Source organism: Cupriavidus plantarum (genome assembly GCF_905397285.1).
GTDB lineage: Bacteria > Pseudomonadota > Gammaproteobacteria > Burkholderiales > Burkholderiaceae > Cupriavidus > Cupriavidus plantarum.
In genome coordinates this window covers 856,428-1,313,927 of the sequence record NZ_CAJPUX010000001.1, presented here as the reverse complement: position 1 = coordinate 1,313,927, position 457,500 = coordinate 856,428, and the positions used below count along the sequence as shown (strand labels likewise).

The window sequence follows — 457,500 nt, the reverse complement described above, 5'->3', positions numbered from 1 at the left end:
CCGCGGGTGGGCACCCTGTCGAGGCCGGCTTCCCGATAGCGGGCGATGGTCGCGGCGCCGGCCGCCGCACCGCACGCCTCGAGTCCGCGCGGCGCTTCGCCGGGGCGCGCGATCAGCCAGAAGCCGTCGCCGCCGATGCTGTTCATATGCGGATAGACCACCGCGATGGTGGCGGCCGCGGCGACCATGGCCTCGACGGCATTGCCGCCCTCGCGCAGGATGGCCGCGGCGCTCTGCGCGGCCAGCGCATGGGGCGCGACAGCCATGCCTCGGCTGCCACGGGTGGGTTGAAGATGAAAGCTCACAGTACGATCCGCGATTTATGTATACATAAATTTCCTGCAAGATCGTTCGCAACATGCGTGCCAAAGACGCCGGATAAACGTCAGCTCAGGGGTGCGGGATGGCCGGGATGGCGCTGGAGACGGCCACCATGGCGGCAGCGGTGGGGATACGCCCGGTGAGAAACCGAGGACTGAGGGATGGCGCGCAGGCGCCGGGGCCGGTCGTCAGCCGAACCGTCTGCGCCGTGCGGGTGCGTTCGGGACTTTGGGCCGCACAAGGCTGGTGCGGGCCTGTTCGAGGCGCTCGGTCGTCAGGCGGCTGACTTCCGCGCGGCCGTCTTCGATGTGCGCGGACAACAGCGCCACGGCGCGCTGACCATCGGCGGCCTCGAGCGCCGCGAGGATCGCGCCGTGTTCGTCGTATGTCAGTGAGATACGCGTGCCAAATGCGAAGTCCAGCCGGCGGATGATGCGGATGCGGTCCGTTACCTGCTGATGCACGGCCGCGGCCTCCGGGTTGCCCGCGGCATGGACGATGGCCAGATGGAACGCCTCGTCGAGCTCGGCCACGCGCTGGCCGTCGGCAAGCCGCTCGGCCACCGGCACACGCCAGATGGCGTCCAGTTCGGCGACGAGCCGAGCCAGCCCATCCGCGCGCCCCGCCCCGCACAACCGCATCACCGCATGGGTCTCGAGCATCGTCCGCAATTCATACAACGCCTCGAACCGCGCCAGATCCAGCGGCACCACTTCCCACCCATTGCGGTAATACCCGCGGACCAGTCCATCGCCCTGCAACCGCAGCAAGGCCTCCCGTACTGGCGTGCGCGAGATGCCGAGCCGCTCCGCGACGTCGTTCTCCGTAAACCGGTCGCCGGGCAGCAGCCGAAACGCGAAAATGTCGTCGCGCAGGCTCTGATACGCCCCGTGAGACCGCGATGGCCGGTCGGCGCGCACCGTCATGACTCCAGATGCCGCACGCGATCGATGGCCTGCTCGATGCGCTCCACCGCAATCACCTCGAGGCCCTCGATGGGCTGCTTCGGCGCATTGGCCTTGGGAATCACGGCGACCGTAAAGCCAAGCTTGGCCGCTTCCTTCAAGCGCTCCTGCCCACGCGGACTCGGACGAATCTCACCCGCGAGACCCACCTCGCCGAACACGACGAGCCCACGCGGCAGCGGCTTGTTCCGCATCGACGAATGAATCGACAGCAGCACGGCCAGATCCGCCGCCGGCTCGGTGATCTTCACCCCGCCCACCGCATTGAGAAACACGTCCTGGTCGAAGCACGCGATGCCCGCATGCCGATGCAGCACGGCCAGCAACATCGCCAGCCGGTTCTGCTCGAGCCCCACCGCCAGCCGCCGGGGATTGGGCGACCCGGCCGCATCCACCAGCGCCTGCACCTCGACGAGCAGGGGCCGCGTGCCCTCCTGCGTCACGAGCACGCACGAGCCCGGCACCGATTCCTCGTGCTGCGACAGAAACAGCGCCGACGGATTGCTGACGCCGCGCAGGCCCTTCTCCGTCATCGCGAACACGCCAAGCTCGTTGACCGCGCCAAAGCGGTTCTTGAACGCGCGAATGAGCCGATGCGAGGAATGCGTGTCCCCTTCGAAATACAGCACCGTATCGACGATATGCTCGAGCACGCGCGGCCCCGCCAGGCTGCCTTCCTTCGTGACGTGGCCGACGAGGATGATCGTGATGCCGCTGCTCTTGGCAATGCGCGTCAGTTGCGCCGCGCATTCACGCACCTGTGCAACCGAGCCCGGCGCGGAGGTCAATGCCTCCGAGTACAGCGTCTGGATCGAGTCGATCACCGCGACCTCGGGCTTCTCCGACTCCAGTGCGCTCTGGATCTTCTCCAGCTGGATCTCGGGCAGCAGCCCGAGCGAGGGGCTTTCCACGCCAAGCCGCTGCGCGCGCAACGCGATCTGCGCGCCGGACTCCTCGCCGCTCACATAAAGCACGCGCCGTTCGCCGGCCAGATTGGCAAGCGCCTGCAGCAACAGCGTCGACTTGCCGATGCCCGGGTCACCCCCGATCAGCACCACGCCGCCGGCCACGAGCCCGCCGCCGAGCACGCGATCGAACTCGTCGATCCCGCTCGAGAACCGGGGCACATCGGCGGCGTCGATTTCCGAGAGCTTGCGCACCATGGCGGACGCCGCCAATGGCTGAAAGCGCCGCGCCGCCGCCGACCCGGAATCGGCGACGGTTTCCACGAGGGTGTTCCACTGCTGGCAATGCGGACACTGACCCTGCCAGCGCGGCGCGGTCCCGCCGCATTCGGTGCACGTATAGACAGTCTTGATCTTGGCCAAGGTTGCTTCGATGCCTTTGGTTCACATGGATTCGGGCGCGCCGGTCATGGTCGCCACGGTGGTCGGCACGCGGGGCGCCAGCGCGCACATCAACTCGTACCCGACCGTGCCACTGGCCGCCGCCACATCGTCGATGGGCAGCCCATGCCCCCACAGCGTCACCGGCGACCCGACGCGGGCCTTCGGGCACGGCGTCAGGTCCACGCACAGCATGTCCATCGACACGCGTCCGACCAGCTCCGTGCGGACGCCATCGACGAGCACCGGCGCGCGGAGTTCGCCCCACCCGCTGGCATGGCGCGGGTAGCCATCCGCGTACCCGCAAGCCACCACGCCGATCCGCATCGGCCGCTCGGCCGTATACAAGGAGCCATAGCCGACGGTATCGCCCACCTGCAGATCCTGCACCGCGATGAGTTCGCTATGCAACGACATCGCGGGCTGCAGTCCGGTGTCGGCGATATCGGCGGCGCGGCCGCTTGGCGACGCGCCGTAAAGGATCACGCCCGGCCGCACCCAAGCGCGATGCGCCTCCGGATGCCACAGGACCGCCGCCGAATTCGAGAGGCTGGCTTCGCCGGGCAGGTTTGCCGTCGCCGCATCGAACGCTTCGATCTGGTGCGCGATGCCGCGCGGACCGTCCGCATCCGAGAAATGCGTCATGTGGACGATGCTCCCCACGCACGACATCGTGCGTGCGCGCTCCCACGCTGCGCGGTACTGCGCGGGGCGGAAGCCGAGGCGGTTCATGCCAGTATTGAGCTTGAGCTGGAGCGCCAGCGGTCCCTTCGGCCGCGCCAGTTCGAGCATGCGCAACTGCTCTTCGTTGTGAACGGCGGTGGTCAGCCGGTACTGCTCGATCAGCGCCACGTCCTGCGGCTGGAAGAAGCCCTCGAGCAGCAGGATCGGGCCCTGCCAGCCCAGTTCGCGGAGGAGAACGGCCTCATTGAGGTCCAGCAGTCCGAAACCGTCGGTGCCGCGCAGGCCGGCGAACGCGCGGCGAATACCGTGGCCGTACGCATTGGCCTTGACCACGGCCCAGACACGCGCGCCCGGGGCGCGGCCGCGCACGACCTCGAGGTTATTGGCGAGGGCGGGCTGGTGGATAACAGCTTGGATGGGTCTTGGCATCGTAAAAAATTCTTGGAACATCCACGGTGATGGCTGGTCCGTTGGGAGACTGGCTCTTGCACGTCGCTTGCACGTCATCGGTGTATCGGACGACGGTCATCAGGGTAGACCCCGTCACCGCCTCGCAAGTGCCCAACGTTTTCAGACCGTGGTGGCTGGCATCGCCGGCCCGGGGGCTATCGGCCACATCCGGGCGCGCGCCGCGCAGCCGATATTTGAACACAGTTGGATGCGGATTCCGGGAATCCAATCCGTCACCCGCTGTCAAAAAGGCCGTCCGCCAGTGTGCTGAAATGTCGCGTTTTCGTGATATAAAGCCGGACGCTCAGGCCATGTTTTATAAGTGAAGCAATATGTCTATGACGGTACGGCAAGCCTCGCGGCGAGCAAATGTCACGCATCCGCCCCACTTTGACACGGCCGCCGTGCCAGGTTCCCTGCCCGTCCGCGATGGAGACAAAGTCGATAGCATGAAGAAGGGTTTCTATACCATCATGGCCGCGCAGTTTTTTTCGTCGCTGGCCGACAATGCGCTGCTCATCGCAGCCATCGCCCTTCTTACCGAGTTGCATTCCCCGCAGTGGATGACCCCGCTGCTCAAGCTGTTCTTCGTGCTCTCCTATGTCGTGCTCGCCGCGTTCGTCGGCGCGTTCGCGGATTCGATGCCGAAGGGCCGCGTGATGCTTATTACGAACGCGATCAAGATCGTCGGTTGCGCGATCATGATGTTCGGGTTGCACCCGCTGCTGGCCTACGGGATCGTCGGTTTCGGCGCCGCGGCCTATTCGCCCGCCAAGTACGGCATCCTCACCGAGCTGCTGCCGCCCGAGAAACTCGTGATGGCCAATGGCTGGATCGAGGGGCTGACGGTCGGGTCGATCATCCTCGGCACCGTGGTCGGTGGAGCGCTGATCTCGGTGCACGTGTCCGATATCCTGCTGCGGCTCGACGTGCCGTACATCGATACCGGCATCAATACCCCGGCCGAAGCGGCCATGGTCGTGATCATGCTGTGCTACCTGATCGCGTCCATCTTCAACATCTTCATTCCCGATACGGGCGCGCGCTATCCCGCGCAGGAGAAGAACCCGATCAAGCTCATCGCCGAGTTCGGCGACTGCTTCGTGGCGCTGTGGCGCGACAAGCTCGGCCAGATCTCGCTGGCCGTGACGACGCTGTTCTGGGGCGTCGGGGCCACGCTGCAGTTCATCGTACTCAAGTGGGCGGAGCATTCGCTGGGGCTCAACCTGTCGCAGGGGGCGCTGCTCCAGGCTGTCGTGGCAGTGGGCGTGGCGGTGGGCGCGATTCTCGCGGCGGCGCGTATTCCGCTCAAGCGTTCGCTGTCGGTCCTGCCGTTTGGCGTGGCGATGGGCGCGACGGTCATGCTGATGGCGTTCTACACGAAGGACGCGATGCCGGCCGTGACCATCGACCTGATGGGCTGGCACATGCCGCTGTACATGGCCATTGCCTATGTGTTCCTGGCCATCGTCGGCGCCATGTCCGGTTACTTCGTCGTGCCGATGAACGCGCTGCTCCAGCATCGCGGGCACGTGCTGCTGTCGGCGGGCCACTCGATTGCCGTGCAGAACTTCAACGAGAACGTGTCGGTGCTGCTGATGTTGTGTCTCTATGCGCTGCTGATCAAGCTCAACTGCCCGATCGGCTTTGTGATCATCGCGCTGGGCCTGTTCATCTGCATCACGATGTACCTCGTGATGCGGCTCCACCGCTACAACGTGCGTACGTTCAACTCCCTCGCGATGATCGGCGAGGACAAGCACCACTGAGTACCGGATCGCGCCGGGGCCGACCAGGCGCTGCCCCTCACTAGCCCTCGCTAGCGCCGGGCGATGCGTTCCCTCGCCCGCGCCTCCCAGCCGTCCGGCACCACGAATCCCCGCGATATCTCGATCCATCCCTCCTCGCCCGCCGTGCCGATGGGGGCGAGTTCGCACAACATGACGGGCGATTCGCGCCGCCAGCTGTGTTCGGGTTCGGGGTCCGCGAAACGCGCGGCCAGCGCGGCGTGAAGCGCTGCCGCGTCCTCGAACCGGGGGTCTCCCGGCGCCGGGACGGCGCCCACCCGCATGCCCGACAGCCAGTCCCCGCGCGATAGCCGGCACCAGCGCGAGGTGGGCCTCGCCGCGGCGCGCGCGGCCCAGGCATCGAGCGTCGACCACCAGCCGCGCAGGTGATCGGGAGCGATGCCCAGGGCGTCGAGCCCGGACGGCAGGATGTCGTCGCGATAGAACAGCCAGCCCAGCAGATACACCTCGCCACGATCGATCGCGCACCCGAGCGCCGCGCGGGCGTCGGGCGTGTCGCCGAGGGGCAGTTGCCGCTGCACGATATGCTCCAGCTTGTCGCCCAGCCGGTCCACGAGGTTCGGGCCGACGAACGCGCGCAGGCCCGTGACAGGGACGACAGGGGCGCCCGATTCGTTCTCGCCGACGTGCAGGTAGAACTTGGTGGCCATTTCCCAATGCACGACCTCGCCGCGCGAGGGGTCGCGCCAGACGAAGTCGAGCTCGCCCAGCGTGCGAATGCCGCGATCATGCCGATGGCGGACGGGCACATTCGACGCGAGCAGTTCCAGCCCCGGTGCGTGGGTCAGCGCGAAATGCAGCAGGCGCTCGGCATGGCGGCCCAGGCGCAGGCTCCGATTACCGGCCGGCGCGCCGCCCTCCGCCCCTCGCTGATCGGCAAGCTCGGCGATGGTTTCCGGCAACAACGCCGGATCTGCCGTGGCCAGCCACCGCATCCACGCGGCGCGCGACGCCTCCGGCCAGCGCGCCAGTCCGAATGCCCGGCCCAGGCCCGCAATATCGAATTCAGGAAGCCGCGACAGCAGCGGCGGTGCGAGCGAGCACCATGCGAGGTCGCGGACGCGTTGGGAGGTGGCGTGGCGCCAGAGCGGCCACGGGTCGCCGGACCCGTCGGGGCCGGCCAGGGCCGGTCCGCCGGGGCTGAGGGCGTGCGCGAGGTCAGGCTTGAGCTCCCGCACGATCGTGGACCTCGCGTGCCAGGCACAGATCCTCCCACGCCCGCGCCTTATCGGTCAGCGTGCGCAGCAGGTAGGCCGGGTGATACGTCACCACGACCGGAATGCCCTCGTACTCGTGCACCGTGCCGCGCAGCTTGCCGATCGGCGTGGTTGTGCGCAGCAGCGACTGCGCGGCGAACCGGCCCAGCACGACGATGACTTTCGGCCTGACGAGCGCGATCTGCCTGCGCAGATAGGGCTCGCACTGCTCGACCTCGTTCGGCGCGGGATCGCGATTCTCGGGCGGCCGGCATTTGAGCACGTTGGCAATGAAGACGTTCCGCCCGCGCGCAAGGTTCAGCGCGCCAAGCATGTTGTCGAGCAGCTTGCCGGCCTGCCCGACGAACGGCTCGCCTTGCAGGTCTTCGTTCTGCCCGGGGGCCTCTCCCACGAGCATCCACTCGGCGGCGCGATCGCCGACACCGAACACGGTTTGCGTGCGCGTCTCGCACAAGCCGCACGCGGTGCAACCGGCGACGTTCGCCTCGAGCGCGTCCCAGTCCATCGCGGCGATGTCCGCCGCCCGCTGCGGCAGCAGCGCATGGACGACCTCCGGCACGGGCTCGCGCGCGGGCGCCACCACCGCCGGGGGCCGGACCTCCGCTGGCCCGGCCTCGAAGGCCGGCTCACGGTCGAGCGCGACGGCCTGAACCTCCGAGAGCGCCGAACGCTCGGGAAGCTCGGGAAGCTGGTCACGCTCGGCAACCTCGGCGGCCTCTCCAGACCCGCCCGCCAGCACAGTCCCTACCCCCGCCTTCGGCACCCACTCGGTCCGAATCCCGAGCACCTCGAGGAACCGCGCGCGGCGATCCACGACGCTGTCTTTCATGTTGTCGCCTCCCCGGTGCCCCAGCTCCGCCGCAACACGAGCGCATCCTCGCGCGACTGTCCCGCGGCCGGGTAATAGCCCCGCCGCCGGCCGATCTCCGCAAACCCCGCCTCCCGATAGAGCGCAATCGCCCCGAGGTTAGAAGGCCTGACCTCGAGCAGCATCGTATAAAGCCGATGATCGTGCGACGTCGCGAGTGCGACGGCCAACAGCCTGCGGCCGAGCCCCTGCCGCTGACGCCGGGGATCGATCGTGATGTTGAGCAGATGCATCTCGTCGACGACCGGCATCAGCACCGCATAGCCAACCAGCGCATGCGTCGGATCCCGCAACGTCAAACCCAGATGCCCGGCCTTGAGCGAATTCTCGAAATTGCCGCGCGTCCACGGATGGCTGTAAGCCCGCTGCTCGATCTCGGCCACCGCCGACAGATCGAGCGCGCTCATGCGGCCGACCCGCCAGCCGTCCGGCAGCACGGGCATGACCGGCACATCCGGCCAGGCGCCATCGGAATACGGCTGCAACGCGGCGCTCATGACGCGCTCCCTGATCCACGCACGGCACGGACGGCACGGGCGGCAGGAACGGCGCCCTTCGCGGCATCCACGGCATCCGGAGCTTCCGCCGCCTCCGCGGCTAGCTTCGCGGCCTTTGCCGCCGCCACCGCCTCCCGCTCCACGATCGTCTGCGCCACCTTGTCGCGCAGATAGATCGGCATCGCATCGGCCGCATCGATGGTCTCGCCGCGCGCCAGCGCCCGCTGGGCAATCGCGACCACGGCGCGCGCCTCGGGCATCGCGTCGGGCACCCGGCGCGCCGCGCCCGCCGCCACCGCAAGCCGCTCGCCGAACGCCCCGATCGCATTGCCCGCGATCCAGTATTCGCCGGCGGGACGCGACACGGCGTCCGCGGGCCCCACGCCGATCGGTCCGGCCACCCGCCAGTCTTCCGCCGCATCGTCCCATACGAACGTGCCCGAGTAGACCTCGTCCATCCGCGCATCGAGCGTCACCAGCACCGGCACCCCGGCCGGCAGCCCAAGCGCACGCACGCCTTCCGCGCAGGCCATCAGCGTATTCACGGGAATGACGGGCAGTTCGGCCCCAAAGGCCAGCCCCTGCGCCACGCCGCAGGCGGTACGCAGGCCGGTAAACGAACCGGGGCCAGCGCCAAACGCAATGGCCGCGCAATCGGCCAGCCGCACGCCGGCCTCGGCCAGCACTTCGGCGACCGCCGGCAGCACGCGCGAGGACGAGCGCGGGCCCGTGTGGTCATGACGGAAGACACACGAGGCGTCGCCATCGGCCGTGGCGCGCCCCAGTGCGACGGAGCACCACTCTGTGGAGGTCTCGACAGCAAGAATCCAGGACATGCCGCGATTGTATCCGTTGTCCCCGTCACAAGGCATCTGCGATGACAACCGTCACCCCGGCCGGACTGAAGGCTTCCTCGGATTTTTTACGTCAAACGGCGCGCACGCCCGGCTATCATCGGACATCGCATTCCATCCATCGTAACGACTCTAAAGGAGCCCCCATGAGCGATCTCCAGGCACGTTTCGAACAAGCCCAGACCGACGTGAAATCCCTGAACGAGCGCCCCAGCAACATGACGCTGCTGCGTCTGTACGCGCTGTACAAGCAAGGCAGCGAAGGCGACGCGCAAGGCGAGAAGCCCGGCATGACGGATTTCGTCGGCCGCTACAAGTTCGAGGCGTGGGAATCGCTGAAGGGCACCAGCAAGGACGAGGCGATGCAGAAGTACATCGACCTCGTGGAAGAACTACGGAGCGGCGCGGTCAGCTGACCGGCCCCTCCCATCGCGGCCGCCTCAGCCGAGGCGGCCCGTGTGCGCGATCTCGCGGATCTTGCGCACCGTGTCGAGATCGGCCTCGTGGTAGGCCGACTTGACGATCTCCGCGTAGCGGTCGTCGCCGCTCGCATCCACCGCCGGCATCGTCGTTTCATAGACAAAGCGCAGCAGCAGCGCATTCGGGCCCGGCGTCTCGATGACCATCGTCAGCGTGCCCCCCGCATGTTCGGCCGTGGCCGCGGTCTCGTACCGCACGAGCCGATGCGGCTCGAACACCACGCGATCGCGAATTTTCGCCTCGCCGAAATGCAGCACCCGTTCGATCCAGCCGTCGCCGCGCGCCGTCACTTCGGACCGGTCCAGCCCGAGCACGAACTCCGCCGGCTCCTCGGCGCGCAGCACCAGTCCCTGCCACAACTGCTGCGCGGTCATCGGGTCCAGCGCGGGGTTGCCCAGATCGTTGATCTCCACCAGGTGTTCGAAACGCAACTCACTTCTCCTGTTCGTCAATGCCGTCATTATGAATGGCTTTGCACGCAGACGAACATGGGAGCGCAAGCGGATAAAAAAAGCCCCCGGGCGAACCCGGGGGCGTCTTTGCAGCCGTGGCAGCCCGCGATCAGACTTCCTCGTACAGCGGCAGCGTCAGGAATTCGGCGAAGTCTTCCGACGTCGACATCTGCTCGAAGATCTGCGCGGCGCGGTCATAGGTAGGCGTCTCACCGCCAACGACCGCCTTCACCTTCGCCAGCTCTTCCGGAATCAGCGCGCGCACCAGTTCCGCGGTGACCTTGCGGCCGTCCTCGAGCTTGCCCTTCGGCGAGCGAATCCACTGCCACACCTGCGAGCGCGAGATCTCGGCGGTGGCGGCGTCTTCCATCAGGTTGTGGATCGGCACACAGCCATTGCCGGCCAGCCAGGCGCCGAGGTAATGGATGCCCACGTTGATGTTCATGCGCAGGCCGTGCTCGGTGATCGGCGTCTCCGGCTTGAAGTCGAGCAGATCGGCGCCCTTCACGTTCACGTCCGGACGCTGCTTCTCGAACTGGTTCGGCTTGTCGCCGAGCACCGCGACGAACTCCTTCATCGCCGGTTCCACGAGGCCCGGGTGCGCGACCCAGCCGCCGTCGTAACCATCGGTCGCATCGCGGCGCTTGTCGCTGATGATGCCTTCCATGGCGATGGCGTTCTTTTCCGGATCGTTCTTGATCGGGATCAGCGCGCTCATGCCGCCGATCGCCGGCGCGCCGCGCTTGTGGCAAGTCTTCAGCAGCAGCAGCGCGTAGGCGCGCATGAACGGCGCGGTCATCGTGACCTTCGCGCGGTCGGCCAGGCAGAACTCCTTGTCCACCTTGAACTTCTTGATGCACGAGAAGATGTAATCCCAGCGGCCGGCGTTCAGGCCCGCGCTGTGGTCCCGCAGTTCGTACAGGATTTCTTCCATCTCGAACGCGGCGAGGATGGTTTCGATCAGCACGGTGGCCTTGATCGTGCCCTGCGGCAGGCCCACTTCGTTCTGCGCCATCACGAACACGTCGTTCCACAGGCGCGCCTCGAGGTGGCTTTCCATCTTCGGCAGATAGAAGAACGGACCCGCGCCGCGCGCGATCTGCTCCTTGCCGTTGTGGAACAGGAACAGCGCGAAGTCGAAGATACCGCCCGAAATGCGCTTGCCGTCGATCGTGACGTGCTTCTCGTCCAGATGCCAGCCGCGCGGACGCACCTGCAGCGTGGCGATCTTGTCGTTGAGCTTGTAGTGCTTGCCGTTGGAATCCAGCGTCAACGTGCGGCGCACGGCGGCCTTCAGGTTGACCTGGCCCTGCATCTGGTTGTGCCAGTTCGGCGTGTTCGAGTCCTCGAAGTCCGTCATGTAGCTGTCGGCACCCGAGTTGAACGCGTTGATCACCATCTTGGCCTCGACGGGACCGGTGATTTCCACGCGGCGGCATTCGAGCGCCTTCGGTACCGGAGCCACCTTCCAGTCGCCCTCGCGCACGGACTTCGTTTCCGGCAGGAAGTCGGGGATTTCGCCGGCGTCGAGGCGCTTCGCGCGCTCCACGCGCGCGGCCAGCAGTTCCTGGCGGCGCGGCTCGAAGGCGCGGTGCAGCTTGTCTACGAGGGCCAGGGCTTCCGGCGTCAGGATGTCTTCATAGGCCGGCAGGATCTCGCCGGTAATCTTCATGCCCGCGGGCAGCGTGATAGCCATCAGTGTTCTCCTGTATATGCGATGGAATGGTGATTGGGAATCCTGCGCGTCAGGTCGTCAGACCCGCATCGGGACAATGCGTGGCGATAAACGCGAGCAGGTCGTTCATGTCGTGCCCGGTGCCGGCAGGCGCCACGTCGAGGCGCTCCGCCGGATGGCCGGCACGGTTGATCCAGAACGTCGTATAGCCGTACCAGGAGGCCCCGCACGCGTCCCAGCCATTGGAGGATACGAACAGGATCTCCCGCACGGGCACGTCGAATGCCGCGGGGCCGAGCGCATACGCGGCCGGCGCGGTCTTGTACTGGCGCACGGCCTCGACTGACAGCACATGGTCGAACAGCCCTTGCATGCCGGCGCTCTTGACCGAGATGTCGAGCATCTCCGGATTGCCGTTCGACAGGATGCCGAGCGGCAGTCCCGCGCGCTTCAACCGCTTGAGCGCGCCGAGGTTCTCGGGAAACGCGGACAGGCAGGCGTATTCCTTCAGCAGTTGCGCCTCCGTGGCCGCGTGCATGTCCAGCCCCAGCCGTTCGGCCGCAAAGCGCAGCGCGTCGATCGTGATGTTCCAGAACGGCTTGTAGCGCGATCCGTCCGGCGCGGCCATCGTGCGCACGCGCGTGTAGTCGATCTGCCGCTCGCGCCACAGCAGCGCGAGCGCCTCGCCCTTGCCCGGAAACAATTGCTCCGCGCGCGCCGTGACGGAATACACGTCGAACAGCGTGCCATAGGCATCGAACACGACCGCGCGAATCTTGTGCATGGAAGGACTGAATGGGGCTGTACACGTCTGAATGCAGGGCATTGTAGGCAGGCATTGCAGTGCGACAAAGCCGCTGGGGGTCACTTGATCTTTTACTTTTACACATCTAATCTAGGCCGATTCTGTCGCGACTCATGCGCCTGCCCGTGTGTTGACACCGTGGATCACTTCAAACAGCTCGAAACGTTCGTCTCCGTCGCGTCGCGCGGCAGCCTGTCCGCCGCCGCCGCGGCCGAGGGCGTGGCACCCGCCATCATCGGCCGCCGCATCGACGCCCTCGAGGAACGCCTCGGCGTCAAACTGCTGGTCCGCACCACGCGGCGCCTCACGCTGACCTTCGAAGGCTCCGCGTTCCTCGAAGACTGCCAGCGCATCCTCAACGACCTGCACAACGCCGAGGCCAGCGTCTCTGCCGGCGGCGTCAAGGCCAGCGGCCACCTCCGCGTGACCGCGCCCGCGGGCTTCGGCCGCAAGCATGTGGCGCCCGTGGTGCCGCTGTTCATCGAATCGCACCCCGACGTCACAATCACGCTTGACCTCGCGGACCGCGTGGTCGACCTCGTCAACGAAGGCTTCGACTGCGCGATCCGGCTCGGCGACCTGCCCGACTCGAATCTCGTGTCCATCCGGCTCGCCGAGAACCGCCGCGTGGTCGTCGCGTCGCCGGACTACCTCGCGCGCGCGGGCACGCCTCGCGAGCCGGAAGACCTCGCCCGCCATAACTGTCTGGCCTTCGGCGCGAGCGCCAACGTCCAGCGCGGCTGGGCTTTCCAGCAGGACGGCCACGCGGTGACCGTCAAGGTCGGCGGCACGATGGAATGCACGGACGGCGCCGTCCTGCACGAATGGTGTCTGCAGGGCCACGGCCTCGCGTGGCGCTCCTGGTGGGAAGTCGGCCACGAGATCGCGAGCGGCCGGCTCGTGACCGTGCTCGACGAATTCCAGGCGCCGCCAATCGGCATCCATGCCGTGTTTCCGCAGCGCAAGCACCTGCCGCTGCGCGTGCGGCTGTTCATCGATCATCTCAAGAACACCTATGGCAACCCCGCTTACTGGCGCCGCGCCGAACAGGCCGCTGCATTGACCGTCGCGTGACGGCCCTGCTGCGTGCGGCACGGCACGATGCCAGTTGATCTGAAACAAGGTCGGGCGTAGTAAGCGGACTAGAATGAACTTGTCGGTTTCACTTCGTGAAGGAGGTCCAGCATGTTCAAGCACATCCTGCTACCCACCGACGGTTCCGCGCTGTCGAAGAAAGCCATCGACGGCGGCCTGGAACTGGCCAAGGCGATCGGCGCGCGCGTCACCGCCTACGTCTGCCTCGAGGAGTATCCCTACACCCCCTTCAGCGAGATCGTCGTGGAGGCGCCCCAGGCCTTCAAGGACCGCATCGAGAATCAGGCGCGGCTCTACCTGCGCGAGATCGAAACCGCGGCCCTGGCCGAGAACCTGCCGTTCGACGCCGACATGACCACCTTCGCGGTGCCCTACCTCGGCATCATCGACGCGGCGGAACGGCACGGGTGCGACGTCATCTTCATGGCCTCCCACGGACGGCGCGGCCTGACTGGCCTCATCCTTGGCAGCGAAACCCAAAAGGTGCTGACACACACGGATATCCCGGTGATCGTGTACCGATGAGGCGGCGCTCCCCGGGGGGAAGCCCCGCGGGGAGCGCACCTCATCAGGCCGCCTTCCGCTCCGTCTTCTTCTCGTCGAAGAACTGCTCGTCCTCGGTCGAGCCCTTCAGCGCCGTCGTCGAAGACTGACCGCCCTCGATGGTCTGCGTCACCGCATCGAAGTAACCGGTGCCGACTTCGCGCTGATGCTTGACCGCGGTAAAGCCCTTCTCCGCCGCGGCGAACTCGTTTTCCTGGAGTTCGACGAACGCGCTCATCTGGTTGCGCGCATAGCCATAGGCGAGGTTGAACATCGAGTAGTTCAGCGAGTGGAAACCCGCCAGCGTGATGAACTGGAACTTGTAGCCCATCGCACCGAGCTCCTTCTGGAACTTGGCGATGGTGGCGTCGTCGAGGTTCTTCTTCCAGTTGAACGACGGCGAGCAGTTATAGGCCAGCAGCTTGCCCGGGAACCTGGCGTGCACCGCGTCCGCGAACTTCTTCGCGAATTCGAGATCGGGCTTGCCGGTTTCGCACCAGACCAGATCGGCGACTTCCGCGTAAGCAATGGCGCGCGCAATCGCCTGATCGATGCCGGGCTTGGTGCGATAGAACCCTTCCACCGTGCGCTCGCCCGTGCAGAACGGCTTGTCGCGATCGTCCACGTCCGAGGTCAGCAGATCGGCCGCTTCGGCATCGGTCCGCGCGATCACCAGCGTCGGCACGCCCGAAACGTCGGCAGCAAGACGCGCGGCATGCAGTTTGGCCACCGCTTCACGCGTCGGCACGAGGACCTTGCCGCCCATGTGGCCGCACTTCTTGACCGAAGCGAGCTGGTCTTCGAAGTGCACGCCGGCGGCGCCCGCCTCGATCATCGACTTCATCAGCTCGAACGCATTCAGCACGCCACCGAAACCGGCTTCGGCATCGGCCACGATCGGCGCGAAATAATCGATATCCCCAGAGCCTTCGCTCCACTGAATCTGATCCGCGCGCTGGAACGTGTTGTTGATGCGCTTGACCACCTGCGGCACCGAGTTGGCCGGATACAGCGACTGGTCCGGATACATCTCGCCGGCCAGGTTGGCATCGCCCGCCACCTGCCAGCCCGACAGATAGATGGCCTTCAGACCGGCCTTCACCTGCTGCATGGCCTGGTTGCCGGTCAGCGCGCCGAGCGTGTTCACGAACGGCTCGTTGTTGAGCAGATGCCAGAGCTTTTCCGCGCCACGGCGGGCGAGCGTGTGCTCGATCTGGATCGAGCCCCGCAGGCGGATCACGTCCTCGGCCGTGTAATTGCGCGACACGCCCTTCCAGCGCGGGTTGGTTTCCCAGTCTTGCTGGAGCTTCTGGATGTCTTGTTGGCGGGTCATGGTGTTCTCCTGTTGACGATGGATCGATGGGTTAGCTTCCAAAATCTGTGACACAGGTCATGTGTCTTATATAAGAGTGTAGGGAAGCCTCCCGCGTCGCAACAAGCGAACAAACGCCCTCCGGCGTAGATTTTTTATCCTTTTAACTCAACGGCTTACATCTTTCATTTCATGATGTGGCAAGCGGTCTTCCATGATGAGAAATGCACGTTGTGCTCCGCACCCACGTATTTTTGCGCACCAAAACCGCTTTCCGCATCGTGAAATTTAGCCGGCGGGCTGTCCCGCAATCGCCACGTCCCGCGCGCGACGGTATTCGACCCAGTCCCCGCTGTCGATCCGCGCGAGCCCGGCCACGGCACTGTCGGCCACCGGATAGAGCAGGCACGGCACCGGCGCGCCGCCGTGGTCGATGTCGCGGACTTCCCGCACGAATAGCGTGGCCTGGCCCGGGTAGACCTCCTCGATCTCGTCGAGGACCGGTAGCAGCGCCTCAGGAATGTCGTAGATATCGCCGCGCACAGGCCCCGCGGCGGCATCGAGCACGAGGCCCGGATAGGTGCCGAAGTCATACAGGCGACCGGCGATGACGCCAGCGCCGACCAGCGTCGGGGCGGCGATGCCATGCCGCTGGGCGGCGACGTTCAGATCGTTGACTTCACCGGCACGGAGCGTGCCATAGACAAATACGCGATGCATGGTAGGCAGAGGAGCAGAGAGGGATGGGATAAGAAGACCTCCGCCATGTTACTGCCTGCCCGCGCGGCCTACATCTGCTTGAACAGATGCGCGTACTGGCGGGCGACCGGCAACGATTCCGGCCGATCGCGCAGCCGCAGCGACACGCGCCCCAGCGACTGGTTGACCGCGCTGGCCACGCAATCGATATTGACCACCGTCCCCCGATGGATCTGCCAGAAACGGTCGGGGTCCAGCTGCTGCGCCAGTTCCCGCAGGCTCGTGCGGATCAGCGCCTCGCCATTGGCCGAGACCACGTTGACGTACTTGTCGGTCGCCTCGAGGTAGATCACCTCGTCGACGGGAATGATCCGCACCTCCTGCCCCACGAGCGCCTTGATGAAGCGAAGGTACTGCCCCGTCGCCGCGGCACCCCGCTGCGGCGGTGGATTCTCGAGCGCCTCGAGCCGGTGCAGCAGCTGGGCAAGCCGGTCGGCATCGACCGCCGCCGGTCCCGGTTCGCTCGTCGCCTGCCGCGCCGCGAGCCTGTCCCGCAGCCGCGCGACGGTGGCCTCCAGCCGCTCGTGCTGAACGGGTTTGAGCACGTAATCCACGGCCGCGCGCTCGAAGGCTTCCAGCGCGAACTGGTCGTACGCGGTGACGAACACCACCAGCGGCGGCAGGTCGGTCTCCACGAGTTCCCGCGCAACATCCATGCCGCTCATGCCGGGCATGCGGATGTCGAGGAAGGCGACATCGGGCCGATGCGCGCGCGCGGCGTCCAGCGCGGACATGCCGTCATGCACCACGGATACGATGCGCGCCTCCGGCCAGAGCGCGGTGAGCTCGGCCGCGAGCACGCGCGCGAGCAGCGCTTCGTCATCGGCGATCAGGAGCGTGGGGGACATTGCGGGTCAGGATTTCAGGTTCGGCGTTTCAGAAGCATCAGGGATACAGGAGACCAGTGATCCGAGTCCGTGGGGGCGGCTGGAAGGCCGAGCCTCACGGTCGCGGTCAGGAATGCGCCGGCCGGTCAGGAATGCGCCGGGCGGATGCTCCCCGCGTCCGCCGCGCCGGCCGCACCGCCAGGCCGCGTCCGCGCGGCGGCGACAGCCACCTGCCCGGCCGCGGCAGGCCCATGCGCCTGAAGGTCGGCCACCGACGGCACATCGGTCCGCCGCACCAGCGGCAACGTCAACCGCACGATCACGCCCCGCGGCTGGTTCTCTTCCATCTGCATGGTGGCGGCCGCCCCGAAAATCCGCGCGAGCCGCTCGCGGACGTGCGTCAGTCCCATGCCAGAGCCCTTGCCGCCGCCCTGGCAGAACCCCACGCCGCTATCGGTGATCGTCACCTGCACATTGCCACCGCCCGGATCGCGCGCGGCCAGCACGATGTTGCCGCCCCGCATGCACGGCTCGATCCCATGCGTCACCGCGTTTTCGACCAAGGGCTGGATCAGCATCGGTGGAATCTCGACGTCGGCCAGTGCCGGCGGCAGGTCGATCTCGAACGTCAGCCGCGAGCCGAACCGCATCGACTGGATCTCGAGGTAGCTGCGCAGCAATTCGAACTCCTGCCGCAGCGTGCATTGCTCCGCCCGCGTGTGCTTGAGCGACGTGCGCAGGAAACCGATCAGCCGCTGCAACAACTGCCGCGCGGCGCGCGGGTCTGTCGCGATCAGGCCATCGAGGTTGGCCAGCGAATTGAACAGGAAGTGCGGCTCGATCTGGGCCTGCAACGCCATGAGTTGCGCGCGCACGAGCTGCTTCTCGGATTCCTCGCGCTGCAGCGCGTCGAGGGCGGCCTGCCGCTCGAAATAGGCCAGCTTCTCGCGCGACCAGTAGAAATAGATCATGCTCGTTGACGCGAGCATCCCGACGACCAGGCACATGCGCAACATGTCGCCCGCCTCCGCATGCGAGCGGATGGGAAGATTGAGCACCTCGCGCGTGGCCCAGCTGCCGAACAGCACGCCGACGGGCACCGCCACGGCGGCAAGACACAGGAACGGCCAGCGGCGCGGACGATCGTTCCACCAGATCAGGACGCGCGGGATGTCGATCAGCGCCCAGATGGACAGGCCGATCAGCTGGCTATAGACGAGGTTGTGGAACAGCGATCCGCCGGTGCGGAAGCCGTAGTTGAGGCTCAGCGCGATCACCGTGTTCATGCAGATGACGAACAGCAGATCGCGCCCGAGAATGGTCAGCCGCGACGGTAGCGCGGCATAAAGACAACGGTTCACGGCCTCTCGTCCCTCCAACGATGGTGCTAGAGAACACTAAGGGACACTTTACGCCGGTTACCGGACGAGGGGAAGCGGCGTGCGACGAAACGCACACCCATGGCGCCGAGGGTGAAAAACGCGGCGGGAACCCCGCCGCCCCGCATGATCCCGGTCAGGCCGCCTGCAGCGCCTGCCCGCGCACGGTCTCCGCCAGCGCGGTGGAAATCGTGTCCCGCGACAGATGCGGCGCGAACATGCTGATGAACGCCTGCGCATAGCCACGCAGGTAGGCCCCGCGCCGGACCGCCACGCTGGTCACATTCGGCTCGAACAGGTGGTCCGCCGTGATGCGCACGAGCCCCGCGTCCTTGCGCGCGTCGTACGCCATCGACGCGATGATGCCCACGCCGAGGTCCAGCTCCGCATACGTCTTGATCACGTCCGCGTCCATCGCGGTCAGCACGATCTCGGGCTGAAGGCCCGCTTCGGCGAACGCGCCGTCGATCTTGCGGCGGCCCGTGAAGCCCGCGTCGTACGTGATGATCGGGAAATTGACGATATCCTCGAGCGACGGCTCGGGAATACGCGTCAGCGGGTGCTCGGGCGAGACCACGAGCACGTGCTGCCAGCTGTAGGCCTCGAACGACGTCAGCCCCGCCTCGCTCGCCACCGCCTCGGTCGCGATACCGATATCGGCCTGACCGGTCAGCAACAGCTCGACGATATGCTGCGGCGACGCTTCCTGCAGGGCCAGCGTCACGTGCGGATATTCGCGGCGGAAGCTCTGCACCACCTTCGGCAGCGCGTAGCGCGCCTGCGTGTGCGTGGTCGCCACGGTCAGGCGGCCCGTATGGCGGCCCGCGAACTCGTCGCCGGCCTGCCGCAGGTTCTCGGCCTCGAGCAGCAGGCGCTCGACGATGCGCACGATCTCGCGTCCGGGCTCGGTCAGGCCGGTCAGGCGCTTGCCATAGCGCTCGAAAATCTCTACGCCGAGCTCTTCCTCGAGTTCGCGGATCTGCCGCGACACGCCCGGCTGCGACGTGTACAGCGCGTTGGCCACTTCGGTCAGATTGAACTGGCGGCGGACCGCCTCGCGAATCGATCGCAGTTGTTGGAAGTTCATGGCGTGGCTCCGTTGTTCTTCTCTTGTACAGGGGTATCGCGCGTGAATACGCGCAGCTGGCGCGGCCGCACGGCGAGCAGTTCGCCCTCGCGGAAGCCCAGATGGCGGAACCGTTCGAGCGGCAGCGCCACCTCGATCACGTCCTGGTTGTCCTCGCGTTCGAGCTCGAGCTGGGCCACGGGACCCAGCGTTAGCGCGCGGCGCAGCGTGACCGCAATGCCGTCCGTCCCCGGGGCATAGCGCTCCAGGTCGAGGTCGTGCGGGCGCACATAGGCCACGGCGTCGCCCGCGGTTTCGTGGCCCTGTCCGATCACGGGCAGCACCGAGTCGCCCGTGTGCAGCAGGCCGCCGGTATCGCCGACTTCGAGCCGGCCGTGGAACAGATTGACGTTGCCGAGGAAGCCGAACACGAACGGCGTGGCCGGATGGTTGTAGACCGCCTCCGGCGTGCCGAACTGCTCCACGCGGCCGCGGTTCATCAGCACGACCTGATCGGCCACTTCGAGCGCCTCTTCCTGGTCGTGCGTCACGAACACGCTCGTCACATGCAGTTCGTCATGCAGGCGGCGAAGCCAGCGGCGCAGTTCCTTGCGCACCTTCGCGTCGAGCGCGCCGAACGGTTCGTCCAGCAGCAGCACGCGGGGCTCCACTGCCAGTGCCCGGGCCAGCGCGATGCGCTGACGCTGACCGCCCGACAGTTGCGACGGATAGCGGTCGGCCAGCCAGTCCAGCTGCACGAGTTCGAGCAGCGACTTGACCTTCTCGCGGATCTTCGCTTCCGACGGACGCTCCGCGCGCGGCTTCACGCGCAGGCCAAAGGCCACGTTCTCGAACACCGTCATGTGCTTGAACAGCGCGTAGTGCTGGAACACGAAGCCCACGTTGCGATCGCGCACGTGGTGCTGCGAGGCATCCGTGCCGGCCAGCACGACCTGGCCGGCGTCCGCGCGTTCCAGGCCGGCGATGATGCGCAGCAGCGTGGTCTTGCCACAGCCGGACGGGCCCAGCAGCGCGGTCAGCTCGCCTTCATCGAAGTCGAGCGACACGTTGTCCAGCGCCACGAAGTCGCCGAAGCGCTTCTCTACGTTCCTGACCTGAATGCTCATGATGCCTGTCCCTGCAGCGGTTGCTGCTGCGATTGATGCTTGCCTTGTAGGCCCGTTTGCTGTTGGCCCGTTTGCTGTTGGCTCGTTTGCTCGTTGTGTTGCGCTGCCTGCGATGCCTTCGCCGAAGCCGGAATCACCACCGGATCCGCCGGCCGCTCGAGCGCGTCTTCGCTGACTTCACGCGCGGCGCGCATCTCGACCAGCGTCTTGATGCCCAGCGTCACGAGCGCCAGCAGCGTCAGCAGGGACGCCACCGCGAACGCGGCCGCGAAGTTGTATTCGTTGTAGAGAATCTCCACGTGCAGCGGCATCGTGTTGGTCAGGCCGCGGATGTGACCCGATACCACCGACACGGCGCCGAACTCGCCCATCGCGCGCGCGTTGCACAGGATCACGCCATACAGCAGGCCCCAGCGGATGTTCGGCAGCGTGATATGCCGAAACGTTTGCCACCCCGAGGCGCCCAGCACGATGGCGGCCTCTTCTTCCTCGCTGCCCTGCGCCTGCATCAGCGGAATCAGCTCGCGCGCGACGAACGGGAACGTAACGAAGATCGTCGCCAGCACGATGCCCGGCACCGCGAACATGATCTTGATGTCGTGCGCCTCCAGCCACGGACCGAACCATCCCTGCGCGCCGAACATCAGCACGTAGATCAGGCCGGAGATCACCGGCGATACCGAGAACGGCAGGTCGATCAGCGTGATCAGCAGGTTCTTGCCGCGGAAGTCGAACTTCGCGATGGCCCAGGCGGCGGCCACGCCGAACACCACGTTCAGCGGCACGGCGATCGCGGCGACCGTCAGCGTGAGCTGAATGGCGGAGACGGCGTCGGGCTCGGTCAGCGCGCTCAGGTACGTATCCACGCCCTTCCTGAACGCCTCGAAGAACACCGATGCCAGCGGCACGAAGAGGAACAGCGCGAGGAACAGCACCGCCACCGTGATCAGCGTATAGCGGACCCACGGCGACTCGCCGGTCGCGTCATAAGGATGATGGGCCGTGCCCTTCGATCCGAGTCGGGAAACTGCGCCGGCCATCTCTCAATCCTTCGCGACGATTTCAGCAGCCGCGCGCGAACCGGTCTGATGGCGACGCGTCCAGGCCTGCAACAGGTTGATCAGCAGCAGCAGCACGAACGAGATCACGAGCATCACCACGGCTACCGCCGTCGCTCCCGCGTAGTCGTACTGCTCCAGCTTCGAATAAATCATCAGCGGGGCGATCTCCGACACCATCGGCATGTTGCCCGAGATAAAGACCACCGAGCCGTACTCGCCCGTGGCGCGCGCGAACGACAGCGCGAAGCCCGTCAGCAGCGCCGGCAGGATGGCCGGCAGGATGACGCGCTGGAACGTCTGCAGGCGCGACGCGCCCAGACTCGCCGCCGCTTCCTCGAGCTCGCGCTCCACGTCTTCCAGCACCGGCTGCACGGTCCGCACGACGAACGGCAACCCGATGAACGTCAGCGCCACGACGATGCCCAGCGGCGTGAACGCGACCTTGATGCCATACGGCTCCAGGTACTTGCCGATCCAGCCATTGCCCGCGAACAGCGCGGTTAGCGCGATACCGGCGACGGCGGTCGGCAGGGCGAACGGCAGATCGACGAGCGCGTCGATAAAGCGTTTGCCGAAGAAGCGGTACCGCACCAGCACCCAGGCGACGATCAGGCCGAACACGGTGTTGATGATGGCCGCCACGAACGACGCGCCGAAACTCAGTCCCAGCGAATGCACCACGCGCGGTTCCGTCACGGTGCGCCAGAACGCGTCCCACGTCATCGTGAACGTCTTCAGGAACGTGGCGGACAGCGGAATCAGGACGATCAGCGTCAGGTAGAAGATCGTGAAGCCCAGCGACAGCCCGAATCCGGGCAGCACGGTGAAGCGCTGGTTCGCGCGCGGGCGCAACGGTCGGCTGGAGATCTTTGGCCCGGACGGCGGCAGGTCCGTGGCGGAAATGGAAGGCGGCATATCGTCTCGCTTATGAAACCGGCGCATAACGCGCAGGCTACCGAGACAAATTTTGCAGATAGGCCCTTATAAAAAGAACGAATATTTGCGCATGTCTTTAGACGCTTTAGATATAAAGCGTCGTGCAACCGAGCTCGACGCTCGACTCCCAGGTGCCTGAAACATCGCTCTGCAGATCTTGTAACGCGATCCGCTGCAACAAAGTGGCGAGATAGCCCATTCCGTCGGGCCATTCGCCCAGGCCCGAGTCCGCATTGATATGCCCGGCCGTGCCCGCGTCCACGAGTTCGCTGCCCCACAGGGCGCCCCAGCTGAACGCCGTGCGTTGCACCATCCAGGGGTCGTCGCGGCTGGCGATCAGGATGGTCGGAAACGGCAGCTTCCAGGTCGGCAGCAAGGCCCCGACGCCGAACTTGTCCGGATCGGCCGGCGCGACGAGCAGCGCGCCCGCAATCCCGACCGGATCGAGCGCGGCCTGGCGTAGCGTGGCCAGACACCCAAAACTGTGCGCGACGAGCACCGCCCCGCCCCGCGCGACGCGCCGTGCGCGCATCACGCCCTCCGACACGCGTTCCGACCAGAGCGGCAGGCTAGGCCTGGACCAGTCGTGTTGCTCGATGCGCTGCCAGTCCGGATGCCGCGCCTCCCAGCGCGACTGCCAGTGCGCGGGGCCGCTGCCGTGCAGTCCTGGCACCGTAAGGATCTGCAGCCCGCGCGGCACCGCGAGCGGCGCCACGGCGGCTGGCGGCGTGGCGACAGGGGCGTTCCCGGAGGGAGTCGATGCACTCATGCGGGCTCCTTTGACGTTGCGGAGGGGGCGGGCGCGGCGGCCGATCTTGCGTGCAAGTCTCGTGCCGACACGGCCTCGCCCGCGGCAATGCCCTGCCCCAGCGCGATGCCCGCGGCCTGCAACCGTTCCACGGCAAGTTCATCCTGCAGGCGGCGGCCGATCAGCGTCACGCCCGCGTTGGCGGCGCTCGCGCGCAGGCCCGACAGTTGCCGGTCCGTCCACGTGCGTCGCATGTCCAGCTTGAGCCAGTCCGGCAGCGCGTGCGCCATCAGCGCGCCCGCCTCGGCCGGATCCGATGCCTGCAGGCTCACGGCAAACCCGTTGCGGCGGTAGTTGCCGACGACGTGGAGCAGCAGCGGCAGATCGTCGTTGGCGCTTGCCGGCACCTGAATGACGAACCGTTCGAGCGGCAGGCCCAGCGATTGCAGCGCGCGCCGGAACGCGGCGCCATGGTCATCCGCCACGGCCGCGAGCAGCCGGTTATGCACGTTCAGCACCAGCTTGTGCCCGCCATCCTTGTCCGCCGGGCCGGCGAAATAATTGATGGCGTGCACGAGCCGCGACAGGCGGTCCAGCGATACCAGGGAGGCATCGTCCGCCGCCATCGCGAAGAGTTTCCATGCAGCGAGTCCCACGCCGTCCTCGGCGTAGGTATGGATCGCGCCCTCGTGCGCGACCACGCTGCGGTCCGCCAGCGTGACGAGGGGCTCGAACACGCTGGTCAGCGAACAGTTGAAATACTGGCCCTGGACCTGGCCACTCGCATCGCGCCACAGCTCACGCCCCGCGACGGGACCCCGGGGCAACGTTTCCAGATAGCGGTCGAGTGCGTCGGGCATGCTCGAACCCCTTAGAGCTTGGCCAGCGACACCTCGGTCGCCTTGACCAGCGCCACGACCTCGCTGCCCTTCACGAGGCCGAGATCGCGGATGGATCGCGTGGTGATGACCGAGGTCACGATGCCCGCCGGCGTCTCCACATCGACCTCCGATACGACCGGACCTTCGATGATGTTGGCGACCTTGCCACGAAACTGATTACGTACGTTGATGGCCTGAATGCTCATGATAGAAGCTCCTTGGGAAAGACCTGTTCACGTTTGCCGGGTGTCATATCAGACCGCCCAGCCCACCGAATCGAAATGCCGCACCCGCGGCACCTCGACGACGACTTCTTCACTGCCTTCGTGCTGCATCACCCGGCGCAGCACGCGCTCTTCCAGCTGCGCGAACGCCACCGACCCGCGTTGCCGCGGCCGTGGCAGATCCACGCGTTCGTCCAGCGCGATGCGGCCGTCCTCGATCAGCACAACGCGGTCGGCCAGCGCAATCGCCTCCGACACGTCATGCGTCACGAGCAGCGCGGTGAAACCGAGGCGGCGCCACAGCGATTCGATCAGCCCCTGCATCTCGATGCGCGTCAGCGCGTCGAGCGCGCCCAGCGGTTCGTCGAGCAACAGCAGCCGAGGGTGATGCACGAGCGCGCGCGCGAGCGCCACGCGCTGCCGCTGGCCGCCCGAAAGACGCGCGGGCCACTCCTGCGCGCGTTCCGCAAGACCCACCTGCGCCAGCACCTGCGCGGCATCGGCCACGCGCTCCTTCGACAGGCCGAGCGCGACGTTGTCCAGCACGCGCTTCCACGGCAGCAGCCGCGCGTCCTGGAACATCACGCGGATGTCCTCGCGCTGCGCGCGGCCGTTTTTTCCGTCGAACGTGATGGCACCATCGTCGCTGCCTTCCAGACCCGCCACGAGGCGCAGCAGCGTGCTCTTGCCGCAACCGCTGCGGCCGACGATCGCGACGAACTCGCCCGGCTTCGTCTGCAGCTCGATGCCATGCAGCACCTCGCGGCCGTTGTAGCGCTTGACGACCTGCTGCACATGCAGCGCCACGCCGCCCTGCGCATTCGCACGGGCATGGGCATTCGGATGCGTGGGATGCGTCAGATCGTCCGCGGTCTGCCGACGCAGGGTGGCGTCCACATAGGCGACGGCAGCCGCTTCGAGGGGATGACTTTGCATGCGATAACTCCTGCTCAGGATGCCTGGTAACCCGGATGCCAGCGCAGCCAGTAACGTTCGAGCGCGCGGGACAGCACGTCGGCCAGCTTGCCGAGCAGCGCGTACAGCAGAATGCCGACCAGCACGACATCGGTCTGCAGGAACTCACGCGCGTTCATGGTCATGTAGCCGATGCCCGATTGCGCGGAAATCGTCTCCGCCACGATCAGGATCACCCACATCAGGCCGAGCGAAAACCGCACGCCGACGAGGATGTTCGGCAGCGCTCCCGGCAGGATCACCTCGCGATACAGGCGCCAGCCGGACAAGCCATAGCTGCGCGCCATCTCGACGAGCGCCGGATCGACGGCGCGAATGCCGTGGTACGTATTGAGATAAACCGGAAAGAACACGCCGAGCGCGACCAGGAACAGCTTCGCGGTCTCGTCGATGCCGAACCAGAGAATGACAAGCGGAATCAGCGCGAGCGTCGGGATGTTCCGGATCATCTGCAGCGTGCTGTCCAGCAGCGTGGCCGCCGTGCGGAACGTCCCCGTCAGCAGCCCGAGCACGAGGCCAAGACCGCCGCCAACGGCAAGTCCGATCAGCGCGCGCCACGTGCTCACCCACACATGGCGCCAGAGTTCGCCCGAGACGGCCAATCCCCATGCGGCCTCGACCACGGCCAGGGGGGCAGGCAGCACGCGGTTGGACAACCACCCCAGCTGCGACGCGGCCTGCCAGGCCACGATCAGCAGCACGGGAACGATCCACGGCGCGATCGCGCGGAGCGCGCCCGCATTGGGAACCTTGCGGGCGTCGGGAAGTAGCGGTGCGGACATGGCGTGCCCTCCTTCAGCTCTGCGCGGCGCGCGGCACGATGCCGGTCGCCATGACTTCGCCAAACGGTCCCGACAGGACCTGTCCCGGCAGCTTCTCGCGCACGTTGCGCGGCAGCAGCGGGAACACCAGTTCGGCGAAACGATAGGCTTCCTCGAGGTGCGGATAGCCGGACAGGATGAACGTGTCGATGCCGAGGGACGCATACTCTTCCATGCGCGCCGCCACGGTCTTCGGGTCGCCCACGAGCGCCGTGCCCGCGCCGCCGCGCACAAGGCCAACGCCCGCCCACAGGTTCGGACTGATCTCCAGCGCCTCGCGCGTGCGGGCGTTCTTGCCGCCCGCGTGCAGCGCGGCCATGCGGCGCTGGCCCTCGGAGTCCATCTTCGCGAACACGGCCTGGGCGCGCGCCACGGTCTCGTCGTCAAGGCGGCTGATCAGGTCGTCCGCCGCGGCCCATGCGGCGGCGTCGGTTTCGCGCACAATAACGTGGAGCCGGATACCGAAGCGCACGGTGCGCCCGAGCTTTGCGGCGCGTTCGCGCACGTCGGCGATCTTCTTCGCCACCTCGGCGGGCGGCTCGCCCCACGTCAGGTACGCTTCCACCTGCTCGGCCGCCAGGTCGTGCGCGGCCGCCGACGATCCGCCGAAGTACACGGGCGGATGCGGACGCTGCAGCGGCGGATACAGGACCCGCGCGCCCTTCACGTTGATGTGCTTCCCTTCAAAACTGATCTCGCCGCTGTCATGGCTCGCGGCCAGCACGTCGCGCCAGACGCGGATGAATTCGGATGACGCCTCGTAGCGTTCCGCATGATCGAGGAACAGCCCATCGCCTTCGAGCTCGGCGACATCGCCACCGGTCACGAGATTGACCAGCAGGCGGCCGCCCGAGATGCGATCGAACGTGGCGGCCATGCGCGCGGCCAGCGTCGGCGTCATCAGGCCAGGGCGCACGGCCACGAGGAACTTCAGGTTGCGCGTGACGGCGGCCAGCGCCGAGGCGGCTACCCACGGGTCCTCGCAAGAGCGGCCCGTCGGAATCAGCACGCCTTCATAGCCAAGCGTATCGGCCGCGGTTGCGATCTGCTTCAGGTAATCGAAATTGACTTCGCGCGCGCCCTCCGAGGTGCCGAGGTAGCGGCTGTCGCCATGGGTGGGGATGAACCAGAAGACTTGCATGAACGGTACCTCTTGATCGGACGGACTATTCGGACGATGCGGACTGCGCGCGAAAGAAGGCGCGAACGCTCCCCTGTCGCCCGAAAACGGCGACATGCATGGAGCGGGAAAAATGGGAAACCGGCACCGGACGAGGGGTCGCTCCCCCTCGCCCGGGTCAACGCATCAACGCTTGCCCGGCTGATAGATCTGGTCGAACGAGCCGCCGTCCGCGAAGTGCGCCTTCTGGGCCTTCTGCCAGCCGCCGAACGCTTCGTCGATCGTGAACAGCTTGACCTTCGGGAAGTTGGACGCGTACTTCGCGGCGATCTTCTCCGAAATCGGGCGGTAGTAATTCTTCGCGGCGATCTCCTGGCCCTCATCCGTGTACAGGAACTGGAGGTACGCTTCCGCTGCCTTGCGCGTGCCCTTCTTGTCCACCACCTTGTCGACCACGGCGACCGGCGGTTCGGCCAGGATCGAGACCGACGGGACCACGATGTCGAACTTGTCCGGACCCAGCTCCTTCACGGCCAGGATCGCTTCGTTCTCCCAGGCGATCAGCACATCGCCCAGGCCGCGCTCGACGAACGTCGTCGTCGCGCCGCGCGCGCCCGAGTCCAGAACCGGCACGTTCTTGAGCAGCGCGCTCACGAATTCCTTGGCCTTCGCGTCATTGCCGCCCGGCTGGCGCTGCGCGTAACCCCACGCGGCGAGGTAGTTCCAGCGCGCGCCGCCCGACGTCTTCGGGTTCGGCGTAATCACCTGCACGCCCGGCTTGACCAGGTCATTCCAGTCCTTGATCTGCTTCGGATTGCCCTTGCGCACCAGGAACACGATGGTCGAGGTGTAAGGCGAGGCGTTGTGCGGCAGACGCTTCTGCCAGTCGGCCTTGAGCAAGCCCTTCTCGGCAATCGCGTCGATGTCGTAGCCGAGCGCCAGCGTGACCACGTCGGCGTCCAGGCCATCGATCACGGAGCGCGCCTGCTTGCCCGAGCCGCCGTGCGACTGACGAATCGTGACGGCATCGCCGCCCTGCGCTTTCCAGGCCTTGGCGAAGGCCGCATTGACGTCCACGTAAAGCTCGCGCGTCGGGTCGTACGACACGTTGAGCAGCGTGGTGTTGGCCGAGGCGGTCTGGGCGGCGCCGATCGCGGCGAAGGCGGCGAGGCCGATGGCCAGCTTGCGAATCATCTGTAGTGCTCCCGTCTGAAAATGTCGTGAAACGGCGCGTGGCGCCTGGTTGTTCAATGTGTCAGGAATAGAGACTACCGATGGGGCCATCTGAACGGAACGAATGGTTTCATCGAACCTTGCACGTTTTCCGCATAAGAACAGGCGGCAATATGCACATACCGGCAAAAAAATAGCCCGCGGCATTTACATGCCGCGGGCCAAGTTTCCATGTGGAAACGGGTAGACAAGCCATGGAGAGCGCCCCCGCATCTCCATGACCGGGTCGATGCTACAGGCGGCAATGTGGGCGCGCCTTGATCTGCGTCAGGTCCCGGAAGATTCACTTGGCGCCAACGGTGACGAAACGCAACCGGCCGCTCATACCCGAAGACACGCCCCCCACACCACGCTGTCGAGATCCTTGCGCATTTCGCTCAGGTAAACCATATGTCGGCCGCTGATGGGCATCAGCACCTGTTCCCGGATCCGTTCGCCATCGGGCCGCATCGGTGGATCGAACCACTGCACGTGGGCCAGCCCGTTGACGGACGCGGGCCTGGTCTCGCTGAAAACCCCGAATGCCGCATTCAGCGAAAGATTGCTGCCCGCGCCAGGCACCCGTCCCCCGGCGATCGTGTCGCCATCGATCCAGAGCGTATGGCTGTCCATCCCACCGGCAAGGGCCGTGGTGGTCAACAGCGGAAAATTCACGGCGGGCTGGCGGCAGGACCAGTTGCCCGACAGAACATCTTCCTTCAGAGGCTTCGTGCTGTGCAGCACCCACGCGGCCAGCTCGCGCTTGTCGCCGAGCGACTGCTGCTGGTCGATGGCAAGCGTCCACGCATCGCCGGCGCGCGACGCGAACATCCGACCCGCCAGCTCGCCTTCGGCGCGGACCTCGAACACGCCCGGATAGCGGGTCTGGTCCGCCACCTCCAGCCTGGCAACGGGTGCGGATGCATCGGACGCCGCGCCCGTGCAACCGGCTTCGCCATCCTGGTTGAGGCAGACGTGGAGCGTGCCATCCGGCGTGATCCTCGCGTACCCGGCCGTTGCCGAGTTACTGCCATGCACCGGGAACGGACTGCCTTCCACATGGAGGGCTCCCGTCACCATGAACGCATACTCGCCCGCAATGGACGCAAGGGCCGGCAGGGTCCGCCGGCTGGTGGCATGGATCAGCCCCGCAAGCGGCGGTGCACCCGGCAGCGGAGACGACGGGAGATGCGCAATGTCACCATCGAGCCGCTCGTCCTCGAGGTAAAAGCTCATCTGCAGTTCGCCGAGCCGCGACAGCAGATGGGCGGGCGGCGGATCGGCGGCGTTCGCGGCGAGACTCGTGACGACATAGCGGTCCTCGTCCGGCACGTAATTGCCGACGAGGCTGCCATGGAGGCCGAACGGCGAATCCTGGAACGCAAGCGTGATGCGGCCGGGGTCGGGCGCGTCCAGTGTTACCCCGATGGTGCCACCGATCGACATCATGCCGAGATACGGCTTTGCCGACGACGCTGACGTTGACGTTGACGCCGGCCGCGAGGAAGACGATGCGTCGGCGGACTTCGCCGCGTCCTCTTGCGGACAACCCGCGAGCAGACCGCAGACGACGACAAGAAGGGGACCACCGGCCCGTGCAATATCCATGACTCCGCACTCCGTGACGACCGGCCTCACCGGCCGGGCCGCTTGTTTAACCACCGGCCACACCGCCCCCACACTGCGGAATCTTCAGCGGCGTCGGGTTCGCGCAGATAGACAAAGGTCTGCTCGTCGATGGGCAATATCACCTGCTGGCGCGGGTCGGCGACACCGACCGGCGTCGGCGCCTGCATCCAGGACACATGCACGACCCCCGGCAACGATGCCGGCCTGGACGCACCGTCGGCGATGAATCCCGCATCAAAAGTCAGGTCCGCGATCTCCGCCGGCACCATTTCGTCGTTCGCGAGCACTGTGCCCTTCGCCACCATCTTCATGGGGAGGATCGCGCCGTCCAGCGGGGGGGGATTGAGCGTCCGCGCCTCGGCATCAAGCCCCGGCTCCCGGCATTCCCACGCGCCGTCCATATAGCCGGGCCGCAACGCGTTCGCGCCGGATTGCATGACCCATGTCGCGCGCTTGACGGTATCGGCCGCCACGGGTTGGTGCTGCCACATGCGCAGATGCCATTTGCCATCGATCTCCTGCGCGAAAATGCGGCCGATGGCCATGCCCTCGTCCCACAACTCGAACTGTCCGGGATAGCGGGTCTGATCCGCAAGCCGCAACGCCGCGGCCGTGACGGTATCGTTGCCACCGGCCGACTCGCAGGCGTCGGCATAGACCTGGTTCGGACAAGCCCGGAACATGCCATCGCTATCGATGCGCAACTGACCGACCTGCGCGACCTGAGAGCCGATCAGCGGTGCATGAAACTTGTCCGGATACTTCGCCCCTTCCATCATGTAGGTGTAGGTGCCCGCGAGACTTGCGAGCGGCGGCGCGGTGTCGCTACGTACCGCATGGATCAGTCCGGCCAGTTGCGGCGATCCCGGATGTCGCGTCTTCATGATGCCGCGTGGCTCGCCCCCGCGCATCAGCGCGACATTGGGCAACCCCTCGATATCGCCCCGGAGGATCCCATCGCGAATCCCGATGCGCACCTTGATGCGCGGCAGCGCCGCGATGACCTCGTCCGGCGGCGGATCGCCACCCGCCGCGGCGATCGCCGTGACAAGCTGCTCGCCGCGTCCCGGCGCCACGCGTACGCTGCCGACGATGGCACCCTGCAGGCCAAAGTCCGAATCGTCGAAGCGGATCGTGGCCATGCCCGCCTCGGGCTGGTTCAGCGCCACCACGACGGTACCGCCGAACGACAGCGTTCCACGATAGACGACGGCCGCCTTGTCGTCGCCATCGGGCTTGGGCACCGGATTCTCCGTGGCCAGATCCCCCGCTGGCTGCTCGACAGACGTGCCGGCCGACGTGCCCGCCGACGTGCCCCCCGACGTCGTCGCATTGCCCGGTGTGGTGGCGCCTTTCGTTCCCACCGTATGGCTGGTCTGCGTGCCCGCCTTGTCGCTGGGTGCGTTCGGACCGATCTGTTCGGGACATCCCCAGAGCATCACACACGCGGGGAGCACCGCCCAGCGACAGACATGTCGCGCCGCCCCCCCTGCCACATCCCCTGCCACATCCCTTGCCACATCCGCTGCTGCTCTCGCCATCATGACCTCGCATGCTCGGTGGAAACAGAAGCGAGGCTAGACGTCCAAGGTCAGCAGCGAATTGACATCCGTCAAGTCTGGCGACACCAAGGCCCGGACGCGCGACATTTCGGAAGAGCGCGATGAAACAGACGAAAAAGGCGGGCCAGGAAAAGCCGGCCGCCAAAGAAAAACGCGCGCTCCCGCCGGCGGGCGGAAACGCGCGGTGTTCAGCAAAATCCGATCAAGGACGGAACGTATCTCCCAGCACCACGCCCTCCCGACGCGGATCGGTGCCGCCGATCCAGATCGGCGTGCCACCGCTCTGCGAACGGATGATCGTGTTGACGCCGCTCGATTGCGACGACGTCGAGATCGTATGGCCAAGCGAGCGCAGACCCGTGATCAGCGTATCGTTGTTGCCGCTGTTCGTGACGTCGATGTTCGGATGTTCGCCACCCACGGTCGTCGTCGCCGAGTTGCTCGCGCCGAAGTCGACCAGACCCGAGGACTGCTGCGCATCGAGACCCCAGTCGAGCACACCCACGAGCGTCTTCACGACGTATTGCGGAATCGTGCCGCCGCCCGGCGAACCGGTGGCCATGAAGAAGTCGCCGATGGAACCGTCCGCGGCCTTGCGGAACACCATCGTCGGCGACATCGAGCTGCGCGGACGCTTGCCCGGCTGCACCCGGTTGGCGATGGGCACGCCGAGCGAGTCCGTCGGCGTCGCGTTGAAGTCCGTCAGCTGGTTGTTCAGCAGGAAGCCGTTCGTCATGTGGAACGACCCCATGCTCGATTCGACCGACGTGGTCGCGCTGACCACGCTGCCGTCCGCATCGACGATCGAGAAATGGTTGGTGCCATGCTCGATCAGCGACGCCACGCCGAGCGGCACGCTGCCGAGCGCGCCGGCGGTGGCCGTGCCCATGCTCGCCGTCGGTGAGATGAGCGCCGCGCGCGATGCCATGTACGGCTTGTTCAGCATCGTGTTGGCGGAACCGCCCGGCAGCGGCACGAAGTCCGTATCGGCCACGTACTTGTCGCGGTCGGAATACGCCAGGCGTTCGGCCTCGCTCACGTAGTGCACGCCGAGCACCGTGGGCTTGCCGCCCTCGCCGTCGATGGCGGTCGGCTTCATCGAGGCCATGTCGAAATTCTCGAGAATGCCCATCGCCGACAGCACCGTGATGCCGCCCGACGTCGGAGGCGGCGCACCGCAGATCCAGTACGCGCGGTACGTCGTGCAGATCGGCTCACGCATCTTGGCCTGATACGCTGCGAGGTCCGCAAGCGTCGTCTTGCCCGGGGTAATCGCACTGCCGTCCACCGCCGTGGTCGTGGCGATCTTGTTGACGATGTCTTGCGCGATCTGGCCCGTGTAGATCGCGTTGGCGCCATTGGCGGCCATCTGCGTCAGCGTGTTCGCGTAGGCGGGGTTCTTGAGCACCGTGCCCAGCGCCTTCGGCGTGCCGTCCGCATTGAAGAAATATGCGAGCGCTTCCGGGTCGCGCTTCAGCGACGTGGCGTTGCTCGAGATCGCCGCCGCCAGCCGCCCGCCGATCGGAAAGCCATTGGACGCGAGCGAGATCGCATCGCCGAACAGATCCTTCCACGCAAGCTTGCCGTGCTCCTTCTGCACGCGTTCGATCAGACGCGGAATGCCGATCGTGCCGATCGACCGGCCGCTCGCGCGCGCGCTCGGCACCGGCGTCGTCATCGCGGTCACGTCGTCGATGTAGCGCAGGTAGTTCTCGGTCGCCGCGGCGGGCGCTGACTCGCGGCCGTCGTAGGCCTGTACGGACTTGGTCCGCGCGTCGTAGTACAGCATGAAGCCACCCGAGCCCATGCCCGTGGCTTCGGGCACCGTCAGCCCGAGAATCGACTGCACGGCCACCGCCGCATCCGCCGCGCTGCCGCCCTTCTTGAGAATCGCGCATCCGGCCGCGCTCGCATACGCGTTCGACGAGGACACCATGTAGGTCTTGGCGCTGACCTGCTTCAACCCCTTGCGATATCCCGATGCCGGCTCGGGCAGCGATGGATCGCCGGGCTGGTTCGAACCCACGACCACCGTGCTGCCATTGTCGGCCAGCACCTGGCAACTCGTGTCGGCGGGCGTCACCGGTGTGGCAGGCGTCGAGGGGTTGGATGCCGTGGGCGGATCGTCACTGCCGCCGCACGAGATGATGAGCAGGGTACTGGCAACGGCCGCGGCCATTCCCAGTTGCGTTCTTTTGAGGTGCAACACGATTTGTCCTCCAGGACGACAACGAGAAGAGAAAAAGCAAAAGCGTCCCCCTGCCGCGGTGGTGGCTCGACCACGCGGCATCGCTCGAAACGGAAAGAAAGGAATGGGGAAACTGCGGGGACTCGCGCTATGGCGAGAAGAGGCTCAACAAACGTGTATCGGCCATGATGCAGTAGGGCTCGTTTTTTATTGGAATCGTGTCAAGCGTACTACACGTATATCGATATACAAGATGATCGCGCAGCGGATTATTACAGCGTATTTAACCGCATCGCCCCGCATCGCACCACGGCGTGGCGACATGCCCAGCGTCAGGGCCATGTGCACTGCAGCGGAAATGAAAAAGCCCGTGCATGAGGCATGCAACGGTGCATGCGCCATACACGGGCTGGCCGGGCACCCTCTTGGGGTGGCCCGGATACCACGGTTTCTTTCGTCAGGCTTTCAACACAGCGAAGCGCGATCAGCCCTTGACGGCGGCCAGCGCGGCGTTCAGCGTCTTGCTCGGACGCATCACGGCTTCCAGCTTCGCGAAGTCCGGCTGGTAGTAGCCACCGATATCCACGGGCTTGCCCTGCACGTCGGCGAGCTCGCCCACGATGGTCTTCTCGTTTTCCGTCAGCGTCTTGGCCAGACCCTTGAACGTCTCGGCAAGCTCGGCGTCCTGCGTCTGCGCGGCAAGTTCCTGGGCCCAGTACATGGCCAGGTAGAACTGGCTGCCACGGTTGTCGAGCTGACCGGTCTTCGGCGACGGGCTCTTGTTGTTGTCCAGCAGCTTGCCGGTGGCCGCGTCCAGCGTCTTGGCCAGGATCTTGGCGCGCTCGTTGCCCGTCTTGATGCCCAGTTCCTCGAGCGAGACCGCCAGCGCCAGGAATTCGCCCAGCGAGTCCCAGCGCAGATGGTTCTCTTCGACCAGCTGCTGCACGTGCTTCGGTGCCGAGCCGCCGGCGCCCGTCTCGTACATGCCGCCACCGGCCATCAGCGGTACGATCGATAGCATCTTGGCGCTGGTGCCCAGTTCCATGATCGGGAACAGGTCGGTCAGGTAGTCGCGCAGGATGTTACCCGTGGCCGAGATGGTGTCCAGGCCGCGGATCACGCGCTCGAGCGTGTAGCGCATCGCGCGGACCTGCGACATGATCTGGATATCGAGGCCCTTGGTGTCGTGATCCTTCAGGTAGGTTTCCACCTTCTTGATCAGTTCGGCTTCGTGCGGACGGTACGGGTCGAGCCAGAACACCACGGGGGTGTTCGAATTGCGCGCGCGCGTTACGGCCAGCTTCACCCAGTCGCGGATCGGCGCGTCCTTGACCTGGCACATGCGCCAGATGTCGCCCGCTTCCACGTTTTGCGTCAGCAGCACCTCACCGGTCGCCAGGTCGACGATGCGCGCTTCGCCGGCTTCCGCCACTTCGAAGGTCTTGTCGTGCGAGCCGTATTCCTCGGCCTGCTGGGCCATCAGGCCAACGTTCGGCACCGTGCCCATGGTCGTCGGGTCGAACGCGCCGTTGGTCTTGCAGAAGTTGATGACTTCCTGATAGATCCGCGCGAACGTGCTTTCCGGGATCACGGCCTTGGTGTCCTTCGGACGGCCGTCGGCGCCCCACATCTTGCCGCCGATACGGATCATGGCCGGCATCGACGCATCGACGATCACGTCGTTCGGCGCATGCAGGTTCGAGATACCCTTGGCCGAGTCCACCATCGCCAGTTCCGGACGATGCTCGTGGCAGGCGTGCAGGTCGCGCACGATTTCTTCTTTCTTCGACTCCGGCAGCGACTCGATCTTCGAGTACAGGTCCACCAGGCCGTTGTTCACGTTGATGCCCAGTTCGTCGAACAGCTTGCCGTGTTTCTCGAAGGCTTCCTTGTAGAAGATGCGCACGGCGTGACCGAACACGATCGGGTGCGAGACCTTCATCATGGTCGCCTTCACGTGCAGCGAGAACATGACGCCGGTTTCGCGCGCGTCTTCCATCTGCTCTTCATAGAATTCGCAAAGGGCCTTCTTGCTCATGAACATGCTGTCGATGATCTCGCCGTCCAGCAGCGAAACCTTCGGCTTCAGCACGATGGTCTTGCCACTCTTCGTGACAAGTTCCATCTTCACGTCGCGGGCGCGGTCCAGCGTCATCGACTTTTCGCCGTGGTAGAAATCGCCGTGCTTCATGTGAGCCACGTGCGTGCGCGAGGCCATGCTCCACTTGCCCATCGAATGCGGGTGCTTGCGCGCGTAGTTCTTCACGGCGGCCGGTGCGCGGCGGTCGGAGTTACCTTCGCGCAGCACGGGGTTCACCGCGCTGCCGAGCGCCTTCGAGTAGCGCGCGCGGATGGCCTTCTCTTCGTCGGTCTTCGGATCTTCCGGGTAGTCGGGGATCTTGTAGCCCTTGGCCTGGAGTTCCTTGATCGCGCTGGTCAGCTGGAACACCGACGCGCTGATGTTCGGCAGCTTGATGATGTTGGTGTCCGGCAGCAGCGTCAGGCGGCCCAGCTCGGCCAGGTTGTCCGGCACGCGCTGCTCTTCGGTCAGGTATTCGGGAAACAAGCCCAGGATGCGGCCCGCCACCGAGATGTCGCTCGTCTCGACGTTCACGCCAGCCGGCTTTGCGAACGTGCGGATGATCGGCAGGAAGGCGCTGGTCGCCAGCAGCGGGGCCTCGTCGGTCAGGGTATAGATGATGGTGGGCTGCTGGGTACTCATTGCATGTCTCGCGATAAATAATCAGGTTGAGAAATCGCCGCCGCGCACATTTGCATGCAGGGCGGCAAACCGCAATTTTGCCTGATTTTGCTTTCGGGCGGATTGCATTGGGCCGGCTTTCTGCGAAATGCGCCGAAAAATACGGATTTTGGCCCGTTCTTGCGTCATTGCAACGCAAATCTTCTCACCAACCCGACCTAAAAAAAAGCGGGGTGGGAACGCGCCGACCGCCGGCCCGCTTCCCACCCCGCTCCCGCCTCTCCCGTCAGGGAGAGGGGCCCATCAATGCAGCGACCGTCCGAACGTGAACTCGCCGTCGGTGTAGTCCACCGGCACCACGTCCTTGGCCGCGAACTTGCCCTCGAGAATCGCCCGGGCGACCGGGTTCTCGATCTGCTGCTGGATCGCGCGCTTGAGCGGCCGCGCGCCGAACACCGGGTCGTACCCCGCGCTCGCGATGCGCGCCAGCGCCGCCTCGCTGATATCCAGCGTCATGTCCATGCGAGCCAGACGCGACTGCAGGCGCTGCAGCTGGATCCGCGCGATGGACTCGATGTTCTTCTGGTCCAGCGCATGGAACACCACCACCTCGTCGATCCGGTTCAGGAACTCCGGGCGGAAATGCGTGCGCACTTCCTGCCAGACCGCGCCCTTCACCACGTCCTGCGGCTCGCCCGACATCGACTGGATCAGATGCGATCCGAGGTTCGACGTCATGACGATCACCGTGTTCTTGAAGTCCACGGTACGGCCCTGCCCGTCGGTCAAACGGCCATCGTCGAGCACCTGCAGCAGCACGTTGAAGACGTCCGGGTGCGCCTTCTCGACTTCGTCGAGCAGCACCACCGAATACGGCTTGCGGCGCACGGCCTCGGTCAGGTAACCGCCTTCTTCATAGCCCACATATCCCGGCGGCGCGCCGATCAGCCGGCTCACGCTGTGCTTCTCCATGAATTCGCTCATGTCGATGCGGATCAGATGCTCTTCCGAGTCGAACAGGAACTCGGCCAGCGCCTTGCACAGCTCGGTCTTGCCCACGCCCGTCGGCCCAAGGAACAGGAACGAACCATACGGCTTGTTCTCGTCCGCGAGGCCCGCGCGCGAACGGCGGATCGCATCGGATACCAGGCGGACGGCTTCGTCCTGACCCACCACGCGCGCATGCAGGCGGTCTTCCATCTTCAACAGCTTCTCGCGCTCGCCCTGCATCATCTTCGACACGGGGATGCCCGTCGCGCGGCTCACCACCTCGGCGATCTCCTCGGCGCCAACCTGCGTGCGGAGCAGCTTGTTCGGCTGCTTCTGCTCGTCGGCCTCGGCCTTGGTTGCCGCCTGCAGCTTGCCCTCGAGTTCAGGCAGCTTGCCGTACTGAAGCTCCGCCACCTTGTCCAGCTTGCCTTCGCGTTGCAGACGCGTGATCTCCAGGCGGATCTTGTCGATCTCTTCCTTGAGCGCGGCCGCCCCCTGCGCGGCGCCCTTCTCGGCGCGCCAGATCTCGTCGAGATCCGCGTATTCCTTCTCGAGGCGCGCAATCTCCTGCTCGATCAGCTCGAGCCGCTTCAGCGACGCCTCGTCGGTTTCCTTCTTCACGGCCTCGCGCTCGATCTTCAGCTGGATCGTGCGGCGCTCGAGCTTGTCCATCGCCTCCGGCTTGGAGTCGATTTCCATCTTGATGCGCGCGGCCGCCTCGTCGATCAGGTCGATTGCCTTGTCCGGCAGGAAGCGGTCCGTGATGTACCGGTGCGAGAGTTCCGCCGCGGCGACGATCGCCGGGTCGGTGATCTCCACGCCGTGGTGCAGTTCGTACTTTTCCTGCAAGCCACGCAGGATTGCGATGGTCGCCTCGACGCTCGGCTCGTCGACCAGCACCTTCTGGAAGCGGCGCTCGAGCGCGGCGTCCTTCTCGATGTACTTGCGGTACTCATCCAGCGTGGTCGCGCCGATGCAATGCAGCTCGCCGCGCGCGAGCGCCGGCTTGAGCATGTTGCCCGCATCGATCGCGCCCTCGGCCTTGCCCGCGCCGACCATCGTGTGGATCTCGTCGATGAACACGATCGTCTGGCCTTCGTCCTTGGCCACGTCGCTCAGCACCGCCTTCAGCCGTTCCTCGAACTCGCCGCGATACTTGGCGCCGGCCAGCAGGCCGGCCATGTCGAGCACGAGCACGCGCTTGTTCTTGAGCGACTCCGGCACTTCCCCATTGACGATGCGCTGCGCGAGGCCTTCCACGATCGCGGTCTTGCCCACGCCGGGTTCGCCGATCAGCACGGGGTTGTTCTTGGTGCGGCGCTGCAGGATCTGGATCGCGCGGCGAATCTCGTCGTCCCGGCCGATCACGGGGTCGAGCTTGCCGGAACGCGCGCGCTCGGTCAGGTCGACGGTGTACTTCTTGAGCGCCTCGCGCTGCGATTCGGCATCGGCGCTGTTGACGCCGTCGCCGCCGCGCACGGCCACGATCGCGGCCTCGAGCGACTTGCGCGCGAGCCCGTTTTCACGCGCGATGCGACCCGTCTCGCCCTTGTCGTCGGAGACGGCGAGCAGGAACAGCTCGCTGGCGATGAACTGGTCGTTGCGCTTGATCGCCTCCTTCTCGGTGGCATTGAGCAGATTGACGAGATCCCGTCCGATCTGGACCTCGTTCGTGCCCGACACCTGCGGCAGCCGCTTGATGGCGGCGTCCAGCGCGGTCTGGAGGCCATTGACGTTAACGCCGGCACGCGACAGCAGCGCGCGCGCCGCCCCGTCGTTCTGGGCGAGCAGCGCGCGCAGCAGGTGCTGCGGTTCGATGTACTGGTTGTCGTTGCCCAGCGCCAGGCTTTGCGCGTCGGACAGCGCTTCCTGGAACCGGGTGGTGAATTTATCTAGACGCATGTAGAACCCTCTCTCTCGATGAGTGTGTCCTGCTGCGGGACGGGCCGCATACGTCTTGCCGCGTACGCTCCGTATGTCCTGCCGGACACTGACTTTCGAAAGATAGGGCTTGGTGTAGTCTTTTCAAGACGCGCCGATGCCAAACAGGCCAACGGCGCGCCATCCTTGCAAAATGGCTAATTAGGCACATCCACCACGCTTGCCGATACCGCGATGGCATTACCCGAGGCGGGTGACGCCGCGATCGCCGGGACGTTGTTCGCCGTGATCGCGGGCGCGACCGTGCCGTTCAGCCCGCCACGCGGCGTGGTCCGCACCACCTGCGACGGCGGCAGCGGCTGGTTACTGCGCAGGTTCGCGTACACGGCATCGAGCGCCCGGTTCACGTACAGGTGCAGCGGGATGAACCGGTTGCTGTAGCCGGGAATCGCGCCGATAAACGCATCGAAGTGCTGCGCGTTCTCGACCTCGATATACGACAGCTTGCTCGCGGACCCTTCCTGCGCGCGATTGAAGCCCAGATACGGCCGCGACGTGTGGTTCACCGGCAGCAGGCCGTCGCTGCGGCCATGCACGATCACGGCCGGCTTGCCGCGCAGGTTGCCCGTGCGATACGTCTGCCCGATGCCCGTCTGCGTCGCGAGCGCCTGTGCCGTGGTGCCGGTCAGCAGGTCACGCAGGCACTTCGCGCCGGGGAAGTTCGCGTCGGCCACGCCGCTGCCCGTCGAAACGGACACGAGATCGCGCGTCGGGCCGCCGGACGCGGCGTCGTTGATCAGCGTCACGCCGCCACCCGGGGGCACGCCATTCCCCGTGGAGAAGAACACATTGAGCACGGCGGGCGCGATCTGCACCGGCGTGGACGTAGCGCCGCCAACCGCCGCGAAGCTGTAGTTGCAGAGGCGGTCCGTCACGCTGGCGCGCGCATAGGCATTGGCGTAGGTCACCGAGATCGAGCTCCCGACCTCCAGCGCCGACAGTGACGCGTAGAGTTCATCCGACTCGGCCTCCCACCCGGCCGCGCGCAAGGCCGCGCGCGCGCCCGCGGCGCGCGAACTCAGGTCCGTACCGGTAATCAGCCCTGCCGTCGACAGCGCCGCGCAGCGATTGCCGGCCGTCGTGCCGGGTACCGACGACAGGAACGGCGCATTGACGAGGTTCACGTCCTGGCTCGCGCACAGCTGCATCAGGTTGGCCGTGGTCGTGTAGTCGTAGAGATGCTTGCCCGACGCGGGCACCGTCACGCCGCCCCGGCGGACGGATACCCCCGCGGTGGGCGGCAGGTTCAGGTTCGGCTCGCCGACGGCGACACCGTCGATCAGACCCGTGGTGTCCTGCTCGGCCGCCGCCACCGCCGCCCCGCCGCCGTTCGATACCGCCGACGCGATGACGATGATCTTGTCCTTGCCGATGCTGGCCTGCCGCGAGCCGTCGGTGTTCAACGCGCCGAAGCGGTCGTTGATCGCCCAGATCGCGAACTCGATGGCTTGCAGCGTGTTGTTGCCCCAGTCCTTCTCGGGGTTCTGCTTCGAGTGGGCATGCTTGAAGGCGAGCCGGTGCGGGAATGCCGCGGTGAAATCGGACAGCGACTGCGCGCCCGGCTGCGCCACGAACTGCGCGGTCTTCCCCGCGCCGACGCGCGCGGCGCGCGTGCCATTGATCAGCGGCACGGTGTCCGTATCCAGGTCGTGCGGCGCGGCGCCCGTGCCCTTGTCCGTGAAAGCCACCGCGCAGCCGCGCTTCAGGCCCCATTCGGCAACCGCGATGCCGCCATAGATGCCACGCGAGCCCGACGAGGTCGCCGAGATCAGGCAAGGGTTGTTCGGATCGAACGTGGATGGAATCTGGGCCATCAGCGTCACGTTCTGCTGGCCCGTGCCATCGTCGGCGAAGGCGAGGTACTCGACGCCCGCGATCTTGCCCTGCCCGCTCGTCACGTTGCCCTGCGGATCGACGTTCGGCCCGTAGAGCGAACCGTAACCGCCCGCCGCCGAGGTATCGACGATCGCGCGGTAGTTGTTCCAGATCGCATAGCGGCGCAGTTCGGCCGCCGTGGGCGCGGTGGGATCGGCGGGCACCGGCGCCGTCGCGCTGCCGATGCCGTCCTTGCCGAGACCGCCTGTCAGCAGGTCATCGGTATTGCCGTCGTACGCGAGTGTGTTGATGGTGCCGACCACGAACGTGGGCCGGTTGTTGGGATTCTGGCTGGTATTGCCGCCTCCGCCGTTGTTATTGTTATTGTTGTCGGAGCCGCCACAGGCGGCGATGGCGATGGTGCCGGCCGCGAGAGCGGCAAGCTTCTGGCTCGCATGCATGAACTGTCTCCGTTGTCTTGAACTGCTTTATGGGGCAAATCAGACGACACAAAAACACGCACAACACCAGATAGTAGGCGCTCGGGGCGCCCGGGCAGGATAGTGACTTACCCGAGCGCCCGGTAAGTCCAGAGACCCAGCGCGGTCAGCGCGAGCGAACCGCCGAGGTGCAGCAGCAGATGGGCGAGCGCCCAGCCATATTCGCCGGTGTTCAGGTTGGAGACGACTTCGGCGGAAAACGTGGAGAACGTGGTGAGGCCGCCGAGGAAGCCCGTGATCGCGAACAGCCGCCATTCGGCCGGCACGGCCTGATTGGCCTGAAAGTACGCCACGGCCAGGCCGATCAGGTAACCGCCCACGAGGTTGGAAGCGAGCGTACCGTAGGGCAGCATCGGATTCAGCGCGTTCCAGAGGACCGAAAATCCCCAGCGCAGCCAGGCGCCCAATGCGGCGCCGATGCCGACGACCAGAAAACCGAGCGGTGTCATCAAGTGTTCAATCCGGGTCTGCCGAGGACTCGGCGTTGAAAGATTCAATGCCCCAGCGCCGCAGCGCCGCGTCGTCGCTCACGCGCGCATCGACCCAGCGCGCGCCTTCCGGCGTCGCTTCCTTCTTCCAGAACGGGGCTTCGGACTTCAGATAATCCATGATGAATTCGCACGCCGCGAACGATTCGCCGCGATGCGCCGATGCCACCGCCACGAGCACGATCTGGTCGAGCGGCTGGAGCAGGCCCACGCGATGCACGATGGTCACGCCGAGCAACTGCCAACGTTCGCGCGCCGCGGCCTCGATGCGTTCGAGCGCTTTCTCGGTCATGCCCGGATAGTGCTCGAGTTCCATCGTGCTGACGCTGCTGCCTTCGCTCACGTCGCGCACGGTGCCGATGAAGCTCGCCACGGCGCCCACGCCCGGATTGCCCGCGCGCAGCGCCGCGACTTCCGCGCCGAGGTCGAAGTCCTCGTGCTGGACGCGCACGCTCATGGTCAGCCTCCCGTCACGGGCGGAAAGAACGCGACCTCGCAGCCGGGCGCCAGCGGCGTGTCGGCGCGGGCCACCGCATGATCGACGGCCATGCGCAACGCGCGGCCTTCGGCGAGTGCCTCTTCCCATTGGCCGCCGCGCGCGCGGAGCCACGCGCGTAACGCGCCGACGGTATTGACCTCCGCGGGCACGCTCGCACGCTCCGCGCCGGTGCCCACCTGCTCTCTCACGCTCGCGAAGAAACGAAGCTCGATGTCCATGGTGTTCAGTCCAGCAAGCCCTGGAACGGGATGAAGGGCACGACGTCGCCGCGGCGGATCGGATGGTCGGGCGGATTGTCGATAAGCCCATCGCCCCACACCGTGGACGTCAGCACGCCCGAGCTCTGGTTGGGGAACAGTTCGAGCCCGCCTTCGGCATTGAGTCGCGCGCGCAGGAACTCGTTGCGCCGGTCGCCCTTGGGCAGGTCGAAGTCCGCGCGTAGCGGCAGGCGGCGCATGGCTACGTCCCGCACGCCCTGCAGGCGCAGCAGGAACGGTCTCACGAACAGCAGGAACGTGACGAAGCTCGACACAGGGTTGCCTGGCAGACCGAGGAAGAAGGTCTCGCCGACCGCGCCGAACGCGAGCGGCTTGCCGGGTTTGATCGCGATCTGCCAGAGGTCGAGCCGGCCTTCCGCCTGCACGGCCGGACGCACGTGGTCCTCTTCGCCGACGGAGACGCCGCCCGACGTGATGATGACGTCGTTGCCCGCCGCGGCACGGCGCAGCGCATCGCGCGTGGCGTCGAGCGTATCGGGCACGATGCCGAGATCGGTCACCTCGCAGCCGAGGTTCTCGAGCAGGCCACGCAACGTGTAGCGATTGGAGTTGTAGATCGCGCCGGGCTTGAGCGGCTCGCCCGGCATCGCGAGTTCGTCGCCCGTGAAGAACACGGCCACGCGCGCGCGACGGGTCACGTCGAGCGTGGCCTGTCCCACCGAAGCGGCCAGTCCCACGGCCTGCGGCGTCAGCCGCGTGCCAGCGGGCAGGATCACGCTGCCGGCTTCGATATCCTCGCCGGCGCGCCGGACCCATTCTCCCGCGCGCGGCACATGACGAATCACGACGGCATCGCCGTCCGCTTCGCACTGTTCCTGCATGATGACGGCATCGGCGCCGGGCGGTATCAGGCCGCCGGTGAAGATCCGCGCCGCGGTACCGGCCGCGAGCGCCGTGCCCACGTGGCCCGCGGGAATCCGCTGCGACACGGGGAGGCGCACGCCGGGCGCCGTCACATCGGCGGCGCGCACCGCGTAGCCGTCCATCGCCGTGTTATCGGCGGGCGGCACCCGCAGCGCGCTGGTGACGGGCGCCGCCAACACCCGCCCATTGGCCACGAGCGTGTCGATGGTCTCGACATCGGAAACCTGCCGCGCGCCGGCCATCAGCGCATCGAGCGCCTGCACCAGCGTGAGCATCGGGGGACGGGGGGATTGAGTCATCGTTAGGGATGCGAAACGGCAGCAGACCCGATTGTAGCGAGTTGGCGGGACATTGGTGTCCCGCCGGTTCGCATCGCGCTTACAGTCCCGTATGCTTCGCGATATACGCCTTCACCTGCGCCGCATCGTTCGGCATCACCTCGAACCGCTGAGGCAGCTTCTCGATCCCCTCGAACGCCGCCGGGCGCTCCGGCTCGTGTCCCAGCGCCTCGCGGATCGTGTCGGCGAATTTGGCCGGCAGCGCGGTTTCCAGCACTACCATCGGCACCCCGGCGGTCAGATGCTCGCGCGCCACCTTCACGCCATCCGCCGTATGCGTGTCGATCGTGATGCCGTACCGCTCGCTGACGCCGCGAATCGTCGCCACGCGGTCGTCGTGCGTGCTGCGGCCCGACACGAACCCGAACTCGCGAATCCGCGCGAACTCGGGCGTGCCCGACAGATCGAATCCACCCTTGGTATCCACATCGCGGAACAACGCCGCGAGCTTGCCCGCATCCTGCCCAAGCAGATCGAACACGAAGCGCTCGAAGTTCGAGGCCTTCGAGATATCCATGCTCGGGCTGGACGTGTGATACGTCTCCGCCGACTTGCGCACGCGATACGTCCCCGTGCGGAAGAACTCGTCGAGCACGTCGTTCTCGTTGGTCGCGACCACGAGCTTGTCGATCGGCAGCCCCATCATGCGCGCGATATGCCCGGCGCAAACGTTGCCGAAGTTGCCCGACGGCACGCAGAACGAGACCTTCTGACCGGGACCGTCAGTCGCCAGCAGCCAGCCCTTGAAGTAGTAGACGACCTGCGCCACCACCCGTGCCCAGTTGATGGAATTGACCGTACCGATGCGCTGGCGCGCCTTGTAGTCGAGGTCGTTCGACACCGCCTTGACGATGTCCTGGCAATCGTCGAAGACGCCTTCCACCGCGAGGTTGAAGATGTTCGGGTCCTGCAGGCTGAACATCTGCGCCGTCTGGAACGCGCTCATCTTGCGATGCGGGCTCAGCATGAACACGCGAATCCCGCGCTTGCCGCGCATCGCATATTCCGCGGCGCTACCGGTGTCGCCCGACGTCGCTCCAAGGATGTTCAGCTCCTTGCCCGCCCGCGCCAGCGCATACTCGAACAGGTTGCCAAGCAGTTGCATGGCCATGTCCTTGAACGCGAGCGTCGGCCCGTTGGACAGCCCGAGCAGCTGCAGCTTCGTACCGCCCTCCTCGCCCAGCGTGCGCAGCGGCGTGATGTCGGCGGTGTTGTCGCCGGCCCGCGCATTGCCATACACCTCGGCGCGATAGGTCTTGCGCGTCAGCGCGCGCAGATCGTCTTCCGGAATGTCGTCGCAGAACTTGCGCAGCACCTCGTAAGCCAGATCGGCATACGGCAGCTTGCGCCAGGCTTCGAGTTCGTCGGCGGTGACCTGCGGGTATTGCTTCGGCAGATAGAGCCCGCCGTCCGGCGCGAGGCCGCCCAGCAGGATCTCGGAAAACGTTTGCGGCACGTCATGGCCGCGCGTCGACTGATAGTTCATGTTCGATACAGCGTCAGTTCAGTTCTTCCATGCGCAGGCGCGTCACCGGCGACAACACGGTGGCGAGCGACTCGATGCGCCCGATGGCCGCGTTGATCTGCTTCTCGCGCGTCAGGTGCGTGAGGATGATGATGTCGGTCTGCGGCTCGCCCACGCGCGATTCCTTCTGCAGCATCGCATCGATCGAGATCCCTGTTTCGGCCAGGATGCGCGTGATCTCGGCCAGCACGCCGGTTTCGTCGGACACACGCATGCGCAGATAGTACGAGCTCGTGACTTCCTCGATCGGCAGCACCGGCACGGTCGACAATTCGTCCGGCTGGAAAGCCAGATGCGGCACGCGATGGTTCGGATCGGCCGTATGCAGGCGGGTCACGTCCACGAGGTCCGCGATCACGGCCGACGCGGTCGGCTCGGCACCGGCACCCTTGCCGTAGTACAGCGTCGTGCCTACGGCATCCGCCTGCACGAGTACCGCGTTCATCGCGCCTTCCACGTTCGCGATCAGACGCGAGGCCGGCACGAGCGTCGGATGCACGCGCAGCTCCACGCCCTCTTCCCGACGGCGCGTGATACCGAGCAGCTTGATGCGATAGCCGAGTTCCTCGGCGTACCTGATGTCGACCGCCGACAGCTTCGTGATGCCTTCCACGTGCGCCTTGTCGAACTGCACGGGCATGCCGAACGCGATCGCGCTCATCAGCGTGACCTTGTGCGCGGCATCCACGCCCTCGATGTCGAAGGTCGGATCGGCTTCGGCATAGCCGAGCTGCTGCGCTTCCTTGAGCACGACGTCGAAGTCGAGGCCCTTCTCGCGCATTTCCGACAGGATGAAGTTCGTGGTGCCGTTGATGATGCCGGCGATCCACTGGATGCGGTTGGCCGTCAGGCCTTCGCGCAGCGCCTTGATGATCGGGATGCCGCCGGCCACCGCGGCCTCGAACGCGACGATCACGCCCTTGCGGCGCGCGGCTTCGAAGATCTCGTTGCCATGCACGGCCAGCAGCGCCTTGTTGGCGGTCACCACGTGCTTGCCGTTCTCGATCGCCTTGAGCACGAGCTCGCGCGCGATGCCGTAGCCGCCGATCAGCTCGACGACGATGTCGATGTCCGGACGCGTCACTACGTCATTGGCATCGGCCACGACCTCCACTTCCCCACCGGTCAGCTCGCGCGCGCGCTCGGTGTTGAGGTCCGCCACCATCGCAATCTCGATGCCGCGGCCCGCGCGGCGACGAATTTCTTCCTGATTGCGCTTGAGCACGTTGAACGTGCCGCTACCGACGGTACCGATGCCGAGCAGGCCTACTTTGATGGGATTCATGGACGTCTGACTCTCGTTGCTTGATGCGGGAAATCGATGGCGCGGCTGAGGGCTGGAAAAGCCGGCTCAGGCCGTGCCGTGGCGTTTGCGATAATTTTCGAGGAAGCGTCCCACGCGGCCGATCGCCTCGCGCAGGTCTTCCTCATGCGGCAGGAACACGATCCGGAAATGGTCCGGACGCTCCCAGTTGAAGCCCGTGCCCTGCACGAGCAGCACCTTGGATTCCTGGAGCAGTTCGTAGATGAATTCCTGATCGTCCTGAATCGGGTACATCTCCGGATCCAGTTTCGGGAACAGGTACAGGGCGGCCTTCGGCTTGACGCAGGTCACGCCGGGAATCGCGGTGATCAGCGAATGCGCCAGGTCACGCTGCCGGCGCAGCCGGCCGCCCTCGGCCACCAGGTCGTTGATGCTCTGGTAGCCGCCAAGCGCGGTCTGGATCGCCCATTGGCCCGGCACGTTCGCGCACAGGCGCATCGACGACAGCATGTTCAGGCCCTCGATATAGTCGAGCGCGGGACGCTTGTCGCCGGACACCACCATCCAGCCGGCCCGATAACCGCACGAGCGGTAGTTCTTCGACAGGCCGTTGAACGTGACGGTCAGCACGTCCGTGGACAGCGAGCCGATCGACGTGTGCGTCTGGCCGTCGTACAGCACCTTGTCGTAGATCTCGTCGGCGAAAATGATCAGCCCGTGTTCGCGCGCGATGCCGACCACCGCCTTCAGTAACTCGTCCGAGTACAGCGCGCCCGTCGGGTTGTTCGGGTTGATGATCACGATCGCCTTGGTGTTCGGCGTGATCTTGCGGCGGATGTCGTCGAGGTCCGGCATCCACTCGTTGGCCTCGTCGCACACGTAGTGCACCGGCGTGCCGCCCGACAGGCTGACCGCGGCGGTCCACAGCGGATAGTCGGGCGCGGGCACGAGCACCTCGTCGCCGCTGTTGAGCAGCGCGTTCATCGACATCACGATGAGCTCGGACGCGCCATTGCCCACGTAGATGTCATCGAGCCCCACGCCCTGGATCTTCTTTTCCTGCGTGTAGTGCATGATCGCCTTGCGCGCGGCGAAAATTCCCTTCGAATCCGAGTAGCCCGCCGAGTTCGGCAGGTTGCGCATCATGTCCTGCTGGATTTCTTCCGGCGCATCGAATCCGAACACGGCCAGGTTGCCGATATTCAGCTTGATGATCTTGTGACCCTCTTCTTCCATCTGCTTGGCCTTCTCGAGCACCGGACCACGGATGTCGTAGCAGACGTTCTGGAGCTTGTTCGATTTCTGGATGGGTTTCACGGCGGCGATGGGAATGTCGGCTGAGGCACCGCTGAGCGGACGGTGCGACGCGAACGTGGCAGACAGGGAGGCAAAAGCTATAATTTATCGGATTATGACAGACTTCTGTATGGATTCCTGCACTGCGACCGCCGTATGACGCCCATATGACGCGGTAGCGCGCACAATCCTGCCACGTACCCTTGAAACTCCACGCCGACTCCCCCCAAAGCCTCAATACCGTGACCGCCTACGGCCCCGGCTATATCGAGATCAATGCCGTCCGCCACGAGCGCTCCCTGCTGGTCATGCCCGAGGGCGAGATCGAGACCTGGCCCGTCGACCGGTTCGAGGACCTCGCGCCCGAGCACTTCGAAGCGCTGGCCGACAAGGGCGCCGAAGTGGTGCTGCTTGGCACCGGCAACCGCCTGCGCTTTCCGCATCCCCGCCTGACCGCCGCGCTCGCCCGGCGCCGCATCGGGGTGGAGGCCATGGACATGCAGGCCGCATGCCGCACCTACAATATCCTCATGGCGGAAGGCCGCAAGGTCGCCGCCGTGCTGTTGCTGGACCCTGCCTAGTTCCGCCGAGGTTGTTGACGGCAGAATTTTTGCCAAGTTGAGCACGCCGCACGCTTGAAGTCAGGCGAGCCGCCCCAATCTGCACACGCCATGGCAAGAGCCGAACAAAGAGCCAACCAGGAGCCCTCAGCATGACAGTGAGCCTCAACAAGGCCGTACCCGATTTCCAGGCGCCCGCCACCGGCGGCGAGTTCCGCCTGGCCGACCAGCGCGGCAAGACCGTGGTGCTCTATTTCTACCCCAAGGACAACACCCCGGGCTGCACGACGGAAGCGATGAACTTCCGCGACCAGTACGAGGCATTCGAGGCCGCCGGCGTGGCGGTCTTCGGCATCTCCCGCGACAGCCTGAAGTCGCACGAGAACTTCAAGACCAAGCTGGACCTGCCCTTCGAGCTGATCTCCGACGGCGACGAGGCGATCTGCAATACGTTCGACGTCATCAAGATGAAAAAGATGTATGGCAAGGACGTGCGCGGGATCGAGCGCAGCACTTTCATCCTCGATGGCAAGGGCGTCCTGCGCCACGAGATGCGGGGCATCAAGGTACCCAACCACGTCGACGAGGTGTTGGAAATCGTCAAGGGTATGTAGTTCGCAACGGGGACGATTGCCAAACCGAAATCGTTCGGATACATTGGCCCGTAATGCGTTCCGATCACAGTTGCCACGCCGTTTCAGCTGACTGGCCAAGGCGCCTAGCGCCAAGGGCCGGAGGCAGACCTGCCGTGTCACGGACCATCACGCGTCGCCCCCCGGGACACCACGAAAGCCGCCCTTCCTGTCATGCAGGTATGGCGGCTTTTTTGTTGTCCTCATCATCCCCCCGCCGTCGTCCCTGAAAGGAAAGCCAAGCATGCCGCTGCCTACCATGCCCGCCAAGCCTGCCCAACTGCTGGACCCGAGCGAGTTCGCTCCGGTCACATTGCCCAAGGCCAAAGCCGCGACGCAGGGTAAAAAACCGGTGCCGGTGCTCGAGCGCGTAGCGCTGCTCGAGACCGGCAACACGGGTACCAGGTCGGCGGAGACCGCGCCGACCGCGGACAACAAGGCGCCCGCGACCCGCGCGCGCGCCGGCACGACGTCGCGTGCACGCACCACGGATGCACCGGTGGCGCCGCCCTCCACCACGCCGGCCGCGCCCGTCAGCCTCGTCAAGCCGGCTACCGGCCCGACGCGGCGCGCGCGCAAGCTGGAGGGCCCGAGCAAGCTGTTCGTGCTCGACACCAACGTGCTGATGCACGACCCCAGCTCGCTATTCCGCTTCGAAGAGCACGACATCTATCTACCGATGATGACGCTCGAGGAACTGGACAACCACAAGAAGGGGATGAGCGAAGTCGCGCGCAACGCGCGGACCGTCAGCCGCACGCTCGACGCGCTGGTCGGCGGCACGGACGGCGTGCTCGACGAAGGCCTGCCGCTCGCCAAGCTCGGCAACCGGGACGCCGCGGGCAAGCTGTTCTTCCAGACCACGCTCAACGACATCAAGCTGCCGGAAGGCCTGCCGCAGGGCAAGGCGGACAACCAGATTCTCGGCGTGGTCAGCGCGCTGCAGCAACAACATCCCGAACGTCAGGTCGTGCTGGTGTCCAAGGACATCAACATGCGCATCAAGGCGCGCGCGCTCGGCCTGCCGGCGGAGGACTACTTCAACGACCAGGTTCTGGAAGACAAGGACCTGCTCTACGCGGGCGTGATGCAACTGCCCAATGACTTCTGGGCACGGCATGGCAAGGGCGTGGAGAGCTGGCAGGATCCGAAGTCCGGCGCGATGTTCTATCGCCTGACCGGCCCGCTCGTGCCGTCGTTCCTCGTGAACCAGTTCGTCTACCTGGAGCCGATGGACGGCAGCCTGCCGCTGTATGCGCAGGTCAAGGAGATCAACGGCAAGACGGCGCTGCTGCAGACCCTCAAGGACTACACGCACAACAAGAACAACGTGTGGAGCGTGACCGCGCGAAACCGCGAGCAGAACTTCGCGCTGAACCTGCTGATGAGCCCGGACATCGACTTCGTCACGCTGCTGGGGCAGGCCGGTACGGGCAAGACGCTACTCGCGCTCGCCTCGGGCCTGGAGCAGGTGCTCGACCAGAAGCTATACAACGAGATCATCGTCACGCGCGCGACGGTGCCCGTCGGCGAGGATATCGGCTTCCTGCCCGGTACCGAGGAAGAGAAGATGCAGCCGTGGATGGGTGCCTTCGACGACAACCTCGAAGTCCTGCAGAAGAGCGACGACAGCGCCGGTGAATGGGGCCGCGCGGCCACGCAGGAGCTGATTCGCTCGCGCATCAAGGTCAAGAGCATGAACTTCATGCGCGGCCGCACGTTCGTGAACAAGTTCGTGATCATCGACGAGGCGCAGAACCTGACGCCGAAGCAGATGAAGACGCTCGTCACGCGCGCGGGTCCGGGTACGAAGATCGTCTGCCTCGGCAATATCGCGCAGATCGACACGCCATACCTGACGGAAGGCTCGTCGGGCCTGACCTACGTGGTGGATCGCTTCAAGGGATGGAGCCACAGCGGGCATGTCACGCTGGCTCGCGGCGAACGCTCGCGGCTGGCCGACCACGCCGCCGACGTGCTGTAAACCCGGGGCGCTGTCCGGCAAACGGCGTAGGCCGTTTGCCGACAGCCAAGTCGGTTTGTTCCGGATAGGATGCCCAAGTGTAATCAAAAAGATTCCCGGGAGGCGTCGATGCACAAGCAGGAGCCATTCAACCAGTATCTGCCGGGCAGCCGCACGCTGTTTTCGCATAGCGCGCGCGCCGCGCGGCGCCGCCGTATCGCAATCGCGGCCGTGCTCGGCACCGTCGTGGCCTGCGCCCTCACCTGGCGTGACGCCCGCGCGGCCGACGAGATGGTCGTCCGCACGATGGGTCCGGTCAGCTACGTCTGCGGCGGTGTCGCGGAGGACGAACGCACGCGGCTGGCGGCTCAGGAGAAAAGCTTCAACATGGGCATCCTGTTCACGCAGGGCCCGAGCGGCGAATATCTTTCCGACGTGGATGTCAGGCTGACGATGGACGACGGTCAGGAGGTCGCGACGTTCAAGGCGGGCGGCCCGCGCTGCCTGATACGTGCGCCGGAAGGCAGTTACAATATCGAGGCCAGTTACAAGGGTCAGCCCAAGACCATGAAGATCAGTACCGGCACTCGCAACGCCCAGCTGCGCTGGTAACGCGCGCGGCGTCATTGGCCCCGGCGCCAATGGGTCGATGCGCTGCCGGCACAATTGACGACGATGCCGCAGCGCGATAACAAGACCCCGTCCGAGATCCGCGAGTTCCGCGAGATCCGCGAGATCGGCGAGATCCGGGAAATCCCCGAGATCCACTCCCCGGTCCGTTCCCGCTCTCTTCTACCCGCCGTCCTGGCGGCCGCCCTGCTGCTGGCGGCCTGCGCCGGTCCCGCGCCGACGCGCCACGGGTCCGTACCGCGCGCGCCTGGCAAGCCCATGAACGACCCTACCGCCGGACTCGAGGAAATCTCGATCCAGGCGATGTCGCTGGTCGGCACCCCCTACCGTTACGGCGGCAATACGCCCGACTCCGGATTCGATTGCAGCGGCCTCGTGCGCTATGTCGTGCAGCGCGCCGCCCGCGTGACGCTCCCCCGCACGACCGAGCAGATGGGCACGCGCGGCACGTCGCTGGATCGCAGCGAAGTCGCGTCCGGCGACCTCGTGTTCTTCAACACGACGGGCCGCGCCAATTCTCATGTGGGGATCTATGTGGGACAGAACCGGTTCGTGCACGCGCCCGCCACGGGGGGCACGGTCCGGCTGGAGGACATGGGCAAGTCCTACTGGGCATCGCGCTACAACGGCGCGCGTCGCGTGGTGGCGGCCAACAGCCTCGGGGCGCCGGAGCCGGGGCCTTCGATCCAGCCTGCCCCAACCATACCCGTGCCGGCCACCCCGGGACCGGCTACGCCGCCGCCCGTCAACGACGAGGCCGACGATCCGATCGCGGCCTTCGCCAACAAGCAGTAATCCTCAGAGGATGTGTTTGCCGATCCACCATGCGATGGCGGCCATGAACGCCGACGCGGGGATCGTCAGCACCCATGCCCAGACGATGTTGCCCGCCACGCCCCAGCGCACCGCGGACATCTTCTGCGCCGACCCTACGCCGACGATGGCGCCGGTGATGGTATGAGTCGTCGACACCGGCACGCCCAGCGCCGAAGCGATGAACAGCGTCATCGCGCCACCGGTCTCCGCGCAGAAACCGCCGACGGGCTTCAGCTTCGTGATCTTCTGACCCATCGTCCGCACGATCCGCCAGCCGCCGAACAGCGTGCCCATGCCGATCGCCACATAGCAGCTCACGATCACCCAGGCAGGCGGCTCGCCGCCGCCGGCGGCCACGTGGCCGCTAGCGATGAGCAGCATCCAGATGATGCCGATGGTCTTCTGCGCGTCGTTACCGCCGTGGCCGAGGCTGTACAGCGATGCCGACACCAGCTGCAGACGGCGGAACCAGCGGTCCACGCGCGACGGCGGCGTACGGAAGAACGTCCAGCCGACGATGACCATCATCAGCGAACCGAGCAGGAAACCCAGCAGCGGCGAGATCAGGATGAATGCCACGGTCTTCAACAGACCGCCGCCGACCAGCGCGCCGGTACCGGCCTTCGCCACCGCGGCGCCAACCAGCCCGCCGATCAGCGCGTGCGAGGATGACGACGGAATGCCGTAGTACCACGTGATCAGGTTCCACACGATGGCCCCGACCAGCGCGCCGAACACCACGTAGTGGTCAACGATATGGACGTCGATCGTGCCCGTGCCGACCGTGGCCGCTACCTTCAGGTGGAAGATGAAGATGGCCACAACATTGCACATGGCTGCCATGGCCACCGCGTGGTGCGGCTTGAGCACGCCGGTGGAGACGACCGTCGCGATCGAGTTGGCCGCATCGTGGAAGCCGTTCATGAAGTCGAACAGCAACGCGAGCGCGACCAGCAAGCCGATCACCCACAAGCTCATTTGAATGGTTTGCATGCGGTGCGGCGCCTTATGCGTTTTCCAGGACGATGCCTTCGATGATGTTGGCCACGTCCTCGCACTTGTCGGTGATCGACTCGAGCTGCTCGTAGATCGCCTTCAGCTTGATCAGGCGCTTGACGTCGGTTTCCTCGCGGAAGAGCTTCGACATGGCCGAGCGCATCACGCGGTCCGCCTCGGACTCGAGCTGATCGATCTGCTGGGCGGTCTTGAGGATCGTGCTGGCGTTACCCATGTCCTCGAGCAGCGCCACCGCGATCTTGACCTGATCGCAGCACTGCACGCAGATCGCCGCAAGGCGGCGGGCCTCGTCGGTGATGGTGGTCACGTCGTACAGCGAGATCGTCTCGGCCACGTCTTCCATCAGGTCGAGGATGTCGTCCATGGTCGTGATGAGCTTGTGGATCTCGTCCCGGTCGAGCGGCGTGATGAACGTCTTGTGCAGCAGGTCCACGGTATCGTGGGTGATGCGGTCCGCCTTCTTCTCGGTGGCCTGCACGCGCCGCGCATGGGCCTCGGCGTTGGGCAGGTCGTTGACGAGCGCCTCGAGCTCGTGGGCCGCCGTGACCGCGCAATCCGCGTGCTGGTTGAAGTATTCGAAGAACTTGCCCTCGGTGGGCATGAATCGGCCGAACATGAAATGTCCTTGTTGCGTGCGATGGCATGACAGCCGCGTCGGAGCGGCTGTCATAAAAACGCAATATTTTACAGGTTTGGAAGGGCTCAGGTGTCGTTATCGAAAAACGCCGGGCCGCCAGAGAAGTTGTCGAACTTGGTGAACTGACCCAGGAAGGTCAGGCGCACGGTGCCGATGGGACCGTTACGCTGCTTGCCGATGATGATCTCGGCCGTTCCCTTGTCCTGCGAATCCGGGTTATACACCTCGTCCCGGTAGATGAACAGGATCACGTCGGCATCCTGTTCGATAGCGCCCGATTCCCGCAGATCGGACATCACGGGGCGCTTGTTCGGCCGCTGTTCCAGGCTTCGGTTCAGCTGGGACAGCGCGATGACCGGACAGTTGAGTTCCTTGGCCAGCCCCTTCAGCGAACGCGAGATCTCCGAGATTTCGGTCGCGCGGTTCTCGCCGCCGCCCGAGCCGGACATCAGCTGGAGGTAGTCGATGATGATCAGGCCCAGCTGGCCGCATTGCCGCGCCAGACGGCGCGAGCGCGCGCGCAGTTCCATGGGATTCAGCGCGGGCGTCTCGTCGATGAACAGCTGCGCATCGTTCATGCGCTGGATCGCATGGGTCAGGCGCGGCCAGTCCTCGTCGAGCAGACGACCCGTCCGCAACCGGTGCTGGTCCAGCCGGCCCACCGAGCCGAGCATACGCATGGCCAGCTGCGTGCCCGCCATTTCCATCGAGAACACCGCCACGGGCAGGCCCTGCTCCACGGCGACGTGCTCGCCGATATTCAGCGAGAACGCGGTCTTGCCCATCGAGGGGCGGCCGGCCACGATGATCAGGTCGCCCGCCTGCATGCCGCTGGTCATGCGGTCGAGATCGATGAAGCCCGTCGGCACACCCGTGACGTCGGACGTCGAGTCGCGGTGATAGAGCTCGTCGATCCGCTCGACCACCTGCGTCAGCAGCGGCTGGATTTCCTGGAAACCCTGCTGGCCGCGCGAGCCTTCTTCGGCGATCGCGAAGACCTTCGATTCCGCCTCGTCGAGCAGCTCGCGGACTTCGCGGCCCTTGGGCGCGAACGCCGCCGACGCGATATCGTCGGCCACGGTCACGAGCTTGCGCAGCACCGAGCGTTCGCGGACGATTTCCGCGTAGCGCCGGATATTGGCCGCGCTCGGCGTGTTCTGCGCCAGCGAATTCAGATACGCCAGGCCGCCGACTTCCTCGGCCTTGCCGGCCACCTGCAGCATCTCGTAGACGGTAATCACGTCCGCGGGCTTGGTCGCGGCGATCAGGCGCGCGATGCTCTGGAAGATGACGCGATGGTCGAATCGGTAGAAGTCGGATTCCGACAGGAAGTCCGCGATGCGGTCCCATGCGGCGTTGTCCAGCAGCAGGCCACCGAGAACCGATTGTTCGGCTTCGATCGAATGCGGAGGAACCTTGAGACTGTCGAGTTGGGGATCGGCGGCGGGCGCGTTCATGGGGTGGGATTATAACGGGCGCAAAAACAAAAAAGGCAGGAGCCTGGCCCCTGCCTTTTTTATCGATCGGCCGCGCCGTGACGCGGCCGCTCCGGACAATGCTTAGACGTGCTCGCCCAGCACCGACACGGTCACGTCCACCACCACATCGGTGTGCAGCGAGACGGTCACCGGGTGGTCGCCCACGACCTTCAGCGGGCCGTTCGGCAGACGCACTTGCGCCTTCTCGACCTTGAAGCCCTGGGTACCCAGTGCTTCGGCGATGTCGGCGTTGGTCACGGAACCGAACAGACGGCCGTCCACACCCGACTTCTGGGTCAGTTGAACGGTCAGGCCGTTCAGCTTCTCGCCTTCGGCTTGCGCGGCGGCCAGCTTCTCGGCAGCGGCCTTTTCCAGCTCGGCGCGCTTCGCTTCGAATTCGGCGATTGCGGTGTCGGTGGCGCGGCGGGCCTTCTTCGACGGGATCAGGAAGTTACGTGCGTAACCGTCCTTGACGCGAACGATGTCACCGAGGTTGCCCAGGTTGATGACTTTTTCCAGCAGAATGACTTGCATCGTGTATTTCTCCTTGCGGTCCTGGGGACGATCAGTTCTTGTGCAGGTCGGTGTACGGCAGCAGCGCGAGGAAACGCGCGCGCTTGATGGCCGTGTCGAGCTGACGCTGATAGTGCGCCTTGGTACCGGTCAGGCGAGCCGGCGTGATCTTGCCGTTGTCGCCGATGAAGTCCTTCAGCGTGTCCAGATCCTTGTAGTCGATCTGTTCCACACCTGCCACGGTGAAGCGGCAGAAGCGCTTGCGCTTGAACAGCGGGTTCTGTTGCTGGAAGCGCTTCTTGTTCTTGTTGTCACGTTTGACGAATGCCATGATTCAATCCTTTTCGAATGCACTCTCTTCGAATGCCGTACATCCAATGATGTGAAAGACCAGCGTCTTGCTGTTGCGGTGCTTGCGCGCCAGGAAGCCTTCGCAGTCGAGCAGCGTACCGAGCGGCATGCGCTCCAGTTGCCTGCCCACCGGGCCGATTCCCATCGCGGCGATCGCGAACTCCACCTGCCGCGGCGTTGCCGCTTCCACGACCTCGCCGGCATGCTGCAGGATGCAGTTGACGACGGGGACGCCGGCTGGCGTGTAGCGAAGGACGTCGCGTTCGACGAGCGTCGCGGATAACCGGATCTGGTTCACCGCGCCCGCCCTTCCGCTGGCACCGCAGTCCGCACTCAGGCGGCCTGGCCTTCCGTGGTCGTTTGCGCGGCCTTGCGGGCTTCTTCGCGCTGCACTTCCTTCATCATCGGCGAAGGAGCGGTTTCAGCCTTCTTGGTCTGCACGATCAGGTGACGCAGCACGGCGTCATTGAACTTGAAGGCGTGCTCGAGCTCGGCCAGGGTGTCCTTGCCGCATTCGATGTTCAGGCAAACGTAGTGAGCCTTGGCCAGCTTCTGGATCATGTAGGCCATCTGACGGCGGCCCCAGTCTTCCACGCGATGAACTTGACCGTTTTGCGAGGTCACGAGCTGCTTGTAGCGCTCGATCATCGCCGGGACCTGTTCGCTCTGGTCCGGGTGGACGATAAAGACGATTTCGTAATGACGCATTGACGCTCCTTTTGGATGTAGCCACCCGGGCGTCACGTCCGGTGCGGCAAGGGTGGGTAGCCCGCGAGTATAGCCCGAGCCTTCACTTCCCTGCAAGGCCCGCGTTTTAGCTCGCGTACTCAACCGCCCCCGGGCCCGCGGTCAAAATGCCGCCAGGCGGGCCTGCAGGCGCACCGGGTCGGCGCCGAGCGACGGATCGGCGGCCAGGAGCAGCAACAGCAGGACGCGCGCCTTGTACGGATTGAGATCCAGCGCCGAGAGGAACCCCCCGACGGCGGCGCGCGCCGACGCGGGCAACGCCACGTGCCCGGCACCCGTGCGCGACGCGCGCACCACGGCCACGCCCTGCCGCGCGGCGTCGGCCAGCGCGCCGCCGAGGACCTCGTGCACCGAGCCGTTGCCGGCCGCGGCCACCACGATACCGCGCACGCCCGCCGCCGCCAGCGCGTCCACCACCACGCGGCTGGGTTCCGCATAGCTTCCCACGATTTCCACCATCGGCCACGCCGACGGCACGGGCAGGGGCGCGATGGCCGGGAGCGGCGCGCGCTGGAAGCGCACGTAATCGTCCTGCACGAAGCCGAGCGGGCCGCCGGACGGGGAAACGAAGGCATTGACCGCCGACGTATGCGCCTTGGTCGCGTCGCGGCCGGCATGGATCTGCTGGTTGATGACCACGAGCACGCCCTTCCCCCGCGCGTCCGCATGCGCGGCCACGCGCACCGCGTCCAGCAGGTTCAGCGGACCGTCGGCGGACAGCGACGTCGAGGGGCGCATCGCCGCGGTCAACACCACGGGAATCGGACACGGCTGCGTCAGATGCAGGAACATCGCCGTCTCTTCCAGCGTGTCAGTACCGTGCGTAATGACGATACCCGCGACGTCGGGCTGGGCGGTCCAGTAGGCGATGCGCGCGGCCAGCGCGGACCACAGCGCGAAGCTCATGTCCTTGCTGTCGATCTGCGCCACCTGCTCGGCTTCCACACGCGCGACGCCCTGCAGCGGCGGCACGGCCTGCAGCAGCGCGCCGACCGGAACGGTGGCGGCCTGGTAATGGGCGCTGCTGGCGGCGCTGCCGGCGGAGCCGGCGATGGTGCCGCCGGTGGCGAGGACGACGACGCGGGGAAGCTGAGCGGGAATCTGGGCGGGATGGGACGCGGCGGGCATTGGCGTGGCGGTGAGGACCGGGTCGGTGGGAGGCCGATTGTAGCGGGTACAAGATTGTGCTTGCACTTCACACGATACTGTATAAAATCACAGCATACTGTTTAAACGTACAGTGCCCTGCGCACCCGGAACACGAAGTACCCAAAAGAAAAGCAACAAGCAGAACACAAAGAATATCGCTGAAAGGACTAGGCACTCGACATGGCAACCCTGACCCCGCGGCAGCAGCAGATCTTCGATTTGATCCGCAACGCGATCCGCAGCACCGGCTTTCCGCCCACGCGCGCCGAGATCGCGGCCGAGTTTGGTTTTTCATCGCCCAACTCCGCGGAGGAACATCTGCGCGCCCTGGCACGTAAGGGCGTCATCGAGCTGACCCCCGGCGCGTCGCGCGGCATTCGCCTCAAGGTGGCGCGCAGCGATTCGGAAATGTCCGATCAGTTCTCGCTGCCGATGGCGGGCGTGCTGCAACTGACTTTACCGCTGGTGGGCCGCGTGGCCGCGGGCAGCCCGATTCTCGCGGCCGAGCATATCGATCGCCAGTATCAGGTGGATGCGTCGGTGTTCGACGAACGGCCCGACTATCTGCTGCGCGTGCGCGGCCTCAGCATGCGCGACGCCGGCATTCTCGATGGAGATCTGCTCGCGGTGAAGCGCGCGAGCGAAGCGCCCAACGGCAAGATTGTCGTGGCGCGATTAGGGGAAGACGTCACCGTGAAGCGTCTGCAGCGCCGCGGCGGCAGTATCGAACTGATCGCGGAGAACCCGGATTATCCGAATATCGTGGTCGAGTCCGGCCGTGAAGAGTTTTCTCTGGAGGGCATCGCCGTGGGATTGATCCGATCGTCCGGCTTTTGACCTCCGCCCCGCGCGCGCCGCTCCGGCCGCCAGGCTTTCCTGGCTCATGCCGGCGCGCGCAACCTGCGGAACCCTAGCGTCCTAGGTTCATTTGCATCGTTGTTTTTGCCCTGTCGCCCCGTTCTCCCGAACGATGGGTGCGGACCCTTGCTGTCTCAAAATCACGAGGTGTAGCCATGCCGCAAATCAATACCATCGCCGCCCGTCGCCCGGTCAAGCCGGTGCCATTCCGGCAAACCAAGGGCGTTCGCGTCTATCAGGGCGCGCAGCGTCGCACGATGGTGGGCAGCATGGCGGCCATCTGCCGAATGCTCGAGTTGGACGACCTGCCGGGCAAGCTCGCCGCTTGAGCCGTGCATTGCACCGCACAATTTTCCTTGTAGAAAATGCAGTTGCAGGCTCACAACGTGTAATTAAGAAACCGTTTAACACTGTGCTGGGTGTGATTTAATTCTCTATCGTGCGTCGCTACGGCCGCGCACATTCTCGCGCGGCTGCGCAGAACCGGGACTTGACGACCCCGCCGAGTGCCGGTTTTTTTTCGGCCGGTTCATGGCCTCAAGTCATGCCGGTCATGTTCCCCTGCAGGCGGTCGCGCAGTTTGCGGGAGAAGCGCAGCGCCTTGCTCAGCCCCATGGAGAAGCCAGGATCGTAATAGTGGATCAGCAGCGAGCGCCGCTGGCCAGCCTCCACGTGGAGGTTCGCGTGCTTGAGCGCAAAGCCGTTGAACACGTAGACACTTCCTGGCTCCACGCTAATGCGCTCGCAGTTGCCGCGCCGCAGGTCATGCACGGTCAGCTGCTTGCGGACCTCGAACGGCAGGTTACGCTGCAGCCCGTGCCGGATCTTGCAGAACACGTTGTCGAGGGTCGATACATTGCGGCGAATCTTGCCGTACGTGACGAGGTCGCCGTTGAAGAACGAGTCGGGCGCGGCTAATTGCAGCGGCACGAGCAGCGTCAGCAGATGCGAATCGAAGTGTCGGCAGTGGCCATCCCGACTGTTGTCGATGCTCACACACCGCAGCACATGATGCGGCCGCTCCTCGAGCGGCTTCTGGCTCATCTTGCGCGCGAACCGAAGGGTCGCCGCGCACACCATCTCCTCCATCTGTCGAAACGCATCGACCTTGCGCAGGATCTCCCCCACCAGCCGCGGCTCGACACGCGTCGGCTCCGGGCCGAACGATGCATCGATCGCCGCATTGATCTCGCCAAGCACGCTCGCGGGAATTACCTCCCGAAACGTTTTCAGCGCTGCGTACTCCTCGTACCCCATTGGTGTTATCACGATATGTCTCGCTTGTTCGAAGGGGGAAAAAGAATCATTACAGATCTGAAATCTCAGAAATGCTAGGCAATGCTGACGGCCCGAGTCGTAACGTTTGGTGCGTTGCCGCACGTTCGAGCGAAACTCGTGACCGACGCCGATGTAGGACCGACGCCGATACCATCAGCGCGGCACTCCGCGCGAGACTGTTCCCGTCTAATTCGAAAAGGGAGACGCGCCATGGCAGCGAACGTCCATGTGGTACCCACGGAGCGGAACGGCTGGGCAGTGGAAGTCGAGGGCACCGACGGTGCCACCTCGCATTACCCCTCTCAGGAAGAAGCGATTGCCGCCGGCACGGAGAAGGCGAAGCGCGACAAGGTGGAGTTGTTTATCCACGACCGACACGGCAAGATCCGTGAGCGCAATTCGTTCGGCCATGACCCGCGGGATGTGAAAGGGTGAAGGACTTAAAAATCGAGCGCAATAAAAAAGCCGCCCTGGGGCGGCTTTTTTACGGAATCTTTTGGGGTGGCTGATGGGACTCGAACCCACGACGACAGGAATCACAATCCTGGACTCTACCAACTGAGCTACAGCCACCGTCGATACAACTTGCTTCGCTGCTCAGGTATTGCTCGATCAGCGAAGAACGAGATTCTACAAGGATCTTGGGGCGATGGCTAGTACTCCGCACAAAAAAATTCGAAGTTCCTGCTGAGCCCGCGCGGACGGGCTCAGCCGCCCTGCCACTTCGCTTCGAGGAGCACGGCTTCCTTGATGGCGGCGATGGTGTCCTCCTCGGTCTCGAACAGGCCGAGCAGTCGTTTGGACTTGCCGTTGAGCACGTCCTGCTGCAGCGCTTTGGCGGCAGCCTCCGACGTTCCGCGATGCCAGCAGTAGCGCGCGGTCCATTTGCCGTCCTGAAGCTGTTCCGCCACCCAGATCAGGCGGTAGCCTTCGAACTCGATGCCGAACGAAACGTCGTCGTCCATTTCCCAACGCCCTTCTTGATTTCGATGTCATTCGTCATGCCGTCTGTCGCGGCACTGGCGCAGATCGTATCACGCCTTGTGCACCGCACAGTGGAATAGCACGCTCCAAGCGGCGGACCGAAAATGGCCCGCTCGAAATAAGAAAAAAACCTAACGCCGTCGCCCCTACCAACGCAGGGTTCAAGGGAGACTGCGACGTGAGAGATACTTCGCGCTGAGGGACATTGACCCCCCTCGACATTCCCGTCAGGCGACCTTCTCAGAAGCGTCGCCTGCTTTTTTTTTGGGGACATGGGTCACGACAAAAAAAAGAGCCCGCCGCAGCGGACTCTGAATTTAAGCGATCTCAATTGCCCTGAAGGCCCATTCAATGTAGCCGCAAGGCGCGTCGCCCACCATTCGGGTAAACGGATAGTCGGGAAATCGTGAAAAAAAGAAGCCCGCGCTCGGCGGGCTAATAATCAGTTGAAGAAAGCCCTGTATTCGAGGGCACAGTCAGTTTAAGAACTTGTGACGGCCGGGGCGAATTAGGGGAATCCCTTTGCTGGCGCGGCTTTGCGGCTGTTGCGGCCCTTGGGGCGACGCCCCGCCTGCGTTTCCAGCACGATCGTTCGCTTTTAGAAGCTTTCCTCGATTTCCGCACCGGGTAGTAGGCCGCGCAAAGAGGATCAGGCAGCTTCGAGCCAGTCCGGCCGCAGGTGCGACCGCGCCTCTTCGAATAGCGCGACGACGGCCCCACGCGTACGCGCCGCGTGCATCCGGCGCGCGTCGGACAGCACGCGTCGCCAACCCCGCCCGCCATGGATGCCACGATGCAGGCCCAGCATGTGCCGCGTGACGGCACCCATGTAACCGCCCTGCTCGACAAACTTGGCCACATACTCCTGCATCGCGAGTTCGGCGTCGTGTCGTGTCTTGACCGGTGTATCGGCGCCGTAGAACCGCTGATCCATCTCGGCGAGGAAGTATGGCTGGTGATACGCCTCACGCCCGATCATCACGCCATCCACATGTTGCAGATGCGCGGCGACTTCGTCGTACGTGACGATGCCACCGTTGATGAGGATCTCGAGTTGCGGAAACTCGCGCTTGAGTTCGTAGGCGACTTCATAGCGCAGCGGCGGAATCTCGCGATTCTCCTTCGGACTCAGCCCCTTGAGGACCGCGTTGCGCGCGTGGACGATAAAGGTCTCGCATCCGGCCTCGGCAATGGTGCCGACAAAGTCGCGCACGAAGCCATAATGCTCGATCGTGTCGATGCCGATGCGATGCTTCACGGTGACGGGCACCGACACCACATCGCGCATCGCCTTCACGCAATCCGCCACCAGTTGCGGCTCGGCCATCAGGCACGCGCCGAATGCCCCGCGCTGCACGCGCTCGGACGGGCAACCGCAATTGAGGTTGATCTCCGCATAACCCCACTGCTCGCCAAGCTTCGCCGCCTGCGCGAGATCGGCCGGCTCGCTACCGCCGAGCTGCAACGCCACGGGCTGCTCGGCCGCAGCGAAGTCGAGGTGCCGCGCCACGTCGCCATGCAGCAGCGCGCCCGTCGTCACCATTTCGGTATAGAGCCATGTGTGCTGGCTCAACGCGCGGTGGAACGTGCGGCAATGGCGGTCGGTCCAGTCCATCATCGGCGCGACCGAGATGCGGCGGGGGTTGGCTGTCATGTGAAGCGAAATCGGCGAAACCCCGCAGTATAGAGGAACGCCAAGGGAGCCGCCGACGGACTCGCGGGTGTGATCGGACCGCTACAAGAAGAAAAGCGCCCCGTGAGGGGCGCCTTTCTCGTGTTCTTCTGTCTTCTCCACCTGCCATGCATGTCAGTGCATGAACAGCCAGATGAGTACGAGAACGAAGGCCGGAACGCCAAGCAGCCAGGCGAGGATATAAGGCATGATCTTCTCCTTTCTGTCGTGGAAGGGATGTGATCCCAGTGACTCCACTATAGAAAGACGCATGCCCCACGGATGTCGGGTCCCGCCCGCGAGCGGATGTAGGACAGGACTGACCCGGTGTTCCAGACGACTCGTGCCCTTGTGACGCGCGCCCTCGTGACTTAACGCGCGGCGTTGCGTTCGATCCAGGTGGCGAAGGTCGTCAGGTACTTCTCAAGGAAGCCGCGCGTGCCGTCGTTGGCGATGCCGCCCTTGTCGTCGAACAGCTTGTCGCCGCCGCCGATATAAGCCTCGGGCTGCTGCAGCACGGGGATGTTCAGGAACACGAGCGACTGGCGCAGATGGTGGTTGGCGCCGAAACCGCCGATCGCGCCCGGCGACAGGCTGATGACGCCGCCCGGCTTGCCGTCCCACGCGCTCTTGCCATACGGACGCGAGCCGATGTCGATCGCGTTCTTGAGCACGCCCGGCACCGAGCGGTTGTACTCGGGCGTAATGAACAGCACCGCATCGCTGCGTTTGATGCGATCGCGGAAGGCCTGCCAGGCGGCCGGCGGCGTATCGGTGTCGTCGTCCTGGTTGTAGTGCGAGAGCTGGCCGATCTCGACGATCTCGAGCTTCAGCTGCGGCGGCGCCAGCGCGGCAAGCGCGTGCGCCAGCTTACGGTTCAGGGATTCCTTGCGCAGACTACCCACGACCACGGCGACATCACGAGGATTGCTCATTGCGTTTCCTTTCGACGATAAAGACAGCTGGTACGGTTGTCAGGTTGTTACGGAACGGGGGTCGGTTAAGCGGACATCCGTGCGTGGACATCAACGGCCGAGCGCGGCGAGCGGATGATCTTCGCTACGCCACGGACTGTCGAAGAATGCGCGCACGCGCGCGGCGGACACGTCGTCGAGACGCGACGGGTTCCACCTGGGCTTGTGGTCCTTGTCGATCGCGAGGGCACGGATGCCTTCCACACCATCGCCCCGCGCAAAGACCTCGTGCATCATGCCGAGCTCCATGCGCAGTTCGTCCTCCAGCGACATGTCGCGCGCGCGGCGAATCTGTTCGAGCGTCACGCACAGCATCAGCGGCGAGCGGCTGCGCAGCATCGCGGCGGTTTGCGCGGCCCAGTCGGCTGGCGCGTTTCCCGCCGCGTCCGCCGACGCATCGCTCACCGCATGGAGGATCGCCTCCACGGTGGCGCCCGCGAACAACCGATCGATCGGATCGTACAGTTTCGCCAGCTCGCTGTCGCGCGGCTGGCATGCGTCGGCGTGCGAACGTGCAAAGGTGTCGACATGCGCCAGCACCGCATCGCCGGAGTCGAACGTCGCGGCATGCAGGGAGGCCACGAGTTCAGCCAGCGCGTTCGCGGGCAGATAGAGGTCGGCGAGGCCCGCATACAGCGCATCGGCCGCGTGGATGACCACACCCGTCAGCCCGAGATATTCGCCGAGGCGGCCCGGCGTGCGCGCCAGGAACCAGCCACCGCCCACGTCGGGGAACAGGCCGATATTCGTCTCGGGCATCGCCATCTTCGTGCGGTCCGTCACGATGCGCCGGCGCGCGCCCTGGGAGATGCCCATGCCGCCGCCCATCACCACGCCGTCCATCAGCGCGATGTAGGGCTTGGGATAGCGATGGATCCGGAAATTGAGCGCGTACTCCTCGACGAAGAACTGGTGCAGCAGCGGGTCGCCTTCGTGATGAGCGCGATGGAACCAGCGGATATCGCCGCCCGCGCTGAACGCCTTGCCGCCGGCGCCGGCAACGATCACGGCATGCACGGCGGGATCGGCGGCCCATCGGTCCAGCGCTCCGGTCATCGCGCGAATCATCTCCAGCGACAGCGCATTGAGGGCCTGAGGCCGCTGCAATGTCAGGTATCCGACACCGCCCCGCACTGTCGTGGTCACAAACTCCGTCATTTGTCTCGGCTCCCCTCGTTTGAAGTATTCGGCAGATTCTACGCCAGCCTCGTATGGAGGACTTCCTCCACGCCAGGGCGCGCCAAACGGTGCACACTCGCTGGCTGCCGCTTCACCGAACAAGACAGCGCCCCGCCATGCAGCGTGCCTCCGCCAGCTTCGACCCCGGCCTGATCCTCATGGCCTTCGCCCCCGTATTCCTGCTGACGATCGGCTGGGAAGCGTGGTACTGGGCGCGCCGCGACCGCACGGTCTACAGCTGGCGCGATACGCTGTCCAACGCCTCGCTCGCGCTGATGCATCAGGCCTCCGATGCGTTCTTCCTCTGGCTCATGATCCGGACCGTCTACGGCTGGTGTTACGCGCATGGCCTGCGCGCGATGCCGGAGACCTGGTGGTCGTTCGTGCTACTGCTGTTGCTGCAGGACTTCCTCTATTACTGGTTCCACCGCGCGAGCCACCGCGTGCGATGGCTGTGGGCGTCTCATGTCACGCATCACTCGTCGGAGGGCATGAACTTCTCCACCGCGTTTCGTCAGAGTCTGACGTATCCACTCTCCGGCATGTGGCTGTTCTGGATACCGCTCGCGTGGATCGGCTTCACGCCCGATTGGGTCATCCTCGCCGTCGGTCTGAATCTCGCGTTCCAGTTCTTCGTGCATACAAGACTTGGCGCGCGGTGGCCGCGCGTCGAGGCGGTCTTCAACACGCCGTCCGTGCACCGCGTCCATCATGCGAAGAACCCCGCCTATATCGACCGCAACTATGCGGGCGTGCTGACGATCTGGGATCGGATGTTCGGGACCTTCGTGCCCGAGCAGGAGGAAGACGCGCCCGTGTATGGCATCACGCGGCAGGTGCGCAGCCACAATCCGCTGACGCTCACGTTCCACGAATGGCGCGACATGTTCGCCGACGCCTGGCGCGAGCGCGATCCGCGCTATCTGTGGAAGCCGCCGGAATGGCGCAGTCCCGCGCATTGGAGGTCGTCCTCGAAAACGCTGATTCCGTGACATCTGTTACGGATTTTCACTATTCGCATGGGGGGCATGCGGGTAAAGTGGTCTTCGGGCTTGTTCCTTCTGGCGATGCCCGCCCGCATCGCCGTCTCTGAAAGGATGAAGATGTTCAAGAAGACCGTTCCGACCCTGATCGCCATCGCCGCGGCGGCCGCCGCGCTGGGCACGGCGTCGCTCGCGCAGGCGCAGACCAAGAACTACACCGAAGGTGGCGACCTCTACAGCGGCTCGCATACCAAGGGCAATCCGAACGCCAACGCGGCGAAGTCGGGCAAGTTCGATCCGTACACGGACGGCGCGAAGAAATCCACGCGCTCGAACCTCGCGCCGAACAAGAAGGCGGATCCGTACACGGATGGCGCCAAGACCGGCAAGGCCGATCCGTATACCGATGGCGCGAAGACGGGCAAGGCTGACCCGTACACCGACGGCGCCAAGAAGCCGTAGTTATTGCCGTTGTTGACCCCGTCGTTTGCCCCTCTTCCACGCGCCTTGGAGGCCCGGGAGAGGGGCGCGCAAGCGCTGCCCGAAGCGCCTACGCCATAAGAATGACTAGGACTTACCCGTGCATTCACGCAAATGTCAGGACATTACTGATACTGTGGCGGCCATCGGAACTGTTGAAGCCGATTCGGGAGACTCAAGCCAATGCAGCCCAAAGCACTCGAAACGAATGAGCCGGTGGTTCTTGCCCTTGTCGATGCGGTCACAGCATGGCAGGCGGCCCTCGAGCAAACCCTGTCCGTGTCCGGACTGACCTATACGAAATGGCTGCTGTTACGTGCGATCGGGCAGGAACGCCTGACGCGCGCACAACCCTTCCATGGCCCCGTGTTCATGGACATCGCGGAAATGGAAACGCAGCTGGCTAGTCTGCATGCGGACGGCTGGATCGAATTCACCGAGACGGGCAACGCCTGTATCTCGCCCGCGGCCCGCGCGCGCTTCGACCGTGCGGCGCAGGCGGTCAAGGCCCTGCATTCGGTCTCGGTTGGACATCTCAATAGCGAAGAACGCGCGGCGCTCGGCGGCTTGCTGCAGCGCATGACCGGCACGCTGCACGATCACGCCGAACGGCGGAGCAGGCTCGCGGCCTGAGCTGTCCCCGCGCGCACGCGAGCCGGCAATATTTGTCAGCCGGCGCGGCCAATCTTTCCTAAAGTGTGAGCATGCGTCGGCACATGCCGAGGGGAAGCCATGCCACCGGAAAACGAAGAAAAAACCGCCCTGCTGCTGGACGAACTGCTCGCCTTTGCGCAAGACCGACTACCGGACAAGACCTTTGCCATCGTGGCGCCGCTGCTGCGGCATTACTACGATCTGGCCGACGCCGAAGACCTGCTGGCCCGCGAGGTAGCGGACCTGTATGGCGCCGTGATGGCGCACTGGCAAACCGCCCAGAAGTTCCAGCCGGGGACGGCCGCGCGGCTGCGCGTGTACAACCCGAACCTCGAAGAACACGGCTGGCACTCCGATCATACGATCGTCGAGATCGTGAACGACGACATGCCGTTCCTCGTCGACTCCGTGACGATGGAAGTCAATCGGCATGGGCGGGCGCTGCATTCGGCGATCCACCCCGTGTTCCGCATCTGCCGCGATGCGCGCGGCAACATCGAGCGTATCGGCCTCGGCGGCCCCGACGCGTCGGACAGCGAGGGCGGCAACGCGTGCCGGCTCGAATCGTTTATCCACTTCGAGGTCGATCGCACGGGAGATCCCGCGCAACTCGAAGCGCTGCGCGACGGCATCGCGCGGATTCTCGGCGACGTGCGCGCCGCCGTCGAGGACTGGCCCGCGATGCAGAGCACGGCGCGCGAGACCGTGCAACGCATGGCCAGCGCGCCCAACGCGCAATCGCCCGCCGCCGTGGAGGCGCGCGCGTTCCTGCAGTGGATGATCGACGACCATTTCACGTTCCTGGGCCATCGCGATTACGAACTGGTGACTCGGGACGGTGCGTCGCAGGACGGCCAGTTCTGGCTACGCGGCGTGCAGGGATCGGGCGCGGGTATCCTCCGCGAATCGCTCCGCCCGCCCGGCGACGAAGCGCTGACGCCGCTGCCCGCCGCCGCGCGCGGCATCATCGAGGGCGAGTCGCCGATCTTCCTGACCAAGGCCAATTCGCGCGCGACCGTGCATCGGCCCGGCTATCTCGACTATGTGGGCATCAAGCTTGTCGATGCCAACGGCAAGCTGTTCGGCGAGCGGCGCTTCGTCGGCCTCTACACGTCCACCGCGTATATGGTCCCGAGCAGCGAGATTCCGCTCGTTCGCCGCAAATGCGCGAACATCCTCGCGCGCGCGGGCTTCCTGACCAAGGGGCACCTGTACAAGTCGCTGGTGACCATTCTCGAGCAGTATCCGCGCGATGACCTCTTCCAGGTCGATGAGGACGAGCTCTACGACACGGCCCTGGGCATCCTGCGACTGCAGGAACATCAGCGCACGCGCCTGTTCGTGCGGCGCGACCGGTTCGATCGCTACGTGTCATGCCTCGTGTTCGTGCCGCGCGACAAGTACAACACGGACCTGCGCCAACGCATCCAGAAGCTGCTCGTGCAGGCATTCAACGGTACGAGCTGCGAGTTCACGCCGCTGCTGTCCGAGTCCCCGCTCGCGCGCATCCAGCTGACCGTGCGCGGCCAGCCCGGCACGATGCCCGAGGTGGATACGCGCGAACTGGAAGAACGCATCGTGCAGGCCACGCGCCGCTGGCAGGACGACCTCGCGGCCGCGCTGCACGAGAGCCGTGGCGAGGAACTCGGCAACCGCCTGCTGCGGCGCTACGGCGATTCGTTCCCGGCGGGCTATCGCGAAGACTACGCCGCGCGCACCGCCGTGCGGGACATCGAGCTGATGGAGCATGCCAGGCAGCAGGCGAACGGCCTCGCCATGAACCTGTACCGTCCGATCGAAGCCGCGGCCGGCGCGTTCCGTTTCAAGGTGTTCCGCGCGGGCGAACCCATTGCCCTCTCGCACAGCCTGCCGATGCTCGAGCATCTGGGCGTGCGCGTCGACGAGGAACGTCCCTACCTGATCGAGCCCGACGCGGGCGCGCCCGTGTGGATCCACGACTTTGGCCTGGAGATCGCGAACGATCATGACGGCCCGCCGATCGACGTGGAGATCGAGCGCATCAAGCCGCTGTTCGAGGATGCCTTCGGCCGCGCGTGGAATGGCGAGATCGAGAACGACGACCTCAACCGGCTGGTCCTGCGCGCCGGGCTCGGGGCACGCGATGTCACGATCCTGCGCGCCTACGCCAAGTATCTGCGGCAGGTGGGCTCAACGTTCAGCAATGCCTATATCGAACGCGCGCTCACGAGCAACCCGCGCATCGCCGCGATGCTGGTGGCGCTGTTCGTGGCGCGCTTCGACCCGGCCGTGGCGTGCGGACTACCCGGGGCCGCCCCCGATCCGAACCCGGACCCTCGCTGCCAGAAGCTCCTCGACGACATCGGCGCGGCACTGGACCAGGTGCCCAATCTCGACGAGGACCGCATCCTGCGATCCTTCCTCAACGTGATGATGGCCACCGTGCGCACCAACTACTTCCTGCGCGATCCGCACGGCGCGCCCCGCCCTTACCTGTCGTTCAAGCTCAATCCGGCGCTCGTGCAGGGCCTGCCCGAGCCGCGTCCGATGTTCGAGATCTGGGTGTACTCGCCGCGCGTCGAAGGCGTGCACCTGCGCGGCGGCCGCGTGGCCCGCGGCGGCCTGCGCTGGTCGGACCGCCGGGAAGACTTCCGGACCGAGGTGCTGGGGCTGATGAAGGCGCAGATGGTGAAGAACACCGTGATCGTGCCCGTCGGGTCCAAAGGCGGCTTCGTGGTCAAGCGCCCGCCGCCGATGACGGACCGGGATGCGTTCCTCGCCGAAGGCGTGGCGTGCTACCAGACCTTCCTGCGCGGCCTGCTCGACCTGACCGACAACCTCGTCGCGGGCGAACTGATTCCGCCGCCGAGCGTGGTGCGCCACGACGAATCGGACCCGTACCTCGTGGTCGCCGCCGACAAGGGCACGGCCACGTTCTCCGATTACGCCAACGCGATCTCGGCCGAGTACAAGTTCTGGCTCGACGATGCGTTCGCGTCGGGCGGATCGGTCGGCTACGATCACAAGAAGATGGCGATCACCGCGCGTGGCGCGTGGGAGTCAGTCAAGCGGCATTTCCGCGAGATGGGCGTCGATATCCAGCGCACGCCGTTCACGGTGGTCGGCATCGGCGACATGTCGGGCGACGTGTTCGGCAACGGCATGCTGCTGTCGCCGTGCATCAGGCTGCTGGCGGCGTTCGACCATCGGCATATCTTCCTCGACCCCGACCCGGACCCCGCGCGCACGCTGGCCGAGCGGCAGCGGATCTTCGCGCTCCCGCGTTCGAGCTGGGCCGACTACGACACGACACTGATTTCCGAAGGCGGCGGCATCTATCCGCGCACGGCCAAGTCCATCGCGCTCACGCCTCAGGTGCGCGCGGCGCTCGGCATCGAAGCCACGTCACTGTCGCCGGCGGACCTGATCCACGCAATACTGATGGCGCCCGTCGATCTGCTCTACAACGGCGGCATCGGCACCTACGTCAAGTCCGCCGAGGAGACGCACCTGCAGGTCGGCGACCGGGCCAACGACGCGGTGCGCGTCAATGGCGGCGAGTTGCGCTGCAAGGTGGTCGGCGAAGGTGGCAATCTGGGCTTCACGCAACTCGGCCGCATCGAGTTCGCGCGCAACGGCGGACGCATCAATACCGATGCGATCGACAATTCCGCGGGCGTCGACTGTTCGGATCACGAGGTCAATATCAAGATCCTGCTCGGCATCGTCGTGCGCGAAGGCGAGATGACGGAGAAGCAGCGGAACACGCTGCTGGCCGAGATGACCGACGAAGTGGGCCTGCTCGTGCTGCAGGACAACTACTACCAGACGCAGGCGCTGTCCGTGGCGGGACGCGAGTCGGCGTCGCTGTTGGATGCCGAGGCACGGCTGATCCGCTGGCTCGAGCGCGCGGGCCGGCTCAACCGGCCGCTGGAATTCCTGCCGTCCGAGGAAGCGATCGCCGAGCGCAAGGCCGACGGCGCGGGGCTGACGTCGCCGGAACGCGCGGTGCTGCTCGCCTATAGCAAGATGTGGCTCTATGACGAGCTGCTCGTGTCGGACCTGCCCGACGATCCGCTCGTCGCCTACCTGCTGCCCGATTACTTCCCCGTGCCGCTGCGGGAGCGCTATGCCGGCGCGATGGAACGGCATCCGCTGCGCCGCGAGATCCTGGCCACGCACCTGACCAACATGCTCGTCAACCGCATCGGCGCGACGTTCGTCCATCGCCTGATGGAAGAGACGGACGCGCGTCCGGCCGAGATCCTGCGCGCGTGCATGCTGGCGCGCGACGTGTTCGGGCTGACCGCGCTGTGGCGGCAGATCGATGCGCTCGACAATCGCGTGGACGATGCGGTGCAGGCGCGGATGTTCCGGGCGCTGGGTCGCCTGCTCGAGCGCGCGACGCTCTGGTTCGTGCGCTATCTGCGTGGCGGCGGCACCGTCGACGCGGGCGCCGCGCGCTTCGTAGAAGCCGCGCGCTGGCTCACGCCACAGTTGCCACAGCTATTGCCGGAGGACACTGCCTCGGCGCTCGATGCGCGCGTACGCGAGCTGACCGAGGCCGGCGTCGACGCGCCACTCGCGATGGCGGTCGCGGCCAGCGATACCGCCGCGGCGGCGCTCGATATCGCGGAGGTCGCGGCCAACTGCGACCGCAGCCTCGACGCGGTGGCCGGGGTGTACTTCGCACTGGATACGCATCTGAACTTCGGCTGGCTGCGCGACCGCGCACTGTCGCTGCCCGCCGATACGCACTGGGATTTGCTGGCGCGCACCACGACGCTGGAGGATCTGGGGCGGCTCAAGCGGGCGCTGGCCACGAGCGTGCTGTCGAGCGCGCCTGGCGTGGACGATGCCAACACGATGATCGATGCATGGCGCGCGGGGCGGCAGCCCGCGCTGGATCGCTACGCGCAGATGCTGGCGGACCAGCGCGCATCGGGCGCGTCTTCGACGGCGGGACTGTCGATGCTGTCGGTGGCGGTGCGGGAGATCGGGCTGCTCGATCGCGGCTAGGCCGCCATCGGTCATCCATCGGTCATCCATCGGCTCCATCACTCGTCGATGGCGTCCTCGTCGTCGATGTCGCGCAGCGGCTCGAGGTCGCCGAGCGCGTCGTCCTCTTCGCCCTCCGCGCCCCGCGCGCGGAACTCGATGCCGAGCCGGATGAACAGGTCGAACGCGTCCGCGAGCATATGCTTCTGCCGCGGCAGCAGGCTCGCGTACGGCATATCGTAGATCGACTGGTGCGTGCCACGCGCCCCCTTGAGGCCGCGGTCGCGCGCGATATCCGACAGCAGCGCCGCGAATCCCGACAGGTCCTGCGCGGCGAGCGCGGCGTTCAACACCCTCGCGATAACCTGAGGCGTTGCACCGGACCAGCCCATGACCTCGGCATTCGAAGCGGAATCGTGGGAAAGATCACTAATGTCCATAATGTTCTTAACGGTCCCATCGCCGCCGTCTTGAGGGAATCCGGCCTCGTCACGCCAGATTTCCTCAAGTTTTTACGTCAGGGCCGTCGTCCGCGTGGGCGTTCGGTCTCGACCGGTGCCGAGGCCCGCCGAGATTGCCTGTATTCGATGGTGCCATCGCGCTTCTGCCTGGCTTGCACGGCATTGCGTGCGCCACACATGGGGCAGCGGAACAGGAATCCCTGGCCCTCGTTCTTGATCGTCACCTCTGACGGTTGCCACGTGGCACCGCAGGGTTGGTTCTGGCAGACAAACATATGGACTCCAAATACGCCGGGCATCGTAACATGGGTGTTGCGCCGGTCACATGAATCGTACCCCTACCTTGGCGGGGGGCCGCCCATGCGCCACATATTGGGCGGCTCGCCCAGCGCGGTGCTCTGGTACATCCATGCGCCGCAGCCCGCGCAACGCCAGCGGCTGTCCACCTTGCATCGGTTGGGCATGGCGCCGATGCCGGACGCCTGCAGATTCTCGTGTGGCGGCACACTTGCCGGCTCGCCCACCAGCAAATGGCAAAGGTCACAGGCCTGCATCTCGGCTCCTCGTATGATCTGTCTCCAGCTTAGTCACAAAGCGGAGCCGACCCTAGTTGCCGGCTGCGGTCGCCTGACCGCCGGCCGCGCGGCGCGCGGCGTGGCGCACGAACTCGCGCACGGTGGCCGACGCTTCGTTCGCGCGATAGGCGAGCGCGACTTCGGACACGATTGGCTTGCCGGCGATCGGCCGGTACACGACGCCCGGTAGCGAGACGCACGCCGCCAGCGTGCCCGGCACGACCGATACGCTGTTGCCGAGCGCGACCCTGGCCAGCACCGCGGCCAGCGTGCCGCCGCGCGGACCGATCGCCGCCGAAAAGCGGCCGCGCCGCGCGACTTCGAGCGTGCCCGACTCCTGCTCCGGTACCACGAAGGTGGCCTCGCGCAATTGCGCGGGATGGACTTCAGCGGCCTTCGCGAGCGGTGAATCGGACGGTAACGCCAGCAGGAAGGCATCGCGGTGCACGGTCTGCGTGCGCACGCCGTCGGGCATCGCCATCGGCGGACGGCAGTAGGCCACGTCGATCTCTCCGGCTTCCAGCATCGGACCGATGCGATCCATGACCACCTCCTCGATGCGGATATCGACGAGCGGGTGTGCATGGCGAAAGCTCCGGATGTGCTGCTGCAGCACGCCCGCATACGCGGCGGACCCCACATAGCCCACCTCGATACGCCCCACTTCGCCCCGTTCCGCGCGCGCCGCCACGTCGATGCCACGTGAAAGATGCTCGAGCACGGCGAGCGCTTCCGGCAGGAATGCGTGTCCGGCGGCGGTGAGTTCCACCGAGCGGCGCGTGCGATGGAACAGGCGGGCGCGCAGCAGCCGCTCGGCTTCCTGAATGCGCCGCGTCAGCATCGGCGGCGGGAGGTCCAGCACTTCCGCCGCGCGGCCGAAATGCAGGTGCCGGGCGACTTCGGCGATGGCGCGGAGGTGGGCGATCTCGAGGGCTTTCATGGCGCTTCTATTGATGAAATCAGCAATGAAATCGCCACTGTATAGCAATGACAGGCAATAGTGGGATGGCTACCATGCAATCCTCGCTCGTCATCGCGCCCCCCGCTCCGCCATGTCCACGTCAATCCAGCCGTTCTCCCGGCCTGCCGCGCCGCCCGATGCGCCCGGCCGCGGCACCAAGGCTTTCATCCTCGGCACCGCGTCGGCGACCTGCTCGCTGATCGTGCTCGACACGAATGTGGTCGCGGTGTCGCTGCCGGCCATCGCGCGGACGTTCCAGGCGAGCTTTGCCGATGTCGAGTGGGTGGTCAGCGCCTATATGGTCGCGTTCGCGTCGTGCCTGCTGCCGGCCGGGGGGCTTGCGGACCGGCTGGGGCGCAAGCGGATGATGCTGGCGGGGCTGGCGGTGTTCCTCCTTGCTTCGGTGGGATGCGGGCTGGCGCCCACCGCGACGTTCCTCAATGTCGCGCGCGCGGTCAAAGGCGTGGGCGCGGCGATGCTGCTGACGGCGGCGCTGGCGATCATCGCCAATACCTTCCACGAGGGAGCCGAGCGAACGCGGGCGTGGGCGGTGTGGGGAACCTGCATGGGCGTGACGACGACGATTGCGCCGCTGGTCGGGGGCGTGATCACGCAATGGGCCGGTTGGCGCTGGATCTTTCTGATCAACGTGCCGATTTGCCTGATGCTGGTGGCCTGTGTGCGGTACGCGATGACCGAGTCGCGCAACCCGGCGGCCTCCCGAATCGATGCGTTGGGCAGCGCGCTGTTCGGTGTCGCGCTGATGCTCGGGATCTGGGCGCTGATCGACATCCCCGCGCATGGCTGGGCGTCGTTGGCCACGGGGTCGCGCTTCGGCGCCGCCGCGGTGTTGCTCGCGCTGTTCGTCCTGCACGAGCGGGCAACCGCGCACGCGATGATCGATCTTTCGATGTTCCGGCAGCCGCGGTTCGTGGGCGCGGTGCTGGGGATGTTCGGCTATGCGGCCTGTGCGCAGGTGATGATGACTTTCCTGCCGCTGTATCTGCAAAACGCGTTCGAGATGTCGGCGGTGCAGGCGGGCGTTGGCATGCTGCCGTTTGCGCTGGCGATGATCGTGGGGCCGTATCTCGGCGCTCGCCTGTCGTCGCGCTTTCACGGAAGCAGCAGCGTGCTGGTGGCGGGGCTGATGCTGATCGGCGCGGGCAACCTGCTCGTGGCCGCCGTGGCCACGCACGCGCACTATGGGCTCGTGGCGGTCGGCATGATCGTGACGGGTCTCGGGGCGGGCGTGATGAACGGCGATACGCAGAAGGCGATCATGGCGTGCGTGCCTGTGCATCGGACGGGAATGGCGTCGGGCATCAGCACCACGACCCGTTTTTCGGCGATCGTCACGGCGGTGGGCGTACTCGGCGCGGTGCTGGCGTCGCGGACCGAGCGCGCGTTCGAGGCCGCGCTGCCGGCGGGATTCGCCTGGCGCGATGCGCTTGGCGCGGATTTCCTCGCGCGGGTACTGGCCGGGGACATCGGCCAAGCCATCGCCCAGGCCATCGTGCCGCTCGATGCGGCCGCGCGCGCGTCGACAGCGACGTGGGCGAGTCAGGCGTTCGCGAGCGGGTTCGGGGCGGCGCTCGGTGTGGCGGGCGTGGTGGCGCTGGTGCTTGGCGCCACCGTGTGGTCGCTATATCGTGCCGGCCGCGGACCGGCGGTGCCGATCGTCGATCAGCAACGATAATCCCCGCCATCCCGATCCAGCAGCCGCAGCAACGCCGTCCACTCGCGATCGAGGTGGACCGTATCGAGGTAGGCGTAGTCGTCGTGCTGCTTCGCCGCGTGCTCGCATACTTCCGGCGACGGGATCGTGACCTTCTGGCCCATCGACAGCGTCTTCAACTGGATCTCGCACGCGCGGTTCAGGTAGAACATGCGCGTGAACGCTTCCGCTACCGAGCGGCCCGTCGTCAGCAGCCCGTGGTTGCGCAGGATCAGGTAGTTCGCGTCCTTCATCGACGCCACGATGCGCGAGCGTTCGTCGAGGTCCAGCGAGATGCCCTCGTAGTCGTGGTAGTTCACGCGGTTGTAGAACTGCATGCTGATCTGGTTCAGCGGCAGCAGCCCGCATTCGAGCGCGGCCACCGCCATGCCCGCGTCGGTGTGCAGATGCACCACGCACTCGACATCGTGGCGCGCCTGATGCAGCGCGCTGTGGATGGTGAAGCCCGCGGCGTTCACCTCGAAGCGGTTATCGCCAATCGGACGCCCCTCGGTGTCGATCTTGACGAGGCAAGACGCCGTGATCTCGTCGAAGAACCAGCCGTGGGGGTTGATCAGGAACTGGTCGGTCGTGCCCGGCACGCGCACGGAGATATGCGTGTAGATCAGGTCGGTCAGCTGGAACTTTGCCGCCAGCCGGTACGCGGCGGCCAGCTGTACGCGTACCGCCCACTCTTCGTCGCTGATGTTGAGCGGCTTGCGGTTGCGATGCGGATCGGTCGTGGAGATCATGTCAGGAATCCTTTCGAAGGTCAGGCAGTCGGCGATCGTCAGGCGGCCGGCAACAGCGCGGACATGACGATTTCCACGCGGTAGGCAGGATCGGCCAGTTCGACCTTGCCGCAGCAGCGCGTCGGCGTCTCGCCAGGCGCCACCCACGCATCCCACACCGCGTTGAATGCATCGAAGTCTGCCATATCGGCGAGCCAGATCTGCGCGGTCAGCGCGCGGCGCTTGTCCGTGCCGGCCTCCGCGAGCAGGGCATCGACCTTGGCCAGCGCCTCGCGCGCCTGCGCGGTAATGTCGCCGGCCTTGTCGTCGGCCACCTGCCCGGCGAGGAAGACCATGCCGTTGGCGATGACCGCGCGGCTGCGTCGGTGGTTCTGGTCGAGGCGAAGGATAGAAGGCGTCGTGGTCATGGCGGGCACTCAGGCGTTACGGACGATGTTGCGGCAATGATCGAGCGCGGCCTCGATCAGGTTGTTGTTGGCCTCGGGCGTACGGAACGCCGAGTGCGCGGACAGCGTGACGTTCGGCAGCGTCGTCAGTACGTGCCCGGCGGGCATCGGCTCCACCGTGAAGACATCGAGGCCGGCATGCGAGATCTTGCCGCTCCGCAGCGCGGCGATCATCGCGTCCTCATCGACGAGCGCGCCGCGCGCGGTGTTGATCAGGATCGCGCCATCCCGCATGCGCGCGATCCGCTCGGCCGTGATCATGCCGCGCGTCTCGTCATTGAGCAGCAGATGCAGGGACACGACGTCGCTTTGTGCAAGCAGCGCGTCGAGCTCGACGAATTCCACGCCCTCATGCGTCTTCGGCGTGCGGTTCCAAGCCAGCACCCGCATGCCCATGCCGCGCGCCAGCCGCGCCAGTTCCGCCGCGATGCCGCCAAAACCCACCAGGCCGATGGTCTTGCCCGTGAGCTGCACCGCATCCGAACGCAGCCAGTTGCCCGCGCGCATCTCGCGGTCCATGCGCGCGAAGTTGCGCGCCGCCGCCCACATCAGCCCGAACGCGCATTCGGCCACGGCCGTATCGCCATAGCCCTTGATCGTATGGACCGTAATGCCGAGCTCGGCCAGCTCTTCCGGGTTCATGTAGCTGCGGGCGCCCGTCCCAAGAAACACGACGTGCTTCAGCCCCTTGCACTGCCTGGCGATTTCGGTCGGCAAATGCGTGTGGTCGATGATCGCGATCGGCGCGCCCGCGAGCGCCGCCGGCAGACCTTCCGACTTGATGTCGGGTTGCTGGTTGACCTCGAGCGGCAGGTCATCCGCGCGACGGAGACGCAAAGACACTTCGGTCAGTGTGGGATTTGCATCGACGAAGACGGCGCGCCATGCACCAGTATCGGACGTGGATTTTGCGGAGGAAGGGGTCGAGGTCATCGTTTTGCTTTGCAATAAAAGGATGGAAGCGGAGGTGGGCCGGCTTGCGCCATGACAGTGCCGAGCGAACCAAAACAGGGAATAACCCTCGGCACCGCGTTGATCGCAGCATAACGCTTTACAGAATACAGATCAATAATTAAAGTCTGTATACAGGACGGAGTGCAGCACGGCGGCAGCCGGCGGTGACCGTCGCCCTGTAACCTGCTCAAGGAGCGTTCCCCCATGACGATGCGCCCGGTTGTGCCTAGCAAAGCCCTGCTTTCCACCACCCTGCTGGCTTCCACGATGATCGCCTTCAGCGGCACCGCTGCCGCTCAGGACGCCAAGTCCTGGCCGAACAGCACGATTTCGATCGTCAGCGGCTTTCCCGGCGGTGCCGCGACCGACATCTACGCTCGCAAGCTGGGCGTCGAGTTGAACAAGGAATTCGGGGTCTCGTTTATCTCGGATAATCGCCCCGGCGCCGGCGGCAATATCGCATCGGCACTGGTGGCTCAAGCCAAACCGGATGGTTATACGTTCCTGCTCGGCACGGCCGGCACACACGCCATTAATCCCGCGCTATATTCGAAGCTGCAATTCGACGTGGTCAACGATTTCTCGCGCATCGCATTATTGGGAACGCTGCCGAATATCCTGCTGATCAACCCCGAGAAACACCCCGAGATCAAGACCTGCGCGGATCTGCTCAACGCCGCGCGCAAGGCGCCAGGCACGCTGAACTACGCGTCGACGGGGAACGGGGCCTCGGGCCATCTGGCCGGAACCCAGTTCGCCACGGCGTCGAAGACGAGCTACGTGCATATCCCGTACAAGGGCCAGGGCCCGGCGATGACCGCCCTGCTCTCGGGCGAGGTCGACTTCTTCTTTAACCAGAGCTCGCCGAGCCTCGGCCCGATCCAGTCCAGCAAGGTCCGCGCGCTGGCCGTGACGTCGCCCCAGCGCGTGAGCGTGCTGCCCGATGTGCCGACCGTCGCCGAGGCGTGCAATCTGCCGGGCTTCGAGAGCACGACGTGGTACGGCCTGTTCGGCCCCGCGAACCTGCCGTCCGATATCCAGAACCGCATGTCGAAGGCGGTGCTCAAGGCCATCAATACCGACAGCTTCAAGGAATGGCTGGTCAGCCAGGCCATTCAGCCGATCAAGGATGGCGGGCCCGAAGCCTTCAAGCGCGTGCAGCAGGCCGACATGAAAACCTGGGCGAAAATCGTCAAGGATTCCGGCGCGCACGTAGACTGACCCGGCTGCGATCCGCCGTGTATACACCGCCGTGCACAGCGGGGAATTCAGGTATATTCCTGCCTTCGCGTCAAACACCAGACTAGACAGGACCGGACACCGTGGCAACAGCAGCAACTGACAGCATCGTCGAGCAGGTCTACGACAAGCTCAAGGCCATGAGCGTCGGCTACGACTTCAAGCCCGGCGAACGCCTCAATGAAGGCGTGCTGGCGAGCGCGCTCGGCGTCAGCCGCACGCCGCTGCGAGAGGCGCTGACGCGCCTCACCACGGAAGGCCTGTTGCGCTTCTCGCCCGGCAAGGGCTTCTTCTGCCGCGACCTCGACGCGCAGGAAGTGTTCTCGCTGTACGAGATGCGCAAGATCGTGGAGACCGAGGCGTTGCGGTTATCGCTGGTGCGCGCGAAGGACGAAGAGATCGACGCACTGCTGGCGTTCCTCGAGAAGACCGGCCCCGAGCCCGGCGACCGGTCGGTCGAGGAACTCGTGCGGCTCGACGAGACGTTCCACGAGAGCCTGATGGCGATGTCCGGCAACCTCGAGATGCTGCGCGTGCTGCGCAACATCAATGCGCGCATTCGTTTCGTGCGGTGGATCGATATGGAGCGCTGCGACCGCCGCGTGAGCCAGAACGACCATCGCGAGATCCTGCTCGGACTCAAGGCGCGCGATGCGGAGCGTTGCATCCCGATTCTCGCGCGCCACATCGACCGCCGCCACGACCAGATCGCCACCGCGCTCAAGGAAGGCCTCGCGCAGATCTACATGGGGTGACCACCCCAGGCGACTACGCCTTCCACTCAGGAAACAACGAGAGCCGAATCCCCGTCAGCGCGGACACCGTTTCGCGCGACGCGCTCCCGGCGCCGTGCGAGATCGCGGCCAGCGCCGTGTCGATGCGCGCGGCAAGCCGCTGCGGCGGCGGCAGGGCTTCGCCCTCCCTCACACGCCGCAGATAGTGATACTCGAGCGAACGCAGCACGCGCGCGAGCCGCTCCTGCGCCACCGGTGTCAGCATGGCGAAGTCTCGCTGCAGCGTCAGCGTGCCGAAGCCCACCTGCAATTCCGAGAATCCCCGGTTCGACGCCTTGTCGCTGCTCGCGGCCAGCAGCGGCACGAGCCGCTGTAGCTGGTCGAGCATGCGTCCGCGCAGTTGCGGATGCGCCTCGAGTTCCTGGCGATCGGCGCCCAGCGCGATGTCCTTCCAGCTCGCATGGACGAGCCGGCGGAGTACCGCGTGCGCGCCGAACGGGCGCACCATCACGACCCATAGCGGGGCGAACAGCATGGCCGCGAATGTCGCGATCGTGCCGTTGAACAGGTTGCCGAAATTCGCGTCGTACAGCATCTGCACGTTCGCGAACGACGCGGCATTGACGGACAGCAGTACGGCGAAAAGATTGAAGCCCGGCCGCGCGATCAGCGCGCCGATGATCAGGTACGGCACCGCGAGCAAACCCGCGAGCCCCGCGAAATCGTGCGCGAACGGCAGCACGATGAAGATATAGAACCACGAGACGACCAGGCATACGAGGGCCCACCGGACGAAGCGCCACGCCGTGCGGCGCGGCTCGTCGACGGTGGCGTAGATGCAGGTGGTCAGCGCGGCCAGCGCAACGGGCGCGCCGCCCTCGATCCAGCCGGAGAGAATCCACGCGAGCCCGGCGGCGAATGTCGCGCATCCCGCCGTGAGCGCGTACACGAGCAGCATCGGATGATCGTGGTGATACGACCGCTCGCCGGGCATGTCCGCATAGCGGAGTTCCGGCATGACCTGTTCGGTCGCCCGGTCGCTGATGTGCTGCTGAAGCACGAGGCAGTCGTGCCAGAGATCGGATAGCTTGGCAAGGTGATGCTCGGCGGTGGCCACGAGATCGGCGTGCCAGCCAGCCTCTGGCACGCTGGCGGCGGCTGTCTCCGGGTCCCCGGGGTCGGCCATCAGGACCGTTCCGGTTTCACCGCGCATCCATGCGGCCACGCCAGCCATGCGCTGCGCGAGCGCGGCGGGCACGCCGGCGGGATGGCCATGCAAGGCGCGCAGCACGCTCGCGAGGCCCGACAGTTCGGGCAGCAGCATGGTCATGCGCGCATGCAGGCAGCGCGCGCAGCGGACCGCCATCGCGGTGTCCGCGTCGAACTGCAGATGCGTGATCAGCGTGTCCAGCTGACGGATATCGGCCGCGAGCTTGTACCGGCTGTCGTGCTGTTGCATGTCCCCCGGCGCGCCCGTGAGCATCGCGGATGCCCAGCGCGCGGCATCCGCGAGCCAGACCGTCGTCTGCGCATGCAGCGCGCTGGCCACGCGCGCGGGAAACACCAGCGAGCCGATCACGCTCGCGCAGACAATGCCGATGCAGATCTCTTCCACGCGCGCCACCGCCAGGTCGAAGATCTGCAACGGATCGTTGACCGCGGGCAGCGCGACGATCGGCAGCGTGTAGGCGGCGAGCAGAAACACGTAGCTGCGCGGCGTGCGCTCCATCAGCGACAGGTACAGCAACGTGCCGACCCAGAAGGCGATGGCGCCCATCAGCAGCGTCGGCGAGTCCACGAGCGGCGGCACGAGGGCCACGGCCGCCACGGCGCCGAGCAGCGTGCCGACCACGCGGTAGGCGCCCTTCGAGCGCGTCGCGCCCGTCAGCGGATGGGACACGAGGTACACCGTCGCCATCGCCCAGTAGGGCCGCGGCAGCGCGAACGCGAGCGCGATATACAGCGCGAGCATCGCGGCCGCGAACACCTTGGCCGAGAACACCCAGTCGCGCGCGCTGGGGAAGCCGATCATGCGGGCGAACATGACGCGGTCAGGAGACGAGTCCGCCGAGCCGCATCAGCAGCCGCATGATCGTCGCAAACACGAACACCGTGCCCACGCCGCCGAGCCACAGCAACGCCATCCATCCCAGCCGGAGGCCGAGGCTACCTTCGGCACCCGTTGCCGATGGGTTCTCCGGGTCTCGATGCAACCTGGGGTCGAAGTTTCGATCGTTCATTAGTGATACCCCTCCCCTGCCTTGACCTTGCCGCGGAACACGTAGTACGACCACGACGAATACGTGAGGATGATCGGCACGATGAACAGCGCGCCCACGAGCGTGAAGCCCTGGCTTTGCGGCGGCGACGAAGCCTGCCAGATCGATACGTCGGGCGGAATGATGTTCGGCCACACGCTGATCGCGAGGCCCGTATAGCCGACGAATACCATCAGCAGCGCGAAGAGGAACGGCCCGGCGTTCGGCCGGCTGCCGAGCACGCGGATGATGCCGAACGCGGACGCGAGCACGAGCAGCGGCACCGGCGCGAACCAGTACAGGTTCGGCAGGGAGAACCACCGTTGCGCGATCTCGGGGTGCGTGAGCGGCGTCCACACGCTGGTGACCGCGATGAAGATCAGCATCATCGCCGTCAGCGGCGTGGCGGCGGCGATCATGCGGCCCTGCAGTCGGCCTTCCGTCTTCATGATCAGCCACGTGCAGCCGAGGAACGCGTAGGCGACCACGACGCCGAGGCCGGTGAACAGCGGGAACGGCGCGAACCAGTCGAACGCGCCACCGGTGTAGTCATGCCCGTTGACCGGAATGCCGTTGATGTACGCCCCGAGCGCGACGCCCTGGAAGAAGCCGGCCAGCGCCGAGCCGCCGATGAACGCCTTGTCCCAGAGATGCCGCGTGCGGTCGCTCGCCTTGAAGCGGAACTCGAACGCGACGCCGCGGAAGATCAGCGCGAGCAGCATGCCGATGAGCGGTATGTACAGCGCGCTCAGCACCACGCCATAGGCGAGCGGGAACGCGCCGAACAGCGCCGCGCCGCCCAGCACGAGCCACGTTTCGTTGCCGTCCCAGACCGGCGCGACGGTGTTCATCATCACATCGCGGTCCGTACGGTCTTTCACGAAAGGAAACATGATGCCGATGCCCAGATCGAAGCCGTCCATGACCACGTACATCATCACGCCGAAGTAGATCAGCGTGACCCAGATGAGAGGGAGATCGATTCCCATGACAGTTTGCCTCGTTAGCCGATTAATGGTTGCTGAACTGCGCAGCGGCGGTACCCGCGACGGTCCCGGATGCGGCGCTACCCATGGGCACCGCCTGCGGGGGCACCGGAATGTGGCCGGGCGTCACGTCGTCGTGGGCGCTGCCGTCCGGCCCCTTGTTCACGAGCTTGAGCATGTAGCGGATGCCCGTGCCGAACAGCAGGAAGTAGACGACCACGAAGGCGGCAAGCGAACCCGCGATCGGGCCGACGTCATGGCGCGATACCGCGTCGCTCGTGCGCAGCAGGCCATAGACAACCCACGGCTGGCGGCCGATCTCGGTGGTCAGCCATCCGGCCAGCAGCGCCATCAGCCCGGTCGGACCCATGGCCACCGCAAGGCGCAGGAACAGGCGATTGCGAAACAGCGCGCCGTTGCGGCGCAGGACCACACCGAGCACGCCGAACAGGATCATCAGCACACCGAGCGCGACCATCGCGCGGAACGTGAAGAAGATCACGGTCGAGTTCGGGCGGTCGGCCTTGGGAAAGTCTTTCAGGCCCTCGATCTGGCCATCGAGGCTGTGGGTCAGGATCAGGCTGCCGAGACGCGGAATTTCGATCGCGTATTTCGTGACTTCCTTGTCCATATCGGGAATGCCGAACACGATCAGCGGAAAGCCGTCGGTATCGCCCTTGGGCGCTGTATCCCAGTGCCCTTCCATCGCGGCGATCTTGGCCGGCTGGTACTTGAGCGTATTGAGGCCATGCTGATCGCCTACGAAGGCCTGCACCGGCGCGATGATCAACAGCATCCACATCGCCATCGACAGCATCTTGCGGGCGGGCACCACCGACTTGTCCTTCAGCAGCAGCCAGGCACCGGCGGCCGCCACGAACAGCGCCGTGGACACATACGCGGCAATGCTCATATGCGCCAGGCGGTACGGGAACGACGGGTTGAAGATGACGGCGAGCCAGTCGGTCGGCACCACGCGGCCGTTCAGGATCTCGTAGCCCTGCGGCGTCTGCATCCAGCTGTTCGATGCGAGGATCCACGTCGTCGAGATCAGCGTGCCAACGGCGACCATGATGGTCGACAGGAAGTGCAGGCCGGGACCGACGCGATTCCAGCCGAACAGCATCACGCCGAGGAAGCCCGCTTCCAGGAAGAAGGCCGTGAGCACTTCGTACGTGAGGAGCGGTCCGGTCACGCCGCCGGCGAATTCCGAGAAGAAGCTCCAGTTGGTGCCGAACTGGTAGGCCATCACGAGGCCCGACACGACGCCCATCCCAAAGTTGATGGCGAAAATCTTCACCCAGAAGTGGAACAGGGTCTTGTAGACAGGGTCTTTGGTGCGCAGCCAGCAACCTTCGAGCACCGCGAGATAACTGGCGAGGCCAATCGTGATCGCGGGAAAGATGATGTGGAAGGAAACTGTGAATCCAAACTGGATACGCGCGAGATCTAGTGCGGTTATGTCGTGCATCGCTGGGCTCTCTTCGGTGGGCAGCGGCATCCGTTCGTGCCGTGTTGCGAAGAGTAAGAGAGCCCCGGCAGAACCGACGGATACAGTTGCGAAGGTTGCAGCGAAGCTCAGCGCCGACATCGTGCGGAACCGCAATCACCCAACAAAACCGCGTTGGAACGTCCGCGCCAACTGTGTTGCCCGGCCACTTCGCGCACTGTATCCGTCGCATTCGGCACTGTGCCGCTACGATGCATTCCATGGTTCGACGCCACGCACTCATCGTCCACGGAGAACGCATCATGCCAGCACGTACCGCACGCACCGTAACTACCGGAAGCCTCAATCGCCTGAACATGACCACGGCGTTCCAGGCCCTGATCCTCGCCGCCAGCGCGTTCGCCGCGCTGCATGTGCAGACCGCCCACGCCGAGACCGCGGCGCAGCGGCAGACGCTCGCCGCGCTCAAGCTCGGCAAGCCGCAACCGTGCAACGCGCCGGTCACGCATGCGAGCCTCGAGCGCGAACTGGCCAACCTCGAAGCCGCGGGTTTCAACCCCGCCGGTAACGACAACGATTACCCGCAGAACCTCGAGCGCGCGGAACGCATCGTCGCCGCGCACACGCCGCCCTGCACCATGGGCTGATTTTCCGAGGTCGCGGCAAGAAGGCCGTTATGCAGCAAGACCCCTCCTCCTCCTCGTCTTGCTCTCCCCTCTTGCGGGCACCCCTCACCAGCCCGCACGGCCTGCCGCGACTTTTTTTTCTTCCCGCCTTGATCTGATTTTCGCGATCTATACGACGATTTCGCGAATGCCGTCCGGTCTGCGGGCGAGCAGATCGGCGAGTCGACGCAATCCGCTCGCCAGCAGCAACCGGTCTTCCGCGCCCCCGAGCGAAATCCGAATCGCGTTGGCGCGCTTCGTCCCGACCTCAAACGCTTCCGATGGCGTGACGCGCAGCTCCTCGGCGCGCGCGGCGTTCGCCAGCGCCTGCGAGGTCCAGTAGCTCGGCAGCGTGTACCACAGGTGGATGCCGCTCGGCGGCGCCTGCCCCACGCTCGATAGCAACTGCCGCGCGATGCCCTGGCGCGCGGCCGCTTCGCGCCGAATGCCGGAGAGCAGCGTCTGTGCGGCGCCATCGTGGATCCATTGCGTCGTCACCGCCGTCGTCAGCGGCGCGGACATCAGCGCGAACGCGCGCAGGGCCGCCAGCACGCCATCCTCCGACACGCTCGCGGGCAACACCACGAACGCGGTCCGCAGCCCGGGGCTCAGGCACTTCGACATCGTCGAGATGTAGCAGACCCGGTCCGGCGCGAGGCGCGCCAGGGGTGTGGGCGCGTCGGGCGTCAGCAGCCAGTACGGATCGTCCTCCACGATCAGCAGGCCGTGCCGCGCGGCCGTGGCGAGGAGCTCATGGCGTCGCGATTCGGGCATCGTCCATGTGGTCGGGTTCTGCGTCGTCGGGTTCAGATAGACGAGGCGCACAGCGCCGCCCTCCGGTCGTCCATCCCCTCGTCCCTCCGCCTGCCCGCGACACGCCTCCGCAAGCGCGTCGGGCCGCATGCCATCGGCGTCCACATCCACCGCGACGACGCGGCGGCCCAGTTGCTCGGCCGCGAGCCGGATGCCCGGGTATGCCAGCGGCTCCGTGGCAATCGCGTCGCCGGGCTGTGTCTGCGACAGGATGAGCGCCGCGAGCGCCGCCTGCGCGCCGGGACTCACCATCAACCGGTCCGGCTCCACCGCGCCAAGCATCGGCGCGAGCCACATCACGCCGGCCGCGCGATCGCTGTGACTCCCACCGCCGAGCTGATACGTCATCAGCAGGCTTGCATCGGCGCGCAGCAACACCTGCGAGACTCCGCGCCGCATCAGATCGTCGAAATCGACGCCATCGGGCGGCGGCGGCACGTTCATGCTCAGGTCCACGCGCTGCGCAAGTTCGACGCGCGGCGCGGCAATGAACGTGCCGAGCGCGCCGCGCGCTTCGATCAGATGCCGTCGGCGCGCCTCCGTCAGCGCGCGTGTGACCGTGGTCAGGTCCACGCCTAGCAGCGCGGCAATCCGGCGCTGCGGCGGTAATCGGTCGCCCGGGACCAATGTGCCGTCCGCAATCGCCTGCTCGATGCGGCCCACGATCTGGAGATACCGTGCGCCGCCTCCGGCGCTGAAGCCCGTCAGCCACGCCGTGGCGCCGTCGTCTTGTATGGAAATCTTTTCACGCATGGGTCAGGGCGAATCCTGTTGTTTTGTTGATATCGGGTCGCTTGTATGGGCGTTGTCTTACCTTATCTTCCGCCTCGGCATCCCGTATTTCCATACATTAAAACCCTCGTATGCGTACTTGTCCATCCCCGTCTGGCTCCGGCTGGCGGCGCGCCGCGGGCCTCGCGCTCGCCGCAGGCACCATGTTGCTGCTCTCCGGCTGCACCATCGAGTTGCTCTCCCCCAAAGGCGATATCGGGCATCAGGCCAAACACCTGATCCTCGTCTCGCTGTTCCTGATGTTGCTCGTGGTCATTCCGGTCATCGTGCTCACGCTGGTGTTCGCGTGGCGCTATCGGGACGCCAACACAAAGGCAACGTACGCGCCGAAGTGGTCGCACTCGACGAAGATCGAGATCGTCGTATGGACCATCCCCTGCGTGATCGTGGCCTTCCTCGGCTTCCTGATCTGGACCTCCACGCACAAGCTCGACCCGTATCGTCCGCTGGACTCGAAGGTGGAGCCCGTGGAAGTCGAGGTCATCGCGCTCAACTGGAAGTGGCTGTTCATCTATCCGCAGTACGGCGTCGCCTCGCTGAACCAGTTGGCGATTCCCGTCGACACGCCGATCAATTTCAAGATTACATCCGAGTCGATGATGAATTCGTTCTTCATTCCGCAACTCGGCAGCATGGTGTACGCGATGGCGGGCATGCAGACCAGGCTCCATCTGATCGCCGATACGCCCGGCGTCTACCTTGGCCAGTCGGCCGCGTATAGCGGCGAGGGCTTCTCCGATATGCACTTCAAGACGTTCGCGACGTCGCGCGCGGACTTCGATGCATGGGTCGCCGAGGCGAAACGCTCGTCCACGCCGCTCACCGAGTCCGTGTACCGCGCGCTGGAAAAGCCCAGCACGAAGGACCCGGTCACGACGTACTCCACCGTCGCGCCCGCGCTGTTCGCCGGCACCGTCGACAAGTACATGAAGGCCACCGATCCCGTCTGCCGCACCGACAGCCCGGCCGCGCTGCAAGCCTTCAACGCCATTACCAATCCTGTCCCCCGCGCGGCCGCGACCGGCAGCGTGACGGAGTAACCAGCCATGTTCGGCAAACTCAATCTCGACGCCATCCCGTATCACGAGCCGATCATCATGGTCACGCTCGCGGTCGTGCTGCTTGGCGGCGCCACGCTGCTCGGCGCGATCACGTATTTCGGCAAGTGGAAGTACCTCTGGACGGAGTGGATCACCTCGGTCGATCACAAGAAGATCGGCGTGATGTACATCATCATGGCCCTGATCATGCTGCTGCGCGGCTTCGCCGACGCCATCATGATGCGCCTGCAGCAGGCCATGGCCTACGGCGACAATCTTGGCTACCTGCCGCCGCACCACTACGACCAGATCTTCACGGCGCACGGCGTCATCATGATCTTCTTCGTGGCGACGCCGCTGATCCTCGGCCTGATGAACGTCATCGTGCCGCTGCAGATCGGCGCGCGCGACGTGGCCTTTCCGTTCGTCAATTCACTGAGTTTCTGGCTGTCGGCGATGGGCGCCGTGCTCGTGATGATGTCGATGTTCGTCGGCGACTTCGCGGCCACAGGCTGGGTCGCATACCCGCCATTATCCGAGCTTGGCTACAGTCCAACCGTGGGGGTGGACTACTACATCTGGTCATTACAGATATCGGGGTTAGGGACCACGCTGACCGGCATCAACTTCATCGTGACCATCCTGCGCATGCGCGCGCCTGGCCTCAACCTGATGAAGATGCCCGTGTTCACGTGGACCGCGCTGATCACCAACATCCTGATCGTCGCCGTGTTCCCCGTGCTCACCGCCACGCTCGCGCTGCTGACGCTGGACCGCTACCTCGACATGCATTTCTTCACCAACGAGCTTGGTGGCAATGCCATGATGTACGTGAACCTGATCTGGGTCTGGGGCCACCCCGAGGTCTACATCCTGATCCTGCCCTGCTTCGGCGCGTTCTCGGAGATCATCTCGACGTTCTCGCGCAAACCGCTGTTCGGCTACACCTCGATGGTGTACGCCACGTCGTCGATCGGCGTGCTCTCGTTCTTCGTCTGGCTGCACCACTTCTTCACGATGGGGTCGGGCGCCAACGTGAACGCGTTCTTCGGCATCATGACGTCGATCATCTCGATTCCGACCGGGGTCAAGCTGTTCAACTGGCTGTTCACGATGTACCGCGGCCGTATCCGCTATCACTCGTCCACGCTCTGGACCATCGGCTTCATGGTCACGTTCGCGGTGGGCGGCATGACCGGCGTGCTGCTCGCCGTGCCTGGCGCGGACTTCGTGCTGCATAACAGCCTGTTCCTGATCGCCCACTTCCACAACGTGATCATTGGCGGCGTGCTGTTCGGCTGCCTGGCCGCGATCAGCTTCTGGTTCCCGAAGGTGTTCGGCTTCACGCTCAACGAGCGCTGGGGCAAGATCTCCTTCTGGTGCTGGATGGTCGGCTTCTACCTCGCCTTCATGCCGCTGTACGTGCTCGGCTTCAAGGGCATGACGCGCCGGATGAACCATTACGCGAACGTCGACTGGCATCCGTATCTCGTCGTCGCACTGATCGGCGCCTTCGTGATCGCGGCCGGTATCCTCGCCTTCCTGATCCAGCTCTACGTCAGCGTTCGCGACCGCAAGGACAACGTCGACCTCACGGGCGATCCGTGGGATGGCCGCAGCCTCGAATGGGCGACCGCTTCGCCCGCGCCGTTCTACAACTTCGCCGTGGTGCCGCGCATCACCTCGCTCGAGCAGCACTGGGACGACAAGGAAGCGGGCCGTGCGTACAAGCAACCGGCGCGTTATGAAGCCATTCATATGCCGAAGAACACCGGTGACGGCTTCATCGTTTCCATGTTCGGCCTGCTGCTGTGCTTCGCGCTGGTCTGGCATATGTGGGCCGTTGCCATCGGCGGCCTGATCGGCGTCATCGGCACGTTCATCGCGCGCAGCTACAACCGCGACGTCGACTACTACGTGCCCGCCGAGGAAGTCGCGCGCATCGAGAACGCACGCTTTGCCCAACTGAAGGAAGCCGCCTGACCATGAGCCAAGTCCTTTCCGTTACCGCCCATGGTCACGCCGATGGCCATGGAGATCACGATGCCCACGCCCACGACAGCCATGACAGTGGCACCACGCTGACGCTCGGTTTCTGGCTTTACCTGATGAGCGACTGCCTGATCTTCGCGACGCTGTTCGCGACGTTCGGCGTGCTCGTCAACAACACGGCGGGCGGTCCAAGCGGCCAGCAGTTGTTCGAACTGCCTTTCGTGCTCGGCGAGACGATGCTGCTGCTGCTGAGCAGCTTCACGTTCGGCGTGGCAATGCTGAACCTGTACGCGGGCCGCACGCAGCGCACGATCGTGTGGCTCGCCATCACGTTCCTGTTTGGCGCGGGCTTCATCGCGATGGAGATCCACGAGTTCGCCGAGCTGATTCACCGGGGCGCGGGCCCCAATGTGAGCGCGTCGCTGTCGGCCTATTACGCGCTGGTCGGCACGCACGGCCTGCACGTGAGCGCCGGCCTGCTTTGGCTGCTCGTGATGATGCATCAGCTGAAGACCTACGGCCTCGACGCCGTCACGCGACGCCGCATGGCCTGCCTCAGCCTGTTCTGGCACTTTCTCGATCTCATCTGGATCTGCGTGTTCACCTTCGTCTATCTGCGGGAGTTCGTATGAGCACTCACACGCTTCACACCAGCCCACGCGACAGCCACGCCCATGACGACAGCCATGGCAGCCTGACGGGCTATGTCATCGGCTTCCTGCTCTGCCTGCTGCTCACCTTCGCGTCCTTCGGCGCGGTGATGTACGACGTGGTGCCCAGGGGCATGGGTCTCGCGACCATCGTCGTGCTGTGCGTCGCGCAGCTGCTCGTGCAACTCGTGTTCTTTCTGCATCTGGGTGGGCGTCCGGGGCAGCGTTTCAATACGGGCATCTTCCTGTGCACGATGTTCGCCATCGTCATCGTCGTGGCGGGCTCGCTCTGGGTCATGCACAACGCGACGGTGAACATGATGCCGACGCATATGACGATCGAGCGGGCCAAGGCGAAGGATTGACGGGCGGCGGGGGCGGGGGCGCGTCCACCTGCTTCTGCTCCCCTCCCTGACTCAGTGCAAACCCTCTCTTCAGAACCGGGCTTCCGCATCCGTTGACCACCTTGGGGCTCCTCAAAACTGAGCGCGCTCCCAATAAAAAGGAGGAAGACAATGTGGAAGCACCTCACGATTCGCGGTCAGCTCAGCCTCATGATCGCGTTCTTCGGATTCGCGCTGATCGTCGGCGCGGCCGCTGGCCTGCTGTCCATGCGCGCCGGGAATGAATCCCTGAAACAGATGTACACCGTGGATACGCCCGCCGTGGCGGATCTCGAAGGCAGCGCCGGGCAACTGCTGCGGCTGCGCCTCGCGCTGGCGACCTATGCCGCGCTGATCGAACTCAACGATCAGGAAGCCGCCAACGCGACGCTCAAGCGGTTCGACCAATACCTCAAGAACGCCAACGAACGGCTCGAGCATTACGTCAGCCTCGCCAGCCCGGACGAAGAGGACCAGAAGCTCGTCCGAGACATGCAGGACAAGCGGGCGAAGTTCCTGTCCGAAGGCATTCAGCCGGCCCTGGCCGCGCTCAAGAGCGGTGACCGCCAGACCTTCCTGCAGTTGCAGGCCAAAAAACTCCCGCCGTTGTACAGCGCCTATGAAAAGGCCATGCTGACGCTGGAGCAGCATCATCTCGACCGTGGACAGCAGCGCTATGAAGCCGCGCAGGCAAACTTCCGGCTGCTCACGTGGGCCGTGGGTGTCGGCCTCGTGGGCGCGCTGCTGCTGGCCGGCATCGGCCGCGCGGTGATGATGCGCGCGATCGTGGTGCCGGTGAACGCGGCCGTTGCGCAGTTCCAGCGGATTGCCAGCGGCGACCTGACCGCGCGCGTCGAAGTGGTCAGCAAGAATGAAATGGGCCGCCTGAGCGCGGCGCTCCAGCAGATGCAGGCATCGCTGATCGAGACGGTCGGCACGGTTCGCAGCGGCGCGGAGTCGATCAACGTCGGCGTGCGCGAAATCTCGTCGGGCAATACGGACCTGTCGCAGCGCACGGAGGAACAGGCTGCCTCGCTCGAGGAGACCGCCGCCAGCATGGAAGAGCTGACCTCGACGGTCAAGCAGACCGCCGAGAACGCCCGTCAGGCGAGCCAGCTGGCCCAGGGCGCATCCGGCCTCGCGGCGCAGGGGGGCGAACTGACGAAGGAAGTGGTCGGCACGATGAACCATATCGTCAGCGACTCGCGCAAGATCGCCGAGATCGTTGGCGTGATCGAGAGCATCGCATTCCAGACCAACATCCTCGCGCTCAACGCGGCGGTGGAGGCGGCGCGTGCCGGCGAACAGGGACGCGGTTTCGCGGTGGTGGCGTCCGAGGTCCGCTCGCTCGCGCAACGCAGCGCGGGCGCGGCCAAGGAAATCAAGGGGCTGATCGATGCGTCCACGTCGCGCGTGGAATCGGGCGCCGACCTCGTGTCGCGCTCGGGCACGACGATGGACGAGATCGTCAGCGCCATTGCGCGTGTAAGCGACATCATGAACGAGATCGCCGCGGCGGCCGCGGAGCAAAGCAGCGGTATCGATCAGGTCAACGTGGCCGTGACGCAGATGGACGAGGTCACGCAGCAGAACGCGGCGCTCGTGGAACAGGCTGCGGCGGCAGCTGGCGCGTTGGAGGAGCAGGCGCAACGGCTCTCTGCCGCGGTGTCGGTCTTCCGGGTCGAGGGAATGGCGGGCGCGGACGGCGCGCCGCCGCGCAACGACCGCTCCCTCATGGGTCCGCGCGGACCGCGCCTGACGCTCAGCCCCCGCTCTGCGTGATACGCTTCGGATTGACCGCGTAGTACGCGAGGATGAACGACGCCGCGAGCGCAAGCCCCGCCACCGCGAACGCGATGCACGTCGTGCCGGCAATACCGATCCCGCTGTCCTTGTCAGACATGAAGTTCCTCCTGTGAATTGGATGCGAACTTCCATCCTAGCAACGGAACGACGCGGATTCAAACCGACCTCGCGGACGCGGTTCCCGTTACGGCTGCCTTTCACATTCAGGATTTGGCGATTGATCCTGCCCGCCTTGGCATTAGCATCGGTTTACATCAGATGACAACGCCACTGACAAGGCAGACCGCGCATGCGATACCGACCACCGCAACCGCATGACCTGCGCAGACTCAAGCAGGACCTCAGCCGCACGGGCAAGAGCATGGCCACCCTATTCGGCCTTGCCGACGACCATCAATGGCGCAAGTACACGGGCGGCTCGCACCCGCGCGAAATGGCGCCACAAATGCTGTTCTTCGGCGCTGCCCAACTGGCCCTCTCCCCCGATGAACTGGAACGGGTATTCGCACGGATGCGGGCGATTGGCGCGGAGGTGGATCTGCTCGGCGCCGCGAGGGGTTATGCGCGGAGGCGGGATGAGTCCCGAGGGGCTGAGGGGGAAGCTGAGGGGAAAGCTCAGGGGGAGGTTGAGCCCCCCCGCTCACGCGCGGCACGCTGTAACCATCGGTGAAGAACGCCCGTATGCCAGACGGTCAATCGAGCCGAAATCGAATCGCCTGCTCGAATGCGTAAGCCACCGGGTCGCCGGTGCGCTTGTCCAACGCCGGCGAACACCTGACCGCCCGCATCGCCTCGACGGCGGCATCGTCAAGCCTGATCATGCCAGACGAGCGAAGCACACGCGCTGCGATCACCCGCCCCTCTGTATCTAACTCAGTACGCACCTCGACCACCCCCATCTCGCCAAGCCTGCGCGACTGCGCGGGGTAAACCGGCGCAGGCAACGAACATTCAGGCATGACAATTTCCCGCTCGGGCGCGGTTGCACATCCGGCAAGCGAGGCGAGAACCGGCACCGCCCAGAGCATGCGTACCCGTTGCGTCGTCGCCAAGGGCGTACGGAATACCCACATGCGTAATTTTCTCATGCCGAGATCGCGGTCTCTTCGTGACCGCGCTTGTATGCTGCCTGTTGCCGATGGAAAGCACATTCGATGCAACCCTCATCGGTACACTCGGCGGGGTCCGGCGAGGCCAGCGACACGAAATCATCCTGACCATCGAACGGCAAAAAGCCGTCCGGCCAGGGGGACGTCAGCCTGCACAGCACCATCATGACCGTCGGAGCGTCCTGGTTCACCTGTCTGACCCGAACCTCCACGGCGGAACCGCATCGGTCCAGCAGCCGCGCGATATCGGTCGCAAACAGTCGCGGCAGATACCCAACATAAGGTCCTCTGCCGTCTGGATCGGCAAACAGCTTGTAGCTGCACCACGGGCTGAGGGGATCCTTGATAAGCCACAGACGATCGCCTGTCGCCAGCCGACGCGCCGCATCGACACTCGGCAGACCGGCCTGCCACAACCCCCGCGTGAAGAAGTCGGTGACGTATTGCCCCTCCGGTGTCCGCTCTGGCAGCGGCATCGTCTGGAACGAGTCGGTCGCCTTGATCCCGCCGGAGATGCCGAGCTCCGCCATCGCGTCGGGCGCATCGAGCCCCATCCACGCCAGAAACCGCGGATATTCCGACCGGGACTTCCGCATCCGTCGAACCGCGATGCGCGGCGGCAACTCGGGCCAATACTGCACGTGCTGCACCTTGGCCTTGCAATCGAAAGGCAACAGGTACATCGCGCGCAGCACGCCTCGGGTATAGGAGTAGTGATACCACGTACCGTCGAAATCCAGTCGCGCCACCACCACGCGCTCGTCCGTGTCATAACACAGCGAGGAAACAAATACAGTCTTCATTCAAACGTCTCCCATTTGCGTCTCGAGTAATCTCGTTCTGTTCACCTTCAACAGTTGGGCGGTGAACGCCCTGGCAATGGGCGTCATGACATCGGCAGGCATCCGCTCGATCGTTGCGTCGATTTGCGCCGATTCGATGGCGCAAAGCCGCCCCAACCACGCTCGCATGGCGTCAGGCGCGTATGCCGACGCTACGGCGCAGACTTCCGTCATCGGCTTCGTCCTGCTCCGCTCATCCGCGTCGCTGGGATAAAACCCCGAGCGAGCGCGCCCACAGAAGGCGGCAACATCGCGGCCACGATCCCGCGTGCGCATGCGCTCGTGCCGCTCGCGATCCAACAGACTTCTGCCCATCGCCGCGCCGTGATCGAACGCGGGTGCGAGGTAGGTCTGCCGCTGACTCGGCATCAGCACGACTCCCCAGTTCTCGCCATGGCGATCCTGATTCGCGATCCATGCGTCAAACACCAGATAGCCGATGAACACGTGCAGCGGCGTACTGACGCCTGCAAACGGTACGAAGCCGGGAGGCAAGCCGAGGCCGCCTGCCGACAGCCGGTGGAGTAGGTCCAACACGCGCCGCAAGCCATGCTGCCGCGCCCGTACATCGCGACTCACCTCGCGCGCGCTGATGCCGTGGGCGTACGCGAGCAAGTCGCCACCATGGAGCAAGTTGCCTTCCGCCGGCACGAAGTCGGGTGAGACCACGCCGTACACGGGGCCCATCGACGCCAACTCGTAAAACCGCGCATGGCAGACCAAGCTGCGCCGCCAAATCACAGGCGAGCCGCTCCGCCCAGTGCTCGCCGGTATTCGCCCGCCCCGACTTGAACAGCGTGCGCCCGTAGCGCGCGCCCATGTACCAGAACTTGTTCTCGGCGCCAGCGTGCTCGCGCGGCTGCGCCAGGTCCGACGCGAGATCGGACGCAATATCGAAGATTGGAAACATCAGAGGCCAATCGCGTTGACGAAACACGGGCCACGATAAACAAAGGGCCCAACGATGGAAATCGCCGGGCCCTTAAATTGTGATCGTTAGTCTACGGTGTAACAGCGACAGCTACTTGTGTGCGGCACCGCACGTAACAGCCCCGTGTAGGACCATGGCCGATACCGCCTCGATACCGAACGCGGCGATACTGCCCGTTCTTCCCAACCCGCAGGGTGTGCCATCGCGACGCCGTTCGCACGATCACACCCGCCAGTCGCCACCCTCGAGCGCGGCGACGCCGCCTACTTGTACGTGCCCACCGCGCTGCGATCGGGCATTTCGGCCAGGCCGTACGGCTGACCACAAGACCGGAGAGATGTCATGGGAGTTGTTGCAGTCGCAGGCGCGGCCTTTTATCTGTGGAGGGCAGCCAACGTCCGAGTCGCTTTTATCTTCCTTGCCGTCGTCGTGTTCGGCATCGCGCACTATCTCTACATGGACGAACAAAGACCATGCAGCGATCGCGCATGGTTTTGCGACTTCGTGCCGATGCGAGGGAATGGTTTCGTCGGCCCGCTCGATCCACGCGAGGCATGCCCCGAGGATGTGGAGCCATTGACCGCGCGGGTATTCCAGAGCGAAGCGGCCAACGCGGAAGTCCATCGGCAGATCGCGCGCGGCGCGTGTCAGAAGGATGCGATCAGGAATGTGGCAAAGGGATGGAAGGCGCCGTACGACCCGAGCTATGGGACATGGTGGGAACGCCTGTTTCAGTGAGCTTTCGCCCGCGGTCCATCACAACGGCCGCCGCGCCATCATGTTCAGCGAGAAATACTCCCCGAACGTCGCGTTGACCACGGAGGCATCCACCGTGCCCGGCACGAAATGCGGCTCATGGGGATATTCCTTGCATTGCTCGAAACCGCACTGCTCGAGCAGATGGCGTAGCCAGTTCGCATTGAAGCCGGTCTTGTGGAAGTCGTATGGCGTGGATTGCCCGCCATAGATCAGACCGATCCATGGCGTGTTGCCCGGCTTCTGAAAATGCTCCCAATTCTTGTGATAGATCCGCACGATGCGATCCAGATCGGGAACGGAGATGCGAATGACGCCGCCCGGTTGCAGCACGGCATACCAGCGCTTCAACAGTGGAATGACTTCGTCATGGCCGAAGTGCTCGAGCACATGACAAGCGTAGATCTCTCTGGCACTGCCATCCGGAAAGCGACCTAGCGTCCGGATATCATCGATCGCATCCGCTGCAATCGTTTCCAGCGCATCCACATTGCAGAAGCCCGCGAGCTTGATATTGCCGCAGCCAAGATGAAGCCGGTATGGCGCCGAGAATTCATGCAGCCGATCCGCGAAACGCGGCACATCGACCTTGGGCACGGGACGCAAACGTCGAAGTACCGTCCGCACTGCCTCACGTTGCTCGACGGTAGTGATGCGCTTGATAACGGCTCTCACGGCTCCCCCTCGCTTCAATCGATTGGTGGAGGGGAGTATATCAACCACAAAAATTAATTCGGGCAGTTTCTACACATCCATTTCATTCCCGATTGACGGGCAGCGCATGGCATGCAAAGACGTTCAGGCGGCGACTTCCGTCGGCCGCCGCCGAAGGTCCAGCAACCACTTGCCGAAGCGCAACAGCGGTCTTTCCACCCCGACGTGCAACAGCCACGCCACCGCACAGCACAATATCAGCGCGGTCAGCATTCCAGACGCGCCCGCCCTGTAATCCAGCACCGGATATGTCGTGGCGTAGCGGCTCATGGTCGTGAGCACGAGCACGTGGCACAGGTACAGGACGTATGAGATATCACCGAGGATCATCAGCGGCCGCCACTTGCATTGGATCCCGGCCGAATGAAGGAACAGCGCTGCCAGCACGACGAGCGGAGGCAGCAGGTTATATAGCGCCATCATCGGCGCGCTCGCCCCCATCGACGGATACCAGAGCTGAGCGCAATTCAGCATGACCAGCAGAATCCCAACTACTGCCGCCACGCCACCGATCAACCCTTTTGGAGCGAGTGACGCCGCGCGGCCGAACTTATCCCAAAGCGCGTACACGACAAAGCCTGAAACGATGTACAGCGATACCTGCTGGCCATAGAACCGAACGAAGGGCCCCTCCAACTGCGTGGACGCATGTAGCCATGCCAGCGCCGCGAATACGATCGTCACACCGATCATCGCAATGCGTCGCCCGGCGAGGCCGAAAATCGCAAACAGCACGTAGAAGAAGAACTCGATATTCAGCGTCCACCCCGTGTAGATGAACGACCCATAGTCTCCGCTCACCGAGTCGCGATAGGGAATGAAAAACATGCTCCGCAACGCGTTGATGACGGACTCATCGTTGTGCAGCGCGTTGAGCGCCTGACGGCCCGCCTGAGCGGGTTCATACAAGCTCTGCCGAACCCAGTCGAATTGGCCTAGAGATAGCCAGAAGAAGGCAAAAACCGTCACGACCCAATAGATCGGCACGATTCGAATCACGCGGCGCGCCATGAAGTCTTCCATGCCGCCCTTCGTGATGTAAGCAACGATGAAACCGCTGATGACGAAGAAGATGCTTACGCCTTGGAACTGTGTCGAGACCACTCCGAAAATCTTGTACTCAGAATGAAGCAGGACGACGGCGAGCGCAGCGAGACCGCGAAGAACCTGGATATTTGAGATCATGCCGCGATTGTAGCGCGGTTGATACATTGTCCATTTCGACGCGCAACGGAAGACGACCGAAAGCTAGATCATGCCGGCACGACAGACGTATCAGCATCTTCCTTCCGACGATTTCTTCGCTCCCTGATCCAGTTCAGCAAAGGCTTCTCGACATACAGATACACGAGAACACCTAGGATCGTGCTCAGCAGCATGGCGATGGTCACGCCGGTGGCGCTCTTGCTCGCATTCATCCATGCCCAACGCTGACCTACGGGGTAAAGCGTCCCGATGACGATCGTGTGGGAAAGATAGATCGCGTAAGACGCGTCGCCTAGCAAGATGGCGAGACGAGCCGACACGCGGGACCCGGCTGAGTCAAGTGCCAGGGCGAAGAAAACCACCATCACAGGCATGAACACGAATGCCCATCGCACGGGAACAAAGTCATTCACCAGCAGACGGGTTTCATGGGTAGCGAAGTTGACCCACACGAAGAAGACGGCGAAGGCGAGCGCCGCAAGTTGGACGACCCACTTCACCCTTCCGATGACCGATGGGAGCATGCGCCATGCGTAGTAAGCGGCAATACCGTACACGAAATTCCACGTGTACTCGTGGGCGTAAAAATGAACGATCGGATTCGTCTGGCCCATCTTATCGTCGACGACTTTTACGGCCAGGATCAAGAGCGCGGCGATGATGGGGGCGCCTTTTCGACTGAATATCAATGCAATTGAAAAGACGAAATAGAAAAACATCTCAAGATTCAGCGTCCACCCCACGCCTAACAGCGGCTGGAAGTCGCCCGCGTCATTCTTGTACGGAATGAAGAACAGACTCTTGAATAGCCGCACCCACAGCTCGACATCGTTCAAACCATGGGGCGACGACAGCCAAACCAGCAATTGACGCTGGTCGTGGATTAACCACTGCCACAGAAGCGGCCACTGATAAACCGGATTCCCCAGACCGTAGTTGAACCACAGAACGGAGAAAATAGTCATCGCCCAATAAAGCGGGACGATACGAACGATGCGTCTATCGAAGAAGTCCCGCGCGGACGATGAAGTCTGGGCAAGATAGGCCATCAGGAATCCACTGAGCGCGAAAAAAATGGCGACGCCTTGCAGCTCTGTGTGGGTGTGACCTCGGACGATGTACCCCGTGTGGTAGAACACCACCGCAAGTGCAGCGAGCGCTCTCACCAGTTGCAAGTTTGTGATCATTCCTGGATTGCCGAACACGAAAGCGGCAATTTTCGCATTCCTGCGCGCTACTTTGTAATTTTTGGGCTACAGAGCCGCGTAAAAATTACCCTAGATGTCAAAAAGTGGCACAGCGGCCTCCAAGTGTCGCCGAGAAGATACATATGACAAGGGCGTGAAGCCGACGGAGCGCTGGGACTGCGTACGATACTGCCGAGGTATGGCGAGAACTACTACGAACGGCTGTCCGCAATATGCGCGCACCTTTTGCAGGCGGGCAGTCACCATGGTTGGGATGGGAACCGCAGGGAGATTAACAAGCCGCGGAATGCGTCCGACTAGAAATCATCTAAAAAATGGTGTCACTCGGCGACGCCACAAAAAGAAAAAACCCGCTTGGTTTTGAAACCAAGCGGGTTCTGTTCTGGTCGGGGCGAGAGGATTTGAACCTCCGACCACCTGCACCCCATGCAGGTACGCTACCAGGCTGCGCTACGCCCCGAAAGACGACGATTATAACAGCAAGATTTAGCCGATGGCTAGTCACTTGTGCAGGTTTTATCCGTGCTTCGCGATCTCCTTGAGTTGTGCGAGCAGATGCTGCACCTCGACGAGTTCGCCGCGGAGTTGGTTGAGGTCGACCGTCAGCACCGCCGCGTCTTCGCGTGCGTGGCTGCTGGGTTCCTCGGTGTCTGGTTGTGCGCCGGCGCCGCTGTGGTGGCGGACTTCGTCCAAGCGGTTGCGGGCGCCGTTGATCGTGAACCCTTGCTCGTAGAGCAGTTCGCGGATGCGGCGGATCAGCAGGACTTCGTGGTGTTGGTAGTAGCGACGGTTGCCGCGGCGCTTCACTGGTTTGAGTTGCGTGAACTCCTGCTCCCAGTAGCGCAACACATGCGGCTTGACGGCGCATAGCTCGCTCACTTCACCGATCGTGAAGTAGCGTTTCGCGGGAATCGGCGGCAGCGCGATGCGCTCGCTGGATTTGTCCGTCATGCGATGGTCGTCTGGTGTCGGAGAGGAGATCAGCGGTGGCGCGCGCGACGTCGGGACGTGCGCGGCGCACGGCACTGAAGAATACAGACTACAAAATCAGCGGACAATCCGGCTTGAGGCGCAAACCAGCAGGAGCGAACCAGCGGGAGCCATCCAGCGGATCGAGCCAAAAGACGGAAGCAAGGACGAAACCAAGGACCACCGACGCACGGACGCTGCCGCGCGCCGCGGACTCAGTTCGATACCACCGCCACGCCGGCGCGTTCCTCCACGAGGCCCTTGAGTTTCTGGCTCGCATGGAACGTCACTACGCGTCGCGCGGTAATCGGAATGACTTCACCGGTCTTGGGGTTGCGGCCCGGACGCTGGGGCTTGTCGCGCAACTGGAAGTTGCCGAACCCGGACAGCTTCACGCTGTCGCCGTGCTCCAGCGCTTCGCGGATGACGTCGAAGAAGGCTTCGACCATGTCCTTGGACTCGCGCTTGTTCAGGCCGACCTGGTCGAACAGCATCTCTGCCAGTTCGGCCTTGGTCAGCGTAGGCACCTCGGTCGCGCGGGCTTCCGGCGATGCGTCATCGTGGGAGGAAGCGTGCCGGTCGCTCACCTCGCCCAGTCCTGCTGCATTCATGGAAATCGCGTCTCGCTCGTTCACGTCTCGGTCGTCTTCTTGCTGATTCTATGATCGCGGAGTTCAGCCGCGCAGGCGGGCGTCGAACGCGGCGGCCAGCGCATCGACCATGGCGCGCACGGCCTGATCGACAGTTTCGTCCTGAAGCGTCGCCCCAGTATCTTGCAAGGTCAGGCGGAACGCAAGGCTTTTCTCGTCCGCGCCAATCGCCGCGGAAGCCGCCTTCGGACGGAACTCGTCGAACAGCACCAGGCTCTGGCAATAGCGGCCCAGATCGGCCTTGTCCAGCGCCTCGCGCATGCTGTCGATCATGTCCTGCACGCGGATGGTCTGCCTGACCACCACGGCAAGGTCGCGCACCGCGGCCGGGAAGCGCGAGATCTCCGTGTACGTCGGCAATCCGACGTCACGCAGCGCCTGCATGTCGAGTTCGAACACCACCGGCGCCTGCGTCAGCTCGTATTCCTGCAGCCAGCGCGGATGCAGTTCACCGACCACCCCCACCGCCTTGCCGCCGACGATCACGCGCGCGGCGCGACCCGGATGCAGCGCGGGATGCGCCACGGCCTCGAATCGCGGCACGTGCGGATGGAACAGCGCCTCGACGTCGCCCTTGACGTCGAAGAAGTCCACGGCGCGCGTCGGCACGCCCCACTGCTCTTCGAAGGCCGGACCGTAGGCGATGCCCGCGGCCATCATCGGCTGGTCGTAACCGGCGACGGTCAGGCCACCGTCAGCGGCCTTCGGATCGCGATGGAACACGCGGCCCACCTCGAACAGACGCACACGCGCGGCCTTGCGGTTGAGGTTGTAGCGCACCTTGTCGACGAGACCGCCGATCAGCGTCGAACGCATCACGGCCAGCTGGCTCGCGATCGGGTTCAGCAGGCGAATCGGATTGTCGTTCGCCGCGAAGTCGCGTTCCCACTTCTCTTCGACGAACGCGAAGTTGATGACTTCCTGATAATCGCGGGCCGCGATGGCATGACGCACGACGTGCTGCGAGCGGCGGCCTTCGTTGGTCGGACGCATCTCGTTCTCGGCGATCGGTGGCCGCGCGGGAATGCGCTCGAAACCATAGATGCGCGCGACTTCCTCGATCAGGTCTTCCTCGATCTCGATGTCGAAGCGATAGCTCGGCGGCGTCACCTCGAACACTTCGCCATCGGCGCCCTGCGTCCGCGTGAACGGCAGATTCAGGCGCTGGAACACATCGGCGATTTCCGCGGCGGACAGCTCGATGCCAAGGATGCGCTCGGCGCGCGCCACGCGCAGGGACACGGGCTTGCGCACGGGCAGGTTCACGATCTGGTCATCGACCGGACCGGCCTGACCGCCGCAGATCTGCAGGATCAGCGCGGTGATGCGCTCGATATGCTCGACCGTGGTCGCGTAATCGACACCACGCTCGAAGCGATGGCCAGCGTCGGTCGAGAAGTTGTAGCGGCGCGCGCGCCCCTGGATCGCCGCCGGCCACCAGAACGCGGCCTCGAGGTAGATGTTCGTCGTGTCGAGCGTCACGGCCGTGCTGTCGCCGCCCATGATGCCGGCCAGGCTCTCGATCTCCTTGTCGTCGGCGATCACGCCCACGGTCTCGTCGACCTCCACGGTATTGCCGTTGAGCAGCTTGAGCTGTTCGCCCTTGCGGCCCCAGCGCACGTCCAGACCGCCATGAATCTTGTCGAGGTCGAACACGTGGCTCGGACGGCCGAGCTCCAGCATCACGTAGTTCGAAATATCGACGAGCGCGGAAATGCTGCGCTGGCCCGAACGCTCGAGCCGCTGCACCATCCACGCGGGCGTGGCCGCATGCGCGTTCACGCCGCGGATCACGCGGCCGGAGAAGCGGCCGCACAGATCGGGCGCCGACACCTTCACCGGCAGGCGATCGTCGATCGACACCGCCACGGGCGACATATCGGGCAGCGTCAGCGTCGCGCCGGTCAGCGCCGACACTTCACGCGCCACGCCGTGGATCGACAGGCAGTCCGCCTTGTTCGGCGTGAGCTTGATCGTGAAGATCTGGTCGTCGAGGTCCAGGTACTCGCGAATGTCCTGCCCCACCGGCGCATCGTCCGGCAGCACCAGCAGGCCGCCCGCATCGTCGGAGAGCTTCAGCTCGCGCGCCGAGCACAGCATGCCGTAGCTTTCCACGCCACGCAGCTTGCCGACCTTGATCTCGAACGGCGCACCGCCCGCCTCCGCCGGCGGCAGCACGGCGCCCACGAGCGCGCACGGCACCTTGATGCCGGGCTTCACGTTGGGCGCGCCGCAGACGATCTGCAGGGTCTCGCCGGTGCCGGCATCCACCTGGCACACGTTCAGACGATCGGCATTGGGATGGCGCTCCGTGGCCAGCACATGCCCGACGACGATCTTGCTGAACGGCGGCGCGACGGGACCCACCTCCTCCACTTCCAGCCCGGCCATGGTCAGGCTGTGCGAGAGCGCGTCGGTGGAGATTTTTTCAGGGTTGGCGAAGGTACGAAGCCAGGATTCCGAGAATTGCATGGCGCTTCTGTTCGGTAGATATCTGTGAGGTCTGGATCGACGAGGGCGACGATGATAGCGGTGCCGGTGTCAGGCGAACTGACGCAGGAAACGCACATCGCCTTCGAAGAACAGGCGCAGGTCGTTGATGCCGTAGCGCAGCATGGTCAGGCGTTCGATGCCGGAGCCGAATGCGAAGCCGACATAGCGCTCGGGATCGAGGCCCATGTTGCGCAGCACGTTCGGATGCACCTGGCCCGAGCCCGAGATCTCGAGCCACTTGCCATTGCCGAAGGCCATGTCGATTTCGGCCGACGGCTCGGTGAACGGAAAGTATGACGGACGGAAACGCACCTGGATGTCGTCGCGCTCGAAGAACTTGCGCAGGAAGTCCGTGTACACGCCCTTGAGGTCCGCGAAGCTGATGTCCTCGCCGATCCACAGGCCTTCCACCTGATTGAACATCGGCGAGTGCGTCGCATCGCTATCGACACGGTACGTGCGGCCGGGGCAGATCACCTTGATCGGCGGCATCGCCTTGCCGGCGTATTTCTGCACGTGCATGCGCGCGTAGCGGACCTGCATGGGGCTCGTGTGCGTGCGCAGCAGCAGAAGCTTGCCGTCGCTGTCGCGGCCGTCGACGTAGAACGTGTCCTGCATTGAACGCGCCGGATGGTTGTCCGGGTTGTTCAGCGCGGTGAAGTTCATCCAGTCGGTTTCGATCTCGGGGCCGTCGGCCACGTCGAAGCCGATGGAGCCGAAGATCTGCTCGATCCGCTCCCACGTGCGCATCACCGGATGCAGGCTGCCGCGCGACACCGCGCGGCCCGGCAGCGTGACGTCGATGGCCTCCGCGGCCAGACGCGCGTTCATGAGGGCATCGGCCAGCGCCTGGCGGCGCGCCTGCAGCGCGGCTTCCACCTGCTGCTTGGTCTGGTTGATGCGCGCGCCTTCGGTCTTGCGCGCCTCGGGGTCGAGCTTGCCAAGCCCCTTGAGCAGTTCGGTCAGTGCGCCGGTCTTGCCGAGAAAACGCGCTTTCTCGTTTTCCAGCGTGGCGTTGTCGTTAGCGGCGGCGAAAGCGGCCTGAGCGTCGGCGACGATTTGATCCAGATCCAGGGACATGACGACAATCGTGGAATATGTTGGCACTGCAAAATAAAAACGGGGCTCGGTGAGGAGCCCCGTTCTTACGTGACCTTGCGGTCGGTGCTTGCCCGGCGGCGTCTTCCGACGCTACCGGAGCCGGCATCAGGCAACGGAGGCTTTCACCTGGTTGACGATGGCGGCAAAGGCAGGCTTGTCGTGAATGGCCATGTCCGACAGCACCTTGCGGTCGAGTTCGATCGAAGCCTTCTTCAGGCCGTTCATGAACACGCTGTAGGTCATGCCATGCTCACGCGTGGCAGCGTTGATACGTGCAATCCAGAGCGCGCGGAACACACGCTTCTTGTTGCGACGATCGCGGTATGCGTACTGGCCAGCACGCATGACCGCCTGCTTGGCGATGCGATAGACATTATTGCGACGGCCGCGGTAACCCTTGGCAGCGTCGATGACTTTCTTGTGACGGGCCCGTGCGGTGACCCCACGTTTGACTCGAGGCATGAAGCTCTCCTTTCGTGATCGTTAGGGTTACGCGTACGGCATCATCGCGCGAACGGACTTCAGGTTCGTCTCATGGACGTCCTGGGTGCCGCGCAGGTGACGCTTGTTCTTGGTGGTCTTCTTCGTCAGGATGTGACGCTTGAAGGCCTGGCCGCGCTTGAACGAACCGTTCGGACGCGCCGTAAAGCGCTTGGAAGCGCTTTTCTTGGTCTTCATCTTAGGCATGAAAAACTCCAGCTCTATGACATGCATGCAGGTGGCCGGCTGGCGCCAGCGCTTGTAAGACCCGCATCCACTTGTTTTTGTACGGACTCCCCGGGGAAAGGCCCCGTGGTATCCGCACGCATCCGCCCAAAGCAACACCGGGATGCCGTGCATCCCGGTCGCCGCTTCGCGCAGGAATTACTTCTTCTTCTTGGGGGCCAGCACCATCACCATCTGGCGGCCTTCCATCTTCGGCATCTGCTCGACCTGGCCCAACTCCTCCAGATCGCTCTTCAGCCGTTCGAGCATGCGCGCGCCGATTTCCTGGTGGGCCATCTCACGGCCGCGGAAACGCAGCGTGATCTTGGTCTTGTCCCCATCTTCCAGGAACCGCCTCAGGTTGCGCAGCTTGACGTTGTAGTCGCCATCATCCGTGCCAGGGCGGAACTTCACTTCCTTGACCTGGATGATCTTCTGCTTCAGCTTCGCTTCGTGCGCGCGCTTGGCTTCTTCGTACTTGAACTTGCCGTAGTCCATGATGCGGGCCACGGGCGGAGTCGCATTCGGTGCGATCTCCACCAGATCCAAGTCCTTGTCCTCAGCCATGCGCAGCGCCTCGATGAACTTGACGATGCCGAGCTGCTCGTTATCAACCCCTACCAGGCGCAGCTCAGGCGCGCTGATCTCACGGTTGATGCGGTGACCTTTGTCTGTAGCGATGTTGCGTTACCTCAAGAAGACAAAAAAACAAGCCGTGCTCGTCGCCTCAGGCTTTGTTGGAGACGTCCTGCTGCAGACGCTCCACAAATGCGGATACGGACATCACGCCGAGATCCACATTGCCACGGGCACGCACGGCCACTTGATTGGCATCCCGCTCCTTTTCACCCACCACCAGCAGGTAGGGGATCTTCTGAAGGGAATGCTCGCGGATTTTATACGTAATTTTCTCGTTACGCAAATCCGCCTTGGCCCTAAACCCTTGTTTTTGCAAGAGTTGAACGACACTTTCAGCATATTCTGCGTGCGAATCCGCAATGTTCAGCACAATCACCTGCTCGGGCGCCAGCCAGGCGGGCAGCGCGCCGGCGTGGTTCTCCAGCAGGATGCCGAGGAAACGCTCGAACGACCCCAGGATGGCGCGGTGAAGCATGACCGGACGCTTGCGCGAATTGTCTTCGGAGACGTATTCGGCATCCAGGCGCTCCGGCAGCACGAGGTCGAGCTGCAGCGTGCCGCACTGCCACGAGCGGCCGATCGCATCCTTGATGTGGTATTCGACCTTCGGGCCATAGAAGGCGCCCTCGCCCGGCAGCTCCTCCCACTCCACGCCGCAGGCGCGCAGCGCGAGGCGCAGGCCTTCTTCCGCGTGATCCCACGTCTCGTCCGAACCGGCACGCTGGTCGGGGCGCAGGGACAGCTTGACCTGGACGTCCTTGAAACCGAAGTCGTCGTAGACCGAGAACGCGAGTTCGTTGAACGCCTTCGCCTCTTCCACGATCTGCGCTTCCGTGCAGAAGATGTGCGCATCGTCCTGCACGAAGCCGCGCACGCGCATCAGGCCATGCAGCGCGCCCGAAGGCTCGTTGCGGTGGCAGGCGCCGAACTCGGCCAGGCGCAGCGGAAGGTCGCGGTACGAACGCAGGCCGTGATTGAAGATCTGCACGTGACCCGGGCAGTTCATCGGCTTGATCGCGTAGTCGCGCTTCTCCGACTCCGTGACGAACATGTTCTCCTTGTAGTTCTGCCAGTGACCCGACTTCTCCCACAGCGAACGGTCCATCACCTGCGGCGTGCGCACTTCCTCGTAGCCAGCATTCGTCAGGCGGCCACGCATGTACTGCTCCACGGCCTGCCACACGGCCCAGCCCTTCGGATGCCAGAACACCATGCCGGGCGCCTCTTCCTGCAGATGGAAGAGGTCGAGCAGCTTGCCGAGCTTGCGGTGGTCGCGCTTCTCCGCCTCTTCCAGCATGTGCAGGTACGCGTCCTGGTCTTCCTTCTTCGCCCACGCCGTACCGTAGATGCGCTGAAGCATCTCGTTGTTGGCATCGCCGCGCCAGTAGGCGCCGGCGACCTTCATGAGCTTGAAGACCTTGAGCTTGCCCGTCGACGGCACGTGCGGGCCGCGGCACAGGTCGACGAAATTGCCTTCTCGATAGAGACCGATCTCTTCGCTGGCCGGAATCGACGCGATGATCTCCGCCTTGTACTTCTCGCCCATCGACTGGAACAGCGCCACCGCATCGTCGCGGCTCAGCACTTCGCGCGTGACCTTCTCGTCCTTGCGCGCGAGCTCCGTCATCTTCTTCTCGATGGCCGCGAGATCTTCCGGCGTGAAGGGACGCTTGTACGCGAAGTCGTAGTAGAAGCCGTTCTCGATCACGGGACCGATCGTCACCTGCGCATCGGGATAGAGTTCCTTCACGGCATAGGCGAGCAAGTGCGCCGTCGAGTGACGGATCACATCGACGCCATCGGCATCCTTGTCCGTGACGATGGCGAGCGCGGCATCCTGCTCGATGCGATAGCTCGTATCGACGAGCCGGCCATCCACCTTGCCGGCGAGCGCGGCCTTGGCCAGACCCGAGCCAATGCTCTGCGCCACTTCAGCCACCGTGACGGGGCCGGGGAATTCACGACGAGATCCGTCAGGCAGCGTGATTGCGATCATCTTGCACCTCTTGTGCTCTTGTGGAGACCGGCAGCTTATCAGGCGGCCAGCAAACGACAGACGAAAAAAAACGCGGCCAAGGCCGCGTTTTTCTTAACTTGCCGGATCGCTCCGGCTCGAAGGGCGTACCTCGACTACTGACGCTGTTCAGCGGTAGTAGTTCGCGGTGTCATAACCATGATGCCCCTCGATGTTGATGCTGCAGTTACTTCAGTACTACTTGTTCGTTGGTAGGCTCGATTGGACTCGAACCAACGACCCCCACCATGTCAAGGTGGTGCTCTAACCAGCTGAGCTACGAGCCTAGCGAAGACGCAAGTATAGCATCACTTTCTTTTCGCTTGCAACACCCCTTGCACATCTTCTATCAAAGAGAGCGCGCGCTGCAGTTGCGTGGCCTCCGACACCTCGGCCGTGAACTGCATGCGCGCGACGCCCTTGCTCGTCAGCGTCTTCACGCCGGTCACGTTGATCTTCTCGCGCGACAGCACTTCCGAGATATCGCGCAACAGGCCTTGCCGGTCGACGGCCTCCACCTGGATGTCCACCGGATACACCGCGTCGCTGCGCTTGCCCCACTCCGTCTGGATCACGCGCTCGGGCGCGCGCGACGACAGCTGGATAAAGGTATGGCAGTTGCGGCGATGGATCGACACGCCGCGGCCGCGCGTCACGAAGCCGACGATCTCGTCGGGCGGCGCCGGCTTGCAGCAACGCGACATCTGGGTCATCAGCGAATCCACGCCCACGACGAGCACGCCGCTCTTCGCGCCGCGCGCCACGCTCGTCGCGCGGCTCTTCTTGGTGACGGCCTCTTCCTCGTTGAACTGCGGCTCGGCATCGCCTTCGGGATGCCGCAGCGCATGCTCGACGTGGCGCAGGCTGAATTCTTCCTTCGCCACCGCGGCGAACAGATCGTCGGGCGTCTTGAACTGGAGGCGCGTGGCGAGGTCTTCCAGATTCACCGCGGTCTTGCCTTCGCGCTGCAGCGTCTTGTCGATCATCGCGCGGCCCTGCGCGATCGTCTCCTGCGAGTCGAGCGCGTTGAACCACGCGCGCACCTTCTGCCGCGCGCGCGTGCTGGCCAGATAGCCGAGTTCCGCATTGAGCCAGTCGCGCGACGGGCCTCCCTGCTTGAGCGCGACGATCTCAACGGTCTGCCCGTTCTTGAGCGGCGTGTTCAGCGGCACCATCGCGCCGTCGACACGCGCGCCGCGGCAGCGGTGGCCGAGGTCGCTATGCAGGTAGTACGCGAAGTCGAGCGGCGTGGCGCCCTGCGGCAATGCCACCACGCGCGCCTGCGGGGTCAGCACATAGATATGGTCGTCGATCGCCGCGTGCTTGAGCTGCTCCCACGGCGAGTCCTCGTGCGCGACGCTATGGTCGGCATCGTCCTTCCATGCGAGCAGTTGCCGCAGCCAGGCGATCTTCTCGTCGTAGCGCTCGTTGGCGGCGAAGTTGCCGCCGTAGCCCTTCGCGCCCGCTTCCTTGTAGCGCCAGTGCGCCGCCACGCCGTACTCGGCGAAATGGTGCATCTCCTGCGTGCGGATCTGGACCTCGAACGCGCGGCCGTCGTCGCCGATCACCACGGTGTGGAGCGAGCGATAACCGTTGGACTTGGGCCGCGAGATGTAGTCGTCGAACTCGCGTGGAATCGGCTGCCAGATATGGTGCACGATGCCGAGCACCGTGTAGCAATCCTTGATGTCGTCGACGATCACGCGGAACGCGCGCACGTCGTACAGGTCGGCGAAGTCGAGCTCCTTGCCGCGCATCTTCTTCCAGATGCTGTAGATATGCTTGGGCCGGCCACTGACCTCCGCGCGGATACCCGCGGCGGCGAGCTCCGATTGCAGGCGCTCGATGGCCCTGGAGATATAGCCCTCGCGCTCGATGCGCTTTTCGTCGAGCAGGCGCGCGATGCGCTTGTACGTTTCCGGCTGCTCGAAGCGGAATGCGAGATCCTCGAGCTCCCACTTCATCTGCCAGATCCCGAGCCGGTTGGCGAGCGGCGCGTAGATGTCGAGCGTTTCGCGCGCGACGCCGGGCAGCGGCGAGGTCTTGGTCTGCGCGAGCCAGCGCAGCGTCTGGAGCCGCGAGGCCAGTCGCACGAGCACCACGCGGATGTCCTGCGCGAAGGCGAGCAGCATCTTGCGCAGCGCTTCCACCTGCTCGTGGCGCGCGGCGACTTCGCTCTTGGACGACTCGGAGACGTCCGTTTGCGAGACCGCAATGGCCCCGATGCGCAGCAGCTGGCGCACGCCCTTGACGAGCCCCGCCACTTCGTCGCCGAAGCGCGGCGCGATATCGGCCTCCGCGCCCTCGACGAACGCGGCCAGCGGGAACAGGCACGCGGCCGCGCGCGCGGCATCGTCCACGCGCAGGCCATCGAGAATCCGCAGCATGCCTTCGGCATGCGAAAGCACGCTCTCCCCCGTGGGCAGGTGCGCGGGCGGGCTACCCTCGGGCTCTCCCCGCTCGCGCACGAACGCGAGCGCGCGCTCCACGAGGTGCGCATCGGGTACGCCCGCGGTCTGGCCCGTCAGGTCGGTCGACGTCACCATCTGCTGCCACTCCGCGTTACTTCAGCGCCGCGGTCACCACGACTTCGATCAGATAGTCGGGATTCGCGAGGCGCGCTTCCACCGTGGCGCGCGGCGGCGTGTTGCCCTGCGCGACCCATGCATCCCACACCTCGTTCATCTCGCCGATGCGCGTAATGTCCGTCAGAAAGATCTGGCACGACAGGATGCGTGTCTTGTCGCTGCCCGCTTCTTCGAGCAGACGGTCGATATGGCCGAGCACCTCGCGCGTCTGGCCGCGCAGATCGGCCTTGGGATCGACCTCGGGCACCTGGCCCGCCAGATAGACCACGTTGTTGAAAACCGCGTATTCGGAGAGGCGCGCGCCCACGTGGGCGCGTTTGAGGGCAAGGGCGTTGGTGCTCATGATTCGTATCTAGTCACGTAAAAGCTGGCTCGGGTACCGGGGACCTCAGGTACCGAGGAAGAAATTCCTGGCCACGGCGACCTGCGCGGGATCGACGAATGTCGGGGCGTGGCCCACGTCGGGGATCTCCACCGAGGTCACGTTCTGGCCGCGCGCGGTCATGTCGGCGACGGTCTCGCGCAGCAGCAGATCCGATTGCGCGCCGCGTACGATCAGCGTCGGACCCTGGATGCCCGCGAACAGCTGCCACAGCATCGCCTCTCCGGCGGCCGCCATGTCGGGTGTGGCCTCACGGAACGGCACGGCGAGCGCCGGATCGTAATGCAGGCCCCATTCCATGCCTTCGGCCGTCTGGACCGGCTTGAGGATCGCGCCGTTCAGCTCGCGCCATTGCTCCGGGGTGTGGCGGCCGAAGGAGGCGCTGATGGTCTGCAGGTAGGCAAGGCCTTCCTCGAACGTCTTGAAACGCACGGGCAAGCCGAGGTAGGAGCCGATGCGCTCGAGCGCCTGCGGGGCGATCTTCGGGCCCACGTCGTTGAGCAGCAGTTTGCGGATCGGCGATTTCGGCAGGCCCGCGAGACTCATGCCGATGAGGCCGCCCATCGAGGTCCCGAACCAGTCGACCTGCTCGACGTTGAGCCGCGCGATCAGCGTGACCATGTCGGACACGTATTGCGGCAGCACGTAGCGATGCGGGTCCGCTAACCAGTCGGAGCGGCCGCGGCCCACCACGTCCGGGCAGATCACGCGGTAGTCGCCGGACAGCGCGCGGGCGACGGTATCGAAGTCGCGGCCGGTGCGCGTCAATCCGTGCACGCACATCAGCACGCGCGGATTCGCGGGGTCGCCCCACTCGTGATAGGCCATGCGATGCAAGCCGGCGGTGCTGATGCACTGGACGAAGGCAAGACGCGGGCTGGACGACAGACTCGACGACATCGGGACTCCCTCTGAAAGCCGCTTCCGCTGGGGAAAATCGGCGTGATGGCAAGGCGGGGCAAAACGGGATTGTACGCCGCAGCGGGTACAATGCCACAGCATTCCCGCGGGCCGGGCGTGATCGGGCCCTGCCCCGCATTTCAATCGCGATCTCTCCGACGGAGGCATTCATGCTCAAAGGCAAGACCGCACTGGTTACCGGCTCGACCAGTGGCATTGGACTCGGCATCGCGCAGGCACTCGCCGCGCAGGGCGCCAACATCATCGTGAACGGATTCGGTGATGCGGACGGCGCAAAGGATGCGATCGCCAGGGCCGGCAACGGCATCAAGGTGGGCTATCACGGGGCGGACATGAGCAAGGCCGGCGACATCGAGGACATGATGCGCTACGCCGATGCCGATTTCGGTGGCGCCGACATCCTCGTCAACAACGCTGGCATTCAGTTCGTCTCGAATATCGAGGACTTTCCGGTCGAGCGCTGGGACGCGATCATTGCCATCAACCTGACTTCCGCTTTTCATACGACGCGGCTGGCGCTGCCGGGCATGAAGCAGAAGAACTGGGGGCGCATCATCAACGTCGCATCGACGCACGGGCTGGTGGCTTCCGCGCAGAAGTCGGCTTACGTTGCGGCCAAGCATGGGATCGTGGGCTTCACCAAGGTCACGGCGCTGGAGACGGCGCAGACCGGCGTGACCGCGAATGCGATTTGTCCGGGGTGGGTATTGACGCCGCTGGTGCAGAAGCAGGTGGAAGCGCGGGCGCAGAAGGAAGGGATCGATATCGAGCAGGCCAAGCGCGAGCTCGTGATCGAGAAGCAGCCGTCGGGGCAGTTCGTGACGCCTGACGAGCTGGGGGCGTTGGCGGTGTTTTTGGCGAGCGATGCCGCGCGGCAGGTGCGGGGCGCGATATGGAATATGGATGGAGGGTGGGTGGCGCAGTAAAAGCAGCCCTCTCCCCCGACCCCTCTCCCCCGGGCCCCTCTCCCCGAGGGAGAGGGGGGCGGACCGAGAGCACGCCTAGCGCGGGGCTCTCCCCGACACGTTACTTCACCGTGGCGCCGGTCTTTTCCTGAATCTCTTCCTTCGTCACGCCGGGCGCGAGCTCTACGAGTTTCAGGCCGTCTTCCGTCACGTCGATCACGCCAAGGTCCGTGATGATGCGGTTGACCACGCCCACGCCCGTCAGCGGCAGGTTGCACTCCTTGAGGATCTTGATGTCCTCGCTGCCGTCCTTCTTCTTGGCCGTATGCTCCATGAGCACGACCACTCGGCCCACGCCGGCGACGAGGTCCATCGCGCCGCCCATGCCCTTGACCATCTTGCCCGGGATCATCCAGTTCGCCAGGTCGCCGCGTTCGTTGACCTGCATCGCGCCGAGGATGGCCAGGTTGATATGGCCGCCGCGGATCATCGCGAACGAGTCGGCCGACGAGAAGATCGACGAACCCTTGAGCGTCGTGACCGTCTGCTTGCCGGCGTTGATCATGTCGGCATCCACCTCGTCCTCGGTCGGGAACGGGCCGATACCCAGCAGGCCGTTCTCCGACTGCAGCCACACCTCCATGCCTTCCGGCACGTGGTTCGCCACGAGCGTCGGCAGGCCGATGCCGAGGTTCACATAGAAACCGTCTTCGAGTTCGCGGGCTGCGCGCGCAGCCATTTCGTCACGTGTCCATGCCATGGTTGTCTCCTCACTTAGCACGCACGGTGCGCTGCTCGATGCGTTTTTCGGGGTTGGCGTTGAGCACCAGGCGCTGCACGAAAATGCCGGCCAGATGCACGTCGTCCGGGTCGATCTCGCCGGTCTCGACGATGTGTTCCACTTCGGCCACGGTGATCTTGCCCGCCATCGCGCAAACCGGGTTGAAGTTGCGGGCGGTGCGGCGGAACACGAGGTTGCCCGCCTTGTCGGCCTTGTACGCCTTGACCAGCGCCACGTCGGCGGTCAGCGATTGTTCCATGACGTATTGCTCGCCATTGAACTCGCGCACTTCCTTGCCTTCGGCCACGATGGTGCCGACGCCCGTCTTCGTGAAGAATGCGGGGATGCCCGAACCGCCGGCGCGTAACTTTTCGGCCAGCGTGCCCTGCGGCGTGAATTCGAGCTCGAGTTCGCCCGCCAGGTATTGGCGCTCGAACTCCTTGTTCTCGCCGACGTACGACGAGATCATCTTCTTGACCTGACGCGTGGCGAGCAACTGGCCCAGGCCGAAGCCGTCCACACCCGCGTTGTTGGAGATGCAGGTCAGCTGCTTGGCGCCGCTGTCGCGCAGCGCCGCGATCAGCGCCTCCGGGATGCCGCACAGTCCAAAACCGCCCACGGCGATCGTCTGGCCATCACGGACGACGTCCGCGAGCGCTTCGGTGGCGCTGGCGTAGACCTTGTTCATGCTTTGCTCCTTGTTCCTCGGTGATTCCCGCGCGGATGACGTGCCCGCCCCGGGATGATCGACAAGGCACGCCGCGAAATTGTAACGGTACAATCTTTCACGTGCGAGCGCTGTCCGGGCGACAGCATACGCCAAGCGGTGGCGCGCACGCCATTACGTAAAAGTACATAAGGGACAAGCCTAGGGATGATGCCGGCCATCGATTACCAGACCGCCTTCCAGCTGGCTCCGGTCGGCCTCGTGCTGTCGCGCGAGCGGATGATCGAGGATTGCAATGACGAGGTGTGCCGGATTTTTGGCACCACGCGGGCGGTGCTCATCGGGCAGTCGTTCCAGACGCTCTACCCTACGGCCGACGAGTTCGAGCGGACGGGGGCGCGGATCGTGCCAATCATGAATGCGCGGGGAATGTATTCCGACGAGCGGATCATGAAGCGGGCCACGGGTGAACTGTTCTGGTGCCATGTCACCGGACGGGCTTTGGATCGGCGGCAGGCGCTGGGGGCTGGGATCTGGACGTTCGAGGATTTGTCGCAGAAGCGGCCGGTGACGGCTGAGCTCACTGCGCGTGAACGCGATATTGCGGCGCAGCTTGTCGAGGGGAAGACCAGCAAGGAGATTGGCAAGCTGCTGGCGATCAGTCCCCGGACGGTCGACATTTATCGGGCGCGGTTGATGAAGAAGTATGGGGCCCACACGGCGGTGGATCTGGTGCAGCGGCTGGTGAGTCGGTGAGAGGGGGGCTTCGCCCCCCTTTGGGTCAAGGGGGCCCTCTCCCCCGCCCCTCTCCCCGCGGGAGAGGGGGGGAAAACAACCGGTCGTTCCTCACCCCCTCTCCCCCTGGGGGAGAGGGGTGAACACGGTTTATCGCTTGGCGATCGACTGTTCTGCCTTCGTCACCAGATCCGCGCCAATCTGCTTTTTCCACTTGTCGTAGACCTTGGCCGTCGCCTTCTTGAAGGCGTCGCGTTCGGTGGCGGACAGTTCGGTGACCTTTACGCCGTGCTGTTCCATCGCCTTCCATGCCGGCGCGCCGGCTTCGGAGAGGCCCTTGCGGGCCAGTTCGATTTCCTGCTTACCGGCGTCGATGGCGGCCTGCCTCACGATCTCGCGGTCCGCGGGGGTCCAGCTTTCCCAGATCTGCTTGTTGACCACGAAGATCAGCGGGTCCGCCACGTACCCCCACGTGGTCACGTACTTCTGCCCGACGGTGTACAGCTTGGCCGCCGCAAAGATGGATTGCGGATTCTCCTGGCCGTCCACGGCGCCCGAGGCCATCGCGGGCTGGGCGTCGGCCCAGCTCATCTGCGTCGGGTTGGCGCCCAGCGCATTGAAGGTCTCGATGTACAGCGGCGAACCCACGACCCGCAGCTTCAGGCCCTTCATGTCCTCGGGCTTGCGGATCTCGCGCTTGGAGTTCGACACCTCGCGGAAGCCGTTTTCGCCCCATGCCAGCGGCACCACGCCCGCCTTCTCCAGCGTCGTGAACATCTGCTTGCCCACTTCGCCCTGCGTCAGCGCGTCGATGGCCTTGTAGTCGGGCATCAGGAACGGCAGCGAGAACAGGTTCAGTTCCTTGACCTGCGGCGACCAGTTGATGGTCGAGCCGACGGCCATGTCGATCACGCCCTGGCGGATGGCCGAGAATTCGCGCGTCTGGTCGCCGCCCACGAGCGAGGTGCCCGGGTACAGCTTGATGTTGATGCGGCCATTGGTGCGCTGGCGCACGAGGTCCGCCCAGATTTCCCCGCCCTTGCCCCACGGGAAGGCGGTACCCACCACGAGCGACAGCTTGTATTCGGACTTGTAGGTCTGCGCCATCGCGCCAGCGGGCGCAAGCGCGGCCGCGGCGATCGTGGCGGCAACGGACAGCATCAGGGCACGGCGTTTCATGCAACTCTCCTCGTTGGGAATCTATACGTCTGGTTATGAATGGATTTCGATAGCGGATGCGTCAATAGCCGAGATAGTCCGGCAGCCAGGTCGCCAGCGGCGGGTAGGCCAGTACCATCAGCATCGCGACGAACATCGCGGCGAGCAGCCAGATGACCCATGGCACGGTTTCTTCCATGCGCACGCGGGCGATCCGGCAGGACACCATGAGGTTCACCGCAAGCGGCGGCGTGAACTGGCCGAGCGCGACCTTGAGCGTGAGCACCACACCGAACCACACGGGGTTCCAGTGGAACGCGTTGGCGATCGGCAGCAGCAGCGGCACGAAGATCAGGAAGATCGAGATGCCGTCGAGGAACATGCCCACCGTCATCAGCAGCAGCACGATCAGCGCGAGCACGCCATACTCGCCGAGGCCGGAATTGGCGATCGCGGCGGCCAGCGGGTCGATCACGCCGAGCGTGGACAGCGCATAAGCGAAGATGCCCGCCAGCGCGACCACGAGCAGGATCACGGCCGAGGTTTCGGCCGCTTCCTGGAAGATCGTGAACAGGTCGCGCAGGCCGATCGAACGGTAGATCACCATGCCGACGAACAGGCCATACACCACGGCGACGACGGCGGCTTCGGTCGGCGTGAACCAGCCCGCGCGCATGCCGCCGAGAATCAGGAACGGCGCGACGAGCCCCCACGCGGCTTCGCGCAGGCTCTTCCAGAACGGCGGACGCGGCAGCGCGGCCTCGATGGCGCCCATATTGTGCTTGCGCGCGAGCCACACCGCCGGAACGATCAGCGCGACGCCGGCGAGCACACCCGGAATCATGCCGGCCGCGAACAGCGCGGGCACGGACGCGCCCGGTACCAGCACGCTGTAGATGATGAAGGCGACCGACGGGGGGATGAGGATGTCCGTCGCGGCGGCGGCGCCGACCACCGACGCGCTGTACGCGGGCGGATAACCGGCGCGCGACATCGCGGCGATCATCACGCCGCCGACCGCCGCCGCGTTGGCGGGACCGGAACCCGAAATGCCGCCGAGGAACATGGCGACGAGAATCGCCACCAGCGGCAGCATGCCCGGACCCCGGCCTACGATGGCGATGGCAAACGTGACCAGCCGCGCCGCGACGCCGGAGCGATCGAAGATCGAGCCGACGAGCACGAACATCGGAATGGCGAGCAGCGGGTACTTGGCGAGCCCCGCATAGAAGTTCTGCGGCACGGCGAGCAGGCCGAACATCTGCGTATCGAGGTTCGACAACGCGATGGCGGCCACGCCGCCGAGGCCCAGCGATACCCCGATGGGCACGCCAAGCAGCATCAGCACGATGAAGATCGTGAACAGGACGATGGCGACGAGCGTCATTGGGCGCGCCCTCCCCGCTCGTTGCGATCGGCATGCAGCCGCTTCAGCGCGCGCACATTGCGCGCGGCGAGGCCGAGCGCCCGCAGCACGATGGCGAGCGAGAACACCGGCAGCCAGATCGAGTACCACCAGCTTGGCACCCCGATGCCCGGCGAGGTCTCGCCGAACGTGTACTCGTCCCACGTCACGCGCGCGCCGAGCACGGCCAGCGCCAGGAACATCGCGGCCACGGCCAGCGCGGACAGGATCGCGAGCCGCCGCTGGCGAGCCTCGCTACCACGCTCGAAAAAGAACTCGATGCGGATGTTCCGATCGCGCGCCACGGCGGCGCTGCCCGCCACGAGCGCGAGCACGATCATCAGGAAGACCGAGAACTCCTCGGTCCATGCGAACGATTCGTCGGTGAAATAGCGGACGATGACGTTGACGAACGTGATCCCCACCAGCAAGACCATCACGATGACGCCGACCCAGTCCTCGACGCGCGGCGATACACGGAAATCCTTGTCTTCTGCTTCGTCGACGGCTTCCGGCACGACCGCCGAATCCATCAGGTGCTGACCCGCGTGTTGCGGCCCGGCGTTGCGCCGTGCCTGCTCCTCTTGATCCATCTCCCCGGCCTCCGGTCCGGTCCGCGCGTGCGTGGGCGAATGCGTGTGCATACGCCGCGCGGCATTGCTCGTTATAAATGTTGTGACGGCAAAAGCCTGTCGATTATGCCAACGACTGCCCACCCCGAGGGACCGGATAAGCCCGGAGGTTCAATGACAGCACGCCCGCGCGCGCTTGTGGCGCGCGCTCCGGGCGGTGAGCGGCGGTGCGGTTATACCATCCCGTCGTCCGCGGTCATCACGGCGCCGTTGATGAAGCGCGACGCATCCGACGCGAGCAGCAGCATCAGGCCGTCCAGATCCTCTGGACGGCCCAGGCGCTTGCGCGGCAGCATCTGGATGAGCTTCTGGCCCGCATCGGTGTCCCAGTGATGCCGGTTGATCTCGGTCTCGATATAGCCCGGGCACAGCGCATTGGTGTTGATGCCGTGCCGCGCCCATTCGAGCGCCATGGCCTTGGTCATCTGCACCACGGCGGCCTTGCTCATGCAATACAGGCCGATCTGCGGCAGCACCTTGAGCCCCGCGACCGAGGCGATATTGATGATGCGGGCCTGCGGCAGCGGGTTGCCGAGCTTCTCGGCGCCCTTCGCCCGCGCGATCATGCGCTTGGCGACTTCCTGCGCCACGAAGAACGCGCCGCGCGTGTTCGTATCGAATACGAAGTCGAACGCGTCCGGCGTGACCTCGGACAGGCGTTGCGTGGTCGATACCCCGGAATTGTTGACCAGGATATCGATGGAGCCCGCTTCGGTCTCCGCGTGCGCGACGGCAGAGCGGATGCTGTCGAAGTCGGTGACGTCGAGCCCCACCACGTGCGCGCTGCCGCCGTCCGCCTCGATGGCGGCGCGCAGTTCCTTGAGACGGTCCACGCGGCGCGAGGCCAGCACGACCTTGGCGCCGGCGGCGGCCAGTACAGTGGCGAAGCGCTCGCCGAGCCCGCTCGATGCGCCGGTGACGAACGCGACCTTGCCTTCCAGATTGATCGACAAACCCATGATTACCTCGGTGTGGGGGCGCGCCCGGCGGGGCCGGACGCCCGCTGCCTTCCCCTTGCCTGAAGCGGAAGGCAGCATACCAAAAAAAAGAACGGTCGTTCCAAAAAATGTCTTGCCTGAGGGTGTCGAGTCCCGGACAATGCCGGAGATTCTAAGAACTTGGTCCCCAAAGGGAAAGAGGAAAAACGCCTACAGCGTTCGTCCGCTTCGCCCGCCACGCCCGGTTCCACGCAGCATCTCCCACAACCGCAGACCCGCATTCGCGCAATTGCTCCCGATTGCCCGTCGCGCGCTGCATCGCGGCAGTCATGCCGCCACGAAAAAGTAGAGGGTTAGAGACAATGGATCAGCAACAGCTCCTGGAGCAGTTCGGCCCCCGCGAAGCCATGGAGTACGACGTCGTCATCGTTGGCGCGGGCCCCGGCGGCCTGGCCACGGCGATTCGGCTCAAGCAGCTTGCCCAGGAGAAAGGTGGCGACGTCAATGTCTGCGTGCTCGAGAAGGGTTCCGAACCCGGCGCGCATATCCTGTCCGGCGCGATCATGGATCCGCGCGCGCTGGCCGAACTGTTCCCGAACTGGCAGGAACTCGGCGCCCCGCTGAACCAGCCCGTTTCCGAGGACAAGTTCCTGTTCCTCGACGAGACCGGTTCGAAGGCGACGCCCAACGCGCTGCTGCCGGAGTGTTTCCACAACCACGGCAACTACATCATCAGCCTGTCGAACTTCGTGCGCTGGCTCGGCCAGCAGGCCGAAGCGCTGGGCGTCGAGATCTTCCCGGGCTTTCCGGCCGCCGAGGTCCTCTACAACGAGGATGGCTCGGTCAAGGGCGTGGCCACGGGCAACATGGGCATCAACAAGGAAGGCGAGCCCACCGAGAACTTCCAGCTCGGCATGGAGCTGCACGCGAAGTACACGATCTTCGCGGAAGGCGCGCGCGGCCATCTGGGCAAACAGCTGATCGCGCGGTACAAGCTCGACGCGGGCAAGGATCCGCAGAGCTACGGCATCGGCATCAAGGAGCTGTGGGAGATCGATCCGGCCAAACACAAGGCCGGCCTGGTCGTCCACACCGCGGGCTGGCCGCTGGACCCCGCCACGTATGGCGGCTCGTTCCTCTATCACATGGAGGACAACAAGGTGGCCGTGGGCTTCGTGGTCGGACTCGACTACACCAACCCGTGGCTGTCTCCGTTCGAAGAATTCCAGCGCTTCAAGACCCATCCGGAAATCCGCCAGTATTTCGAGGGCGGCAAGCGCATCGGCTACGGCGCGCGCGCCATTACGGCCGGCGGCCTGCTGTCGCTGCCGAAGACCGTGTTCCCGGGCGGCGCGCTGGTCGGCTGCGAAGCCGGTTACCTGAATGCCTCTCGCATAAAGGGCAGCCACGCCGCGATCAAGACGGGCATGCTGGCCGCGGAGGCCGCGTACGACGCGCTGCAGGCGGGCCGTCAGCACGATGAACTGTCGGCCTACCCCGCCGCGTTCGAAAAGAGCTGGCTCTATAAGGAACTGCTGCAGGCGAAGAACTTCAAGCAGTGGTTCAAGAAGGGCCGCACGACGGCCACGCTGATGACCGGTATCGAGCAATGGCTGCTGCCGAAGCTCGGCATCCGCAATCCGCCGTGGACGATCCACCGCACCAAGCCGGATCATGTGTACCTGAAGCCCGCGGCCGAGTGCCAGAAGATCGAGTATCCGAAGCCCGACGGCAAGCTGACCTTCGACCGCCTGAGCTCGGTATTCATCAGCAATACGAACCACGAAGAGAATCAGCCCGCCCACCTGACGCTCAAGGATGCGAGCGTGCCGGTCAACGTGAACTGGGAAAAGTTCGCGGGACCGGAGTCGCGTTACTGCCCGGCCGGTGTGTACGAGTTCGTGCAGAACGACGAGGGCAAGGAACGCCTGCAGATCAACGCGCAGAACTGCGTGCACTGCAAGACCTGCGACATCAAGGACCCGACGCAGAACATCGTCTGGGTGACGCCGGAGGGTGGCGGCGGTCCGAACTACGTCAATATGTAAGGCGCTTTCGAGGTTCTGCGATATTGCTGGTCGATGGGTGTGCCTAGGATGAGATTTTTCCTTGGGGCACCGTCATGGCATCGCTCGCGGCCGGGACCGGTCCGGCAGGCCGCGCATCTGGCCTTCGCATCGACGATGCTTTTACCGGCTCGCTGCTGGAGCGCCCTTCCCCAACGCTGGCGACGAGCCCCTGACCCCTGATCTGGCCGCATGCCTCACACGGTCATGCGCGTGCTGCTCAGCAATTGCTCGTAGATGAAGCATTGCAGCAGCGTGAGCTCGCGCTCGCCGAGCGCGTCGAAGGCGACGCCGCATGCCGGGAATTCTTCGTCTTCGCTGCCGGCCGGCGCGCCGCGTACCTGCGCGTTGACCGTGACGTCGCTGTCGATCGATGCGGTCCGCAGACGGAAACGCAGGCGGATACGGCTGCCGACCGCGAGACCGGGGGCCGAGGTCTGGATCAGCGCGCCGCCCGTGCTGAGGTCGGACAGCAGGCCGAGTCTGGCGAGGCCGCTCGCCATCAGGCCTTCGAACGGCTCGTCGTCATTGTCATGCACGAGGTACGCAGCAAGGCGCGTCGGGACGCGCGCGGCGCTACGGACGGGGGTGTGTTCGGCTTCCGCCGGGGACGACAGCACGAGGTAACGGAATGGGCTGCGGCACGCGGCGGTGACCGTCGAGGTGAAACTGTGGATCGCCTGCCCCGAAAAGCCGCGCAACAGTAGCGACTCGCCGGCCTGGATTGTCAGGTCGCGGCCCCCGAGGCTCGGCCACGTCACGAACAGTCCCTGGTCGATGAAGCCGATGAGTCGGCTGGCGGCGGCGCGCGAGCTTTCGCCGGGCAGCTTCACGTGCAGCAGCGTGCCGACCTGGAGCCCCAGGGGGCCCGCGCTGAGCCGGCCGCGCGGGGCGACGGGGTCGTTCTCGGCTTCGGAGAGTTCATCCGGACGGCACACGTCGCCGTGGCGGAAGACAAGCGCGAGGTCGCGCTTGTCGGGGATCACGCAACCGCTGCCGAGCATCAGGTTGCCTTCGGCGTCGAGCAGCGACCACGGGAGCGGCTGCCCCACCGGCAGGTCTTGAGGGGATAGCTGGATCATGGCAAGCGTCTCCATGAGAGCGGCTGAGATCGATCTCCTCCGCTAAGTGTCACGAGTGCGACCGACGCGTGCTTGTCGGCCACATTTGATATTTATCTGCTATCGACCGTTTGAAGACAACCTTGACCCCGTGAAGACCCCAAAGGCGAGGGGTTGTGGGGGCAGGCTTGACGTTCCTCCTTCGACGGGACACAATGGCCGCTACAAAAGCTGTCAGACAGCCTGACATCCTGAACCCGATGGAACCCCTCACCCGCCCGGCTTCGTTGGCCAACCGCATTGCCCAGACCCTCCGCGACGACATCGCGGCCGGGCGGTTTGCCGCCGGGGCGCGGCTGCCCGCGGAATCGGGTCTCGCGGAGGCGTTCGGCGTGAGCCGGCCGATCGTTCGCGAAGCGATCGCGCTGCTCAAGGCGGACGGGGTGCTCGTGACGCGCAAGGGTTCCGGGGCCTATGTCTCCGAGACGCCGGGCGGGCAGGTCTGGCGCGTGCCGAGCGCGCCGGATGGCGGGCCGTCGCTCGAGCAGTTGTTCGAGTTGCGGCGCGTGGTCGAGGTGGCCTGCGCGGAGATGGCGGCGCGGCGGCGGACCGATGCGGACCTCGTGGCGATCCGCGCGGCGTTGGACGCGATGCAGGCCCATGCGATGGATTTTCCGAGCGCGGCGGCGGCCGATATCGCGTTTCATCATGCGATTGCCGCGGCCGCGCATAACCCGTGCTTTACGGGTCTGACCGATTTCGTGAGCCAGCAATTGCTGATGGCCCGGCAGCGGGCGTGGGAGAACAGCGCGCGGTTGTCGGCAACGACGGGGGCGCCGCGCGCGGCGGATGCCGAACATGCGGCGCTGGTGACGGCGATTGCGTCGGGCGATGCGGAGGCCGCGCGTGCCGCGGCGCAGGCCCACCTCGCCGCTGCGGCGGCGCGGATGGGGCTGGCGTTGGCTTGAGAGAGATACCTAGGAGAGCTTGCAGATGGAACAGGTCGATTGCGTCGTCATTGGCGCTGGCGTCGTGGGGCTGGCGGTGGCGCGGGCGCTCGCGCTGCAGGGGCGCGAGGTCATCGTGCTCGAGGCCGAGAATGCGTTTGGCACGATAACGAGCGCGCGCAACAGCGAGGTCATTCACGCGGGCATCTACTACCCCGCCGGGTCCCTCAAGGCCGAGTTGTGCGTGCGGGGCAAGGCGATGCTTTACGACTTCTGCGAGAGCCATCATGTCGAGCATCGGCGCTGCGGGAAGCTGATTGTGGCAACCAGCGCGGCGCAGGTGGCGACGCTGGAAGGGATTCGTGCGAAGGCGGCGGCCAACGGCGTGCACGATCTGCGCATGCTGACGCGCGATGAGGCGCGGGCGATGGAGCCGCAGCTCGAGTGCGAAGCGGCCTTGCTGTCGCCTTCGACCGGGATCATCGACAGTCATGGGTTGATGACGGCGTTGCTTGGCGATGCCGAAAACGCGGGGGCGATGCTCGCCGTGCAGTCGCCCGTGCTGAGCGGGGCGGTCACCGGCGAAGGAATCCGGCTCGAAGTGGGCGGCGAAGGCACGACGACGCTGCTCGCGCGCACGGTGGTCAATTCGGCCGGACTGACGGCGCCCGACCTCGCGCGCCGCATCGAGGGCATGCCCGCTGCGTGGATTCCCCCGCAGTACTACGCGAAGGGCTGCTATTTCACGCTTGCGGGGCGCGCGCCGTTTTCTCGCCTGATCTATCCGGTGCCGGAGGCGGCCGGGCTGGGCGTGCATCTGACGCTGGATCTCGGCGGACAGGCGCGGTTCGGGCCCAATGTGCGGTGGATCGACGAGATCGAGTACAGCGTGCCGCCGCATGACGCGGATGGATTTTATGCGGAGGTACGGCGGTATTGGCCGGGCCTGGCGGACGGCGCGTTGCAGCCCGGGTATGCGGGGATTCGCCCCAAGATCAGCGGGCCGGCCGAGGCCGCGGCGGATTTTCGGATCGATGGGCCCGCGGTGCATGGGGTGCCGGGGCTGGTGAACCTGTTTGGGATCGAGTCGCCAGGGTTGACGTCGTCGTTGGCGATCGGGGAGAAAGTGGTGGAGGCCCTCTCCCGCTAGAAGCGCGGAGCAAACAAGGCAGGGAGCAAACCTCGCCCTATCCCGCCCTACCCCGCCTTATGCCACCCTATCCCCACCCTATCCCCACCCCTTCTCCACCTCATCCCGCCGAAAGCTCATCAGCGCGCAGCCTGCGCCAAGCAGTGCGGCGACCGCCGCGAGGCCGAAGGTGTGGGAGGGGGAGAGGGTCTTCCATGTCCAGCCCATGGCCAGTCCGCCGAGCGTGCCGCCGATGCCGTAGGAAATCCCCGTATAAAGCGCCTGCCCCCTGCCCTGTAGCGGTCCCGCGAACCAGTGCTGCAATCGCTTGAGGCTCGCGCTGTGGTGGGCGGCGAATGTCGCGGCGTGGAGGATCTGCACGGCGGCCATGAGCCAGGCGAGTTGGGCGAGGTAGCCTGTCAGGCCGAAGCGGACCGCCGCCAGCACGAAGGTTCCCGCGAGGATGGCGCGCAGCGGGAAGCGCGAGAAGAGCCGCCCCTGGTAGAAAAAGAACACGATCTCCGCCACCACGCCGATGGTCCACATCGCGCCGATGGCGAGCTTGCTGTAGCCGAGCCGTTCGAGGTAGAGCGAATAGAACACGTACAGCGCCGCATGCGCGAACATCATCAGCAGTGCGGACGCAAAGAACCATGCCACATCGGGGCGGCGGAGCAGCGGCAGCGCCGGGGGCGGCTTCACGCGGGGGCCGTCGTCCGCGGCATCGCGCATGCCGAGCACCACCAGCGCGAACAGCCCCAGCATGCCGCTCGCCAGCCACGGAAACGCGAGAATGCCGAAGTACTCGAACAGCGCGCCCCCGAGCAGCACCGCGGCGATAAAGCCGACGGAGCCGAACATGCGCACCCGGCCATAGCGGTGGTCGAACGCTCCATGCCGGCGTAGCGTGGAGATGGTGAGCGCATCGCCCAGCGGCGACATCGCGCTGGTGATCAGGTTGAGGCCGATCATCATCGCCATCATGCCGCCGTAGGTGTCCACGCCCGGCACCATCAGGAACGCGAGCAGCGAAGAGACCGCCGTCAGACGCAGGATGCGCACGCGCGTGTGCATGACGTCGGAGAGCCAGCCCCACAGATAGGGGCCGACGATGCGGCTGAACTGAAAGCACGCCATCAGCACGCCGATCTGCACCGGCGAGAAACCGCGGCCAGAGAAATAGAGGCTGATGTAGGGCGAGATAACGCCTACATAGCCGTAATACCCCAGATAGAACAGCCCAAAGCGCAGATACGTGGCGGTGTCGATGCCGGTCCGCCCGCCGCTCCCGCCATGGCTGGAGATCAAGACTGGGCCGGAATACGCGGCGTTTCCACGCGCACGTCGCCGCACTGCGCGCGATGCCGTAGCGCGTGGTCCATCAGCACGAGGGCCAGCATGGCTTCCGCAATCGGCGTGGCGCGGATGCCCACGCACGGATCGTGGCGGCCGAACGTCTCGACCGTTGCCGGCGTACCCGACTTGTCGATCGAGGCCTTCGGCGAACGGATGCTCGACGTCGGCTTGATGGCGATCGATACCGTGATGTCCTGCCCGGTCGAGATACCGCCGAGCACGCCGCCGGCATGGTTGGTACGGAAGCCTTCGGGCGACAGCTCGTCGCCATGGAACGTGCCCCGCTGCGCCACGCTGTCGAAGCCCGCGCCGATCTCGACGCCCTTGACCGCGTTGATGCCCATCATCGCGTGCGCGATATCGGCATCGAGCTTGTCGAACAGCGGCTCGCCGAGGCCGACGGGCACACCGCTGGCCACCACGTTGATGCGCGCGCCGACGGAGTCGCCGTCATGACGCAGCGTATCCATATAGGTCTCGAGCTCGGGCACGATGTCTTCGTTGGCCGCGAAGAACGGGTTCTCCGGCACGTGCTTCCAGTCGATGAACGGCACTTCGATCTCGCCCAGCGCCGACATGTAGCCACGAATCTCGGTGCCGTACTGCTCGCGCAGCCACTTCTTGGCGATGGCGGCCGCGGCCACCACGGGCGCGGTCAGGCGAGCCGACGAACGGCCGCCGCCGCGATAGTCGCGGATGCCGTATTTCTGCCAGTAGGTGTAGTCGGCATGGCCGGGACGGAACGTCTCGACGATATTGCCATAGTCCTTGCTGCGCTGATCGGTGTTGCGGATGAGCAGGCAGATGGGCGTACCCGTGGTCTTGCCTTCGAAGACGCCCGACAGGATCTCGACCTGATCCGGCTCCTTGCGCTGCGTGACGTGGCGCGAGGTCCCCGGCTTGCGGCGATCGAGATCGCCCTGGATGTCGGCTTCGGTCAGCGACAGGCCCGGCGGGCAGCCGTCCACGACGGCGCCGATAGCGGGGCCGTGCGATTCGCCAAACGTGGTGACAGTGAACAGCAGGCCAAGGGTATTGCCGGACATGATCGAAACCGCCGAGAAGTCAAAAACGGCCTACATTGTACGGCTAATTTGGCTCCTGATTGGCGACCCGCTGGCGCCCCGGTGACGCCCCCCCCTGGCGTCACCCCTACTCCCGGATCGCGCCATTGGCCGCTTCGGGCATGGCGACGCCGCCCGCGATGGCGGGCCCAGCCAGGGCCGGGCTGGCCGCGACGGGGAACGCGAAGTCGGGATAGAACTCGCGCCGCATGCGCGCGATATAGGTGACGAGGTTGGGCCGCGCCTCGGCCGCGGTGCGTATCGGCGTCTCGAACACAGGAGACATCAGCGCTCCCGCGAACGCAAACAGCGTGGCGTCCGCGCCGCATGGCCGATCGCCCATCAGGTAGCGCTTGTCGCCGAGGATGTCCGCGATCGCGCCCACGCCATGGTTGGCCAGCGCCACGAGTTCGTCGTCGGTATAGCGCCCCGCCCCCTGGCTCCACAGCATCTGCCGCACCTTGCGCTGCACGAGCCGTTCCACGAGCCCGCGCACGGGCGCCGGCACGCGGCGGAAGAACATCGCCGGGCCGCGCGCGAAGTTCTCGCGGTCCAGCCAGCGCACGCGCGCGACGACCCAGTACAGGTTGTCTTCCATCAGCTTCTCGACCGCCCACGCGGTGCCGCGCTGCGCCGCATCGAGGCCTTCGTCGAAGTCGATGTGATAGGTCTTCTCGAGATGCAGCCGGATCAGCGTCGAGTCCGCGATGAGGCGGCCCGTGTCGTCGAGGTATGGCAGCTTGCCCTTGGGCGCGCGCCGCAGGCTGCCGCGCCGCGTCTCGTACGGCAGGCCCGACAGCTTGAGCAGCATCTCGGCCTTGGTGACGAACGGACTCGCATCGGGCAGCCCGAAGGCCGGACCGAACGTGTAGAGCGTGATCATGGTCTTCCCCTCCAGCCTAGCGCCACTCGCCGCGCAACGCGGCCACGGTCTGCTGCAATCCTTCGGGCGTGACCTCTTCGGGCGGCACGGGCGCGCCCACGACGAGTTCCAGCTTGCTCTGGATACCGCGACGGAACGGCCGCGACATGGCCGGACCGTCCTTGCGCGAGAAGAAGCTGCCCCACAATCCGCGCAGCGCCATCGGCACCACGGGCACGGGCGTGCGGCGGATGATCTGCTGCACGCCGCTCCTGAACGGATTCAGGTCGCCCGTGGCCGTGATCTTGCCTTCCGGGAAGATGCAGACGAGGTCGCCCTCCTCCAGCGCCTGCGCCACGGCATCGTAGGCGCGCTCGAGCATCTCCGGATTTTCGTGCGCGGGCGCGATGGGAATCGCGCGCGCCTGACGGAAGAACCACGACAGGAACGGGATCCTGAAGATGCGATGGTCCATCACGAACCGCACGGGGCGCGGGCTCGCGGCCATTAGCACCACCGCGTCCGCAAAGCTCACGTGGTTGCAGACGAGCACCGCTGGGCCGTCTTCCGGGATGTTTTCGGCGTTGATGCGGTGCAGGCGGTAAATCGTGTGCACGAGAATCCAGGCGATGAACCGCAGCAGGAATTCCGGCACCAGCGTGTAGATGTAGATCGCCACGACCGCGTTGAGCAGGCCGACGACGAGGAACAATTGCGGGATCGTGTAACCGGCGGACGTCAGCACGACGCCGAGCAGCGACGCCGCGATCATGAAGAAACTATTCAGGATGTTGTTGGCGGCGATAATGCGCGCGCGGTGCGTCGGCGCGCAGCGGCTCTGGATCAGCGCGTACAGCGGCACGCTGTAGAAGCCGCCGAACATCGCGACGCCGAACAGATCGACGAGCACGCGCCAGTGGCCCGGGCCGGCGAGGAAGCCGCCGATCCCCGTCAACTGCGCGCTCGGCGTGCCGGTCGATGCGTATCCATGCGTGGCCAGATACAGGTCTACCGCGAACACCGTCATGCCGATCGAGCCGAACGGCACGAGCCCGATTTCCACATGGCGGCTGGACAGCCGTTCGCACAGCAGCGAGCCGAAGCCGATGCCGATCGAGAACACGGCCAGCAGCAGCGTGACCACGTTCTGGTCGCCGCCGAGCACGTCCTTCGCGAAGCTGAAGAACGAGGTCAGGAATGTCGCGCCGAGGAACCACAGCCACGAGATGCCGAGCAGGCTCAGGAACACCACGCGGCGCTCGCGCGCGAGCATCAGGTTGCGCCACGTCTCGGTGAATGGGTTCCAGTTGATGCGGAGATCTGGCTGGGGTGCCGGTGAATGGGGCACACCCGCCGAGACAACCCGTCCGGCCACGGCGAGCGCCACGCAGACGATGCCGACGTAGAGCGGGCCGACCACCGCGCCATCGCGCGTCAGGCCGGCCAGTTCGCCGCCGATGATCGTGCCGAAGAGGATGGCCACGAACGTCCCCATCTCCACGAGGCCGTTGCCGCCGACGAGTTCGGTCTGATCCAGATGCTGGGGCAGATAGGCGAACTTGACGGGGCCGAACAGCGTCGAATGCAGGCCCATCAGGAACGTGCCGGTGTAGAGGATGCCCGCGCTGTGCGAGTAGAAGCCGGCCAGACCGAGCAGCATGATCGCAATCTCTAACGACTTGACCAGCCGGATCAGCCGCGACTTCTCGATCTTGTCCGCAATCTGTCCGCTCGTGGCCGAGAACAGTACGAATGGAGCAATGAAGATCGCCGAGATCAGGAATGCCGCGGAGTGGGCGTCGACGCCTTCGAACAGTGCCGTGTGGTAGGTCACCAGCGACGTGAAGGCGACCTTGAAGACGTTGTCGTTCATCGCCCCGAGGAACTGCGTCCAGAAAAACGGGGCGAACCGCCGCAGACCCAGCAGGCGGAACTGACTATGTTGGCTCATCGATGGCTTTCTAGACGGCTTCGATTGATGCACAGCGGGATGCGACGAACAGACCGGGCGGCGGGCGGCGGACGCCGCTCGCCCTTGCCTGACGCCATGCGCCGCTCAGGGCTGCGCGGTGCGCTCGTCCGAGCGCTCTTCGGTGCGCTCTTCCGGCCAGTCGCGGATATACGCCTTGAGCATCTTGTTCTCGAAGCTCTGCTCCTCGACCACGGCCTTGGCCACGTCGTAGAACGAGATCACGCCCATCAGCGTGCGGTTGTCGAGCACGGGCAGATAGCGCGTGTGCCGCTCGAGCATCATGCGGCGCACTTCGTTGACGTCGGTTTCGGGCGTGCAGGTCAGCGGCGCGTCGTCCATGATCTTGCGCAGGCTGTGCGTACCGACCGTGCCGTTATTCTTCGCCAGCGTCTCGATGATTTCGCGGAACGTCAGCATGCCGACCAGCTCGCCGTACTCCATGATCACGACCGAGCCAATGTCGTGCTCGGCCATCGTGTTGACGGCTTCCAGCAGCGACGTGTCCGGGTTGACGGTGTACAGGGTGTTGCCCTTGATCTGCAGGATGTCGCTGACTTTCATGATGACGGTCTCCGGAGGCTGCCGGCGGGCTGGCCCGTATCGGTATGTATGTTTCTGAATGGCAAGGGAAAAGCCGGAAACGGCCCGTCCGATGCGCCGATGCTAGCCCAAACCGGGCCGCCAAGTAAAGCGAGCATTCCTTCGACCGGCGGCCGCCTGCGCGTTTCCCTCGATGGCGCGGCACCGTGCCGGTGCTAGGATGCCCACCGGAGACCACAACAAGCGAGACATCCATGTCCGGAACCCGATTCGACACGCTGACGCTGCACGCTGGCGCCGCGCCGGACCCCGCCACCGGGGCCCGTGCCACACCGATCCACCTGACCACCTCGTTCGTGTTTCGCGATAGCGAACATGCCGCGTCGCTGTTCAATATGGAACGCGCGGGGCATGTTTATTCGCGGATATCCAATCCGACGGTCGCCGTGTTCGAGGAGCGCGTCGCGGCGCTCGAGGGCGGCGCCGGGGCGATCGGCACGGCCTCGGGCCAGGCCGCGTTGCATCTGGCCGTGGCGACGCTGATGGGCGCGGGCTCGCATATCGTCGCGTCGTCGGCGCTGTATGGCGGCTCTCATAACCTGCTGCATTACACGCTGCGGCGCTTCGGCATCGAGACCACGTTCGTCGATCCGCGCGATATCGATGCGTGGCGGGCGGCGATCCGGCCCGAGACGCGGCTGTTGTTCGGGGAGACGCTGGGCAACCCCGGGCTCGATGTGCTCGATATCGAGACGGTGGCGCAGATCGGACAGGACCATGGCATTCCTTTGCTCGTGGACTCGACGTTCACGACACCCTATCTGCTGCGGCCATTCGACCATGGCGCCGGCATGGTCTATCACTCCGCGACCAAGTTCCTCGGGGGGCATGGGACAACCATCGGCGGCGTGCTGGTCGAGGGCGGAACGTTCGACTTCGAGGCGTCGGGACGTTTTCCGGAGCTGACGGAGCCTTACGCGGGCTTCCACAACATGGTGTTCGCCGAGGAAAGCACGGTCGCGCCATTTCTCTTGCGCGCCCGGCGGGAGGGGTTGCGGGACTTTGGGGCGGCGATGAATCCGATGGCGGCGTGGCAGTTGCTGCAAGGGATCGAGACGCTGCCCCTGCGGATGGCGCGGCATGTCGACAATACGCGCAAGGTCGTTGGCTTTCTGGCTTCGCATCCGATGGTGGAGGCGGTGGCGTATCCCGAGCTCGAGTCGCATCCCGATCATGCGCTCGCGAAGCGGTTGCTGCCGCGGGGGTGTGGCGCGGTGTTCAGCTTCAACCTCCGGGCCGACCGGGTGGCGGGACAGCGGTTTATCGAGAGCCTTTCGCTGTTTTCGCATCTGGCGAATGTGGGGGATGCACGGTCGCTGGTGATTCATCCAGCGTCGACGACGCACTTCCGGATGGATGCGGCGGCGCTCAAGGCGGCGGGAGTTGGCGAGGGGACGATTCGCCTGTCGATAGGGCTCGAGGATCCGGACGATCTGATCGACGATCTCAAGCGCGGGCTCAAGGCCGCCGAGCGGGCGATGGGTGCGGGTGCGGGTACAAAAGGAGGCCGTTGATGGAACTGACCGTTCTTGGCCAGCGGGCCTATGCCTACACCGGCGGCAAGCCGTTCAATCCCGCCCTGCCCTGTGCCGTGTTCGTGCATGGGGCGCAGAACGACCACACGGTGTGGGCGTTGCAGACGCGGTGGTTCGCCAACCATGGGTTCTCCGTGCTGGCGGTGGATTTGCCGGGGCATCAGCGGAGCGCCGGGGCGCCGCTGACGTCCATCGAGGCGATGGCCGACTGGGTGATGGCGCTGGTTGCCGCGGCGGGAGCTGCGGGTCCGGTGCTGGTGTTTGGACACAGCATGGGGTCGCTGATCGCGCTGGAATGCGCGGCGCGGCATGCGGAGGCTGTGCGGGGGATTGGTTTGCTGGCGACGGCGTATCCGATGAAGGTTTCGGAGGCGTTGCTCGATGCGGCGTTGCATCGGGAGGAGGAGGCGATTGCGATGGTGACGCAGTGGTCGCTGTCCAGCCTTGCCAACAAGCCGTCTTCGCCGGGGCCTGGGGCGTGGATGCATGGGGGGAGTCAACGCCTGATGGAACGGGTCTCCCGCCGCAATCCCGAGGCGCATGTGTTCCATACGGATTTCTCGGCTTGCAATGCCTATGCGCATGGGGACGAGGCGGCGGCTTCGGTTCGATGTCCCGTGTTGTTCGTGACGGGGACCCGGGATCAGATGACCTCTCCGAAAGCCGCGCAGGCGCTTGCCGGGCGGATTGCCGACGCTTCAGTGGTCACGGTGCCCTGTGGGCATGCGTTGATGGGGGAGCGGCCGGATGAGGTGCTGGATGCGTTGGGGGCGTTTGCGAGAAGGGTGATTGCGGCTTGAGGGGGGCTTCGCCCCCCTTTGGGTCAATCTGGGCCCTCTCCCCCGGCCCCTCTCCCCCGGCCCCTCTCGTGACGGAAACGGGCGCAGACCGGCGGTGCGGCGAGGCAGGCCTAAACCTGCCCGTGCCACCCCGGTGGCACGACCTCCAGCACCGGCTTCCCCTCCTCCTGCTGCCGGAACACCACCTCGAGGGGTTGGTCCAGTTGAGGGTTGTCGAGGATGCCGCGCAGGCGGTCCACGCCCTGCATCTGGTGGGCCAGCGCCGTGCGCGGGAGGCGGGCGAGGTTCAGGACCAGGCGGTCGTGCAGCACGCGGAGCGTGACCTGCGATGGGTCGCATAGCAGCGCCCAGTGCGCCTGACCCCGCTCCTGCTGCAGCTTGCCGATCAGGTGCAAGCCCTTGAGCTTGCCTAGCAGGCTCGCCAGATAGTCCGCCTCCACCCGCAGCTTGCGCCCCATATCGAGCTCACCGACGCTGCGCGGCATCTCGTCCCGCGCGCGGTACAGCAGGTACAGCACGCCCAGTGCATCGAAGAATTCGCTGCCCGCGAACGTTCTGCGGCGCCAGTAGCCCTGGCGGATCACCGGCAGGTTGGCGGCAATCGTCGCGCCGAGCAGCGTGACGAGCCAGCTGACGTACATCCACAGCAGGAACAGCGGCAACACGGCGAACGTGCCATACACCGCCGTGTACGTCGGGATATGCGTGATGAAATACCCAAAACCGCGCTTGGCGATTTCGAAGGCAATTGCCGCGACGAGGCCCGCGACGATAGCGTCGCGCCATTCGACATAGGCGTACGGCACCGCCATGTACAGGAACGCAAACGCGATGGCCGACAGCGCGACCGGCGTCACCCCTACCAGAAGCCCGACGCCGAACGGAATCGTCGTCACGTACCCCGCGGAAATCGAAATGAGATACGAGCTGATCGACAGGCTCGCCCCGATCAGCACGGGGCCGAGCGTCAGCACGGCCCAGAAGACGAGCACGCGTTGGGCGAAGGGCCGCCGCCGTTTGACGCGCCAGATGGCATTGAGCGCGTCCTCCACGGTCAGCATCGTCAGCACCGACGTGAGCATCAGGCCGACGAGACCCAGCGCCGTGAGCCCTCGCGCGCTCTTGGCGAACTGGCCGATGTAGCGCGACACCGAGTCGCTGATATTGCCGCCCGGAATCAGATTCTGGAACAGGAACGTCTCGATCTCCCCGCGGAAGTCGCGGAACATCGGAAACGCGGCGAGCAGCGCGAACGCGACCGTGAGCACGGGCACCACGGCCAGCACGGTCGTAAAGGTGAGGCTCGCCGAGACCTGCGGCAGGCGGTCTTCGGCGGCGCGGCGCAATGCGTAACGGGAAAGCGCGCGCACCTTCTGCAGGTTCCATTCCCTGCGCAGGCGGGCGATGCGTGCGGCGGCCATGCGGGTTCTGTGTTCCTTGATGGTGACGACGTTGGTGACGAAAAAGATTGCGAACGGCGAGCGAGCCACCGATGTGGCCCGAAAGAAGCACGCAACTATAATACGCGCATTGTTCACGGCCCCCACCGCCAGACGCGCGGCAGGGTTCCCCCGACCGCCGAGCCTTCATGACTGACATCCTGGTCCTGTTTTACAGCCGTCATGGCAGTACCCGCAAGCTCGCCGAGCTGATCGCCAACGGCATCGACAGCGTCCCCGGCGCCCAGGCGCGCCTGCGCACGGTGCCGCCCGTCTCAACGGTCTGCGAGGCCACCGCGCCCGATATCCCCGCCGAAGGCGCCCCCTACGTCGAACTCCGCGACCTCGAGGAATGCGCGGGCCTCGCGCTCGGCAGCCCGACGCGCTTCGGCAACATGGCCGCGCCGATGAAGTACTTCCTCGACGGCACGGTGTCGCAATGGCTGTCCGGGGCGTTGTCGGGCAAGCCCGCCTGCGTGTTCACCTCGACCGGAAGCCTGCATGGCGGGCAGGAGACCACCCTGCTCTCCATGATGCTGCCGCTGTTCCATCACGGGATGCTCGTGATGGGGCTGCCTTATGCGGAGCCCGGGTTGATGACGACGACCGCCGGGGGCACGCCTTATGGGCCGAGCCATCATGCGCATGTCGATAACCGCGGGCCCGTGACCGAGCAGGAAGCGGCGCTGGCCGTGGCGATGGGTCGGCGGCTGGCACAGACCGCGTTGCGGCTCTCGGCTCCCGCGGCGGGAAGCACGGCATGACCGCGCCCGACGGCAACACGCCCGCCGCCACAGACAGCGGGCTCCATAACGTCGCGCTCTATCGCGCGAGCCTGTGGAGCCTGATCGCGCTGATGGCGCTGTGCATCGCGTGGGAATGGTTTCTCGCGCCGCTGCGGCCCGGCGGCTCGTGGCTGATTCTCAAGGTCGTGTTCCTGCTGCCCGTGCTGCGCGGCGCGATCGCGCGCAATCGCTATACGCTGCAGTGGTCGTCGATGCTGATCCTGCTGTATTTCACCGAAGGCGTGGTGCGCGCGACCAGCGACCGCGGGCCGTCGGCGATACTCGCCATCGTCGAGGTCGTCCTCACGCTCGTGTTCTTCTTCAGCACCATCTTCTACCTGCGCCCGTATAAACGACGCGCGCGCGCGGCCGCCAGACGCCAGCCGCACTGACGCGTCCGCCTATACGAGACAATACGAGACAATTCTTCCCATGCCCGCCGCCCACCCCGATTCGTTCCTCGACCTTTGCCGTGCCGCCATCGGTGCACAGCACGTGCTGACGGAGGCCGAGGACAAGGCCTCGTACCTCACCGACTGGCGCCGCCGCTACAGCGGCGACGCGCTCGCCGTGCTGCGGCCCGGTACCACGCAGGAGGTGGCGGCGGTCGTGCACGCCTGTCATGCGCATGACATCGCGATCGTACCGCAGGGCGGGAACACGGGACTGTGCGGCGGGGCCACGCCGGCGGCAGGCGAAGCCGCTGCCAAAGGGGTCGTCGTACTGTCGCTGCAACGGCTCAACCGGATTCGCGCGATCGATCCGCTCAACAACACCGTGACCGTGGAGGCTGGCGTGATCCTGCAGCAGCTGCAGGACGCCGTTCGCGCGGAGGATCGGCTGTTTCCATTGAGCCTCGCTGCCGAGGGCAGCTGCACGATCGGCGGCAATCTCGCGACCAATGCCGGCGGCACGGGCGTGCTGCGTTATGGCAATACGCGCGAGCTATGCCTTGGGCTCGAGGTGGTCACCGCTACGGGCGAGGTATGGGATGGGCTGCGGGGATTGCGCAAGGACAATACGGGGTATGACCTCCGGGATCTGTTCATTGGGGCCGAGGGGACGCTCGGGATCATTACCGCCGCGGTCATGAAGCTTTATCCGGCGCCGCGGGCGCGCGTGACGGCGCTGGCCGCCCTGCAGAGCCCGCGCGATGCGTTGTCGCTGCTGTCCATCGCGCAGTCACATGCGGGCTCGATGCTCACCGGCTTCGAACTGATGTCCGAGCTCTGCATGACGCTGGTGACGCGGCATTATCCGCAGCTCCGGTATCCCTTCTCGCAGGCGTATCCGCAGCTCGTGTTGCTCGAGCTGTCCGACAGCGAGAGCGAGGAACATGCGCGGGCGATTTTCGAGACGATGATGACGGCGGCATTCGATGCGGGCGTCGTGCTCGATGCGGTGGTCGCGGAGTCCGTGCAGCAGTCGCGCGATTTCTGGAATCTTCGCGAGCACATTCCGCTGGCGCAGGTCGAGGAAGGCAAGAACATCAAGCACGATATTGCCGTGCCCATCTCGCGAGTGGCGGAATTTATCGAGACGACGGATGCGCTATTGCAGACGGTGTTTCCCGGGGCGCGGATGGTCACGTTCGGGCATCTGGGGGATGGCAACCTGCACTACAACGTGTCGCCGCCCGAGGGCGAGGATCACGACGCGTTCCTCGCGCATCAGGACACGGTGAACCGGATCGTGCATGACAGCGTGCACCGGTTCAACGGGTCGATCTCCGCGGAGCATGGATTGGGGCAGCTGAAGCTTGGGGAGAATGCCCGATACAAGAGTGCGGTGGAGCTGGGATTGATGCGGTTGGTGAAGCAGGCGTTCGATCCGCGGGGGTTGATGAATCCGGGGAAGGTGGTTTGAGGGGGAGTACCCCCTCAACAGCGCTTCGCCAATGCCGCCGCTCGTGCCGCCGCTAATGCCGCGTCAGCTGCGACGCCTGCCCGTCGAACAGCTCGGCGCATAACGCCTCGCCCTCCTCCGTCAGGTGCGCGGTGCCGCGCCCTTCCTCGTCCATGGTGGTCTCGGCGAGTTCGAGTTGTTCGAGCTGGGTCAGGACCCGTCGCAATACGCTCATCTGTACGCCCGCGCGCTTGCTGATGCGGGCGAGCGACCAGCGTTTGCCGTCCGTTTCCTGGCTGGCCGTCCACAGGACCTGAAGGATGCCGGCCACCGCCGGGTCCATGTCCTCTGCGCCCGGTTCTTCTGCTGGGGTCTGGTCTTCCATGTTGTTGTCTCCGCTCTGGTTTATCCGGACATCTCCTGCACCGGTCCCGTGCGTGCCTGCAGCGACGCGACGAGCTTGCCCAGTGTCACCACGGCCGCCTCGATCTCGGGCGTCCATGCCGCACTGTAATTGAGCCGGATGCAGTTCGTATACGTCGGCGCCGCCGAGAACATGTGTCCCGGCGCTACCGTGATCTTGCGCTCCAGCGCGGCGTGATACAACGCCATGGCGTCCACGCCGTCCGGCAGCTGGACCCACATCACATAGCCGCCGGTCGGCCGGGACGTGCTGGTACCGGGCGGAAAGAACCGCCGCACGGCCGCCGCCATGATGTCGGCCTGCTGCGCATAGGCCTTGCGCACGCGCCGCAGATGGAAATCGTAGCCATCGTTCTTCAGGAACTCGGCGATCGCCAGTTGAGGAATCGCCGGCGTCGTCAGCGTGTTCAGGAACTTGAGGCGCTCCACCTTTTCGCGGTAACGCCCCGGCAGCGCCCAGCCGATGCGCCACGCATTGGTCAGCGTCTTGGAGAACGACGCGCAATGCAGCACGATACCCGTCGTATCGTACGCCTTCAGCGAGGTCGGATGGGCATCGCCGTAATAGAGCTCGCCATACACATCGTTCTCGATGACCGGAATGTTCTTCTCGGTGAGCAGCGCCACGAGCTGCCGCTTGCGCTCGTCGGACATCTGGAAGCCAAGCGGATTCTGGAAATTCGGCATCACCATGCACGCCTTGATGTTGCGCTCTTCGATCAGGCGCATCAGGGACGGCAGGTCCATGCCCTCGACCGGATCGGTCGGCACTTCCACTGCGCGCATGCCCAGGCGCTCGATCGCGTGCAGCATGGCGTAATAGGTGGGCGACTCCACGGCGATCGCATCGCCGGGCCTGGCCACCGCCTGCAGGCAGAGATTGATCGCCTCGGTCGCGCCGATCGTGATGATGACCTCGTTGGGATCGATCGTGTAGCCGTTCTCCAGATACCGCCGCGTGATCTGGCGAATCAGTTGCGGCTGCCCTGGCGGCAGGTCGTCCAGCACGTTCCACGTCGCATAGCGGCGCCCGATATTGTTGGCGTACTGGTTGATGCGCTGCCACGGAAACAGCGTGGGATCGGGATACGGCGAACCGAGCGCGACCGCCTCGTCCGAGCGGATCGACCGCAGCGTGGAGAGCACGAGCGCGCTGACATCCACCGCCGACGGGCGCGGATCGGGCCGCGTCGGGCGCAGTTCCACCGGCGGCTCCTCGCGGCGCGCGCGCACGAAGTAGCCCGACTGCGGGCGGCTTTCGATGATGCCGCGGCTTTCCAGCAGCACGTAGGCGCGGATGACGGTGGTGATGCTGAGCCGGTGATGCTGGCTGGCCTGCCGCACCGACGGAATCCGCTCTCCGGGCAACAACACGCCCTGCTGTACCAGCGCCTCGATGTCCGACGCGAGCTTCTCGTATAGGTTCACCGCCTGCCAGCCTTTCCACTGAGTCGATCGTGGCCGGCCGGCGCCCCCGCGGAACGCCTCAGCACAGCCAACGGCTGAGATCGTAATACGGAACGCGAACTTGTGTCCTCTCGGACATATGCGGAGCGATGCGGACGAGACCCGACGCGTCCCCGAGTGTCGCCACCGAGCCATCGGGCGCCGGCGTCGCGCGCACCCGGTCGGTGCCATCGGCGCCCGTGGCGCGCTCGACACGCCAGAAGGCATCGCCTTCGCCATGCCGAGGCACCGCAAACCCGCCGGCGGCTGCTTCCACCCGGCTGACGGGCGGATAGATCGATGCGCGGCCCTGCATGCGCCGCACCATCGGGGTGGCCAGCAGCACGAACGTCACGTAGGCGGCCGCCGCGTCGGCTGGCAGGCAGACCAGCGGACGGTCGCGCAGGCGGCCCAGCAGCACGGAGCGGCCCGGGTTCATCTGGACCTGCCGGCACAGCAGCTCGCCCCCGGCGGCGACGAGCGCGGCCGCAAACAATTGCGGGGCGCCGCCGACGCCATGGCCGCCATAGACAACGACCGCGTCGCACTCGCCCTCCTCGACCAGCTCGACGAGCGCATCGTGCAGCCTGGCGCCGTCTTCCGCGACACCTCCGCGCCGGCGCACGACGGCGCCGAGCGAATGGACGAGCGCCTCGAGCATCGGCCCGTTGGCATCCGGTGCGTCCTCGGTGGGCGCCTCGCCCACGCGCAGCAGCGCCACCTCCACGAGCCGGTAGACGGGCACCTCGTTGTAGCCCTGCGCCGCCAGTGCCGCGATATGGCCGGGCTGAAGCAGCGTGCCGGCCGGCGGCAGCGGGTCGCCGGTATGGGAGGCGAGATCGCTCGCCAACACGCGCCCGGCCGCGAGTTCGAGCCAGACGCGTTCCGACTCGCGCACGGGCGCCACGCTCGCGGCAAAGCGGGCCTGGGCTTCATCGAACTTCAGCATCACGACTCCTGGCGGAAACCGGACGCGAAGTTGCAGGGCCGCGTGCGGCTGTCCAGCTGCGACCGCAGCAGTCCGTTCCAAGCGGTCAGGCACGAGTCCTCGGAGCCCGGCACGCAGAAGATGACGCGCCCGTTGGCCGTGCCCCCCAGCGCGCGGGACTGGATCGCGGAGCCGCCCACGCTCTGGTACGACAGCGATCGGAACAGTTCACCGAACCCGTCGATCTCGCGATCGAACAGCGGCCGCACCGCCTCCGGCAGCGAGTTCTTCTCGTTGAATCCGGTGCCGCCGTTGGTCAGGATGATCTGGATGTCGTCGGCGACGATCCAGTCGCTGAGCACGCGGCGAATCTGGTAGCGGTTGTCCGGCACGATCGCGCGGCGCACGCAGCGGTGGCCGTCCTCGGCCAGCAGGCGGGCGAGCAGGTCGCCCGACGTGTCGTTGTCGGCCGTGCGCTTGTCGCTGACGGTCAGGACCGCGCAAGCCAGGGAAAGTCGATGGTCGAGGGCCATGGTGCGACTCCTGTATCAGCGTCCACCACCGTTGGCGGTGTATTCGACGTAACCGTCCTTGCGGCAGAAACTCAGCAGCCGCACGCCGGCGGCCTCCGCGATGCGGATTGCCAGCGAGGTCGGCGCGGAGATCGTGGCCAGCATCTGGATGTTCATGCGCGCGGCCTTGCGCACGAGCTCGTAGCTGGCCCGGCTCGAGAGGAACACGAAGCCGTCGTCGAGCGGCACGCGCTGGCTGGCCAGATGGCCGATGAGCTTGTCCAGCCCGTTGTGGCGACCCACGTCTTCAAACACTTCACGCACCGCGCCATCGGCGCCGCACCACGCCGCGGCATGCACGCCGCCGGTCGCGCGCATCAGCGTCTGCCAGGCCGGGAGCTCCGCCGCGGCGCGTTCGATCATGTCGCGCGTCGGGACGAGCACGGCACGCGGCGCGGCGATCGGCACCGGCTTGAGGTCCAGCAGCTCGATGCTCTCGATGCCGCAGACGCCGCAGCCGGTGCGGCCGGCCATGGCGCGGCGGTGCTCCTTCATGGCCATGAACGCGCGCTGGCTGATGCGCATCTGGACTTCGAAGCTGTCGTCGCAGCCTTCGACGACGTCGATCTCGTAGATCTCGGACGCGCTATCGACGATGCCCTCGGTCAGCGAGAAGCCGATCGCGAACGCCTCGAGGTCGCGCGGCGTCGCCATCATCACGGCATGGGAGATATCGTTGTAGACCAGCGCGACCGGCACTTCCTCGGCCACGTGGTCCTCGCCCTCGGTGGCGACCCCCGCCTTGTGGCGGACGATGTCGCGCGGGACGAAGCCGGGCCGCTCGCCGACGGCGGTGTCGGGCGGGCGGGCCGCGGGGTTGATCGAGGTCGAATCGGTGGGAGTCATCGGGTTCTCGCACGCTGGAAGCATGGAGCCATGGTATCCGACCTTGCCGCCGGAGAGGCGTACAGTTGCGCCGACGCTGCCCGATGACAGCATCGGCCGGACAAGTTCTGACGGCGGCGCCTCAGACGCGCGGGGTGGACCGGCGCAGCAGCACGGGAATCGACTTCGACGTCGGGGTGCCCGAGCGGTCGCCGATGCTCTCCAGCGGCACCAGCGGGTTGGTTTCCGGGTAGTACGCGCCCAGGCAACCGGCCGGGATGTCGTAGTCCACGAGCAGGAAGTCCTGCGCATGGCGCTCGACGCCGTCATCCCAGACGGACGTGATATCGACGCGCTCGCCCGCGGCAAAGCCCAGCCGCTCCCGGTCCGCCGCGTTGATGAACACCACGCGGCGCAGCCCGAACACGCCGCGATAGCGGTCGTCGAGGCCGTAGATCGTCGTGTTGTACTGGTCGTGCGAGCGCGTGGTCATCATGACCATCAGGTCGTCGCCGTACTTCTCCCGCGCGCGCTTGATCGGCGTGTCCTTGTCGATCGCATGCACGAGGAACGTGGCCTTGCCCGATTCCGTGCGCCAGATGCGGTTGCGGGACGCGGGCGTCAGATGGAAGCCGCCCGGCTTCGCCACGCGTTCGTTGTAGTTCTCGAAGCCCGGAATCACCTTCTCGATGGCATCGCGGATACGGCTGTAATCGCTCGCGTACCACTTCCAGTCGACCTTCTCCGAACCGAGCGTGGCCGCGGCCATGCCCGCGACGATTGCCGTTTCCGACATGAGGTCCGGCGACGCGGGCTTGTTCATGCCATACGACATATGCACCATGCAGACCGAATCTTCCACGGTCACGCCCTGCGGCACGCCGTCCTGCAGGTCGATCTCGGTGCGGCCCATGGTGGGCAGGATCAGCGCGTCGCCATTCATGATCAGATGGCTGCGGTTGAGCTTGGTGGCGATGTTCACCACGAGGTCGCAGTTGCGCAGCGCTTCCCACGTGCGCGGCGTGTCCGGCGTGGCCATGGCGAAGTTGCCGCCCAGGCCGACGAAGACCTTCGTGCGGCCGTCGAGCATGGCCTGGATCGCGCCCACGACGTCCTGGCCGTGGTGGCGCGGCGGATCGAAACGGAACACCTGGCCCAAGCGATCGAGGAATTCCTCGCTTGGCTGTTCCTCGATGCCGACGGTGCGGTCGCCCTGCACGTTCGAATGGCCGCGCACGGGCATCAGCCCCGCGCCCTCGCGGCCGATGTTGCCGCGCAGCATCATCACGTTGGACAGCAGCTGGATCGTGCGGACCGAGTTCTTGTGTTGCGTGATACCCATGCCCCAGCACGAGATCACGCGCTTGCTCTTGCAGTACAGGTCGGCCAGCGCGTCGATGTCCTCGCGCGGCACGCCCGACTCGGCCACGATGTCGGCCCAGCTCTCGGCGCGCAGATCGGCGATGAACGCGTCGAAGCCCGAGGTGTGTTGCGCGATGAAGTCGACGTCGAGCACGCGCTCGGCGCCGGCCGCGATGGCGGCATCGTCGAGCTCCACCACGCGCTTGCCCAGGCCCTTGATCAGCGCGAAGTCGCCGGCGAGCTTCGGCGTCACGAACATCGACGCGATCTGCGTGCTGGAACCGGTGAGCATCTCGCTTGCGTGCTGCGGGCTTGCAAAGCGTTGCAGGCCGCGTTCCTTGAGCGGATTGATCGAGACGATCTGCGTGCCGCGGCGCGCGGCCTCGCGCAGCTCGCCCAGCATGCGCGGATGGTTCGTGGCCGGATTCTGGCCGAAGATCAGGATCGCGTCCGCATGCTCGAAGTCGTCGAGCAGCACCGTGGCCTTGCCCACGCCCACCGTCACCGGCAGGCCGCGGCTGGTGGCCTCGTGGCACATGTTCGAACAGTCCGGGAAATTGTTCGTGCCGTACATGCGCACGAACAGCTGGAACAGGAAGGCGGCCTCGTTGCTCGCGCGGCCCGACGTGTAGAACGTCGCGGCATCCGGATTCGGCAGCTTGCGCAGGTGCGCGGCAATCAGTTCGAACGCGTCGTTCCACGCGATCGGCACGTACTTGTCGGCCTGCTTGTCGTAGACCATCGGGTGCGTAAGCCGGCCGTGCTGCTCGAGCTCATAGTCGGACTGCTTCAGCAGTTCGGTGACCTTGTTCTGCGCGAAGAACGCGGGCGTCACGCGCTTGCTGGTCGCTTCCGCGGCCACGGCCTTGACGCCGTTCTCGCAGAATTCGAAGGTAGAGGCGTGCTGGCGATCGGGCCAGGCGCAGCCCGGGCAATCGAAGCCGTCCGGCTGGTTCTGCTTGAACAGCAGCTTGTACTTGCCGCCGGCCACCTTTTCCTTGACCAGGTTGATGGCGACGTACTTGAGGGCACCCCAGCCGCCGGCCGGGTGCGTATAGGGGGCCACATGGCCCTTTTCTGGGGTGTTGCTCATAACGGGGGCGACTTCCTCGGACTCCGCGCGGAGCTCGATTCGGCCCCGCGTCACGAGAGGTAGCCTAGGGGACGGGAGCGGTCTGGGGAGCACACAGAGTGTACCGGTGCGGAGGAGTACAGTTGTGCGCCGCATCCTCATATATGCGCTTAAATTCACTTAAAAACGCAAACTGTACTCGTGCACCGATTCGGTTCCGGGCAGACCCGGCGTGGGGCTCAGCGGGCCACGGGTTCCCGCGTTGCGGGCAGCGTTTGCAAGCCGCGAATGTTCCCCTGCCGGCGCCACTGCGGATGGACGGTGTCCGTCAGCGTGAGGTTCGGCACGCGGCGCAGCAGCGTGGTCAGCGCGACTTCCATTTCCAGCTGCGCCAGCCGCGCGCCGAGGCAATAGTGGATGCCGCCGCCGAACGCGATCTGCTTGCCGGCATCCGGCCGCGTGATATCGAGCCGGTCCGGGTTGGCGAAACGCGACGGGTCCCGGTTGGCGGCGCCGATCATCATGAACACCATCGTGCCGCGCGGAATGTGAACGCCATCGACGGTCGCGTCTTCGAGCGCGGCGCGCGTCATGGTCTGCACGGAAGCGTCGTAGCGCAGGCACTCGGCGATGGCCTGCGGCATCAGCCACAGGTCCGCCTTGAGTTTCGCGAGCTGGTCGGGGTGGCGGAATAGCGCGAGCAGCGCATTGCCGATCATGTTGGACGTGGTCTCGTGACCGGCGGCGAACAGCAGCAGGATCTGCGAGATGACCTCGTCGTCGCTGAGCCGGTCGCCATCGACCTCCGCGGTGACGAACGCGGAGACGAGGTCCGTGCCCGGCTTAAGGCGGCGGGCTTCGACTACCGTACGGAAGTATGCCTCCAGCTCCTCCGCCGCGGCATTCGCGCGGGCGAGCGCGTCGGGCTGCAGAGGCGCCACGTCGAGCGCGGTGCTCACCGCGGCCGTCGCCGCGCCAAGGCGGAGGCCGTCGGCGACAGGAATATCGAGCAGCCGGCAGATGATCGACACGGGCAGCGGCGTGGCGAGGTCGCGCATGAGGTCGAATTCCCCTTCCACGGGCAAGGCATCGATCAACTGGTCCGACGCGGCCTGCGAGACGTCGCGCAGGGACTCGATATTGCGGCCGCTGAAGGCCTTGGTGGCTAGCGCGCGCAGGCGCGTGTGCACGGGCGGATTCATGAACAGGAACATGCGGCTCAGGCCCTGGAACACGGGCTGTTCCGGGCCCGTGTCGCCGTAACGCGCGCGCACGCCCGCCAGAAAGGCCTTGCCGAGCCGGCGGTCCGAAAACATCGCCTCGATCAGCGGAAAGCTCGCGGTGATGGCCAGGTTTGGCGCCAGGTAGTGCAGCGCGTCGCCGTCGCGCAACTGCGCATACAGCGGATAGGGGTTCTCGAAGAATTCGGGGGTCGACAGGTCGCTCAGCTTCACGGGACATCCTCCTTTCGGGGGGATTCTAGGGAGCGATGGCGATCCGCGTTTTCAAATACGACGCCTTTGCGGGGGAAAGGCCTTCGCGTGTTTTCATTCAATGAAAATATCGGTCATTTGTTTGACGCGGTTTCCGGGCGCTTCCTACCATGTGCCGCACAGAGTTTCGCAACGAAACCACCGGAGACAACCTGATGAGAGCCCTTCCCTTTGCGTGCGCCGCAATGAGCGTCGCAATGAGCGCCGCACTGAGCGCACCGAGCGCGAGCGCCGCCGAAACGTTCCCGTCCAAGCCCTTGCGGCTCGTCGTGCCGTTCACGCCCGGCGGCACCACGGACATCCTCGCGCGGCTCGTCGCGCAGAAGGCCGGCGAGGTACTCGGCCAGTCGATCGTCGTCGACAACCGTCCCGGCGCGGGCGGCAATATCGGCGCGGAGGCCGTGGCCCGCAGCGCGCCCGACGGCTACACGCTGCTCATGGGCACGCTTGGCACGCAGGTCACCAACCAGTTCATCTACGCGCGCATGCCGTACGACAGCGCGAAGGACTTCACGCCCGTCACGCTGGTCGCCAACTCGCCGAACGTTTTGCTGATCAACAGCACGCTCAAGGCGCAGACCATCGGCGAACTGATCGCGCTGGCGAAGCGCGAGCCGGGCAAGATCAACTACGCGTCGACGAGCACGGGCGGCTCGCCGCACCTCTCCGGCGAACTGCTGAACATGATGGCGGGCACGAGCATGCAGCACGTGCCGTATAAAGGCGCGGCGCCAGCGATGACGGACCTGCTCGCGGGACAGGTCAACCTGATGTTCGACAACCTGCCGTCCGCGCTCGCGCAGATTCAGGCGGGCAAGGTCAAGGCGCTCGCGGTCACGGGTGTGAGGCGCGCGTCCGTGCTGCCGTCGGTGCCAACGGTTCGCGAATCCGGCCTGCCCGGCTACGAGGTGAACTCGTGGTTCGGCCTGCTCGTGCCCGCCGGCACGCCGCCGGAGCGCGTCAGACAACTTCAGCAGGCCGTGGACAAGGTGCTCGCGATGCCCGAGGTGCGGCAGCGCATCGAACAACTCGGCGCGGAGCCAGGTGGCGAAGGCTCGGCTGCGTTCGCGAAGGAGATCGGCAGCGACACCGAGAAGTGGTCGCGCGTGATCCGCACGGCCGGCATCAAGGCGCAATAGGCCCGAGCCCCGCTCTTCCCTTGACAGGCAGACTCTCATGACCCAGACAAACACCCTGCGCATCGGCTCCGGCTCCGGCTGGTGGGGCGATCGCGTGGAACCCGCCGCGTTGTCCGCGCGGCTCGGCAAGCTCGATTACCTGTGCTTCGAAACGATGGCGGAGGCCACGGTATCCGCCGCGCAGGTGCGGAAGCGCCGCGATCCCTCGTTCGCGGGCTACGACACGTACCTCGACGAACGCATGCGTGCGGTGCTGCCGCATTGCATCGCCAACGGTACGCGCATCGTCAGCAATCAGGGCTGGATTCATCCGCTCGGTGCGGCGAGGCGTGTCGCACAACTGTGCGAGGAACTCGGCCTGCCCGGCGTCAAGATTGCCGCGGTGACGACCACCGATTTGACGAAGACGATTTGCGAGCTCGACCTCACGCTGCTCGAGAGCGGCAAGCCCGTGGCGACGCTGCGGGACACGCTCATCAGCGCGGAACCTTATGAAGGCGCGGCCCCCATCGTCGAGGCGTTGCGCGCGGGCGCGCAGATCGTGATCACGGGCCGCGTGGCCGACCCGTCGCTGTTTCTTGCACCGATGATGTTTCATTTCGGGTGGGCGGCCGACGATGTCGCGCGGCTGGCCCGCGGCAGTGCGATCGGCCATTTGCTCGAGTGCGGGGCGCAGGTGACGGGTGGATATTTCGGCGACCCCGGGTACAAGGACGTGCCCGAGCCGTGGAATCTCGCGTTTCCGATTGCCGAGGTGGAGGCCGATGGCACGGCTGTGATCGGCAAGGTCGCGGGTACGGGCGGGCGCATCGACCTCGAGACGGTCAAGGAGCAGATGTTCTACGAGGTGCACGACCCGCGCCGCTACATCACCCCCGATGTGATTGTCGATTTTTCGACCGCGCGGCTGGAACAGCTGGGGCCTGACCGCGTGCGAGTCAGTGGCGTGACCGGTTTGCCGCGTACGGACACGCTGAAGGTGTCGCTCGGCTGCACCGAGGGGCATATCGGCGAGGACATGTTCTTCTACGCGGGGCCGGGCTGCCTGGCCAAGGCGGAACTCGCCAGGACGATTCTTGCAGAGCGGTTCGCGCTCGCAAAGCTCGATGCCGAGGCGCTGCGCATCGACTTTCTCGGGGTCAATGCGGTGCATGGCGCGGCCTCCCCCGTACCGGCCTGCGAGCCGAACGAGATAGCCGTGCGCGTGGCCGCACGGACGCGTACGCGCGAGGAGGCCGCGAAGGTCGGACGCGAGATCGACAGTATGGCGGTTTGCGGGCTGGCCTCCACGGGCAAGCGCGTGCCGCATCAGGATCGCACGCGCGAGATCATCGGCGTGTGGTCGGCGCTGGTGCCGCGCGCGATGATTGCTTCCCAGGTGCAGTTCGTCTGAACGTTGAAAGGAGATACCGATGCGAGTCCCGCTGCGCCGCGTGGCGCATACCCGTTCCGGCGACAAGGGCGACACCTCCAACACGGCCGTCATCGCCTACGCGCCCGAATTCTATCCGCACATCCAGGCACAACTGACCGCTGCCGCCTTCAAGGCGCACTACGGCACGCTGATCACCGGCGACGTCACCCGCCATGACGTCGATGGGCTGCAGGTGCTGAACTTCGTCGCGGAGGGCGCGCTCGGGGGCGGCGTGTCGCGCAGCCTGGCGATCGACAACTACGGCAAGGCTCTTGCCAGTGCCGTATTGCGCTTTGAAGTCGAGATTCCCGACGCGCTGGCCCCGCTGCTGCGCGGGCCGGACGCGCCGGTGGCGGACCACTGAGCGCTGGGATCGATCGCTACGGCAAGGCGCTTGCCAGCGTCTTTCCGCGCGGCGCGCTCGCCCCGCCGCTGCGCGGCGACGCGCCTCGGCAGGCGGCCCTGTGCGTGTCCCCGGTGGGGACGACCATCCGCGTCCACGCGCTGGCGATGCGCCGGGCTTCCTGACCGAGGCGGCGCGCGAGTGCGGGTTCGTTGGCGCGTAGCCGCGCGCTCGACGCCACCACGCTGAGCGCGCCGATGGGACGGCCTTCGTAGTCGAGGATCGGCACCGCGATGCCGCCCATGCCCTCCACCACCCAGTCGAGAAACATCACGTGCCCGCGCGCATGCGCGGCGTCGATCTCGTCGCTGATGGCCGCCGCGGTCAGGCGCGGATAGTTCACCAGCTTGCGCGCGGTCTGTTGCAGCCGAAGCGCGCGTTCCACCGCCGGCAGCCAGGCCAGCACCGCGAGACTTCCGGCGCCAACGCCGAGCGGACGCCGCGTGCCCACGGTCACGTAGTTCGCATGCGCGGGATGCGTGCCGCGCTCGCGGTCCGAGCAGACGGCCTCGCCGTGGCTCGCTTCAGTGAGCACCGCGGTGTCCCCGAACGCCTCGACGAGCCGTTGCAGCGCGGGCCGCGCCAGTTGCCGCAGATCGACACGCCGCTGCCCGACATCGGCCAGCTGGAAGATTTCGGGGCCGATCCCGAAGTGCCGATGCGCGTCGCGCGTGGCGAAGCCCTCCCGCACGAGCATGTCGAGCAACCGCGACGCGGTGGCGGGATCCAGCCCCGTCGCGCGCGCCACGTCGCTCATGCGGCGGACTTCGGGATCGGACAACGCGCGCAACACCGCGAGCGCGCGCTGGACCGGCGAAGGACGCGATGCCATGAGGGCCTCCGTCGTTGGCAGGATCAGGAAATCAAGGGCGAGGAGATCGAGGGCGAGAAGATCAACGGCGCACCGGTCAGTTCCCGCAGCAGGCCCGGCGTGACCTCGGGTGCCAGTTCCACCACACGCAGGCCATCGGATGCCACATCGATGACGGCAAGGTCCGTGATGATCCGGCTGACGACGCGCACGCCAGTCAGCGGCAGCGTGCATTGCGGCAGGATCTTGAGATCGAAGCCACCGTCCTTCCGCCGCGCCACATGCTCCATCAACACGACCACGCGCGCGACGCCCGCGACGAGGTCCATCGCGCCGCCCATGCCCTTGACCATCTTGCCCGGAATCATCCAGTTGGCGAGGTCGCCCCGCTCGCTGACCTGCATCGCGCCAAGGATGCTGAGCTGTATCTTGCCGCCACGCACCATCGCAAACGCCTGGTCGCTGCTGACGATCGACGTGCCGCGCACGGTCGTCACGGTCTGCTTGCCCGCGTTGATCAGGTCCGCATCGACCTCGTCCTCGGTCGGGTACGGCCCGATGCCCAGCATGCCGTTCTCCGCCTGCAGCCAGACGTCAATATCGGGCGGGACGTGATTAGCGACGAGCGTCGGCAGGCCAATGCCGAGATTCACATAGAAGCCGTCCTGCAGTTCCGCGGCCGCGCGGGCGGCCATCTGTTCATGCGTCCATGGCATATCGGTGTCTCCTGCTCAGGCGGGGCGCGTGGTGCGCTTCTCGATGCGTTTCTCGGGATGGGCGTTCACGACGATGCGATGCACGTAGATGCCCGGCAGATGGATATCGTCTGGCGCGATGTCGCCCGTCTCGACGAGCCGCTCGACCTCGACGATGCAGAGCTTGCCCGCCATGGCCGCCGCCGGATTGAAGTTGCGCGCGGTATAGCGGAAACGCAGGTTGCCCGCATGGTCGGCGACATCGGCCTTGATGAGCGCGACGTCCGGTACCAGCGATCGCTCCATCACGTACTGGCTGCCGTCGAACTCGCGCACTTCCTTGCCCTCGGCGACGATCGTGCCGACGCCCGTCTTCGTGAAGAACGCCGGAATACCCGCCCCACCCGCGCGCAACTTCTCTGCCAGGGTGCCCTGCGGCGTGAACTCGAGCTCGAGTTCGCCGGCCAGGTACTGGCGCTCGAACTCCTTGTTCTCGCCGACGTAGCTCGCGATCATCTTGCGGATCTGGCGCGTCTCCAGCAGCTTGCCGAGGCCGAAGCCGTCGACGCCCGCGTTGTTCGAGATGGCGGTCAGGTCCCGCACGCCGCTGTCGCGCAGCGCGTCGATCAGCGCTTCCGGAATGCCGCAGAGGCCGAAGCCGCCGACGGCGATGGTCTGGCCATCGCGCACCGCGCCTTCGAGCGCGGCCGCGGCGGAGCCATAGAGCTTGTTCATGTGGTTGTCTCCTGTCGTTATTGTTTGCGGGGGACGGTGGCGAACGCGGCTATCGCATACTGGCGGTTTGCTCCCATGCGAGTTCGGCGACGCGCGCGAAGCGTTCGCCCATGGCCTGCGCATCCGCGCTGGCCGCCGTCCCGCGCGCCGAGCGGCCCTTGATGCCGTGCAGGATGGCCGCGAAGCGGAACATGTTGAACGCCACGTAGAAATCCAGATCGGCAATGCCGGAGCGTCCCGTACGCGCGCAATACGCGGCCACATAGGCCGCTTCATCGGGCAGTCCGATGGCGGCAAGGTCGAGCCCCGCGACGCCGCCAAGAATGTCGCGTGGCATGCGGAACATCATCGCGTGGTAGGCGAAGTCCGCCAGCGGATCGCCGAGCGTGGACAGCTCCCAGTCGAGCACCGCGATCACGCGCGGCTCCGTGGGATGGAAAATCATGTTGTCCACGCGGAAGTCACCGTGCGTGATGGCGGTGGCGTCGGACGCGGGCAGATGGGCCGGCAGCCAGTCGACGAGCCGGTCCATCGCCGGATGCCGCCCCGCGAGTTCGTCGGCGAGATACTGCTTCGACCAGCGCTCGATCTGCCGCGCGACATAGCCACCGGGGCGGCCATAGTCGGCAAGTCCGATCGACGCGTAGTCGATGCGATGCAGCGCGGCCAGCGTCGCGTTCATCGCGTCCATATAGGCGGCACGCTCCACAACCGGCACCTCGGGAAAGCTCGCATCCCAGAAAATGCGGCCATCGACCATGTCCATCACGAAGAACCAGCTGCCGATCACGGTGTCATCGGTGCACAGGCCATGCACGGCAGGCACCGGAAACCCAGCCCGCCCCAGCGCGGCCATGACGCGCGCCTCCCGTTCCACCGCATGCGCGCCCTTCACGAGCTCGCCTGGCGGCTTGCGGCGCAGCACATAGGTGCGCGCCGGCGTCCGCAGCCGGTACGTGGGATTCGATTGCCCGCCGCTGAACTGGTCGATCCGCATGGGGCCGGCAAACCCCGCCACGTTCGCTTCCATCCAGCGCAGCAATGCCGCCTCGTCGAGGCGGTGCTGCGCGCGCACGGGCACCGTCGCGCCCGCGTCAGCCATGATGGCCGCCCTGGAGCGTGTCACGCTTGATCTTCTTGGCCAGCGACCACTTGTGGACTTCCGTGGGACCGTCGTAGATGCGGAACGCCCGCAGTTCGCGGAAGGCCTGCTCGACGATCGTGTCGCGCGACACGCCATTGCCGCCGAGGATCTGCACGCAGCGGTCGGCCACGCGGAACAGCGCCTCGGAGACGGCGACCTTCGCCATCGAGCTTTCCGTGGTCGCCGACGAACCGTCGTCGAGCACGCCCGCGCACCAGTCGATCATCAGCGCGGCCTGCTGCAGGTCGATGAGATTTTCGGCCAGCATGAAACCCACGCCCTCGTGGTCGATCAGCAGCTTGCCGAAGGCCTTGCGCGTGGTGGCGTATGCGCGCGCGATTTCGTCCGCGCGCGCGACGGTGCCGAACCAGCGCATGCAGTGCGAGAGCCGCGCGGGCGACAGACGGACCTGCGCGTAGCGGAAGCCTTCGTGCGGTTCGCCGAGAACCTGATCCGCCGGCACGCGGAGATCGTCGATCAGCAACTGCGCATGGCCGCCCGGCATGGAACTGTCGATGGTATCGAGCACGCGTTCCAGGCGGATGGCCGGGTGAGGCAGATCGACGAGGAACATCGTCGCCTGCGCCCGCTCGCCGTCGCCGGTGCGCGCCATCACGATGCCGACCTTCGCCCCTTCGGCGCCCGTGATGAACTTCTTGCGGCCGCGGATCACCCACTCGTTGCCTTCCCGCACCGCGCGCGTCTGGAGCATCGACGGGTCGGAGCCCGCGCCGCCCTCCTCGGCCGGTTCGGTCATGAAGAACGCCGAGCGCGCTTCGCCGCGGACCAGCGGCTCGAGGAAGCGCGCCTTCTGCGCGGCGGTGCCGACCTTGCCGATCAGGAACATGTTGCCCTCGTCGGGCGCCATCGTATTGACGGCCACGGGGCCGAGCGGCGACAGGCCCGAACGCTTGAGCACGGCCGCCGTCTCGCGCTGCGTCAGGTGCGAACCGTCGGCCAGGATGTGCGGCGTCATCACGCCCGCGGCGCGTGCCTTGGCACGGAGTTCGTCGACAAGCTCGGCGGACGGGCCGTGCGACGCGGCGCGCGGGTCCTGCTCGTACGGCACAACCACGTCGCGCACGAAGCGCTCGACGCGATCCGCGATCTCGCGGCTTCTATCGGTGGGACACGGCGTAAACATGGCATTCCTTGAGAACGGTATTCGAACTGACTTAAAGCGTATTGACGAGGTGACCGCCATCGACAGCGATCACCGCGCCCGTCATGTAGCGCGACGCGTCGGACGCGAGCAGGAGCAGCGGACCATCGAGGTCCTCCAGCTGGCCGAGCCGGCGCTGCGGAATGCGCGTGATCAGCGCGCGTCCCGCATCGGTCCGCCAGAAATCGCGATTGAGTTCGGTATCGATATAGCCCGGCGCGATTGCATTGACGCGGATGCCATGCCGCGCCCATTCGAGCGCGAGCGTCTGCGTGAGCTGCACCACGCCGGCCTTGGACACCGCGTACGACACGACGCCTCCCGCCTGCCGGAGGCCAAGGATCGATGCGATGTTGACGATGCTGCCGCCCCCGCGCTCGCGCATTCCCGGCGCGAGCGCCTGCGCCACGAAGAACATGCCCTTGAGGTTGGTGTCGATGACGAGGTCCCAGTCGGCTTCGCTGTGCCTGAGCGCGGCACCTTCCCGAACAAGGCCGGCGTTGTTGATCAGGATGTCGATGGGACCGGCCGCCTCGACCATGGCCGCGCGCGAGGCGGCGTCGGTCACATCCAGCGCCACACAGCGGGCGCCGCCATGGGGCTCCAGTTGACGCGCCACCTGCTCCAGCGCGTCCACGCGCCGCGCCGCAAGGACCACTTCCGCGCCCTGCTCGGCCAGCCGCCGCGCGAAATGCGCGCCGAGGCCGCTCGAGGCACCCGTCACCAATGCGCGCTTGCCGTGCAGGCTCAGCAGCGTGTCCGTCATCGCATCGTCTCCTTCGTTTTTATGTCAGGACGAAATTGTAGGACGATTTCATCCTATGTCAACGATGGTTACTCCCGGGGTGCCGAAGGTGCCACAGGCTCGGCCAATCCATTAGAATCGCCGTCGTGACAAGATCGCCCGCCTCCCTTACCGCTCCGCTCGCCACCGGCACGCCCGTGGCGGGCGCGCCCGCGCCCGCCAACGACGCCGCCTCCGGCCGCAGCGCGTCCGACAACGTGTTCTTCGGCATCCTCAAGGGTCTCGAGCTGGGCCGATTCGTGCCCGGCCAGCGGCTCGTGGAAACGGACCTCGTGACCGAGTTCGGCGTCGGCCGCAATTCCGTCCGGGAGGCGTTGCAACGGCTGGCGGCCGAAGGCATCGTCGAGTTGCCACGCCACCGGGGCGCGATGATCCGCCGTCTGACGCTGCAGGAGACCCTCGACGTGCTCGACGTGGCCGAGCGCATGACTGGCCTGCTCGCGCGCGCCGCCACGCGCGGCAGCGGCGATCGCGCGCAGGCGCAGGCGCTGCGGGCCGCCGTGCAGGAACTGGTCGGCGCGGAGAAGGCGGAACGGGTGGGCGACCGTGGCGACCGTAGCGGACGCGGTGCGGCCGGTGCGGCCGGTGCGGGGGACGACGATGCGAAGGCCGGCGCGCGGCCGATCGTGTCGTTCTCGACGGCGCGCCGCCGTTTCTATCGCGCCCTGCTGGACATGGGCGGCAATCAGGAACTGCGCCGGCTGTTTCCGACGATCCATATGCCGATCGTCCACGCGCAGCACCGCCTGACGTCGCTGCAGCAGATGCGGCTGGCCGACTACCGGCGCATCGCGACCGCCGTGCTCGCCGGCAATCCGGACGAGGCGGAAGCCGCCGGCGCCGCGCACGTGCAGAACGTGCGCGCGGCCATCCTTGCGGACCGCGTGGCTTAATCCACCATCGGCGCCAGCGCCGCGGCGAACGCCTTCGCCATGAACTCGCGGTCCGAGCCCATCGTGAAATTGCGCGCGCCGCGCGCGACCCAGCGCTGCCGTTCGTCCCGCATCGCTTCCGCATCGGCGGGACGCAGCCGCATCACGTAGGGCACGCCGGCGCGCTCGGCGGCGGCGACGAAGGTCTCGAAGATGTCGGCGATGACGCGACCGTAGCGATCGCCATTGAGGCCCATCTCGTGCGCCAGGTCGAAGCGGCCCAGCGCCACCATGTCGACGCCAGGCACGGCCAGGATGGCGTCAAGGTTCGCCAGTCCCTGTTCGCTCTCCACGAGCAGCGTCACCATGACGTTCTCGTTGGACCACGCCACGAACCGCTCCCACTCCGCCGCCCCACGCGCGCGCGCGGCGCGCACCGTCGGACACGCGCCGCGCATGCCGCCATCGCCATGCACGCGGAAGCGCACCGCGTTGACGGCATCGCGCGCCTGCTCCGCGGTCCGGACATCGGGCACGTAGACGCCCATCGCGCCCGCCTCGACCGCCTTGCGCAGTTCGGAAGCGCGATGATCGGGCACGCGCACGATCGGGCAGATGCCGCTGGCTTCGGCCGCGCGGATCAGCGACACCGTCTCGCCGAACCCGAAGGGGCCATGCTCCTGATCGAGAATCGCATAGTCGTAGCCCGCCGCCGCCGCGATTTCCACGCAATCGGCGCTCGGCGTCTGGATATACAGGCCCGTGATGCATTCCCCGGCGGCCAGCTTGCGGCGCAGCGGATTCGGTGCGGGATACATGCAAGCCCCCTTATCGCGCGGCCATGCCGACTTCCGCGGCCACGCGGCGGAAGCGCGCGATTTCTTCCTGCTGCAGCTTCTGCATCTGCGCGGGCGTCAGCGGAATGCCCTCGCTGCCCTTCGGCGCGTACAGCGCGCGGATGGTCGCGTCGCTCGTCATCACGGTGCGGATCATCTCGCCGAGCTTCGCGCGGATCGGCGCGGGCGTGTCGGTCCGCACGTAGAACGCATTCCAGCTGTATTGCGAGAACTCGGCGATGCCGCTCTCCTTGACGGTCGGGATCGACGGGAAATCCGCATGCCGCGTGTCGCCGGTGACGGCGAGCGCGCGCAGCTTGCCCGAGCGGATCAGCGTCGAGGCGCCGCCGAGGTCCACCATGCCGAAGTCGAGCTGATTGCCGATGACCTCGGTCATCACCTGACCCTGCCCCTTGTACGGCACGTTGGTGAACTTCACGCCGGCCAGCTTGGCGAGCCATGCGCCGGTCAGCGCGAGCGTGGGCGAGAACGTGCCCATGTTGAGCCCGGACGGCGAGGCTTTCGCCTTCGCGATAAGGTCCGCGAAACTGTTCAGCGCGGATTCGTTGGACACGAGGATGACGTTCATATTGCGGCCATAACCGGTCAGCGGCACGAAGTCGCGCATGGGGTCGTACTGGAGGTCGGCATTGATGGCCGGGTTGACCGTCATCGGTCCGATGCTCCCCTGCAGGATCGTGTAGCCGTCGGCGGGCAGCGCCTTGACGGCCATGATGCCGATAGCGCCATCGGCGCCGGGCCGGTTCTCGACGATGAGCGGCTGGCCGAGCATCGGCGACATCTTCTCCGCGTAGAACCGCGCGGTGGCATCCGCGCCGCTGCCGCCCGTAAACGGCACGATGATGCGAATCGGCCGGCTCGGCCAGTTGTCGCTGGCCCATGCGGCATGACCGGCGCCGGCGATTGTCGCGCCCAGCAGCGATCCGACGCCGCGGCAGAATGCCCGTCTCGTGGTCATGATCTGTCTCCTCTCTACATGCCGGTCAGCGCGTGTCCGGCAGGAACTGGCGTTCCAGGGCTTCCACGTCGTCGAAGCCGATCCATTGCCTGAAGTCCATCTCCCGTATCGGAGCGATCGGCACCGCCTCGGGCTGCAGCGTCTGCCGCAGCGCGGCGAGGTTGCTCTGCAATGCCGCCGCGGCGGTGAGCAGCGGCAACAGCGGGAACGTGCAGATGCCGCCGAGCGCCTCGATTTGCTGCGTGGTGAGGTTGCGCTGGAGCTTGCCGAGCAGCGAGATCGCCAGCGGACGCTGCACGGCCTCGCGCAGCGTGACGAGCCCTTCGAACGTATCGAAGCATTTGCTGATCGGCTTGATCACGTCCGCGCCCGCCGCGGCGTAGGCCTTGCCACGCGCGAACGCTTCTTCGGGCGTGCGCGCATCGGTCCGGGCGATAATCGCCATCGACGGATCGCGGCGCGCCGCCACCGCCGCGCGGATCTTGCCCACGGCTTCCTCGATCGGCAGCAGCGACGTGGCGTCGCTTACGGCGGGACACTTCTTCGGCGAGACCTGATCCTCCAGCGTGAGCGAGGCAGCGCCCGCGGCCTCGAACTCGCGCACGGTGCGCATGACGTTGATCGCGTTGCCGTAGCCGGTATCGCAATCGGCCATCACGGGCACGGGCACCGCATGGCAGACCGCGCGGACCACCGACAGGTTTTCGGTCATCGTGTAGAGCTCGGTGTCGGGCAGGCCAAGCATCGCGGCGGACACGCCAAAGCCGCTGACGACCACGGCCTCGAATCCGGCATGGACGATCATGCGCGCGCTGAGCGCGTCGTATGCGCCGGGCACCCACAGGGTGCGGCCGGACTCGAGCCGCAGGCGCATTTGCACGCGGCGCGCGATGACTGTGGGCAGGTCTTGCAGCATCATTCGGGCTGGATATTGGCGCCGGCCGCCACGGACTTCCAGCGGCCGACCTCGTTGCGCATGAACGTCGCGAACTCCGCGCTGGGCATGCCCCCCACGTCCGCGCCGATCGACGCGAAATGCGCGCGCACGTCCTCGCCCTCCATGGCCCTGGCCACCTGCTTCTGCAGGAAGGCGACGATCTCCGGCGGCGTGCCCTTCGGCGCGGCAAGCCCGGTCCAGTACGTCATGCGGTAGTCGACGCCCGCTTCGCCGAAGGTCGGCACGTTGGGCAGCACGCCGAGCCGATGCGAACTGCTGACCGCGAGCGCGCGCAGCTTGCCGGCCTGCACGAGCGTGAGCGCCGACGACGGCCCGCCCATCACGATGTCGACGTTGCCCGAGGCCACGGCGGCCACCGCCTCCCCGGCCCCCTTGAACGGGATATGGCGCAGCTGGATGCCCGCCACCTGCGCGAACTGTTCGGCCGCGAAATGCAGCGAGCTGCCGACGCCGCCGGTGCCGTATGTCACCTCGCCCGGATGCGCCCTGGCATAGCGGACGAGCTCGGCCACCGTGTTGAAACGCGTGTTCGGCCCCGCGGCGAGGACGGCTGGCGACACCGACGTCGTGGTGATGGGCACGAAGTCGTTCGCGTGGTCCCAGGCGAGTGTCTTGAAGACGTACGGCAGCATCGTGTACGAGCCGTCGTTGGCTAGCAGCGTGGTGCCGTCCGGCGCGGCGCGAGCCACCTGAGCGATGCCGATCGTGCCGCTTGCGCCGGCCTTGTTCTCAACGAAGAACGTGTTGCCCGTCTGCTCGGTGAGTTTCTGCGCGACGCGGCGCGTCATCGCATCGAGGCCGCCGCCGGGCGCGAACGGCACGACGATGCGGACGGGCTTGGTCGGATACGCCTGGCCATGCGCGAATGCGGACGCGCAGGCCAGCAGCAGGGCTGCGAGCAGGCGCGGGCCACCGAATCGTACGACGAGGGGCTTCACGATGTTGTCTCCCGGATCAATGGGCGCTGACTGCTGTTTTTGCTTTCCTTTCGAACGATTATCGAAGCAGTGCACGGTCATCGGCACCTGTTTCGCCCAGCAAAACTCCACGATGCGGAGTTGCACGGCGTTCAATCGATGAGCCCGAGCCTCCGCGCCTCGCGGTCCAGCCGCTCGCGCAGCATGGCGGCCGTCTCGTCGAGCACCGGCCCGGACAACCGCGTGCTGAGTCCCGATACGCAGACAGACAGGTACGGCACCGGGCCCGGCACGGGCAAGCCGACCACCGACACGCCACGGATCGTCAGCGCCTGCAGCAATGCGTAGCCGCGCGCGCGGCCGCCGTCGACGAGCGCCTGGACGCCGGCGGCGTCCAGGCCGTAATACGGATAGCGCGACGCGTTGCGCGCCAGGCAGCGCGCCACCTCCTCCTGCGGCAGCGCCATCAGGATCGCGAGGCCGCCCGCGCCGGCGCCGAGCGGCCGCCGCACGCCGACATCGATGGGATGCGCCTGCACGGGCTGCGCGCCCATGGCGACATCCATGCAGACCGAGTCGAAGCCGTTGCGGCGGTTCAGGTAGATGGTTTCGCCGGTAATCGCGGCGAGGTCCAGCACGACGGGCCGCCAGTGCGCGACGTCCAGCGACGTCTCGTGGGCCGTCAGCATGCCGAACTCGTGCGCGAGCTGGCCGAACACGATCCGGCTCGACCGCTCGTTGCGCGCGAGCATGCCGCTGGCCACGAGGCCCTGCACGATACGCACGACCGTTGCTTCCGCGAGCCCCGCGGCCGCGACGATCTCCTTGAGCCGCATGCCCGTGCGCCCGCCCATCGCGACGACGCGAAGGATATCGAGCGCGCGCTCGATGCTCTGTGTGCCCGTGCGGCGCTCAGGCGTCATATTGGGCTGCCGGTTCTGCGCCCACCTCGGCCGCGCTTGCCATGAGCACGAGATCGGCAATCGCCTTGCCGCCCGCGGAAACGTGCGTGCGCATGGCGTCCGCCGCGGCATCGGCCTGCCCCGCGAGCATCGCCTCGACGACATAGCCGTGCTCGCGATGGGAACTCGGTACGCGCGCCTCGTTGATGAGCCCTTTCTGCTGCCAGTAGATAGCCAGGCGCCTGCGCAGCTGGATGATCTGCTCCGACAGGAACGGATTGGCTGCGGCTTGATACACCACCTCGTGGAAGCGCCGATTGGCTTCGATATAGGCCGCCGTGTCGCGGCGCGCGGCATGCGTGGCGGCGTCCTCGTGCGCGCGCGCGAGCGCCTGACGGCCCGCGGGCGTAATGCGTTGCGTGGCCAGCCGCGCGACCACGCCTTCCATCTCCGCCAGCGTTTCGAACATGGCCACGAGTTCTGCCGCGCTCGGCCGGTGCACGAACATGCCGGCGCGGGGCACGATCGTCACGAGCCCCTGAGCGGCGAGCATCAGCACTGCCTCGCGCACGGGCGTCCGCGAACTCTCGAATTGCTCGGCCAGCCCCTTTTCGTCGATCTGTGCGCCGGGACGCAGCGCGCCGGTCTGAATGGCGGCGATGATGCTTTCGCGAATGCGGTCCTGTAACGATTGCACGGGTTTACCCCTGTTCGTCCTTAAGAAAAATATCTATAGGCTGCGTGAATATATCAATTCGATCCACAGATATTACGGCATGGATGATAACAAACCCGTTCTGACCGTGGAGGGACGCATCGCCACGATTTCGCTGCAGCGCCCTGCCGTGGCCAACCGGCTGTCTCCGGAAGACGTCCGTACGTTGCGCGACCACGTGCTTGCCGTCAATGAGATGGATCACGTACTCGTGTTGCGCTTTGTCGCGGGCGGCAAGTACTTTTGCAGCGGCTACGACATCGGCGCGCTCGCGGGCAAGGCGGACGAGGGTGCCGTGAATTTCGGCGACGCGATGGACGTCATCGAGCAGGCCCGCCCGATCACGATCGCCGCGATCCACGGCGGCGTCTATGGCGGCGCGACCGACCTCTGCCTCGCCTGCGACTTCCGCATCGGCGTGCCCGAGTGCGACATGTTCATGCCCGCGGCACGGCTCGGCCTGCATTTCTATCGCGGCGGCATGGAGCGTTATGTCTCGCGGCTCGGGCTCAATGCCGCCAAGCATCTGTTCCTGACGACCGATCGCATCGATGCGGAGACGATGCTGCGCATCGGCTTCCTCACCGAGATCGTGCCTGCCGAGGCGTTGCAGGCGCGCTTGGGCGAACTGTCGACGCAGCTGGCGTCCATGGCGCCGATCGCGCTGCTCGGCATGAAGCGGCACCTCAATGCCATTGCGCGAGGCGCGCTCGATGCGGAAGCGCTGGCACGCGACCAGCATCGATCGGAGACATCGGCGGACCTGCGCGAAGGCGCGGCCGCGTGGAAGGCAAAGCGCGCGCCGGTGTTTGCCGGCAAGTGAACGGGGGCCCGTGAAGGCAGGCACGCGCAGGCAGGCACGCGCAGGCAGTCACGCGCAGGCAGTCACATGAAAGCAGGACCAGACGCGGCAGTATCGATCAGGCAGGAACGGGGTATTTCGGCAATTTTGGGCAACGACCAACAGTGGCGACACAGCCACGGAGGAGACACGCATGACCCAGCAGTTGCAGCACCGCAATCATCCGCGCATCGCGCATCGACAGACGTACGCGCCCACCGCACTCACCGCGCTCGCGGCACTCGTCATGGCATCCGCCCTGCTCCCGGCCGCCGCGTCCGCGCAGAACCCGGCGACGGGCTATCCGAACAAGCCGATCCGCCTCGTCATCGGCTTCCCGCCCGGCGGCGGTGCCGACAATTCCGCGCGCCTGTATGGCGACGCGCTGAGCCGCGAGCTCGGCCAGCCCGTGGTCGTCGATAACCGCCCCGGCGCCGGCACCACGATCGCCGCCGAGTTCGCCGCCAAGTCCGCGCCGGATGGCTACACGCTGCTGATCGCCACCGCGAGCCTGATGGGCGGCGACAAGGTGATGTATCCCAAGATCCGTTACGAGGCCTCCGACTTCGCGCCGATCACGAAGCTCTCGGCGGCGCCGCTGATCCTCGCCGTCAACAAGGACGCGGGCATCAAGAGCGTGACGGACCTGATCGCGCAGGCGAAAGCCAAGCCGGGCAAGCTCAACTACTCGTCGTCGGGCAATGGCGTGATCACGCATCTGGCCGGCGTCTATTTCACCAAGCTTGCCAACGTGCAGATGACGCACGTGCCTTACAAGGGCGGCGCCCCGTCGGCGCAGGCGGTCGCGGCCGGCGACGTGCAGCTGACGTTCGGCACCGCGCCGTCGGTCAAGCCGATGATCGACACGCACAAGGTCGTGCCGCTCGCGGTCACGTCGATGCAGCGCTCGAACTCGAGCCCGCAGTTGCCGACCATCGATGAGAGCGGCCTCAAGGGTTATGACCTCTCCGTCTGGTACGGCCTCTTCGCGCCCGCCAAAACACCGCCCGAGATCATCGACAAGCTGTACGCGGCCACCGCGAAGGTAATGTCCGATCCCGAACTCAAGAAACGCTTTCTCGCACAGGGCGACGAGATCTCCATCTCTTCGTCCGTTGCCGAGTTCCGCGAGTTTGCCGCGCGCGAAGGCAAGGTTGGCGTGGACCTCGCCGTTTCCAGCGGCGCAAAGATCGATTAAGCAGGAGCCACGCTTCATGACGCAGGACACCTCGCAGCAACTTCCGCTGGCCGGCATCACCGTCGTCGATCTGACGCGCGTGCTCTCCGGCCCCTATTGCACGATGATGCTCGCGGACCTCGGCGCGCGCGTGATCAAGGTGGAGAACCCCGACGGCGGCGACGACTCGCGGCAGGTCGGTCCGTTCGTCGACGGCGAGTCCGCGTACTTTGCCTCGATCAACCGCAACAAGCAGTCCATCGCGCTCGACCTCAAGCGCGCGGAGGACCGCGCGTTGCTCGACCGCATGCTCGAGGATGCGGACGTGCTCGTCGAGAACTTCCGCGCGGGCGTCATGGAGCGCCTCGGCTACACGTGGGAGGCGCTGCACGCGCGCCATCCGAAACTCGTGTTCGCGTCGATTTCGGGCTTCGGCCAGACGGGACCCTATCGCAATCGTCCCGCGTACGACATGGTCGTGCAGGCGATGGGCGGACTGATGAGCGTCACGGGCGAGGCCGGGGGCAATCCCGCGCGCGTGGGCGTATCCATCGGCGATATCGGCGCGGGGCTGTACGCGACCATCGGCATTCAGTCGGCACTGCTCAAGCGCGCGCGGACCGGGCTTGGCGAGCGCGTCGATATCTCGATGCTCGACTGCCAGGTGGCGCTGCTGGAGAATCCCATCGCCCGGTATTCCGCCACGGGCCATGTACCCAAGCCGCTCGGCACGCGGCATCCGTCGATCACCCCGTTCGACATGTTCGCCACGGGCGATGGGTTCATCGTGATCGCGGTGGGCAACGATGCGCTGTTCGCAAAGCTATGCGAGGCGCTCGATCGTCCCGAATGGATCGCCGATGCGCGCTTTGCCAGCGTGCCCGCGCGCAACGAGTATCACGTCGCGCTCAAAGCCGTGCTCGAGGAGCGACTGGCCCAGGACACCACCGCGCATTGGGAATCCGTGCTGGAGGCCGCGGGCGTGCCGCACGGCCCGCTCAACGGCGTGCCGCAGATCCTCGACAACGCGCATGTGGCCGCGCGCGACATGCTGATCGATATCGGCATCGGCGATGCCAGGACGCTGCGCGTCGCGGGGAATCCGGTGAAGGTGGGAGCGGCGGGCGGGTTGCGCGATGTGCGCAATCCTCCCGCGCTCGATCAGGACCGCGAGGCGTTGCTGCGCGAGTTCGGCGGCAACGCCTGACCGGTCCTTGCGACTACGCCATCAGTCCAGCGCCTTGTCGTTCGGGTTCTTGAACAGCGCCTTCATGTCTTCCGACAGCGGGAAGTCGAGGTTCAAACCCTTCGGCGGCACGGCGGCCTGGAACCACTTGTCGTACATGCCCTTGATCTCGCCATCCTTCATCAGGCCGGCGATCACGTTGTCCGACAGCTTCTTGAACGGCGCATCGTCCTTCCGCAGCATGCAGCCGTAGGCTTCACGCGACTGAGGTTTGCCGACGACGACCCAGTCGCTCGCGTTGCGGGCCTTCGCGCGCTCGCCGAACAGCAGCGCGTCGTCCATCATGAACGCCACGGCGCGGCCGGACTCCAGCGTGAGGAACGACTGGCCGTGGTCCTTCGTGCTGATGATGTTCATGCCCATCTGCTGCTCGTCGTTCATCTTGCGCAGCAGGCGCTCGGACGTCGTGCCGGCCGTCGTCACGACGTTCTTGCCCTTGAGGTCGGCCCAGTCCTTGATGCCGCTGTCCTTCTTCACCATCATGCGCGTGCCGATAATGAAGATGGTGTTCGTGAAGGACACCTGCTTCTGACGGTCCAGGTTGTTCGTGGTCGAGCCGCACTCGATGTCGATCGTCCCGTTCTGCAGCAGCGTGATGCGGTTCTGCGCGGTGATCGGAATCTCCTTCACCTGCAGGTTCGGCAGCTTGAGCTGCGCCTTGATGGCTTCGACGATCTTCGTGTTGATGTCGTACGAATAGCCGACCTGGCGGACACCGCCCAGGTTGTAGTTGAACGGGATCGACGAATCCCGCACGCCCAGCGTAATGACACCCGTATCTTTGATTTTTTGCAGCGTGCCCGTGAGCGGCTCGGCGGCTTGTGCTGCGCCGCTCAGGATACCTGCCGCAACCATCAGGCTAGCCAGCTTGGCAAAACTCATAACGACTCCTTGACCTTGAGGTGAGGTTCTTGCAACGCAAGAGCGATGCCAGCAAAGCGCACCGGGATGGGGCCGGCATGCCTGATCCGGGTGCATGAACCGGCGGTTTGCGCGCGGTGCGGCCATCGCGCGCGACGAGGCGTATCGACGGCTTCTCCGCGGCGTGCGGCATTCATGCGATACCATGTGGCTTGCGCAGCCGCGATCCGCCAAAGCGCGACGCCCTTCCCAAATCTGTGAAAGCCGGCGCCACGCCCGTTTTCAGCCCGCTAGGTAATTGCCCGCTGAATGGACCACAACATCTCCCTCATCACCACGCTCGCTGCCGGTTTCGGTATTGCACTGATCCTTGGCTTCATCGCCGAGCGCCTCAAAGTGCCGGCGCTCGTCGGCTATCTCCTTGCCGGCATCATCATCGGCCCGGCCACGCCGGGCTTCGTTGCCGACGTCAACCTCGCTTCCCAGCTTTCCGAAATCGGCGTGATGCTGCTGATGTTCGGCGTGGGACTGCATTTCTCTTTACGTGACCTGCTGGCCGTCAAACGCATCGCGGTGCCCGGCGCCGTCGCGCAGATGGCGCTCGCCACCGTGCTCGGCATGGGCATTGCCTGGTGGTGGGGCTGGGACTGGGGCGCGGGACTGATCTTCGGCCTGTCCCTGTCGTGCGCGAGCACGGTGGTACTGCTCAAGGCCCTCGAGACGCGTGGCGTGCTCGAAAGCATGAATGGCCGGATCGCGGTCGGCTGGCTCGTGGTGGAAGACCTCGCCACGGTGCTGGTGCTCGTCCTGCTGCCGCCGCTGGCCGGCGTGCTGGGCGGCGATATGGCGGGCGCCGCCGGCGCGGCCGGAACGCCCGGCGCGCATACTGCCGCCGCCGCGGCCGAGGCGAGCGGCGGCGACCTGTGGCTCACCATCGGCAAGACGCTGTTGCAGGTGGCCGCCTTTGTCGCCGTGATGCTCGTCGCGGGACGCCGGATCCTGCCGTGGGTGTTATGGCAGGTCTCGCGCACGGGGTCGCGTGAGCTGTTCACGCTGTCCGTGGTCGCGTCGGCCATCGGCATCGCCTATGGCGCGGCCGAGCTCTTCAGCGTGTCGTTCGCGCTGGGCGCGTTCTTCTCGGGCATGGTCATGCGCGAGTCCGAGTTCAGCCATCGCGCGGCGGAGGAATCGCTGCCGCTCCGCGACGCATTTTCGGTGCTGTTCTTCGTGTCGGTGGGCATGCTGTTCGACCCGCATATCCTGATCGAGGAACCGATCCACGTGCTGGGCGTGGTGCTGATCATCATGTTCGGCAAGTCGATCGCGGCGCTGGCGCTCGTTCTTGCGTTCCGCTATCCGCTCAATACCGCGCTGACAGTATCGGCGAGCCTGGCGCAGATCGGCGAGTTCTCGTTCATCCTCGCCGGGCTGGGATTGTCCCTGAAGCTGCTGCCGCAGGAGGGCATGAGCCTCGTGCTCGCGGGCGCGTTGATTTCCATTGCGCTGAATCCGGTGCTGTTCGCGTTTATCGAACCGTTGCGCAAGTGGATTCTGGAGAAATCCGAGTTCGCGCGACGGCTCGAGCAACGCGAGGATCCGTATGCCGAGCTGCCGATGACGACCGAGCGCAAGTACCTCGAGGGTCAGGTGGTGCTCGTCGGTTACGGACGCGTGGGACGCCGGATCGCCGCGGCGCTGGAGTCGAATGGCGTGCCTTACGTGGTCGCCGAACAGAACCGCGAGCTGGTGGAAAGCCTGCGCAAACGCGGCATCGCGGCGGTGTCGGGCGATGCGGTGGACCCGGCCGTCCTGATTCAGGCGCACATCGCCAATGCGGCGTTGCTGGTGGTGGCGACGGCCAATCCGCTGGACGTGCGCCAGATGGCCAACATCGCGCGGGCACTGAACCCGACGATCGAGATCGTGCTGCGGACGCACAGCGAGGAAGAGTCCGCGCTGCTCAACAAGGAAGGCATCGGGAAGGTGTTCTTTGGCGAGGAAGAGCTCGCCAAAGGCATGTCGGGCCACGTACTGGCCCGCTTCGCGCCGAGAACGCAGGCGGCATAAGAGAGCGGCCGGGGGAGAGGGCTCACCTTGGCCCCAAAAGAAGGGGGGGCCAAGCCCCCCCTTCCTCAAGCCAATGCCAACCGCGGCGCCGCGCTCCAGCGCGGCGCCTCCCCCCGACTCACCACACCCTCCACCCGAAACGCCCCCACTGCCCCATCCAGCATTCCCGCCTGCTCCTCCAGCGAGTGCGAGGCCGCCGCGGCCTGTTCGACCAGCGCGGCATTCTGCTGCGTCACACCTTCCATCTGATTGATCGCCTCGTTCACCTGCTCGATGCCCCGGCTCTGCTCGTCGGAAGCCGAAGCAATTTCCCCGATCAGATCATTTACCCGCCGGATCGCCCGCTTCACGTCGCTCATCGTCTGACCCGCCTGCGTGGCCTGCACGGAGCCCTCGCGGACCGACGCCACCGAATCGTCGATCAACCCCTTGATCTCCTTGGCCGCGGCCGACGAGCGCTGGGCCAGACTACGCACCTCCCCCGCCACCACCGCAAACCCTCGTCCCTGCTCCCCGGCCCGCGCAGCCTCCACCGCGGCGTTCAGCGCCAGGATATTGGTCTGGAACGCAATGCCCTCGATCAACGCCGTGATCTCGGCGATCTTGGCCGAGCCGCCATGCAGATCTTCCATCGTGTGAACGAGACGATCGACCACCGTCGCTCCCGCCTCGGCGACATCGTTGGCCTCGAGCGCCAGCGTGTTCGCCTCGCGCGCGTGATCGGCGTTCTGCCGCACCGTGACCGTCAGCTCCGTCATGCTGGAAGCCGTCTCCTCGAGCGACGCCGCCTGCTGCGCCGTGCGCGCCGACAGATCCGCATTGCCGCTGGCAATCTGCCGCGACGCCGTGCTCACCGCCGACGTCGACTGCTGCACCAGCGTCATCGCCTCCCGAATCCGGTCGAGCAATTGATTGAATGCCGTGGCCGCATACCCAATCTCGTCCATCCGCGCCACCGGCGCCCGCACGGAGAGATCGAGCGATGCATTCACCTGCTCGATCGACGCCCGCATGCCCTCGAGCCCACGCCGCACCACGCGGCACAGCAATCCGCCAAACAGGAAGGCGACGATCGCCGCGATGATCGACCCGCCGACGACATTGGCCACGGCCCAGTGATACGCCTCGGTGTTCTCGGCTACCTGCACGCCGGCGATCTTCGAGTTGTAGTCGACATGATCGTTGATGGCCTGCCGGAGCTGCGCCGCGCCCTTGTCGAGCGCCCCGCCGGGCGACAGCACCTGCCGCGCGGTCTCGATATCGTTGGCATTGGACGCCGCATAGAACGGCACCAGCGCCGTGCGATATGCCTGCATGCCCGCACGATCGGCCGCGAGCATCTTGCGATCGGTCTCGTCCTTGATGTCGTTCTGTTCGTAGTCACGCAGCGCGGCATCGAACCGCCCCACCGCGCCCTCGATCACCTTGTCGAGCTGCGCCTTTGCCTGCGGATCCGACAACACGAGATGCCGGTACCCGAAAACGCGCATGTCCGCGACCGCGCCCTTCGCGGCATCGAGGTCCTTGAAGCTCGGCAACACCTTGGACTGGAGATACAGCAACCGCTCCTGCGAGCGATGGATTTGCCATAGCGCGCAGGCATTGACAGCCGACAGCACGAGCGCGATCAGCACGAGCGTCAGGACGATACGTTTGACGATGGTCATTGCAATGAAATCCTGGTTCTGTGTTGGAAGAGACGGCATGACGCGCGGTATGTGTCCGCGTCGCCGTGATGACGCGTTGTTACGGTGTCCGTCGTTAGGGCGTCCGTTGTTACAGTGTCATTACGCCGTTTGAAGCCGCGCTGCCGCACCGATCTCGGCGCGTGTCAGCACATTGGGAACAGGTTGCACGGTAGGTGCCGCATCGGCGGGTCCGAACGGTTGCCGCAGCAGATCGCCATGCTCCGCGCAGAACGCCTCGCCCGCCGCATGGCCGATCTCGAACAGCCGCCGCAGGTTCGAGCGCGACCAGTCGGTGACCTCGGGCCAGTGCTCGGCCGGAATGCCGCCCATCAGATCGACCTTGAGCAGGCGCCGCTTGGGCCCGCCCGAGACCGCATCGACGTTGTGTTCGAGCTCGAACAACCGCACGTCCTGCCGCGCCAGCGCGACCAGCGGCGTGATGATTGATTGCACCCACGCGTCATAGAGCCCGCGCGGTTTGCGAATCAGTTTCTCGGATCCGAGGATGTCGAAGATAACCAGCGTGTCGAGGTCCCGATGGAGGCCCGGCGCGTCGGCGCTATCGGAGACCAGCGCGCCGAAGTTCACGGGCTGGATCGCCGCACCCTCGATGTAGTCGCTCTCGCCGATGCGATACGGCGGATAGATGAACGGAAACGCGAACGCGGCGCGGATATGGTCGGGCGTGATGACGTCCTTGCCCCAGACCTCCATGCGCGACTGCGTGACGTTGTACGCGTTGATATAGAAATGCGTGTTGCCTGCGCGCAGGGCATCGAAGTCGATGGCCTCTTCGGCAAACGGCAGGTGCGCGCACAGGCCCAGACTGTTCGGCGTGAGGTCGCTCGGCGAAAGGCTCGCGAGCATCAGCCGCATCCAGTCGGCCTGCGGGCCGCTGGGACTGTCGCCGCCGAACGCATCGAAGAACGGCCGCGTCCATGGCATCGCGGCGAGCCACTGCCGATAGATGTCGGCGGTGCCACCCGGCTTCATGAAGACCTTGTAGTTGACCGGGAAGTACCGGTAGATCTCGTCGGAGACGCCGGCTTCCATCCAGCGTTCCAGCGCGCCACGCCGGTCGCCGCCGCGCGGCACCGTGTAGAGCAGGCCCATGAGGGCCCCGGCGCCCGCAGTCGAGATGACATCGAATTCGATGCCGTGATCGAGGAATGCCGCCAGCGCGCCGGCAATCAGAGTGGAATTCGGCGCGCCGCCGCCAATTAACAACGCCTTTCTGGCCCCGCTGGATGCGGGACGCATTGCTGCATCGCTCATGTTTCGGCCTCTTGTTGTGCAGGCTGCCCCGTCGGCTGCCCACCGTGCCGTCTCCTCCTTTATTGGCGCCCCGCTATGGCGCCCCGTCTTTTCGTGATCGACTTTCCTTGAGTAACGGCAGCGAACCGCGTGACCGACATCCGCCGTTCGTGGGGTGTCGCGCCCGTCACCTTTGGTGCGTGAACCGCCCTTTTTCGTGACCACTGCCCCAGACTGGTTCGCCACACGCTTCGATCATCCAACGCTGGCGGCGATGTAGCGACGTCAATACAATGCACGACTTCTTTCCCGTTGCACGCCGTCTCGCGCTTTCCCGATGGACCTCACCCAGCTGATCTTCCCCATGTTCGCCATCGTTCTAGCGGGCTGGGCACTCGCGGCAATGGGCGTGATATCGCAACGGGTGGGCGAAGGCCTCTCGGAATACGTGTTCGCGGTGGCGGTGCCCGCGCTGATCGTGCAGACGATGGCGCAGCCGAACGAAGGGGCGGCCATCCACGTTGGCTACTGGATCGCGTACTTCGGCGGCTGCGCGCTGGTATGGGGATCGCTTACGGCGTTCATGCGATGGCGAGGCATGTCCGAGGGACAGGCCGCCGTCATCGCAGGCTTTTCCTCGAGCCAGTCGAACACCGTGTTCTTCGGCGTGCCGATCATCCTCGCGGTGTATGGCGATGCGGGCAAGGTGCCACTGTTCCTGCTGCTGGCCGTCCACCTCCCGATCATGATGACGGCGGCCACGGTGCTGATCGAACGCGGCGATGGAGGCAGCATGCGCGCAAGACTCGCGGGCGTCGCCAAACGCCTCGCCCGCAACCCCATCGTCCTCGCCCTCGCCCTGGGGGGCGTCCTGCGCGCGCTGCATATCCCACTGACGGGCACCCCCGCAACGATCGTCAACGCCTTCGGCACGACGGCATCGACCTGCGCATTGTTCTCCCTCGGCATCTCGATGCACCAGTACCGCCTGCGCGACGGCCTGACCGTCGCGGCCCTGATCACGTTCGGCAAGCTGGTGCTCCACCCGCTGTTCGTATGGGTCATCGCCTTCCACGTCTTCGACATGCCACCCGCCTACGCCGGCGTCGCCACAATGTTCGCGGCCATGCCGGTGGGCATCAACTCGTACCTGCTGGCACTACGCTATCGCGCTGGAGAGGCGGCGGTGTCGTCGGCGGTGGTGCTGTCCACGATCGTTTCTAGCGTGACGATTGCGGGGTGGATCAAGTGGTTGATGCGGGGGTGAGGGGGTTGGGTTTATGTTGGGGTGGGGACGGTGGGGGATGATGGGTGATGACTGCGAACGGCCAGTAAGAGTCGTTCGCGCCGTTCGACGCGCGGACGAGCAACCGTCTAAACCTCGCCGCGAAGCGGCCAACGACTAACGGGCCGAGAATGGCCCGTATATTAACTCCACCTCCTCGAAAGCCCGCGAACCCTGACTACATAAGGCTTTTCGCTGTCACACAGCCATTGCTGCCGCGTAACACCGGGGACGTATACATGCCCTCTGACAAGCCTACGGATCACTTCCGTCGCCGCATCGTTTTACGGAATAGCGGATGACAGCATGGTTTTCCATGGCGTCCGCCGCCTGCTCAGAAACCTCGCGCCCGAGGCGCGAGCTGAAGACGAGCGATGTCATAACGGACCACACACAAGCAGAGGTGTCCGCGGCGAGATGAAGAACTGGCTTCCGCCTGAGCCTCTTGAAAATGCCAAGCACCAATTGGCGTAGTAGGATGCAGCTACCTACAGCCCCGAACCAGTAACGACTCCGGAACAACAACAATGCAGAACAAGATCGTTGAGTTTTTGAGAAGGAAAGATTTCGTGCTTGAGAAAGAGCTAGGTTCAGGGGCCTGCGGAAAAACAGTACTCCTTTACGACAGCACAATTGATGAGCGTTTTGCCTGCAAGAAATACGCTCCGGCCCGCGCCGATCTCGGATCCGGCCTTTTTGACGCTTTCATGCGGGAGATAAAGCTACTACACCTTATCAATCATCGAAACGTAGTTCGAGTATTCAATTATTATTTATTTCCCGAGAAGCCCGCCGGCTACATTTTGATGGAGTACATTCAAGGGCTCGATATTTGGACAGCCTTGCTGACAGGCCCGCAGAATGTCAACGAGGTATTCCAACAGACGATTGAGGGATTTGCTCACCTCGAGGAGATGGGTATACTTCATCGAGATATTCGAGAAGGCAACATCTTAGTCAACACCAACGGCGTCGTAAAGATAATCGATTTCGGATTTGGAAAGAAAGCGGTCACCAGACCCGATTACGATAAAAGTGTCTCCCTCAACTGGTGGTGCGACCTACCCGCCGAATTTAGGAGCTCTATTTACGACTTCACGACTGAAGTCTATTTTGTTGGAAAACTCTTCGAGAAGATTATAACGGATTTGAATTTAGAGGAATTCAAGCACGCCTCATTATTGGAGCAAATGTGTCGTTATGAGCCGGCCAACCGCATAAAATCTTTCTCCGATGTCCGCACAGCACTATTTGCGACTGACTATGAAAGCGTCGATTTCACTTATTCCGAACGCGAAACCTATCAAGAGTTCTCATCAGCACTGGCTAACGCTCTCGTTAATATCGACCATAGCGCAAAATACAACAACGATGCCTCGGCTCTGCAAGGTAAGCTTGAAGAGATTTACAAGCGAGTAATGCTTGAGGAGTATCTACCGAGTCCTGCAGTCATTACCCGGTGCTTCATCAACGGCACGCACACCTATAGCACGAAACATAAGATACCCGTTTCTTTCGTCAAAACGTTCCTCCATCTAATTCGCGCCGCATCACCAGAGAAGCGAAATATCATTATGGCAAACCTACTGACAAAGCTGGATGCCGTGACCCGCGTGAGCCCAAATGACGACGATGACATACCGTTCTGAGAGTATTATTCGACAGCATCTATCCGCCGCAAAAGCGTTTCTATTAAATAATCATATGTGTGGATCTTTATATTATTATTATGGACCAACTGGCGGCGGAGGTTGGAGTTCCTTCTCAAATCCTCGGTTCTACGGCCAATGACGATTAGACCCGAAGCTGCTGCGGAAATATCGGTAAGCCCCAAGCCATTATCGGCACGACTACGCGCGGCGTAATTCTGGTTTTGAACAAGCCACGCGCGCCAATCCATAATCTGGCGTATTGCGTGATTTAAGTATTGCGAGGGGTCGCCACTCTTGTTAAACATTGGTCGCAACGGGCTCTCTAGCTCAACCGCTTGCCAATGAAACCCCATCGAATCGCGGTCGCCAATCACAAAGTCGGTTACGTGTTCCGCGCCTAGCTTTTGCTTGGGAATTACCCACCGTCCATGCCCGCCTCCAAGGTGCTGGATAAGCAAATTGGGATGCGCCTGTAAAAACTGCTGTACATCCTCTTCGCGTGTCGCCCCGTCAATCGCTGATCGAAGTGCCGTAAGGTCGGCTTGGCCCACGCTATCCCAGCGTACAAAGAATTCGGCTAGCGGATCATGTTCGCGTCGCACCGCCATGGCATCCCGGAATTTCATCGCAGCTCCTTGCGCTCCCGTAGCCTAGTATTCTACGATTCAGAGGCAGAGTGCGCTGTTTAACCTTCTACCAGATCTACTTCTGCGATTCGCAAAGCCCACGGTAACGAGGCTCAAACGAAAATACAAATGGTCTTGTTCGGCAGTAGCTCCCCAAAGGCCTAGATCTCTCAACGTACTCGCAAGCTCAACATAAGTCAGTGGCGAGACGATTGATGAGCGCCCGAGGAAGACACTAGACTACGAAATACCGGCACAACGATTCCGCCAGTGCGTTGCATCGACCGGTTGAATCCGCAGTCGGAAGTTGCCGCTGATGCCTACGAACCCTATCCAGGTTTTCCTTTTGATGCGATTAGCTTGCTCCTCAGCGCAGCAGCCAATCTGGATTTTCGATTGCCGCAGAGATCTTTGAGAGCATCCTCAAATATTTCAAACGCATCTAGGAGCGGCTCTCGGCTGACTGCGTCGCCGTGCGAGCCCAAATTTCTGATCATCCTCAACGCTGTAAGCGTTTCAGCGTGATCAGGCTTTATTCCAGAAAACAGTGCAATTCTGCCGTTGAGGTCGAGGGACACAGGCTTTCCATTTTTGCCTGTGGCAGATCGCGCAATCTTCGGCGTATCAAGCAGGACTTCGACGCCCACGCGCAGTCGGTTCGCGCAAGAATTGGACTCGGACCAAAACAATTCGTAACTCTTCCGAATCTGCTCCATAACATTTGCGGGCGTATCGGACGGCACATCAATTATCGGCGGCGAAGGAAAGTATTCGCGGGGCTTCAATACGCTTCCCAGCCCCCACTAAAATTCCTCGTCATAACCCTCCTGAATTACAATGTCTCCAATGACGAAACACCGTCCACCGCAACTTTCATTATCACATAACAATTTCAAGCTAAATCGCTCAACATCCCAATCTGGCTCCAGTCTTGGGCAAAGCGTGGCCGGAGGCGAACTTTAGCCCTTGTTTTCGGCTCGTAGTCTTCAATGCTGAGTAAAAGGGCTTCGCCGCCCTGATGCGGGTTTACGCGAACAAAGAGCTTAATGCTTTCCAGTAATTAGACGCTGCACCGGCGATGCCGCCAATGACAATGAATGCGACTACGACGGGGTGGTCCTTTACAAGGTCGGGGATGACCGACCAGTGGAATCCGTATTTGTCTGCCCACGTCGCCCTCGTCAACAGGCTCTTGGCGTGCATTCGGTCGAAAATGTTAGCCATCATGTCTACCTTGCGCAAAGTGGACTGATGAAGCTTCAGGTATTCGCCATTTTCAAAAGCTGCCGCTTCAGCTTCGCCTTGAAGAGCATCGGTGTCGGCGATCCTGTTCAGTTCAACGATACTCATCAGCCGGCCCTTCCGTCCTAACGGAGAGATATGGGGAGCATATTGACGCCCGTATAGAGTGACGAGCGCGCGTGCTATATCAAACTTGCAGCGATCCTGCATAACCCATGGGTCGCCGCCCAACACGCGAAAGCGATGTTCGAGCGCGCCGAAGCCATAATTCTCATCCCGCATGTTCCAGTGCAGGTATGTGCAGTCGGAGTTGGTCCTCAGAAAGTTGAAATAGCCGTCCAACATGGACTTTTCAAGAACATCTAGGTTCGCTTGAATGTCGTGCAGTTTACCTGCGAGTTCGGCCGACTTATAGATTGACCATGATTTCGTCTGACCAGAGTCAAGATTCCGAACTGCGATAGACGTTACTCGAGTGGAATTGCCAGATGGATTATCGTAGAAGGACTGGCACGAATAGTGGATGATATATACGCGGACGGACTCAATAAAAATCTCGTCGACTTGCTTACGGCATTTCTTGCGAGCCTTCAATCTCGACAGTTCGGAACTCATCTCCAACCCCGGATATTCTTATCTGAAATTACCTAAGAAAAGCGCCTTCGCGAAAAGGGCGGCTTTCATTAGATTCGGCAGCGCTTGGTTCTTGGTAGCCCAATAGTATGCACTTTCCGAATCGAATTGTCAGGACCGTTTATGCGAGATAAATGGATGAAGGCGTTATCACTTCTCCCTCCCTGGTGGTGGCGCGGGAATGGCCCTCCATATGGCGAAAGCAGCCGTTGATTGGCTGTCATGCGCTACGACTGGGAAGGGTCGAATGCCGATGCTCGCGCGGTGGTAGGTTGCTTCCGGCCAGATGGTGCTGGCATTTTTCATTGGACTCACTGTGGGCGGGGCAGGCCGGCGCACCGACCATGACGTCTCAATCCAATGCAACATCATCGACTTCATTTGTTCGAGCCCCACTTGTCAGCCAACAACACCTATTCTTTCTCTACTCCATGCCCCCAGCCGGGCACGCTGATGTAATAGCGCACCGCTTTGCCCTCGCCCTGGCTCCACAGCTGACCACCCTTGACCATCTCGCTCAGGTCGCGCGTAGCCGTCGCCTTCGAGACCCCAGTCATTTTCATGTACTTCTCGGCGTTCAGACCGCCCAGGAAGCCGCCGTCACCGTCGTCCAGGAGCCGTTGCAGTACTTTGCGCTGCCTGTCGTGAAGACCGCTCCCTTTCTGCTTCTCCCAAAACTGCCTCTTCTCGATGGCTTGATCGATAACGCCACTGGCTGCATCGCAAGCAGCCGCGATTTGACGAGCGAACCACTGCACCCATGCCGTGACATCGCTTTCGCCGCGCTGCGCCAGGTTCAATGCGTCGTAGTACGCCGAACGCAAAGTCAGGAGTTGCCGCGAAAGACTGTATAGACGTACTGGCTGTCGCAGGTGCTGCGCCATCGCCATGTCAACGATCGCTCGACCAATACGCCCGTTTCCGTCCTCGAACGGGTGGATGCTCTCGAACCACAGGTGCGCGATGGCGGCGCGGGCAAAACCGTCAATGGGTTTCCCACCGCCTGCCGGCAACAACGAGGCCCTCACCGGTGAGGTGTCTTCGAACCAGTTGAGGAAGCGATTCATCTGCTCGGGCACGTCCTTTGAAGGCGGCGCCTCGTAATGGACCACTTCGCGACCGGGTTGGCCACTAACGATTTGCATAGGATCAGCGTGGTCCCGATAGCGACCCACCGCGATCCGCTGGATGCCTGACGTGCCGCCTGGAAATAGCGCGGATTGCCAGCGGCAGAGGCGATCTTCGTCCAAAGGCGTATCGATGGCTGTGGTGGCGTCACTGATAACTTCCACGAGCCCGTCGACGCTGCGGTTGATTGGGCCAGACGTGGACAAGCCGAGCCGCCTCATGACGGAGGAGCGTACCGCGTCCAGCGAAAGGCGCTCTCCCTCGATGGCGGCAGTCGCCAGCACTTCATCGGACAGCGCCTCCAGGGCGACCTGACTTGTCGTGTCTATGCCGATAGCGGCTGCCTTGCCTTCCAAAACTCCGTGCAAACGGTAGGCTTCAGCCAGATCGAGCGCGACCGCACTGGGGTCATAGGCGAGAACACCTTCTGGCCAATCCGGGCGCCGCCAGATCCATGGGGAGTTGGAGCGTGATGTCGTCATGAGCCGCATTATACAAAATGCGGCTCAGCTTATGAGCCGTATTTGGAGTATTGCGGCTCAATGTGCAGCATGCTTCTCTCTTTTTGGCTAGCTGCGGCATCGTCTCAGCGATACGCGCGTCGGGAGACGCACCGCAGCCGCGCGAGGCGTCCTAATGTGCCTCACTCCTCGATAGGCGCGAACGGGTTGATCGTGTTCCACACCACACCAGACTCCGAAGTGCCCGCCGTGCCAAACTGGAAGCCCGGCGTCGGCAGGACGTTGTGATCGACGGACGGCCGCCGTGACGTAGCGGGCGAGCTCGTGGGCGTACCTGCCGGCGAATGCCAGCTGGCCTTGAGCGTGGTACCGATCTTCTCGTAGAACGCTTTCAGTTCCGCGACGGTCTTGATAATGGTCCACGTGCCGTGATCGCACATCGCCACTGGAAGCAGCGCGCGGGTCTTCTCGGGATCGGGCGCCTGCCGGTCGACATTGAGCAGATGCGCGTAGAAATTGTGCTGCGGCCCATGTTGCACGATGCCGCGATGGGCATCGGGATAAGGTCGGTGCGGGTCCACCTCCCCTACGGCCAGATTGAATGCATCGATATAGGGTTTCTCGAAGCCTTGCGGCACCGGCCCACGGCGGCCGGAGAGGTTCAGGAGGTCGCCCATGTCGCCATCGCCGGTCACCGGGATCTTGCCCTGCGCAAGCGCGGCATGGAATGTCCCAGCGCCGCTGACGAGATCTCTGTCATCCACGCCGATCACGTCGAACGGATTGCCGCCCCGCTGCGTTTGCGGATCGAAGATGTACAGGCCGTTCAGTTGGCCGCCCTCCTCTGCCCATTGACCGACATAGCCGTCGAGATCGAGCGCGCGCGCCTCGGCGAGCCGTGCCTCGACGCCCTCGTCGCCGTAGGCCCGCTGCAGCGACCGCGCCTTGATCGAGTTGTCCTTGATCGAGGCCGGCTTCGGGATGGCGCCGGTAGCCAGGCGCTTGAGCGTCTCCGGCCCCGCCTCCCGAAAACTCACGGCGACGTTCATGATGCGCGCGGCCTCGCCGATGGCCCGCACGTGGTCGGGTAACAGATAACGCTCTGCTATCTCGCTCTCCACCGCAGTCAGCGGCCTGTTGCGCGCGTTGTTGGCGGTGCTGCCCTGCACGCGGCAATCGACCCTGAGCGCGTTCTGGATGGCCTCGCGCCGGGCGGCACTCAGCTCCAGCGGTACCACCGAGTTGCGGCGCGAATCGCTCGGGGAATGCGTTAGCGCATTCCAGCCGCTCGACTGCACCGAACTCCTGCGTCGCACCGGCCCCGGCGCGCCATCCGCTGCCGACCCGCGCCGGGACAGCGTGAGCGGCTGCAGGAACGGATCGACCGACGAGCGCCGGCGCTCCGTGTGCGAGGCGTTGCGCGCGGACGTTTGAGCGCTTGCAGGTTGCGTGCCGTCCGCCGAGGAGAGGCTACCGGTCCGGACTGGGGCTGGTGTGGTGATGGGCATGACGCGCGTGCGGGGCCTTCGAGATAGAACGTCTATCATCGCCGGCCGCAGGCATTGCCGCACACCGCAAATGCGAAATGGGACATGCCCGAGCGAAACAAGCGCGGACGTTGACCCACGATCTCCGACCGCGCAATCGCCGCCCCCTTATGCGAACTGGACGGCGGTCTTGAAATACATCACGTCGTCCTTCATGCCGACCGCCTGTTCGCGCAACGCCTGTGCCGCGGCCGAGGACTGTTCCACCAGGGCCGCGTTTTGTTGCGTCACCTGATCGATCTGCGCGATGGCCTGGCTCACCTGTTCGAGGTTCTTGCTCTGTTCGTCGGATGCCGCGGAAATCTCGCCGACGATGTCGGAGACACTGGCGATCGCCGCGCTGATTCGTTCCATCGCGCCGCTGACGCCCTCGGCCTGCTGAGCACCCACCTGAACCTTCTCCGTGGACACCTCGATCAGTTCCTTGATCTCCTTGGCTGCGCCAGATGCCCGTTGGGCAAGCGATCGTACCTCACCGGCGACAACAGCGAAGCCGCGTCCCTGCTCGCCCGCACGGGCTGCCTCGACGGCGGCATTGAGCGCCAGGATATTGGTCTGAAACGCGATCCCTTCGATCATCCCCGTGATCTCCGCAATCTTCTTCGACCCGGCGCTCACCTCGCCGACGGTTCTCACCATCGCGGCGACGTCGCTACGCCCGGATTCCGTCATCTCTCTGGCGCTTTGCGCGAGAGACGTCGCCCGGCGCGCATGGTCCGCGTTCTGATTCACCGTTTCCGTCAGTTGCACCATGCTGGCCGCGGTTTCCTCGATGGAAGCCGCTTGCTCCTCGGTCCGAGACGACAGATCCATATTGCCGGATGCAATCTGTCCGGCGGCGCCAGCAACCGCCACGCTGGCCGCGCGGATGTTCCCGACTGTGCCGCCCAGCTTGTCATTCATGTCCTTCAGCGCCTGCAGCAGCTCGCCCGTCTCGTCGCGGGACCTGATCACGATCTCACTCGACAAGTCACCATCCGCCACGCGCCGCGAGACGCTGACCGCCTGCGCCAGCGGCGTGCTGATACTGCGCGTCATGTAAAACGCACAGAGACACCCAAGGACCAGGACCAGCGCTTCCAGCATCAGGATCAGCGTGCGGCTTCTGGAGGCAACGCCGTCGATCTGCCTGGCGGTATCGTCAATGGCGCGCCGCTGCACTTCAATCAGCTCCCGCATGGTGCCTTGATATGCATTCGCCGCCGGGGTGAATTCCTTGTCGAGAATCCGGTTCGCTTCATCGACATTACCCGCGGCCTTCGCCTTGTTGATGGCATCGCGAGAGCTCAGATAGGCCTTGCGCAACGTTCCGATCTTGCTCGACAGCGCCTTTTCTTCGTCGGTCGAAAGGAGGGCCTCGACCTTCTTCTGAAGTTCCCCCGAAACCCGGGAAGACTCGGCGGCCTCCTGGGCGAAAAATGGTCCCAGCGCGGGATCGCTGCTCTTGGCGATGGCTGTGGTGCGACGGATACCCGATGCCAGATTCGCATACCAGTCGCCAATCAGCCTCTCCTTGAGAAGCGGTACCGTCATCATCTCCCGCGTTGCCGATGCAACGTTATCGAGACGCCAGAGGGCGATGGCGGTAATCGCGATCGAAAATGCCAGTACCACTGCAAAGCCGACCGCAAGCCGCTTGCCAATCCTCATATGCCCGATGAATCCCATTCGTTTCCCCGTTGTCCCCTATGCCCCGGCCGAGTCGTTCGCGGGGTCGTTTCGCCGTACCTCCCCTGAACGGCCATTCCGGCCGAGGTTTCCACCCAACCTCGGAGGGGTGAAGAATTTCACGGTATTGCCGTGCGAGGCTTCCGAGGGGATCCCGGTCTCGCTCGATGCCGAGATGGATCATGCGGACAGGCAAGGTTGCCTCACGGCAACGCCACGCTCATCCCGCCATCGGCCATGACCACCGCGCCGACGACGAAGCTCGCTTTCTCCGACGCGAGAAACCCGATGACTTGTGCGATCTCCTTTGGCTCGGCCGCACGGCGGATCGGGGCCTTCTTGCCGTGCTCGGCGAGAAACGCGGGACCGTCCGCATGGATGTGGTTGGTGATGTTGGTGACGACGTCACCCGAGCCCACCGCATTGACGCGAATGCCGTGTTCGATGGCTTCCAGCGAAAGCGCTCGCGTCAGCTGCGCCAGCGCGCCCTTCGACGCCGCATACGCGGCGATCGTCGGAAAGGCCTGATAGCACGCGTAGGAGCCCACATTGACGATGGCACCGGTCTTTGCCGGCACCATGGCGCGCATGGCTTCCCGCGAGAACAGGAAAGCGCCCGTGGCATTGACGGCCTGGATGCCATTCCAGTCCTCCAGCGACATGTCCACCAGCGGCTTGTTGATGATGACCGCGGCGTTGTTGACGAGAATGTCCAGCTTGCCGAAGCGCTCGATGGCCGTGTTCACGGCTAGCACAGCGCTTTCCTCCCGCGATACGTCAGCGATGACGGGAACGACGCCGGGGCGGGCAAGCGTCTCCACGGTGTCGCTGCGATCGACAGCAATGACATTGGCGCCTTCGCTATGAAGGAGTTCCGTTGTGGCAAGACCGATGCCGCTGCCTGCGCCGGTGACGATGGCAACCTTGCCAGCGAAGGCGCCGTTTTCCATGTGTCGTGATGTCATGATGTTCTCCTGATTGGTTTGGTCCTGCAGGTTGGATGGATCAGAACGGGCTGGCGGTGGGCCGTACGACGATCTCGCTAACGTCCACGTCGGCGGGCTGCTGCACCGCATAGGCGATGGCACGTGCGATCGCGTCAGGAGTGATAGCGATACGGCGGAACTCCTGCATCGCCGTGCGCGCGGTGTCGTCGGAGATCGAGTCGGCCAGTTCGGATTCCACGACGCCGGGGCAAATCACCGTCACGCGGATCTTGTCGGTTTCCTGACGCAGCCCATCGGAGATGGCCCGCACGGCAAACTTGGTGGCGCAGTAGACCGCGGCCGTGGGCGACACGGAAAGTCCCCCAATCGAGGAGATGTTGATGATCTGCCCCACCCTTTGCGCTTCCATCGTCGGCAGCACGGCGGCAATGCCATGCAGCACGCCACGAATGTTCACGTCGATCATCCGGTCCCACTCGCCGAGCTTCAGCGCGTTGAGCGGGGAAAGCGGCATCACGCCCGCGTTGTTGACCAGCACGTCGATGCGACCGAAGGCATCGAGCGCGAACCGGGCGAATGCCGCCACGTCGTCGGCCGAGGTCACGTCGAGCTCGCGGTAACGGACCACGCCGCCGGAGGATTCGATCGATGCCGCCAGCTCAGCCAGCCTGTCGGTGCGGCGAGCACCGATGACGAGCCGGTGCCCCTGCGCCGCGAGCAGGCGGGTGGCGCCCTCACCAATGCCGCTGCTGGCGCCGGTGATCAGAATGACTTTCGATTTGTCGGTCGCGTTTGCCATGTTGCATACTCCTATCGTTGGTCTGATCCGGCCGCGGAGGCCGGCGCTCGATGCCGGGCGCTCCGTAGTCACGTTTCGGCTTTCAATGAAGCGGTACGGTTCGTCGGCCGGTGAGTGAATGATAGGAACGACCTCCCTGCTGGCGAATACACGGACCGATGCCATCGTTGCCTATTCCTATCGAATGGGCTGGCAGAGAGGGAGATGCGCGGCTAGAATGCCGCGTGTCGGCAAATGAGAGGAGATTGCGGTGTCGAAGGTCCGCTCCCCCGCTTCCGTCAGGATGGTTCGCCTGATCGAGAAACTGGCGCCCAACGAGGGCTATACGCAGTCGGCGCTCGACAGCGTCAGGCTGATGCGCTCAGACCGGCCGCTTGGGCGCACCCCGGTGCTCTATGAGCCGAGCATCGTCATCGTGTGCCAGGGCCGCAAGCTGGGGTTTCTCGGCAACGAGGTCTATGTCTACGATGCGCAGCACTATCTGGTGCTGTCCGTGCCGCTGCCCTTCTCGACGGAGACCCACGCGTCCGCGGAGGAGCCCATGCTCGCTGTCTCCATCCGTCTGGACCTCATCGAGCTAAGCGAGCTGATCGCGCAGATCGGCGCGAGCGGACAGCTTCCTGAAGCGCCGCCGAACGGCATGGTGTCCACCGCGCTGGACGGCCATATGGCCGATGCAACCGTCAGGCTGCTGGAAGCGTTGACGGTCCCCATGGATGCCCAGATTCTGGGACCGGCCCTGGTCCGGGAAATCTGCTACCGGGTCCTGACGGGCGCACAAGGAGGCGCGATGCGTGCCGCATTGGCGCACCACGGACGGTTCGGTCGCGTCGCAAAAGCGCTCAAGCGCATCCACGCCGACTATGCGGCGCCGCTGAACGTGACGCGCCTGGCGGAAGAAGCCGGCATGAGCGTGCCCGCCTTTCATGCGAACTTCCGGACGGTGACCCAGACTTCCCCCATCCAGTACATCAAGTCGACCCGCCTTCATCAAGCGCGCCTGATGATGATTCGCGATGGCGTCACTGCGGCGGCCGCGGCTGGGCGCGTCGGCTACGAAAGCACCTCGCAGTTCAGCAGGGAGTTCAAGCGGCTCTTCGGGAGAACGCCGGTGGAGGAGGCACGCGACATGCGGGAATCGTTCAGCCTGTCTCCAGCGGTTCGGTTCGACCGTCTGGATGCCATCGCACCCGCGCCTATGCGATGATATTGACACCCCCGTCGATATACAGCGTCTCCCCGGACAGCCGCGTCGCATACGGACTTGCCAGGAACGCGCAGGTGAAGCCCACGTCCATGATGTCGACGAGTTCGCCTAGCGGGGCGCGATTGCCCGCGTCGTTGAGCATCAGGTCGAAGTCCTTGAGACCCGATGCCGCTCGGGTCTTGATGGGACCCGGCGAGATCGCGTGGACGCGGATGCGTTGGGGGCCCAGTTCATAGGCAAGGTAGCGCACCGCCGCTTCCAGCGCGGCCTTGACCGGGCCCATGACGTTGTAATTGGGCACGACCTTGTTGGCGCCGTGATAGCTCATGGCGAACAGCGCGCCACCGTCGCGCATCAGCGGCACGGCGCGTCGTGCCAGGCGGATGAACGAATGGCAGGAGATGTCCATGGCCATGGCGAAGCCTTCGCCAGAACAATTGAGCAGGCCGCCTCGCAGGTCGTCCTTCGGCGCCCAGGCAATGGAATGGACGACGATGTCGAGCCGCCCCCATGTGTCGGAGATCCTGCTGAAGACGGCGTCGAGTTGCTCCGGCTTCGTGACGTCGAGCGGCAGGAAGAGCGAAGCGCCGAGTTCGTGGGCAACGGGTTCCACATACTGCCGGGCCTTCTCGTCGGCATAGGTGATGGCGACCTCGGCGCCGAGTTCGCGAAAGGCTTTCGCGCAGCCGTATGCGATGGAACTGTCGTTGGCGATGCCGCAGATCAGCGCAGTCTTGCCCGCCAGCACGGCGGGCGGCGCAGGGTGGGTCATGGTGCGTCTCCTCGCATGGCGTATGACACATCGTCGCCGCCGAACGCGACCGCGCGCGTCTGGCGGGCGATCATCAGTTCCTCGTCCGTGGGGATCACTCTTACGGCGACGCGGCTGGACGCGCCGCTGATGAGCGCTTCGCCGCGTGCGTTGGCCTCGTCGTTGAGCGCCACGCCGAGCCATGCGGCCTGCTGGCACACCTGCTGACGGATGTAGGCCGCGTTCTCCCCCACCCCCGCCGTGAACACCAGCGTATCCAGTCCCTGTAGCGCCGCCGCGAGGCTGCCGAGTTCGCGGCCGATCCGATAGATGTAGAGCGAGATCGCCAATCGCGCCCGCGGCGCATCGCTGGCCAGCAGCTCGCGCATGTCGCTGGAGATGCCCGAGACGCCGAGCAACCCCGATCGACGATAAAGCAGATCTTCCACCGCCCTGACATCCAGCTTCAGCTCGTCCATCAGAAACAGAATGACGCCGGGGTCGAGGCTGCCCGAGCGCGTCCCCATCGGGAGCCCGTCCACCGCGGTGAAGCCCATCGTGCTCGCCACGCTGCAACCGGCGCGCATCGCGCACATGCTGCTGCCATTGCCGAGATGGGCGACCACCGTCGCACCCTGTGCCGCGCGAGCATCGATCCGCGGCAGCACGCTCGCGATGTAGTCGTAGGACAGTCCATGGAACCCATACCGCCGCACGCCAAGATCGGTAATCGCCTGCGGCAACGCGAACGCCTGCGCGAGTTCGTGCTGCGTGACATGGAACGCCGTATCGAAACAGGCCACCTGCGGCAACCGTGGCCGCCGTTCGAGCAGGATCTCTATGGGCTTCAGATTGTGCAGCTGGTGTAGTGGCGCCAGCGGCCGCAAGGTGGCCAGTTCCGTCACGACCGCCGGTGTCGCGCGCACCGGCCCCGTGAACCGCCTCCCCCCATGCACCACGCGATGGCCGACTGCCGCCAGCGTATGTCCCCCCGCGTGATCGCGCAGAAACTCCGCCAGAAAATCGACGGCCTCGGCGTGCCCGAACCCCGCGCCGTCGTTCCATCGGCCGTTGCCAAGCTCGGTGCCCTGCCCGTCCAGGGCACGGAAGCGCGGCGCGGTGTAAAGGCCATCGATCGCACCGCGCATCACCAGCGGCAACTCGGGCCGCTGCGCATCGTAAGCGCGGAACTTGATGCTCGACGAACCGGCATTGAGAACAAGGATCAGATCGGACATGGGTTCATACCGTATTGCGCCGCGCCGCGGCGACCAGCGTGGCCACGGCACAGGAGGCCATCCGGGTGGTCAGCGAGTCGGCGCGGCTCGTCAGGATGATCGGCACGCGCGCACCGAGGACGATGCCCGCGGCATCGGCGCCCGCCAGGAAAGACAGGCTCTTGGCCAGCATGTTGCCCGCCTCGAGATCGGGCAGCAGCAGCACGTTGGCCCGCCCCGCCACCGGCGAGTCGATCTGCTTGATGCGCGCGGCCTCCATGTCGATGGCATTGTCGAGCGCCAGCGGCCCATCCACGAGCGCGCCGACGATCTGTCGCCGGTCGACCATCTTGCACAGCGCCGCTGCCTCGATCGTCGAGGGCACCTTGGGATTCACGGTTTCCATGGCGGAGAGAATGGCGACGCGCACCTCCTCGATGCGCAACGCATGCGCGAGGTCGATGGCGTTCTGGAGGATGTCCACCTTGTCCATCAGCGTGGGCGCGATGTTGATTGCCGCATCGGTGAGGATCAACGCGTTCGCATGCCCGGGCACGTCCATCACGAAGCAATGACTGACGCGCCGCCCCGTCCGCAGGCCGGCCTCCCGGCTGACCACCGCGCTCATCAGTTCGTCCGTATGCAGGCTGCCCTTCATCAGCGCCTGCGCGCGGCCTTCGCGCACCAGTAGTACGGCGCGCGCCGCGGCGCCCTCGCTATGCGGCGCATCGATCAGCGGGTACGGCGCGATGTCGATGCCGTGGGTGCGTGCCGTCTCGCGTATCCGCGCCTCGGGCCCCACGAGCAACGGTTCGATCAGACCCGCCCTCGCCGCTTCCACCGCGCCTTCCAGCGCGCTCCGGTCGCAGGGATGCGCCACGGCCGTCGGCGTCGGCGGCATCGAGGCACAGTATTCGATCAGGCGGCGGTACTTTTCGTGTGGGGCGTTCAAGAGTCGTCTCCTGTGATCCGCATTCACCGCATTCACCGCATTCACCGCATTCACCGCATTCACCGCATTCACCGCATTCACCGCATTCACGATACGTGGCGCGGACGATGCGGTTTGCCCGAAAGCACGGCGCGAATCCGCGCCAGCGTCGCGATCTGATCTTCCGAAGGGGGGGCCCCGATCACGCGCTCGTCGGCCCCGATCTTGTCGAGCAGCGCCAGAAGCCGCCGGCGTTCGGCGTTGTCGTGGAGCATGATGGGCAGGCCCTCGAGCGCCTGTTTTGGCGCGCATCGCACGATGATCTCCTGCCGCCCGCGCGTGGTTCGCCATTCATGGGTCTCGACGTCGGGCAGGAGCTCCGCATAGTCGTCCGCCAGTTCCTTGCGCAGTTCGAGCCGCGCCAGCGGCAATGGCTTGCCGTCACGCATCAGCATCACGGCGACGCGGGCCAGCGCATCGACATAGGTGCCCTTGGCCACGGAGGCCAGCGCCTGCTCGATCTCGGGCGGCGGCCGCGATGCCGTGGCGCGCGAGCGCTCGCCGCGATCCTCTTCCGGCGCGTACATGGCGCGCATCGTGCCGAAGATGCGGAAGAACGATGCCTCCGTCAACGCATCGCGCATCGCCCGGTAATGATCCAGCGCCGCGCTGACCAGCTCCGCGGCCACCGCCTCCCGCTGCCGCAGCGGATCGTCGCTGGCGACCTCCTGCCGATTGGCCCGGACCGCGTCGGCGGCGGGCTTCAGCCATGCCATCCATGGATTCAGGTCCGAGAGCATCCAGTTCTGCATGCGCAACGGATGCCATTCACGCAGCAGGCGCGCGGTCGTATCGTTGGACATCGCCTGCACGAACGGCTGCGCGAACAGTTCGTACGCGCGCTGGTTGAATTCGGAGATCGCCGCCACGGCCTCGAAAGGCTTCTCGTCCACGCGCTCGAACCGGTTCATGCGCGCCGCGATGTCCTCCAGGCGATGCTCCTCGAAGGTGACCTCGTACTCGGGCTCACCTGAGGCGGTCGCCGCGCCCTTCCGCTCGGTAATGACCATGCCATACAGTCCCGGCGGCAGCAATTCGATGCTGCGCAGGACCGAGACGATCTGCGCGTGTTCCTTGCGCGCGACCTTGCCCGACACGAAGATCCCGAGGTGCCCGATGTTCTCGTGCATCATGCCGACGATGACCTGCCCGCGCGCCTTGATCTCTTCCGTGCTGCCATACAGGTCGGCCACCCAGTTGAAGGCCTGCTGCGGCGGCGTGATGTTGTCGCCCATCGACGCAAACAGGATGATCGGCGACTTGATGTTACGCAGGTCGAAGCGCTCGTCCGCCGCGTTCTTCACATCTCCGGACCACAGCTTGTTGCCGACGAAGAGATTGCGCGTGATCCACTCGATCTCTTCGCGGTTCATCAGGTAGTACCCGCCCCACCAGCGCTCGAACTCGAGGAACCGAGGCGGCTCCGTGTCGATCTTCCGATAGAGGTTGTAGTACTTGTCCCAGAAGGTATTGGCGGGATTGAGGCCTTCGAAGTTCTGCACCAGATGGGCGCCATCGAACTTGCCATTGCCCAAATCGGCCGCGAACGAGGCGAGCCAGGTGCCGCCGAGAAGACCGCCCGAATAGCGCATCGGGTTGTCGCCTTCGCCCTCCTGCCACGCACCGCTCCAGTAGGACATGGGCGCGCCATTGATGACGATCGGTCCGGTATCGTCGGGATCCGATGCGGCCAGCATCATCGCGGCCCAGCCGCCCTGGCAATTGCCCACGATCGCCGGCTTGCTGCTGTCGGGATGCAGCGCCCGCACCTTGCGGATGAACTGCTGCTCGGCCTCGCAGACGTCAAGCATCGTCTGGCCCGGTTCGGGGTCACGAAAGAAGATCACGAAGTACACCGGATGGCCCGCCCGCAGCGCCACGCCGACCTGCGAATCGTCCTTGAAGCCGCCAATACCCGGACCGTGACCGGCGCGCGGATCGATGATCACGTACGGGCGTCGCGTATCGTCGACATGTATCCCCTCCGGCGGTTTGATCTTCAGCAGCGCGTAATTGACCGGCCGCGCGAAGGTACGCCCGTCCATGACCATGTCGTAGTCGAAATGCAGCACGGGCTTGAGCCCTTCCATGGCATGTTCGACGAACTGGTTGCCGCGTTGACGCAGCGTGTCCCAGAAGAGGATCGCGCGCTGCCCCGCATCGATCGCATACGCGAAGGCGCGGGCCGGGTCGACCATCGCCGCCAGCGGCGGTGTGTCTTCGGGCGCGCCATTCGTGCCATTCGCTCCATTCGCCCGTTTGATGCGGTCCGCATAGGCTTCCTGCGCGAGCGCCATGCGCTTGCGCAGCAATAGTCCGCTCTTGACACCGACCTCGCGTGCGCGAGTCATTCGCTTATCCGTTGCCATGGCCATCGTCTCCCGGTCCAGCCCGCCTGTTGCAGTCGGAGGTATTGCTGCCTGAAGTGTTACTGGAACCGCTCGCGCAGGATCAGCGCATTGATCTTGTGCCCGTTCCAGAACACACCGTGGATGCGAGGCTGGAGCTGATGCAGCATGCCCAGCCGCATGGAGGAAAAGGTCAACATCACGGCCGGCCGGGTGCCGTCGCCCTCGTGCCGCTCCATCTGGTCGCACGGCGGAAAGCCATAGCGTTCGAGAAACGCGCGCACATCGTCGTCCGTGGTATCGGGGTGGAGATTCGAGAGCATCATCAGCGGCATGGTCGCTCCTCGTCGCGTGAGCCCGCGCTGATAAAGTGTGCGCGCTGACGTCGGTAGCGCAATTGGACCAAGGGCCAAGGACCGACGCCCTTACGGACAAAAAAAGGGACAAAAAAAAAGCCCGCCACAAGAGTAGCGGGCCTGGAGCGACTTATCGCAATGCTGTGCGCGCCGTCGCCGCGCACGGGTGAAAATGTATGAAAATGCGCCTGTGCCGGCTGTAGGTGTCCGTCTGATTCGGCATCCGCTCCGGCGCGTGACTCAGTGACCGGCGCTCTGACCGCCGTCCACGTGCAGGATCTCGCCGGTGACGAACGGCGCCGATTCCAGGAACAGGACGGCGTCGACGATGTCGCTCATCTCGCCCATGTGACCGACGGGGTGCAGCTTGCCCAGCGCCTCATGCGTTTCAGGCGCATGCATCGGCGACTTGATGATGCCGGGAGACACGGCGTTCACGCGGATATTGCGCTTGGCGTATTCGATGGCCAGCGACTTGGTGGCCGCGTTGATGCCGCCCTTGGTCAGCGAGGCCAGCACCGACGGTACGCCGTCCACCGCATGATCGGTCAGGCTGGTGGTGATGCTGACCACGTGGCCCTTGCCCTGCTTTTCCATCTCGGCGACCGCCAGCTGCGTGATGTGGAAGAAGCCGGCCAGGTTGACGCCGACCTTCGTCGTGAAGTCTTCCTGCGTGTAGCGGGTGAACGGCTTGGCGATAAAGATGCCCGCGTTGTTGACCAGCGCATCGACGCGACCGAACTTCTCGACCGCGGCGGCCACGGCGCGACGCGCGGTCTCCGGATCGGCGATGTCGCCCGGCACGGCGATGACGTCGGCATCGTCGCCCTGCCTGATGCTGCGCGCCGTGGCCACCACGCGATAACCGCGTTGACGATATGCCTTCACCAGTTCCGCGCCGATGCCTTGCGATGCGCCCGTGACGATGGCGACCTTTTGCGTGGATTGCGTTGTGCTCATGATGAACCTCTTCAAGATTGGGATTGACCTTGGCTTCTTGCTTTTGCCAATCGAACCGTCGTGGTCGATGGCGTAAATCTAGGTCAGCCCTGAAGATTCATGAACGGCGTGCCGCCACAAACACTTGTGCGCGGCGGTAACAAATGCCCCCCGGTCAACGCATCATGGCACCCACCAGAAGCGCGTGACATGGAAGAACACGGGCGCCGCGAACACCACGGAATCCAGCCGGTCCAGCATGCCGCCGTGGCCCTTGATCATGTGGCCCCAGTCCTTGATGCCGCGGTCGCGCTTGATGGCCGACATCACGAGCCCGCCGAAGAAGCCCATCAGCGCGATGACCAGCGCGACGGCGCCGGCTTTCAGCGGCGAACCATACGGCGTGATCCACCACAGCGATGCACCGAGGGCGGTGGCGCTCAACACGCCGCCGACGAAGCCTTCCACGGTCTTGGAGGGCGACAGCGTCGGGGCGATCTTGCGTTTGCCGATCAGCTTGCCCCACACGTATTGCAGCACGTCGCTCCCCTGCACCACGATCACGAGGAACGCGATCAGCAAGAGGTTGCGCTCCTCGAAACCCGGGATGGGCAGCGTGAGCAGCGCCGGTACGTGCGAGATGCAGAACACGCAGATCATCACGGCCCACTGCACGCCCGCGCATCGCTCCAGGAAGCGTGTGGTCTCGGACGAAACCGCCGCGAGAATGGGCAGGAACAGAAACGCGTACACGGGTATGAAAATCGAGAACAGGCCATACCAGCCGATGTACACGAGCACGTACTGCGCGGGCAGGAAGAAAAAGAACGCGGCAACGATCGCGCGATGATCGCCGCGCCGCGTCGTCGTGATGGTGACGAACTCGCGCAGCGCGTAGAAGGACAGCAGGCCGAACAGGATCACGATGGCGCCGCGGCCCATCGCGAACACCACGCCGAGGATGCCGATCATCCACCACCAGGCGGACACGCGCGACGCGAGGTTGTCGATCACGCTGTTGGGCTGCCCTTTCGCGACGCGCCAGCGCAGCAGCGATGTCACCAGCGACGCGAAGATCAGTACGCCGAATGCGCCGGCGAACAGCAGTTGGGTGTCGTGCATCATGTGCGGGGTCGGCATCGATCAATCATCCAGCTCGGGCGCGATGGCGAGCAGTCCATTGCGGCAGCGGTCGAGGAATGCTTCCTTTGGCTCGTCTCTGGCGAGCGTCAACGGCGTGCCGAACGTCACCGTGCAGAGCAAAGGCACGGGCACGATCTCGCCCTTGGGCATCACGCGGTTGAGGTTGTCGATCCACACGGGGACGAACTCGACGGGCGCGTCGACGGTGTCCCCGGTACAGCTGCGCGCCAGATGGTAGATACCGCTCTTGAACGGCAGCAGCCGCGCGTCGGTCGTGTTGCGCGTGCCTTCAGGGAAGATGATCAGCGACGACCCCGAGGCGAGCGCGTCCTTCATTTGCGAGACGGGATCGGCGGCCGGAGTGTCGGTGGCACCGTCCCGCCCTCCCGTGCGGTCGATGAGCAGCGCGTTGAAGACGTCGCGGCCGATAAACCTGCGCAGTGGCGATTTGAGCCAGTAATCGGCGCCGGCAACAGGCCGCGTGGACGGCCGGAGGTCGGGCGGCAGGCTGCCCCAGATCAGCACGAAGTCCCCGTGGCTGCTGTGGTTGGCGAAGTACACGCGCTGCGCGGCCGAGGGGATGCAGCCGTTCCATCGGGCCTGCATGCCCGTCAGCAGCCGCGCGAAGCCGATAATCGCGCGGGCGACAAGTCTTGCGATCCAGTTCATGCTTGACGTCTGTATAAAGGGTGGTGAGCGGTCATGGCAGGCGCGCGAACAGGATCAGCATCGCGGCCAGCCATTGCCATGCGGCCAGCAATGCCGCATACCTGAGGAACCGGCTCGCGCCGCGCACGCGGTCGGCCAGCGGGCGCGGCGGAAGCCGGCTTGCGTCCTTCGCGGAGATCCAGCCGAGGGCGACCATGGCGGCATCGAGCGATTGCAGTTCCGATGCGCTTTGCATAGGGGTCAGCGCGGCGAACAGTCCGCGGTCGATTTCGATGCGGATCAGCAGCACCAGCTGGACGAGCGCGGCGAGCCCGCACAACGCCCCGATCCATAGCCATTGAGAGCCCGCGGACAGCATGATGCCCGCGAGCATCGCGTCCGCGAACGCGAGCAGGAGGCCCACGACGTTCACGCGCGCGGCCGCGCGCAGCGAGGCGCTGGCGGCATGCACGAGCCAGCGCGCATCGCGATTGCTATCGTCATCGTTTGCCATGCCACGCCTCCACGAACGCCTCCAACGCCGTCACACTGGCCGGACCCAACACGACGTGCGGCCGCGCCGCGCGCAGGGTATCGAGGGCCCGCGCTGCCGGGCACCGGCGGTGCGCCGCGATCCAGCACGCCACCACGAGCGCGCTGCGCGAATACCCGAGCGCGCACGTCACCAGCACCGTCCGCCCCTCCCGATGCCACGCCTCGATCTGCGCCACCGCCCGCCGGAGCTGCGCCTGCGACGGCACCGTCAGATCCAGCACCGGCACGCACGCGTACGCATCGCACTCGACCCAACGCGGGAACTCCGCCGTGAGATCGAGCCACGCATCGGCATCCGCCTGTTGCATCTCGGCCTTGCCCGGCAGCCGCCCGATCCATACCCCGTCCGCGACATGATTCACCGCGGCATGCCCGCGCGTCCACCAGCGCGTGTTCACGAAGGCGCCCGCCAGATACGGGGCGAGCATCCACCACGCCGCCATCGGCAACCCACCGTCATCGCGCTTGCCAAACCCCTCCGCGCGTCCCATGCGATAGATCCACGCCACGCAGAGCAGCGCCGCCGCGATCCATGTCAGCAGAAGCCACGCCGTGACCGACACGCGCAACGCTACGAGCGAGAGCACGAGGAAGAGAACCGCCCCGATGCCATAGCGCGATGCCAGCGCCCGCGCATGGGGATCGACGCGCGGCGGTTGCACACCCACCGCCATCCCCGCCGCCCCTGTCATCTCGGCCGGTGCCACCGCCCGCGCCAGCGGAAATGCGAACACGCACAGCCACCCCACGAGCCAGCCCGTGGGCACATCGATCCAATGATGCTGATATGTCGTCAGCACGGACACTCCGATCAGCGCGAACCACGCATGCAGAAGCCAGCGCCACTGCCGCGGCAGATGCAGCGCGTACGCGACCCAGAGCACCACCAGCAGGCTGATATGGAGCGACGGCGCCTGATTGAACGGCTTGTCGAAACCGCCGAGCAGCGTGAAGAGCTGGCCGGCCCAGCCATCGGCGGGCGGCCGCTCGAAGGCGAACCGCAGCGGAAAGGCGATAAAGCACGCGACCGAGACGACCTGGGCCATCAGCAGCCGCTTCACGTGCGTCAGTAGCCCATCGCGCGTGCGCCACAGGAAGAACGAGAGGCCATATAGCAGGTCGATCGACCAGTACGGCAGGATGGTCCATGGCACGAAGGGGATGTGCCGCTCCCAGTCGTAGTGGAAGTACGGCACCGCCGCGCGCTGGCTGGCGAGCCAATTGGCGACGTTGTAGGTACTGAAGAACAGCACGGCCATGCCGGCCAGCAGGACCACGGCAAGCCCCCATGGACGGCGCGCGGACGGTGCCGCGGGGACCGCTTCGCCGGACGGTTGAACGCTGGCCATCACGCGCCGTCGCCGGCCCGCCGCGCCAGGCTGACCGTAAAGATGCCCCACGGATCGATCCGCTGCGCCACCTTCTCGAAGCCCGCCTCACGGACGAGCTCATCCATCTCCGCCTGGGAACGGCGACGCATCACCCACGCCGACCCGGCGCGATGACTCGTGAGCGCGCGCGCGATGAACTCGAGCTGCGGATGCCATGGCTGCCCCGTATACACGAGATAGCCGCCGGGCCGCACCGCCCGGGACAACCCGCCGAGCGACCGCGCCACCAGATCGTTATCGCCGAACAGCTCATACAAGCCGGATACGATGGCAAGCGTCGGCGCGGGCGACAGCGCGGCCAGGTCGTCGCCATCGAACGCGTCGCCGCGCACGAACCGCGCCACATGATCGAGCCCTTTCGCCCGGATCAGCGCCCGCCCCTGCTCGACGTTGATCTCGCTATAGTCGCGCAGCAGGATGCTCTCCACCGCCGCGCCACCTGATGCGCCACCTGATGCGCCACCCGACGCGCCACCCGAAGCCGCGCCAACAACATCATTCAGCGCGCCCCACCGCTGCTGCTGCGACGCCAGCGCCTCCAGCACATAGCGTCCATGCCCCGCCGCGATATCCACGATGCGCGCGGGACTTCCCGCCGCATGCAACCGCGCGATCGCCTCGCCGATCAGTTCCTCGACGTGCACCTTGCGCTGCCGAATGCCGCGCCAGCCGATCGCATCGAGGTAGTTGCGATCCATGAACCTGCCGACGCCAAACCGTCCCGCGGCTTTGTTGCGATAGACATAGTCGAGCGTCGACCCCGAGTCGAATCCGGTCTCGTGACCCAGCCGCACCCCCTCCGACAACGTGCCGCCGAAGCGCAGCCCGGCGCGCGTGACCGCCCAATACAGACCCGCCGGGCTTAGCGGCGCCAGCGGTTGCGCCAGCCGATCGGACTCGTCGCGAAACGGTCCCTCACGGTCGGCATGGCGCAACGACACGCGCGGCGACGGCGACTCGAACTCCCGCACGATGAAGCGCCGCGCCGCCGCCACCGCTTTCGCGCGATCGCGCTCGCCGAGCGTGTCGTGATAGAAGCCATCGAGCACGATCTTCTCCTTGACGCGTGCGCCAAGCCGATCGAAAAACGCATCCTGCGGTCCGCGATGGACGACCCAGTCCGCGCCCGAGATGAGCAGCTGCGTCGGCACCGTGATCGCCGCGGCGTCGGCCACGATGCGATCGGCCGCCTCGTACAGATCGAGCAGGATGTTCACGGCGATCGGCCGTGTGATCAGCGGATCGGTGTCGTAGCTCGCGATGCGTTCGGGATCGTGCGTCAGGAACTTCGCCTTGACGTAGCTGTTGACGAAGAACTTACCCCGCAGCTTGTGCATGAGCCGGAGCCCCGGCCGCGCGAACGGCACGTAGAGCTTGACCTTGAAGGCGGGCGAGGCGAGCACGAGCGCGCGCAGCGGGGGCGCGTAGTCATGCACCCACGTGGACGCCAGCACCGCCCCCACACTCTGCGCGACGACGGCCATATCCTGCACGCGAATGCCGTACGTCGCGCCGATATGATCGACGAACGTCTGGATATCGCGCACCGACGTGGCCAGGCTGGGGCTATAGCCCCGCTCGCCCGGCGATCGACCATGCCCGCGCGCGTCCCACGCGAAGAACGCATGGCCGGGCAGATCAAACTCGTCGACGAGGTGCGCCACGCGGCCGGAATGCTCGTGCCCGCGGTGGAACAGCAGCACGGCGCGTTTGGGCAAGGTGTCATCGGCCGCCGGCCAGTACCGGAAGAACAGCGTCTGGCCGTCGTGCGTCTGGAACTGCGATTCGATGGGACGTCGCGGGGTAGCAACCACGGGCATCACTCCTCGGTGGGCGACTGGGTTGGCGCCTGGGTGCGCGCTTGGGTTGACGACTGGGTGGCCTCCTGCACGCCACGCTGCACGCGCCGCACGATCGTGACGATGGAAAGCAGGCACAGCACGCCCCAGATCCAGCCGCCATAGTGACCCGGGCCGAAGCCGAGACCCAGCCAAAGGCCCAGCGCTCCAAGCACGAGGGCACGGTCGCTCTTGCCGAGGGGCCCGTCGTAGCGCCGGCTCGCGCCAACCATCGGTCCGATCAGCCCCGCGCACTCCACCATCACGGCGAGCACGGCAAATGGCAGCACGCCGGTGCCAAAGGGCAGGACGAACGGAATCACGAGCGCGAGGTCGGAGACGATGTCCCCCAGCTCGTTGAGATAGGCCCCGAGCACGCTCTGCTGGTTGTGCTCCCGGGCGAGCATGCCGTCGATGGCATTGAGCGCCATCCGCACGAACAGCCAGATGGGCATCAGGAGGAAGATGCCGGGCAGCCAGATCAACGCGCCGACAAGCCCGCCGACGAGTATCGACCCGACCATGGCCGCGACGGTCACCTGATTGGCGGTGACGCCGCGCGCGGCCAGCCGTTGCACCAGCGGCCGGAGCCGCGCCTGAAACTTCGGTTTGATCTGGTAGAGCGTCATCTTTGCTGGCGTGTTCTTGTTTTCGATGCGTCCTGCTGACCCGCGGCAAACCACGATCCGAGCGCGATCATACTGCGCTACCCATCCGCGATGGCCCTGATTGTCTCCCATAAGCGACATCCAGGGAACCCGTTTGGCCCCGGCGCGACCGGACTGACCGCGCGAATCGGTGTTGAATCGTGGCTAACGTCATGAAACGACCCCCATCCGCCGCAATTCGAACCATTGACCCGGGATCCACAGTGCTAACATCCGCCACAATTCCTATAAGACAACGGGTCGTCACCAATGCGTTCTCGCTATCCTGCCTCGCTTCCGGCCTCGCACCGGACGTTCTTCCTGCTGCTGGCGCTGCTGTTCACCTGCCTGCTCTCGGCATGCAATGACGACGACGCGCCGCAGCCGCCCGCCGGCCTGACCTACGGCATGACCTCCGCGATTTACCAGGTGGGCACGGCCATCGTGGCCAATCGCCCGACGGCGAGTGGCGGCGCGATCGACCGCTACGCCGTTTCGCCCGCGCTGCCGGCCGGCCTTTCGCTAGACGCGGCGACCGGCGTGATAAGCGGCACACCGACGGCAGCGAGCGCATCGACGGTATATACGGTCACGGCGCAGAACGCCGCCGGCACCGCCACCGCTCGCGTGCAGATCGAGGTACGCGGCGCGGCTGCCGCGCCGGCCGCCCTGACCTATCGCGAGACGACCGTCACGTACACGGTCGGCGCGGCAATCGCCACCAACGCACCCACGAGCAGCGGCGGACCGATCACGGCCTATGCCATCGCGCCGGCCCTCCCGGCCGGCCTGACGCTCGACGCGCAAACCGGCGTCATCAGCGGCACGCCGACTGCCGCGGCGCCGGCGACTACCTACACCATCACGGGCACCAACGTGGCCGGTACGGTCACCGTGACGCTGCGGATCACCGTGCAACTGGCCGTCGCCGCGCCGGCCAGCCTGTCCTACGCGACCGCCAACGCGCTGTACGTGACGACCGAGCCGATTACGCCGAACACGCCCGTGTCCACCGGCGGCCCCATCGCGAGCTTCACCGTGTCGCCCGCGCTGCCTGCCGGCCTGAGCCTCAATGCAAACACAGGCGCCATCACCGGCACGCCGGCGGCCCGCCAGCCATCCGCGACGTACACCATCGTGGGCAGCAATGCGGCCGGGAGCGCGCAGGCCCAGCTGCAGATCGGCGTAACGGCGCGCGGTTCCTTCAGCACCGCCACGCCGCTGGCACCCATGCCGCTGCCAGTGCACTACTTTGCCGCCACGCGATTGCCCAACGGCATCGTGCTCGTGACGGGTGGCTTTAGCGCCGGCGGCATCACGAACAGCGCATGGCTTTATGACCCGAACGCCAACGCATGGAGCCCGGCGGCCTCGATGGCCACGCCGCGCAACGGCCATACCGCCACACTGCTTTCCGACGGGCGTGTCCTCGTTGCCGGCGGGCAAATCGCGACAAGCACCGAGACGGCAACCGCCGAAATCTTCGATCCGCTCGCGAACACCTGGACACCCGTCGCCAGCATGAGCGAGACGCGGGAGAACCACACCGCCACGCTGCTCGGCAATGGCAAGGTCCTCGTCGCGGGCGGGTTCGACCTGTCCGGTACCCACACCTTCAGGGCGGGTATGGAACTGTTCGATCCGGTGACCGCGACGTGGACACAGATGACGCACCCGCTCTCGACGCCGCGCGGGCAGCACGCCGCCGCCCTGCTGCCCGATGGCAACGTACTGATGGTAGGCGGCGTCAATAGCAGTGGATTTGTCAACAGCGCCGAGCGTGTGGCGATCGATGACAGCGGGACCACCGTCCAGCCAGCGCCGGTCAGTGGCAACGTGACGATGGCGACCGTATTGAATGACGGCACGATCCTCGCCACGAGCGATCGCTCGAACAATGCCTACCGCTATGACCCCGCCACGGCGACGTGGACGGCAAGCACCATGCTGGCAACACGCGCGATTCCGACAATCACGACGCTGGCCGATGGCCGCGTGCTGGTGGCCGGCGGCACGATCAGCGGGGGTTTCCGCACGAACACGACCGAGATCTACAACCCGGACACCAATACATGGACGGCCGGCGCATCGATGACCGACGGCCGCGGCGCCGCACAGGCCGTCGTGCTCGCGGATGGCAGCGTGCTGATCATGGGCGGTTTCAGCGGCTCGGGGGAGGTAAGCTCGGTCGAGCGATACACCCCATAAGCACCCCATCAGCACCCCATCAGCACCCTATAAGGTCAAGGCGCGTCCGCTCGTCTACAATGACGCACATATCGGCACACTGCGGACCACCTACTGACCATGACCAAGCAACTCGTACGCGTCGAATCTGGCGTACCCGGACTGGACACCATCCTGTGCGGCGGCCTGGTCCAGGGAGCGTCCTATATCGTGCAGGGCAGTCCGGGCGCCGGCAAGACGATCCTCGCCAGCCAGTTCGCATTTCGGCAGGTGCGCGGCGGTGGGCGCGTCCTGTATGCGACGCTGCTCGCCGAGTCGCATGACCGGCTCTTTCAGACGCTCTCGACGTTCGACTTCTACGACCCCTCGATCGTCGGCAAGGACATTTTCTACATCAGCCTGTTCAAGGTTCTGCGCGACGAAGGGCTACCGGCGCTGGTCAATGCGCTGCGCGCCGAGCTCGGGCGCCAGCGTTGCACGACCCTGATCCTCGACGGCCTGCTCATCGCAAAGGACCGCGCGGAGACCGCGCTCGACGTCAAGACGTTCGTCGCCGAACTGCAGAGCCACGCCGCGTTCACGGGCTGCACGGTGCTGTTCCTGACCAGTGCGCGCACCGACGACGTGAGCCCCGAGCACACGATGGTCGATGGCGTACTGCAGCTGAAGGAAGAACTCGTCGGCATTCGCACCGTGCGGCAGATCCGCGTCTCCAAGTCGCGCGGCAGCGCGGCGATCGGCGGCTTTCACCAGTACCGTATTTCGAACCATGGCATCGACGTCTACCCTCGGCTGGAGGCGCTGCACGCCACGCCCTCGCGGGACGTCGTCGTAAACGCGCGCGTCGCCAGCGGCGTCGATGGCTTCGAGGGCATCGCCGGCGGCGGCATCACGGCCGGCTCGATGTCGCTGCTGCTCGGCCCGGCCGGCAGCGGCAAGACGACGTTCGGGCTCAACTTCCTGAATCAGGCCACGCCCGAGGCGCCAGCGCTGTACTTCGGCTTCTACGAGTCGCCGGAGCGGCTGCGCGCCAAGGCGGACGCGCTCGGCATTCCGCTGGAGCCGCTCGAGCGGGCGGGCGCCCTCCACATCGACTGGCATCCGCTGACGGAGAACCTCCTCGACTCGCTGGGCCATCAGCTGCTCGACGCCGTGCGCGCCAATGGCATTCGCCGGCTCTTCGTCGATGGCGTCACGGGCTTCGAGCGCGCGGCGATCCAGCCCGGCCGGCTCATCGAGTTCTATGCGGCGCTGTCCAATGAGCTACGCGCGCAGGGCGTGACGGCCGTCGGCACGCTGGAAACCCGCGATATCCCAGGTGTGACGGGCTTCCACGCGCTGCCCGAGTATTCGAGCCTGATGGACAACCTCGTGTCGTTGCGGCACGCACTCATCAACGGTGAACTGCGGCGCTTTCTCAGCATCGTCAAGATGCGCGACAGCGCGTTCGACAACGGCCTGCACGAAGTGCAGATCGGCCAGGGCGGATTGCGGGTGCGCAATCGCCTGTCGATCACTCCCGACGCATTCGGCGGCCAGCAGGCGACGTTCGCATCCGGCCCGCAACTTCCCGCGCGGACCTGATCCATGGCAACCGTAGTCGTCATCGACGACGAAACCATGAATGCCGATGCCCTGGCGTTCATGCTCTCCGCCGAGGGTGTGCGCGTCGTCACGGCCGCGGACGGCGCGGAAGGCCTGCGCGTGATCGCCACGGAGTCGCCGGACGTCGTCGTCACGGACTTCATGATGCCCGTCATGACGGGATTCGAGCTCGCTCGCGCGTTACGCACGGAGCCGCAGTACGCCGCCTACGCGAACCTGCCGCTCATCCTCCTGACCGCCGCGCAGGCCCAGATCGGCCGCAGCCATCCGGACCTGTTCGATGCCGTGCTGGAGAAACCCTGCCCGCCCACCGAGGTCATCGCGACCGTGCTCGCGTGGGTCGGCAAGCGGAGCAGGCAAGGCGACGAGGACGCGCCGGCCGGCCAAGCGCCAAAAACGCCATGAACCTCGCGGGTGGCGGCGCCAATGCCATCCAGCCGATGGAACTCGGCTTCTTCTCGTCGCTGGTGGCGGCGGGCAGCCTCAGCGCCGCGGCGCGTGACCTCGGCGTGTCCACCGCGGCCGTCAGCAAGCGGCTCTCGCAAATGGAAGCGCGGCTCGGCATGCCGCTCGTGGTTCGCACGACCCGGCGCATGAGCCTGACGCCGGAGGGCGAAGTCCTGCTCGAACATGCGCGGCGCATCCTTGCCGATATCGACGACCTCCAGCAACTGCTGTCGAACGCAGCGGGACGGCCCAGCGGCCTGCTGCGCGTGAACGCGACGCTCGGCTTCGGCCGCATGCACCTCGCGCCGGTCATCGCCGAGTACAGCCGCATGTATCCGGACGTCGATGTCCAGCTGCAACTGTCGGCGGACCCGCCGCCGCTGTCGGAAGACGCGTTCGACGTTTGCGTGCGATTCGGGGAACCGCCCGATGCGCGCATCATCGCGCGCAAGCTCGCGCCGAATCGCCGCCTGCTGTGCGCATCGCCGAGGTACCTGCGCGAGCACGGCGAGCCCGCGACGCCGGGTGATCTGCTGCGTCACAACTGCATCGGCATTCGCCAGGGCAGCGATGCCTATGGCGTCTGGCGTCTGACGCCGCTCAAGGGCGGCAAGTCACGCACGGAGACCATTCACGTGCGCGGCAACCTGACCACGAACGATGGTGAAATCGCGGTAACGTGGGCCCTCGGCGGCCTCGGCATCGTGATGCGCGCGGAATGGGATATCGAGCGCTATCTGCGCAGCGGGCGGCTCGTACAGGTCCTCCCGCAGTACGCGACGCCGGAAGCGGACATCTATGCCGTGTATCCGCACCGGCACCGGCTCTCGTCACGCATCCGGCTGTTCGTCGACTTTCTGGCGGCGCGGTTTGCGAAGCTGGGCCACTAGCGCCCCCTCCGCTTCCAGCCAGGTGCGGAACGTCGAAATCAACGGGTCGCCCTCACGCGGCTCAGGCACATAGGTGCAGTAGCTGCGCGACGGCAGCCGCGGCCCCGCAAAGGGCAACACGAGCCGCCCCGCGTCCACATCGCCCGCGACGAGCGCGCTCGGCGCCACCGCCACGCCGACGCCATCGATCGCGGCCTGTATCGTCAGATAGAAGTGGTCGAGCGTCATCGACGACGCGGGCCGCAGCGCGGGCAGACCGGCCTTCGCCAGCCAGTCCGGCCACAATCGCGGCAGGCTCGTCGTATGCAGGAGCGTATGCCGCTCGAGATCCGGGGGCTCGCGCAACCGCCCGCGCTTCTTCAGCGCGGGACTGCACACCGGCACGCGCTCCTCGCTCAGGAACGGCCGCATCACGTACCCATAGAACGTATCGGGTCCGCCCCGCACGATCAGGTCGTAGTCGCCCGTGAGACTTTCGACGGGCTCGTTCGACGTATCCATCGTGATCTCGACATCGGGATGCGCGGCCCGGAACGCCGCGAGCCGCGGCACGAGCCATCGCAGGGCAAACGTGGCCGACGCGTTGATCGACAACGCGCGCTGCGCGGCCCTCGGCAACCCATATCGCGAGGTCGATTGCGCGAGATGCGCGAACAACGGCCCGATATCGTCGAGATACGCACGCGCGGCGGCCGTGAGCGCAACGCCCCGATGCTGACGCTCGAACAAGGGCGCGCCGAGCCATTCCTCGAGAATCCGCACCTGCTGGCTCACAGCCCCCTGCGTGACATGCAGCTCGGCCGCCGCCTCCTTGAAGCTGCCCAATCGTCCCGCCGCTTCGAACGCGCGCAGGGCGTTGAGCGGCGGCAGTTTCGGCATGACCGGCTTCATCGCTTTAGCTTTTCTATCGCAAAGGGCCAATTTATCTGGTTTGCGGCAGCGCTACAAGATAGTTATTCTGCTTCGGACGCTTCAGACCCCGTATCTCCACCCTCCTCACGCGAAGGACCCCATGTTTGGCATGACCGGAGGCCTCGTCCTGCTGGCCGCAGTCCTCCACGCAAGCTGGAACGCCCTGCTCCACGGCAACCCCGATCGCGCGCTGTCGATGACATGGATGAGCATGGCCATCGCGCTCGTCGCCACGATCGTCGTGACGCAGGTCCCGCTACCGTCCGCCGCGGCATGGCCCTACATTATCGCCTCGGGGCTCGTGCATAACGTGTACAACCTCGCGCTGATCCAGTCGTACAAGCGCGGCGATCTCGGGCAGGCCTATCCGATCGCGCGCGGCACCTCGCCATTGCTCGTCGCGCTTGGGGCGGCGCTCTTCGCGGGCGAGCACATCCACCCGCTGCATGCGTTCGGCGTGCTGCTGGTCTCAGCCGGCATCATTGCGCTCGCGCTGCAACGCAGCCACACCTCGCGCACGGGCATCGTCATCGCGCTGGTCACGGGCGCGACGATCGCGCTGTATACGGTAATCGACGGCATCGGGGTCCGGCACACGGACGGCCAGGCGGTCGCCTATACCGCATGGATGTTCGTGTTCTACTGGGCCATGCCGGTATGGTTCATCGCAACGCGGGGCGCGCGAGCGCTATGGTCCCCGGTCCGCACGAATCCGGCCTCCATCGGCGCGTCGATCGGCGGCGGCCTGCTGTCCATCGCCGCGTATGGCATCGTCATCTGGGCGCTGCAGTCGGACGCCATGGGCGGCGTCTCCGCCCTGCGCGAAACGAGTGTCGTCTTCGCCGTCCTGATTGGCCGCGTCGCCTTGAAAGAATCCGTCAGCGCAATGCGATGGGCCGCATGCACCGTGGTCACGGCAGGCGCAATATGCCTCGGGGTATGACAGACCGACCGTATGACAGACCGACACATTGCGCAGCGCCGCGCCATGACGCAATATTCCCTCATCACGTGGAGAACTCCAGAATGACCACCGCTTCCGCATCCCCCCTGATCCTGATTACCGGCGGCAGCCGCGGCGTGGGCGCCGCCACGGCAAGGCTCGCCGCGGCGAAGGGCTATGACGTGGCGATCAGCTACGTCTCGAACGAGTCCGCCGCGGAAGCGGTTGTTGCGGACATCAAGGCCACCGGCCGCCGCGCGCTGGCCGTTCGTGCCGACAGCGCGGACCCCAGGCAGGTCGCCGGGCTGTTCGAGGCCATCGACCAGAAGTTCGGCCGCCTCGACGTCCTCGTGAACAACGCCGCGATGCTGTCGCTGCAATCGCGGCTGGAAGACCTGAGCTACGACCGCATGCAACGCATCTTCGCGGTGAATACGATCGGCCCCATCCTCTGCGCGCAACAGGCGATCAAGCGCATGTCCCATCGCCACAACGGCAAGGGCGGCTCCATCGTCAATGTGTCGTCGGCGGCGGCCAGACTCGGCAGCCCCAACGAGTACATCGACTATGCGGCCTCGAAAGGCGCGCTGGAGACGTTCACCACGGGGCTTGCCAAGGAGCTCGCCCGCGAAGGCATCCGCGTCAACTGCGTGCGCCCCGGCCATATCTATACCGAGATGCACGCCAGCGGCGGCGAACCGGGCCGCGTGGACCGCGTCAAGGATTCGATCCCGATGGGCCGCGGCGGCCAGCCGGAAGAAGTCGCGCGCGCGATCCTGTGGCTGGCCAGCGAGGAGGCGTCGTTCGTGACGGGGACGTTCCTGGACGCGACCGGAGGAAAGTGAGCGCCGTGCGCTCGCCGCCGTTATCCGCCCGCCCCCTCAGCTGACCGGGTCGGTTGTTCGGTCCGTGGTCGGCGCAAGACGGTTGCCCTTGCCGCGCGTAGCGAGCCAGCAAAGGATCGACCCCGCCACGACCATCGCCGCGCCCTTCCAGAATGCGAACGACAGCGGCGCGCGCAGCAGCGCCGCCGCGAGCGCGGCGGACAGCACGGGAATGAAATAGGACGCGCCGGCGAGCACCGTCACGTTGCCGTGCAGGATGCCGACGTTCCACGCGGCATACCCAAACCCCATCGCGCAAGCGGCCAGCACGAGATAGACCAGACCCGCAACGCTGAAGGCCATGGTCTCGCCACCGGTGAACAGGTGCTTGCCCCACAGGACGAGCGCGGTCAGGATGAAGAACAGCGTCACCGCATTCTTGCCCTGCGCGATGCGAGCCGTCACCGCGCAGTACCCCGCCCAGATGATCGCGCCCGCAAACGCCAGTCCATAGCTCAGCGGATTGTCCCGAATGTTGTTCGCCATGCTCGCGACATCGAGGCCCACATCGCCACCCAGCACGGCGCACACACCCAGTATCGCCATGGCGACGCCGGGCACGATCCACGCATTCGCCCGCTGCCCGTTGAACAGGATAGCCGCCAGCATGGTGAACGTCGGCCAAAGGTAATTGACCATCCCCACCTCGATCGCCTGCCGCCCGGTATTGGCATACCCGATCGACAACGACAGGCATACCTCATACGAGACGAACAACAGACTGCCCCAGACGAGGTAAGCGCGCGGCAATACCTTCCACCGCACCGGCCCCACCGAGAACCACAGCAGCACGGACGCTACCGTATAGATCAGGGCCGCCCCGCCCGTGGCCCCGAAATGACCACTGACACCGCGGATCAGGCCGACGATCGAACTCCAGAGAACGACCGCGAGGAGTCCGATGAGGGTGGCTTGTTTCGAGGTGAGCATGGGCACTGCCGGGGTGATGACCGAAAGCCCGCCATTCTACTGGGTGGCAATCGCTCCTAGTTCCCGCAACGCGTCGGCGTCCAGCTTCAACTCGGCCGCCTGGAGATTCTCCCGAAGATGCGCGATCGAGGATGTGCCGGGAATGAGCAAGACATTCGGCGCGCGATGCAGCAGCCATGCCAACGCGACCTGCATGGGCGTGGCATCCAGACGCGCGGCGACTTGCGTCAGCTTGTCCGACTGGATCGGCGAGAATCCGCCCAGCGGGAAGAACGGCACGAAAGCGATATTTTCTTCCGCTAGCTCGTCGATCGAGGCATCGTCGGCGCGGCTCACCAGGTTGTAGTGGTTCTGCACACACACGATGGGAGCGATGGATCTCGCATCCCGCACCTGCTTCGACGTCGCGTTCGACAGTCCGATATGGCGCAGCTTGCCAGCGTCTTGCAGCCTGGCCAGGGCCTCCATCTGCGGCTCGATGGACCCTTCCGCCGGTTTGTGGATATCGCCAACGATGCGCAGGTTCACGACATCGATGGCATCCAGACCGAGGTTACGCAGATTGTCCTCGACCCCGCGCCGCAGGTCGTCCGGTTCGAATGCCGGCAACCACGCACCCTTGTCGTCTCGCACCGCGCCGACCTTCGTCACGATCGTCAGGTCGGAGGGATACGGGTGGAGCGCCTCGCGGATGATTTTGTTGGTGACGTGCGGTCCGTAGAAGTCACTGGTGTCGATGTGGTTCACCCCTGCCTCCAGCGCGGCTCGCAGGACGGCGATCGCCCCGGCATGGTCCCTGGGTGGACCGAAGACGCCGGGTCCCGCCAGCTGCATCGCGCCATAACCCATGCGGTTCACTTCGCGCCCGGCGAGCTTGTATGTCCTGTTCATCATGGCTCCTTGACTGTGTCGATGCCCCATTATGCTGAGCTTGTACTGTGCAGAAAATAGCTCTACATTGCACGGGTCGTTAAAGAAAATGAACAATCGAACGCGGGACTAAACGACAACGTGGATTAAAACGTGGATAAAACGTGGACTACAACGACCTTGCCGCATTCGTTGCCGTAGTGAAGGCCGGCGGCTTCCGCGACGCCGCGCGCGCACGGGGTGTATCGGCCTCCAGCCTTTCCATCGCCATCCGGCGGCTGGAGGCCCGGCTCGATCTGCGATTGCTGAACCGTACGACACGCAGCGTCGCGGCGACAGAAGCGGGGCAACGGCTGCTAGAAAGACTCACGCCGTTGTTCGGCGAAATGGAAGCGGCCCTCGACGTGCTGAACCGCTACCGCGACTCGCCGAGCGGAACGCTGCGGTTGAACGTTCCCGCGAGCGCCGCGCGGACGCTCTTGCCGCAACTGTTGCCCGAGTTCCTGCGCGCGTATCGCGATATTCGCGTCGAAGTCGTGGTGGAGGATGGGTTCGTCGATCTCCTGTCGATCGGGTGCGACGCGGGCATCCGGTACGACGAAGCCCTTGAGCAGGACATGATCGCCTTACCCATCGGTCCGCGCTTCCAGCAGTTCACGACGGCAGCATCTCCCGCATACCTCGCGGAGTACGGGACGCCGGCCCACCCGCGCGAGCTGCTATCCCATATGACGTTACGGGGGCAGTTTTCAGGGGGCGCCAAACCTGCCTGGCAATTCGAGCGCGATGGAGAAGTGGTGCGTATCGATGCCCCGTCCCGCCTGCTCGTGCGACCCGGAGCGGCGTTGGGGCTGATCATCGAATCGGCGGTGGCGGGCCTGGGCATCGTGCATCTGTTCGAGGAGATGCTGCAACCCGCTGTGGAATCGGGGGCGTTGGTCCCTATCCTCACGGACTGGAAACAGCGGTTCCCCGGCCCGTTCCTCTACTACGCGGGCCGCAGGCATATCCCCGCGCCCCTGGCCGCGTTCATCGACTGGATCAGAGCACGCAATCCGGGATCGCCAGACCTATCCCCTCTCCGAGGTTAGAGCCAGAGCCGGCGTGCCGACTGACGCTCTTCGGTGGCTCGCCATAGGCTCGCAGGAATGCGCGCCGCATACGGTCCCGATCGAAGAACCCCGTATCCCGGGCGATCAGGTCCATCGAATACCGTCCTGACTCGAGCATGGCCTTCGCCGCTTCGAGCCTGAGCATCTCGACGGCCTTCGCCGGGGACAAGCCCGTTTCTTCGCGAAATACCCGGCTGAATTGCCTTGGCGACAAGCGCGCCGCATCGGCCAGCTCTTCGACGGTGAGCGGGCTGCGCAGATGCTCCTTGGCGTAGGTCAACGCCAGCCTGACGCGATCGCTGCGCGGCTTGAGCTCAAGCAACGCGGACAACTGCGGCTGACAGCCGGTCCGGCGGTGGTAGACAACGAGGCGGCGCGCCACGTTCAATGCGATCGCCGCCCCATGGTCGTCCTCCACGAGCGCGAGCGCGAGGTCGATCGCCGCGGACATGCCTGCGGATGTCCAGATCTGTCCATCCCGAACAAAGATCCGGTCCTCGTCTACCCGCACGCCGGGAAACCGCTCCTGCAACAGCCGCGCGTATAGCCAGTGCGTCGTCGCCGTGCGCCCATCCAGCAAGCCCGCCTCCGCAAGCGCGAACGTCCCGGTGGAAAAAGCGGCGATGCGCTTCGACAGACCGGCCGCCCGCGACAGGGAAGCCTTCACGATATCGGGGGTTGTCGCCGGCGCGTTCGCACCCGCGACGATCAGCGTATCCGGTATCGTCTCCAGCGGCTCGGTTTCGATACCCAGCCGGATCGTGGAACGCACCAGACCGCCTTGCGGCGACAGAATGGAGATGCGATAGCCTTCTTCCCCGAGCTCGGCGTTCGCGAGATCGAACACCGATAGCGCAGACAGGGCAATCAACTGAAAATCGTGCTCCAGAATCAGGCCTATTCTGCGCATGACGCGTTCACCGTGCACCGGTCAGATGAAGGTGAAAACGGACTCCCGGGGAAGACGGGACTTCGGAAGACTGGCGTTGAAGTCCTTGTCGCTGCGCTGACCCAACGCCACCAGCACGACGCTCGTCAGCCCGCGCTCGCGCAACCCCAGTTCCGCATCCAACGCGGAGGCCGAAAAGCCCTCCATCGGCGTCGCGTCGATGCCGAGCACCGCGGCACCTAGCAACAACCCGCCCAGCGCCAGGTAGACCTGCTTCTCCATCCATTGCGGCACATCGCGCAGTTCATAGCGGTGGATGTCAACGTAGGTCCGGCGGCTCTTGTCCTGCCCCTCGCGCGCACCCGGAATCTGGAATCGACCGTCCTCGTCCTCCTGCTTCAGGATGGCCCGAATATGCGCATCGTCCATATCCACGCGCATGCATAGCGCGACGACATGCGAGGCGTCGACAATCTTGGGATGGTTGTAGGCAAACGTGCCGGTCGCCGCCTTGCCAATCTTGTCGCGCCCCTCGGGCGTCGAAGCCACGACGAAGTGCCAGGGCTGGGAGTTGACGGAGGACGGGCTGTGATGGAGCAGGGACAGCAACGTGTCGATCTGCTCCTGTGGCAGCGTGTGTCCGCTCTCGAATGCCTTGACGGTATGACGGGAGAGAATGGCGTCGGCGAGTTTCATTTTTTCCTCTATCGATTGAAAATAGCTGTCCCGCCGTCGTGCACGGCGGGGCCGGCTCAGAAGCCTTCCAGCACGATCTTTCCGCGTGCGCGCCCGCTTTCGAGCAAGGCATGTGCGCGCCGGAGGTTCTCTGCCGTGATCGCGCCGAAGTGTTCCCCCGTGGTCGTTCGCAGCACGCCCTGATCGATCAGCGTACTCACACGATTCAGAATTTCCTGCTGCCGCACCATGTCCGTCGTTTCAAAGAGCGAGCGCGTGAACATCAGTTCCCAGTGAAGCGAAATCGCCTTGCGCTTCAGCGGCATGGCGTCCAGCGTGTCGGGATCGTCGATCACCGCAAGCCGGCCCTGCGGCGCCAGCGCCTTCACGATTTCCGCGTAATGCCTGTCCGTATGGGTCAGGCTTGCCACATAGTCCACCTCCGGCACCCCGATATCGCGCAGTCCCTCATGCAGCGGCCGCGAATGATCGACGACATCGTGCGCGCCCAGGTCGCGCACCCACGACACGGTCTCCGGGCGGGAAGCGGTAGCAATCACGCGAAGCCCGGTCAGGCGGCGTGCCAGTTGCGTGAGAATCGAGCCCACGCCGCCTGCGCCACCCACGATGAGGAGCGATTTGCCCTCGCCGCCACCTTCCGGAATCTCCAGCCGATCGAATAGCAGTTCCCAGGCGGTCAGTGAAGTCAACGGGAGTGCCGCCGCGTCGGCGTCCGTGAGGCTCGCCGGCTTTTTGCCCGCGATGCGCTCGTCAACGAGGCCGTATTCCGCATAGGCGCCAGGACGTGCGATGGAACCCGCGTAGAACACGTCGTCGCCGGGCCGGAACGCCGTGACCATCGTGCCCACGGCTTCCACCGTACCGACGGCGTCCCATCCCACGATGCGGGGCGTCTCGGTAGGGGAGCCCATTCGCACCTTCATGTCCACGGGGTTGACCGCGATCGCGCGAATCTTCACCAGAAGATCCCGCGGCCCGGGCTCGGGCTTGTCGAGCTGGGTTTCGTACAACGACTTCGTATCGGAGATAGGGAGGCCGTGCTGGCTGTAAACGATAGCTTTCATGGTGATTCTCTTGATTCTATGGATTGATTCGCGTGGTCGTACTCAGAAGGCACCGACTTCCCGGGCCGCGTCCACGGGATCTCGACCCTGCCGGGAGATCAGGTAATCGATCGAACTGATCATCCCGTTACCCGGCCGCAGCGTACGGAGCGCCTCGACGGCGGCCGCGGGCAGCGTGCCGAGACGATCCTTCCGCGCGACGAGCGTTGCATCGTCGACACCGCCCAGGAGACCCAACGGATCCTCAAGCGTACGAATGTGGTGCGTCTCGTGCAGGAACTGCGGTTGCCACAACGGAACGATCGCCCATTGACGCGCCTCGACGGCCTGCTCGTACGCGCGGACGCAATCGTCGAGCGTGCCATTCTCGAACGCATACCCATGCCGCGAGAGGTCATATTGCTCGAGTACCTTCCGGGAGAAACGGCTGATACCGGCGCCGGGGCCGATGCCCTGAATGCGCTTGTTCATCCGCGAGACGACGCCCGGCTTTGCGAGATCCCAGATGGAGCCGACGGATTCGGCCGGCACATAATCCGGCACGCCCCAGAAGGCATAGGGTCGATACAGCACGGTCAGCTTTTCCACCTCGTGCGCGATCGGGTCCAGGTAGATGCCATGGCTCGATGGCAGCCAGGCACTGCACAACAGGTCGCCCTCGCCCGACCTGAAAAGCTCGAAGGCCTTCTCGTGCGGGGCAAGCCGCTCTCGCGTCGCGACACCAAAATTCTCGAGCGTTGCGCGCACGAGCCCTGTCGCTGCCCGGTGGAATGACAAATCGATCGTAATGATCGTGATATCGGCCGCCATTTGTTTTCTCTCGAACGTCGTATCTCGGATGCCATCGTTCCATAACGCCGAGTGCTTATCACCATGTGGCGGGCGGAAGGAGTTTCACTGTTTCGAGGAAAATCCAATCGTCGCATCGTGATACGGTGACGTCGTCGGCGGGAATCGACCGCTGCATGAAGCAACATTAGTCCGAAGCTTGAGCGCGAAAAACCGCGTGGACCCGAATAGAACGTTCGTCCGTGCTGGACAATCCATACGGGCGGCCGATGTGCGACAATCCCCCGCGGTCTTCCCTAGCGAATATCCCCGCTTCACCATCCGTAACGAAAGAGTAATGGCCAGCGATTTCAAGACAATGGACGCGAATTCAGTCGTCTACATCATCGACGACGATGAAGGCACCCGCACCTCGTTGACGAATCTCTTGCGCTCCGTGGGTTTTGTCGCACGCAGCTTCGAAGGCACTGCAGCCTTCAAGGCTTTCGATAAACCCGACGTGCCTAGCTGCCTGCTACTCGATGTCCGCCTGCGCGGCGAGAGCGGACTGTTCTTCCATCAGCAGGAAAAGAAGACGCAGCGCATCCCGATCATTTTCATGACCGGCTTTGCGGACGTCAGCATCTGCATCAGGGCGATGAAAGCGGGGGCTTCGGATTTCCTGATCAAGCCGCTCGCGGACCAGGACGTGATCGATTCGGTCACGGCGGCGCTGGCGGTCGACAAGGCTCGGCTCGATACGGAGCGCGTGCGAAACGGATTGCTCGAGGCCTATGGCTCCCTCACCTCCCGCGAGCGCGAGGTGCTGGCCTATGTCATCGGCGGTTCGATGAACAAGCAGATTGCCGCGGAGATCGGGATCAGCGAGATCACCGTGAAGGTGCATCGCGGCACCGCCATGCGCAAGATGAATGCGACTTCGCTGGCCGACATGGTGCGAAAGGCGGAGGCGATCGGCCTCGAACCCATCTTCTGCTAGGCCTCCACGGGCTTGACCCCACCGCCCGTCCCTCGCGCCTGCAACGCGGAGACGCGCCACACCGCGGCCACGGCCGCAAAGCCCGCCACAGCGATGTACCATGCCGCAGCCATTCTCGTAGATGCCAGCATGTTCCAAGAGGCCACGACCGCGGGCGCCGTACTGCCGAACAGGGCGACGCCAACGGAATAGATCAGCGCTAGCGTCGCGGCACGGCGCTTCGGATCGACGGCCATCAACAGCATCGCCACGGTAGGCGCTGCCGCCAGGCAACTCATGGTGGTGACGACCACGATGCCGATCGCGAACGACAACGCCTGGCCATCGCGCGCGGCCAGGTACGTGGGCACGACGGCGACCACGGTCAGCAGCCGCGCGGTCACGACGATACGGCCGAATCCCCAGCGATCCGAAAGCCAGCCACCCAGCACGGAAGCGAGCACGGTCACCGTGCCGAGAGCGATCGTCACCAGGAACGACTCCCCGATCGTGGGGCGTGATCCGGCCAGCTCGAACGGCGCCGTAAAGGTCGCGATATAGGTGGGCACCGTGCCGCCCGCGATGAGCAGCGTGCCCCAGACGAGAGCGTTCCAGCCTCCCAAATGCCCCCCCGAACCGGGCGGAGGCGAGCCACCCGAACCGAGCGGAGGCGTCCGCACGCCCTCGGAAACGGCTCGCTCGGGCACGTGCAGCGAGTGACGCAGCCAGAGTTGTACCGGCACCATCGATGCGCCGAGCACAAATGGAATGCGCCATCCCCACTCACCCATCTGCTGAACGGAGAGCTGGCTGTTCAGTACCGCGCCGCAGACCCCCGCAGCCGCGAGCGCGAGGCCCTGGCCCGCGAGCAGCCAGCCGCAGTACAGCCCTCTTCGACGCGGCGCGCAGTGTTCCGTCAACAGCGCCCCCGCCGCCCCCATTTCTCCACCGACGGCGAACCCCTGGATCATGCGGCACAACACCAACAGAATGGGGGCGACGATGCCTGCCGTTTCATAGCGGGGAATCGCCGCCATGCCCAGCGTGCCGGCGGTGATCAGCGTTGCCGTCAGCAGCAGCGCCGGCTTGCGTCCCGCGCGGTCCGCGTACGAACCGAGCACGATGGCACCGATTGGCCTGAGCAGGAAGCCGGTGGCGAAGGCGCCGAATGTCGCGATCGACGAAAGCGCCGGTTGATCGTGCGGGAAGAATGTCGCGGCGATATACGCCGCGAAAACCGCGAAGGCAAAGTAGTCGAAAAACTCCAGCGCATTCGCGAGGACAACGGTCACGACCGCCCGGGTGGGAATGCTCATCGGGAACGGACCGCGCCGGGAAGGGTGAAGTGGAACGACGTGCCGGTCCCTGAGGCAGTATCCACCCAGATCCGGCCACCATGCGCTTCCACGATCGACCTGGAGATGGACAGCCCCATGCCCATGCCTTCCTGCTTGGAGGTCGCAAAAGGCTGGAACAGCATGCCTGCTGCCTGTGCGTCAATACCGAGGCCGGTATCGGTCACGCTGAATACGACCATCTCGCCCTCGTCCGGCCGTGCCGTCAATGTCAGCCGCCGCTCCACGGCGTCTCCCGCACTGGCGATGGCTTGCACGCCGTTGACCAGCAGATTGCTGAGGACCTGCTGCAGTTGCACCCGATCGACGAAGACCGCCAGACCGGGGGTCACGTTCGTTTCCACGGCGATGCTCTTCTCTCTGGCCTCCGCGGCGATCAGCCGCACGGCGGCGTCGATGATCTCTTCCGCCGCATGCATCCTCGCCTGTACGGGTGTCCGCGCCATGAAGCCCCGCAGCTTGTGACAAATGTCCGTCGTGTCGCGCGCCCACCGGGCGGCGTCCCGTATCGACGTCATGGCCTCTTCGAGTTCCGGTTCATCGCGGTTGAGCCATCGCAACGCTGCTTCTACCGACGTGCGGGTGGCCGACAACGGCTGGCTGATCTCGTGGGTGATGGAGGCCGCCAGCTGGCCGACGAGCGAAATCCGCCCCGCCCGCGCAAGCTCGGCGCGCATCGTTTCGATCCGATCGATGTTCTCCTGATACTCGGTAATGTCGAAAGCATAGAAGTGCAACCGCCTGTATCGCTCGGGATCGCGGGGCAGCGAGCAGCGCCATACGATAGGGATGCTGCGGCCGCCAAACGAGGTCAGCATGCGCTCGCCCTGGCACGCCGTATCGCCATTGAACATCGCCCGGAGAACCTGTTCGTTGCTGCGCCGGCTAGCGGGAAGGAGTTTCTTCGCCCGGGCAAAGAACGCGTCCTTCGACTCCGCCTCGAACAGCGTGACGACGGCTTCGTTGGCATCCACGAACCTGTGGTGCGTTTCGCGCAGATGTTGAATCGCGTCGGGATGACGGTCCAGATACGCGTCAAGATCCGTCACGCCGCTGGCGCGCAGGTCATCCACCCAGAGACGAATGCCGTACCAGTCTTCGATAAGGATCGGAATCGGGGCGAGTTGAAACGTCTCATCGGGGATGACGGTCGACGAGGAATTTCCGGTCGATAATGGATCGCGGTCGTGGTCACGCATTGGAGTTGTTGGAGGTTCCGCGAGCAGGCGGCGATTATACGAAAGTATCCCTACGCTTGCCTTACATTGTGGCGGAAGTCCTTTTGCCACAAGGGATCCGGAGAGCCGTCGCGGGGCATGTCGGCAACCTAAGGCCATGCATCGCGATACGTGCGTATAAGTGCCATGGCGCCTTGATTGCGCTAATGTCCGCGGCAAGCCCCGACAATTCCGCTGTCCACCTGCCGCCTGCAGCGCTAACGCCAACTCTCCGTGCCCCTCAAAACCGTCTGCATCATCGACGACGAGTTATCCGTTCGCCGTGCCACTGGCGCCCTGGTCAGGTCTCTAGGCTGGAGCGCCGATTTTTTTTCTTCCGCGGACAGCTTTCTTGCGACCGTCGAGCGCAGTGCCTATGCGTGCCTCATTTGCGATATCGAATTGGGCGCGACATCGGGCCTCGACCTGCAGCGCCGGCTGCGCGGCATGGGCGATACGACGCCAATGATCTTCGTCACGGCACATGGCACGCCCAGGAACGTCGCCCTGGCCCTCGCGGAGGGCGCGGTATGCGTCCTCGACAAGCCGGTCGATCCCGAGGCGCTGATCGCCCAGTTGACGCGCATCATGTCACCGGCGGACCGATAAGCACGGACGGCGCCGTCACGTGCCAAAGCCTCGCCGACCTTATACCAACGTGTCGCGGTGCTTGCGCCAATCGAGACTTTTCCCTGGCAATAGCGGCGCTTAGACTTCAACCCGAACCTAACAATGGCATGAACGGGGGAAGGTCATGGAACGCATGCTGCAGGCGATGGAGGTATTCACCCGCATCGTGGAGTGCAGGAATTTCACCAGGGCATCGGACCTGCTGGGCATTCCCAAAGCCTCGACGAGCCTGCTGATCCAGCAACTCGAGGCGCATCTCGGTACACGCCTGCTGCACCGGACGACGCGCCACGTCAGTCCGACCGCCGTCGGCCTTGCGTACTACGACCATTGCCTTCGCGTGCTGGACGAGATCACCAACATGCGGGCGCGGATCGGCGCGGAGTCTCGTGAAGCTCGTGGCCGCCTGCGCGTGGAAATGCCCGGTGACATCGCGCGCCAGACGATGCCCTACATCGGCCGGTTCCAGCGAGACTTCCCCGCGATCGCGCTTCACATCTCGGCACCGGCACCGACACCGGCAACGGGCTCCGACATGCGCCGCGATGGCATCGACTGCGCCGTGAAGGTCGGCTCGCTCGACGACTCCTCTCAATACAGCCGAAGTGTCGGCACTTACCAGCGCATCACCGTGGCCAGTCCGGCATATCTGTCCAGTCGCGCGGCGCCGCATGCTTTCCATCCGGTCGAGTCCATCGTGTTCTCGGACCTGGACCTCATGCTGGAGTACGGCCTCCATGACGCCGGCATCGTGCAGATCTGGGACGTCGCGGCGGCGCCGCACCTCGCCAGTGGCCGGCTCAGAGAACTCTCCGCCGATCAGCGTCCGCCGGCATTGCCGGTGCAGGCCGTTTTCTCCTGCCGGACGAGGGAGTCCGCGTGCCTGCGTGTTTTCGTCGACTGGCTCACCGAAACGCTGGGCGCGCTGAATCAGGCGATCGTCACCCGGCGTGGCGGGTCAGGGGACGTCCTCCCGTTCCCCGCGACGGCACGGTTGACGGCGAAGGCGCCCGCGCCCATTGCCCACGCCCGGACAATTTAGAACCGATCGGTTTAAAATGTCATTTTCTCGATTCCGAGTGGGTGACATCATGGGCCGCACGCGCAAATTCAGCCGCGAGGGAGTGCTTGAAAAGGCTCTCCCGGTGTTCTGGAAGTATGGTTTTTCGGGGACGTCGCTGCCGCAGCTCGAGCAGGCGACGGGGGTTAACAAGTCGGGGTTGTACGCCGAGTTCAAGGACAAGGAGGACCTGTTTATCAGCGCCCTCGAGTACTACTACGAGCACCGCGGGGCGCCAGAGATCCTGGGTGCAGCGCCGAAGGGCTGGGACAATATCGAACGGTTCCTGCATCTCGGCGACCTCCAGCCGGACGGTTGCATCGGCTGCTTCTCCGTCAACGCCCTCCGGGAGATTCCCTCGCTGTCCGACCGCGCGCGGGACGTACTGGCCGCGTCGCATCGGCGCCTGCTGCCGCTGATCGTCGAGAACATCGAGGCCGAGCATCCCAGACTTGCGGCGGAGGTCATCGCGGACATCGTGATGGTCTTTTTCTCGGGCTACTGCATCGAGAACAATCTGCCGCCGGAGGCGCGGCAGGATGCCATCACGCATTTCATGCAGGCATTGCGGTCCTTGTGATCGCGTTACGCGCGGCGCCTGACCGCGCGCCTCCCCTCCTTACGCCTCCACGTCGTCCGCACCAAAAATATTTTTTGAACTGATCGGTTCTTTTTCCTTGCCAAGCCCCTCGGGTCGTCGTATATTGAACCGGTCGGTTCAATATACGACTCAGACATCAACAGACGAGGACAACGACCGTGGCATTGAAAATCTATCCCATCAATCTCGGCAACATGGCGCTGGACGCCAGCGCGCTCGTGCCGTTCCGCGACCCGGGCAAGCAAGTCACGATCCCGATTCTGGGGTTCCTGATTCTCGGCGGCGAGGAACCCATTCTCGTCGATACGGGCTCGCGCAGCGCCGAACAATACGAACCGTTCGGTCTGCCGTACGAGGTCACGGAGCAGATGACGCTGCCCTACCACCTTGCCCAACACGGCCTCAAGCTCGGGGACATCCGCCACATCATCCATACCCATGCGCACATCGACCATGTCGGCATGACCGACCTGTTCCCGATGCGCACCACCGTCGGCATCTCGCGGCGTGAACTGGAGTTCGCGGCATCCGGCTTAATGGGGCCGCTCATGTACACCGCCGCCGATACGAAGCATCTGATCGATCGCCTGCATACGCGCGGCGCGCTGCGACTGTTCGATGTCGATGGCACCTTCGAGGAAGAGGTCATCCCCGGCGTCGCCGTCCGGCTGTCGGGCGGCCATACGCCAGGCTCCCTTTCCGTGCTCGTGGAAACCGATGCGGGCATCGCCAACATCAGCGGCGATATTGCCTACAGCGTGCAGGACCAGCTGATCGACCCGCTCCTCGACCAGGCCGCGCATGAGCCCACGATCAGCGCGAACCGTGCCATGTCCACGCTCGACGAGAAGAAGGCCATCAAGCGCGCCCTCTCCGACAGTCGATTCCTGCTGCCGAGCCATGACAAGCCGGCGCTCATTCGCGGCGGCAAGGTCGTAGCCGTGATGCATGACGCGATCTCGAACCCGCTCGCCGACGTGACGCGCGTGGATGCCTACACCCCTGTCGCGGAGGCCTGACATGCATCGACTCCATCCGCGCGTTGCGCTCGGCCTGCTGATCGTCCTCGGCGGCGCGGCAAGCCTTGTCGCAGACGGCATCTCGATGGCCATGCGCCTGCTCCTCTCCGCCTGACCGTGCTCGCGCCAAAGGCACGGCATTCGAACCCGACCTCAATCTCTCATCGAACTGGAAACCATCATGGAACTCACCAATAACACCATCTTTATCACGGGCGGCACCTCGGGCATCGGCCGCGGACTCGCCGAAGCCTTCCACAAGCGCGGCAACAAGGTCATCATCGCCGGCCGCCGCAAGGCGCTGTTGCAGGCTGTGGCCGAGGCCAACCCCGGCATCGACACCATCGAACTGGACATTACGAGCGCAGACGATATCGCGAGGGTCGCCAGGACGCTGATCGAGACGTATCCGACCCTCAATGTGGTCATCAACAACGCGGGCGTGATGCCATTCGACAATGCCGCGGGCGCGCTCGACGACGAGCAGGCCGTCAATCTGATCGACACGAATCTGCTGGGACCCGTACGCCTGAGCGCGGCCTTCGCCGAGCATCTCAAGCGTCAGCCGCGCGCCTACCTCATCAACAACAGTTCGGTGCTGGCGTACGTACCGCTTGCCGCGACGGCGCTGTACTCGGCGACCAAGGCTGCCATTCACTCCTATACGCTTTCCCAGCGGTTCATGTTCCGCGACACCAGCGTGCGCGTGCTCGAGATTGCGCCGCCCTGGGTCGATACCGACCTGGTCCACAAGAGCGGCGATCCGCGCGCCATGCCGCTCGATGCCTTCATTGCCGAAACGATGGACAAGCTGGCCGACGCGACCGACGAGGTCCTGGTGGATGCGGCACGTCCGTTGCGGGACAACGCCGGCCCGAACGAGCACACGCTCGTGCACCAGTTCAACGTCGCGCTTGCCGAAAACCCGATCCCCGTGTTGTAAGCCCGCACAAGGCGACCTGGAGCCAAAAATGAAAGATGCCATTCCGGCGCAAACCAAGCGGGCGTTGTATGTCCTCAGCGTGGCGTATCTCGTGCAGGCCACGGGAGCGCTTTCGGTCGCGGGCAGCATGGCGCCAATCGCACGCGAGTGGCACCTGAGCAACGCACAGACCGCGTATCTGATCTCGATATTCGGCGTGACGTTCGCCCTCACCGCACCGCTGCTGCAGGTCTACTTCGGCCATCTGCGCCGGCGGCTCCAGGTCCTGCTGGGTCTCGCGGTTTTCAGCAGCGCCGCCTTGCTGTTCGCCGCATCACCGAACTACATCGTATTGCTCGCCTCCCGCATGCTGATGGGCCTAGGCGCCGGATTCATCGGTCCCGTACTGGGCGCGCTTGGTTCGAACCTCGTGAAGCGGGAAGAACAAGGCAGTGCCATCGCCGTGGTGCTGCTCGGCCTGAGCGTCGCCGGCATGGTGGGCATCCCGGTGTCGGCCTGGCTGTCGGATGCCTATGGCGCCCGCACGCTGTTCCTCGTGGTCGGTCTCGCGGGCATCGGCACTGCCGCGCTTGTGCTTGCCCTCGTGCCCGATCAAAGCGCCGGCGAACGCGTGCAACTAGCGACGCTGGTCTCGCTGGTCACGCGCGCAAGATCGCTAAGCGCTTTCCTCGTCGTGTTCTTCGTGGCGGCGGCAGTCTATGCGACTTACACCTTCATTTCCCCCATCGTCCGCGACGTCTATCACGGCGACACGCATAGCGTTTCCGCGTCGCTGACTATCCTCGGCGTCGCCGGCGTCATGGGCAACCTGTTCGTGACCCGCGCCGCGCGGCGATACGGCGCGGTGTCCATGCTGCTGGCCGGCATGGCCATCCTCGCCATCGATATCGTCATTCTCTGGTGGACGCGCCCGCACCTGTACTGGTTCTATGCGGCCCTCGTGGTCTGGGCTTTCGGGACGGACATCCTGTGGCCTTCCCAGCAGCGGCGGATCATCGAACTCGCCCCGGACCTTCGCGGCATTTCCCTCGCCGTGACAGCATCCTTCGTGTTCTGCGGGATCGGATTCGGCTCGGCAGTCGCCGGCTGGGTGTATCCCTCCTATGGATTTGGCGGTGTGCTGGCGAGTTCGTTGCTGCTCATGGTGCTGGCCGGTGCCAGCCTCTGGATATCGAACATCGCGCCCGCGATCGCGGACCGTCGCGTCCCGAGCTGAACCTGGCCGTCAATGCATTCCCCGATCAGGACGTCTCAAAACGACGGATAAATGACCGGCGAAGTCAGGCGGGGCCTTCCAGCATTGTCGGTCCCGCCTAAACCGCTCATCCTCGATGTTTCCGCGCCCTGTCCTCCATCGGTATATTCCCACCGTCTTCAGCCTGTTGTTCCTGTTGTTCCTCCTCCTCGCCGCATCGATGGCGCGCGGGAGCGAAGCGCCGCTCGAACAGAGCGTTGCCTTCTATGCGGGAACAGCGCCTCCCTCGGAACTGAAGGCGTTCGACACGGTGGTCGTGCCTCCGGACACGCCGCTTCCCGCACGCGCCCCTGGCGCGCGGCAACCGCTCTGGGCCGCATGGCTTCGCGACCCCGCCGTCGTGCCCGCCACAGACGATCCCCAGACGGCCACCGCCTACGTCGAGGACATCGTCGCGCCGCTCTGGCAGAAAGGCTTTCGTGGCTTCTATCTCGATCAGCCGGTGACGGAGCAGAAAGCGGGGCCGCCAATGCCCCTGGTTGCGCTCATTCACGCCATTCACCTTCGCTATCCCGAAGCGAAACTCCTTGTCCGCGATGATTCAGGGGTGGTGGAGCAAACCCGGAGCGAGTTGTTCGCCGTGGTGATGTCCCGCTCCCAGGGAACCGAGGCCCGCGCGCGGGCGGCGGAGCTCCGTCGGGATACGTCGCTCATGGTTGTCATGACGGATGCGTGTCCGGCGGCCGCGCGCGGATGCATGCGCGATAGCGCGCTCCGCATGTTGCGAGACGGCGTTGTCCCATATGTAGCGGACCCGGACTTCCTGTCCGTGGGTATCGGCCGCGTGGAGGTCATGCCCAGGCGCATCCTCATCGTGCAGAACCGCGCGTCCAACGTATCCATCGACAGCTCCAAGGGCGTGAGATATCTGTCCATGCCGCTGAATTATCTAGGCTATCGCGTGGAGTTCGCCGAAGCCAGCGGTCCGCTTCCCGATATCGGTGCCGACCGCTACGCAGGGGTCGTACTGTGGTTCGATGGCCCACTCGAGGCAAACGCCCCGAACCTCTACCGCTGGGTGCAACAGAACATCGGCCGAAACATTCCCATCGCGATCTTCAACGATTTCGGCGTGGATATGCGCGGCCAGCCGGGGCGCATACTCGGCCTCCGGAAGGGACGGACGACGTCCAATGACAAGCTCGAGACTGTTTCACAGGATCCCATGATGGGATTCGAAGTCCCGGTCACTCACGACAATCGGATCTTCGATCCAATCCAGGCAGGACCGGGCAGCGAACCGCTGCTTCGCGTGCGCGGCAGCGCGGGCACGTACGATCCCGTCGCGATCACGCCGTGGGGCGGATATGTATTGCGCCCCTACGCGGTGCTCCATGATTTCCGCGAACTCGACAACGACCGCTGGGTGGTCCAGCCCATTGCCTTCCTGCAGCGCGCGCTGAGACTTCCATATATGCCGGTCCCGGATACGACCAGCGAGAATGGGCGGCGCCTGCTGACCGTCCACGTAGATGGCGACGGCTTTGCATCGCGTGCCGAGATGCCCGGCGGCGGTTTCGCCGGCGAGGTCCTGCTACGCGAGATCTTCGACCGGTACCGGCTTCCGGTCACGATGTCGATCATCGAAGGAGAACTGAGCGCCGACGGCATGTATCCGCAGCTCAGCCCGGCCCTGGAACCGATTGCCCGGCAGATCTTTGCCAGACCCTACGTCGAAATCGCGTCGCACACGTACTCCCATCCGTTCTTCTGGCGCCGCACCGTCTCCCCGCCCCGGGCCGGGGAGGACACGACGCCCTATCATCTGCCCATTCCCGGCTACCGCCTCAGTCTGGAGCGCGAGATCAACGGAACCATCGATTACATCAACACGCGCCTGGCGCCCCCGAACAAGAAAGTACGACTGGTCTTATGGCCCGGCGACACGCAGATTCCGGTCGAGGTCCTGCGGATGACGAACCGGGCAAATGTGATGAATCTCAATGGCGGCGACACGATCATCACGCGCAGCAATGACAGCTGGACGGCGATCGGGCCGCTGGGGGTCTGGAAGACGGACGACACGTTCCAGGTGTTCGCGCCGAATCAGAACGAGAATATCTACACGAACCTGTGGAAAGGTCCGTACTACGGCTTTCGCCGCGTCAAAGAGACGTTCGAACTGACCGAGCATCCGCTACGCTTCAAGCCCATCAACATCTACTTCCATAGCTATTCGGGAACGAAAGTCGCTTCGCTGAAAGCGCTGAAGGAAGTTTTCGATTACGCGCTTTCCCAGCCAACGCTTCCCCTGCATTCGACCGACTACATCGCCCGCGTGATGGACGCGCAGGATCTGGTCATCGCTCACACCGTTGCGGATACGGACGGGACCCGGCATTGGATCGTTCGCGGCGGCGGAGCCGTCAGGAACCTCCGCTGGGACGGACCCGGACGCGTCAACCTTGGCGCCGCGCATGGGGCCTATGGCGTCTCCGCGGCGCCGGGAGGCGGCACCTATGTCTTCACGGATGGGCAGGACATCGGATTCTCGACGTCATCCCAACCGGACGGAAGCCTCGTGCCGTATGTCGCCGAAGCCAACGCGGTGGTGGGTAACTGGACGACCGACGGCACCGGCGTCAGCTTCGATTTCGCGGGCTACCGTCGGCCGTGGGTGAAGCTCCGCGGCGCCCGCGGCTGCGCCGTCACGCTGAACCATGTCGCGCAGAAGCGGAGCGCGACGCCCGACGACATGGTGCTGATCTCGGGGGACCCCACCTTCGACCTGCGCTCCGCGCCCCAACACGTCGAGGTGCGCTGCCAGAACCGGTAACCGGCACAGCCGCCGGGGCGACAAGCGCCGGCCTAGCGGCCCATCCTCTCGCTGGCGTGCTGCGCCATGGTGCGCCCGGAGGACAAGCCGTCGAGCCGATAAACGTGAACCGGCCACTGGACGCGCGACGTCCCATGCTGGAACAGGCGGACCCGATCGATTTGCGGGACCGGCAGGTAAAGGCGTCCCTGGCTATCGAAGACGGGAGCGTCGACCCAATGCAAGCGCGCGTCCTCCAGAATCGTTTCCGTACGCAGGTCGGGCGTGATGCGGCGCAGCGCATTGTGCGCCAGATCGGAGTAATAGAGATTCCCCGCCGCATCCATGGCCGTGCCGCCCACGGGGGGCAGGTCCGCCCACGGGGCGGTTTCCGCGGCGATGGTTGCGACGGCCTGCGCGCGCTCCCCGTCGGTAGCCGCGTCGACGGCGGCGTCGAGATACCGGGTCTCGATCCGCCACCATGGGCCGGACAATGCCGCGAAGTACAGCCATCTGCCATCCGGACTGACCTCGAGCGGGTCCGCATGCACGCGCAGCGCTTTCCCGTCCGGACCACGTACCACTTGCCCCTCCACAACGATGTCGCGGTCTTCGGCGGCGCGGGTCGATCGGTGATCCTGCAGGACGCGTACCGCCCGCCCCGAATCGATGTCGAGCACGATCACGGCCGGATCGCCGGCATCGGTAAGGTAGGCGTGGCTGCCGTTGACGCGAATGTCGTCGACGTAGCTATGCGCGCGCGCAACATCGGCGCCCAGTGCATACACGCGTGTCACACGGCCTGTTGCGAGGTCCACGCGAACGAGCTTGGCGGCGCCGGGCACTACCGTGCCACCGAAGCCGCTCACCCCCGTATCGACGATCCACAGGCCGCCATTCGCATCGCGATGCATGGCGTTGACGTTGACGAAACGTTCGCCCAGGGGGACCGTCGCATCCTCGGCATTCCAGCGCGCATCGGGGAAGGCTTCGGCCTTTCCGCGCGCGTCGAGCCGAGCCACCGAGGGACCGTGCGCGCCGGTCCAGCGTGGCGTGGAAACGTAGATCCGGCCGGCGTCATCGACGGCGACGCCATTCCATATCGCTTCGTTCGTGGACGCCACCACATGCAACGCCGTGGACGGCAGTCCCGGCTCGGCAGCGGCCGCTTCGGGCTGCGAAAGAACAGCGGCCAGCACGAATCCCATGGCAATGCCGATATGCCTGAGCATCGAGGCGGCTATGGCGGGGCGCGGGACCGTCTGGCGGGATGGTGACTGCATGGTGGACCTCCACAACTGGAATCGAGGTCCTCATGTTCGTTCCAATGGACGCGGACGACCACCACACGGGACGGCAAACACTTTCCTCGAAACCGGGAAAGTGACCACGATGTCCGTAATCATCGCGAAAACGTCATGCCGTGAGGCGTGTACTTTCTTATCCTTGCCAGCACGTTCATCTCCGCGCGGGCGCATGGCCGCGAGTTCCGACATGCCAGCCTTCAACGCTGCGACCGACCGTTCGGGCTCCCTGACACCGGCCGCCTTCCTTGCGCTCGGCACGTTTGCAATTGGCACGGAAGGTTTCATGATCGCACCGTTGCTATCGACGATGGCGGCGGACTTTGGCATGAGCGTGCCGCACGTCGCACTGCTCGTCGTCGTGTTCACACTGACGATGGCGGTCAGCTCGCCGATTGCCACGACCCTCACCGCCACGTGGAGCCGGCGCGGCACACTGTTATGCGCCATGGCGGTTTTCACCGCCGGCAACCTCCTCGCCGCGTGGTCGCCGAGCTTCGGGATCCTCATGGCGGCACGGGTCCTCATGGCCCTGGCGTCAGGCCTCTATGTACCGAATGCCAACGCGCTAGCCGGCGCAATCGTGAGCCCCGACAAGCGGGGCCGCGCGCTCGCGGTGGTCAGCGGCGGCATGACACTCGCCATCGCCCTGGGATTACCGCTGGGCGGTGTGGTTGGGCATGCGTTCGGATGGCGCGCGACATTCCTCGCCGTCGGCGCCATGAGCATCGTCGCGATCGCCGGGATATCCGCAGGCGTCGCGCGCGATGCCGGCGCCGGCATCCCCGTGGCGACGCTCTCCCAGCGCCTTGCCGTGCTGCGTCAACCCGCGCTCCTGCACTTGCTGTCCGTCAGCCTGTTCTGGTCGATCGGTGCTTACGCCGCCTATCCCTTCATCGCCTCGTATCTGGCGCAGGTGCTCGGCTTTCAGGCTGCCGGCATCAACGCGACGGTGTCGATGTGGGGTCTGTGCGCGGCGCTGGGCGTCACGGCGGGCGGGACGCTGAACGACAGATACGGATCGACGCGGGTCGCCAGGCGTTCGCTCGTCATCCTGGGTCTGGCCTTCTGGACACTCTCGCTCGCGGCCGCATCGCTATCGGCCGGCGCGGCACTGGTGCCCGTGCTCGCCGCCATCGCCGTCTGGGGCTTCACCGTCTGGTCGTTCTTTCCCGCCCAGATGGCCCGGCTGATGGCCGCGGGCAATGCGAGCCAGGCTTCGCTGGCGCTCGCGCTCAACACCTCGACGATGTATCTCGGTTTTTCCATCGGCAGCGCGTTCGGTGCCGCCATTCTCGGTCACGGCGCCATCTGGGGCATCGGACTGCTGGCGGGCGCCTGCCAGTTCATTGCCTTGTTCATCGATCACTACAGAAAGACCTCCCCATGACAACACTGAACATCAACGGCAAGACGGTGGACGTCGATGCCGATCCCTCGACGCCGCTACTGTGGGCCCTGCGAGACTCGCTGGGCATGACGGGCACCAAGTTCGGTTGCGGCATGGCCGCCTGCGGGGCCTGCACGGTGCATATCAACGGTACGGCCACGCGGAGTTGCGTCATGCCGATCTCCGCCGTGGCGGGCGTCAAGGTCGGCACCATCGAAAGCATGGGCGACGACAAGATCGGCCGTGCCGTGCTCGATGCATGGATCCGTCACGACGTGGCGCAGTGCGGCTACTGCCAGAACGGCCAGGTCATGAGCGCGGTGGGGCTGCTGCGTACCAAGCCCCGTCCGACGGATGCGGACATCGATCAAGCCATGGCCGGCAACATCTGCCGATGCGGCACCTATCAACGTATTCGCGCGGCCATCAAGGATGCCGCGCGCAACATCGCCTGAGGAGCGGACAACATGCGTCTACAAGGACTCGAGGCGATGGCCGGCCGTGGTCAACAAGCTCGCATCGACACTGGCAACGCCACACTCTCCCGGCGTAGCTTCCTCAAGATGGCGAGCCTCGCCGGCGGCGGTTTTGCGCTAGGCATCGGCGCGCTGCCCGACATGGCGCAGGCCGAGGGGGGCAAAGCGCCCTCCCCGCCTCAGGCATTCGTCGTCATCTCGCCGGACAATATCGTCACCGTTGCGGTCAATCGGCTCGAGTTCGGCCAGGGCGTGCACACCGCCCTGCCGATGGTGCTGGCCGAAGAACTGGACATTCCGTGGGCCAACGTGCGGTCCACGCTCGCACCGGCCGGCGACGCCTATCGCGACCCGGGTTTCGGCATCCAGATGACGGGCGGTTCTACCGCGCTCAAGAACTCGTTCGGACAGTACCGCGAGCTCGGCGCACGCGCCCGTGCCATGCTGGTGGCTGCCGCGGCAAAGCAATGGGGCGTCGACCCTTCCGCATGCACGGCCGAGCAAGGGGTCGTGACGGCCGGCGCGAAGCGGGCGACGTATGGCGAGCTTGCCAGTGCCGCCATGGCGCTGCCCGTCCCCGCTACGGTGGCACTGAAGGATCCGTCGCAGTTCCGGATCATCGGCAAATCGACGCCGCGCCTCGATGCGGCAGCGAAGCTGCATGGCGACCCCGTGTTCGGCATCGACACCCGCCTCGACAAGATGGTCGTCGCCGTCGTCGCCCATCCCCCGCGCTTCGGCGGCAAGGTCAAGACGTTCAACGCAGACAAGGCGCTGGCCATCAAGGGCGTGCGCGACGTCATGCTGGTCCCGGTCGATCGGGGCGGTACTGGCCTCGCCGTTGTCGCGGATGGTTTCTGGCCCGCAAAGCAAGGCCGCGATGCGCTGCAGATCGAGTGGGAAGACGCGGGCTCCCGAGCGAGCACGAAGGCGTTGTACGAGGAATACGGCAAGCTCGCCGCACAGCCCGGGCTCGTGGCCCTCGCGTCGGAGCATGGCGACATCGGCGCCGCCATCAAGGGCGCAAGCCGGGTCATCGATGCCGAATACCGGCTGCCCTATCTCGCTCATGCTCCGATGGAGCCGCTCAACTGCACCATGCAAGCCGAGATCGCGGGCAGCAAGGCCACGAGCGTAAAGGTCTGGGTCGGCTCCCAGTTCCAGACCGTCGATCAGGCGGCTATCGCGCGAACGCTGGAATTGCCGGTGGAGAAGGTCACGCTCAACACGATGATGGCCGGCGGCGGCTTCGGTCGCCGCGCCGTTCCCACGTCCGATTACCTCGTCGAGTCCGCCGGCGTGCTGCGCGCCTGGATCGCCAAAGGCCGTACCGAGCCGCTGAAGGTAATGTGGAGCCGCGAAGACGACATCAAGGGCGGCTACTACCGGCCCCTCCACGTGCATCACGCGCGCGTAGGCTTCGATGCCAAGGGACAACTGGTCGGCTGGCAGCACACCGTCGTGGGACAGTCCATCGTCGCGGGCACCCCTTTCGAGGCGTTCCTCGTCAAGAACGGTGTGGATTCGACCATGACCGAGGGTATCGTGGAGAACGAGTACGGGCTTCCGATGCAGGTTAGCGCGCATCATCCCAAGACGGATGTGGCGGTCCTGTGGTGGCGCTCGGTCGGCAACACCCATACGGCTTTCGTCAAGGAAACCCTCATCGACGAAATCGCCGCCGCCGCCCGGCAAGACCCCGTGGCATGGCGCATGGCGAGGCTCGATCCCACGCGTCATGCGCGGCATCGCGACGCGCTGAGCCTCGCCGTGGACCGCTCCGGCTATGGCAAGCGCAAGCTGCCGAAGGGACACGCCTGGGGCGTGGCGCTACACGAGTCGTTCGGCACGGTCGTCGCCTATGTGGTGGAGGTCTCCGTGTCGAAAGGCGAAGCGCGCGTGCATCGCGTGACGGCCGGCGTGCACTGCAATCGCGTGGTCAACCCGCTCAGCGCGGAAGCGCAGATCCAGGGGGCCTGCATCTTCGGACTGTCGATGATCCGGCCGGGCTTCGCCATCGAGATCGAGAACGGTGTCGTCAGGAACAGCAATTTCCCGGACTACCCGCCGCCTCGCATGCCGGACGCTCCGCAGATCGACGTGTTCTTCGTGCCCTCCGAGGACGCACCGGCCGGACTCGGCGAGCCAGGCGTGCCGCCGCTGGCCCCCGCGGTAGCCAACGCGGTCTTCCGTCTCACCGGCAAACGGCAGCGACAAACCCCGTTCGTACTCGCCTGACACCTCCCGCGTCGCCCGCTACCCGCGGGTTACATCTCATTAAGTCGCTGTTGGGCCTTCCAGCGCGATGCATCGGACCACGACGTCGTCGTCGGTCCGATGCCATACCGGCGCGGGTCCAGACCGGACAATAACGATCAGTACCCTGGTACGGATCGTCCTCAGCACGGCTTCGACCGCTTTCACTGCGTCATGACGGTCCTCGGCGTCTCTCACGACAACGTCCGCTGTCCGGCTATTGATCTGCGCGGAGGAAATACTGGAATAGTACGGACGAGACGATCCGATTGCCATTCCCAATTCCTCATCCAAAAAATTCTTGTCCGCAACGTGGTCCGTCGACGACAGCGGCAATCTGGCGTCGCCCTCCGATAAATACATCCACAACTCGACGTCCGGATCGAGCCGTGCGAGGACGCCATCGATCAAATGCGAAGACAGGTCGACGAAATCGCCGTCTTTCAGCGCGCTGGCAATGTTCTTCAGCGCGTCGGATTCAGACTCCACGAATTCGATTGGCATTGTGCTTTGGTATATAGCGGGAGATTAAAAAGTATATCCCCGATCTTCACGCTCGTTTGAGACGCGTTTCAGCATCGTCATGGGGATGATCTATACCTGGCACGATCCGGCCATATCTCCGTCACGCATAGACCATTGGCGGACTCGCACACCGATACCCCTCTTTCCATGGATACCGACAATGGAGCATTAGGGTAAATTCTGAGCGGACGTCTGAGCGGACGCTCAATTTGCCCAACTTACTTGCTTCTCGTCATGTTGAAAGACTTTGCTGCCCAGGACGCTTCGCCCATCGTTTACATCATCGACGACGACGTCCTGATCCGCGCGTCACTGGACACACTGCTTCGATCCGTCGGTCTGCGTGTGCGCGCGTTCGAAGGCACCGAAGATTTCAAGACGGCGCTCATCGAGGACGTCCCGTGCTGCCTGTTGCTGGACGTAAGACTGCGCGGGGAAAGCGGGTTGATGTTCCAGCATCGCGAGCACGCGTGCCTGTCGATGCCGATCATCTTCATGAGCGGGCACGCCGATATCCACGCGTGCGTCTCGGCCATGAAGGCCGGCGCGATCGACTTTCTGACCAAGCCCATCGCCGAGCAGCAGGTCATCGATGCGGTGATCGGCGCGCTGAACATGGATGCCCAGCGACGCGAGGGAGTGCGGGCGCGCGCGACGGCGGTCGATACGTTCGAAAGATTGACACCCCGCGAGCGCGAGATTCTTGTGCACGTGGTCGCAGGCGCACCGAACAAGCGCATCGCCGCGAGTCTCGGTATCAGCGAGATCACCGTCAAGGCGCACCGCGCTTCGGTCATGCGCAAGATGAATGCGCGCTCGTTGCCGGACCTCGTCCGCGCTTCGCAGCTTGCCGGCGTGACGCCGGTGTCCTGTTGCTGAATGGAACGATCCGGCGGATGTCCTGAAACGCAGCGTAAATGTCATTCCAGATTGGCGAATCTGCTGCAGTATCCGCCATTTGATGGTGGGACGACCTCGGAGCCCGCGAGCCGATCCCAGACCGACATGGACGCGCAAGTCACCTCGTTACGACAGTGGTCCACCGACGGCGTTCCGGTCAGGTCCAGGGTGGCCTACTGGACAGACGCCATCGCCTACGCGCTCGCCAGAAGCGAGATCGATTTCTCCAGAGCCGAACGCTTCCAGGCGGAATTGTCATCCGGCGATTTCGGCGCGCTGAGCGTCAGCAGGACCCGTGCGACGGCCGGAAGAACGGTCCGACGGACCCCCCGCTGCGTTACCGCGGACACCAAGGACTGCTATCACCTGGTGACCTCTGGCCGACGCCCCTGGTCCGTCGTTGCCCAGGCGGGATCGATCGGCCTGCAGGTCAACGACGCAGTGTTGCTGGATTCCGGCAGGGAATATGAACTCCATGTTCCGGACGACACCGAAATCTTCTCGATCGAACTGCCCCGGCGCTGGATGCAGGGGTGGATTCTCGACGCCGACCGGCACGTGGGCGAGCGGATCGATGCGTCGAGCGGCTGGTCTAGCGTCCTCTGCGCCTTCGTGAAGCAGGTATCCGTCCAATGCGGCCGCGCCATCCCCAACGATGCATCGATGCTCGCCGACGAACTAGGCGCCCTCGCCGCGCGCACGTTTAATCCGCCGGCGGACCTGCTGACGAGCCGGTCGCAGCGCGTCGCCCGGGACGCGCTGCGCTGCGTCCACGACAGGCACCGCGAGGCAGGTATCGGTGCGGCAGACATTGCCTCTGATCTGGGCATGTCGGTCCGAACGCTTCATCGCCACCTGGCAACCGCCGGCACGTCGATGTCGCAGACGCTGGCGGACACGAGGATCGAAGCAGCAAAGCAGATGCTGAAAGCGCCTTCCCCTCGCACCCTGACCGTCGAAGAGATCGGTCATCGCTGCGGCTACCGCGACGTCTCGCACTTCGTCAGGCAGTTCCGCCAGACCACCGCGATGACGCCTGGCCAATTCCGTAGAGCCACGCTCCTCTGAACCATTGCACGCCTCCCACGATGACCGTCTGACTGCGGACCGCCTTGCCCGACAGATCGCGATTCGCATCGCGGACGGTCACCATCTCGGGCGCGTCCACGCCGAGGCGCGGCTGGCCATCGAAGCTTCCCGTCGCGCCAACGACATCGCGACGGAGATGGTGGTCGGCTCGCAGCTTCGGCTAGTGCGTCGGTTGCGCCACGACGCCCCGGCGCGCGAGGCAGGCCCTCCCGTACTTTCGCCGCGCGCGGATTTCGGCTTCGATGCAAGCCTGCGGCCGGCCTTGCAGGAAGCCCTGTTCTTCCAGCATCTGTACGCGGCCCTCAGTGCCTTCTTCGAGGACGAGACATCGCTGGCCCTGGAACAGGTCCGTGCGGCGGAGAACCGCTCGGAAGTCGCCCCGCACCACAGCATGCCGTGCCTGCTGTTCTTGGGCGCCATGACCCGATTGCGCGCGGCGAGGGCCCTCACTGCCTCGGAGGACTTTGGCGAGCGCATGGAAGACGAGATCGAGAAGCGGCGGACGGATCTCGACAGCTGGGCAAAGGCGCATCCACGCGTTGCGTGCAAAGCGTTGCTGGTCTCCGGAGAACTGGCAAGGGTCCGCGGTAACGATGCCCTCGCGAGCGAACTCTATGCACGGTCGGCGTCAGCGGCGCATGCCGGCGGGCAACTCATGGTGCATGCCATGGCCTCGGAGTTTGCCGCGATACATCGGCACTCGCGAGAAGGCACCGAATCCGCCTTGGACCATTTCCGCCAGGCGAGGTATCTCTATGGCGTCTGGGGCGCGCACGCCAAGGCCCGCCGCCTGAATGTCGCCGACCGCCCGCAAGCCGATGCAGGCGAGAATTCGAACCACATGCGGCATTGGGGAAACGGAGTGGAAATGGACCTCCAGACAGGAATGAAGGCCATCCAGGCGATGTCGGGAGAGATCGTGCTGGAGAAGCTCGTCGATATCGTCCTCGAAACCATGATGACCCATGCGTACGCGCAGTATGGGGTGCTGCTCCTGATCAGAGGAGGAAAGCCGATCGTCGAGGCGGTTGGCAGAACCTCGTATGGAAGAGTGCTTGTCGAAGCGGTCGGTATCGCGCCGACCGAAGAGAGACTTCCGCTGGCCGCCCTCAACAGGGCCCTCGTCTGCCGCAGGCTGATGGCCTTCGATGGATCGGACGAAGCATTGTCGAACGGCGGCTCCGCGCTCAACGGCCGCGCCATCCACGCGGCGCTATGCGTCCCGCTGATGCGTCATGGCGCCATGGTAGGGCTGCTCTATCTCGAGGACAGGTGCGGGACGGGGCAACTCTCCAGGGAGAGACTTGCCATTCTAGACATGCTCGGCCAGCACGCCGCGAATTCCATCGTGACGGCGTTGCTCTACCGGGAACTCGTGGACGAGAACGAACGGCGGGCCGAGACCGAGGCGGCCCTCGTCAAGGCCAGGGCGCATCTCGCAAGAACGTCGCATCTCACGGTGATGGGCGGAATGGCCGCATCGATCGCGCACGAAATCAACCAGCCGCTTGCAGCGATCGTCAACTGTGGAGGCGCCGGCCGCCGCTGGCTGGCTCGCGACGTGCCGGATATCGCGGAAGCCATGGCGGCATTCGACCAGATCAGCAGCGCGGCCGTCCGTACGTCGGAAATCATTCACGCACTTCGGGCGCTTGCGAAGCAGGCACCCGCGTCCCTCATGCCCTTGGGCATCGACGGCGTCATCACCAGCGTGCTCGACCTCATGCGCGTCGAAATCGAGGATCGCGGCGTCAGGATGACGCTCTCGCTCGGGACGGCGGGGAAAACGGTCGTCGGCAACCGTGTTCAGTTGCAACAGGTCGTGCTCAACCTGATCACCAACGCGCTGGAGGCGATGGCGGACATCCCACACGACTCGCGCGAACTCGCCATTTCCTCCGGCATGGTCGAAGGCCAGATCACGGTAGCGGTCACGGATCGCGGCAGCGGCATCGACCCCGCGTCGCTGGCGGGTATCTTCGAGCCCTTCGTGACCACGAAGCACACGGGCATGGGAATGGGTCTGGCCATTTGCCATTCCATCCTCGAAGCCCATGGCGGCACGATCCATGCGACCTCCGTGCCCGGCAAAGGAAGCACCTTCTGCTTCCGGATTCCTCGCGCTACCTAGCGTGTCAGTCGGGCAGTGATCGAAGGCCTCAACCCGGACGCCCTGCCGCAATGCTTTCGACAGTAATAGCGTCCAGCGTCGGGCAACCCATCAGCGCCATGGCGGCCTCCAGCTCCGTCTGCAGCAACGTGAGCATGTGCGCGACGCCGGGCAGGCCGCCTACGGCCAATGCGTGGAGAATGGGCTGGCCCACCAGCACGGCGGAAGCGCCGAGGGCGATGGCCTTGACGATGTCGGTCCCGCGACGGACGCCGCCGTCCAGCAGAACCGGCACCCTGCCCGCCACCTGCGCAACGACCGCCGCCAGGCAATCGATGGTCGCGGGCACCGTGTCGAGCGTCCTGCCGCCGTGATTGGAGACGATGATGCCGGAGGCGCCCGCTCGAATCGCTGGCTCGACATCGCAGGGGTTCAGTATCCCCTTGAGAATCACGGGCAGCGCGGTCTGCCTGCAGATGGCCTCGATCTCGGTCCATGTGGGCGCGCCGCGCAGCAGGCCCCGGAAGACGGGGCTCCCGTCATTGGCGACGACAGGTTCGTTCGCCGGAAAACCCGCGAGGTTCACGGCGGACACGTCGTCGGGCAGCCGGAATCCCGCGCGCTGTTCCACATTCCGGATACCGCTCACGACCGCGTCGACGGTCACGACGATCGCCCGATAACCGGCCTGCTCCGCGCGACCGATCAGGCTGAACGTATCCTGCGCACGCGGTTGCACATACAGCTGAAACCACAGCGGCGCCGCGGACGCCACAGACGCCCGCGCGATTTCTTCCAGCGTCACGCTTGCCAGCGTGCTGACGACCATCCACGTGTGCGTGAGCGACGCGGCGCGCGCCACCGCGAGTTCGCCTTCCGGATGAACGAGCTTGTGATACGCCGTTGGCGCGATCAGTATCGGGTGCCGGAGCGTTTCGCCGAAAAGACTGCGGCTCGCGGTGGCCTGCGACAGGTCCGCCAACACGCGCGGCAGCAATCGTATCCGCTCGAAGGCCGCCTGATTCTCGCGCTGCGTGATGCCGTCCGCCGCGGCGCCCGCAATGTAGCCACGGATGCCCGCATCGACCCGCTCGTGAAAACGCCGCTCGTAGTCGCGCAGGGAAACGGTATCCGGCGGTATGTGCATGGGGCTCACGATGTCACAGCTCTGCCCAGCGGCGAAGCAGATTGTGATAGTGGTTGACGAGGCTCAGCACGGCGTCCTGGTCGTCCCCGAGTTGCCGCCGGATGTCGATGATGGCCAGATCCAGCTCGTACAGCATGCCGCGCTGGCCATCATCCTTGACCATGGATTGCGCCCAGAAGAAGGACGCCCATCGCGATCCCCGTGTCACCGGCGTGACCGCGTGCAACGACGATGCCGGGTAGACGACCAGATGCCCCGCGGGCAGCTTTACCGCGTGGGACCCATAGACGTCCTTGAGGACGAGTTCGCCGCCCTCGTACTCGTCGGGATCGCTGAGAAACAGCGTGCTGGACACATCTGCGCGAATGCGCATGCCGCCGGTGCCCGGCACCGTGCGGATGGCATTGTCCACATGGCTGCCGAACGTCATGCCGCCTTCATAGCGGTTGAACATCGGCGGCAACACGCGCAACGGCAGCGCCGCGGAATGGTAGGTCGAATTCCTGCCCAGCGCGTTCAGGATCAGGTCGCCGAGTTCTCTGGCTTCTTCGCTATCGACCGGGATCTGCAGGTTGCGCTTGGATTTGGCCGCAAGATCGCCGGCCGTCACGCGCCCATCGACCCATTGCGACCGCTCCAGACGCTGCCGGCACGTCCGGACTTCATCGGGCGATAACACGTCGGCGATCTGAACAAGCATGGTGGACTGGTGGGTGGGTGATCTGGGCCGGCAACCTGCGGGGATGCGCGTATGGTACCGCGTCAGAACGTCATGCCGACGTTGAGCAGGACCGTCCGCCGTGACGTCGGCACCGCGCGCACCGCGCCGAACGACGACTGATAGTTCAGGTGGTTGGTCAGGTTATATCCGTTCAGCGAGATCCGGTACTTGCCTTGCTTGTACGCGATCATCGCGTCGAGCGAGAAATTGTCCGGCATCTTCGCCGTGTTGGCGGAATCGGCCCAGTATCCCGTCGCGTATTGCAATCCGCCGCCGATCGTCAACTGGCCGGGCACCGGCAGCAGCGTGTGCGGAATGTCGTAGGCGGTCCACAGCGTGACGTTATGACGGGACACCCCTGGCGCGGTATTGCCGACCGTGGACGCCGCGGTCGCCGAGGTCACCTCGCCGTTCAGGTAAGCGTACGCGACGTTTGCCGTCCACCCGCCGACGATCCGGCCGCTCAACCCGAGTTCGAGACCGCGAATGCGACGGCCTTCACCCGAGTCGGAGAAGCCGTTGGTGATATCGCCCGTCGCGGGGTCGATGGTATAGGCGTTGTACTTCTTCGTCTGGAACAGCGCGCCGGTCACGCCCAATCGCTTGTCGAGGAAGTCCAGCTTGGCGCCCACCTCGATCGTGTCCGCGCGTTCGGGTTCGTTGTTGAAACCGTTCTGCGGCACCTCGCTGCCCACGCCGCCCACCGCCACCGCGATGTCCGTGCCCACCGGCCGATAGGTGCGCGAGAACGAGGTGTAGAACATGTAGTCCTTCGTCGGCTCCCAGATGGCGCTGATCGCGGGGCTCAGCTTTTTGGAGTCCGCCGCGCCGCCCAGCGTCGACGCGCTGGTCGCATACTCGCTGCGGAAGTAGTCCCAGCGCAGGCTGCCGAGCAGCGAGAACTGTTCCGTCAGCCATACGCGGTCACTGACGAACGCGCCGACGTCGATGGCGTTGGCATCCCGCGTGCTGTTGTACGACACCGTGGCATTCGGGCTGTTGAAGAAGATCGGGTTGACGACGGTCTGGTTGTTCTGGCGTCCCGTCCAGCTCCCCTGGTCGCGGTGATCCCGCTGGTAGAGGGTGTCCAGCCCCACCATCGCCTTGTGGCGGAACCCGGCGGTCGTGAACTCGCCTTTCGCGCTGAGGACGTTCTGGATGCCCCAGCCTCGCTGCAGATAGGTCGTCCCGCCACCGGCGCCATATGGCAGCGCCACGTTGCGCCCGGCAAGCAGCGACTGCAGATTCGCGTAGGTCAGCGCGGCGGGATTGGTGGACGAGAAATCCCGCTCGTAGAAACTGAAGCGCGTGTCATTGCTGATGGTGATGCCATTGTCGAGCTTCGTCACGAAGTTCGACGACACGATGTGCGCGTCCGTCGTATCGCGGTCGGTGTTGCGGACGTAGGACGTCGACGACTTGATGCCCGGCACGTTATAGGCGGTCAGCGGCCGGAAGATGCCATCCGCACCGGGTGCGACCGGCACGCCGAAATCGGGAGCGCCGCTGCGATGCAGATAGGAATAGTTCAGATGCCATTCCGTACTGGTGCCGAGCCCCGTACCGAAATCGATGGCCACGCCGCGGCGGTCGTCATCGATGTGGTCGCGATCGGCGACGCGGCCGTTCTGGAACATGCCATTGATGCGCAGCGCGGACGTGTCGCCGAGCTTGACGTTGCTATCCAGCGTCGTGCGGTACGTGGCATCGGACGCAAAACCCTGATCGATGCTGGTGCTCGTGTTCAGGTTCGCTTTTTTCGTGGTCTGGTTGATCAGGCCACCGACGTTGCCGACACCGAAGGACTCGCCGGACGGCCCCTTGATGACTTCCACGCTTTCCGTATTGAACGCATCACGCTTGTAGGCGCCGAAGTCGCGCAGGCCATCCACGTAGATGTCGCCCTTTGCGGAAAGGCCGCGGATGCGGAACTGGTCGCCGCTCTGGCCGCCATTCCCTTCCCCGGTCGAAATGGTGATGCCTGGCACGTTCTTGAGAATCTGCTCCAGCGACGTGGCGTGCTGCTGCTCGATGACTTCCTGCGGAACGATGTTGATCGTCTTCGGGGTTTCCTTGGCGGTTTCCGGCAAGCGCGAAATGCCGAGGGGCGCATCGTTGGTGTTCACGCTCTGTCCCACCACGGTCACCTGCGGCAAAACGTTAGGCTGTACGCTGGCGCGGCCCCGGCTGCTGTCCGGCGCCACCTCCGCCGCGTTGCCTGCCGCGGTGGCCGCCATTGGGACCACCGGCTGGGCCGCCGTCTGGGCCGCCGCGACCAGCGGGAAGGCCGTCACAGTGAGGGCGAGGCCCGCGGAGGTACCCGAGACCAGCAGGCGAATCGTGTTGGAGATTTTTGTGCGTCGCATTTCGTCTTGAACAGCCGTCAAAATGCGAATGATTGCTATTTATTGTTGCCCCGGTTTGCTGGTTTGTGGCGAATTGTGGCAAGGCGCTCACGGACGGTCAAAATGGGTGGGCAGCCGTCCTGGGGACCACAGTCAGGCGATTCACTCAGTTCGGCAATTCGATCACGGCGAGCAGCCCCCCGCCCTGGCGATTCTCGAGCCTCAGCTCGCCGCCATGCGCGCGCACGCAGTTGCGCGCGATCGCGAGGCCGAGGCCGAGGCCGAGGCCGAGCCCACCGGTGTCCTTGCCGCGGGACGCATCGATGCGGATGAACGGTTCGAAGACGCGCTCCATCTGGTCAGGGTCGATACCCGGCCCCCGGTCCGAAACCTCTATCCGCAGCATGCGATGGACCGCGTCCGAGATCAGCAGGACACCCACGTCGCCGTAGCGCGCGGCATTGTCGATGAGGTTGCTGAGCGCGCGTTTCAGATGAACCGGCCGGCAGCGATAGGAAATGGCCGCGTGTTGCCCGGCGGCCCATGACACGCTTCGGCCCTGGATGACGTGCGCGTCGACGACATCTCTCACCAGTTCGCCGATCTGGACGTCCTCTGTCGGCGCCTTGGTGGCATCGTCGCGCGCGAAGCTCAGGGTTTCCGCGACCATCAGCGTCATTTCATCGACGGTCTGCACGATCGCCGCGCGCAGTTCGTCATCGTCGACGAGCTCCGCGCGGATGCGCAACGACGTCAGCGGCGTCCGCAAATCGTGACCGATCGCGGCAAGCATCTGTGTTCGCCCCCCGACAAAGCGCAGGAGGCTCTCCTGCATATCGTTGAAAGCCTTCGTGATTTCGCGGAGGCCGCTCATCCGGTCCGCGGGCGGCAAGGCCACATGCTCGCCCCGGCTGACGCGCCGGGAGGCCTCCGTCAGGGCGTTCAACGGCACCATGATCCGCCTGCCGAAAACGAGCGCGATGAGCGCGGTGGGAAGCACGCCCACGAACAGCGAGAAAGTCAGCACGCGCGACCAGTGGGCCGGCAGCATGGTCGGCAAATGCCGGCTCTGGAGCCAGCGTCCATCCGGCAGCCGCAGATCGATCTCGAGCGCCGTGGCATAGGTGCCGCTGATCGCGCGCTCGAGCCAGTTCTGGTGGCTTCGCGCGCCCTGATCGGGATCGAGCCGTAACAGGCGGACTTGCACCGCGTCTTGCGTAGCGTGGAGCGCGCGGGAAAGGCGATCCGCAATCGCCGTCTCCTGATCGCCGATCGCCACATGGGTCGCCCCATCTTGCGTCGCCCCATCTCGCATCGCCACATTTGGGGCAATGCGGAACGTCGACTCCGGACAGCTCAGGTCCTCGAGAAGCGTCGCCGGATCAGCGGATCGCCCCGCTGCCCGATACGTAGCAAGCATCGTTTTTTCGATAGCGCGCATCGAAAGCGGATGAATGGCGGCATTGTCGGCACGCCACCACGACAGCGCCAGGACCGCGATGACATGGGCCGCCAGCAATCCGACCACCCAGTACACCACGAGCTGGCCGCTGATGCCGCGCGGCAGCCACCTCATCGCTCGAGCGCGACCTTGGTCGCCAGCATGTAGCCGTCCCCACGCACCGTCTTCAAGAGCCTTGGCCGGCGCGGGTCCGCCTCCAGCTTCTTGCGCAGGCGGCTGATCTGGCTATCGATGCTTCGGTCGTACGCCACGATCTCCGAGCGCTGCGTGAGGTCGAGCAGCTGGGTGCGCGTCAGCACGCGGTTCGGATGCTCGACCAGCGCGGAGAGCAGATGATATTCGGCCGTGCTCAGCGGCACGTCCTCGTCCTCCGGGCTTCTCAACTCTCTCGTCGGGATATCGAGCGTCCAGCCGCTGAAGACATAACGCACGCCGTCGCTGGGGGCGGGGGGTTTCGGCTGGCGGGGCGGGTGCTGCCGATGGCGGCGCAGGACACTCCGCACGCGCGCGACGAGCTCTCTGGGATCGAACGGCTTGACCACATAGTCGTCGGCGCCGGTCTCCAGCCCCGCGATCCGGTCCGCCTGATCCGTGATCGCCGTGAGCAGGATTACGGGCGTCCCGATGTGCTCCGACACATAGCGACACAGCGACAGGCCATCCTCGCCGGGCAACATGACATCGAGAATGATGAGACTGAACTCGCGCTCCTCCAGAAGCCGCCGCATCGCCCTGCCGTCCGCCACCGCCTCCACCTCGAAGTCAAACCGTCGCATGAAAGTAGCGAGGGGATCACGTATGCTCGCATGATCATCGACGACTAAGATGCTGGGACGCGCGTCCATTGCCTTGACAGCCCACAAATAAGAATCATTACAGTTTACCTGAAACCGTAGGCTCCGCCCTCGACGCCTCCCATGCCGAGAGCAACTGCGTGATGGCCGCGTCGATGATCGCGTGCCGTACGCCGTCGCGGGCCAGCGTGGAGACGCCAAGCAGGAATCCATCGAACACCGTCGCCAGCGCCCGCGCATCGGTGTCCCGCCGCAGTTCGCCACTGTCGATGCCGCGCTGGACGCAAGCCGTGAAGCCGGCGCGCGTTCGCGCGCGCGAGCGCGTCAGCGGCCCAACCAAATCCACGTTCTCTTCCGACGGCGCGCTCATGGTGCCGAGCGCGACCATGCAACCTTTCGGATGCCCGCGTTCGCATTGCATCCGTGCCGACTGACGCAGCGCCGTCTCGATGGCGTCACGGGGCGCCAGCGCCGCGTCCCATAGACACTCGGTCACCTGCGCATAGGTGGACAGATACCGCTGCATGCATTCCTGGAACAGCGCTTCCTTGGAGCCGAACGCGGCATAGAAACTCGGCGCCGAAATGCCATCGCCGATACCCGCTTTCAGCTGGCTCAGCGATGTCGATTCATAACCGTTCTTCCAGAACATATACATCGCGTCTTCCACCGCCTTGTCGCGGTCGAAGGTTCGGGGGCGTCCCATGACGGCCATGACGATCTCCTGCCGATTGCGAAATTAATATACTAAACGATACATAAGTCGTTGACCATCCCGCATCGCGCGAGTAATGTACCGATCATTACATATATCGGACAACGACAGTGACGACCTTGACTTCCACCGGGCACGCGACCCACACCGACCGCCTGCCGCTGGGGGCGCTGCTCGCCCTCGCCATGACGGGCTTCCTGTGCATCATTACCGAGACCCTCCCCGCCGGGCTCCTGCCTCAGATGGCGACGGGGCTCGGCATCTCGCCTTCGCTGGCGGGCCAGACGGTCACGGCCTACGCGCTGGGCTCGCTGCTGGCCGCCATTCCGCTGACCATCGCCACCAGCGGCTGGCGGCGCCGTAACGTGCTGCTGCTGACCGTCGGCGGCTTCCTCGTCTTCAATACGATCACCGCCATGTCGTCGGACTACTGGCTGACCCTCGCCGCGCGGTTCGTCGCCGGCATGTCGGCGGGCCTCGCGTGGAGCCTTCTGGCTGGCTATGCGCGCCGGATGGTGCCGGTGCATCGGCAAGGCAAGGCCCTCGCCGTGGCCATGGTCGGCACGCCCATCGCGCTGTCGCTGGGGGTGCCCCTCGGAACATGGCTCGGTACCGTCTTCAACTGGCGCAGCGCATTCGCCCTGATATCGGCCCTCACGCTGTTGCTGATCGTGTGGATACTGGCAAAGGTGCCCGACTATCCAGGCCAGGCCGGTCACGAACGCCTGCCCTTGCGACGGGTGTTCACCACGCCCGGTGTCCGGCCCGTGCTCGCCGTGGTCGTCGCCTGGATGCTGGCTCACAACATGCTCTACACCTATGTGGCGCCATTCGTCGCGCAGGCAGGACTCGCGGGGCACGTCGACGTCGTTCTCCTGATCTTCGGCGTGGCCGCGCTCGCCGCCATCGGCGTCGCCGGCCGTCTGGTCGATCGCCACCTGCGCGCCGCGGTGCTGGTCAGTCTGTTCACCTTTGCCCTCGTCTCGCTGCTGTTCATCTGGCTCGCGCGCATGCCCGCGGCGGTGTATGTGGGCACCGCCATCTGGGGCCTGACGTTCGGCGGCGCGGCAACGCTGTTGCAGACGGCGCTGGCCGATACCGCGGGAGACGGCGCCGACGTCGCGCTCTCGATGAATGTCGTGGCGTGGAACAGCGCCATCGCGGGCGGCGGGCTCGCGGGAGGCATGCTGCTGGACACATGGGGCGTATCGTCGTTTCCGCCCGTGCTCGTCCTGCTGCTGGCCATCGGATGGGCCATTGCATGGGGGGCGCGCGCGCATGGATTCAAGCCCGGACCGCGCCATGGCGCACCGGTCAATTTACATTGACTGATCGAACAGTCAGGATCTAGACTTAAGTACCTTCCAACGTAAAGAGACAACGGGAACCGCAAATGGAGACTCAAACACCGAGGCGCGCACAGGATCCGGTCATTCGCCGTATCGTCACCGGCCATGACGCCAATGGCCGGGCAATCGTTCTAGAAGACCGTGCCGCGCCGTCGATCCGGCACAACCCCGCCCATCACGGCCATGTGTCGGTGGAAATGTGGAAAACCGAAGGCGCGCCGGTGGCGGTGACGGCCGAGGAAGCGGATCCGACCACCGGACCCAAGCAGATCCACCCGCCGGCAAACGGCACGGTGTTTCGCATTTCCGAGATTCCTCCCGAAACGGAGGAGATGCGCAACATGGGGCCAGACCAGGTGGCCGAAGTCTTCAAGGCATTCGGCAACGACAGCATCTCCACCTTCGGCAAGGCGCAGCGCCATCCGTTCATGCATCGCACCGAGTCCGTCGACTACGCGGTGGTGCTGGAGGGAGAGGTCTACCTGGTGCTCGACGATAGCGAAGTGCTCGTCTCCGCCGGCGACGTCGTCATCCAGCGCGGCACCAATCATGCGTGGAGCAATCGTTCAGGGAAGCCTGCGCGCATGCTCTACGTCCTGATCGACGGCAAGTTCGACGAATCGCTGAAGCAGAAATTCTGAGCGTTGTACCGAAATGCGAAAGCGGCCGCGCAGTTCTTGCTTGAGAACTGCGCGGCCTCGTTACGTATGGGTTCCAGTATGGGCCGCAAATAGCGCCTTCGAACCCTCAGACGGTCGCGGGCCGGAGGAGCCGGACGCTTAGCAGCGCCGCCGACCCGAGACTGACCCCGATACACAGCATGGCCACGACGAACCCGTGCACCACCGCGGCCCCGTCCCGTTGCGCTCCCACCGTGGCAAAGAAGATGCCGCCGATGATGGCCATGCTCAACGCCCCGCTGATTTGCAACGTGGAGTTGATGAGTCCCGCCGTCGTTCCGGCATAGGCCGGCGACACGCGCTGCGTGATCGATCTGACCAGCGTCGGCAGCGCGAGGCCCTGCCCGAAGCCGATGGCAAATAGCGCAGCGGCGACGGCCAGCGGCGCCGGATGCCCCGCTGCGCTGCCGACGATGATGGCGAGCGCGACGAAGCCGACCGCTTCCATGGCCATGCCGATGGACATGAGATATCGGAACGACCGGGACAGGCGCGGCGTCGTCAGCGGGCCCAGCAGGAACCCAAGCCCGAACGGAAGGAACGTCAAGCCGGCCGCCAGCGGCGTCTCATGCAGTCCTTCCTGCAGATAGATCGAAAGCACAAGGAAAAACGGTGTGATCGCATAGAACAGCAGCGTGACCAGCAGGCCGCGGCGCATGCCGGGCGTGCGCACGATCGCGGGATCGAGCAGCGGATCGCCACCCGACGCCGCCAGCCGCGACTCATAGCGCCAGAACGTCATCGCGGAAACGATCGCCCCGGCGAGCAGTACCCACGACCAGACGGGCCAGCCAGCCTCGCGCCCCTCGATGAGCGGCACGATCAGGCATGCGAGCGTCAGGATCGACAGGCCGACACCGATGACGTCCGGACGACGGACGCGCTCGGCGCGCGTCTCCCGCAACAGCGGCAGTCCGAACACGGTCACCAGCGCGATGATCGGCAGATTGACGAAGAAGATCATGCGCCAGCCCAGACCGAACAGATCGAGCGCGATGAGCGTCCCACCGAGCGCCTGACCGAACACCGCGGCGAGTCCGAAGACCGCGCCGTAGATGCCCAGCGCTCGGGGTTTCTCAGCCTCCGGGAACACGACCTGAATGGAGGCCAGCGCCTGCGGCGCCATGATGGCCGCCGTCAGCCCCTGGAGCGCGCGGCCGGCGATGAGCACCCACGGCGACCAGGCGAGACCGCACAGCGCCGACGCGATGGCAAAGCCCACGATGCCGCCGAAGAACATGCGGCTGCGTCCATAGATGTCCCCAAGCCGCCCGCCCGTGATCAGCATGATCCCGTACAACGACGCATATGAGGAGATCACCAGCTGCTGTGCCGCCGATGACGCGTGCAGTTCGCTGCCGATATCGGGCAGCGCGACGTTGACGATGAAGAAGTCCAGGGGCGGAAGAAATGCACCGACGAGGATGACGAAGAACATGGCCCAGCGGCGCGGGTCCGCGCCGTCGTTCACGTGGGGCGTTGCAGCGAGCATTGGCTTCTCGAGCATGTCACCTCCCATTCAAAGCAGAGTGGCGCGTACGCGCACGGGCTGCAGATGCGTGAACCGGACGAGGTCAGCCATGACCTCGGTCAGTTCCGCCGAGGCAAATGCCGCGTCCACGGCGTCGTCGTCGCGGAAGACGCACTCGCATATCGCCACCGTACCGGCGCGGTGTTCGGCAGGAAAGAACGCCGAGGCGCTGAGCAGTCCATACTGCTTCCACGCCTTCATGACGAGCGGCAAATGCCCGGCAACGTAGTACTCGCGATCGAACCATGCGTCCGCATCGCCCTGATAGGTGACATACACCACTGTAGGGATTTCTTGTATTGCCATGTGTTTAGCCTTCTGCAATGGAGAGTGAAGCGTGTAGGTATTTTTATGGGTGGAAGCACAGACAGCTATCGTCTGTCTGACCGAGCATCGTCGATGCGCGCGGCACTATGTATCGCTTCGACGATGGGCTCGTACGCCGTGCAGCGGCAGAGATTGCCGCTGATCGCATGGCGAATCTGGTCTCGCGTAGGAGATGGGTTCCTCTTCAGCAAATCCGCGGCGACGACGAGCATGCCGCTCGTGCAGAAGCCGCACTGGAACGCGTTGTGAGACACGAAAGCCTGCTGCAGCGCCTCGATGGCATCGAGGCCTTCGATCGTGCGCACGTCATTGCCATCGATCGACGCCGCCAGCACGAGGCACGCCTTCCTCACTTCGCCGTCCAGCAACACCGTGCAGGCGCCGCAGTCGCCGGTCAGGCAACCGACGCGGGCGCCCTTCGTGTCCAGCTCGTCGCGAATCACTTCGATGAGCAGCCGCCGCGCATCCGCCTGCACCGATCGCGGGGTGCCGTTCAGCACAAGGTTGATGGTCTTCATCGACGTCACGTCTTTACCTCTTCGATAGTTGCACGCAGATTGCGCCGAACTGCCGCGGGCACCACCGCGCGACGGTAAGATGCCTCCGCGAGCTCGTCGGTCCAGCCCTCGCCCACGCCCGCCACGGCCTCCGCGACGATGTTGTCGATCCATGCCTCGTCGATCCATGCCTTGTCGATCCATGCGTCGGCGCGTGCCCCACCCGGGCCCGGCAGCGGGCGCGATACGACGACAGGACGCGGCGCCGCCGCCCCAACCGCGACCCGCACGCTGGCCGATTCGCCCAGCATCACCGCGCAGCCAACGGTCACGATCGGCCACGAACTCGCGCAGGACTTGTACTTCTGGTAGCGCCACACGGCCGGAGCCCGTGTGAGTGGAATCTCGATGTGCGTCAGCAACTCATCGGGCCGGCGCGCGGTATGGAACGCGCCCAAGAAGTAATCCCGCGCGGCGACGCGCCGCGTCCCGTCCACGGACTGCAGCACGAAGGACGCCTGCAACAGGGCGAGGCACGCGGGCGCGTCCGACGCGGGGTTGGCGAACGCGGCGGATCCGCCGAGCGTGCCCTGATTCCAGATCGACGGCCCGCCCGTGACCTGTTCCGCCATCAGGCGAAGCAGCGGCAGATGCCCGGTCACGATAGGGGACGCGAGCAGCTGCGCATAGGTCGTCATCGCGCCGATGGACACATGCGTGCCGCTCGGCACGATGGCGTCCAGCTGCAAGCGCGACAGCCCGACGACATGTCGCCAGCGCGCCTGATTGGCGGACATCGACGGAACCAGCATCGTGCCGCCGCCGAGGACCGTCACCTCTCCGGCGAACGCCCTGAGCAGCGAGGTGGCCTCGGTGACGGACGCCGGCTGGTGCAGCGTGAAGATCTCGCCGATCATGCGGGCCTCCCATTCAATGCTGCGATCACGCGCGCCGGACTGGCCGGCACATGCTCGAGCCGCGCGTCGTCGCCCAGCGCATCCGCCACCGCATTGAACGCCGCCGCGAGCGCGCCGCCCACGCCCGACTCGCCTGCCCCTTTCATGCCGAGCGGATGAAACGGATTGGGCGTCGTGAGGTGGCCCACCCGTATTGGCGGCAGATCCGTCGCGCGCGGCAACAGGTAGCTCTTGAACCGGTCGGTGATCATCCGGTGCTCGCCGTCATACTTGAGTTCCTCCCACAGCGCGGTGCCAATCCCCATGGCGACCGCGCCCCGGATCTGCCCTTCCACGAGCATCGGATTGATCATGACGCCGCAATCATGAACCACCGCGTAGTCGAGCACGCGGGCGTTGCCGAGTTCGGTATCGACCTCGATCGCCACGGCATGCGCCGAGTACGAAAACGTGGGATAGGTGGCGATGCGGCCCTGCGCATCCGGTTCGACGCGCACATTGGCAGGCGTGAAACTCCGCGTCACCTCGAGCGGCAGCACCACATCCGCCGCGACCGTGAAGGGCCGCACGTGGACGCCCAGCGCGATGTCGGCGATGGACACGCTCTGCCCCGTATCGCCGCGCCATGCCAACCCATCGCGTAGCTTGATATCCGCCGCGCTGCCGCCCAGCATGTTGGCGGCGCACATCGCCAGCTTGTCGCGCAGATCGCGCGCGGCAAGCAGCGCGGCGGTGCCGCCGTACATCAGCGCCCGGCTGCTCGCGTTGCCGGTGCCCACGGGCGTCACGTCGGTGTCGCCCTGCGTCACCGTCACCTGATCCACGCGCAGGCCGAGCTCGCCGGCCACCATCTGGGCGATGCCGGTGTCGCTCCCACTGCCTGGCGAGGTCACGCCCGTCAGCACCTGAATATCGCCCGATGGGGTCAGCCGCACCGTCGATGTCTCGTAACCATTCGGGAAATTGCCGGGCCGCGCACCGCCCTCCGGCGTCAGTTCAAACGCGACACCGATCCCGATCCGGACAGCATCCGCCCGCGTGTCGCGCGCCCGCGCTCGCCACGCGTCGTAGCCGAAGAGCTCCCGCAGTTGCGCCAACGCGGCGGGGTAGTTGCCGCTGTCGACATTCAAACCGGAAGGCAGCAAACGCGGCAGCGCCTCCTTCGGAACGAGATTGCGGCGGCGTAGCTCGACGGGATCGATGCCCGTTCGCCGCGCCATCAGGTCGATGGCACGCTCGATGACGAGGTTGCCAATCTCCTTGCCGTAACCGCGTATCGCCTGCCACGGCGCATGGTTGGTGATCGCCAGCGCGCACGCCACGTCGCAGTGTTCGATCGCATAGACCGTCGGGAACACGGCCGGCGTCACCAGCGCCATGGCCCAGCTGTGGCCCGCCGCGATGATCCCCACATCCACGAGGATATCGTCGCGCCATCCGATGAGCTTGCCGTGCGCGTCCGCCGCTAGCGCGAAGGTGTGATGCTGCGAACGGGCGCCCGCGAGCAGCGTTTCCCGCCGCTCCTCGGTCCATGCCACCGGGCGCCCGGTGAGCTTGCTGAAGAGCGCGACCAGAACCTCCTCCGGATGCCCGGCCATCTTGAGCCCGAACGTTCCCCCGATGGCCGGCGCGACGACGCGCACCTGCGACTCCTTCACGCGCAGCGCGGCCGCGACGAGCCACCGGCTCGTATGCGGGTTCTGGAAGGTGCCGGTGAGCACGTAGCGCCGGGTCCGGCGATCCCATTCGCCGACGTAGCAAAGCGGCTCGATGGGCGCGCTGGTCGACGGCGCGATCGTCATCGTGCCCTCGACGACATAGGCGGCACGAGCGAAAGCGTCGTCCGCGTTGCCGGCGCGAATGCGGTCGCGCATGAGCAGGTTGGTCTCCCAGCCCGGCTGCACGATGGAGGCATCGTCGCGCAGCGCCGCGCTCGCGCTGATCGTCGGCGCATGCACGGCATACTCGACGGCCACCTTCCCGGCAGCCGCCTGCGCGGCATGCACGGAGTTGGCCACCACCGCCGCCACGGGCTGTCCGTAATAGACGGCCTGCCCCACGGCGAGGCAGCGGCTTTGCAATGGCCCGCGTGCGGCGGCCGCGGGCAGCGCCATGGCGGCCGGCATGGCGTCGCACAGCGCCGCGGCCTCGGCACCGGTGAGTCCCGCCACGACCCCCGGCATGCCGAGCGCAGCCCTCATATCGATCGATACGATCGTGGCATTGGCATGCACGCTGCGCACGATGGCGAGGTGAAGCGCGCCGGCCGGTATCAGGTCGGCACTGTAGGCGACGCTCCCGGATACGAAGCGATCCCCATCCAGACGTGTGACGATGGAACGCGGCACGCTCTCCGTCATGCCGCCCTCCCCCGCTGCACCTTCACACACAGCATCGTCACGGCGCCGCAGGCGAGCAGCCCCGTCATCAGGTAAAGCCCGCTGTTGAGCGTACCGGTCCACGTCTTCAGCCAGCCCATCGCAAACGGACTCACGAACCCGCCCAGCAGACCGAAGCTATTGATCAATGCAATGGCGCCGGCGGCGGCCGGCGAACCGGCCAGGTAGTCCGACGCCATCGACCACAGCAACGGCAGCGTCACGAAAACGGTGGTCGCCGCGACGGCAAGGAGCACGAGCGTGGCCGTCAGATCGTGGGCGAACGTCGGCAACAGCGCCAGCGCGACGGCGCCGACGATCGCGGACAACGCGCCGTGCACGCGTCGCTCCAGCATCCTGTCCGAACTGCGGCAGATCAGTACCATGCCCACCGCGGCGATACCGTACGGAATGGCCGACAGCCATCCGATATGCACGACGTCGGTCGCGCCGGCCGTCTTGAGCACCGTCGGCAACCAGAAGCTCAGCGCATACGTTCCGCAGATGAACGTGAAGTAGGCGAAGCAGATCCGGTACACCCTGGAATCGGTCAGCACCTCTCTCCACAGGCCGTGAGCGCCCGAGTGCGCGGGTTCGCCATCGGCCTTCAACTCCGCGCGGAGGGCATCCTTCTCCGTCGTGTCGAGCCACCTGGCGCGCTCGAAGCTGTCGTCCAGCGTGAACCAGACGACGAGGCCCAGCACGATCGCCGGCGCGGCCTCCACGATGTACAGCCACTGCCACCCCGCGAGATTCGCGGCATCGGCGAGCCGCGACATCGCCCAGCCTGACACGGGACCGCCGATCAGGCCCGCGATGGGAAAGCCCGTCATGAACAGTGCGAGGATCTGTCCGCGCCGTCCGCGCGGGAACCAGTTGCTCAGGTAGTAGACCACGCCGGGAAAGAAACCCGCCTCGAAGACGCCGAGCAGGAAGCGCATCACATAGAACTGGGTGGGCGTCGATACGGTAGCCATGCAGCAGCCGATGATGCCCCAGCAGATCATGATGCGCGCGATGGTCTTGCGCGCTCCAATGCGCTGCAGCAGCAGATTGCTCGGCACTTCGAAGAGGAAGTAGCCGATAAAGAAGATGCCGGCGCCGAGCCCATAGACGGCGTCGCTGAAGCCCAACGCTTCCTGCATCTGCAGCTTCGCGAACCCGACATTGATGCGGTCGAGGTACGCGATCACATAGCAGACGATCAGTAGCGGGATGAGCCGCAACGCAACTTTTGTGTAGAGCGACCGCGAAGGGTCGTCCGCGGGCACTGCTTCAACGCTCATTTTCATCATCGGTGTCTCCGGATATATTTTACTGACTGATCGAACAGTCAGTAGCATAGGCAACGCCGTCCGTCCGGGTCAAGTTCACGTCGCCAGGGGGAAAACCCCTATGCGCCCTGGCGATCGATGGGCCCTAATCTTCATTGACTGATCGATCAGTCAGATACTACTATAGTTCGACGCGAAGGACTTTTCACCCATCAACCGAGGAATATCTCGTGAGCACTTTCGACGAATACGCGAACAAGTTTGAAACGATCCGCATGACGCGCGACAACGGCATCCTGGAGATGCACTTCCACACCAACGGCGAGCCGCTCGTGTGGAACCTCACGGCCCACCGGGAATTCGAGCAGGCATTCCTGGACGTTGGGCGCGACCGCGAAAACGATGTCGTCATCATGACCGGCACGGGCGACGCGTTCAGCGGCCCCGCCATCGCGCCGGGCATGCATCAGAACCGGAACTCGATGACGCCGACGATCTACGATCCGATCTACTGGGAGGCGAAGCACCTCCTGATCAATCTGCTGAACATCGAGGCGCCCGTCATCAGCATCATCAACGGCCCCGCCGTGCGGCATTGCGAGATTCCCCTGCTCGGCGATATCGTGCTGGCATCGGACACCGCGCTGTTGCAGGACACCGCGCACTTTCAGGGCGGCATGGTGCCGGGCGACGGCATGCACCTGATCATGCCGCTGCTGATGGGCCGCGCGCGCGGTCACTACTTCCTGTACACCGGCCAGTCCATCTCCGCCAGCGAGGCGAAGGAGATGGGTCTCGTCAATGAAGTCATGCCGGCCGGCGATCTGCTGCCGCGCGCCCGCGAACTCGCCGCGCAGATGCTGCGCCAGCCGCGCCTGGTCCGTCGCTACACGCGCACGTGCCTGAATCAGGAGCTCAAGGGCCGCCTCCATGACGTGCTGGGATACGGGCTGGCTCTGGAGGGCGTCGCGCGGATGAAGGAGCCAGCTTGAGACCGCTCGTCCGAAGATGCCTCGCGGCCGCCGGGGCGCTTCTGTTCGTTGCGGGCAACGGCACCGCGTCGGCGAGGGATGCAACCGGTGATCGCGCCTCCTTCCCCGTCCGCGTGGTGAAGATCGTCGTACCGTACACGGCCGGCGGCGCGACCGATGCGGTGGCGCGAAGCCTCGCGAATCGCCTCGGCGCCGTGTGGAAGCAGCCAGTCGTCGTCGAGAACCGCGGCGGCGCGTCAGGCATGATTGGCGTCGATTACGTGGCGAAGGCCGCGCCCGATGGCTACACGCTCGTGCTGTCGGATAGCGCGCCCTTCGTCATCCTGCCGGCGCTCTACCCGAGGATGTCGTATTCCCCCAAACGCGACTTCGCGCCCATCACCATTGTCGCGCGACAGATACCGATACTCGCCGTCTCGACCCGGGTGCCCGCGAAGACCGTGGGCGAATTCCTCGCCTACCTCAAGACCCATCCCGACACCGCATACGGCTCGCTTGGCGCGGGTTCGTACCCGCATGTGGCGATGGAGCAGTTTCTCCAACGCAGCGGCGCACGCATGCTGCACGTGCCCTACAAGGGCACGTCGCAGGTGGTCACCGACATGATCGGCGGCCAGGTCAGTGCGTACATCGGCACGCTTGGCGCGTTCGAAACCTACGAGAAGGCCGGGAAGGTGCGCATCCTCGCCGTGGCGACGGACAAGCGCGTGGCCTTCCGGCCCGACTTGCCGACGGTCGCCGAGTCCGGTGTGCCGGGCTTCGCGGTGAACACGTGGTTTGGATTGGCGGCACCGAAGGACACGCCCCCTGCCGTGCTGGACAAGATCCATCGAGACGTCAGCGCGCTGTTACAGGAGAAGGCCTTCATCGACCAGGCGCTGACGCCGCAGTCCCTGCTGCCGGGCGGCGACGCCCGCCACGACTTCGGCGCGATGATCGAGACGGATACGGCGCGCTGGGCCGATGCCGTCAGGCGCGCGGGCATCAAGCTCTGAAAATCGCTGAACCAATGACCGTGTCTTGCACGCGCACGCGACGCTTTTTTAGAACCGCGACGTGCGCTATCCTTCCATCCCAGTACTGACTGATCAACCAAATAGCCACGCCCGACAGACCATGAAAACCACCCGTGCACGAAAGCCCTCGGCCGCCGACGAAGCGCGTGAGGAAGACAACCGGCCCCAGGGCGGGTCGCGGATCGCCGCGATTCTCAACGCCGCCGAGCGTGTCTTCGGCACACATGGCTACGCGGGAGCGAGCATGCGCCAGATCGCGGAAGACGCGGGCGTGGCGCAGGCGCTGCTCCACTATCACTACGCGTCCAAGGACCGTCTGTACGAAGCCGTCTTCGAACGACGCTCCGCGGCCATTAACCAGCATCGCGGGGAATTGCTCGACGCGCTGTTTGCCGGCACCACCCCGGCCACCGTCGAAGATGTACTGACGATCGCGTTCACCCCGCTGTCCGAAATCTTTCGCGGAGAGGACGCCGAAAATCTCGCGCTGTATGTGCAAATGGTCGCGGCCATCAGCCTCGGCAGCGACGAACGTTCGCGACGGCTGCGCGAGCAGTACTACGACCCCATCGCCGAGCGCTTCATCGACGCGATCCAGACCGTACTGCCCGCCATCTCGCGCGAGAATGCCGTCTGGGCCTACCTCTTCTCCGTCGGCGCCAGGCAGCAGGCCCACGCACTAAACGGCCGCGCCGAGCGCCTCGGCGCTTCAGCGCGCACTCCTAAATCAACGTCCCATTACTCCGGCCTCGTACGCTTCGCCGCGGCCGGCATCCGGGAAATGATCGCGGAGACCGAGGGCACTCAACCGCGGCGAAGCCGCAAACGGTGATCTCTCGTCTCCGCCAGAGCTATAGCTTGACCGGATCGATCCACTCGAACATCACCGTGGTATCCCCCGCTTTCAAGGCCCGCATCGCCTCCCGGTATTCGTGTTCGGATCGGATGAAGAACTCCTGCGGTGTCACAAGCGTAGCGATACGGCTAAAGCCAGCGAGGATCGCACTAAGAACCGCTTTGAGATACGCCTCAAGATTTGCGCATAGCAACGACACGTTCACGAATCTGCAGGCGCTGTGTACGATATCGCAACGCGCACGGTAGAGACGTTGCAAATGCCAGCGCAGCCGTTGTTCCGATTTTGTCATCATGCCATGCAACGCGTCTGGATCTCTGAGGTTGCCCAACAACTGCTCGGCCCACGCCGCTACGAGTGGCTGTTCCACTAGCCCCTCTGCAATGCGCGCAGTGTGGCCCGGATCGCAGAAGAGAGCGGCGAGTTTTGTGCTGGGAAGCGGTTTCAGATCGATAGGCGCCCGAGTGCCCGCATCGAGCAGATCAACAGAATGCTCGATCAGGATGGAGCGGCAGGCATCCAGTTTGCTATGCAACGAAGCGCCCAACAGCAATGGAATCACGCTGTTCTCGACGACAACTGCAATTGAGCCGCCAGACGACGCCCCCTTGGCCAGATACTCCAGCCCGGTCCACCAGTTGACCAGCTTGTTCTCGAAGCTGCGATTGTCCGCGCCCACCCGGTACAGCCGAAAGGCGGAAAGCACACGATCGCGCCCTTCTTCGGAGAAGCGGTCGCCTGTGACAAGCCTATCGACGCCTTCGGTGAATGCGGAAAGTTCCTCGCTAGTCATCGTCGCGCGGGGATTCGGCACCACTTTGGGAATTGGGAGAACACGCCATCGACCGCCCTCGTCAGCGCGCCTGATTACGAACTCGTCGGAGATCTGAATGTTGGCCTGGTCGTACTCGAATCGCACAAGGTCCAGCACCCGATTGATGCGGTCGTGAAGCAGCGTCCCCGCGGACCGCGCCGCAGCAGCACACGCCACCCCCGAGGCATATCGACGATGCCCATGAGCTTGCAACTTTCTCGGGACCTCGGCTCCCGGCGGAAGCGCCTTGGAGAAGACAATATCCCCGATGCACGTCGGGAACGCCTCGACATCGGTAATCCCATCCACCGCAAAGCATACGTCCCATTTCACGACCGGCGATGAGATGATGTCAACCAGCATATCGAATCGTTCCGCGAACAAGTACGGCTCCGGGCCATTGTCTTTCACCAACGTCTGCCGGTATAGCTGGAAGAGACCCTCGAGACTTTGGCCATCGGCTAACAGCCGGCTAAGCAGACTGCCAGTCAGTGAATGAATCTCCGCGAATCGTTCAGCTTCCGGACGCCCGTCCGGATCGAGGAGCGCCATCTTGAGATACCTGAGTAGCTCAGGCAGATAATGCTCCTGCAGCGCATCGACAAACTCCCGCGAATAGGAATCCAGCAAGAGGCGCTGGGATTCAAGCGACTCCTTGTTCAATATCGACGGCTCCAGCAACTTGAGCAGCTTCGTGGCCGGCACATGCAGTCTGCCTCGCTGCAGTACTGCATCCTGCTTCAGGATGACGACCGCCTCTCTGCCTACAGGCAGGCGATCGTCCTTGCCATGTGAAATGCTACACAGCCGAAGGAACTCCTCGATGATATTGAGCCCATGCATGACCCTTACGCGATGCGAGTCCAGGGAGTGCGCGTGAACCATGTTGAACCAGCACGCGGCGAAATATCTCTGCTCCCTCGTGAGGGGCAAACGGTTGATGCGGGCATCGTGCTTCATGGCCTGTTGACTGACGGATAGCAGGCCACGTATAGTACGTGCGAGCGCCAAGCCCGCTTTTGATCAGCGGCAAAGTTACTACCGGGGTGGGACGTATGGGGCTGGGCGGTGTCCCGCCATGCTGCTCCCTTCCCCGACTTCTTCGGAAAGCACGCCGCCTGGCGTGCTTTCTTTTTTGCACCTCACGTCGGAGCGACTGAGCACAGGGCCAGTCGCTATGCCGCCTCGCGATGCGTCATGGCGTAAGGGTCCCGACTCTCGCCGGTGTTTCGAGTCATACAGTCCAGAAACGCCGTCATCGCCGACGTCTCGAACGCTTCCTTGCGACGGATGAAATACGTTGGAGCCCTCGCCACGCTGGCATCGACCTGATGCGTGAAGAAAGCGGATTGCGCCGCGTATCGATCCACCACTTCGCGCGGCAGGAGCGAAATGCCGACGTCCGCCGCGATGCATCCCAGGATGCCGTCGAGCGACCCGAATTCGAGGCGTTTGAATGAGGGCTTTCCCAATTGGGCCAGCAGTTGTTCGAGCCGTTGGCGATAAGAACAACCAGTCCGGAACAACAATGCCGTGATGGGATTCGGATCGCTGCGCAGCGTGGACAAGTCCGGCCAGCGGCGGGACGTTACCAGGACCAGTTCTTCTTCAAACGCGCGGTCCACCCGCAACTCGGGATGGTCGATCGGACCCGCGACAAAAGCGCCATCGACTTCGCCGACGAGCACCTTCTCCATCAGGTCCGCGGTCGGGCCGGTGCGCACCACCAACTGCACGTCGGGGCACCGCGAGCCAAAGGCGGCAAGCACCGGTGGCAGCCGCACCGCCACCGTCGTCTCCATCGTGCCGAGCGTCAGGGTCCCTCTGGGCTGACCGTCCTCGCGTACGGTCGCCATCGCTTCCTGAAGCAATGCGGCCGCCCGTGCCGCGTAAGGGAGGAGCCGCTCGCCAGCGCTCGTGAGCGCTACGCCGCGGCTGTGGCGCTCGAAGAGCTGGACACCCACCTCATCTTCCAACGCTTTGATCCGGTTCGTCACGTTGGACTGAACAGTGTGCAGTTCCTTCGCGGCGCGGGTGATACCTTCACATCGCGCGACAGCGGCGAAAGTCGCCAGGTCCGTTACGTCCATCTTACGTCCATCCGATTTCTCCGTTGGATTACCGCCCCAATGCGCCATACCCAAATCAGAACGTTGCACGAATCGTGCCGGTGGATTCTGGCACCGCGCGCCGCACTCCAGTGCGCCGATGGACGTTTATGGTGCGTCATCTGCACGACATTCGCACACTTATCGACCATCCATTCTGGCGATAGGTTCGATCTCTCCAAATCATTTCTCCTGATTGCTTTTTCTCCATAGGATCGTCTCCAGTTCCAATCACAGGAGATGCTCCCATGCTAAGTACCCGATTCACCAGGCGATTCGATCTCAAGTACCCCATCGCCCTCGCACCCATGGATCCGGCGTCAGGCGGACGCCTTGCCGCCGCGGTATCCAACGCGGGTGCGCTGGGCCTTCTCGGTGGCGGTTACGGTAGCCATGAGACGTTGCAGAAGGAGTTCGACCTTGCCGGCGATGCGGCCATCGGCTGCGGATTCATTACGTGGTCCATGGGGAGGGACGTATCGCTCCTCGAGAAGGCGATCGAACGTCGGCCGCGCGCGTTGATGCTCTCGTTCTCTGACCCCGAACCCTTCGCCAGGAAGATCACCGACGCCGGCATCCCGCTGATTTGTCAGGTGCAGACGCTCGATCATGTGCAGCGCGCTGTGGATTGCGGCGCCACTGTCATCGTTGCACAGGGAACCGAGGCCGGTGGGCACGGTTTCGATCGTCAGACGACGATGACCTTCACGCCGGAAGTCGCCGACTATCTCGCCGCGACATCGCCCGTGACGCTGCTGCTGAGCGCGGGTGGCATTGCCGATGGGCGCGGCCTGGCCGCGGCGCTGATGCTTGGGGCCGACGGCGTGCTGATGGGCACGCGCTTCTGGGCCACTCAGGAAGCGCTGATCCATCAGAAGGCGAAGGATCTGGTCGTGCGGGCCAAAGGCGGACAAACGGTGCGCACGTCCGTATTCGACATCGCGAGAGGCCGCCAGTGGCCGGAGGAGTACACCGGCCGACTGATGGTCAACGACTTCATTCGCAAATGGCACGGCAGGGAGGACGCGCTGAAGGCAGTCTGGAGCGAGGAGAAGGTGCGCGTGGAGAGCGCGTACGAGTCCGGAGACTACGACTGCGCGAACGTGACCGTCGGGCAGGCGATCGGCCTCGTTGCCGACCTGCCGCCCGCCGCGTCCGTCGTCCAGCGCGTCGCCGGGCAGGCCGAACGTTTGCTTCACTCACGCAACGTGGCATCGCTGTTGGAGGGCCCCGTCACTGAGCGGTCCACGGGTGCCGCGCTCACCTCCTGAAAGGCGGGCACTGACCGCTTGCTTCCGCTACACATACTGCATACGAGGCTCGAATGAATCGAATTCCCACGCAAGAGGGCGAGAACGTCGCCCTCGGGATGGCACTCACAGTCCTTCAGGTTCTGACCTATATGTCCTTCGTCGCGGCATGCTGCTTCGCGCCGGCGTTCATCAAGGGCCAGACCCTGACACATGGCATCCCTATGTCGTTCGCCATGGGGTTGGGCGTCATCGCGCTCGGCGTCATTCTGACCATCGTGTACGTCGCCGTCACGAACCGTGCAGAGGGTGCCAAATGAAAGCTCACGCCCTTGTCGCCTCCGTTTTCGTGTCCCTCGGGCTGATCAGCGCCGGAGCATCCGCGCAATCGGCCCGCGCACCCTCCACGAGCCCCATCGCCCTGTCGTTCTTTGGCATCGTGATTCTGGCCACGTTGCTCATCACCTGGTGGGCCGCGCGGCGAACCTCGTCCGCCAAGGATTTCTACGCGGCAGGCGGCAATATCTCCGGCTTCCAGAATGGACTCGCCATAACCGGCGACGCGTTGTCGGCCGGCGCGTTTCTTGGCTTGTCAGCACTGGTCTTCAGTAGCGGGTTCGATGGCCTGTTCTACGCCATCGGCTACACGACGGGCCTTCCCGTGGTTGTGTTCCTGATGGCCGGAAAACTCCGAAAACTCGGTAAGTACACCTTCACGGACGTCGTCTGCGCGAAGCTCGGCGGCAACGGCATACGTGTGTTCTCCGCCTGCGCCTCGCTCACCATCGTGTCGTTCTACCTCATCGCGCAGATGGTGGGCGCCGGGCAACTTGTGCAGCTTCTCTTCGGCATCGAGTACAGTGCCGCCATCATGCTCGTCGGCGTCCTGATGATCCTGTACGTAGCCTTTGGCGGCATGCTCGCCACCACGTGGGTGCAGATCGTCAAGGCGGTGCTCATGCTCTGTGTCGGCTGCGCCATCTCGGTCACGGTCATGGCGAGGTTCGACTTCAGCTTTTCGTCGTTGCTCTCGAACGCCGTGGACGTGCACCCCAGAGCGAGTGCCATCGTCGGGACGGCGACCATGGCGAAGGATCCGTGGTCGGCCTTCTCGCTGGGCCTCGCCGTGATGTTCGGTACCGCAGGCCTGCCGCACGTCCTGATGCGCTTCTTCACCGTACGCGACGCCAGGGCCGCGCGCACTTCGGTGCTGTGGGCATCCATCTTCATGAATGGTTTTTACGCGCTCATCTTCATCATCGGCTTCGGCGCGCTCTCGCTGGTGCGTTCGGACAAGACGTATCTGGATGCCAAGGGCGCGCTTATCGGCGGAGGCAACACCGCGGCGCTGCACCTGTCCCGCATTCTCGGTGGGGACGTCATGTATGGCATCGTTGCGGCCGTGGCGTTTGCCACCATCCTTGCAGTGGTGGCAGGGCTGACATTGTCCGGGGCCTCAGCCATCAGTCACGACATTTATGGCGCCATCTTCCGGCGGCGTGCGGCTACCGAGCGAGAAGAGTTTCGGATCGTGCGTATCGCAACGGTCATCCTTGGCGCTTTCGCGGTCGCGCTGGGCATCGCATTCAAAGGGCAGAACGTCGCCTACATGATCAGCCTTGCCTTCTCGATTGCCTGCTCGTCAACATTCCCGGTCCTCCTGCTGGCCATCTACTGGAGGAAGCTCACGGCATTTGGCGCGATCCTTGGCGGCGGCGCCGGCATTGCGGTTTCCCTCATCCTGACTATTCTCGGTCCGTCCGTCTGGGTCAAGGTGCTTGGCAATCCGGTGCCTCTCGTTACGCTGGATCCACCGGCGCTCGTCACCGTACCGCTGGCGTTCCTTCTCTGCATCGCAGGCAGCCTAATGACACGCCCCGCGCCCGCGATACAGGGGGAGTTCTCCTCCGCCAAGACATGACGTCGATCAGAATTGCGCGTGGACCCGGACGCCATAGAATCGCGCCGGACCGCGATCGCGGTTGTAGCCCGGGTGCCTGATGTACTGGAAGTCCGGGCTGACGAACAGATGCCGCTCCACCGCCAGGCTGTAGAACACCTCGCATATCTGTTCGGGTCCATAGCGCAACGCGCCATCGCCAAGGAATCCGCCCAGGCCGCCGCGCGCGAGGTATTGCTGGTGCGCCGTCGACAGTCCGTTGATGGCCACGGCGACGCCGACGCTGTCCATGGCCCGACCCCACGCGCCGCCCTTCAGGATGGCCCCAGCCGATGCACTGCGCCCAACTTCCGTGAATGCGTAGCTTTCGGTCTTGTCGTCGGCCCAGTCGCCCCGCGCATACACGCCCAGCGATTTGCCGATCTTCTGCTCCAGGCTGACACCGGCGCCGACTTTTGCATGTTCGCGCCGTACCTGACCAACATCGGGCGCGCCGCCAGTGCGATCGGCCAGCGCCAGCGCGTCGTTGAACGCGCCCATATGCGCGTGGTTGCGCCATACCAGCAAGCGGGCCTTTCCCGCGTTGTCGAGCAACGTGTAGCCATGCTCCAGTTCCAGCATATCGCCGTAGTGCTCGAGCACGCGGGTATCGAGCTGAAGCCCGTTCGGCTCCAGCGGTTGCAGAAACCGCCCGACGCGGACCGCCCAATCGCCATCGATGTATTCCACGGCCGCACCCCACGTGTAACCGCGCGCGTCGGCGGGAAAGTCGAACGACGCATGCGACGCAAACGCCGTGTTGAGATATTCGCTGCGAGGATCGTGCGCGTACTCGAGACTATTGAACACGTCCAGCACGGAAAGGTTGCCCGCGGTCACGACGATGCGACGCTTGCTCTGCAGACCCGCAAGCTGATGGAAGTTCGAGTCGACGGACTCGGTCTCGTTGCCAAGCGCAATCTCTTGCCTGAGGAACAGCCGTGCCCGATAGATCGTAGGATGCGCAATGGCGGCCTTGGCCAGCTCCGCGTTGGCCAACCCACCCAAACCCTGCGAGTCGGAAAAGGCAACGCCCTGAATCAGCTCCGGATCCAGAAACACGGAGGCGCCCTGCCAGAGGCGCAGACCCACACTGATGGTTGCCGACCACGAATAGCCGTGCTCCGCCGAAGGCACGAGACTTTTAGGCCCCGAATACGCGGCGGAAAACGCTGGCTTGTACTGCCAGACATAGGTCGATTGCCCGTGGACCGATACCGTTTCCTCCGGCCTCGATATCTCGCTACCACTCGCGGCGGCCACCTCCTCGAGGCTGGCCGTCGGATCTTCATCGGCCGCCGCCGCCTGCTCCGGCACGCTCACACCGAGGCAGAGCACAAGCGCCAGCGCGGCCGTCCCATGAACGATTCGAGGCATGTTTGCTCCGGCGACTGAGCCCTCTACTGAGCCCTCTACTAAGCCCTCTTGTCGAACTGCCCTGACTCCAGCAGCCGCAGGGCCCCTGCTATACGGCATGTGCCGTATCCGGGTAACACGATGTGCCGATGGTGACGGACCCGCTGCTCCGCTACGCTCTCGCGAACCTGATGCGATGGACCAGAGCGCCCGAGTCTCTCCCATGGAAAACAACGTATTCGATATCGGCGCATGCATTGGCTCCGCTACTGCAAAGTCGATCGGCGCGGCGATTGCCGCGAGGCACATCACGGCTGTCGAGGTCACCCAGTGGTACCTGGCGCGCATCGACGCCTATAACGGCGGCGCGAGCGGACTCAACTGCGTCCGCAGCCTCTCCTCACTGGCGCTTGACGAAGCCCGCCGCGCCGACGCCGAAATCGCGGCAGGCCAGCATCGTGGGCCGTTGCACGGCGTCCCGTATCTGATCAAGGACAACGTCTTCACCTTGGACGGCAGCTGCGCCTCAGCCGGATCGCGGGCATTGGCAAGTTTCAATCCTCCGTATGAAGCCACGATCGTTTCACGCTTGCGGGATGCCGGCGCCGTCCTTCTCGGCAAGACAAACCTTACCGAGTTCGCCGACTTTGTCGCCGACACAATGCCCGCCGAGTTCAGCGGCGCGGGCGGCGTCGTCAGGCATCCGCTTGGCTTGCGCTACGGCCGCGGCCTCGGATCCAGCGTCGGATCCGCCGCATCAGTCGGCGCGGGCTTCTGTGCGTTCGCGATCGGCACGGAGACGCAAAACTCGATCCAGGCGCCAGCGGTTCATACGTCCATCGTCGGATTCAAGCCGTCGGTCGGCACAGTCAGCCGTCATGGCATCGTCCCGCACGTGCCGAGCCAGGACTCTCCCGGTCCGCTAACCCTGACGGTGGAAGACGCGGCGCTCGTTTTCGCGGCGATCGCGGGCCCGGACGCCCATGACACCGCGACCCTGGCGCGGTTGCCTGAAGGCCATGCCGGGGAACGCTCGATCCGTGGTTTGCGCATCGGCATTCCCCGCCGGTATGTCGCCGACAATGTCATGAACGACTGCCGCGAGGCAGTATTTACACGTACGATCGACGCATTGAGGGACGCCGGGGCGGTGATCGTGGACCCGTGCGATCTTCCCAGCGCGGAACCGCTACACGAAGTGCGCTCCTGCGTTTTCCGCGCGGAGTTCAAGGAGAGCCTGAACAACCTTCTGTCGACCCTCGAACCGTGCGGGCTGTCGTCGATGGCGGCGCTTATCGAATGGAATCGGGCGCACCCCGACGCAATTCCATACGGACAGTCGCTGCTTGAGGCGGCAAACGCGACGGAGGGCCTGGCGTCGGCCGGCTACGTGGCCGATCGCCGCCGAGACATCGCCCTGAGCGTCGATGCCGGAATCGCCGCGGCATTGCAATCGGCCAGGGCAGACGTGCTGCTAGCGCCCATGGCAGCGGCGGCGAAATGCACCGGCAAGGCCGGCGCACCCGTCATCGCCCTTCCGGCAGGCGCGGATGCGAACGGAGAACCTTTCGGCGTCACGGTGTTCGCCATGCCCGGCGATGACCGGGCGGTTCTGGAAGCCGCGGCGGCCATCGAAAAAGTTGTAGGCCAGCGCATCGTGAAAGAACTGACGCGCGCTGGCTAATTCGCGACGACTCATGCGCGATGACTAATGCGCGCTGCCCAATAACGGGCAGCGATCAGAATATCGAAATCGCAAACGCATTCACTGCAGCGGGCGGTGCACCGCCGATCGCGACGGCGGCACCCGTGGCCGGATCGATGCGGTATATGGAAACGTCTTCGGACGTCGAATTCGTGACGTACAGGAACTGCCCGCTCGCATCAAGGGCGACGTTGATGGGCTGGGTACCCGCGGGAACGGTGGAGACTGGCGTCAGGGCGCCGGTCGCGGCATCGATCGTATAGCTGGTGACGGTGTTCGCGCTCTGATTGACCACATACAGATACCGTCCCGAGCTATGCAGCACGATGCCTCGCGGTCCGGATCCAGCGGGCGCCTGCGAAGTCAGCGTCAATGCACCGGTGCTACCTTCGATCGCATAAACCCCCACAGCGTCCGCGCCTGTCTGCGTGACATACAGGACGGTCCCTGCCTGGTTCACGGCCACGCTGTACGCCCCGGCGACCGGGTACGGAGAGCCCGCCGCCGGTGTGAGCGCGCCGCTTGCGCCGATGTCGTACACATAGATCGCGTTCGCGGAGTCTGCCACGAACGCGCGCCTGCCCGCGACATCCAGCACCATCGAGCGTGTTGCAACACCTGACGCATAAGGCGAACCGGCAATGGGAGCCAGGGCGCCGGTCGCGGCATCGATCGAAAACGCGGTGATACTCCCTGACAGGCTCAACGCGTAGACCGATGTGCCGGCCGGATGCACGGCCACGGCCTGCACCGACGATCCGGTCGAATACGGCGACCCCGGCGTCAGCGCGAGCGCCCCGGTATTGGGATCGACCGCGAAGACCGCAAGTCCGCCGCCAGTCCCGTTGCCAACGAACAACCGCATGCGTTGGCGGTCAGCACTGGCCGACAGCGGCGTCGCGAACGGCGTGGCGACCGTACCCATCGACGTCAGCATCCCGGACACCGAATCCAGCGAGAAGGCGGTGACACTGGACGAACTGTAGTTACCGACGTAAGCAAACCGGGACGACTGTGTCGTGCACTGGACGGATACGTTGGTGACATCCGTGTCCGCGGCAATGCCCGTATCGGCCGCGATTGCGCACTGTTGATTCGGAAAAACCGGCTGCCTGCGGACAGTAACGCTGTATTGCGCACCACGTGCCACGGGCACAGAGAAGACGAACGCGCCGTTACCACTGACGGTCAGATCGTCCCCCGCATTGTTCTGCAAGACCAGCCCGGAACCCGCGAGACCGCTCACGGTGCCGCGCACGTTGACGCTGGTGGTCGAACACACCACCGACACGGCCGCCACACCGTTTGCCCCCACCCTATTCCCATTCTCTACGGTGCACCGCTGATTGGGCGAACTCGGCTGCGTCCTGACGGTCACCGACGGCGATGTGCCGTCGGCAATCCGCTGACTGAAGGCGAATTCCCCATCGGCCGCCACCGCCAGCGTCTCGCCAAAACGGCTCTCCAGGACGAGCCCCTGCCCCGTCAGCCCGGAGACCTTCGCGCGAATAGTAATGGTAGGGGACGGCGGAGCGCCGGATGAACCCGCCCCATTGGAGGCATTCGATTGACTGTCGCCATCGGATCCACATCCGGACAGCGACGCGGCAACGGCCGCGACCGCAATGATGGAACGCCAGCCGGCATCCCGGCGCGCGTGCGCACGTTTCCCGAAACACTTGAGCATGTTCGACCCCTACCCTGATGAGCTCTCTGACTCGTTAGGTCGTGATCGTAACATCCGGCGGGGTCACCTTTGGCACCCTGAAAACAAGCGCCCGGCGCGCCGCAATATCCATGCTCATCAAATAGATTATTATCGTAATGAAAAGACCGCCCTATTCGATGTTGATGAGAAAGGAAACCTGACATGTCGATACCAGAAGTAGTGCTCTGCCATCCTGTCCGTACGGCCATCGGCGCCTTTCACGGCGCGCTATCCACCGTACCCGCAACCGACCTCGGCGCCACCGTGATCGCCGAGGCCATACGTCGTTCGGGTCTGGACCCCGCGGCATTCGGAAGCGTCACCATGGGAAACGTGGTGCAGGCTGGCAACCGAATGAACCCCGCGCGTCAGGCCGCGGTCAACGCCGGCGTACCCGTCCAGGTTCCGGCGCTGACCGTGAATCGGGTGTGCGGCTCGGGCGCGCAGGCAATCGCTTCGGCGGCCGATGAAATCCGTCTGGGCTATTTCCCCGTAGCGATCGCGGGCGGCATGGAGAACATGGACCGCGCCCCCTACCTTCTGCCGTCCGGCCGCTGGGGTAGCCGCATGGGCGACGCCGTGATGCACGACAGCATGCTCCATGACGGCTTGAACGATGCCTTCTCGGGACAAGCTTCCGGCTGGCATACCGAAGATCTGGCATCCCGGTACGAACTGACGCGCGAGAGCCAGGATGCGTGGGCGCTCCGTTCCCAGCAGCGCTTCGCCGCCGCCAAAGCCGCGGGCCGGTTCACACGTCAGATCGTTGCCGTGCAAACGCGCGACAAGAAGCCCGTCGCGTTCGCGGAGGATGAAGCCAATCGCCCGGACACCACGCTGGATGTGCTGACGAAACTGCGCCCGGCGTTCCGCCCCGACGGCACGATCACCGCGGGCAATGCGCCGGGACTAAACAGCGGCGCCGCCGCAGTGATCGTTGCGGACAGGAAGTATGCCGAGGCGAATGGACTTGTTCCGATGGCAAGGCTGGTGGCTTATGGCGTGGGCGCGGTGGAGCCCGGCCTGTTTGGTCTCGGCCCGGTTCCCGCAGTCCGGCAAGCCCTTGCACGCGCGAACTGGTCGCTGTCCGACGTGGAACGTTTCGAAATCAACGAAGCCTTCGCCGCCGTACCGCTGGCGGTTGCCGCCGAACTCGGCATTCCGCACGACATCATCAACGTCGACGGCGGCGCCATCGCGCATGGCCATCCGATTGGCGCGACAGGCGCGGTCCTGACGACTCGTCTGCTCCACGCGATGGCGGACGACGGCATCCGCCGCGGGATCGTTACGCTTTGCATCGGGGGCGGACAGGGCATTGCGCTGGCGCTGGAGACAGTCGCCGGCTGATCCAAAAAAGACGGAAGCCCAAAAAACAAAACCCCGGAAGACCGCGATCTTCCGGGGTTCGCCGCCAATACAGATGTAGTGGCGGAGACGGAGGGATTCGAACCCTCGATCCAGGTTTTGGCCCGGATGCTCCCTTAGCAGGGGAGTGCCTTCGACCTCTCGGCCACGTCTCCCAAACTTGCGTTGTGCGAGGGAGTCCACACAACGAAGCGCGTATTCTAGCGAGTGACTTTCAATTGGTCAACGACGAATCGATGACATTGCCCAACATTCTTTCGCTCGCCAGAAGAATTCCAGCGAAATCGATCACGCCTGATCGAGTTCGAACACCTTGTGCAGCGCGCGCACGGCGAGCTCCATGTACTTCTCGTCGATCAGCACCGAGATCTTGATTTCCGACGTGGAGATCATCTGGATGTTGATGCCCTCTTCCGACAGCGTGCGGAACATCTTGCTGGCGATGCCCACGTGCGAGCGCATGCCCACGCCCACCACGGAGACCTTCGACACCTTCGGGTCGCCCGACACGCTGCCAGCGCCGATGTGCGCCTTCACGCCGTCGTTGAGGATCGTCAGCGCACGCTGGTAGTCGCCGCGCGGCACGGTGAACGTGAAGTCGGTCTTGCCGTCCACGGACTGGTTCTGGATGATCATGTCGACGTCGATGTTCGCGTCGGCGATCGGGCCCAGGATCTGGTAGGCGATACCCGGCTTGTCCGGCACGCCCAGGACAGTGATCTTGGCCTCGTCACGGGCAAATGCGATGCCGGAGATGACGGCTGCTTCCATGTCAGACTCTTCCTCAAAAGTAATCAGCGTGCCCGAATGCATTTCCTGCTCGAGCGGCATCAGGGGGTCGGTCAGCGACGACAGCACGCGCGTCTTCACGCGGTACTTGCCGGCGAACTCCACCGAGCGGATCTGCAGCACCTTGGAACCGAGGCTGGCCATTTCCAGCATTTCCTCGAAGGTGATCTGGTCCAGCCGGCGCGCGTCCTCGACCACGCGCGGATCGGTCGTGTACACGCCGTCCACGTCGGTATAGATCAGGCATTCGTCAGCCTTGATCGCGGCGGCGATCGCCACGGCGGACGTATCCGAGCCGCCACGACCCAGCGTCGTGATGTTGCCCTCTTCGTCGATGCCCTGGAAACCGGTGATCACGACCACCTTGCCAGCGTCCACGTCGCCGCGGATGCGCTCGTCGTCGATCGACTGGATACGTGCCTTGGTATAGGCCGAATCCGTCTTCACCGGAACCTGCCAGCCCGTGTAGCTGACGGCGTCGATGCCCTCGCCATGCAGCGCGATCGCGAGCAGGGCCACGCTGGCCTGCTCGCCGGTCGATGCCAGCATGTCCAGTTCACGCGGGTCGGGTTGCGCCGAGATTTCCTTGGCGAGGCCCAGCAGGCGATTGGTCTCGCCCGACATGGCCGAAGGCACCACGACTACGCGGTGACCGGCGCGGTGCCACTTGGCCACGCGCTTGGCGACATTCTTGATGCGTTCCGTGGAACCCATCGAAGTGCCGCCGTATTTGTGAACGATGAGAGCCATTCTCTTGTCGACGCCAGCGATTGTGCAAAGCCCTTGAAAATACACGAACCGCGACGGTCCGGCAAGGCTACGCAGGCCTCCCCGGGCTCAGGGCGTGGCGTTGGGGCGATTTTGCAGCGGTTCGGGCACCCACTCCACCCGCCAGCGCGGCGCGTGCGAGGCGGGTGGAGTGTTCGGGGCCTCGGGCCACCGGCGATGCTGTCCGAGCCCCGCCGCGAGGACCAACGTGTCTCCCGCCCATAGCAATGGCAGGCATTCCCGGCGCCATGCGGGCACACCGGCCTCCTGATAAGCCTGCTTGAGCGCGCGCGCGGGACCGCCGGGACGCAACACGATACGTTCGCCGCCGGCGCGCGCCACAACGCGCATCGGCGCGCGCAGCACGGCCTCCGGAACGCCGAAGGTGTCGTCCCGCGTGAACCGCAACGCGCCGCGCCACATCGGCACGGCCACTTCGGCCTCTTCCCGCCATACGAACGCCAACGCATCGGGCACTTCGGCAAGCGGCGGCCGGCATGCGAGCACGCGATCGCGGAAGCGATGCAGCACGAGCCCATCGTGTGCGATCGACGGTTCCCCGCCGTCGCTGTCGATCAGCTGCCGCCGCATATCGGCAAGCCGCGCCGTCGAAGGCGGCTGCGCGCCGAGATCGCGCAACCACGCGCGCAATACCGCGTCGGCCCGCGCGGGCGGCAATGCGCGCAACCCGGGCAGATCGAGTTCGCCATAGGTGTCGCCGTCGCGCCCTGCCCGCACCAGCGGCACAAGGTCGCGCTGAGTCATGTCCTCGAGCATGTCCGCCGCCTGCGCGATATGCGCGGCGGCCTGCACCACGTTCTCATGCAGGCCCGAAAACGCCGTCACGAGGGCGGGCAGGTGCGCGCGCAGGGCGTTGCGCGCGAAGCGTGTGTCGGTGTTGGAGGGATCTTCGATCCAGCGCAGCGCATGGCGCGCGCAATACGCGTCGATCTCCGCGCGGGAGACGTCGAGCCATGGACGCAGCAGGCGCACGTCACCCCCGGCATCGAGCGGACGCGAGGCAGGCATACCCGCAAGACCCGCCACACCGGCGCCACGGAAGAGCCGCAGCAGCACGGTTTCGACCTGATCGTCGCGATGATGCGCGAACATCAGCATCGGGGCACCGGCCGCGCGGCACATGCGGCCGAGGGCGTCGTAGCGCGCGCGGCGCGCGGCCGCTTCGATGCCCTCCCCGCCCTGCGCGACGACGGTCACGCGTTCGGTATGGAGCGATACGCCCCACTCCGCGCATCGCATCGCGCAGAAGGCCTCCCATGCGTCGGCATCGGCTTGCAGGCCGTGATGGACGTGCAGCGCCACCACGCGCGTGCCGAGCCGCGTGGCGGCCTCGCGCGCGGCATGCAGCAGCGCCACGGAATCGCGGCCGCCGGAGAGGGCCACGGCGATGACGGGCGCTCCGACGGCAGCGCCGGAAACAACAAAGGCCGCACTGGCTTGCACAGCCTGTGCGACCTTGTCGATGAGACGCAGGTCCGGTGACATGGGCGATGTCACCCGATCGTTACCGACCCGGAGCAACCGTCATTCGGTCGCGCCGGTTTCCTTGAACTTGCCATACGCGAGCAGACGCTCGTGACGGCGCGCCTGCAGTTCCTTGACGCTCATACCCTGGAACTGGCGCAGCGATTCGGCCAGCGAGCGCTTCAGCATCGTCGCCATGCTCTTCGGGTCGCGATGCGCGCCACCGAGCGGCTCGTTGATGATCTTGTCGATCAGGCCGAGGGCCTTCAGACGATGCGCGGTCAGGCCCAGCGCCTCGGCGGCTTCCGGCGCCTTGGCGGCGGTCTTCCACAGGATCGATGCGCAGCCTTCCGGCGAGATCACCGCATACGTCGCAAACTGGAGCATCTGCACCACGTCGCCAACCGCAATCGCGAGCGCGCCGCCCGAACCGCCTTCGCCGATGATCGTCGCGATCAGGGGCACCTTCAGGCCGGCCATCACATACAGGTTGTGGCCGATGGCTTCCGACTGGCCACGCTCTTCCGCATCGATACCCGGGAATGCGCCCGGCGTGTCGACAAACGTGAAGATCGGCAGACCGAACTTGTCGGCCAACTCCATCAGGCGCTTGGCCTTGCGATAGCCCTCCGGCTTCGACATGCCGAAGTTGCGCAGCGCGCGCTCCTTCGTGTCGCGGCCCTTCTGATGACCGATGACCATGCAGGCCTGGCCATTGAAGCGCGCGAGGCCGCCCACGATCGACAGATCGTCGGCAAACGCACGGTCGCCGTGCAATTCATGAAAGTCGGTAAAGATCTCCCGCACATAGTCCAGCGTGTACGGACGCTGGGGGTGTCGGGCGATTTGCGCAACCTGCCACGGGGACAGATTGGCGTAGATATCTTTGGTGAGCTGCTGGCTCTTGCCAGCCAGCCGCGAGATCTCTTCGGAAATATCGACTGCCGAATCGTCCTGCACGAAACGCAGTTCTTCGATTTTTGCCTCGAGCTCGGCGATCGGCTGTTCGAAATCCAGGAAGGTGGTTTTCATAGAAACGCGGACCTGTCTGTGAAGGGGCGCATTCTACCGGAAAAAGGTCCCGGTCCAATCGCCCCGCAAGTTGAACTCTCTACACTTACCAGCAAAAATTGCCTGCCGGTATTGCCAGACAAAGCTGTTACGTCACTAATTCGTCACTAACTCGGCACGAAGGAACGTCAGTAGGTCACGGGAACCGGGTCCAGACTACGCCACATATACCACGTCGCCACGGTCCGCCACGGTTCCCAATTGGCGGCCACTTCACGCGCCTCGCTCCGGGTGACCGGCTCGCCGCTGAAGTAATTGGCGGAGATTGCATTGATCAGGCCAACGTCGTCGAGCGGCAGCACGTTCGGGCGCATCAGGTTGAACATCAGGAACATTTCCGCGGTCCAGCGCCCGATGCCGCGAATCTGGGTGAGCTCGGCGATCACCGCCTCGTCCTCCATTGCGGCCCACTCATTGACATGGACGCGTCCGGCCTTGAAATGTTCTGATAAATCGATGATGTATTCCGCCTTGCGCCGCGACAAGCCGCAACTGGCAAGCTGCTCGTTGCCCGCCTTCAGGAACTGCGAAGGCGTGAGCCGCGGGCACATCGCCGCCAGGCGATCCCATACGGCCTGCGCCGCCTTGACCGAAATCTGCTGACCGACGACCGAGCGCGCGAGCGTCACGAACGGGTCACCGCGCGAGATCAGGTGCGCCGGGCCGTACGTCGGGATCATCTTGCGGAGGATGCGGTCCCGCTTCATGAGGTCCGCGCAGGCTTCATCCCAATACGCGGGACGTACGGCGTCGACGACGGTCTCCACCGGTAAGGGCATGCCCTCGGCTTCGGGGAGCGCCGGCTTCGACGGGCGGGCGCCCTTCGTGGCGGCCCGGGGCGCAACTTTCGCTGCAACCTTGGGCGCAGCGACCTTAGTAGCCACCTTAGTCACCTTAGGGGCAACCTTCGATGCCACCTTGGGCGCAACCTTCGCAGGCGCCTGCTCCGCCGTCTTGACCGACGATCTGGTCGGTTGGGCGGCCTGCCTGCCGGCGGACTTCGCGGGTGCCGTGGGCTTGCGCGCGGCAGCGTTCAAGCACGCCTCCACTCGGTCGCGCCACCGGGCTTGTCCTCGAGCACGACGCCCGCTTCGAGCAGCTCGGCACGAATGCGGTCCGCCTCCGCAAAGTTGCGCTCGGCCTTGGCCGACTTGCGCGCCGCGATGCGGGATTCGATCTCGTCCGGCGTCAAACCCGAGGCCACATGGCCGCCCTGCAGGAACGTGTGCGGATCGCGCTCCAGCAGACCCAGCGTGCCCGCGAGCGCCTTGAGCTGGCGCGCGGCCAGCGTGGAGCCCGTGCGGTTGACCTCGCTCGCGAGGTCGAACAGCACCGACATCGCGATCGGCGTGTTGAAGTCGTCGTTCATCGCCTCGGCGAATCGCTTCGCATGCGGCTCGTCCCAATCGACCGCGCAACCGCCGGGCTGCGTCTCCTTCAGCGCCGTGTACAGACGCGTCAGGGCGCCCCGCGCATCGTCGAGGTGGGCATCGCTATAGTTCAGCGGGCTCCGATAGTGCGCGCGCAGGATGAAGAAGCGCACGACCTCCGCGTCGTACTGCTTGAGCACTTCGCGAATCGTGAAGAAGTTGCCGAGCGACTTCGACATCTTCTCGTCGTTCACGCGCACAAAGCCGTTGTGCATCCACAGGTTGACGAACGGCTTGCCGCTCGCCCCCTCGGACTGCGCAATCTCGTTCTCGTGGTGCGGGAACTGCAGGTCCGCGCCGCCGCCATGAATGTCGAAATGCTCGCCCAGCAGCGTGCAGCTCATCGCCGAGCATTCGATATGCCAGCCCGGACGGCCGCTGCCCCACTTCGAGTTCCACTTGGTCTCGGGCGGCTCGGTTTCCTTCGCGGACTTCCACAGCACGAAGTCGAGCGGGTCCTGCTTGGCATCGTTGGCGGACACGCGTTCGCCCGCGCGCAGGTCCTCGAGCGACTTGCCCGAGAGCTTGCCGTAGCCCGGAAACTTGCGCACCGAGTAGTTGACGTCGCCGTCCTTCGCCTGATACGCCAGGCCGTTGGCCTCGAGCTTCTCGATCAGGTTGAGCATCTGCGGCACGTAATCCGTCGCGCGCGGTTCGTAGTCGGGACGGATGATGCCCAGCGCCGCGGCATCCTCGTGCATGTACTGGATGAAACGCGTCGTCAACTGGCCGATCGTCTCGCCATTCTCCGCCGCGCGGCGGATGATCTTGTCATCGATGTCCGTGATGTTCTGCACATACGTGACGTCGTAGCCCGCGGCGCGCAGCCAGCGATGCACCATGTCGAACACCACCATCACGCGCGCATGGCCGACGTGACAGTAATCGTAAACGGTCATGCCGCAGACATACATGCGGACCTTGCCCGGTTCGATTGGCACGAAAGGCTGCTTCTCACGCGCGAGCGTGTTGTAGATGTTCAGTTGCTGCATGAAGGAAGTTCAGTGGTGAAACCGCGGGACCTGCGTCGAGGCGCCTATCTTACCGGAACGGCCTTGTGCGGGGGGACGGCCGCCCTTTGCTAGAATGCCGCGGAGTATAACGGACCGCACTTACATGAGCTTGCCTCTGCTTCCCTCGACCGCCGGTCGACGCCCAGCCGCCGGCGGCCGATATTCCGCCGCGCCGCTGACGATCGTGGCCGCGACACTGGCCGTGCTGGCGGCCTTCGCCGCGCCGCCCGCCGCCGCGCAGAATGGCCCGCTCTCGCTGACGCCGCCGCCGGCCCCGGTCACCGGACCGGTGTCCAAGGATCCCGGCATGGTGCCCGCCGAGAAGGCCCTGCGCGAGAAGCGCTACAGCGATGCCATCGCCGCCTTCGACCGCGTGCTCGCGACCAATCCCCGCAATGCCCAGGCCCGCTTCGAGCGCGCCTGGGCGCTGGCGCAGTCCGGCCGCGAGGACGAAGCGATGCGCGCGTTCAACGAGATGGCGCAGGACTTCCCCGAACTGCCCGAGCCGCACAACAACCTCGCGCTGATGTACGCCAAGCGCGGCGACCTCAAGCGCGCCGAGTCCGAGCTGCTGCTCGCGATCGAGTCGCGCCCGGATTTCGCGATCGCCTATACGAACCTCGGCGACGTGTACCGCCGCATGGCCGCGGAAGCCTACAACAACGCGCTGCGGCGCAACCCCGGCGACGCGCGCGCCGCCGAGGGCCTGCGTCATGTGCGCGAGAGCGCCGCGCCCGTGGATGCGGATGCCGCGCCGGCCGGCTCCCCGGCTTCCTCTCCGGCCGCCACGGCCGTGCCGAAGTCCACGTCCAAGTCGACATCGCCCCGCAAATCTGCCACTGGCAAATCGGATAATCGTTAAAACGGAGTTACGTTCATGACCGTTTCCCGCCGCATCGTCCTGGCCGGCCTCGCGGCCGCCGCCGTCGCCTTCTCCCCGCTCGCCGCGCTTGCGCAAGGCGCGTCCGCTGCTGCGACGCAAAAGACCGAACGCGTGCAGTTCGTCACCAACAAAGGCAATTTCACGGTCGAGGTATATCCCGACGCCGCCCCGAAAACCGTGGCGAACTTCCTCGAGTACGTGCGCAGCGGCTTCTACGCCGGCACCACGTTCCATCGCGTGATCAATGGCTTCATGGTGCAGGGCGGCGGCTTCGACCGCGACATGAAGGAAAAGCCCACGCGCGCCCCGATTCCGCTCGAGTCGCAGAATGGCCTGAAGAACACCGTGGGAACCGTTGCCATGGCCCGGACCTCGAATCCGAATTCGGCCACGGCGCAGTTCTTCGTCAATGTGGTGGATAATCCGAACCTCGACTACCCGCAGCCCGATGGCAATGGGTACGCCGTCTTTGGCAAGGTGGTGGAAGGCATGGATACGATCGACAAGATCAAGACCGTCCCGACCACGGCCTACGGTTCGATGCGCAACGTGCCGGCCGCGCCGGTCGTGATCGAATCCGCCACCATCGTCACCAAGTAAACAGAGGAATACCATGAGCAAAGTCCAGCTGCAGACCAACCAGGGCAACATCGTCATCGAACTCGACGACGCCAAGGCGCCCAAGACCGTGGAAAACTTCCTCGCCTACGTGCGCAAGGGTCACTACGACAACACGATCTTCCATCGCATCATCAAGAACTTCATGATCCAGGGCGGCGGTTTCGAACCCGGCATGAAACAGAAGGACACCGACGCGCCGATCGAGAACGAAGCCGCCAACGGCCTGAAGAACGAGCGCTACTCGGTGGCGATGGCACGCACCAATGCGCCCCACTCGGCCACGGCCCAGTTCTTCATCAACGTGGTGGATAACGACTTCCTGAACTTCACCGCACCGACGCCGCAAGGCTTCGGCTATGCCGTGTTCGGCAAGGTGACCGAAGGCACCGAGATCGTCGACACGATCAAGGGCGTGCGCACGGGCAGCTCGGGCTTCCATCAGGATGTGCCGCTCGAGGACGTCGTGATCCAGAAGGCCGTGGTACTCGAGTAATCGCGAATCATCGCGATCCATCTTGCAAGTATCGACTTCTGAGATGCTTGATTTCACGCCGGTGACGGCACCGATCGAGGTGCCGGCGCCGGCGTGGTTCGTTTCGGACCTCCATCTCACCGAGGGCATGCCGCGCACGCGCGCCGCATTCGAGCGCCTGCTCGACCGGGCGGCGGCCAATGCTCGCGCGCTGTTCATCCTCGGCGATTTCTTCGAGTTCTGGGTCGGCGACGACGCGCTGAACACGCCGTTCGCGCGCGATGTCGCGCAGCTGCTGCGTCGCCTGACTTCCTGTGGGGTGCCCGTGTACCTGATGCACGGCAACCGCGACTTTCTGCTCGGCAAGCGCTTTGCCGCGGCGGCAGGCGCCACACTGCTACCTGACCCTTCGGTGGTGATCTGCGGCGGCCATCGCGTGGCGCTGAGCCATGGCGACATGCTGTGCCTCGACGACGAGCGCTATAACCGCTTCCGCCTGTGGACGCGCAAGCGCTGGGTGCAGCGCCTGTTCCTGACGATGCCGCTTTCGATGCGGCTAGGCGTGGCGCGGCGGCTGCGGGCGGACAGCGAGGCGAGCCGCACGCGCCAGGTCACGTACGGCGATGCGACGCCGGCCGCGGTCGACGCCCTGCTCACGGCGACGGGGACGCACACCGTCATCCACGGGCATACGCATCGTCCCGCGCACCATGTGCATGGGGAGAACGACCGGTGGGTGCTGACCGACTGGGACCTCGATACGCGTCATCCGCGCGCCGCCGTGCTGCAATTGGACGCGAGCGGTTTCACCGAACTCAGCCAAGCCGATTAGCGCGGGTCCGGTTACTTCATCAGGCTGCGCAATTCGCTCGCGTCGAACCGATCGTTCGGCGTGTTCTCGAGGTGCTCGCCAAGCCGATCGAGGGCGGCCAATACCGCCTTGATGCGATCGTCCTGCTGCGCGGCATTGTCGATCAGCGACTTCAGCGCCAGCGACACCGGATCGTCGGCATTGGGCGTGATGCCGTACGCGGAGAACTCCTGCTTGGCGCCCTGCTGCTGCGTCGGCGCATCGGGCAGGATGATTCGTGCTGGAATGCCCACCGCGGTCGCGCCCGGCGGCACGGGCTTGAGCACCACCGCGTTCGATCCCACGCGCGCGCCCGCGCCCACCTCGAAACCGCCGAGCACCTTGGCCCCCGCGCTGACGACGACGTTCGCGCCCAGTGTGGGATGCCGCTTCTGTCCCTTGTAGAGCGACGTACCGCCGAGCGTCACGCCCTGGTAGATCGTGCAGTCGTCACCGATCTCGGCGGTCTCGCCGATGACCACGCCCATGCCATGGTCGATAAACACGCGGCGGCCCATGCGGACGGCCGGATGGATTTCGATGCCGGTGAGAAACCGCGACCAGTGCGAGATCCAGCGGCCCAGCCAATGGAAGCCCCCGCGCCAGCAGGCATGGGCCACGCGGTGGAACAGGACGGCGTGAAGGCCAGGGTAGCAGGTCAGGACCTCGAGGCGGCTGCGCGCGGCAGGGTCGCGCAGCATGATCGAATCGATATCTTCCTTCAGGCGAGTGAACATCTTTGTCTTGTCGTGATGCCAGGCCGTGCGCCGCGCGGCATGCGACGCCAGTCGGAACGCAGGTCCGAGGCGCCGCAGCGGGCAGTCGCCGGCATGGTCGTGGGCCGGGGGATGGCGGCCGGGTCAGCGCGGGATCAGGGAGTGTAAGAGATTTGCCTGTCCGACGCCGAGCCCTGACGCCGTCAGGGACATTCGCGCATGCGCGCTCAACATCGCTCCGGCACGTGCACGATGCCTGTCATCAGGCGCCGCGCGCTGTGATGCACGACCTCGGGCGGGTCCTGGTAGGCAAGCACGATCTCCGCGCAGGGAAACGGCACGCCGTCCTCGCTGAACTCGCCCGACTCCACCGGATGGCCATTGCGGCAGGGGACATGGGAATGGATCGTCTGGCCGGCGTTGGCATGCCAGATGCGCACGGTGGCGGCGCCATCGCGCGCGGGCACAAAGCCGCGCCAGATCGCGAAGGGACCGGCGGCGGCGAGCAGGTCGCCGCATTTCGCGGTCCAGTCGATATGCGCGGCATCGACGGACACCGCGCCAAAGAGGAATTCGATATCGCAGCCTTCGCGGCGGGCGGCACGGACCAGCGCCACCTTGCTCGTGCTCGCGGTGGCGCCGCCCATGCCATCGGCATGGCGCGCATAGGGGTCGGGCGAACCGATCACGCGCAGCAGCAACGCATCGCGAGTCTCGGCATCCTTCGGCAGATCGTCCGCCAGAAAGAACATGCCCTTGCTCGTGCCGCCACGCATGTAGTACGCCGGAATCTCCGCCACGCTTGCTGCTCCTTTACCGGTCCGTATCGTTTTGTTTATCGTCCGCGCTGTCGTCTGCTTTGTTCCCGACTCGCAGCATATGCCGCGCGATGCCGCGGAGGATGTTGACCTCCTCGCGTTCCAGGCGGCTGCGGGCGAGTAACCGCCTCAGCCTCGGCATCAGCTTGCGCGGATTGTCCGGGTCCAGAAACCCGATCGCGACGAGGCCCGTCTGCAGATGATCGAACATCGATTCAATCTGCTCCGCGGTCGCGGGCTCACCAGCATAGCCGATATTGAGCGCACCGTGCGCCACCGCGGCCGGCGCGCGCTCGGCCTCCAGCAACGCGAGCCGCATCTCGTAGGCGATGAGCTGCACGGCCTGCGCGAGATTCAGCGACGCATAGGCCGGATTGGCCGGGATATGCGTGACGGCCGAGCAACGCACCACCACGTCGTTCGGCAGACCGTAGCGCTCGTTACCGAAGACGAAGGCCACACCGGGCGCGGCGGGCCCGGCCAGCAGCGTGCGCGCCTGCGTGGCCGCATCGCGGGGCAGCAGCCGCGGCGGGCCGAACTCGCGCTGGCGCGCGGTCATCGCCACGGTCAGGGCGGCGCCGGCCAGTGCGGGCTCGATACTGTCCACGATATGGGCGCGTGCGAGCACGTCGTCCGCACCGCTCGCCATGGCGATGGCATCCGGGTGGGTCAACACCGCCGGCTCGCGCGGCGACACGAGCACCAGGCTGCCCGGCGCGTCGCCAAAGCCCATCGTCTTGATGGCGCGCGCGACGGAGCCGACGTTGCCGGGGTGGCTCGTTTCGACGAGCACGAAGCGCACGCGGCCGAAAATGCCCGATGCGGCACTCTCGGGCGGGGAATCCTCGGGGGCGCGCTGGGGGTCCGGTTGTGGGTCGCGGTGCGGGTGGTCTTGTTGGTGTTCTGAATTCATGTCGGCACTGGCCGGGGCGCATCTGCCCCGTGTGTCATCGGCTGGCGTCCTGTACAATGCAGCCTTCTTTGCCGACGCGGCCACATGGCCACGTCTCCGTTCTTCGACAATTCGTTGTGTTGCCGCTGCGCCGCTATCGTGCCGCCGCCGTATCCGTCATGGTTTCACCCATGGGAAGCGCGCGCCGAACCGCGCCAGCCTGGAGAGATTCATGCATCCGATGCTCAATATCGCCGTCAAGGCGGCCCGCAAAGCGGGATCCATCATCAACCGCGCTTCGATCGACGTCGATCTGGTCCGCGTTTCCCGCAAGCAGCACAACGATTTCGTGACCGAGGTAGACCGCGCCGCGGAAGCCGCGATCATCGAGGTCATCCGCACCGCCTACCCGGAGCACGCCATTCTAGCGGAAGAGTCGGGCCAGTCCTGGACCGAAGGCGAGCTGACCGACCACGAATACACCTGGGTCATCGACCCGCTCGACGGCACCACCAACTTCATCCACGGTTTCCCGCAATACGCGGTGTCCATCGGCCAGTTGCACAAGGGCCAGCCCGTGCAGGCCGTGGTCTACGACCCGACGCGCGACGAGCTCTTCACCGCGACCAAGGGCGCGGGCGCCTTCCTGAACAACCGCCGCATCCGCGTCACGCGCCGCGACAAGCTGGCCGACTGCCTGATCGGTACGGGCTTCCCGTTCCGCGACCTCGAAGGCATGGAGGAATACCTCGAGATGTTCGCGCTGATGACGCGCAGCTGCGCGGGCCTGCGCCGCCCCGGCGCCGCCGCGCTGGACCTCGCCTATGTGGCCTGCGGCCGCCTGGACGGCTTCTTCGAGCGCGGGCTCAAGCCGTGGGACATGGCGGCCGGCATGCTGCTGATCACCGAAGCGGGTGGCCTCGTCGGCAACTACGCCGGTGAATCGCGCCAGATCGAGCAAGGCGAGATCCTCGCCGGCAACCCGAAGGCCTTCGCCCAGATGGTGCGCCTGCTGACGCCGTTCTCGCTGGACAACGCCAAGCCCTCCACGCCCGCAGCCTGACGCCCGGAGCCAACGCACATGGAAAACAACGCCACCTCCTACATGGCGATCATCCAGGCGCACCGCGAGATGCTCTCGCTCGCGTTTGCCCTGATCGCCCGCGACAGCAACCGCGACCTCGACGGCCTGCTTACGGCCCTTTCCGAGGCCGGCCGCAACGCCCTCACCTCCCCTAACATTCCCGCCGAAATCCCCGAGATTTTCAGCGCGGAAGTCCTGGCGGTCCTCGCCAGCGCCAAGAAGCTGACGGCGCCACGCGCCGAATAAGCACGGCATCGCGAATTTCTCTCGTAAAAGTCGGGCTCAGGATCGAGGCATTCGACGCGGCACGCAGTAAAATGCGCGTTTGCGTCGGCGGCGAGTCTTATCATGGGACGCGCCGTCGCCCGACCGAGAGGAATGCATGTCTGCTGAAGCCCTATCCCACCTCAACGACGCCCCCCGCAACGACGCCCATGAGAACAACAGCGACCGCGCGCCGATACCGGCCGAGGTTGGCTTGAACGACGTCGCCGCGAACGACGGCAAGCGGGCAGCGGCCAAGGACGGTGCGAAGGACAAGGGCCATACGCCCATGATGCAGCAGTACCTGCGTCTGAAGGCCGACCATCCGGACACCCTTCTCTTCTACCGGATGGGTGATTTCTACGAGTTGTTCCACGACGACGCGGAAAAGGCGGCGAGGCTGCTCGATATCACGCTGACGTCGCGCGGGCAGTCCGGTGGCGTGCCGATCCGCATGGCCGGCATTCCGTTTCATTCCGTCGATCAATACCTCGCCAAGCTCGTGAAGCTCGGCGAATCCGTGGCGATTTGCGAGCAGATTGGCGATCCGGCCACGAGCAAAGGCCCGGTCGAACGCAAGGTCGTGCGCATCGTCACGCCCGGTACGCTGACCGATGCGGCGCTGTTGCCGGACAAGGTCGACACCTTCCTGATGGCCGTGCACCAGCAGACCACGCGCCGCGGCGTCAGCAAGACCGGTCTTGCGTGGCTCAACCTCGCCAGCGGCGAACTGCGCCTGATGGAATGCGAAGCCGCGCAACTCGCGCGCGAGCTCGAGCGCATCCGCCCCGCTGAACTGCTCCATGCCGATGGCATCGACCTGCCGCAGCTCGCATGCGCCCGCACGCGCCTGCCGGAATGGCATTTCGACCAGGACGCGGGCACGCGCCGTCTGCGCGAGCAGATCGGCGTGGCCAGCCTCGAGCCGTTCGGTTGCGCGGGCCTGGGCGCCGCGCTCGGCGCCGCCGGCGCACTGCTGAACTACGCGGCCACCACGCAGGGCCAGTCGCTGCGTCACGTGCAGGGCGTCCTCGTCGAGCGTGAATCGGAGTTCGTGGGCATCGATACCGCCACGCGCCGCAATCTCGAACTGACCGAGACGCTGCGCGGCGGCGAATCGCCCACGCTGTTCTCGCTGCTCGATACCTGCGCCACGACGATGGGCAGCCGCGCGCTGCGCCACTGGCTGCACCATCCGCTGCGCGACACCGCGATTCCGCAGGCGCGCCAGCAGGCCATCGGCGCGCTGATCGCGCAGGGTCCCGACCGCGTGCGCGGCGTCCTGCGCCGGCTCGCGGACGTGGAGCGCATTACCTCGCGGCTCGCGCTGCTGTCCGCGCGCCCACGCGACCTCTCGTCGCTGCGCGACACGCTGCGCGCGCTGCCGGAAGTGCAGGCGAGCGTCACACTCGACGAGGGCGCCCCGCTGCTCGTGCAGACCGTGAACGACCTCGCCGTGCCGCAGGACTGCCTCGATCTGCTCGTACGCGCCGTGGCCGAGGAGCCCTCAACGGTCGTGCGCGATGGCGGCGTGATCGCGCGCGGTTACGACGCGGACCTCGACGAACTGCGCGATATCTCGGAAAACTGCGGACAGTTCCTGATCGACCTGGAAACGCGGGAGCGCGCGCGCACGGGCATCGCCAACCTGCGTGTCGAATACAACCGCGTGCATGGCTTCTACATCGAGGTCACCAACGGGCAGGCCGACAAGGTGCCTGACGACTATCGCCGCCGCCAGACGCTCAAGAACGCCGAGCGCTACATCACGCCCGAACTGAAGTCGTTCGAAGACAAGGCACTGTCCGCGCAGGACCGTGCACTCGCGCGCGAGAAGCAGTTGTTCGACGCCCTGCTGCAACAGCTGCTGCCCCACATCGGCGGTTTGCAGCGCGTGGCCGGCGCGCTCGCGCGCCTCGATGTCATCGCCGCGCTGGCCGAGCGCGCGCAGACGCTCGACTGGACACAGCCCGAGCGCGTGAACGAGAACGTCATCGACATCGTGCAGGGCCGCCACCCCGTCGTGGAAAGCCAGCTGGCCGCCGAATCGGTCGCGTTCATCGCCAACGACGCGCAGCTCAACGAAGCGCGCAAACTGCTGCTGATCACCGGCCCCAACATGGGCGGTAAGTCGACCTTCATGCGGCAGACCGCGCTGATCGTGCTGCTCGCGTGCGTCGGCGCATGGGTGCCCGCGCGCCGCGCGGTCATCGGGCCGATCGACCGCATCTTCACGCGGATCGGCGCGGCGGACGACCTCGCGGGCGGGCGCTCGACATTCATGGTGGAGATGACGGAAGCCGCCGGCATCCTGCATCACGCCACGCCGTCGAGCCTCGTGCTCATGGATGAAATCGGCCGTGGCACTTCGACGTTCGATGGCCTCGCCCTGGCCTGGGCGATCGCGCGCCATCTGCTCTCGCACAACCGCAGCCACACGCTGTTCGCCACGCACTACTTCGAACTGACGCAGCTGCCACAGGAGTTTCCGCAGGCCGCCAACGTCCACCTGTCGGCGGTCGAGCATGGCGATGGCATCGTGTTCCTGCACGCGGTGCAGGATGGTCCCGCGAGCCAGAGCTACGGTCTGCAGGTCGCGCAGCTGGCCGGCGTGCCGCAGCCGGTGATCCGCGCCGCGCGCAAGCATCTGGCATGGCTCGAGCAGCAGTCCGCCGATGCCACGCCCACGCCGCAGCTCGACCTGTTCGCGGCCCCGGTCACGCCACCCGACGATGACGATGCGGACGACGACCGCGATGCCGGCGATCGCTCGCCCTCCGGCACCGGGTCGCTCTCCTCCCCACTTTCCTCCGCGCGGGCCGCCGCGCTCGATGCGCTCGACGACATCGACCCGGACCGCCTGACGCCGCGCGACGCGCTCGACGCGTTGTATCGCCTCAAGTCACTTGTGGAAGGCAACGCCTGATCATGGCCTCGGCACGGCGCCACGTTTCTTTGTTGCGCGCGTCTCTGCGAGCGTCATTGCTGACGCTTGCCCTTTTCGCACCGTTCACACCGTTCATCACCCACGCCGCCACGACGTCGCGGGTCGCCCCGCCCCCTGCCCCCGCCGTCAAGCCGCTCCGCATCGCATTGCTCGCCGACGTGCCGCAATGGCCTGCGGCGGAAGCGGAAACGGCGACGCTGCTGAACCAGCTTGGCAATCGTCAGGTCGACCTCGTCATCCACGCCGGAGGCATCAAGGGCGATACCGAATCGTGCGGCGACGCGCTGCTGCAATCGCGAGAACGCGTGCTCGACGACTCCCCCGTGCCGCTGCTCTACGTGCCCGGCGAAACCGACTGGGCCGAGTGCCAGCACCCGGTCAACGGCCAGTTCGATGCGGTGGAACGACTCAATCGCCTGCGCGAGCTGTTCTTCCCCGCGGATGCCACCCTGGGCCGCCGTACCCTGCCCGTCGTGCGGCAATCGGACCAGGCGCTGTTTCGCAGCTATCGCGAGAACGCGCGTCTCGTCACGGGCAATGTGTTGGTCGTCGCCCTCAACGTGCCGGGGGACAACAACCACTACCGCATGGAAGGCGGCCGCAACAGCGAGTTCGAGGATCGCCGCGAAGCGAACCGACAGTGGCTGTCGCGCGCGTTTTCCATCGCGGAACAACGCGATCTCGCGGGTGTGATCGTCATCGTCCATGGCGATCCGCAGTTCAACAATGGCTGGGAAAAGCGCGGCCGTCCGTCGATCCTCGACGGCTTTCTGCGGCACGGATCGCGCGATGGCTATCTCGAATTCAAGAAACAGCTACGCGAGCTGAGCACGCGCTTCGATGGGCAGGTGTTGCTCGTGCACGCGAGCGTTGGCGGGTTCAGCGTCGACAAGCCGCTGCGCGACAACGCGGGCAAGGTGGTCGGCAACTTCACGCGCGTATCGCTCCCCGTGGGCACGCCCGCGCAGTGGACGGAACTGATGGTCGCGCCCGGCACGAAGTCCGTGTTCCAGGTGCGGTTGCAGGACGGGCCGAAAGACTGAAGCGGTCATGCCATGAACCCATGAAAAAAGCCGGCGCTGGGCCGGCTTTTTTGCGAATGCGCACGGAAGTCGGTGCGCACCGGGATCAGTGCAGCGTGCGATGACCGCTGTCGCCGTCGTCCTCGTCTTCATCGACGACTTCCACGCCCGACGCGCCGTGCGCGTGGCCGTGTTCGACTTCGTCGGCCGTGGCTTCACGCACTTCCGACACCTTCAGATAGAAACGCAGCGCCATGCCGGCCAGCGGGTGATTGCCGTCGAGCACCACCTTGTCTTCGGCAACGTCCGTCACCGTGTAGACGATCGAGTCGTCCTCGTCGCCGTCCTCGGGCACACCTTCGAACTGCATGCCCACTTCGAGCGGCTCGGGGAAACGATCGCGCGGCTCCACCTTGACGAGCTCGGCATCGTAATCGCCGAACGCATCTTCGGGCTCGAGCTGCAGCTGCGTCTCGAACCCTGCGTCATGGCCGTCGAGCGCTTCCTCGATCTTGGGGAACGTGCCATCATAGCCGCCGTGCAAATAGACCATCGGCTCGTCCGATTCCTCGATCAGATTGCCCTGCGCGTCCGAGAGCTTGTACACCACGGACACCACCGTGTTCTTAGCGATTTTCAATTCTTGACTCCATGAGCGATTCCGCATTATACGCGCAGGCCTTGCCTGCGGGCCCCATTGATCCCGATGCGCCGCTCCCACTTCTCGGCGGCTTGACGCCCGCGGCCTTCATGCGCGACGTCTGGCACCGCAAACCGCTACTGATTCGACAGGCCGTGCCGGGAATCGTGCCGCCGGTGTCGCGCGAAGCGCTTTTTTCGCTTGCCGATCGCGATGACGTCGAGTCTCGCCTGGTGTCGTACTTTCGCAACCGCTGGAAGCTCGACCACGGACCGTTCGCCGAAGAGAACCTGCCTTCGCGCAAGACTCGGCAATGGTCGCTGCTGGTCCAGGGCGTGAATCTGCACAACACGGCCGCCGCGGAACTCATGAGCCAGTTCCGCTTCATTCCCGATGCCCGGCTCGACGACGTCATGATCAGCTACGCCACCGATGGCGGCGGCGTCGGTCCGCATTTCGATTCGTACGACGTATTTCTGCTGCAAGTCTCGGGCCGGAGGCGCTGGCGCATCTCGTCGCAGACGAAGCTCGACCTCGTTCCCGATCTGCCCCTCAAGATCCTTTCCGGCTTCACCGCAGAAGAAGAATTTGTGCTGGAGCCCGGCGACATGCTCTATCTGCCGCCGCAGTACGCGCATGACGGCGTGGCCGAAGGCGAATGCATGACCGCCTCGATCGGCTTCCGCGCGCCGGCCTTCCGCGAACTCGCGGGTCACTTTCTCGCGTGGCTGTCAGAGACCGTGGAGGACAATGAAGACCTCTCAGGCCGCTATGCCGATGCCGGCGAAGCCGCCACCGTGCATCCCGCCCAGTTGCCCGTCAACCTCACGCGCGCGGTCGCGGACCGGCTCGCGGCGATGCGCTGGACCCCCGGCATGGTGTCCGAATTCCTGGGCACGCATCTGTCGGAGCCCAAACCGGGCGTGGAGTTCGCGGAGGTCCCGGACCTCACCGCGCGCAAGTACGCAAAGCTCGCGCAGGCCCATGGCGTGGTCCTTGCTCCTGCTTCGATAGCGCTCTACGACAAGACACATTTCTTCCTCAATGGGGAAGCGTACGAGCCGCCGGCGGCGTTGGCAAAATGGCTACGTCGGCTAGCCGACAACCGTTGTCTGACGCCAGAAGAGGTGACCGCGTGCGCGCCGTTGCCCGACCTGCTCGACACCTTCCATGACTGGACGATGGAGGGCTGGTTGCAACTTATGCCAGCACGGGTGTAATAAGTCGTAACAAAGCGAACCGTATAATTTCGCCTGTACACAAGCCGGGAAAACGCGGATATAATCGCCCGCTGGCTGTACTGTGTACCGCTGCATATCTGCAGATAGGCAGTATGAGGATAGGCAGTTTGAGAACAGCCACAGCTTTTGCTTCGGCAGCTGCGGAAGAAGATTTTGCAGTTGAAGAGCGATAATTACCGGTAATTATTCATCGCCTGTTTTGGTTTTATAAAAGTTAAAGGACGAACAATGAAGAAGTCTCTCCTGATCGCTTCCCTGCTGGCCGCTGTTGCTCTCGCCGCTTGCGGCAAGAAGGAAGAAGCTGCCGCTCCGGCCGCCGACACCGCTGCTCCGGCTGCTGCTGCTCCCGCCGCTGACGCTTCGGCTCCCGCCGCTGCCGCTCCGGCTGCTGACGCTTCGGCTCCGGCCGCAGCCCCGGCTGCTGACGCATCGGCTCCGGCCGCTGACGCTTCGGCTCCCGCAGCCAAGCAGTAATCGGTTCGTTCCGTACAAAAAAGCCGGCTTCAAGCCGGCTTTTTTGTTTTCGCAGTTTCTGGATCGAACTGCCGTTTCATTAACCTTTCAAACGGCTTTCATTCAATCCCGCACCGCCTGCCATCCGAGACCCAGTTCCTGATCGGCAATCAGAATATCTTCGAGCGTGGCCCCCAACACTTCCGCCAACGCGCCAGCGGCGAGCTCGGGAGTATTGTTCTGCTTGCTCAGATGCGCGGCCACCACGTGGCGCAGCCCCCCATGTTTCACTTGCTGCAGGATACTCGCGGCGATTTCATTGGCGAGGTGACCAAAATCGCCACCGATGCGACGCTTGAGCGAGTACGGATAGGCGGAGTTGCGTAACATTTCCCTATCGTGATTGCACTCGAGCACCAGCGAGTCCACGCCGGCAAGCTTCGCGATCACATACGGCGTTTCCATACCGGCATCCGTCAGCACACCCAGCCGCGCGTCGCCATCGGTCAGGACGAACTGCAGCGGCTCGCGCGCATCGTGCGGCACCGTGTAGGGCAGCACATGCAACCCATGGATATCGAACCCGCGATCGGCGCAGCACACGCGCACATCGGCCACATCGGCGCCACGCAGATGCGACGTGGCCATCCACGTGCCGTGGCTCGTGTAGACCGGTAATCGATGCTTGGCGGCGAAGGAATAGGCAGACCCGATGTGGTCGCCATGCTCGTGCGTCACGAGCAGGCCATCGAGCTGATCGGGCGTGACGCCCAGGCGTTCGAGCCGGCGCGCGGTCTCGCGGATTCCGAAACCGCAATCGAGCAGCACGCGCGTGGCGCGCGTGCCGTCGAACGACTCGATCAGCAGCGAATTGCCTTCGCTGCCGCTCCCCAAAAAGGCAAAGCGCATCATCGATGCGCTCGCGATTCAGCCAGCGTCATCAATGCAGCTGTTCGTCCAGCAGCGACAGGATGCGCTTGCCGATTTCGGTGTTTTCCGGCTGGCCCGCATCGTTCTGCACGGTCACCGTGGTACCCGTGCCATTGCCCTTCAGCGCGACGCGATACTTCTTCGCGGTCTTGCCGTCGTTGGCCTTGGTGAAGATGCGCGAGAAGAAGCCGCGGCTGTCCACCTCGGCGCGCGGATCGACGTAACGCACGTAGTACAGACCCTGCGCGCGATCGCGATCTTCCACCGTGAAGTTCACGCGATCCAGCGACAGACCCACCGAACGCCAGGCGCGATCGAACGGCTCCGGCAGCTGCAGCACGGGCGCGCCGTTGACCTGCGACAGGAACGACTTCTGGCCGTCCGCGCTCGCCGCACCGGTCGCCGCGACGGCGCCGATACCGGTTGCCGCGGGCGAGACCGTCGAGGTGGCCGTGGCGCCGTTGCCCGCCGGCGTCGGGTTCTTGGCCATCAGGTCGGCCTTCTCCTTCTGCACGCCCAGACGCTGCGCCAGACGCGAGAGGAATTCGGCTTCCAGATCCGGATCGGCCGGACGCGGCGTCCACACCGTCTGGGTCTTCTCCACGCCGGTCAGTTGCTCCTGCGCGCCGCGGTGGCTGATGAACACTTCCAGCTGGCCGTTCTGCGAGCGCTCGACGCGCGTGCGGAACTTGTCGCGCTCGGACGTCGAGTACAGACCGTCGAACACCTTGCCGATCGTGTTGCGGATAAAGTCCTGCGGAATCTTGGCGCGGTTCTCGGCCCAGTCCGTTTCCATGATGCCGGTCTCGGGCGAGTCCTGCACCAGCAGGAAACCGTTCTCCTGCCAGAAGCCGCGCAGCGACTGCCACAGCTGGTCGGCACGCATGCCGTTGCCGATGACGAGCCAGCGCTGGTTGCCATCGCGCTCCATGCGGATACCGCTCGTGCTCGGCAGCACGTTCTCGGTACCGGTCTGTTCGCGGGCAACCTTGTTGGCCTGGTTGTACGTCGACAGCGTGGACGTCCCGGCCGCGTCGGGCACCGTGTAGCGGCGATCGCCGTCGAGCTTGGTCAGATCGGGCGGGATGTCGAGCGACGCGGTCTTCTTGCCTTGCGACTTGTAGTCGATCTTGTCCGGCTGCATCGCTTCATTGATGCTGCTGCAGCCGGCAATCAGGGTCATGGCCAGCACAGGCGCGACCACTGCGGCGCGGCGACCGACTTGCGTCGCGCCACGGCGGTTAAGCTTCAGTTTCATTGACACACAATCCTATTCAACGGGATATCGGCAGGTCGGCCGGGGCCGGACGGTTTGGTACTTCAACCGAGCAGGCCGGCGGCAGCCAGCGCGCGGCGCACGTAGTCGTGCTGGTTCTCGGAGAGCGGCGTCAGCGGCAGACGGATGCCGCCCTTCATGCGGCCCATCTGCTGCAGGGCCCACTTCACCGGAATCGGATTCGCCTCGACGAACATCGCCTTGTTGAGGTCGATCAGTTCCATGTGCAGACGGCGAGCGGTCACCACATCGCCCTTCAGCGCGGCCGCGCACAACTCGTGCATCTTGCGCGGCGCCACGTTCGCCGTCACCGAGATATTGCCCTTGCCGCCGAGCAGGATCAGCGCGACGGCAGTGGGATCGTCGCCGCTATACACGGCGAAGTGTTCCGGCACGTCCCTGATCAGCTGCGCGGCGCGATCGATATTGCCGGTCGCTTCCTTCACGCCGACGATGCCGGGAACCTGCGCCAGGCGCACGACGGTGTCGTGCTGCATGTCCGCGACCGTACGGCCGGGCACGTTGTAGAGCAGCACCGGCAGGTCCACGGCTTCCGCGATCGTGCGGAAATGGCGGTAGATCCCTTCCTGCGTCGGCTTGTTGTAGTAGGGCACGACCTGAAGCGAGGCGTCGGCGCCGACCTTCTTCGCGAAGGCGGTCAGCTCGATGGCTTCGCTGGTGGAGTTGCCACCGGTACCGGCGATGATCGGGATGCGTTTGTTGGCCTGCTCGACGGCCACGCGAATCAGCTCGCAGTGCTCGTCGACATTGACGGTCGGCGATTCGCCGGTCGTGCCGACGATCACGATGCCGTCGGTGCCTTCGGCCACGTGCCAGTCCACCAGGGCGCGCAGGGCCGGGTAGTCCAGGCTGCCATCCTCGTGCATCGGGGTCACGATGGCCACGATGCTGCCGGTAATCTGAGTCATAAGGTTCGGGAAATCCGGGATACGAATAACCGGGATTGTACCGGAACCGTTCGGGGTTCCGACCACCCACCGGATGAGGGAAAACGTCTAAAAGGTAACGGCGGGCAAGACGTGACGCGGAGGAGGTGCATCGCCAGCCACCGGAACCTCCCGCACCGCACAAATTCGCTGCACGAAGGCCGGCGCCCGGTCGGGCCCGCGCGCCTCGAGCACCCCGTCCTCATAGCCGATCACCCGCAATGGACCGCGCACGACATCGAGGAGTTCACCGGGGCGCAGCAGGAAATCGGGCCGCGACGGCTTGCCGACGGTCTCGTTGCCGGCCGCGAAGGTTTCGTAGATCAGCACGCCGCCCGGCGCCACCGCGCCCAGCAGATGCGGCCAGAGCGGCCGATGGAGGTAGTTGGTGACCACGATGCCGTCCAGGGGGGGCACATCGCCGAGCGGCCAGGCGCCCTGCTCCAGATCCGCCACGCGCCCCGTCACCGCTCTCCCCATTACCGTCGCGGGCAGCGACGCCACGGCCACGGGGTCGCGATCCACCGCCAGCACGTCGAAGCCCCGCGATGCGAGCCAGACCGCGTGGCGGCCGCCGCCACAGGCGAGATCGAGCACGCGCCCGCCTGCGGGAATCAGATGGGCCCAGCGCGTGACCCACGTCGACGGCGCGCTCATTGCAGCAGCAGCATGAACGGCTGAAGCATCAGCTCGACGAGCGAGGCCAGCAGCTTGATGACGGGCCACATCCAGATCTGCGTGATCACGCCGGCGGCCACCAGCGCCATCACGACGAAGATGCCGTACGGCTCGACGCGGCCGACCGCCATCGCGATGCGTTGCGGCAGCAGCGCCGTGAGCACGCGCCCGCCGTCCAGCGGCGGAATCGGGAACAGGTTGAAGGCGGCCATGACAAGGTTGACGAGCACGCCCGCGCGGGCCATTTCCGCGAAGAACGGCTCCTGCACGCGCGCCCATACCAGGCCGATGGTGACGAGCGCCCACGCGAAGGCCTGGATCAGGTTGCTGCCGGGGCCGGCCAGCGCCACCCACATGCCGTGCCAGCGCGGATTGCGCAGGCGGCTGAAGACGACCGGTACGGGCTTGGCGTAGCCGAACACGAACTGTCCCTTGGTCAGGAAGTACAGCAGCAGCGGGACCGCGATGGTGCCGATCGGATCGATATGCCGGATGGGGTTCAGACTGACACGGCCGAGTACATAGGCGGTGTTGTCGCCGAAGTGCTTCGACACGTAGCCGTGCGCGGCCTCATGCAGCGTGATGGCGAACAGGACGGGCAGTGCGTAGACCGCGAAGGTCTGGACGAGAGAGGAATCCATGGCGGCTATTGTACCCAGCGCGCCCACGCCCGCGCGTCTCAGGCGCTCAGCGCAGGGCAGCGCGGTCAGGCCGACGCCGTGAGTCCGAAATGCTGGAGGTCGCCGCGGCCCGCGCGCACGAGCTCCGGTTCGCCGCTGGTGAGGTCGATCACCGTGGTCGGTTGGGCAGGCGCGGGGCCGCCGCAGATCACGAGGTCTAGCTGCTTCTCCAGCCGCGCGCGGATCTCGGCCGGATCGTTCATCGGCGCTTCGTCGCCCGGCATCTGGAGCGTCGCGGAAATCAGCGGCTGGCCGAGTTCGGCGAGCAGCGCGAGCGGGATCGCATGGTCCGGCACGCGCACGCCGATGGTCTTGCGCGCGGGATGCGACAGGCGGCGCGGCACTTCCTTCGTCGCTTCCAGGATGAACACGTACGGCCCCGGCGTGGCGCCCTTGAGCCAACGGTACTGGCGGTTGTCCACGCGCGCGAAGTTGCCGAGTTCGGACAGGTCGCTGCACATCAGCGTGAGGTGATGCCTGTCGTCGATGCCGCGCAGCCGGCGCAGCCGCTCCACGGCGGCCTTGTCGTCGAGCTGACAGGCCAGCGCGTAGCTGGAGTCGGTGGGCAGCGCGATCAGGCCGCCCTTCTGCACGATCTGCACCGCCTGCTTGACGAGCCGCGGCTGCGGATTCTGCGGATGGACATCGAAATACTGGGACATCGACCGGTCACCAGTTGTGCCAGATCGGCGTGACCGTGGCAGGCAGCGGCGGCAGCGTGCCGATTTCCACGCGCCCTTCGCCGGGGCCATGGAAGTCGGATCCGCGCGACGCCAGCAGGCCGTAATGGCGGGCCACCTCGGCATAGCGCTTGAACTGGTCGGGCGTGTGACTGCCGGTGACGACCTCCACGGCGCGGCCGCCGAGTTGCGTGAATTCGTCGAACAGCGCGTCGTGCTGGGTGTCCGTGTAGTGGTACCGGCCCGGGTGCGCCATCACGGCGATGCCGCCGGCCTTCAGGATCCAGCCCACCGCGTCGGACAGCGACGCCCAGCGATGGCCCACATAGCCGGGCCGGCCTTCGGACAGGTATTTGTCGAAAACTTCGCTGATCGACTCGCAATATCCTTCGTCGACGAGCCAGCGCGCGAAGTGCGTGCGCGAGATCAGGTCCGGATTCCCCACGTGGCGCAGCGCGCCCGCGTACGCGCCTTCGATGCCGATACGCGCCAACGCATCGCTGATGTCCGCGGCACGGCGCGCGCGGCCATCCCGCGTACGCGCGAGTCCGTCGATGAGGTCAGGGTGCGTGGCATCGATCTGCAGGCCCACGATGTGGACGGTCTGGTTCGCCCACGTCACGGAGATTTCCACGCCGGGCACGTAGCGGATGCCGTGCGCCTCGGCCGCGGCGCGCGCCTCGGCCTGGCCGCCCAGTTCGTCATGATCGGTCAGCGCCCAGAATGCCACGCCCCCGGCGCTGGCACGCGCCGCCACCTCGGCGGGGGCGAGCGTACCGTCGGAAACGGTGGAATGGCAGTGCAGGTCGGCGTTGATCGCGTGGGCGTTTTGCATGGCGCCATTCTACTCCCGGCGGCGTCCTCGCGCGTCCCCCCACCATGGGGAAGCGAAGGAGAGGCGATGGCGATAGCCCTGCCACCATTGCTGGCGTGCCATGGCCCGGTGAGGCGGCGCGGTATAGTGGCGGCGTGCCTTCCGCAACTCCATTCATCCGCCATGTCCACCTCCCCCGCTCCTGAAACCGTTCGTACCGACGTGCTGATCGTGGGCGCCGGCCCCGTTGGCCTGTTCGCCGCGTTCCAGGCCGGCGTGCTGGGCCTGACCTGCGAAGTCGTCGATGTGCTCGACCGCGCGGGCGGCCAGTGCACGGAGCTCTACCCCGAGAAGCCGATCTACGACATTCCGGCCATTCCGGGCTGCAACGCGCAGGAGCTCGTCGATCGCCTGCTCGAACAGTGCGCGCCGTTCGCGCCGCCGATGCATTTCGGACAGCGCGCGGACAGCGTGACGGACATCGCGGACGACAATGGCCATCCGCGCCTGCTGGTCACCACCGATGCTGGCAAGCGCTTCGACGCCGCGGCCGTGCTCGTCTGCGCGGGCGCGGGCGCCTTTGCGCCGCAGCGCGTGTCGGTGCCGGAGGCCGCCGCGCTCGAGGGCCAGCATGTCCACTATGCGGTCCGCGAACTGTCGCGCTTCGCGGGCAAGCGCGTCATCGTCGCCGGCGGCGGCGATTCGGCGCTCGACTGGGCACTCGCCCTGCGCAAGGTGGCCGCGCGCGTGACGCTGCTCCATCGCCGAGAGGGGTTCCGCGCGGCCGATCATACGGTCGCGTCGATGCGGGCCGCCGTCGCGGCCGACGAAATGGATTTCGTGATGGGCATGCTGGGCGGGCTCTCGACCACGGGCGGCGCGCTGACCTCGGTGGTCGTCAAGACGCGCGACGGCGACCGCGACATTCCGGCCGACGACGTCATCGCGCTATACGGCCTGGTGTCGGAGCCCGGTCCGATCGCGCAATGGGACATGGACATGCACGCGGGGCGCGTGCTCGTCGACACCACGACGTACGAAAGCTCGCGGCGCGGCGTGTTCGCGGCCGGCGACATCGCCTACTACACGAACAAGCAGAAGCTCATCCTGTCCGGCTTCCATGAAGCCGCGCTCGCGCTGCGCAAGGCGTATCACTACGCGTTCCCGGACAAGGCGCTGGTCCACATGCATACCAGCAACAATCCCGCGCTGAAGGCAAAGCTCACGACGGCGTGAGCATGCCGCGCTAACCCAGCAGGAAGGCCTCGGTGAGCCGCGCCACCGCTTCCGGCTGATCGTGATGGATCATGTGGCCCGCGTCGTCGACGGTGGCCTCGCGAAAGTCGCGAAACGCGCGGAACCGCTCGCGGAACTCGGAAATGGGCTCCTTGTGCGCGAGCCGCGCGAGCGTCGGAGAATCGCGTCCCTCGACGTGCAGCACGGGCGCGGTCACCTGTTCCCAGATCGCCATGATCTCGTCGATGCGATACAACTGCGGATTGACCATCTTGTGCGCGGGATCGGCCAGCAATGCCCACTGTCCGTCGTCCTGCCGCCGCGACCAGTGGGCCGCGAGAAAGGCGGCGCGATCGTCGCGCAGGCGCGGGTTGGTCTTCTGCAGGCGCTCGGCCACTTCGCGCTCGCTTGCGTAGGTGCGCAGTTGCGGTTTCTCCCTGAGTTCGTCGAGCCATTTGGCCAGACGGCCCGGCGCCTGCGACGGCCGCGTGCGCGTCATGCCGAAGCCTTCCAGATCCACCACGCGCCGCACGCGTTGCGGCCGGACGCCCGCATAGATGCAAACGAGGTTCGCGCCCATGCTGTGCCCGAGCAGATCCACCTGCCCTGCCGGCTGGTAGTGGTCCACCAGTGCCTCGAGATCGGCCACGTAGTCGCCGAACCAGTACGACTCGGTGCCCGGATAGCGGCTAGGCCAGTCCGTCTCGCCAAACCCGCGCCAATCCATCGCGATGACGTGCCAGTCGTGCTCCAGCGCATCCACGAGGAACTGGAACGACGCGGCGACGTCCATCCAGCCATGAAGCATGAACAGCTTGCGCGCGCCTTCGCGGCCCCAATGGCGGACATGGGTGCGCAACCCGCGCAGCGTGATAAATTCCGAACGCGATGTTTCCGTGATGGTCATGGTGCTCCTCGTACCCCGACCCGGCGCGGGGCGTCGGGACAATAATAGAACGATCGTTCGTTTTACCGGCGATTATAGCCACAGATCTGGACAACGATCGGCGAACGACAACCGGAGACACCCGCATGACCGCCCTGCCTGCGGACCGCCGCGACGACTATCGCGCGCTGCACGACTCGTTCCGCTGGAACGTGCCCGACGAATTCAACCTTGCCGAGGTGTGTTGCGGCCGCTGGGCGCGCGATCGCAACACCATGCTGCGCGTGGCGGTGTACACCGAGCACGAGGATGGCCGGCGCGGCGCGCATACGTATGCCTATATCCAGGCGGAGGCCAATCGCCTGTCGCGCGCGTTGCGCGATCTTGGCGTGCGGCGCGGGGACCGCGTGGCGATCGTCATGCCGCAGCGCATCGAGACCGTGATCGCGGGCATGGCCGTCTACCAGCTGGGCGCGGTGGCCATGCCGCTGTCGATGCTGTTTGGCCCGGAAGCGCTGGCGTATCGCATCGATCACAGTGAGACGCGCGTGGCGATCGTCGATGAGACGTCGATCGACAACCTGCTGGCGGCGCGGCACGAATGTCCGACGCTCGCGACCGTGATCGCCGTCGGCGATGCCCAAGGCCGGGGCGACCGGGACTGGGACACGCTACTGGCGGCGCAGCTGCCGTCGTTCACGGCGGAAGTGACCAAGGCGGACGAGGCCGCGGTGCTGATCTATACGAGCGGCACCACGGGGCCGCCCAAGGGCGCGCTGCTGCCGCATCGCGCGCTCATCGGCAACCTGACGGGCTTCGTCTGCTCGCAGAACTGGTATCCGCAGGACCACGACGTGTTCTGGAGTCCGGCCGACTGGGCGTGGACCGGGGGACTGTGGGATGCGCTGATGCCGGCGCTCTATTTCGGGAAGCCGATCGTTGGCTATCAGGGGCGCTTTTCCGCCGAGCGGGCATTCGAGATCCTGCAGCGCTATCGCGTGACCAACACGTTCCTGTTTCCGACGGCGCTCAAGCAGATGATGAAGGCCTGCCCGGCGCCTGCCGAGCGTTACGATCTGCGGCTGCGCGCGATCATGAGCGCCGGAGAGGCGGTCGGCGAGACGGTCTTCAGCTGGTGCCGCGATGCGCTCGGCATCGTCGTCAACGAGATGTTCGGCCAGACGGAGATGAACTACATCGTCGGCAACTGCACCGCGCAGCACGACGAGAGCCGCCTTGGCTGGCCGGCGCGACCGGGGTCGATGGGGCGGCCCTACCCGGGGCATCGCGTAGCGATCATCGACGAGGACGGCGCGCCAGTACCCGCCGGCGAAGATGGCGAGGTCGCGGTCTGCGCGACGGATATCCACGGGCATCCGGATCCGGTGTTTTTCCTTGGCTACTGGAAGAACGAGGCGGCCACGGCGGGCAAGTACGTGGAGCGCGACGGGCTGCGCTGGTGCCGCACGGGGGACCTCGCGCGGATGGATGAGGAGGGTTATCTCTGGTATCAGGGACGCGCGGACGATGTGTTCAAGTCGTCGGGCTACCGGATCGGGCCGAGCGAGATCGAGAACTGCCTGCTCAAGCATCCGGCGGTATCGAACTGCGCGGTCGTCCCGTCACCCGACCCCGAACGCGGCGCGATCGTGAAGGCGTTTATCGTGCTGACGCCCTCGGTTCAGCGTTCCGCCGAACGCGACGCGGCATTGATCGCGGAGTTGCAGCAACACGTACGCGGACAACTGGCGCCGTATGAATACCCAAAGGCGATCGAGTTCATCGACCAGTTGCCGATGACGACGACGGGCAAGATCCAGCGGCGCGTGCTGCGACTGCTGGAGGAAGAGCGGGCGGGGAAGCGGTAACTTGCGGGACAGACCGGGAGGATTACCCCGCCGCGCCTTCCAGCCACGCCAGTTCGTCGTCATCGAACCCCGCCGCGCGCCGGGCGTCGAAGTTGAAGGGGCCGCGGGGCCTGGGCGCGCCGTATTGCTGCGCGAGCACGGGATAGGTGGCCACGGGGTCCAGGCCCCGTTGGGCGCACAGGTGGCGGTACCAGCGGTTGCCGATCGCCACGTGCCCCACCTCGTCGCGCAGGATGATGTCGATGATCGCCGCCGCCTCGGCGTCGCCGGCTTCGGCGAGCTTGGCGCGTACCGGCGGGGACGCGTCGAGGCCGCGGGCTTCCAGCGTGCGCGGCACCAGAGCCATGCGCGCCAGCACATCGCCGGCCGTCTTGTCGCACATCTCCCAGAGCGAGTTGTGCGCAGTGAAGTCGCCATACCGCGCGCCCAGCGTCTCCAGATGGTCCGCGAGCAACGTGAAGTGGTACGCCTCCTCGTCCGCCACCCGGAGCCAGTCGGTATAAAACGCCAGGGGCATTCCCGAAAAACGCCACACCGCATCGAGCGCGAGATTGATGGCGTTGAACTCGATATGGCACAGCGCATGGATCAGGTTGGCGCGCCCCGCGGCCGTGTGGATCGACCGCCGCCGCTCCACGTGCTGCGGCGGCACCAGTTCCGGCCGGTCCGGCCGCCCCGGCAGCGGGCGGCCAGGATCGGCAACGATGCAGGCATCCGTGTCGATCAATCCATCCGCGGCCCCGGCCAGCCCCGCATACAACGCCCGCGTGGCGACAGCCTTCTCCCGGGCATCGTTCATGCATAGGAGTTCGAGCGCCCGCTCGCGCACGGCGGACCGCTGGGATGGATGGGATGGCAAGGCAGGTGGGATCACTGGCATCGGCGTAAAATCTCGCATGGCCGCCATTTTAACGGGCGTCTTAGCAGGCCGGGATCGCCCGGAAATTTGAAATCGGCGCGGCCACCCCCAATTACCACGCATGCCTCAGGCAGGAGACTCCATGGCGCTTTACCAGCTCGGCGACCTCACCCCCATCATCGACGACGAGGCCTACGTGGCGAAGGAAGCCACGATCATCGGCAACGTGACGCTCAAGGCGCGTGCGAGCGCCTGGCCCGGCGTGGTGATTCGCGGCGACAACGAGCCGATCGTGGTGGGCGAGGATACCAACCTGCAGGAAGGCGCGGTATTGCATACGGATCCGGGCCGGCCCATGACGCTGGGCAACAAGGTGTCGGTCGGCCATCAGGCCATGCTGCATGGCTGCACGGTCGGCGATGGATCGCTGATCGGCATCCAGGCCGTGGTGCTGAACGGCGCCGTGATCGGGAAGGAATGCCTCGTGGGCGCCGGCGCGCTGGTGACCGAAGGCAAGGTGTTCCCCGACCGCTCGCTGATCATCGGCACCCCCGCCAAGGTCGTGCGCCAGCTGACGGACGAGGACGTGGCCAACCTGTACCGCAATGCCGAGACGTATGCCCAGCGGCAGGCGACCTACAAGGTCGCCCTGAAACGCATCGATTAAGCGCATCGATTAACAAACACGTAGCAACACGCAACCGAAGGACCGTTTAGTGACCGCCTCCACCAACCCCGACATTCTCCAGAAATTCCTGTTCGATGCAGCCCCCGTGCGCGGCGAGCTGGTCCGCATGGAAGCCACCTGGCAGGAAGTGCTGAAGCGCCACGAGTATCCGCTCGCGGTGCGGCACGTGCTGGGCGAGATGATGGCGGCCGCGGCGCTGCTGTCCGCCAACCTGAAGTTCAACGGCGCGCTGGTCATGCAGGTCCATGGCGACGGTCCCGTGCGCATGCTCGTGGTCGAATGCCTGTCCGACCTGTCGATGCGCGCCACGGCCAAGCTGGCCGAGGGCGCCGAGATTCCCGACGACGCCACGCTGCGCCAGATGGTCAATGTCAAGGGCCAGGGCCGCTTCGCCATCACGCTCGACCCGCAGGACAAGCTGCCGGGCCAGCAGGCGTATCAGGGCATCGTGCCGCTCTCGGACGCGCACGGCCCGCTGAGCTCCGTGAGCGAAGTGCTCGAGCACTACATGCAGGCGTCGGAGCAACTCGATACACGCCTGTGGCTGGCGGCCAACGACCAGGTGGCGGCCGGCATGCTGCTGCAGAAGCTGCCCTCGTACGGCGGCACGACGGAAGCCTATGGTGGCGCGCCGGCGCAGGTGGGCGAAACCGGCGAACCGCTGAGCGAGGATGCGCGCGCGCAGGATCTCGACACGTGGGACCGCGCCTGCCAGCTCGGCGCCACGCTGAAGCAGGAAGAACTGCTGGGCGAGTCGCCGGAGACGCTGCTGCGCAAGCTGTTCTGGGAAGACATCGAGGCCACGGGCCTGCGCGTGTTCGAGCCGATGCAGCCGCATTTCCAGTGCTCGTGCTCGCGTGAGAAAGTCGCTGGCATGCTGCAATCGCTGGGCCGCGAGGAAATCGAGAGCATCATCGAGGAGCGTGGGCACGTCGAGATCCACTGCGATTTCTGCGGCCAGCGCTATGAGTTCGACCCCGTCGACAGCGCGCAGCTGTTCACGGCACCCGTGGCCACCGGCGCGGGCGACGGCGCGCATCAACACCACTGAAGGTCCACCGCGCGGAGGCTGAGATGAAGACCACGTCAGACCGGAACATCATCCCCGGCGCCGCGCTGTCGGCCGCATCGCTGGCCGCGGCGCTGTCCGGACTTCTCCTCGCTGGCTGCGCGTCCGACCTCCCGCGCGATCCCAATGGTTCGCCCTATACCTCCCGGCTGGCACCGAACGCGGTGCCGCCCCCGCCCGTCACGCCCGAGCAGAAGCAGCAGCTGACCGCGCTCAACGCGCAGATCCTGCGGGACCAGGAGGCGACCATCGCCCAGCAGCAGCAGGCACAGGCATGGGCCAACGCGTACTACGCCTATCCGGCGGCGAACTGGAACCTGTATTACGGGGGATGGGGCGGCGGCTGGGGCGGCGGCAGCCGCTGGGGCGCTGGCGTGAGCGTCGGCTCGCCAGGATACTACGGAGGCTGGGGTGGCTGGGGCGGTTACCCATACGGCTGGTGGTAATCAGCCCTCGATACGCCGCCTTTTAATACGCCGCTTCTACTACGCGAATCTCAGCGATGGCCGCCCATGCCGGCGACCGAATTCGGCGGGGGCGGCAGCGGCGGCGTGGCGCTGACCTTCGGGGCCGGCGCGACGAACTGCACGAACACCTCGCCTTCCCTGACCATGCCAAGCTCGTAGCGGGCGCGCTCCTCGATGGCGCCCGTGCCGTCCTGCAGGTCCTTCACTTCCCCCTCCAGCTTGGCATTGCGCAGCTTCAGCGACTGATTGCGGCTCGCCTGCTCTTCCACCTGATGGTTCAGATCCCAGACGCGCAGCCATCCGCCCTTGCCCAGCCAGAGCGGGTACTGGATTGCCAGCAGCAGGATGAACAGCAACAGCGAGATCAGGCGCATCTGGGGCGAAAACGGCGATTAGGGGCGCGTCAATTCGGGTCGGCACAATCATGGCGCATGCTGCCCGAGAATGCAAAGCAAAACACAATCTGCAACGTAATGAGGCACCCACCACGCAACAAAAAACGGCGCTGCCCGCCAGGACAGCGCCGTTTTAACGGCATGCACCCGCCAAAGGTTTAGCGCAGGTTGTAGAACGCGCTCTTGCCGGGGTAGCTGGCGATATCGCCGAGGTCTTCCTCGATACGCAGCAGCTGGTTGTACTTGGCGATACGGTCCGAGCGCGACAGCGAGCCGGTCTTGATCTGGCCGGCGTTGGTGCCCACGGCGATATCGGCGATCGTGCTGTCCTCGGTCTCGCCCGAGCGGTGCGAGATCACGGCGGTGTAGCCGGCGCGCTTGGCCATCTCGATGGCGGCGAACGTTTCCGTCAGCGTGCCGATCTGGTTGATCTTGATCAGGATCGAGTTGCCGATGCCCTTCTCGATGCCTTCCTTCAGGATCTTCGTGTTGGTCACGAACAGGTCGTCACCGACCAGCTGCACGCGCTTGCCGAGCTTGTCGGTCAGCGTCTTCCAGCCGTCCCAGTCGCCTTCGGCCATGCCGTCCTCGATCGACACGATCGGGAACTTGTCGCACAGGTTGGCCAGGTAGTCGGCGAACTGCGTCGAGCTCAGCTTCAGGCCTTCGCCTTCCAGCTGGTACACGTCTTCCGCCTCGTGGTAGAACTCGCTCGCGGCGCAGTCCAGCGCGAGCAGCACGTCCTCGCCCGCGCGGTAGCCGGCCTTTTCGATGGCCTGCACGATGGTGTTCAGACACTCCTCGTTCGACGAGAAGTTCGGCGCGAAGCCGCCTTCGTCGCCCACCGCCGTCGACATACCCTTGTCGGACAGGATCTTCTTCAGCGCGTGGAACACTTCGGCGCCGCAACGCAGCGCTTCGCGGAAGCTCGTCTGCGACACCGGCATGATCATGAATTCCTGGATGTCCAGGCTGTTGTTCGCGTGCGCGCCGCCGTTGACGATGTTCATCATCGGCACGGGCATCTGCATCGCGCCCGAACCGCCGAAGTAGCGGTACAGCGGCAGGCCGGCTTCCTCCGCGGCGGCCTTGGCCACGGCCATCGACACGGCCAGCATGGCGTTGGCGCCCAGGCGGCCCTTGTTGTCGGTGCCGTCGAGGTCGATCAGCGTACGGTCGAGGAACGCCTGCTCGGAGGCATCCAGACCCATGATCGCTTCGGAGATTTCGGTATTGATGTGTTCGACGGCCTTCAGCACGCCCTTGCCCAGATAGCGCGCCTTGTCGCCATCGCGCAGTTCGATGGCTTCACGCGAGCCCGTGGACGCACCCGACGGCACCGCGGCACGACCCATCACGCCGGATTCCAGCAGCACGTCGCACTCGACCGTGGGATTGCCGCGCGAGTCGAGAACCTCGCGACCGATGATATCTACGATTGCACTCATGAATTCCTCTCTCTACTGTTGATTCTTGATGCTGCTCGATTGGGAAACTTGGTGACGCCGGAAAGCATGCCGCCCGCAACACGTGCGGGCGGCAGGAGCATAACAGTTCAGGCGCAGGCGGCAGGCCAGCCGAAGTTGTCCTCGAGGAAGCCCGCGCGCTTGACCAGCGCGTCGAGGTCCCGGAGCACGGCCAGCAGGTCCTTCATGCGCGACAGCGGCACGGCGTTCGGACCGTCGGACATGGCCTTGCTCGGATCCGGGTGCGTCTCCATGAAGAGACCCGCCACGCCCGTGGCCACGGCGGCACGGGACAACACCGGCACGAACTCGCGCTGACCGCCCGAGCTCGTTCCCTGACCGCCCGGCAGCTGCACCGAGTGCGTGGCATCGAAGACCACGGGCGCGCCGGTCTCGCGCATGATGGCGAGCGAACGCATGTCGGACACGAGGTTGTTGTAGCCGAACGAAACGCCACGCTCGCAGGCCATGAACACATCGTCGGGCAGCCCCGCGTCGCGCGCGGCGTCACGGGCCTTGTCGATGACGTTCTTCATGTCGTGCGGCGCGAGGAACTGCCCCTTCTTGATGTTCACCGGCTTGCCGCTCTGCGCGCAGGCACGGATGAAATCGGTCTGGCGGCACAGGAACGCGGGGGTCTGGAGCACGTCCACCACGGCGGCGACGGGCTTGACCTCATCGATCTCGTGAATGTCCGTCAGCACCGGCACGCCGATCTCGCGCTTCACGGTCGCGAGGATCTCGAGGCCCTTCTCCATGCCAAGCCCGCGGAACGACTTGCCCGAGGAACGGTTGGCCTTGTCGAACGACGACTTGTAGATGAAGGGAATGCCGAGCGCCTTCGTGATCTCGCGCAGTTCGCCTGCCGTGTCGAGCGCCATCTGCTCCGACTCGATCACGCACGGACCGGCGATCAGGAAGAACGGATGGTTCAGGCCGACGTCGAATCCACACAGTTTCATGATGTCTCCTCAGTGGTGCCCAGGCTCAGGCGCCCTTGCGTTGCTGGCTGGCCAGCGCGGCTTCCACATAGGCCTTGAACAGCGGATGGCCGTCACGCGGCGTCGACGTGAATTCCGGGTGGAACTGCACGCCCACGAACCACGGATGCAGAGTATCCGGGAGTTCCATCATCTCGGGCAGGTTCTCGGTCGGCGTGCGCGCCGAAATCACGAGGCCGGACTTCTCGAGCTGCGGCACATAGTGGTTGTTGACTTCATAGCGGTGGCGATGGCGCTCGTTCACTTCCGCGCCATAGATCGCGTTGGCCTTCGTGCCTTCCTTCGTCGGCACGCGCTGCGCGCCAAGGCGCATCGTGCCGCCGAGATCGGACTCGGCCGTGCGCTGCTCGACCTTGCCTTCGCGATCGACCCATTCGGTGATCAGGGCGACCACGGGATGCTCGGTCTCGAGGTTGAATTCGGTCGAGTTCGCGTCGGCCATGCCGGCCACGTGACGCGCATACTCGATGACCGCGAGCTGCATGCCCAGGCAGATGCCGAGGTACGGCACCTTGTTCTCGCGCGCATACTGGATCGCGCGGATCTTGCCTTCCGTGCCGCGCTTGCCGAAACCGCCCGGCACCAGGATCGCGTCCAGCGGCTGCAGCACTTCGAGGTGACCGGACTCGAGTTCTTCCGAGTCGATGTACTCGATGTTCACGCGCGTCGACGTATGCATGCCCGCGTGGCGCAGCGCCTCGATCAGCGACTTGTACGACTCGGTCAGATCGACGTACTTGCCGACCATGCCGATGCGGATTTCGTGCTCGGGGTTCTCCTGCGCGTTCACCAGGCGCTGCCACATCGACAGGTCCGCCGGCTTCGGGTCCAGGCGCAGTTCTTCGCAGATCAGGCGGTCGAGGCCCTGCTCGTTGAGCATCTGCGGAATCTTGTAGATGCTGTCGGCGTCCCACACCGAGATCACGGCGTCTTGCGGGATGTTGGCGAACAGCGAGATCTTGGCGCGCTCGTCGTCGGGAATCGGACGGTCCGCGCGGCACAGCAGCGCCGTCGGCGAGATACCGATCTCGCGCAGCTTCTGCACCGAGTGCTGCGTCGGCTTGGTCTTCAACTCGCCCGCGCTGGCGATGAACGGCACCAGCGTCAGGTGCACGAACGCGCAGTGATTGCGACCGAGGCGCAGGCTCATCTGGCGCGCGGCCTCGAGGAACGGCAGCGACTCGATGTCACCCACCGTGCCGCCGATTTCCACGAGCGCCACGTCGGCCTTGCCGTCGTGCGACGCCGCGGCGCCACGCTCGACGAACGCCTGGATCTCGTTGGTGATATGCGGAATGACCTGCACGGTCTTGCCGAGGTATTCGCCGCGGCGTTCCTTGCGAATCACCGACTCGTAGATCTGGCCCGTCGTGAAGTTGTTCGACTTGCGCATCTTGGCCGACACGAAGCGCTCGTAGTGGCCGAGATCGAGGTCGGTTTCAGCGCCATCTTCGGTCACGAACACCTCGCCATGCTGGAAAGGGCTCATCGTGCCGGGATCGACGTTGATGTAGGGATCGAGCTTGAGGAGGGTGACTTTGAGGCCGCGCGACTCGAGAATGGCCGCGAGCGAAGCAGCAGCGATGCCCTTGCCGAGAGAAGAGACGACGCCACCGGTGACGAAGACGAATTTGGTCATAAACCGAGCTTGCCGGGGAAATCGGGATTATACATGAGCGGACGGCCCTACGGGCGGTCGCGCTTGGCGCGTACCGGCTGTCCCCAGCGGTCCGCGTCGTCGCGCGCAAGCGGAAATTCCGCGGGCTTGCCGGCGTCCCATTCGGGATTGCAGATCTCGCCGAACACCTGTCGCAGCCGCTGTCCCCACGTGTCGCGGATCATGCGGAAGTACGCGTTCTTGTCGTCGATGGTGACGAAGCGCGTCACGCGCAGCGAGTCCGCCTCGTACACGAGCAGATCCAGCGGCAGGCCCACCGAGATGTTGGACTTCAGCGTCGAATCCATCGAGATCAGCGCGCACTTCGCGCCCTCGCCGAGTGGCAGCGAGGGATGCACCACGCGGTCGATGATCGGCTTGCCGTACTTGGCCTCGCCGATCTGGAAATAGCAGTTCTCGGGCGTGGCCTCGACGAAGTTTCCGGCCGCGTAGATGTGGAACAGCCGCGTGCGCTCGCCGCGGATCTGGCCGCCGAATATGAGGCTCACGTTGAACTCGATGCCCGCGTCGCGCAGCGCGTGCGCGTCCCGCTTGTGCACCGCGCGCACGGCGTCGCCGACGATCGTCGCGGCTTCGTACATGTCGCGGGCGGTCCACAGCGACCGCTTCTCGTCGCGGCCTTCCGCCAGCAGTTGCCGGACGGACTGGCTGATGGCCAGGTTACCGGCGGTCATGAGCACCATCACGCGGTCGCCGGGTTCCTCGAACACGGTCATCTTGCGTGCAGTGGAAATCGCATCCACACCGGCGTTGGTGCGGGAATCGGAGAGGAATACCAGGCCGGCATCCAGCCGCATGGCTACGCAATACGTCATGGCTATTTTTTTGGGGGGCGTCCGGGCGATGGCGCGCGCGGCATAAACCTGCATTCTAGCGCCCCGGAGGCGTTGGGCACCCGTTCGATCCGGTGCGCCCTACTTCCGCCCCCGTCAGCCGGCCCTCAGGCCAGCGTCGCGATATCGATCGTCACTTCCATGGTCTCGCCCGCCCCGCCCTCCAGGATGCCCCGGATTGGTGCCGCCGACGCATAATCGCGCCCCACCGCAAGGCGCACGTGGCGCCCGTCCGTCACGCAGCGGTGCGTCACGTCGATGCTGCACCAGAGGCCGCGCTCGGGATCGAGGCAGACATCGGCCCACGCGTGGCTGGCCAGCTCCGTCGCCGCGGGATCGTAGAAATAACCGCTGACATAGCGCGCCGGGATGCCGAACGCCCGGCACGCGCCCACCATGACCTGCGCCTGGTCCTGGCAGACGCCGCTGCCGAGCTGGAAAGCCTCCGCGGCGGACGTGCCGACGTCGGTCGTATTGGCCTTGTACCGCACGCGGCCGGCGATGCCGTCGGCGAGCGCGAGCAGCGCCGGCAGGTCGTGCCCGGCCGCGAGGAACGGCGCCGCAAAGGCCTGCATCTCGGCCGGCGCCGCGGTCATCGGCGTCGGCGCGACGAAGTAAAGCGGCGAGACGCGCGCCTCGCCCGTATCCGGCAGGTCGTAGAAGCCCGGCATGCCGGCCACGGCAGTCACCTCGACCTCGCCCGTGGCGACGATCTCGATGCGGCTCGCGGGGCCGGACACGGTGAAGTTGTGGATGATGTTGCCAAAACCGTCACGGGCGGACGACAGGTTGCCCGGCGCCGAGACTTGCCACGCGTGCACCGACTGGAGCGGGCCCGTCCGCGGCTCCAGCCGCAGTTCGTGCACGCCGCGGCGCACCGGTTCCGCGTAGCGGTAGACGGTCTTGTGATGAATCTTGTATTTCACGGTAGAGGATCGCGCGCAGACTGGCGTTTCATCGGCGAGTCTGCGCGCGCCGCGCGCTCGGGAGGCATCTTGTGGCGTCTCAGGCAGCGAGCGGCACCAGGAAATCCCGGCTGATACCGTTGCCGAGGTCGCCAATGCGCTCGAGGAAGCTCGTCAGGTAAGCATGCAGACCGCACGCGAAGATATCGTCGATCCGCGCATATTTCAGGTCAGCGTGGAGTTTACCAGCCTGCCGCTCGGTCTCCGACGACTGCTGGTTGGCCACCAGCGCGAGAATCGACACGACCTCGTCCATGCTCGACACCAGCGAACGCGGCATGTCGGGACGCAGGATCAGCAGTTCCGCCACACGCTGCGGCGTAATCACGGCGCGGTAGATCTTGCGGTACACCTCGAACCCCGACACCGAGCGCAGCACCGCGGCCCAGTGGTAGAAGTCGTTCTGCTCGCGGTTCGGATCGGCGTCCTCGCTGCCGGACGCCTGGAACTTGACGTCGAGAATCCGCGCGGTGTTGTCGGCGCGCTCCAGGAACGTGCCCAGCCGCATGAAGTGGAACGCGTCGTCCTTGAGCATCGTGCCGAACTGCACGCCGCGCGCGAGGTGCGACCGGAACTTGACCCATTCGAAGAAGCGCGAGGGGTCCGCGTGCAGCTCGCCGTCGGCAATCTGGCGCTGCACGTCGAGCCACGTGGTGTTGATCGTCTCCCAGACTTCGGTCGTCAGCGAGCCGCGCACCGCGCGCGCGTTCTCGCGGGCCGCGCGCAGGCAGCTCATGATCGACGACGGGTTGGTCATGTCGCGCACCATGAAGTCGATGACGTCGTCGCGCGTGAGCAGGCCGTACTTGTTGTCGAACGCGTTGGTGAGCTCGGAAATGTCCAGCATCGCCCACCAGCCCTGCTCCGCCACTTCGGCGGACTGGGGCAGCAGCGAGGTCTGGTAGTTGACGTCGAGCATGCGGGCGGTGTTCTCCGCGCGCTCGGTATAGCGGGCCATCCAGAACAAATGGTCGGCGGTGCGGCTCAGCATGATGGTCTCTCCGTGTTCCGTATTCCGACTTATCGTTCCAGCACCCAGGTGTCCTTGGTGCCGCCCCCTTGCGAGGAGTTGACCACGAGCGACCCTTCGCGCAATGCCACGCGCGTCAATCCGCCGGGCACCATGCGCACCTCCTTGCCCGACAGCACGAACGGCCGCAGGTCGATATGGCGCGGCGCGATACCGGACTCGACGTACGTGGGGCATGTGGACAGCGCCAGCGTCGGCTGCGCGATGTACTGCTCCGGCCGCGCGCGGACGACTTCGCGGAACTGGTCGATCTCCGCGCGCGTGGCGGCGGGCCCGACGAGCATGCCGTAGCCGCCCGCGCCGTGCGTTTCCTTGACCACGAGTTCGCCCATGTGGTCGAGCACGTATTGCAGGTCGTCGGGGCGGCGGCACATGTAGGTTGGCACGTTGGAGAGGATCGCTTCCTCGCCGAGGTAGAAGCGGATCATGTCCGGCACATACGGGTAGATCGACTTGTCGTCGGCCACGCCCGTGCCGATGGCGTTGGAGATGGTCACGTTGCCCGCGCGGTAGACGGACAGCAACCCGGCCGCGCCGAGCGCGGAGTCCGGCCGGAACGCGAGCGGATCGAGGAAGTCGTCATCGACGCGGCGGTAGATCACGTCGATGCGCTGCGGACCCTGCGTCGTGCGCATATACAGGTGTTCGTCCTCGACGAACAGGTCGCTGCCTTCGACGAGTTCCACACCCATCTGCTGCGCGAGGAACGCGTGCTCGAAATACGCCGAGTTGTACATGCCCGGTGTGAGCACGACCACGGTCGGGTCCGCGATATTCTGCGGGGAGACGCCGCGCAGCATGTCCAGCAGCAGGTCGGGATAGTGCGCGACAGGCGCCACGCGATTGCGCGCGAACAGATCGGGGAACAACCGCATCATCATCTTGCGGTTCTCGAGCATGTAGGAGACGCCAGACGGCACGCGGAGGTTGTCCTCGAGCACGTAGAACTCGCCCTCGCCCGCGCGCACCACGTCGATGCCCGCCACATGCGCATAGATATCGCGCGGCACGTCGATGCCGAGCATCTCGGGCCGGTACTGGGCGTTGTTGTAGATCTGGTCCGCGGGAATCACGCCCGCGCGGATGATGTCCTGCCCGTGATAGATGTCGTGGATGAAGCGATTCAACGCGGCCACGCGCTGCCGCAGGCCACGCTCGAGCGTCGCCCACTCGCTCGCGGGGAAGATGCGCGGGATCACGTCGAACGGAATCGTCCGCTCGGTGCCGCTGTTGGACTCGTCCTTGTCGCCATAGACCGCGAACGTAATGCCCACGCGGCGGAAGATCAGATCCGCCTCCGCCCGCTTGTTGTCCATGACCGCGCCGGGCTGGCGTCCGAGCCAGTCGGCAAAGCTCCGGTAGTGCGCGCGCACGGCACTGGCCGGCAGTGTCTCACCTGCCTGGACGAGGCTTACCCCCCCATCGTCCCTGGCCTCCAGCATCTCGTCGAAAAAACGCGCCGCCATGATGGCCGCTCCTCTCGTTGGATGGGCCGCGCGGTGTTGTCCATATCGTCCACACGCCGGCGGCCGCCTGTTGTCGATGCCTGTCGAGTACTGGCCCTTTCAGCATATCCGCATCGGGAAATCCCGCAAGATGGGACGCGCCCGATGCATGGCGACAATCTAGCAAGATGCTTGCCAGCCTGGCAATGGGTGCGCGTCGGTCAGCAGACGGGCGGGCAGCTGTCGAGGATGTCCTGCACCAGTTGCTGCGGCGTGCGACGGATATCGAGCACCAGCGCGTTGCGGGGCTCCTCGAGCGTCTGGAACTGGCTCTGCAGCAGCGCCGGGTTGAAGAAATGGTCCGTGCGCACGGACAGGCGGCCGCCGATGGTCTCGGCATCGCCCTTCATGTAGATGAAGGTCACGCCGCCGTCGGGCGGCGTCAGGCGGTCGCGATAGACCTGCCGCAGCGCGGAACAGGTAAAGACGTGCGGACGCCGTTCGGCGCGGGCGGCGTCGATGGCCGCGCGCATCGCGGCCAGCCACGGCCAGCGGTCCTCGTCGGTCAGCGGAATGCCCGCGTGCATCTTGTCCTTGTTGGCGGCGCTATGGAATTCGTCGGCATCATTGAATTCGCATTGCAGGCGATTGGCCAGCAGTTGGCCGACCGTGGTCTTGCCGCTGCCGGAAACGCCCATCAGGATGTAGATCATGTCTGCTCCGTCGATCGTGGTCGGATGGTCGTGCCATCCTTGTCGGTAGCCTCCGCGCCGGGCCGCAGTCACTGGTCTCACCGGACTCATCGACCCTGGCGGGCGCGCAGGTGCCCGCCGGCGCGTCCCGGCGGGAATGCTTGAAAACGAGGCGTTGCCTTACGAGGTGTGCCTGACGAGGTCTATTGTGCGACGGCCGGCGCCGTTTGGGCAGCGTCGGCTTCGGACAGGTCCATCGCGCTGCCGCCCTCTTCCGCGGTGCGCGCATGGCGCCGGAACAGGCCGAACAGTCCGCGGCCCAGACTGAAGCGCGCGAAATCGTCGGCGGGGGCAACGGCCGGCTCGCGTGCGTCGAACTCGGCCAGCGTCTCGTCGTCGCCGATCAGCTCCAGCGTCCCGGCAACCGCGTCCACGCGGATGAGGTCGCCGTCGCGCACGCGCGCGAGCGGGCCGCCGGCCAGCGCTTCGGGGCCGACGTGGATGACCGCGGGCACCTTGCCCGAGGCGCCAGACATGCGGCCATCGGTCACCAATGCGACGCGATGTCCGGCATCCTGCAGCGCGCCGAGCGCGGGCGTGAGCCGGTGCAGTTCGGGCATGCCGTTGGCGTTCGGACCCTGGAAGCGCACCACGGCGACGACGTCGCGGTTCAGTTCGTCGGCTTCGAACGCGGCCTGCAGCGCTTCCTGCGATTCGAACACGCGCGCGGGGGCTTCGATCAAGCGGTGCTCCTCCGCCACGGCGGAGACCTTGATGACGCCGCGGCCGAGGTTGCCCGCCATCAGGCGGAGACCGCCTTCGTGCGAGAACGGCGCCGAGGCCGGCGCAAGCACGGTCTTGTCGCCGCTCTCGGCGGGACCGTCGCGCCACGTCAGCTTGCCGTCCGTCATCACGGGCTCCTGCGCATAGCGCGCGAGGCCGCGGCCCGCCACCGTTTCGACGTCTTCGTGCAGCAGGCGTGCATCGAGCAGTTGCGCGATCACGTAGGCCACGCCGCCCGCGGCATGGAAGTGGTTCACGTCGGCCGAGCCGTTCGGATACACGCGCGCCAGCAGCGGCGTGATGCGCGACAGGCGGTCGAAGTCGTTCCAGTCGATGACGATGCCGGCGGAACGCGCCATCGCCACGAGGTGGATCGTGTGGTTGGTGGAACCGCCCGTGGCGAGCAAGCCGATCATCGCGTTGACGACCGCGCGCTCATCGACGATGCGGGCGAGCGGCGTGTACGCGTTGCCCCGCGCGGTAAGGGCCAGCGCGCGCTGGGCGGCGGCCACCGTCAATGCGTCGCGCAGGCCGCTATCGGGATGAATGAACGCGGCGCCCGGCATATGGAGACCCATGATCTCCATCAGGAACTGGTTGCTGTTCGCCGTGCCGTAGAACGTGCAGGTGCCCGCGCCGTGGTACGCGGCGCATTCGGCTTCCAGCAGCGCGTCGCGTCCCACCTGTCCGGTCGCGTACAGCTGGCGTACGCGGGCCTTTTCCTTGTTCGGGAGGCCGCTCGCCATCGGGCCCGCTGGAACGAACACCACGGGAAGATGGCCGAATTGCAGCGCGCCCATCAACAGGCCAGGCACGATCTTGTCGCAGACGCCGAGCATGACGGCCGCGTCGAACGTGTTGTGGGACAGCGCCACGGCCGTGCCCATCGCGATGGCGTCACGCGAGAACAGCGAGAGTTCCATGCCCGCGTTGCCCTGCGTAATGCCGTCGCACATCGCGGGCACGCCACCGGCAACTTGCGCGACCGCGCCCACCGCGCGTGCCGCCTCGCGAATCACCGAGGGGTAACGTTCGTACGGCTGGTGCGCGGACAGCATGTCGTTGTACGCGGTGACGATACCGAGGTTAGGGGCGTGGTCGACGCGGAGGCGCAGCTTGTCGTTGGCGGGCAGCGCCGCGTAGCCATGCGCGAGGTTCGCGCACGACATGCCGCGCAGCGGGCCGAGTTCCTGCTGGGTCCGCTCGCAGCGCGCCAGGTACGCGGCGCGGCTCGCGCGGCTGCGCGCGATCACGCGTTCGGTGACGGCGGCCACCTCGCCTACGACATTGGCGCCTTGGGAATCGTGGGGCATGGACGTTCCATATCTGTAGATTTTCTACATTATATCCATGGGACTTGCGGCTAAGGAACCCGGTCATTGCGCCGAATCTGCTTTTTCGTGCGCTTATACCCGAAAAACTGGGGAAACCCCTAGGTGCGGTTGGGCACAGGGTCGCAGAGAATCGCGCCACCTCGCGTGTAGAATCTCTACACAGCCTCAGACTCCGATCATGCGCGACCGAATTCTTGCCGTCTACGACACGCTCCGTCCTTCCGAGCGCCGCCTGGCCGACTACATTGCCCGCCACGGCGCGAGCGTGATCCGCCTGTCCATGCCCGAACTGGCCGAACGCGCCGGCGTTTCGCAGCCGACCATCGCGCGGTTTTGCGCGGCGCTGGGCTATGACGGGTTTCGCGAATTCAAGCTGCAGTTTGCGCAGAACGTTGGCGGGGGGACGCCATTCGTCCATCAGGACGTCGAGGTCAGCGACCGGCCGGCGGACATTGCCGGGAAGGTGTTCGATCGCACGATTGCGACGCTGATGACGGTGCGCAATGCCCTGTCGGCGGATCAGATCGAGCATGCGATCACGCTGCTGGCGAATGCGCGGCGGATCGAGTTCTATGGATGCGGCAATTCGGGGATCGTCGCGCTGGATATTCAGCACAAGTTCTTCCGGCTTGGGATCCCGACGACGGCGTACTCGGACTCACATGTGTTCAGCATGTCGGCGGCGTTGTTGCGGCCAGGGGATGTGGCGGTGCTGGTCTCCAATAGCGGGCGCACCTGGGACATGCTGACGGCCGCCACGCTCGCGCGCGCCAGTGGCGCCAGCGTGCTCGCGCTGACCCATAGCGGCTCGCCGCTTGCGGGGCTGGCGGATATTTGCGTGTTCTCGGATGTGGAGGAGGACAGCGATATCTACACGCCGATGACGTCACGGATTTCGCATCTTGTGATTGGGGATGTGCTGGCGGCAGGGGTGGCGTTGCAGCGGGCGGATACGGTAGCGCCGGGGTTGCAGCGAGCGAAGGCCCATTTGCGGGAAAGGCGGATCGCGGGGGCGGAGCCGGCGGTTTTTGCGGACGCCGGGCCGGCTGCCGATGGGGCTGGGGCGGTAGTGCGCGCGAGGGGCGGCAAGCGTGCCGCGCGTGCTACGGGTACGGGTACGGGTACGGGTACGGGTACGGGTACGGGTACGGGTACGGGTACGGCGGCGGCGCCGCGCCGGCGCGGCTGACATACGCGCCGCCTCGAGGCGCATCGTCAGCAGCGGTATCGCACCGTCGCTCTCTCCGCTGACGGGATTCCCGTGGCGCTAGCCCCCGTCGCTATTTTTCTGATGCTATCCTCCTGACGCTATCCTCCTGACGCTATCGCCGGTCGCTATCTCCGGTCGCTATCCCCCGTCGCTATCCCCCGTCGCTATCCCCCGTCCCTATCCCCCGTCGCTACACCGCGTCGCTACACCCCGTCGCGCCTCCCAAGGCCACCGCGCGCTCATTGCGGCGCGGGTGGCGCGTCGCGCCAGTAGCGCCTGACGTGCTGGCGGTATGGGGTGACGGTGTACGCGTCACCACGCGTGGTGACGGTGATGGCCCCGGTCTCGTCGGTGCGATAGCGATGGATGCCGCGCGCTTCGTAGCGCGCCCACACGTCGGCGCGCGGATGGCCGTAGCGGTTGCGGTGGCCCAGTTGAAACACCGCGACCTCGGGCGCCACGGCGCGCAGCAGCGCCGCGCTGGACGACGTGCCGCTGCCGTGATGCGGCACGCCGAGGATGTCCGACCGTAGCGTCATCGCGGCCTCTGCGGCCGGTCTTTCCCGCGCTTCACCGGGGACCGTTTCAGCATTCCGGGCCGCCCGCGCGATATCGCGCGTCACGTCCGGCGCCACGTCCGGCGCCACGTCCGGCGCCACGTCCTGCGCCACGTCCTGCGCCACGTCCGGCGCGACGCTCTGAGCCACGTCCTGAGCCACGTCCTGAGCCACGTCCTGCGCCACGTCCTGCGCCACGTCCTGCGCCACGTCCTGCGCCGCGTCCTGCGCCCCACCTCGCGCAGTTTCGCGCCGCGCTATCGCGCGCTCTTCGGCGGCGCCGATGTCGCCTGTCAGCAGCACGCTCCGGTGCGCCGTGGCCACGCGTAGCACGCAGCTGCGCGCGTTGCTGGCGTGGCGCGCGTTCCCGGCATGCGTGGCCAGCGGATGCAGGAACTCGAACCGGACGTCATCCCACACCCACGCCATACCGGCTTCGCACAGGTCCCAGGCCGCCGACATCCATGGTTGCCCCGGTGGCGCGGAGGTGAGCCGCAGGGCGACAGGCACCGCGGCCTCGATATCGCGTACGCCGCCCGCGTGGTCCGCGTCCTCGTGGCTGACGACTAGCCCGTCGAGGCGCCGCACACCGGTGGCGCGCAGGAACGGCACCACGACCTGCGCGCCCGCGCTGGTGCCTGACTGGTACGCCGGCCCCGTGTCGTAGAGCAACGCATGCGATCGCGTCTCCACAAGCACCGCGGTCCCCTGCCCCACGTCGAGGAACGTCACCCGCATCTCGCCATGCTCCACGGGTGTACCGCTGGAGACGACCATCGGCACCATCAGCGCCGCGCCATACCACCGCATGCCACGGTCGCCCTCCGGCATCAGCAGCAAGCCAACGCCAATCATCGCAAGCGCCACGGCGAACGGGCTCGGCTGCGCGGCCTCCCACACCGCCCACGACGGCGCCGCCAGCCACGCGAGCCCCTCGGCCAGCCACGCCATGGCCGTATGCGCGACGGCCAGCGCGACGCTTGCGACGGGCGCCGGCGCGACGGCGCCTACGAGCGACAGCGGTGTGACCACGACGCTCACCACGGGAATCGCCACCGCATTGGCCACCGCCGACACCACCGACACTTGCCCGAACAGCAGCAGCGAGAACGGCACGAGCCCGATGGTCACCGCCCACTGCACACGCGCGGCATCCGCAATCGCCGCCGGAAGGCGCGACAGTTGCCGGCGCATCCGCGCCGGCGCCGACTCGCCGGCGTCGGCGGACATGCCTATGCCGACGCGGTGGTCGCTGACGGCACCACGGACCGCGCCGCCAGCGGCCTCCGATTCGGCCACGCGCGCGTCGCCGCGCGCACCGTTAGACCCCACCGCGCCGCGCGCGTCCCGCGCCGCGGTCCCGGCGCTCGCCGACACGCCTATGCCGAGGCGGTGGTCGTTGACTGCACCACGGACCCCGCCGCCGCCGGCCTCCGATTCCGCGAGGCGCGCCTCGCCGCGCGCACCGTCACACTTCACCGCGCCGCGCACCCCACCGCGCGCGTCCCGCGCCGCGGTCTCGGCGCTCCTCGGACTCTCCGGGCGACGTGTGCATGCCGTGGCGTCCTTCGCTCGTCCGCGACGCGCTTCGCGCGCGGCGGGGTCAGCGCCGGAGACAGCGCCGGAGACAGCGCCGGAGACAGCGCCGGGGTCAGCGACGGAGACAGCGCCGGGGTCAGCGGCAGAGTCAGCGCCGGGTTCAGCGGCAGGGTCAGCGCCGGGTTCAGCGGCAAGGTCGCGACGCGCTGCGGCGAGGAAGATCACGGCGACGGCGCCGAAAGAGAGCCAGAAGCCGGGGGACATCACGGCCCAGGGGTCGATGGCGATGGCCGCCGCTGCGGCCCACGCCAGCACCATCGTGGGTGGCGGGCAGCGGCCGCTCCATAGGGCCACGGCGGCGACCACGAGCATTGCCACGGTCCGCAGTGCGGGGATCTGCATGCCGGCGATCAGCCCGTATGCCAACGCGGTGACGACAGCCGCGACGAGTCCTGCCTGACGCGCTGGCCACCGCAGCGGCAGCGGACGCCGGAGTCTTCGGCTCAAGCCGAGGGAATGCCGCCACAGCCAATGCACGATGCCCCCCACCGCGCCCGAAAGCATCGTGATGTGCAGGCCCGAGATGCTCACCAGATGCGAGATGCCGGTGCGGCGGAAGATGTCCCAGTCCGCCTGCGCAATCCCGCGCTGATCGCCGATCGCCAGCGCCACGAGCACGCCGGCAAATCGCGCGGGAACCCCGGCGTCGCCGGGCATTGCGTTGTGCATGCGCTCGCGCAATGCCGCACGGACCTGGGCGATGGGGGCGCGATGGCCTGGCAACGGTCCGGCGCGCGCGGCGCGGACATAACCGGTGGCCCCGATACCCTCACCCATCAGCCAGTATGCGTAGTCGAACCCATAAGGATTCGCCAGCCCCCGCGGCCGCTTGAGCCGCACGGTGAATTCCCAACGCTGGCCCGGCGCGAGCGCCATGGGCGGGTTGCGCCAGCTGAGCAGTACACGTTCGGGTATGCCCTCCGCCCCTGCGTCGGGCGCGAACAGGAACCGCGTGCCGTGCGCGGCCACATCGGGCAGGCCCGCGATGAACCCCGAGAGAACGAGGTTCTGTCCCGCGAGCGTGTCTGGCAGCCACGCGGCCATGCGCACCGTCGCGCGCCAGTTGGCCCATCCCGCCCCAAGCACGAGCGCGAGCACGGTGGCGAGCACCAGCGACGGCACGCGCGCGCCCGCGCGCCGTCTCACGCGCGGGGCCCACCGCCACCTCAGCCACCCCATGCCGCACGCACAAACACCCGCGATCGCCCACGCATATCCCTGCCAGGACGGCAGCGCCTCTCGTTGCTGCAGCCACCAGCAACCCGCCACGAAAGCCAGCAGGCAAGCCCGCATCGGCCTCTCCTTCCATCGGGAAAAGCCGCGTTGTAGCGCGAAACGTGGACAAGAAACGTGTCTGCGTGTTGTCCAAACGTGTCAGCTTGATTCCAAAGCCATCGCGTCAACATCGCATCGGCGCTTTACACCGCGGACCCGAGAATTGCCACGGCGTTGATGCGCGAACCGATATCGTCTCCGTCCCAACGTGGAGATATGCAATGTTTGAGATCGGCAAGGACTACACACGCGAACAGATTCACTCGGTATGCGGCGGCAGCAAGCAGGCATTCCTGCCTACGAAAAACGGCAAGGTGGTGGCCATCTGTCTGCGGCCGGAGCTGAATCCCGGCGCGCCGGAAGCGATCGTATGCAGCAGCAGCGCCGCCACGCGCGCCGCGGGCCGGACGCTGGCGTCGCAGAAGGAGGCGGTGCCGGTGTTCATCAAGGGGGCAACGGACCGGTACCGCTACGCCGGGCAGTTCACGGCGGCGGGATCGCTCACGACGCCGCCCGACTGCGCGCCGTATGTCGTGAACAGCGGCTTTACGCTAGGCCAGGTCTCGCGCGTCGTCAGGATGGAACGTGTCAACGGCGGTGTCAACGGCGGTGTCAACGGCGGTGTCAACGGCGGTGTCAACGGCGGCGCTAACGGCGGTGTCAACGGCGGCGCTAACGGCGGCATTAACGGCGCGGGCTGACGCTCGTCGCGCACACCCGCCGCTAACCCGCCGCTAACCCGCCTCTCACGCCTCTCACGCCTATCGCGGCGCCATCGTCGCCGCGAACGCGCCAAGCCGCGGGATTGCCGCGACGGAATTGGCCCACATCGCGTGGGCCAGCGAATCGAGCGGCAGCCCGCGCAGTTCGCTCAACACGCGCGCCACGCCCACCACCTCCCCGGGCGTGTTCCGCGCCTTGTGCTGCTCGCCGAACTGCCCATCCGACAGCCACGCCGGCGCGATGTCCGGCGCATCGGTCTCGAGCACGATCGCCTCGAGCGGCACTTCGACCGCGAGCCGGCGGATCTGCTTCGCGCGCTCGTAAGTCATGTTGCCGCCAAACCCAAGCTTCATACCATGCTCGACATAGCGCCGCGCCTGCTCGTTGCTGCCGTTGAACGCGTGCGCAATGCCCTGCCGCACACCGATGCGGCGCAGGCCGGCATAGACCTGATCCTGCGAGCGACGCACGTGCACCAGCACCGGCAGATCGAACTCCCGGGCAAGCTTCAATTGCTCGGTGTAGAGCCACGTCTGATGCGCGGCATCGAGCCCGGGAACGAAGAAATCGAGCCCGATCTCCCCGATCGCCACGAACCGCGGATCGTCCATCGAGGCCTCGACCTCGAGCCGCAGCGTATCGAGGTCCGCCTGCCCCGCACCCGGCGTATAGAGCGGATGAATCCCGAGCGCATACACGCACCGCGCATCGCCATGGGCGAGGTCCCGCACGGCCGCGAAGTTCGACACCGCCACCGCCGGTAACACGATGCCCGAGACACCGGCCTGCCCGGCGGCCTCCGTCACCGCGGCCCGATCGGCCTCGAACTCGCCGGCGTCCAGATGGCAATGCGTGTCGATCCACATGGTGCCGGTCGCGATCAGCGCTCGCGATGCAGATGCCCGTCGCGCAACCGCAGCACGCGGTCGCAACGGCCGGCGAGCTCGGTATCGTGCGTCACGATCACGAAGCTCGTGCCCAGCGTGCGAGAGAGCTCGAGCATCAGGTCATACACGCCGCCGGCGGTATGGTCATCGAGGTTACCCGTCGGCTCGTCGGCCAGCACGCAGGCCGGCTGCCCGACCAGCGCGCGGGCAATGGCGACACGCTGCCGCTCGCCCCCGGACAACTCGCCCGGCCGATGCTTCGCACGCCCACCGAGTCCCACGCGATCGAGCATCGCCTGCGCGGCCGCGCGCGCCTCGCGCTCCTTGAGCCCGCGAATGCGCATCGGCATCGCGACATTGTCCAGCGCCGTGAACTCGGGCAGCAGATGATGGAACTGGTAGACGAAACCGAGCGAGCGATTGCGTACCTCGTTGCGCTCGCGTTCACGGAGCGCGGTGAACGGCTTGCCGAGCAGCGCGACGCGGCCCGAATCGGGATTGTCGAGGCCGCCGAGCACATGCAACAGCGTACTCTTGCCCGAGCCCGACGCGCCGACGATGGCGACCTTCTCGCCCGCATCCACGCGCACATCGACGCCCTTCAGCACATCGACATCGAGCCCGCCCTGGCGGAACCGCTTGGTCAGCGCCTCGGCCACGAGCACCGGCGCGCCCTGCTGGACGACCAGCCCCGGCACCGCGGACACCACCGAGGCATCCTGCAGCAACGTCGTCTCACTCATAGCGCAGGGCCTCCGCCGGGTTCACGCGGGCGGCACGCCAGCTCGGGTACAGGGTCGCCAGCGTCGCCAGCACGAAGGAGATGATGCCGATGGTGGCAATGTCGTTCACGCGCGGATCCGAGGGCAGTTCGCTGATGAAATAAATGTCGCGCGGCAGGAACTGCACGTGCAGCAGCCGCTCGATGAAGGGCACGATCACGTCGATATTGGTCGCGATCAGCGTACCGCCGGCCACGCCGAGCAACGTGCCGATGAAGCCGATGGCCACGCCCTGCACGATAAAGATCTTCATGATCGAGCGCGGCTGCGCCCCCATCGTCCGCAGGATCGCGATATCGGGTTGCTTGTCCGTGACGGTCATCACGAGCGTCGACACGAGGTTGAACGCGGCCACCGCGATGATCAGCGTCAGGATGATGAACATCATGCGTTTCTCGGTCTGCACCGCCGCGAACCAGTTGCGGTTCTGCTGCGACCAGTCGCGCAGATACAGGTTGCCCGTCATCGTCGTCGCAAGCTGCCGCGCCACCTCCGGCGCGCGCTGCATGTCCGTGAGCTTGAGCCGCACGCCGGTCGGGCCTTCCTGACGGAACAGCGTCTCCGCGTCGTGGATGTTGATCAGCGCGAGCGCGCTGTCGAATTCGTAATGGCCCGAAGAGAACACGCCGACCACGGTGAACTGCTTGAGCCGCGGCAGCACGCCGGCCGGCGTGATGGTGCCCTGCGGCGCGACCAGCGTGACCTTGTCGCCCACGCGCACACCCATCGCCGCGGCCAGTTCGCTACCGAGCGCGATATCGAAACCGCCCGGCACCAGCGCGTTCATGTTGCCCGAGGTGAATTGCGCGCCGACGTCGGAGACCTTGGGCTCCTCGGCCGGATCGACCCCGCGCAGCAGCACGCCGCGCACGGCGTCCTCGCGCGTGAGCATGGCCTGCGCGGCGACATAGGGCGCGGCGCCGATCACTTCCTTGTTCTGCATGGCCTCGGCGGCGGTCTTCTGCCAGTCGGGCAACGGGCCCGGGCCGATGACCTCGATATGCGCGAGCACCGACAGCATCCGGTCGCGCACTTCCTTCTGGAAGCCGTTCATCACCGACAGCACGACGATCAGCGCGGCCACGCCGAGCGCGATGCCGAGCATCGAGATCATCGAGATGAACGAGATGAACGTATTGCGGCTGGCGCGCTTGCTTGCGCGGGTGTATCGCCAGCCAATCTGCCACTCGTAGGGAAAGTTCAAGAGACGTCCTATTGATTCTCGGAAATTGGGCGACAGTTTACAATCTTGCCCACCATGATGACGCAACTCACCCTGATTGTCCCCTTTTCGGTACCGCCAGGCCCCGGCGGCGACGGCGCCGACGGCATCGACGAGCGCGTGTCCGACGCCCTGCTACGGCAGTTGGAGCTGCCCGCGCTCGGAAAGTTGCTGACGCGGGCTACGCCGGGGCCACGGGAGCGTCACGACGACCCGTTCCTCCGCAGCCTGCCGCAGGAGCGCTGGCTGGCCAGCCGGGCCGGCCTGCCGACCGATCGCGTGCCCACCGCGCCCTACATGCGCATGGCCGACCTGCGGCAAACCGACGCGGCGGCACTGGCCAACGCACCGAACGACGCACTGGACGGTGCCTGGGCCTGCCTCCAGCCCGTGCATATCCACGCGGCACGCGACCATCTGGTGCTCGTGCATCCGGAGCAGCTCGACCTCCGTCCGGACGAGGCCACGGCCCTGCGCGCGGCGATCGACGAGCTGCTGGCGGAAGCCGGCATCGCGCTCGAGACGCCCGCGCCGGCCCGCTGGTATCTGCCGGAAGCCACGTTCGGCGAACTGGAGGCCACCACACCGCTGCGCGCCGCTGGCCGCAATATCGATATCTGGCTGCAGGCCGGCGCGCGCGCGCGCGACTGGCGGCGACTGCAGAACGAGATTCAGATGACGTGGCACGATCATCCGGTCAACGAGGCGCGCCAGGCCGAGGGCCGGCTCGCCGTCAATTCGGTCTGGCTGCATGGCGGCGGCACGATGCGCCCTGTGCCGAAGCTTGCCGACACGGTGCTGACCGATGATGCGTTCCTGTCCGGCCTCGCGCTGGCTGGCGGGAGCCGCGCGGCGCCCCTGCCCGCGCGCTTTGCCGACATCGCCTCGCATGGCGCTGGCAGTGTGCTGGCCCTTGTCGAACGCGCTAGCGAGCCTTATCTGGCGTCGGACTGGCACGAGTGGCTGCTCCGGATGCATGCGCTCGACGCCGACTGGTTCGCCCCGGCGCTGGAAGCCCTCGCCAACGGCGGCATCGACGCGGTGACGCTCGTGCTGTCCGGCGAGAACCATTTTGCCGAATTTACCGTGCGCCGCGCGGACCTGCGCAAGTTCTGGCGCGGCGTGGGCGCGCGCGGCAACTGGCGCGCGCTGCTGTCCGACCTGGCCATGGCGGCCTGACCCGACCTTTCGATGACCTGCCCATGACCCGGATCGCCATCCGCCAGTTCTCCCCCATCCACGCCGACACGCTGGCCGCATCCGGCCTGCATCCGACGCTGGCGCGGATTCTTTCCGCGCGCGGGGTGCTGCACCCCGACGAGCTCGCGACCGAACTCGCCGTGCTCACGCCGCCCGCGTCGATGAAGGGCATCGCCCACGCGGCCGAGTATCTCGCCGATGCCATCGCGGCACAGAAGTCGCTGCTGATCGTCGCCGACTACGATTGCGATGGCGCCACCGCCTGCGCGGTGGGGGTGCGTGGCCTGCGCATGCTCGGCGCGCGCGTGGACTTCATCGTGCCGAACCGGTTCGAGTACGGCTACGGCCTGACGCCCGAAATCGTCGACCTCGCCGCGCAGCGCAACCCCGATGTGATCGTCACCGTCGACAACGGCATTGCCAGTGTGGACGGCGTCGCCGCGGCCAACGCACGGGGCATCGACGTCGTGGTCACCGACCACCACCTTCCCGGCGCGGTCCTGCCCGACGCGGCGGTGATCGTGAATCCGAACCAGCCCGGCTGCGAATTCCCAAGCAAGAACCTCGCGGGCGTGGGGGTGATGTTCTACGTGCTGCTCGCCGTGCGCGCGGAACTGCGCCGCCGCGGCGCGTATGAAACGACCAGGGCGCCGAACCTGCAAACGCTGCTCGATCTCGTCGCGCTCGGCACCGTCGCCGACGTGGTCAAGCTCGATGCGAACAACCGCATTCTGGTCGCGCAGGGTCTGCGCCAGATGCGCGCGGGCCGCATGCATGCCGGCGTGGCCGCGCTGTTCCGCGCCGCCGGCCGCGATGCCACGCGCGCCAACACGTTCGACCTCGGCTTCGGTCTTGGCCCGCGCCTGAATGCGGCCGGCCGGCTCGCCGACATGTCGCTCGGCATCGAATGCCTGCTCACGGACGATGCCGAACGCGCATGGGCCATCGCGCAGGAACTCGACGGCATGAACCGCGAGCGCCGCGACATCGAGGCCGGCATGCAGATGGAGGCGCTGAAGATCCTCGAGGCGCCGCTCGACGGCATCGACCCCGCATCACGCTTCACGGTCAGCGTGTTCAACGACACGTGGCATCAGGGCGTGATCGGCATCGTCGCGTCGCGGCTGAAGGAGAAATTCCATCGCCCGACCATCACGTTCGCGCCCGGCGACGACCTCCATATCAAGGGCTCGGGCCGCTCGATTCCGGGCTTCCATCTGCGGGATGCGCTGGACCTCGTCTCCAAGCGCCACCCCGGCCTGCTCGTGAAGTTCGGCGGCCACGCGATGGCGGCGGGCCTGACCTTGCGCGCCGATCAGTTCGACACCTTCATGAACGCCTTCGAGGCCGTGGGCCGCGAATGGCTCACCGACGACCAGCTCGCGCGCGTGGTGGAGACCGATGGCGACATCGGCGCCGAATGCTTCGAGCCCGCGTTCGTGACGCTGCTAGAGGAGCAGGTGTGGGGCCAGGGCTTCCCGCCGCCAACCTTCAGCGGCGAATTCGAGGTGCTGCGCGAGTCGATCCTGAAGGGCAAGCACCTGAAGCTGCAGCTCGGCCGCGGCGGCCAGCGCTTCGACGCGATCTGGTTCAATCACGCCGAGGCGCTTGGCAGCGCGAGCGCCACCATCGCCTACCGGCTCGACAACAACACGTTCAATGGTGTGACACGCGTGCAGCTCGTGATCGAGCACGCGCAGGCCTGATGCGGAACCCAACCTTCATCGCGCGGGCAGGTAGCGCAGCGGATCCACAGGCTGCGTGCCGCCGCGCACTTCGAAATGCAGCTCGGCATCGGCGCCCATCACGCCGATATCCTGCCCCGCCGAGACCTGCGCGTTCTCCTTGATCGTCGGCTTGTCGAGGTTGCCGTAGACGGTCAGCCAGTCGTCGTTGTGCTTGACGATCACGAGCATGCCGTAGCCGCGCATCTCGCCCACGTGGATGGCCCAGCCCGAGGCGGCCGCGCGGACCTTGCCGCCGCTCGGCACCGCGATCCGGATGCCCTTCTCGCCCGGCGGCGCAAAGCGTCCCGTCACGTGGCCGTCCGCGGGCCATTGCAGGCGGATGCTGGTGGCGGGCACCTTGCCCTGCGGCGCCGGCTCGGATCGGGCGGGCGCCGGGTTGTAGGCGGGCCCCGGGGAGGACGAAGCAGCTGCCGCGCCGGCCGGCGGACGGACGCGGATCAGCTGATCCACCTCGATCTGGTCCGCGCTGGCCAGATTGTTCCAGCGCGTGAGTTCCGCCACGGACCGCTTGTGGCGCCGCGCGATCGAATACAGCGTGTCGCCACGCTCGACGCGATAGAAACCGTCGGGCGCGGGTCCGCCGGTGGTACCGCAGGCGGCCAGCAGCGCGGAAGCGGCCGCGGCGCCAAGCAACGAACCAAGCGTCGATAGCGCATGTCGGCGGGACAGCTGGCGGGACAAAGTGACAGGTTCGGAAGAAGCCGATCGGGGTGATGCAATAACCGTCATGCGTCTGGGTTTCCATACAGGTGTGAGCCGCTATTTTCCCTCAAGTGACGTTCGCTGCGGTCGCCTCGCGATCCGCTATAATTCCCGGTTTTGGAAGCGCAGGAACATCATGGAAGCAGAACGCCTCAACGCCATCTCCGGTGCCATCTCCGATCTCCGTTCGCGAACGGAAGATCTACGGGGGTATCTTTGACTACGATGTCAAGGTAGGACGCCTCGACGAAGTCAATGGCTTGCTGGAAGATCCCGACGTCTGGAACAACCCTAAAAAGGCCCAGGATCTCGGGAAGGAAAAGAAAATGCTCGAGGGCGTCGTCGGCGTGCTCGGGAAGCTCACGGACGACCTGAGCGGCGCGGAAGAGCTGTTCGAACTCGCGCGCGAGGAAGCCGACGACGAGACGCTCGAGTCGATCGAGACGGACGTCAAGGGCTTCGAAGCCATCGTCGCGGACATGGAGTTCCGCCGCATGTTCTCGGGCGAAATGGACCAGGCCAACGCGTTCATCGACATCCAGGCCGGCGCCGGCGGCACCGAAGCGTGCGACTGGGCCTCGATGCTGCTGCGCCAGTACCTCAAGTACTGCGAACGCAAGGGTTTCAAGGCCGAGGTACTGGAAGAATCCGAAGGCGACGTGGCCGGCATCAAGAGCGCCACGATCAAGATCGAAGGCGAATACGCGTTCGGCTACCTGCGGACCGAGACCGGCGTGCACCGCCTGGTGCGCAAGTCGCCGTTCGACTCGTCGGGCGGCCGCCATACGTCTTTCTCCTCCGTATTCGTGTATCCCGAGGTCGACGACTCGTTCGAGGTCGAGGTCAATCCCGCCGATCTGCGCGTGGACACCTATCGTGCTTCGGGCGCGGGCGGCCAGCACATCAACAAGACCGATTCGGCCGTGCGGATCACGCACATCCCGACCGGCATCGTCGTGCAGTGCCAGAACGACCGTTCGCAGCACCGCAACCGCGCCGAGGCCATGTCGATGCTGAAGTCGCGCCTGTACGAGCACGAGATGCGCAAGCGCCAGGCCGAGGCCGACAAGCTCGAAGCGGGCAAGACCGATGTGGGCTGGGGTCACCAGATCCGTTCGTACGTGCTGGACCAGAGCCGCATCAAGGACCTGCGCACGAACGTCGAAATGTCGAACACGCAGAAGGTGCTCGACGGCGACCTCGATCCGTTCATCGAAGCCAGCCTGAAACAGGGGCTGTAAGCATCCGCTATCAGTATCCGTATGACCGCCGCGCGCGCCGGGACTCACCCGGCAAGCCCGGCGGCCTCCACAAAAGCCAGACGTACCACACCGATCGAAGAGAAATCCGGGGATTGTCATGAGCGCAGCCAAACACCTTTACATCGTGACCGGCGCCTCGCGCGGGCTCGGCGCGGCCATCACGCGCGCGCTGCTCGTGCCGGGCAACCGCGTGGTCTGCGTGGCCCGCAGCCGCAACCCAGAGATGGAAGCGGTCGCCACGGCCAGCGGCGTGCCCGTGGCATGGCACCTGCAGGACCTCGCCCAGCCCGGCCCCGCTGCAGGCTGGCTTGGCAGCGTGCTCGACGCCGTGGATGAGCCGCCGGCCAGCGTCACGCTGATCCTCAACGCCGGCGTCGTGGAGCCGATCGGCCCGATTACCCAGCTGAACGAAAACACGCTGATTCCGCATCTGCTGACCAACCTGGCCGCGCCGATGACGATGACCGGCGCCTTTCTGGAACACACCGCGCGCTTCGACTGCCCCCGCAAGATCCTCGCGATCTCGTCGGGCGCCGCGCGCAATCCGGTGCCGGGCTGGAGCGCCTACTGCGCCGGCAAGGCCGCGCTGGACATGTTTATCCGCTCGGTCAATGCCGAGTACCGCGACCTGCCCGCGCCGCGTGCCGTGCGCGCGGTCTCGCTCGCGCCCGGCGTGGTGGACACCGACATGCAGGCGACCATCCGCGACGCGGAGTTCGCCGACGTCCAGCGCTTCCGCGACCTGAAGGCCAACGACAAGCTGTCGTCGCCCGAAGAGACCGCTCAGCGCATCGCGGCCTATCTGACTCGCCCCGATTTCGGCACGACCGAACTCGACGATATTCGCAATTACTGAACCATCATGACCGAACCCACGCGCGCCAATTCCGCCGCCCCCGCCACCTCTGACACGCCCGCCGTCGACGAGAACAAGATCATCGCGGAGCGGCGCGAGAAACTGCAGGCACTGCGCCAGCAGGGCGTCGCCTTCCCGAACGACTTCCGTCCCACGCACCAGGCCGCCGCGCTGCACGCGCAGTTTGGCGAGACCGACCAGGCCGCGCTCGAAGCCACGCCGGTCGAGGTGTCGATCGCCGGCCGCATGATGCTCAAGCGCGTGATGGGCAAGGCCAGCTTCGCCACCGTGCAGGACGGCAGCGGCCAGATCCAGTTCTACATCACCCGCGACAAGGTCGGCGAGGACGTCTACGCGGCCTTCAAGCACTGGGACCTCGGTGACATCATCAGCGCGCGCGGCGAACTGTTCCGCACGAACAAGGGCGAGCTGTCCGTGCAGGTGCGCGAGCTGCGCCTGCTGTCCAAGTCCCTGCGTCCGCTGCCGGACAAGTTCCACGGTCTGGCCGACCAGGAAATGAAATACCGCCAGCGCTACGTGGACCTGATCGTCTCGCCCGAGACGCGCAACACGTTCCGCGCGCGCACGAGCGCCATTTCCTCGCTGCGCCGCCATATGGCCGACGCGGGCTTCATGGAAGTGGAAACGCCGATGCTGCACCCGATTCCGGGCGGCGCCGCGGCCAAGCCGTTCATCACGCACCACAACGCGCTGGACATGCAGATGTTCCTGCGCATCGCGCCCGAGCTCTATCTCAAGCGCCTGGTCGTCGGCGGCTTCGAGCGCGTGTTCGAGATCAACCGAAACTTCCGTAACGAAGGGGTGAGCCCGCGCCACAATCCCGAGTTCACGATGATGGAGTTCTACGCGGCCTACACGGATTACCGCTGGCTGATGGACTTCACCGAGAACCTGATCCGCCAGGCCGCGATCGATGCGCGCGGCAGCGCCACGGTGACCTATCAGGGCCGCGAGCTCGACCTCGCCAAGCCGTTCCACCGCCTCACCATCACGCAGGCGATCCAGAAATACGCGCCGCAGTACACGGACGCGCAACTGGCCGACGCGGACTTCCTGCGCACCGAGCTCAAGAAGTTCGGCGTCAACACCAGCGCGCCGCAGTTCCTGAATGCCGGCCTCGGTTCGCTGCAACTGGTGCTGTTCGAGGAAACGGCCGAGAGCCAGCTGTGGGAGCCGACGTTCATCATCGACTACCCGGTCGAGGTCTCGCCGCTGGCCCGCGCTTCGGACACGGTGCCGGGCATTACCGAACGTTTCGAACTGTTCATCACGGGGCGTGAGATCGCCAACGGTTTCTCGGAGCTCAACGACGCCGAGGATCAGGCGGAACGTTTCCGCAAGCAGGTCGAGCAGAAGGACGCCGGCGACGAGGAAGCGATGTACTTCGACGCCGACTACATTCGCGCGCTCGAATACGGCATGCCCCCGACGGGCGGCTGTGGCATCGGCATCGACCGCCTGGTCATGCTGCTGACCGATAGTCCGAACATCCGCGACGTCATCCTCTTCCCGCATCTGCGCCGCGAAGACTGATCGTCGTCAGGGCCCCTCTCCGCGCGGAGAGGGGTTTCGTTGTTACAGAAACCCTGTCAGATTCGCACCGACACCTGAGCCAAGCGCTTGATTCCAAAGCGTTTTCCGGCTCACAACTCCTTACAAAATTCAACGGCTTTTGGGCCGGCCTTGCGCCAAACTAGGTGCATCCATCCGGCATGCCGGATTGCTCTGGAGAACAAGAAATGCAAAGCCCCGTGCCCCAAAGCCCTGTGCCTTCCACGCCGTCCGCCACCACGCCGTCCGCCACCACGCCGTCGTCTTCCACGCCGGTGCCGCGTAGCCGCCGGCTGCATCCCCTCGTGGGGGCGGCCGCCGTGGCCGTGGTGGTCGCGAGCCTGACGGCCGTCGCCGCGATGACCGGCGTACTGCCGACGAGCAAAGCGAACCAGAACGCGAACATGGAAGCGGCCCCAACCGCGACGCCATCGGCAACGGCGCCTGTGGCCGGCTATGTCCCCCAGACGCCGCCGCCGGGATCGACCACGCGCCCGCCCGCCTATGAGCAGGCCTCGAACAATGCCCCGCCGCCCCCGGCGCAGCCCGCCGCCCAACAACCGGCGCCCGCGGTGAAGCCGAGCCATACGGCCGGCCGCATCGTGGCCGTGACGCCAATCCAGACCGAAAAGCCGACCAGCGGTCTCGGCGCGGTCGGTGGCGCAGTCGTCGGTGGCCTGCTCGGCAACCAGATCGGCCGCGGTAATGGCCGGATTCTCGGCACCGTCGCCGGCGCGGCCGCCGGTGGCTACGCGGGTAACGTCGTCGAGAAGCACGTGAACAAGGACACGCAGTACCGCGTCAGCGTGAAGATGGACGACGGTACGCAACGCACCTTCACGTACGAGCGCGACCCTGGCGTGCAGATCGGCCAGCGCGTGCATATGGAGCGTGGCGTGCTGGTCAACGGCTGATCCGGCCCACGCCGTAAAAAACAAAGGGCGCGTCATCGCTGACGCGCCCTTCTTCATTCCCGAGCGGGAAGCTTACTCGGCTTCCTCGATCCAGGCTTGCTGAATCGCCTCGAGGATCTTCTCGCCCGACCGGTCCGGCAGATCGTCGAAACCATCCAGTTCCATGACCCACTTGTGCAGGTCCGTGAAGCGGATCGTAGCCGGGTCGACGTCGGGGTACTTGTCGTACAGCGCCGCGGCGACGTCGTAGGTATCAGTCCATTTCATGAGCGTGCTCCGGGCCTCAGTGGCCTTCCTTGGCATGGTTGATCGTGTACTTCGGAATCTCGACGGTGAGGTCCTCGTCCGCGACGATCGCCTGGCACGAGAGGCGCGAGTTGGGCTCGAGCCCCCACGCCTTGTCGAGCAGGTCTTCTTCCTTTTCCTCGGCCTCGTTCAGCGAATCGAAACCCTCGCGCACAATGACGTGGCAGGTGGTGCAGGCGCACGACTTCTCGCACGCGTGCTCGATGTCGATGCCGTTGGCCAGCAGCGCGTCGCACACGCTGACGCCCGTCTTCGCTTCGATCACGGTCCCTTCGGGACAGTATTCGACATGGGGCAAAACAATGATCTGTGGCATGGTGTTCCTGGGGGATATCTCTGTCGTGAGCCGGCGTGAGGTCAGCCGATTTCCTGTACCTTGCGGCCCGCGAGCGCGCTCTTGATCGAACGGTCCATGCGCCGGGCGGCAAACTCGTCGGTGCCGTGCGACAGCGCATCCACCGCGGCCTTGATGGCGCGATGGTCGTCGCCCTTCGCGATCTCGCGCACATTTGCGATCAACGCCTCGACGGCCGCGCGTTCCGCGTCGTCGAGCAGCGTGCCGTCGCTTTCCAGCGCGCGCGTGGTCGCTTCCACGAGCCGCTCCGCTTCCACGCGCTCTTCCGCGAGCGCACGGCTCTTCATGTCCTGCTCCGCTTCGCGGAAGCTTTCCTGCAGCATGCGCGCGATGTCGTCGTCGGCCAGCCCGTAGGAGGGCTTCACCGCAACGGACGCTTCCACGCCTGAAAGCATTTCCTTCGCGGAGACGGAGAGCAGTCCATCGGCATCGACCTGATACGTCACGCGGATGCGCGCGGCACCGGCCACCATCGGTGGAATGCCGCGCAACTCGAAGCGCGCGAGCGAACGGCAGTCGCTGGCCAGTTCCCGCTCACCCTGCAGCACGTGGATCGCCATGGCGGTCTGCCCGTCCTTGAATGTCGTGAACTCCTGCGCGCGCGCGACGGGAATCGTGCTGTTGCGCGGGATGATCTTCTCGACGAGACCGCCCATCGTTTCCACGCCCAGCGAGAGCGGAATTACGTCGAGCAGCAACCAGTCCTCGCCCGGCGCCGCGTTGCCCGCGAGCAGGTTCGCCTGCATGGCCGCGCCAAGCGCCACCACCTTGTCCGGATCGAGGTTCGTCAGCGGCGTCTGGCCGAAATGATCGCCCACGGCCTTGCGGATCGCCGGCATGCGCGTGGCGCCGCCGACCAGCACGACGCCCTTCACGTCTTCCGGACCCACGCCCGCGTCGCGCAGCGCCTTGCGCACGGGCGCCAGCGTCTTCTGCACGAGGTGCGCGGTGATCTCGATGAACGTGGTGGCGTCGAGCGTCAGATGCACGATCTCGCCGCTGGCGAGCACGGCGTCGATCACGGTGCTGTCCGCTTCCGACAGCGCTTCCTTCGCCGCGCGGGCGCGCACCATCAGCAGACGCGTGTCTTCGGCCGACAGCGGCTGCAGGCCGGCCTGTTCGACGATCCAGCACAGCAGGCGCTGGTCGAAGTCGTCGCCGCCGAGCGCGGAATCGCCGCCGGTGGACATCACTTCGAACACGCCCTTGGTCAGCTTGAGCACCGAGATGTCGAACGTGCCGCCCCCGAGGTCGTACACCGCGTAGATGCCTTCCGCGGCATTGTCGAGACCGTATGCGATCGCGGCCGCGGTCGGCTCGTTGAGCAGGCGCAGCACGTCAAGGCCCGCCAGTTGCGCGGCATCCTTCGTGGCCTGGCGCTGCGCGTCGTCAAAGTACGCGGGCACCGTAATCACGGCGCCGACGATATCGTCGCCGAGCGAGTCCTCGGCGCGCTGGCGCAGCGTGGCCAGGATCTCGGCCGACACTTCCACCGGGCTCTTCACGCCCGCGGCGGTCTTGATCTGCACCATGCCGGGCGCATCGACGAAGTCGTACGGGCTGTGCTCGATATTGGCCACGTCGCGCAGGCCGCGCCCCATGAAGCGCTTGACGGAGACGATCGTGTTCTTCGGATCGCGCACGGCCTCTTCCTGCGCGCGATAGCCGATATGCGCGGTACGGTCCGGCAGGTAGCGCACGACGGACGGCAGCAGCGGGCGGCCGCGCTCGTCGGGCAGCACTTCGGGAATGCTGTGGCGGACGGCGGCGACCAGCGAGTTCGTGGTGCCGAGGTCGATCCCCACCGCCAGCCGGCGCTGGTGCGGGGCCGGCGACATGCCGGGTTCGGAAATCTGGAGCAGTGCCATGGGAATTCTTCGTTATGTAGGAAGCAGCGTCCGTCCGGAAGCGGCGGCCGCTCTACCCGTCGAGCCGATCGTCCAACCGATCGATCGCTTCGCTTGCATCGTGCTCGATCTTCTCGATGAACATGAGTTGGCGCGCGGCCGCACCGGCCGACGCATCGTCACCGCCGTCGAGCAGCCCGCCCAGCGCGGCATGGCGGTCGCGCTTCTCCTGCCGCAGCTCGCGCAGCAGCGCGTCGAGGCGGGCCGCGTCGCGCGCTTCCGTGGCGTCCTGCAACGCCTCGCGCCACTCCATCTGCTGCATCAGGAAGTCGGGCGCCATCGCCGTGTTGCTCTCGGCCTGGATGTCGACACCGCGCAGGGACAGCAGATAGATCGCGCGCTTGAGCGGCTGCCGCAGCGTGCGATAGGCCTCGTTCGCGCGCGCAGCCCACTGCATGGCGACGCGACGTTCGGCGTCGCCGGCGCTGGCAAAGCGGTCCGGGTGCGCCTGCGACTGGACCGTGCGATAGGCCGCGTCCAGCGCGGCCTCGTCCACGTCGTATTGGGCAGGCAGCCCGAACAGCGCGAAATAGTCGTCTGAGAACTGCGTGTCTTTCAAATGCTTCCCCAACAAAAAGGAGCGGTCGCCCGCTCCTTTGTCTCCGCTTGCATGCCCACGGCTCCGGCATGCGTCGCGCGGCTACCGGTCACACGCGGAACGACTCGCCGCAGCCGCACTCGTCCTTCACATTCGGGTTGTTGAAGCGGAAACCTTCATTCAGCCCTTCGCGCGCGAAGTCGAGTTCGGTGCCGTCGATGTACGGCAGGCTCTTGGGATCGACGATCACCTTGATGCCGTGCGACTCGAACACCGCGTCTTCCGGCGCGAGTTCATCCACGTACTCGAGCTTGTAGGCCAGGCCCGAGCAGCCAGTCGTCTTCACGCCCAGGCGCAGACCCACGCCCTTGCCCCGGCGTTCCAGATAGCGCGCGACATGTTTCGCCGCCTTTTCGGTCATCGTGATCATCGTTGCCCTCGTTGCCTCGTTACATCTCGCAGCGGTTACCGAATTCAGGCGGCTGCCTGCTGCTCGGCACTCGCGTGCTTCTTCTTGTAGTCCTCGACCGCCGCCTTGATGGCGTCTTCGGCCAGGATCGAGCAGTGGATCTTCACCGGCGGCAGCGCCAGTTCCTCGGCGATCTGCGTGTTCTTGATTTCCAGTGCCTGATCGACGGTCTTGCCCTTGACCCATTCGGTCACCAGCGACGACGAAGCGATCGCCGAACCGCAACCGTAGGTCTTGAACTTCGCGTCTTCGATCACGCCGGCTTCGTTCACCTTGATCTGCAGCTTCATCACATCGCCGCAGGCCGGAGCGCCGACCATGCCGGTGCCCACCGCGTCGTCGTTCTTGTCGAACGAACCGACGTTACGCGGATTTTCGTAGTGGTCGAGTACCTGGTTGCTGTAAGACATTTTGGTTACCTCTTGCTTTGTCGCTTTATGCGGGGTTGTTCTTGTCGTCGTTCCGGGGGCCAGGCGCTTAGTGCGCGGCCCACTGAATCGAATTCAGATCGACGCCGTCCTTGAACATCTCCCACAGCGGGGACAGATCGCGGAGCTTGCTGATCTTGCTCTTCAGCAGCTCGACGGTGAAGTCGATCTCCTGCTCGGTGGTGAAACGGCCCACCGTAAAACGGATGGAGCTGTGCGCCAGTTCGTCATTGCGGCCCAGCGCGCGCAGCACGTACGACGGCTCCAGCGAGGCCGACGTGCAGGCGGAGCCCGACGACACGGCCACGTCCTTGATCGCCATGATCAGGGACTCGCCTTCGACGAAGTTGAAGCTCACGTTGAGGTTGTGCGGCACGCGGTGTTCCAGCGAACCGTTCAGGTACACCTCTTCCATGTCCGAGAAACCGCGCCACAGGCGATCGCGCAGCATGCGGATACGCTCGTTCTCGGTCGCCATCTCTTCACGCGCCAGGCGGAACGCCTCGCCCATGCCGACGATCTGGTGCGTCGCCAGCGTGCCCGAACGCATGCCGCGCTCGTGGCCGCCACCGTGCATCTGCGCTTCGATGCGCACGCGCGGCTTGCGGCGGACGTACAGCGCGCCGATACCCTTCGGGCCATAGGTCTTGTGGGCCGAGAACGACATCAGGTCGACCTTGAGCTTGCTCAGGTCGATCGTCACCTTGCCCGTCGCCTGCGCGGCGTCGCAATGGAAGATGATGCCCTTCTCGCGGCAGATCTCGCCGATCTGCTCGATGTCCTGGATCACGCCGATCTCGTTGTTCACGAGCATCACCGACACCAGGATCGTGTCCGGGCGCAGCGCGGCCTTGAACACGTCCATATCGATCAGGCCGTCATCCTTCACGTCGAGGTACGTCACCTCGAAGCCCTGGCGCTCGAGTTCACGCGTGGTGTCCAGCACAGCCTTGTGCTCGGTCTTCACGGTGATGATGTGCTTGCCCTTGCCGGAGTAAAAATTCGCGGCACCCTTGATGGCCAGGTTGTTGGACTCCGTTGCGCCCGAGGTCCAGACGATCTCGCGCGGATCGGCGCCAACCAGCGCGGCCACCTGCTCGCGCGCTTCTTCCACCGCGCGCTCGGCGTCCCAGCCGTAAGCGTGGCTGCGCGACGCCGGATTGCCGAACTGCTCGCGCAGGTACGGAATCATCTTGTCCGCCACGCGCGGGTCTACCGGCGTGGTCGCCGAGTAATCCATGTAGATGGGGAAATGTGGGGTGCTCATCGTTATGACTGCCTTATAGGGACTACTAATCGATTGCGCTTATCGATAGTTTATAACAACTTCTGACACTGCGTCGGACGCCGATCAGGACTGCGCCAGACTGAAGACCGAGTTCACGACCCGCGCCCGGGCCGGCTTTTCCTGCTTGTCCACCTTGCCGCGCGGCGTGGCGCCGGCCGGCTGGGCCTGCACCGACGATTCCTCGCGCATATCGTGCAGCACCGCGGGCTGCCTGGCCCGTTGCTGATCGACGAGATCCTTGAGCGATACCGAGTCCAGGTACTCCACCATCTTCTGGTTCAGCGTGGCCCACAGTTCGTGGGTCATGCAGCGCCCGCTGCCCTCGTCGCCGTGGCAGTTGCCCTTGCCGCCGCACTGGGTGGCGTCGAGCGGCTCATCGACGGCGATGATGATGTCCGCCACGGTCACCGCCTCGGCCTTGCGGGCGAGACTGTAGCCACCGCCCGGGCCTCGCACGCTCTCCACGATTTCGTGGCGGCGCAGCTTGCCGAACAGTTGCTCGAGGTAGGACAGGGAGATTTTCTGGCGCTGGCTGATGCCGGCGAGTGTGACGGGACCCTGGTCCTGGCGCATGGCCAGGTCGATCATGGCGGTCACCGCGAAACGGCCTTTTGTCGTGAGTCTCATGATGCTCAGGGTTGGAATACTTGAACGATTCGCTCAAGTATAAATTTTCCCGACTAAATTAGTCAAGTAACCCTACCGCGGTGCATCATATTGACGGGTGCCGCACATGAATCCGGAGGATGTGCTAGGGACGCTTCCCGCCGCGCGACAAAGCACGAGACGGCCGCAGGAGACGGACGCACGACATTGGCGGCACGGGCGGCATTCTACCGCCGTCCGCCCAAGCCCGCAGGAAGCTGGAAAACCGGCGTCGCTACATGCGCGCGAACATGGCCTTGCCGCGCTCGAAGCCGGCGGCTTCCGCCTCCTCGGGCGTCCGGAAGCGATCGGTGATCGCCGAGGACTCGGTCAGCGTGGCCGCCGCGCGGATGTTGGTGCCGGCGCGGCAGACGCGCACCGTGTACTCCCATCCGTTTTCCGACCGGGGTTTCACCAGCACCTGGACCTCGTGCGTCTCGAAAACCCTCTTCTTCCATTCACTGCGATAGGCCATGACGTTGTCTCCTGTCTGGCCGGCGGTCCCTTGGCCCGGGATCTCAATTCACCTCGCCGGCATCGATGGTCTGCATCGCGGACGCCTCCGCCAGGGCCAGCGCAGCTTCCGGCGTCGGCGCGGAGCCGGCCTCGGTCTCGAACGTCGGACCGAACGGCTCGCCGAACGCATCGGCAATCTGCACCATCCCGGCATAGCCGCCGCTGGCATGCGGGATCGCCCGGACCACTACCGCATAACCACCATATTCGAACTCCGTCATCATGGCGCGCTCCTGGTTCGTGATCGGGCTCCGCCCTCCACTATAGAGGCCCGCGCGCCCAAACGCGCGCTTACAGGTGGTCGCCGCTGGCGCCGAATACCTGCGCGCGGAGCTTGGCGAGCTGGTCGCGCACCTGCGCCGCTTTCTCGAATTCGAGATTCTTCGCGTGATCGAGCATCTGTTTCTCAAGACGCTTGATCTCCTTGGCGACCTGCTTCTCGCTCATGTCCTCGTACTTCGCGCGCTCGGCGGCGGCGGACAGCTCGGCCTTGACCTCGTCCGGGTTGTAGACGCCGTCGATGATGTCCTTGATGCGTTTGACCACGCCGCGCGGCGTGATGCCGTTGGCCTCGTTGAACGCGATCTGCTTGAGTCGACGCCGCTCGGTTTCGTCGATCGCGCGGCGCATGGAGTCGGTCATGCGGTCCGCATAGAGGATGGCCGTGCCATTGACGTTACGTGCCGCGCGGCCGATGGTCTGAATCAGCGAACGCTCGGCCCGCAGAAAACCTTCCTTGTCCGCATCGAGAATCGCGACTAACGAGACCTCGGGAATGTCGAGGCCCTCGCGCAGCAGGTTGATGCCGACGAGCACGTCGAACGTGCCAAGCCGCAGGTCGCGGATGATCTCCACCCGTTCGACGGTGTCGATGTCCGAATGCAGGTAACGCACCTTGACGCCGTTTTCCGACAGGAACTCCGTGAGCTGCTCCGCCATGCGCTTGGTCAGCGTGGTCACCAGCACGCGCTCGCCCGCTTCCACGCGCACGTGGATCTCGGACAGCAGGTCGTCCACCTGCGTGCCCGCGGGCCGCACGTGGATGACCGGATCGACGAGGCCCGTCGGCCGCACCACCTGCTCCACCACCTGGTCCGCATGCTCGTTCTCGAACTGCGCCGGCGTGGCGGAGACGAACGTGACCTGCCGCATCTTGCGTTCGAACTCGTCGAACTTGAGCGGCCGGTTGTCCAGCGCGGACGGCAGACGGAAGCCGAACTCCACGAGCGTGGTCTTGCGCGCGCGGTCGCCGTTGTACATGCCGTTGAGCTGGCCGATGAGCACGTGCGATTCGTCGAGGAACATGAGCGCGTCGGCGGGCAGGTAATCCACCAGCGTCGGCGGCGGCTCGCCGGGCGCGGCGCCCGACAGGTGGCGCGAGTAGTTCTCGATGCCCTTGCAGAAACCGAGCTCGGCGAGCATCTCGAGGTCGAAGCGCGTGCGCTGCTCGAGCCGCTGCGCTTCCACGAGGCGATTCTCCTTGTAGAAGAAATCCAGCCGCTCGCGCAGCTCCACCTTGATGTCCTCGATCGCGCGCAGCACGGTGTCGCGCGGCGTCACGTAGTGGCTCGACGGATAGACCGTGAAGCGCGGCACCTTCTGGCGCACACGGCCCGTGAGCGGATCGAAGAACTGGATCGACTCCACCTCGTCGTCGAACAGCTCCACGCGTACGGCCATCTCGGCGTGCTCGGCCGGGAAAATGTCGAGCGTGTCGCCCCGCACGCGAAACGCGCCGCGCTGGAAGTCCGTCTCGTTGCGCGTGTACTGCATGGCGATGAGGCGCGTGATGATGTCGCGCTGGCTCAGCTTGTCGCCGGTGCGCAGCGTCAGGATCATCTGGTGGTATTCGCTCGGATTGCCGATACCGTAGATCGCCGACACGGTGGCCACGATGATCGTGTCGCGCCGCTCGAGCAGGCTTTTCGTCGCCGACAGCCGCATCTGCTCGATGTGCTCGTTGATCGATGAATCCTTCTCGATGAACAGGTCGCGCTGCGGAACGTACGCTTCCGGCTGGTAGTAGTCGTAGTAGCTGACGAAGTACTCGACGGCATTGCGTGGGAAGAAGTCACGGAATTCCGAGTACAACTGCGCCGCGAGCGTCTTGTTCGGCGCAAAGACGATGGCCGGCCGGCCAACGCGGGCGATCACGTTGGCCATCGTGTAGGTCTTGCCCGAGCCCGTGACGCCGAGCAGCGTCTGGAACGACAGGCCGTCGCTGACGCCCTCCGTCAGCTGGCGGATCGCCTCGGGCTGGTCGCCGGCGGGCGGATACGGCTGGTACAGCTGGAACGGGGAACCCGGGAATGTGATGAACTTGCTTTCGTCCAGGGCCGGGGCGGCTTCTGCGAGATTCGACATAGGGTAGGGAAAAACCTCAGGAAAACGGGCGAATACGCTAGAATCTTGGGGTTGTGCGGTACGCTTCAAGGCGTGCTGCAAGCAGCAGTCCGAAGCATCAGTCCGAAGCATTCTACGCCCTCCGTTTTGTTACACAGCTGACCACGAGATCTCAAATGAGTTTGTTTTCTGCCGTCGAGATGGCCCCGCGCGACCCGATCCTGGGCCTCAATGAAGCCTTCAACGCCGATACGCGTCCCACCAAGGTGAATCTGGGCGTTGGCGTGTACTTCACCGACGAAGGGAAAATTCCGCTGCTGCGCGCCGTGCAGGAGGCCGAAAAGGCTCGCCTGACGACGGCCACCCCGCGCGGTTACCTGCCGATCGAAGGCATCGCCGCCTACGACCAGGCCGTGCAGACCCTGCTGTTCGGCAAGGAGTCGCCGCTGATCACCGAAGGCCGCGTTGTGACGGCACAGGCACTCGGCGGTACCGGCGCGCTGAAGATCGGCGCCGACTTCCTGAAGCGCCTGTACCCGGACGCCAAGGTCGCCATCAGCGATCCGAGTTGGGAGAACCACCGCGCGCTGTTCGAAGCCGCCGGTTTCCCCGTGGTCAACTATGCCTACTACGACGCCCCGAGCCACGGCCTGAATTTCGCCGGCATGGTGGAGTCGCTCAAGTCCTTCCCCGCCAACACGATCGTCGTGCTGCATGCCTGCTGCCACAACCCGACCGGCGTCGACCTGTCCGACGACCAGTGGAAGCAGGTTGTCGAACTCGTGAAGTCGCGCAACCTGATCCCGTTCCTCGACATGGCCTACCAGGGCTTTGCCGAGGGCATCGACGCCGACGGCGCCGCGGTGCGCCTGTTCGCCGAATCGGGCCTGCCCTTCTTCGTCTCCAGCTCGTTCTCGAAGAGCTTCTCGCTGTACGGCGAGCGCGTGGGCGCACTGTCCATCGTGACCACGGGCAAGGAAGAAGCGCAGCGCGTGCTGTCGCAGATCAAGCGCGTGATTCGCACAAACTACTCCAACCCGCCGACGCACGGCGGCACGGTCGTGGCCACGGTGCTGAACAGCCCCGAGCTGCGCGCCATGTGGGAAGCCGAACTGGCCGAGATGCGCGACCGCATCAAGCTGATGCGCAATGCGCTCGTGGACAAGCTGGCCGCCAAGGGCGTGCCGGGCGACTTCTCGTTCGTGAAGGCCCAGCGCGGCATGTTCTCCTACTCGGGCCTGTCGTCGGCGCAGGTGGACCGCCTGCGCAACGAGCACGGCATCTATGCCGTGAGCACGGGCCGCATCTGCGTGGCCGCGCTGAACAGCCGGAACATCGACGCCGTGGTGGACGCTATCGCCGCTGTGTACTGATAGAAGCAGAAGCATGGCAAGAAGGCGGCCGGAGCATCACTCCAGCCGCCTTTTTTTATGCCCGTAGGACATCGTCATGCGGAATTAAGGCGTTTGTCTTATGGTGCTTTCCTCATGGCGATGTAACTTCCAGTTATATGCTGCAAAGCAGAATAAAGGGATTGCGGGCATAATCGTCGGTGCCCCCGATGGTTCACACGATGGTCCGTCATCACGGCGGCAACAATACGGCACGACAGCGGCACGACAGGTATAGGTATCCGGCATGCTTTATCAACTGCACGAGTTCCAGCGCTCGCTTCTGAACCCGCTTACCGCGTGGGCGCAGGCAACGGCGAAGACGTTCACGAATCCCCTCAGCCCCCTTTCGCTCGTCCCGGGCGCACCGCGGCTGGCTGCCGGCTACGAGCTGCTGTACCGGCTCGGCAAGGAATACGAAAAGCCCGCGTTCGACATCAAGTCGGTGCGCTCCAATGGCCGCGACATCCCGATTGTCGAGCAGACCGTGCTGGAAAAGCCCTTCTGCAAGCTCGTGCGCTTCAAGCGCTACGCGGACGATCCGGACACCATCAAGCTGCTGAAGGACGAGCCCACCGTGCTGGTCTGCGCGCCGCTCTCCGGCCACCATGCGACGCTGCTGCGCGACACCGTGCGCACGCTGCTGCAGGACCACAAGGTCTACGTGACGGACTGGGTCGATGCGCGGATGGTGCCGATCGACGAAGGCGAGTTCCATCTGTCGGACTACATCCGCTACATCCAGGAATTCATCCGCCATATCGGCGCCGACCAGCTGCACGTGGTGTCCGTGTGCCAGCCGACGGTGCCCGTGCTCGCCGCGATTTCGCTGATGGCTTCGGCCGGCGAGAAGACGCCGCGCACGATGACGATGATGGGTGGTCCGATCGACGCGCGGAAGAGCCCCACCGCCGTGAATTCGCTCGCGACCAACAAGTCGTATGAGTGGTTCGAGAACAACGTCATCTACACCGTGCCGGCAAACTATCCCGGTCACGGTCGCAAGGTCTACCCGGGCTTCCTCCAGCATGCGGGCTTTGTCGCGATGAACCCGGACCGCCACCTGTCGTCGCACTACGACTATTACCTGAGCCTCGTCGAGGGCGATGCGGACGACGCGGAGTCGCACGTGCGCTTCTACGACGAATACAACGCCGTGCTGGACATGGCCGCCGAGTACTACCTCGATACCATCCGGGAAGTATTCCAGGAGTTCCGCCTGGCCAACGGTACGTGGGAGATCGAAGGCGAGCCCGTGCGGCCGCAGGACATCAAGGGCACCGCCCTCATGACCATCGAGGGCGAGCTCGACGATATCTCCGGCATGGGCCAGACCGCCGCCGCGCACGACCTGTGCGCGGGCATCCCGAAGACGCGCAAGCAACATCTGATTGCGCCGAAGTGCGGGCACTACGGCATCTTCTCGGGGCGCCGCTGGCGCGAGAACATCTACCCCGAACTGCGAGACTTCATTCGCAAGTACCGCTGACAAAAAACGCCCGCTTCCGCGGGCGTTTCTCCGCGTCCCTCGAGACCGCTTAACAATCTTTTTTAAGCGGTCTCCGGTCTCGCAAGGTAGCTGAGGAGCATGTCGGTGTGGAGCGCGGCGAATCGCTCGTGCTCTTCCTGCGACGCAACGTCGCGCCCGATCACGGCGCTGATCGTATAGCGATTCGACAGCACGTAGTAACCGAGCGCCGAGATGGTGAGGTAGAACTGCGGCACGTCGACGTTGTCGCGGAACACGCCCTGCTTCTGTCCGCGGCGGATGATGTCGGCAAGCACGTTGACCACGGGGTTCACGAGCTGATGCAGCTGCGTGGACTTCTTGAGGTGCTTGGCCTCGTGCAGGTTCTCGCTGTTCACGAGCCGGATAAACTCCGGATGCTGGTAATACCAGTCCCACACGAAACGGGCCAGCGTGCGCACGGCGGCGACGGGGTCCTCATCGACGATGTGGAGGCGCTCCTCGTCGGCGAGGAATTCGGCGTACTGCTTCTCGAGCACGGCGAGGAAGAGCCCCTCCTTGCTGCCGTAGTAGTAATACAGCATGCGCTCGTTGGTTTCGGCGCGGCGCGCGATCTGGTCGACGCGGGCGCCCGCGAGACCGCCCTTGGCGAATTCCTCGGTGGCGGCGGCAAGGATGCGGCGCCGCGTCCCTTCGGGATCCCGTTTGGTTCTGGGCTCGTTCGTGATGCGTTCCGGGTCGGTCATAGCGGCGGATTATGGCACAGGGAGGATGAAAAAAATCCCCCGCCGGGGGGACCTGCGCATGATCGCCGTTTCTGCGTCCACGCGAAATCGGGGATAATCCTTGCCGCGCACGGCACGCAGAGACCGTCGCACGCGATGGCTCCCCCAGAAGCCAGTCCTTACCCGCTGCCTTGTTCGCCGTCTCATCCGCCGCCTTGTCCGACGTTTCACTTTCCGCCTCCCTCGCCGACCGCCTCGAAGCGCTCTTGCCGCAAACCCAATGCACCAAATGCGGGTTCGACGGCTGCCGCCCCTATGCGGAGGCGATGGCGGCTGGCGACGCGCTGCCCAATCGCTGCCCGCCCGGCGGAGCGGAGGGCATCGTGCGGTTGTCTACCGCGCTAGGCACGGCAGTGCTGCCGCTGGATCCCGAGCGCGGCGTCGAGCAGCCGCGCGCCGTGGCCCGTATCGACGAGAGCCTGTGCATCGGCTGCACGCTCTGCATCCAGGCATGTCCCGTCGATGCGATCGTCGGCGCGGCCAAGCAGATGCATACCGTGCTGCCCGACTGGTGCACGGGCTGCGACCTGTGCGTGACGCCCTGCCCCGTGGACTGCATCGACATGATTCCCGTCACGGGGGAACGCACGGGCTGGGCCGCATGGTCTCAGCCGCAGGCCGATATCGCGCACGCGCGCTATGACGCGCGCAAGCTGCGGCTGGTACGCGAGCGCGAGGAAAACGACGCGCGGCTCGCGGCCAAGGCGGCTGCCAAGCTGGAGGCGTTGCGCGCGGAGCCGACGCAGAGCGACGAGGAACGCGCCGCGCAGGCGCGCAAGCAGGCGATCATCCAGGCCGCGATCGAGCGCGCGCGGCAGAAGCAGGCGGCGGCCGGCACGCGCCCGCGCAACACCGATGACGTCTCGCCCGCCGTACAGGCGCAGATCGACGCCGCCGAGGCGCGGCGCGCCCGCGCGGGCCTCCACCCTGCTTCCAAGAAGAACGACAAGGCATGAACGCGAAGAAAATCCAGGCCATTTTCGAGACACTGCGCGAGACCAACCCCACGCCCGAGACCGAGCTCGAATACAGCTCGCCGTTCGAGCTGCTGATTGCGGTGCTGCTTTCCGCGCAGGCGACGGACGTCGGCGTCAACAAGGCAACGCGCAAGCTGTTTCCCGTCGCGCATTCCCCGCAGCAGATGCTCGCGCTGGGAGAAGCCGGATTGATCGATTACATCAAGACGATCGGCCTGTACAAGACCAAGGCGAAGCACGTCATCGAGACATGCCGGATTCTCGTCGAACGGCATGGCGGCAAGGTGCCGCCCGATCGCGAGGCGCTGGAGGCGCTACCGGGGGTGGGACGCAAGACCGCGAACGTGGTGCTGAACACGGCGTTCGGCCAGCCGACGATCGCGGTCGATACGCATATCTTCCGCGTCTCGAACCGCACCAACATCGCACCGGGCAAGAACGTGGACGCGGTCGAGCAGAAGCTGCTCAAGGTGGTGCCCGCCGAGTTCCTGCACGATGCGCACCACTGGCTCATCCTGCATGGGCGCTACGTCTGCAAGGCGCGCAAGCCGGAATGCTGGCATTGCGCGATCGAACCCCTTTGCGAGTATCGGGACAAGACGCTGGCGCCCACGCAGTAAGATCCAACGCGGGATCAGACGATCTTGCAGGCTTCCTCGAACGACAGGCGCGGCAGGCGCGGATGCAGCTTGTCGCCGACACCATAGCCGAGGTTGACGAGGAAATTGACCGACCAGTTGCCCTCGGGGAAGAACGCGGCGTTGACCTTGGCCGCATCGAAGCCCGCCATCGGACCACAGTCCAGACCCAGCGCGCGCGCGGCCAGGATGAAATAGCCGCCCTGCAGCGAGCTGTTCATCAGCGCGTCACGCGCGATCTTTTCCGGCGAACCGGCATACCACGAGCGCGCGTCGGCGTGCGGAAACAGCTTGGGCAACTGATCGTGGAATTTGTTGTCGAACGCAATGATCGCGGTCACCGGGGCGGTGCGCGTCTTTTCGGTGTTGCCGGCCGACACGCATTCCACGAGGCGCGCCTTCTCGGCGGCCGACTTCACGAACACGATGCGCGCGGGCGTGCTGTTGGCGGCGGTCGGGCCGAACTTCATCGCTTCGTAGATCTCGCGCAGCACGGCATCATCGACGCCCTTGTCCTGCCAGACGTTGTGGGTACGCGCTTCGGTGAACAGCTTGGCCATCGCGGCCGGATCGATCGTTGTCATGGGTTGCGGCTCTGGGTTTCAGGGAAAAGACCGTGCGATTTTACCGGCACCCCTTCCGTTGCCACGCAATGGCCTTGTGCAACTTCGTCAATTCTTTTGATCGTCTACAATGGCGGCCATCATGTTCAATCCCTCACGAGAAGAAGTCCGCCGGTTCTTCTGCGATGCCTGGCAGAAGCAGATCGCGGGCAGTGTCCTGACGCCGCTCGAGGCCATCGCCGCCGACTGGATCGCCGAGCATCCCGAGTATCAGCAACTGCTGACGGACACCGAAGGCGCGCTGGCGGAGGCGTACACGCCCGAGCGCGGGCAGACCAACCCGTTCCTCCACCTGTCGATGCATCTGTCGATTTCCGAGCAGATCTCGATCGACCAGCCGCCGGGCATCCGGGGCGCCTATGAGGCGCTGGCGCGCCGGCTGGACTCGCCGCACGAGGCGCAGCATCAGGTCATGGAGTGCCTGGGCGAAATGCTGTGGAACGCACAACGCACGGGACTGCCGCCCGACGGGCAGGCTTATATCGATGCGGTGAGGCGTCGCGCAGGCGCCTGATACGGCTCGCGGCTCGGGGATCAGATTCCGACAAACACTGACAAGTGATTTGCCGGTGCCATGCTAGCCTTTGCGGCATCGCCAATCTGACACATCGCGCGCCATCCCGGCGCGCCATGCTCCGTTCCCATGACCGCTATTGCGCCCGCCCGCGCCGCGTCTGCCCGCGCCCTGCCGCACCGCCTTCCGCCCCTGCGCGCCCCCTTCGCGGGCGCGCTCGCGTCCGCCCTCCTTGCCATGCCGTTTGCCGCGCAGGCCGCCGTCACGCTGCTGCAGCCGCCGCGCGTGGTCGATGGCACGCAGCCGCTGACGGTCACATTGCTGGTGGTCGGCGACGCGGAGACGCGCCGCTTCGAGGTGCCCGCCACGCTTGCAGTGACGGCCTCGGCCGACATGACCGCGCCGATCCGCGTGGAGGCGCGGCGCGTGGGATCGGGGCCGGCGGTGTTGCAACTGAAGAACGGCGAGACCCGCACGATCCGCTATACCGCGCGGTGGCCCGACGCGCTGCGCGGGCAGGTGCGGCTCGACGTGGCGGGCATCGATGCCGCGCCCGTGCTCGTGAGCCTGAACCGGGCACCGGTGGCCGGCGCCGCTTCGGTCGCCGCAACCCCGGGCGCCGCGGCCCTGCCGCCGAACGGCACGGCGCCCGAAGTGCCACCGGCCGGTGCGGCACCGGAGACGGCCGTGGCGACCGTGCCCCCCGAAGCCGGCCCCGCGCCCGCGGACCTGCGCGACGCACAGCGGCTCTCGTTCAACGAGCCGATGTACATCATGTTCGGCGGCCATGACGGCGCAAACGCCAAATTCCAGCTGAGCTTCAAGTTCCGGATCTTCGAAGGCAAAGACCCGAACTCGAAGGCGGTGCTCGACAACCTGTACTTCGGCTACACGCAGTTCTCGCTATGGGACCTGAGCGGCGAATCGCGGCCTTTCCGCGATACCAACTATCGCCCGAGCCTCTATTACTACCTGTCCGATACGGGCGTGCGCAACAACGTCATCAGCCGGCTGTCCGTCGCGACGGGCTTCGAGCATGAATCGAACGGGCTCGGCGGCGACAGTTCGCGCGGCATCAATACGTTGTTCGTGACCCCGACGATGTACTTCGGCGACCAGACCGACTGGCACTGGCGTGTCGCGCCGAAGCTGTACGCGTACGTGGGCAAGAGCGATAACGAGGACATTGCGCATTATCGCGGCTACATGGACCTCAATATCGCGTACGGGAAACCCGACTCGTGGGAAGTCGCCGCCACGCTGCGCAAGGGCACGCGCAAGGGATACGGCAGCGTGAACGCCGCCCTGACGTATCCGCTCGCGCGGATCGTGCCCGGCACGGCGGGCTACCTGATGGCGGGCTGGTTCTACGGCTACGGCGAATCGCTGATCGATTACAACCAGAAGTCGCCGTGGCAGTTCCGCATCGGGTACGCGTTGTCGCGCTAGGTCCGGTTAGCCGGCCAGCGGCTTCCCACCGGCCTTGAGGCGCGCGTTGCCGACAGCCGCCGCGAACTGGCCGTGACCATGCCAGCCGGTGGCGCGGCCGAGCTTCTTGCCCTTGTGGAAGAACATGAAGACCGGAATGCCGTGCAGCCCGAATCGGCGGCCGAGTTCCGGATGCGCGTAGACGTTGGCATGGAGCCAGTGCACGTTGAGCGCGCGGATCGGGTCGGGATTGGCGAGCATCGCCTTCTTGGCCATCTCGCAATTGAAGCAGTCCACGCCCCAGAAGAAGACGCAGACGAGGTCGTCGCCGGCTTCGGCGATGGCGGCGTCGATGGTCGCGCCATCGACCTCGCGCATGCCGAAGGCTTCGAAGGCGCGGTGGTCGAGATGCGGCGGCGTGGGCGATGCCGGTGCATTCGTGTCGCCCGCTTCGGCCGGTTCAGTGGATTCGGTCGGTTCTGTCATGGGGACTCCTGAAAAGCCGAACGCCCGGGCCAAGGGCACCGGGCGTTCGTGACGGCTGACTGGGAGAGACGGCCTCAGCGCGGCGCCGAGACGGTCACGAGTGCCGGACGCAGGACGCGGTCGGCAATCAGGTAGCCGCGCTGCAGCACGTTGACGACGGTGTTCGGCTCCTGCTCGGACGGCACCATCGAAATGGCCTGGTGGCGATGCGGGTCGAACTTCTCGCCTACCGGGTTCAGTTCGACGATCTTGCCGCGCTCGAAGGCGCTGGCGAGCTGACGCGCGGTCAGTTGCACGCCCTCGCGCAGCTTGGCGAGATCGTTCGTGTTGTCGGCGAGCGCGGCCTGGAGGCTGTCCATGACCGGCAGCAGGTTGTCCGCGAAGTTCTCGATCGCGAACTTGTGGGCCTTGGCGACGTCCTCCTGGGCGCGCCGGCGGATGTTCTCGCCTTCCGCGGTGGCGCGCAGGAACATGTCGTAATGCTCCTTGGCCTTGGCTTCGAGGTCGGCGACCTGTTGCGTCAGTTGCGCGACCAGGTCGTCACCGCCGGCTTGCTGTACGCCGGGCGCGGCTTGTGCGTCGTCTGCGGCAGCGGGAGATGGCGTCTGATTCTGTTCTTCCATGTCGTTCAATCTGTATGCAAAAAAGGCTTTGAGAGTCGGCAAGTGTAGCGCGCAGTTGGCGGCGCCCGGCGGTTTTTCAAGAGGTGCCGGTTCGGATCCTTCGAAACAAGCCGTTACAAACGCAGGCGAATCGTCACCGGGACGTCATTGCCTTGCTGCGGCGCACACACTACTATTCATGGTGAAAAAATGACAAAAATGATGCGGGAGGTAGAGGTGAATCGCTATGGGGATCATGGGGATCGTCCCACTGCCGACTTCAGAAGGTTTGCCATGCATAAGATGCCTGTGGTGACGTTCTGCCTGGTGGCCGCACTGGCGCTGATGACGGTGTTCATCTGCGTCTCCGGCGCCTTTACTCCGCGGGAAACCGAATACGGGAGCGGCAAAGCCGTCTTCAAACACTACCTGGTCCACTACGTCCGATGACCGAGCGTCCGATGTCGGGCGTTCGACTTTCAGTGCCTAAAGTCGTCGATCCGGCGGCGGTCCCGCTTGGTCGGCCGGCCCTGCAGTTGCGCGGTCGGCTCGTTCTGATACCGGCGCCGCTCGGCGTCCTGCTCCCGCTTTGCCACGCTGGCCGGCGTCTCCTCGTATAGCGTCTGCGCGACCGGCGCCGGCCCGCGGGCTGCGGCGATACCTTTCACCACGATTTCCCAGCGCTGCTGGTAGGCCTCGATGACGATCGTGTCGCCCGGCTTGACCTCGCGCGAATTCTTCACCGCCTGGCCATTGACCTCGACGCGGCCCCGGTCCACGGCTTCTGCCGCCAGCGAGCGCGTCTTGAAGAACCGCGCGCACCAGAGCCACTTGTCGATGCGCAGTCGCGCATCGGGTTCGAAATCCACATTCATGTTCGTACCCCTCAGGCTGCCGCCCCCCGCGTCTGCGCGCGCGCCCGGCGCGCGTCCAGTTCATGAGGATGCGGCGCGCGCAGCGGCCAACCCTGCAGATGCTGCAGCGCGATCTCGGCCAGCCCCGCAATCCATGGCTGCGCGTCGTTCATACAAGGGATGAAGTGAAAATCCTTGCCGCCCGCCACGCGGAACTCGGACTGTCCCTCCATCGCGATTTCTTCCAGCGTCTCGATGCAGTCGGCCGGGAATCCCGGGCAGAACACATCGACGCGCGCGGTGCCGACGCGGCCAAGCTCGGTGAGCGTCGGCGCGGTATAGGGCTGCAGCCACTCGGCCTTGCCGAAGCGCGACTGGAACGTGACCTGATACTGCCCCGGCTGCAGTCCTAGCGCCTCGCCCAGCAGCCGGCCAGTCTTCAGGCACTCGCAGTGATACGGGTCGCCAAGGTCGAGCAGCCGTCGCGGCAGACCGTGGAACGACAGAATGAGCTTGTCACCGCGCGCGAAATCCGGCGCGCCGTGCTGCGCCCAGTATGCGCCCACCTGCTGGTGCAGCGCGGAGATATAGGCCGGATGATCGTGAAAATGCTTCACGAGCCGCAGTTCGGGCTGATTGCGCCACTGGCCGAGTACGCGGAACAGCTCGTCGAACGCCGTGGCGGTGGTCGTGCCAGAGAACTGCGGATACAGCGGCAGCACGAGGATCCGTTCGGTACCCTGACGGCGCAGGGCCTCCAGCACAGAGCCGATCGACGGATTGCCGTAGCGCATCGCGCAGGCGACCGTGACGTCGTGGCCCTGCTGGATCATCAGCTGCTGGAGCGCGTGGGCCTGCCGTTCGGTGTAGACGAGCAGCGGCGAGCCCGTCATGTGGGCTTCCCGCAGCCAGATCGATTCGTACTTCATGGCCGACGCGCGCGAGCGGATCGGCAGGATCACGCCGTGGAGGATCGGCAGCCACGCGGCCCGGGGAATTTCGACCACGCGGGGGTCGCCGAGGAATTGCGCCAGATAGCGGCCGACCGCCTTTGGCGTGGGGGCATCGGGTGTGCCCAGGTTGATCAGCAGGATCGCGGTGCGCGGGGCCTGCCCATGCTGGTAAGTCGGTTCCGGTGCAAACGTCATAGAGTTCCCGTAGGCGCCGCGGGCCATGCGGCCGCGCGGCCGGCGCGGTTCAGTTCTGGCTCAGCGCGCTGGAGAGCAGCCGCGCGGTGATATCGACGATGGGAATCACGCGCTCGTAGGCCATGCGCGTGGGGCCGATCACGCCTAGCGTGCCGACGATCTGGCCGTCGACCTCGTACGGCGCGGTGATCACCGCCATGTCCTCGATGGGCACGAGCTGGCTCTCCCCGCCAATGAAGATCTGCACGCCCTGCGCGTGGCTGGACACGTCGAGCAGCTGAAGCAGGTTGGTCTTGTGCTCGAACACGTCGAACAGCCGGCGCAGCTTGTCCATGCTCGAGGCGAGGTCTTCCACCTCCAGCAGCTTGCGCTCGCCCGAGATGAAGACCTGATCGTCGTCTTCAGCCATGGCGCTGCTGCCCGCCTCCACCGCGGCCTGCATCAGCGACGACATGTCGCGCCGCAGATCCTGCAGTTCCACGCGCATGTGGTCGCGCACGGCGTCGAAGCTCATGCCCGTGTAATGCGTGTTGAAGTAGTTCGCGGCCTCGATCAGCTGGGCCGGTGTATAGGGGCGTTCGGTCTGAATGATCCTATTCTGGACATCCCCCTCCGGACTGACGATGATCAGCAGGATGCGCTTTTCGGACAGCCGCATGAATTCGACCTGCCGGAACGACTGGGCGCGCCGCGGCGTCATGACCACGCCCGCGAACCGCGACAGGTTCGACAGCGTGTGCGCGGCCGTGGTGATCATCCGCTGCGGCGTCTGCTGGGGGCCCGCCAGCTGGCCCTGGATCTGCCCGGCCAGATCGGCGAGCTGCGCCGCGAGTTCGGGGCCACGGTCCAGCGGCCGCGCGGTCAGCATCGAATCCACGAACAGCCGGTAGCCGCGCGGCGTGGGAATCCGGCCCGCGGACGTATGCGGACTGGCGATGAAGCCCATCTCCTCGAGATCGGACATCACGTTGCGGATCGTCGCGGGCGACAGGTCGAGCCCCGAGTACTTGGACAGCGTCCGCGAGCCCACGGGCTGTCCCTCGGCGATATACCGCTCGATCAGCGTCTTCAGTAGGGTTTTCGAACGTTCGTCCATAATGCCCAGATTCTAATCAAGTTTTCCGGCTCTGGGCGGGCTTGCGCCATCCCCCGGAGCGGCTGCTGACAACGGTCATATCGGTATGGTCTAATCCCGCCATGTCCGTACCGCCCAAAGCCAGCGCGCCGCGCGCGCCGTTCAAGACCATCGCCCTCGTGGGCCGCCATTCCACCGCCGGGATCGAAGGCCCGCTGGAGGAGATCGCGTCGTGCGTGTCGCGCATCGGCCAGGACGTGGTGTTCGAGCGCGAGACCGCGCAGGCCACGGGTCTGACCGGGTATCCCGCGCTGACGCCCGAGGAAATCGCCCGCACCGCCGACGTGGCCGTGGTCCTCGGCGGCGACGGCACGCTGCTGGGCATCGCGCGGCAGCTGGCCGGCGCCGGCGTGCCGCTGATCGGCGTCAACCACGGGCGGCTCGGCTTCATGACCGACATTCCGCTCGACGACGTCACCACCGTGCTGCCCGCCATGCTGTCCGGCCATTACGAGGCCGAGACCCGCATGCTGCTCGAGTCCCGGGTGATCCGCGACGACGAGATCATCTTCACCGCGCTGGCGCTCAACGACGTGGTGGTGAACCGTTCGGGCATCTCGGGCATGGTCGAACTCGCGGTGTCGGTGGATGGCTACCATATGTACAACCAGCGTTCGGACGGCCTGATCGTGTCCACGCCGACGGGCTCCACCGCGTATGCGCTGTCCGCCGGCGGTCCGATCCTGCATCCTACGCTCTCCGGGCTGGTGCTCGTGCCCATCGCGCCGCATGCGTTGTCGAACCGCCCGATCGTGCTGCCGCACGACGCGGAGGTGACCATCGAGGTGGCGACCGCGCGCGATGCCAGTGTGAATTTCGACATGCAGTCCCTGACGTCGCTGCTGCCGGGCGACCGCATCGTCGTCCGCCGCGCCGCGAAGGCCGTGCAGCTGCTGCATCCGGTCGGCTACAACTACTACGCCACGCTGCGCAAGAAGCTACATTGGCACGAATACCCTACCGAGGACAATCGGCTTTGATCTGACAAAGGGCCTGCCTCCGACGAACCCGACGCATGCCGACGCACGCCGGGCACGCCGCGGGCCACCCTCCCCCCCTATCCGCACCGTAACCACCTCTCCCGCCCACCGCTCACGATGCTGCGCAGCCTGTCCATCCGCGACTTCGTCATCGTCGATACGCTCGACCTCGACTTCTCCGCCGGTTTCACCGTGTTCACCGGGGAAACCGGCGCCGGCAAGTCGATCCTGATCGATGCGCTCGCGCTCGTGCTTGGCGAGCGGGCCGATGCCGGCGTGGTGCGCGAAGGCGCCGCGCGCGCGAGCATCAGCGCGACCTTTGGCACCCATCCCGCGCTCGACGCGTGGCTGGCGGAGCGCGAGCTCGGCGCCGACGACGGCAACAGCGAGGTGCTGCTGCGCCGGACCGTCGATGCGAGCGGGCGCGGCAAGGCCTTTATCAACGGCGCCGCGGCGACGCTCGCGCAATTGCGCGAGGTGGGCGACCAGCTCGTCGATATCCATGGCCAGCACGCGCATCAGCAACTGCTGCGGCCCGACGCGCAACGCCTGCTGTTCGACGCCCATGCGGGCCTGACGCTGCAGACCGCCGCGGTGGCCGAGGCGTGGCGCGCATGGCGCGCCTGCGTGAAGCAGCGCGAGGCGGTCGAGCAGCAGTCGCGCGAGATGCAGCTGGAGCGCGAGCGGCTCGAATGGCAGGTGGGCGAACTGGAGAAGCTCGCGCCGCAACCGGGCGAGTGGGACGAGATCCAGACCGAATACAACCGGCTGTCGCACGCGGCCAGCCTGATCGACGGCAGCCGCGCGGCGCTCGACGCGCTGCACGAGGCCGATGGCTCGGTACTGTCGGCGCTCAACAGCCTCGTGCAGAAGATCCGTCAGCTCGCCGACCTCGATCCCGCGCTGAACGACGTGCTGGCGGCGCTCGAACCCGCCCAGGTGCAGGCCGAGGAAGCCGCGCACTCGCTCTCGCGTTACGTCGATCGCGTGGAACTCGACCCCGAGCGGCTCCAGGCCGTGGAAGCGCGCATGCAGGCGATTCACACGACCGCGCGGAAGTACCGGCTGCCCCCCGAGCAACTGCCCGACGAGCTGCTCGCGCGCCGCCAGCAACTCGACGACCTCCAGTCCGCGCAGGACATCAACAAGATCGTCGCGCGCGAGACGGCGGCGCGGGGCGCCTACCTGACGCTCGCGCAGCATCTGTCGGCCGCGCGCAAGGTAGCCGCCGAGGCGCTGTCCGCGGCGGTCACCGACGCCATGCAGGGGCTCTCGATGGCCGGCGGCGCGTTCTCGGTGGCACTGCACCCGCTCGAAGACGGCCAGAGCTACGGGCTGGAGCAGGTGGAATTCCTCGTCGCCGGCCACGCGGGCGTGACCGCGCGCCCGCTCGCGCGCGTGGCGTCGGGCGGCGAACTGGCCCGGATCAGCCTCGCGATCTCGGTGATCACGAGCGAAGCCGCGCCCACGCCGACGCTGATCTTCGACGAGGTGGATACCGGCATCGGCGGCGCGGTGGCCGAAGTGGTCGGACGCCGGCTGCAGGAACTCGGGCGCGCGCGGCAGGTGCTGTGCGTCACCCATCTGCCGCAGGTGGCCGCGCAGGCGGGCACGCATCTGCTGGTCAGCAAGGAGACGGTCGACGATGGCGCGCAGGCCGGCCCGATCACGCGATCGCGCATCCGGCCGCTCGATGCCGAGGGCCGGGTGGCCGAGACCGCGCGCATGCTCGGCGGCGCCACGGTGACTGCCACCACGCTGCAACATGCCGAGGAGATGCTCGCGCAAGGCGCGCGGGGCGGCCCGGCGGCCAATGCGGCAGGCAAGGGAACGAAGGCCGACAAGGAAGGCCGGCGCGCACGGCGCGCTTAACTTTTACCGCCGGCGCGGCGATGCGCCGGTCGAGGAGCGACACGAGATGACCCATGGCAAGCCGCAAGGCCGCCCTGTCTGGAAAACGTCGGACCGCCGGCAGGCGCGTCCGATGCGCCGCGCCATGCTGAGCACGATGGTCGCGGCCGCCGCCGTGGCCTGCCTGGCCGCGATGTCCGGTTGCGCGTCGGAGTCGCGTTCCTACGCGCCGCCGCCCGGCAGCATTACCGACGATCGCGCCATCGGCGACATCATGGTCCGCTTCACGCCCCCGGAGGTTATCGTGTCCGAGGATGCGGGCAAGCTGCTCGCGGGCATCGCGGGGCCGTACCGCTATCTGGTCAAGCGGCCGATGTCGGGCGGCGTGTGGCTCGTGACGGCCATCAGCAAGTCGCCCGATGCCACGCTCGACCAGGCCGTGACGGTGCTGCGCGCCGCGCCGCGCATCGAGACCGCCGAGCCGGACCGTCTGCTCAAGCCGCATCGCGCGATCCCGCGGACGCGGGACATGCCATCGAACTAGCCAGGCATGGGAAACGCTCGAAACGCGCAACAAAGTCAAAAAACGGAAGTTTGAAGTCCACCGCGCTCACTCGCCCTACCTTACGCTGTCGCTGAAACACACACAGGAGGCCTAGATGCCCACAGCAGCGCCGCAGTCAATGTCCTGGTCAAGCATTGCACAACGCCCCAGCCGATGGCGGCGGTGGCATGTTGGCCGTGTGGTGCTCACCTCCATGGCCATGCTGGCCGCGGCCGCCTCGCTGGCCGTGCCAATGGCCGCGCACGCCGACACCACCGTCGCGCTCAAGACGGCGCCCCGGCATGCGGTCAACTATACGGGCAACTACATCGTCCGGTGGCGCGACGGGCAGGCCCCTTCCGACAACACGGCCGAGACCGCCAGACGCATGCAGCAGGTGCAGGACAGCACCGGCGTCGCGCTGGCCGTCAAGCGCAAGATGGGCGGCGCGCTGCAACTGCTGTCGGTGTCGAATGCCTCCGGAGAGGACCCCGAAGCCGTGGCCGCGCGGCTGCGCAAGGATCCGCGCATTGCCGACGCGGTACCCGACCGCTGGCTGCGCGTGCACGACACCACGCCGAACGATCCGGAGTTCGTGCCGAATCAGATTTACCTTGGCTCGCCGCAACAGGCCGTGGGCGGCGTCAATCTGCCCAAGGCGTGGGACCGGACGCGCGGCAGCAACGCCGTGGTGATCGCGGTGGTGGATACGGGGTATCTGCCCCACCCCGATCTGGTGAGCCGCATCATTCCCGGCTACGACTTCATCACGCAGCCCGTCGTGTCCAACGACGGCGACGGCCGCGATGCCGATCCGCGCGACCCCGGCGATAACGAACCGGTCGGTACCGTGTGTTCCGATGGCACCGTGAACACGGCGGTACCGAGCACGTGGCATGGCACGCGCGTGGCCAGCGTGCTGGGCGCCGTGACGAACAACGGCACCAATATCGCCGGCGTCGACTGGAATGCGCAGATCCTGCCGGTGCGCGTCTCCGGACGCTGCGGCGCGCAGCTGTCGGACACCGTCGATGGCATGCGCTGGGCCGGCGGCCTGTCGGTGCCCGGCGTGCCCGACAACCCGACGCCGGCGCGCGTGATCAACGTCAGCCTCGGCGGCGGAACGTGCAGCTCCGTCGAGCAGCAGGCGATCAACGACCTGACCGCGCGCGGCGCCGTGGTCGTCGCGGCCGCGGGCAATGCGGCGCCTGGGCAGGTGGCGGGCGGCGTCGAAGCCCCGGCCGACTGCGCGGGCGTGATCGCGGTGACCGCGCATGCGAACGACGGCGAGAACGCGAGCTATGCCAATGTGGGCCCCGAGGTCGCGATCAGCGCGCCGGGCGGCGGCTGCGGCAACTCCAGGGTGCAGAACGGTGCGTGCGTGGGCGGGCAGTCGGTGATTCGCACGCTCGCCAATGACGGCACCTCGACGCCGACGACGTACAACGTGTCCTCGGCGCAGGGCACGAGCTTTGCCACGCCGATGGTGTCGGGCGTGATCGGGCTCATGCTCGCGGTGAATCCTTCGCTGACGCCCGCGCAGATCATTGCCACGCTGAAGACCTCCGCGCGGCCGCATCCCGCCAATACGTTCTGCATGCGGACCTCCACGGCGGTCTGCGGCGCGGGGCTGCTCGATGCGGACGCGGCGGTCGCCCTCGCGCCGACACCGCCTGCGACGGCGACGCCGCCCACGGCCGCGCAGCCTGTGACGGACACCAGCAGCAACGGCGGCGGCGGTGGCGGCGGTGCCGTCGCGCCGTGGCTGGCGGTGTTGCTCGCGGTGGGCGGTGCGGTGGGATTTGCCCTGCGGCGCAGGGGCTGGGTCCGCCGTTAAGTCAGGTAGAGGCTGGCGGGGGTTGGCAGACGGCCGGCGGCGCGTTCAACGCCGGCGGTTGCTCCACCACTCCTGCAGGATCCAGCACGCAAGGCCGGCCACCGCGCCGGCGGCGTGGGCAGCGCGCACGACGCCGAAGCCCCACGATGGGTCGAATACGATGGCGGCCAGCCATGACTGTTCGGCCCATACCTTGACCAATACGGCGACGCACATCGCCACGCCGATCACGCGTGACAGGCCCGCGGCCTGAAGTAGCCGCAGGCCGCCCCAGAGCGCCACGCCGTGCAGCGCGCCCGACAGGCCGCCGTACCATCCGATCGATGGCATCTGAAGCATCGCCACCTGCGTGGCGACGCCGCAGATCGTCAGCACGGCGAGCAGCTCGCGCGGCCGCGCTTCCCGCGCGATGAGCAACAGCAGGCCGCTGCACGCGGCCACGTCGGTCAGCCAGTGCTTCCACCCGAGATGGACCCACATCGCCGTCACGACGCGCCACCACTCGCCGTCCGCGCGCACCGCGTCGCGCAGATACAAGCCGTGGGCATGGAGCCAGGGGACGAACGTGAACAGCGCGGACACGATGGCCACACCTGCCACGGTCGCTGCCATCGGACCCGTGCCAGTGTGGGTCCGCCCCGGGGCGGGAGTAGCGAGCGTCGCGGGCGTAGCGGAAGGCGCGGAGGTTGCGCCTCCCGGCTCGGCCGGAGGCCTCCCGTCAGCCGTCATCGCGCACCGCGGCCATCCCGCCACTCAGCCATCGCCGAACACCGCCGTCCAGAGCGCCCGCACGCGCGCGGTCTCGTTGGCGACGCTGGCCGGCGGCACGCGCGCCTGCGCATGGCCGTCGAGGCGAAGCTGGTGCTGGCGCGCGCGGAACAGGCGGTACGCATCGCCGACCTCTCCCGCGAGCGTGGTATCGATCAGGCCCAGTTCCCCCGCGATCCGCAGCAGCGCGATGTTGCCCGCATTGCGCGTCAGCGCGGGATGCGCCCGGCTGTGCAGCAGCACGAGGTACTGCACCGTGAATTCGATGTCGACCATGCCGCCGCGATCGTGCTTGAGGTCGAACAGCGCGGTCGGGTTCGGATGCCCGTCGGACACCTTGCCGCGCATCTCGACGATCTCCGCGCGCAATGCGTCCGCATCGCGCGGCTGGCACAACACGTCCTGCCGCAGCGATTCGAAGCGCGCGCCGATCTCGGCATCGCCCGCGCAGAAGCGCGCGCGCGTGAGCGCCTGATGCTCCCAGACCCATGCGGTGTTGTCCCCCTCGCGGAATTGATAGCGGCGGAACGCATCGAAGCTTGTGACGAGCAGACCCGCCTCGCCATTGGGCCGCAGCCGCGTGTCGACGTCGAACAGCATGCCGGCCGCGGTATGGCTCGTGAGCCAGGTGATGAGCCGCCGCGCATAGGCCGCGTAGACCTCGGGCGCGCGCTCGTGCGGATCGTCGTACAGGAACACGATGTCGAGGTCCGACGAATACCCGAGTTCCTTGCCGCCCAGCCGCCCATACGCGATGACCGCGAAGCGCGGCGTCTCCGTATGACGCGTGGCGAGCTGCCGCCACACGGCCTGCAGCGTGACTTCGAGCATCGCATCGGCCAGATCCGACAACCGGTCCGCGATCTGCTCGACGGTCAGCGTGCCGCGCAGGTCCTGCAGCAGCACGCGGAACGTCTCGGCATGGTGCTCGCGGCGCAGGATGTCCATCTGCGTCTCCACCTGCCCGTCCGACGCGGCCAGACGATCGGCCAGGCGTTGACGGAAGGCGGGCCAGTCCGGCGCGCCGGCCAGCGCATCGCTGTCGAGCAGTTCGTCGAGCAGTTGCGGGTGACGCGTGAGGTAGGCCGCGGCCCAGCGCGACGCGTGCAGCGTGTGGGCGACCCGATCCATCGCCTGCGGATACTCGGACAGCAGCGACAGGTACGACGCGCGCCGGCTGATCGCGTCGAGAAAATCGAGAAAGCGCGCGATCGTGCTGTCCGCATCCTCCTGCCGCGCGGCAAGGTCGAGCGCGCGGTTCACGAGCTGATCGAAGCGCGCGCGGCTCGTCTCGGACAACGCGCGGTAGCGGACCGACGTGGCGATGGCGCGCAGGCGGTCGTAGAGCCCCGTGCAGTCGCTGAACCCGGCGGCCTGCAGGCGCTGGCACGGCGTCGATTCCGGATCGGTCTCGTCGGGACCCTCCTGCGACGCGCGCGTGGCGGCTTCCTCGCGAACGAGTTCCGGCCACAGTTCCTCGGCCGGCTGCGTGTCGCCCTCCGCGTACGGATCGGCGAAGGTCGCCTCGAACTGCTGCGCCACGGGCTGCTGCAGCGCATGCATGCGCTCCAGCAGCGCCTGCCAGTCCTCGCAGCCCATCGACAACGCCACGGCATGCTGCTCCTCGGGCGCGGTGGGCAGATGGTGCGTCTGCGCGTCGTCGCGGTATTGGAGGCGGTGCTCGAGCTGCCGCAGGAAGCGGTAGGCATCGGCGAGTTGCTCGGCCTGCCCCGCCGGCAGCAGGTTGCGCTCCACGGCCACCGCCAGCACTTCCAGCGTCGGCCGCACGCGCAGCGCGGGGTCCTGCCCGCCGCGAATGAGCTGGAAGACCTGCGCCATGAATTCGATCTCGCGGATCCCGCCGCGCCCGAGCTTGATGTTGAACGAGCGCTGGTTCATCCCGTGGCCGGCCAGCCCGCCGCTCCGCTTGGCCGCTTCCGCCCGGATCTGCGCGTGCAGCGACCGGATGGCCGCGATCACGCCATAGTCGAGGTAGCGGCGGAAGATGAACGGCGTGGTCAGCCGCTCGAGCAGGGCCGCCGTCCGCTGGGCATGCGGCGAGTCCTGCGCGGAGACGATCCGGCCCTTGATCCACGCATAGCGCTCCCACTCGCGACCCTGCACGATCAGGTATTCCTCGAGCATCCCCAGGCTGCACACGAGCGGCCCCGCGTCGCCGTTCGGGCGCAGTCGCATGTCCACGCGGAAGACGTAGCCATCCGCGGTGACTTCGGACAGCAGGTTGATCAGGCGCCGGCCGAGCCGGATGAAATATTCGTGGTTGGACAGCGAGCGCGTGCCGCCCTGGGTGTCGCCGTCCTCGTCGTAGAGGAAGATCAGGTCGATGTCCGACGACACATTGAGCTCGCGGCCGCCGAGCTTGCCCATGCCGACCACGACCAGTTCCTGCACCTCGCTGCCCTGCTGGCACGTGGGCCGGCCGAAGGTCGCGGCAAGGTCGTCGCCGAGCACGTGCAGGCCGTGCTGAATGGCGAGTTCCGCGAGGTCCGTCATCGCGCCCGTGACCTCGGCCAGCGTGGCGGCGCCGCGCAGGTCGCGCTCGACGATCGCGCACATGACCTCGGCACGCAGCCGGCGCAGCGCCCGGCCCGCGGCGGCATCGACATCGGCGGCGGGCTCGTGCAGCGCCGAGAGACGCGCCTCCATCCACGCGCGTGTCAGCGGCGCGGCGGCCGCCCGCGTTACGACCTCTGCGACCTCCGGGCGCGCCTGCAGGACGCGGCGCGCGTAATGGGAATAGGCCGCCGAGTACAATACGTGGCCCTCGCCATCGAGACGCGACGGATCCATTGCGGGCATGGTCGCGAACGCGCCTTCGGCCATATTGCCGAGCGCGGCGGAAGTGACGCTCGCGTCATACTGCGCGGGGTTCGAATCACCGCGCGGACCGATGTTGGCCTCGATGTTGGGCTCGATGTTCGGGTCCGCGTTCGGATCGCCGGCCGCCGGTGCGGAACCTGTCGGATCGATGGCAGTCATTCCATTAACTTTTCGTGCTGGACCACTTTGGAGAGCGGCTAGTATTGTCGGATAATCTGCCCATGTCCAGCCGCCCCTCCGCCTCCGCCGACGGTTCCGCGACCCCTGCGCGCGCGGGCGGCCCGGGCAACCGGGGTCACGAAAACGCCGCCGCCGTGCTGCCGTCCCCGACGGCGGGCGCGCGCCCCGCATCGCCTCACGCTTCCGGTTTGCCCGGTTTGAATACGCCCTCCCCGACTTCCCCCGGCGGCTGGCGCGCGCACGCAGGTGGATACCTCCGCGCGCTGCCGCGCCGTTTCTGGCACGCGCTGCGCGCGGCGGCCGCCCATCCGTGCTGGCGCTGGCTGCTGCGCATGGCCATCCGCGTGGCGATCCTGCTCGCGGTGCTGGCGCTCGCCATCGGCATGCTCGTCCGCTTCGTGTTGTGGCCGCAGGCGCACGAGGCGCGCAAATGGCTCGAGCAGCGGGCCTCCACCGAACTGCACGCGCAGTTCACGATTGGCGAACTCGACACCTTCTGGGACGGCTGGCATCCGGCCTTCCGCGCGCGCAACGTGCGCGCCGTGGACCCCCAGCAGCGGGTGCTGATGGAAACGGGCACGCTCGACGGCACGCTGGCCTGGCAGTCGCTGGCCGGGCTGAGCTTGCAGTTTGCGAGCGTCAAGGCTAGCGGCACCGACGTGCTGATCCGCCGGACCTCCGATGGGGTTCTCCTCGTGGCGGGCGTGCCCGTGGAGACGCGGGCGAGCACGGCCGGGGACGACCGCTTTCTGAACTGGGTCATGAGCCAGGGCAGCATCGAACTGACGAACGGCCATCTGCGCTGGCTCGACGAACGCGCGGGCCTACCGCAGCTCGACGTGGCCGACATCCACTTCAGCGCGCTGCGCGACGGCGGTCACCATACGCTCCGGCTGGAAGCGCGCAGCACGGCGCTGGCGCCGCAGCCGCTGGTGATCCAGGCCAGCTTCCGACACGACTATCTGCACGACCCCGGCAACTGGATGCACTGGAACGGCCAGGCCGACTGGGATTTCACGCAGGTGCAGTTGCCCGTGGTGCAGCGCTACCTGCCGATCTTCGACAAGGTGGATAGCGGTACCTTCAGCATGAGCGGCACGGTGGACTTCCGCGCCGGCAACATCCAGCGCAGCCAGACGCGGTTACGCGCCGGCGCCGTGGACCTGCAGCTCACGGGCGCGCCCTCGCCGCTCAAGCTCGCCAACGCGCAGGCGTACCTGATTCACAGCGCCGACCGCGCGGGCAACAACCGCCTGACCATCGACACGCTGCTGTGGCAGGCCGAGCCGATCGCCGGACCGCCGAGCGCATCCGATCCGGGCCTGCGCGAAGGCATGCGCAAGGTCACGATCGACTGGAACCGCGACAAGCAGGGCGTGCTGCGCAAGTTCGCGCTCAAGGCGCCAACGTTCGACCTCAATACGGTGCGCGCGCTGGCCACGTCGATGCCGATCGATACGGAGATGCTGCGTCAGCTTCGCGCGCTGCAGCCGGCCGGCCATATCGACAACCTCGACATCGCCTGGGCGCGCGAGCGCGCGAGCCTGCTCGACAGCCGGCCGCGCGCGCCCCACTACACCGTGCAGGGCACGCTGCGCGGCGTCTCGGTCAACGGCCAGCCCGCCGTGCCCGCGATGTCGGCGGACGGCCATCCGCGCGTGGGCACGCCGGGGTTCTCGCGCCTCTCCGGCAGCTTCAGCTTCGACGAACGCCAGGGCACCGCGCGCGTGGACAGCGCAGGCGCGACGCTGATCCTGCCCGGCCTGTTCGAGGATCCGCGCGTGCCGTTCGACGAGCTCGCGGGCGAGGTCCGCTGGACGCACGAGCAGGACAAGCTCGTCATCCGCACCGAAGGGCTCCGCTTCGCCAACGCCGACGTGGCGGGTACGCTGCGCGGCAGCTGGCGCGCGGGCGGCGACGGCGCGAGCGGTATCGCGGACATGTCGGGCGAGCTCGCGCGCGTGCAGGCCGCCCGCATCCCGCGCTACCTGCCGCTCTCGATGCCGCACACGCGGCAGTATCTGGCGGGCGCGCTGGTCGGCGGCGATGCATCGGACGTCAAGTTCCTCGTACGCGGCGACCTCTTCCACTTTCCGTTCCACGCGCCGAACGAGAAGGCGGGCGATTTCCGGGTGGACGTGCCGATGCATCGCGTGAGCTATCAGGTTGCCCCGCACGAAACCGGTCCCACGGGCGGCAAAGCATGGCCCGACTTCAGCGAGATCGACGGGCACCTCGTGTTCCAGCGCAACGCCATGTCGTTCACGATCAAGCGCGCGGCGGTCCAAGGCATTCCGGGCGTGACGCTGCACGACGTCAACGGCCAGATCGATGACCTCAGCGACACGGGCCATCTCGGCGTGGAAGGTACCGGCCAGGGTTCGCTGCCGGCCTTCCTGCGCTACGTGGCGGCGAGCCCGGTCCGCAACTGGATCGGGGGCGTGACGGACACTGCGAAGGGCCAGGGCAACGGCGAGCTGAAGCTCAAGCTCGACATGCCGCTGGACCATGCGGCGAACTCGAAGGTCGACGGGCAGTTCCGCTTCCCGGGCAACGACATCGTGCTGATGCCGGAGATTCCGCAACTGAGCGGCACGACGGGGACCATCGCCTTCAACGAGCATGGCTTCCGGCTCGACAATATGCGCGGGCGTTTCATCGGAGGCGAGGCGCGCCTCGCCGGCGGCACGCAGCCGGACAGCAGCACGCGCGTGACCGTCAGCGGCACGGCGTCCGCCGCCGGCATCCGCGATGCGCTGGCCGCATCGTCGATGGGCGCGCTCGGCGCGCGGCTGGACGGCGCCACGCCCTACTCGGCGGTGGTCGGCGTGCGCGACAAGCGCCTGCAGGTGCAGGTGGCCACGGACCTGAACGGCATGGCCGTGGACCTGCCCGCGCCGCTCGCGAAGACCGCCGCGCAGGACGTGCCGCTGCGCTTCGAACTGCGCCCGCTGCCGGGCGGCAAGGCGGCCGGCGTGAATGGCGCCAACACTGCGAACAACACTGCGAACAACGCTGCCAACAACGCCGAAACCCCCGACGAAATGCTGGTCCAGTACGGCAACGTACTCAACGTCCGCTACGTGCTCCACCGTGGGGACACGCCCGAGGTCATTTCCGGCGGCATCGGCCTCCAGCAGCCCGCGCCACAGCCTTCAAGCGGCGTGGCGGCGGCCTTCATCGCCGACCATCTGGACATCGCGAAGTGGCGCAGCGTGTTCGATGCCACCGGCGGCACCGACACACCGGCACCGGGCGGCCATGTCGATCGCAGCTCGCCGTTCCTGCCGGAACGCATCACCGTGCGCGCGCGCACCGTCGACGCCTTCGGGCGCAACCTCGACGACGTGACGTTCGACGCCGACCGCGCGCGCGGGGGCTGGGACATGAAGATGAACGCGAAGCAGGTGCACGGTACCGCCCAGTGGCGCCGCGACGCCAGCTCGCCATCGGGCGCGCTCAACGTGCGCCTGGCGCGCCTCGACATTCCCGACGCCAGCGACGACGGTCACGTGACCGACACCATGGCGAGCAATATCGACGAATTGCCGGCCATCGACCTCGTTGCCGACCAGTTCGTGCTCCACGGCCGCGACTACGGCAAGGTCGAACTGCGCGCGCATACGGCGGTCGAGGGCGCGGATTCGGTGTGGACGCTGGACAAGCTCACGATCGAGCAGCCCGGCGGCACGTTCACGGGCAACGGCACGTGGCGCCTGCCGCGCCGGCTGCGCGACAACCCGGCCGGCGCCGACGCGAGCGCGCGCCGCACGCTGCTCAACTTCAAGCTCGATATCCGCGACGCGGGCGCGATACTGGACCGCATGGGCATGCCCCACACGCTGCGCGACGGCAACGGTTCGCTCGAAGGCCGCGTGTACTGGAGGGGGTCGCCACTGTCCATCGACTATCCGTCGCTGTCGGGCAAGCTGGCGCTGCACCTCGAGAACGGCCAGATCCTCAGCGTGGATCCGGGTGCCGCGCGACTGCTCGGCGTGCTCAGCCTGCAGAGCCTGCTGCGCTTCGCGACGCTCGACTTCCGCAGCGTAACGAGCCGCGGCACGGTGTTCGACGACATCAGCGGCAACGGCACGATCGAGAACGGCGTGGCGACGATCGAATCGTTCCGCATGAAGAGCAACCAGCTGAACGCCTCGATGACGGGCTCGGCCAACCTGCCGCGCGAGACGCAGGACCTCGACGTGGAAGTGGTGCCGCGCATCAACGCGGCCACGACGTCGGTGGCCGCCGCGTTCATCAACCCCGTGCTCGGCATCGGCACGCTGGCCGCGCAGTTGCTGTTCGCCGACGAGTTCTCGAAGGTGTTCACGCAGCATTACCGCGTGACGGGCTCCTGGGCCGATCCGCAGGTGACCAAGGTGGACGACGGCAAGTCGCGTCCGGCACCGGTGCAGGATCGCTCGGGCGCGTATCCCCGATAAAGGAGGGAAGGATCATGACTACGAACGAGAGCGCCCGTGCCGTGCCCTTCCAGGTGGCGGCCGTGCAGACCGTCACGAGCACGTCGGTCGATGCCAATCTCGCGCGCGCCGACGCGCTGATCGCCGAGGCCGCGCGCGGCGGCGCGGAGCTCGTGCTGCTGCCCGAGTACTTCTGCATCATGGGGCGCGCCGACACCGACAAGGTGGCGATCCGCGAGGCGGACGGCGACGGGCCGATCCAGCGTTTCCTCGCCGATGCCGCGCGGCGCCATCGCGTGTGGCTCGTGGGCGGGACCCTTCCCCTGCAATGCGGGGACGACGGCCGCGTCTACAACACGTCGCTCGCGTTCGACCCGCGTGGCCAGCGCGTCGCGCGCTACGACAAGATCCATTTGTTCGGCTTCACGCGAGGCGCGGAGAGCTATGACGAATCGCGCACGATCCTCGCGGGCACCGAGCCCGTGTCGTTCGAGGCGCCCTGCGGCCGCGTGGCGATGTCCGTCTGCTACGACCTGCGGTTTCCCGAGCTCTACCGCGGCCTCGCGGCCGGCGGCGGCACGAGCTTGATTCTGATGCCTGCCGCCTTCACTTACACCACGGGACAGGCGCACTGGGAGATCCTGCTGCGCGCCCGCGCGATCGAGAACCAGTGCTATGTGCTGGCGGCCGCGCAGGGCGGCAAGCACGAGAACGGCCGGCGCACCTGGGGCCATTCGATGCTCGTTGACCCGTGGGGCGAAGTGCTCGCCGTGCTGCCGGAAGGCGAAGGCGTGGTGAGCGGCACGATCGATCCGGCGCGGCTGGCCGAGGTCCGCCAGAACCTGCCGGCATTGCGCCACCGGGTGCTGTAGGATGTCATGCATTGGCCGCCCCGCGGCCCACCCCAGACAAGAAACAAGTCAAGCAAAGGACGAACATGAACGCCGGCGAACTCGGAATTCGTAATCTCGCTACCGCGCAACAGATCCTGCTGGCGCCGTACGACCTCGACGAGGCCACGCTGCAGCGCGTGCTGGCCGACATCTTCACGCACAAGGTCGACTACGCGGACCTGTACTTCCAGTACACGCGCAACGAAGCCTGGAGCCTCGAGGAAGGCATCGTGAAGTCGGGCAGCTTCAGCATCGACCAGGGCGTGGGTGTCCGTGCGGTGTCGGGCGACAAGACGGCCTTCGCGTATTCGGACGACATCAGCCTGGCGGCGCTGTCGCAGGCAGCCGCGGCGACGCGCACCATCGGCAAGAGCGGCAGCGGCCGCGTGAAGGTGGCCAAGTCGCTCGCCTCGCAGGGCGGCCGCGACCTCTACACGCCGAACGATCCGCTCGACTCGATGACCGCGACCGAGAAAGTGGCGCTGCTGGAGCGCATCGAGAAGATGGCGCGCGCGAAAGATCCGCGCGTGGTGCAGGTGATGGCGGGCCTCGCCGGCGAATACGACGTGGTGCTGGTCGCGCGCAGCGATGGCGTGATCGCCGCGGACGTGCGGCCGCTGGTGCGCGTCTCGGTGACGGTGATCGCCGAGCAGAACGGCCGCCGCGAGATCGGTTCGTCGGGCGGCGGCGGGCGCTACGCGTACGGTTATTTCACCGACGACCTGCTGCGCAAGTACGTGGACGAGGCGGTGAGCTCGGCGCTGGTGAACCTCGAAGCGCGCCCTGCTCCGGCCGGCGCGATGACCGTGGTGCTGGGCCCGGGCTGGCCCGGTGTGCTGCTGCACGAAGCCGTCGGCCACGGGCTCGAAGGCGACTTCAACCGCAAGGGCTCGTCGGCCTTCGCGGGCCGCATGGGCGAGCGCGTCGCCGCCAAGGGCGTGACCGTGGTCGATGACGGCACCATCGCCAATCGCCGCGGTTCGCTGAACCTCGACGACGAAGGCAACCCGACACAGTGCACGACGCTGATCGAGGACGGCATCCTGCGCGGCTACATTCAGGACACGATGAACGCGCGCCTGATGAAGATGCCCGTGACGGGCAACGCGCGCCGCGAAAGCTATGCCGCGCTGCCGATGCCACGCATGACCAATACGTACATGCTCAACGGCGACCGCGATCCGCAGGAGATCATCGCGAGCGTCAAGCGCGGCCTGTACGCGGTGAACTTCGGGGGCGGCCAGGTCGATATCACCAACGGCAAGTTCGTGTTCTCGGCCAGCGAGGCATACATGATCGAGGACGGCAAGATCACGTACCCCGTCAAGGGCGCGACGCTGGTCGGCAACGGTCCCGAGTCGCTCAAGGACGTGACGATGATCGGCAACGACATGCGCCTCGACTCCGGCGTGGGCGTCTGCGGCAAGGAAGGCCAGAGCGTGCCCGTGGGCGTGGGCCAGCCGACGCTGCGCATCGAGAACATGACGGTGGGCGGCACGGCCTGACGCCGGACGGCCATGGCTATCGATGCGATAGCCATGGCTCGCTTGCCAACGTTTTCGAAAAGGGATATAAAGATGCTTCGTCGCGCAAGCGCCACGTTTTGCGATCGTTAGTTCCGCATCCGGCGCGCAATTTTATGCCCCACCGAAGATTGCCGCGACATAAAAGCATTGCGATTCACTGAAACTGAAACAAGCTGACCTCAGCCGAACCGATTTCCGCCATGTCCGCCAAGTTTTATTTTTACTTTTTTAGCGATCTCGCACCGCTGGCGGATGGAGAGGGACAGCTGTAAGTACCCGAAATTCTGAAAAAAGCCGCCAGCGACCCTGGCGGCTTTTTTTTATGGCCGCACATTTTTGTCACACCCACTACCCCACAATCAAGACCGATCCGGAGCCATCATGCTGAAGAACACCGACGACCTGCGTATTCGCGAACTCAAGGAACTCGTGCCGCCCGCGCACCTGATCCGCGAATTCGCGCTGTCGGAAGCGGCTTCCGACGTGATCTACCACGCCCGCCAGTCGATGCACCGCATCCTGCACGGCATGGACGACCGTCTGATCGTGATCATCGGACCCTGCTCGATCCATGACACGCGCGCGGCGCTGGAATACGCGAACCTGCTCAAGGCGCAGCGCGAACGCTACAAGAACGAGCTCGAGATCGTGATGCGCGTCTATTTCGAGAAGCCGCGCACGACCGTGGGCTGGAAGGGGCTGATCAACGATCCGCACATGGATGGCAGCTTCAAGATCAACGATGGCCTGCGCACCGCGCGCGAATTGCTGCTGAACATCGCCGAGCTCGGCCTGCCGACGGGCACGGAGTACCTCGACATGATCAGCCCGCAATACATCGCGGATCTTGTCAGCTGGGGGGCCATCGGCGCGCGCACGACGGAGTCGCAGGTGCACCGCGAACTCGCATCGGGCCTGTCGTGCCCGGTCGGCTTCAAGAACGGGACGGATGGCAACGTCAAGATCGCGGTGGACGCGATCAAGGCCGCGTCGCAGCCGCACCATTTCCTGTCGGTGACCAAGGGCGGCCACTCGGCGATCGTGTCGACGTCGGGCAACGAGGACTGCCACATCATCCTGCGCGGCGGCAAGGCGCCGAACTATGACGCCGCCAGCGTGCAGGAAGCCTGCGACGCGATCTCGAAGGCCGGCCTCGCGGCGCGTCTGATGATCGATGCCTCCCACGCCAACAGCAGCAAGAAGCACGAGAACCAGATTCCGGTCTGCGAGGACATCGGCCGCCAGGTGGCGGGCGGCGATCAGCGCATCATCGGCGTCATGGTGGAATCGCACCTCGTGGCCGGACGTCAGGACCACGTACAGGGAACGCCGGTGGAGAACCTCTGCTACGGCCAGTCGGTGACCGACGCGTGCATCGGCTGGGACGATTCGACGGGCGTGCTGGAGACGCTGGCGAACGCCGTCAAGGCCCGTCGGCTGGCGACGGGCAGCGGCAATTGATTGACAGGTAAGAACAGGCACGGTCCCCTCCCGCGTGGGGAGGGGATGCCGGCACCCGGCAGGGTCCGGCTAGCTGTCTGATCGTCTGTGACCGGGCGCTACTTCTTGAGGACGAGGTCGCCGGGCAGGGACTCGATGTACGCGGCCATGTCCTTGATCTCCTGGCGCGTGAACGGACGCGGCTTGCCGTCCTTGCCGGTGACCGCCGGGTTGGCATTCATCTGCCCGGCCATGATCGCGTTGGTACGGCCCACGAGCAGGTTGCCGCTGGTTTGGTAACCCGTCATCGCGTGGAACAGGTAGTCGGCATGCTGACCGGCCAGCTTCGGATAATCCGGGGCGATCGGCTTGTTCAGGCCCGCGCCATGGCAGGCCACGCAGCCGCCCTTCTCCACCAGCGCACGGCCGGCGGCGATATCTGCCGCGCCTGCCGCCTGCATCCATGCGGCCGCCACGAGGGTCGCGGCCACGATCGAAAGCGTCTTGTTCGTCGTCATGATCTCGCGCCTCTTACTTCAGGGAATTGGGTTTGGTTTCGGCGTTCTGCTGCGAGTAGTACGCAGCCAGATCGGCGATGTCCTGATCGGTCAGGGAAGCGGCAATCCCACGCATGGTCGGATGCTTGCGCTCGCCCTTCTGATATCCCTTCAGCGCGTTCTCGATGTACTTGGCGCTCTGGCCGCCAAGCATGGGGACTTCATAGGTCTCCGGAAACGATGCACGGTAACCGGGAATGCCATGGCAACCGATGCACATGGCAACCTTGTCCTTGGCGGCGCCAACATTGCCCTTGACTTCCTGGGCCTGCGCAGCCATTGCGGCCGCGCCCAACACCACCATCGTGAGGAACTTTTTCATTGTCTTTGATGATAGGGGAAGTGGTAAACCGTGCAGACGCGCTGGCGGCGTCGTCTCTCTCGCTGTCTCCGTGCGAGTGCAGGTTGCGACGGCTCTGCGGCGCGCGTCAAACCGGCGCATTGTACCGCAGCAGCCTCTTGGCAGTCCAGCCGGAGCGACCCGCCGCAGTGGCGCGTATCGGACACGGACCGGAAACGCTCTTATACTCGACCATTCCGGCCGTTAATGTCGCCAGATCCTCTCAGGTTGCCGCCTCATGTCCGATACCACTTCCAACACTGCCCGTTTCGAGGGTAGCGACCAGTACGTCGCTACCGACGACCTCAAGCTCGCCGTCAACGCCGCCCGCACGCTCCAGCGTCCGCTGCTGATCAAGGGCGAGCCGGGCACCGGCAAGACCATGCTCGCCGAGGAAGTCGCCGCCGCGCTAGGCATGCCGCTGTTGCAATGGCACATCAAGTCGACCACCAAGGCGCAGCAGGGCCTGTACGAGTACGACGCGGTCTCGCGTCTGCGCGACTCGCAGCTCGGCGATGACCGCGTGCACGACATCGGCAACTACATCGTCAAGGGCGTGCTGTGGCAGGCCTTCGAGGCCGACCAGCAGGTCGTGCTGCTGATCGACGAGATCGACAAGGCCGACATCGAATTCCCGAACGACCTGCTGCGCGAACTCGACCGCATGGAGTTCTACGTGTACGAGACGCGCGAAACCGTGCGCGCGCGTCATCGTCCGCTGGTGATCATCACGTCGAACAACGAGAAGGAGTTGCCCGACGCCTTCCTGCGCCGCTGCTTCTTCCACTACATCAAGTTCCCGGACGCGGACACGATGCAGCGCATCGTCGATGTGCACTACCCCGGCATCAAGCGCGAGCTCGTGGCGGCCGCGCTGGAGGCGTTCTACGAGATGCGAAACCTGCCGGGACTCAAGAAGAAGCCCTCCACGTCCGAGCTGATCGACTGGCTCAAGCTGCTGATGGCCGAGGACATTCCGGCCGAAGCGCTGCGCAGCCCGGACCGCAAGGCATCGATTCCGCCGCTGCACGGCGCGCTGCTCAAGAACGAACAGGACGTGCACCTGTTCGAGCGCCTCGTGTTCATGAACCGCTCCAACCGCTGATCGCCCGATGACGACCAATGCCTTCGTTCAGCCGACCACGCTGGTCGGCCGCCACGCCACGCTGGAGCCGCTGACCACCGCGCACGCGGCGGGCCTCGCGGAAGCCGTTGCCGATGGCGAACTGTGGAAGCTCTGGTACACGGCCGTGCCGGCGCCCGATGCGATGGAAGGCGAGATCAAGCGCCGCCTCGCGCTGCAGGAGCAGGACCTGTGGCAGCCGTTTGCCGTGCGATGCAATGCCACCGGCGACCTCATCGGCATGACCAACTTCATGAACATCGACGCGACGCACCGTCGCGTGGAAATCGGCTCGACGTGGTATGCGCGGCGCGTGCAGCGCGGCCCCGTCAATACCGAGTGCAAGCTCATGCTGCTGGGCTACGCATTCGACAAGCGGCACTGCATCGCGGTGGAATTCCGCACGCACTGGATGAACCATCAAAGCCGCGCCGCGATCGCGCGCCTGGGCGCCAAGCAGGACGGCGTGCTGCGCAGCCACCAGCGGCTGCCGGACGGGTCGCTGCGGGATACCGTGGTGTTCTCGATCATCGCCAGCGAATGGCCGATGGTGCGGTCGCACCTGCAGTTCCAGCTCGCTCGCCCGCGCTGAGCCCGCTGTCCGTTCCGGGAGGCCACGATGCTGATCGACTTCTTCTTCTCGCTGCGCCACGCCAGCCTGCCGGTCTCGGTCAAGGAATACCTGACCATGCTGGAGGCCCTGCGCGCGCAGGTGATCTCGCCTTCGATCGACGAGTTCTACTATCTGTCGCGCATGACGCTGGTCAAGGACGAGAAGCACTTCGACAAGTTCGACCAGACGTTCGCGGCCTACTTCCAGGGTGTGGAGAGCCTCGTCGACTGGAAGAGCGACATTCCGCTCGACTGGCTCCAGAAGACGCTCGAGCGAGAGCTCTCGCCCGAGGAGCGCGCGAAGATCGAGGCGATGGGCGGGCTCGACAAGCTCATGGAGCGGCTCAGGCAGTTGCTCGAGGAGCAGAAGGAGAAGCACGAGGGCGGCAGCAAGTGGATCGGCACGGGCGGTACATCGCCGTTCGGGCATGGCGGCTACAACCCCGAGGGCATTCGCATCGGCGGGCCCTCGAAGGGCAATCGCACCGCGATCAAGGTGTGGGAGGCGCGGGCGTACAAGGACTACGACGACTCGGTCGAGCTTGGCACGCGCAATATCAAGGTGGCGTTACGCCGATTACGGCGGTTCGCGCGCGAAGGCGCCGAGACCGAGCTCGATCTTGACGACACGATCCATTCGACGGCGGCCAATGCGGGGCTGCTAGACATCAAGCTGCGGCCCGAGCGGCATAACAAGGTCAAGGTGCTAATGCTGATGGACGTCGGCGGCTCGATGGACGACCACATCAAGCGCGTGGAGGAACTGTTCTCCGCGACCAAGACCGAGTTCAAGCACCTCGAGTATTTCTACTTCCACAACTGCGTCTATGACCACGTGTGGAAGAACAATCGGCGACGCCATGCGGAGAAGGTGTCCACGTGGGACCTGATCCACAAGTACTCGTCCGACTACAAGGTGATCTTCGTCGGCGACGCGACGATGAGCCCCTACGAGATCCTGCAGCCGGGAGGCTCGGTGGAGTACAACAATCCCGAGGCCGGGGCGGTCTGGCTCAACCGGCTGATCGACCAGTTCCCGCATTTCGTGTGGCTCAACCCGGAGCCGGAGGGGCTGTGGCAATACCGGCAGTCGATCACCGTGATCAGCCAGATCATGAAGGCGCGGATGTACCCGGTGACGATTGCCGGGCTGGAGCAGGCAATGCGGGTGTTGACGAAGTAGTCAGCTCTGCATCAACCACACGCGGAACGTCTGTAGCGCCGGCAGGTGCGCCTTTTGCTCGGGATAGCAAAGGTAGTAACCCTTCTTCGCCAGCACGCGCGCCGGGTGGGCGATGACCAGAGCGCCCGTGGCGAGTTCTTCCTCGATCAGGCAGCGCGGGATCAGCGCGATGCCAAGGCCGGAGACCGCGGCCTGCGTCAGTAGCGAGAACTGGTCGAAGCGCGCGCCGCTCCAGGCCTGTCGCGTCGACACCCCGAGTTCCGACAGCCAGTCGGGCCAGGCTTCCGGCACCGTCGTGTGGTGCAGCAGCGGATAGCGCAGCAGCGCCTCCGGCGCGTGCGTATCGGCGTCCGTCAGCATCCCCGGCCGGCAGACGGGCACGACCTCGCGGCCCGTGATGTAGTCGGCGAGGCTGCCCGGCCAGACGCCGTCGCCGAAGCGAATCGCCGCATCGAGATCGGGTTCCGAAAAATCGTAGCCCTGCGCGTGGGGCACGAATTCCAGCGTGACCTCGGGATGCCGCGAGAAGAACTGCGGCAGCCGCGGAATCAGCCATTTGGCGCCCAGCGTGGGCATGCTCGCGATATGCAGGATGCCGCCCCGCCCCTTGCGGGCGATCAGCTCCACACTGGCCGCCTCGATCTCGTTGAGACTTGGCCGAATCCGTTCCAGATAGCGCTCGCCCGCGCCGGTGAGCAGCAGGCGCTGCCGCACCCGCTCGAACAGTTCGACGCCAAGGAATGCCTCCAGACTGCGGACCTGCTTGCTGACGGCGCCTTGCGTGACATGGAGTTCCCGCGCCGCCAGCGTAAAGCTGTTGTGTCGCGCGGCGGCCTCGAACGCCTGCAACTCCGTCATCGACGGGGTTAAGCGTCGCATACCTCACCTCACCTCAATACCATTTGGAATGACCCCGGGATTTTAAATCGTTTGCATGCGACGTGGGAGGGAAGCAGAATTGCACGCAAAGACAGACATTGCGAAAACACGCAAATCCCGCACAGCCCGCATCGCCGATTTCCGACGTGCGCCCCAGGCACGCCGACCCTCAATCCTCGTCAATGACACTCGGAACCGTTCTCATGCAACGCCGTCCTCTGCTTCGCGCCTTCGCTGTTGCCGCCGCCGCCACCGCCGTCGGCGGCATCGCCCTGCCCGCCTTCGCCCAGGGCACGTACCCGACCAAGCCGATCTCGCTCGTCGTGCCGTTCCCGGCCGGCGGCACCACCGATATCGTCGCGCGCGTCGTGGCCGACAAGCTGGGCCAGGAACTGGGCCAGGCCGTCGTCGTCGATAACCGCGGCGGCGCCGGCGGCAGCATCGGCACCGCGTACCTCTCGAAGGCCGCGCCCGACGGCTACACGCTGGGCATCGCCACGGCGTCGACGCACGGTATCAACCCCGCCGTGTATCCCAAGCTGTCGTACGACGCGACCAAGGACTTCACGACCATCACGAACCTGGCTTCGGTGCCGAACGTGATGAGCGTGAATCCGGCCGTGAAGGCCAACGACATGAAGGCCTTTATCGCGCTGGCCAAGTCTGAGCCGAACAAGATCGCCTACGGCTCCGCCGGCAACGGCAGCGTATCGCACATGATGGGCGAGCTGTTCAAGATGAGCAGCAAGACCGAACTGCTGCACGTGCCGTACAAGGGCGTCGGCCCCGCGCTGAACGACGCGCTGGCCGGCCAGGTGCAGGTGCTGTTCGACAACCTGCCCTCTTCGCTGCCGTTCATCAAGAGCGGCAAGCTGCGCGCCCTCGCCGTGGCCTCGCCGAAGCGCGTGCCCGCGCTGCCGGACGTGCAGACGTTCGCGGAACTGGGCCTCGGTGAAGTCAACGACTCCGCATGGTTCGGCCTGATCGCGCCGGCCAAGCTGCCGGCCGATATCCAGGCAAAGCTGAACGCCGCCGCCGTCAAGGTGCTGGCCCTGCCGGAAGTGAAGAAGAAGTTCGAGGAACTGGGCGCGACGCCGGTTGGCGATACGCCGCAGCACTTCGCCGCGCAGATCACGAGCGAAGTGGCCAAGAACAAGCGCGTGGCCGCCGCCGCGAAGATCTCGCTGGACTGATGGCGCTGGACCGAGCTGACTCATGACGGATACCGACCGATCGACACCCCAGCCGGCGTACCAGCTGCTGATGCCCGAGGGCGAAAGCGGCGCGCTGTTCCTGGACTCGCCGCATAGCTGCACGCAGTACCCGGCCGACTTCGGCTACGACGCGAACCTGCCCCTGCCGCTGCTGCGGCAGGCGGAGGACACGTTCGTGGACGAGCTCTATGCCGGCGCGCCGGCGCGCGGCATTCCGCTGCTTTGCGCGGGGTTTCCGCGCAGCTACCTCGATGCCAATCGCGGCCTCGAGGAGATCGACGAGAAACTGCTGGACGCGGCATGGCCCGACGCGAAGCAGGAAACCTCGAAGACGCGGCTTGGCAAGGGACTGGTCTGGCGCGTGCTCGACACCGGTGAGCCGCTTTACGCGCGCAAGCTGTCGGTCGCCGAAGTGCAGGCTCGCATCCGCGACTACTACAGGCCGTACTACGCGCAGCTGCAGACGCTGTCGGACGCGGCGGTGGCCCGCCATGGCTACATGTTCCACATCAACTGCCACTCGATGCCGAGCCAGGCCGCGCAATACGCGACCGAGCACCCCGGCATCGCGCACCCGGACTTCGTGGTCGGCGACCGCGACGGCACCACGTGCGACAAGCGGTTCACGGACCGCGTGGAAGGCCTGCTGAAGGACATGGGCTACGACGTGTGGCGCAACCACCCGTACAAGGGCGTGGAGATCGTGCGCGTGCTGGGCCGGCCGCAGGAAAACCGCCATAGCCTGCAGCTCGAGGTCAATCGCAAGCTCTACATGGACGAGGCCGGACTGGCGCACAACGCGGGCTTTGCCGCGCTCCAGCGCAATCTGGAAGCGTTGATGGACGAGTTGTCGCGGTTCACGCTGCGCGGCTGAGGTTCAAGGCCCGAGTTTCCAGCCATCACGCGGACTACATCAGGTAGATCGCATGACGTAGATCGGATGACGCAGATCGCATCACGTAGATCGCATCACGCATCAGACCGCCGGTGCCCTCCCCGGGCCCGCGAACCCCGTAAGGATGCCGACGACATCGTCTCGTCGACGCCTCACGGGGTTTTTTCTCTCTTGCGCGCGCTGCGCGCACTCTGGTATCCGCACACGGTGACTTCAGCGTCGCCACGTGAGCGACGCCTTCGCTTTGCGGGCAGTTACACGCGGTTGCGCGACGATCGCACCCACCATGGGTGTCGGCGCCGGTCACGCAAAAAGGAAGGGTAACAACATTTACGAACTTTCCAGCGGCGGCATCCTCTATCATGGCAGTCCTTTGCCAATCCCTTTGCTGACGCCAGCAAACTGATTCCGTGATCCGAATGTTTACCCACCTGCTAGGCACCCGGCTCCGCATGCTGACTGCCGCGGTGGCGGGGGCAATCGTGGCGGCCGGATGCGCCACCACGCCGTCGGACCAGCCCGATGCTTCCGCGACGCCCGCGCCCGGCGCCAGCGCCGCGCCCAGCGCCGCCGGTAGTGCCGCCACCTCCGCGACCCCGTCTGTTACGCCCCCCGCCGCCACCACGTCCTCGCCAGCCTCCCGCGCGGGCACTGGCTCGCGACCGCCGACCAAGACCGTGACCCTGCCCGAAAAAGGCCGCGTCAGCCTTGCCGAATATCGCGCGCAGATGCGCGACCAGTTGATGAAGACCGACAACGCCGCGCCCGACGTGGCCGACTGCGCCGCGCATGCGAGCTGGGTCGTGCCGCGTTCGCCGACGTTCGATGCGCTGAAGATTCCCACCGGCGCGCTGGCCGCAAATGCCGCCACGGTGGAAGCGTGGAATGGCCGTTTCTCGCCGGGCAAGCAGGCCGTGCCCGTGACGTCGGTCGTCACGTTCACCGCCAGTGCGCACAAGCGTCAGGGCGAGGCGCAATGGCAGCCCGTGAAGGTGCGATGCGGGTATGCGGACGGCATGATGCTCGCCTATGAGCTGCTCGACAGCGGCGGCGACATCATCAGCGAACCCGCGGCGGCGCCGGCCGTGGCCACGCCGTCTTCGCGCGGCAAGGCTAGGAAGGGCAAGGCTTCGGCTGCGGCGAAATCGAGCCACGGGACGAGCGCCAAGGCCAGCGCCAAGGCCAGCACGTCGAAGTCGACGGCATCGTCGAAGACCAGCACCAAGGCGACGGCGAAGAAGAAGCAGTGAGGGCGGGCCCCCTGGGCCCTTGCCTCCCCTGCTTCAAGCGCTCAGCGCTCAGCGATCAGCGCTTGGCTCTCGGCCATGAGCCTTCAACCGAGGTATTCCAGAATCGCCTGCAGCATCGATGTGCCGAGCAGCGCGCTGCGCTGGCCGTTCCAGCCTACCGCCGCATCGGGCAGATCGGCGTTGTCCTTGAACGGCATCTCGAGCGTCAGCGCGAGGCAGCCGAACGTGTGGCCGATGTACTTCGAGGCGAGCTTGAGCGCGTCCGCGTTGTACTTGCTCGCGGCGTAGCCGTACTTGTCCTGGAAGTCCGGCGTCGCGCGCTTGAAGGCCTCGATGAAGCGGTTCTGCTGCTCGCGCTGCGTCTCGGTAAAGCCCGGCAGCATCTCGCTGCCCGCGACGAAGTTGTACGGCAGCGCCTCGTCCCCATGGATGTCGAAGAACAGGTCGACACCGGTCGCCTCGATCGCGCGGCGCACGTGGAACACCTCGGGGCTCGTCTCGGCCGACGGCGCCATCCATTCGCGATTCAGGTTCGCGCCCGCCGCGTTCGTGCGCAGATTGCCGCGCGCGGACCCGTCGGGGTTCATGTTCGGGACAATATGGAATACCGCGCGATCCAGCAGGCGGCGCGCGATCGGATCGCCGTTCCACATGCCCGTGCCCGTCAGGCGCTGCAGCACCCCCTCGCAGAACCACTCGGCCATGCTCTCGCCCGGATGCTGGCGCGCGATCATCCAGATGGTCTTCTTGCCCGGCCCCGGCTGGCCCACGGTCACGCACGTCAGGTCGCGGCCATCGACGGTGCTGCCCAGATGCGTCAGCCGCGCGAGCGGCGAGCGCTGGCACGTGGCCAGCAGCGACAGATGGCGCTCTTCCGAATACGGCTCGAAGTATGCGAACCACACGCTGTCATGCTCGGGCGTGAACTGCGCGGTCAGCGTAGCGCCGTCGTATTGCGTCGGCACGCGGAACCAGTTGGCGCGGTCGTACGAGGCCACCACGCGGTAATCGCGCCAGCCGTCGGGGTACGTACACTCGCCCGCGTTCAGGAAACGCAGCGTGCAGGCGTGGCTGCCCGCGCCCTGCAGGCGGAAGTGAAACCACTGGCGAAAGTCCGCGTGGGAGTCCGCGCGGATGCGCAGGCGAATGTCGTTGGACCCGTTCCCATCGCGGGCGATCGATTCGACTTCGATCGCGCCCGAATCGAACGAGGAGGAGATGGTGAGCGGGGATTGCAGGGATGACGTCATCGTGTCGGTTTCCTTCAGTCTTCCAGCCGGCGGCGGAACACCCAGCGGTCGTCGCTCGAGGCGGCCTTGTCGAAGGCATAGCCGTCCTCGGCGAAGCGACGCAGCCTGGCGGGCTCGGTGACGCGATGGGTCACCGCATAGCGCGCCATCGTGCCGCGCGCGCGTTTGGCATGGAACGAGATGATCTTGTAGCGGCCGCCCTTCCAGTCCTCGAACACGGGCGTGATCACGCGCGCGTTAAGCACCTTGGGGCGTACCACCTTGAAGTATTCCTCGGAAGCGAGGTTGATCAGCGTGGCCGGGCCCTCATGCCTGAGGTCCGACATGTCCTTGTTGAGCAGCCTGGTGACATCGTCGCCCCAGAACGCGTACAGGTCCTTGCCCGCGGCGTTGTCGAGGCGCGTCCCCATTTCCAGCCGGTACGGCTGCATCCAGTCCATCGGGCGCAGCACGCCGTACAGGCCGGACAGGATGCGCAGGTGCTTCTGCGCGAACGCGAGGTCGTCGGTGGTCAGGGTCTTCGCGTCGAGGCCGTCGTACACGTCGCCGTTGAACGCCAGCACGGCCTGCTTGCTGTTGGCCGCCGTGAAGTCGGGCGACCAGTCCGCATAGCGCGTGACATTGAGCACGGCGAGCTTGTCCGAGATGTCCATCAGCGCGGACACGTCCTGCGGCGCCAGACGGCGCAGCCGCTCGATCAGCGTGGCCGAACGGTCGATGAAGCGCGGCATCGTATGGGTCTTGACGGGCGCGGGCGTCTCGTAGTCCAGGGACTTGGCGGGAGACAGGACGATGAGCATGGCAAAATCGCGGGCAGAAACAAAGACCCCGATTGTAGCGAATGCCCACCGAACCCATCGCCGAATCCCTTCGAAGCGCTCCCCGCGTCGTCCTCGACTCCAATATCTGGGTCGATCTGCTCGTGTTCCGCGACCCCCACGTGGCGCCGATTCGCGCCGCGCTGGAGGCCGGGACGATCGCGCCGGTGATTCGCGCGGATTGCCGCGAGGAGCTGCGGCGCGTGCTCGAGTACCCGCAGTTCGCGCGCTTCGCGGTGGACAATGCGGCCGCGCTGGCCGAGGTCGACCGGTACGCGGCGCTCGAATCCACGCCCGACGAGGCCGAGATTGCCGCAGCGAAGCTGGCGCGCTGCCGCGACACCGACGATCAGAAGTTTGTCGAGCTCGCGCATTTTTCGCGGGCGGCGGTGCTGGTTTCCAAGGACAAGGCCGTGCTCAAGCTCAGGAGCCGCCTGCGCCGCTCGAGCGGGGTGGAGGTCCTCACCCCCGTCGCGTTTGGCGCGTGGCTCGCCGCATGGCAGGCCGCGGCAGCCGAACCCCGCTAAAATGTCGGGCACCTCGCTACCCTACCCACACGGTTCCATGGACTCTTCGCTCGCCCCGCTTACTCCCCCGCTGTCGCGCCTGCCGAAGGTCGGCACGACGATCTTTACCGTGATGTCCGCGCTGGCCGCCGAGAAGAACGCGGTCAACCTGGGTCAGGGCTTTCCCGATTTCGATTGCGATCCGCGCATCGTCGATGCGGTGACGGGCGCGATGCGCGCCGGGCATAACCAGTATCCGCCGATGGCGGGGGTGCCGAAGCTGCGCGAAACCATCGCCGGCAAGATCGCCACGCTCTATGGCCATACCTACGATGCCAACAGCGAAATCACGATCACGGCGGGCGCCACGCAGGCGCTGCTGACGTCGATCCTCTGCGCGGTGCATCCGGGCGACGAGGTGATCGTGCTCGAGCCCTGCTACGACAGCTACATTCCGGCGATCGAACTCGCGGGCGGCACGGTCGTGCCCGTTGCGCTGGAGGCGCCGCTGTTCCGGATTCCGTTCGACAAGCTCGCTGCCGCCATCACGCCGCGCACGCGCATGATCCTCATCAACACGCCGCACAATCCCACGGGGACGATCTGGCGCGAGGAGGACATGAACCAGCTGGCGGATCTGCTGGCAGGCACCGACATCCTGCTGCTCTCGGACGAGGTCTACGAGCATATGGTCTACGACGGCCAGCGGCATGAGTCCGTATCGCGGCATCCGGAACTGGCGCGCCGGAGCTTCGTGGTGTCGAGCTTTGGCAAGACCTATCACGTCACGGGCTGGAAGGTCGGCTATGTCGCCGCGCCGGCCGCGCTGACCGCCGAGTTCCGCAAGGTGCATCAGTTCAACGTGTTCACGGTGAACACGCCCGTGCAGCATGGGCTTGCCGACTACATGGCGGATCCGCGGCCCTATCTGGACCTTGCTGGTTTCTATCAGGCCAAGCGCGATTTCTTCCGCACGGGGCTGGCCACCACGCGCTTCAAGCTGCTGCCGTCGGATGGGACGTACTTCCAGTGCGTAGACTACTCGGCCATCTCCGATATGAGCGAGGCCGATTTCTCGATGTGGCTCACGCGGGAGATCGGCGTGGCGGCGATTCCGGTGTCGGCGTTCTATTCGCAGACGCGGGAGTCGGGGGTCGTGCGCTTCTGCTTTGCCAAGAAGGAAGAGACGCTGGCATTGGCGTTGGAACGGCTCGCACGTATTTAAGGGTCCGGCCCCTCTCCGCCGGCCCTCTCCCCCGGCCCGCGACGCGCTTATGCGTAGCGGGCCATCATCGCTTCCGCATTCGCCTTCCGATCCGCATTCACCTTCTGCACCGTGGGCCGCTCGCCCATCCGCTTCAGGTAATCCTTCACCGGCAAATCCGCCAGCATGTCCCGGCCATAGATGATCCTGGTCGCCGAGGACACCAGCGGCAGGTGGCATACGGCCGCGCAGTCGGCCAGCGTGAACGTGTCGCCCGCGATGTAGGGCGAGAACTTCGCCAGCGCCGCAAACCCCGGCACGTACCGCTCCAGCAGCTTGAGCTGCCGCGCCTTCACGTTGTCGCTCACCTTCCCTCCGAAAAACGCCTCCGGATACAACTCACGTACGGTGAGCTCCAGGTAAAGCTCCATGACCGTCACGAGCTCGCGGACCTTGCAGGCCTGATAGGGATCGGCGGGCAGCAGCGCGTGCTGCGGATACGTGGCTTCGATGTACTCGGCCAGGGTTTCCGATTCGCACAGCGGTCCGGCATCGGTCATCATGTAGGGCACCTTGCCGACCGGCGAGGCGGCGAGGTCCGTTTCGCCCATCCATGCCAGGTGTTCCTCGAACGGCAGGTTCTTTTCCAGCAGCACCAGCTTCACCTTGTTGTAATAGTTGCTGGCGGCGAATCCGCATAGCTTGAGCATGTCTCTGTCTCCTGGTGGTAATCGCTGCGCTCTATCTGGCGCAATGGCCGATCAGCGCACGCCGCGTCGCTATCTACGGGCGGGCGCCGAGTGCAAAAAACGTACGATCGTGCTAATTTAACCACACCTTTTTGGACGAATCATGAGCAACTTCTCGATCGAAACACTCGGTATCGTCGGCACCGGCGCCATGGGGCGTGGCATTGCCCAGATCGCGGCGCAGGCCGGGCTGACCGTCAACCTGTTCGACACGAATCCGCAGGCCGTTGCCGCGGCGCGTCAATACCTGCAGGACACGTTCGCCAAGCTTGCCGATAAAGGCAAAATCAGTGCCACCGACGCGGAGGCCTTTCTGGCGCGCGTGAAACCGTGCAACGCGCTGGAAGACCTGGCATCGTGCGACATGGTGCTCGAGGCCATCGTGGAGAAGCTCGACGTCAAGCGCGACCTCATCGCCAGGCTCGAGGCGATCGTGCGTCCGGAAGCGATCATCGCATCGAATACGTCGTCGCTGTCGATTACCGCGATTGCCGTCGGTGCGAAGCATCCCGGCCGCGTGGCGGGCTATCACTTCTTCAACCCCGTGCCGCTGATGAAAGTGGTCGAGGTCATCGACGGCCTGTCGGGCGACCCCGCCATCGGCGACGCGCTCATGGTGCTGTCGCGCCGCATGGGCCACACGCCCGTGCGTTGCAAGGACATGCCGGGCTTCATCGTGAACCATGCCGGCCGCGGCATGAACATCGAAGGCCTCAAGGTCGCGCAGGAAGGCGTGGCCTCGTTTGCCGAGATCGACAACATCATGCGCGAGCAGGCGGGCTTCCGCATGGGCCCGTTCGAGCTGATGGACCTGACCGGGCTCGACGTGTCGCACCCCGTGATGGAGTCGATCTACAACCAGTTCTACCAGGAGCCTCGCTACCGTCCGTCGCCGATCACGGCGCTGCGTTCGGTGGGCGGCCTGCTCGGCCGCAAGTCGGGCGGCGGTTTCTACGCGTACGCCGATGGCCAGAAGCAGGTGCCGGCCGCCGCGCCCGCGCCGGACGCGCGTCCCGCGAGCGTGTGGGTGAGCCGCGCGAACGAACGCGGCCACGCGATGACCGTCAAGCTGCTGACGGCGCTCGGCATCGCGCCGGAAGCCGGTAACGCGCCGTCCGCCGATGCGCTGATCGTGGTAACGCCGCTGGGTCTCGACGCCACGTCGGCCGCGCTGATGGAAGGCCTCGATGCCACGCGCACCGTCGCCATCGACACGCTGCTGCCGTTCGAGGCCACCAGACGCCGCACGCTGATGACCACGCCGGCCACTACCGCCGCCGCGCGCGACGCCGCGCATGGCCTGTTCGCCAGCGACGGCGTGCCCGTGACGGTCATCCGCGACTCCGCCGGTTTCGTGGCGCAGCGCATCGTAGGCACGATCGTCAACATCGCCAGCGACATCGCGCAGCAGCGCATCGCCACGCCGACCGATATCGACCTCGCCGTGAACCTTGGCCTCGGGTATCCCAAGGGCCCGCTGGCCCTCGGCGATGCGATCGGCCCCGACGTGATCGTCGAGGTGCTGCGCAACCTCGACCGGCTGACCGGCGACATGCGTTACCGCCCGAGCCCCTGGCTCTGGCGCCGCGCGGGCCTCGGCCTGTCGCTGCTGACCGAAGAAGCCTGATCGCGGGCGCCCCGACGAGACACGGGGCGCCTTTTTTGTTTTCGCCTTCCCGCTACAGTTACCGAGTCCAGAGGCTGCCATGACCGCCCAACTGCTTTCCGAACGCGTCGACGGGACGCTGATCCTCACCATCTCGAATCCCGAGGCCCGCAACGCGCTGCATCCGGACATCTATGCGGCGTCCCACGAGGCGCTCGACGTGGCCGCGCGTGACGAGGCAATTCGGGCCGTGATCTTCACCGGCGCCGACGGCGTGTTCTGCGCGGGCGGCAATCTGAACCGCCTGCTTGGCAATCGCGCCAAGCCTCCCTCGGTACAGGCGGAGAGCATCGAGACGCTGAATCACTGGATCGAGACGCTGCATGCGTTCCCCAAGCCCGTGATCGCCGCTGTCGAAGGTCCGGCTGCGGGTGCGGGCTTTTCGCTCGCCCTCGCCTGCGACTTCGTGGTGGCCGCGAGCGATGCGAAGTTCGTGATGGCATACGTCAAGGTGGGCCTGACGCCCGATGGCGGCGGCTCCTATGAACTCGCGCGCATGCTGCCGCGACAGCTCGCGAGCGAATTCATGATGGAGGGCAAACCCATCGACCCCGCCCGCCTTGCACAATTCGGTATCGTGAATCGCGTGGTGCCGCCGGGGCAGGCACTGGTCGAGGCGCAACGCCTCGCCGAAGGGCTTGCGAAGGAATCGCCGAACGCGATTCGCGGCATCAAGGCGCTGATCAATCATGCGGGCAGCGCGACGCTGACCGAACACCTGGCGGCGGAACGGGACAGCTTCGTTTCAGCCCTGCATCATGCGGATGCCGGCGAGGGCATCGGGGCGTTCCTGGAAAAGCGGAAGCCGACCTATCGCTAAGCCACCGAAACGGACCGCACACGATCAGGCTCAGGAAAAAACGATACCTACGGAGACACCATGAGCAGCAACGTTTCGCAATTCGAGGGCACGCGCCCCGTCGCCGATCAGCAGCGCTTCGATGTCGGCGCGCTCGAAGACTGGATGCGCACGCATGTGGAGGGTTTTGCGGGGCCGCTGACCGTCGAGCAGTTCAAGGGCGGGCAGTCGAATCCCACGTTCAAGCTCGTCACGCCGAAGCAGACTTACGTGATGCGGGCCAAGCCCGGTCCGCGCGAGAAGCTTTTGCCGTCGGCGCATGCCATCGAGCGCGAGTACCGCGTGATGGCCGCGCTGGCGGGCACCGATGTGCCCGTCGCGCGCATGTTCGCGCTGTGCGAAGACGAGTCGGTCATCGGCCGCGCGTTCTACATCATGGAGTTCGTGGCGGGGCGCGTGCTGTGGGATCAGTCGCTGCCCGACATGTCGCGCGGCGAACGTGCCGCGATCTACGACGAGATGAATCGCGTCATCGCGGCATTGCATTCGGTGGACTATCGCGCGATCGGACTGGCCGACTATGGCAAGCCCGGCAATTACTTCCAGCGGCAGATCGAGCGGTGGACCAAGCAGTACAAGCTTTCCGAGACCGAGTCGATTCCCGCGATGGACAACCTCATGGCGTGGTTGCCCGAGCATATCCCCGCCGATGCCGATGCGCTGACGAGCATCGTGCATGGCGACTATCGGCTCGACAATCTGATGTTCCATCCGACCGAGCCGCGGGTGCTGGCGGTGCTGGACTGGGAACTGTCCACGCTAGGGCATCCGATGGCGGACTTCGGATACCACTGCATGAGCTGGCATATCGCACCCGGGCAGTTCCGGGGGATTGCGGGGCTCGATCATGCGGGGCTCGGCATTCCGGACGAGGCGGCATACCGCAAGCTGTACGAACAGCGGACCGGTCGGCCCATCACCGGCGACTGGAATTTCTATCTCGCCTTCAGCATGTTCCGGATTGCCGGGATCTTGCAGGGGATCATGAAGCGCGTGGTCGATGGCACGGCCTCCTCAGCGCAGGCGACCGACGCGGGCAAGCGGGCGCGGCCGATGGCGGAGATGGGGTGGGTGTATGCGCAGAAGGCGGGGAAGTCGACCTGACGCCATCGTTCTTCGACACGTCATCAGACAACTGATCTGCACGCCAGGGCATCTCCGGATGCCCTTTTTCGCATCTCCCCTACGCGTTTATCCCTAATAGACCGCCCAAAAAAACCGGTCTACACTCGCGACCAATGTTGTACGACGACTATGGTCATACGACAACTGATGATAAGCGTTACCGGAGACCTATACATGAACGCACGCCGCCGCTTCCTCGGCCAGGCTTCGGGGCTCGCTGCCCTGGGCACGCTCGGCACCATTGCCCCCATGTCCGCCTGGGCCGAAGACAAATGGCCCAATCGTCCGATTCGCCTCGTCGTGCCCTACCCCGCCGGCGGCTCGTCCGACATCATCGCCCGACTGATCAGCAAGCAGCTCGGCGAAGCGCTGGGCCAGCCCATCGTGGTCGATAACCGCCCGGGCGCCAACGGCAATATCGGTGCCGCGATGGTCGCGCAGCAAGGCGCGGACAACCACACGCTGCTGCTCTGCGACGTGGGCGCGCTGGCCATCAGCCCCTCCGTCTATACCAAGCTGACCTTCAGCCCCGACAAGGACCTGAAGGGCGTGGCGATGCTCGCCTACTCGCCGCACCTGCTGGTCGTGCATCCGAGCGTGCCGGTGAACAACCTCAAGGAGCTGGTCGCGCTGTCGCACAAGCAGACGCTGAACTTCGCCGTGACCGCGATCGGCAGCGCGCCCCACCTCGCGGGCGTGGCGGTGCAGCAGGCCACCGGCGCGGCCTGGCAATACGTGCCCTACAAGGGCGGTGCGCAGGCGATTGCCGATACCGTCGGCGGCACCGCGCAGGTGCTGATGAACGGCATGCTGGCGACGCTGCCGCAGGTGCAGGCCGGCAAGCTGAAGCTGCTGGCCGTGTCCAAGAAGACCCGCATGCCGCTGGTCGGCCAGGTGCCGACGATCGCCGAGCAAGGCGTGGCGAATTTCGAATCGGGTACGTGGCAGGGCGTGATGGCGCCGAAGGGCATGCCCGACGCGATCGTCGCGCGCCTGAGCAGCGAACTCATCCGCATCATTCGCACGCCGGAGATTCGCGCGCAGCTCGCGGGCCAGGGCGCGGAAGTCGTCACGATGACGCCGGCCGAGACGAACAAGTGGTTCGTGACCGAAGAGAAGCGCTGGGCCGAGGTCGTGAAGTCGTCGGGCGTGAAGCTCGACGCGTGATGGAACTGACCGTCGTCTGACGGGCAGCCGATCCCGGATGCTATCGGGACGGCTGCGTTGTGTGAATGTGTGTTGGGGGGTCTCCCGAGGCGAGCGCCGCGCTGCGGCCCTCGCCTCTTTTTCTTGCCGCGCTCGCCGCCGCTCAGTCGGCGAGCGCCACGCCTTCGCGGCGCGGATCGGCGCCGCCGGCCCACACGGCCTTGCCATCGCGCGCCTTGCGCACAATGGCCTGCGTGCCACTGGTCATCTCGATCTCCGCCACCTGATGCCCGCGCTGGCGCAGCGCCTCGGCCAGCTGCGGCGTCGCGAGGCCCTTCTCGACTTCGGTCGGGCCATTGCGGCTGCCAAAGTTGGCCATGCCCACCGCGTTCTGCACGTCCATGTCCCAGTCGAGCAGGCCCACGAGCGTCTTCGACACGTACTCGATGATCTGCGAGCCGCCCGGCGACCCGAGCGTGGCCACGAGGCGGCCGCTGTCGCGATCGAACACGAGCGTCGGCGCCATCGACGAGCGCGGACGCTTGCCCGGTTGCACACGGTTCGCGATCGGCTTGCCGTTCTCGCTCGGCGTGAACGAAAAGTCGGTGAGCTGATTGTTGAGCATGAAGCCGCGCACCATGATGTGCGACCCGAAATACGACTCGATCGTCGTGGTCATCGAGATCGCGCCGCCGCGGTCATCCACGGCGACGATCTGCGACGTCGAGATACGCGGCGGCGACGGGTCCGGCGCGAACGCGACCTTCGTGCCGGCCGGCACGCCCGGCTGCGCCTTGCCCATGCTCTTGTCGCCGATCAGCGCGGCGCGCTCGGCCAGGTACGACGGGCTGACGAGGCCGGCCACGTCGACGGGCACGAAGTCGGCATCGGCCACATAGAGGCCACGGTCGGCATATGCGAGGCGATCGGCTTCCGAGATCGCATGCACGGCCAGCGGATCCGCTTCCATCAGCGCGGGTGTGCTGACCTGACGCGGCTTGAGGCTGGCGAGCGCATAGCGCGGGTCGCGTTTCTCGAGCGCCTCCAGCGTGCCGAGGATCTGCGCGATGGCGATGCCGCCCGAGGACGGCGGGGGCATGCCGCACACCTTCCACTGCTTGTAGTCCGTGCAGACCGGCTTGCGCTCGACGGCCTTGTATTCCATCAGGTCTTTCGCCGACAGGCTGCCCGGATTCGGATGGCCGTTGACCTTCGTGACGATCTCCTGCGCGATCGGGCCCGTGTACAGCGCATTGGGACCGCGGCGCGCGATCTGCCGCAGCGTCTGCGCGAGCTGCGGGTTCTTGATCATCGTGCCGACGGGTTTTGCCTTGCCCTGCGCATCGAGGAAGTACGCCGTCATCTCGGGCGAGCCGCCCATGAACTTGTCGGCGGCGACCTGCGTGTACAGGCGTGGCGACATCGGGAAGCCGCTCTCCGCGAGCCGGATCGCGGGCTGGAACAGCCGGGCCCATGGCAGGCGGCCATGCTGGCGGTGCGCCATTTCCAGCGCGCGCAGCACGCCGGGTGTGCCGACCGAGCGGCCGCCGATCTGGCCCTCGGAGAATTCCATCGGCTTGCCGTCGGGGCGCATGAAGAGATTCTCGGTGGCGCCCGCGGGCGCGGTCTCGCGGCCGTCGAAGGCCTGCACGCGCTTGCCGTCCCAGTACATGATGAACGCGCCGCCGCCGATGCCCGTGGCCTGCGGCTCGACGAGCGTCAGCACGGCCTGCATGGCCACCGCCGCGTCGATGGCGGACCCGCCCGCACGCAGGATCTCGCGGCCGGCTTCCGTGGCAAGCGGATTGGCTGCGGCGGCCATATGGCGCTGCCCATAGATCGTGGTCATCCCCGGGCGATAGCCCGAGGCGACCTCGGGGGCCGGGGGCAGCCCGGCGGTGGATGCCTGCGGCGCCGCCGTGGCCGGGGCGGCAGTCTGCGCGGCACCGCTGCCGTCCGCGGACTTGTCCGTCGTGCCGCAGGCGCTAAGCGCGGCGGCAACGGCTAGCGCAAGGGTCGCGCGCCAGAGGGTGTTATTCGTCTTCTTGCTCTCGTTTGCCGCGTCGGACATGCCGCTCTCCTTGGGGGGGAAGAATGAGGGGCATTGTAGCGACTTGGCGCACCGGTGGCGGGCTGGCTTCAATACGGATAACCGACCCTGCTGCCCCGCCGTCATCGCAGCCGAGTGGAGAGCATCGTGCAGCGCGCGCGGATCACAACGTAAGGAAATGTTTGGAAGCTGGTCCGGAGCAAAGCGAATCCCTACCATCGTGCGGTTTTGTTTTGCCGGGAATACATTGCCGATGCGCCATCGCTCTACACACACGCTTTTCGCCATGCCGCTCGCAGCGAGCGCGGCCGTATTGCTTGTCGCCTGTGGAGGCGGCGGGGATGAGGGCAGCGCCGCGCCGCAGGCGGCTGCGTTAACCGCTAGCCCGGGTGCTGGCACCGGCAGTGGCGCGCAGGCGTCGACGGCCTCGTCCGGTAACACGACCACCCCGGCGGCCGCCACGGCGCGCGCGTGCTACACCGTGGCGGGCAATGCCGCCGCGCCGGTGACGGGTGCGATCGGCGTGCTGCCCGCGCGCGGCACCAGCGTCAGCGGGTATCGCGTGCTGGACGACGCCCGCAGCGCGGGGCTCTGCTATGCAAACTATCGCCGCGAGCAGGTCGGTCTGCCGCCCCTGACCGCGCGCGATGCGCTGGGGAGCTCCGCGCAACATCACACCGCGTATATGCTCGCCAACCAGACGCTCACGCATGACGAGACGTCGGGGGCGCCGGGCTTTACCGGGGCGACGGCGAATGGGCGCATTCAGGCGGTGTATCCGACCAACGCCACCGCCGAGGTGGTGGCGACGGGAAATCGCTGGACTTCCGTTGCCGGGGCGAATCTGTCAATGACGCCGAAGGATGCGCTGGTGGTCGATCTGATCCATGCGCCCTTCCATCGCGCGGCGCTGCTCGGCAGCTACGGTTCGGCGGGCAGCGGCTTCGCCGAAAGCGTTGGCGCCGGCAGCACTGGCGGCACGTCGGCGAGCTACTACCAGACCATCGACCTTGCCGATGCCAGCAAGGGCGGCGCGGACAATCTGATGGTGGCGTATCCATACGATGGGCAGGCCGATGTCCCGCCCAGCTGGGTCAACAACGAGAGCCCGAATCCGGCGCCGGCGTATGCGGGCCAAACGATCGGCTATCCGGTCACGCTGCAGGCCATCGACACGTCGCTGACGTTCAACGCCGACACGTTCACCATCACCGATGCACAGGGGCGCAACGTGCCTTGCGAGAAGGTCGATGCACGTACCGCCGGCATGTCGAGCGCGGCGCGCGGACTTGCGATGTGCACGCCGACCGCGCCGCTGACCAGCGGGACGCGTTACAACGTCACGGTGACGGGAACGCTGGGCGGACAGGGCGTCAACCTGAACTGGTCGTTCACGACGCTGTAGGGTCGTCGGACGGCATGCCGCCCAGCGACTGCATCACCGCCAGCAACTGCTCCCGCAGCCAGCGGTTGGCGCCATCGTTCTCTCCCCCGCCGTGCCAGTACAGATGCAGCTCCAGCGCCGGGACGTTGAAGGGGAGCGACAGGATGCGGTTGGCATAAGGCTCGTTGGCGATGCGGGCATAGCGCAGGGGCAGCGTCGCCAGCAGGTCCGTGCAGCTGACCACGCGGCACGCGCCCGCGTAGTGCTGGCACCGTAGCCGCACGCGCCGCGTCAGGCCCATGCGGTGCAGCGCCTGATCCTCGAGCCCCGCGCCACGCCGGCGAGACGATACATGCAGGTGCTCCGCCGCCAGATAACGCTCGAGCGTCAGTTCCTTCTTCACCAGCGGATGGTCGCGTCGCGCAAGGACCACCATCGGGTCCGACATGTAGGCCGCATGGTGAATCGCCGGCGACACCGGCAGCAGGATGTCGATCGCCGCGTCGAGCGTGCCCGCCAACAGTTCCGACTCCATCTCCCGCCGGTCAAAGCGGATCACTGCGATGTCGACGTGCGGCGCCAGCGCCGTGACGCGCGCCATCAGCGGTGGCAGCAGCGTCGACTCCAGCGCATCGCGCATGCCGATCGTAAACCGCCGCACCGTCGCCGTCGGATCGAAATGCGGCGTGTCCTGCAGCGTCCGCGCGAAGGATTGCAGCGCCCCGCGTACCTCCCCCGCCAGCGACCGCGCCAACGGCGTCGGCGCCATCCCCTGCCCCCGACGCTCGAACAGCGGATCGTCGAAAAGCGTCCGCAAGCGCCCCAGCGCATGACTCACCGCCGGCTGCGTCAGGTTCAATTGCCGCGCGGCCGCGGTGATGCTGCCCTCGCTGTAGATGGCGTCGAACACCACGAAGAGATTGAGGTCGATCCGGGATAGCTGCATGCCGGCCATTCTGTCACGGAATGCAGGACATTGATACTGGCAAATCCAGTAAATTCATTTCTCTTATTACAAGGCTTCAGGTAGAGTGGCCCGATCCCTGATACCAGACGCGCTGAAAGCAGACGAGGAGACGCCATGGATTTCGACTATTCGCCGAAGGTCAAGCAGATGCAGGAGCGCCTGCTCGCCTTCTTCGACGCGCACATCTATTCGAACGAGAAGAAGTTCTACGCCGAGATCCAGGCGAATCGCGAAGCCGGCAACGCCTGGGTACCCACGCGCGTGGTCGAGGACCTGAAGCCGCTGGCCCGCGAAGCCGGCCTGTGGAACCTGTTCCTGCCGCGCTCGCCGCGCGCCCCGCAGGGTCTGTCGAATCTGGAATATGCCCCGCTGTGCGAGATCATGGGCCGCGCGCCGTGGTCCGCCGAAGTCTTCAACTGCTCCGCGCCGGACACCGGCAACATGGAGACGTTCGAGCGCTACGCGTCCGAAGAACTCAAGGACCAGTGGCTCGAACCGCTGCTGCGCGGCGAGATCCGTTCGGCGTTCCTGATGACGGAACCCGACGTCGCCTCGTCGGATGCCACCAACATCCGCTGCAGCATCACGCGCGACGGCGACCATTACGTCATCAACGGCACCAAGTGGTGGTCGTCGGGCGCGGGCGACCCCCGCTGCAAGGTCTACATCGTGATGGGCAAGACCAACCCCGACGCGCCGCGCCATGAACAGCAGTCGATGATCATCGTGCCGGCCGATACCCCTGGTATCACGATCAAGCGCTTCCTGCCCGTGTTCGGCTACGACGACGCCCCGCACGGCCACATGGAGATCGAGCTCAAGGACGTGCGCGTCCCCGCGGGCAACATGCTGCTAGGCGAAGGCCGCGGCTTCGAGATCGCGCAGGGCCGCCTCGGCCCGGGCCGCATCCACCACTGCATGCGCAGCATCGGCGTGGCCGAGCGCGCGCTTGAGTTGCTGTGCAAGCGCGCCCTGTCGCGCGTGGCCTTCGGCAAGGAAATCGCGCGCCAGGGCGTGACGCAGGAACGCATCGCGGAAGCGCGCTGCGACATCGAGATGGCTCGCCTGCTGACGTTGAAGGCCGCATACATGATGGACACGGTCGGCAACAAGGTCGCCAAGGCCGAAATCGCCATGATCAAGGTGGTGGCGCCGAACACCGCGCTGCGCGTGATCGACTGGGCGATGCAGGTGCATGGCGCGGCCGGCGTGTCGAACGACTTCCCGCTCGCGAACTGGTGGGCGCATCAGCGCACGCTGCGTTTCGCGGATGGTCCGGACGAGGTACATCGCAACGCGATCGCCAAGCTCGAACTCGCCAAGCACATGAACGTGAGCGCGAACGATATCGCCATGCCGGTGACGCGCGGCGGCTGACGACGCCGCTCAAGACCCCGTGCCTCACAGGCTTATTCCTTCCGTGCTCTAATCGGCGATCCCTTCCAACGACCGACCGAGGAGAGCACGGCATGATCGATGTCTATTCGTGGGCGACGCCCAACGGCCACAAGATCCACATCATGCTCGAGGAATGCGGCCTCGAGTACAAGGTGCATCCGATCAACATCGGCGCCGGCGATCAGTTCGGCGACGACTTCCTCAAGATCAGCCCCAACAACAAGATTCCCGCGATCGTCGATCCCGAGGGCCCGGACGGCAAGCCCATCTCGCTGTTCGAATCGGGCGCCATCCTGCTGTACCTCGCCAGCAAGACCGGCAAGTTCCTGCCCGAGGATGTGCGCGGCAAGTACGACGCCTTGCAATGGCTGATGTTCCAGATGGGCGGCGTGGGCCCCATGCTCGGCCAGGCGCACCACTTCCGTATCTACGCGCCCGAGAAAATCGAGTACGCGGTCAATCGCTACACCAACGAAGCGAAACGGCTCTATGGCGTGATCGACAAGCAGCTGTCGCAGCATCCGTGGCTTGCGGGCAACAGTTATTCGATCGCGGATATCGCCACGTTCCCGTGGCTGCGCAGCTGGAAGAATCAGGGCGTGGAACTCGAGGATTATCCCCATCTGCATCGATGGTTTGATACCATCGCCGCGCGGCCCGCCGTTCAACGCGGCGTGGAGGTGCTCGCCGCCCAGCGCCGCCCGCAGCACGACGACAAGGCTCGCGAGATGCTGTTTGGCGCGACGCAGTACCAGCGGAGATAAGCCCGCAACCAGCCGCAGACAGCCGCGCGGATGACGGCCCCGGACAGCGGAAGCGAGGGTGGATTGTCTGCGACAATCACCGACGATCGGCGACGATCGCGGCAGCGGGTGGGCCTGACACCGATAGAACGGGGACCTATAGGTTGTCGTGACGGTCAGGCCAAAACCCTTAGTCTCTGAGCGACTTAAAATCCACAATGGCTCATGACTGGCGATCCTCTCAAGCTATTCGGCCGACATCTCACGTGGTTGCGCAAGCAACGCGGCTGGTCGCAGGAAGCGCTGTCGCTGGAAAGCGGACTGGCGCGATCATATCTCAGCGGCATCGAACGCGGCACGCGGAATGTCGCGCTCTACAACATCTGCACGCTTGCCGACACGCTGGGCGTGCCGCCACCGGAGATGCTCGACTTCTCCAAGCACGCCGACGAAACGGACGCTGACGAACCGCGCTCGCCGTTCGATCCGGAGTCTTCGCCGGCCGTGCAGGCGACACTGCGCTACATGGCGACGCTCGACGATTCCGAGCAGGACGTCGTCGCGGCCGTCGCCCGCGCCCTTGCCAAGAAGAACGCGCGGCGTCCCGCGGAAGACAACTGAGATCGGATGGGCCCGCGGAGCGCGTCAGACGCCGAGCATGCCCTGGCGTTCGATGAACGCGATGACCTGATCCAGGCCCTGCCCCGATTTCACGCTGCCCATCACGAACGGCCGTTCGCCGCGCATCTTGCGCGTATCGCTTTCCATGATCTCCAGGTTCGCGCCGACGTACGGTGCGAGGTCGGTCTTGTTGACCACGAGCAGATCGGACTTCGTGATGCCCGGCCCGCCCTTGCGCGGAATCTTCTCGCCGCCGGCCACGTCGATCACATAGATCGTAAGATCCGATAGCTCCGGGCTGAATGTCGCCGCGAGGTTGTCGCCGCCCGACTCGATGAACACCACGTCGGCATCCGGAAACTTCGCCAGCATGCGATCGACGGCCTCGAGGTTGATCGATGCATCCTCGCGAATCGCGGTATGCGGGCAGCCGCCCGTCTCCACGCCCATGATGCGCTCGGCGGGCAACGCGCCCGAGATGGTCAGCAGGCGCTGGTCTTCCTTCGTATAAATATCGTTCGTGATCGCGACGAGGTCGTAGCGGTCGCGCATCGCCTTGCACAGCATCTCGAGCAGCGTGGTCTTGCCGGAGCCGACGGGGCCGCCGACACCGACGCGCAACGGCGGATTTTTCTTGGTACGGGTCATGATTGCGAGAATGACTCAGGACGGGTTCAGGATCGGAACAGCCGGGAGTACTGCGTCTCGTGTCGCGCGGACAGCAGGCCCAGCATCGGAGAAAACGTGGAGAGTTGCGGCGGCTCGGCGTCAGCGCGTTGCCACGCCTGCTCGACCATCTCGCGCACGGGTGTGTGCAACGCGCGCAGGATAAGCTGGCCGGCCACCTGGCCGAGCGGCACGGCCTTGATCGCCGCGGCCACCTGATTCTCCGCCCAGTTGAAGGCGTAGGCGGCGAGGCCGTCTCTCGCATCGATGTCCAGCGCCACGCAGGCGGCGGTGAAGGCGGTCGGCAGGCAGATCGGCGACATCTGCGTCAGCGCGTTGCGCATCGGTTCGTCGCCCCATGACATCTGGGCGATCAGGCGCGCGAGCGACCAGCCCATCTGCTCGGTCTCCAGCCGCAACTCCGCGGTCTCGCGCGTGGCGTGGAACCAGTCGTTCCACTCGCGCACGGCGGCGAGGTCGCCGACCCGCCACGCGCGGTACAGCAGCAGCCAGACCGGGGCCTCGCAGGCGGCCTGCACGTGGGTGAGGTTGTCCTGGATCCACCGCCCCGCGCTTGCGGCGTCATGCACGATGCCGCAGTCGATCGCGGCCTCCAGCCCTTGCGAATAGCTGAAGCCCCCGATCGGCAGCGCGGGCGATGCCAGATGCAGCAGGGAGACGAGTTGCGGCAGCGCGGTCATTCAGCGGCGATGCGAGTGGTCGTGACCGTGGCCGCAGCCCGGGCCGTGCTCGTGCTCATGGGCGTGGCCGTGGTCATGGTGGTGGTGCCCATGGCCGTGATCATGGTGGTGGTGCCCATGGTCGTGGTCATGCCCATGGTGCTCATGAAACACCGCCTGCGCGGCCGCATAGTCCTCGGCGAACGTGGCGTCATGCCCATGCTTGTGACCGCCGCCATACGCGCCCGCCTCGGGCTCGAACGGCAACTCGGCACGCGCGATCGTCACGCCGAGGCGCACCAGCATGTCCGCGAGCACGGGGTCGTACTCGAGCCGCAGATAGTCGCGCCCCACCTCGACAGGCGTATGCCGATTGCCCAGGTGATACGCCGCGCGCATCAGGCTCAGCTGGCCCTCCTCCGAGCCCTGACCCGTGCCACCGGCCGTCACCTGAAGCACCGACTCGCCGGCAGCCCGTACCTCCACGAACGCGCCATCCTCGGCCACCAGCAGATCGCCTCCCCGCAGCACCGTGCCTCGCGGCAGAAAGAGCGCGACCTCGTCGCCATTGTCGAGCACCGCACGGAGCCGGCTCTTGCTACGGTCGCCAAACGGCAGCACGAGCTTGGCCGCGCGTTTGACCAGCACAGGCGCGATGCCATGCGGCGCGGGCAGATGTTTGTCGATCTTCAGCACGATTCGAAACAATCCATTCAAAGCGATCAAAACAGGAAGTAACGCTGCGCCATCGGCAGCACGGTCGCCGGCTCGCAGGTCAGCAATTGCCCATCGGCAACGACCTGATAGGTCTCCGGGTCGACCGTCACGTGCGGCTGCCAGTCGTTCAGCACCATGTCGCGCTTGGACACCGTCCGCGTGCCGCGCACCGCCGCGAGCGTCTTGGCCAGACCATAACGCTCGCCGACGTTGGCGGCAAGCGCGGCCTGCGACACGAACGTCAGCGACGAACGCGGCAGCGCGCCGCCTGCCGAGGCGAACATCGGCCGATAGTGCACGGGCTGCGGCGTCGGGATGGACGCATTGGGATCGCCCATCGCCGCCGCGGCGATCATGCCGCCCTTGAGGATGAGGCTCGGCTTCACACCGAAGAAGGCGGGCTTCCACAGCACGAGGTCCGCCCACTTGCCAACCTCGATCGAACCGACCTCGTGCGCGATGCCATGCGTGAGCGCCGGATTGATCGTGTACTTGGCGATATAACGCCGCACGCGGAAGTTGTCGTGGCCCCCGCGGGCATCGTGCGGATCGCCCGGCAGCTTGCCGCGCTGCGCGGCCATCTTGTGCGCGGTCTGCCAGGTGCGGATGATGACCTCGCCCACGCGGCCCATTGCCTGCGAGTCGCTCGAGATCATCGAGAACGCGCCAAGGTCGTGCAGGATGTCTTCGGCGGCGATGGTCTCGCGGCGAATGCGCGATTCCGCGAACGCGATGTCCTCGGCGATCGACGGATCGAGGTGATGGCACACCATCAGCATGTCGAGGTGCTCGTCGAGCGTGTTGACCGTGTACGGCCGCGTCGGGTTGGTCGAGGACGGTAGCACGTTGGCCTCGCCGCATACCTTGATGATGTCCGGCGCGTGGCCGCCGCCCGCCCCTTCGGTGTGATACGTATGGATCGTGCGGCCCTTGAACGCGGCGATCGTCGCCTCGACGAAGCCGCCCTCGTTGAGCGTGTCGGTGTGGATGGCCACCTGCGTATCGGTGGCATCGGCCACGCTCAGGCACGTATCGATGGCCTGCGGCGTGGTACCCCAGTCCTCGTGGAGCTTGAGGCCGATCGCCCCGGCCTCCACCTGCTCGGTCAGCGGCGCGGCCTGGCTCGCGTTGCCCTTGCCGAGAAAACCGATGTTCATCGGATAGGCATCGGCCGCCTGCAGCATGCGCTCCATGTACCAGGGGCCCGGCGTGACCGTAGTCGCGAAGGTGCCCGTGGCGGGACCCGTGCCGCCGCCGATCATCGTGGTCACGCCGCTCATGAGCGCTTCGTCGATCTGCTGCGGGCAGATGAAGTGGATGTGCGTGTCGATGCCGCCAGCCGTGACGATCATGCCTTCGCCAGCGATGACTTCGGTGCCCGGACCGACGACGATCGTCACGCCGGGCTGGATATCTGGATTGCCTGCCTTGCCGATGGCGGCGATGCGGCCGCCCTTGAGGCCGATATCGGCCTTGACGATGCCCCAGTGGTCAACGATGAGGGCATTCGTGATGACCGTATCGACGCAGTCCTTCGACATGCGCTGGCTCTGCCCCATGCCGTCCCGGATCACCTTGCCGCCGCCGAACTTCACTTCCTCGCCGTAGATCGTGTAGTCGCGCTCGACCTCGATCACGAGGCCCGTGTCGGCAAGCCGCACCCGGTCGCCGGTGGTCGGGCCGAACATTTCGGCATAGGCCTGCCTGGAGATCTTTACCATTACAGCGCTCCCATGATCTTGCCGTTGAAACCGAAGACGATGCGATCTCCATCGAGCGCGACGAGCTCGACCGTGCGGCGCTGTCCCGGCTCGAAGCGCACCGCGGTGCCCGCGGCAATGTTCAGCCGGAAGCCACGCGCGGCCTCGCGGTCGAACGCGAGCGCGGCGTTGGTTTCGTAGAAATGAAAATGCGAGCCGACCTGGATCGGACGATCCCCTGTATTGGCGACGGTCACGCTGACGGTCGCCCGGCCCACATTGAGTTCGATCTCGCCGTCCAGCGGCATCAGTTCACCGGGAATCATCGCGATGCTCCTCGCATGTTGTCGATGGTGGCGTTACGCGACCAGCAGGCCCACGCCGTACATGGCCACACCGGCACCCGCGATACGCGCGAGCCAGCCCGCATGGCGGCGCAGCACGCCACCGACGCCGATACCGGCGCAATGCAGGCCCATCGTCGCCAGCGCGAAACCGCCGACATAGGCGAGCACCGTCGGCAATGCCGAGGCCGACGCCGGCAGTTCGGCACCATGCGCATAGCCATGGAACAGCGCGAAGCCGCCGACGATGGCCATGCCCGCGGCCGCGGGCAGTTGCGTGCGCAGCGCGACCAGCAGACCGATGACGAGCAGCGACGCGGCGATCATCGGTTCCACCGCGGGCAGCGTGAAACCGGCCAGACCCAGCGCGGCGCCCGCGAGCATCAGCACGACGAACGCGAGCGGCAGGCGCAGCAGTTGCATGGCGCCCGGCTGGCGACCGTGGCTGCCGCGCGCGGCCAGCGCGCTCCACACGCCGACGGAGGCCATGGCCAGCAAATGGTCCGCCCCCGTCAGCGGGTGCAGCAAGCCCGCGTAGAAGCTGCCGGCGACCGTCGTCGCCTCATGGCCCGGATGGGCGAAGGCGCTGACGGCGGTGAGCGAAAGCGCGGGGAACAGTACGGCGGCGAGCGCCAGCGTGCGAGTCGTTTTCATTATTGGTTCTCGTTAGGGTCAGACGATGGGATGATGCACGGTGACGAGCTTGGTGCCATCGGGGAACGTCGCTTCCACCTGAATCTCGGGAATGAGCTCCGCCACGCCGTCCATGACGTCCTCGCGCGCGAGCACGGTGGTGCCCTCATGCATGAGCTCGGCAACGGTACGGCCATCGCGCGCCCCTTCCATGATGGCCGCGGTAATCAGCGCCACGGCCTCGGGGTAGTTGAGCTTGAGACCGCGCGCGCGGCGCCGTTCGGCCAGCAGCGCGGCGGTGAAGATCAGCAGCTTGTCTTTCTCTCGCGGCGTGAGTTCCATCGTCGGAGTCCTTTGTCTTGTTGTCTCGTTGGATTGAAGGGTTCAGGTGGCCCACAGCCGCAGCGGCCGCGCGGGCACGCCATGGATGGGCTCGCGCAGCTGCGTCCAGCAATCGATCAGCAGATGACGCACAGGTTCGATATGGCGGCCGAGCACGCGCAGCAGCAGCATGCGGCGGCCGTCGGACGCTGGGCTGACCATGCAGGTCACGCCCGCGCGCAGATCGTCGCGATACGGCAGACGTTCGGCCAGCGCTTCGGCCAGTTCCGTCGTGGCGCCCTCCCCTACGGCCCACAGCGTGCCCAGCACGGGCAGCCCATCCATGCCGGGCCACGCGGTACGCAGCGCGGCATCGGCGTGCGCATCGACGAAAGACTGCTCGATCCACAGCGGACGCCCGGCATTGCCGACGCGCGTGTCGAGCCACAGCGCGCCCCGCGACCAGCGCTCGCCCGAAGCTTGCCGGCCGAGCACGACGGCATCCCAGCCGATCGCGCTGCCGCCGCGCGACACGCGAACGTCGGTGCCGATGCGCGCGCGCGCATCGTCGAACACGATGTTCTCCTGCGGCAGCCAGTCGAGCCGCGCGCCATCGGCCACGGTGATGCGCACCTGCTGGCTCGCGTCGCGGCCAAGGGACTTGTACCACTTGGTCGCGCCAGGCGTGGCGAGCACCGCGTGCGCGCCGGGCTCTACCGCGATGTCGATGTCGAGCAGGTCGCCGCCCGCGATGCCCGCGGGCGGATGCAGCACCACCGCGTGGCAGATCGCGTCGCCTTCCGGGTAGAGCGGCTTCTGGACCATGAGCGGGCCTTTGTGGCGGCGCTCGACGAGGGCCGTGCGCATGGCGCCGCCCTCGCCGCGCGCCGCAAAGCGCAGGCGCAGGCTCGCCTGCCACGCGGCGGGCATTGCAAGACTGGAAGGAAAATCGGGATGACGCATGAAGGAGGCTGGGCGGGCAAGCGCGCGCGCGCGAGGTAGGCCGTTCGTTGCCGGCCATCATAGCGCGCGTTCGTGGCGACCGAAAGTGCGAACGTGCAATAGTGGGATCGCGCAGTCATGCGGATCAGACCGCAATCAGTTCCCGTACGCCATCCTGCTCCATGTCGGCGCCCGCCCCCTTCGCGACCACCTCGCCGCGGCTCATCACGACGTAGTGATCGGCAAGGTGCCGCGCGAACTCGTAGTACTGCTCCACCAGCAGCACCGTCATGCCGAACTCGTCGACGAGCAGCCGCAGCGCGCGCCCGATGTCCTGGATGATCGACGGCTGGATGCCTTCGGTCGGTTCGTCGAGGATCAGCAGCTTCGGCTCGCTCATCAACGCGCGGCCGATGGCCAGTTGTTGCTGCTGCCCGCCGGACAGATCGCCCCCGCGCCGCTGGCGCATCGTGCGCAGCACCGGAAACAGCTGGTAGATGCGATCGGGCACGCCCGGGGGGGCCTTGCGGCTCGCGGCGCCGATCAGCAGGTTCTCTTCCACCGTCAGCCGCGGAAAGATCTCGCGCCCCTGCGGCACGTAGGCCATGCCCGCGGCGACGCGTTCGTATGGCGCCTTCTTCTCGATCGCCGTGCCGCCCCAGCTGATGTTGCCGCTGCGCGTGGGCACCACGCCCATCAGGCATTTGAGCAGCGTGCTCTTGCCCACGCCATTGCGGCCGAGCAACGTGGTCAGCCTGCCCTCGGGCACGTCGAAACTCACGTTGCGCAGGATGTGGCTGCCGCCGTAATACTGGTTCAGTGCATTGACCTGCAGCATCGTTATCTTCCCAGGTAGGATTCGATCACGCGTTCATCGCGCTTGACGGCGTCGAGCGTGCCTTCGGCCAGCAGGCTGCCTTCGGCGAGCACCGTGACCTTGCCCGTGTCGCCCGCCAGCGCGGCGACGAATTCCATGTCGTGCTCCACGACCATCATCGAGCAGCTGCCGCGCAGGCTGTTGAGCAGGCCCGCGAGCTGCATGGTCTCTTCATCGGTCATGCCCGCCACGGGCTCGTCGAGCAGCAACAGTTGCGGCTGCTGCATCAGCAGCATGCCGATCTCGAGCCGCTGCTTCTGGCCGTGCGACAGCAGGCCCGCCGGACGGTAAGCCTCGTCCTCGAGGCCGGTCAGCGCCAGCGTCTCCTCGATGCGGCGATGGCCCTCGCCCGTCAGCCGCGCGCGCAGCGACGACCACCAGCGCTTGTCGGCCTTCATCGCGAGTTCGAGGTTCTCCCACACCTGATGCTGCTCGAACACCGTCGGCTTCTGGAACTTGCGGCCGATGCCGACCTGCGCGATGCGCGGCTCCGTCATGCGCATCAGGTCGATGGTCTGGCCGAGGAACACGCGCCCGCTCACGTTGGCATTGCGCGGACCGGTCTTGCCCGTGATGACATCCATCATCGTGGTCTTGCCGGCGCCGTTGGGGCCGATCACGCAGCGCAGTTCGCCGTGATCGATCGAGATCGACAGCTTGTTCAGCGCGCGGAAACCGTCGAACTGCACGGTGAGATCTTCCACGTAGAGAATCGGCCCATGCGTGACGTCGATGATGCCAGGCTCGACGACGCGGCCCAGACCCGTGGTTTCGCCGCTCTCGGCTTGTTGCACATCCAGTGCGGCGTTCATGCTTCCCTCCCGACCGGTGCGGCCTTGTCTTCGTCGACCGGCGCGCCGGCGCCGGTACTGGTGCCCGTATTGGTGCTCGTACTGGCGCTATCGATGCGCTCCTTCGGCGTGCGGCGGCCGGACATCCGGCGCCAGAGCCCCACCACGCCATCGGGCAGGTACAGCGTCACCAGCACGAACATCGCGCCGAGCAGGAACAGCCAGTATTCGGCGAAGTACGCCGTGAACATCGTCTTGGCCCCGTTCACGAGGAATGCGCCGACGATCGGCCCGATCAACGTGCCGCGGCCACCGACGGCAACCCAGACCGCCATCTCGATCGAGTTGGCGGGCGACATCTCGCCCGGGTTGATGATGCCGACCTGCGGCACGTACAGCGCGCCCGCAATGCCGCACAGCACGGCCGAGAACGTCCACACGAACAGCTTGTAGCCGAGCGGGCTGTAGCCGGAGAACATCACGCGCATCTCCGCATCGCGCACCGCCGTGACCACGCGACCCAGCTTCGACGACACGATGTAGCGGCACGCGACGAAGCCGCCCAGCAGCGCCAGGAACGTCAGCACGAACAGCGCCGTGCGCGTCTCCGGCGCCGCGATCGCAAACCCCGCGATACGCTTGAAGTCCGTAAAGCCGTTGTTTCCGCCAAACCCCGTCTCGTTGCGGAAGAACAGCAGCATGGCTGCGTACGTCATGGCCTGCGTGATGATCGACAGATACACGCCCTTGATGCGCGAGCGGAAGGCGAAGTACCCGAACAGCCAGGCCAGCACGCCAGGCACGAGGATCACGAGCAGGAGCGCGTACGGCAGATGCTCGGTGCCGTGCCAGAACCACGGCAATTCCTTCCAGTCGAGGAACACCATGAAGTCGGGCAGGTCGCTCTTGTACACACCCTCTCGTCCGATCGAGCGCATCAGGTACATGCCCATCGCATACCCGCCGAGCGCGAAGAACAGCCCATGCCCGAGACTCAGGATGCCGCAATACCCCCATACGAGGTCCAGCGCGATAGCCGCCAGCGCGAAACACATGATCTTGCCAATCAGCGTGAGCGCATAGGCCGACAGATGCAGCGGATGGCCCTCCGGCACCAGCAGCGCGCAGACGGGCACGCCGATGGCCACCACGATCGTCAGCACGACGAGCGCGGCCCATACCCGGCGCGAGAACAGCGGCTGACGCTCGGGCACCGACAGGCGGAATGGCGCCCGGCCCGCGGCGGATTTGGATTGAAAACTCGTCATCATGCCTCCGCGCTGCGCCCCTTGAGCGCGAAAAGTCCCTGCGGCCGCTTCTGGATGAAGAGGACGATCAGCACCAGGACGAAGATCTTGGCCAGCACCGCGCCATAGAACGGCTCGATGAACTTGTTGATCAGGCCGAGGCCGAACGCACCGACGATGGTGCCGGCCAGCTGGCCCACGCCGCCGAGCACGACCACCATGAACGAGTCGATGATGTACGCCTGCCCGAGGTCCGGACCGACGTTGCCGATCTGGGACAGCGCGCAGCCGCCCAGGCCCGCGATACCTGCGCCAAATGCGAACGCGTAGCTATCGACCTTCCACGTGCGCACGCCGACGCAGGCCGCCATGGTGCGGTTCTGCGTGGTGGCGCGCACGAACAGGCCCAGGCGCGTGCGATTGAGCACGCCCCATGCCACGGCGACCACGGCCAGCGCGAACAGGATAATGATCACGCGGTTGTACGGAATCACGAGGCCCGGCAGCCATTCCATGCCGCCGCTCATCCAGACGGGATTGGCCACTTCGACGTTCTGCGCGCCGAAGATCGTGCGCACGGCCTGCTGGAACAGCAGGCTCACACCGAACGTGGCCAGCAGCGTCTCTAGCGGACGGCCGTACAGATGGCGCAGCACGATGCGTTCGAGCGCGAATCCGACGATCGCCGCGGCAAGGAACGACGCCGGCAGCGCGGCCACGAGGTACCAGTCGAACGCGTGCGGCGCATACGCGCGGAACAGCGTCTGCACGACGTACGTCGCGTAGGCGCCGATCATCAGGAATTCGCCATGCGCCATGTTGATGACGCCGATCAGGCCATAGGTGATGGCGAGACCGAGCGCGGCGAGCAGCAGCACGCTGCCGAGGCTCAGGCCCGCAAACAGGTTGCCCACGAGCTCGGCGCGGCGCTGGTCGCTGCGCAGCGCGTCGAGCGCCTGCTGCGCGGCGAGGCGAACCTCGGCATCGGGCTCGCGGTACTTGCCCGCGTCGTCCTTCTCCATGAGTGGGGCCAGCTTCTGACGGCTCTGGGGGTTGCTGTCGTGGCCAAGGATGCGAATGGCCTCGAGCCGCGCATCGCGCGCGGCCTCCGCGCCATCGGCGAGCACCGTATTGGCCCAGATCACGTCGAGGCGCGCGCGCAGCCCGGCATCGGCCTCGGCCTTGCGCGCGGCCGCCACGACTTCGCGCGAGGCGTTCTCGGGCGCGTCGAACAGCGTGTTGATGGCTTGCGTGCGCACCGCGATGTCGGACGACTGCAGCTGCAGGCTGCTGGCCGCGCTATCGACGAGCGTGCGCAGGCTGTTGTTGAGCGTCAGCGATTCCAGTTCGTCCTGCTTCACGGTCACGGGCTTGCCGCTGATCGCATCCACGAACTTGTCGCCGTCCTGGCGCACCATGCCCACCGACGGCGCGTATTGGAGCGCATCGTCCTGCAGGGCCTTGAGGATCGGCGCGGATTGTTCGGGCGGCGCCTTGGTCAGCGCGGTCACCGCGGCGGTCTTCGCGTCGAAGTCGTCTTCCGCGAGCGGCTTGAGGTCGGCTTGCGTCAGTGGCGCGGCCCACAATGGCGCGGCAGCCAGCAGCAGCGCTGCCAGCATGGCGCGGAGCCATGATCGGAGTATGGGTGATGGCATAGGGCTGGCGGAGTGTCTTTGGGCGTGGCGCGATTCGTGTACACGCTCGCGTCTGGTTATGTGTTTCCCCTCTCCCGCAGGGAGAGGGGGTACCGCAATGTCGGAAGGAAATTCCGATGCTTACATCACCTTGTCCGGCTTGCCTTCGTTACCCGTGATGAACGGGCTCCAGGGTTGCGCGCGGATCGGCTTCGCGGTCTTCCACACCACGTTGAACTGACCGTCGGCCTTCACTTCGCCGATCATCACGGGCTTGTAGAGGTGATGGTTGTCGCCCATCGTCAGGGTGAAGCCGTCCGGTGCCTTGAAGGTCTGGCCGTACATCGCGGCGCGCACCTTGTTCGGATCGGTCGAGCCAGCCTTCTTCACGGCCTGCGCCCACATGTGGATACCCACGTAGGTGGCTTCCATCGGGTCGTTCGTCACGCGCTTGTCGCCGCCCGGCAGGTTGTTGGCCTTGACCCAGGCCGCCCATTGCTTCTTGAACGCTTCGTTCTCGGGGTTCTTCACCGACATGAAGTAGTTCCATGCCGCCAGATGGCCCACCAGCGGCTTGGTGTCGATGCCGCGCAGTTCTTCCTCGCCCACGGAGAACGCCACGACCGGCACATCCTTGGCCTTCAGGCCAGCATTGCCCAGTTCCTTGTAGAACGGCACGTTCGAGTCGCCATTGATCGTCGAGATCACGGCGGTCTTGCCGCCCTGCGAGAACTTCTTGATGTTCGCGACGATGGTCTGGTAGTCGCTATGACCGAACGGGGTGTAGACCTCCTCGATGTCCTTGTCCGCAACGCCCTTGCTCTTCAGGAACGCGCGCAGGATCTTGTTGGTCGTACGCGGGTAGACGTAGTCCGTGCCCAGCAGGAAGAAGCGCTTGGCGCCGCCACCTTCCTTGCTCATCAGGTATTCCACGGCGGGGATGGCCTGCTGGTTCGGCGCGGCGCCCGTGTAGAACACGTTCTTCGACATTTCCTCGCCCTCGTACTGCACGGGGTAGAACAGCAGCGAGTTCAGTTCCTCATAGACCGGCAGCACCGACTTGCGCGACACCGAGGTCCAGCAGCCGAACGTGACGGCGACCTTGTCGTTCGTGATCAGCTGGCGTGCCTTCTCGGCAAACAGCGGCCAGTTGGAAGCCGGGTCCACCACCACCGGTTCGAGCTTGCGGCCCAGGACGCCGCCGCTCTTGTTGATCTCGTCGATCGTCATCAGGGCCACGTCCTTGAGCGACGTTTCCGAAATGGCCATCGTGCCCGACAGCGAATGCAGGATGCCGACCTTGATCGGATCCTTCGACTGCGCCATCAGCGGGCTGGTACCGATCATCGCCGCGGCGGCTACCGCCGACAGCTTCAGCATGTCACGTCGTTTCATTGCAGCTCCCAGTTTTCGTATGTGGTTAGGGACTACGCACCCCGGGTGATGCTTCTGCAACTAGCGTGCCAACCGAAAGATGATGCCGAAGAGACGGATGAATCTACTCGCACCAACATGGAGCGCGAATCATGCTGCCCATCATGCACCACCGTCGTGCCAACGGCTGAAAACAGGGCGCAAGATGGTGCGGGGCCGTGCATCGCGCACCGCCATCGGCCGCCTTCGCCCCATGTCGAGAGCCAATCAGAACCATTCTTCCGCGCGACCGGTACGCATATCCTTGCGACGGGAGGGCAGGTCCTGATCGCGTTCCCGCAGCAGGACATCGGTGCGGCCGGCCGTTTGATTCACGGCCTCGACGTCAAAGGCGGTGAACCGGTCATGAAGGATCCGCGGCGATTTGCGGCTGCGCCGGGGGGCGAGTTCCGGCGCGGTATCAGGCCCGGTATCAGGCCCGTCGATCGCCACCTTGCCGTGCCGCCCGTCGATCGAGAACAATACCCCACCGGTCCCGCGCGCCGCCTCGTCCCGCGCAGCGGCCAGCGACTTCGTGCTGACCAGGAACCCATCGTTCACCACCGTGTCGCCGGCCACGATCCCACTACCGAAAACGCCCCCGGCATGCGACGCCGCCATATAGCTACGCCCCGGCGTATCGGGCAACGCCTGCAACGCGCGCGACAGGGCGGCGACGTTGCTATTGGCCTTTCCGCCGCGCCGCTCGGCATCGACGGCGTCATCGAAGATCGACCGATGGCGCAGATACTGCCGTGCCATGCCACGCGTGAAACTGGACGGCGCACCGTGGACCTCTGCCTGCCGCACGGCAATGTCCTCTAATCGCCGGCGGGCGCCCGCCTTGTCGAACGCTCGGGCCTCCGCCGAAAATTCCCGCTGCATCGCGTGCAGCCGCTGCCCCACGTTCGGCGCCGACGGCACCACAGACGGCGCGCCCGTGAACATGTCCTTCGCACCGTGCGGCGACGCACCGTCCCGCGACTCCGTCAGCAGCACGTTGACTGCCCCGCGTTCGCGGTGGATATCCAGCACCGTGAACTGGCGATGGGGTTCGAACAGGATGGCCGACCCGTTGGCGGTGATCGGCCCGAACCCCGGCGGCGGCCCACCGAGCAACGCCTCGTTCCTGCCGGACCTGCCATCGATGCGGAACACCGTCGGCAGGCCCCGACGTTCGGCGTACACCGCGCTGTGCTTCTCCGCCTGCAGCGACTTGTCACTCGCCAGCACGCGCCCCGCGCCGACGAGGTCGCCCGGTAATATCCGCTTCCCATAGACATCGCCCTGCGTCCTCGTCCCGAGGTAGCTGACGGTGACATTGCCGGGCAGCTTGTTCAGCGCGAAGAGCAGGTCGTCGTGGATGTGGCGCGCCATGAGTGGATCGGGCTGCGCGGGTTCGAGAAATTCACCGCGCCGCGCCACGGCCCCATAGAACGCGGTATGGTGCGCCGCGTTGGCGTTGGCGCTGTCGATAACCCATTCGCGCGCGGCCATGCGATCGTCCGTGATGGCGCCCTCTGGCATCGATCTGGTCATTTCGCGGAAGATGCCGCGCGTCAGGTTGCCGTGCGAAGGCGTGGTACCGCCGTGCGCCAGCACACCCTCGGCACGATGGCGATGGGTTCGCCCTACCGGGTCCGGATCGAACGACACGCCCTTGCCCAGCGCGTCCGGATGTTGTGCGCCGACGCGTCGTTTGCCACCCTCATCGCTCACCGCGACATACGACACCCTGCCGTGCACTTCGGCATCGACGCTCCGGTCGCGCAATGCCTGCTGCAACGGCCGCTCCAGTTGCACGCTATGGCAGCCGACCAGGCTGATCTTGCAGGTATGAGCGCCGCGCGCAAGCGGCGCGACGATATCCGCGAGTTCGGGCACGCTCCTGGCGCTCAGGCGCGGCACGCCGGCGGTGCCTTCCCCTACCAGGCTGATCTTGAGCCTGCCCGGGAATGGCGATGGCAGTGTCGAGGCGGGGGCATGTGGCAGCGCGATCCTGCTGTCCGCATGCTTGTAGTTGAGCCGTAGCGACGCTTCGGCAACGCGATGGCTGTCGTCGAGCGGCACCACGACACGGCGATCGTAGTCTCGATGCAACCGCTGTGCATTCATGCTGTGCAATACGCCGTCGGATGGCTCATCGTTGATGCCGCGAAACCACACATATCGGATACGATCGGTTTCCAGATGGTCCTGCATCTTCATGCGCTGGTTGCGCGGGAGAACGACTTCCGCGCGCCCATCGGCGTGCTGGAACAACGAGAAAGGCGCCAGGACCTTCGCTGGCACGTCATCGATAATGGCCAGTGTCGGCTTGCGCCCGTCCGGCCCGGGCGCCGCGTTCCGCATCGCGTATTGCGCATAGCCGCGCGAGGCCGAGCCAAGCAGCCACCACGGATTGGCTACGACCGAGCCGTCAAATATCGTGCGCCCCCATGCGCCCGCCAGTTCGCGTGGCGGCACGAGATAGACGGTGCCCCGGTATTCGCCCAGCTTCGATACGACCTCGCTGAGCTCGGCGATGGGCCGATCGCCTCCCGGCGCCGGCCGCCCACGCAGCGCGTAGTACGCCAGCACGTCCCGCTCGCGCTTGTTCAGCCGCGGCTGGTCCGGACTGTTCAGCAGGTGGTTCTGCATCGCGAATCTGTCGGCCGTGGCTTGCTGAAGCGGCAATGCCCGCGCGGCTTCCCGTAATCGCCGGTGCGGATCGGGATCGGAGAACGGCTTGCGCCCGAAATCGTTCAAGGCGTCGGGATGACCCGCCGATGCCGAATATTTGTGCCCGCGGTCGCTGACTCTGACGTATCCCTTGCGGCCACTTACCTCTGCTTCGATGCCGCGCGTGTACAGGGCCGCGCGCAGCGATTGTTCCATCGCGGCGCTGTGACATCCGACGAGGCTCACCTTGCAGCCGATGGCATGGCGCGCCAGCGGCGCCACGATGTTCGCGATTTCCTCCGCGCGCCTGCCGCCGAGCGTGTTGTTCCCCGCATGCCCTTCGCCCACGACCGTGTACTTGTGCGTGCCACCCGGCGGATTTGCCTCGGCCGCGGCGCCATCGGAGCGCAGCGCGACGAGCGTGGTGTCCGCATGCTTGTGCCGCAAGCTGCGGGACGCGTCTCTGACCCGGGCATCGCTGCCCTGACTGCCGGGCGGCGTACCCATTTCCAGCGGCACCACGAAACGATGGTCGTAGTCGCGATGCGGATTGCCCGTATGCAGGTCGCGCGCGACGACGCTGGTGGCGCCGGGATCCACTGCACCCAGCCCCACGAAGGTCATGGCTTGCGTATCGACGATGTCACTGACTCGCAAACGCGTGCGTTCGGGAGCGTAAACCTCGGCGCGCGCGTTCGCGCCCTGGAACGGCGAAAACGGTGCCAGCGATTTGGCCGGCGAGCCGTCGAACACCATCAGCACCTTCCTGCGTTCCGGCTCCACCGCGGCCAGCTGCAGACGCGCATAGCCAAGCGACGCGGTACCGATCACACTCGGAACGATGACGGTCTCGCCCGGGCGCAGGCTTCCATAGGAGTGCCCGCGAGGCGCCTGATAGGCGCCATAGAACGGGCCATCGTAGTCGCTCAGGCGTAACGCCGTCTCCCGCCTTTCGGTGTGCGGCCGATCCCCCGCAGGCAGCCGCCTTCTGGCGAGCCGCGTCAGCGTATCGGCTTCGCGCGCGCTGACGTCCGGCTGCGGCGCGAGGAGCTGGCGCAGTTGTACCGTGTAGCGATCGATGAGCGCCTCTCCCAGCGTCATCGGCTGGGTCGCCGCATGCCAGCCGCCAACGCGGCCCGCGGCCTCGCCAGGCGGCTCGATGACGCGGCGCGTACGCAGATCCAGCGGCTCGGTCTGAAGATGCGAGGTGAGACTCGGACCCGGCTCACCGTGGGCGGGCTGATGCGCGTCGCCAGCGAGCGGACCGGGCGCACCGGGCGCACCGGGCGCACCGGGCGAGCTCAGCAGTCCGCCCAGCGCCGGATCATCGCGGCCGGTGCCGGGCGCCATGGTCCGCATGCCGCTATCCGTCGCGTCATCCCTTGCACCACCACCCCTTGCGCCACCCGTTGCGCTATCCCTTGCGCTATCGGGCGCCCTGCCCTGGGCGGCGGGAGGGGGGTCCATTCGGGCCCGCTTCCATGCCTGCGCGGACGCATCCGCGCGCGTACCGATGTCCTGGCCCGAAGGCGGCTTGTCCGGGCCCAGCAGATATCCCATCCGTCCATCCGCCAGACGCACCGGCGGCTTGGCCACGCCCGCGCGCCCTGCGGGCGGCCGTCCATGATGCGCTGGCTTGAACACCGGTGGCAATAGCACATTGCCCCCATGCTCCCGCACGGTCTCCGGCTTCGCTTCGGTCCGGATCAGCGCGCCCTCCGTCCGATAGGATGCCGTCCCGGCCTTCACTGTCGTGCCGGCCAGCGTGGTATCGCCGCCCGAGGCCAGCGCCACACTGGCCGCTTCGATACTGCCCGCGCGCTCGGTCTCCCGCTCATATCCGCTGGTCCCCGCGAACGCCCCCGGCGAACTCACGCCCGTCGCGCCATCGGCCCGTCCCACGCCGAGGTTCGCGTTGGCTTTCCATCGCTTGCGCGATATCGTCTCGCGCGCCACGTCGAAGACGATCGAGCCTGCGGCATCGACCTGCACCTTCGTCGCGGCCGACAGCGCGGTGCCTTCGAACTTCGCATCGCCGCCGCTTCGGATCTCCACCGTCCCGCGCCGCGCCTGAACGCGGCCCGCCTGCCCGGACACCGCATGCTCCGTCATGTCGCTGACATTGCCCCCCGCGTCGCCACCCCACGAGGCCACACCGATGGACACTCCACCGTTCGCCGCCCAACGCGATTCGCTTGCCGCGCGCGACGTCTTCGCCGTCAGCATCGCGACATTCCCGCCCGCCGACATCCTGACGCTGTCCCCCTCGACGCGCGCGCCCTCGAACGAAGCATCGCCTGACGCGCGTATCGCCACGTCGCGCTGCGCGACGAGCCTGCCTGCCACTGCCCTGCGCGCTTCGCGCGTGTCCCGCGCATGCATCCCGTCGCCGGAAACGCCGACGCCCGGACTTACCTTATCGACATGGACCGCGGCCCCCGCGCTCGCCGTCTTCGCACGGGAAGCCTCCGTGTCGTGCGCCGCGCCAATCGCCACCGTCGCGCCTCGGATATCGATATCGCCTCCCGCTTTGACATCGGTGCCGGCAAGACGCGTCTCGCCACGGCTCTCGCTGGAGACGTTTCCGCCCGCGCGCACGGTAGATACCACAGCGGTCCGGGTATTGGCGTCGGTGTCCCGCGCCTCGGTGCGATACTCGATCTTGAGTCCTGCACCGGCACCCGCCCCGGACTTCAGCGTCTGCTTGGACTGGCCCGGCACGATCCGGCCCGGCAGACCCACCGAGGCGGCGCCGTAGCCGCCCACGAAGGCGGCGTCTTCCCCGCTTTCGGACGCGCTGTACGTCGTGTCGTGCGCGGCCTCGCTGACGATGGTATCGGCAGACTGCTTCACGTCGCCCCCCGCGCGAAGGTCCGTGCCAACGTCGCGCATGGCCTCGCCCGCGTACCGCACGATGTCGCGCCCGGCGGATACCGCCGACGTCAGCGCCGTCGTGCTGCCGGTCACTCCCCTATCGTTCGCGTGACGAAACTTCAGGCCCGCGTCCGCATTGACGTCTGCCGAGGGCAAGCCGCCCGCCTGTTCTCCTTCCGGCGCGGCGCCGATGCTCGCCTGCGCGCCGCCACCGGCCGAGCCATGCACGCCGAGCGATGCCTCGCTACGGCGCCACGCGTGCTCGTCCCGATCCTCGACCGCTTCAGTCGTGATCGTTGTCGCCTGCTGCGTCAGGTCGCCCTCCGCATGCACGCGCGAGCCGGTCACGCGCAGGCCGTCTCTCGCTATCAATCGCGCGTCGCCGCCGGCTTCGAAGACTGCCGCATCGTGGCGGACGCGCCGTTGCGTGGTCGTCTCGCTCACGTCGCGAAACAGGTCGATGCCGCCCTCCGCGCTGCCCCGTGCCGCCACGCCCGCGCCAAGCCAGTTGTCGTTGCCCCGGCTCAGCACGCCCGATCCGGCCGTCGCCTGCGTGTGCCGATGCGTGGCACCGCGCGTGGCGAAAATGCCGTGACTCGCTTCTGTACGCGTGGACACGGTGCTCGTCTCCGCCGCCGCCACCTCGATGTTCGCCGCCGACGTCTCGAGATCGCCAGCCGTCTTCCACGTGCTGCCGCGTATCCGCAGATCGCCCTTCGCCGACAGGGTCGCATTGCCACCGATGCCGACCTCGCTCGCGACGTTGCCGGCGGTCCGCGTTACCTCGCGCACGTCCGTCGTGCCGAACAACGCGCCGCCATGGCCGACGCCGCTCTCGTACCGGCGGGTCCACGCGGTCTGCTCGGTCATCTTGCCGTCGACACGGATGTCCTCCCCGCTTTTCAGCGCGGCATCGCCGCCGACCTGGACCTCGGCACCCGACAACGTCAGCGCCGCCCCACTCTTCGCATCGAGGTTGCCGGCGGCCATCACGCGTGACCGATGGTGGCCTACGTGGGAGACGGTGCTCGTCTCCATCGATGACGCGCTTCCGTCGCCGCCACCCTCCACGGTGGATGTCGTCGATCGATGCTCGCGCGTATCGATCGTGATGCGTTTGCCGGCGTCGAGCGCCATGTCTCCGCCGGACACGAGCTCCGCACCGGTCACCGCGATGTCTTTATCGGCAGCCAGCGTCATCGTCTTTCCCGCGACAATCGTTCCCGTGACGTCAAGCGTCGCCGATAACGTGTCTCCGCGGTGCACCGCCGTTCCGTTGACGATGCTACCGCCCGCCTGAAGGGCCACCTTGCCTCCCGCCATCGTGCCCGACGTGTTGACGATGTCCGATGTCGATTTGATGCGCAGCTGGTTCGCAAGGATGCCGCCGCCCTCGTTACGGAAGCCATCGACCTTGAGATCCATCGTTTCGGCAATGATCTGTGCGGAGGCCACGACCCGTTTGCGCGCCTTGGGCGACAGGTACACCACCGGCACGAGCACGTTCTGCCCGAGGACGCGCTGGCGCACGACCCACACGATGTCGTCATCCAGTTGCGCGATCTGCTCGGCAGTGAGCGCGCGCCCGTACACGAGCGCATGCGACGTGGCCACGCGGCTGGCTTCCCTCATGAGCCCCCACATCTGCTCGTTGGCGCTGCGGAACCGGGTCTGCACCGCCACGCCCGTCTGGTCGATGAGCTGCTGCCTGACCAGATGCTGTTCGAAGGCCGCGTCGCCAAGCCGGCGATCGAGCGTTCGCGTGTCGTACCCGAGGCTGTCCGCCAGCATGTCGGTATCCATGCCGTCACGTTGGGCGAGGGGCTTGGCAGACGCGGCAGTGCCCGCCGAAGCGCCCGTCACCGACGGCGCCGGGGGGGACGGAAGTGGGTCTGACCGCGGGTTCGACAGCGGGTTCGACAGCGGAGGCGGTGCCCCCTTTTTCGCGACGCCGGAGTCCGCGACATCCCCCATGGCGTCTTCGGTAACGTCCGTACCCTTCTGGCCCTGACCCGCGGGCGGCGACTGGACTCTCGTTGCGCTGCCGCCCCCCTTCCCGGGGGGCAGGAACACAAAGATGGGATTTCGCTCGACCACATAGCGGCCATTGGACTGCACTGCCAGTTGGAAGAGTCCGTTCGGATTGCCCAGATTCTCCCTTGCTATCAACGTGTCGAAGGTGCTCTGCTCCTCTCCGGTCTTCTCCAGCCCCTTGGCGATGGATGGATCGAGCAGTTGCCTGGCGTCGGAGATCCGCTCGCCCCTGTTGACAATCGTGAAGCCGTCTCCCAGGATCGCGCGTGCCGCGATGCCGGCCTTGAGCACATTGTTGAATGTCCTCGACGTGACCTCGGTCTGCTCGCCCTGATAGGTACAGGCTTCATCGGGCTGCGCGTTTGGCCCGCACCACCGCCAGCCGAACTTCGGCGTGAGATACGACAACGTATCGCGGCGCGTCTTCGTGTGGCGTAGCACTTCGACACGGGATTCCAGGCTCAGGCTGTCGTTGTCGAGCTGGGCGCCACTCGGTTGGAAGCGCGTCCCGCGGTCGTCGGAGATCCACTCGTACGGCCTGACATTCTCGCCGGGGGCCTCCGTGAAGCCCTGAAGCCTCAACACATCGCCGCTCCAGATGATTCCGCCGCGGTTCGTCAACCGGCTTGCCGCGATCTTCATGTCCTTCGCAGCGAGGATGCGAGGCGCGTACCCCGGGTCGTCGAGCATGAACTCGTACCACGTCTTCACCGTCCGGGAGTAGTTCTGATAGTAGCGGTACGTGAAATCCGACCATGCCCACCGATACGTTTCGGGGCCTTCTTTCACGTACGGCGCGCTTTGATCGACGAAACGCACACGCCGCTCGTCGGGTACCCGGTTCTGCAATGTCGCCGCGACGATATCCACCACCGCGCCATCGATATCCCGATTGTTGATCAACGTGTTCGCGCGGATCGTCATGGTGCCGTTCTCGCCGCCCAGTATGCGGCCGGCATTGACAAGTTCGCCGTTGGCGGTCACCTTCAGCCTATCGTTGCCGAGAATCAGTCCATGGTTGACGAGTTTGCCCGCGTTCAACGATCCGCCTTTCTCCCGCAGATCCAACTCCCCGGCATTCGCATGCAGCGTCAGATCACGGGCGGCGATGGCGCCAGTGCCGGCGTTCTCGATACGCCCGGCAGAGAGATTCAGGCCCCGCCCTGAGAACACCAGCCCCTTGTTGGCGAAGGTTTTTCCGATCTGGATATTCCCGTCGCCGTTATTCGTCTCCGACATGCGCACGCGTGCCGTCTCCGCGGTGTCGCCGTCGAGCGTCATCGCATCGGCCACGACCGTCAACTTACCCATGGCGACCAACTCGGCTCTCTTGTCGAGGTGAACCTGGGCTGCCGCGACATTGGCGGAACTCCCGACCACCTTGGCGCCGGGCCCGATTGCCAGCGCGCCGTGCGGCACGCGAAGCTGCAGCGAGCCGCTCGCCAGCACATGCCCCCCGAGCCGGACACCCGCGCCGCGGTCGTTCGCGACCAGATGAATACGGTCGGCATGCATGCCACCAAGCGTGCTGCTGTCGATTGCCGGCCCGGCCAGCCCCTTGGCCCGGCCGCGTCCCACGTGCATCAGCCTCCTTGCGCCGAAATCGAACCAGTTTCCGCCGGCGAACATATGGAGCTTCTTTGCGAATACAGGGGCATCGAGCCGGATCTTCCCGGCGACCAGATCGGCCGACGTCTGCTCAGCGGCATTGAGTCCGTGGCCCCTGATCAAGATGTCGCCCTCGGTCGCCAGCACGCCCGCGAATGCGCCGCCCGAACGCCAGATCGATGTCCCCGCGCCCAACATCACACGATCCACATTGAGGAAGCCGCAATTCGAACAGGTGATGCCGCTGGGATTGGCGATGATCAGGTCAGCCTTCTTGCCGGCGACCTCCATGAAGCCGTCAATCTCGCTGCGATGGCCCGAGATGACCTCGTTGACGATCATATGGGCCGCGCGCGTCAGGTTCTCGTTCTCGTGCACGCCTCCGCCCAGCGTCGTATTCGTCGGCGCGGACCCGCGAGCGATGTTATTCAGGATCAGCCCGACGCTGCTCACGTTGAATTTGCTGAACCGGTTATGCGAGACGCCGGCTTCGTTGGCCGCCTCGATATTGATGACGGGCACGCCATTGTTCGCAGTGGACATCCGCGCCCCTCCGGCACTCACCACCATCGGCGCGGGGGCGGCCGATGGCTCGGCCTGCGCCCACGCGATCGACAGAAGGCCTGGCGTTGTCACGCATGCCACCGACACTGGCCACACCATGCGCCACGCCACACTACCGACAGTGTCCATACCTTGCTCCACGACTTGCCAAAGATGGCCGGAATGTCGCAAATCGAGCGGCGTATGGCTTTAGGGGTTTTCCGAATTTGTCACAGACCGCAATAGAATCGGCGATCGGCTAGATCCGAGCGCGCCTCAAGACGAAAGTCAGGACAAAAAAAAACCGCCCGGCTTGCACCGGGCGGCTTCTTCGCGTGCCACAGGACCCGAAGACGGTCGTCTTCAGTGGGCCATCGGCATCATGTTGGCGTTCATGTTGTGCATGATCCAGAGCGAACCGGCCAGCACGATGAACAGGATCAGCACGGTGAACAGGAACGCGATCACGTTGCCGCGCTGTTCGTTCGAGCTGTCCAGATGCAAGAAATACTTCAGATGCACGATGATCTGGACCACGCCCATGCCGAGGATGATCCAGAGGATCGTGCCGCGGTCCATGGTGCCGTCCATCACGATCTTGAACGGGATGACCGTCAGGATCACCGCCAGCACGAAGCCGATCACATACGACTTGACCGAGGCGTGACCGTGGGCCGCGCCGTGAGGCGCGTCGTGGCTGGCGCCATGCGCGCCGTGACTCGATTGATGCTGGGCCATTTACATTGCTCCCATCAGGTAGACCACCGTGAAGACGCCGATCCAGACGACGTCCAGAAAGTGCCAGAACAGGCTCAGGCACATCAGGCGCTTGGTCGTGGCCGTGGTGATGCCCTTGGTCGTCAGTTGATACATCAGCACGAGCATCCACAGCATGCCGCTCGCCACGTGCAGGCCGTGCGTGCCGACCAGCGTGAAGAACGACGAGAGGAACGCGCTGCGGTTCGGCCCCGCGCCTTCGTGGATCAGGTGCGCGAACTCGTTGATTTCCATCACCATGAACGCGGCGCCGAGCAGGAAGGTCACGGCAAGCCAGCCCATGACGCGGCTCTTCTGCTTGTTCTGCAGCGACACCATCGCCATGCCGTACGTGATCGACGAGAACAGCAGGATGAAGGTTTCCACGAGCACGTAGTTGAGCTCGAACAGCTCCTTGCCCGACGGGCCGCCCGCCACTTCGCCGCGGAGGACGGCGAAGGCGGCGAACAGGCACGCGAACAGGATGCAGTCGCTCATCAGGTACAGCCAGAAACCGAAGATCGTGTTCCCGCTGGTGTCGTGATGCGCGTGGTCGTGCGTGTCGTCATGCGCGGGCGCATGGGCGGGGGCTTGCGCCCCAAAACGGTCCAGGACTTCAGTCGTCATGGTGATCAGGCCCCCGAAGCAACGCGTTGCAGCTGTTGCGTCTCAATCTGCTCGACCTCCTTGGCCGGCACGTAGTAGTCGATATGGTCGTCGTTCGCACGGAAGATGAACGACACCACCATGCCGATCAGGCCCACGGCGGCAAGCCACCAGATGTGCCACGTCAGCGCAAAACCAAGCACCAGGCTGAAGGCGCCCATGTAGAAGCCCGCGGCCGTGTTCTTCGGCATGTGGATCTCTTCGTACCCATCGGTACGCGGCTTCTCGCCACGCGCCTTCATGTCGGCGAACGCGTCCAGGTCACGCACCACCGGGGTGTGCGCGAAGTTGTAGAACGGCGGCGGCGACGAGGTGGCCCATTCGAGCGTGCGGCCGCCCCACGGGTCGCCGGTCACGTCGGCCAGCTTCTTGCGGTCGCGGATCGACACGGCGATCTGCAGCACCTGGAAGACGATGCCCAGCGCCACGAACACCACGCCCACCACGGCCAGATGCAGCCACGGCGTCCATGCCGCGTTGTCGGTATGGTTCAGACGACGGGTCATGCCCATCAGGCCCAGCACGTACAGCGGCATGAACGCGAAGTAGAAGCCCAGGATCCAGCACCAGAAAGCGCACTTGCCCAGACGCTCGTTCAGCTTGAAGCCGAACGCCTTCGGCCACCAGTAGGTGATGCCGGCCAGGTAGCCGAACAGCACGCCGCCGATGATCACGTTGTGGAAGTGGGCGATCAGGAACAGGCTGTTATGCAGCACGAAGTCCGCCGCCGGCACGGCCATCAGCACACCGGTCATGCCGCCGATCACGAACGTGATCATGAAGCCCAGCGTCCACAGCACCGGCGACGTGAATTGCACACGGCCACGGTACATCGTGAACAGCCAGTTGAAGATCTTCACCCCGGTCGGGATGGAGATGATCATGGTCGTGATGCCGAAGAACGCGTTCACGTTGGCGCCGGAGCCCATCGTGAAGAAGTGGTGCAGCCACACGATGAACGACAGCACCATGATCGCGCTGGTCGCGTACACCATCGACTTGTAGCCGAACAGCTTCTTGCCCGAGAACGTGGCGATGATCTCCGAGAAGATACCGAACGCCGGCAGAATCAGGATGTAGACCTCGGGGTGGCCCCAGATCCAGATCAGGTTCACGTACATCATGGCGTTACCGCCGCCATCGTTCGTGAAGAAGTGCATGTCCAGGTAACGGTCGGCACCCAGCAGGGCCAGGGACACCGTCAGCACCGGGAAGGCGGCCACGATCAGCACGTTCGTGCACAGCGCGGTCCACGTGAACACGGGCATGCGCATCAGGGTCATGCCAGGCGCGCGCATCTTCAGGATCGTGACCAGGAAGTTCACACCCGTCAGCAGCGTGCCAAGGCCGGAGATCTGCAACGACCACAGGTAGTAGTCCACCCCCACGCCCGGGCTGAAATCCAGACCCGACAGCGGCGGGTAAGCCAGCCAGCCCGTGCGCGCGAATTCACCGACGCCCAGCGAGATGTTCACCAGCAGCGCGCCGGCCACGAACAGCCAGAACGACAGCGTGTTCAGGAACGGGAACGCCACGTCGCGCGCGCCAATCTGCAGCGGCACCACGAGGTTCATCAGGCCCGTCATCAGCGGCATGGCCACGAAGAAGATCATGATCACGCCATGGGCCGTGAAGACCTGGTCGTAATGCTCGGGCGGCAGGAAGCCGGTGTTGCCACCGGTCGCCACGGCCAGCTGCGTACGCATCATCAGCGCGTCGGCAAAGCCGCGCAGCAGCATGATCAGCGCGACCAGCGAGTACATTACGCCGATCTTCTTGTGGTCGACGGACGTAATCCACTCGCTCCACAGATAGTTCCACTTCTTGAAATAGGTGATGGCGCCAAGCAGCGCCAGGCCGCCGAGCATTACCGCGCTCAGCGTCACCATGATGATCGGCTCATGAAACGGGATCGCCGACAGACTCAATTTGCCAAACATCATTGCTCCTAGGATTGCGCGCCCACGGCCGGCTTGGCCGGCGTGGTCATGGACACCTGCGCGTCGCCGATCGTGTTGCGCGACGTGCAGACCGGACCGCCGTCGAAGCCTTCACGGGCCACGGCACGACCGCTGTTGTCCATGTATTGGTGCAGGATGCCGTGATACAGGTCGCCATCGACCTTGCCGTAGTACGTCACGGCCACGGCTTCGCTCGGCTTGGCGAGCGCCTTGTAACCTTCCGCGCCGAGCTGCTCGGAGGATGCGCGAACCTTCGCGACCCACGCGTCGAAGTCATAGTTCGACATCGCGAGAGCCTTGAACTTCATGCCCGAGAAGCCGCCGCCGCTGTAGTTCGCGGACATGCCGTCGAACGTACCGGCTTCGTTGGCGATCAGATGCAGCTTGGTCTCCATGCCCGCCATGGCGTACACCTGGCTGCCCAGCGCGGGGATGAAGAACGAATTCATGATCGAATCCGACGTGATCTTGAAGTTCACGGGCGTGTTCACCGGCAGCGCGAGCTGGTTGATCGTCGCGATCTTCAGCTCCGGATAGATGAACAGCCACTTCCAGTTCATCGCCACGGCTTCGACCGTGATCGGCTTCACGTTGGACTCGAGCGGCTTGTACGGGTCGAGCTCGTGCGACGAGCGCCATGTGATGATGCCAAGCGCGATGATGATCAGGCAGGGGATCAACCAGACCACGACCTCGATCTTGGTCGAGTGCGACCAGTCGGGATCGTACGTTGCGGAGGTATTGCTGGCGCGATACTTCCAGGCGAACACGATCGTCAGAATGATCACGGGCACCACCACCAGCAGCATGAGCCAGGTGGCGATCAGGATGATGCCCTTGATGTCCACGCCGACTTGACCCTTCGGGTCCATCAGCGTCAGGTTGCAGCCGGCCAGCAACAGCAGGCCAAGGCAAGGCAGGAACCGCTTCAGGCGCGGCATTCTAGGTAGTTTCATGTCACGACGGTCTGGTTGTGCCACGGCCCGGGGGCACGCGGCTTCAACTACCCGAAGCACGAGGCCGCAGGCAGGTTGAGCGAGGTAAAAACCGGAGGACGTGGACAGCGACTGACGACTGCGTGCGCGTGGCGCCGGAGATGGCGGTGGCGTGCGCTGAGGTGGAGGACTGCCCGAACCGCGGCTCCGCCCAGAGGGCGGCGTTGGTTCACGATGTCTTTGCCATGTCTGCTGTTACCATCCGGCGCGCCAGCGCTGCGCGCACGGATTTATGAGCCGATAAGGCAATACGTAAAGCATCGTGGGCGCGACTGTACCGCAACGCGCTTTTGAGGGTAAACCCACGGGGTGCGGAAACACTGTTCTGCAAACCGGACAATTACGAAAACCTTACTGCCCGATGACGCCAGCCCCGCTGATGGCGGTTTTCTTCATATTTGGCGGGCCTCAAGCCCGCCGTCGCGAGGCCGTTAACCGTACCGCCGCGTGATCGACTCGGCCACGCAAACCGGCCGCTCCGACCCTTCCCGTTCGATCGTCACCTCCCAGTACGCCTGCCCGCCAACGAGCTCGGGCGCATTGGGCAGCGGATCCAGCCGCTCGACCTTCGCGAGCTTGATCCGTGCCCGCAGCCGGCTGCCCACCGGCACCGGAGAGGTGAACCGCACGCGATTCAGCCCGTAGTTCACCGCCACCTTGGTGTTTTCGAACGTCAGGGCATTGGCCATGAACCGCGGCAGCAGCGACAGCGTCAGAAACCCGTGCGCGACCGGCGCGCCAAACGGCGACTCGCGCCTGGCCCGCTCGACGTCCACGTGAATCCACTGATGATCGCCCGTGGCATCCGCGAACAGGTTGACCTGCTGCTGCGTGATCTCGATCCAGTCGCTGACGGCCACTTCTTGGCCCTGCAGGCTTTCCAGTTCTTCCAGCGAGGCAATCGTACGCATGAGGTCTCCGTGTGAAATATGGGGAAGGTGAAGAATTGTGTCAGGCCGGGCGCCGTCCGTACATGCCCATGCCCTTGACGGTGCAGACCGGCTCGCCGCGCTGATTCGTCGCGCGCCAGATGGTATGCACGATGCCGCGGTCGGGCTTGGACGACGATGGCCGCACGTCCAGCACCTCGAGCACCACGCTGAGCGTATCGCCCGCATACACGGGCTTGAGCCACCGGATCTCATCGACCCCGGGCGACCCCATGCTTGCGGTATCGGGGGGCATGTACTGCACGAGCAGCCGCATCATGATGCCGCACGTCATCCAGCCGCTCGAAATCAATCCGCCATAGATGCTCTTCCCGGCCGCCCGCGGATCGACGTGAAACGGCTGCGGATCATACTGTCGCGCAAACGCGACGATCTCTTCCTCGGTAACCGTGTAACTGCCCAGATGGTGCTGACTGCCAACGACGTAGTCTTCGAAGTAGACCGGACCCATGACATCTCTCCAGCGTGAAAACGCCCTCCCCCGGGCAGGGAGAGGGCAACATCCCGGGCGGCGATCCGCGAAGAATCAGGCCGCGTCGAGAAAGCTCGCCTGACGCGCGAACCGGCCGATGTGATGATCGACGTCACCGAACGTGGTGTTGATCAGCGTCAGCCGCTTGAACATGTGCGCGGCCGGCAGTTCGTCGGTCACGCCCATGCCACCATGGATCTGCACCGCCTCCTGCCCCACCACCCGCGCCGCCTGCCCCACGCGCGCCTTGGCGGCGGAGACGAAGCGGCGACGCTCCTCCGCCGACGCCTCGTCGAACTTGCCCGCCGCCAGCAAGGTGATCGACCGCGCCTGCTCGGCATGCATGAACATCTCGACCATCCGATGCTGCAAGGCCTGGAAGCGCCCGATCGGCGAACCGAACTGCTGGCGCGTCTTGGCATACTCGAGCGTGGCCGCGTTGAGCGTATCGATGACACCCACCGCCTCCGCGCACAATAGCACCGCGGCATAGTCGGCCGTGGCCTCGAGGATCTCCCAGCCCTGCCCTTCCGCGCCGATCAACGCCGCCGGCGCGTCCGTGAACGTGATATCGGCCGCGCGCAGGTTGTCGATCGTGCGATAGTCCCGCACCTCGACACCCGATGCCCGACGATCGACCACGAACAACGAGATCCCATCCGTATCGGCATTGGCGCCTGACGTACGGGCAGACACCACGAGCTTGTCGGCCTGCGCGCCATGAATCGCCACGACCTTGCGGCCGTTCAGGCGAGCCTCTCCACCACTGACCTTCGCGGTCACGCGCACATCGTTCAGCGCATACCGCGCCTCGGGCTCGTTGAACGCCACGGCAAGCTTGACCTCGCCGCCAGCCACCTGCTCCAGCAACGCTTCCTGTCCGCCCGCGAGCTTCAGCGCATACGCGGCCACGACGGTCGCGAAATAAGGCTCGATCACGAGCCCGCGCCCCAGTTCCTGCTGCACCACCATCATGTCGACGGCCGTGCCCGAAAAGCCGCCCTGCGCTTCCGGCACCGGCAGCGCGGTCAGGCCGAGCTCGACCAGCGCGCCCCATGCCTGCTCGCTGTAGCCGATGTCCGACCGGTACGCCGTACGGCGGGATTCGAAGTCGTAGCTGCGCTCGACGAAGCGGCGCACCGCATCGGCCAGCTGTTTCTGTTCGTCGCTCAGGTTGAAGTCCATGTCGCGTGTCTCCTCACAGCCCCAGGATCATCTGGCTGATGATGTTCTTCTGAATTTCGTTGGAACCGCCGTAGATCGAGGTCTTGCGGAAGTTGAAATAGTAGGCGGCCAGCGGCGCGGCATCGTCGAAGCCCGTCACCGCATGCTCGTGCTCGCATTCGAGGTACGCCGGATCGAACGGCTGCGCATACGGCCCCACGGCCTCGACCATCAGTTCGGTGAGCAGCTGCTGGATCTCGGTGCCCTTGATCTTCAGCATCGACGCCTCGGGCCCCGGGCCCTTGCCCGCCGCCTCGCTCGACACCACGCGCAGCACGGTGATCTCCAGCGCCATCAGCTCGATCTCGAGCGCGGCGACCTTGGCCCCGAACACGGGATCTTCCAGTAGCGGCTTGCCGTTCTTCTGCTGCCCGCGCGCCAGACGCTTGAGGAAGCCCAGTTCGCGCTTGGAGTTGCCCACGCGCGCGATACCCGTGCGCTCATGACCAAGCAGGTACTTGGCGTAGGTCCACCCGCGGTTCTCCTCGCCGACGCGGTTCTCGACGGGCACCTGCACGTTGTCGAAGAACACCTCGTTGACCTCGCGCTCCTCGTCGAGCATGACGATCGGGCGTACGGTGATGCCCGGCGTCTTCATGTCGATCAGCAGGAACGAGATGCCTTCCTGCTTCTTGGCCTCGGGATCGGTCCGCACGAGGCAGAAGATCATGTCCGCGTGCTGGCCCAGCGTGGTCCACGTCTTCTGGCCGTTGACGATGTAGAACTTGCCATCGGGAGTCAGTTCGGCGCGCGTCTTCAGGGAGGCGAGGTCCGAGCCCGAGCCGGGCTCGGAGTAGCCCTGGCACCACCAGTCGGTACAGTCGAGAATGCGAGGCAGGTAGTAGCTTTTCTGCTGCTCGTTGCCGAACTTCATGATCACCGGCGCGACCATCGCCACGCCAAACGGCAGCACGCCGGGCGCGCCGACGCGCGCGCATTCCTCGTCCCAGATATGGCGCTGGGTCGCGTTCCAGCCCGTGCCGCCATACTGGACGGGCCAGTGCGGCGCGGACCAGCCCTTGCCCGCGAGCGCCTTGTGCCAGCGCACGAAGTCGTCGCGATTGGGACGGCGGTGATTGAGTACCTTGGCGCGGATGTCCGCGGGCAGGTTGGCTTCCAGCCAGCCGCGCACTTCCTCGCGGAAGGCATCGTCGGCCGCCGAGTAGTTGAGGTCCATGCCTGTCTCCTGTGGCGCGCCGGCTCGGGCCGGCGGATTTTACGAATTCGCGAAATCGGCGCATCGCTGCGCCGGCCTCACTCGAATTCGCGAATTCGCCAGGACACAGGATGCGATTCAGTGCGCCGTCTGCTTGAGCGCGTCCGGCACCACGAGCGGAAAGGCCTCGATGCCCTCTTCGGCCAGCGCCCGCACTTCCTCGCGCGACGCCTGACCGCGAATGCCGCGTTCGGGCGCCTCCTGGTAGTGCATGCGCCGCGCCTCCTCGGCAAAGCGGTCGCCAACGTCCTCGGTCTGTGCCAACACCTGCCGCACGGCTTTCATGTAGCGCGACTGCAGGGCTTGCAGCGCCTGCTGTGCTTCCGGCGCCGGCGTCGCGCCCGACAGATTCAGGCGCGGCGCGCTCGGCAGGCGGCTCACCGCATGGTCGCCACAGACCGGGCACTGGACGAGATCGCGTGCAATCTGCGATTGCGCATCTTCCTCCGAGGCGAACCAGCCCTCGAAACGATGGTCTTGCGCACAGCGCAGGTCGAGCACCTTCATGATCTTTCCAGCCCGTCGGGCAATATTAGCCGTGAATCGAAAATTTGTGAACGGTCGTGCTAATTTTTTCTTGCGATGTCATCCACGACCGTAGCGGACCGCCAGCTTAGCAGGGAACCGCGGTTCAGGCAGGGCGCCCCGGCAGCGGCGGAAGCGCCTGCTCCCCCGGCTGCCATGCGCCGGAGAGCACCTTCTCCAGCCAGAACGCGCCGATGATCGTCTTGACGTCCGTGATCCGGCCCTGGCGCACCCAGTCGATGACCTGCCCTGCCGGCGTGATGAACGTCTCGAGGAATTCGCCCTCGTCGAGCTCGGCGGCGCCCTCGGTCAGGTCGCGCGCCAGGAACAGGTCGATGAACTCGGTCGAGTACGAGATGACGGGATGGATTCGCGTCAGATAATCCCAGCGCGCGGCCCGATACCCCGTCTCTTCGATCAGTTCGCGCTCGCCGCAGCGCTGCGCGCCCTCTTCCGGATCCAGCTTGCCGGCCGGGAATTCGAGCATGACCTCGCCGATCGGATAGCGAAACTGGCGCTCCATGAGCACCGTGCCATCGTCGAACAGGGGAATCATCATGACCGCGCCCGGGTGCAGCACGTACTCGCGGCCGGCCTGCTTGCCGTCCGGCAGACGCACGACGTCCTGCTTGAGCGTGAGGAATTTGCCGCGGTGGAGGGTGGCCGATGCGACGGGGTGCTCCCGCAGCGCATCGTCCGATGCGGTCGTGGGATCGTCGATCTTCTTCGTCATGAGCGCTCCGGGGGTTGAATGCGGGCCCAGGCGCCGAACTTCAGCGGGAACTCAAGCCACGCGATGTTTGACCAGATACTGCCAGGTGAAACCGGGGAAGGCGAACACCAGCATCATGCAGCCGGTGATCGCATAGAACTGCCAGCCCTGCGGAAAGCTGTTGCCGAGGCTCGCCTCGACCGCAAAGCCCGCGGCGCCCGCCACGGCATACCAGACCAGCAGCTCGATGAGGCGCAGCCACATCGGCTTGCGCGCCCACTTCAGCGCGATGACGCCGAACAGCCGCTGATTGATGAACGGCAGATTGGCACAGACCAGTGCCAGCAAGATGACAAACCAACCGCCAGCCGATGAACTCACGATTGGTCTGCCCTTTCCATCGTCGAATGCCGCCGGTTACGAACCGAGCGACGCGCGGATAGCCTGATAGCACAGGTTCATCAGCGCCGCCGGGAACAGGCCCAGCAGGATCACGGCCAGACCGTTGATGCTCAGCACGCCGCGCAGACCCGCCGTCGCTTCCAGCGGCTCTTCGCCGGCCGGTGCGTCGAAGTACATCAGCTTGACGACGCGCAGGTAGTAGAACGCGCCGATCAGCGAGAACAGCACCGCCACCACCGCCAGCCAGCTCATACCCGCGCGCACGGCCGCTTCGAGCACGGCCAGCTTGGCGTAGAAGCCCACCATCGGCGGAATGCCCGCCATGGAGAACATCATCACCAGCATCAGGAAGGCGAACCACGGGTTCTTGCGCGACAGGCCCTTCAGGTCGTCGAGCGTTTCCGCCTCGTAGCCCTTGCCGGTACGCAGCAGGATCAGGCCGAACGTGCCCAGCGTCGTCAGCAGATACGTCACCGAGTAAAACATCGAGCCGCCGTAGGCTTCGGCCGCGCCAGCGGCCGAACCGCCCGCCACGCCCGACAGCAGGCCCAGCAGCACGAAGCCCATGTGCGAGATCGTCGAGTACGCCAGCATCCGCTTGAGGTTGGTCTGGACGATCGCGGTCAGGTTGCCGATGGCCAGCGATACCACGGCCAGCACCACCAGCATCGCCTGCCAGTCGGTGGCCAGCGGCAGCAGGCCGTCGACCAGCACGCGCACGATCAGCGCGAAGGCAGCGACCTTCGGACCGCCGGCGATCAGCAGCGTCACCGCGGTCGGCGAACCCTGGTAGATGTCCGGAATCCACATATGGAACGGCGCGGCGCCGAGCTTGAACGACAGGCCGGCAACGATGAACACCACGCCGAACGCGAGCATCGTCGTGTTCACGCGGCCGGATTCGACCACGCGGAACACTTCACCGAGGTTCAGCGAACCGGTCGCGCCGTACATCATCGACACGCCGTAGAGCAGGAAGCCCGAAGCCAGCGCGCCCAGCACGAAGTACTTCATGGCCGATTCCGACGTCACGCGCGATTCGCGGCGCAGCGCCACCAGCGCGTACGAGGCCAGCGACAGCAGTTCCAGACCGAGGTACAGCGTCAGGAAGTTGTTGCCGGTGATCATCACGATCTGACCGCCGAGCGTGAACAGCGCGAGCATGTAGAACTCGCCCGCGAACATGTCGCGTTCCTGCAGATAGCGGCGCGTGTACACCAGCGTGATCAGCAGACCCAGCGAGCAGAATGCCGACAGCACGTTGGCCATCGGGTCGATCACGACCAGGTTCGAGAACGCGTAGTGCGTATCGCCGTGGCTCGCATTGATTGCGAACCACACGGTCAGCACCAGCGTGGTCAGCAGCGAAAGCGGATAGGCCACGCTCTGGCGGCCCTTGCCGCGCGCGAGGTCGATCCAGTTGATCGCCGCAATGGCGATCGCCAGGAAAATGATTGGCGCCACGGGGGCCAGGCTAGAAGACGCTTGCATGTTGATTTCTCTCTCCCCCGCTTACAGCTTGGACTGCGCGACGTGCGTCAGCAGGTTCGCCACCGAGGCGTGCATCACATCGGTAAAGGGTTTCGGATACAGGCCCATGTACAGCGTCATGATGGCGAGCAGCCCGAGCATGAAGAACTCGCGCTTGTTCAGGTCCACGAGTTCGCGCACATGCTGGTGCACGATGTCGCCGAAGATCACGCGCTTGACCATCCACAGCGAGTAAGCCGCGCCGAGGATCAGGGCCGTGGCGGCCAGCAGGCCAATCCAGAAGTTGTACTTCACGGCGCCCAGGATGACCATGAACTCGCCCACGAAGCCCGACGTCGCCGGCAGACCGCAGTTGGCCATCGCGAAGAACACGGACAGGGCCGCGAACTTCGGCATCGTGTTCACCACACCGCCGTAGTCGGCGATCTGGCGCGAGTGCACGCGGTCATACAGCACGCCGATGCACAGGAACATCGCGCCCGACACGAAACCGTGCGAGATCATCTGGATGATGCCGCCCTCGACGCCGATGTCGTTGAAGATGAAGAAGCCCAGCGTGACAAAGCCCATGTGAGCGATCGACGAATACGCGACCAGCTTCTTCATGTCGGCCTGCACCAGCGCCACGAAGCCGATGTAGATCACCGCGATCAGCGAGATCGTGATGATGAACGGGGCCAGCGTGTGGCTCGCGTCAGGGGCGATCGGCAGCGAGAACCGCAGGAAACCGTATGCGCCCAGCTTCAGCATGATCGCCGCCAGCACCACGGAACCGCCGGTCGGCGCTTCCACGTGGGCGTCCGGCAGCCAGGTATGCACCGGCCACATCGGCACCTTCACCGCGAAGGCCATGAAGAACGCGATGAAGATCGCGATCTGCTCCTGCATCGTCAGCTTGGCGCCGTGCCAGGCCAGGATGTCGAACGTGCCCGTCTTGCTGTACAGGTACAGCAGCGCGACCAGCGTGAGCAGCGAGCCCAGCAGCGTGTAGAGGAAGAACTTGAACGCCGCATACACGCGGTTCGGGCCGCCCCACACACCGATGATGATGTACATCGGGATCAGCGTGGCTTCGAAGAACACGTAGAACAGCAGGCCGTCCAGTGCCGAGAACACGCCGACCATCAGGCCGGACAGGATCATGAACGCGGCCATGTACTCGGCCACGCGCTCGGTGATCACTTCCCAGGCCGAGATCACGACGATCACGGTGATGAACGCGGTCAGCACCACGAACCACATCGAGATGCCATCCACCCCGAGGTGATACTGGATCTTGAAGCGCTCGATCCACATCGATTGCTCGACGAACTGCATCGCGGCCGAACCCGGCTCGAAATGCATGACGAGCGGCAGCGTGGCGATGAAGCTCACCACCGAACCGAACAACGACACCCAGCGCACGAAGCACTTGTTGTTGTCCGAGCCGAAGAACAGGACCAGCAAGCCGAAAAAGATAGGCAGCCAGATAGCGAAAGACAGAACCATTTCCTTGTTTTCCTTAATCGGTGCCTATCACTTGGTGCCTATCACGCCAGTGATCGTCAGCGTCAGCAGCACCAGCATGCCCACGATCATTGCAAACGCGTAGTGGTAGATGTAGCCGGACTGCAGGTACCGGCTGGCCGCGGCGAACGTCGCCACGACACGCGCCGAGCCGTTCACGAGCAGGCCATCGATCAGGCCCTGATCGCCGCCCTTCCACAGACCCGTACCCAGCAGGCGCGCGCCGCGCGCGAACACTGCCTGATTGAACGCGTCCATGTAGTACTTGTTGTCCAGCAGCTTGTACAGGCCCGAGAAGCGGCGCTGGATGGCGGCCGGAATGTCCGGGCGCTTCATGTAGAAGAACCACGACAGCACCACGCCGGCGATGGCCAGCCACAGGACCGGCGTCGTCAGCGAGTGAATCGCCATCGGCACCCAGCCATGGAACGCTTCGCGCAGTTCTTCCATCGCGTGGTGGTTCTCGCCGACGAAGATCACGTCCTTGAACGCCACGCCATGCTTGAAGAAGTCGCCGAACAGCATCGGCTCGATCACGATCGCGCCGATCACGACCGACGGAATCGCCAGCAGCACCAGCGGCAGCGTCACCACCCACGGCGACTCGTGCGGCTTCTGGCCCGGGGCCAGACCGTGATGCTCGTCGTGGCCGTGGTCGTCGTCATGCGCGTGGTCGTCATGACCGTGCGCATCGTGGCCATGGGCAGCGTGTGCCTTGCCGAAACGCTCTTCGCCATGGAACACGAGGAAGTACATGCGGAACGAGTAGAACGCCGTGACGAACACGCCGGCCAGCACCGCGAAGTACGCAAAGCCCGAGCCCGCGATATGCGATTCCGCGACGGCCTCGATGATCGAGTCTTTCGAGTAGAAGCCCGAGAAGAACGGCGTGCCGATCAGCGCCAGCGAACCGATGAGCGACGTGATCCACGTGATGGGCATGTACTTGCGCAGGCCGCCCATGTTGCGGATGTCCTGGTCGTGGTGCATGCCGATGATGACCGAACCGGCGCCAAGGAACAGCAGTGCCTTGAAGAACGCGTGCGTCATCAGGTGGAACACGGCAACCGAGTACGCCGAGGCGCCCAGCGCCACGGTCATGTAGCCCAGCTGCGACAGCGTCGAGTACGCGACCACGCGCTTGATGTCGTTCTGAATGATGCCCAGGAAGCCCATGAACAACGCGGTGATCGCGCCGATGACCAGCACGAACGACAGCGCGGTGTCCGACAGTTCGAACAGCGGCGACATGCGCGTCACCATGAAGATGCCCGCGGTCACCATGGTGGCCGCGTGGATCAGTGCCGAGATCGGGGTCGGGCCTTCCATCGAGTCAGGCAGCCACACGTGCAGCGGGAACTGTGCCGACTTGCCCATCGCGCCGATGAACAGGCAGATGCAGGCCACGGTCAGCATCATCCAGTCGGTGCCCGGGAAGATGACGCCGGCCAGCTTTTCGCGGGCCGCGAACACGTCCGTGTAGTTCATGCTGCCGCTGTAGGCCAGCAGCAGGCCGATGCCGAGGATGAAGCCGAAGTCGCCAACGCGGTTCACGAGGAACGCCTTCATGTTCGCGAAGATGGCCGTCGGACGCGTGTACCAGAAGCCGATCAGCAGGTACGAGACGAGGCCCACCGCTTCCCAGCCGAAGAACAGCTGCAGGAAGTTGTTGCTCATCACGAGCATCAGCATCGAGAACGTGAACAGCGAGATATACGCGAAGAAGCGGTTGTAGCCGGGGTCCCCTTCCATGTAGCCGACGGTGTAGATATGCACCATCAGCGAGACGAAGGTCACGACCACCATCATCATCGCGGTCAGCGAATCCACCAGGAAGCCGACTTCGAGCTTCAGGCCGCCGATGTTCATCCATTCGTACACGGTGGCGTTGTAGCTGGCGCCGTCCATCACGTCGCGCAGCACCAGCAGCGAGAGCACGCAGGCGATGGCGACGCCGAGGATCGTCGCGGTATGGGCGACGATACGGCCGCCGCGCGTATCCGAGGAGAACAGGCCGAAGAACTTCGTACCGAACAGGCCGGCTATCGCGGCGCCGGCGAGCGGCGCCAGCGGAATCGCCAGCAGCAGGTTGGGGTTGAGCGTGGTTGCCATAGGACGCTTATTGGTGTGCGGTCGGTGAGCGGTCTAGTTGCTTGACGTGGTTCGGCACGGATCAGCCCTTGAGGGTATCCATGTCGTCGACGTTGATCGTGTCCAGGTTACGGAACAGCACGACCAGGATTGCCAGACCGATTGCCGACTCGGCAGCGGCCACCGTGAGGATGAAGAAAACGAAAACCTGACCAGCCAGGTCGCCCAGGTAATGCGAGAAGGCGACGAAGTTGATGTTCACCGCAAGCAGCATCAGTTCGATCGCCATCAGCAGCACGATCACGTTCTTGCGATTCAGGAAGATGCCAACGATGCTGATCGCGAACAGGATCGCACCGAGCACGAGGAAGTGAGCGAGAGAGAGCACAGCGAAATCTCCGGGCTTAGTTCTTGTTTGCGGGTGCCGCGGCATCCGCTTCCGCCCGGGCCTGGGCACCCTCCGCCGGCATGCTCACCATGCGGATACGATCGTTACGGCGCGTACGCAGCTGGGCCGACACGTCCTGACCCTTTGCATCCTTGCGGCGGCGCAGCGTCAGCGCGACGGCAGCCACGATCGCCACCAGCAGGATGATGCCGGCCACTTCGAAGGCGTACACGTAGTCGGTGTAGATCAGCTTGCCGAGCGCGTGCGTGTTCGAGTAGTTCGGGTCCTGCATGCCCGGCGCCGCCACCGGCGCGGTGGTGCCCACGAAGTTGCGCACGAGCACGATCGCCATTTCGGCGATGATCAGCGCGCCGATCACGGAGGCCATCGGCACATACGTCCAGAAGTCCCGCCGCAGGTGTTCGATGTCGATATCGATCATCATCACCACGAACAGGAACAGCACCATCACGGCGCCCACATACACCAGCACCAGCAGGATCGCGAGGAACTCGGCCTTCAGCAGCATCCAGATGGCGGCGGCCGTGAAGAACGACAGTACGAGGAACAGTGCTGCGTGCACCGGATTCTTGGCCGTGATGACTTTCAGTGCGGAGAGCACCAGCACCAGGGCAAAGACATAGAAGATGGTGGTCGTGAGTTCCATGGTCCGTGTCGGATACTTTCGCCGCGCTTCGCGCAGGCCACCCCATGGGTGTCCCGCCTTGCCGCGGCATCCTTCAGTTGGGCGCCCCGGACATTGCCGGGGCGCACCGATTTAACTGCTAATAGTCTTGGGAGACCCTTTGTACGATCTCTTGGGTACGGTCTCTTAGCGGTACTTGGCGTCGGCAGCCTTGGCTGCCGCAATCTGCGGCTCGTAGCGGTCGCCCACTGCCAGCAGCATGTCCTTCGTGAAGTACAGGTCGCCGCGCTTCTCGCCGTGATACTCGAGCAGGTGCGTCTCGACGACCGCATCGACCGGGCACGCTTCCTCGCAGAAGCCGCAGAAAATGCACTTGGTCAGATCGATGTCGTAGCGCGTGGTACGGCGGGTGCCGTCGTTACGCACGTCCGATTCGATCGTGATGGCCAGCGCCGGGCACACCGCTTCGCACAACTTGCAGGCGATGCAGCGCTCTTCCCCATTGGGGTAGCGGCGCAGCGCATGCAGGCCACGGAAACGCGGCGAGATCGGCGTCTTCTCTTCGGGGAACTGGACGGTGACCTTGCGCGCGAAGAGGTAGCGGCCGGTCAGTGCCATGCCCTTGAAGAGTTCCTTCAGGAGCAGGCTTGCGAAAAAGTCCTTGATCGTGGTCAGCATGACGATTACTTCCTAATTCAGTGCCAGATGTTCCACGGCGACTTGATCCAGATCGCCACGATGATCAGCCAGCCCACGGTCAGCGGAATGAACACCTTCCAGCCCAGACGCATGATCTGGTCGTAGCGGTAGCGCGGGAACGAAGCGCGAATCCAGATGAACACGGACAACAGCAGGAAAACCTTGAACAGCAGCCAGAAGAAGCCCGGGATCGCGTTCGTGATGAAGCTCGAGAACGGCGGCGCCCAGCCACCGAGGAACAGCAGCGCGGTCATCGTCGAGATGACGATCATGTTGATGTACTCGGCCAGGAAGAACAGCGCGAACGCCATGCCCGAGTATTCGATCATGTGACCGGCCACGATTTCCGATTCGCCTTCCACCACGTCGAACGGGTGGCGGTTGGTTTCGGCCACGCCCGAGATGAAGTAGACGCCGAACATCGGCAGCAGCGGCAGCCAGTTCCACGACAGGATGTTGATGCCCATGTTCGCAAAGTAGCCGGTGTTCTGGCCGTTGACGATCGCGGACAGGTTCAGGCTGCCGGCCACCATCAGCACCGTGACGAGCGCGAAGCCCATCGCGATTTCATAGGACACCATCTGCGCCGCGGCGCGCATCGCGCCGATGAACGCGTACTTCGAGTTCGAGGCCCAGCCGGCCAGGATCACGCCGTAGACGCCGACCGAGCTGATCGCCATCACGTACAGCAGACCGGCGTTCACGTCGGCCATCACCACTTCCGCCTGGAACGGCACCACCGCCCAGATCGCCACGGCCGGCATCAGCACCATCAGCGGGGCGATGATGTACATGCCGCGGCTGACCTGCGTCGGGAACATGACTTCCTTCAGCAGCAGCTTCAGCACGTCGGCGATCGGCTGCAGCAGGCCCAGCGGACCCACGCGATTCGGGCCCAGACGCACGTGCATCCAGCCGATCAGCTTGCGCTCCCACAGAATCAGGTAGGCCACGCACAGCAGCAGCGGCACCACAATGACCACGGCGCGAATCAGGATCCACAGCGGCGTCCAGACGCTGCCGAAGATGGCGTGACCTTGCGAGGTAATCCAATCGATCATGTTGCGTTCTCGCTCTTCTTGTCGCTTAGGCGGTGACCGCCGCGGCCTGCTGGCCAGCGGACAGATCGATTGCCTTCTCTACCGTGACCGTGCCGAACAGCGCGCCGAGGCTCACCGCCGCGGTCGTCGCGGCCGACACGCGCACCGTGTTCGCGGGCAGCGTGTTCTCCAGCGCGGCGGGCAGCACGACGCTGCCTTCGCCCTGCGTCACGCGCACGGGGTCGCCTACCTGCACGCCGAGCTTGTCGAACAGGTCCGACGACAGGCCCACCTGCATCGCGCGGCGCGCGGCGGCGGTCAGCTGCAGCGAGCCGGCACGGCGCACGATCGGGTCCGCATGATAGATGGGCACGTCGGCGATACGCTCGACACCGGTGGTGGCGGCTGCCGTCACGCGGATCTGTGCATCGGTGGTGTTGTTCAACGTCGGGGCGACCGGCTTCGCCAGCGCTTCGTCACGCACGGCCTCGGCCGTATCGAAGTCGAAGCCCGGCACGTCCAGCATGTTGCCCAGCACGCGCAGCACCTTCCACGCCGGACGCGATTCGCCCAGCGCGCGGACCACGCCGTTGAAGCTCTGGGCCACGCCCTCGGCATTCACGAACGTGCCGGCGGTTTCGGTGAACGGCGCCACCGGCAGGATCACGTCCGCGTACTGCAGCGCGGCGTCCGAACGGAACGCCGACAGCACGATGACGGTACCGGCCTGGTTCAGCGCGGCCAGTGCCTTGCGCGGATCGGCGGTGTCGAATTCCGGTTCGGCGTTGAGCACGACGTACGCCTTGCGCGGCGTCTCGAGCATCGCCTGGGCATCGGCGCCGCCCTGCTGCGGCAGCGCGCCGGCCACATAACCGCCGACCGTGTTGGCGGCTTCGGTCAGGAAGCCCAGCGAGGCATTGGTCTCGGTGGCGATCCACTGCGCCAGCGCATGCAGCGCCGAGAATTGCGGGTGACGCACGGCCTCGTTGCCGAGGAACACCGCGCGGCGCTCACCGGACAGCAGCGACTCGGCGACCTTCTTCGCCGTGTCGTCGGTATCGAAGCCAGCGGTGCCGGCCGGTGCGGCCACGCCCTTGGCGGCGGCGATCGCGTTGGCGATACCGGCCAGCGCGGCGGTCCAGCCCGACGGGGCGACATCGACGCGCGCGGCCAGCGGCATCAGCAGGTCTTCGCCGCCGGCGCCGACGATGGCGACGCGGGCGCCCTTCTTGCCGGCCTGACGCAGACGCGCGGCCAGCAGCGGATGATCCTTGCGCAGCGATGAGCCGATCACCAGCACGCGTTGCAGCGCGGACACGTCGGCCACCGGCAGGCCCAGCCACGGCGTGCCGCCGAGCGTGGCCGAGAAATCGGTCTGGCGCAGACGGAAGTCGACGTTGTCGCTGCCGATGCCGCGCATGAACTTGCCCAGCAGGTACAGTTCCTCGAGCGTGCTGTGCGGGCTCGCCAGCGCGGCGATCTGGTCCGCGCCATGGTCACGCTTGATGCTGGCCAGGCCGTTCGCCACGTATTCGAGCGCGGTCTGCCAGTCGGTTTCCATCCATTGGCCGCCCTGCTTCAGCAGCGGACGCGTCAGGCGGTCCTGGCTGTTCAGGCCTTCGTACGAGAAACGGTCCTTGTCCGACAGCCAGCATTCATTGATGTCTTCGTTCTCGAGCGGCAGCACGCGCATCACGCGCTGGTTCTTCGTCTGCACGACGAGGTTCGCGCCCAGGCCATCGTGCGGCGACACCGACTTGCGGCGTGCGAGCTCCCACGTACGGGCCGAGTAGCGGAACGGCTTGCTGGTCAGCGCGCCGACCGGGCACAGGTCGATCATGTTGCCCGACAGTTCCGAATCAACGGTCTGGCCGACGAACGTCGTGATTTCCGAATGCTCGCCGCGGTTCAGCATGCCGAGCTCCATCACGCCGGCCACTTCCTGGCCAAAGCGGACGCAGCGCGTGCAGTGAATGCAGCGCGTCATCTCTTCCATGGAGATCAGCGGGCCCACGTTCTTGTGGAACACCACACGCTTCTCTTCCTTGTAGCGCGACTCCGACGCACCGTAGCCCACCGCCAGATCCTGCAGCTGGCATTCGCCGCCCTGATCGCAGATCGGGCAGTCGAGCGGGTGGTTGATCAGCAGGAATTCCATCACGGACTTCTGGGCCTTGACGGCCTTCTCGGAGTTCGTGAAGACCTTCATGCCCGGGGTCACCGGCGTGGCGCAAGCGGGCAGCGCCTTCGGCGCCTTTTCCACTTCGACCAGGCACATGCGGCAGTTCGCCGCGATGGACAGCTTGCGGTGGTAGCAGAAGTGCGGGATGTACGTGCCCAGCTTGCGGGCGGCTTCCATCACGAGGCTGCCTTCCGCAACCTCTACCTTCTTGCCATCGATCTCGAGTTCAACCATGTTCTGCCACGCTTAGGAGTGGGCCGGGTGGGCCGGGACCATGCACTGCTTGTGTTCGACGTGATATTCGAACTCTTTCCAGTAGTGCTTGAGCATGCCGCGCACCGGCATCGCCGCCGCATCGCCGAGCGCGCAAATCGTGCGGCCCATGATGTTTTCGGCAACGTTGTTGAGCAGGTCCAGGTCTTCCTGGCGGCCTTCTCCGTGTTCAATACGATTGACCATGCGATAGAGCCAGCCGGTGCCTTCACGGCACGGCGTGCACTGGCCGCACGATTCCTCAAAGTAGAAATACGACAGACGCAGCAGCGAACGCACCATGCAGCGCGTCTCGTCCATGACGATCACGGCGCCCGAGCCCAGCATCGAGCCGGCCTTGGCGATCGAGTCGTAGTCCATGTCCGTCGCCATCATCATGTCGCCCGGCACCACCGGCGCCGACGAGCCGCCCGGAATCACGGCCTTGATGCGCTTGCCGCCGCGCATGCCGCCGGCGAGCTCGAGCAGCGTCGCGAACGGCGTGCCCAGCGGAATCTCGTAGTTGCCCGGGCGCTCGATGTCGCCGGAGATCGAGAAGATCTTGGAGCCGCCGTTGTTCGGCTTGCCCATCTTCAGGTAATTCTCCGGACCGATCTCGAGCAGGAACGGCACCGCCGCGAACGTCTCGGTGTTGTTGATCGTCGTCGGCTTGCCATACAGGCCGAAGCTCGCCGGGAAAGGCGGCTTGAAGCGCGGCTGGCCCTTCTTGCCTTCGAGCGACTCCAGCAGCGCGGTCTCTTCGCCGCAGATGTACGCGCCATAGCCATGGTGCGCATGCAGCTGGAAGTTGAAGCCCGAGCCGAGGATGTCGTCGCCGAGGAAACCGGCGGCGCGCGCTTCCTCGAGCGCTTCCTCGAAGATCTTGTACTCGTTCCAGATCTCGCCGTGGATGTAGTTGTAGCCCACGGTGATGCCCATCGCGTACGCACCGATGGCCATGCCTTCGATGAGCGCGTGCGGGTTGTAGCGGATGATGTCGCGATCCTTGAACGTACCGGGCTCGCCCTCATCGGTATTGCAGACCAGGTACTTCTGACCCGGGAACTGACGCGGCATGAAGCTCCACTTCAGGCCGGTCGGGAAGCCCGCGCCGCCACGGCCGCGCAGACCCGACGCCTTCACGTCGGCGATCACCTGCTCGGGTGCGATCTTCTCGGTCAGGATGCGGCGCAGCTGCTTGTAGCCGCCACGCTTGACGTAGTCCTCGAGGTGCCAGTTCTTGCCGTCCAGGCCAGCCAGGATCAGCGGCTTGATATGACGGTCGTGCAGACAGGTCATGTTACTTGCCCCCCTTGGCTGCGGCCTCGGCACGCAGTTCCTCGATCAGTGCGTCGAGCTTGTCGTTGCTCATGAAGCTGCACATGCGGGTGTTGTTGACGATGGCCACCGGTGCGTCGCCGCAGGCGCCCATGCACTCGCCTTCCTTCAGCGTGAAGCAGCCGTCCGCGGTGGTTTCGTTGTAGTCGATGCCAAGCTTCTGCTTCAGGTAGTCGCCCGCGCGTTCGCCGCCCGAAAGCGCGCACGGCAGGTTGGTGCAGACCGTCAGCTTGTACTTGCCCACCGGCTTGGTGTCGTACATGTTGTAGAACGTCGCCACCTCTTCCACCCACACGGGCGGCATCTCGAGGTAGCTCGCGACGAACTGCATGACTTCGGGGGAAACCCAACCCACCTCGCCCTGTGCAACGGCGAGTGCCGCCATCACGGCCGACTGTTTCTGGTCGGCCGGATACTTCGCGATCGCGCGATCGATTTCCTTGAGAGCTTCTGCTGATAGCATGGTCATTGCAGTGAAACGGCGAACGCCGCGTGCCAATCCACGCGGCACGTCCGCTGGTTTGCAGCCGTCGCTGCCTTGTTCCGCCAGTTGGCCGCCGTCACGCCCGGATCGTCGTCCGGGCAACGGCCCAAATCTTTAGCGGTCGATCTCGCCGAACACGATGTCCTGCGTGCCGATGATCGTGACCGCGTCCGCAATCATGTGCCCCTTGGCCATTTCGTCGAGGGCCGCGAGGTGAGCAAAACCGGGCGCGCGGATCTTCAGGCGGTACGGCTTGTTCGCGCCGTCCGAGATCGCATAGATACCAAACTCGCCCTTCGGATGTTCCACCGCTGCATAGGCTTCGCCCGGCGGCACGTGGATCCCTTCGGTGAAGAGCTTGAAATGGTGGATCAGCTCTTCCATGTTGGACTTCATGTCCACGCGCGACGGCGGTGCCACCTTGTGGTTCTCGGTGATCACCGGGCCCGGGTTGCGGCGCAGCCAGTCCACGCACTGCTTGATGATGCGGTTCGACTGGCGCATTTCTTCCACGCGCACCAGATAGCGCGCGTAGCAGTCGCCGCCGACGCCGACCGGCACGTCGAAGTCGATCTTGTCGTACACCTCGTAAGGCTGCTTCTTGCGCAGATCCCACTCGATGCCCGAACCGCGCAGCATCGGACCGGTGAAGCCCATCTGCAGCGCGCGCTCCGGGCTCACGACGCCCACGTCCACCAGGCGCTGCTTCCAGATACGGTTATCGGTCAGCAGCGTCTCGTATTCATCGACGTAGGTCGGGAAACGATTCGTGAAGTCCTCGATGAAGTCCAGCAGCGAGCCCGAACGCGCTTCGTTCATCGCCTTGATGGCGCGCTCGTTGTGGATCTTCGATGCCCGATATTGCGGCATCGTGTCCGGCAGGTCGCGGTAGACGCCGCCCGGACGGTAGTAGGCCGCGTGCATGCGCGCGCCCGACACCGCCTCATACATGTCGAACATGTCCTCGCGCTCACGGAACGCATAGAGGAACACCGCCATCGCCCCCACGTCCAGCGCGTGGGCGCCGATCCACATCAGGTGGTTCAGCAGACGGGTGATTTCGTCGAACATCACGCGGATGTACTGCGCGCGGACCGGCACTTCGATGCCGAGCATCCGCTCGATCGCCATCACGTAGGCATGCTCGTTGACCATCATCGACACGTAGTCGAGACGATCCATGTACGGCACGCTCTGAATCCAGGTCTTCTGTTCGGCCAGCTTCTCGGTGGCACGGTGCAGCAGGCCGATATGGGGGTCGGCGCGCTGGATCACTTCGCCGTCCAGCTCAAGCACCAGACGCAGCACGCCGTGCGCTGCAGGGTGTTGGGGACCGAAGTTCAGGGTGTAGTTCTTGATATCTGCCATGGCGCGATTTAGTGCTGCGTGCCGCCGTAGTTTTCCTCGCGAATCACGCGCGGCGTGATTTCGCGCGGTTCGATCGTCACCGGCTGATAGATGACCCGCTTCTGTTCCGGGTCGTAGCGCATCTCGACATAACCGGAAACCGGGAAATCCTTGCGGAACGGGTGGCCGACGAAACCGTAGTCGGTCAGCAGGCGACGCAGGTCCGGATGCCCTTCGAACACGATGCCGTAGAAGTCGAACGCTTCGCGCTCGAACCAGTTCACCGAGTTCCACACGTCGATCACCGACGGCAGCACGGGCAGGTCGTCGTCCTGCGCGAACACGCGCACGCGCAGACGCCAGTTGTGCGTCACGGACAGCAGGTGCGAGACGGCGGCAAAACGCGGGCCGTCCCACGTCCCTTCCGCGTAGTCGGAATAATCCACGCCACAGAGATCGATCAGCTGTTCGAAACGCAGCGACGGATCGTCGCGCAGCAGCTGCGCGACTTCGAGGTAGTCCGCGGCCTTCACGATCAGCGTCAGTTCGCCGAGCGTTTCGGTCAGCGATTGCACACGCTTGCCGAGAACTTTCTCGAGCGCGGCCTTCAGAGTGTCGAGCGTCGCCATATCAGCCCTTGCGCGCGATGGTGTTGGTGCGGCGAATCTTGTTCTGGAGCTGGATCACGCCGTAGATCAGCGCTTCCGCCGTCGGCGGGCAGCCCGGAACGTAGATATCGACCGGCACGATGCGGTCGCAACCACGCACCACCGAATACGAGTAGTGGTAGTAGCCGCCGCCATTGGCGCACGAGCCCATCGAGATCACCCAGCGCGGCTCGGCCATCTGGTCGTAGACCTTGCGCAGCGCGGGCGCCATCTTGTTGCACAGCGTGCCGGCGACGATCATCACGTCCGATTGTCGGGGCGACGGGCGGAAGACCACGCCGAAGCGGTCGAGGTCATAGCGCGCGGCGCCGGCATGCATCATTTCCACGGCACAGCAGGCCAGGCCAAACGTCATCGGCCACAGCGAGCCCGTGCGGGTCCAGTTGATCAGCTTGTCAGCGGTCGTCGTGACAAAGCCTTCGTTGAGAACGCCTTCGATTGCCATTTCACATCACTCCCAATCGAGCGCGCCCTTTTTCCAGATGTAGACGAAGCCCACGATGAATTCCAGCAGAAACACGCCCATCGCGAAGAACCCGGGCCAGCCGATGTCCTTGAGGGCAACGCCCCACGGAAACAGGAAAGCCGTTTCGAGATCGAACAGGATGAACAGGATGGCGATGAGGTAGTAGCGCACGTCGAACTTCATGCGCGCATCCTCGAATGCTTCGAAGCCGCACTCGTATGGCGACAGCTTCGCGGGATCAGGCTTGTTGGGACCGAGTATCCGACCGATGGACATCAGTGCCAAACCGAGCACGACGCCAAAGAGGATGAAGATGAGGACGGGGAAGTAGGCTTCGAGAGTCAAGGTACGGCCAGCCTTATCTGGAATGTTGTCAACAGCACCAGCTGAAGCGGCGTCCTGTTGCCCACCCCAAGCGCCATTCCGTCGAGATTACGGCGCCGCCTTGCGGACTGCCGGAGCCCTCCGTGGATTATCGGTCCGGGTACTCCGTTTTTGAAGACCATTCCTGAAGAATGATTGTCCAGAAAACGTTCTTTAACGTACCCGGAGCCCTGCTTCCACTTCGAGGACTCCGATCAAGTTGTTTGGTGCCGACGGCGAGACTCGAACTCGCACAGCTTTCGCCACTACCCCCTCAAGATAGCGTGTCTACCAATTTCACCACGTCGGCTGGGGGAGAAACAATATTGCCTGGCGCCGGGTTTTTACACCCTCCGGTTCCCTTGCAAGAGCGTTTTTTCTCTCGCTTGGTTCCCGTCGCTGGGGAATCGTTTCAAGCCTTGCATTCTAACTCAAGTTTCCTGATTTGTTCAATGCACAACTGCAAATTTAATCAGGAATCATCGCTAGACAAGGCCAATTATTTCGGAACAGCAGGTGCGGCGGGCACGGACGATGCATCCGAGGCGGCTGCAGCGGGTGCGGAAGCTGCCGGCGCGCTCGCGGCCGGGGCCTGGCTCGCGCCCATCACGCCCAGCGAGGTCTGCGGCTTGTAGTTGCCAAGCAGCGTCAGACCCAGCGTGCAGACGAAGAACAGCGAGGCCAGCACCGCGGTCGTACGCGACAGGAAGTTCGCGGAGCCCGTGGCGCCGAACAGACTGCCCGAGGCGCCCGAGCCGAACGCCGCACCGACGTCCGCGCCCTTGCCATGCTGCAGCAGCACCAGGCCGATCACGCCGAGCGCCGACAGGACCTGCACCAGTACTAACAATGTCTTGAAGATTGCCATGTGATTACATTCGTTCGCTTGCCTGATCCATCCATGCGTTCGGCACTCAGGCGTTGCCGATCGCCAAGAAATCTTCCGCCTTCAACGAAGCGCCGCCAATCAGGCCTCCGTCGATATCGGACATCGAAAACAGTTCGGCCGCATTATCGGGCTTCACGCTGCCGCCGTACAGAATCGGCATGCGGGCGGCCACGTCAGCCGACGCTGCCGCCGACCCCGACGCCACCTGCCCGCGCAGATACGCGTGCACGGCCTGCGCCTGCTCGCTCGTCGCGGTCTTGCCGGTACCGATGGCCCAGACGGGCTCATAGGCCAGCACGATCTTTCCGAGCTGATCGATAGAGAGTGCCTCCACCACCGCGGCCAGTTGACGGCCCACCACGGCTTCCGTCTCCCCTGCCTCGCGCTGCGCAAGCGTTTCGCCCACGCAAACCACCGGCGTCAGCCCCGATTCCAGCGCGCGCAGCGCCTTCGTCGCGACGGTCGCGTCGGTTTCGCCATGATAGGACCGGCGCTCCGAGTGGCCCACGAGCACGTAGGCGCAGCCGAATTCCGCGAGCATCGGCGCGGCCACTTCGCCGGTGAACGCGCCGCGCACTTCCGCGGACACATCCTGGGCGCCCCAGCCGATCGCCGTGCCGGCCAGCGTGGCCTGGCACTGTGCCAGATACGGGAACGGTGCGCACACCGCGAGACGCGCCCGGGCCGGTGCCGCCTTGATACCGTCCAGCAGTGCCGCGTTGGCGGCGAGGCTGCCGTGCATCTTCCAGTTACCGATGACCAGCTTTTGTCTCACGGGGTCCCCTCTCGATCAAAAACCCGCTATTGTAGCGCGCGACCCGGCCATTTACCACGTGAGCATGATCTTGCCCACGTGCTCGCTCGATTCCATGAGGCGGTGCGCATCCGCAGCCTGCGCGGCGGGGAACACCTTGTGGATCACGGGCTTGATCTTGCCCGACGCCAGCAGCGGCCACACGTTCTTCTGGAGCGCGTCGGCAATCGCGCCCTTGAACGCGGGCGGACGCGGGCGCAGCGTGGAACCGGTGATCGTGATGCGACGACGCAGCACGTCGCCCAGCGGAATCTCGGCCTTGGCGCCGCCGAGCAGCGCGATGATGACGATACGGCCATCGTCGGCGATGCACGACAGCTCGCGCGCGAGGTAGGAACCCGCGACCATGTCGAGGATCACGTCCACGCCCTTGCCTTCGGTCAGCGCCTTCACCTCGGCCGCGAAGTCCTGCGTCTTGTAGTTGATCGCGCGATCGGCGCCCAGCGCCTCGCACGCCTTGCACTTGTCGTCGCTGCCCGCGGTGACGAACACCTTGAAACCCATCGCCTTCGCGATCTGGATCGCGGTCGTGCCGATACCGCTCGAGCCGCCCTGGATCAGCAGCGTCTCCTGCGCGCCGCGCGGACCCTTGCCGAGCAGGCCGCGATCGAACACGTTGCTCCACACCGTGAAGAACGTCTCGGGCAGACCCGCCGCCTCGATGTCGCTGAGGCCTTCGGGCACGGGCAGGCATTGTTCGATCGGCGCCGTGCACAGCTCGGCGTAACCGCCGCCCTGCACGAGCGCGCAAACGCGATCGCCCACCTTCAGCCCGAATCGATTCGCCGCGTGCGAGAGGTCGCCACCGACGATGACACCCGCCACTTCGAGGCCGGGCAGATCGGACGCGCCGGGCGGCACGGGATAGTTGCCAGTGCGCTGGAACACGTCGGGCCGGTTGACACCGGCGGCCGCCACGCGGATCAGGATCTCGCCGGCCTTCGCCACGGGGTCGGGGCGCTCGGTCAGTTGAAGAACGTCGGGCGCGCCGTATTCACGGATCTCGATGGCTTTCATCTGGGACTCCTCTCGCTTGTGCTGTCCGGTTTTGTTGTCCGGCAGTGTAAACAAAAAAAGCGGCTGGACATCGCCAGCCGCTTCTTATTCCTGCTGCTACTGATTACTGCTGATTGTTGCCCGAGGGCGCGTCGCCTTGCTGGACGATCGGGCTGATGCTGCCGCCCTCTTCCGCCAGTGCTGCCTTCAGCGACAGACGCAGACGACCCTTCTCGTCAGCCTGGATCAGCTTCACGCGAACATGCTGGCCTTCCTTCAGCCAGTCCTTGATGTCCTTCACGCGCTCGTTGACGATCTCCGAGATATGGAGCAGACCGTCCTTGCCCGGCAGGATGTTCACGATGGCGCCGAAATCCAGCAGCTTCAGCACGGTGCCGGCGTAGATCTTGCCCACTTCGGCTTCCGCGGTGATGCCCTCGATGCGGCGCTTGGCTTCGGCCATGCCGTCGGTCGACGTCGAGGCGATCGTGATCGTGCCGTCTTCCTGGATGTCGATGGTCGTGCCGGTTTCCTTGGTCAGCGCCTGAATGGTCGAGCCGCCCTTGCCGATCACTTCGCGGATCTTGTCCGGATGGATCTTCATCGTGATCATGCGCGGTGCGTGCTCCGACAGCTCGGTGCGCGCATGGCCCATCGCGCCCTGCATCGCGTCGAGGATGGTCATGCGGCCTTCGCGGGCCTGGGCCAGCGCGACCTGCATGATTTCCTTCGTGATGCCCTGGACCTTGATGTCCATCTGCAGCGCGGTGATGCCCGCGTCCGTACCGGCCACCTTGAAGTCCATGTCGCCGAGGTGATCTTCGTCGCCGAGGATGTCGGTCAGCACGGCAAACTTGTTGCCTTCGAGGATCAGGCCCATGGCGACGCCAGCGACGTGCGCCTTCACCGGAACGCCGGCATCCATCAGCGCCAGGCAGCCGCCGCAGACCGAAGCCATCGACGACGAACCGTTCGATTCGGTGATCTCCGACACCAGGCGGATCGTGTAGGCGAACTCGTCGTCAGCAGGCAGCACCGGAATCAGCGCGCGCTTGGCCAGGCGGCCGTGACCGATTTCGCGGCGCTTCGGGCTACCCACGCGACCCGTTTCGCCGGTGGCGAACGGAGGCATGTTGTAGTGGAGCATGAAGCGGTCGCGGTACTCGCCGGCCAGCGCGTCGATGATCTGCTCGTCGCTCTTGGTGCCCAGCGTGGCCACCACGAGCGCCTGCGTCTCACCGCGCGTGAACAGCGCGGAACCGTGGGCGCGCGGCAGCACCGACGAACGGATTTCGATCGGGCGCACAGTGCGCGTGTCGCGGCCGTCGATACGCGGCTCGCCTGCCAGGATCTGGCCACGGACGATCTTCGCTTCGAGGTCGAACAGGATGTTGCCGACTTCCACCTTCTCGGCTTCCACGCCGGCTTCCGCCAGCTTGGCGTCCACCGTGGCGAACACTTCCTTCAGCTTCTGGCTGCGCGCCGACTTCTGGCGCAGCTGATAGGCTTCCTGGATCAGCGGCAGCGCGATCTCGCTCACCTTGGCGATGAGCGCTTCGTTCTTCGGAGCCGGAGCCCAGTCCCACTCGGGCTTGCCGCCTTCGCGCACGAGGTCATGAATCGCGTTGATCGCGATCTGCATCTGCTCGTGACCGTACACCACGGCGCCCAGCATCACGTCTTCCGACAGCTGCTGCGCTTCCGATTCCACCATCAGCACGGCGCGCTCGGTACCGGCGACCACGAGGTCGAGGGACGACGAGGCGATTTGCGAACGGGTCGGGTTCAGCAGGTACTGGCCATCCTTGTAGCCCACGCGCGCGGCGCCCACGGGACCGTTGAACGGAATGCCCGACACGGCCAGCGCGGCCGAGGCGCCGATCATCGCGGGGATGTCGGCCGGCACTTCGGGGTTGATCGACACCACGTGGATCACCACCTGGACGTCGTTGTAGAAACCTTCCGGGAACAGCGGACGCAGCGGACGGTCGATCAGGCGCGAGGTCAGCGTCTCGTTTTCCGACGGACGGCCTTCACGCTTGAAAAAGCCGCCGGGGATCTTGCCGGCCGCGTAGGTCTTTTCGATGTAGTCGACGGTCAGCGGGAAGAAGTCCTGGCCCGGCTTCGGGCTCTTGGCGGCCACCACGGTGGCCAGCACCACGGTGTCTTCCACATCGACGATCACGGCGCCGCCAGCCTGGCGGGCGATTTCGCCAGTTTCCATGCGGACCGTATGCTGGCCCCACTGGAATTCCTTGACGATCTTGTTGAACATGGTCATGAGCGTTCCTTCATTCGCGCCCGCGTTCACAGTCGCGGGCGTACTGCCGGATTCACGCCGGCCGCGGTCGCAGGGAAGTGCTATGCCATTCCATCGGGCCACCATGGGTGCTGATGCGCGCGATGGAATGACACAAGGCCCCGGTTCTTAGGTCCGGCTCCGGTGTCTCGGAGCTAAAGAGCAAAACAACTTACTCCGTTACACGGCAGGGTGCAACGGGGGCAAACGGGGATCACCCGCCGCCAGAAAAGCAAAATGCCTGCCTCAGCAACGCTGAAACAGGCATCGAGGCATCACGCGGAACCGTGCAGACAATCGTGCGCAGAATCGAGCAGGCGATCGTGCAGGATCGGTGTCACCATCCGGGCGAACCTTACTTGCGCAGACCCAGCTTTTCGATCAGGGCGCGATAACGATCCGCATCGCTGGCCTTGAGGTAGTCCAGCAGGCGACGACGACGGCTCACCATGCGCAGCAGACCGCGGCGGCTGTGGTGATCCTTCATGTTGGCCTTGAAGTGCGGGGTCAGTTCGTTGATGCGGGTGGTCAGCAGGGCCACCTGAACTTCGGGGCTACCCGTGTCGTTCGTGCCGCGCGCGAACTGCTTGATGACTTCGGACTTGTTGATATCGGCGACTGCCATGATGATTTCCTTATTGTTTCACTTGCGAACACCGCAGCACGGGATGCGCCGCCGGTGTCGTGCCAGCTCCATCGCCCGCCGGGAGGCCGGCAAACGATAGCCGCGCATTATAGCCGAATTCCCGCGCGTGGCGAAACTGGCAGTCCGGCAGGCCGCGTGTGGCCCCCAAGCCGCCCCAAAGGACTACACTTCGGTAATCTCCGGGTATTCCGCTCCGCCATGCGCTCCACCACGACCTCCCTGCTTTCTTCTCGCGCCTCGGGTGCCGGCCGCCTCGTTCGGCGCATCGCCGCCAGCGTCGCGCTGGCCGCCACAGTCGCCGCCCTCACCGCCTGCTCGACGCTGGCGCCGGTCCAGACCGGCCAGAAGCTGATCGGACAGCCCGAATCCGCCGTACGCGCCACGTTTGGCCAGCCGACCGACATGTTCCGGCTCAAGGACGGCACCACGCGCTGGATCTACTCCACGCAACCGCTCGGCGAGGACGCCTACGCCGCGACGTTCGACCGCAACGGCAATCTGGCGGACTTCCGCAACATGCTGACCACGGAAGAGCTCTACAAGGCACAGGTCAACGTATGGACCAAGCAGGATGTGCTCGAGCATTACGGCGCGCCGCGGGAGCCCAACCAGTACTTTCCGATCATGAAGCGCGAGGTCTGGACCTACCGCTTCTTCCAGGACCGGATGTGGTACTCGATGTTCAACTTTTACTTCGACGACGCGGGCGTGCTGCGCCAGACGCAGATCACGCCCGACCCGCTGCGCGATCGCCCCGAGCGCTAACGAAAAAGCCCGCCGGCGCGCCTTGTGAGCGCGTGGCGGGCGATCGCAGGGATCCAGGTCAGATTTGCGGGTTGATCTTCTGCACGGCCTTGTCGTGCAGCTTGTTCAGCGCGGCGAGATAGGCCTTGGCCGATGCGGCCACGATATCGGGATCGGTGCCCACCCCGTTGACGATGCGGCCGCCCTTCGACAGGCGCACGGTCACTTCGCCCTGCGCCTGCGTGCCGGTCGTGATCGCGTTCACCGAATACAGCACGAGTTCCGCGCCGCTGGACACCTTGCCTTCGATCGCATGCAGCGTCGCATCCACGGGACCGTTGCCGTCGCCTTCGCTGGCATGCTCCTGGCCGTCCATCGTGAACACCACGCGCGCGTGCGGGCGCTCACCGGTCTCCGAGCGCTGCGACAGCGACACGAAACGATAGTGATCGTTGGACGCGTCGCTCGCCTCGCCCGATACGATGGCTTCGATGTCCTCATCGAAGATTTCGGCCTTCTGGTCGGCGAGTTCCTTGAAGCGCGCGAACGCCGCGTTGATTTCGGCTTCGCTCTCCAGCTCGATGCCCAGTTCCTGCAGGCGCTGCTTGAATGCATTGCGGCCCGACAGCTTGCCCAGCACGATCTTGTTGGCCGTCCAGCCCACGTCTTCCGCACGCATGATCTCGTACGTGTCGCGCGCCTTGAGCACGCCATCCTGGTGGATGCCCGATGCATGCGCGAACGCATTGGCGCCGACCACCGCCTTGTTCGGCTGCACCACGAAACCGGTGATCTGCGAGACAAGCTTGGAAGCGGGCACGATCTGCGTGGTATCGATGCCGACGTCCATGTCGAAGTAGTCGCGGCGCGTCTTCACGGCCATCACGACTTCTTCGAGGCTGGTGTTGCCGGCACGTTCGCCCAGGCCATTGATCGTGCACTCGATCTGGCGCGCGCCGCCGAGCTTCACGGCGGCCAGCGAGTTCGCCACGGCCATGCCGAGGTCGTTATGGCAGTGGACGGACCACACGGCCTTGTCCGAGTTCGGAATCCGCTCCCGTACGGAACGGATCAGGCCCGCGTAGCCTTCGGGCACCGCGTAGCCGACCGTGTCGGGCAGGTTGATCGTGGTCGCCCCTTCGGCAATCACACCCTCCAGCACGCGGCACAGGAAGTCCATGTCCGAGCGGCTGCCGTCTTCCGGCGAGAACTCGATGTCGTCCGTGAACTGGCGCGCGAAACGCACCGCCAGGCGCGCCTGCTCGTACACCTGGTCCGGCGTCATGCGCAGCTTCTTCTCCATGTGCAGCGCGGAGGTCGCGATGAACGTGTGGATCCGGAACGAGTTGGCGGGCTTGAGGGCCTCGGCCGCGCGCGCGATGTCCTTGTCGTTGGCCCGGGCCAGCGAGCAGATCGTCGAATCCTTGACCACCTGCGCGATCGAGCGGATCGCTTCGAAGTCGCCATTGGAGCTCGCCGCAAAGCCGGCCTCGATCACGTCGACCTTCAGGCGCTCCAGCTGGCGCGCGATGCGGATCTTCTCTTCGCGCGTCATCGAAGCGCCCGGCGATTGTTCGCCGTCGCGCAAGGTCGTATCGAAAATGATGAGTTTGTCAGACATTTGTGGAGCTCCTGAGACTTTATTGTTTGTGCCGGCCCATGCCGAAGTTCAATGCAAAACGCCCCGGCGTGCAGTGGATGCAGGCCGGGGCGTTGAAGAATCCTTGTGGATTTCGCGCTGGGAAATGGGTTCCTGTCTTCCCTCAGCGCGCGCGCGTCCCGACCCGGTCGCCTAGTAGGCCACCCAGCAGGGCGATCGATGCGATCGGGGCGATCGATGCGAGCGAGAAAAGGGATTGCAGCGAAATCATGTCGGCGACTATAGCGCTTTTGCTTTAACCGTGCAACTGACGGGGTGGGCGCCTATTTAGGCGGGATCCGCAGCTTCTGCCCCGGATAAATCTTGTCCGGATGCGTGAGCATCGGTTTGTTCGCCTCGAAGATCCGGTTGTAGTCGGCGCCGTTTCCATACGCCGCTTGCGAGATCGCCCAGAGCGTGTCGCCCTTCACCACCGTATGCCACTGCGACTCGGCGGTTTCCACGTTCACGGACATCTTGTCCTCGACCTGATCCACGCCCTCGACGTTGCCGCAGCAGAGGATGATCTTCTCCCGCGTGGCCTGATCCGGCGCCACGCCGAACACGGTCACCTTGCCCTGCGATCCGTCCACCGTGACGGTCAGGCCCGTGGCCTCGAGGCCCATCTGCCTGATGTACGCCTCGATCGCGTCGCCCGCCGCACGATTGGCGGCCTCGACCTTTTCGGTGGACGCATCCGCCCTGGCGGCATCCTGCGCCGCCTTGGCTTCGCCCTTGCCGAACAGTTTCTCTCCCGCTTCCCTGATGAAGTCGAACATGCCCATGACATTCTCCTTACGGTCGAATCAAGGTCAATCAAACGTCAATCAACAACCTCGGTCGCGGGCGACGGTCAGCGTCCCCCGCTCTTTCGCACGCCGCCTGCCTCGCCATGCGCCGCGCGCCACGCCCAGAGCAGATAGCCCGAAATCGCGTACGCCACGAACAGGCCGAACAGCGCGACCGGCGGATCGGTCGACACCACGACGAACAGCACGAGCAGCAGCACCATCATGCCGAACGGCACGCGGTAGCGCACGTCGAGCGCCTTGCCGCTGTAGAACGGCGCATTGGAGACCATCGACAGCCCCGCGTACAGCGTGATGCCGAACGCCGCCCACGGCATCCACAGCTCCTTCACGGGCAGCTTGTTGTCGATCGCGAGCCAGACGAAGCCGGCGACGAGCGCTGCCGCGGCCGGGCTAGGCAAGCCCTGGAAGAAGCGCTTGTCGACCACGCCGATATTCGCGTTGAAGCGCGCGAGACGCAGCGCCGCGCACGTGCAGTACACGAAGGCGGCGATCCAGCCCCACTTGCCGAGGTCGTGCAGGATCCATTCGTACATCACGAGCGCGGGCGCCACGCCGAACGACGTCATGTCGGACAGCGAGTCGTACTGCTCGCCGAATGCGCTCTGCGTGTTCGTGATGCGCGCCACGCGGCCGTCCATGCCGTCGAGCACCATCGCCGCGAAGATCGCGATCGCCGCGGCGTCGAAGCGCATGTTCATCGCCTGCACGATCGCGAAGAAGCCCGCGAACAGCGCGGCCGTCGTGAACGCATTGGGCAGCAGATAGATGCCCCGCCGGCGCGGCCGGGGACGCACGTACTCGTCGTCGTGCTCCTCGACGTCGTCGAAGCCGCCGTCGTTGAAGCCGCTGTCGTACGCGCTGTCGTTGCGCAACTGGTTATGGCGGAACGGACGCAAATGCGTCACGTTGCCATTGTTCGCCCGCTTGTTGCGGCGATTGAAGGCACCCATGCCAGTCTCCTGTCCCGGGGCGGCTTATTGCAGTACGTCGAGTTCGGCGAGCACCGTGGACGAAGCCGAGACCTTCTCGCCGATCGTCACGCGCGGGCGCGCATCCACGGGCAGGTACACGTCCACGCGCGAGCCGAAGCGGATGAAGCCGTAGCGCTGGCCGCGCGACAGCGTGTCACCCACCTTGGTGTAGCACAGGATCCGGCGCGCCACCAAACCCGCCACCTGCACGAGCGTGACGATCTGGCCATCGCCGGCGCGGCGGATGACCAGCGCGTTGCGCTCGTTTTCCACGGAGGCCTTGTCGAGGTCCGCGTTGACGAACTTGCCGGGGAAGTATTCAAGCTTCTCGACCTTGCCGTCGAGCGAAGAACGGTTCGAGTGGACGTTGAACACGTTCATGAACACGCTGATCTTGAGGGCTTCGCGGCCCGCGTACGGATCCTGCGTCTTCTCGACCACGACGATGCGGCCATCGGCCGGCGCGAGGATCGCGTTCGGGGCCGAAGGAATCGGGCGCGGCGGATCGCGGAAGAATTGCAGCACGAACAGCGTGATGATCCACAGCGGCAGCGCCCACCAGAAGCCCGCGCTGACGTGCACCAGCAGCGAGATGACGAATGCGCCGGCCAGGAACGGCCAGCCTTCACGGGCGATCAGCGGATGAGGATAGTTCATGCAAATAGGGTCAGAAGTTCATTCACGGCGACAGGATAACAAAAAGCCGCCCAGCCACCGCCAAAATCGCACCCGCCGTCATTCACGGTGGGGGTGGGCGGTGCACTGGGCGGCTGCGGGGCAAGGTGGCCGCCCTGTCGCGCGCGGCCACGCTGCCTTGCGGCGCGTGCTTAGTTCTTCGACTGGTCGACCAGCTTGTTCTTGGCGATCCACGGCATCATCGCGCGCAGCTTCGCACCCACTTCCTCGATCTGGTGCTCGGCCGTCAGGCGGCGGCGCGAGATCAGGGTCGGGGCACCGGCCTTGTTCTCGAGCAGGAAGCTCTTCGCGTATTCGCCGGTCTGGATGTCCGTCAGGCACTGCTTCATCGCCTTCTTCGTCTCTTCGGTCACGACGCGCGGGCCGGTGACGTACTCACCGTACTCGGCGTTGTTCGAGATCGAGTAGTTCATGTTGGCGATGCCGCCTTCGTAGATCAGGTCGACGATCAGCTTCAGTTCGTGCAGGCACTCGAAGTACGCCATTTCGGGCGCGTAGCCGGCTTCCACCAGCGTCTCGAAGCCAGCCTTGATCAGCTCGACGGTGCCGCCGCACAGCACGGCCTGCTCGCCGAACAGGTCGGTTTCGGTTTCTTCGCGGAAGTTCGTCTCGATGATGCCGGCACGGCCGCCGCCGTTGGCCGTGGCGTACGACAGCGCGATGTCGCGTGCCGCGCCCGACTTGTTCTGATGCACGGCGATCAGGTGGGGCACGCCGCCGCCTTGCGCGTACGTCGAACGCACGGTGTGGCCCGGGGCCTTCGGCGCGATCATGATCACGTCGAGGTCGGCGCGCGGGATCACGGCACCGTAGTGCACGTTGAAGCCGTGCGCGAAGGCCAGCGCGGCGCCTTCCTTGATGTTGTCGTGCACTTCGTTCTTGTACACGTCGGCGATCTGCTCGTCCGGCAGCAGGATCATGACGACGTCAGCGCCCTTCACGGCCTCGGCCACTTCCTTGGTCTGCAGGCCGGCGTTCACGGCCTTGTTCCACGACGCGCCGCTCTTGCGCAGACCCACCGTCACGTTCACGCCCGAATCCTTCAGGTTCTGTGCGTGGGCGTGGCCTTGCGAGCCGTAGCCGATGATGGTGACGTTCTTGCCCTTGATGAGGGAGAGGTCCGCGTCCTTGTCGTAAAACACTTTCATGATGATTCCTTCAATTGCTTTGATCTGGGATATAGGGGTGGCGCCCCGCCGATAGACGGGGGCAGCCGCTGCCGGGGGCGCCGGTCAGACCTTCAGGATGCGCTCGCCGCGACCGATACCGGAGCCGCCCGTGCGAACGGTCTCCAGGATCGCCGTACGGTCGATCGCGTCGAGGAACGCATCCAGCTTGCCGCCGTTGCCGGTCAGTTCGATGGTGTACGTTTTCTCGGTCACATCGATGATGCGGCCGCGGAAGATGTCCGCGGTACGCTTCATCTCCTCGCGTTCCTTGCCGACCGCGCGCACCTTCACGAGCATCAGCTCGCGCTCGATGTGCGCGCCTTCGGTCAGGTCCACAACCTTGACCACCTCGACCAGGCGGTTCAGATGCTTCGTGATCTGTTCGATCACGTCATCCGAGCCCGTGGTCACGATGGTCATCCGTGACAGCGAAGCATCCTCGGTCGGAGCCACCGTCAGCGTTTCGATGTTGTAGCCGCGCGCGGAGAACAGGCCCACCACGCGCGACAGCGCGCCGGGTTCGTTTTCCAGCAGGACGGAAATGATGTGTCGCATTACAGGTCCTCCGAGCCGAGCAGCATTTCGGAGATCCCCTTGCCGGCCTGAACCATCGGCCACACGTTCTCGGTGGGGTCGGTCTGGAAGTCCAGGAACACGGTGCGGTCCTTCAGGCGGAATGCCTCGCGCAGCGCGGGCTCCACGTCGGACGCGCGTTCGACGCGCATGCCGATGTGGCCATAGGACTCGGCCAGCTTGACGAAGTCAGGCAGCGCGTCCATGTAGGAATGCGAGTAGCGGTTGTCGTACTCGATTTCCTGCCACTGGCGCACCATGCCCAGATAGCCGTTGTTGAGCGAGCAGATCTTGACGGGGGTGTTGTACTGCTTGCAGGTCGACAGTTCCTGGATGCACATCTGGATCGAGCCTTCACCGGTGATGGTGACGACTTCCTTGTTCGGGAACGCCTTCTTGATGCCCATGGCGTACGGCAGGCCGACACCCATGGTGCCGAGGCCGCCCGAGTTGATCCAGCGGCGCGGTTCGTCGAACTTGTAGAACTGAGCGGCCCACATCTGGTGCTGGCCGACGTCGGAGCAGACGAACGCGTCGCCCTTGGTCAGTTCCCAGATCTTTTCGACCACGTACTGCGGCTTGATGATCTCGGAACTGCGGTCGTACTTGAGGCAGTCCACCGAACGCCACTGCTCGATCTGATCCCACCACTTGGCGAGCGCTTCGCGCTTCGGCTTGACGTCGCTGGCCTGCAGCTGGGCGATGAGCTCCTGCAGCACGTCCTTGACGTTACCGACGATGGGAATATCCACCTTCACTCGCTTCGAGATCGACGAGGGGTCGATGTCGATGTGGATGATCTTGCGGGCCTGCGACGTGAAGTGCGCCGGGTTGCCGATCACGCGGTCATCGAAGCGCGCGCCGATCGCGATCAGCACGTCGCAGTTCTGCATGGCCATGTTGGCTTCATACGTGCCGTGCATGCCGAGCATGCCCAGGAACTGCTTGCTCGTGCCCGGGAACGCGCCCAGGCCCATCAGCGTGTTGGTGACCGGATGACCCGTCACCGCGGCCAGCTGGCGCAGCTCGTCGCTGGCGTTGGCCAGCACGACACCGCCGCCCGTATAGATATACGGACGCTCGGCCTGCTGCAGCAGCGCCACGGCCTTGCGGATCTGCCCCGAATGCCCCTTGTTCACCGGGTTGTACGAACGCATGTCGATGGCCTTCGGATATTCGAAGCGGCATGCGTTGCGCGAGACGTCTTTCGGGATATCGACCACGACCGGGCCGGGACGGCCGGTGGCGGCGATGAAGAACGCCTTCTTGATCGTCGCGGCGAGGTCGCGCACGTCCTTCACAAGGAAGTTGTGCTTGACGATGGGCCGCGTGATACCGACCGTATCGCACTCCTGGAACGCGTCCTGGCCGATCGCGTGCGTGGGCACGTTGCCGGTGATGACCACCAGCGGGATCGAGTCCAGATAGGCGGTGGCGATACCGGTCACGGCGTTCGTCACGCCGGGGCCCGAGGTCACCAGCGCCACGCCGACCTTGCCGGTCGCGCGCGCATAGCCATCGGCGGCATGCACGGCAGCCTGCTCGTGGCGCACCAGGATGTGCTCGAATTTCGTTTGCTTGTGGAGCTCGTCGTAGATGTACAGCACTGCGCCGCCGGGGTAGCCCCAGACGTACTCGACGCCTTCTTCGGCAAGTGCATGGACGAGGATTTCCGCGCCGATCATTTCGGGTGCGGAGGAGGCATTGCTGTCTGCGTGGGAAAATTCCGCGCTGGGCATGTTCATTTCAGTCCTTTGCAATTTTCGGCAAAAAATTGTTTGGATGCTCTCTGCCGGGCTTGTGGCTCGGGTTCAAGCGGTGCGCGTCTTCATGGAAGACCGCCTTATAAGCGGTCAAATGAGACAACCACTGATGTCGTGAACCGGTGATGATACTGCAATGCACTAGCGCGGTCTACGTTTCTTCTGCCGCCGATCGCTCCCGGCCGGGCGTTCCCGCAATCTTCCCGTCCCTCCATGTCTGCAACGCAATACAGCAGTGGTCAGACTCACGTGTTTTTTGCTAGGATCGCAGACATTTTCTGAGTTCCGCAGGTCTTATGCGGCACTTAAAGCAAGCACTGGCGCCGTCCATCCCGCAATTTCCGTCCGCAATTCGCCTGCATGGCCACCGACCAGGAACTCTCCGATTTTCTCGCCAGCGTCGAGCGACGGGCATTCAAGCAGGCCGTGTTTGCGGTGCGTGACGATGAAGCCGCGCTGGACATCGTGCAGGATGCGATGATCAAGCTTGCGGAGAAATACGGCGACAAGTCCGCGGCCGAACTGCCGCCGCTGTTTCAGCGCATTCTGCAAAATACCGTTCACGACTGGTTCCGCCGCCAGAAGGTCCGCAACACGTGGGTCACGTTGTTCTCGTCGCTGCGCGACGATCGCGATGGCGACGATAATGACTTACTCGACACTCTAGAGGCCCAGGCGGGTTCGGAATCTGCCGAAAGCAGCGCGGACAAGGTCGAGCGCGCGCAGGTCATGCAGATCATCGAACAGGAAATCCAGCGCCTGCCGACGCGTCAACGCGAAGCGTTTTTGATGCGTTACTGGGAGGACATGGATGTCGCCGAAACCGCTGCCGCGATGGGTTGTTCCGAAGGCAGTGTGAAGACGCACTGTTCCCGTGCAACGCACACCCTGGCGCAGGCCCTGCGCGCGCGAGGGGTCCGACTATGAGCCGAAACGAACAACAAATACTCGAACGCCGCCTGGCCCACGATATCCGCACCGTGCTCGATGCATCGGCGGACGCGGTGCCGGCCGACATCGCCGAACGGCTTGCCGCCGCGCGGCGCATGGCCGTCGCTCGCAAGAAGGCCGAGGCACCGGTGCGCGCGCCGCAATTCGCGGCTGCGGGCATGCCATCCTCGCATGGATCGTCGCTGTATGACCTCGACGACCCCGATCACGACAAGCCACTGCATCGCGCGGGCGCCTGGCTGCGCCGGCTCGCGCTCGTCTGGCTGCTGATCGCGCTGGTGGGCGGGCTGAGCGGCATCTACGAGTGGCAGAAGCAGAAGCGGGTGGAAGAACTCGCGGACGTCGATGCCGCCATGCTGCTCGACGATCTGCCGCCGACCGCCTACGCCGACCAGGGCTTCCACGTGTACCTCAAGCGCGGGCAATAAGGATGGCGCGCGCACTCGATCTTCCCGACGCGGGTCTTCCCGCCGCCGATCTATCCGACACGTGCGGCGAGCGGCTGCGCGTGGGCCTTGTCTTGCTGGCGCTCGCCGGCGGCGTGGCGTTGTCTTGCGCGCCGGCGGTGCAGGCACAGGGGCAGGCACAGGGGCAGGCCAATGCGCCGGCTTCGGCGTCGGCGACCTCTGCTGTGCAGCCCGGTCCGGTCATCAATGCGCACCCCACGTGGGGCGAGCTTTCGGCCGCGCATCAGCGCATTCTGGCGCCGCTGGAGCCGCTTTGGAATTCCATTCCCGAACTGAACCGCCACAAGTGGCTGCGGATTGCCGACCAGTACCCGAAGTATTCGCCTGACGAACAGGCGAGGTTGCAGGCGCGCATGGCGGAATGGGTCAGGATGACGCCGCAGCAGCGGCGCCTGGCGCGCGAGAACTACCAGATCACGCGGTCGCTGACGCCGGAGGCCAAGGCCGAGGCGTGGAAGAGCTATCAGCAGCTGCCCGAAGAGCAAAAGAAGAACCTCGCCGCCGCGGACAAGGTCCCGCGCCGCCCCGGCGCGGTGAGTGCGCTGCCGTCGGGCAAGAAACTGCCGACGCTGCCGTCGCGCGGCGCGCATCCGCAGCAGCCGGGCACAAAGACCGCCGCAAGCGCGCCCGCTGCCCCGGCTTCGGCGGCTTCCGCCGCTGTCGCCGCGGCTTCCACACCGGCCGTCGCCGCCTCCACGGGCGCGGCCTCCGCCGCATCGGCCACGACGGCCGCAGCCGCGGCCTCGGCCCCGGTGGCTGCCACCCCCGCCTCCGCCACCGCGCCCCAGCCGGCAGCCACCCCGCTCGGCCCCCCGGTCACGGGCGAAGCCTCCACCGACTTCCCGATCACGGGAACCAGCGAAAGCCGCTGAGGCCCCGCCTTCTCCCTGCGCGAGAGGCAGACGCGTGTGTCGGCGCCTCACTACCGGGGAGAGGGCTGTTCCTTCATTGCGGGCAAACCCGCTCGGTGCCAGGCGGCGCCTTTGGCATAATGGCCGTTTCAGGCTCCCCCGGCCGCGTGCCATGTCCGCCACCACTACCGCCTACGCTCCCACCTCCGACCCCGTCCGAGCTCCCACGCTCCGGCGGCGGCTGACCTGTATGGTCTATGAAGGCGTGCTGCTGTTCGGCGTGCTCATGGCGTCCACCGCGGTGTATGTGTTCGCCCGCCCGCTGCTCGGCGCCATCGGCGCCGAGAACATGTACGTCGCGCAGGCGTGGAGCTTTCTCGTGCTGGCGCTGTATTTCTCGTGGTTCTGGCAGCGCAATGGCCAGACCCTGGCCATGCAGACCTGGCGCATCCGCCTGGAGACCGCCGATGGCGGACCGGTCCGGTGGCCCCGCGCCATCTTCCGCTTCGTGCTGGCGTGGCTATGGCTCCCGCCCGCCGCCGCCGTGGGCCATGCCCTCGGGCTCGTGAAGGGCCCGTTCGTCGCCGTGCTTGCTGGCGGGCTGCTGATCTGGGTCATGCTCGCTTGGCTCGACCCGAGACGGCAGTTCCTGCATGACAGGCTGGCTGGCACCCGGCTGATCGACCTGCGGCCACCGCGCACCGCCGCCAAAAAATGAGCCTGACGGCGGCCGCCCTTCGCCGCGTGGCAGTCGCGGCGCAGACAACCACCGCGGCCGGCATCGCGTGGGCGCTCGCATCGTTCGCCGCATGGTCATGGCCGGCCGCGCTCGCCACCGGCGCGGCCATCGTGCTCGCGTTGTTCTGCGCGTCGGTCGCCATCGCGTTCTTCGTCACGCTGAACGGGCTCGGCCTGCCAAAGAAAGACCGCATCGCGCTGATGCCCGCCGATACCCGCCCCGCGCCCCTCGGCATCGCGCGGGCCCTGCGCTGCTATGCGGGCGAATGCATGGTGGTGTTCCGCATGTTCAACTGGCTTCAGCCGTTCCGCTCCCGCCTGAAGATACCCCCCTCTGCCGACGCAAGCCCCGGCCGCGACGCGCCCACGGTGTTGCTCGTGCACGGTTATGGCTGCAACCACGCCGTGTGGCTCGACATGGCGCCGCATCTCGCGGCCGCGGGCTATCGGTGCGAGACGATCGACCTCGAACCGGTGCTCGGCGATATCGACGACTATGCGGCGCCGCTGCTCGCGCGCATGCACGACATCGCCACACGCACGGGCCGCCCGCCGCTGCTCGTGTGCCACAGCATGGGCGGCCTCGCCGCGCGCGCGGCACAGGTGCGGGCGGTGCATTCCACGGGCAGCGAAGCGCCCTGCAGCGGCATTGTCACGCTTGGCAGCCCGCATCATGGGTGCGTACTGGCGCGTCATGGCAGCGGGCTCAACGCGCGGCAGATGCGATGGCTCAGTCCCTGGCTGCGCGCACTTGCCGATGCGGAAACCACCGCGCAGCGCGCGCGCATCGTCTTCATCTTCAGCTGGCACGACTCGATCGCCGGGCCCGCCGGCACCTCGTGGCTCGAGGGCGCGCGCCATGTAGCGCTGCGCGGCATCGGGCATGTGTCGCTGCTGCGCCACCCCGACGCGATCGCCGCCACGCTCGACGCGCTCGCCATGCTGACCGAAACCACGCCCGATCCCGTCGTCACGGCCCACGCAGCGGAAACCACCTGACGCTCCAAGCGCGGCACACATTCATGTGACATTCATGTTTCCGTCACGGTACGGTCACGTGCCACTGGCCCAATGCACGCATCGCCGCTACCGGGGCCGACATGGTTCAAGCAATCCGATCCGCGCGCGGGCGTCTGTCGCATATCGCGCAGCGCCTGCTTGGCAAGGGTGACGCCACCCTCCCGCTGACCGCCGCCCTCGCGGCCTTCATGCCTCCCGCTCCGGCACTCGCCCCGCCGCCCGCATCGCCTCCTGCTGCCCCCTTCCCGCCCTTTCCGTCATCCGTACCCCAATCCGTGAATGCCCAGCGAGACGTCACCGACGAACCGCCCACTGCATCCACCGACACGCCCACCCATCGCTATCGCGCGATCTGGATCTCGGATATCCACCTCGGCACAGCAGGCTGCCAGGCGACCTATCTGCTCGACTTCCTCAAGCACAACGAGTCCGACCAGCTCTACCTCGTCGGCGACATCATCGACGGATGGCAGCTCAAGCGCGGCTGGTACTGGCCGCAGAGCCACAACGACGTGGTGCAGAAGCTTCTGCGCAAGGCGCGCAAAGGCACCGAGGTGATCTTCGTACCCGGCAATCACGACGAAGTCGCGCGCCAGTTCGACGGCATGGCCTTCGGCGACATCGTCGTACGCGAAGACGCGATCCATGTGACGGCGACGGGCCGCCGCCTCTGGGTCGTCCATGGCGACCTGTTCGATGGCGTGGTGCAGCACGCACGATGGCTGGCATATCTCGGCGACTCCCTCTACACGCTGATCCTCGCCGTGAATCGCCACTTCAACCGCGTCCGCACCAGGCTCGGATTCGATTATTGGTCGCTGTCGCAATACCTGAAGCATCAGGTCAAGAACGCGGTCAGCTACATCAACTCGTTCGAGCACGCGATGGTGGAGGAGGCGCGCCGCCGCGGCTGCGATGGCGTGGTCTGCGGCCATATCCACAAGGCCGAGATCCGCGAGGTCGACGGGCAGCTCTACTGCAACGACGGCGACTGGGTGGAAAGCCTTTCCGCGCTGGTCGAAACCATGGAAGGCGAACTACGCATCGTCTACTGGACGACGCTGCTCGACCCGCCCGCGCCGCCCACCTCGCGCATCGGCCGCCGGCGGCGCACCGCCACGACCGCGACCGCGGTGGCCGGCTGACGGTCGCGGCACACCACACGCCACAGAGACAAAGGAGTTTCGATGAGAATCCTGATCGTCACCGACGCCTGGGAACCGCAGGTCAATGGCGTGGTTCGCACGCTCAAGTCCACGCGCCGCGAACTCGAGGCCATGGGTCATACGGTGGATCTGCTGACGCCGCTCGAATTCCAGACGGTACCGTGTCCCACCTACCCAGAAATCCGGCTGTCGCTGTTTCCGGGCGGCAAGGTCCGCCGCCGCATCGAGGCCTTCCGGCCGGACGCGCTGCATATCGCCACGGAAGGCCCGCTGGGCCTCGCCGCGCGCCGCTACGCGCTGCGCCACGACCTGCCGTTCACCACGGCCTATCACACGCGCTTTCCCGAATACGTGCAGGCCCGCTTCGCCATTCCGCTCGCGTGGACCTACCGCTTCCTGCGCTGGTTCCATGGCCCCGCGCGCGCGGTGATGGCGCCCACGCCCGTGGTGCTGGACGACCTGCGCCGCTATCACATTACCAACGGCGTGCTGTGGACGCGCGGCGTGGATCTCGACGTATTCACGGCGCAGCGCGCCAACGTCCTCAACACCGCGCATCCGATCTTCCTGTACGTCGGCCGCGTCGCGGTGGAAAAAAACGTCGAAGCGTTCCTGCAACTCGACCTGCCCGGCACGAAGTGGGTCGTCGGCGATGGTCCCGCGCTCGCGGGCCTGAAGTCGCGCTACCCCAACGTGAACTACCTCGGCGTATTGAAACAGCCCGATCTCGCCAAGGTCTACGCATCGGCGGACGTGTTCGTGTTCCCGAGCCGCACCGATACCTTCGGCCTCGTCCTGCTGGAAGCGCTCGCAAGCGGCCTGCCCGTGGCCGCGTACCCCGTGACGGGCCCTATCGACGTCCTCGGCGACAGTCCCGCCGGCGTCATGCACGAGGACCTGCGGGAAGCGTGCCTCGAAGCGCTGCGCATCGACCGCGCCACCGCGCGCGCGCACGCCGAACGCTTCTCGTGGCGCGCGGCCTCCGAGCAATTCCTCGCGCATCTGCGCCCCCTGCCGACCGCCAGCGTGGCGGGCGCCCCCAACGTCTCCGCTCCGCCCGACCATGCCAAAGCCGCATCTGCCGTTACCCACCGAGCCGGAGAGTGACTACTCGATCGAGCAGAATCCGCACAAGGGCAACCGCGGGCTGACACGCGCCTGGTACGCGGCCATCAACTCGTTGTCGGGATTGCGCTATGCCGTATTGGAGGAAAGCGCTTTCCGCCAGGAACTGACCCTGTTCGTCATCCTGGCGCCCTGCGCCTTCGTCCTGCCCGTCAGCGTGGTCGAACGCATCCTGCTCCTCGGCACCCTGTTCCTCGTGCTGATCGTGGAGCTGCTGAACTCGAGCGTCGAAGCGGCCGTCGACCGCATCTCGCTAGAACGCCACAGCCTGTCCAAGCGCGCGAAAGACTTCGGCAGCGCCGCCGTCATGCTCGCGTTACTGCTGTGCCTCGGCACCTGGCTCGCGATCGCCGGGCCGATTGTGGCGCATTGGGCGAAGCGAATGCTCGGGGGATGACGTAACGACATGTCTACGGCACCGAATCATCACAATTTGTGCCGTCTCTCGTTTTTAGGAAAACTGCGATTACCGCCGCGCCTCGGAGAAACAATACTTCGGTCCGTGGATGCGCTTCCGATCCCGATTCGGAATGAAGACACCGCAATCTTCCTAACTACCTGAGTAAAGGCATCATGAACCAAATCACCAAGACCTCCCTCGTTGCCGCCCTCCTCGCTTCGGCCTCCATCGGCGCCTTCGCCGCCGACACCGCCGATCTGACCGTCAAGGGCGTCATCAAACCCGCCGCTTGCAACGTGTCGTTGTCCGGGGGCGCCACGATCGACTTTGGGACCATCCCCGCCAACACGTTGAGCGACACCGCGTTCACGAACCTCGGCACGAAAAGTATCGACCTGACCATCAGCTGCGACGCTCCCACTAAAGTGGGCCTCGCCGCCAGCGACGGCCGCGCGGGCACCAGCGTCCCGGGCATCGGCCGCTCCATGTACAGCAACCAGGGCGACGCCGACACATTCGGAATCGGGGAAATCGATGGCAAGAAAATTGGCGGGTATATCCTCTTCGCCGATACCGCTCCGCTGACCGATTCCAAGACCGGCAATCGGGTCGCCTCCAGCGATCAGGGCGCGACGTGGTCGCAGAGCACCAACGCCAGCAATGCCATCACGCCGACACGCTTGCATGCGTTCGCCGACGCCAACACGACCGTACCGGGGGCCTTCAAGACAGTGCAGCAGACCTACAAGGTGAGTGTCGCTGTCAACAAGACGGGCGATCTCCCAACGCTGACCCGCGAGATCCCCATCGATGGACTGGCGACCTTCACCGTCAAGTATCTGTAGACCGGACTCAGGCTTGCTCGCGGCCCTGCTGCCATTTGTCGACGGTCACGCGCGGGGCGGCGGCGAGCTGGTCCAGTAGTGCGTCGGGCGTCAAGCCCACGTGCAGCAGGTCCGCGTGGATGCGTTTCAGGAAGCCTTCGTCCACCGCGTGGGAGAGGAAGTCGACCATGCGGTCGTAGAAGCCCGCCACGTTCAGGAGGCCGACCGGCTTGTCGTGGTAGCCCAGTTGCAGCCACGTAAAGGTTTCGAAGAGTTCCTCGAAGGTGCCGACGCCGCCCGGCATGGCGATGAAGGCGTCGGCGCGGTCGGCCATCATTTGCTTGCGTTCGTGCATGTTGCGCACGACATGCAGTTCCGTCAGGCCGCGGTGGCCGACTTCCTTCTGCATCAGCGCGTCCGGGATGACGCCGATCGCGGTGCCGCCATGTTCGAGCACGCTGTCCGCGACGATGCCCATGAGGCCGACCTTGCCGCCCCCATAGACCAGCGCCATGTCACGCTCGACAAGCGCGCGGCCCAGGTCTCGCGCGCCTTGCGCATACTCCGCGCGGAAGCCGGGGCTCGAGCCGCAATACACGCACACCGCTTTCATTTCGCTTCCCTCGCTGCCTGAGCCTGTTCCAGTTGCGCCTTGCTCTCCGCGTATTCGCGCGCGAGCTGGTCGAATGCCTCCCGTGCCTTGCCGCGGAGGTACGGCGCGAGAATGGAGAAGATGTGATAGCTGGAGCCATGCAGATAGCCACGGATCTGCTCGGCATCGTTGTACTGGCGCGGATGCTGCACGAACTGGAACGACAGCCAGTACGTGGCGATCACCACGATGTTGGTGCACACGGCGTCCACCTGCTCGGGCGTGGCCTCCATGTCCCCGTCCTCCTGAAACTGTCGGCAGATCTCGAACGCGAAACGCTTCTTCTGATCGACAATGCGCTTGAAGTTCGTTTCCAGCATCCGGTTGCGCGCGAGCAGGTCGTTGATGTCGCGATACAGGAAGCGGTAGTTCCAGAGGAACTCGGACATGTACTGCAGATAGCCCCAGCTCTCGCCAAGCGTGGCCTTGTGGTCGTCCGGCAGTTTCAGGCGCCGTTCCATCTCCTGCTCGAAGCGCACGAAGATGGAATTGATGATGTCGTCCTTGTTGCGGAAGTGATAGTAGAGATTGCCCGGGCTGATCTCCATGGCCTCCGCGATGGTCGTCGTCGTGACATTGGGCTCCCCGAGTTCGTTGAAGAGGCGCAATGAAACATCGAGAATGCGATCGCGCGTACGGCGCGGACCGGTCTGGGGCTTGGCTTCCATGGCTTGGCGGACGATCCTGGCGAATAGACGGGTAAGACGGTCTCAGATTATAAGCAAACGCGTAGCCGGGTAACGCACGGGATACAAATCGGCCCATCCCCCGTCAACGCTACGCGCAAAAGCGAAATTTCGTACGAATTTTCCGAAATATCGCCCGCGAGCAGCGAATGCGAAGGCATGTGCATGCGGCACGCCTATACTGCGCTGCATCGCCGCTGCCGAATCCATGCCATGCCGAAGTCCCTGAACGCAATGCTGGTTACCGCCGCCCTGCTCTCAGCGAGCGCCACGGCCCATAGTCGCGAATCCGCAGCGCTGCACGTACGGGCCGTCATCCAGCCCGCCGCATGCGCGCTGTTACCGCAGGCGAACGACGTGGACACGGTGCGCGTGGTGGTCGAGTGCGATGCCGGTACGCGCGTGGTGGTGACAGCCGCGGATGGGCTGACCGGCCAGGCGCTGGCACACCACATGGCACACCGCGGGACACGTTCGATGACCACGCCGGCGGGCGGCATCACCCCGACCGCGACGCGGCCAGTCGGCATCGTGAGACAGACCTATAACGTGACAATGGACCAGGGCCCGGCGCGTGTCACGATCACCATCAGCTATCTGTAGGCCTGGCCGCGGGCATCAGAACGACGAGCCCGGTTCCACGAGGAACTTCGCTTCCTCGTCGGTACTCGCTCGCCCGAGTATCGCGTTGCGATGCGGAAAGCGGCCGAAGCGCGCGATGATGTCGCGATGTTTCCGCGCCCAGTAGACGGTATCGATACCGGTTTCGTCCCGCAGCCTCTCCAGCTGGCGGACCGATTCGTGCTGCGCGTCGAGGTCCTCGACATGTTGCAGCGGCATGTAGCAGAACATGCGATGCAACGGCGTGGGCATTTCGCGATCCCAGCCCAGCGCGATCACGCGCCGCGTGAGGGCGAGCGCAGCCGGATCGGTGGCGAATGCGCGCGGATCGCCGCGAAACGCGTTGCGGGGAATCTGGTCCAGCAGCACGATACGCGCGCACGCGCCTTCGGGCGTCACCGACCAATCATCGGGAGCGCACCCATCGGCCGCGGCGTTTCCTGCAAGACTTGCCGCAGGGTTCGAAGCAGGGCTCGCTGCAGGGCCCACTACATTCAGGCGCTCGCAGGCGGCCTGCCACAGCGGCATAAAGGCTTCGCACACGGCGGCATCGAACGCGGGATCCTTCTTGAACCACGCGCGGCGATAGGTGTTCCATGACGGGCCGCCTGGCACGTCGAACCAGAAGTCGAGCAGGCGCTGGGCGTCGGCAGACAGCATCGCGGTCGTGAACGTGCGGTCAGCGCGCGACGTTGCGCATCCAGTCCGCGGTCTGGAAGAACGCTTGCATCAGCCGCAGGCGCAGGTCCTCGGAGAGCCCGACGTCTTCCATCGCCATCGCCATGCAACGCATCCACTGGTCGCGCTCGCTGATGCCGATCTCGAACGGCAAATGGCGCGCGCGCAGCCGCGGATGGCCGAAGCGTTCGATGTAGAGGCTGGGACCGCCGAGCCAGCCGGACAGAAACCAGAACAGCTTGTCGCGCGAGCCTTCCATCGTGGTGGGATGCAGCGCGCGCAAACCCTTGAACTGTTCCTCGAGGTCCATCAGGTCGTAGAAGCGGTCCACGAGCTCGCGAACTTTCGCTTCCCCGCCGACCAGTTCGTAGGCCGTGGTGTCCTGTGCGGGGGTATCGTTGCCGGCCGTGCCGGTCTGGTCTGTCGTGTCGGTCATGAGAAATATCGGTCAGGCGTCGCGCAGCGTGGCCAGCGCGGGTTGCCGCAGCACCTCGCGCAATCCGAGCCAGCCGCCGGCAAAGGCGCACAGCATGCCAGAAACCACGCCGACCGGCACAATCCAGGCATTGAAGCGATACGGGAAATCGAACACGAACTGCGACAGGCCCCAGCCGACCGCGATCGCGCCGAGACTGGCCAGCAAGCCCGCCAGTCCGCCCACCACAAGGAATTCCGCGTACTGCGTCTGCCGGACGAGTGAGGCGCTGGCGCCCAGCGCCTTGAGCAGACCCGCATCGCGCTTGCGTTCGTCGCGCGCGCCCGACAGTGCCGCATAGAGCACCGTGACGCCCGCGAGCAGCGTGAAGATAAACAGGAACTCCACGGCCGCGATGACCTGGTCGAGCACGTCCTGCACCTGCCGCAGAATGAGGTCGGTGTTGAC

The 457,500-nt window shown here is 65.5% G+C and carries 422 protein-coding genes, 5 tRNA genes and 3 pseudogenes (2 of these 430 running past the window's edge); 144 read left to right on the top strand and 286 right to left on the bottom strand.

Features of this window, described 5'->3' with window-relative positions; translation table 11 throughout:
* The 4 genes from KHP16_RS06105 to alr all read right to left on the bottom strand — a co-directional run.
* On the bottom strand, nt 1-266 hold the beginning of the coding sequence (locus KHP16_RS06105) for a gamma-glutamyltransferase family protein (RefSeq protein WP_109581286.1). The gene continues 1,309 nt to the left of window position 1, outside the view; 266 of the gene's 1,575 nt are visible here — the first part of the coding sequence; the start codon lies at nt 264-266; the stop codon falls past the left edge of the window.
* A 243-nt stretch (nt 267-509) separates the two neighbouring features.
* On the bottom strand, nt 510-1,247 hold the full coding sequence (locus tag KHP16_RS06100; protein ID WP_211959747.1) for a GntR family transcriptional regulator: 738 nt from the start codon (nt 1,245-1,247) through the stop codon (nt 510-512).
* Nucleotides 1,244-2,614, bottom strand: coding sequence for a DNA repair protein RadA (gene radA / locus KHP16_RS06095; RefSeq protein WP_211959746.1), 1,371 nt, complete (start codon nt 2,612-2,614; stop codon nt 1,244-1,246). The genes KHP16_RS06100 and radA overlap by 4 nt, the downstream gene beginning before the upstream one ends.
* A gap of 21 nt (nt 2,615-2,635) precedes the next feature.
* Nucleotides 2,636-3,745, bottom strand: coding sequence for an alanine racemase (alr, locus tag KHP16_RS06090; protein WP_109582690.1), 1,110 nt, complete (start codon nt 3,743-3,745; stop codon nt 2,636-2,638).
* 470 nt (nt 3,746-4,215) lie between these two features.
* Here alr and lplT point away from each other — a divergent pair, with 470 nt between their 5' ends.
* Nucleotides 4,216-5,535: a lysophospholipid transporter LplT gene (gene lplT, locus KHP16_RS06085; protein ID WP_109581289.1), complete on the top strand. Its 1,320-nt coding sequence runs from the start codon at nt 4,216-4,218 to the stop codon at nt 5,533-5,535.
* Nucleotides 5,536-5,585: 50 nt separating this feature from the next.
* Here lplT and KHP16_RS06080 read toward each other — a convergent pair whose 3' ends face one another.
* The 4 genes from KHP16_RS06080 to tsaB are packed head-to-tail and all read right to left on the bottom strand — an operon-like array spanning nt 5,586 to nt 8,992.
* Nucleotides 5,586-6,752: a DUF1853 family protein gene (locus KHP16_RS06080; RefSeq protein ID WP_211959745.1), complete on the bottom strand. Its 1,167-nt coding sequence runs from the start codon at nt 6,750-6,752 to the stop codon at nt 5,586-5,588.
* On the bottom strand, nt 6,733-7,605 hold the full coding sequence (locus KHP16_RS06075; protein WP_121491324.1) for a uracil-DNA glycosylase: 873 nt from the start codon (nt 7,603-7,605) through the stop codon (nt 6,733-6,735). The genes KHP16_RS06080 and KHP16_RS06075 overlap by 20 nt, the downstream gene beginning before the upstream one ends.
* 11 nt (nt 7,606-7,616) lie before the next feature.
* Nucleotides 7,617-8,156: a ribosomal protein S18-alanine N-acetyltransferase gene (gene rimI, locus KHP16_RS06070; RefSeq protein WP_115952162.1), complete on the bottom strand. Its 540-nt coding sequence runs from the start codon at nt 8,154-8,156 to the stop codon at nt 7,617-7,619.
* On the bottom strand, nt 8,153-8,992 hold the full coding sequence (tsaB, locus tag KHP16_RS06065) for a tRNA (adenosine(37)-N6)-threonylcarbamoyltransferase complex dimerization subunit type 1 TsaB (RefSeq protein WP_211959744.1): 840 nt from the start codon (nt 8,990-8,992) through the stop codon (nt 8,153-8,155). Before tsaB ends, rimI begins: the two co-directional genes overlap by 4 nt.
* 164 nt (nt 8,993-9,156) lie before the next feature.
* Between tsaB and KHP16_RS06060 the strand changes: the two genes are divergently transcribed.
* The gene (locus tag KHP16_RS06060) at nt 9,157-9,426 is read left to right on the top strand and encodes an acyl-CoA-binding protein (RefSeq protein ID WP_211959743.1); all 270 of its coding nucleotides are present in this window, start codon (nt 9,157-9,159) and stop codon (nt 9,424-9,426) included.
* A gap of 24 nt (nt 9,427-9,450) precedes the next feature.
* Here KHP16_RS06060 and KHP16_RS06055 read toward each other — a convergent pair whose 3' ends face one another.
* The 3 genes from KHP16_RS06055 to KHP16_RS06045 all read right to left on the bottom strand — a co-directional run bounded on the left by KHP16_RS06055 (nt 9,451) and on the right by KHP16_RS06045 (nt 12,401).
* A complete protein-coding gene (locus tag KHP16_RS06055; RefSeq protein WP_109581294.1) occupies nt 9,451-9,921 on the bottom strand; it encodes an SRPBCC family protein in 471 nt (156 codons plus the stop codon).
* Between the two features lie 130 nt (nt 9,922-10,051).
* Nucleotides 10,052-11,638 carry a malate synthase A gene (gene aceB, locus KHP16_RS06050; RefSeq protein ID WP_109581295.1) on the bottom strand — a complete coding sequence of 529 codons (1,587 nt, stop codon included), beginning with the start codon at nt 11,636-11,638 and terminating at the stop codon, nt 10,052-10,054.
* 49 nt (nt 11,639-11,687) lie between these two features.
* Complete coding sequence (locus tag KHP16_RS06045) at nt 11,688-12,401, bottom strand: haloacid dehalogenase type II (protein ID WP_109581296.1); 714 nt, start codon at nt 12,399-12,401, stop codon at nt 11,688-11,690.
* 84 nt (nt 12,402-12,485) lie between these two features.
* On the opposite strand from KHP16_RS06045, the gene KHP16_RS06040 reads away from it, so the two are divergent.
* Nucleotides 12,486-13,496 (top strand): LysR family transcriptional regulator, encoded by a 1,011-nt coding sequence (locus KHP16_RS06040; protein WP_373561894.1) that lies wholly within the window; start codon nt 12,486-12,488, stop codon nt 13,494-13,496.
* Nucleotides 13,497-13,607: 111 nt separating this feature from the next.
* Entirely contained in the window at nt 13,608-14,042 is a 435-nt protein-coding gene (locus tag KHP16_RS06035; protein WP_109581298.1) for a universal stress protein, read from the top strand.
* A gap of 43 nt (nt 14,043-14,085) precedes the next feature.
* Here KHP16_RS06035 and aceA read toward each other — a convergent pair whose 3' ends face one another.
* From aceA to KHP16_RS05890, 29 genes are all read right to left on the bottom strand, one after another.
* Nucleotides 14,086-15,393 carry an isocitrate lyase gene (aceA, locus tag KHP16_RS06030; RefSeq protein ID WP_109581299.1) on the bottom strand — a complete coding sequence of 436 codons (1,308 nt, stop codon included), beginning with the start codon at nt 15,391-15,393 and terminating at the stop codon, nt 14,086-14,088.
* A gap of 267 nt (nt 15,394-15,660) precedes the next feature.
* On the bottom strand, nt 15,661-16,092 hold the full coding sequence (locus KHP16_RS06025; protein WP_121491012.1) for a gamma-glutamylcyclotransferase family protein: 432 nt from the start codon (nt 16,090-16,092) through the stop codon (nt 15,661-15,663).
* Between the two features lie 68 nt (nt 16,093-16,160).
* On the bottom strand, nt 16,161-16,979 hold the full coding sequence (locus KHP16_RS06020) for a LytR/AlgR family response regulator transcription factor (protein ID WP_109581301.1): 819 nt from the start codon (nt 16,977-16,979) through the stop codon (nt 16,161-16,163).
* A gap of 125 nt (nt 16,980-17,104) precedes the next feature.
* Complete coding sequence (locus tag KHP16_RS06015; protein WP_211959742.1) at nt 17,105-18,319, bottom strand: sensor histidine kinase; 1,215 nt, start codon at nt 18,317-18,319, stop codon at nt 17,105-17,107.
* A gap of 154 nt (nt 18,320-18,473) precedes the next feature.
* Nucleotides 18,474-19,424, bottom strand: coding sequence for a CysB family HTH-type transcriptional regulator (locus KHP16_RS06010; RefSeq protein ID WP_109581302.1), 951 nt, complete (start codon nt 19,422-19,424; stop codon nt 18,474-18,476).
* Nucleotides 19,421-20,530, bottom strand: coding sequence for a sulfate/molybdate ABC transporter ATP-binding protein (locus KHP16_RS06005; protein WP_115952158.1), 1,110 nt, complete (start codon nt 20,528-20,530; stop codon nt 19,421-19,423). Before KHP16_RS06005 ends, KHP16_RS06010 begins: the two co-directional genes overlap by 4 nt.
* Nucleotides 20,527-21,570: a sulfate ABC transporter permease subunit CysW gene (gene cysW, locus KHP16_RS06000; RefSeq protein WP_211959741.1), complete on the bottom strand. Its 1,044-nt coding sequence runs from the start codon at nt 21,568-21,570 to the stop codon at nt 20,527-20,529. The genes KHP16_RS06005 and cysW overlap by 4 nt, the downstream gene beginning before the upstream one ends.
* A 3-nt stretch (nt 21,571-21,573) precedes the next feature.
* Nucleotides 21,574-22,506, bottom strand: coding sequence for a sulfate ABC transporter permease subunit CysT (cysT, locus tag KHP16_RS05995; protein ID WP_211959740.1), 933 nt, complete (start codon nt 22,504-22,506; stop codon nt 21,574-21,576).
* A 106-nt stretch (nt 22,507-22,612) separates the two neighbouring features.
* Nucleotides 22,613-23,296, bottom strand: coding sequence for an RBBP9/YdeN family alpha/beta hydrolase (locus KHP16_RS05990; protein ID WP_211959739.1), 684 nt, complete (start codon nt 23,294-23,296; stop codon nt 22,613-22,615).
* On the bottom strand, nt 23,293-24,135 hold the full coding sequence (locus KHP16_RS05985; RefSeq protein WP_115952155.1) for an EAL domain-containing protein: 843 nt from the start codon (nt 24,133-24,135) through the stop codon (nt 23,293-23,295). The genes KHP16_RS05990 and KHP16_RS05985 overlap by 4 nt, the downstream gene beginning before the upstream one ends.
* Nucleotides 24,136-24,146: 11 nt before the next feature.
* A complete protein-coding gene (locus KHP16_RS05980) occupies nt 24,147-24,362 on the bottom strand; it encodes a TOBE domain-containing protein (protein WP_109581308.1) in 216 nt (71 codons plus the stop codon).
* A gap of 48 nt (nt 24,363-24,410) precedes the next feature.
* The gene (locus KHP16_RS05975; RefSeq protein WP_121491015.1) at nt 24,411-25,316 is read right to left on the bottom strand and encodes an ATP-binding cassette domain-containing protein; all 906 of its coding nucleotides are present in this window, start codon (nt 25,314-25,316) and stop codon (nt 24,411-24,413) included.
* Nucleotides 25,317-25,330: 14 nt separating this feature from the next.
* Entirely contained in the window at nt 25,331-26,137 is an 807-nt protein-coding gene (gene ssuC / locus KHP16_RS05970; protein ID WP_211959738.1) for an aliphatic sulfonate ABC transporter permease SsuC, read from the bottom strand.
* 13 nt (nt 26,138-26,150) lie between these two features.
* Nucleotides 26,151-27,317 carry an FMNH2-dependent alkanesulfonate monooxygenase gene (ssuD, locus tag KHP16_RS05965; protein ID WP_109581311.1) on the bottom strand — a complete coding sequence of 389 codons (1,167 nt, stop codon included), beginning with the start codon at nt 27,315-27,317 and terminating at the stop codon, nt 26,151-26,153.
* Between the two features lie 165 nt (nt 27,318-27,482).
* Nucleotides 27,483-28,490 carry a sulfate ABC transporter substrate-binding protein gene (locus tag KHP16_RS05960; RefSeq protein WP_109581312.1) on the bottom strand — a complete coding sequence of 336 codons (1,008 nt, stop codon included), beginning with the start codon at nt 28,488-28,490 and terminating at the stop codon, nt 27,483-27,485.
* A 360-nt stretch (nt 28,491-28,850) separates the two neighbouring features.
* Nucleotides 28,851-30,116: a hypothetical protein gene (locus tag KHP16_RS05955; RefSeq protein ID WP_211959737.1), complete on the bottom strand. Its 1,266-nt coding sequence runs from the start codon at nt 30,114-30,116 to the stop codon at nt 28,851-28,853.
* A gap of 26 nt (nt 30,117-30,142) precedes the next feature.
* Nucleotides 30,143-31,576, bottom strand: coding sequence for a hypothetical protein (locus KHP16_RS05950; protein WP_211959736.1), 1,434 nt, complete (start codon nt 31,574-31,576; stop codon nt 30,143-30,145).
* 325 nt (nt 31,577-31,901) lie between these two features.
* Complete coding sequence (locus KHP16_RS05945; RefSeq protein WP_109581315.1) at nt 31,902-33,878, bottom strand: gamma-glutamyltransferase family protein; 1,977 nt, start codon at nt 33,876-33,878, stop codon at nt 31,902-31,904.
* A 493-nt stretch (nt 33,879-34,371) separates the two neighbouring features.
* Nucleotides 34,372-36,609 (bottom strand): NADP-dependent isocitrate dehydrogenase, encoded by a 2,238-nt coding sequence (locus tag KHP16_RS05940; protein ID WP_109581316.1) that lies wholly within the window; start codon nt 36,607-36,609, stop codon nt 34,372-34,374.
* A gap of 21 nt (nt 36,610-36,630) precedes the next feature.
* Nucleotides 36,631-36,777 (bottom strand): hypothetical protein, encoded by a 147-nt coding sequence (locus KHP16_RS05935; RefSeq protein WP_211959735.1) that lies wholly within the window; start codon nt 36,775-36,777, stop codon nt 36,631-36,633.
* A gap of 114 nt (nt 36,778-36,891) precedes the next feature.
* Nucleotides 36,892-39,480 carry an ATP-dependent chaperone ClpB gene (clpB, locus tag KHP16_RS05930; protein ID WP_109581317.1) on the bottom strand — a complete coding sequence of 863 codons (2,589 nt, stop codon included), beginning with the start codon at nt 39,478-39,480 and terminating at the stop codon, nt 36,892-36,894.
* A gap of 176 nt (nt 39,481-39,656) precedes the next feature.
* On the bottom strand, nt 39,657-41,795 hold the full coding sequence (locus KHP16_RS05925) for a 3-hydroxybutyrate oligomer hydrolase family protein (protein ID WP_211959734.1): 2,139 nt from the start codon (nt 41,793-41,795) through the stop codon (nt 39,657-39,659).
* A 107-nt stretch (nt 41,796-41,902) separates the two neighbouring features.
* Nucleotides 41,903-42,283: a fluoride efflux transporter CrcB gene (gene crcB, locus KHP16_RS05920; protein WP_211959990.1), complete on the bottom strand. Its 381-nt coding sequence runs from the start codon at nt 42,281-42,283 to the stop codon at nt 41,903-41,905.
* Between the two features lie 7 nt (nt 42,284-42,290).
* The gene (gene moaE / locus KHP16_RS05915) at nt 42,291-42,779 is read right to left on the bottom strand and encodes a molybdopterin synthase catalytic subunit MoaE (protein ID WP_109581320.1); all 489 of its coding nucleotides are present in this window, start codon (nt 42,777-42,779) and stop codon (nt 42,291-42,293) included.
* A gap of 2 nt (nt 42,780-42,781) precedes the next feature.
* Nucleotides 42,782-43,039 (bottom strand): molybdopterin converting factor subunit 1, encoded by a 258-nt coding sequence (gene moaD / locus KHP16_RS05910; protein WP_115952148.1) that lies wholly within the window; start codon nt 43,037-43,039, stop codon nt 42,782-42,784.
* A gap of 5 nt (nt 43,040-43,044) precedes the next feature.
* Nucleotides 43,045-44,238 (bottom strand): molybdopterin molybdotransferase MoeA, encoded by a 1,194-nt coding sequence (locus KHP16_RS05905; RefSeq protein WP_211959989.1) that lies wholly within the window; start codon nt 44,236-44,238, stop codon nt 43,045-43,047.
* Nucleotides 44,239-44,341: 103 nt separating this feature from the next.
* Complete coding sequence (gene thrC, locus KHP16_RS05900) at nt 44,342-45,787, bottom strand: threonine synthase (protein ID WP_109581323.1); 1,446 nt, start codon at nt 45,785-45,787, stop codon at nt 44,342-44,344.
* A gap of 13 nt (nt 45,788-45,800) precedes the next feature.
* Entirely contained in the window at nt 45,801-47,111 is a 1,311-nt protein-coding gene (locus tag KHP16_RS05895; RefSeq protein WP_211959733.1) for a homoserine dehydrogenase, read from the bottom strand.
* Nucleotides 47,112-47,177: 66 nt separating this feature from the next.
* Nucleotides 47,178-48,407 (bottom strand): pyridoxal phosphate-dependent aminotransferase, encoded by a 1,230-nt coding sequence (locus KHP16_RS05890; protein ID WP_109581325.1) that lies wholly within the window; start codon nt 48,405-48,407, stop codon nt 47,178-47,180.
* 182 nt (nt 48,408-48,589) lie between these two features.
* Here KHP16_RS05890 and KHP16_RS05885 point away from each other — a divergent pair, with 182 nt between their 5' ends.
* The 5 genes from KHP16_RS05885 to KHP16_RS05865 all read left to right on the top strand — a co-directional run bounded on the left by KHP16_RS05885 (nt 48,590) and on the right by KHP16_RS05865 (nt 52,966).
* Nucleotides 48,590-48,967: an Mth938-like domain-containing protein gene (locus KHP16_RS05885; protein WP_115952146.1), complete on the top strand. Its 378-nt coding sequence runs from the start codon at nt 48,590-48,592 to the stop codon at nt 48,965-48,967.
* A gap of 131 nt (nt 48,968-49,098) precedes the next feature.
* Nucleotides 49,099-49,560, top strand: coding sequence for a peroxiredoxin (locus KHP16_RS05880; RefSeq protein ID WP_109581327.1), 462 nt, complete (start codon nt 49,099-49,101; stop codon nt 49,558-49,560).
* 262 nt (nt 49,561-49,822) lie between these two features.
* Nucleotides 49,823-51,562, top strand: coding sequence for a PhoH family protein (locus KHP16_RS05875; RefSeq protein ID WP_211959732.1), 1,740 nt, complete (start codon nt 49,823-49,825; stop codon nt 51,560-51,562).
* Nucleotides 51,563-51,670: 108 nt separating this feature from the next.
* The gene (locus tag KHP16_RS05870) at nt 51,671-52,153 is read left to right on the top strand and encodes a hypothetical protein (RefSeq protein WP_109581329.1); all 483 of its coding nucleotides are present in this window, start codon (nt 51,671-51,673) and stop codon (nt 52,151-52,153) included.
* 141 nt (nt 52,154-52,294) lie between these two features.
* The gene (locus KHP16_RS05865) at nt 52,295-52,966 is read left to right on the top strand and encodes a C40 family peptidase (RefSeq protein ID WP_211959988.1); all 672 of its coding nucleotides are present in this window, start codon (nt 52,295-52,297) and stop codon (nt 52,964-52,966) included.
* Between the two features lie 3 nt (nt 52,967-52,969).
* Here KHP16_RS05865 and KHP16_RS05860 read toward each other — a convergent pair whose 3' ends face one another.
* The 8 genes from KHP16_RS05860 to KHP16_RS05825 form a co-directional block, all read right to left on the bottom strand.
* Complete coding sequence (locus tag KHP16_RS05860) at nt 52,970-53,980, bottom strand: inorganic phosphate transporter (protein WP_109581330.1); 1,011 nt, start codon at nt 53,978-53,980, stop codon at nt 52,970-52,972.
* A gap of 13 nt (nt 53,981-53,993) precedes the next feature.
* Nucleotides 53,994-54,620: a DUF47 domain-containing protein gene (locus KHP16_RS05855; protein ID WP_109581331.1), complete on the bottom strand. Its 627-nt coding sequence runs from the start codon at nt 54,618-54,620 to the stop codon at nt 53,994-53,996.
* Between the two features lie 86 nt (nt 54,621-54,706).
* Nucleotides 54,707-56,098, bottom strand: coding sequence for a replicative DNA helicase (locus tag KHP16_RS05850; RefSeq protein WP_109581332.1), 1,392 nt, complete (start codon nt 56,096-56,098; stop codon nt 54,707-54,709).
* A 102-nt stretch (nt 56,099-56,200) separates the two neighbouring features.
* A complete protein-coding gene (gene rplI, locus KHP16_RS05845; RefSeq protein WP_109581333.1) occupies nt 56,201-56,653 on the bottom strand; it encodes a 50S ribosomal protein L9 in 453 nt (150 codons plus the stop codon).
* Between the two features lie 31 nt (nt 56,654-56,684).
* Nucleotides 56,685-56,963: a 30S ribosomal protein S18 gene (gene rpsR / locus KHP16_RS05840; protein ID WP_006575387.1), complete on the bottom strand. Its 279-nt coding sequence runs from the start codon at nt 56,961-56,963 to the stop codon at nt 56,685-56,687.
* Nucleotides 56,964-56,966: 3 nt separating this feature from the next.
* Nucleotides 56,967-57,281, bottom strand: a complete 315-nt coding sequence (gene priB / locus KHP16_RS05835; protein WP_109581334.1) for a primosomal replication protein N — start codon at nt 57,279-57,281, stop codon at nt 56,967-56,969.
* A 35-nt stretch (nt 57,282-57,316) separates the two neighbouring features.
* The gene (gene rpsF / locus KHP16_RS05830; RefSeq protein WP_061958219.1) at nt 57,317-57,691 is read right to left on the bottom strand and encodes a 30S ribosomal protein S6; all 375 of its coding nucleotides are present in this window, start codon (nt 57,689-57,691) and stop codon (nt 57,317-57,319) included.
* A gap of 141 nt (nt 57,692-57,832) precedes the next feature.
* Nucleotides 57,833-58,858 (bottom strand): asparaginase, encoded by a 1,026-nt coding sequence (locus KHP16_RS05825; protein ID WP_109581335.1) that lies wholly within the window; start codon nt 58,856-58,858, stop codon nt 57,833-57,835.
* A 201-nt stretch (nt 58,859-59,059) separates the two neighbouring features.
* On the opposite strand from KHP16_RS05825, the gene lexA reads away from it, so the two are divergent.
* The gene (gene lexA / locus KHP16_RS05820; protein ID WP_115952143.1) at nt 59,060-59,716 is read left to right on the top strand and encodes a transcriptional repressor LexA; all 657 of its coding nucleotides are present in this window, start codon (nt 59,060-59,062) and stop codon (nt 59,714-59,716) included.
* Between the two features lie 176 nt (nt 59,717-59,892).
* The gene (locus KHP16_RS05815; RefSeq protein WP_167468374.1) at nt 59,893-60,066 is read left to right on the top strand and encodes a hypothetical protein; all 174 of its coding nucleotides are present in this window, start codon (nt 59,893-59,895) and stop codon (nt 60,064-60,066) included.
* A 208-nt stretch (nt 60,067-60,274) separates the two neighbouring features.
* Here the strand turns inward: KHP16_RS05815 and KHP16_RS05810 are convergent, their stop codons facing one another.
* A complete protein-coding gene (locus KHP16_RS05810) occupies nt 60,275-61,006 on the bottom strand; it encodes a hypothetical protein (protein ID WP_244214421.1) in 732 nt (243 codons plus the stop codon).
* A gap of 219 nt (nt 61,007-61,225) precedes the next feature.
* Here KHP16_RS05810 and KHP16_RS05805 point away from each other — a divergent pair, with 219 nt between their 5' ends.
* Nucleotides 61,226-61,450, top strand: coding sequence for a DUF2188 domain-containing protein (locus KHP16_RS05805; RefSeq protein WP_109581338.1), 225 nt, complete (start codon nt 61,226-61,228; stop codon nt 61,448-61,450).
* 62 nt (nt 61,451-61,512) lie between these two features.
* Here the strand turns inward: KHP16_RS05805 and KHP16_RS05800 are convergent.
* The 5 genes from KHP16_RS05800 to KHP16_RS05780 form a co-directional block, all read right to left on the bottom strand.
* Nucleotides 61,513-61,588, bottom strand: a tRNA-His gene (locus KHP16_RS05800).
* 134 nt (nt 61,589-61,722) lie between these two features.
* Nucleotides 61,723-61,980 carry a hypothetical protein gene (locus KHP16_RS05795; RefSeq protein ID WP_109581339.1) on the bottom strand — a complete coding sequence of 86 codons (258 nt, stop codon included), beginning with the start codon at nt 61,978-61,980 and terminating at the stop codon, nt 61,723-61,725.
* A 668-nt stretch (nt 61,981-62,648) separates the two neighbouring features.
* Nucleotides 62,649-63,653 (bottom strand): tRNA dihydrouridine(20/20a) synthase DusA, encoded by a 1,005-nt coding sequence (dusA, locus tag KHP16_RS05790; RefSeq protein ID WP_211959731.1) that lies wholly within the window; start codon nt 63,651-63,653, stop codon nt 62,649-62,651.
* 389 nt (nt 63,654-64,042) lie between these two features.
* Entirely contained in the window at nt 64,043-64,606 is a 564-nt protein-coding gene (locus tag KHP16_RS05785) for an NADPH-dependent FMN reductase (protein WP_109581379.1), read from the bottom strand.
* Nucleotides 64,607-64,696: 90 nt separating this feature from the next.
* The gene (locus KHP16_RS05780) at nt 64,697-65,803 is read right to left on the bottom strand and encodes an enoyl-CoA hydratase/isomerase family protein (RefSeq protein ID WP_211959730.1); all 1,107 of its coding nucleotides are present in this window, start codon (nt 65,801-65,803) and stop codon (nt 64,697-64,699) included.
* Between the two features lie 137 nt (nt 65,804-65,940).
* Here KHP16_RS05780 and KHP16_RS05775 point away from each other — a divergent pair, with 137 nt between their 5' ends.
* The 4 genes from KHP16_RS05775 to KHP16_RS05760 all read left to right on the top strand — a co-directional run bounded on the left by KHP16_RS05775 (nt 65,941) and on the right by KHP16_RS05760 (nt 72,939).
* The gene (locus tag KHP16_RS05775; RefSeq protein ID WP_211959729.1) at nt 65,941-66,816 is read left to right on the top strand and encodes a sterol desaturase family protein; all 876 of its coding nucleotides are present in this window, start codon (nt 65,941-65,943) and stop codon (nt 66,814-66,816) included.
* 111 nt (nt 66,817-66,927) lie between these two features.
* Nucleotides 66,928-67,269 carry a hypothetical protein gene (locus tag KHP16_RS05770; protein WP_109582696.1) on the top strand — a complete coding sequence of 114 codons (342 nt, stop codon included), beginning with the start codon at nt 66,928-66,930 and terminating at the stop codon, nt 67,267-67,269.
* 201 nt (nt 67,270-67,470) lie between these two features.
* Nucleotides 67,471-67,920 (top strand): MarR family transcriptional regulator, encoded by a 450-nt coding sequence (locus KHP16_RS05765; protein WP_109581382.1) that lies wholly within the window; start codon nt 67,471-67,473, stop codon nt 67,918-67,920.
* A 99-nt stretch (nt 67,921-68,019) separates the two neighbouring features.
* On the top strand, nt 68,020-72,939 hold the full coding sequence (locus KHP16_RS05760) for an NAD-glutamate dehydrogenase (RefSeq protein ID WP_211959728.1): 4,920 nt from the start codon (nt 68,020-68,022) through the stop codon (nt 72,937-72,939).
* Nucleotides 72,940-72,977: 38 nt separating this feature from the next.
* On the opposite strand, the gene KHP16_RS05755 is transcribed toward KHP16_RS05760, so the two are convergent.
* The 3 genes from KHP16_RS05755 to KHP16_RS05745 all read right to left on the bottom strand — a co-directional run bounded on the left by KHP16_RS05755 (nt 72,978) and on the right by KHP16_RS05745 (nt 74,894).
* Nucleotides 72,978-73,358 (bottom strand): hypothetical protein, encoded by a 381-nt coding sequence (locus KHP16_RS05755; RefSeq protein WP_109581384.1) that lies wholly within the window; start codon nt 73,356-73,358, stop codon nt 72,978-72,980.
* A 359-nt stretch (nt 73,359-73,717) separates the two neighbouring features.
* Nucleotides 73,718-73,933 carry a hypothetical protein gene (locus KHP16_RS05750; RefSeq protein WP_109581386.1) on the bottom strand — a complete coding sequence of 72 codons (216 nt, stop codon included), beginning with the start codon at nt 73,931-73,933 and terminating at the stop codon, nt 73,718-73,720.
* Between the two features lie 52 nt (nt 73,934-73,985).
* Nucleotides 73,986-74,894 carry a LysR family transcriptional regulator gene (locus KHP16_RS05745; RefSeq protein ID WP_211959727.1) on the bottom strand — a complete coding sequence of 303 codons (909 nt, stop codon included), beginning with the start codon at nt 74,892-74,894 and terminating at the stop codon, nt 73,986-73,988.
* A gap of 112 nt (nt 74,895-75,006) precedes the next feature.
* Here KHP16_RS05745 and KHP16_RS05740 point away from each other — a divergent pair, with 112 nt between their 5' ends.
* Nucleotides 75,007-76,611, top strand: coding sequence for an MFS transporter (locus KHP16_RS05740; protein ID WP_211959726.1), 1,605 nt, complete (start codon nt 75,007-75,009; stop codon nt 76,609-76,611).
* Here the strand turns inward: KHP16_RS05740 and KHP16_RS05735 are convergent.
* From KHP16_RS05735 to KHP16_RS05725, 3 genes are read right to left on the bottom strand one after another with little or no spacing between them, the layout of a single operon-like run.
* Nucleotides 76,599-77,381, bottom strand: coding sequence for a class II aldolase/adducin family protein (locus KHP16_RS05735; protein WP_109581389.1), 783 nt, complete (start codon nt 77,379-77,381; stop codon nt 76,599-76,601). The genes KHP16_RS05740 and KHP16_RS05735 overlap by 13 nt on opposite strands.
* A 38-nt stretch (nt 77,382-77,419) precedes the next feature.
* Entirely contained in the window at nt 77,420-77,788 is a 369-nt protein-coding gene (locus tag KHP16_RS05730; protein ID WP_115952135.1) for a RidA family protein, read from the bottom strand.
* 9 nt (nt 77,789-77,797) lie between these two features.
* Nucleotides 77,798-78,670 (bottom strand): NAD(P)-dependent oxidoreductase, encoded by an 873-nt coding sequence (locus KHP16_RS05725; RefSeq protein ID WP_244835711.1) that lies wholly within the window; start codon nt 78,668-78,670, stop codon nt 77,798-77,800.
* A gap of 315 nt (nt 78,671-78,985) precedes the next feature.
* Here KHP16_RS05725 and KHP16_RS05720 point away from each other — a divergent pair, with 315 nt between their 5' ends.
* Together KHP16_RS05720 and KHP16_RS05715 are read left to right on the top strand one after the other, a co-directional pair.
* Entirely contained in the window at nt 78,986-80,002 is a 1,017-nt protein-coding gene (locus tag KHP16_RS05720) for a Bug family tripartite tricarboxylate transporter substrate binding protein (RefSeq protein WP_244835652.1), read from the top strand.
* Nucleotides 80,003-80,103: 101 nt separating this feature from the next.
* The gene (locus KHP16_RS05715; RefSeq protein ID WP_109581392.1) at nt 80,104-80,775 is read left to right on the top strand and encodes a GntR family transcriptional regulator; all 672 of its coding nucleotides are present in this window, start codon (nt 80,104-80,106) and stop codon (nt 80,773-80,775) included.
* Between the two features lie 13 nt (nt 80,776-80,788).
* On the opposite strand, the gene KHP16_RS05710 is transcribed toward KHP16_RS05715, so the two are convergent.
* From KHP16_RS05710 to KHP16_RS05695, 4 genes are read right to left on the bottom strand one after another with little or no spacing between them, the layout of a single operon-like run.
* Nucleotides 80,789-82,798 carry an FUSC family protein gene (locus KHP16_RS05710; protein WP_310794108.1) on the bottom strand — a complete coding sequence of 670 codons (2,010 nt, stop codon included), beginning with the start codon at nt 82,796-82,798 and terminating at the stop codon, nt 80,789-80,791.
* A gap of 7 nt (nt 82,799-82,805) precedes the next feature.
* On the bottom strand, nt 82,806-82,994 hold the full coding sequence (locus KHP16_RS05705; protein ID WP_211960027.1) for a DUF2474 domain-containing protein: 189 nt from the start codon (nt 82,992-82,994) through the stop codon (nt 82,806-82,808).
* Nucleotides 82,994-84,001 carry a cytochrome d ubiquinol oxidase subunit II gene (cydB, locus tag KHP16_RS05700; protein ID WP_109581393.1) on the bottom strand — a complete coding sequence of 336 codons (1,008 nt, stop codon included), beginning with the start codon at nt 83,999-84,001 and terminating at the stop codon, nt 82,994-82,996. The genes KHP16_RS05705 and cydB overlap by 1 nt, the downstream gene beginning before the upstream one ends.
* 22 nt (nt 84,002-84,023) lie before the next feature.
* Nucleotides 84,024-85,469: a cytochrome ubiquinol oxidase subunit I gene (locus KHP16_RS05695; protein WP_211959725.1), complete on the bottom strand. Its 1,446-nt coding sequence runs from the start codon at nt 85,467-85,469 to the stop codon at nt 84,024-84,026.
* A gap of 281 nt (nt 85,470-85,750) precedes the next feature.
* Here KHP16_RS05695 and KHP16_RS05690 point away from each other — a divergent pair, with 281 nt between their 5' ends.
* Complete coding sequence (locus KHP16_RS05690; RefSeq protein WP_167468372.1) at nt 85,751-86,095, top strand: DUF4148 domain-containing protein; 345 nt, start codon at nt 85,751-85,753, stop codon at nt 86,093-86,095.
* 147 nt (nt 86,096-86,242) lie between these two features.
* Here KHP16_RS05690 and KHP16_RS05685 read toward each other — a convergent pair whose 3' ends face one another.
* The gene (locus KHP16_RS05685; protein ID WP_211959724.1) at nt 86,243-87,679 is read right to left on the bottom strand and encodes an aminotransferase-like domain-containing protein; all 1,437 of its coding nucleotides are present in this window, start codon (nt 87,677-87,679) and stop codon (nt 86,243-86,245) included.
* Nucleotides 87,680-87,861: 182 nt separating this feature from the next.
* On the opposite strand from KHP16_RS05685, the gene cyoA (KHP16_RS05680) reads away from it, so the two are divergent.
* The 5 genes from cyoA (KHP16_RS05680) to KHP16_RS05660 all read left to right on the top strand — a co-directional run bounded on the left by cyoA (KHP16_RS05680) (nt 87,862) and on the right by KHP16_RS05660 (nt 93,565).
* Complete coding sequence (gene cyoA, locus KHP16_RS05680) at nt 87,862-88,758, top strand: ubiquinol oxidase subunit II (protein ID WP_244835651.1); 897 nt, start codon at nt 87,862-87,864, stop codon at nt 88,756-88,758.
* A 6-nt stretch (nt 88,759-88,764) separates the two neighbouring features.
* Nucleotides 88,765-90,741, top strand: a complete 1,977-nt coding sequence (gene cyoB / locus KHP16_RS05675; RefSeq protein WP_211959723.1) for a cytochrome o ubiquinol oxidase subunit I — start codon at nt 88,765-88,767, stop codon at nt 90,739-90,741.
* A gap of 2 nt (nt 90,742-90,743) precedes the next feature.
* The gene (cyoC, locus tag KHP16_RS05670) at nt 90,744-91,382 is read left to right on the top strand and encodes a cytochrome o ubiquinol oxidase subunit III (RefSeq protein WP_109581398.1); all 639 of its coding nucleotides are present in this window, start codon (nt 90,744-90,746) and stop codon (nt 91,380-91,382) included.
* The gene (gene cyoD, locus KHP16_RS05665) at nt 91,379-91,765 is read left to right on the top strand and encodes a cytochrome o ubiquinol oxidase subunit IV (protein WP_109581399.1); all 387 of its coding nucleotides are present in this window, start codon (nt 91,379-91,381) and stop codon (nt 91,763-91,765) included. Before cyoC (KHP16_RS05670) ends, cyoD (KHP16_RS05665) begins: the two co-directional genes overlap by 4 nt.
* A 150-nt stretch (nt 91,766-91,915) precedes the next feature.
* Entirely contained in the window at nt 91,916-93,565 is a 1,650-nt protein-coding gene (locus KHP16_RS05660) for a methyl-accepting chemotaxis protein (RefSeq protein ID WP_115952126.1), read from the top strand.
* Here the strand turns inward: KHP16_RS05660 and KHP16_RS05655 are convergent.
* The 4 genes from KHP16_RS05655 to KHP16_RS05640 all read right to left on the bottom strand — a co-directional run bounded on the left by KHP16_RS05655 (nt 93,546) and on the right by KHP16_RS05640 (nt 96,227).
* The gene (locus KHP16_RS05655) at nt 93,546-93,686 is read right to left on the bottom strand and encodes a hypothetical protein (RefSeq protein WP_167468371.1); all 141 of its coding nucleotides are present in this window, start codon (nt 93,684-93,686) and stop codon (nt 93,546-93,548) included. The two genes, KHP16_RS05660 and KHP16_RS05655, sit on opposite strands and share 20 nt — an antisense overlap.
* 595 nt (nt 93,687-94,281) lie before the next feature.
* Nucleotides 94,282-94,662, bottom strand: a complete 381-nt coding sequence (locus tag KHP16_RS05650) for an energy transducer TonB (RefSeq protein WP_211959722.1) — start codon at nt 94,660-94,662, stop codon at nt 94,282-94,284.
* 11 nt (nt 94,663-94,673) lie between these two features.
* Nucleotides 94,674-95,450 (bottom strand): hypothetical protein, encoded by a 777-nt coding sequence (locus KHP16_RS05645; RefSeq protein ID WP_211959721.1) that lies wholly within the window; start codon nt 95,448-95,450, stop codon nt 94,674-94,676.
* A 51-nt stretch (nt 95,451-95,501) separates the two neighbouring features.
* Complete coding sequence (locus KHP16_RS05640; RefSeq protein ID WP_211959720.1) at nt 95,502-96,227, bottom strand: HipA domain-containing protein; 726 nt, start codon at nt 96,225-96,227, stop codon at nt 95,502-95,504.
* Nucleotides 96,228-96,813: 586 nt separating this feature from the next.
* On the opposite strand from KHP16_RS05640, the gene KHP16_RS05635 reads away from it, so the two are divergent.
* Complete coding sequence (locus KHP16_RS05635) at nt 96,814-97,209, top strand: hypothetical protein (RefSeq protein WP_109581402.1); 396 nt, start codon at nt 96,814-96,816, stop codon at nt 97,207-97,209.
* Nucleotides 97,210-97,227: 18 nt separating this feature from the next.
* Here the strand turns inward: KHP16_RS05635 and KHP16_RS05630 are convergent, their stop codons facing one another.
* The 16 genes from KHP16_RS05630 to KHP16_RS05555 form a co-directional block, all read right to left on the bottom strand.
* On the bottom strand, nt 97,228-97,902 hold the full coding sequence (locus tag KHP16_RS05630; RefSeq protein ID WP_244835650.1) for a class I SAM-dependent methyltransferase: 675 nt from the start codon (nt 97,900-97,902) through the stop codon (nt 97,228-97,230).
* 123 nt (nt 97,903-98,025) lie between these two features.
* The gene (locus KHP16_RS05625; RefSeq protein ID WP_211959719.1) at nt 98,026-99,153 is read right to left on the bottom strand and encodes an acyltransferase family protein; all 1,128 of its coding nucleotides are present in this window, start codon (nt 99,151-99,153) and stop codon (nt 98,026-98,028) included.
* A gap of 41 nt (nt 99,154-99,194) precedes the next feature.
* Nucleotides 99,195-100,352, bottom strand: a complete 1,158-nt coding sequence (locus tag KHP16_RS05620; protein WP_211959718.1) for an acyltransferase family protein — start codon at nt 100,350-100,352, stop codon at nt 99,195-99,197.
* A gap of 386 nt (nt 100,353-100,738) precedes the next feature.
* Nucleotides 100,739-100,815: transfer RNA gene (locus KHP16_RS05615), tRNA-Pro, on the bottom strand.
* A gap of 56 nt (nt 100,816-100,871) precedes the next feature.
* Nucleotides 100,872-101,306: a MerR family transcriptional regulator gene (locus KHP16_RS05610; RefSeq protein WP_109581406.1), complete on the bottom strand. Its 435-nt coding sequence runs from the start codon at nt 101,304-101,306 to the stop codon at nt 100,872-100,874.
* A 233-nt stretch (nt 101,307-101,539) separates the two neighbouring features.
* Nucleotides 101,540-101,935, bottom strand: a complete 396-nt coding sequence (locus tag KHP16_RS05605; RefSeq protein ID WP_179592959.1) for an integration host factor subunit alpha — start codon at nt 101,933-101,935, stop codon at nt 101,540-101,542.
* Nucleotides 101,936-101,998: 63 nt separating this feature from the next.
* A complete protein-coding gene (gene pheT, locus KHP16_RS05600) occupies nt 101,999-104,446 on the bottom strand; it encodes a phenylalanine--tRNA ligase subunit beta (protein WP_109581408.1) in 2,448 nt (815 codons plus the stop codon).
* A 69-nt stretch (nt 104,447-104,515) separates the two neighbouring features.
* Nucleotides 104,516-105,541 (bottom strand): phenylalanine--tRNA ligase subunit alpha, encoded by a 1,026-nt coding sequence (gene pheS / locus KHP16_RS05595; RefSeq protein WP_179593100.1) that lies wholly within the window; start codon nt 105,539-105,541, stop codon nt 104,516-104,518.
* A gap of 132 nt (nt 105,542-105,673) precedes the next feature.
* A complete protein-coding gene (rplT, locus tag KHP16_RS05590) occupies nt 105,674-106,030 on the bottom strand; it encodes a 50S ribosomal protein L20 (RefSeq protein WP_092595867.1) in 357 nt (118 codons plus the stop codon).
* A gap of 27 nt (nt 106,031-106,057) precedes the next feature.
* Nucleotides 106,058-106,255: a 50S ribosomal protein L35 gene (gene rpmI / locus KHP16_RS05585; protein ID WP_011297448.1), complete on the bottom strand. Its 198-nt coding sequence runs from the start codon at nt 106,253-106,255 to the stop codon at nt 106,058-106,060.
* A 177-nt stretch (nt 106,256-106,432) separates the two neighbouring features.
* Entirely contained in the window at nt 106,433-106,954 is a 522-nt protein-coding gene (infC, locus tag KHP16_RS05580; protein WP_109581410.1) for a translation initiation factor IF-3, read from the bottom strand.
* A 46-nt stretch (nt 106,955-107,000) separates the two neighbouring features.
* Nucleotides 107,001-108,908 carry a threonine--tRNA ligase gene (thrS, locus tag KHP16_RS05575; RefSeq protein WP_109581411.1) on the bottom strand — a complete coding sequence of 636 codons (1,908 nt, stop codon included), beginning with the start codon at nt 108,906-108,908 and terminating at the stop codon, nt 107,001-107,003.
* 228 nt (nt 108,909-109,136) lie between these two features.
* Nucleotides 109,137-109,213, bottom strand: a tRNA-Val gene (locus KHP16_RS05570).
* 21 nt (nt 109,214-109,234) lie between these two features.
* A complete protein-coding gene (locus KHP16_RS05565) occupies nt 109,235-111,472 on the bottom strand; it encodes a RelA/SpoT family protein (RefSeq protein WP_109581412.1) in 2,238 nt (745 codons plus the stop codon).
* A gap of 16 nt (nt 111,473-111,488) precedes the next feature.
* The gene (locus tag KHP16_RS05560) at nt 111,489-111,857 is read right to left on the bottom strand and encodes a RidA family protein (RefSeq protein ID WP_109581413.1); all 369 of its coding nucleotides are present in this window, start codon (nt 111,855-111,857) and stop codon (nt 111,489-111,491) included.
* A 45-nt stretch (nt 111,858-111,902) separates the two neighbouring features.
* A complete protein-coding gene (locus KHP16_RS05555; RefSeq protein ID WP_109582700.1) occupies nt 111,903-112,784 on the bottom strand; it encodes an alpha/beta fold hydrolase in 882 nt (293 codons plus the stop codon).
* 182 nt (nt 112,785-112,966) lie between these two features.
* Between KHP16_RS05555 and KHP16_RS05550 the strand changes: the two genes are divergently transcribed.
* A complete protein-coding gene (locus KHP16_RS05550) occupies nt 112,967-113,743 on the top strand; it encodes a 3-hydroxybutyrate dehydrogenase (protein WP_109581414.1) in 777 nt (258 codons plus the stop codon).
* A gap of 100 nt (nt 113,744-113,843) precedes the next feature.
* On the opposite strand, the gene KHP16_RS05545 is transcribed toward KHP16_RS05550, so the two are convergent.
* Nucleotides 113,844-114,482: a CoA transferase subunit B gene (locus tag KHP16_RS05545; RefSeq protein WP_109581415.1), complete on the bottom strand. Its 639-nt coding sequence runs from the start codon at nt 114,480-114,482 to the stop codon at nt 113,844-113,846.
* A 10-nt stretch (nt 114,483-114,492) separates the two neighbouring features.
* Nucleotides 114,493-115,191 carry a CoA transferase subunit A gene (locus tag KHP16_RS05540; RefSeq protein WP_109581416.1) on the bottom strand — a complete coding sequence of 233 codons (699 nt, stop codon included), beginning with the start codon at nt 115,189-115,191 and terminating at the stop codon, nt 114,493-114,495.
* Nucleotides 115,192-115,380: 189 nt separating this feature from the next.
* Here KHP16_RS05540 and KHP16_RS05535 point away from each other — a divergent pair, with 189 nt between their 5' ends.
* A complete protein-coding gene (locus KHP16_RS05535; protein WP_150373808.1) occupies nt 115,381-115,926 on the top strand; it encodes a PAS and helix-turn-helix domain-containing protein in 546 nt (181 codons plus the stop codon).
* Between the two features lie 129 nt (nt 115,927-116,055).
* Here KHP16_RS05535 and KHP16_RS05530 read toward each other — a convergent pair whose 3' ends face one another.
* From KHP16_RS05530 to KHP16_RS05515, 4 genes are all read right to left on the bottom strand, one after another.
* Nucleotides 116,056-117,084, bottom strand: coding sequence for a DctP family TRAP transporter solute-binding subunit (locus KHP16_RS05530; protein WP_109581417.1), 1,029 nt, complete (start codon nt 117,082-117,084; stop codon nt 116,056-116,058).
* A 61-nt stretch (nt 117,085-117,145) separates the two neighbouring features.
* Entirely contained in the window at nt 117,146-118,450 is a 1,305-nt protein-coding gene (locus tag KHP16_RS05525) for a TRAP transporter large permease (RefSeq protein WP_109581418.1), read from the bottom strand.
* Complete coding sequence (locus KHP16_RS05520) at nt 118,447-119,061, bottom strand: TRAP transporter small permease (RefSeq protein WP_115952850.1); 615 nt, start codon at nt 119,059-119,061, stop codon at nt 118,447-118,449. Before KHP16_RS05520 ends, KHP16_RS05525 begins: the two co-directional genes overlap by 4 nt.
* 212 nt (nt 119,062-119,273) lie before the next feature.
* A complete protein-coding gene (locus tag KHP16_RS05515; protein WP_109581420.1) occupies nt 119,274-120,059 on the bottom strand; it encodes an SDR family oxidoreductase in 786 nt (261 codons plus the stop codon).
* Nucleotides 120,060-120,400: 341 nt separating this feature from the next.
* On the opposite strand from KHP16_RS05515, the gene KHP16_RS05510 reads away from it, so the two are divergent.
* On the top strand, nt 120,401-122,086 hold the full coding sequence (locus tag KHP16_RS05510) for an electron transfer flavoprotein-ubiquinone oxidoreductase (protein ID WP_211959717.1): 1,686 nt from the start codon (nt 120,401-120,403) through the stop codon (nt 122,084-122,086).
* Between the two features lie 215 nt (nt 122,087-122,301).
* Here KHP16_RS05510 and KHP16_RS05505 read toward each other — a convergent pair whose 3' ends face one another.
* Nucleotides 122,302-123,186: a flagellar brake protein gene (locus KHP16_RS05505; RefSeq protein WP_115952849.1), complete on the bottom strand. Its 885-nt coding sequence runs from the start codon at nt 123,184-123,186 to the stop codon at nt 122,302-122,304.
* Nucleotides 123,187-123,425: 239 nt separating this feature from the next.
* On the opposite strand from KHP16_RS05505, the gene KHP16_RS05500 reads away from it, so the two are divergent.
* Nucleotides 123,426-124,133 carry a FadR/GntR family transcriptional regulator gene (locus tag KHP16_RS05500; RefSeq protein WP_109581422.1) on the top strand — a complete coding sequence of 236 codons (708 nt, stop codon included), beginning with the start codon at nt 123,426-123,428 and terminating at the stop codon, nt 124,131-124,133.
* Nucleotides 124,134-124,158: 25 nt separating this feature from the next.
* Nucleotides 124,159-125,262, top strand: coding sequence for an NAD(P)/FAD-dependent oxidoreductase (locus KHP16_RS05495; RefSeq protein WP_109581423.1), 1,104 nt, complete (start codon nt 124,159-124,161; stop codon nt 125,260-125,262).
* Nucleotides 125,263-125,340: 78 nt separating this feature from the next.
* On the opposite strand, the gene KHP16_RS05490 is transcribed toward KHP16_RS05495, so the two are convergent.
* From KHP16_RS05490 to KHP16_RS05470, 5 genes are all read right to left on the bottom strand, one after another.
* Nucleotides 125,341-126,546 carry an MFS transporter gene (locus KHP16_RS05490; RefSeq protein WP_115952848.1) on the bottom strand — a complete coding sequence of 402 codons (1,206 nt, stop codon included), beginning with the start codon at nt 126,544-126,546 and terminating at the stop codon, nt 125,341-125,343.
* Nucleotides 126,546-127,643: a chorismate synthase gene (gene aroC / locus KHP16_RS05485; protein ID WP_109581424.1), complete on the bottom strand. Its 1,098-nt coding sequence runs from the start codon at nt 127,641-127,643 to the stop codon at nt 126,546-126,548. Before aroC ends, KHP16_RS05490 begins: the two co-directional genes overlap by 1 nt.
* A gap of 106 nt (nt 127,644-127,749) precedes the next feature.
* Nucleotides 127,750-128,544 carry a glutathione S-transferase C-terminal domain-containing protein gene (locus tag KHP16_RS05480; RefSeq protein ID WP_109581425.1) on the bottom strand — a complete coding sequence of 265 codons (795 nt, stop codon included), beginning with the start codon at nt 128,542-128,544 and terminating at the stop codon, nt 127,750-127,752.
* 16 nt (nt 128,545-128,560) lie between these two features.
* Entirely contained in the window at nt 128,561-130,474 is a 1,914-nt protein-coding gene (locus KHP16_RS05475) for an MFS transporter (protein WP_121491042.1), read from the bottom strand.
* Between the two features lie 105 nt (nt 130,475-130,579).
* The gene (locus KHP16_RS05470; protein ID WP_109581427.1) at nt 130,580-131,056 is read right to left on the bottom strand and encodes a CBS domain-containing protein; all 477 of its coding nucleotides are present in this window, start codon (nt 131,054-131,056) and stop codon (nt 130,580-130,582) included.
* Between the two features lie 233 nt (nt 131,057-131,289).
* On the opposite strand from KHP16_RS05470, the gene KHP16_RS05465 reads away from it, so the two are divergent.
* Nucleotides 131,290-132,609: an O-acetylhomoserine aminocarboxypropyltransferase gene (locus KHP16_RS05465; protein ID WP_211959716.1), complete on the top strand. Its 1,320-nt coding sequence runs from the start codon at nt 131,290-131,292 to the stop codon at nt 132,607-132,609.
* Nucleotides 132,609-133,430 carry an alpha/beta fold hydrolase gene (locus tag KHP16_RS05460; RefSeq protein ID WP_109581429.1) on the top strand — a complete coding sequence of 274 codons (822 nt, stop codon included), beginning with the start codon at nt 132,609-132,611 and terminating at the stop codon, nt 133,428-133,430. Before KHP16_RS05465 ends, KHP16_RS05460 begins: the two co-directional genes overlap by 1 nt.
* Before the next feature lie 110 nt (nt 133,431-133,540).
* On the opposite strand, the gene KHP16_RS05455 is transcribed toward KHP16_RS05460, so the two are convergent.
* Nucleotides 133,541-134,851, bottom strand: a complete 1,311-nt coding sequence (locus KHP16_RS05455; RefSeq protein ID WP_109582704.1) for a YihY family inner membrane protein — start codon at nt 134,849-134,851, stop codon at nt 133,541-133,543.
* Between the two features lie 167 nt (nt 134,852-135,018).
* Between KHP16_RS05455 and wrbA the strand changes: the two genes are divergently transcribed.
* Genes wrbA through KHP16_RS05440 form a run of 3 tightly spaced genes read left to right on the top strand, consistent with a single transcriptional unit; the run spans nt 135,019 to nt 137,520 of the window.
* Nucleotides 135,019-135,633, top strand: a complete 615-nt coding sequence (gene wrbA / locus KHP16_RS05450) for an NAD(P)H:quinone oxidoreductase (protein WP_109581430.1) — start codon at nt 135,019-135,021, stop codon at nt 135,631-135,633.
* On the top strand, nt 135,630-136,046 hold the full coding sequence (locus KHP16_RS05445; protein WP_109581431.1) for a DUF2069 domain-containing protein: 417 nt from the start codon (nt 135,630-135,632) through the stop codon (nt 136,044-136,046). The genes wrbA and KHP16_RS05445 overlap by 4 nt, the downstream gene beginning before the upstream one ends.
* Nucleotides 136,047-136,086: 40 nt before the next feature.
* Nucleotides 136,087-137,520 carry an FAD-binding oxidoreductase gene (locus tag KHP16_RS05440; RefSeq protein WP_211959715.1) on the top strand — a complete coding sequence of 478 codons (1,434 nt, stop codon included), beginning with the start codon at nt 136,087-136,089 and terminating at the stop codon, nt 137,518-137,520.
* Between the two features lie 52 nt (nt 137,521-137,572).
* Here KHP16_RS05440 and KHP16_RS05435 read toward each other — a convergent pair whose 3' ends face one another.
* From KHP16_RS05435 to KHP16_RS05405, 7 genes are all read right to left on the bottom strand, one after another.
* Nucleotides 137,573-137,884 carry a transcriptional regulator gene (locus KHP16_RS05435; RefSeq protein ID WP_109581433.1) on the bottom strand — a complete coding sequence of 104 codons (312 nt, stop codon included), beginning with the start codon at nt 137,882-137,884 and terminating at the stop codon, nt 137,573-137,575.
* Between the two features lie 20 nt (nt 137,885-137,904).
* Nucleotides 137,905-139,350 carry an aminotransferase-like domain-containing protein gene (locus tag KHP16_RS05430; RefSeq protein WP_109581434.1) on the bottom strand — a complete coding sequence of 482 codons (1,446 nt, stop codon included), beginning with the start codon at nt 139,348-139,350 and terminating at the stop codon, nt 137,905-137,907.
* Between the two features lie 58 nt (nt 139,351-139,408).
* The gene (locus KHP16_RS05425) at nt 139,409-140,317 is read right to left on the bottom strand and encodes a molybdopterin-binding protein (protein WP_211959714.1); all 909 of its coding nucleotides are present in this window, start codon (nt 140,315-140,317) and stop codon (nt 139,409-139,411) included.
* A complete protein-coding gene (gene moaB, locus KHP16_RS05420) occupies nt 140,317-140,829 on the bottom strand; it encodes a molybdenum cofactor biosynthesis protein B (RefSeq protein ID WP_109581436.1) in 513 nt (170 codons plus the stop codon). The genes KHP16_RS05425 and moaB overlap by 1 nt, the downstream gene beginning before the upstream one ends.
* Before the next feature lie 15 nt (nt 140,830-140,844).
* Nucleotides 140,845-141,714, bottom strand: coding sequence for a formate dehydrogenase accessory sulfurtransferase FdhD (fdhD, locus tag KHP16_RS05415; protein WP_109581437.1), 870 nt, complete (start codon nt 141,712-141,714; stop codon nt 140,845-140,847).
* A gap of 121 nt (nt 141,715-141,835) precedes the next feature.
* Nucleotides 141,836-144,148, bottom strand: coding sequence for an FdhF/YdeP family oxidoreductase (locus tag KHP16_RS05410; RefSeq protein WP_109581438.1), 2,313 nt, complete (start codon nt 144,146-144,148; stop codon nt 141,836-141,838).
* 218 nt (nt 144,149-144,366) lie between these two features.
* Complete coding sequence (locus tag KHP16_RS05405) at nt 144,367-145,581, bottom strand: cytochrome P450 (protein ID WP_121491045.1); 1,215 nt, start codon at nt 145,579-145,581, stop codon at nt 144,367-144,369.
* A gap of 236 nt (nt 145,582-145,817) precedes the next feature.
* Between KHP16_RS05405 and KHP16_RS05400 the strand changes: the two genes are divergently transcribed.
* Genes KHP16_RS05400 through KHP16_RS05390 form a run of 3 tightly spaced genes read left to right on the top strand, consistent with a single transcriptional unit; the run spans nt 145,818 to nt 148,537 of the window.
* The gene (locus KHP16_RS05400) at nt 145,818-146,759 is read left to right on the top strand and encodes a Bug family tripartite tricarboxylate transporter substrate binding protein (RefSeq protein ID WP_244835649.1); all 942 of its coding nucleotides are present in this window, start codon (nt 145,818-145,820) and stop codon (nt 146,757-146,759) included.
* Between the two features lie 37 nt (nt 146,760-146,796).
* On the top strand, nt 146,797-148,152 hold the full coding sequence (locus tag KHP16_RS05395) for an acyclic terpene utilization AtuA family protein (protein WP_109581441.1): 1,356 nt from the start codon (nt 146,797-146,799) through the stop codon (nt 148,150-148,152).
* Nucleotides 148,153-148,171: 19 nt separating this feature from the next.
* Complete coding sequence (locus tag KHP16_RS05390) at nt 148,172-148,537, top strand: AtuA-related protein (protein WP_121491047.1); 366 nt, start codon at nt 148,172-148,174, stop codon at nt 148,535-148,537.
* Nucleotides 148,538-148,553: 16 nt separating this feature from the next.
* Here KHP16_RS05390 and KHP16_RS05385 read toward each other — a convergent pair whose 3' ends face one another.
* The 6 genes from KHP16_RS05385 to KHP16_RS05360 are packed head-to-tail and all read right to left on the bottom strand — an operon-like array spanning nt 148,554 to nt 153,889.
* Nucleotides 148,554-149,408, bottom strand: coding sequence for an IclR family transcriptional regulator (locus KHP16_RS05385; RefSeq protein ID WP_211959713.1), 855 nt, complete (start codon nt 149,406-149,408; stop codon nt 148,554-148,556).
* 23 nt (nt 149,409-149,431) lie between these two features.
* Entirely contained in the window at nt 149,432-150,103 is a 672-nt protein-coding gene (locus KHP16_RS05380; protein ID WP_115952106.1) for a 3-oxoacid CoA-transferase subunit B, read from the bottom strand.
* 15 nt (nt 150,104-150,118) lie between these two features.
* The gene (locus KHP16_RS05375) at nt 150,119-150,817 is read right to left on the bottom strand and encodes a CoA transferase subunit A (RefSeq protein WP_109581445.1); all 699 of its coding nucleotides are present in this window, start codon (nt 150,815-150,817) and stop codon (nt 150,119-150,121) included.
* Nucleotides 150,818-150,866: 49 nt separating this feature from the next.
* The gene (locus tag KHP16_RS05370; RefSeq protein ID WP_121491049.1) at nt 150,867-151,919 is read right to left on the bottom strand and encodes a phosphotransferase; all 1,053 of its coding nucleotides are present in this window, start codon (nt 151,917-151,919) and stop codon (nt 150,867-150,869) included.
* Complete coding sequence (locus KHP16_RS05365; RefSeq protein WP_115952103.1) at nt 151,912-153,105, bottom strand: acyl-CoA dehydrogenase family protein; 1,194 nt, start codon at nt 153,103-153,105, stop codon at nt 151,912-151,914. The genes KHP16_RS05370 and KHP16_RS05365 overlap by 8 nt, the downstream gene beginning before the upstream one ends.
* Nucleotides 153,106-153,136: 31 nt before the next feature.
* Nucleotides 153,137-153,889 (bottom strand): SDR family NAD(P)-dependent oxidoreductase, encoded by a 753-nt coding sequence (locus KHP16_RS05360; RefSeq protein WP_109581448.1) that lies wholly within the window; start codon nt 153,887-153,889, stop codon nt 153,137-153,139.
* A gap of 176 nt (nt 153,890-154,065) precedes the next feature.
* On the opposite strand from KHP16_RS05360, the gene KHP16_RS05355 reads away from it, so the two are divergent.
* Complete coding sequence (locus KHP16_RS05355; RefSeq protein ID WP_244835710.1) at nt 154,066-154,821, top strand: GntR family transcriptional regulator; 756 nt, start codon at nt 154,066-154,068, stop codon at nt 154,819-154,821.
* Here the strand turns inward: KHP16_RS05355 and KHP16_RS05350 are convergent.
* From KHP16_RS05350 to KHP16_RS05325, 6 genes are all read right to left on the bottom strand, one after another.
* Nucleotides 154,818-155,618 (bottom strand): HpcH/HpaI aldolase family protein, encoded by an 801-nt coding sequence (locus tag KHP16_RS05350; protein WP_121491051.1) that lies wholly within the window; start codon nt 155,616-155,618, stop codon nt 154,818-154,820. The two genes, KHP16_RS05355 and KHP16_RS05350, sit on opposite strands and share 4 nt — an antisense overlap.
* 10 nt (nt 155,619-155,628) lie before the next feature.
* On the bottom strand, nt 155,629-156,615 hold the full coding sequence (locus tag KHP16_RS05345) for a Bug family tripartite tricarboxylate transporter substrate binding protein (RefSeq protein WP_211959712.1): 987 nt from the start codon (nt 156,613-156,615) through the stop codon (nt 155,629-155,631).
* A gap of 25 nt (nt 156,616-156,640) precedes the next feature.
* The gene (locus KHP16_RS05340) at nt 156,641-157,534 is read right to left on the bottom strand and encodes an isocitrate lyase/PEP mutase family protein (RefSeq protein WP_211959711.1); all 894 of its coding nucleotides are present in this window, start codon (nt 157,532-157,534) and stop codon (nt 156,641-156,643) included.
* On the bottom strand, nt 157,531-158,511 hold the full coding sequence (locus KHP16_RS05335) for a Bug family tripartite tricarboxylate transporter substrate binding protein (protein ID WP_244835648.1): 981 nt from the start codon (nt 158,509-158,511) through the stop codon (nt 157,531-157,533). Before KHP16_RS05335 ends, KHP16_RS05340 begins: the two co-directional genes overlap by 4 nt.
* A 131-nt stretch (nt 158,512-158,642) precedes the next feature.
* A complete protein-coding gene (locus tag KHP16_RS05330) occupies nt 158,643-159,413 on the bottom strand; it encodes an IclR family transcriptional regulator (protein WP_167468369.1) in 771 nt (256 codons plus the stop codon).
* The gene (locus KHP16_RS05325; RefSeq protein WP_109581452.1) at nt 159,403-160,089 is read right to left on the bottom strand and encodes a GntR family transcriptional regulator; all 687 of its coding nucleotides are present in this window, start codon (nt 160,087-160,089) and stop codon (nt 159,403-159,405) included. Before KHP16_RS05325 ends, KHP16_RS05330 begins: the two co-directional genes overlap by 11 nt.
* 79 nt (nt 160,090-160,168) lie before the next feature.
* Here KHP16_RS05325 and KHP16_RS05320 point away from each other — a divergent pair, with 79 nt between their 5' ends.
* From KHP16_RS05320 to KHP16_RS05310, 3 genes are all read left to right on the top strand, one after another.
* A complete protein-coding gene (locus KHP16_RS05320) occupies nt 160,169-160,930 on the top strand; it encodes an enoyl-CoA hydratase/isomerase family protein (RefSeq protein ID WP_211959710.1) in 762 nt (253 codons plus the stop codon).
* A 265-nt stretch (nt 160,931-161,195) separates the two neighbouring features.
* The gene (locus tag KHP16_RS05315; protein ID WP_181366138.1) at nt 161,196-162,146 is read left to right on the top strand and encodes a tripartite tricarboxylate transporter substrate binding protein; all 951 of its coding nucleotides are present in this window, start codon (nt 161,196-161,198) and stop codon (nt 162,144-162,146) included.
* A 16-nt stretch (nt 162,147-162,162) separates the two neighbouring features.
* Nucleotides 162,163-163,332, top strand: a complete 1,170-nt coding sequence (locus KHP16_RS05310; protein WP_211959709.1) for a CaiB/BaiF CoA transferase family protein — start codon at nt 162,163-162,165, stop codon at nt 163,330-163,332.
* 21 nt (nt 163,333-163,353) lie between these two features.
* Here KHP16_RS05310 and KHP16_RS05305 read toward each other — a convergent pair whose 3' ends face one another.
* Complete coding sequence (locus tag KHP16_RS05305; protein ID WP_109581456.1) at nt 163,354-164,253, bottom strand: glutamate/aspartate ABC transporter substrate-binding protein; 900 nt, start codon at nt 164,251-164,253, stop codon at nt 163,354-163,356.
* Between the two features lie 288 nt (nt 164,254-164,541).
* On the opposite strand from KHP16_RS05305, the gene KHP16_RS05300 reads away from it, so the two are divergent.
* Nucleotides 164,542-166,299: a cation:proton antiporter domain-containing protein gene (locus KHP16_RS05300; protein ID WP_211959708.1), complete on the top strand. Its 1,758-nt coding sequence runs from the start codon at nt 164,542-164,544 to the stop codon at nt 166,297-166,299.
* A 65-nt stretch (nt 166,300-166,364) separates the two neighbouring features.
* Here KHP16_RS05300 and KHP16_RS28510 read toward each other — a convergent pair whose 3' ends face one another.
* Both KHP16_RS28510 and KHP16_RS05290 read right to left on the bottom strand, forming a co-directional pair.
* Complete coding sequence (locus tag KHP16_RS28510) at nt 166,365-167,966, bottom strand: methyl-accepting chemotaxis protein (RefSeq protein ID WP_211959707.1); 1,602 nt, start codon at nt 167,964-167,966, stop codon at nt 166,365-166,367.
* A 120-nt stretch (nt 167,967-168,086) separates the two neighbouring features.
* Nucleotides 168,087-169,262, bottom strand: coding sequence for a patatin-like phospholipase family protein (locus KHP16_RS05290; protein WP_244835647.1), 1,176 nt, complete (start codon nt 169,260-169,262; stop codon nt 168,087-168,089).
* 316 nt (nt 169,263-169,578) lie between these two features.
* Between KHP16_RS05290 and KHP16_RS05285 the strand changes: the two genes are divergently transcribed.
* Nucleotides 169,579-170,508, top strand: coding sequence for an AEC family transporter (locus KHP16_RS05285; RefSeq protein ID WP_211959706.1), 930 nt, complete (start codon nt 169,579-169,581; stop codon nt 170,506-170,508).
* Nucleotides 170,509-171,053: 545 nt separating this feature from the next.
* Nucleotides 171,054-172,175, top strand: coding sequence for a protein kinase family protein (locus KHP16_RS05280; protein WP_211959705.1), 1,122 nt, complete (start codon nt 171,054-171,056; stop codon nt 172,173-172,175).
* A 5-nt stretch (nt 172,176-172,180) separates the two neighbouring features.
* Here KHP16_RS05280 and KHP16_RS05275 read toward each other — a convergent pair whose 3' ends face one another.
* Entirely contained in the window at nt 172,181-172,804 is a 624-nt protein-coding gene (locus tag KHP16_RS05275; RefSeq protein WP_211959704.1) for a Shedu anti-phage system protein SduA domain-containing protein, read from the bottom strand.
* A 68-nt stretch (nt 172,805-172,872) separates the two neighbouring features.
* Between KHP16_RS05275 and KHP16_RS05270 the strand changes: the two are divergent.
* A pseudogene (locus KHP16_RS05270) lies at nt 172,873-173,096 on the top strand (transposase); the annotation flags it as partial.
* Nucleotides 173,097-173,133: 37 nt separating this feature from the next.
* Here the strand turns inward: KHP16_RS05270 and KHP16_RS05265 are convergent.
* From KHP16_RS05265 to KHP16_RS05235, 7 genes are all read right to left on the bottom strand, one after another.
* Nucleotides 173,134-173,520 (bottom strand): DUF4145 domain-containing protein, encoded by a 387-nt coding sequence (locus tag KHP16_RS05265; protein ID WP_280528127.1) that lies wholly within the window; start codon nt 173,518-173,520, stop codon nt 173,134-173,136.
* Nucleotides 173,521-173,830: 310 nt separating this feature from the next.
* Complete coding sequence (locus KHP16_RS05260; RefSeq protein ID WP_211959702.1) at nt 173,831-174,661, bottom strand: hypothetical protein; 831 nt, start codon at nt 174,659-174,661, stop codon at nt 173,831-173,833.
* Between the two features lie 431 nt (nt 174,662-175,092).
* A complete protein-coding gene (locus tag KHP16_RS05255; protein WP_244835645.1) occupies nt 175,093-176,289 on the bottom strand; it encodes a Fic family protein in 1,197 nt (398 codons plus the stop codon).
* 161 nt (nt 176,290-176,450) lie between these two features.
* Nucleotides 176,451-177,776: a hypothetical protein gene (locus tag KHP16_RS05250; RefSeq protein ID WP_211959700.1), complete on the bottom strand. Its 1,326-nt coding sequence runs from the start codon at nt 177,774-177,776 to the stop codon at nt 176,451-176,453.
* A gap of 147 nt (nt 177,777-177,923) precedes the next feature.
* Nucleotides 177,924-179,483 (bottom strand): methyl-accepting chemotaxis protein, encoded by a 1,560-nt coding sequence (locus KHP16_RS05245; RefSeq protein WP_109581472.1) that lies wholly within the window; start codon nt 179,481-179,483, stop codon nt 177,924-177,926.
* Nucleotides 179,484-179,686: 203 nt separating this feature from the next.
* Nucleotides 179,687-180,448: an SDR family NAD(P)-dependent oxidoreductase gene (locus tag KHP16_RS05240; protein ID WP_211959699.1), complete on the bottom strand. Its 762-nt coding sequence runs from the start codon at nt 180,446-180,448 to the stop codon at nt 179,687-179,689.
* A 40-nt stretch (nt 180,449-180,488) separates the two neighbouring features.
* On the bottom strand, nt 180,489-181,229 hold the full coding sequence (locus KHP16_RS05235) for an SDR family oxidoreductase (RefSeq protein WP_211959698.1): 741 nt from the start codon (nt 181,227-181,229) through the stop codon (nt 180,489-180,491).
* Between the two features lie 283 nt (nt 181,230-181,512).
* Between KHP16_RS05235 and KHP16_RS05230 the strand changes: the two genes are divergently transcribed.
* Nucleotides 181,513-182,436 (top strand): AraC family transcriptional regulator, encoded by a 924-nt coding sequence (locus KHP16_RS05230; protein WP_109581475.1) that lies wholly within the window; start codon nt 181,513-181,515, stop codon nt 182,434-182,436.
* Here KHP16_RS05230 and fabI read toward each other — a convergent pair.
* The 12 genes from fabI to KHP16_RS05170 all read right to left on the bottom strand — a co-directional run bounded on the left by fabI (nt 182,426) and on the right by KHP16_RS05170 (nt 195,242).
* On the bottom strand, nt 182,426-183,208 hold the full coding sequence (gene fabI, locus KHP16_RS05225) for an enoyl-ACP reductase FabI (protein WP_109581476.1): 783 nt from the start codon (nt 183,206-183,208) through the stop codon (nt 182,426-182,428). The genes KHP16_RS05230 and fabI overlap by 11 nt on opposite strands.
* Nucleotides 183,205-184,425 carry an acetate/propionate family kinase gene (locus KHP16_RS05220; protein WP_211959697.1) on the bottom strand — a complete coding sequence of 407 codons (1,221 nt, stop codon included), beginning with the start codon at nt 184,423-184,425 and terminating at the stop codon, nt 183,205-183,207. Before KHP16_RS05220 ends, fabI begins: the two co-directional genes overlap by 4 nt.
* A 4-nt stretch (nt 184,426-184,429) precedes the next feature.
* A complete protein-coding gene (locus KHP16_RS05215; protein ID WP_179592941.1) occupies nt 184,430-185,356 on the bottom strand; it encodes a phosphate acetyltransferase in 927 nt (308 codons plus the stop codon).
* Nucleotides 185,357-185,442: 86 nt separating this feature from the next.
* Nucleotides 185,443-187,764 carry a DUF3141 domain-containing protein gene (locus KHP16_RS05210; protein ID WP_211959696.1) on the bottom strand — a complete coding sequence of 774 codons (2,322 nt, stop codon included), beginning with the start codon at nt 187,762-187,764 and terminating at the stop codon, nt 185,443-185,445.
* 59 nt (nt 187,765-187,823) lie between these two features.
* Nucleotides 187,824-188,078, bottom strand: a complete 255-nt coding sequence (locus tag KHP16_RS05205; RefSeq protein ID WP_109581478.1) for an RNA-binding protein — start codon at nt 188,076-188,078, stop codon at nt 187,824-187,826.
* Between the two features lie 261 nt (nt 188,079-188,339).
* Complete coding sequence (locus KHP16_RS05200; RefSeq protein WP_115952059.1) at nt 188,340-189,059, bottom strand: SDR family NAD(P)-dependent oxidoreductase; 720 nt, start codon at nt 189,057-189,059, stop codon at nt 188,340-188,342.
* A gap of 162 nt (nt 189,060-189,221) precedes the next feature.
* Nucleotides 189,222-190,178 carry a phosphatidate cytidylyltransferase gene (locus KHP16_RS05195; protein WP_109581480.1) on the bottom strand — a complete coding sequence of 319 codons (957 nt, stop codon included), beginning with the start codon at nt 190,176-190,178 and terminating at the stop codon, nt 189,222-189,224.
* A 3-nt stretch (nt 190,179-190,181) separates the two neighbouring features.
* A complete protein-coding gene (locus KHP16_RS05190; protein WP_109581481.1) occupies nt 190,182-190,850 on the bottom strand; it encodes a lysophospholipid acyltransferase family protein in 669 nt (222 codons plus the stop codon).
* A gap of 31 nt (nt 190,851-190,881) precedes the next feature.
* The gene (locus tag KHP16_RS05185) at nt 190,882-191,343 is read right to left on the bottom strand and encodes a hypothetical protein (protein WP_244835644.1); all 462 of its coding nucleotides are present in this window, start codon (nt 191,341-191,343) and stop codon (nt 190,882-190,884) included.
* Complete coding sequence (locus KHP16_RS05180; RefSeq protein ID WP_211959695.1) at nt 191,330-192,733, bottom strand: phosphatase PAP2/dual specificity phosphatase family protein; 1,404 nt, start codon at nt 192,731-192,733, stop codon at nt 191,330-191,332. The genes KHP16_RS05185 and KHP16_RS05180 overlap by 14 nt, the downstream gene beginning before the upstream one ends.
* Nucleotides 192,733-194,589 (bottom strand): bifunctional alpha/beta hydrolase/class I SAM-dependent methyltransferase, encoded by a 1,857-nt coding sequence (locus KHP16_RS05175; RefSeq protein ID WP_415831138.1) that lies wholly within the window; start codon nt 194,587-194,589, stop codon nt 192,733-192,735. The genes KHP16_RS05180 and KHP16_RS05175 overlap by 1 nt, the downstream gene beginning before the upstream one ends.
* A 5-nt stretch (nt 194,590-194,594) precedes the next feature.
* Nucleotides 194,595-195,242, bottom strand: coding sequence for a CDP-alcohol phosphatidyltransferase family protein (locus KHP16_RS05170; protein ID WP_115952056.1), 648 nt, complete (start codon nt 195,240-195,242; stop codon nt 194,595-194,597).
* A gap of 288 nt (nt 195,243-195,530) precedes the next feature.
* On the opposite strand from KHP16_RS05170, the gene KHP16_RS05165 reads away from it, so the two are divergent.
* From KHP16_RS05165 to KHP16_RS05150, 4 genes are all read left to right on the top strand, one after another.
* Nucleotides 195,531-197,468 (top strand): tRNA wybutosine-synthesizing protein 4 beta-propeller domain-containing protein, encoded by a 1,938-nt coding sequence (locus KHP16_RS05165; protein ID WP_244835643.1) that lies wholly within the window; start codon nt 195,531-195,533, stop codon nt 197,466-197,468.
* Nucleotides 197,469-197,567: 99 nt separating this feature from the next.
* Nucleotides 197,568-199,031 (top strand): ATPase domain-containing protein, encoded by a 1,464-nt coding sequence (locus KHP16_RS05160; protein ID WP_109581486.1) that lies wholly within the window; start codon nt 197,568-197,570, stop codon nt 199,029-199,031.
* 3 nt (nt 199,032-199,034) lie between these two features.
* Entirely contained in the window at nt 199,035-199,457 is a 423-nt protein-coding gene (locus KHP16_RS05155; protein ID WP_109581487.1) for a response regulator, read from the top strand.
* The gene (locus tag KHP16_RS05150) at nt 199,454-200,389 is read left to right on the top strand and encodes a LysR family transcriptional regulator (protein WP_211959693.1); all 936 of its coding nucleotides are present in this window, start codon (nt 199,454-199,456) and stop codon (nt 200,387-200,389) included. Before KHP16_RS05155 ends, KHP16_RS05150 begins: the two co-directional genes overlap by 4 nt.
* Here the strand turns inward: KHP16_RS05150 and gcvA are convergent.
* Complete coding sequence (gene gcvA, locus KHP16_RS05145) at nt 200,330-201,268, bottom strand: transcriptional regulator GcvA (RefSeq protein ID WP_415831139.1); 939 nt, start codon at nt 201,266-201,268, stop codon at nt 200,330-200,332. The genes KHP16_RS05150 and gcvA overlap by 60 nt on opposite strands.
* A 133-nt stretch (nt 201,269-201,401) precedes the next feature.
* Here gcvA and KHP16_RS05140 point away from each other — a divergent pair, with 133 nt between their 5' ends.
* On the top strand, nt 201,402-202,244 hold the full coding sequence (locus KHP16_RS05140) for a DMT family transporter (RefSeq protein ID WP_211959691.1): 843 nt from the start codon (nt 201,402-201,404) through the stop codon (nt 202,242-202,244).
* A gap of 83 nt (nt 202,245-202,327) precedes the next feature.
* Nucleotides 202,328-203,089, top strand: a complete 762-nt coding sequence (locus KHP16_RS05135; protein WP_115952051.1) for an SDR family oxidoreductase — start codon at nt 202,328-202,330, stop codon at nt 203,087-203,089.
* Nucleotides 203,090-203,125: 36 nt separating this feature from the next.
* On the opposite strand, the gene yddG is transcribed toward KHP16_RS05135, so the two are convergent.
* The gene (yddG, locus tag KHP16_RS05130) at nt 203,126-204,058 is read right to left on the bottom strand and encodes an aromatic amino acid DMT transporter YddG (RefSeq protein WP_211959690.1); all 933 of its coding nucleotides are present in this window, start codon (nt 204,056-204,058) and stop codon (nt 203,126-203,128) included.
* Nucleotides 204,059-204,094: 36 nt separating this feature from the next.
* Nucleotides 204,095-204,952, bottom strand: coding sequence for an aldo/keto reductase family oxidoreductase (locus KHP16_RS05125; protein WP_211959689.1), 858 nt, complete (start codon nt 204,950-204,952; stop codon nt 204,095-204,097).
* A 140-nt stretch (nt 204,953-205,092) separates the two neighbouring features.
* On the opposite strand from KHP16_RS05125, the gene KHP16_RS05120 reads away from it, so the two are divergent.
* Nucleotides 205,093-206,019: a LysR family transcriptional regulator gene (locus tag KHP16_RS05120; RefSeq protein WP_211959688.1), complete on the top strand. Its 927-nt coding sequence runs from the start codon at nt 205,093-205,095 to the stop codon at nt 206,017-206,019.
* On the opposite strand, the gene KHP16_RS05115 is transcribed toward KHP16_RS05120, so the two are convergent.
* The 4 genes from KHP16_RS05115 to KHP16_RS05100 are packed head-to-tail and all read right to left on the bottom strand — an operon-like array spanning nt 205,970 to nt 209,499.
* Entirely contained in the window at nt 205,970-206,950 is a 981-nt protein-coding gene (locus tag KHP16_RS05115; protein WP_211959687.1) for a GlxA family transcriptional regulator, read from the bottom strand. The genes KHP16_RS05120 and KHP16_RS05115 overlap by 50 nt on opposite strands.
* Nucleotides 206,951-206,971: 21 nt before the next feature.
* Nucleotides 206,972-207,625 carry an oxygen-insensitive NAD(P)H nitroreductase gene (gene nfsB / locus KHP16_RS05110; RefSeq protein WP_109581495.1) on the bottom strand — a complete coding sequence of 218 codons (654 nt, stop codon included), beginning with the start codon at nt 207,623-207,625 and terminating at the stop codon, nt 206,972-206,974.
* Nucleotides 207,626-207,681: 56 nt separating this feature from the next.
* Complete coding sequence (locus tag KHP16_RS05105) at nt 207,682-208,689, bottom strand: zinc-binding alcohol dehydrogenase family protein (RefSeq protein WP_109581496.1); 1,008 nt, start codon at nt 208,687-208,689, stop codon at nt 207,682-207,684.
* A 42-nt stretch (nt 208,690-208,731) separates the two neighbouring features.
* Nucleotides 208,732-209,499: a glycine betaine ABC transporter substrate-binding protein gene (locus KHP16_RS05100; protein ID WP_211959686.1), complete on the bottom strand. Its 768-nt coding sequence runs from the start codon at nt 209,497-209,499 to the stop codon at nt 208,732-208,734.
* 250 nt (nt 209,500-209,749) lie between these two features.
* On the opposite strand from KHP16_RS05100, the gene KHP16_RS05095 reads away from it, so the two are divergent.
* Entirely contained in the window at nt 209,750-210,457 is a 708-nt protein-coding gene (locus KHP16_RS05095) for a response regulator transcription factor (protein ID WP_342344349.1), read from the top strand.
* On the opposite strand, the gene KHP16_RS05090 is transcribed toward KHP16_RS05095, so the two are convergent.
* Both KHP16_RS05090 and KHP16_RS05085 read right to left on the bottom strand, forming a co-directional pair.
* Entirely contained in the window at nt 210,454-211,752 is a 1,299-nt protein-coding gene (locus KHP16_RS05090) for an MFS transporter (protein WP_211959685.1), read from the bottom strand. The two genes, KHP16_RS05095 and KHP16_RS05090, sit on opposite strands and share 4 nt — an antisense overlap.
* Nucleotides 211,749-212,990, bottom strand: a complete 1,242-nt coding sequence (locus tag KHP16_RS05085; protein WP_211959684.1) for a sensor histidine kinase — start codon at nt 212,988-212,990, stop codon at nt 211,749-211,751. The genes KHP16_RS05090 and KHP16_RS05085 overlap by 4 nt, the downstream gene beginning before the upstream one ends.
* A 252-nt stretch (nt 212,991-213,242) precedes the next feature.
* Between KHP16_RS05085 and KHP16_RS05080 the strand changes: the two genes are divergently transcribed.
* The 7 genes from KHP16_RS05080 to KHP16_RS05050 all read left to right on the top strand — a co-directional run bounded on the left by KHP16_RS05080 (nt 213,243) and on the right by KHP16_RS05050 (nt 221,292).
* Complete coding sequence (locus tag KHP16_RS05080) at nt 213,243-213,617, top strand: response regulator transcription factor (RefSeq protein ID WP_109581501.1); 375 nt, start codon at nt 213,243-213,245, stop codon at nt 213,615-213,617.
* A 145-nt stretch (nt 213,618-213,762) separates the two neighbouring features.
* Nucleotides 213,763-214,680, top strand: a complete 918-nt coding sequence (locus KHP16_RS05075; protein WP_211959683.1) for a LysR family transcriptional regulator — start codon at nt 213,763-213,765, stop codon at nt 214,678-214,680.
* 37 nt (nt 214,681-214,717) lie between these two features.
* Nucleotides 214,718-215,278: a TetR/AcrR family transcriptional regulator gene (locus tag KHP16_RS05070; RefSeq protein WP_244835642.1), complete on the top strand. Its 561-nt coding sequence runs from the start codon at nt 214,718-214,720 to the stop codon at nt 215,276-215,278.
* A 179-nt stretch (nt 215,279-215,457) separates the two neighbouring features.
* Nucleotides 215,458-216,318: an N-acyl homoserine lactonase family protein gene (locus KHP16_RS05065; protein WP_211959682.1), complete on the top strand. Its 861-nt coding sequence runs from the start codon at nt 215,458-215,460 to the stop codon at nt 216,316-216,318.
* 181 nt (nt 216,319-216,499) lie between these two features.
* The gene (locus tag KHP16_RS05060) at nt 216,500-217,261 is read left to right on the top strand and encodes an SDR family oxidoreductase (RefSeq protein WP_211959681.1); all 762 of its coding nucleotides are present in this window, start codon (nt 216,500-216,502) and stop codon (nt 217,259-217,261) included.
* A gap of 28 nt (nt 217,262-217,289) precedes the next feature.
* Nucleotides 217,290-218,477: an MFS transporter gene (locus KHP16_RS05055; protein WP_109581506.1), complete on the top strand. Its 1,188-nt coding sequence runs from the start codon at nt 217,290-217,292 to the stop codon at nt 218,475-218,477.
* A gap of 115 nt (nt 218,478-218,592) precedes the next feature.
* On the top strand, nt 218,593-221,292 hold the full coding sequence (locus KHP16_RS05050; RefSeq protein ID WP_211959680.1) for a hypothetical protein: 2,700 nt from the start codon (nt 218,593-218,595) through the stop codon (nt 221,290-221,292).
* A gap of 32 nt (nt 221,293-221,324) precedes the next feature.
* Here KHP16_RS05050 and KHP16_RS05045 read toward each other — a convergent pair whose 3' ends face one another.
* The gene (locus KHP16_RS05045) at nt 221,325-222,554 is read right to left on the bottom strand and encodes an L-dopachrome tautomerase-related protein (RefSeq protein WP_211959679.1); all 1,230 of its coding nucleotides are present in this window, start codon (nt 222,552-222,554) and stop codon (nt 221,325-221,327) included.
* A gap of 211 nt (nt 222,555-222,765) precedes the next feature.
* Between KHP16_RS05045 and KHP16_RS05040 the strand changes: the two genes are divergently transcribed.
* Genes KHP16_RS05040 through KHP16_RS05030 form a run of 3 tightly spaced genes read left to right on the top strand, consistent with a single transcriptional unit; the run spans nt 222,766 to nt 226,679 of the window.
* Complete coding sequence (locus tag KHP16_RS05040; RefSeq protein WP_244835641.1) at nt 222,766-223,965, top strand: MFS transporter; 1,200 nt, start codon at nt 222,766-222,768, stop codon at nt 223,963-223,965.
* A complete protein-coding gene (locus KHP16_RS05035) occupies nt 223,962-224,420 on the top strand; it encodes a (2Fe-2S)-binding protein (RefSeq protein WP_109581510.1) in 459 nt (152 codons plus the stop codon). The genes KHP16_RS05040 and KHP16_RS05035 overlap by 4 nt, the downstream gene beginning before the upstream one ends.
* Nucleotides 224,421-224,432: 12 nt before the next feature.
* Nucleotides 224,433-226,679 carry a xanthine dehydrogenase family protein molybdopterin-binding subunit gene (locus KHP16_RS05030; protein WP_211959677.1) on the top strand — a complete coding sequence of 749 codons (2,247 nt, stop codon included), beginning with the start codon at nt 224,433-224,435 and terminating at the stop codon, nt 226,677-226,679.
* 39 nt (nt 226,680-226,718) lie between these two features.
* Here KHP16_RS05030 and KHP16_RS05025 read toward each other — a convergent pair whose 3' ends face one another.
* Nucleotides 226,719-227,201, bottom strand: a complete 483-nt coding sequence (locus tag KHP16_RS05025; protein WP_211959676.1) for a hypothetical protein — start codon at nt 227,199-227,201, stop codon at nt 226,719-226,721.
* Nucleotides 227,202-227,456: 255 nt separating this feature from the next.
* Here KHP16_RS05025 and KHP16_RS05020 point away from each other — a divergent pair, with 255 nt between their 5' ends.
* The 3 genes from KHP16_RS05020 to KHP16_RS05010 all read left to right on the top strand — a co-directional run bounded on the left by KHP16_RS05020 (nt 227,457) and on the right by KHP16_RS05010 (nt 231,342).
* Complete coding sequence (locus KHP16_RS05020) at nt 227,457-228,101, top strand: response regulator transcription factor (RefSeq protein ID WP_181366097.1); 645 nt, start codon at nt 227,457-227,459, stop codon at nt 228,099-228,101.
* A gap of 126 nt (nt 228,102-228,227) precedes the next feature.
* Complete coding sequence (locus KHP16_RS05015) at nt 228,228-229,190, top strand: helix-turn-helix domain-containing protein (RefSeq protein ID WP_211959675.1); 963 nt, start codon at nt 228,228-228,230, stop codon at nt 229,188-229,190.
* A gap of 4 nt (nt 229,191-229,194) precedes the next feature.
* A complete protein-coding gene (locus KHP16_RS05010; RefSeq protein ID WP_211959674.1) occupies nt 229,195-231,342 on the top strand; it encodes a sensor histidine kinase in 2,148 nt (715 codons plus the stop codon).
* A gap of 28 nt (nt 231,343-231,370) precedes the next feature.
* Here the strand turns inward: KHP16_RS05010 and KHP16_RS05005 are convergent, their stop codons facing one another.
* The 6 genes from KHP16_RS05005 to KHP16_RS04980 all read right to left on the bottom strand — a co-directional run bounded on the left by KHP16_RS05005 (nt 231,371) and on the right by KHP16_RS04980 (nt 238,496).
* Nucleotides 231,371-232,468 (bottom strand): alpha-hydroxy acid oxidase, encoded by a 1,098-nt coding sequence (locus tag KHP16_RS05005; RefSeq protein WP_211959673.1) that lies wholly within the window; start codon nt 232,466-232,468, stop codon nt 231,371-231,373.
* 13 nt (nt 232,469-232,481) lie between these two features.
* Nucleotides 232,482-233,168 carry a Fe2+-dependent dioxygenase gene (locus tag KHP16_RS05000; RefSeq protein WP_121491094.1) on the bottom strand — a complete coding sequence of 229 codons (687 nt, stop codon included), beginning with the start codon at nt 233,166-233,168 and terminating at the stop codon, nt 232,482-232,484.
* Between the two features lie 62 nt (nt 233,169-233,230).
* Nucleotides 233,231-235,555 (bottom strand): TonB-dependent receptor, encoded by a 2,325-nt coding sequence (locus tag KHP16_RS04995; RefSeq protein WP_211959672.1) that lies wholly within the window; start codon nt 235,553-235,555, stop codon nt 233,231-233,233.
* 145 nt (nt 235,556-235,700) lie between these two features.
* Complete coding sequence (locus tag KHP16_RS04990) at nt 235,701-237,110, bottom strand: ATP-binding protein (RefSeq protein ID WP_211959671.1); 1,410 nt, start codon at nt 237,108-237,110, stop codon at nt 235,701-235,703.
* On the bottom strand, nt 237,107-237,841 hold the full coding sequence (locus KHP16_RS04985; protein WP_121491337.1) for a response regulator: 735 nt from the start codon (nt 237,839-237,841) through the stop codon (nt 237,107-237,109). The genes KHP16_RS04990 and KHP16_RS04985 overlap by 4 nt, the downstream gene beginning before the upstream one ends.
* A gap of 28 nt (nt 237,842-237,869) precedes the next feature.
* Nucleotides 237,870-238,496, bottom strand: a complete 627-nt coding sequence (locus KHP16_RS04980) for a TetR/AcrR family transcriptional regulator (RefSeq protein WP_309136548.1) — start codon at nt 238,494-238,496, stop codon at nt 237,870-237,872.
* Nucleotides 238,497-238,690: 194 nt separating this feature from the next.
* On the opposite strand from KHP16_RS04980, the gene KHP16_RS04975 reads away from it, so the two are divergent.
* Nucleotides 238,691-239,833: an MFS transporter gene (locus KHP16_RS04975; RefSeq protein ID WP_115952840.1), complete on the top strand. Its 1,143-nt coding sequence runs from the start codon at nt 238,691-238,693 to the stop codon at nt 239,831-239,833.
* A 65-nt stretch (nt 239,834-239,898) separates the two neighbouring features.
* Nucleotides 239,899-240,495, top strand: coding sequence for a cupin domain-containing protein (locus KHP16_RS04970; RefSeq protein WP_179592929.1), 597 nt, complete (start codon nt 239,899-239,901; stop codon nt 240,493-240,495).
* Between the two features lie 106 nt (nt 240,496-240,601).
* Here the strand turns inward: KHP16_RS04970 and KHP16_RS04965 are convergent, their stop codons facing one another.
* The 6 genes from KHP16_RS04965 to KHP16_RS04940 all read right to left on the bottom strand — a co-directional run bounded on the left by KHP16_RS04965 (nt 240,602) and on the right by KHP16_RS04940 (nt 247,479).
* A complete protein-coding gene (locus tag KHP16_RS04965; protein WP_244835640.1) occupies nt 240,602-242,041 on the bottom strand; it encodes an MFS transporter in 1,440 nt (479 codons plus the stop codon).
* Nucleotides 242,042-242,053: 12 nt separating this feature from the next.
* Complete coding sequence (locus KHP16_RS04960) at nt 242,054-242,371, bottom strand: EthD family reductase (protein ID WP_109581521.1); 318 nt, start codon at nt 242,369-242,371, stop codon at nt 242,054-242,056.
* A 65-nt stretch (nt 242,372-242,436) separates the two neighbouring features.
* The gene (locus KHP16_RS04955) at nt 242,437-242,910 is read right to left on the bottom strand and encodes a (2Fe-2S)-binding protein (RefSeq protein WP_211959670.1); all 474 of its coding nucleotides are present in this window, start codon (nt 242,908-242,910) and stop codon (nt 242,437-242,439) included.
* A gap of 5 nt (nt 242,911-242,915) precedes the next feature.
* The gene (locus tag KHP16_RS04950) at nt 242,916-243,806 is read right to left on the bottom strand and encodes an FAD binding domain-containing protein (protein ID WP_211959669.1); all 891 of its coding nucleotides are present in this window, start codon (nt 243,804-243,806) and stop codon (nt 242,916-242,918) included.
* The gene (locus tag KHP16_RS04945; RefSeq protein WP_211959668.1) at nt 243,803-246,166 is read right to left on the bottom strand and encodes a xanthine dehydrogenase family protein molybdopterin-binding subunit; all 2,364 of its coding nucleotides are present in this window, start codon (nt 246,164-246,166) and stop codon (nt 243,803-243,805) included. Before KHP16_RS04945 ends, KHP16_RS04950 begins: the two co-directional genes overlap by 4 nt.
* Complete coding sequence (locus KHP16_RS04940; RefSeq protein ID WP_211959667.1) at nt 246,163-247,479, bottom strand: MFS transporter; 1,317 nt, start codon at nt 247,477-247,479, stop codon at nt 246,163-246,165. The genes KHP16_RS04945 and KHP16_RS04940 overlap by 4 nt, the downstream gene beginning before the upstream one ends.
* A gap of 209 nt (nt 247,480-247,688) precedes the next feature.
* Between KHP16_RS04940 and KHP16_RS04935 the strand changes: the two genes are divergently transcribed.
* The 3 genes from KHP16_RS04935 to KHP16_RS04925 all read left to right on the top strand — a co-directional run bounded on the left by KHP16_RS04935 (nt 247,689) and on the right by KHP16_RS04925 (nt 250,298).
* On the top strand, nt 247,689-248,450 hold the full coding sequence (locus tag KHP16_RS04935; RefSeq protein WP_109581525.1) for an enoyl-CoA hydratase/isomerase family protein: 762 nt from the start codon (nt 247,689-247,691) through the stop codon (nt 248,448-248,450).
* Nucleotides 248,447-249,445 carry a Bug family tripartite tricarboxylate transporter substrate binding protein gene (locus KHP16_RS04930; RefSeq protein ID WP_211959666.1) on the top strand — a complete coding sequence of 333 codons (999 nt, stop codon included), beginning with the start codon at nt 248,447-248,449 and terminating at the stop codon, nt 249,443-249,445. Before KHP16_RS04935 ends, KHP16_RS04930 begins: the two co-directional genes overlap by 4 nt.
* Nucleotides 249,446-249,506: 61 nt before the next feature.
* Entirely contained in the window at nt 249,507-250,298 is a 792-nt protein-coding gene (locus KHP16_RS04925) for a TetR/AcrR family transcriptional regulator (RefSeq protein WP_244214407.1), read from the top strand.
* A gap of 19 nt (nt 250,299-250,317) precedes the next feature.
* On the opposite strand, the gene KHP16_RS04920 is transcribed toward KHP16_RS04925, so the two are convergent.
* Nucleotides 250,318-252,096, bottom strand: coding sequence for a hypothetical protein (locus tag KHP16_RS04920; RefSeq protein WP_211959665.1), 1,779 nt, complete (start codon nt 252,094-252,096; stop codon nt 250,318-250,320).
* Between the two features lie 215 nt (nt 252,097-252,311).
* Nucleotides 252,312-253,226 carry a LysR family transcriptional regulator gene (locus tag KHP16_RS04915; RefSeq protein WP_109581529.1) on the bottom strand — a complete coding sequence of 305 codons (915 nt, stop codon included), beginning with the start codon at nt 253,224-253,226 and terminating at the stop codon, nt 252,312-252,314.
* A 266-nt stretch (nt 253,227-253,492) separates the two neighbouring features.
* Between KHP16_RS04915 and KHP16_RS04910 the strand changes: the two genes are divergently transcribed.
* From KHP16_RS04910 to KHP16_RS04900, 3 genes are read left to right on the top strand one after another with little or no spacing between them, the layout of a single operon-like run.
* Nucleotides 253,493-254,515, top strand: a complete 1,023-nt coding sequence (locus tag KHP16_RS04910; RefSeq protein ID WP_211959664.1) for an NAD(P)H-dependent flavin oxidoreductase — start codon at nt 253,493-253,495, stop codon at nt 254,513-254,515.
* Nucleotides 254,516-254,568: 53 nt separating this feature from the next.
* Nucleotides 254,569-254,814, top strand: coding sequence for a DUF485 domain-containing protein (locus KHP16_RS04905; protein ID WP_121491107.1), 246 nt, complete (start codon nt 254,569-254,571; stop codon nt 254,812-254,814).
* Nucleotides 254,811-256,415, top strand: a complete 1,605-nt coding sequence (locus tag KHP16_RS04900; protein WP_211959663.1) for a sodium:solute symporter family transporter — start codon at nt 254,811-254,813, stop codon at nt 256,413-256,415. Before KHP16_RS04905 ends, KHP16_RS04900 begins: the two co-directional genes overlap by 4 nt.
* Nucleotides 256,416-256,421: 6 nt before the next feature.
* Here the strand turns inward: KHP16_RS04900 and KHP16_RS04895 are convergent, their stop codons facing one another.
* A complete protein-coding gene (locus KHP16_RS04895) occupies nt 256,422-257,810 on the bottom strand; it encodes a carbohydrate porin (RefSeq protein ID WP_211959662.1) in 1,389 nt (462 codons plus the stop codon).
* Between the two features lie 202 nt (nt 257,811-258,012).
* Between KHP16_RS04895 and KHP16_RS04890 the strand changes: the two genes are divergently transcribed.
* A complete protein-coding gene (locus tag KHP16_RS04890) occupies nt 258,013-259,473 on the top strand; it encodes an amidase family protein (protein WP_211959661.1) in 1,461 nt (486 codons plus the stop codon).
* A gap of 55 nt (nt 259,474-259,528) precedes the next feature.
* Here the strand turns inward: KHP16_RS04890 and KHP16_RS04885 are convergent, their stop codons facing one another.
* Complete coding sequence (locus KHP16_RS04885) at nt 259,529-261,181, bottom strand: beta-propeller fold lactonase family protein (RefSeq protein ID WP_211959660.1); 1,653 nt, start codon at nt 261,179-261,181, stop codon at nt 259,529-259,531.
* Nucleotides 261,182-261,364: 183 nt separating this feature from the next.
* Between KHP16_RS04885 and KHP16_RS04880 the strand changes: the two genes are divergently transcribed.
* Nucleotides 261,365-262,552, top strand: a complete 1,188-nt coding sequence (locus KHP16_RS04880) for a thiolase family protein (RefSeq protein WP_211959659.1) — start codon at nt 261,365-261,367, stop codon at nt 262,550-262,552.
* Between the two features lie 79 nt (nt 262,553-262,631).
* Here KHP16_RS04880 and KHP16_RS04875 read toward each other — a convergent pair.
* From KHP16_RS04875 to cysS, 6 genes are all read right to left on the bottom strand, one after another.
* Nucleotides 262,632-262,725 (bottom strand) — tRNA-Ser (locus KHP16_RS04875).
* 133 nt (nt 262,726-262,858) lie between these two features.
* Nucleotides 262,859-264,109 (bottom strand): aspartate kinase, encoded by a 1,251-nt coding sequence (locus KHP16_RS04870; RefSeq protein ID WP_109581537.1) that lies wholly within the window; start codon nt 264,107-264,109, stop codon nt 262,859-262,861.
* Nucleotides 264,110-264,196: 87 nt separating this feature from the next.
* Nucleotides 264,197-265,633, bottom strand: a complete 1,437-nt coding sequence (tilS, locus tag KHP16_RS04865; RefSeq protein WP_211959658.1) for a tRNA lysidine(34) synthetase TilS — start codon at nt 265,631-265,633, stop codon at nt 264,197-264,199.
* A 39-nt stretch (nt 265,634-265,672) separates the two neighbouring features.
* A complete protein-coding gene (locus KHP16_RS04860; protein ID WP_109581538.1) occupies nt 265,673-266,644 on the bottom strand; it encodes an acetyl-CoA carboxylase carboxyltransferase subunit alpha in 972 nt (323 codons plus the stop codon).
* A gap of 167 nt (nt 266,645-266,811) precedes the next feature.
* Nucleotides 266,812-267,720, bottom strand: coding sequence for an endonuclease III domain-containing protein (locus KHP16_RS04855; RefSeq protein WP_244835638.1), 909 nt, complete (start codon nt 267,718-267,720; stop codon nt 266,812-266,814).
* Nucleotides 267,717-269,105, bottom strand: a complete 1,389-nt coding sequence (gene cysS / locus KHP16_RS04850; RefSeq protein WP_115952031.1) for a cysteine--tRNA ligase — start codon at nt 269,103-269,105, stop codon at nt 267,717-267,719. Before cysS ends, KHP16_RS04855 begins: the two co-directional genes overlap by 4 nt.
* A 124-nt stretch (nt 269,106-269,229) precedes the next feature.
* Between cysS and KHP16_RS04845 the strand changes: the two genes are divergently transcribed.
* From KHP16_RS04845 to KHP16_RS04830, 4 genes are read left to right on the top strand one after another with little or no spacing between them, the layout of a single operon-like run.
* A complete protein-coding gene (locus KHP16_RS04845) occupies nt 269,230-269,988 on the top strand; it encodes a tetratricopeptide repeat protein (RefSeq protein WP_211959657.1) in 759 nt (252 codons plus the stop codon).
* Between the two features lie 15 nt (nt 269,989-270,003).
* A complete protein-coding gene (locus KHP16_RS04840; RefSeq protein WP_109581541.1) occupies nt 270,004-270,609 on the top strand; it encodes a peptidylprolyl isomerase in 606 nt (201 codons plus the stop codon).
* A gap of 13 nt (nt 270,610-270,622) precedes the next feature.
* On the top strand, nt 270,623-271,123 hold the full coding sequence (locus KHP16_RS04835) for a peptidylprolyl isomerase (RefSeq protein ID WP_211959656.1): 501 nt from the start codon (nt 270,623-270,625) through the stop codon (nt 271,121-271,123).
* Nucleotides 271,124-271,166: 43 nt separating this feature from the next.
* Nucleotides 271,167-271,934 carry a UDP-2,3-diacylglucosamine diphosphatase gene (locus KHP16_RS04830; RefSeq protein ID WP_109581543.1) on the top strand — a complete coding sequence of 256 codons (768 nt, stop codon included), beginning with the start codon at nt 271,167-271,169 and terminating at the stop codon, nt 271,932-271,934.
* A gap of 11 nt (nt 271,935-271,945) precedes the next feature.
* Here the strand turns inward: KHP16_RS04830 and cysE are convergent, their stop codons facing one another.
* The 3 genes and pseudogenes from cysE to KHP16_RS04815 form a co-directional block, all read right to left on the bottom strand.
* Entirely contained in the window at nt 271,946-272,689 is a 744-nt protein-coding gene (cysE, locus tag KHP16_RS04825) for a serine O-acetyltransferase (RefSeq protein WP_109581544.1), read from the bottom strand.
* A 275-nt stretch (nt 272,690-272,964) separates the two neighbouring features.
* A pseudogene (locus KHP16_RS04820) lies at nt 272,965-273,468 on the bottom strand (PrpF domain-containing protein); the annotation flags it as partial.
* A gap of 13 nt (nt 273,469-273,481) precedes the next feature.
* Entirely contained in the window at nt 273,482-274,399 is a 918-nt protein-coding gene (locus tag KHP16_RS04815; protein WP_211959655.1) for an RNA methyltransferase, read from the bottom strand.
* 211 nt (nt 274,400-274,610) lie between these two features.
* On the opposite strand from KHP16_RS04815, the gene KHP16_RS04810 reads away from it, so the two are divergent.
* The 4 genes from KHP16_RS04810 to KHP16_RS04795 all read left to right on the top strand — a co-directional run bounded on the left by KHP16_RS04810 (nt 274,611) and on the right by KHP16_RS04795 (nt 279,716).
* Nucleotides 274,611-275,441 carry an inositol monophosphatase family protein gene (locus KHP16_RS04810; RefSeq protein WP_109581546.1) on the top strand — a complete coding sequence of 277 codons (831 nt, stop codon included), beginning with the start codon at nt 274,611-274,613 and terminating at the stop codon, nt 275,439-275,441.
* An 18-nt stretch (nt 275,442-275,459) separates the two neighbouring features.
* Entirely contained in the window at nt 275,460-275,708 is a 249-nt protein-coding gene (locus tag KHP16_RS04805) for a hypothetical protein (RefSeq protein WP_109581547.1), read from the top strand.
* A 307-nt stretch (nt 275,709-276,015) separates the two neighbouring features.
* The gene (gene mutS, locus KHP16_RS04800; RefSeq protein ID WP_211959979.1) at nt 276,016-278,652 is read left to right on the top strand and encodes a DNA mismatch repair protein MutS; all 2,637 of its coding nucleotides are present in this window, start codon (nt 276,016-276,018) and stop codon (nt 278,650-278,652) included.
* Between the two features lie 2 nt (nt 278,653-278,654).
* Nucleotides 278,655-279,716, top strand: a complete 1,062-nt coding sequence (locus KHP16_RS04795; protein ID WP_407935113.1) for a hypothetical protein — start codon at nt 278,655-278,657, stop codon at nt 279,714-279,716.
* Between the two features lie 85 nt (nt 279,717-279,801).
* Here the strand turns inward: KHP16_RS04795 and KHP16_RS04790 are convergent, their stop codons facing one another.
* Nucleotides 279,802-280,335 carry an FKBP-type peptidyl-prolyl cis-trans isomerase gene (locus KHP16_RS04790; protein ID WP_109581548.1) on the bottom strand — a complete coding sequence of 178 codons (534 nt, stop codon included), beginning with the start codon at nt 280,333-280,335 and terminating at the stop codon, nt 279,802-279,804.
* Nucleotides 280,336-280,346: 11 nt separating this feature from the next.
* Between KHP16_RS04790 and KHP16_RS04785 the strand changes: the two genes are divergently transcribed.
* Both KHP16_RS04785 and KHP16_RS28280 read left to right on the top strand, forming a co-directional pair.
* Entirely contained in the window at nt 280,347-281,555 is a 1,209-nt protein-coding gene (locus KHP16_RS04785; protein ID WP_109581549.1) for a cupin domain-containing protein, read from the top strand.
* A 249-nt stretch (nt 281,556-281,804) separates the two neighbouring features.
* Nucleotides 281,805-282,050, top strand: coding sequence for a hypothetical protein (locus KHP16_RS28280; protein ID WP_109581550.1), 246 nt, complete (start codon nt 281,805-281,807; stop codon nt 282,048-282,050).
* Nucleotides 282,051-282,152: 102 nt separating this feature from the next.
* Here the strand turns inward: KHP16_RS28280 and KHP16_RS04780 are convergent, their stop codons facing one another.
* From KHP16_RS04780 to KHP16_RS04750, 7 genes are all read right to left on the bottom strand, one after another.
* Complete coding sequence (locus tag KHP16_RS04780) at nt 282,153-282,941, bottom strand: MBL fold metallo-hydrolase (protein ID WP_115952028.1); 789 nt, start codon at nt 282,939-282,941, stop codon at nt 282,153-282,155.
* Nucleotides 282,942-282,969: 28 nt separating this feature from the next.
* Complete coding sequence (bamC, locus tag KHP16_RS04775) at nt 282,970-284,217, bottom strand: outer membrane protein assembly factor BamC (protein WP_179592916.1); 1,248 nt, start codon at nt 284,215-284,217, stop codon at nt 282,970-282,972.
* A gap of 62 nt (nt 284,218-284,279) precedes the next feature.
* Nucleotides 284,280-285,164, bottom strand: a complete 885-nt coding sequence (gene dapA, locus KHP16_RS04770; protein WP_109581553.1) for a 4-hydroxy-tetrahydrodipicolinate synthase — start codon at nt 285,162-285,164, stop codon at nt 284,280-284,282.
* An 87-nt stretch (nt 285,165-285,251) separates the two neighbouring features.
* Entirely contained in the window at nt 285,252-285,839 is a 588-nt protein-coding gene (locus tag KHP16_RS04765) for a class I SAM-dependent methyltransferase (RefSeq protein WP_211959654.1), read from the bottom strand.
* Entirely contained in the window at nt 285,836-286,501 is a 666-nt protein-coding gene (locus KHP16_RS04760; protein WP_109581555.1) for a site-2 protease family protein, read from the bottom strand. Before KHP16_RS04760 ends, KHP16_RS04765 begins: the two co-directional genes overlap by 4 nt.
* A 65-nt stretch (nt 286,502-286,566) precedes the next feature.
* Nucleotides 286,567-287,202 carry an L-threonylcarbamoyladenylate synthase gene (locus KHP16_RS04755; protein ID WP_109581556.1) on the bottom strand — a complete coding sequence of 212 codons (636 nt, stop codon included), beginning with the start codon at nt 287,200-287,202 and terminating at the stop codon, nt 286,567-286,569.
* Between the two features lie 7 nt (nt 287,203-287,209).
* Nucleotides 287,210-288,055, bottom strand: coding sequence for a 3',5'-nucleoside bisphosphate phosphatase (locus KHP16_RS04750; protein ID WP_115952023.1), 846 nt, complete (start codon nt 288,053-288,055; stop codon nt 287,210-287,212).
* Between the two features lie 162 nt (nt 288,056-288,217).
* Here KHP16_RS04750 and KHP16_RS04745 point away from each other — a divergent pair, with 162 nt between their 5' ends.
* Nucleotides 288,218-289,270, top strand: coding sequence for an NAD(P)/FAD-dependent oxidoreductase (locus KHP16_RS04745; RefSeq protein ID WP_211959653.1), 1,053 nt, complete (start codon nt 288,218-288,220; stop codon nt 289,268-289,270).
* A 10-nt stretch (nt 289,271-289,280) separates the two neighbouring features.
* Here the strand turns inward: KHP16_RS04745 and KHP16_RS04740 are convergent, their stop codons facing one another.
* On the bottom strand, nt 289,281-290,177 hold the full coding sequence (locus tag KHP16_RS04740) for an alpha/beta fold hydrolase (protein ID WP_109581559.1): 897 nt from the start codon (nt 290,175-290,177) through the stop codon (nt 289,281-289,283).
* Nucleotides 290,178-290,302: 125 nt separating this feature from the next.
* On the opposite strand from KHP16_RS04740, the gene KHP16_RS04735 reads away from it, so the two are divergent.
* Nucleotides 290,303-292,024 carry an acyl-CoA synthetase gene (locus KHP16_RS04735; protein ID WP_115952020.1) on the top strand — a complete coding sequence of 574 codons (1,722 nt, stop codon included), beginning with the start codon at nt 290,303-290,305 and terminating at the stop codon, nt 292,022-292,024.
* A 22-nt stretch (nt 292,025-292,046) separates the two neighbouring features.
* Here the strand turns inward: KHP16_RS04735 and KHP16_RS04730 are convergent, their stop codons facing one another.
* Nucleotides 292,047-292,931 (bottom strand): ferritin-like domain-containing protein, encoded by an 885-nt coding sequence (locus KHP16_RS04730; protein ID WP_415831143.1) that lies wholly within the window; start codon nt 292,929-292,931, stop codon nt 292,047-292,049.
* Nucleotides 292,932-293,025: 94 nt separating this feature from the next.
* Here KHP16_RS04730 and KHP16_RS04725 point away from each other — a divergent pair, with 94 nt between their 5' ends.
* From KHP16_RS04725 to KHP16_RS04715, 3 genes are read left to right on the top strand one after another with little or no spacing between them, the layout of a single operon-like run.
* Nucleotides 293,026-293,550 carry a gamma carbonic anhydrase family protein gene (locus KHP16_RS04725; RefSeq protein ID WP_109581561.1) on the top strand — a complete coding sequence of 175 codons (525 nt, stop codon included), beginning with the start codon at nt 293,026-293,028 and terminating at the stop codon, nt 293,548-293,550.
* Between the two features lie 49 nt (nt 293,551-293,599).
* Nucleotides 293,600-294,622 carry an Hsp33 family molecular chaperone HslO gene (gene hslO / locus KHP16_RS04720; protein ID WP_109581562.1) on the top strand — a complete coding sequence of 341 codons (1,023 nt, stop codon included), beginning with the start codon at nt 293,600-293,602 and terminating at the stop codon, nt 294,620-294,622.
* 23 nt (nt 294,623-294,645) lie between these two features.
* Nucleotides 294,646-295,086, top strand: a complete 441-nt coding sequence (locus tag KHP16_RS04715) for a hypothetical protein (protein WP_244835637.1) — start codon at nt 294,646-294,648, stop codon at nt 295,084-295,086.
* Between the two features lie 50 nt (nt 295,087-295,136).
* Here KHP16_RS04715 and ftsB read toward each other — a convergent pair whose 3' ends face one another.
* The 10 genes from ftsB to edd form a co-directional block, all read right to left on the bottom strand.
* The gene (gene ftsB, locus KHP16_RS04710) at nt 295,137-295,481 is read right to left on the bottom strand and encodes a cell division protein FtsB (RefSeq protein ID WP_109581563.1); all 345 of its coding nucleotides are present in this window, start codon (nt 295,479-295,481) and stop codon (nt 295,137-295,139) included.
* 179 nt (nt 295,482-295,660) lie between these two features.
* The gene (gene eno, locus KHP16_RS04705) at nt 295,661-296,950 is read right to left on the bottom strand and encodes a phosphopyruvate hydratase (protein ID WP_109581564.1); all 1,290 of its coding nucleotides are present in this window, start codon (nt 296,948-296,950) and stop codon (nt 295,661-295,663) included.
* Between the two features lie 107 nt (nt 296,951-297,057).
* Nucleotides 297,058-297,930 carry a 3-deoxy-8-phosphooctulonate synthase gene (kdsA, locus tag KHP16_RS04700; protein ID WP_121491120.1) on the bottom strand — a complete coding sequence of 291 codons (873 nt, stop codon included), beginning with the start codon at nt 297,928-297,930 and terminating at the stop codon, nt 297,058-297,060.
* A gap of 25 nt (nt 297,931-297,955) precedes the next feature.
* Nucleotides 297,956-299,608, bottom strand: a complete 1,653-nt coding sequence (locus KHP16_RS04695) for a CTP synthase (RefSeq protein ID WP_109581566.1) — start codon at nt 299,606-299,608, stop codon at nt 297,956-297,958.
* Nucleotides 299,609-299,655: 47 nt separating this feature from the next.
* Nucleotides 299,656-300,462, bottom strand: a complete 807-nt coding sequence (locus KHP16_RS04690) for a proteasome-type protease (RefSeq protein WP_109582724.1) — start codon at nt 300,460-300,462, stop codon at nt 299,656-299,658.
* A 125-nt stretch (nt 300,463-300,587) separates the two neighbouring features.
* Nucleotides 300,588-301,406: a transglutaminase family protein gene (locus tag KHP16_RS04685; protein WP_211959652.1), complete on the bottom strand. Its 819-nt coding sequence runs from the start codon at nt 301,404-301,406 to the stop codon at nt 300,588-300,590.
* 79 nt (nt 301,407-301,485) lie between these two features.
* A complete protein-coding gene (locus KHP16_RS04680; protein WP_109581568.1) occupies nt 301,486-302,436 on the bottom strand; it encodes an alpha-E domain-containing protein in 951 nt (316 codons plus the stop codon).
* Between the two features lie 29 nt (nt 302,437-302,465).
* Nucleotides 302,466-303,941 carry a circularly permuted type 2 ATP-grasp protein gene (locus KHP16_RS04675; protein ID WP_109581569.1) on the bottom strand — a complete coding sequence of 492 codons (1,476 nt, stop codon included), beginning with the start codon at nt 303,939-303,941 and terminating at the stop codon, nt 302,466-302,468.
* A gap of 200 nt (nt 303,942-304,141) precedes the next feature.
* Nucleotides 304,142-304,633, bottom strand: coding sequence for a gluconokinase (locus tag KHP16_RS04670; RefSeq protein ID WP_109581570.1), 492 nt, complete (start codon nt 304,631-304,633; stop codon nt 304,142-304,144).
* 182 nt (nt 304,634-304,815) lie between these two features.
* On the bottom strand, nt 304,816-306,708 hold the full coding sequence (edd, locus tag KHP16_RS04665) for a phosphogluconate dehydratase (RefSeq protein ID WP_109581571.1): 1,893 nt from the start codon (nt 306,706-306,708) through the stop codon (nt 304,816-304,818).
* Between the two features lie 199 nt (nt 306,709-306,907).
* Between edd and KHP16_RS04660 the strand changes: the two genes are divergently transcribed.
* Complete coding sequence (locus tag KHP16_RS04660; RefSeq protein WP_211959651.1) at nt 306,908-307,918, top strand: MurR/RpiR family transcriptional regulator; 1,011 nt, start codon at nt 306,908-306,910, stop codon at nt 307,916-307,918.
* A 260-nt stretch (nt 307,919-308,178) separates the two neighbouring features.
* Here the strand turns inward: KHP16_RS04660 and KHP16_RS28275 are convergent, their stop codons facing one another.
* On the bottom strand, nt 308,179-311,388 hold the full coding sequence (locus KHP16_RS28275; protein WP_244835636.1) for a ComEC/Rec2 family competence protein: 3,210 nt from the start codon (nt 311,386-311,388) through the stop codon (nt 308,179-308,181).
* Nucleotides 311,389-311,591: 203 nt separating this feature from the next.
* Here KHP16_RS28275 and KHP16_RS04645 point away from each other — a divergent pair.
* A pseudogene (locus KHP16_RS04645) lies at nt 311,592-311,957 on the top strand (hypothetical protein); the annotation flags it as partial.
* A gap of 174 nt (nt 311,958-312,131) precedes the next feature.
* On the opposite strand, the gene KHP16_RS04640 reads toward KHP16_RS04645, so the two are convergent.
* Genes KHP16_RS04640 through KHP16_RS04630 form a run of 3 tightly spaced genes read right to left on the bottom strand, consistent with a single transcriptional unit; the run spans nt 312,132 to nt 314,966 of the window.
* Nucleotides 312,132-312,959, bottom strand: coding sequence for a TatD family hydrolase (locus KHP16_RS04640; RefSeq protein WP_211959650.1), 828 nt, complete (start codon nt 312,957-312,959; stop codon nt 312,132-312,134).
* Between the two features lie 14 nt (nt 312,960-312,973).
* The gene (gene lolD, locus KHP16_RS04635) at nt 312,974-313,723 is read right to left on the bottom strand and encodes a lipoprotein-releasing ABC transporter ATP-binding protein LolD (RefSeq protein WP_244835635.1); all 750 of its coding nucleotides are present in this window, start codon (nt 313,721-313,723) and stop codon (nt 312,974-312,976) included.
* Nucleotides 313,716-314,966: a lipoprotein-releasing ABC transporter permease subunit gene (locus KHP16_RS04630; protein ID WP_109581573.1), complete on the bottom strand. Its 1,251-nt coding sequence runs from the start codon at nt 314,964-314,966 to the stop codon at nt 313,716-313,718. Before KHP16_RS04630 ends, lolD begins: the two co-directional genes overlap by 8 nt.
* Nucleotides 314,967-315,020: 54 nt before the next feature.
* Between KHP16_RS04630 and KHP16_RS04625 the strand changes: the two genes are divergently transcribed.
* Both KHP16_RS04625 and recJ read left to right on the top strand, forming a co-directional pair.
* Nucleotides 315,021-316,163, top strand: coding sequence for a hypothetical protein (locus tag KHP16_RS04625; RefSeq protein ID WP_211959649.1), 1,143 nt, complete (start codon nt 315,021-315,023; stop codon nt 316,161-316,163).
* A gap of 23 nt (nt 316,164-316,186) precedes the next feature.
* A complete protein-coding gene (gene recJ, locus KHP16_RS04620) occupies nt 316,187-317,890 on the top strand; it encodes a single-stranded-DNA-specific exonuclease RecJ (protein ID WP_109581575.1) in 1,704 nt (567 codons plus the stop codon).
* A gap of 15 nt (nt 317,891-317,905) precedes the next feature.
* On the opposite strand, the gene KHP16_RS04615 is transcribed toward recJ, so the two are convergent.
* Complete coding sequence (locus KHP16_RS04615) at nt 317,906-318,613, bottom strand: M23 family metallopeptidase (RefSeq protein ID WP_244835634.1); 708 nt, start codon at nt 318,611-318,613, stop codon at nt 317,906-317,908.
* Nucleotides 318,614-318,770: 157 nt separating this feature from the next.
* Here KHP16_RS04615 and prfB point away from each other — a divergent pair.
* From prfB to KHP16_RS04595, 4 genes are all read left to right on the top strand, one after another.
* A protein-coding gene (gene prfB / locus KHP16_RS04610; protein WP_109581577.1) for a peptide chain release factor 2 occupies nt 318,771-319,875 on the top strand; the annotation gives its coding sequence in 2 pieces (ribosomal slippage) (nt 318,771-318,851 and nt 318,853-319,875; 1,104 coding nt in all).
* Between the two features lie 118 nt (nt 319,876-319,993).
* The gene (locus tag KHP16_RS04605; RefSeq protein ID WP_109581578.1) at nt 319,994-320,752 is read left to right on the top strand and encodes an SDR family oxidoreductase; all 759 of its coding nucleotides are present in this window, start codon (nt 319,994-319,996) and stop codon (nt 320,750-320,752) included.
* A gap of 6 nt (nt 320,753-320,758) precedes the next feature.
* Nucleotides 320,759-322,306, top strand: coding sequence for a lysine--tRNA ligase (gene lysS / locus KHP16_RS04600; protein WP_115952011.1), 1,548 nt, complete (start codon nt 320,759-320,761; stop codon nt 322,304-322,306).
* A gap of 218 nt (nt 322,307-322,524) precedes the next feature.
* Entirely contained in the window at nt 322,525-323,238 is a 714-nt protein-coding gene (locus KHP16_RS04595) for a glycine zipper 2TM domain-containing protein (protein ID WP_375153785.1), read from the top strand.
* Nucleotides 323,239-323,310: 72 nt separating this feature from the next.
* Here the strand turns inward: KHP16_RS04595 and iscX are convergent, their stop codons facing one another.
* The 11 genes from iscX to uvrB form a co-directional block, all read right to left on the bottom strand.
* Nucleotides 323,311-323,505 carry a Fe-S cluster assembly protein IscX gene (gene iscX, locus KHP16_RS04590; protein WP_109581581.1) on the bottom strand — a complete coding sequence of 65 codons (195 nt, stop codon included), beginning with the start codon at nt 323,503-323,505 and terminating at the stop codon, nt 323,311-323,313.
* Nucleotides 323,506-323,521: 16 nt separating this feature from the next.
* Complete coding sequence (gene fdx / locus KHP16_RS04585) at nt 323,522-323,860, bottom strand: ISC system 2Fe-2S type ferredoxin (protein ID WP_109581582.1); 339 nt, start codon at nt 323,858-323,860, stop codon at nt 323,522-323,524.
* A 41-nt stretch (nt 323,861-323,901) separates the two neighbouring features.
* A complete protein-coding gene (gene hscA, locus KHP16_RS04580) occupies nt 323,902-325,767 on the bottom strand; it encodes a Fe-S protein assembly chaperone HscA (protein WP_109581583.1) in 1,866 nt (621 codons plus the stop codon).
* Between the two features lie 52 nt (nt 325,768-325,819).
* Nucleotides 325,820-326,365: a Fe-S protein assembly co-chaperone HscB gene (gene hscB, locus KHP16_RS04575; RefSeq protein WP_121491347.1), complete on the bottom strand. Its 546-nt coding sequence runs from the start codon at nt 326,363-326,365 to the stop codon at nt 325,820-325,822.
* Nucleotides 326,366-326,453: 88 nt separating this feature from the next.
* Nucleotides 326,454-326,774, bottom strand: a complete 321-nt coding sequence (gene iscA, locus KHP16_RS04570) for an iron-sulfur cluster assembly protein IscA (RefSeq protein WP_109581584.1) — start codon at nt 326,772-326,774, stop codon at nt 326,454-326,456.
* A 44-nt stretch (nt 326,775-326,818) separates the two neighbouring features.
* Nucleotides 326,819-327,223 carry a Fe-S cluster assembly scaffold IscU gene (iscU, locus tag KHP16_RS04565; protein ID WP_109581585.1) on the bottom strand — a complete coding sequence of 135 codons (405 nt, stop codon included), beginning with the start codon at nt 327,221-327,223 and terminating at the stop codon, nt 326,819-326,821.
* A 67-nt stretch (nt 327,224-327,290) separates the two neighbouring features.
* Nucleotides 327,291-328,514, bottom strand: coding sequence for an IscS subfamily cysteine desulfurase (locus KHP16_RS04560; protein WP_279636776.1), 1,224 nt, complete (start codon nt 328,512-328,514; stop codon nt 327,291-327,293).
* A gap of 78 nt (nt 328,515-328,592) precedes the next feature.
* Entirely contained in the window at nt 328,593-329,156 is a 564-nt protein-coding gene (iscR, locus tag KHP16_RS04555; RefSeq protein WP_109581587.1) for a Fe-S cluster assembly transcriptional regulator IscR, read from the bottom strand.
* A 253-nt stretch (nt 329,157-329,409) separates the two neighbouring features.
* The gene (locus KHP16_RS04550; protein ID WP_109581588.1) at nt 329,410-329,649 is read right to left on the bottom strand and encodes a hypothetical protein; all 240 of its coding nucleotides are present in this window, start codon (nt 329,647-329,649) and stop codon (nt 329,410-329,412) included.
* A gap of 43 nt (nt 329,650-329,692) precedes the next feature.
* Nucleotides 329,693-329,914, bottom strand: coding sequence for a hypothetical protein (locus KHP16_RS04545; protein WP_109581589.1), 222 nt, complete (start codon nt 329,912-329,914; stop codon nt 329,693-329,695).
* Between the two features lie 67 nt (nt 329,915-329,981).
* Nucleotides 329,982-332,054 carry an excinuclease ABC subunit UvrB gene (uvrB, locus tag KHP16_RS04540; protein WP_109581590.1) on the bottom strand — a complete coding sequence of 691 codons (2,073 nt, stop codon included), beginning with the start codon at nt 332,052-332,054 and terminating at the stop codon, nt 329,982-329,984.
* 155 nt (nt 332,055-332,209) lie between these two features.
* On the opposite strand from uvrB, the gene KHP16_RS04535 reads away from it, so the two are divergent.
* Together KHP16_RS04535 and KHP16_RS04530 are read left to right on the top strand one after the other, a co-directional pair.
* The gene (locus tag KHP16_RS04535; RefSeq protein ID WP_109581591.1) at nt 332,210-333,406 is read left to right on the top strand and encodes an amino acid aminotransferase; all 1,197 of its coding nucleotides are present in this window, start codon (nt 332,210-332,212) and stop codon (nt 333,404-333,406) included.
* A 265-nt stretch (nt 333,407-333,671) separates the two neighbouring features.
* Nucleotides 333,672-334,913 (top strand): polyhydroxyalkanoate depolymerase, encoded by a 1,242-nt coding sequence (locus KHP16_RS04530; protein WP_109581592.1) that lies wholly within the window; start codon nt 333,672-333,674, stop codon nt 334,911-334,913.
* Nucleotides 334,914-334,975: 62 nt separating this feature from the next.
* Here KHP16_RS04530 and KHP16_RS04525 read toward each other — a convergent pair whose 3' ends face one another.
* Nucleotides 334,976-335,620, bottom strand: coding sequence for a TetR/AcrR family transcriptional regulator (locus tag KHP16_RS04525; RefSeq protein WP_109582728.1), 645 nt, complete (start codon nt 335,618-335,620; stop codon nt 334,976-334,978).
* A 212-nt stretch (nt 335,621-335,832) separates the two neighbouring features.
* Between KHP16_RS04525 and rsxB the strand changes: the two genes are divergently transcribed.
* Both rsxB and nth read left to right on the top strand, forming a co-directional pair.
* Entirely contained in the window at nt 335,833-336,633 is an 801-nt protein-coding gene (gene rsxB / locus KHP16_RS04520) for an electron transport complex subunit RsxB (RefSeq protein WP_415831145.1), read from the top strand.
* Nucleotides 336,630-337,274 (top strand): endonuclease III, encoded by a 645-nt coding sequence (gene nth, locus KHP16_RS04515; protein ID WP_115952008.1) that lies wholly within the window; start codon nt 336,630-336,632, stop codon nt 337,272-337,274. The genes rsxB and nth overlap by 4 nt, the downstream gene beginning before the upstream one ends.
* Before the next feature lie 14 nt (nt 337,275-337,288).
* Here the strand turns inward: nth and KHP16_RS04510 are convergent, their stop codons facing one another.
* Complete coding sequence (locus tag KHP16_RS04510; protein ID WP_109581594.1) at nt 337,289-337,876, bottom strand: malonic semialdehyde reductase; 588 nt, start codon at nt 337,874-337,876, stop codon at nt 337,289-337,291.
* A gap of 121 nt (nt 337,877-337,997) precedes the next feature.
* Between KHP16_RS04510 and KHP16_RS04505 the strand changes: the two genes are divergently transcribed.
* Both KHP16_RS04505 and KHP16_RS04500 read left to right on the top strand, forming a co-directional pair.
* Nucleotides 337,998-338,429: a DUF1841 family protein gene (locus KHP16_RS04505; RefSeq protein WP_109582730.1), complete on the top strand. Its 432-nt coding sequence runs from the start codon at nt 337,998-338,000 to the stop codon at nt 338,427-338,429.
* 129 nt (nt 338,430-338,558) lie between these two features.
* Nucleotides 338,559-339,878 carry a phospholipase A gene (locus KHP16_RS04500; protein WP_211959646.1) on the top strand — a complete coding sequence of 440 codons (1,320 nt, stop codon included), beginning with the start codon at nt 338,559-338,561 and terminating at the stop codon, nt 339,876-339,878.
* 6 nt (nt 339,879-339,884) lie between these two features.
* Here KHP16_RS04500 and KHP16_RS04495 read toward each other — a convergent pair whose 3' ends face one another.
* Together KHP16_RS04495 and grpE are read right to left on the bottom strand one after the other, a co-directional pair.
* Nucleotides 339,885-340,235 (bottom strand): thioredoxin family protein, encoded by a 351-nt coding sequence (locus KHP16_RS04495; protein WP_244835706.1) that lies wholly within the window; start codon nt 340,233-340,235, stop codon nt 339,885-339,887.
* Nucleotides 340,236-340,417: 182 nt separating this feature from the next.
* Nucleotides 340,418-340,966, bottom strand: a complete 549-nt coding sequence (gene grpE / locus KHP16_RS04490; RefSeq protein ID WP_109582732.1) for a nucleotide exchange factor GrpE — start codon at nt 340,964-340,966, stop codon at nt 340,418-340,420.
* A 189-nt stretch (nt 340,967-341,155) separates the two neighbouring features.
* Here grpE and KHP16_RS04485 point away from each other — a divergent pair, with 189 nt between their 5' ends.
* Nucleotides 341,156-341,395 (top strand): hypothetical protein, encoded by a 240-nt coding sequence (locus KHP16_RS04485; protein ID WP_211960026.1) that lies wholly within the window; start codon nt 341,156-341,158, stop codon nt 341,393-341,395.
* A gap of 29 nt (nt 341,396-341,424) precedes the next feature.
* On the opposite strand, the gene KHP16_RS04480 is transcribed toward KHP16_RS04485, so the two are convergent.
* From KHP16_RS04480 to hrcA, 3 genes are read right to left on the bottom strand one after another with little or no spacing between them, the layout of a single operon-like run.
* A complete protein-coding gene (locus tag KHP16_RS04480) occupies nt 341,425-341,820 on the bottom strand; it encodes an RNA-binding S4 domain-containing protein (protein ID WP_109581597.1) in 396 nt (131 codons plus the stop codon).
* 11 nt (nt 341,821-341,831) lie between these two features.
* A complete protein-coding gene (gene hemH, locus KHP16_RS04475) occupies nt 341,832-342,947 on the bottom strand; it encodes a ferrochelatase (protein WP_211959644.1) in 1,116 nt (371 codons plus the stop codon).
* A gap of 49 nt (nt 342,948-342,996) precedes the next feature.
* Nucleotides 342,997-344,043 (bottom strand): heat-inducible transcriptional repressor HrcA, encoded by a 1,047-nt coding sequence (hrcA, locus tag KHP16_RS04470; protein WP_109581599.1) that lies wholly within the window; start codon nt 344,041-344,043, stop codon nt 342,997-342,999.
* 101 nt (nt 344,044-344,144) lie between these two features.
* Here hrcA and KHP16_RS04465 point away from each other — a divergent pair, with 101 nt between their 5' ends.
* From KHP16_RS04465 to mprA, 4 genes are all read left to right on the top strand, one after another.
* Complete coding sequence (locus tag KHP16_RS04465; protein WP_109581600.1) at nt 344,145-345,062, top strand: NAD kinase; 918 nt, start codon at nt 344,145-344,147, stop codon at nt 345,060-345,062.
* A 117-nt stretch (nt 345,063-345,179) separates the two neighbouring features.
* Nucleotides 345,180-346,934, top strand: coding sequence for a DNA repair protein RecN (gene recN, locus KHP16_RS04460; protein WP_211959643.1), 1,755 nt, complete (start codon nt 345,180-345,182; stop codon nt 346,932-346,934).
* 46 nt (nt 346,935-346,980) lie between these two features.
* Nucleotides 346,981-347,457, top strand: coding sequence for a hypothetical protein (locus KHP16_RS04455; RefSeq protein ID WP_415831147.1), 477 nt, complete (start codon nt 346,981-346,983; stop codon nt 347,455-347,457).
* A 220-nt stretch (nt 347,458-347,677) separates the two neighbouring features.
* Nucleotides 347,678-349,294, top strand: coding sequence for an MprA protease, GlyGly-CTERM protein-sorting domain-containing form (mprA, locus tag KHP16_RS04450; RefSeq protein ID WP_211959976.1), 1,617 nt, complete (start codon nt 347,678-347,680; stop codon nt 349,292-349,294).
* 45 nt (nt 349,295-349,339) lie between these two features.
* On the opposite strand, the gene rrtA is transcribed toward mprA, so the two are convergent.
* Entirely contained in the window at nt 349,340-349,906 is a 567-nt protein-coding gene (rrtA, locus tag KHP16_RS04445; protein WP_244835633.1) for a rhombosortase, read from the bottom strand.
* A gap of 141 nt (nt 349,907-350,047) precedes the next feature.
* A complete protein-coding gene (glnE, locus tag KHP16_RS04440; protein ID WP_211959975.1) occupies nt 350,048-352,906 on the bottom strand; it encodes a bifunctional [glutamate--ammonia ligase]-adenylyl-L-tyrosine phosphorylase/[glutamate--ammonia-ligase] adenylyltransferase in 2,859 nt (952 codons plus the stop codon).
* Nucleotides 352,907-353,124: 218 nt separating this feature from the next.
* Between glnE and KHP16_RS04435 the strand changes: the two genes are divergently transcribed.
* The 4 genes from KHP16_RS04435 to aroG all read left to right on the top strand — a co-directional run bounded on the left by KHP16_RS04435 (nt 353,125) and on the right by aroG (nt 361,384).
* Nucleotides 353,125-357,525 (top strand): YhdP family protein, encoded by a 4,401-nt coding sequence (locus tag KHP16_RS04435; RefSeq protein ID WP_211959641.1) that lies wholly within the window; start codon nt 353,125-353,127, stop codon nt 357,523-357,525.
* Between the two features lie 14 nt (nt 357,526-357,539).
* Entirely contained in the window at nt 357,540-358,376 is an 837-nt protein-coding gene (locus KHP16_RS04430; RefSeq protein ID WP_115952001.1) for a carbon-nitrogen hydrolase family protein, read from the top strand.
* Between the two features lie 65 nt (nt 358,377-358,441).
* Nucleotides 358,442-359,902, top strand: coding sequence for a metalloprotease TldD (gene tldD, locus KHP16_RS04425; RefSeq protein WP_109581605.1), 1,461 nt, complete (start codon nt 358,442-358,444; stop codon nt 359,900-359,902).
* A gap of 402 nt (nt 359,903-360,304) precedes the next feature.
* On the top strand, nt 360,305-361,384 hold the full coding sequence (aroG, locus tag KHP16_RS04420; RefSeq protein WP_109581606.1) for a 3-deoxy-7-phosphoheptulonate synthase AroG: 1,080 nt from the start codon (nt 360,305-360,307) through the stop codon (nt 361,382-361,384).
* A gap of 98 nt (nt 361,385-361,482) precedes the next feature.
* Here aroG and KHP16_RS04415 read toward each other — a convergent pair whose 3' ends face one another.
* Entirely contained in the window at nt 361,483-361,824 is a 342-nt protein-coding gene (locus tag KHP16_RS04415) for a c-type cytochrome (protein WP_244214492.1), read from the bottom strand.
* Nucleotides 361,825-361,894: 70 nt separating this feature from the next.
* The gene (locus tag KHP16_RS04410; protein ID WP_109581608.1) at nt 361,895-362,242 is read right to left on the bottom strand and encodes a c-type cytochrome; all 348 of its coding nucleotides are present in this window, start codon (nt 362,240-362,242) and stop codon (nt 361,895-361,897) included.
* Nucleotides 362,243-362,498: 256 nt separating this feature from the next.
* Here KHP16_RS04410 and KHP16_RS04405 point away from each other — a divergent pair, with 256 nt between their 5' ends.
* The 3 genes from KHP16_RS04405 to KHP16_RS04395 are packed head-to-tail and all read left to right on the top strand — an operon-like array spanning nt 362,499 to nt 365,178.
* Nucleotides 362,499-363,365 carry an AAA family ATPase gene (locus tag KHP16_RS04405; protein WP_109581609.1) on the top strand — a complete coding sequence of 289 codons (867 nt, stop codon included), beginning with the start codon at nt 362,499-362,501 and terminating at the stop codon, nt 363,363-363,365.
* Nucleotides 363,366-363,372: 7 nt separating this feature from the next.
* Entirely contained in the window at nt 363,373-363,975 is a 603-nt protein-coding gene (locus KHP16_RS04400; RefSeq protein WP_109581610.1) for a GNAT family N-acetyltransferase, read from the top strand.
* A 27-nt stretch (nt 363,976-364,002) separates the two neighbouring features.
* A complete protein-coding gene (locus KHP16_RS04395) occupies nt 364,003-365,178 on the top strand; it encodes a vWA domain-containing protein (RefSeq protein WP_211959640.1) in 1,176 nt (391 codons plus the stop codon).
* On the opposite strand, the gene KHP16_RS04390 is transcribed toward KHP16_RS04395, so the two are convergent.
* On the bottom strand, nt 365,179-366,057 hold the full coding sequence (locus KHP16_RS04390; protein WP_109581612.1) for a LysR family transcriptional regulator: 879 nt from the start codon (nt 366,055-366,057) through the stop codon (nt 365,179-365,181).
* Nucleotides 366,058-366,260: 203 nt separating this feature from the next.
* Between KHP16_RS04390 and KHP16_RS04385 the strand changes: the two genes are divergently transcribed.
* The 3 genes from KHP16_RS04385 (at nt 366,261) to KHP16_RS04375 (ending at nt 369,416) form a co-directional block, all read left to right on the top strand.
* Nucleotides 366,261-367,250, top strand: a complete 990-nt coding sequence (locus KHP16_RS04385; RefSeq protein WP_211959639.1) for a Bug family tripartite tricarboxylate transporter substrate binding protein — start codon at nt 366,261-366,263, stop codon at nt 367,248-367,250.
* A gap of 22 nt (nt 367,251-367,272) precedes the next feature.
* Nucleotides 367,273-368,145: an N-formylglutamate amidohydrolase gene (locus KHP16_RS04380; protein WP_109581614.1), complete on the top strand. Its 873-nt coding sequence runs from the start codon at nt 367,273-367,275 to the stop codon at nt 368,143-368,145.
* Between the two features lie 431 nt (nt 368,146-368,576).
* Nucleotides 368,577-369,416: a BspC domain-containing protein gene (locus tag KHP16_RS04375; RefSeq protein WP_415831148.1), complete on the top strand. Its 840-nt coding sequence runs from the start codon at nt 368,577-368,579 to the stop codon at nt 369,414-369,416.
* Nucleotides 369,417-369,499: 83 nt separating this feature from the next.
* Here KHP16_RS04375 and KHP16_RS04370 read toward each other — a convergent pair whose 3' ends face one another.
* Complete coding sequence (locus tag KHP16_RS04370) at nt 369,500-370,666, bottom strand: M14 family metallopeptidase (protein WP_244835632.1); 1,167 nt, start codon at nt 370,664-370,666, stop codon at nt 369,500-369,502.
* Nucleotides 370,667-370,680: 14 nt separating this feature from the next.
* On the bottom strand, nt 370,681-371,466 hold the full coding sequence (gene yaaA / locus KHP16_RS04365; RefSeq protein WP_109581616.1) for a peroxide stress protein YaaA: 786 nt from the start codon (nt 371,464-371,466) through the stop codon (nt 370,681-370,683).
* Between the two features lie 41 nt (nt 371,467-371,507).
* Here yaaA and KHP16_RS04360 point away from each other — a divergent pair, with 41 nt between their 5' ends.
* Complete coding sequence (locus KHP16_RS04360; RefSeq protein WP_115951997.1) at nt 371,508-372,011, top strand: putative toxin-antitoxin system toxin component, PIN family; 504 nt, start codon at nt 371,508-371,510, stop codon at nt 372,009-372,011.
* Between the two features lie 37 nt (nt 372,012-372,048).
* Nucleotides 372,049-373,215, top strand: a complete 1,167-nt coding sequence (locus KHP16_RS04355) for a pyridoxal phosphate-dependent aminotransferase (RefSeq protein WP_109581618.1) — start codon at nt 372,049-372,051, stop codon at nt 373,213-373,215.
* A gap of 47 nt (nt 373,216-373,262) precedes the next feature.
* On the opposite strand, the gene KHP16_RS04350 is transcribed toward KHP16_RS04355, so the two are convergent.
* On the bottom strand, nt 373,263-373,904 hold the full coding sequence (locus KHP16_RS04350) for a glutathione S-transferase (protein ID WP_211959638.1): 642 nt from the start codon (nt 373,902-373,904) through the stop codon (nt 373,263-373,265).
* Nucleotides 373,905-374,046: 142 nt separating this feature from the next.
* Here KHP16_RS04350 and KHP16_RS04345 point away from each other — a divergent pair, with 142 nt between their 5' ends.
* The 4 genes from KHP16_RS04345 to KHP16_RS04330 all read left to right on the top strand — a co-directional run bounded on the left by KHP16_RS04345 (nt 374,047) and on the right by KHP16_RS04330 (nt 378,760).
* A complete protein-coding gene (locus KHP16_RS04345) occupies nt 374,047-375,570 on the top strand; it encodes a 3-hydroxyacyl-CoA dehydrogenase (protein ID WP_115951995.1) in 1,524 nt (507 codons plus the stop codon).
* 79 nt (nt 375,571-375,649) lie between these two features.
* Complete coding sequence (locus KHP16_RS04340; protein ID WP_115951994.1) at nt 375,650-376,429, top strand: oxepin-CoA hydrolase, alternative type; 780 nt, start codon at nt 375,650-375,652, stop codon at nt 376,427-376,429.
* Nucleotides 376,430-376,489: 60 nt separating this feature from the next.
* Nucleotides 376,490-377,572: a phosphotransferase gene (locus KHP16_RS04335; protein ID WP_109581622.1), complete on the top strand. Its 1,083-nt coding sequence runs from the start codon at nt 376,490-376,492 to the stop codon at nt 377,570-377,572.
* A 195-nt stretch (nt 377,573-377,767) separates the two neighbouring features.
* Nucleotides 377,768-378,760 (top strand): Bug family tripartite tricarboxylate transporter substrate binding protein, encoded by a 993-nt coding sequence (locus KHP16_RS04330; RefSeq protein ID WP_109581623.1) that lies wholly within the window; start codon nt 377,768-377,770, stop codon nt 378,758-378,760.
* 142 nt (nt 378,761-378,902) lie between these two features.
* Here the strand turns inward: KHP16_RS04330 and ggt are convergent, their stop codons facing one another.
* Nucleotides 378,903-380,810, bottom strand: a complete 1,908-nt coding sequence (ggt, locus tag KHP16_RS04325; protein ID WP_211959637.1) for a gamma-glutamyltransferase — start codon at nt 380,808-380,810, stop codon at nt 378,903-378,905.
* A gap of 265 nt (nt 380,811-381,075) precedes the next feature.
* Between ggt and KHP16_RS04320 the strand changes: the two genes are divergently transcribed.
* Nucleotides 381,076-382,194 carry a CAP domain-containing protein gene (locus KHP16_RS04320; RefSeq protein ID WP_244835631.1) on the top strand — a complete coding sequence of 373 codons (1,119 nt, stop codon included), beginning with the start codon at nt 381,076-381,078 and terminating at the stop codon, nt 382,192-382,194.
* Here KHP16_RS04320 and KHP16_RS04315 read toward each other — a convergent pair.
* Nucleotides 382,181-383,119, bottom strand: a complete 939-nt coding sequence (locus KHP16_RS04315; protein WP_211959636.1) for a LysR family transcriptional regulator — start codon at nt 383,117-383,119, stop codon at nt 382,181-382,183. The genes KHP16_RS04320 and KHP16_RS04315 overlap by 14 nt on opposite strands.
* Nucleotides 383,120-383,254: 135 nt before the next feature.
* On the opposite strand from KHP16_RS04315, the gene KHP16_RS04310 reads away from it, so the two are divergent.
* From KHP16_RS04310 to KHP16_RS04300, 3 genes are all read left to right on the top strand, one after another.
* The gene (locus tag KHP16_RS04310; RefSeq protein WP_211959635.1) at nt 383,255-384,517 is read left to right on the top strand and encodes an acyl-CoA dehydrogenase family protein; all 1,263 of its coding nucleotides are present in this window, start codon (nt 383,255-383,257) and stop codon (nt 384,515-384,517) included.
* Between the two features lie 92 nt (nt 384,518-384,609).
* A complete protein-coding gene (locus KHP16_RS04305) occupies nt 384,610-385,302 on the top strand; it encodes a glutathione binding-like protein (RefSeq protein ID WP_109581627.1) in 693 nt (230 codons plus the stop codon).
* Nucleotides 385,303-385,506: 204 nt separating this feature from the next.
* Complete coding sequence (locus KHP16_RS04300) at nt 385,507-385,902, top strand: helix-turn-helix domain-containing protein (RefSeq protein ID WP_109581628.1); 396 nt, start codon at nt 385,507-385,509, stop codon at nt 385,900-385,902.
* 24 nt (nt 385,903-385,926) lie between these two features.
* Here the strand turns inward: KHP16_RS04300 and ureG are convergent, their stop codons facing one another.
* The 45 genes from ureG to rpsO form a co-directional block, all read right to left on the bottom strand.
* Entirely contained in the window at nt 385,927-386,550 is a 624-nt protein-coding gene (gene ureG / locus KHP16_RS04295; RefSeq protein WP_109581629.1) for an urease accessory protein UreG, read from the bottom strand.
* A 26-nt stretch (nt 386,551-386,576) separates the two neighbouring features.
* On the bottom strand, nt 386,577-387,269 hold the full coding sequence (locus tag KHP16_RS04290) for an urease accessory protein UreF (protein WP_115951991.1): 693 nt from the start codon (nt 387,267-387,269) through the stop codon (nt 386,577-386,579).
* Nucleotides 387,270-387,944: an urease accessory protein UreE gene (gene ureE / locus KHP16_RS04285; RefSeq protein WP_211959634.1), complete on the bottom strand. Its 675-nt coding sequence runs from the start codon at nt 387,942-387,944 to the stop codon at nt 387,270-387,272.
* 26 nt (nt 387,945-387,970) lie between these two features.
* Nucleotides 387,971-389,686, bottom strand: a complete 1,716-nt coding sequence (gene ureC / locus KHP16_RS04280) for an urease subunit alpha (protein ID WP_115951990.1) — start codon at nt 389,684-389,686, stop codon at nt 387,971-387,973.
* The gene (locus tag KHP16_RS04275) at nt 389,686-389,991 is read right to left on the bottom strand and encodes an urease subunit beta (RefSeq protein WP_109581632.1); all 306 of its coding nucleotides are present in this window, start codon (nt 389,989-389,991) and stop codon (nt 389,686-389,688) included. Before KHP16_RS04275 ends, ureC begins: the two co-directional genes overlap by 1 nt.
* Nucleotides 389,992-390,024: 33 nt before the next feature.
* Nucleotides 390,025-390,663 (bottom strand): HupE/UreJ family protein, encoded by a 639-nt coding sequence (locus KHP16_RS04270; RefSeq protein ID WP_121491139.1) that lies wholly within the window; start codon nt 390,661-390,663, stop codon nt 390,025-390,027.
* Between the two features lie 18 nt (nt 390,664-390,681).
* Nucleotides 390,682-390,984 (bottom strand): urease subunit gamma, encoded by a 303-nt coding sequence (locus KHP16_RS04265; RefSeq protein ID WP_017229757.1) that lies wholly within the window; start codon nt 390,982-390,984, stop codon nt 390,682-390,684.
* 42 nt (nt 390,985-391,026) lie between these two features.
* Complete coding sequence (locus KHP16_RS04260) at nt 391,027-391,926, bottom strand: urease accessory protein UreD (RefSeq protein WP_211959633.1); 900 nt, start codon at nt 391,924-391,926, stop codon at nt 391,027-391,029.
* Between the two features lie 124 nt (nt 391,927-392,050).
* Entirely contained in the window at nt 392,051-392,743 is a 693-nt protein-coding gene (urtE, locus tag KHP16_RS04255; protein WP_121491142.1) for an urea ABC transporter ATP-binding subunit UrtE, read from the bottom strand.
* Nucleotides 392,744-392,745: 2 nt separating this feature from the next.
* Complete coding sequence (urtD, locus tag KHP16_RS04250; RefSeq protein ID WP_109581636.1) at nt 392,746-393,594, bottom strand: urea ABC transporter ATP-binding protein UrtD; 849 nt, start codon at nt 393,592-393,594, stop codon at nt 392,746-392,748.
* Nucleotides 393,591-394,841 (bottom strand): urea ABC transporter permease subunit UrtC, encoded by a 1,251-nt coding sequence (gene urtC, locus KHP16_RS04245; RefSeq protein ID WP_244835704.1) that lies wholly within the window; start codon nt 394,839-394,841, stop codon nt 393,591-393,593. The genes urtD and urtC overlap by 4 nt, the downstream gene beginning before the upstream one ends.
* The gene (urtB, locus tag KHP16_RS04240; RefSeq protein WP_415831152.1) at nt 394,841-396,439 is read right to left on the bottom strand and encodes an urea ABC transporter permease subunit UrtB; all 1,599 of its coding nucleotides are present in this window, start codon (nt 396,437-396,439) and stop codon (nt 394,841-394,843) included. The genes urtC and urtB overlap by 1 nt, the downstream gene beginning before the upstream one ends.
* Before the next feature lie 156 nt (nt 396,440-396,595).
* Complete coding sequence (gene urtA / locus KHP16_RS04235; RefSeq protein WP_109581638.1) at nt 396,596-397,849, bottom strand: urea ABC transporter substrate-binding protein; 1,254 nt, start codon at nt 397,847-397,849, stop codon at nt 396,596-396,598.
* Between the two features lie 246 nt (nt 397,850-398,095).
* Nucleotides 398,096-407,737 (bottom strand): two-partner secretion domain-containing protein, encoded by a 9,642-nt coding sequence (locus KHP16_RS04230; protein WP_211959631.1) that lies wholly within the window; start codon nt 407,735-407,737, stop codon nt 398,096-398,098.
* A 213-nt stretch (nt 407,738-407,950) separates the two neighbouring features.
* Nucleotides 407,951-408,325 (bottom strand): cytochrome o ubiquinol oxidase subunit IV, encoded by a 375-nt coding sequence (cyoD, locus tag KHP16_RS04225; RefSeq protein ID WP_109581640.1) that lies wholly within the window; start codon nt 408,323-408,325, stop codon nt 407,951-407,953.
* Nucleotides 408,326-408,970, bottom strand: a complete 645-nt coding sequence (gene cyoC / locus KHP16_RS04220; RefSeq protein WP_109581641.1) for a cytochrome o ubiquinol oxidase subunit III — start codon at nt 408,968-408,970, stop codon at nt 408,326-408,328. It abuts the gene before it with no gap.
* A 5-nt stretch (nt 408,971-408,975) separates the two neighbouring features.
* Nucleotides 408,976-410,949: a cytochrome o ubiquinol oxidase subunit I gene (gene cyoB, locus KHP16_RS04215; protein WP_109581642.1), complete on the bottom strand. Its 1,974-nt coding sequence runs from the start codon at nt 410,947-410,949 to the stop codon at nt 408,976-408,978.
* Between the two features lie 8 nt (nt 410,950-410,957).
* Complete coding sequence (gene cyoA, locus KHP16_RS04210; protein ID WP_109581643.1) at nt 410,958-411,926, bottom strand: ubiquinol oxidase subunit II; 969 nt, start codon at nt 411,924-411,926, stop codon at nt 410,958-410,960.
* 470 nt (nt 411,927-412,396) lie between these two features.
* Nucleotides 412,397-412,876 (bottom strand): MaoC family dehydratase, encoded by a 480-nt coding sequence (locus KHP16_RS04205; RefSeq protein WP_109581644.1) that lies wholly within the window; start codon nt 412,874-412,876, stop codon nt 412,397-412,399.
* 40 nt (nt 412,877-412,916) lie between these two features.
* On the bottom strand, nt 412,917-413,366 hold the full coding sequence (locus KHP16_RS04200) for a MaoC family dehydratase (protein ID WP_109581645.1): 450 nt from the start codon (nt 413,364-413,366) through the stop codon (nt 412,917-412,919).
* 75 nt (nt 413,367-413,441) lie between these two features.
* Nucleotides 413,442-414,572: an acyl-CoA dehydrogenase family protein gene (locus KHP16_RS04195; RefSeq protein WP_115951980.1), complete on the bottom strand. Its 1,131-nt coding sequence runs from the start codon at nt 414,570-414,572 to the stop codon at nt 413,442-413,444.
* 13 nt (nt 414,573-414,585) lie between these two features.
* Nucleotides 414,586-415,788: an acyl-CoA dehydrogenase family protein gene (locus KHP16_RS04190; protein ID WP_211959630.1), complete on the bottom strand. Its 1,203-nt coding sequence runs from the start codon at nt 415,786-415,788 to the stop codon at nt 414,586-414,588.
* Between the two features lie 117 nt (nt 415,789-415,905).
* Nucleotides 415,906-416,334, bottom strand: coding sequence for a DUF1178 family protein (locus tag KHP16_RS04185; protein ID WP_115951979.1), 429 nt, complete (start codon nt 416,332-416,334; stop codon nt 415,906-415,908).
* A gap of 124 nt (nt 416,335-416,458) precedes the next feature.
* Nucleotides 416,459-417,085 (bottom strand): NUDIX domain-containing protein, encoded by a 627-nt coding sequence (locus KHP16_RS04180; RefSeq protein WP_115951978.1) that lies wholly within the window; start codon nt 417,083-417,085, stop codon nt 416,459-416,461.
* 51 nt (nt 417,086-417,136) lie between these two features.
* The gene (locus KHP16_RS04175) at nt 417,137-417,445 is read right to left on the bottom strand and encodes a DUF2818 family protein (RefSeq protein ID WP_109581650.1); all 309 of its coding nucleotides are present in this window, start codon (nt 417,443-417,445) and stop codon (nt 417,137-417,139) included.
* 36 nt (nt 417,446-417,481) lie between these two features.
* Nucleotides 417,482-418,957 (bottom strand): NADH-quinone oxidoreductase subunit NuoN, encoded by a 1,476-nt coding sequence (gene nuoN / locus KHP16_RS04170; RefSeq protein ID WP_109581651.1) that lies wholly within the window; start codon nt 418,955-418,957, stop codon nt 417,482-417,484.
* 21 nt (nt 418,958-418,978) lie between these two features.
* Nucleotides 418,979-420,445: an NADH-quinone oxidoreductase subunit M gene (locus tag KHP16_RS04165; protein WP_109581652.1), complete on the bottom strand. Its 1,467-nt coding sequence runs from the start codon at nt 420,443-420,445 to the stop codon at nt 418,979-418,981.
* Nucleotides 420,446-420,472: 27 nt separating this feature from the next.
* Nucleotides 420,473-422,575: an NADH-quinone oxidoreductase subunit L gene (nuoL, locus tag KHP16_RS04160; RefSeq protein WP_109581653.1), complete on the bottom strand. Its 2,103-nt coding sequence runs from the start codon at nt 422,573-422,575 to the stop codon at nt 420,473-420,475.
* Between the two features lie 61 nt (nt 422,576-422,636).
* Nucleotides 422,637-422,942 carry an NADH-quinone oxidoreductase subunit NuoK gene (nuoK, locus tag KHP16_RS04155; RefSeq protein ID WP_010809122.1) on the bottom strand — a complete coding sequence of 102 codons (306 nt, stop codon included), beginning with the start codon at nt 422,940-422,942 and terminating at the stop codon, nt 422,637-422,639.
* Nucleotides 422,943-422,958: 16 nt separating this feature from the next.
* Entirely contained in the window at nt 422,959-423,609 is a 651-nt protein-coding gene (locus KHP16_RS04150) for an NADH-quinone oxidoreductase subunit J (protein WP_109581655.1), read from the bottom strand.
* A 165-nt stretch (nt 423,610-423,774) separates the two neighbouring features.
* On the bottom strand, nt 423,775-424,266 hold the full coding sequence (nuoI, locus tag KHP16_RS04145) for an NADH-quinone oxidoreductase subunit NuoI (RefSeq protein ID WP_109581656.1): 492 nt from the start codon (nt 424,264-424,266) through the stop codon (nt 423,775-423,777).
* A 17-nt stretch (nt 424,267-424,283) separates the two neighbouring features.
* The gene (nuoH, locus tag KHP16_RS04140; protein WP_109581657.1) at nt 424,284-425,348 is read right to left on the bottom strand and encodes an NADH-quinone oxidoreductase subunit NuoH; all 1,065 of its coding nucleotides are present in this window, start codon (nt 425,346-425,348) and stop codon (nt 424,284-424,286) included.
* A gap of 25 nt (nt 425,349-425,373) precedes the next feature.
* The gene (gene nuoG / locus KHP16_RS04135; protein WP_211959629.1) at nt 425,374-427,743 is read right to left on the bottom strand and encodes an NADH-quinone oxidoreductase subunit NuoG; all 2,370 of its coding nucleotides are present in this window, start codon (nt 427,741-427,743) and stop codon (nt 425,374-425,376) included.
* 12 nt (nt 427,744-427,755) lie between these two features.
* The gene (gene nuoF / locus KHP16_RS04130; protein ID WP_109581659.1) at nt 427,756-429,060 is read right to left on the bottom strand and encodes an NADH-quinone oxidoreductase subunit NuoF; all 1,305 of its coding nucleotides are present in this window, start codon (nt 429,058-429,060) and stop codon (nt 427,756-427,758) included.
* Nucleotide 429,061: 1 nt separating this feature from the next.
* A complete protein-coding gene (nuoE, locus tag KHP16_RS04125; RefSeq protein WP_109582739.1) occupies nt 429,062-429,562 on the bottom strand; it encodes an NADH-quinone oxidoreductase subunit NuoE in 501 nt (166 codons plus the stop codon).
* 135 nt (nt 429,563-429,697) lie between these two features.
* Nucleotides 429,698-430,951 (bottom strand): NADH-quinone oxidoreductase subunit D, encoded by a 1,254-nt coding sequence (locus tag KHP16_RS04120; RefSeq protein WP_109581660.1) that lies wholly within the window; start codon nt 430,949-430,951, stop codon nt 429,698-429,700.
* Between the two features lie 8 nt (nt 430,952-430,959).
* Nucleotides 430,960-431,559, bottom strand: coding sequence for an NADH-quinone oxidoreductase subunit C (locus KHP16_RS04115; protein WP_109581661.1), 600 nt, complete (start codon nt 431,557-431,559; stop codon nt 430,960-430,962).
* Between the two features lies 1 nt (nt 431,560).
* Nucleotides 431,561-432,043: a NuoB/complex I 20 kDa subunit family protein gene (locus KHP16_RS04110; protein WP_020203631.1), complete on the bottom strand. Its 483-nt coding sequence runs from the start codon at nt 432,041-432,043 to the stop codon at nt 431,561-431,563.
* A 6-nt stretch (nt 432,044-432,049) separates the two neighbouring features.
* Entirely contained in the window at nt 432,050-432,409 is a 360-nt protein-coding gene (locus KHP16_RS04105) for an NADH-quinone oxidoreductase subunit A (protein ID WP_109581662.1), read from the bottom strand.
* A gap of 243 nt (nt 432,410-432,652) precedes the next feature.
* Nucleotides 432,653-432,737, bottom strand: a tRNA-Leu gene (locus KHP16_RS04100).
* 189 nt (nt 432,738-432,926) lie between these two features.
* Complete coding sequence (secG, locus tag KHP16_RS04095) at nt 432,927-433,295, bottom strand: preprotein translocase subunit SecG (RefSeq protein WP_109581663.1); 369 nt, start codon at nt 433,293-433,295, stop codon at nt 432,927-432,929.
* 46 nt (nt 433,296-433,341) lie between these two features.
* A complete protein-coding gene (gene tpiA, locus KHP16_RS04090) occupies nt 433,342-434,091 on the bottom strand; it encodes a triose-phosphate isomerase (RefSeq protein ID WP_179592890.1) in 750 nt (249 codons plus the stop codon).
* 51 nt (nt 434,092-434,142) lie between these two features.
* A complete protein-coding gene (locus KHP16_RS04085; protein WP_211959628.1) occupies nt 434,143-435,147 on the bottom strand; it encodes an NAD(P)H-quinone oxidoreductase in 1,005 nt (334 codons plus the stop codon).
* Between the two features lie 103 nt (nt 435,148-435,250).
* Nucleotides 435,251-437,407: a polyribonucleotide nucleotidyltransferase gene (pnp, locus tag KHP16_RS04080; RefSeq protein ID WP_109581666.1), complete on the bottom strand. Its 2,157-nt coding sequence runs from the start codon at nt 437,405-437,407 to the stop codon at nt 435,251-435,253.
* 373 nt (nt 437,408-437,780) lie between these two features.
* On the bottom strand, nt 437,781-438,050 hold the full coding sequence (gene rpsO, locus KHP16_RS04075) for a 30S ribosomal protein S15 (protein ID WP_092138848.1): 270 nt from the start codon (nt 438,048-438,050) through the stop codon (nt 437,781-437,783).
* Between the two features lie 219 nt (nt 438,051-438,269).
* Here rpsO and KHP16_RS04070 point away from each other — a divergent pair, with 219 nt between their 5' ends.
* On the top strand, nt 438,270-438,836 hold the full coding sequence (locus KHP16_RS04070) for a hypothetical protein (RefSeq protein WP_244835630.1): 567 nt from the start codon (nt 438,270-438,272) through the stop codon (nt 438,834-438,836).
* Between the two features lie 58 nt (nt 438,837-438,894).
* On the opposite strand, the gene KHP16_RS04065 is transcribed toward KHP16_RS04070, so the two are convergent.
* The 7 genes from KHP16_RS04065 to KHP16_RS04035 form a co-directional block, all read right to left on the bottom strand.
* Nucleotides 438,895-440,436 carry a 2-isopropylmalate synthase gene (locus KHP16_RS04065; RefSeq protein ID WP_109581668.1) on the bottom strand — a complete coding sequence of 514 codons (1,542 nt, stop codon included), beginning with the start codon at nt 440,434-440,436 and terminating at the stop codon, nt 438,895-438,897.
* A gap of 302 nt (nt 440,437-440,738) precedes the next feature.
* On the bottom strand, nt 440,739-441,239 hold the full coding sequence (lysM, locus tag KHP16_RS04060) for a peptidoglycan-binding protein LysM (protein WP_109581669.1): 501 nt from the start codon (nt 441,237-441,239) through the stop codon (nt 440,739-440,741).
* A 68-nt stretch (nt 441,240-441,307) separates the two neighbouring features.
* Nucleotides 441,308-442,216, bottom strand: a complete 909-nt coding sequence (gene pssA / locus KHP16_RS04055; RefSeq protein ID WP_109581670.1) for a CDP-diacylglycerol--serine O-phosphatidyltransferase — start codon at nt 442,214-442,216, stop codon at nt 441,308-441,310.
* Nucleotides 442,217-442,240: 24 nt separating this feature from the next.
* Nucleotides 442,241-442,894: a phosphatidylserine decarboxylase gene (locus KHP16_RS04050; protein ID WP_109581671.1), complete on the bottom strand. Its 654-nt coding sequence runs from the start codon at nt 442,892-442,894 to the stop codon at nt 442,241-442,243.
* 170 nt (nt 442,895-443,064) lie between these two features.
* Nucleotides 443,065-444,081 carry a ketol-acid reductoisomerase gene (ilvC, locus tag KHP16_RS04045; RefSeq protein WP_109581672.1) on the bottom strand — a complete coding sequence of 339 codons (1,017 nt, stop codon included), beginning with the start codon at nt 444,079-444,081 and terminating at the stop codon, nt 443,065-443,067.
* Between the two features lie 84 nt (nt 444,082-444,165).
* On the bottom strand, nt 444,166-444,657 hold the full coding sequence (gene ilvN / locus KHP16_RS04040; RefSeq protein ID WP_008643328.1) for an acetolactate synthase small subunit: 492 nt from the start codon (nt 444,655-444,657) through the stop codon (nt 444,166-444,168).
* Nucleotides 444,657-446,420 carry an acetolactate synthase 3 catalytic subunit gene (locus KHP16_RS04035; RefSeq protein ID WP_211959627.1) on the bottom strand — a complete coding sequence of 588 codons (1,764 nt, stop codon included), beginning with the start codon at nt 446,418-446,420 and terminating at the stop codon, nt 444,657-444,659. Before KHP16_RS04035 ends, ilvN begins: the two co-directional genes overlap by 1 nt.
* 378 nt (nt 446,421-446,798) lie before the next feature.
* Between KHP16_RS04035 and KHP16_RS04030 the strand changes: the two genes are divergently transcribed.
* From KHP16_RS04030 to KHP16_RS03990, 9 genes are all read left to right on the top strand, one after another.
* Complete coding sequence (locus KHP16_RS04030) at nt 446,799-447,365, top strand: RNA polymerase sigma factor (RefSeq protein ID WP_109581674.1); 567 nt, start codon at nt 446,799-446,801, stop codon at nt 447,363-447,365.
* Entirely contained in the window at nt 447,362-447,817 is a 456-nt protein-coding gene (locus KHP16_RS04025; protein WP_109581675.1) for a DUF3619 family protein, read from the top strand. Before KHP16_RS04030 ends, KHP16_RS04025 begins: the two co-directional genes overlap by 4 nt.
* Nucleotides 447,818-447,819: 2 nt before the next feature.
* A complete protein-coding gene (locus tag KHP16_RS04020) occupies nt 447,820-448,728 on the top strand; it encodes a DUF3106 domain-containing protein (RefSeq protein WP_211959626.1) in 909 nt (302 codons plus the stop codon).
* A gap of 151 nt (nt 448,729-448,879) precedes the next feature.
* On the top strand, nt 448,880-449,425 hold the full coding sequence (locus KHP16_RS04015; protein WP_115951971.1) for an RDD family protein: 546 nt from the start codon (nt 448,880-448,882) through the stop codon (nt 449,423-449,425).
* A complete protein-coding gene (locus KHP16_RS04010; protein WP_211959625.1) occupies nt 449,422-450,444 on the top strand; it encodes an esterase/lipase family protein in 1,023 nt (340 codons plus the stop codon). The genes KHP16_RS04015 and KHP16_RS04010 overlap by 4 nt, the downstream gene beginning before the upstream one ends.
* Nucleotides 450,445-450,545: 101 nt before the next feature.
* On the top strand, nt 450,546-451,610 hold the full coding sequence (locus tag KHP16_RS04005; protein ID WP_109581679.1) for a UDP-2,3-diacylglucosamine diphosphatase: 1,065 nt from the start codon (nt 450,546-450,548) through the stop codon (nt 451,608-451,610).
* Between the two features lie 42 nt (nt 451,611-451,652).
* Nucleotides 451,653-452,738, top strand: a complete 1,086-nt coding sequence (locus tag KHP16_RS04000) for a glycosyltransferase family 4 protein (RefSeq protein ID WP_211959624.1) — start codon at nt 451,653-451,655, stop codon at nt 452,736-452,738.
* Nucleotides 452,695-453,153, top strand: a complete 459-nt coding sequence (locus KHP16_RS03995) for a diacylglycerol kinase (protein WP_115951968.1) — start codon at nt 452,695-452,697, stop codon at nt 453,151-453,153. Before KHP16_RS04000 ends, KHP16_RS03995 begins: the two co-directional genes overlap by 44 nt.
* Nucleotides 453,154-453,329: 176 nt before the next feature.
* Nucleotides 453,330-454,001 carry a DUF1120 domain-containing protein gene (locus KHP16_RS03990; RefSeq protein WP_115951967.1) on the top strand — a complete coding sequence of 224 codons (672 nt, stop codon included), beginning with the start codon at nt 453,330-453,332 and terminating at the stop codon, nt 453,999-454,001.
* 7 nt (nt 454,002-454,008) lie between these two features.
* On the opposite strand, the gene KHP16_RS03985 is transcribed toward KHP16_RS03990, so the two are convergent.
* Together KHP16_RS03985 and KHP16_RS03980 are read right to left on the bottom strand one after the other, a co-directional pair.
* On the bottom strand, nt 454,009-454,593 hold the full coding sequence (locus tag KHP16_RS03985) for an LOG family protein (protein WP_109581683.1): 585 nt from the start codon (nt 454,591-454,593) through the stop codon (nt 454,009-454,011).
* On the bottom strand, nt 454,590-455,300 hold the full coding sequence (locus KHP16_RS03980) for a TetR/AcrR family transcriptional regulator (RefSeq protein ID WP_109581684.1): 711 nt from the start codon (nt 455,298-455,300) through the stop codon (nt 454,590-454,592). Before KHP16_RS03980 ends, KHP16_RS03985 begins: the two co-directional genes overlap by 4 nt.
* A 231-nt stretch (nt 455,301-455,531) precedes the next feature.
* On the opposite strand from KHP16_RS03980, the gene KHP16_RS03975 reads away from it, so the two are divergent.
* The gene (locus KHP16_RS03975; protein ID WP_211959623.1) at nt 455,532-455,921 is read left to right on the top strand and encodes a hypothetical protein; all 390 of its coding nucleotides are present in this window, start codon (nt 455,532-455,534) and stop codon (nt 455,919-455,921) included.
* A 15-nt stretch (nt 455,922-455,936) separates the two neighbouring features.
* Here KHP16_RS03975 and KHP16_RS03970 read toward each other — a convergent pair whose 3' ends face one another.
* The 3 genes in view from KHP16_RS03970 to KHP16_RS03960 are tightly spaced (at most 19 nt apart) and all read right to left on the bottom strand, a layout consistent with a single transcriptional unit that may run on beyond the window.
* Entirely contained in the window at nt 455,937-456,599 is a 663-nt protein-coding gene (locus KHP16_RS03970; RefSeq protein ID WP_211959622.1) for a DUF924 family protein, read from the bottom strand.
* A gap of 19 nt (nt 456,600-456,618) precedes the next feature.
* Complete coding sequence (locus KHP16_RS03965) at nt 456,619-457,053, bottom strand: group II truncated hemoglobin (protein WP_109581687.1); 435 nt, start codon at nt 457,051-457,053, stop codon at nt 456,619-456,621.
* Between the two features lie 12 nt (nt 457,054-457,065).
* Nucleotides 457,066-457,500 carry the 3' end of an ABC transporter permease gene (locus KHP16_RS03960; RefSeq protein WP_244835629.1) on the bottom strand. Its footprint extends 2,130 nt past the window's final position, so 435 of the gene's 2,565 nt are visible here — the last part of the coding sequence; its start codon lies off the right edge, out of view; it ends in the stop codon at nt 457,066-457,068.

Excerpts from the sequence above, each read along its gene's own strand:
- KHP16_RS04675 (WP_109581569.1), bottom strand. The coding sequence starts at position 303,941 with ATGGCGGCGCGTTTTTTCGACGAGATGCTGGAGGCCAGGGACGATGGG.
- KHP16_RS05185 (WP_244835644.1), bottom strand. The coding sequence starts at position 191,343 with ATGGCAAACGATGACGATAGCAATCGCGATGCGCGCTGGCTCGTGCAT.
- cysS (WP_115952031.1), bottom strand. The coding sequence starts at position 269,105 with ATGCAGCAACTGAACATCTACAACACGCTCGCGCGTGAGAAGCAGCCT.
- KHP16_RS05340 (WP_211959711.1), bottom strand. The coding sequence starts at position 157,534 with ATGATGCTGCAAGACCTGCCCACAGTCATCGCGCGCCGCGTGCAAATG.
- KHP16_RS04535 (WP_109581591.1), top strand. The coding sequence starts at position 332,210 with ATGAGTTTGTTTTCTGCCGTCGAGATGGCCCCGCGCGACCCGATCCTG.
- KHP16_RS04550 (WP_109581588.1), bottom strand. The coding sequence starts at position 329,649 with ATGGCCTATCGCAGTGAATGGAAGAAGAGGGTTTTCGAGACGCACGAG.
- KHP16_RS04915 (WP_109581529.1), bottom strand. The coding sequence starts at position 253,226 with ATGGACGTAACGGACCTGGCGACTTTCGCCGCTGTCGCGCGATGTGAA.
- KHP16_RS04340 (WP_115951994.1), top strand. The coding sequence starts at position 375,650 with ATGACCGCCCAACTGCTTTCCGAACGCGTCGACGGGACGCTGATCCTC.
- cydB (WP_109581393.1), bottom strand. The coding sequence starts at position 84,001 with ATGGGAATCGATCTCCCTCTCATCTGGGTCACGCTGATCTACTTCGGC.
- KHP16_RS05050 (WP_211959680.1), top strand. The coding sequence starts at position 218,593 with ATGTTTCCGCGCCCTGTCCTCCATCGGTATATTCCCACCGTCTTCAGC.
- KHP16_RS03965 (WP_109581687.1), bottom strand. The coding sequence starts at position 457,053 with ATGACCGACACGACAGACCAGACCGGCACGGCCGGCAACGATACCCCC.
- KHP16_RS04335 (WP_109581622.1), top strand. The coding sequence starts at position 376,490 with ATGAGCAGCAACGTTTCGCAATTCGAGGGCACGCGCCCCGTCGCCGAT.
- KHP16_RS05305 (WP_109581456.1), bottom strand. The coding sequence starts at position 164,253 with ATGAGTTTTGCCAAGCTGGCTAGCCTGATGGTTGCGGCAGGTATCCTG.
- kdsA (WP_121491120.1), bottom strand. The coding sequence starts at position 297,930 with ATGAAACTGTGTGGATTCGACGTCGGCCTGAACCATCCGTTCTTCCTG.
- KHP16_RS04765 (WP_211959654.1), bottom strand. The coding sequence starts at position 285,839 with ATGAGCGCGCCGTCGACGTGGGTCACGCGCTGGGCCCATCTGATTCCC.
- rimI (WP_115952162.1), bottom strand. The coding sequence starts at position 8,156 with ATGAGCGCCGCGTTGCAGCCGTATTCCGATGGCGCCTGGCCGGATGTG.
- KHP16_RS06060 (WP_211959743.1), top strand. The coding sequence starts at position 9,157 with ATGAGCGATCTCCAGGCACGTTTCGAACAAGCCCAGACCGACGTGAAA.
- KHP16_RS05150 (WP_211959693.1), top strand. The coding sequence starts at position 199,454 with ATGAACCTCGCGGGTGGCGGCGCCAATGCCATCCAGCCGATGGAACTC.
- KHP16_RS28275 (WP_244835636.1), bottom strand. The coding sequence starts at position 311,388 with ATGCGGGCTTGCCTGCTGGCTTTCGTGGCGGGTTGCTGGTGGCTGCAG.
- gcvA (WP_415831139.1), bottom strand. The coding sequence starts at position 201,268 with ATGCCGAAACTGCCGCCGCTCAACGCCCTGCGCGCGTTCGAAGCGGCG.
- aceA (WP_109581299.1), bottom strand. The coding sequence starts at position 15,393 with ATGACCCGCCAACAAGACATCCAGAAGCTCCAGCAAGACTGGGAAACC.
- alr (WP_109582690.1), bottom strand. The coding sequence starts at position 3,745 with ATGCCAAGACCCATCCAAGCTGTTATCCACCAGCCCGCCCTCGCCAAT.
- KHP16_RS05375 (WP_109581445.1), bottom strand. The coding sequence starts at position 150,817 with ATGAACAAGCTCTATGGCTCCGCCGCGGCCGCGCTCGAAGGCGCGGTG.
- KHP16_RS05390 (WP_121491047.1), top strand. The coding sequence starts at position 148,172 with ATGCGAGTCCCGCTGCGCCGCGTGGCGCATACCCGTTCCGGCGACAAG.
- KHP16_RS04000 (WP_211959624.1), top strand. The coding sequence starts at position 451,653 with ATGAGAATCCTGATCGTCACCGACGCCTGGGAACCGCAGGTCAATGGC.
- KHP16_RS03980 (WP_109581684.1), bottom strand. The coding sequence starts at position 455,300 with ATGGAAGCCAAGCCCCAGACCGGTCCGCGCCGTACGCGCGATCGCATT.
- KHP16_RS05040 (WP_244835641.1), top strand. The coding sequence starts at position 222,766 with ATGCCAGCCTTCAACGCTGCGACCGACCGTTCGGGCTCCCTGACACCG.
- KHP16_RS05310 (WP_211959709.1), top strand. The coding sequence starts at position 162,163 with ATGACGCAGGACACCTCGCAGCAACTTCCGCTGGCCGGCATCACCGTC.
- KHP16_RS05220 (WP_211959697.1), bottom strand. The coding sequence starts at position 184,425 with ATGTCCGATCTGATCCTTGTTCTCAATGCCGGTTCGTCGAGCATCAAG.
- KHP16_RS05660 (WP_115952126.1), top strand. The coding sequence starts at position 91,916 with ATGTGGAAGCACCTCACGATTCGCGGTCAGCTCAGCCTCATGATCGCG.
- KHP16_RS04435 (WP_211959641.1), top strand. The coding sequence starts at position 353,125 with ATGTCCAGCCGCCCCTCCGCCTCCGCCGACGGTTCCGCGACCCCTGCG.
- KHP16_RS05655 (WP_167468371.1), bottom strand. The coding sequence starts at position 93,686 with ATGTCTGACAAGGACAGCGGGATCGGTATTGCCGGCACGACGTGCATC.
- KHP16_RS05520 (WP_115952850.1), bottom strand. The coding sequence starts at position 119,061 with ATGGATCAAGAGGAGCAGGCACGGCGCAACGCCGGGCCGCAACACGCG.
- KHP16_RS04305 (WP_109581627.1), top strand. The coding sequence starts at position 384,610 with ATGATCGATGTCTATTCGTGGGCGACGCCCAACGGCCACAAGATCCAC.
- KHP16_RS05440 (WP_211959715.1), top strand. The coding sequence starts at position 136,087 with ATGCCCGCCGCCCACCCCGATTCGTTCCTCGACCTTTGCCGTGCCGCC.
- KHP16_RS06020 (WP_109581301.1), bottom strand. The coding sequence starts at position 16,979 with ATGTCCCCCACGCTCCTGATCGCCGATGACGAAGCGCTGCTCGCGCGC.
- KHP16_RS05905 (WP_211959989.1), bottom strand. The coding sequence starts at position 44,238 with ATGCTCACGCTGGTGCAGGCGCTCGATGCGCTGATGGCCGGCGCGCGG.
- KHP16_RS05755 (WP_109581384.1), bottom strand. The coding sequence starts at position 73,358 with ATGGACATTAGTGATCTTTCCCACGATTCCGCTTCGAATGCCGAGGTC.
- moaB (WP_109581436.1), bottom strand. The coding sequence starts at position 140,829 with ATGGCCCTCGACCATCGACTTTCCCTGGCTTGCGCGGTCCTGACCGTC.
- tldD (WP_109581605.1), top strand. The coding sequence starts at position 358,442 with ATGAACGCCGGCGAACTCGGAATTCGTAATCTCGCTACCGCGCAACAG.
- cysW (WP_211959741.1), bottom strand. The coding sequence starts at position 21,570 with ATGGCCGGCGCAGTTTCCCGACTCGGATCGAAGGGCACGGCCCATCAT.
- KHP16_RS05210 (WP_211959696.1), bottom strand. The coding sequence starts at position 187,764 with ATGGCAACGGATAAGCGAATGACTCGCGCACGCGAGGTCGGTGTCAAG.
- KHP16_RS04980 (WP_309136548.1), bottom strand. The coding sequence starts at position 238,496 with ATGGGACGCCCCCGAACCTTCGACCGCGACAAGGCGGTGGAAGACGCG.
- lysS (WP_115952011.1), top strand. The coding sequence starts at position 320,759 with ATGACCGAACCCACGCGCGCCAATTCCGCCGCCCCCGCCACCTCTGAC.
- KHP16_RS04680 (WP_109581568.1), bottom strand. The coding sequence starts at position 302,436 with ATGCTGAGCCGCACCGCCGACCATTTGTTCTGGATGGCCCGCTATACC.
- KHP16_RS04195 (WP_115951980.1), bottom strand. The coding sequence starts at position 414,572 with ATGGACTTCAACCTGAGCGACGAACAGAAACAGCTGGCCGATGCGGTG.
- ureG (WP_109581629.1), bottom strand. The coding sequence starts at position 386,550 with ATGACCCGTACCAAGAAAAATCCGCCGTTGCGCGTCGGTGTCGGCGGC.
- KHP16_RS05875 (WP_211959732.1), top strand. The coding sequence starts at position 49,823 with ATGCCGCTGCCTACCATGCCCGCCAAGCCTGCCCAACTGCTGGACCCG.
- KHP16_RS04385 (WP_211959639.1), top strand. The coding sequence starts at position 366,261 with ATGCAACGCCGTCCTCTGCTTCGCGCCTTCGCTGTTGCCGCCGCCGCC.
- KHP16_RS04275 (WP_109581632.1), bottom strand. The coding sequence starts at position 389,991 with ATGATTCCCGGTGAACTGATGCCGCTGGACGGCGAGATCGAACTCAAT.
- KHP16_RS05855 (WP_109581331.1), bottom strand. The coding sequence starts at position 54,620 with ATGTTCGGCCGATTCATGCCCACCGAGGGCAAGTTCTTCGAATACTTC.
- urtC (WP_244835704.1), bottom strand. The coding sequence starts at position 394,841 with ATGACGAGTTTTCAATCCAAATCCGCCGCGGGCCGGGCGCCATTCCGC.
- KHP16_RS05950 (WP_211959736.1), bottom strand. The coding sequence starts at position 31,576 with ATGCTCTGGGGATGTCCCGAACAGATCGGTCCGAACGCACCCAGCGAC.
- KHP16_RS03985 (WP_109581683.1), bottom strand. The coding sequence starts at position 454,593 with ATGAAAGCGGTGTGCGTGTATTGCGGCTCGAGCCCCGGCTTCCGCGCG.
- KHP16_RS04290 (WP_115951991.1), bottom strand. The coding sequence starts at position 387,269 with ATGACCGCGCTGCCGCAACTCGTCTCCCTGCTGCATCTGGCATCGCCC.
- KHP16_RS04920 (WP_211959665.1), bottom strand. The coding sequence starts at position 252,096 with ATGAAGCACGATGCCCGCATCAACCGTTTGCCCCTCACGAGGGAGCAG.
- KHP16_RS04625 (WP_211959649.1), top strand. The coding sequence starts at position 315,021 with ATGATGACGCAACTCACCCTGATTGTCCCCTTTTCGGTACCGCCAGGC.
- eno (WP_109581564.1), bottom strand. The coding sequence starts at position 296,950 with ATGAGTGCAATCGTAGATATCATCGGTCGCGAGGTTCTCGACTCGCGC.
- KHP16_RS05740 (WP_211959726.1), top strand. The coding sequence starts at position 75,007 with ATGTCCACGTCAATCCAGCCGTTCTCCCGGCCTGCCGCGCCGCCCGAT.
- hscA (WP_109581583.1), bottom strand. The coding sequence starts at position 325,767 with ATGGCACTGCTCCAGATTTCCGAACCCGGCATGTCGCCGGCCCCGCAC.
- KHP16_RS04640 (WP_211959650.1), bottom strand. The coding sequence starts at position 312,959 with ATGTGGATCGACACGCATTGCCATCTGGACGCCGGCGAGTTCGAGGCC.
- KHP16_RS05170 (WP_115952056.1), bottom strand. The coding sequence starts at position 195,242 with ATGACGCTCTACCAGATCAAACCGAAGTTTCAGGCGCGGCTCCGGCCG.
- KHP16_RS04975 (WP_115952840.1), top strand. The coding sequence starts at position 238,691 with ATGACGGGCTTCCTGTGCATCATTACCGAGACCCTCCCCGCCGGGCTC.
- KHP16_RS05035 (WP_109581510.1), top strand. The coding sequence starts at position 223,962 with ATGACAACACTGAACATCAACGGCAAGACGGTGGACGTCGATGCCGAT.
- edd (WP_109581571.1), bottom strand. The coding sequence starts at position 306,708 with ATGCCCCACGATTCCCAAGGCGCCAATGTCGTAGGCGAGGTGGCCGCC.
- KHP16_RS06100 (WP_211959747.1), bottom strand. The coding sequence starts at position 1,247 with ATGACGGTGCGCGCCGACCGGCCATCGCGGTCTCACGGGGCGTATCAG.
- KHP16_RS06035 (WP_109581298.1), top strand. The coding sequence starts at position 13,608 with ATGTTCAAGCACATCCTGCTACCCACCGACGGTTCCGCGCTGTCGAAG.
- KHP16_RS04350 (WP_211959638.1), bottom strand. The coding sequence starts at position 373,904 with ATGCTCAAGCTATGCGGATTCGCCGCCAGCAACTATTACAACAAGGTG.
- cyoB (WP_211959723.1), top strand. The coding sequence starts at position 88,765 with ATGTTCGGCAAACTCAATCTCGACGCCATCCCGTATCACGAGCCGATC.
- recN (WP_211959643.1), top strand. The coding sequence starts at position 345,180 with ATGCTGCGCAGCCTGTCCATCCGCGACTTCGTCATCGTCGATACGCTC.
- KHP16_RS04010 (WP_211959625.1), top strand. The coding sequence starts at position 449,422 with ATGAGCCTGACGGCGGCCGCCCTTCGCCGCGTGGCAGTCGCGGCGCAG.
- KHP16_RS05090 (WP_211959685.1), bottom strand. The coding sequence starts at position 211,752 with ATGAGCATTCCCACCCGGGCGGTCGTGACCGTTGTCCTCGCGAATGCG.
- KHP16_RS05445 (WP_109581431.1), top strand. The coding sequence starts at position 135,630 with ATGACCGCGCCCGACGGCAACACGCCCGCCGCCACAGACAGCGGGCTC.
- cyoC (WP_109581398.1), top strand. The coding sequence starts at position 90,744 with ATGAGCCAAGTCCTTTCCGTTACCGCCCATGGTCACGCCGATGGCCAT.
- KHP16_RS05720 (WP_244835652.1), top strand. The coding sequence starts at position 78,986 with ATGACGATGCGCCCGGTTGTGCCTAGCAAAGCCCTGCTTTCCACCACC.
- KHP16_RS05505 (WP_115952849.1), bottom strand. The coding sequence starts at position 123,186 with ATGATCCAGCTATCCCCTCAAGACCTGCCGGTGGGGCAGCCGCTCCCG.
- KHP16_RS05990 (WP_211959739.1), bottom strand. The coding sequence starts at position 23,296 with ATGAGTGCATCGACTCCCTCCGGGAACGCCCCTGTCGCCACGCCGCCA.
- KHP16_RS05880 (WP_109581327.1), top strand. The coding sequence starts at position 49,099 with ATGACAGTGAGCCTCAACAAGGCCGTACCCGATTTCCAGGCGCCCGCC.
- KHP16_RS05780 (WP_211959730.1), bottom strand. The coding sequence starts at position 65,803 with ATGACGGAGTTTGTGACCACGACAGTGCGGGGCGGTGTCGGATACCTG.
- KHP16_RS04310 (WP_211959635.1), top strand. The coding sequence starts at position 383,255 with ATGGATTTCGACTATTCGCCGAAGGTCAAGCAGATGCAGGAGCGCCTG.
- nuoL (WP_109581653.1), bottom strand. The coding sequence starts at position 422,575 with ATGGCAACCACGCTCAACCCCAACCTGCTGCTGGCGATTCCGCTGGCG.
- KHP16_RS05955 (WP_211959737.1), bottom strand. The coding sequence starts at position 30,116 with ATGGATATTGCACGGGCCGGTGGTCCCCTTCTTGTCGTCGTCTGCGGT.
- rpsF (WP_061958219.1), bottom strand. The coding sequence starts at position 57,691 with ATGCGTCATTACGAAATCGTCTTTATCGTCCACCCGGACCAGAGCGAA.
- KHP16_RS04940 (WP_211959667.1), bottom strand. The coding sequence starts at position 247,479 with ATGATGAAAATGAGCGTTGAAGCAGTGCCCGCGGACGACCCTTCGCGG.
- KHP16_RS04150 (WP_109581655.1), bottom strand. The coding sequence starts at position 423,609 with ATGGAACTCACGACCACCATCTTCTATGTCTTTGCCCTGGTGCTGGTG.
- KHP16_RS05795 (WP_109581339.1), bottom strand. The coding sequence starts at position 61,980 with ATGGACGACGACGTTTCGTTCGGCATCGAGTTCGAAGGCTACCGCCTG.
- KHP16_RS05500 (WP_109581422.1), top strand. The coding sequence starts at position 123,426 with ATGGAACCCCTCACCCGCCCGGCTTCGTTGGCCAACCGCATTGCCCAG.
- mutS (WP_211959979.1), top strand. The coding sequence starts at position 276,016 with ATGATGCAGCAGTACCTGCGTCTGAAGGCCGACCATCCGGACACCCTT.
- KHP16_RS04750 (WP_115952023.1), bottom strand. The coding sequence starts at position 288,055 with ATGCAAAACGCCCACGCGATCAACGCCGACCTGCACTGCCATTCCACC.
- KHP16_RS05240 (WP_211959699.1), bottom strand. The coding sequence starts at position 180,448 with ATGACATCACGACACATGGAAAACGGCGCCTTCGCTGGCAAGGTTGCC.
- KHP16_RS05975 (WP_121491015.1), bottom strand. The coding sequence starts at position 25,316 with ATGCAAAGTCATCCCCTCGAAGCGGCTGCCGTCGCCTATGTGGACGCC.
- KHP16_RS04745 (WP_211959653.1), top strand. The coding sequence starts at position 288,218 with ATGTCCACCTCCCCCGCTCCTGAAACCGTTCGTACCGACGTGCTGATC.
- KHP16_RS05290 (WP_244835647.1), bottom strand. The coding sequence starts at position 169,262 with ATGAGCGATGCAGCAATGCGTCCCGCATCCAGCGGGGCCAGAAAGGCG.
- KHP16_RS04995 (WP_211959672.1), bottom strand. The coding sequence starts at position 235,555 with ATGCGACGCACAAAAATCTCCAACACGATTCGCCTGCTGGTCTCGGGT.
- KHP16_RS05410 (WP_109581438.1), bottom strand. The coding sequence starts at position 144,148 with ATGAGCAACACCCCAGAAAAGGGCCATGTGGCCCCCTATACGCACCCG.
- KHP16_RS04760 (WP_109581555.1), bottom strand. The coding sequence starts at position 286,501 with ATGGATTCCTCTCTCGTCCAGACCTTCGCGGTCTACGCACTGCCCGTC.
- KHP16_RS04320 (WP_244835631.1), top strand. The coding sequence starts at position 381,076 with ATGCCGCTCGCAGCGAGCGCGGCCGTATTGCTTGTCGCCTGTGGAGGC.
- recJ (WP_109581575.1), top strand. The coding sequence starts at position 316,187 with ATGACCCGGATCGCCATCCGCCAGTTCTCCCCCATCCACGCCGACACG.
- KHP16_RS05180 (WP_211959695.1), bottom strand. The coding sequence starts at position 192,733 with ATGGCCAGCGTTCAACCGTCCGGCGAAGCGGTCCCCGCGGCACCGTCC.
- hrcA (WP_109581599.1), bottom strand. The coding sequence starts at position 344,043 with ATGGACGAACGTTCGAAAACCCTACTGAAGACGCTGATCGAGCGGTAT.
- KHP16_RS05140 (WP_211959691.1), top strand. The coding sequence starts at position 201,402 with ATGTTTGGCATGACCGGAGGCCTCGTCCTGCTGGCCGCAGTCCTCCAC.
- KHP16_RS05685 (WP_211959724.1), bottom strand. The coding sequence starts at position 87,679 with ATGCGTGAAAAGATTTCCATACAAGACGACGGCGCCACGGCGTGGCTG.
- KHP16_RS05235 (WP_211959698.1), bottom strand. The coding sequence starts at position 181,229 with ATGGCAAACGCGACCGACAAATCGAAAGTCATTCTGATCACCGGCGCC.
- KHP16_RS03990 (WP_115951967.1), top strand. The coding sequence starts at position 453,330 with ATGAACCAAATCACCAAGACCTCCCTCGTTGCCGCCCTCCTCGCTTCG.
- KHP16_RS05370 (WP_121491049.1), bottom strand. The coding sequence starts at position 151,919 with ATGGCTGACGCGGGCGCGACGGTGCCCGTGCGCGCGCAGCACCGCCTC.
- KHP16_RS03995 (WP_115951968.1), top strand. The coding sequence starts at position 452,695 with ATGCCAAAGCCGCATCTGCCGTTACCCACCGAGCCGGAGAGTGACTAC.
- KHP16_RS05045 (WP_211959679.1), bottom strand. The coding sequence starts at position 222,554 with ATGCAGTCACCATCCCGCCAGACGGTCCCGCGCCCCGCCATAGCCGCC.
- KHP16_RS05765 (WP_109581382.1), top strand. The coding sequence starts at position 67,471 with ATGCAGCCCAAAGCACTCGAAACGAATGAGCCGGTGGTTCTTGCCCTT.
- KHP16_RS05105 (WP_109581496.1), bottom strand. The coding sequence starts at position 208,689 with ATGAAAGCTATCGTTTACAGCCAGCACGGCCTCCCTATCTCCGATACG.
- urtD (WP_109581636.1), bottom strand. The coding sequence starts at position 393,594 with ATGAACGCCGCACTGGATGTGCAACAAGCCGAGAGCGGCGAAACCACG.
- KHP16_RS04455 (WP_415831147.1), top strand. The coding sequence starts at position 346,981 with ATGACCCATGGCAAGCCGCAAGGCCGCCCTGTCTGGAAAACGTCGGAC.
- rplI (WP_109581333.1), bottom strand. The coding sequence starts at position 56,653 with ATGCAAGTCATTCTGCTGGAAAAAGTCATCAACCTGGGCAACCTCGGT.
- pnp (WP_109581666.1), bottom strand. The coding sequence starts at position 437,407 with ATGACCATGTTCAACAAGATCGTCAAGGAATTCCAGTGGGGCCAGCAT.
- KHP16_RS05560 (WP_109581413.1), bottom strand. The coding sequence starts at position 111,857 with ATGAGCACCAACGCCCTTGCCCTCAAACGCGCCCACGTGGGCGCGCGC.
- KHP16_RS05475 (WP_121491042.1), bottom strand. The coding sequence starts at position 130,474 with ATGAGCCAACATAGTCAGTTCCGCCTGCTGGGTCTGCGGCGGTTCGCC.
- KHP16_RS05870 (WP_109581329.1), top strand. The coding sequence starts at position 51,671 with ATGCACAAGCAGGAGCCATTCAACCAGTATCTGCCGGGCAGCCGCACG.
- KHP16_RS04910 (WP_211959664.1), top strand. The coding sequence starts at position 253,493 with ATGCTAAGTACCCGATTCACCAGGCGATTCGATCTCAAGTACCCCATC.
- KHP16_RS05695 (WP_211959725.1), bottom strand. The coding sequence starts at position 85,469 with ATGCACGACATAACCGCACTAGATCTCGCGCGTATCCAGTTTGGATTC.
- hemH (WP_211959644.1), bottom strand. The coding sequence starts at position 342,947 with ATGACGTTTGCACCGGAACCGACTTACCAGCATGGGCAGGCCCCGCGC.
- dusA (WP_211959731.1), bottom strand. The coding sequence starts at position 63,653 with ATGACAGCCAACCCCCGCCGCATCTCGGTCGCGCCGATGATGGACTGG.
- KHP16_RS04065 (WP_109581668.1), bottom strand. The coding sequence starts at position 440,436 with ATGTCTGACAAACTCATCATTTTCGATACGACCTTGCGCGACGGCGAA.
- grpE (WP_109582732.1), bottom strand. The coding sequence starts at position 340,966 with ATGGAAGAACAGAATCAGACGCCATCTCCCGCTGCCGCAGACGACGCA.
- cyoA (WP_109581643.1), bottom strand. The coding sequence starts at position 411,926 with ATGAAACTACCTAGAATGCCGCGCCTGAAGCGGTTCCTGCCTTGCCTT.
- KHP16_RS04955 (WP_211959670.1), bottom strand. The coding sequence starts at position 242,910 with ATGAAGACCATCAACCTTGTGCTGAACGGCACCCCGCGATCGGTGCAG.
- KHP16_RS04025 (WP_109581675.1), top strand. The coding sequence starts at position 447,362 with ATGAGCCGAAACGAACAACAAATACTCGAACGCCGCCTGGCCCACGAT.
- lolD (WP_244835635.1), bottom strand. The coding sequence starts at position 313,723 with ATGAGTGAGACGACGTTGCTGCAGGATGCCTCGGTGGTGTCCGCGGTG.
- KHP16_RS05710 (WP_310794108.1), bottom strand. The coding sequence starts at position 82,798 with ATGTTCGCCCGCATGATCGGCTTCCCCAGCGCGCGCGACTGGGTGTTC.
- KHP16_RS04480 (WP_109581597.1), bottom strand. The coding sequence starts at position 341,820 with ATGAATGTGGATTTCGAACCCGATGCGCGACTGCGCATCGACAAGTGG.
- lysM (WP_109581669.1), bottom strand. The coding sequence starts at position 441,239 with ATGGGCATGTTCGACTTCATCAGGGAAGCGGGAGAGAAACTGTTCGGC.
- lexA (WP_115952143.1), top strand. The coding sequence starts at position 59,060 with ATGGCAACCCTGACCCCGCGGCAGCAGCAGATCTTCGATTTGATCCGC.
- KHP16_RS05750 (WP_109581386.1), bottom strand. The coding sequence starts at position 73,933 with ATGCAGGCCTGTGACCTTTGCCATTTGCTGGTGGGCGAGCCGGCAAGT.
- KHP16_RS04400 (WP_109581610.1), top strand. The coding sequence starts at position 363,373 with ATGACGACCAATGCCTTCGTTCAGCCGACCACGCTGGTCGGCCGCCAC.
- KHP16_RS04815 (WP_211959655.1), bottom strand. The coding sequence starts at position 274,399 with ATGAATTCAGAACACCAACAAGACCACCCGCACCGCGACCCACAACCG.
- KHP16_RS05940 (WP_109581316.1), bottom strand. The coding sequence starts at position 36,609 with ATGAGTACCCAGCAGCCCACCATCATCTATACCCTGACCGACGAGGCC.
- KHP16_RS05760 (WP_211959728.1), top strand. The coding sequence starts at position 68,020 with ATGCCACCGGAAAACGAAGAAAAAACCGCCCTGCTGCTGGACGAACTG.
- KHP16_RS04900 (WP_211959663.1), top strand. The coding sequence starts at position 254,811 with ATGAAAGCTCACGCCCTTGTCGCCTCCGTTTTCGTGTCCCTCGGGCTG.
- KHP16_RS04410 (WP_109581608.1), bottom strand. The coding sequence starts at position 362,242 with ATGAAAAAGTTCCTCACGATGGTGGTGTTGGGCGCGGCCGCAATGGCT.
- KHP16_RS04205 (WP_109581644.1), bottom strand. The coding sequence starts at position 412,876 with ATGCGTACGATTGCCTCGCTGGAAGAACTGGAAAGCCTGCAGGGCCAA.
- KHP16_RS04085 (WP_211959628.1), bottom strand. The coding sequence starts at position 435,147 with ATGAAAGCCATCGAGATCCGTGAATACGGCGCGCCCGACGTTCTTCAA.
- KHP16_RS04740 (WP_109581559.1), bottom strand. The coding sequence starts at position 290,177 with ATGACCATCACGGAAACATCGCGTTCGGAATTTATCACGCTGCGCGGG.
- KHP16_RS05705 (WP_211960027.1), bottom strand. The coding sequence starts at position 82,994 with ATGAACGATCGAAACTTCGACCCCAGGTTGCATCGAGACCCGGAGAAC.
- KHP16_RS04380 (WP_109581614.1), top strand. The coding sequence starts at position 367,273 with ATGACGGATACCGACCGATCGACACCCCAGCCGGCGTACCAGCTGCTG.
- KHP16_RS04265 (WP_017229757.1), bottom strand. The coding sequence starts at position 390,984 with ATGGAACTCACGCCGCGAGAGAAAGACAAGCTGCTGATCTTCACCGCC.
- KHP16_RS05635 (WP_109581402.1), top strand. The coding sequence starts at position 96,814 with ATGGGAGTTGTTGCAGTCGCAGGCGCGGCCTTTTATCTGTGGAGGGCA.
- yaaA (WP_109581616.1), bottom strand. The coding sequence starts at position 371,466 with ATGCTCATCGTCCTGTCTCCCGCCAAGTCCCTGGACTACGAGACGCCC.
- KHP16_RS05195 (WP_109581480.1), bottom strand. The coding sequence starts at position 190,178 with ATGCCGACCCCGCACATGATGCACGACACCCAACTGCTGTTCGCCGGC.
- KHP16_RS04795 (WP_407935113.1), top strand. The coding sequence starts at position 278,655 with ATGGCCTCGGCACGGCGCCACGTTTCTTTGTTGCGCGCGTCTCTGCGA.
- KHP16_RS06010 (WP_109581302.1), bottom strand. The coding sequence starts at position 19,424 with ATGAACTTCCAACAACTGCGATCGATTCGCGAGGCGGTCCGCCGCCAG.
- KHP16_RS05735 (WP_109581389.1), bottom strand. The coding sequence starts at position 77,381 with ATGATCTCCACGACCGATCCGCATCGCAACCGCAAGCCGCTCAACATC.
- KHP16_RS04180 (WP_115951978.1), bottom strand. The coding sequence starts at position 417,085 with ATGACGAAGAAGATCGACGATCCCACGACCGCATCGGACGATGCGCTG.
- KHP16_RS05160 (WP_109581486.1), top strand. The coding sequence starts at position 197,568 with ATGACCAAGCAACTCGTACGCGTCGAATCTGGCGTACCCGGACTGGAC.
- KHP16_RS05960 (WP_109581312.1), bottom strand. The coding sequence starts at position 28,490 with ATGATTCGCAAGCTGGCCATCGGCCTCGCCGCCTTCGCCGCGATCGGC.
- KHP16_RS05545 (WP_109581415.1), bottom strand. The coding sequence starts at position 114,482 with ATGGCATGGACACGTGACGAAATGGCTGCGCGCGCAGCCCGCGAACTC.
- yddG (WP_211959690.1), bottom strand. The coding sequence starts at position 204,058 with ATGCTCACCTCGAAACAAGCCACCCTCATCGGACTCCTCGCGGTCGTT.
- ilvC (WP_109581672.1), bottom strand. The coding sequence starts at position 444,081 with ATGAAAGTGTTTTACGACAAGGACGCGGACCTCTCCCTCATCAAGGGC.
- KHP16_RS05850 (WP_109581332.1), bottom strand. The coding sequence starts at position 56,098 with ATGAACGCGCCCGCCGCCGATCCCCAACTCGACAGTCTCAAGGTTCCT.
- fdx (WP_109581582.1), bottom strand. The coding sequence starts at position 323,860 with ATGCCACAGATCATTGTTTTGCCCCATGTCGAATACTGTCCCGAAGGG.
- KHP16_RS04950 (WP_211959669.1), bottom strand. The coding sequence starts at position 243,806 with ATGATCGGCGAGATCTTCACGCTGCACCAGCCGGCGTCCGTCACCGAG.
- urtA (WP_109581638.1), bottom strand. The coding sequence starts at position 397,849 with ATGAAACGACGTGACATGCTGAAGCTGTCGGCGGTAGCCGCCGCGGCG.
- KHP16_RS04200 (WP_109581645.1), bottom strand. The coding sequence starts at position 413,366 with ATGGGTCCGGTCTACTTCGAAGACTACGTCGTTGGCAGTCAGCACCAT.
- KHP16_RS05895 (WP_211959733.1), bottom strand. The coding sequence starts at position 47,111 with ATGAATCCCATCAAAGTAGGCCTGCTCGGCATCGGTACCGTCGGTAGC.
- KHP16_RS04835 (WP_211959656.1), top strand. The coding sequence starts at position 270,623 with ATGAGCAAAGTCCAGCTGCAGACCAACCAGGGCAACATCGTCATCGAA.
- KHP16_RS04030 (WP_109581674.1), top strand. The coding sequence starts at position 446,799 with ATGGCCACCGACCAGGAACTCTCCGATTTTCTCGCCAGCGTCGAGCGA.
- KHP16_RS05465 (WP_211959716.1), top strand. The coding sequence starts at position 131,290 with ATGTCCGGAACCCGATTCGACACGCTGACGCTGCACGCTGGCGCCGCG.
- KHP16_RS05550 (WP_109581414.1), top strand. The coding sequence starts at position 112,967 with ATGCTCAAAGGCAAGACCGCACTGGTTACCGGCTCGACCAGTGGCATT.
- KHP16_RS05155 (WP_109581487.1), top strand. The coding sequence starts at position 199,035 with ATGGCAACCGTAGTCGTCATCGACGACGAAACCATGAATGCCGATGCC.
- crcB (WP_211959990.1), bottom strand. The coding sequence starts at position 42,283 with ATGACACCGCTCGGTTTTCTGGTCGTCGGCATCGGCGCCGCATTGGGC.
- KHP16_RS05510 (WP_211959717.1), top strand. The coding sequence starts at position 120,401 with ATGGATCAGCAACAGCTCCTGGAGCAGTTCGGCCCCCGCGAAGCCATG.
- KHP16_RS05860 (WP_109581330.1), bottom strand. The coding sequence starts at position 53,980 with ATGCAAACCATTCAAATGAGCTTGTGGGTGATCGGCTTGCTGGTCGCG.
- cysT (WP_211959740.1), bottom strand. The coding sequence starts at position 22,506 with ATGCCGCCTTCCATTTCCGCCACGGACCTGCCGCCGTCCGGGCCAAAG.
- KHP16_RS05100 (WP_211959686.1), bottom strand. The coding sequence starts at position 209,499 with ATGGCGGCCGATATCACGATCATTACGATCGATTTGTCATTCCACCGG.
- KHP16_RS04990 (WP_211959671.1), bottom strand. The coding sequence starts at position 237,110 with ATGAGGTGGCTGCCGCGCGGCATCAGCGGCCAGCTCGTGGTGTACTGG.
- KHP16_RS04345 (WP_115951995.1), top strand. The coding sequence starts at position 374,047 with ATGAGCAACTTCTCGATCGAAACACTCGGTATCGTCGGCACCGGCGCC.
- KHP16_RS04970 (WP_179592929.1), top strand. The coding sequence starts at position 239,899 with ATGGAGACTCAAACACCGAGGCGCGCACAGGATCCGGTCATTCGCCGT.
- KHP16_RS04805 (WP_109581547.1), top strand. The coding sequence starts at position 275,460 with ATGGAAAACAACGCCACCTCCTACATGGCGATCATCCAGGCGCACCGC.
- KHP16_RS04780 (WP_115952028.1), bottom strand. The coding sequence starts at position 282,941 with ATGATGCGCTTTGCCTTTTTGGGGAGCGGCAGCGAAGGCAATTCGCTG.
- KHP16_RS04230 (WP_211959631.1), bottom strand. The coding sequence starts at position 407,737 with ATGGACACTGTCGGTAGTGTGGCGTGGCGCATGGTGTGGCCAGTGTCG.
- iscA (WP_109581584.1), bottom strand. The coding sequence starts at position 326,774 with ATGATCACGATGACCGAAAAGGCGGCGAAACATGTCGCGCGCTATCTG.
- KHP16_RS04415 (WP_244214492.1), bottom strand. The coding sequence starts at position 361,824 with ATGCAGGCGGCAGGCGCGGCAGATATCGCCGCCGGCCGTGCGCTGGTG.
- KHP16_RS04985 (WP_121491337.1), bottom strand. The coding sequence starts at position 237,841 with ATGGACGCGCGTCCCAGCATCTTAGTCGTCGATGATCATGCGAGCATA.
- KHP16_RS04390 (WP_109581612.1), bottom strand. The coding sequence starts at position 366,057 with ATGCGACGCTTAACCCCGTCGATGACGGAGTTGCAGGCGTTCGAGGCC.
- KHP16_RS05245 (WP_109581472.1), bottom strand. The coding sequence starts at position 179,483 with ATGGGATTCATCGGGCATATGAGGATTGGCAAGCGGCTTGCGGTCGGC.
- KHP16_RS05075 (WP_211959683.1), top strand. The coding sequence starts at position 213,763 with ATGGAACGCATGCTGCAGGCGATGGAGGTATTCACCCGCATCGTGGAG.
- KHP16_RS04840 (WP_109581541.1), top strand. The coding sequence starts at position 270,004 with ATGACCGTTTCCCGCCGCATCGTCCTGGCCGGCCTCGCGGCCGCCGCC.
- ggt (WP_211959637.1), bottom strand. The coding sequence starts at position 380,810 with ATGTCCGACGCGGCAAACGAGAGCAAGAAGACGAATAACACCCTCTGG.
- KHP16_RS04485 (WP_211960026.1), top strand. The coding sequence starts at position 341,156 with ATGACAAAAATGATGCGGGAGGTAGAGGTGAATCGCTATGGGGATCAT.
- KHP16_RS05230 (WP_109581475.1), top strand. The coding sequence starts at position 181,513 with ATGGTTCGCCTGATCGAGAAACTGGCGCCCAACGAGGGCTATACGCAG.
- KHP16_RS04545 (WP_109581589.1), bottom strand. The coding sequence starts at position 329,914 with ATGATGACGGAGTTCGAATATGGTGGTTATGCGGTAGTGGTCCGGGCG.
- KHP16_RS05365 (WP_115952103.1), bottom strand. The coding sequence starts at position 153,105 with ATGTTTACGCCGTGTCCCACCGATAGAAGCCGCGAGATCGCGGATCGC.
- ftsB (WP_109581563.1), bottom strand. The coding sequence starts at position 295,481 with ATGCGCCTGATCTCGCTGTTGCTGTTCATCCTGCTGCTGGCAATCCAG.
- KHP16_RS04965 (WP_244835640.1), bottom strand. The coding sequence starts at position 242,041 with ATGCTCGAGAAGCCAATGCTCGCTGCAACGCCCCACGTGAACGACGGC.
- KHP16_RS05945 (WP_109581315.1), bottom strand. The coding sequence starts at position 33,878 with ATGGCCGCGGCCGTTGCCAGTACCCTGCTCATCATCTCGTGCGGCGGC.
- KHP16_RS05435 (WP_109581433.1), bottom strand. The coding sequence starts at position 137,884 with ATGGAAGACCAGACCCCAGCAGAAGAACCGGGCGCAGAGGACATGGAC.
- aroC (WP_109581424.1), bottom strand. The coding sequence starts at position 127,643 with ATGTCCGGCAATACCCTTGGCCTGCTGTTCACTGTCACCACGTTTGGC.
- KHP16_RS04035 (WP_211959627.1), bottom strand. The coding sequence starts at position 446,420 with ATGAACATGCCCAGCGCGGAATTTTCCCACGCAGACAGCAATGCCTCC.
- KHP16_RS04830 (WP_109581543.1), top strand. The coding sequence starts at position 271,167 with ATGCTTGATTTCACGCCGGTGACGGCACCGATCGAGGTGCCGGCGCCG.
- KHP16_RS05385 (WP_211959713.1), bottom strand. The coding sequence starts at position 149,408 with ATGGCATCGCGTCCTTCGCCGGTCCAGCGCGCGCTCGCGGTGTTGCGC.
- KHP16_RS05190 (WP_109581481.1), bottom strand. The coding sequence starts at position 190,850 with ATGAACTGGATCGCAAGACTTGTCGCCCGCGCGATTATCGGCTTCGCG.
- moaE (WP_109581320.1), bottom strand. The coding sequence starts at position 42,779 with ATGAGCGTGCGCGTCCAGCACGAGGACTTCGACCTCGGCGCGGAAGTC.
- urtB (WP_415831152.1), bottom strand. The coding sequence starts at position 396,439 with ATGCTGGCAGCGCTGCTGCTGGCTGCCGCGCCATTGTGGGCCGCGCCA.
- KHP16_RS04690 (WP_109582724.1), bottom strand. The coding sequence starts at position 300,462 with ATGACGTATTGCGTAGCCATGCGGCTGGATGCCGGCCTGGTATTCCTC.
- KHP16_RS05300 (WP_211959708.1), top strand. The coding sequence starts at position 164,542 with ATGGACCACAACATCTCCCTCATCACCACGCTCGCTGCCGGTTTCGGT.
- KHP16_RS04300 (WP_109581628.1), top strand. The coding sequence starts at position 385,507 with ATGACTGGCGATCCTCTCAAGCTATTCGGCCGACATCTCACGTGGTTG.
- KHP16_RS05005 (WP_211959673.1), bottom strand. The coding sequence starts at position 232,468 with ATGCACATACCGCCGGATACCGTTTCCCTGCGCGACTACGAGCGGCGT.
- KHP16_RS05770 (WP_109582696.1), top strand. The coding sequence starts at position 66,928 with ATGTTCAAGAAGACCGTTCCGACCCTGATCGCCATCGCCGCGGCGGCC.
- KHP16_RS04890 (WP_211959661.1), top strand. The coding sequence starts at position 258,013 with ATGGAAAACAACGTATTCGATATCGGCGCATGCATTGGCTCCGCTACT.
- cysE (WP_109581544.1), bottom strand. The coding sequence starts at position 272,689 with ATGTTCACTCGCCTGAAGGAAGATATCGATTCGATCATGCTGCGCGAC.
- KHP16_RS05935 (WP_211959735.1), bottom strand. The coding sequence starts at position 36,777 with ATGACGCAAGAACGGGCCAAAATCCGTATTTTTCGGCGCATTTCGCAG.
- pheT (WP_109581408.1), bottom strand. The coding sequence starts at position 104,446 with ATGCAATTCTCGGAATCCTGGCTTCGTACCTTCGCCAACCCTGAAAAA.
- cyoB (WP_109581642.1), bottom strand. The coding sequence starts at position 410,949 with ATGTTTGGCAAATTGAGTCTGTCGGCGATCCCGTTTCATGAGCCGATC.
- KHP16_RS05000 (WP_121491094.1), bottom strand. The coding sequence starts at position 233,168 with ATGCTTGTTCAGATCGCCGACGTGTTATCGCCCGATGAAGTCCGGACG.
- glnE (WP_211959975.1), bottom strand. The coding sequence starts at position 352,906 with ATGGCCGAAGGCGCGTTCGCGACCATGCCCGCAATGGATCCGTCGCGT.
- nuoH (WP_109581657.1), bottom strand. The coding sequence starts at position 425,348 with ATGATCGATTGGATTACCTCGCAAGGTCACGCCATCTTCGGCAGCGTC.
- KHP16_RS03970 (WP_211959622.1), bottom strand. The coding sequence starts at position 456,599 with ATGCTGTCTGCCGACGCCCAGCGCCTGCTCGACTTCTGGTTCGACGTG.
- fdhD (WP_109581437.1), bottom strand. The coding sequence starts at position 141,714 with ATGACTCCCACCGATTCGACCTCGATCAACCCCGCGGCCCGCCCGCCC.
- KHP16_RS05350 (WP_121491051.1), bottom strand. The coding sequence starts at position 155,618 with ATGTATCCCGCACCGAATCCGCTGCGCCGCAAGCTGGCCGCCGGGGAA.
- ilvN (WP_008643328.1), bottom strand. The coding sequence starts at position 444,657 with ATGCGACACATCATTTCCGTCCTGCTGGAAAACGAACCCGGCGCGCTG.
- KHP16_RS04670 (WP_109581570.1), bottom strand. The coding sequence starts at position 304,633 with ATGATCTACATCCTGATGGGCGTTTCCGGCAGCGGCAAGACCACGGTC.
- KHP16_RS05135 (WP_115952051.1), top strand. The coding sequence starts at position 202,328 with ATGACCACCGCTTCCGCATCCCCCCTGATCCTGATTACCGGCGGCAGC.
- KHP16_RS04190 (WP_211959630.1), bottom strand. The coding sequence starts at position 415,788 with ATGGACCTCAACTACTCGGCGGCCGACGATGCCTTCCGCGAGGAAGTG.
- KHP16_RS05540 (WP_109581416.1), bottom strand. The coding sequence starts at position 115,191 with ATGAACAAGGTCTACGCCAGCGCCACCGAAGCGCTCGCGGACGTCGTC.
- KHP16_RS04185 (WP_115951979.1), bottom strand. The coding sequence starts at position 416,334 with ATGAAGGTGCTCGACCTGCGCTGTGCGCAAGACCATCGTTTCGAGGGC.
- rrtA (WP_244835633.1), bottom strand. The coding sequence starts at position 349,906 with ATGGCAGCGACCGTGGCAGGTGTGGCCATCGTGTCCGCGCTGTTCACG.
- ssuD (WP_109581311.1), bottom strand. The coding sequence starts at position 27,317 with ATGCAAGTCTTCTGGTTCATCCCCACCCATGGCGACAGCCGCTACCTC.
- wrbA (WP_109581430.1), top strand. The coding sequence starts at position 135,019 with ATGACTGACATCCTGGTCCTGTTTTACAGCCGTCATGGCAGTACCCGC.
- KHP16_RS06045 (WP_109581296.1), bottom strand. The coding sequence starts at position 12,401 with ATGCACAAGATTCGCGCGGTCGTGTTCGATGCCTATGGCACGCTGTTC.
- KHP16_RS05285 (WP_211959706.1), top strand. The coding sequence starts at position 169,579 with ATGGACCTCACCCAGCTGATCTTCCCCATGTTCGCCATCGTTCTAGCG.
- KHP16_RS04605 (WP_109581578.1), top strand. The coding sequence starts at position 319,994 with ATGAGCGCAGCCAAACACCTTTACATCGTGACCGGCGCCTCGCGCGGG.
- KHP16_RS04860 (WP_109581538.1), bottom strand. The coding sequence starts at position 266,644 with ATGAAAACCACCTTCCTGGATTTCGAACAGCCGATCGCCGAGCTCGAG.
- KHP16_RS03975 (WP_211959623.1), top strand. The coding sequence starts at position 455,532 with ATGCCGAAGTCCCTGAACGCAATGCTGGTTACCGCCGCCCTGCTCTCA.
- KHP16_RS05650 (WP_211959722.1), bottom strand. The coding sequence starts at position 94,662 with ATGTGGGTATTCCGTACGCCCTTGGCGACGACGCAACGGGTACGCATG.
- KHP16_RS05165 (WP_244835643.1), top strand. The coding sequence starts at position 195,531 with ATGCGTTCTCGCTATCCTGCCTCGCTTCCGGCCTCGCACCGGACGTTC.
- secG (WP_109581663.1), bottom strand. The coding sequence starts at position 433,295 with ATGGCAATCTTCAAGACATTGTTAGTACTGGTGCAGGTCCTGTCGGCG.
- KHP16_RS04005 (WP_109581679.1), top strand. The coding sequence starts at position 450,546 with ATGGTTCAAGCAATCCGATCCGCGCGCGGGCGTCTGTCGCATATCGCG.
- KHP16_RS04905 (WP_121491107.1), top strand. The coding sequence starts at position 254,569 with ATGAATCGAATTCCCACGCAAGAGGGCGAGAACGTCGCCCTCGGGATG.
- KHP16_RS05565 (WP_109581412.1), bottom strand. The coding sequence starts at position 111,472 with ATGGTGACGTCGACCGACCTGACGGGCCAGACCGCGGGCGTACCCGAT.
- KHP16_RS05985 (WP_115952155.1), bottom strand. The coding sequence starts at position 24,135 with ATGCCCGACGCACTCGACCGCTATCTGGAAACGTTGCCCCGGGGTCCC.
- clpB (WP_109581317.1), bottom strand. The coding sequence starts at position 39,480 with ATGCGTCTAGATAAATTCACCACCCGGTTCCAGGAAGCGCTGTCCGAC.
- KHP16_RS04070 (WP_244835630.1), top strand. The coding sequence starts at position 438,270 with ATGCGCTCCACCACGACCTCCCTGCTTTCTTCTCGCGCCTCGGGTGCC.
- KHP16_RS05980 (WP_109581308.1), bottom strand. The coding sequence starts at position 24,362 with ATGAGCATTCAGGCCATCAACGTACGTAATCAGTTTCGTGGCAAGGTC.
- KHP16_RS05020 (WP_181366097.1), top strand. The coding sequence starts at position 227,457 with ATGTTGAAAGACTTTGCTGCCCAGGACGCTTCGCCCATCGTTTACATC.
- KHP16_RS05125 (WP_211959689.1), bottom strand. The coding sequence starts at position 204,952 with ATGATGAACAGGACATACAAGCTCGCCGGGCGCGAAGTGAACCGCATG.
- KHP16_RS04050 (WP_109581671.1), bottom strand. The coding sequence starts at position 442,894 with ATGAACTATCCTCATCCGCTGATCGCCCGTGAAGGCTGGCCGTTCCTG.
- cyoD (WP_109581399.1), top strand. The coding sequence starts at position 91,379 with ATGAGCACTCACACGCTTCACACCAGCCCACGCGACAGCCACGCCCAT.
- rpsO (WP_092138848.1), bottom strand. The coding sequence starts at position 438,050 with ATGGCAGTCGCCGATATCAACAAGTCCGAAGTCATCAAGCAGTTCGCG.
- KHP16_RS04695 (WP_109581566.1), bottom strand. The coding sequence starts at position 299,608 with ATGACCAAATTCGTCTTCGTCACCGGTGGCGTCGTCTCTTCTCTCGGC.
- KHP16_RS04020 (WP_211959626.1), top strand. The coding sequence starts at position 447,820 with ATGGCGCGCGCACTCGATCTTCCCGACGCGGGTCTTCCCGCCGCCGAT.
- KHP16_RS04530 (WP_109581592.1), top strand. The coding sequence starts at position 333,672 with ATGCTTTATCAACTGCACGAGTTCCAGCGCTCGCTTCTGAACCCGCTT.
- KHP16_RS04330 (WP_109581623.1), top strand. The coding sequence starts at position 377,768 with ATGAACGCACGCCGCCGCTTCCTCGGCCAGGCTTCGGGGCTCGCTGCC.
- KHP16_RS04735 (WP_115952020.1), top strand. The coding sequence starts at position 290,303 with ATGACCGCCCTGCCTGCGGACCGCCGCGACGACTATCGCGCGCTGCAC.
- KHP16_RS04495 (WP_244835706.1), bottom strand. The coding sequence starts at position 340,235 with ATGCGCGAGGTCGATGGCGCGACCATCGACGCCGCCATCGCCGAAGCC.
- KHP16_RS04115 (WP_109581661.1), bottom strand. The coding sequence starts at position 431,559 with ATGGCGACGCTCGACACTCTGAAGGCCGCGCTCGAGAAAGTTCTCGGC.
- KHP16_RS05825 (WP_109581335.1), bottom strand. The coding sequence starts at position 58,858 with ATGCCCGCCGCGTCCCATCCCGCCCAGATTCCCGCTCAGCTTCCCCGC.
- fabI (WP_109581476.1), bottom strand. The coding sequence starts at position 183,208 with ATGACCCACCCTGCGCCGCCCGCCGTGCTGGCGGGCAAGACTGCGCTG.
- KHP16_RS04120 (WP_109581660.1), bottom strand. The coding sequence starts at position 430,951 with ATGGCAGATATCAAGAACTACACCCTGAACTTCGGTCCCCAACACCCT.
- KHP16_RS04500 (WP_211959646.1), top strand. The coding sequence starts at position 338,559 with ATGACCGCTATTGCGCCCGCCCGCGCCGCGTCTGCCCGCGCCCTGCCG.
- KHP16_RS05060 (WP_211959681.1), top strand. The coding sequence starts at position 216,500 with ATGGAACTCACCAATAACACCATCTTTATCACGGGCGGCACCTCGGGC.
- KHP16_RS05360 (WP_109581448.1), bottom strand. The coding sequence starts at position 153,889 with ATGACGGACACGCTGCTGAGCCTGCACGGCAAGCGCGCATTGGTGACG.
- nuoE (WP_109582739.1), bottom strand. The coding sequence starts at position 429,562 with ATGCTATCAGCAGAAGCTCTCAAGGAAATCGATCGCGCGATCGCGAAG.
- rplT (WP_092595867.1), bottom strand. The coding sequence starts at position 106,030 with ATGCCTCGAGTCAAACGTGGGGTCACCGCACGGGCCCGTCACAAGAAA.
- KHP16_RS04270 (WP_121491139.1), bottom strand. The coding sequence starts at position 390,663 with ATGAAAACGACTCGCACGCTGGCGCTCGCCGCCGTACTGTTCCCCGCG.
- tilS (WP_211959658.1), bottom strand. The coding sequence starts at position 265,633 with ATGTCACCGGACCTGCGTCTCATCGACAAGGTCGCACAGGCTGTGCAA.
- iscU (WP_109581585.1), bottom strand. The coding sequence starts at position 327,223 with ATGTCTTACAGCAACCAGGTACTCGACCACTACGAAAATCCGCGTAAC.
- KHP16_RS04505 (WP_109582730.1), top strand. The coding sequence starts at position 337,998 with ATGTTCAATCCCTCACGAGAAGAAGTCCGCCGGTTCTTCTGCGATGCC.
- mprA (WP_211959976.1), top strand. The coding sequence starts at position 347,678 with ATGCTGGCCGCGGCCGCCTCGCTGGCCGTGCCAATGGCCGCGCACGCC.
- KHP16_RS05460 (WP_109581429.1), top strand. The coding sequence starts at position 132,609 with ATGGAACTGACCGTTCTTGGCCAGCGGGCCTATGCCTACACCGGCGGC.
- KHP16_RS04110 (WP_020203631.1), bottom strand. The coding sequence starts at position 432,043 with ATGGCAATCGAAGGCGTTCTCAACGAAGGCTTTGTCACGACGACCGCT.
- KHP16_RS05265 (WP_280528127.1), bottom strand. The coding sequence starts at position 173,520 with ATGGAGCAGATTCGGAAGAGTTACGAATTGTTTTGGTCCGAGTCCAAT.
- KHP16_RS04165 (WP_109581652.1), bottom strand. The coding sequence starts at position 420,445 with ATGGTTCTGTCTTTCGCTATCTGGCTGCCTATCTTTTTCGGCTTGCTG.
- lplT (WP_109581289.1), top strand. The coding sequence starts at position 4,216 with ATGAAGAAGGGTTTCTATACCATCATGGCCGCGCAGTTTTTTTCGTCG.
- KHP16_RS04870 (WP_109581537.1), bottom strand. The coding sequence starts at position 264,109 with ATGGCTCTCATCGTTCACAAATACGGCGGCACTTCGATGGGTTCCACG.
- KHP16_RS04810 (WP_109581546.1), top strand. The coding sequence starts at position 274,611 with ATGCATCCGATGCTCAATATCGCCGTCAAGGCGGCCCGCAAAGCGGGA.
- KHP16_RS05275 (WP_211959704.1), bottom strand. The coding sequence starts at position 172,804 with ATGAAATTCCGGGATGCCATGGCGGTGCGACGCGAACATGATCCGCTA.
- KHP16_RS05315 (WP_181366138.1), top strand. The coding sequence starts at position 161,196 with ATGGCATCCGCCCTGCTCCCGGCCGCCGCGTCCGCGCAGAACCCGGCG.
- KHP16_RS04465 (WP_109581600.1), top strand. The coding sequence starts at position 344,145 with ATGTCCGTACCGCCCAAAGCCAGCGCGCCGCGCGCGCCGTTCAAGACC.
- nuoN (WP_109581651.1), bottom strand. The coding sequence starts at position 418,957 with ATGCAAGCGTCTTCTAGCCTGGCCCCCGTGGCGCCAATCATTTTCCTG.
- KHP16_RS05085 (WP_211959684.1), bottom strand. The coding sequence starts at position 212,990 with ATGCGTGACCACGACCGCGATCCATTATCGACCGGAAATTCCTCGTCG.
- KHP16_RS04395 (WP_211959640.1), top strand. The coding sequence starts at position 364,003 with ATGCTGATCGACTTCTTCTTCTCGCTGCGCCACGCCAGCCTGCCGGTC.
- rpsR (WP_006575387.1), bottom strand. The coding sequence starts at position 56,963 with ATGGCATTCGTCAAACGTGACAACAAGAACAAGAAGCGCTTCCAGCAA.
- aroG (WP_109581606.1), top strand. The coding sequence starts at position 360,305 with ATGCTGAAGAACACCGACGACCTGCGTATTCGCGAACTCAAGGAACTC.
- KHP16_RS05400 (WP_244835649.1), top strand. The coding sequence starts at position 145,818 with ATGAGCGCCGCACTGAGCGCACCGAGCGCGAGCGCCGCCGAAACGTTC.
- KHP16_RS05805 (WP_109581338.1), top strand. The coding sequence starts at position 61,226 with ATGGCAGCGAACGTCCATGTGGTACCCACGGAGCGGAACGGCTGGGCA.
- nuoG (WP_211959629.1), bottom strand. The coding sequence starts at position 427,743 with ATGGTTGAACTCGAGATCGATGGCAAGAAGGTAGAGGTTGCGGAAGGC.
- KHP16_RS05690 (WP_167468372.1), top strand. The coding sequence starts at position 85,751 with ATGCCAGCACGTACCGCACGCACCGTAACTACCGGAAGCCTCAATCGC.
- KHP16_RS04755 (WP_109581556.1), bottom strand. The coding sequence starts at position 287,202 with ATGTCCCAGTATTTCGATGTCCATCCGCAGAATCCGCAGCCGCGGCTC.
- nth (WP_115952008.1), top strand. The coding sequence starts at position 336,630 with ATGAACGCGAAGAAAATCCAGGCCATTTTCGAGACACTGCGCGAGACC.
- KHP16_RS05260 (WP_211959702.1), bottom strand. The coding sequence starts at position 174,661 with ATGAGTTCCGAACTGTCGAGATTGAAGGCTCGCAAGAAATGCCGTAAG.
- KHP16_RS05495 (WP_109581423.1), top strand. The coding sequence starts at position 124,159 with ATGGAACAGGTCGATTGCGTCGTCATTGGCGCTGGCGTCGTGGGGCTG.
- moaD (WP_115952148.1), bottom strand. The coding sequence starts at position 43,039 with ATGGACATCGAGCTTCGTTTCTTCGCGAGCGTGAGAGAGCAGGTGGGC.
- KHP16_RS05925 (WP_211959734.1), bottom strand. The coding sequence starts at position 41,795 with ATGCATGCGAGCCAGAAGCTTGCCGCTCTCGCGGCCGGCACCATCGCC.
- KHP16_RS05530 (WP_109581417.1), bottom strand. The coding sequence starts at position 117,084 with ATGAAACGCCGTGCCCTGATGCTGTCCGTTGCCGCCACGATCGCCGCG.
- KHP16_RS04430 (WP_115952001.1), top strand. The coding sequence starts at position 357,540 with ATGACTACGAACGAGAGCGCCCGTGCCGTGCCCTTCCAGGTGGCGGCC.
- KHP16_RS05815 (WP_167468374.1), top strand. The coding sequence starts at position 59,893 with ATGCCGCAAATCAATACCATCGCCGCCCGTCGCCCGGTCAAGCCGGTG.
- KHP16_RS28280 (WP_109581550.1), top strand. The coding sequence starts at position 281,805 with ATGAAGAAGTCTCTCCTGATCGCTTCCCTGCTGGCCGCTGTTGCTCTC.
- KHP16_RS05115 (WP_211959687.1), bottom strand. The coding sequence starts at position 206,950 with ATGCGCAGAATAGGCCTGATTCTGGAGCACGATTTTCAGTTGATTGCC.
- KHP16_RS04725 (WP_109581561.1), top strand. The coding sequence starts at position 293,026 with ATGGCGCTTTACCAGCTCGGCGACCTCACCCCCATCATCGACGACGAG.
- KHP16_RS05025 (WP_211959676.1), bottom strand. The coding sequence starts at position 227,201 with ATGCCAATCGAATTCGTGGAGTCTGAATCCGACGCGCTGAAGAACATT.
- KHP16_RS04355 (WP_109581618.1), top strand. The coding sequence starts at position 372,049 with ATGGACTCTTCGCTCGCCCCGCTTACTCCCCCGCTGTCGCGCCTGCCG.
- cyoD (WP_109581640.1), bottom strand. The coding sequence starts at position 408,325 with ATGGCCCAGCATCAATCGAGTCACGGCGCGCATGGCGCCAGCCACGAC.
- KHP16_RS04405 (WP_109581609.1), top strand. The coding sequence starts at position 362,499 with ATGTCCGATACCACTTCCAACACTGCCCGTTTCGAGGGTAGCGACCAG.
- ssuC (WP_211959738.1), bottom strand. The coding sequence starts at position 26,137 with ATGTCCGCACCGCTACTTCCCGACGCCCGCAAGGTTCCCAATGCGGGC.
- KHP16_RS05200 (WP_115952059.1), bottom strand. The coding sequence starts at position 189,059 with ATGAGCACAACGCAATCCACGCAAAAGGTCGCCATCGTCACGGGCGCA.
- KHP16_RS05640 (WP_211959720.1), bottom strand. The coding sequence starts at position 96,227 with ATGGGCCCCGTGTACGGCGTGGTCTCACCCGACTTCGTGCCGGCGGAA.
- KHP16_RS05625 (WP_211959719.1), bottom strand. The coding sequence starts at position 99,153 with ATGTATCAACCGCGCTACAATCGCGGCATGATCTCAAATATCCAGGTT.
- KHP16_RS05775 (WP_211959729.1), top strand. The coding sequence starts at position 65,941 with ATGCAGCGTGCCTCCGCCAGCTTCGACCCCGGCCTGATCCTCATGGCC.
- KHP16_RS05055 (WP_109581506.1), top strand. The coding sequence starts at position 217,290 with ATGAAAGATGCCATTCCGGCGCAAACCAAGCGGGCGTTGTATGTCCTC.
- KHP16_RS05250 (WP_211959700.1), bottom strand. The coding sequence starts at position 177,776 with ATGCCCATCACCACACCAGCCCCAGTCCGGACCGGTAGCCTCTCCTCG.
- KHP16_RS05330 (WP_167468369.1), bottom strand. The coding sequence starts at position 159,413 with ATGACGCCTGAGCGCCGCACGGGCACACAGAGCATCGAGCGCGCGCTC.
- KHP16_RS06025 (WP_121491012.1), bottom strand. The coding sequence starts at position 16,092 with ATGCATCGCGTATTTGTCTATGGCACGCTCCGTGCCGGTGAAGTCAAC.
- KHP16_RS28510 (WP_211959707.1), bottom strand. The coding sequence starts at position 167,966 with ATGACCATCGTCAAACGTATCGTCCTGACGCTCGTGCTGATCGCGCTC.
- KHP16_RS05525 (WP_109581418.1), bottom strand. The coding sequence starts at position 118,450 with ATGACGCTCGTCGCCATCGTCCTGTTCACGATCTTCATCGTGCTGATG.
- KHP16_RS04880 (WP_211959659.1), top strand. The coding sequence starts at position 261,365 with ATGTCGATACCAGAAGTAGTGCTCTGCCATCCTGTCCGTACGGCCATC.
- KHP16_RS04660 (WP_211959651.1), top strand. The coding sequence starts at position 306,908 with ATGCGCGACCGAATTCTTGCCGTCTACGACACGCTCCGTCCTTCCGAG.
- cyoA (WP_244835651.1), top strand. The coding sequence starts at position 87,862 with ATGTTGCTGCTCTCCGGCTGCACCATCGAGTTGCTCTCCCCCAAAGGC.
- iscR (WP_109581587.1), bottom strand. The coding sequence starts at position 329,156 with ATGAGACTCACGACAAAAGGCCGTTTCGCGGTGACCGCCATGATCGAC.
- thrC (WP_109581323.1), bottom strand. The coding sequence starts at position 45,787 with ATGAACTATCAGTCGACGCGCGGCCATGACGTGCCGCAAACGTTTTCC.
- KHP16_RS04315 (WP_211959636.1), bottom strand. The coding sequence starts at position 383,119 with ATGCAGCTATCCCGGATCGACCTCAATCTCTTCGTGGTGTTCGACGCC.
- KHP16_RS05255 (WP_244835645.1), bottom strand. The coding sequence starts at position 176,289 with ATGACGACATCACGCTCCAACTCCCCATGGATCTGGCGGCGCCCGGAT.
- KHP16_RS05610 (WP_109581406.1), bottom strand. The coding sequence starts at position 101,306 with ATGACGGACAAATCCAGCGAGCGCATCGCGCTGCCGCCGATTCCCGCG.
- KHP16_RS05455 (WP_109582704.1), bottom strand. The coding sequence starts at position 134,851 with ATGGCCGCCGCACGCATCGCCCGCCTGCGCAGGGAATGGAACCTGCAG.
- KHP16_RS05280 (WP_211959705.1), top strand. The coding sequence starts at position 171,054 with ATGCAGAACAAGATCGTTGAGTTTTTGAGAAGGAAAGATTTCGTGCTT.
- KHP16_RS05535 (WP_150373808.1), top strand. The coding sequence starts at position 115,381 with ATGCCGGCCATCGATTACCAGACCGCCTTCCAGCTGGCTCCGGTCGGC.
- KHP16_RS04715 (WP_244835637.1), top strand. The coding sequence starts at position 294,646 with ATGAAGACCACGTCAGACCGGAACATCATCCCCGGCGCCGCGCTGTCG.
- KHP16_RS04895 (WP_211959662.1), bottom strand. The coding sequence starts at position 257,810 with ATGCCTCGAATCGTTCATGGGACGGCCGCGCTGGCGCTTGTGCTCTGC.
- cyoC (WP_109581641.1), bottom strand. The coding sequence starts at position 408,970 with ATGACGACTGAAGTCCTGGACCGTTTTGGGGCGCAAGCCCCCGCCCAT.
- KHP16_RS05730 (WP_115952135.1), bottom strand. The coding sequence starts at position 77,788 with ATGACCACGACGCCTTCTATCCTTCGCCTCGACCAGAACCACCGACGC.
- nfsB (WP_109581495.1), bottom strand. The coding sequence starts at position 207,625 with ATGAAACTCGCCGACGCCATTCTCTCCCGTCATACCGTCAAGGCATTC.
- KHP16_RS05015 (WP_211959675.1), top strand. The coding sequence starts at position 228,228 with ATGGACGCGCAAGTCACCTCGTTACGACAGTGGTCCACCGACGGCGTT.
- KHP16_RS04845 (WP_211959657.1), top strand. The coding sequence starts at position 269,230 with ATGAGCTTGCCTCTGCTTCCCTCGACCGCCGGTCGACGCCCAGCCGCC.
- KHP16_RS04945 (WP_211959668.1), bottom strand. The coding sequence starts at position 246,166 with ATGACGGAGAGCGTGCCGCGTTCCATCGTCACACGTCTGGATGGGGAT.
- KHP16_RS05030 (WP_211959677.1), top strand. The coding sequence starts at position 224,433 with ATGCGTCTACAAGGACTCGAGGCGATGGCCGGCCGTGGTCAACAAGCT.
- iscX (WP_109581581.1), bottom strand. The coding sequence starts at position 323,505 with ATGAAATGGACTGATACCTACGACGTCGCCGCGGCGCTGTACGACAAG.
- nuoI (WP_109581656.1), bottom strand. The coding sequence starts at position 424,266 with ATGCTGACCACGATCAAGGACTTTTTCGCAAGCCTGCTCCTGAAGGAA.
- KHP16_RS05480 (WP_109581425.1), bottom strand. The coding sequence starts at position 128,544 with ATGATCACGCTCTACACGTTCGGTCCGGCCTTCGGGCTGCCCGATGCG.
- pssA (WP_109581670.1), bottom strand. The coding sequence starts at position 442,216 with ATGGGTGCCTTCAATCGCCGCAACAAGCGGGCGAACAATGGCAACGTG.
- KHP16_RS04370 (WP_244835632.1), bottom strand. The coding sequence starts at position 370,666 with ATGACGTCATCCCTGCAATCCCCGCTCACCATCTCCTCCTCGTTCGAT.
- KHP16_RS06005 (WP_115952158.1), bottom strand. The coding sequence starts at position 20,530 with ATGAGCATTCAGGTCAGGAACGTAGAGAAGCGCTTCGGCGACTTCGTG.
- KHP16_RS04015 (WP_115951971.1), top strand. The coding sequence starts at position 448,880 with ATGTCCGCCACCACTACCGCCTACGCTCCCACCTCCGACCCCGTCCGA.
- KHP16_RS05785 (WP_109581379.1), bottom strand. The coding sequence starts at position 64,606 with ATGAGCAATCCTCGTGATGTCGCCGTGGTCGTGGGTAGTCTGCGCAAG.
- KHP16_RS04260 (WP_211959633.1), bottom strand. The coding sequence starts at position 391,926 with ATGCGTCATCCCGATTTTCCTTCCAGTCTTGCAATGCCCGCCGCGTGG.
- KHP16_RS05470 (WP_109581427.1), bottom strand. The coding sequence starts at position 131,056 with ATGAAAGTCAGCGACATCCTGCAGATCAAGGGCAACACCCTGTACACC.
- KHP16_RS05425 (WP_211959714.1), bottom strand. The coding sequence starts at position 140,317 with ATGCTGAAGTTCGATGAAGCCCAGGCCCGCTTTGCCGCGAGCGTGGCG.
- thrS (WP_109581411.1), bottom strand. The coding sequence starts at position 108,908 with ATGATCGCAATCACGCTGCCTGACGGATCTCGTCGTGAATTCCCCGGC.
- KHP16_RS05380 (WP_115952106.1), bottom strand. The coding sequence starts at position 150,103 with ATGCCATGGACGCATGAACAGATGGCCGCCCGCGCGGCCGCGGAACTG.
- aceB (WP_109581295.1), bottom strand. The coding sequence starts at position 11,638 with ATGGCTATCACGCTGCCCGCGGGCATGAAGATTACCGGCGAGATCCTG.
- tsaB (WP_211959744.1), bottom strand. The coding sequence starts at position 8,992 with ATGTCCTGGATTCTTGCTGTCGAGACCTCCACAGAGTGGTGCTCCGTC.
- KHP16_RS05515 (WP_109581420.1), bottom strand. The coding sequence starts at position 120,059 with ATGGGTTTGTCGATCAATCTGGAAGGCAAGGTCGCGTTCGTCACCGGC.
- KHP16_RS04510 (WP_109581594.1), bottom strand. The coding sequence starts at position 337,876 with ATGACAACGATCGATCCGGCCGCGATGGCCAAGCTGTTCACCGAAGCG.
- KHP16_RS05745 (WP_211959727.1), bottom strand. The coding sequence starts at position 74,894 with ATGAAAGCCCTCGAGATCGCCCACCTCCGCGCCATCGCCGAAGTCGCC.
- KHP16_RS05395 (WP_109581441.1), top strand. The coding sequence starts at position 146,797 with ATGACCCAGACAAACACCCTGCGCATCGGCTCCGGCTCCGGCTGGTGG.
- KHP16_RS04960 (WP_109581521.1), bottom strand. The coding sequence starts at position 242,371 with ATGGCAATACAAGAAATCCCTACAGTGGTGTATGTCACCTATCAGGGC.
- rpmI (WP_011297448.1), bottom strand. The coding sequence starts at position 106,255 with ATGCCTAAGATGAAGACCAAGAAAAGCGCTTCCAAGCGCTTTACGGCG.
- KHP16_RS04785 (WP_109581549.1), top strand. The coding sequence starts at position 280,347 with ATGAGCGATTCCGCATTATACGCGCAGGCCTTGCCTGCGGGCCCCATT.
- ureC (WP_115951990.1), bottom strand. The coding sequence starts at position 389,686 with ATGGTAAAGATCTCCAGGCAGGCCTATGCCGAAATGTTCGGCCCGACC.
- urtE (WP_121491142.1), bottom strand. The coding sequence starts at position 392,743 with ATGCTGCAGGTCAATGCACTGAACCAGTATTACGGCGGCAGCCACATC.
- bamC (WP_179592916.1), bottom strand. The coding sequence starts at position 284,217 with ATGAAACTGAAGCTTAACCGCCGTGGCGCGACGCAAGTCGGTCGCCGC.
- KHP16_RS05345 (WP_211959712.1), bottom strand. The coding sequence starts at position 156,615 with ATGACCACGAGACGGGCATTCTGCCGCGGCGTCGGATCGCTGCTGGGC.
- KHP16_RS04360 (WP_115951997.1), top strand. The coding sequence starts at position 371,508 with ATGCCCACCGAACCCATCGCCGAATCCCTTCGAAGCGCTCCCCGCGTC.
- KHP16_RS05605 (WP_179592959.1), bottom strand. The coding sequence starts at position 101,935 with ATGAATGCAGCAGGACTGGGCGAGGTGAGCGACCGGCACGCTTCCTCC.
- uvrB (WP_109581590.1), bottom strand. The coding sequence starts at position 332,054 with ATGTCGAATCTCGCAGAAGCCGCCCCGGCCCTGGACGAAAGCAAGTTC.
- KHP16_RS05320 (WP_211959710.1), top strand. The coding sequence starts at position 160,169 with ATGGATGATAACAAACCCGTTCTGACCGTGGAGGGACGCATCGCCACG.
- KHP16_RS04730 (WP_415831143.1), bottom strand. The coding sequence starts at position 292,931 with ATGGCGGCCATGCGAGATTTTACGCCGATGCCAGTGATCCCACCTGCC.
- dapA (WP_109581553.1), bottom strand. The coding sequence starts at position 285,164 with ATGACTCAGATTACCGGCAGCATCGTGGCCATCGTGACCCCGATGCAC.
- nuoF (WP_109581659.1), bottom strand. The coding sequence starts at position 429,060 with ATGACCTGTCTGCACGACCGTCATATCAAGCCGCTGATCCTGGCTGGC.
- KHP16_RS04885 (WP_211959660.1), bottom strand. The coding sequence starts at position 261,181 with ATGCTCAAGTGTTTCGGGAAACGTGCGCACGCGCGCCGGGATGCCGGC.
- KHP16_RS05205 (WP_109581478.1), bottom strand. The coding sequence starts at position 188,078 with ATGCCGCTGATGATGCTCTCGAATCTCCACCCCGATACCACGGACGAC.